407 protein-coding genes, 3 tRNA genes, 4 pseudogenes and 2 riboswitches (2 of these 416 only partly in view) are annotated in these 457,663 nt (G+C 63.6%); of the genes and pseudogenes, 207 read left to right on the plus strand and 207 right to left on the minus strand.

Going from position 1 to position 457,663, the window contains the following annotated elements; translation table 11 throughout:
• On the minus strand, positions 1-158 hold the 5' portion of the coding sequence (locus tag ACZ2GY_RS13555) for a DUF4177 domain-containing protein (RefSeq protein WP_157358939.1). 4 nt of this gene lie to the left of the window's left edge; 158 of the gene's 162 nt are visible here — the first part of the coding sequence; its start codon is at positions 156-158; the stop codon falls past the left edge of the window.
• Between the two features lie 37 nt (positions 159-195).
• On the opposite strand from ACZ2GY_RS13555, the gene ACZ2GY_RS13560 reads away from it, so the two are divergent.
• From ACZ2GY_RS13560 to ACZ2GY_RS13580, 5 genes are all read left to right on the plus strand, one after another.
• The gene (locus ACZ2GY_RS13560; RefSeq protein WP_277357769.1) at positions 196-2,541 is read left to right on the plus strand and encodes a transglycosylase domain-containing protein; all 2,346 of its coding nucleotides are present in this window, start codon (positions 196-198) and stop codon (positions 2,539-2,541) included.
• A 2-nt stretch (positions 2,542-2,543) separates the two neighbouring features.
• On the plus strand, positions 2,544-3,479 hold the full coding sequence (locus ACZ2GY_RS13565; protein ID WP_277357770.1) for a metallophosphoesterase: 936 nt from the start codon (positions 2,544-2,546) through the stop codon (positions 3,477-3,479).
• A 120-nt stretch (positions 3,480-3,599) separates the two neighbouring features.
• On the plus strand, positions 3,600-5,420 hold the full coding sequence (locus ACZ2GY_RS13570) for an ABC transporter ATP-binding protein (protein ID WP_471672121.1): 1,821 nt from the start codon (positions 3,600-3,602) through the stop codon (positions 5,418-5,420).
• Between the two features lie 104 nt (positions 5,421-5,524).
• Complete coding sequence (locus tag ACZ2GY_RS13575) at positions 5,525-7,294, plus strand: ABC transporter ATP-binding protein (RefSeq protein WP_471673597.1); 1,770 nt, start codon at positions 5,525-5,527, stop codon at positions 7,292-7,294.
• A gap of 103 nt (positions 7,295-7,397) precedes the next feature.
• Positions 7,398-7,474 (plus strand) — tRNA-Pro (locus ACZ2GY_RS13580).
• An 84-nt stretch (positions 7,475-7,558) separates the two neighbouring features.
• On the opposite strand, the gene ACZ2GY_RS13585 is transcribed toward ACZ2GY_RS13580, so the two are convergent.
• A complete protein-coding gene (locus tag ACZ2GY_RS13585) occupies positions 7,559-8,425 on the minus strand; it encodes a phosphoribosylaminoimidazolesuccinocarboxamide synthase (protein ID WP_471672122.1) in 867 nt (288 codons plus the stop codon).
• Positions 8,426-8,427: 2 nt separating this feature from the next.
• On the minus strand, positions 8,428-9,753 hold the full coding sequence (gene purD / locus ACZ2GY_RS13590; RefSeq protein ID WP_471672123.1) for a phosphoribosylamine--glycine ligase: 1,326 nt from the start codon (positions 9,751-9,753) through the stop codon (positions 8,428-8,430).
• 114 nt (positions 9,754-9,867) lie between these two features.
• Here purD and ACZ2GY_RS13595 point away from each other — a divergent pair, with 114 nt between their 5' ends.
• The 7 genes from ACZ2GY_RS13595 (at position 9,868) to purM (ending at position 17,442) form a co-directional block, all read left to right on the plus strand.
• Entirely contained in the window at positions 9,868-11,481 is a 1,614-nt protein-coding gene (locus ACZ2GY_RS13595; RefSeq protein WP_471672124.1) for a molybdopterin-dependent oxidoreductase, read from the plus strand.
• 91 nt (positions 11,482-11,572) lie between these two features.
• A complete protein-coding gene (locus tag ACZ2GY_RS13600) occupies positions 11,573-12,577 on the plus strand; it encodes an asparaginase (RefSeq protein ID WP_346027332.1) in 1,005 nt (334 codons plus the stop codon).
• A gap of 2 nt (positions 12,578-12,579) precedes the next feature.
• Positions 12,580-12,969, plus strand: a complete 390-nt coding sequence (locus tag ACZ2GY_RS13605; RefSeq protein ID WP_277357776.1) for a sterol carrier family protein — start codon at positions 12,580-12,582, stop codon at positions 12,967-12,969.
• The gene (locus ACZ2GY_RS13610) at positions 12,966-14,414 is read left to right on the plus strand and encodes a DUF2079 domain-containing protein (protein WP_471672125.1); all 1,449 of its coding nucleotides are present in this window, start codon (positions 12,966-12,968) and stop codon (positions 14,412-14,414) included. The genes ACZ2GY_RS13605 and ACZ2GY_RS13610 overlap by 4 nt, the downstream gene beginning before the upstream one ends.
• Positions 14,415-14,432: 18 nt before the next feature.
• Positions 14,433-14,720, plus strand: a complete 288-nt coding sequence (locus tag ACZ2GY_RS13615) for a hypothetical protein (protein WP_471672126.1) — start codon at positions 14,433-14,435, stop codon at positions 14,718-14,720.
• A gap of 41 nt (positions 14,721-14,761) precedes the next feature.
• Entirely contained in the window at positions 14,762-16,321 is a 1,560-nt protein-coding gene (purF, locus tag ACZ2GY_RS13620) for an amidophosphoribosyltransferase (RefSeq protein WP_277357779.1), read from the plus strand.
• Positions 16,318-17,442 carry a phosphoribosylformylglycinamidine cyclo-ligase gene (gene purM / locus ACZ2GY_RS13625; protein ID WP_277357780.1) on the plus strand — a complete coding sequence of 375 codons (1,125 nt, stop codon included), beginning with the start codon at positions 16,318-16,320 and terminating at the stop codon, positions 17,440-17,442. The genes purF and purM overlap by 4 nt, the downstream gene beginning before the upstream one ends.
• 178 nt (positions 17,443-17,620) lie before the next feature.
• Here the strand turns inward: purM and ACZ2GY_RS13630 are convergent, their stop codons facing one another.
• The gene (locus ACZ2GY_RS13630; RefSeq protein ID WP_056543382.1) at positions 17,621-17,848 is read right to left on the minus strand and encodes a DUF3073 domain-containing protein; all 228 of its coding nucleotides are present in this window, start codon (positions 17,846-17,848) and stop codon (positions 17,621-17,623) included.
• A 275-nt stretch (positions 17,849-18,123) separates the two neighbouring features.
• Between ACZ2GY_RS13630 and ACZ2GY_RS13635 the strand changes: the two genes are divergently transcribed.
• A complete protein-coding gene (locus ACZ2GY_RS13635; RefSeq protein WP_471672127.1) occupies positions 18,124-19,458 on the plus strand; it encodes a septum formation family protein in 1,335 nt (444 codons plus the stop codon).
• A gap of 57 nt (positions 19,459-19,515) precedes the next feature.
• On the opposite strand, the gene clpB is transcribed toward ACZ2GY_RS13635, so the two are convergent.
• From clpB to ACZ2GY_RS13655, 4 genes are all read right to left on the minus strand, one after another.
• Complete coding sequence (clpB, locus tag ACZ2GY_RS13640) at positions 19,516-22,113, minus strand: ATP-dependent chaperone ClpB (RefSeq protein ID WP_471672128.1); 2,598 nt, start codon at positions 22,111-22,113, stop codon at positions 19,516-19,518.
• Between the two features lie 383 nt (positions 22,114-22,496).
• Positions 22,497-22,853, minus strand: coding sequence for a hypothetical protein (locus tag ACZ2GY_RS13645; protein WP_471672129.1), 357 nt, complete (start codon positions 22,851-22,853; stop codon positions 22,497-22,499).
• A 37-nt stretch (positions 22,854-22,890) separates the two neighbouring features.
• On the minus strand, positions 22,891-23,856 hold the full coding sequence (locus tag ACZ2GY_RS13650) for a hypothetical protein (protein ID WP_471672130.1): 966 nt from the start codon (positions 23,854-23,856) through the stop codon (positions 22,891-22,893).
• Positions 23,857-24,242: 386 nt separating this feature from the next.
• Positions 24,243-24,383 carry a hypothetical protein gene (locus ACZ2GY_RS13655; protein ID WP_471672131.1) on the minus strand — a complete coding sequence of 47 codons (141 nt, stop codon included), beginning with the start codon at positions 24,381-24,383 and terminating at the stop codon, positions 24,243-24,245.
• Between the two features lie 321 nt (positions 24,384-24,704).
• Here ACZ2GY_RS13655 and ACZ2GY_RS13660 point away from each other — a divergent pair, with 321 nt between their 5' ends.
• Complete coding sequence (locus ACZ2GY_RS13660) at positions 24,705-26,687, plus strand: penicillin-binding transpeptidase domain-containing protein (RefSeq protein WP_471672132.1); 1,983 nt, start codon at positions 24,705-24,707, stop codon at positions 26,685-26,687.
• A gap of 80 nt (positions 26,688-26,767) precedes the next feature.
• Here the strand turns inward: ACZ2GY_RS13660 and ACZ2GY_RS13665 are convergent, their stop codons facing one another.
• Positions 26,768-28,429 (minus strand): DEAD/DEAH box helicase, encoded by a 1,662-nt coding sequence (locus ACZ2GY_RS13665; protein WP_471672133.1) that lies wholly within the window; start codon positions 28,427-28,429, stop codon positions 26,768-26,770.
• A 320-nt stretch (positions 28,430-28,749) separates the two neighbouring features.
• Here ACZ2GY_RS13665 and ACZ2GY_RS13670 point away from each other — a divergent pair, with 320 nt between their 5' ends.
• Both ACZ2GY_RS13670 and trmB read left to right on the plus strand, forming a co-directional pair.
• Positions 28,750-29,979: a M20 metallopeptidase family protein gene (locus ACZ2GY_RS13670; protein ID WP_346027339.1), complete on the plus strand. Its 1,230-nt coding sequence runs from the start codon at positions 28,750-28,752 to the stop codon at positions 29,977-29,979.
• 71 nt (positions 29,980-30,050) lie between these two features.
• Complete coding sequence (gene trmB / locus ACZ2GY_RS13675; protein ID WP_277357357.1) at positions 30,051-30,920, plus strand: tRNA (guanosine(46)-N7)-methyltransferase TrmB; 870 nt, start codon at positions 30,051-30,053, stop codon at positions 30,918-30,920.
• Between the two features lie 7 nt (positions 30,921-30,927).
• On the opposite strand, the gene ACZ2GY_RS13680 is transcribed toward trmB, so the two are convergent.
• Positions 30,928-31,440, minus strand: a complete 513-nt coding sequence (locus ACZ2GY_RS13680) for a DinB family protein (RefSeq protein WP_346027340.1) — start codon at positions 31,438-31,440, stop codon at positions 30,928-30,930.
• Between the two features lie 102 nt (positions 31,441-31,542).
• On the opposite strand from ACZ2GY_RS13680, the gene ACZ2GY_RS13685 reads away from it, so the two are divergent.
• From ACZ2GY_RS13685 to ACZ2GY_RS13700, 4 genes are read left to right on the plus strand one after another with little or no spacing between them, the layout of a single operon-like run.
• Positions 31,543-32,211: a hypothetical protein gene (locus ACZ2GY_RS13685; RefSeq protein WP_471672134.1), complete on the plus strand. Its 669-nt coding sequence runs from the start codon at positions 31,543-31,545 to the stop codon at positions 32,209-32,211.
• On the plus strand, positions 32,204-32,512 hold the full coding sequence (locus tag ACZ2GY_RS13690; protein ID WP_204532227.1) for a transcriptional regulator: 309 nt from the start codon (positions 32,204-32,206) through the stop codon (positions 32,510-32,512). Before ACZ2GY_RS13685 ends, ACZ2GY_RS13690 begins: the two co-directional genes overlap by 8 nt.
• Complete coding sequence (locus tag ACZ2GY_RS13695) at positions 32,509-33,441, plus strand: ABC transporter ATP-binding protein (protein ID WP_277357360.1); 933 nt, start codon at positions 32,509-32,511, stop codon at positions 33,439-33,441. Before ACZ2GY_RS13690 ends, ACZ2GY_RS13695 begins: the two co-directional genes overlap by 4 nt.
• Entirely contained in the window at positions 33,438-34,274 is an 837-nt protein-coding gene (locus tag ACZ2GY_RS13700) for an ABC transporter permease (RefSeq protein WP_277357361.1), read from the plus strand. The genes ACZ2GY_RS13695 and ACZ2GY_RS13700 overlap by 4 nt, the downstream gene beginning before the upstream one ends.
• 25 nt (positions 34,275-34,299) lie before the next feature.
• Here the strand turns inward: ACZ2GY_RS13700 and ACZ2GY_RS13705 are convergent, their stop codons facing one another.
• From ACZ2GY_RS13705 to ACZ2GY_RS13745, 9 genes are all read right to left on the minus strand, one after another.
• Complete coding sequence (locus ACZ2GY_RS13705; RefSeq protein ID WP_346027341.1) at positions 34,300-34,992, minus strand: SDR family NAD(P)-dependent oxidoreductase; 693 nt, start codon at positions 34,990-34,992, stop codon at positions 34,300-34,302.
• A gap of 52 nt (positions 34,993-35,044) precedes the next feature.
• The gene (locus ACZ2GY_RS13710; RefSeq protein ID WP_471672135.1) at positions 35,045-35,737 is read right to left on the minus strand and encodes a PspA/IM30 family protein; all 693 of its coding nucleotides are present in this window, start codon (positions 35,735-35,737) and stop codon (positions 35,045-35,047) included.
• Between the two features lie 5 nt (positions 35,738-35,742).
• A complete protein-coding gene (locus tag ACZ2GY_RS13715; RefSeq protein WP_277357364.1) occupies positions 35,743-36,348 on the minus strand; it encodes a hypothetical protein in 606 nt (201 codons plus the stop codon).
• Between the two features lie 56 nt (positions 36,349-36,404).
• Positions 36,405-36,827 (minus strand): heat shock protein transcriptional repressor HspR, encoded by a 423-nt coding sequence (locus ACZ2GY_RS13720; protein WP_277357365.1) that lies wholly within the window; start codon positions 36,825-36,827, stop codon positions 36,405-36,407.
• Between the two features lie 37 nt (positions 36,828-36,864).
• The gene (locus ACZ2GY_RS13725; protein ID WP_277357366.1) at positions 36,865-37,860 is read right to left on the minus strand and encodes a DnaJ C-terminal domain-containing protein; all 996 of its coding nucleotides are present in this window, start codon (positions 37,858-37,860) and stop codon (positions 36,865-36,867) included.
• A 151-nt stretch (positions 37,861-38,011) separates the two neighbouring features.
• Positions 38,012-38,698: a nucleotide exchange factor GrpE gene (locus ACZ2GY_RS13730; protein WP_056543333.1), complete on the minus strand. Its 687-nt coding sequence runs from the start codon at positions 38,696-38,698 to the stop codon at positions 38,012-38,014.
• Between the two features lie 2 nt (positions 38,699-38,700).
• Entirely contained in the window at positions 38,701-40,575 is a 1,875-nt protein-coding gene (dnaK, locus tag ACZ2GY_RS13735; protein WP_471672136.1) for a molecular chaperone DnaK, read from the minus strand.
• A 188-nt stretch (positions 40,576-40,763) separates the two neighbouring features.
• Positions 40,764-41,612 carry an alpha/beta fold hydrolase gene (locus ACZ2GY_RS13740; RefSeq protein ID WP_471672137.1) on the minus strand — a complete coding sequence of 283 codons (849 nt, stop codon included), beginning with the start codon at positions 41,610-41,612 and terminating at the stop codon, positions 40,764-40,766.
• A 129-nt stretch (positions 41,613-41,741) separates the two neighbouring features.
• Complete coding sequence (locus ACZ2GY_RS13745; RefSeq protein ID WP_471672138.1) at positions 41,742-43,919, minus strand: MMPL family transporter; 2,178 nt, start codon at positions 43,917-43,919, stop codon at positions 41,742-41,744.
• A gap of 91 nt (positions 43,920-44,010) precedes the next feature.
• Between ACZ2GY_RS13745 and ACZ2GY_RS13750 the strand changes: the two genes are divergently transcribed.
• The 12 genes from ACZ2GY_RS13750 to ACZ2GY_RS13805 all read left to right on the plus strand — a co-directional run bounded on the left by ACZ2GY_RS13750 (position 44,011) and on the right by ACZ2GY_RS13805 (position 56,338).
• The gene (locus ACZ2GY_RS13750) at positions 44,011-44,481 is read left to right on the plus strand and encodes a MarR family transcriptional regulator (RefSeq protein WP_082565801.1); all 471 of its coding nucleotides are present in this window, start codon (positions 44,011-44,013) and stop codon (positions 44,479-44,481) included.
• A gap of 10 nt (positions 44,482-44,491) precedes the next feature.
• The gene (locus ACZ2GY_RS13755; RefSeq protein ID WP_277357368.1) at positions 44,492-45,289 is read left to right on the plus strand and encodes a methyltransferase domain-containing protein; all 798 of its coding nucleotides are present in this window, start codon (positions 44,492-44,494) and stop codon (positions 45,287-45,289) included.
• Positions 45,290-45,334: 45 nt separating this feature from the next.
• Complete coding sequence (locus ACZ2GY_RS13760) at positions 45,335-46,948, plus strand: phytoene desaturase family protein (RefSeq protein WP_471672139.1); 1,614 nt, start codon at positions 45,335-45,337, stop codon at positions 46,946-46,948.
• Positions 46,949-47,053: 105 nt separating this feature from the next.
• Positions 47,054-47,515 (plus strand): low molecular weight protein-tyrosine-phosphatase, encoded by a 462-nt coding sequence (locus ACZ2GY_RS13765; RefSeq protein ID WP_471672140.1) that lies wholly within the window; start codon positions 47,054-47,056, stop codon positions 47,513-47,515.
• A 155-nt stretch (positions 47,516-47,670) separates the two neighbouring features.
• The gene (locus ACZ2GY_RS13770) at positions 47,671-48,288 is read left to right on the plus strand and encodes a LysE family transporter (RefSeq protein ID WP_056543312.1); all 618 of its coding nucleotides are present in this window, start codon (positions 47,671-47,673) and stop codon (positions 48,286-48,288) included.
• Positions 48,289-48,291: 3 nt separating this feature from the next.
• Positions 48,292-50,355: an aminodeoxychorismate synthase component I gene (gene pabB, locus ACZ2GY_RS13775; protein WP_471672141.1), complete on the plus strand. Its 2,064-nt coding sequence runs from the start codon at positions 48,292-48,294 to the stop codon at positions 50,353-50,355.
• 97 nt (positions 50,356-50,452) lie between these two features.
• The gene (locus ACZ2GY_RS13780) at positions 50,453-50,737 is read left to right on the plus strand and encodes a hypothetical protein (protein ID WP_471672142.1); all 285 of its coding nucleotides are present in this window, start codon (positions 50,453-50,455) and stop codon (positions 50,735-50,737) included.
• Between the two features lie 25 nt (positions 50,738-50,762).
• Positions 50,763-51,617, plus strand: a complete 855-nt coding sequence (locus tag ACZ2GY_RS13785) for an aminodeoxychorismate lyase (protein WP_471672143.1) — start codon at positions 50,763-50,765, stop codon at positions 51,615-51,617.
• 274 nt (positions 51,618-51,891) lie between these two features.
• Positions 51,892-52,017, plus strand: a riboswitch (SAM riboswitch).
• Positions 52,018-52,023: 6 nt separating this feature from the next.
• Complete coding sequence (locus ACZ2GY_RS13790) at positions 52,024-52,557, plus strand: rhodanese-like domain-containing protein (RefSeq protein WP_277357374.1); 534 nt, start codon at positions 52,024-52,026, stop codon at positions 52,555-52,557.
• Positions 52,558-52,645: 88 nt separating this feature from the next.
• The gene (locus ACZ2GY_RS13795; protein WP_471673598.1) at positions 52,646-53,851 is read left to right on the plus strand and encodes an O-succinylhomoserine sulfhydrylase; all 1,206 of its coding nucleotides are present in this window, start codon (positions 52,646-52,648) and stop codon (positions 53,849-53,851) included.
• 170 nt (positions 53,852-54,021) lie between these two features.
• Positions 54,022-55,623, plus strand: a complete 1,602-nt coding sequence (locus tag ACZ2GY_RS13800; RefSeq protein ID WP_471672144.1) for a multicopper oxidase family protein — start codon at positions 54,022-54,024, stop codon at positions 55,621-55,623.
• A 145-nt stretch (positions 55,624-55,768) separates the two neighbouring features.
• A complete protein-coding gene (locus ACZ2GY_RS13805) occupies positions 55,769-56,338 on the plus strand; it encodes a COG4315 family predicted lipoprotein (protein WP_082565800.1) in 570 nt (189 codons plus the stop codon).
• Positions 56,339-56,352: 14 nt separating this feature from the next.
• Here ACZ2GY_RS13805 and ACZ2GY_RS13810 read toward each other — a convergent pair whose 3' ends face one another.
• The 4 genes from ACZ2GY_RS13810 to ACZ2GY_RS13825 all read right to left on the minus strand — a co-directional run bounded on the left by ACZ2GY_RS13810 (position 56,353) and on the right by ACZ2GY_RS13825 (position 59,898).
• Positions 56,353-56,865, minus strand: coding sequence for a sigma-70 family RNA polymerase sigma factor (locus tag ACZ2GY_RS13810; RefSeq protein WP_056543299.1), 513 nt, complete (start codon positions 56,863-56,865; stop codon positions 56,353-56,355).
• Positions 56,866-56,997: 132 nt separating this feature from the next.
• Positions 56,998-57,789, minus strand: a complete 792-nt coding sequence (locus tag ACZ2GY_RS13815) for an energy-coupling factor transporter transmembrane component T family protein (RefSeq protein WP_277357463.1) — start codon at positions 57,787-57,789, stop codon at positions 56,998-57,000.
• 2 nt (positions 57,790-57,791) lie between these two features.
• Positions 57,792-59,285, minus strand: a complete 1,494-nt coding sequence (locus ACZ2GY_RS13820; protein ID WP_471672145.1) for an ABC transporter ATP-binding protein — start codon at positions 59,283-59,285, stop codon at positions 57,792-57,794.
• Between the two features lies 1 nt (position 59,286).
• Positions 59,287-59,898: an ECF transporter S component gene (locus ACZ2GY_RS13825; RefSeq protein WP_056543290.1), complete on the minus strand. Its 612-nt coding sequence runs from the start codon at positions 59,896-59,898 to the stop codon at positions 59,287-59,289.
• A 55-nt stretch (positions 59,899-59,953) separates the two neighbouring features.
• A riboswitch (TPP riboswitch) is annotated at positions 59,954-60,069 on the minus strand.
• Positions 60,070-60,211: 142 nt separating this feature from the next.
• Between ACZ2GY_RS13825 and ACZ2GY_RS13830 the strand changes: the two genes are divergently transcribed.
• Complete coding sequence (locus ACZ2GY_RS13830; RefSeq protein ID WP_056543288.1) at positions 60,212-60,472, plus strand: DUF4235 domain-containing protein; 261 nt, start codon at positions 60,212-60,214, stop codon at positions 60,470-60,472.
• Positions 60,473-60,572: 100 nt separating this feature from the next.
• Positions 60,573-62,054, plus strand: coding sequence for an HNH endonuclease signature motif containing protein (locus ACZ2GY_RS13835; protein WP_471672146.1), 1,482 nt, complete (start codon positions 60,573-60,575; stop codon positions 62,052-62,054).
• 43 nt (positions 62,055-62,097) lie between these two features.
• Here the strand turns inward: ACZ2GY_RS13835 and mnhG are convergent, their stop codons facing one another.
• Genes mnhG through ACZ2GY_RS13865 form a run of 6 tightly spaced genes read right to left on the minus strand, consistent with a single transcriptional unit; the run spans position 62,098 to position 68,481 of the window.
• Positions 62,098-62,481 (minus strand): monovalent cation/H(+) antiporter subunit G, encoded by a 384-nt coding sequence (mnhG, locus tag ACZ2GY_RS13840; RefSeq protein WP_346027357.1) that lies wholly within the window; start codon positions 62,479-62,481, stop codon positions 62,098-62,100.
• A gap of 7 nt (positions 62,482-62,488) precedes the next feature.
• Positions 62,489-62,746, minus strand: a complete 258-nt coding sequence (locus tag ACZ2GY_RS13845; protein WP_056544404.1) for an MrpF/PhaF family protein — start codon at positions 62,744-62,746, stop codon at positions 62,489-62,491.
• Positions 62,743-63,312, minus strand: coding sequence for a Na+/H+ antiporter subunit E (locus ACZ2GY_RS13850; protein WP_471673599.1), 570 nt, complete (start codon positions 63,310-63,312; stop codon positions 62,743-62,745). The genes ACZ2GY_RS13845 and ACZ2GY_RS13850 overlap by 4 nt, the downstream gene beginning before the upstream one ends.
• The gene (locus ACZ2GY_RS13855; RefSeq protein ID WP_277357380.1) at positions 63,312-64,952 is read right to left on the minus strand and encodes a Na+/H+ antiporter subunit D; all 1,641 of its coding nucleotides are present in this window, start codon (positions 64,950-64,952) and stop codon (positions 63,312-63,314) included. Before ACZ2GY_RS13855 ends, ACZ2GY_RS13850 begins: the two co-directional genes overlap by 1 nt.
• A complete protein-coding gene (locus tag ACZ2GY_RS13860) occupies positions 64,949-65,446 on the minus strand; it encodes a Na(+)/H(+) antiporter subunit C (RefSeq protein WP_277357381.1) in 498 nt (165 codons plus the stop codon). The genes ACZ2GY_RS13855 and ACZ2GY_RS13860 overlap by 4 nt, the downstream gene beginning before the upstream one ends.
• Complete coding sequence (locus ACZ2GY_RS13865) at positions 65,443-68,481, minus strand: Na+/H+ antiporter subunit A (protein ID WP_471672147.1); 3,039 nt, start codon at positions 68,479-68,481, stop codon at positions 65,443-65,445. Before ACZ2GY_RS13865 ends, ACZ2GY_RS13860 begins: the two co-directional genes overlap by 4 nt.
• A 168-nt stretch (positions 68,482-68,649) precedes the next feature.
• On the opposite strand from ACZ2GY_RS13865, the gene ACZ2GY_RS13870 reads away from it, so the two are divergent.
• On the plus strand, positions 68,650-70,008 hold the full coding sequence (locus ACZ2GY_RS13870) for an MFS transporter (RefSeq protein ID WP_471672148.1): 1,359 nt from the start codon (positions 68,650-68,652) through the stop codon (positions 70,006-70,008).
• A gap of 97 nt (positions 70,009-70,105) precedes the next feature.
• Here ACZ2GY_RS13870 and dcd read toward each other — a convergent pair whose 3' ends face one another.
• Positions 70,106-70,702 (minus strand): dCTP deaminase, encoded by a 597-nt coding sequence (gene dcd, locus ACZ2GY_RS13875; RefSeq protein ID WP_471672149.1) that lies wholly within the window; start codon positions 70,700-70,702, stop codon positions 70,106-70,108.
• Positions 70,703-70,723: 21 nt separating this feature from the next.
• Positions 70,724-71,581 carry a tryptophan 2,3-dioxygenase gene (gene kynA / locus ACZ2GY_RS13880; RefSeq protein ID WP_277357385.1) on the minus strand — a complete coding sequence of 286 codons (858 nt, stop codon included), beginning with the start codon at positions 71,579-71,581 and terminating at the stop codon, positions 70,724-70,726.
• Between the two features lie 117 nt (positions 71,582-71,698).
• Between kynA and ACZ2GY_RS13885 the strand changes: the two genes are divergently transcribed.
• From ACZ2GY_RS13885 to ACZ2GY_RS13895, 3 genes are all read left to right on the plus strand, one after another.
• On the plus strand, positions 71,699-72,763 hold the full coding sequence (locus tag ACZ2GY_RS13885) for a M4 family metallopeptidase (protein WP_471672150.1): 1,065 nt from the start codon (positions 71,699-71,701) through the stop codon (positions 72,761-72,763).
• Complete coding sequence (locus tag ACZ2GY_RS13890) at positions 72,760-73,068, plus strand: protealysin inhibitor emfourin (protein ID WP_318532997.1); 309 nt, start codon at positions 72,760-72,762, stop codon at positions 73,066-73,068. Before ACZ2GY_RS13885 ends, ACZ2GY_RS13890 begins: the two co-directional genes overlap by 4 nt.
• Before the next feature lie 84 nt (positions 73,069-73,152).
• Positions 73,153-73,226: transfer RNA gene (locus ACZ2GY_RS13895), tRNA-Gly, on the plus strand.
• Between the two features lie 74 nt (positions 73,227-73,300).
• On the opposite strand, the gene ACZ2GY_RS13900 is transcribed toward ACZ2GY_RS13895, so the two are convergent.
• Together ACZ2GY_RS13900 and ACZ2GY_RS13905 are read right to left on the minus strand one after the other, a co-directional pair.
• Positions 73,301-73,639, minus strand: a complete 339-nt coding sequence (locus tag ACZ2GY_RS13900) for a YnfA family protein (RefSeq protein ID WP_277357388.1) — start codon at positions 73,637-73,639, stop codon at positions 73,301-73,303.
• Positions 73,640-73,772: 133 nt separating this feature from the next.
• Positions 73,773-75,125 (minus strand): MFS transporter, encoded by a 1,353-nt coding sequence (locus tag ACZ2GY_RS13905; protein ID WP_471672151.1) that lies wholly within the window; start codon positions 75,123-75,125, stop codon positions 73,773-73,775.
• A gap of 141 nt (positions 75,126-75,266) precedes the next feature.
• Between ACZ2GY_RS13905 and ACZ2GY_RS13910 the strand changes: the two genes are divergently transcribed.
• The 8 genes from ACZ2GY_RS13910 (at position 75,267) to ACZ2GY_RS13945 (ending at position 84,214) form a co-directional block, all read left to right on the plus strand.
• On the plus strand, positions 75,267-76,127 hold the full coding sequence (locus tag ACZ2GY_RS13910) for a LysR substrate-binding domain-containing protein (RefSeq protein ID WP_277357390.1): 861 nt from the start codon (positions 75,267-75,269) through the stop codon (positions 76,125-76,127).
• An 87-nt stretch (positions 76,128-76,214) separates the two neighbouring features.
• Positions 76,215-76,643 carry an aspartate 1-decarboxylase gene (gene panD, locus ACZ2GY_RS13915; RefSeq protein WP_277357391.1) on the plus strand — a complete coding sequence of 143 codons (429 nt, stop codon included), beginning with the start codon at positions 76,215-76,217 and terminating at the stop codon, positions 76,641-76,643.
• Between the two features lie 208 nt (positions 76,644-76,851).
• Entirely contained in the window at positions 76,852-78,177 is a 1,326-nt protein-coding gene (locus ACZ2GY_RS13920; RefSeq protein ID WP_471672152.1) for an extracellular solute-binding protein, read from the plus strand.
• A 29-nt stretch (positions 78,178-78,206) separates the two neighbouring features.
• A complete protein-coding gene (locus ACZ2GY_RS13925; RefSeq protein WP_056546506.1) occupies positions 78,207-79,139 on the plus strand; it encodes a carbohydrate ABC transporter permease in 933 nt (310 codons plus the stop codon).
• A complete protein-coding gene (locus ACZ2GY_RS13930) occupies positions 79,136-79,981 on the plus strand; it encodes a carbohydrate ABC transporter permease (protein ID WP_056544451.1) in 846 nt (281 codons plus the stop codon). The genes ACZ2GY_RS13925 and ACZ2GY_RS13930 overlap by 4 nt, the downstream gene beginning before the upstream one ends.
• A 44-nt stretch (positions 79,982-80,025) precedes the next feature.
• Positions 80,026-81,333 (plus strand): ABC transporter ATP-binding protein, encoded by a 1,308-nt coding sequence (locus ACZ2GY_RS13935; RefSeq protein WP_056544454.1) that lies wholly within the window; start codon positions 80,026-80,028, stop codon positions 81,331-81,333.
• Between the two features lie 126 nt (positions 81,334-81,459).
• Positions 81,460-83,199 carry a helicase HerA-like domain-containing protein gene (locus tag ACZ2GY_RS13940; protein ID WP_471672153.1) on the plus strand — a complete coding sequence of 580 codons (1,740 nt, stop codon included), beginning with the start codon at positions 81,460-81,462 and terminating at the stop codon, positions 83,197-83,199.
• 31 nt (positions 83,200-83,230) lie between these two features.
• The gene (locus ACZ2GY_RS13945; RefSeq protein WP_471672154.1) at positions 83,231-84,214 is read left to right on the plus strand and encodes a hypothetical protein; all 984 of its coding nucleotides are present in this window, start codon (positions 83,231-83,233) and stop codon (positions 84,212-84,214) included.
• Here ACZ2GY_RS13945 and ACZ2GY_RS13950 read toward each other — a convergent pair.
• From ACZ2GY_RS13950 to ACZ2GY_RS13995, 10 genes are all read right to left on the minus strand, one after another.
• A complete protein-coding gene (locus ACZ2GY_RS13950) occupies positions 84,211-86,220 on the minus strand; it encodes an NHL domain-containing thioredoxin family protein (RefSeq protein ID WP_471672155.1) in 2,010 nt (669 codons plus the stop codon). The genes ACZ2GY_RS13945 and ACZ2GY_RS13950 overlap by 4 nt on opposite strands.
• On the minus strand, positions 86,217-88,382 hold the full coding sequence (locus ACZ2GY_RS13955) for a bifunctional copper resistance protein CopD/cytochrome c oxidase assembly protein (RefSeq protein ID WP_404800688.1): 2,166 nt from the start codon (positions 88,380-88,382) through the stop codon (positions 86,217-86,219). Before ACZ2GY_RS13955 ends, ACZ2GY_RS13950 begins: the two co-directional genes overlap by 4 nt.
• A gap of 126 nt (positions 88,383-88,508) precedes the next feature.
• The gene (locus ACZ2GY_RS13960; RefSeq protein ID WP_056544463.1) at positions 88,509-88,799 is read right to left on the minus strand and encodes an HU family DNA-binding protein; all 291 of its coding nucleotides are present in this window, start codon (positions 88,797-88,799) and stop codon (positions 88,509-88,511) included.
• Between the two features lie 258 nt (positions 88,800-89,057).
• Entirely contained in the window at positions 89,058-89,363 is a 306-nt protein-coding gene (rpsN, locus tag ACZ2GY_RS13965) for a 30S ribosomal protein S14 (RefSeq protein WP_026545363.1), read from the minus strand.
• 2 nt (positions 89,364-89,365) lie between these two features.
• Positions 89,366-89,533 (minus strand): 50S ribosomal protein L33, encoded by a 168-nt coding sequence (gene rpmG / locus ACZ2GY_RS13970; RefSeq protein ID WP_019481734.1) that lies wholly within the window; start codon positions 89,531-89,533, stop codon positions 89,366-89,368.
• Positions 89,533-89,769 (minus strand): 50S ribosomal protein L28, encoded by a 237-nt coding sequence (gene rpmB / locus ACZ2GY_RS13975; protein WP_026545364.1) that lies wholly within the window; start codon positions 89,767-89,769, stop codon positions 89,533-89,535. Before rpmB ends, rpmG begins: the two co-directional genes overlap by 1 nt.
• 251 nt (positions 89,770-90,020) lie before the next feature.
• Positions 90,021-91,160: a glucose-1-phosphate adenylyltransferase family protein gene (locus tag ACZ2GY_RS13980; protein ID WP_471672156.1), complete on the minus strand. Its 1,140-nt coding sequence runs from the start codon at positions 91,158-91,160 to the stop codon at positions 90,021-90,023.
• Positions 91,157-91,654 (minus strand): MarR family winged helix-turn-helix transcriptional regulator, encoded by a 498-nt coding sequence (locus ACZ2GY_RS13985; RefSeq protein WP_056546511.1) that lies wholly within the window; start codon positions 91,652-91,654, stop codon positions 91,157-91,159. The genes ACZ2GY_RS13980 and ACZ2GY_RS13985 overlap by 4 nt, the downstream gene beginning before the upstream one ends.
• 28 nt (positions 91,655-91,682) lie before the next feature.
• A complete protein-coding gene (locus ACZ2GY_RS13990) occupies positions 91,683-92,486 on the minus strand; it encodes an SGNH/GDSL hydrolase family protein (RefSeq protein WP_277357397.1) in 804 nt (267 codons plus the stop codon).
• Between the two features lie 5 nt (positions 92,487-92,491).
• Complete coding sequence (locus tag ACZ2GY_RS13995) at positions 92,492-92,752, minus strand: hypothetical protein (RefSeq protein ID WP_471672157.1); 261 nt, start codon at positions 92,750-92,752, stop codon at positions 92,492-92,494.
• 109 nt (positions 92,753-92,861) lie between these two features.
• Between ACZ2GY_RS13995 and ACZ2GY_RS14000 the strand changes: the two genes are divergently transcribed.
• Positions 92,862-93,872, plus strand: a complete 1,011-nt coding sequence (locus ACZ2GY_RS14000; protein WP_471672158.1) for a diacylglycerol/lipid kinase family protein — start codon at positions 92,862-92,864, stop codon at positions 93,870-93,872.
• 38 nt (positions 93,873-93,910) lie between these two features.
• Here ACZ2GY_RS14000 and ACZ2GY_RS14005 read toward each other — a convergent pair whose 3' ends face one another.
• The 7 genes from ACZ2GY_RS14005 to ACZ2GY_RS14035 all read right to left on the minus strand — a co-directional run bounded on the left by ACZ2GY_RS14005 (position 93,911) and on the right by ACZ2GY_RS14035 (position 100,787).
• A complete protein-coding gene (locus tag ACZ2GY_RS14005; RefSeq protein WP_471672159.1) occupies positions 93,911-95,056 on the minus strand; it encodes a siderophore-interacting protein in 1,146 nt (381 codons plus the stop codon).
• Positions 95,053-95,940: an ABC transporter ATP-binding protein gene (locus ACZ2GY_RS14010; RefSeq protein ID WP_471672160.1), complete on the minus strand. Its 888-nt coding sequence runs from the start codon at positions 95,938-95,940 to the stop codon at positions 95,053-95,055. The genes ACZ2GY_RS14005 and ACZ2GY_RS14010 overlap by 4 nt, the downstream gene beginning before the upstream one ends.
• Before the next feature lies 1 nt (position 95,941).
• Positions 95,942-97,009: a FecCD family ABC transporter permease gene (locus ACZ2GY_RS14015; protein ID WP_428831002.1), complete on the minus strand. Its 1,068-nt coding sequence runs from the start codon at positions 97,007-97,009 to the stop codon at positions 95,942-95,944.
• Positions 97,006-98,058, minus strand: a complete 1,053-nt coding sequence (locus tag ACZ2GY_RS14020) for a FecCD family ABC transporter permease (protein ID WP_471672161.1) — start codon at positions 98,056-98,058, stop codon at positions 97,006-97,008. The genes ACZ2GY_RS14015 and ACZ2GY_RS14020 overlap by 4 nt, the downstream gene beginning before the upstream one ends.
• A gap of 192 nt (positions 98,059-98,250) precedes the next feature.
• On the minus strand, positions 98,251-99,246 hold the full coding sequence (locus tag ACZ2GY_RS14025; RefSeq protein ID WP_056544484.1) for a glutathione S-transferase family protein: 996 nt from the start codon (positions 99,244-99,246) through the stop codon (positions 98,251-98,253).
• A 9-nt stretch (positions 99,247-99,255) separates the two neighbouring features.
• A complete protein-coding gene (locus ACZ2GY_RS14030; RefSeq protein ID WP_056544487.1) occupies positions 99,256-99,684 on the minus strand; it encodes a four-helix bundle copper-binding protein in 429 nt (142 codons plus the stop codon).
• Positions 99,681-100,787 (minus strand): YihY/virulence factor BrkB family protein, encoded by a 1,107-nt coding sequence (locus ACZ2GY_RS14035; protein ID WP_056544491.1) that lies wholly within the window; start codon positions 100,785-100,787, stop codon positions 99,681-99,683. Before ACZ2GY_RS14035 ends, ACZ2GY_RS14030 begins: the two co-directional genes overlap by 4 nt.
• A gap of 120 nt (positions 100,788-100,907) precedes the next feature.
• On the opposite strand from ACZ2GY_RS14035, the gene ACZ2GY_RS14040 reads away from it, so the two are divergent.
• Positions 100,908-101,942 (plus strand): NAD-dependent epimerase/dehydratase family protein, encoded by a 1,035-nt coding sequence (locus tag ACZ2GY_RS14040; protein WP_471672162.1) that lies wholly within the window; start codon positions 100,908-100,910, stop codon positions 101,940-101,942.
• A gap of 6 nt (positions 101,943-101,948) precedes the next feature.
• Here the strand turns inward: ACZ2GY_RS14040 and ACZ2GY_RS14045 are convergent, their stop codons facing one another.
• From ACZ2GY_RS14045 to ACZ2GY_RS14060, 4 genes are all read right to left on the minus strand, one after another.
• On the minus strand, positions 101,949-102,374 hold the full coding sequence (locus tag ACZ2GY_RS14045) for a DUF7793 family protein (protein ID WP_471672163.1): 426 nt from the start codon (positions 102,372-102,374) through the stop codon (positions 101,949-101,951).
• 17 nt (positions 102,375-102,391) lie between these two features.
• Positions 102,392-102,769: a DUF7793 family protein gene (locus tag ACZ2GY_RS14050; RefSeq protein ID WP_471672164.1), complete on the minus strand. Its 378-nt coding sequence runs from the start codon at positions 102,767-102,769 to the stop codon at positions 102,392-102,394.
• Positions 102,770-102,834: 65 nt separating this feature from the next.
• On the minus strand, positions 102,835-104,034 hold the full coding sequence (locus ACZ2GY_RS14055; protein ID WP_471672165.1) for a mechanosensitive ion channel family protein: 1,200 nt from the start codon (positions 104,032-104,034) through the stop codon (positions 102,835-102,837).
• 90 nt (positions 104,035-104,124) lie between these two features.
• Entirely contained in the window at positions 104,125-104,955 is an 831-nt protein-coding gene (locus ACZ2GY_RS14060) for a CPBP family glutamic-type intramembrane protease (protein ID WP_471672166.1), read from the minus strand.
• Positions 104,956-105,008: 53 nt separating this feature from the next.
• Here ACZ2GY_RS14060 and ACZ2GY_RS14065 point away from each other — a divergent pair, with 53 nt between their 5' ends.
• From ACZ2GY_RS14065 to ACZ2GY_RS14080, 4 genes are all read left to right on the plus strand, one after another.
• Positions 105,009-106,322, plus strand: coding sequence for a DUF2252 domain-containing protein (locus ACZ2GY_RS14065; RefSeq protein ID WP_277357408.1), 1,314 nt, complete (start codon positions 105,009-105,011; stop codon positions 106,320-106,322).
• A gap of 42 nt (positions 106,323-106,364) precedes the next feature.
• A complete protein-coding gene (locus ACZ2GY_RS14070; RefSeq protein WP_471672167.1) occupies positions 106,365-107,750 on the plus strand; it encodes a dihydrolipoyl dehydrogenase family protein in 1,386 nt (461 codons plus the stop codon).
• Positions 107,751-107,850: 100 nt separating this feature from the next.
• Positions 107,851-108,123, plus strand: coding sequence for a hypothetical protein (locus tag ACZ2GY_RS14075; RefSeq protein WP_277357410.1), 273 nt, complete (start codon positions 107,851-107,853; stop codon positions 108,121-108,123).
• The gene (locus tag ACZ2GY_RS14080) at positions 108,120-108,353 is read left to right on the plus strand and encodes a DUF6480 family protein (RefSeq protein ID WP_277357411.1); all 234 of its coding nucleotides are present in this window, start codon (positions 108,120-108,122) and stop codon (positions 108,351-108,353) included. Before ACZ2GY_RS14075 ends, ACZ2GY_RS14080 begins: the two co-directional genes overlap by 4 nt.
• 77 nt (positions 108,354-108,430) lie before the next feature.
• Here the strand turns inward: ACZ2GY_RS14080 and ACZ2GY_RS14085 are convergent, their stop codons facing one another.
• The 7 genes from ACZ2GY_RS14085 to ACZ2GY_RS14115 all read right to left on the minus strand — a co-directional run bounded on the left by ACZ2GY_RS14085 (position 108,431) and on the right by ACZ2GY_RS14115 (position 114,964).
• Entirely contained in the window at positions 108,431-108,736 is a 306-nt protein-coding gene (locus ACZ2GY_RS14085) for a PRC-barrel domain-containing protein (protein ID WP_471672168.1), read from the minus strand.
• Between the two features lie 181 nt (positions 108,737-108,917).
• Complete coding sequence (locus ACZ2GY_RS14090; protein WP_471672169.1) at positions 108,918-109,976, minus strand: iron-siderophore ABC transporter substrate-binding protein; 1,059 nt, start codon at positions 109,974-109,976, stop codon at positions 108,918-108,920.
• A 119-nt stretch (positions 109,977-110,095) separates the two neighbouring features.
• Positions 110,096-110,515 carry a ChaB family protein gene (locus tag ACZ2GY_RS14095; RefSeq protein WP_471672170.1) on the minus strand — a complete coding sequence of 140 codons (420 nt, stop codon included), beginning with the start codon at positions 110,513-110,515 and terminating at the stop codon, positions 110,096-110,098.
• 65 nt (positions 110,516-110,580) lie between these two features.
• The gene (locus tag ACZ2GY_RS14100) at positions 110,581-111,567 is read right to left on the minus strand and encodes an ATP-grasp domain-containing protein (RefSeq protein WP_471672171.1); all 987 of its coding nucleotides are present in this window, start codon (positions 111,565-111,567) and stop codon (positions 110,581-110,583) included.
• Between the two features lie 144 nt (positions 111,568-111,711).
• Complete coding sequence (locus ACZ2GY_RS14105; RefSeq protein WP_277357415.1) at positions 111,712-112,905, minus strand: TerC family protein; 1,194 nt, start codon at positions 112,903-112,905, stop codon at positions 111,712-111,714.
• A gap of 96 nt (positions 112,906-113,001) precedes the next feature.
• Entirely contained in the window at positions 113,002-113,985 is a 984-nt protein-coding gene (locus tag ACZ2GY_RS14110; protein ID WP_471672172.1) for an SDR family oxidoreductase, read from the minus strand.
• A 7-nt stretch (positions 113,986-113,992) separates the two neighbouring features.
• Positions 113,993-114,964: an aldo/keto reductase gene (locus ACZ2GY_RS14115; protein WP_471672173.1), complete on the minus strand. Its 972-nt coding sequence runs from the start codon at positions 114,962-114,964 to the stop codon at positions 113,993-113,995.
• 165 nt (positions 114,965-115,129) lie between these two features.
• On the opposite strand from ACZ2GY_RS14115, the gene ACZ2GY_RS14120 reads away from it, so the two are divergent.
• Positions 115,130-115,825 (plus strand): SDR family oxidoreductase, encoded by a 696-nt coding sequence (locus ACZ2GY_RS14120; RefSeq protein WP_277357418.1) that lies wholly within the window; start codon positions 115,130-115,132, stop codon positions 115,823-115,825.
• On the plus strand, positions 115,822-116,100 hold the full coding sequence (locus tag ACZ2GY_RS14125; protein ID WP_471672174.1) for an acylphosphatase: 279 nt from the start codon (positions 115,822-115,824) through the stop codon (positions 116,098-116,100). The genes ACZ2GY_RS14120 and ACZ2GY_RS14125 overlap by 4 nt, the downstream gene beginning before the upstream one ends.
• A gap of 6 nt (positions 116,101-116,106) precedes the next feature.
• Here ACZ2GY_RS14125 and ACZ2GY_RS14130 read toward each other — a convergent pair whose 3' ends face one another.
• Positions 116,107-116,835 carry a YqjF family protein gene (locus ACZ2GY_RS14130; RefSeq protein WP_471672175.1) on the minus strand — a complete coding sequence of 243 codons (729 nt, stop codon included), beginning with the start codon at positions 116,833-116,835 and terminating at the stop codon, positions 116,107-116,109.
• Positions 116,828-118,135 carry a cation:proton antiporter gene (locus ACZ2GY_RS14135; RefSeq protein ID WP_346027385.1) on the minus strand — a complete coding sequence of 436 codons (1,308 nt, stop codon included), beginning with the start codon at positions 118,133-118,135 and terminating at the stop codon, positions 116,828-116,830. The genes ACZ2GY_RS14130 and ACZ2GY_RS14135 overlap by 8 nt, the downstream gene beginning before the upstream one ends.
• Positions 118,136-118,249: 114 nt before the next feature.
• On the opposite strand from ACZ2GY_RS14135, the gene ACZ2GY_RS14140 reads away from it, so the two are divergent.
• The 8 genes from ACZ2GY_RS14140 (at position 118,250) to ACZ2GY_RS14175 (ending at position 126,017) form a co-directional block, all read left to right on the plus strand.
• Positions 118,250-119,407, plus strand: a complete 1,158-nt coding sequence (locus ACZ2GY_RS14140) for a GGDEF domain-containing protein (RefSeq protein WP_277357422.1) — start codon at positions 118,250-118,252, stop codon at positions 119,405-119,407.
• A gap of 4 nt (positions 119,408-119,411) precedes the next feature.
• On the plus strand, positions 119,412-119,903 hold the full coding sequence (gene ybaK, locus ACZ2GY_RS14145) for a Cys-tRNA(Pro) deacylase (RefSeq protein WP_471672176.1): 492 nt from the start codon (positions 119,412-119,414) through the stop codon (positions 119,901-119,903).
• Positions 119,904-119,985: 82 nt separating this feature from the next.
• Positions 119,986-120,888 carry a diacylglycerol/lipid kinase family protein gene (locus ACZ2GY_RS14150; RefSeq protein ID WP_471672177.1) on the plus strand — a complete coding sequence of 301 codons (903 nt, stop codon included), beginning with the start codon at positions 119,986-119,988 and terminating at the stop codon, positions 120,886-120,888.
• A 332-nt stretch (positions 120,889-121,220) separates the two neighbouring features.
• A complete protein-coding gene (locus ACZ2GY_RS14155; RefSeq protein ID WP_471672178.1) occupies positions 121,221-122,873 on the plus strand; it encodes a M23 family metallopeptidase in 1,653 nt (550 codons plus the stop codon).
• 498 nt (positions 122,874-123,371) lie between these two features.
• Positions 123,372-124,109, plus strand: coding sequence for a GAF domain-containing protein (locus ACZ2GY_RS14160; RefSeq protein ID WP_471672179.1), 738 nt, complete (start codon positions 123,372-123,374; stop codon positions 124,107-124,109).
• A 154-nt stretch (positions 124,110-124,263) separates the two neighbouring features.
• Complete coding sequence (locus ACZ2GY_RS14165) at positions 124,264-124,968, plus strand: GAF and ANTAR domain-containing protein (RefSeq protein WP_471673600.1); 705 nt, start codon at positions 124,264-124,266, stop codon at positions 124,966-124,968.
• 42 nt (positions 124,969-125,010) lie between these two features.
• The gene (locus ACZ2GY_RS14170; RefSeq protein ID WP_471672180.1) at positions 125,011-125,730 is read left to right on the plus strand and encodes a GAF and ANTAR domain-containing protein; all 720 of its coding nucleotides are present in this window, start codon (positions 125,011-125,013) and stop codon (positions 125,728-125,730) included.
• An 8-nt stretch (positions 125,731-125,738) separates the two neighbouring features.
• On the plus strand, positions 125,739-126,017 hold the full coding sequence (locus tag ACZ2GY_RS14175) for a hypothetical protein (RefSeq protein WP_346027389.1): 279 nt from the start codon (positions 125,739-125,741) through the stop codon (positions 126,015-126,017).
• A gap of 9 nt (positions 126,018-126,026) precedes the next feature.
• Here the strand turns inward: ACZ2GY_RS14175 and ACZ2GY_RS14180 are convergent, their stop codons facing one another.
• The gene (locus tag ACZ2GY_RS14180) at positions 126,027-127,043 is read right to left on the minus strand and encodes a LacI family DNA-binding transcriptional regulator (RefSeq protein ID WP_277357430.1); all 1,017 of its coding nucleotides are present in this window, start codon (positions 127,041-127,043) and stop codon (positions 126,027-126,029) included.
• Between the two features lie 38 nt (positions 127,044-127,081).
• The gene (locus ACZ2GY_RS14185; RefSeq protein ID WP_471672182.1) at positions 127,082-128,761 is read right to left on the minus strand and encodes a glycoside hydrolase family 13 protein; all 1,680 of its coding nucleotides are present in this window, start codon (positions 128,759-128,761) and stop codon (positions 127,082-127,084) included.
• Positions 128,762-129,042: 281 nt separating this feature from the next.
• On the opposite strand from ACZ2GY_RS14185, the gene ACZ2GY_RS14190 reads away from it, so the two are divergent.
• From ACZ2GY_RS14190 to ACZ2GY_RS14205, 4 genes are all read left to right on the plus strand, one after another.
• The gene (locus ACZ2GY_RS14190) at positions 129,043-130,338 is read left to right on the plus strand and encodes a sugar ABC transporter substrate-binding protein (protein ID WP_471672183.1); all 1,296 of its coding nucleotides are present in this window, start codon (positions 129,043-129,045) and stop codon (positions 130,336-130,338) included.
• A 136-nt stretch (positions 130,339-130,474) separates the two neighbouring features.
• Positions 130,475-132,070, plus strand: coding sequence for an ABC transporter permease subunit (locus tag ACZ2GY_RS14195; RefSeq protein WP_277357433.1), 1,596 nt, complete (start codon positions 130,475-130,477; stop codon positions 132,068-132,070).
• Positions 132,070-133,005 carry a sugar ABC transporter permease gene (locus tag ACZ2GY_RS14200; RefSeq protein WP_299166331.1) on the plus strand — a complete coding sequence of 312 codons (936 nt, stop codon included), beginning with the start codon at positions 132,070-132,072 and terminating at the stop codon, positions 133,003-133,005. Before ACZ2GY_RS14195 ends, ACZ2GY_RS14200 begins: the two co-directional genes overlap by 1 nt.
• 6 nt (positions 133,006-133,011) lie before the next feature.
• Positions 133,012-134,871: a glycoside hydrolase family 13 protein gene (locus tag ACZ2GY_RS14205; protein ID WP_471672184.1), complete on the plus strand. Its 1,860-nt coding sequence runs from the start codon at positions 133,012-133,014 to the stop codon at positions 134,869-134,871.
• On the opposite strand, the gene ACZ2GY_RS14210 is transcribed toward ACZ2GY_RS14205, so the two are convergent.
• The 5 genes from ACZ2GY_RS14210 to ACZ2GY_RS14230 form a co-directional block, all read right to left on the minus strand.
• Entirely contained in the window at positions 134,861-135,187 is a 327-nt protein-coding gene (locus ACZ2GY_RS14210; RefSeq protein ID WP_471672185.1) for a hypothetical protein, read from the minus strand. The genes ACZ2GY_RS14205 and ACZ2GY_RS14210 overlap by 11 nt on opposite strands.
• Positions 135,184-137,610 carry a GDSL-type esterase/lipase family protein gene (locus tag ACZ2GY_RS14215; protein ID WP_471672186.1) on the minus strand — a complete coding sequence of 809 codons (2,427 nt, stop codon included), beginning with the start codon at positions 137,608-137,610 and terminating at the stop codon, positions 135,184-135,186. Before ACZ2GY_RS14215 ends, ACZ2GY_RS14210 begins: the two co-directional genes overlap by 4 nt.
• 262 nt (positions 137,611-137,872) lie before the next feature.
• Positions 137,873-138,352 (minus strand): hypothetical protein, encoded by a 480-nt coding sequence (locus ACZ2GY_RS14220; protein WP_471672187.1) that lies wholly within the window; start codon positions 138,350-138,352, stop codon positions 137,873-137,875.
• A 43-nt stretch (positions 138,353-138,395) separates the two neighbouring features.
• On the minus strand, positions 138,396-139,082 hold the full coding sequence (locus ACZ2GY_RS14225) for a hypothetical protein (protein WP_471672188.1): 687 nt from the start codon (positions 139,080-139,082) through the stop codon (positions 138,396-138,398).
• A 106-nt stretch (positions 139,083-139,188) separates the two neighbouring features.
• Positions 139,189-139,335: a zinc ribbon-containing protein gene (locus ACZ2GY_RS14230; protein ID WP_157358971.1), complete on the minus strand. Its 147-nt coding sequence runs from the start codon at positions 139,333-139,335 to the stop codon at positions 139,189-139,191.
• A gap of 160 nt (positions 139,336-139,495) precedes the next feature.
• Here ACZ2GY_RS14230 and ACZ2GY_RS14235 point away from each other — a divergent pair, with 160 nt between their 5' ends.
• The 6 genes from ACZ2GY_RS14235 to ACZ2GY_RS14260 all read left to right on the plus strand — a co-directional run bounded on the left by ACZ2GY_RS14235 (position 139,496) and on the right by ACZ2GY_RS14260 (position 149,749).
• Positions 139,496-141,526: a hypothetical protein gene (locus tag ACZ2GY_RS14235; RefSeq protein WP_471672189.1), complete on the plus strand. Its 2,031-nt coding sequence runs from the start codon at positions 139,496-139,498 to the stop codon at positions 141,524-141,526.
• A gap of 6 nt (positions 141,527-141,532) precedes the next feature.
• Complete coding sequence (locus tag ACZ2GY_RS14240; RefSeq protein ID WP_471672190.1) at positions 141,533-143,140, plus strand: class I SAM-dependent DNA methyltransferase; 1,608 nt, start codon at positions 141,533-141,535, stop codon at positions 143,138-143,140.
• Positions 143,137-144,324, plus strand: a complete 1,188-nt coding sequence (locus tag ACZ2GY_RS14245; protein WP_471672191.1) for a restriction endonuclease subunit S — start codon at positions 143,137-143,139, stop codon at positions 144,322-144,324. Before ACZ2GY_RS14240 ends, ACZ2GY_RS14245 begins: the two co-directional genes overlap by 4 nt.
• A gap of 174 nt (positions 144,325-144,498) precedes the next feature.
• Positions 144,499-145,602 (plus strand): PDDEXK nuclease domain-containing protein, encoded by a 1,104-nt coding sequence (locus ACZ2GY_RS14250; RefSeq protein ID WP_471672192.1) that lies wholly within the window; start codon positions 144,499-144,501, stop codon positions 145,600-145,602.
• A 16-nt stretch (positions 145,603-145,618) separates the two neighbouring features.
• The gene (locus ACZ2GY_RS14255; RefSeq protein ID WP_471672193.1) at positions 145,619-148,801 is read left to right on the plus strand and encodes a type I restriction endonuclease subunit R; all 3,183 of its coding nucleotides are present in this window, start codon (positions 145,619-145,621) and stop codon (positions 148,799-148,801) included.
• A 180-nt stretch (positions 148,802-148,981) separates the two neighbouring features.
• Positions 148,982-149,749: an ankyrin repeat domain-containing protein gene (locus ACZ2GY_RS14260; RefSeq protein WP_471672194.1), complete on the plus strand. Its 768-nt coding sequence runs from the start codon at positions 148,982-148,984 to the stop codon at positions 149,747-149,749.
• Positions 149,750-149,775: 26 nt separating this feature from the next.
• Here the strand turns inward: ACZ2GY_RS14260 and ACZ2GY_RS14265 are convergent, their stop codons facing one another.
• Positions 149,776-151,074 (minus strand): ATP-binding protein, encoded by a 1,299-nt coding sequence (locus ACZ2GY_RS14265; protein ID WP_277357443.1) that lies wholly within the window; start codon positions 151,072-151,074, stop codon positions 149,776-149,778.
• Between the two features lie 392 nt (positions 151,075-151,466).
• Between ACZ2GY_RS14265 and ACZ2GY_RS14270 the strand changes: the two genes are divergently transcribed.
• Positions 151,467-151,958 (plus strand): hypothetical protein, encoded by a 492-nt coding sequence (locus ACZ2GY_RS14270; RefSeq protein ID WP_471672195.1) that lies wholly within the window; start codon positions 151,467-151,469, stop codon positions 151,956-151,958.
• A gap of 69 nt (positions 151,959-152,027) precedes the next feature.
• Positions 152,028-153,629: an HNH endonuclease signature motif containing protein gene (locus ACZ2GY_RS14275; protein ID WP_471672196.1), complete on the plus strand. Its 1,602-nt coding sequence runs from the start codon at positions 152,028-152,030 to the stop codon at positions 153,627-153,629.
• Positions 153,630-153,705: 76 nt separating this feature from the next.
• Here ACZ2GY_RS14275 and tatA read toward each other — a convergent pair whose 3' ends face one another.
• The 10 genes from tatA to ACZ2GY_RS14325 all read right to left on the minus strand — a co-directional run bounded on the left by tatA (position 153,706) and on the right by ACZ2GY_RS14325 (position 166,320).
• Positions 153,706-153,888: a Sec-independent protein translocase subunit TatA gene (tatA, locus tag ACZ2GY_RS14280; protein WP_471672197.1), complete on the minus strand. Its 183-nt coding sequence runs from the start codon at positions 153,886-153,888 to the stop codon at positions 153,706-153,708.
• 100 nt (positions 153,889-153,988) lie between these two features.
• Positions 153,989-156,895: a DUF7507 domain-containing protein gene (locus ACZ2GY_RS14285; RefSeq protein ID WP_471672198.1), complete on the minus strand. Its 2,907-nt coding sequence runs from the start codon at positions 156,893-156,895 to the stop codon at positions 153,989-153,991.
• Positions 156,896-157,064: 169 nt separating this feature from the next.
• Positions 157,065-158,066, minus strand: coding sequence for an alpha/beta hydrolase (locus ACZ2GY_RS14290; RefSeq protein WP_346027402.1), 1,002 nt, complete (start codon positions 158,064-158,066; stop codon positions 157,065-157,067).
• A complete protein-coding gene (locus ACZ2GY_RS14295; RefSeq protein WP_346027403.1) occupies positions 158,063-158,740 on the minus strand; it encodes an N-acetylmannosamine-6-phosphate 2-epimerase in 678 nt (225 codons plus the stop codon). The genes ACZ2GY_RS14290 and ACZ2GY_RS14295 overlap by 4 nt, the downstream gene beginning before the upstream one ends.
• Positions 158,737-159,705, minus strand: coding sequence for an ROK family protein (locus ACZ2GY_RS14300; RefSeq protein WP_471672199.1), 969 nt, complete (start codon positions 159,703-159,705; stop codon positions 158,737-158,739). Before ACZ2GY_RS14300 ends, ACZ2GY_RS14295 begins: the two co-directional genes overlap by 4 nt.
• A 3-nt stretch (positions 159,706-159,708) precedes the next feature.
• Entirely contained in the window at positions 159,709-160,635 is a 927-nt protein-coding gene (locus tag ACZ2GY_RS14305) for a dihydrodipicolinate synthase family protein (protein WP_471673601.1), read from the minus strand.
• Positions 160,636-160,680: 45 nt separating this feature from the next.
• Complete coding sequence (locus tag ACZ2GY_RS14310; protein ID WP_471672200.1) at positions 160,681-161,487, minus strand: ATP-binding cassette domain-containing protein; 807 nt, start codon at positions 161,485-161,487, stop codon at positions 160,681-160,683.
• A complete protein-coding gene (locus tag ACZ2GY_RS14315; RefSeq protein ID WP_471672201.1) occupies positions 161,484-163,676 on the minus strand; it encodes a dipeptide/oligopeptide/nickel ABC transporter permease/ATP-binding protein in 2,193 nt (730 codons plus the stop codon). The genes ACZ2GY_RS14310 and ACZ2GY_RS14315 overlap by 4 nt, the downstream gene beginning before the upstream one ends.
• A 2-nt stretch (positions 163,677-163,678) precedes the next feature.
• Entirely contained in the window at positions 163,679-164,638 is a 960-nt protein-coding gene (locus ACZ2GY_RS14320) for an ABC transporter permease (protein WP_471672202.1), read from the minus strand.
• Between the two features lie 71 nt (positions 164,639-164,709).
• Positions 164,710-166,320, minus strand: a complete 1,611-nt coding sequence (locus tag ACZ2GY_RS14325) for an ABC transporter substrate-binding protein (RefSeq protein ID WP_346027408.1) — start codon at positions 166,318-166,320, stop codon at positions 164,710-164,712.
• A 240-nt stretch (positions 166,321-166,560) separates the two neighbouring features.
• Here ACZ2GY_RS14325 and ACZ2GY_RS14330 point away from each other — a divergent pair, with 240 nt between their 5' ends.
• Positions 166,561-167,289, plus strand: a complete 729-nt coding sequence (locus ACZ2GY_RS14330) for a FadR/GntR family transcriptional regulator (RefSeq protein WP_346027409.1) — start codon at positions 166,561-166,563, stop codon at positions 167,287-167,289.
• Positions 167,290-167,365: 76 nt separating this feature from the next.
• On the opposite strand, the gene ACZ2GY_RS14335 is transcribed toward ACZ2GY_RS14330, so the two are convergent.
• The 7 genes from ACZ2GY_RS14335 to ACZ2GY_RS14365 form a co-directional block, all read right to left on the minus strand.
• Positions 167,366-170,392 (minus strand): alpha-mannosidase, encoded by a 3,027-nt coding sequence (locus tag ACZ2GY_RS14335; RefSeq protein WP_471672203.1) that lies wholly within the window; start codon positions 170,390-170,392, stop codon positions 167,366-167,368.
• A 4-nt stretch (positions 170,393-170,396) separates the two neighbouring features.
• Entirely contained in the window at positions 170,397-171,305 is a 909-nt protein-coding gene (locus tag ACZ2GY_RS14340; RefSeq protein WP_277357447.1) for a carbohydrate ABC transporter permease, read from the minus strand.
• Positions 171,302-172,156, minus strand: coding sequence for a carbohydrate ABC transporter permease (locus ACZ2GY_RS14345; RefSeq protein WP_471672204.1), 855 nt, complete (start codon positions 172,154-172,156; stop codon positions 171,302-171,304). The genes ACZ2GY_RS14340 and ACZ2GY_RS14345 overlap by 4 nt, the downstream gene beginning before the upstream one ends.
• A 122-nt stretch (positions 172,157-172,278) precedes the next feature.
• The gene (locus ACZ2GY_RS14350; RefSeq protein ID WP_471672205.1) at positions 172,279-173,640 is read right to left on the minus strand and encodes an extracellular solute-binding protein; all 1,362 of its coding nucleotides are present in this window, start codon (positions 173,638-173,640) and stop codon (positions 172,279-172,281) included.
• Positions 173,641-173,934: 294 nt separating this feature from the next.
• Positions 173,935-174,960, minus strand: a complete 1,026-nt coding sequence (locus ACZ2GY_RS14355; protein WP_471672206.1) for a trypsin-like peptidase domain-containing protein — start codon at positions 174,958-174,960, stop codon at positions 173,935-173,937.
• Between the two features lie 464 nt (positions 174,961-175,424).
• Positions 175,425-176,015: a DUF305 domain-containing protein gene (locus ACZ2GY_RS14360; protein ID WP_277357468.1), complete on the minus strand. Its 591-nt coding sequence runs from the start codon at positions 176,013-176,015 to the stop codon at positions 175,425-175,427.
• Positions 176,016-176,035: 20 nt separating this feature from the next.
• Positions 176,036-178,006, minus strand: a complete 1,971-nt coding sequence (locus ACZ2GY_RS14365) for a heavy metal translocating P-type ATPase (protein ID WP_471673602.1) — start codon at positions 178,004-178,006, stop codon at positions 176,036-176,038.
• Positions 178,007-178,716: 710 nt separating this feature from the next.
• Here ACZ2GY_RS14365 and ACZ2GY_RS14370 point away from each other — a divergent pair.
• The 3 genes from ACZ2GY_RS14370 to ACZ2GY_RS14380 all read left to right on the plus strand — a co-directional run bounded on the left by ACZ2GY_RS14370 (position 178,717) and on the right by ACZ2GY_RS14380 (position 180,826).
• The gene (locus ACZ2GY_RS14370) at positions 178,717-179,829 is read left to right on the plus strand and encodes an IS110 family RNA-guided transposase (protein WP_471673603.1); all 1,113 of its coding nucleotides are present in this window, start codon (positions 178,717-178,719) and stop codon (positions 179,827-179,829) included.
• A 363-nt stretch (positions 179,830-180,192) separates the two neighbouring features.
• Positions 180,193-180,600 carry a nuclease-related domain-containing protein gene (locus tag ACZ2GY_RS14375; protein ID WP_471672207.1) on the plus strand — a complete coding sequence of 136 codons (408 nt, stop codon included), beginning with the start codon at positions 180,193-180,195 and terminating at the stop codon, positions 180,598-180,600.
• On the plus strand, positions 180,587-180,826 hold the full coding sequence (locus ACZ2GY_RS14380) for a hypothetical protein (protein ID WP_471672208.1): 240 nt from the start codon (positions 180,587-180,589) through the stop codon (positions 180,824-180,826). Before ACZ2GY_RS14375 ends, ACZ2GY_RS14380 begins: the two co-directional genes overlap by 14 nt.
• 505 nt (positions 180,827-181,331) lie before the next feature.
• On the opposite strand, the gene ACZ2GY_RS14385 is transcribed toward ACZ2GY_RS14380, so the two are convergent.
• The 5 genes from ACZ2GY_RS14385 to ACZ2GY_RS14405 form a co-directional block, all read right to left on the minus strand.
• Positions 181,332-182,810, minus strand: coding sequence for an NAD-dependent succinate-semialdehyde dehydrogenase (locus ACZ2GY_RS14385; protein ID WP_471672209.1), 1,479 nt, complete (start codon positions 182,808-182,810; stop codon positions 181,332-181,334).
• 45 nt (positions 182,811-182,855) lie between these two features.
• The gene (locus ACZ2GY_RS14390) at positions 182,856-183,173 is read right to left on the minus strand and encodes an NIPSNAP family protein (RefSeq protein ID WP_471672210.1); all 318 of its coding nucleotides are present in this window, start codon (positions 183,171-183,173) and stop codon (positions 182,856-182,858) included.
• Positions 183,174-183,281: 108 nt separating this feature from the next.
• Entirely contained in the window at positions 183,282-184,409 is a 1,128-nt protein-coding gene (locus ACZ2GY_RS14395) for an alcohol dehydrogenase catalytic domain-containing protein (RefSeq protein WP_471672211.1), read from the minus strand.
• The gene (locus ACZ2GY_RS14400; protein WP_471672212.1) at positions 184,406-184,855 is read right to left on the minus strand and encodes an FmdB family zinc ribbon protein; all 450 of its coding nucleotides are present in this window, start codon (positions 184,853-184,855) and stop codon (positions 184,406-184,408) included. Before ACZ2GY_RS14400 ends, ACZ2GY_RS14395 begins: the two co-directional genes overlap by 4 nt.
• Positions 184,856-184,860: 5 nt before the next feature.
• Positions 184,861-185,676 (minus strand): N-acyl homoserine lactonase family protein, encoded by an 816-nt coding sequence (locus ACZ2GY_RS14405; RefSeq protein ID WP_471672213.1) that lies wholly within the window; start codon positions 185,674-185,676, stop codon positions 184,861-184,863.
• Positions 185,677-185,823: 147 nt separating this feature from the next.
• On the opposite strand from ACZ2GY_RS14405, the gene ACZ2GY_RS14410 reads away from it, so the two are divergent.
• Positions 185,824-187,740 carry a helix-turn-helix domain-containing protein gene (locus ACZ2GY_RS14410; RefSeq protein ID WP_471672214.1) on the plus strand — a complete coding sequence of 639 codons (1,917 nt, stop codon included), beginning with the start codon at positions 185,824-185,826 and terminating at the stop codon, positions 187,738-187,740.
• Positions 187,741-188,387: 647 nt separating this feature from the next.
• On the opposite strand, the gene ACZ2GY_RS14415 is transcribed toward ACZ2GY_RS14410, so the two are convergent.
• Positions 188,388-189,584, minus strand: coding sequence for an ROK family protein (locus tag ACZ2GY_RS14415; RefSeq protein ID WP_277357449.1), 1,197 nt, complete (start codon positions 189,582-189,584; stop codon positions 188,388-188,390).
• Between the two features lie 160 nt (positions 189,585-189,744).
• Between ACZ2GY_RS14415 and ACZ2GY_RS14420 the strand changes: the two genes are divergently transcribed.
• Both ACZ2GY_RS14420 and ACZ2GY_RS14425 read left to right on the plus strand, forming a co-directional pair.
• Positions 189,745-191,397: a sensor histidine kinase gene (locus ACZ2GY_RS14420; protein WP_471672215.1), complete on the plus strand. Its 1,653-nt coding sequence runs from the start codon at positions 189,745-189,747 to the stop codon at positions 191,395-191,397.
• 12 nt (positions 191,398-191,409) lie between these two features.
• The gene (locus ACZ2GY_RS14425) at positions 191,410-192,195 is read left to right on the plus strand and encodes a response regulator transcription factor (protein ID WP_346027416.1); all 786 of its coding nucleotides are present in this window, start codon (positions 191,410-191,412) and stop codon (positions 192,193-192,195) included.
• Here the strand turns inward: ACZ2GY_RS14425 and ACZ2GY_RS14430 are convergent.
• A complete protein-coding gene (locus ACZ2GY_RS14430; protein ID WP_471672216.1) occupies positions 192,149-192,745 on the minus strand; it encodes a hypothetical protein in 597 nt (198 codons plus the stop codon). The genes ACZ2GY_RS14425 and ACZ2GY_RS14430 overlap by 47 nt on opposite strands.
• Before the next feature lie 158 nt (positions 192,746-192,903).
• Here ACZ2GY_RS14430 and ACZ2GY_RS14435 point away from each other — a divergent pair, with 158 nt between their 5' ends.
• From ACZ2GY_RS14435 to ACZ2GY_RS14515, 17 genes are all read left to right on the plus strand, one after another.
• Positions 192,904-193,566: a GntR family transcriptional regulator gene (locus tag ACZ2GY_RS14435; RefSeq protein WP_471672217.1), complete on the plus strand. Its 663-nt coding sequence runs from the start codon at positions 192,904-192,906 to the stop codon at positions 193,564-193,566.
• A gap of 222 nt (positions 193,567-193,788) precedes the next feature.
• Positions 193,789-194,517 (plus strand): SDR family NAD(P)-dependent oxidoreductase, encoded by a 729-nt coding sequence (locus ACZ2GY_RS14440; protein ID WP_471672218.1) that lies wholly within the window; start codon positions 193,789-193,791, stop codon positions 194,515-194,517.
• Complete coding sequence (locus ACZ2GY_RS14445) at positions 194,510-195,103, plus strand: carboxymuconolactone decarboxylase family protein (RefSeq protein WP_471672219.1); 594 nt, start codon at positions 194,510-194,512, stop codon at positions 195,101-195,103. The genes ACZ2GY_RS14440 and ACZ2GY_RS14445 overlap by 8 nt, the downstream gene beginning before the upstream one ends.
• Positions 195,104-195,165: 62 nt before the next feature.
• Positions 195,166-196,176, plus strand: coding sequence for a TAXI family TRAP transporter solute-binding subunit (locus ACZ2GY_RS14450; RefSeq protein WP_346027420.1), 1,011 nt, complete (start codon positions 195,166-195,168; stop codon positions 196,174-196,176).
• Between the two features lie 12 nt (positions 196,177-196,188).
• Positions 196,189-196,689, plus strand: a complete 501-nt coding sequence (locus ACZ2GY_RS14455; RefSeq protein WP_471672220.1) for a hypothetical protein — start codon at positions 196,189-196,191, stop codon at positions 196,687-196,689.
• Positions 196,686-198,866 (plus strand): TRAP transporter permease, encoded by a 2,181-nt coding sequence (locus ACZ2GY_RS14460; RefSeq protein ID WP_277357457.1) that lies wholly within the window; start codon positions 196,686-196,688, stop codon positions 198,864-198,866. The genes ACZ2GY_RS14455 and ACZ2GY_RS14460 overlap by 4 nt, the downstream gene beginning before the upstream one ends.
• Entirely contained in the window at positions 198,863-200,092 is a 1,230-nt protein-coding gene (locus ACZ2GY_RS14465; RefSeq protein WP_471672221.1) for an MFS transporter, read from the plus strand. Before ACZ2GY_RS14460 ends, ACZ2GY_RS14465 begins: the two co-directional genes overlap by 4 nt.
• On the plus strand, positions 200,089-201,315 hold the full coding sequence (lhgO, locus tag ACZ2GY_RS14470) for an L-2-hydroxyglutarate oxidase (protein WP_471672222.1): 1,227 nt from the start codon (positions 200,089-200,091) through the stop codon (positions 201,313-201,315). The genes ACZ2GY_RS14465 and lhgO overlap by 4 nt, the downstream gene beginning before the upstream one ends.
• Entirely contained in the window at positions 201,312-202,202 is an 891-nt protein-coding gene (locus ACZ2GY_RS14475) for a dihydrodipicolinate synthase family protein (RefSeq protein WP_471672223.1), read from the plus strand. Before lhgO ends, ACZ2GY_RS14475 begins: the two co-directional genes overlap by 4 nt.
• Positions 202,203-202,976: an SDR family oxidoreductase gene (locus ACZ2GY_RS14480; RefSeq protein WP_471672224.1), complete on the plus strand. Its 774-nt coding sequence runs from the start codon at positions 202,203-202,205 to the stop codon at positions 202,974-202,976.
• Complete coding sequence (locus ACZ2GY_RS14485) at positions 202,976-203,839, plus strand: fumarylacetoacetate hydrolase family protein (protein ID WP_471672225.1); 864 nt, start codon at positions 202,976-202,978, stop codon at positions 203,837-203,839. Before ACZ2GY_RS14480 ends, ACZ2GY_RS14485 begins: the two co-directional genes overlap by 1 nt.
• A 100-nt stretch (positions 203,840-203,939) precedes the next feature.
• Positions 203,940-205,112, plus strand: a complete 1,173-nt coding sequence (locus ACZ2GY_RS14490; RefSeq protein WP_471672226.1) for a CaiB/BaiF CoA transferase family protein — start codon at positions 203,940-203,942, stop codon at positions 205,110-205,112.
• A gap of 14 nt (positions 205,113-205,126) precedes the next feature.
• Positions 205,127-206,281 carry an acyl-CoA dehydrogenase family protein gene (locus tag ACZ2GY_RS14495; RefSeq protein WP_471672227.1) on the plus strand — a complete coding sequence of 385 codons (1,155 nt, stop codon included), beginning with the start codon at positions 205,127-205,129 and terminating at the stop codon, positions 206,279-206,281.
• On the plus strand, positions 206,278-208,005 hold the full coding sequence (locus tag ACZ2GY_RS14500; protein WP_471672228.1) for an IlvD/Edd family dehydratase: 1,728 nt from the start codon (positions 206,278-206,280) through the stop codon (positions 208,003-208,005). The genes ACZ2GY_RS14495 and ACZ2GY_RS14500 overlap by 4 nt, the downstream gene beginning before the upstream one ends.
• Positions 208,006-208,146: 141 nt before the next feature.
• Positions 208,147-209,913, plus strand: a complete 1,767-nt coding sequence (locus ACZ2GY_RS14505; RefSeq protein WP_471672229.1) for an ATP-binding cassette domain-containing protein — start codon at positions 208,147-208,149, stop codon at positions 209,911-209,913.
• Positions 209,903-210,763 carry an ATP-binding protein gene (locus tag ACZ2GY_RS14510; RefSeq protein WP_471672230.1) on the plus strand — a complete coding sequence of 287 codons (861 nt, stop codon included), beginning with the start codon at positions 209,903-209,905 and terminating at the stop codon, positions 210,761-210,763. The genes ACZ2GY_RS14505 and ACZ2GY_RS14510 overlap by 11 nt, the downstream gene beginning before the upstream one ends.
• Positions 210,756-212,165, plus strand: a complete 1,410-nt coding sequence (locus ACZ2GY_RS14515; RefSeq protein ID WP_471672231.1) for a phosphotransferase — start codon at positions 210,756-210,758, stop codon at positions 212,163-212,165. Before ACZ2GY_RS14510 ends, ACZ2GY_RS14515 begins: the two co-directional genes overlap by 8 nt.
• 197 nt (positions 212,166-212,362) lie before the next feature.
• On the opposite strand, the gene ACZ2GY_RS14520 is transcribed toward ACZ2GY_RS14515, so the two are convergent.
• From ACZ2GY_RS14520 to ACZ2GY_RS14535, 4 genes are all read right to left on the minus strand, one after another.
• Positions 212,363-215,461, minus strand: coding sequence for a type I restriction endonuclease subunit R (locus ACZ2GY_RS14520; protein ID WP_471672232.1), 3,099 nt, complete (start codon positions 215,459-215,461; stop codon positions 212,363-212,365).
• Between the two features lie 2 nt (positions 215,462-215,463).
• Entirely contained in the window at positions 215,464-216,804 is a 1,341-nt protein-coding gene (locus ACZ2GY_RS14525) for a restriction endonuclease subunit S (protein WP_471672233.1), read from the minus strand.
• Complete coding sequence (locus ACZ2GY_RS14530) at positions 216,801-218,765, minus strand: type I restriction-modification system subunit M (RefSeq protein ID WP_471672234.1); 1,965 nt, start codon at positions 218,763-218,765, stop codon at positions 216,801-216,803. The genes ACZ2GY_RS14525 and ACZ2GY_RS14530 overlap by 4 nt, the downstream gene beginning before the upstream one ends.
• Positions 218,766-218,859: 94 nt before the next feature.
• Complete coding sequence (locus ACZ2GY_RS14535) at positions 218,860-219,555, minus strand: hypothetical protein (RefSeq protein ID WP_471672235.1); 696 nt, start codon at positions 219,553-219,555, stop codon at positions 218,860-218,862.
• Positions 219,556-219,717: 162 nt separating this feature from the next.
• On the opposite strand from ACZ2GY_RS14535, the gene ACZ2GY_RS14540 reads away from it, so the two are divergent.
• On the plus strand, positions 219,718-220,734 hold the full coding sequence (locus ACZ2GY_RS14540; protein WP_471672236.1) for a restriction endonuclease: 1,017 nt from the start codon (positions 219,718-219,720) through the stop codon (positions 220,732-220,734).
• Positions 220,735-220,769: 35 nt separating this feature from the next.
• On the opposite strand, the gene ACZ2GY_RS14545 is transcribed toward ACZ2GY_RS14540, so the two are convergent.
• From ACZ2GY_RS14545 to ACZ2GY_RS14555, 3 genes are all read right to left on the minus strand, one after another.
• A complete protein-coding gene (locus ACZ2GY_RS14545) occupies positions 220,770-221,933 on the minus strand; it encodes an McrC family protein (protein WP_471672237.1) in 1,164 nt (387 codons plus the stop codon).
• Positions 221,933-224,131 carry an AAA family ATPase gene (locus ACZ2GY_RS14550; RefSeq protein WP_471672238.1) on the minus strand — a complete coding sequence of 733 codons (2,199 nt, stop codon included), beginning with the start codon at positions 224,129-224,131 and terminating at the stop codon, positions 221,933-221,935. The genes ACZ2GY_RS14545 and ACZ2GY_RS14550 overlap by 1 nt, the downstream gene beginning before the upstream one ends.
• 104 nt (positions 224,132-224,235) lie before the next feature.
• Positions 224,236-227,670, minus strand: coding sequence for a helicase-related protein (locus ACZ2GY_RS14555; protein WP_471672239.1), 3,435 nt, complete (start codon positions 227,668-227,670; stop codon positions 224,236-224,238).
• A 91-nt stretch (positions 227,671-227,761) separates the two neighbouring features.
• Between ACZ2GY_RS14555 and ACZ2GY_RS14560 the strand changes: the two genes are divergently transcribed.
• From ACZ2GY_RS14560 to ACZ2GY_RS14570, 3 genes are all read left to right on the plus strand, one after another.
• Positions 227,762-231,724, plus strand: a complete 3,963-nt coding sequence (locus ACZ2GY_RS14560) for a DEAD/DEAH box helicase (RefSeq protein WP_471672240.1) — start codon at positions 227,762-227,764, stop codon at positions 231,722-231,724.
• A gap of 130 nt (positions 231,725-231,854) precedes the next feature.
• On the plus strand, positions 231,855-233,456 hold the full coding sequence (locus ACZ2GY_RS14565; RefSeq protein ID WP_471672241.1) for an alpha-amylase family glycosyl hydrolase: 1,602 nt from the start codon (positions 231,855-231,857) through the stop codon (positions 233,454-233,456).
• 79 nt (positions 233,457-233,535) lie between these two features.
• The gene (locus ACZ2GY_RS14570) at positions 233,536-233,871 is read left to right on the plus strand and encodes a hypothetical protein (RefSeq protein WP_471672242.1); all 336 of its coding nucleotides are present in this window, start codon (positions 233,536-233,538) and stop codon (positions 233,869-233,871) included.
• A gap of 26 nt (positions 233,872-233,897) precedes the next feature.
• Here ACZ2GY_RS14570 and ACZ2GY_RS14575 read toward each other — a convergent pair.
• Positions 233,898-235,045, minus strand: a pseudogene (locus ACZ2GY_RS14575) (IS3 family transposase).
• Between the two features lie 33 nt (positions 235,046-235,078).
• On the opposite strand from ACZ2GY_RS14575, the gene ACZ2GY_RS14580 reads away from it, so the two are divergent.
• Positions 235,079-235,786 carry a glycoside hydrolase family 43 protein gene (locus ACZ2GY_RS14580; protein WP_471672243.1) on the plus strand — a complete coding sequence of 236 codons (708 nt, stop codon included), beginning with the start codon at positions 235,079-235,081 and terminating at the stop codon, positions 235,784-235,786.
• On the opposite strand, the gene ACZ2GY_RS14585 is transcribed toward ACZ2GY_RS14580, so the two are convergent.
• Together ACZ2GY_RS14585 and ACZ2GY_RS14590 are read right to left on the minus strand one after the other, a co-directional pair.
• Positions 235,783-236,214, minus strand: coding sequence for a helix-turn-helix domain-containing protein (locus ACZ2GY_RS14585; protein WP_471672244.1), 432 nt, complete (start codon positions 236,212-236,214; stop codon positions 235,783-235,785). The two genes, ACZ2GY_RS14580 and ACZ2GY_RS14585, sit on opposite strands and share 4 nt — an antisense overlap.
• Positions 236,214-237,005, minus strand: coding sequence for a hypothetical protein (locus ACZ2GY_RS14590; protein WP_471672245.1), 792 nt, complete (start codon positions 237,003-237,005; stop codon positions 236,214-236,216). The genes ACZ2GY_RS14585 and ACZ2GY_RS14590 overlap by 1 nt, the downstream gene beginning before the upstream one ends.
• A 133-nt stretch (positions 237,006-237,138) precedes the next feature.
• On the opposite strand from ACZ2GY_RS14590, the gene ACZ2GY_RS14595 reads away from it, so the two are divergent.
• The 4 genes from ACZ2GY_RS14595 to ACZ2GY_RS14610 are packed head-to-tail and all read left to right on the plus strand — an operon-like array spanning position 237,139 to position 239,914.
• A complete protein-coding gene (locus ACZ2GY_RS14595; RefSeq protein ID WP_277359499.1) occupies positions 237,139-237,390 on the plus strand; it encodes a type II toxin-antitoxin system Phd/YefM family antitoxin in 252 nt (83 codons plus the stop codon).
• Positions 237,387-237,647, plus strand: a complete 261-nt coding sequence (locus tag ACZ2GY_RS14600; protein WP_471672246.1) for a Txe/YoeB family addiction module toxin — start codon at positions 237,387-237,389, stop codon at positions 237,645-237,647. Before ACZ2GY_RS14595 ends, ACZ2GY_RS14600 begins: the two co-directional genes overlap by 4 nt.
• Positions 237,648-237,698: 51 nt before the next feature.
• Positions 237,699-238,550 (plus strand): SDR family NAD(P)-dependent oxidoreductase, encoded by an 852-nt coding sequence (locus tag ACZ2GY_RS14605; protein ID WP_471672247.1) that lies wholly within the window; start codon positions 237,699-237,701, stop codon positions 238,548-238,550.
• Entirely contained in the window at positions 238,547-239,914 is a 1,368-nt protein-coding gene (locus tag ACZ2GY_RS14610; RefSeq protein ID WP_471672248.1) for an aldehyde dehydrogenase family protein, read from the plus strand. The genes ACZ2GY_RS14605 and ACZ2GY_RS14610 overlap by 4 nt, the downstream gene beginning before the upstream one ends.
• A gap of 37 nt (positions 239,915-239,951) precedes the next feature.
• Here ACZ2GY_RS14610 and ACZ2GY_RS14615 read toward each other — a convergent pair whose 3' ends face one another.
• Both ACZ2GY_RS14615 and ACZ2GY_RS14620 read right to left on the minus strand, forming a co-directional pair.
• Positions 239,952-240,602, minus strand: a complete 651-nt coding sequence (locus tag ACZ2GY_RS14615; protein ID WP_471672249.1) for a TetR/AcrR family transcriptional regulator — start codon at positions 240,600-240,602, stop codon at positions 239,952-239,954.
• 38 nt (positions 240,603-240,640) lie between these two features.
• The gene (locus ACZ2GY_RS14620) at positions 240,641-242,668 is read right to left on the minus strand and encodes a CocE/NonD family hydrolase (protein ID WP_471672250.1); all 2,028 of its coding nucleotides are present in this window, start codon (positions 242,666-242,668) and stop codon (positions 240,641-240,643) included.
• A gap of 103 nt (positions 242,669-242,771) precedes the next feature.
• On the opposite strand from ACZ2GY_RS14620, the gene ACZ2GY_RS14625 reads away from it, so the two are divergent.
• Together ACZ2GY_RS14625 and ACZ2GY_RS14630 are read left to right on the plus strand one after the other, a co-directional pair.
• A complete protein-coding gene (locus ACZ2GY_RS14625; protein WP_471672251.1) occupies positions 242,772-244,463 on the plus strand; it encodes a DUF885 domain-containing protein in 1,692 nt (563 codons plus the stop codon).
• Positions 244,464-244,600: 137 nt separating this feature from the next.
• Complete coding sequence (locus ACZ2GY_RS14630) at positions 244,601-245,044, plus strand: hypothetical protein (protein WP_471672252.1); 444 nt, start codon at positions 244,601-244,603, stop codon at positions 245,042-245,044.
• 21 nt (positions 245,045-245,065) lie between these two features.
• Here the strand turns inward: ACZ2GY_RS14630 and ACZ2GY_RS14635 are convergent, their stop codons facing one another.
• From ACZ2GY_RS14635 to ACZ2GY_RS14645, 3 genes are all read right to left on the minus strand, one after another.
• A complete protein-coding gene (locus ACZ2GY_RS14635) occupies positions 245,066-245,251 on the minus strand; it encodes a PspC domain-containing protein (RefSeq protein WP_277359491.1) in 186 nt (61 codons plus the stop codon).
• Positions 245,252-245,431: 180 nt separating this feature from the next.
• Positions 245,432-246,223, minus strand: a complete 792-nt coding sequence (locus ACZ2GY_RS14640) for an SDR family NAD(P)-dependent oxidoreductase (protein WP_471672253.1) — start codon at positions 246,221-246,223, stop codon at positions 245,432-245,434.
• Positions 246,224-246,243: 20 nt separating this feature from the next.
• A complete protein-coding gene (locus tag ACZ2GY_RS14645; RefSeq protein ID WP_277359489.1) occupies positions 246,244-247,242 on the minus strand; it encodes an acetamidase/formamidase family protein in 999 nt (332 codons plus the stop codon).
• Positions 247,243-247,400: 158 nt separating this feature from the next.
• Here ACZ2GY_RS14645 and ACZ2GY_RS14650 point away from each other — a divergent pair, with 158 nt between their 5' ends.
• Both ACZ2GY_RS14650 and ACZ2GY_RS14655 read left to right on the plus strand, forming a co-directional pair.
• Positions 247,401-248,276 carry a TPM domain-containing protein gene (locus tag ACZ2GY_RS14650; protein ID WP_471672254.1) on the plus strand — a complete coding sequence of 292 codons (876 nt, stop codon included), beginning with the start codon at positions 247,401-247,403 and terminating at the stop codon, positions 248,274-248,276.
• A 32-nt stretch (positions 248,277-248,308) separates the two neighbouring features.
• Positions 248,309-249,766 (plus strand): MFS transporter, encoded by a 1,458-nt coding sequence (locus tag ACZ2GY_RS14655; protein WP_471672255.1) that lies wholly within the window; start codon positions 248,309-248,311, stop codon positions 249,764-249,766.
• 443 nt (positions 249,767-250,209) lie between these two features.
• On the opposite strand, the gene ACZ2GY_RS14660 is transcribed toward ACZ2GY_RS14655, so the two are convergent.
• The 4 genes from ACZ2GY_RS14660 to ACZ2GY_RS14675 are packed head-to-tail and all read right to left on the minus strand — an operon-like array spanning position 250,210 to position 255,056.
• Positions 250,210-251,850 (minus strand): glycoside hydrolase family 13 protein, encoded by a 1,641-nt coding sequence (locus tag ACZ2GY_RS14660; RefSeq protein ID WP_471672256.1) that lies wholly within the window; start codon positions 251,848-251,850, stop codon positions 250,210-250,212.
• Positions 251,851-251,909: 59 nt separating this feature from the next.
• Complete coding sequence (locus ACZ2GY_RS14665; protein WP_471672257.1) at positions 251,910-252,734, minus strand: carbohydrate ABC transporter permease; 825 nt, start codon at positions 252,732-252,734, stop codon at positions 251,910-251,912.
• Positions 252,735-252,738: 4 nt separating this feature from the next.
• On the minus strand, positions 252,739-253,686 hold the full coding sequence (locus tag ACZ2GY_RS14670; protein WP_471672258.1) for a carbohydrate ABC transporter permease: 948 nt from the start codon (positions 253,684-253,686) through the stop codon (positions 252,739-252,741).
• Entirely contained in the window at positions 253,683-255,056 is a 1,374-nt protein-coding gene (locus ACZ2GY_RS14675) for an ABC transporter substrate-binding protein (protein WP_471672259.1), read from the minus strand. The genes ACZ2GY_RS14670 and ACZ2GY_RS14675 overlap by 4 nt, the downstream gene beginning before the upstream one ends.
• A 219-nt stretch (positions 255,057-255,275) precedes the next feature.
• On the opposite strand from ACZ2GY_RS14675, the gene ACZ2GY_RS14680 reads away from it, so the two are divergent.
• A complete protein-coding gene (locus ACZ2GY_RS14680; RefSeq protein ID WP_471672260.1) occupies positions 255,276-256,301 on the plus strand; it encodes a LacI family DNA-binding transcriptional regulator in 1,026 nt (341 codons plus the stop codon).
• A 103-nt stretch (positions 256,302-256,404) separates the two neighbouring features.
• On the opposite strand, the gene ACZ2GY_RS14685 is transcribed toward ACZ2GY_RS14680, so the two are convergent.
• The gene (locus ACZ2GY_RS14685; protein ID WP_471672261.1) at positions 256,405-257,835 is read right to left on the minus strand and encodes an aminotransferase-like domain-containing protein; all 1,431 of its coding nucleotides are present in this window, start codon (positions 257,833-257,835) and stop codon (positions 256,405-256,407) included.
• Here ACZ2GY_RS14685 and ACZ2GY_RS14690 point away from each other — a divergent pair.
• On the plus strand, positions 257,834-258,796 hold the full coding sequence (locus ACZ2GY_RS14690) for a DMT family transporter (RefSeq protein WP_471672262.1): 963 nt from the start codon (positions 257,834-257,836) through the stop codon (positions 258,794-258,796). The genes ACZ2GY_RS14685 and ACZ2GY_RS14690 overlap by 2 nt on opposite strands.
• Before the next feature lie 161 nt (positions 258,797-258,957).
• Here the strand turns inward: ACZ2GY_RS14690 and fmdA are convergent, their stop codons facing one another.
• The 3 genes from fmdA to ACZ2GY_RS14705 are packed head-to-tail and all read right to left on the minus strand — an operon-like array spanning position 258,958 to position 261,208.
• Positions 258,958-260,214 (minus strand): formamidase, encoded by a 1,257-nt coding sequence (fmdA, locus tag ACZ2GY_RS14695; RefSeq protein WP_471672263.1) that lies wholly within the window; start codon positions 260,212-260,214, stop codon positions 258,958-258,960.
• A 35-nt stretch (positions 260,215-260,249) separates the two neighbouring features.
• Positions 260,250-260,540 carry an FmdB family zinc ribbon protein gene (locus tag ACZ2GY_RS14700; RefSeq protein ID WP_471672264.1) on the minus strand — a complete coding sequence of 97 codons (291 nt, stop codon included), beginning with the start codon at positions 260,538-260,540 and terminating at the stop codon, positions 260,250-260,252.
• A gap of 32 nt (positions 260,541-260,572) precedes the next feature.
• Positions 260,573-261,208 carry an AmiS/UreI family transporter gene (locus tag ACZ2GY_RS14705; protein ID WP_346027470.1) on the minus strand — a complete coding sequence of 212 codons (636 nt, stop codon included), beginning with the start codon at positions 261,206-261,208 and terminating at the stop codon, positions 260,573-260,575.
• A 322-nt stretch (positions 261,209-261,530) separates the two neighbouring features.
• Between ACZ2GY_RS14705 and ACZ2GY_RS14710 the strand changes: the two genes are divergently transcribed.
• Positions 261,531-262,094, plus strand: coding sequence for a dihydrofolate reductase family protein (locus ACZ2GY_RS14710; protein WP_277359428.1), 564 nt, complete (start codon positions 261,531-261,533; stop codon positions 262,092-262,094).
• Positions 262,095-262,159: 65 nt separating this feature from the next.
• The gene (locus ACZ2GY_RS14715) at positions 262,160-263,002 is read left to right on the plus strand and encodes a PhzF family phenazine biosynthesis protein (RefSeq protein WP_471672265.1); all 843 of its coding nucleotides are present in this window, start codon (positions 262,160-262,162) and stop codon (positions 263,000-263,002) included.
• Positions 263,003-263,043: 41 nt separating this feature from the next.
• Here the strand turns inward: ACZ2GY_RS14715 and ACZ2GY_RS14720 are convergent, their stop codons facing one another.
• From ACZ2GY_RS14720 to ACZ2GY_RS14730, 3 genes are all read right to left on the minus strand, one after another.
• Positions 263,044-263,439, minus strand: a complete 396-nt coding sequence (locus tag ACZ2GY_RS14720; RefSeq protein WP_346027472.1) for a RidA family protein — start codon at positions 263,437-263,439, stop codon at positions 263,044-263,046.
• Between the two features lie 84 nt (positions 263,440-263,523).
• Complete coding sequence (locus ACZ2GY_RS14725) at positions 263,524-263,661, minus strand: hypothetical protein (RefSeq protein WP_471672266.1); 138 nt, start codon at positions 263,659-263,661, stop codon at positions 263,524-263,526.
• Positions 263,662-263,802: 141 nt separating this feature from the next.
• Complete coding sequence (locus ACZ2GY_RS14730) at positions 263,803-264,270, minus strand: anthrone oxygenase family protein (protein WP_471672267.1); 468 nt, start codon at positions 264,268-264,270, stop codon at positions 263,803-263,805.
• A gap of 81 nt (positions 264,271-264,351) precedes the next feature.
• On the opposite strand from ACZ2GY_RS14730, the gene ACZ2GY_RS14735 reads away from it, so the two are divergent.
• The 3 genes from ACZ2GY_RS14735 (at position 264,352) to ACZ2GY_RS14745 (ending at position 266,884) form a co-directional block, all read left to right on the plus strand.
• Positions 264,352-265,296, plus strand: coding sequence for an AraC family transcriptional regulator (locus ACZ2GY_RS14735; RefSeq protein WP_471672268.1), 945 nt, complete (start codon positions 264,352-264,354; stop codon positions 265,294-265,296).
• 62 nt (positions 265,297-265,358) lie between these two features.
• Positions 265,359-266,432, plus strand: a complete 1,074-nt coding sequence (locus ACZ2GY_RS14740; protein WP_471672269.1) for an Ldh family oxidoreductase — start codon at positions 265,359-265,361, stop codon at positions 266,430-266,432.
• Between the two features lie 149 nt (positions 266,433-266,581).
• Positions 266,582-266,884, plus strand: coding sequence for a DUF4193 domain-containing protein (locus ACZ2GY_RS14745; RefSeq protein ID WP_056544775.1), 303 nt, complete (start codon positions 266,582-266,584; stop codon positions 266,882-266,884).
• A 59-nt stretch (positions 266,885-266,943) separates the two neighbouring features.
• On the opposite strand, the gene gdhA is transcribed toward ACZ2GY_RS14745, so the two are convergent.
• Positions 266,944-268,284: an NADP-specific glutamate dehydrogenase gene (gene gdhA, locus ACZ2GY_RS14750; protein WP_277359436.1), complete on the minus strand. Its 1,341-nt coding sequence runs from the start codon at positions 268,282-268,284 to the stop codon at positions 266,944-266,946.
• A gap of 211 nt (positions 268,285-268,495) precedes the next feature.
• Here gdhA and ACZ2GY_RS14755 point away from each other — a divergent pair, with 211 nt between their 5' ends.
• Genes ACZ2GY_RS14755 through rbsD form a run of 6 tightly spaced genes read left to right on the plus strand, consistent with a single transcriptional unit; the run spans position 268,496 to position 274,396 of the window.
• Positions 268,496-269,509, plus strand: coding sequence for a LacI family DNA-binding transcriptional regulator (locus ACZ2GY_RS14755; RefSeq protein ID WP_471672271.1), 1,014 nt, complete (start codon positions 268,496-268,498; stop codon positions 269,507-269,509).
• A gap of 11 nt (positions 269,510-269,520) precedes the next feature.
• A complete protein-coding gene (locus ACZ2GY_RS14760) occupies positions 269,521-271,071 on the plus strand; it encodes a sugar ABC transporter ATP-binding protein (RefSeq protein ID WP_471672272.1) in 1,551 nt (516 codons plus the stop codon).
• On the plus strand, positions 271,064-272,047 hold the full coding sequence (locus ACZ2GY_RS14765) for an ABC transporter permease (protein WP_346027480.1): 984 nt from the start codon (positions 271,064-271,066) through the stop codon (positions 272,045-272,047). The genes ACZ2GY_RS14760 and ACZ2GY_RS14765 overlap by 8 nt, the downstream gene beginning before the upstream one ends.
• A 59-nt stretch (positions 272,048-272,106) precedes the next feature.
• Positions 272,107-273,048, plus strand: a complete 942-nt coding sequence (locus ACZ2GY_RS14770; RefSeq protein WP_346027481.1) for a substrate-binding domain-containing protein — start codon at positions 272,107-272,109, stop codon at positions 273,046-273,048.
• Positions 273,045-274,016, plus strand: coding sequence for a ribokinase (locus ACZ2GY_RS14775; RefSeq protein ID WP_346027482.1), 972 nt, complete (start codon positions 273,045-273,047; stop codon positions 274,014-274,016). Before ACZ2GY_RS14770 ends, ACZ2GY_RS14775 begins: the two co-directional genes overlap by 4 nt.
• Complete coding sequence (gene rbsD / locus ACZ2GY_RS14780) at positions 274,013-274,396, plus strand: D-ribose pyranase (RefSeq protein ID WP_346027483.1); 384 nt, start codon at positions 274,013-274,015, stop codon at positions 274,394-274,396. The genes ACZ2GY_RS14775 and rbsD overlap by 4 nt, the downstream gene beginning before the upstream one ends.
• Before the next feature lie 19 nt (positions 274,397-274,415).
• Here the strand turns inward: rbsD and ACZ2GY_RS14785 are convergent, their stop codons facing one another.
• Positions 274,416-275,816 (minus strand): glycoside hydrolase family 26 protein, encoded by a 1,401-nt coding sequence (locus ACZ2GY_RS14785; RefSeq protein WP_471672273.1) that lies wholly within the window; start codon positions 275,814-275,816, stop codon positions 274,416-274,418.
• A gap of 167 nt (positions 275,817-275,983) precedes the next feature.
• Here ACZ2GY_RS14785 and ACZ2GY_RS14790 point away from each other — a divergent pair, with 167 nt between their 5' ends.
• The 3 genes from ACZ2GY_RS14790 (at position 275,984) to ACZ2GY_RS14800 (ending at position 278,808) form a co-directional block, all read left to right on the plus strand.
• The gene (locus ACZ2GY_RS14790) at positions 275,984-276,994 is read left to right on the plus strand and encodes a pirin family protein (protein ID WP_471672274.1); all 1,011 of its coding nucleotides are present in this window, start codon (positions 275,984-275,986) and stop codon (positions 276,992-276,994) included.
• A gap of 96 nt (positions 276,995-277,090) precedes the next feature.
• Complete coding sequence (locus tag ACZ2GY_RS14795; RefSeq protein WP_471672275.1) at positions 277,091-277,453, plus strand: PadR family transcriptional regulator; 363 nt, start codon at positions 277,091-277,093, stop codon at positions 277,451-277,453.
• The gene (locus ACZ2GY_RS14800; RefSeq protein ID WP_471672276.1) at positions 277,453-278,808 is read left to right on the plus strand and encodes a permease prefix domain 1-containing protein; all 1,356 of its coding nucleotides are present in this window, start codon (positions 277,453-277,455) and stop codon (positions 278,806-278,808) included. Before ACZ2GY_RS14795 ends, ACZ2GY_RS14800 begins: the two co-directional genes overlap by 1 nt.
• On the opposite strand, the gene ACZ2GY_RS14805 is transcribed toward ACZ2GY_RS14800, so the two are convergent.
• The gene (locus ACZ2GY_RS14805) at positions 278,809-279,192 is read right to left on the minus strand and encodes a TFIIB-type zinc ribbon-containing protein (RefSeq protein WP_471673604.1); all 384 of its coding nucleotides are present in this window, start codon (positions 279,190-279,192) and stop codon (positions 278,809-278,811) included.
• A gap of 163 nt (positions 279,193-279,355) precedes the next feature.
• Entirely contained in the window at positions 279,356-280,399 is a 1,044-nt protein-coding gene (locus ACZ2GY_RS14810; RefSeq protein WP_471672277.1) for an NAD(P)-dependent alcohol dehydrogenase, read from the minus strand.
• 137 nt (positions 280,400-280,536) lie between these two features.
• Between ACZ2GY_RS14810 and ACZ2GY_RS14815 the strand changes: the two genes are divergently transcribed.
• Positions 280,537-281,091 carry a heme-degrading domain-containing protein gene (locus ACZ2GY_RS14815; RefSeq protein ID WP_471672278.1) on the plus strand — a complete coding sequence of 185 codons (555 nt, stop codon included), beginning with the start codon at positions 280,537-280,539 and terminating at the stop codon, positions 281,089-281,091.
• Positions 281,092-281,137: 46 nt separating this feature from the next.
• Here ACZ2GY_RS14815 and ACZ2GY_RS14820 read toward each other — a convergent pair whose 3' ends face one another.
• The gene (locus tag ACZ2GY_RS14820) at positions 281,138-281,560 is read right to left on the minus strand and encodes an arsenate reductase ArsC (protein ID WP_471672279.1); all 423 of its coding nucleotides are present in this window, start codon (positions 281,558-281,560) and stop codon (positions 281,138-281,140) included.
• 87 nt (positions 281,561-281,647) lie between these two features.
• Between ACZ2GY_RS14820 and ACZ2GY_RS14825 the strand changes: the two genes are divergently transcribed.
• Positions 281,648-281,998, plus strand: coding sequence for an ArsR/SmtB family transcription factor (locus tag ACZ2GY_RS14825; RefSeq protein ID WP_471672280.1), 351 nt, complete (start codon positions 281,648-281,650; stop codon positions 281,996-281,998).
• 5 nt (positions 281,999-282,003) lie between these two features.
• Here the strand turns inward: ACZ2GY_RS14825 and ACZ2GY_RS14830 are convergent, their stop codons facing one another.
• From ACZ2GY_RS14830 to ACZ2GY_RS14845, 4 genes are read right to left on the minus strand one after another with little or no spacing between them, the layout of a single operon-like run.
• On the minus strand, positions 282,004-282,987 hold the full coding sequence (locus ACZ2GY_RS14830; RefSeq protein WP_471672281.1) for an aldo/keto reductase: 984 nt from the start codon (positions 282,985-282,987) through the stop codon (positions 282,004-282,006).
• Positions 282,988-283,010: 23 nt separating this feature from the next.
• Positions 283,011-284,711, minus strand: a complete 1,701-nt coding sequence (locus ACZ2GY_RS14835; protein ID WP_471672282.1) for an amidase — start codon at positions 284,709-284,711, stop codon at positions 283,011-283,013.
• Positions 284,711-285,784 carry an agmatine deiminase family protein gene (locus ACZ2GY_RS14840; protein WP_471672283.1) on the minus strand — a complete coding sequence of 358 codons (1,074 nt, stop codon included), beginning with the start codon at positions 285,782-285,784 and terminating at the stop codon, positions 284,711-284,713. Before ACZ2GY_RS14840 ends, ACZ2GY_RS14835 begins: the two co-directional genes overlap by 1 nt.
• Complete coding sequence (locus tag ACZ2GY_RS14845; protein ID WP_471672284.1) at positions 285,781-287,172, minus strand: flavin monoamine oxidase family protein; 1,392 nt, start codon at positions 287,170-287,172, stop codon at positions 285,781-285,783. Before ACZ2GY_RS14845 ends, ACZ2GY_RS14840 begins: the two co-directional genes overlap by 4 nt.
• 168 nt (positions 287,173-287,340) lie before the next feature.
• Here ACZ2GY_RS14845 and ACZ2GY_RS14850 point away from each other — a divergent pair, with 168 nt between their 5' ends.
• The 3 genes from ACZ2GY_RS14850 to ACZ2GY_RS14860 all read left to right on the plus strand — a co-directional run bounded on the left by ACZ2GY_RS14850 (position 287,341) and on the right by ACZ2GY_RS14860 (position 289,937).
• A complete protein-coding gene (locus tag ACZ2GY_RS14850; protein ID WP_277359611.1) occupies positions 287,341-287,712 on the plus strand; it encodes an Hpt domain-containing protein in 372 nt (123 codons plus the stop codon).
• Positions 287,713-287,745: 33 nt separating this feature from the next.
• Positions 287,746-288,630: an EamA family transporter gene (locus ACZ2GY_RS14855; protein ID WP_471672285.1), complete on the plus strand. Its 885-nt coding sequence runs from the start codon at positions 287,746-287,748 to the stop codon at positions 288,628-288,630.
• Positions 288,631-288,701: 71 nt separating this feature from the next.
• Positions 288,702-289,937: an amidohydrolase gene (locus ACZ2GY_RS14860; protein ID WP_471672286.1), complete on the plus strand. Its 1,236-nt coding sequence runs from the start codon at positions 288,702-288,704 to the stop codon at positions 289,935-289,937.
• Here ACZ2GY_RS14860 and ACZ2GY_RS14865 read toward each other — a convergent pair.
• A complete protein-coding gene (locus ACZ2GY_RS14865) occupies positions 289,910-291,103 on the minus strand; it encodes an ROK family transcriptional regulator (RefSeq protein ID WP_471672287.1) in 1,194 nt (397 codons plus the stop codon). The two genes, ACZ2GY_RS14860 and ACZ2GY_RS14865, sit on opposite strands and share 28 nt — an antisense overlap.
• A gap of 154 nt (positions 291,104-291,257) precedes the next feature.
• On the opposite strand from ACZ2GY_RS14865, the gene xylA reads away from it, so the two are divergent.
• The gene (gene xylA / locus ACZ2GY_RS14870) at positions 291,258-292,448 is read left to right on the plus strand and encodes a xylose isomerase (protein ID WP_471672288.1); all 1,191 of its coding nucleotides are present in this window, start codon (positions 291,258-291,260) and stop codon (positions 292,446-292,448) included.
• 120 nt (positions 292,449-292,568) lie between these two features.
• Positions 292,569-293,966, plus strand: a complete 1,398-nt coding sequence (gene xylB / locus ACZ2GY_RS14875; protein WP_471672289.1) for a xylulokinase — start codon at positions 292,569-292,571, stop codon at positions 293,964-293,966.
• A 24-nt stretch (positions 293,967-293,990) separates the two neighbouring features.
• On the opposite strand, the gene vapB is transcribed toward xylB, so the two are convergent.
• The gene (vapB, locus tag ACZ2GY_RS14880; protein ID WP_404800768.1) at positions 293,991-294,203 is read right to left on the minus strand and encodes a type II toxin-antitoxin system VapB family antitoxin; all 213 of its coding nucleotides are present in this window, start codon (positions 294,201-294,203) and stop codon (positions 293,991-293,993) included.
• 93 nt (positions 294,204-294,296) lie between these two features.
• Between vapB and ACZ2GY_RS14885 the strand changes: the two genes are divergently transcribed.
• Genes ACZ2GY_RS14885 through ACZ2GY_RS14900 form a run of 4 tightly spaced genes read left to right on the plus strand, consistent with a single transcriptional unit; the run spans position 294,297 to position 297,813 of the window.
• Complete coding sequence (locus ACZ2GY_RS14885) at positions 294,297-295,322, plus strand: LLM class flavin-dependent oxidoreductase (RefSeq protein ID WP_471672290.1); 1,026 nt, start codon at positions 294,297-294,299, stop codon at positions 295,320-295,322.
• A gap of 41 nt (positions 295,323-295,363) precedes the next feature.
• Positions 295,364-295,795, plus strand: a complete 432-nt coding sequence (locus ACZ2GY_RS14890; protein ID WP_471672291.1) for a VOC family protein — start codon at positions 295,364-295,366, stop codon at positions 295,793-295,795.
• A gap of 22 nt (positions 295,796-295,817) precedes the next feature.
• Positions 295,818-296,549 carry a mycothiol-dependent nitroreductase Rv2466c family protein gene (locus ACZ2GY_RS14895; RefSeq protein WP_471672292.1) on the plus strand — a complete coding sequence of 244 codons (732 nt, stop codon included), beginning with the start codon at positions 295,818-295,820 and terminating at the stop codon, positions 296,547-296,549.
• Positions 296,550-296,577: 28 nt separating this feature from the next.
• The gene (locus tag ACZ2GY_RS14900; protein ID WP_471672293.1) at positions 296,578-297,813 is read left to right on the plus strand and encodes an ROK family protein; all 1,236 of its coding nucleotides are present in this window, start codon (positions 296,578-296,580) and stop codon (positions 297,811-297,813) included.
• 34 nt (positions 297,814-297,847) lie between these two features.
• Here the strand turns inward: ACZ2GY_RS14900 and ACZ2GY_RS14905 are convergent, their stop codons facing one another.
• The 4 genes from ACZ2GY_RS14905 to ACZ2GY_RS14920 form a co-directional block, all read right to left on the minus strand.
• Positions 297,848-299,092 (minus strand): cation:proton antiporter, encoded by a 1,245-nt coding sequence (locus ACZ2GY_RS14905; protein WP_471672294.1) that lies wholly within the window; start codon positions 299,090-299,092, stop codon positions 297,848-297,850.
• A 46-nt stretch (positions 299,093-299,138) separates the two neighbouring features.
• A complete protein-coding gene (locus ACZ2GY_RS14910; protein WP_471672295.1) occupies positions 299,139-299,834 on the minus strand; it encodes a class F sortase in 696 nt (231 codons plus the stop codon).
• Positions 299,835-299,918: 84 nt separating this feature from the next.
• Positions 299,919-301,199, minus strand: a complete 1,281-nt coding sequence (locus ACZ2GY_RS14915; protein WP_471672296.1) for a hypothetical protein — start codon at positions 301,197-301,199, stop codon at positions 299,919-299,921.
• A gap of 162 nt (positions 301,200-301,361) precedes the next feature.
• Positions 301,362-304,301 carry an FAD-binding and (Fe-S)-binding domain-containing protein gene (locus tag ACZ2GY_RS14920; RefSeq protein ID WP_471672297.1) on the minus strand — a complete coding sequence of 980 codons (2,940 nt, stop codon included), beginning with the start codon at positions 304,299-304,301 and terminating at the stop codon, positions 301,362-301,364.
• Between the two features lie 31 nt (positions 304,302-304,332).
• On the opposite strand from ACZ2GY_RS14920, the gene ACZ2GY_RS14925 reads away from it, so the two are divergent.
• Complete coding sequence (locus ACZ2GY_RS14925) at positions 304,333-305,034, plus strand: GntR family transcriptional regulator (protein WP_471672298.1); 702 nt, start codon at positions 304,333-304,335, stop codon at positions 305,032-305,034.
• Between the two features lie 53 nt (positions 305,035-305,087).
• The gene (locus ACZ2GY_RS14930; RefSeq protein ID WP_471672299.1) at positions 305,088-306,764 is read left to right on the plus strand and encodes an alkaline phosphatase D family protein; all 1,677 of its coding nucleotides are present in this window, start codon (positions 305,088-305,090) and stop codon (positions 306,762-306,764) included.
• An 87-nt stretch (positions 306,765-306,851) separates the two neighbouring features.
• On the opposite strand, the gene ACZ2GY_RS14935 is transcribed toward ACZ2GY_RS14930, so the two are convergent.
• Complete coding sequence (locus ACZ2GY_RS14935) at positions 306,852-307,691, minus strand: hypothetical protein (RefSeq protein WP_471672300.1); 840 nt, start codon at positions 307,689-307,691, stop codon at positions 306,852-306,854.
• Positions 307,692-307,870: 179 nt separating this feature from the next.
• Between ACZ2GY_RS14935 and ACZ2GY_RS14940 the strand changes: the two genes are divergently transcribed.
• The 5 genes and pseudogenes from ACZ2GY_RS14940 (at position 307,871) to ACZ2GY_RS14960 (ending at position 314,667) form a co-directional block, all read left to right on the plus strand.
• A complete protein-coding gene (locus tag ACZ2GY_RS14940; protein ID WP_471672301.1) occupies positions 307,871-309,322 on the plus strand; it encodes a lipase maturation factor family protein in 1,452 nt (483 codons plus the stop codon).
• A 169-nt stretch (positions 309,323-309,491) separates the two neighbouring features.
• Positions 309,492-311,225: pseudogene (locus ACZ2GY_RS14945) on the plus strand (ABC transporter ATP-binding protein).
• The gene (locus ACZ2GY_RS14950; protein ID WP_428831007.1) at positions 311,222-313,258 is read left to right on the plus strand and encodes an ABC transporter ATP-binding protein; all 2,037 of its coding nucleotides are present in this window, start codon (positions 311,222-311,224) and stop codon (positions 313,256-313,258) included. Before ACZ2GY_RS14945 ends, ACZ2GY_RS14950 begins: the two are co-directional and overlap by 4 nt.
• Before the next feature lie 128 nt (positions 313,259-313,386).
• Positions 313,387-314,220: a hypothetical protein gene (locus tag ACZ2GY_RS14955; RefSeq protein ID WP_471672302.1), complete on the plus strand. Its 834-nt coding sequence runs from the start codon at positions 313,387-313,389 to the stop codon at positions 314,218-314,220.
• A 123-nt stretch (positions 314,221-314,343) separates the two neighbouring features.
• Positions 314,344-314,667 (plus strand): hypothetical protein, encoded by a 324-nt coding sequence (locus ACZ2GY_RS14960; protein ID WP_471672303.1) that lies wholly within the window; start codon positions 314,344-314,346, stop codon positions 314,665-314,667.
• Between the two features lie 318 nt (positions 314,668-314,985).
• Here ACZ2GY_RS14960 and ACZ2GY_RS14965 read toward each other — a convergent pair whose 3' ends face one another.
• Positions 314,986-316,506: a DUF6297 family protein gene (locus ACZ2GY_RS14965; RefSeq protein ID WP_471672304.1), complete on the minus strand. Its 1,521-nt coding sequence runs from the start codon at positions 316,504-316,506 to the stop codon at positions 314,986-314,988.
• Positions 316,506-317,192 carry an ABC transporter ATP-binding protein gene (locus tag ACZ2GY_RS14970; RefSeq protein WP_471672305.1) on the minus strand — a complete coding sequence of 229 codons (687 nt, stop codon included), beginning with the start codon at positions 317,190-317,192 and terminating at the stop codon, positions 316,506-316,508. The genes ACZ2GY_RS14965 and ACZ2GY_RS14970 overlap by 1 nt, the downstream gene beginning before the upstream one ends.
• A 90-nt stretch (positions 317,193-317,282) precedes the next feature.
• Between ACZ2GY_RS14970 and ACZ2GY_RS14975 the strand changes: the two genes are divergently transcribed.
• Positions 317,283-318,551: a multidrug effflux MFS transporter gene (locus tag ACZ2GY_RS14975; protein WP_471672306.1), complete on the plus strand. Its 1,269-nt coding sequence runs from the start codon at positions 317,283-317,285 to the stop codon at positions 318,549-318,551.
• Here the strand turns inward: ACZ2GY_RS14975 and ACZ2GY_RS14980 are convergent.
• A complete protein-coding gene (locus ACZ2GY_RS14980; protein ID WP_471672307.1) occupies positions 318,548-318,808 on the minus strand; it encodes a hypothetical protein in 261 nt (86 codons plus the stop codon). The genes ACZ2GY_RS14975 and ACZ2GY_RS14980 overlap by 4 nt on opposite strands.
• Before the next feature lie 118 nt (positions 318,809-318,926).
• Between ACZ2GY_RS14980 and ACZ2GY_RS14985 the strand changes: the two genes are divergently transcribed.
• Both ACZ2GY_RS14985 and ACZ2GY_RS14990 read left to right on the plus strand, forming a co-directional pair.
• Positions 318,927-319,328, plus strand: a complete 402-nt coding sequence (locus tag ACZ2GY_RS14985) for a VOC family protein (RefSeq protein WP_471672308.1) — start codon at positions 318,927-318,929, stop codon at positions 319,326-319,328.
• An 18-nt stretch (positions 319,329-319,346) separates the two neighbouring features.
• Entirely contained in the window at positions 319,347-320,261 is a 915-nt protein-coding gene (locus ACZ2GY_RS14990) for a ribonuclease Z (protein WP_471672309.1), read from the plus strand.
• A gap of 12 nt (positions 320,262-320,273) precedes the next feature.
• On the opposite strand, the gene ACZ2GY_RS14995 is transcribed toward ACZ2GY_RS14990, so the two are convergent.
• The 9 genes and pseudogenes from ACZ2GY_RS14995 to ACZ2GY_RS15035 form a co-directional block, all read right to left on the minus strand.
• Entirely contained in the window at positions 320,274-321,311 is a 1,038-nt protein-coding gene (locus tag ACZ2GY_RS14995; RefSeq protein ID WP_471672310.1) for an isopenicillin N synthase family dioxygenase, read from the minus strand.
• Between the two features lie 60 nt (positions 321,312-321,371).
• Positions 321,372-321,863 (minus strand): DNA alkylation repair protein, encoded by a 492-nt coding sequence (locus ACZ2GY_RS15000; protein WP_471672311.1) that lies wholly within the window; start codon positions 321,861-321,863, stop codon positions 321,372-321,374.
• Positions 321,864-321,866: 3 nt separating this feature from the next.
• The gene (locus ACZ2GY_RS15005) at positions 321,867-322,175 is read right to left on the minus strand and encodes an antitoxin (RefSeq protein ID WP_471672312.1); all 309 of its coding nucleotides are present in this window, start codon (positions 322,173-322,175) and stop codon (positions 321,867-321,869) included.
• 180 nt (positions 322,176-322,355) lie between these two features.
• On the minus strand, positions 322,356-323,594 hold the full coding sequence (locus ACZ2GY_RS15010) for an ABC transporter permease (protein ID WP_471672313.1): 1,239 nt from the start codon (positions 323,592-323,594) through the stop codon (positions 322,356-322,358).
• Positions 323,591-324,471 (minus strand): annotated as a pseudogene (locus ACZ2GY_RS15015) (ABC transporter ATP-binding protein). The gene ACZ2GY_RS15010 and the pseudogene ACZ2GY_RS15015 overlap by 4 nt, the downstream one beginning before the upstream one ends.
• A gap of 80 nt (positions 324,472-324,551) precedes the next feature.
• The gene (locus tag ACZ2GY_RS15020; protein ID WP_471672314.1) at positions 324,552-325,250 is read right to left on the minus strand and encodes a response regulator; all 699 of its coding nucleotides are present in this window, start codon (positions 325,248-325,250) and stop codon (positions 324,552-324,554) included.
• 58 nt (positions 325,251-325,308) lie between these two features.
• Entirely contained in the window at positions 325,309-326,673 is a 1,365-nt protein-coding gene (locus ACZ2GY_RS15025) for a sensor histidine kinase (protein WP_471672315.1), read from the minus strand.
• A 102-nt stretch (positions 326,674-326,775) separates the two neighbouring features.
• Positions 326,776-327,597 (minus strand): GAF domain-containing protein, encoded by an 822-nt coding sequence (locus tag ACZ2GY_RS15030; protein ID WP_471672316.1) that lies wholly within the window; start codon positions 327,595-327,597, stop codon positions 326,776-326,778.
• Between the two features lie 72 nt (positions 327,598-327,669).
• Positions 327,670-328,251, minus strand: coding sequence for a sigma-70 family RNA polymerase sigma factor (locus ACZ2GY_RS15035; RefSeq protein ID WP_471672317.1), 582 nt, complete (start codon positions 328,249-328,251; stop codon positions 327,670-327,672).
• 297 nt (positions 328,252-328,548) lie between these two features.
• Here ACZ2GY_RS15035 and ACZ2GY_RS15040 point away from each other — a divergent pair, with 297 nt between their 5' ends.
• On the plus strand, positions 328,549-330,003 hold the full coding sequence (locus tag ACZ2GY_RS15040) for a glyceraldehyde-3-phosphate dehydrogenase (RefSeq protein WP_471673605.1): 1,455 nt from the start codon (positions 328,549-328,551) through the stop codon (positions 330,001-330,003).
• 204 nt (positions 330,004-330,207) lie between these two features.
• Positions 330,208-330,537 (plus strand): hypothetical protein, encoded by a 330-nt coding sequence (locus tag ACZ2GY_RS15045; protein WP_471672318.1) that lies wholly within the window; start codon positions 330,208-330,210, stop codon positions 330,535-330,537.
• Here ACZ2GY_RS15045 and ACZ2GY_RS15050 read toward each other — a convergent pair.
• From ACZ2GY_RS15050 to ACZ2GY_RS15070, 5 genes are all read right to left on the minus strand, one after another.
• On the minus strand, positions 330,527-330,631 hold the full coding sequence (locus tag ACZ2GY_RS15050; protein WP_428831008.1) for an MFS transporter small subunit: 105 nt from the start codon (positions 330,629-330,631) through the stop codon (positions 330,527-330,529). The genes ACZ2GY_RS15045 and ACZ2GY_RS15050 overlap by 11 nt on opposite strands.
• Positions 330,632-330,638: 7 nt before the next feature.
• On the minus strand, positions 330,639-332,021 hold the full coding sequence (locus tag ACZ2GY_RS15055; protein ID WP_056544968.1) for an OFA family MFS transporter: 1,383 nt from the start codon (positions 332,019-332,021) through the stop codon (positions 330,639-330,641).
• A gap of 150 nt (positions 332,022-332,171) precedes the next feature.
• The gene (malQ, locus tag ACZ2GY_RS15060) at positions 332,172-334,244 is read right to left on the minus strand and encodes a 4-alpha-glucanotransferase (protein ID WP_471672319.1); all 2,073 of its coding nucleotides are present in this window, start codon (positions 334,242-334,244) and stop codon (positions 332,172-332,174) included.
• A gap of 100 nt (positions 334,245-334,344) precedes the next feature.
• Positions 334,345-336,513, minus strand: a complete 2,169-nt coding sequence (locus ACZ2GY_RS15065) for an Ig-like domain-containing protein (RefSeq protein ID WP_471672320.1) — start codon at positions 336,511-336,513, stop codon at positions 334,345-334,347.
• 264 nt (positions 336,514-336,777) lie between these two features.
• The gene (locus tag ACZ2GY_RS15070; RefSeq protein WP_471672321.1) at positions 336,778-338,967 is read right to left on the minus strand and encodes an FG-GAP-like repeat-containing protein; all 2,190 of its coding nucleotides are present in this window, start codon (positions 338,965-338,967) and stop codon (positions 336,778-336,780) included.
• Between the two features lie 211 nt (positions 338,968-339,178).
• On the opposite strand from ACZ2GY_RS15070, the gene ACZ2GY_RS15075 reads away from it, so the two are divergent.
• Positions 339,179-341,110 carry an acyl-CoA dehydrogenase family protein gene (locus ACZ2GY_RS15075; protein WP_471672322.1) on the plus strand — a complete coding sequence of 644 codons (1,932 nt, stop codon included), beginning with the start codon at positions 339,179-339,181 and terminating at the stop codon, positions 341,108-341,110.
• A 3-nt stretch (positions 341,111-341,113) separates the two neighbouring features.
• On the opposite strand, the gene ACZ2GY_RS15080 is transcribed toward ACZ2GY_RS15075, so the two are convergent.
• On the minus strand, positions 341,114-341,662 hold the full coding sequence (locus tag ACZ2GY_RS15080) for an acyl-CoA thioesterase (protein WP_277358684.1): 549 nt from the start codon (positions 341,660-341,662) through the stop codon (positions 341,114-341,116).
• Positions 341,663-341,806: 144 nt separating this feature from the next.
• Between ACZ2GY_RS15080 and putP the strand changes: the two genes are divergently transcribed.
• Positions 341,807-343,306 (plus strand): sodium/proline symporter PutP, encoded by a 1,500-nt coding sequence (gene putP / locus ACZ2GY_RS15085; protein ID WP_471672323.1) that lies wholly within the window; start codon positions 341,807-341,809, stop codon positions 343,304-343,306.
• 109 nt (positions 343,307-343,415) lie between these two features.
• Here the strand turns inward: putP and ACZ2GY_RS15090 are convergent, their stop codons facing one another.
• Positions 343,416-344,495 carry a DNA polymerase IV gene (locus ACZ2GY_RS15090; RefSeq protein WP_471672325.1) on the minus strand — a complete coding sequence of 360 codons (1,080 nt, stop codon included), beginning with the start codon at positions 344,493-344,495 and terminating at the stop codon, positions 343,416-343,418.
• Positions 344,496-344,628: 133 nt separating this feature from the next.
• Between ACZ2GY_RS15090 and ACZ2GY_RS15095 the strand changes: the two genes are divergently transcribed.
• Positions 344,629-345,462 (plus strand): aldo/keto reductase, encoded by an 834-nt coding sequence (locus ACZ2GY_RS15095; protein ID WP_346027534.1) that lies wholly within the window; start codon positions 344,629-344,631, stop codon positions 345,460-345,462.
• Between the two features lie 71 nt (positions 345,463-345,533).
• Here the strand turns inward: ACZ2GY_RS15095 and ACZ2GY_RS15100 are convergent, their stop codons facing one another.
• A complete protein-coding gene (locus tag ACZ2GY_RS15100) occupies positions 345,534-346,181 on the minus strand; it encodes a pyridoxine/pyridoxamine 5'-phosphate oxidase (RefSeq protein ID WP_471672326.1) in 648 nt (215 codons plus the stop codon).
• Between the two features lie 68 nt (positions 346,182-346,249).
• On the opposite strand from ACZ2GY_RS15100, the gene ACZ2GY_RS15105 reads away from it, so the two are divergent.
• The gene (locus ACZ2GY_RS15105) at positions 346,250-347,047 is read left to right on the plus strand and encodes a phosphatase PAP2 family protein (RefSeq protein WP_471672327.1); all 798 of its coding nucleotides are present in this window, start codon (positions 346,250-346,252) and stop codon (positions 347,045-347,047) included.
• A 1-nt stretch (position 347,048) separates the two neighbouring features.
• On the opposite strand, the gene ACZ2GY_RS15110 is transcribed toward ACZ2GY_RS15105, so the two are convergent.
• From ACZ2GY_RS15110 to ACZ2GY_RS15120, 3 genes are read right to left on the minus strand one after another with little or no spacing between them, the layout of a single operon-like run.
• Positions 347,049-348,830: a thiamine pyrophosphate-requiring protein gene (locus ACZ2GY_RS15110; RefSeq protein ID WP_471672328.1), complete on the minus strand. Its 1,782-nt coding sequence runs from the start codon at positions 348,828-348,830 to the stop codon at positions 347,049-347,051.
• The gene (locus ACZ2GY_RS15115) at positions 348,830-349,969 is read right to left on the minus strand and encodes a baeRF2 domain-containing protein (protein WP_471672329.1); all 1,140 of its coding nucleotides are present in this window, start codon (positions 349,967-349,969) and stop codon (positions 348,830-348,832) included. Before ACZ2GY_RS15115 ends, ACZ2GY_RS15110 begins: the two co-directional genes overlap by 1 nt.
• Positions 349,966-350,178, minus strand: a complete 213-nt coding sequence (locus tag ACZ2GY_RS15120; protein ID WP_277359882.1) for a hypothetical protein — start codon at positions 350,176-350,178, stop codon at positions 349,966-349,968. The genes ACZ2GY_RS15115 and ACZ2GY_RS15120 overlap by 4 nt, the downstream gene beginning before the upstream one ends.
• A 133-nt stretch (positions 350,179-350,311) precedes the next feature.
• Here ACZ2GY_RS15120 and ACZ2GY_RS15125 point away from each other — a divergent pair, with 133 nt between their 5' ends.
• The 3 genes from ACZ2GY_RS15125 (at position 350,312) to ACZ2GY_RS15135 (ending at position 352,785) form a co-directional block, all read left to right on the plus strand.
• On the plus strand, positions 350,312-351,205 hold the full coding sequence (locus ACZ2GY_RS15125) for a phosphoribosyltransferase (protein WP_471672330.1): 894 nt from the start codon (positions 350,312-350,314) through the stop codon (positions 351,203-351,205).
• Positions 351,206-351,208: 3 nt separating this feature from the next.
• A complete protein-coding gene (locus tag ACZ2GY_RS15130; RefSeq protein ID WP_471672331.1) occupies positions 351,209-352,024 on the plus strand; it encodes an MBL fold metallo-hydrolase in 816 nt (271 codons plus the stop codon).
• 110 nt (positions 352,025-352,134) lie between these two features.
• On the plus strand, positions 352,135-352,785 hold the full coding sequence (locus ACZ2GY_RS15135; RefSeq protein WP_471672332.1) for an alpha-ketoglutarate-dependent dioxygenase AlkB family protein: 651 nt from the start codon (positions 352,135-352,137) through the stop codon (positions 352,783-352,785).
• 193 nt (positions 352,786-352,978) lie between these two features.
• Here the strand turns inward: ACZ2GY_RS15135 and ACZ2GY_RS15140 are convergent, their stop codons facing one another.
• From ACZ2GY_RS15140 to ACZ2GY_RS15155, 4 genes are all read right to left on the minus strand, one after another.
• Complete coding sequence (locus tag ACZ2GY_RS15140) at positions 352,979-353,515, minus strand: mycothiol transferase (RefSeq protein WP_471672333.1); 537 nt, start codon at positions 353,513-353,515, stop codon at positions 352,979-352,981.
• A 130-nt stretch (positions 353,516-353,645) separates the two neighbouring features.
• Complete coding sequence (locus ACZ2GY_RS15145; protein WP_346027542.1) at positions 353,646-354,521, minus strand: sugar phosphate isomerase/epimerase family protein; 876 nt, start codon at positions 354,519-354,521, stop codon at positions 353,646-353,648.
• Positions 354,518-355,732, minus strand: a complete 1,215-nt coding sequence (locus ACZ2GY_RS15150) for a dihydrodipicolinate synthase family protein (protein WP_471672334.1) — start codon at positions 355,730-355,732, stop codon at positions 354,518-354,520. The genes ACZ2GY_RS15145 and ACZ2GY_RS15150 overlap by 4 nt, the downstream gene beginning before the upstream one ends.
• Positions 355,729-356,865 (minus strand): Gfo/Idh/MocA family protein, encoded by a 1,137-nt coding sequence (locus ACZ2GY_RS15155; protein ID WP_277359930.1) that lies wholly within the window; start codon positions 356,863-356,865, stop codon positions 355,729-355,731. The genes ACZ2GY_RS15150 and ACZ2GY_RS15155 overlap by 4 nt, the downstream gene beginning before the upstream one ends.
• A 191-nt stretch (positions 356,866-357,056) precedes the next feature.
• Between ACZ2GY_RS15155 and ACZ2GY_RS15160 the strand changes: the two genes are divergently transcribed.
• From ACZ2GY_RS15160 to ACZ2GY_RS15170, 3 genes are all read left to right on the plus strand, one after another.
• The gene (locus tag ACZ2GY_RS15160) at positions 357,057-358,058 is read left to right on the plus strand and encodes a LacI family DNA-binding transcriptional regulator (RefSeq protein ID WP_277359928.1); all 1,002 of its coding nucleotides are present in this window, start codon (positions 357,057-357,059) and stop codon (positions 358,056-358,058) included.
• Between the two features lie 9 nt (positions 358,059-358,067).
• A complete protein-coding gene (locus ACZ2GY_RS15165) occupies positions 358,068-359,189 on the plus strand; it encodes a glycerate kinase (RefSeq protein WP_471672335.1) in 1,122 nt (373 codons plus the stop codon).
• A 104-nt stretch (positions 359,190-359,293) separates the two neighbouring features.
• On the plus strand, positions 359,294-359,758 hold the full coding sequence (locus ACZ2GY_RS15170) for a MarR family winged helix-turn-helix transcriptional regulator (RefSeq protein ID WP_346027546.1): 465 nt from the start codon (positions 359,294-359,296) through the stop codon (positions 359,756-359,758).
• Between the two features lie 14 nt (positions 359,759-359,772).
• Here ACZ2GY_RS15170 and ACZ2GY_RS15175 read toward each other — a convergent pair whose 3' ends face one another.
• Complete coding sequence (locus ACZ2GY_RS15175; protein WP_277358926.1) at positions 359,773-360,462, minus strand: FadR/GntR family transcriptional regulator; 690 nt, start codon at positions 360,460-360,462, stop codon at positions 359,773-359,775.
• A 76-nt stretch (positions 360,463-360,538) separates the two neighbouring features.
• On the opposite strand from ACZ2GY_RS15175, the gene ACZ2GY_RS15180 reads away from it, so the two are divergent.
• The 3 genes from ACZ2GY_RS15180 (at position 360,539) to ACZ2GY_RS15190 (ending at position 364,667) form a co-directional block, all read left to right on the plus strand.
• A complete protein-coding gene (locus ACZ2GY_RS15180; RefSeq protein ID WP_277358925.1) occupies positions 360,539-361,765 on the plus strand; it encodes an alpha-hydroxy acid oxidase in 1,227 nt (408 codons plus the stop codon).
• Positions 361,766-361,924: 159 nt separating this feature from the next.
• The gene (locus tag ACZ2GY_RS15185; RefSeq protein ID WP_471672336.1) at positions 361,925-362,221 is read left to right on the plus strand and encodes a hypothetical protein; all 297 of its coding nucleotides are present in this window, start codon (positions 361,925-361,927) and stop codon (positions 362,219-362,221) included.
• A gap of 268 nt (positions 362,222-362,489) precedes the next feature.
• On the plus strand, positions 362,490-364,667 hold the full coding sequence (locus ACZ2GY_RS15190; RefSeq protein WP_471672337.1) for an FG-GAP-like repeat-containing protein: 2,178 nt from the start codon (positions 362,490-362,492) through the stop codon (positions 364,665-364,667).
• Between the two features lie 71 nt (positions 364,668-364,738).
• Here the strand turns inward: ACZ2GY_RS15190 and ACZ2GY_RS15195 are convergent, their stop codons facing one another.
• Positions 364,739-365,008, minus strand: a complete 270-nt coding sequence (locus ACZ2GY_RS15195) for a CDGSH iron-sulfur domain-containing protein (protein ID WP_471672338.1) — start codon at positions 365,006-365,008, stop codon at positions 364,739-364,741.
• Positions 365,009-365,207: 199 nt separating this feature from the next.
• On the opposite strand from ACZ2GY_RS15195, the gene ACZ2GY_RS15200 reads away from it, so the two are divergent.
• From ACZ2GY_RS15200 to ACZ2GY_RS15210, 3 genes are read left to right on the plus strand one after another with little or no spacing between them, the layout of a single operon-like run.
• A complete protein-coding gene (locus ACZ2GY_RS15200; RefSeq protein WP_471672339.1) occupies positions 365,208-365,972 on the plus strand; it encodes a hypothetical protein in 765 nt (254 codons plus the stop codon).
• Positions 365,972-366,427 (plus strand): phage holin family protein, encoded by a 456-nt coding sequence (locus ACZ2GY_RS15205; RefSeq protein WP_471672340.1) that lies wholly within the window; start codon positions 365,972-365,974, stop codon positions 366,425-366,427. Before ACZ2GY_RS15200 ends, ACZ2GY_RS15205 begins: the two co-directional genes overlap by 1 nt.
• Positions 366,424-367,044 (plus strand): DUF3618 domain-containing protein, encoded by a 621-nt coding sequence (locus ACZ2GY_RS15210; protein WP_277358919.1) that lies wholly within the window; start codon positions 366,424-366,426, stop codon positions 367,042-367,044. The genes ACZ2GY_RS15205 and ACZ2GY_RS15210 overlap by 4 nt, the downstream gene beginning before the upstream one ends.
• A 65-nt stretch (positions 367,045-367,109) precedes the next feature.
• On the opposite strand, the gene ACZ2GY_RS15215 is transcribed toward ACZ2GY_RS15210, so the two are convergent.
• Complete coding sequence (locus ACZ2GY_RS15215; RefSeq protein WP_277358918.1) at positions 367,110-367,568, minus strand: MarR family winged helix-turn-helix transcriptional regulator; 459 nt, start codon at positions 367,566-367,568, stop codon at positions 367,110-367,112.
• A 142-nt stretch (positions 367,569-367,710) separates the two neighbouring features.
• Positions 367,711-367,783, minus strand: a tRNA-Ala gene (locus tag ACZ2GY_RS15220).
• A 69-nt stretch (positions 367,784-367,852) separates the two neighbouring features.
• On the opposite strand from ACZ2GY_RS15220, the gene ACZ2GY_RS15225 reads away from it, so the two are divergent.
• Genes ACZ2GY_RS15225 through ACZ2GY_RS15235 form a run of 3 tightly spaced genes read left to right on the plus strand, consistent with a single transcriptional unit; the run spans position 367,853 to position 370,999 of the window.
• Positions 367,853-369,319, plus strand: a complete 1,467-nt coding sequence (locus ACZ2GY_RS15225) for a DHA2 family efflux MFS transporter permease subunit (protein ID WP_277358917.1) — start codon at positions 367,853-367,855, stop codon at positions 369,317-369,319.
• A gap of 32 nt (positions 369,320-369,351) precedes the next feature.
• A complete protein-coding gene (locus tag ACZ2GY_RS15230) occupies positions 369,352-370,830 on the plus strand; it encodes a S10 family peptidase (protein ID WP_471672341.1) in 1,479 nt (492 codons plus the stop codon).
• Positions 370,831-370,876: 46 nt separating this feature from the next.
• Positions 370,877-370,999 (plus strand): hypothetical protein, encoded by a 123-nt coding sequence (locus ACZ2GY_RS15235; protein WP_277358915.1) that lies wholly within the window; start codon positions 370,877-370,879, stop codon positions 370,997-370,999.
• A 19-nt stretch (positions 371,000-371,018) separates the two neighbouring features.
• Here ACZ2GY_RS15235 and ACZ2GY_RS15240 read toward each other — a convergent pair whose 3' ends face one another.
• Complete coding sequence (locus ACZ2GY_RS15240; protein ID WP_277358914.1) at positions 371,019-371,519, minus strand: DUF456 domain-containing protein; 501 nt, start codon at positions 371,517-371,519, stop codon at positions 371,019-371,021.
• A gap of 105 nt (positions 371,520-371,624) precedes the next feature.
• Here ACZ2GY_RS15240 and ACZ2GY_RS15245 point away from each other — a divergent pair, with 105 nt between their 5' ends.
• Positions 371,625-372,524, plus strand: coding sequence for a hypothetical protein (locus tag ACZ2GY_RS15245; RefSeq protein WP_471672342.1), 900 nt, complete (start codon positions 371,625-371,627; stop codon positions 372,522-372,524).
• Positions 372,525-372,602: 78 nt separating this feature from the next.
• On the opposite strand, the gene ACZ2GY_RS15250 is transcribed toward ACZ2GY_RS15245, so the two are convergent.
• From ACZ2GY_RS15250 to ACZ2GY_RS15275, 6 genes and pseudogenes are all read right to left on the minus strand, one after another.
• Positions 372,603-373,085 (minus strand): hypothetical protein, encoded by a 483-nt coding sequence (locus ACZ2GY_RS15250; protein WP_471672343.1) that lies wholly within the window; start codon positions 373,083-373,085, stop codon positions 372,603-372,605.
• Positions 373,082-375,547: a molybdopterin oxidoreductase family protein gene (locus ACZ2GY_RS15255; protein WP_471672344.1), complete on the minus strand. Its 2,466-nt coding sequence runs from the start codon at positions 375,545-375,547 to the stop codon at positions 373,082-373,084. The genes ACZ2GY_RS15250 and ACZ2GY_RS15255 overlap by 4 nt, the downstream gene beginning before the upstream one ends.
• Complete coding sequence (locus ACZ2GY_RS15260; protein WP_471672345.1) at positions 375,522-376,646, minus strand: glycosyltransferase family 2 protein; 1,125 nt, start codon at positions 376,644-376,646, stop codon at positions 375,522-375,524. Before ACZ2GY_RS15260 ends, ACZ2GY_RS15255 begins: the two co-directional genes overlap by 26 nt.
• A complete protein-coding gene (locus ACZ2GY_RS15265; protein ID WP_471672346.1) occupies positions 376,643-377,671 on the minus strand; it encodes an iron-containing redox enzyme family protein in 1,029 nt (342 codons plus the stop codon). The genes ACZ2GY_RS15260 and ACZ2GY_RS15265 overlap by 4 nt, the downstream gene beginning before the upstream one ends.
• A gap of 144 nt (positions 377,672-377,815) precedes the next feature.
• Positions 377,816-378,697, minus strand: coding sequence for a manganese catalase (locus ACZ2GY_RS15270; protein WP_471672347.1), 882 nt, complete (start codon positions 378,695-378,697; stop codon positions 377,816-377,818).
• 363 nt (positions 378,698-379,060) lie between these two features.
• A pseudogene (locus ACZ2GY_RS15275) lies at positions 379,061-379,955 on the minus strand (SDR family oxidoreductase).
• A gap of 151 nt (positions 379,956-380,106) precedes the next feature.
• Between ACZ2GY_RS15275 and ACZ2GY_RS15280 the strand changes: the two are divergent.
• Both ACZ2GY_RS15280 and ACZ2GY_RS15285 read left to right on the plus strand, forming a co-directional pair.
• Positions 380,107-381,063 (plus strand): TIGR03885 family FMN-dependent LLM class oxidoreductase, encoded by a 957-nt coding sequence (locus ACZ2GY_RS15280; protein WP_471672349.1) that lies wholly within the window; start codon positions 380,107-380,109, stop codon positions 381,061-381,063.
• A complete protein-coding gene (locus tag ACZ2GY_RS15285; RefSeq protein WP_346027605.1) occupies positions 381,063-382,736 on the plus strand; it encodes an alpha-amylase family protein in 1,674 nt (557 codons plus the stop codon). The genes ACZ2GY_RS15280 and ACZ2GY_RS15285 overlap by 1 nt, the downstream gene beginning before the upstream one ends.
• Before the next feature lie 157 nt (positions 382,737-382,893).
• Here the strand turns inward: ACZ2GY_RS15285 and ACZ2GY_RS15290 are convergent, their stop codons facing one another.
• The gene (locus ACZ2GY_RS15290) at positions 382,894-383,706 is read right to left on the minus strand and encodes an SGNH/GDSL hydrolase family protein (RefSeq protein WP_471672350.1); all 813 of its coding nucleotides are present in this window, start codon (positions 383,704-383,706) and stop codon (positions 382,894-382,896) included.
• A gap of 109 nt (positions 383,707-383,815) precedes the next feature.
• Between ACZ2GY_RS15290 and ACZ2GY_RS15295 the strand changes: the two genes are divergently transcribed.
• The 6 genes from ACZ2GY_RS15295 (at position 383,816) to ACZ2GY_RS15320 (ending at position 387,955) form a co-directional block, all read left to right on the plus strand.
• Positions 383,816-384,652: an SDR family oxidoreductase gene (locus tag ACZ2GY_RS15295; protein WP_471672351.1), complete on the plus strand. Its 837-nt coding sequence runs from the start codon at positions 383,816-383,818 to the stop codon at positions 384,650-384,652.
• Between the two features lie 103 nt (positions 384,653-384,755).
• Complete coding sequence (locus ACZ2GY_RS15300; protein ID WP_471672352.1) at positions 384,756-385,112, plus strand: ArsR/SmtB family transcription factor; 357 nt, start codon at positions 384,756-384,758, stop codon at positions 385,110-385,112.
• On the plus strand, positions 385,109-385,597 hold the full coding sequence (locus ACZ2GY_RS15305; RefSeq protein ID WP_471672353.1) for an SRPBCC family protein: 489 nt from the start codon (positions 385,109-385,111) through the stop codon (positions 385,595-385,597). Before ACZ2GY_RS15300 ends, ACZ2GY_RS15305 begins: the two co-directional genes overlap by 4 nt.
• A gap of 107 nt (positions 385,598-385,704) precedes the next feature.
• On the plus strand, positions 385,705-386,328 hold the full coding sequence (locus ACZ2GY_RS15310; protein ID WP_471672354.1) for a flavin reductase family protein: 624 nt from the start codon (positions 385,705-385,707) through the stop codon (positions 386,326-386,328).
• A 164-nt stretch (positions 386,329-386,492) separates the two neighbouring features.
• Positions 386,493-386,828, plus strand: a complete 336-nt coding sequence (locus tag ACZ2GY_RS15315) for a DUF6807 family protein (RefSeq protein ID WP_471672355.1) — start codon at positions 386,493-386,495, stop codon at positions 386,826-386,828.
• A complete protein-coding gene (locus ACZ2GY_RS15320; protein WP_471672356.1) occupies positions 386,825-387,955 on the plus strand; it encodes a M24 family metallopeptidase in 1,131 nt (376 codons plus the stop codon). The genes ACZ2GY_RS15315 and ACZ2GY_RS15320 overlap by 4 nt, the downstream gene beginning before the upstream one ends.
• Positions 387,956-387,985: 30 nt before the next feature.
• Here ACZ2GY_RS15320 and ACZ2GY_RS15325 read toward each other — a convergent pair whose 3' ends face one another.
• Positions 387,986-388,612 carry an alpha/beta hydrolase gene (locus ACZ2GY_RS15325; protein WP_277359287.1) on the minus strand — a complete coding sequence of 209 codons (627 nt, stop codon included), beginning with the start codon at positions 388,610-388,612 and terminating at the stop codon, positions 387,986-387,988.
• On the minus strand, positions 388,612-389,631 hold the full coding sequence (locus tag ACZ2GY_RS15330) for a ring-cleaving dioxygenase (protein WP_346027615.1): 1,020 nt from the start codon (positions 389,629-389,631) through the stop codon (positions 388,612-388,614). Before ACZ2GY_RS15330 ends, ACZ2GY_RS15325 begins: the two co-directional genes overlap by 1 nt.
• A 104-nt stretch (positions 389,632-389,735) precedes the next feature.
• Here ACZ2GY_RS15330 and ACZ2GY_RS15335 point away from each other — a divergent pair, with 104 nt between their 5' ends.
• Entirely contained in the window at positions 389,736-390,821 is a 1,086-nt protein-coding gene (locus ACZ2GY_RS15335; protein ID WP_471672357.1) for a phosphotransferase family protein, read from the plus strand.
• Here ACZ2GY_RS15335 and ACZ2GY_RS15340 read toward each other — a convergent pair.
• The 3 genes from ACZ2GY_RS15340 to ACZ2GY_RS15350 are packed head-to-tail and all read right to left on the minus strand — an operon-like array spanning position 390,789 to position 394,340.
• Positions 390,789-391,889: a mandelate racemase/muconate lactonizing enzyme family protein gene (locus ACZ2GY_RS15340; protein ID WP_471672358.1), complete on the minus strand. Its 1,101-nt coding sequence runs from the start codon at positions 391,887-391,889 to the stop codon at positions 390,789-390,791. The two genes, ACZ2GY_RS15335 and ACZ2GY_RS15340, sit on opposite strands and share 33 nt — an antisense overlap.
• Before the next feature lie 53 nt (positions 391,890-391,942).
• The gene (locus ACZ2GY_RS15345; protein ID WP_471672359.1) at positions 391,943-392,905 is read right to left on the minus strand and encodes an NAD-dependent epimerase/dehydratase family protein; all 963 of its coding nucleotides are present in this window, start codon (positions 392,903-392,905) and stop codon (positions 391,943-391,945) included.
• The gene (locus ACZ2GY_RS15350; protein ID WP_471672360.1) at positions 392,898-394,340 is read right to left on the minus strand and encodes a Gfo/Idh/MocA family protein; all 1,443 of its coding nucleotides are present in this window, start codon (positions 394,338-394,340) and stop codon (positions 392,898-392,900) included. Before ACZ2GY_RS15350 ends, ACZ2GY_RS15345 begins: the two co-directional genes overlap by 8 nt.
• Positions 394,341-394,522: 182 nt before the next feature.
• On the opposite strand from ACZ2GY_RS15350, the gene ACZ2GY_RS15355 reads away from it, so the two are divergent.
• The 3 genes from ACZ2GY_RS15355 (at position 394,523) to ACZ2GY_RS15365 (ending at position 397,836) form a co-directional block, all read left to right on the plus strand.
• Entirely contained in the window at positions 394,523-395,536 is a 1,014-nt protein-coding gene (locus ACZ2GY_RS15355; RefSeq protein WP_471672361.1) for a LacI family DNA-binding transcriptional regulator, read from the plus strand.
• A 188-nt stretch (positions 395,537-395,724) separates the two neighbouring features.
• Positions 395,725-395,991, plus strand: coding sequence for a GlsB/YeaQ/YmgE family stress response membrane protein (locus tag ACZ2GY_RS15360; protein ID WP_056545113.1), 267 nt, complete (start codon positions 395,725-395,727; stop codon positions 395,989-395,991).
• A 354-nt stretch (positions 395,992-396,345) separates the two neighbouring features.
• Positions 396,346-397,836 carry a SulP family inorganic anion transporter gene (locus tag ACZ2GY_RS15365; protein WP_277359303.1) on the plus strand — a complete coding sequence of 497 codons (1,491 nt, stop codon included), beginning with the start codon at positions 396,346-396,348 and terminating at the stop codon, positions 397,834-397,836.
• 18 nt (positions 397,837-397,854) lie between these two features.
• Here ACZ2GY_RS15365 and ACZ2GY_RS15370 read toward each other — a convergent pair whose 3' ends face one another.
• Positions 397,855-398,871 carry a LacI family DNA-binding transcriptional regulator gene (locus ACZ2GY_RS15370; protein WP_471672362.1) on the minus strand — a complete coding sequence of 339 codons (1,017 nt, stop codon included), beginning with the start codon at positions 398,869-398,871 and terminating at the stop codon, positions 397,855-397,857.
• A 165-nt stretch (positions 398,872-399,036) separates the two neighbouring features.
• On the opposite strand from ACZ2GY_RS15370, the gene ACZ2GY_RS15375 reads away from it, so the two are divergent.
• The 5 genes from ACZ2GY_RS15375 to ACZ2GY_RS15395 all read left to right on the plus strand — a co-directional run bounded on the left by ACZ2GY_RS15375 (position 399,037) and on the right by ACZ2GY_RS15395 (position 405,636).
• Positions 399,037-401,079, plus strand: a complete 2,043-nt coding sequence (locus ACZ2GY_RS15375; protein ID WP_471672363.1) for a beta-galactosidase — start codon at positions 399,037-399,039, stop codon at positions 401,077-401,079.
• Entirely contained in the window at positions 401,079-402,023 is a 945-nt protein-coding gene (locus tag ACZ2GY_RS15380; protein WP_471672364.1) for a carbohydrate ABC transporter permease, read from the plus strand. The genes ACZ2GY_RS15375 and ACZ2GY_RS15380 overlap by 1 nt, the downstream gene beginning before the upstream one ends.
• A gap of 65 nt (positions 402,024-402,088) precedes the next feature.
• Positions 402,089-402,922, plus strand: a complete 834-nt coding sequence (locus ACZ2GY_RS15385; RefSeq protein ID WP_056546600.1) for a carbohydrate ABC transporter permease — start codon at positions 402,089-402,091, stop codon at positions 402,920-402,922.
• A gap of 67 nt (positions 402,923-402,989) precedes the next feature.
• Positions 402,990-404,321, plus strand: coding sequence for an ABC transporter substrate-binding protein (locus ACZ2GY_RS15390; RefSeq protein WP_277359298.1), 1,332 nt, complete (start codon positions 402,990-402,992; stop codon positions 404,319-404,321).
• A gap of 232 nt (positions 404,322-404,553) precedes the next feature.
• Positions 404,554-405,636: a fatty acid desaturase family protein gene (locus ACZ2GY_RS15395; RefSeq protein ID WP_277359299.1), complete on the plus strand. Its 1,083-nt coding sequence runs from the start codon at positions 404,554-404,556 to the stop codon at positions 405,634-405,636.
• A 77-nt stretch (positions 405,637-405,713) separates the two neighbouring features.
• On the opposite strand, the gene ACZ2GY_RS15400 is transcribed toward ACZ2GY_RS15395, so the two are convergent.
• Positions 405,714-406,559: an HpcH/HpaI aldolase/citrate lyase family protein gene (locus ACZ2GY_RS15400; RefSeq protein ID WP_277359300.1), complete on the minus strand. Its 846-nt coding sequence runs from the start codon at positions 406,557-406,559 to the stop codon at positions 405,714-405,716.
• Positions 406,560-406,716: 157 nt separating this feature from the next.
• Here ACZ2GY_RS15400 and bcp point away from each other — a divergent pair, with 157 nt between their 5' ends.
• Positions 406,717-407,187 (plus strand): thioredoxin-dependent thiol peroxidase, encoded by a 471-nt coding sequence (bcp, locus tag ACZ2GY_RS15405; protein WP_471672365.1) that lies wholly within the window; start codon positions 406,717-406,719, stop codon positions 407,185-407,187.
• A gap of 199 nt (positions 407,188-407,386) precedes the next feature.
• Here bcp and allB read toward each other — a convergent pair whose 3' ends face one another.
• From allB to ACZ2GY_RS15435, 6 genes are all read right to left on the minus strand, one after another.
• Complete coding sequence (gene allB, locus ACZ2GY_RS15410; RefSeq protein ID WP_471672366.1) at positions 407,387-408,730, minus strand: allantoinase AllB; 1,344 nt, start codon at positions 408,728-408,730, stop codon at positions 407,387-407,389.
• Positions 408,727-409,872, minus strand: a complete 1,146-nt coding sequence (locus ACZ2GY_RS15415; RefSeq protein ID WP_471672367.1) for a glycerate kinase — start codon at positions 409,870-409,872, stop codon at positions 408,727-408,729. The genes allB and ACZ2GY_RS15415 overlap by 4 nt, the downstream gene beginning before the upstream one ends.
• 20 nt (positions 409,873-409,892) lie before the next feature.
• Positions 409,893-411,671, minus strand: a complete 1,779-nt coding sequence (gene gcl, locus ACZ2GY_RS15420) for a glyoxylate carboligase (protein ID WP_346027627.1) — start codon at positions 411,669-411,671, stop codon at positions 409,893-409,895.
• 86 nt (positions 411,672-411,757) lie between these two features.
• On the minus strand, positions 411,758-412,633 hold the full coding sequence (locus ACZ2GY_RS15425) for a 2-hydroxy-3-oxopropionate reductase (RefSeq protein WP_346027628.1): 876 nt from the start codon (positions 412,631-412,633) through the stop codon (positions 411,758-411,760).
• 84 nt (positions 412,634-412,717) lie between these two features.
• A complete protein-coding gene (locus ACZ2GY_RS15430; protein ID WP_471672368.1) occupies positions 412,718-413,506 on the minus strand; it encodes a hydroxypyruvate isomerase family protein in 789 nt (262 codons plus the stop codon).
• 208 nt (positions 413,507-413,714) lie between these two features.
• Entirely contained in the window at positions 413,715-414,659 is a 945-nt protein-coding gene (locus tag ACZ2GY_RS15435; RefSeq protein WP_471672369.1) for a type IV toxin-antitoxin system AbiEi family antitoxin domain-containing protein, read from the minus strand.
• 219 nt (positions 414,660-414,878) lie between these two features.
• Here ACZ2GY_RS15435 and ACZ2GY_RS15440 point away from each other — a divergent pair, with 219 nt between their 5' ends.
• A complete protein-coding gene (locus ACZ2GY_RS15440) occupies positions 414,879-415,187 on the plus strand; it encodes a hypothetical protein (protein WP_277359164.1) in 309 nt (102 codons plus the stop codon).
• Positions 415,188-415,205: 18 nt separating this feature from the next.
• Here the strand turns inward: ACZ2GY_RS15440 and ACZ2GY_RS15445 are convergent, their stop codons facing one another.
• Positions 415,206-418,016: a glycoside hydrolase family 3 C-terminal domain-containing protein gene (locus ACZ2GY_RS15445; RefSeq protein WP_471672370.1), complete on the minus strand. Its 2,811-nt coding sequence runs from the start codon at positions 418,014-418,016 to the stop codon at positions 415,206-415,208.
• 239 nt (positions 418,017-418,255) lie between these two features.
• On the opposite strand from ACZ2GY_RS15445, the gene ACZ2GY_RS15450 reads away from it, so the two are divergent.
• Genes ACZ2GY_RS15450 through ACZ2GY_RS15460 form a run of 3 tightly spaced genes read left to right on the plus strand, consistent with a single transcriptional unit; the run spans position 418,256 to position 421,865 of the window.
• A complete protein-coding gene (locus tag ACZ2GY_RS15450) occupies positions 418,256-419,929 on the plus strand; it encodes an extracellular solute-binding protein (protein WP_277359162.1) in 1,674 nt (557 codons plus the stop codon).
• Positions 419,930-419,937: 8 nt separating this feature from the next.
• On the plus strand, positions 419,938-420,945 hold the full coding sequence (locus ACZ2GY_RS15455; protein WP_346027633.1) for an ABC transporter permease: 1,008 nt from the start codon (positions 419,938-419,940) through the stop codon (positions 420,943-420,945).
• Entirely contained in the window at positions 420,942-421,865 is a 924-nt protein-coding gene (locus ACZ2GY_RS15460; RefSeq protein ID WP_056545144.1) for a carbohydrate ABC transporter permease, read from the plus strand. The genes ACZ2GY_RS15455 and ACZ2GY_RS15460 overlap by 4 nt, the downstream gene beginning before the upstream one ends.
• A 14-nt stretch (positions 421,866-421,879) precedes the next feature.
• Here ACZ2GY_RS15460 and ACZ2GY_RS15465 read toward each other — a convergent pair whose 3' ends face one another.
• Positions 421,880-422,878: a LacI family DNA-binding transcriptional regulator gene (locus ACZ2GY_RS15465; protein ID WP_471673606.1), complete on the minus strand. Its 999-nt coding sequence runs from the start codon at positions 422,876-422,878 to the stop codon at positions 421,880-421,882.
• A 128-nt stretch (positions 422,879-423,006) separates the two neighbouring features.
• On the opposite strand from ACZ2GY_RS15465, the gene yicI reads away from it, so the two are divergent.
• Positions 423,007-425,187, plus strand: a complete 2,181-nt coding sequence (yicI, locus tag ACZ2GY_RS15470) for an alpha-xylosidase (protein WP_471672371.1) — start codon at positions 423,007-423,009, stop codon at positions 425,185-425,187.
• Between the two features lie 119 nt (positions 425,188-425,306).
• Positions 425,307-425,906: a DUF305 domain-containing protein gene (locus ACZ2GY_RS15475; RefSeq protein ID WP_277359157.1), complete on the plus strand. Its 600-nt coding sequence runs from the start codon at positions 425,307-425,309 to the stop codon at positions 425,904-425,906.
• A gap of 11 nt (positions 425,907-425,917) precedes the next feature.
• On the opposite strand, the gene ACZ2GY_RS15480 is transcribed toward ACZ2GY_RS15475, so the two are convergent.
• The 6 genes from ACZ2GY_RS15480 to ACZ2GY_RS15505 all read right to left on the minus strand — a co-directional run bounded on the left by ACZ2GY_RS15480 (position 425,918) and on the right by ACZ2GY_RS15505 (position 433,533).
• On the minus strand, positions 425,918-427,612 hold the full coding sequence (locus ACZ2GY_RS15480; RefSeq protein WP_471672372.1) for a thiamine pyrophosphate-binding protein: 1,695 nt from the start codon (positions 427,610-427,612) through the stop codon (positions 425,918-425,920).
• A gap of 71 nt (positions 427,613-427,683) precedes the next feature.
• Entirely contained in the window at positions 427,684-429,657 is a 1,974-nt protein-coding gene (locus tag ACZ2GY_RS15485; protein ID WP_471672373.1) for a beta-galactosidase, read from the minus strand.
• A 27-nt stretch (positions 429,658-429,684) separates the two neighbouring features.
• On the minus strand, positions 429,685-430,311 hold the full coding sequence (locus ACZ2GY_RS15490) for a hypothetical protein (RefSeq protein ID WP_471672374.1): 627 nt from the start codon (positions 430,309-430,311) through the stop codon (positions 429,685-429,687).
• On the minus strand, positions 430,308-431,213 hold the full coding sequence (locus ACZ2GY_RS15495) for a carbohydrate ABC transporter permease (protein WP_277359153.1): 906 nt from the start codon (positions 431,211-431,213) through the stop codon (positions 430,308-430,310). Before ACZ2GY_RS15495 ends, ACZ2GY_RS15490 begins: the two co-directional genes overlap by 4 nt.
• Complete coding sequence (locus tag ACZ2GY_RS15500) at positions 431,210-432,196, minus strand: carbohydrate ABC transporter permease (RefSeq protein WP_056545161.1); 987 nt, start codon at positions 432,194-432,196, stop codon at positions 431,210-431,212. The genes ACZ2GY_RS15495 and ACZ2GY_RS15500 overlap by 4 nt, the downstream gene beginning before the upstream one ends.
• 38 nt (positions 432,197-432,234) lie before the next feature.
• Positions 432,235-433,533 (minus strand): ABC transporter substrate-binding protein, encoded by a 1,299-nt coding sequence (locus ACZ2GY_RS15505; protein WP_471672375.1) that lies wholly within the window; start codon positions 433,531-433,533, stop codon positions 432,235-432,237.
• 186 nt (positions 433,534-433,719) lie between these two features.
• Between ACZ2GY_RS15505 and ACZ2GY_RS15510 the strand changes: the two genes are divergently transcribed.
• Positions 433,720-434,706 (plus strand): acetylxylan esterase, encoded by a 987-nt coding sequence (locus tag ACZ2GY_RS15510; RefSeq protein WP_471672376.1) that lies wholly within the window; start codon positions 433,720-433,722, stop codon positions 434,704-434,706.
• Positions 434,707-434,799: 93 nt separating this feature from the next.
• Complete coding sequence (locus ACZ2GY_RS15515; RefSeq protein ID WP_471672377.1) at positions 434,800-435,861, plus strand: hypothetical protein; 1,062 nt, start codon at positions 434,800-434,802, stop codon at positions 435,859-435,861.
• 89 nt (positions 435,862-435,950) lie between these two features.
• On the opposite strand, the gene ACZ2GY_RS15520 is transcribed toward ACZ2GY_RS15515, so the two are convergent.
• Complete coding sequence (locus ACZ2GY_RS15520; RefSeq protein ID WP_277359392.1) at positions 435,951-436,301, minus strand: DsrE family protein; 351 nt, start codon at positions 436,299-436,301, stop codon at positions 435,951-435,953.
• A gap of 354 nt (positions 436,302-436,655) precedes the next feature.
• On the opposite strand from ACZ2GY_RS15520, the gene ACZ2GY_RS15525 reads away from it, so the two are divergent.
• Together ACZ2GY_RS15525 and ACZ2GY_RS15530 are read left to right on the plus strand one after the other, a co-directional pair.
• Positions 436,656-438,065: an MBL fold metallo-hydrolase gene (locus ACZ2GY_RS15525; RefSeq protein ID WP_471672378.1), complete on the plus strand. Its 1,410-nt coding sequence runs from the start codon at positions 436,656-436,658 to the stop codon at positions 438,063-438,065.
• 87 nt (positions 438,066-438,152) lie between these two features.
• Positions 438,153-439,418, plus strand: a complete 1,266-nt coding sequence (locus ACZ2GY_RS15530) for an MFS transporter (protein ID WP_471672379.1) — start codon at positions 438,153-438,155, stop codon at positions 439,416-439,418.
• A 118-nt stretch (positions 439,419-439,536) separates the two neighbouring features.
• Here ACZ2GY_RS15530 and ACZ2GY_RS15535 read toward each other — a convergent pair whose 3' ends face one another.
• Entirely contained in the window at positions 439,537-439,794 is a 258-nt protein-coding gene (locus ACZ2GY_RS15535; protein WP_277359395.1) for a metal-sensitive transcriptional regulator, read from the minus strand.
• 128 nt (positions 439,795-439,922) lie between these two features.
• Between ACZ2GY_RS15535 and ACZ2GY_RS15540 the strand changes: the two genes are divergently transcribed.
• The 5 genes from ACZ2GY_RS15540 to ACZ2GY_RS15560 all read left to right on the plus strand — a co-directional run bounded on the left by ACZ2GY_RS15540 (position 439,923) and on the right by ACZ2GY_RS15560 (position 443,809).
• On the plus strand, positions 439,923-440,513 hold the full coding sequence (locus ACZ2GY_RS15540; protein ID WP_471672380.1) for a rhodanese-like domain-containing protein: 591 nt from the start codon (positions 439,923-439,925) through the stop codon (positions 440,511-440,513).
• 100 nt (positions 440,514-440,613) lie between these two features.
• Positions 440,614-440,913, plus strand: a complete 300-nt coding sequence (locus ACZ2GY_RS15545; RefSeq protein WP_471672381.1) for a rhodanese-like domain-containing protein — start codon at positions 440,614-440,616, stop codon at positions 440,911-440,913.
• A gap of 83 nt (positions 440,914-440,996) precedes the next feature.
• Entirely contained in the window at positions 440,997-441,881 is an 885-nt protein-coding gene (locus ACZ2GY_RS15550) for a sulfite exporter TauE/SafE family protein (protein ID WP_471672382.1), read from the plus strand.
• A gap of 129 nt (positions 441,882-442,010) precedes the next feature.
• The gene (locus tag ACZ2GY_RS15555; RefSeq protein ID WP_471672383.1) at positions 442,011-443,366 is read left to right on the plus strand and encodes an MBL fold metallo-hydrolase; all 1,356 of its coding nucleotides are present in this window, start codon (positions 442,011-442,013) and stop codon (positions 443,364-443,366) included.
• A 35-nt stretch (positions 443,367-443,401) separates the two neighbouring features.
• Positions 443,402-443,809 carry a DUF302 domain-containing protein gene (locus ACZ2GY_RS15560; protein ID WP_471672384.1) on the plus strand — a complete coding sequence of 136 codons (408 nt, stop codon included), beginning with the start codon at positions 443,402-443,404 and terminating at the stop codon, positions 443,807-443,809.
• A gap of 44 nt (positions 443,810-443,853) precedes the next feature.
• Here ACZ2GY_RS15560 and ACZ2GY_RS15565 read toward each other — a convergent pair whose 3' ends face one another.
• Positions 443,854-444,066: a DUF5996 family protein gene (locus ACZ2GY_RS15565; RefSeq protein ID WP_471672385.1), complete on the minus strand. Its 213-nt coding sequence runs from the start codon at positions 444,064-444,066 to the stop codon at positions 443,854-443,856.
• Positions 444,067-444,146: 80 nt separating this feature from the next.
• Between ACZ2GY_RS15565 and ACZ2GY_RS15570 the strand changes: the two genes are divergently transcribed.
• Positions 444,147-444,917, plus strand: coding sequence for an isocitrate lyase/PEP mutase family protein (locus ACZ2GY_RS15570; RefSeq protein WP_471672386.1), 771 nt, complete (start codon positions 444,147-444,149; stop codon positions 444,915-444,917).
• Positions 444,918-445,071: 154 nt separating this feature from the next.
• Here ACZ2GY_RS15570 and ACZ2GY_RS15575 read toward each other — a convergent pair whose 3' ends face one another.
• From ACZ2GY_RS15575 to ACZ2GY_RS15605, 7 genes are all read right to left on the minus strand, one after another.
• Positions 445,072-447,636: a rhamnogalacturonan lyase gene (locus tag ACZ2GY_RS15575; protein ID WP_471672387.1), complete on the minus strand. Its 2,565-nt coding sequence runs from the start codon at positions 447,634-447,636 to the stop codon at positions 445,072-445,074.
• Positions 447,637-447,840: 204 nt separating this feature from the next.
• Positions 447,841-448,548: a hypothetical protein gene (locus ACZ2GY_RS15580; RefSeq protein WP_471672389.1), complete on the minus strand. Its 708-nt coding sequence runs from the start codon at positions 448,546-448,548 to the stop codon at positions 447,841-447,843.
• A gap of 158 nt (positions 448,549-448,706) precedes the next feature.
• Positions 448,707-449,849 carry a ThuA domain-containing protein gene (locus ACZ2GY_RS15585; RefSeq protein WP_056545175.1) on the minus strand — a complete coding sequence of 381 codons (1,143 nt, stop codon included), beginning with the start codon at positions 449,847-449,849 and terminating at the stop codon, positions 448,707-448,709.
• 170 nt (positions 449,850-450,019) lie between these two features.
• The gene (locus ACZ2GY_RS15590; RefSeq protein WP_471672390.1) at positions 450,020-450,970 is read right to left on the minus strand and encodes a family 43 glycosylhydrolase; all 951 of its coding nucleotides are present in this window, start codon (positions 450,968-450,970) and stop codon (positions 450,020-450,022) included.
• Positions 450,967-452,055, minus strand: coding sequence for a Gfo/Idh/MocA family protein (locus tag ACZ2GY_RS15595; RefSeq protein ID WP_471672391.1), 1,089 nt, complete (start codon positions 452,053-452,055; stop codon positions 450,967-450,969). Before ACZ2GY_RS15595 ends, ACZ2GY_RS15590 begins: the two co-directional genes overlap by 4 nt.
• A gap of 97 nt (positions 452,056-452,152) precedes the next feature.
• On the minus strand, positions 452,153-452,494 hold the full coding sequence (locus ACZ2GY_RS15600; protein WP_056545181.1) for an L-rhamnose mutarotase: 342 nt from the start codon (positions 452,492-452,494) through the stop codon (positions 452,153-452,155).
• A 155-nt stretch (positions 452,495-452,649) separates the two neighbouring features.
• On the minus strand, positions 452,650-453,648 hold the full coding sequence (locus ACZ2GY_RS15605) for a LacI family DNA-binding transcriptional regulator (RefSeq protein WP_471672392.1): 999 nt from the start codon (positions 453,646-453,648) through the stop codon (positions 452,650-452,652).
• 251 nt (positions 453,649-453,899) lie between these two features.
• On the opposite strand from ACZ2GY_RS15605, the gene rhaI reads away from it, so the two are divergent.
• The 3 genes in view from rhaI to ACZ2GY_RS15620 are tightly spaced (at most 10 nt apart) and all read left to right on the plus strand, a layout consistent with a single transcriptional unit that may run on beyond the window.
• Positions 453,900-455,066 carry an L-rhamnose isomerase gene (rhaI, locus tag ACZ2GY_RS15610; protein WP_346027655.1) on the plus strand — a complete coding sequence of 389 codons (1,167 nt, stop codon included), beginning with the start codon at positions 453,900-453,902 and terminating at the stop codon, positions 455,064-455,066.
• Positions 455,067-455,068: 2 nt separating this feature from the next.
• Positions 455,069-457,105, plus strand: a complete 2,037-nt coding sequence (locus ACZ2GY_RS15615) for a bifunctional aldolase/short-chain dehydrogenase (RefSeq protein ID WP_471672393.1) — start codon at positions 455,069-455,071, stop codon at positions 457,103-457,105.
• A 10-nt stretch (positions 457,106-457,115) separates the two neighbouring features.
• On the plus strand, positions 457,116-457,663 hold the 5' end (the start) of the coding sequence (locus ACZ2GY_RS15620) for a rhamnulokinase (protein WP_471672394.1). It continues 895 nt past the right edge of the window; 548 of the gene's 1,443 nt are visible here — the first part of the coding sequence; its start codon is at positions 457,116-457,118; its stop codon lies beyond the right edge, outside the window.

Raw genomic sequence — 457,663 nt, forward strand, 5'->3', positions numbered from 1 at the left:
GACGCGTTTTTCTCCCGTTTGAGGTATGCAACCAGACCGTTGCCGTCAGGCCCCGGAACCACCTGCACGAGCTCCCAGCCGTCCTCACCCCACTGGTCGAGAATCTGTTTGGTCGCGTGGATGATGAGCGGAATTGTGGAGTACTCCCATTTGGTCATGACTCACAGGGTAGCGCGTGCTTGTAAACTGGAGTACATGGCTGCTCGTAAATCTCCTTTCTTTGACACGGCAACCACCCTGGGGAAAATCATTGCATTTCTTGGAATCAGTGGATTGAGTGGGGTGCTTGCTGCCGGTCTCCTCGTGCCCGTGGCTGCTGCTGCCGGCACCGGCGCCTCCGCGTCCATCCAGTTCTTCGAGAACCTCCCGGCTGAGCTTGAGCGCGGTGCGCTCGCCCAACCCTCCAAGATCGTTGCCTCCGACGGCTCGCTGATCGCCACCCTGTATGAGGAGAATCGCCAGCCCGTGACGCTGGATCAGGTCTCCGAGAACATGACGGATGCGCTGATCGCCATTGAAGATGATCAGTTCTACAACCACGGCGGTGTTGACCTGCAGGGCATCATCAGCGCCGCCATCAGCAACATCAGCAGCGACACCACCCGCGGCGCTTCCACCATCACGCAGCAGTACGTCAACAACGTACTCATAGACGCCAGCATGCAGAGCGGCGGCGACATCACCTTCAGCGGTCAGAAAACCCTGGGCGACAAGCTCCGCGAAGCCAAGCTGGCTATCGCCGTGGAGAAGGAGCTGAGCAAGGACGAAATCCTTGCCGGCTACCTGAACATCGTGCCGTTCACCGGCAACACCTACGGCGTCCAGGCCGCCTCCAAGTACTTCTTCAACGTCGAGGCAAAAGACCTCAACATCCAGCAGGCTGCGCTGCTTGCCGGCGTGGTCAACGGCCCCACCTTCTACAGCCCCGAGCTCTACCCGGAGCGCTCGCTCGAACGCCGCAATCTGGTGATCGGCCGCATGCTGGAGACCGGAAAAATCACTCAGGAAGAGTATGACGCCGCCGTTGCCTCGGATCTCGGACTGAACATCACGCCGGTCTTGAATGGCTGCGTAGGCGCCGAGCAGGCACCCTACTTCTGTGACTATGTGACGCACCTGGTCCTCAATGATCCTGCCTACGGCGAAACCCGTGAGGACCGGGAGAACCTGTTGTACCGCGGCGGTTTGACCATCAAGACCACCCTTGATCCGCGCGCACAGGCAGCTGCGCAGACGGCCATCAATGAGACCGCCAACCGCGAGACCACCGATCCCGCCGTGGGCCACTCCATGGTGAGCCTTGAGCCGGGCACCGGAGACATCCTGGTCATGGCTCAGAACACGCGCTTCATGCCGGGTGAAACACCGGGCGACTCCGTTCAGAACTTCAATGTAGACGCGTATTACAAGGGTGATCCGAACAAGCCCATTGGCGGTCTCGGCGGATTCCAGCCGGGCTCGACCTTCAAGCCGTTTGTCGTGGCCGCCTGGCTGGAAGACGGCCGGTCGCTCAATACAGTGGTGGACGGCAGCAAGAAGGCTTACCCTGCCGGCGATCGCTGGGAGGCCAGCTGCCTGCCGCGAGGGTTCTACGAGATCCTCAGCGACGACCCGAATTACGAGTACGAGCCGCAGAACTATGGCGACACCAATTACGGTAATTACACCGTCCTTGAAGGCCTTGCGCAGTCCTACAACACGGTGACCTTCGAGACCGCCGAACAGCTCGATCTCTGCAAGATCCGTGACATGGCCTTCGAGATGGGCGTGCACAACGGGAAGAGCTCGGAGGGTGAGCCACTTCCGGTCGATGTCAACGTCCCGATGCTCATCGGTGGTTCGAGCGACGTCTCCCCGATGTCAATGGCAACCGCCTATGCCACCCTTGCCGCCGAAGGCCTCAAATGCGAGCCTCGGGCACTTGTTGAAGTGACTGCGGTCAACGGAGACACTTATCCGGTTCCGCCGGAATCATGTGAGCAGGTAATCCCGAAGGAAATCGCGCGCGGAGTGAACTACGCCACCCAGGCAGTGATAGAGCGCGGTTCGGGCCAGTTGCTTGAGTTCGGCGACATCCCCATGGCCGGCAAGACCGGCACCAATGACGCCCGCTCGCAGACCTGGTTCATGGGTTACAACTCCGCCATGGCAACGGCCTCGTGGATCGGTAACTGGAAAGAAGGCAACACGAGCCTTAGCGGAATGCAGATTGGCGGACGGACTTACCCGGAGATCGACGGTTCGCTGATCGCTGCGCCGTCCTGGGCCCGCTACATGCAGCAGATCCAAGGTTCCTACCAGCCCGAGCCGTTTGCTGACCCGCCGTCGAACATGATCAATACCAGCCGCCAGGAACAGCAGGACCAGTTATCACAGCAGCCGAATTCCAACGGGACAACCAACGGCACAACCAACAACGGTCAGCTGATTCTCCCCCCGGCACCCGGCGGTAACACCCTGCCCGTTACGCCCCCAGACAATTCAGGGAACAATGGGAACGGCAACGGTAATGGAAACGGCAACGGCGGAGGTAACGGCTGATCGTGGGGACAACCACAGAGGGTTCGCGTAACGGCGCAGCGGTAGCGCTGGGCATAACAGCAGCGGCCGGCGTCGCCACCTTCGGCTACGCAGCGTTCGTCGAGCGCAACCTCTTCGGACTTCGCAAGGAGAACCTCGCGATTCTTCCCCAGGGCAGCAGGCCGCTGCAGGTCCTGCACCTCTCGGATATCCACATGGTGCCCCGTCAGGCCGCCAAGACCAAGTGGTTGCAGGGCCTTGCAGAGCTGAAGCCGGACCTCGTGGTCAATACCGGCGACAACCTCAGCCACCCCAAGGCGCTTGCGCCCCTACTGGATGCGCTCGAACCGCTCCTCGAGTTCCCGGGTGTCTTTGTTCCCGGTTCCAACGATTACTACGCACCGCGGCTGCAGAATCCGTTCAAGTACTTCACCGGTCCCTCCTCAAGCAAGGCAGACAAGCCGCTGAAGGAACTTCCCTGGCAGCAGATGTTCGCGCGGTTCGGCTCCGCTGGCTGGGTTGATCTGACCAACCGGTCGCAGTCGGTTGCTGTTCGCGGCGTCCGGCTGGATCTGAGCGGCGTTGATGATCCCCATTTGGGACGGGACAAGTTCGCCGGGTTCCCGGCGGGAAGCAGTACCGCAGGCGAGGCACCCCACCTTCGTGTCGGCGTCGCCCATGCCCCGTACCAGCGTGTCCTCGACACCTTCACCGACGGCGGAGCAGACCTGATATTCGCCGGCCACACACATGGCGGACAGGTATGCGTTCCCGGGTACGGCGCCCTCGTCAGCAATTGTGATCTGCCCACCTGGCGTGCCCGTGGTCTGACCCAGTGGGAGCACAACGGCCGGGCAGTCCCGCTGAACGTGTCAGCGGGAATCGGAACCTCGCGGTTTGCGCCAGTCCGTTTCGCCTGCCGCCCCGAAGCAGTATTACTGACGCTCACGTCACGCTGAGCAACGGGTCCGCGGTGACGGTTCCCTGACGAGCGCGTCGCGCACGGTCTGACATAGGATTGTTGCTGGGGGACACGAAAATTTCGGCTCCCTCGAATCTTCAACTTTCGAGAGAAGTACATGCCGACGCAAACAACGCTGTGGGAGTCTCTCAGGCGCCTGTACCCGCACCTCAAGCCGATCATTCCGCGACTGGTTCTCGGCCTTTTTGCCGCGCTCGGTGCTAGCGTCATGGTGCTTGCCATCCCGCAGGTCTTCCGGGTCCTCGTCAATGACGCACTGGCGGAAGGTCAGGCGAGTTCCACCGTGTGGATCGCATCCGGGATTGTCCTGGTACTCGGAGTGCTCGAGGCTGTCTTCGTTGCCCTGCGGCGGTTCTTCGTCATCAATCCTGCAACCACGGTAGAAACCAACCTGCGCACGTCGTTCTACCGTCATCTGCAGAACCTCGCGGTAGCCTTCCACGACCGTTGGGGCAGCGGCCAGCTGCTGTCGCGTGCCATGTCAGACCTCAACCTCATGCGGCGGTGGATGGCATTCGGCGCCATCATGCTCGTGGTGGACGCAATCACGCTGACCGCGGGCGTGGCCATCATGTTCTTCATGAGCTGGCCCCTGGCCCTGATCTTCCTTACAGCGGCGGTACCCGTGATGATCTACGGATTCCGCTTCCGGACCTCCTACAGCAGGGTCTCGCGCAAGAGCCAGGACCAGGCGGGTGACCTCGCCACCACCGTCGAGGAGTCCGTCCACGGTATCCGCGTCCTGAAGGCCTTCGGGCGGAGCCGGGAAGCCCTGGACGCCTTCAGTGACCAGGCCGAGGAACTGCGTGAAACGGAAATCCACAAAGCCAAGAGCCTGGCCACGTTCTCACTGATCGTGACGCTGCTCCCCGAACTCGCCCTGGGCGCTTCGCTGGTCACCGGCATCCTCCTCGCTGTCAACGGTGACGTCACCATCGGCGGACTGGTCGCGTTCTTCGCAACCGCCGGCGTGGTGGCGGGGCGCGTCGAGTTCATCGGCCCGCTGCTCGCAATGACGTTCACAGCCAAAACGGCAATCGACCGCCACTACGAGGTCATGGAGTCTGAGAACACCATCACCGGACCGCCTGATCCCCGCACCCTCACCGATCCGCACGGCGAAGTAACGTTCGACGACGTCTCCTTCCGTTATCCCGATGCGAAGGACACATCCACTTCGGTCATAGACGGAGTCAACCTCACGCTGAGGGCCGGCGAAACCATGGCTCTGGTGGGAGTGACCGGCTGCGGCAAGAGCACCCTGCTCCAACTGGTACCCCGCCTCTACGATGTCACCGGTGGAGCTATCCGCATCGACGGGATCGATCTCCGCGAGTTCTCTCTGGAGGAACTGCGCCGCCACGTAGCGGTGGCTTTCGAAGACACCACACTGTTTTCCAACTCGGTCCGCGAAAACGTACTGATGGGTGTGGACGCCCAGGACGACGACGACGCCATCCTCACCGAGGCGCTGGACGTTGCGCAGGCGCACTTCGTGTATTCGCTTCCCGAGGGCGTGGATACGCTCATCGGTGAAGAGGGACTCAGCCTCTCCGGCGGGCAGCGCCAGCGGCTGGCGCTCGCCCGGGCCATCGCGGCCAAGCCGCGGGTGCTGGTCCTCGACGACCCGCTGTCCGCGCTCGATGTGCGCACGGAGGAACTTGTGGAGGAGCGCCTGCGCGAGGTCCTCGCGGATACCACCACACTGATTGTGGCCCACCGCCCCTCCACAGTGGCGCTCGCCGACCGCGTCGCACTCATGGAGAACGGACGCATCTCCGCGGTCGGTACCCACACCGAACTGCTGGTCCGCAGCGACCACTACCGCTACGTCATTGCGAGCCTGACCGAGGAACCCGTGGATCTGGACAGCGAGCTGGAAGAGCTGGAGCACAACGACCAGGAGGCCCGCGCATGAGTGCAGCACCGAAACAGGAGAAGCAGGAAAAGCCGAACAGGCGCACCCGCGCGGGCCAGCCGCCGTCGGTCATTTCCTCAGGAGTCTCCAACGAGGACAAGGTGATGCTGGACCGGGCACAGAACAAATCGGTGCGGACACGGTCCTTCAAACTGCTCGGTTCCCTGATCCGCCCCAACCGCAGGCAATTCATCTGGACCGCGTTCCTCGTGGTCCTCTCCCAGATCGCACGGGTGGCCGGGCCGGCGATCATCGCCTTCGGTATCGACCACGCTCTCCCCTCGCTGCTGCAGGGCGAGTCCGCGCTGCTCTGGGCTGCGGGCATTACCTACCTCATCGCGGCCGTACTGGCAGCGACCCTCACAGCCGGCTACGTCCTCGCAGCAGCCCGGCTGAGCCAGGAAATGCTGCTGGATCTCCGCCTGCGCGTCTTCCGGCACACCCAGCGGCTCAGCCTCGAGTTCCACGAGAAGTACACCTCCGGGCGCATCATCTCCCGCCAGACCTCGGACCTGGAAGCGCTACGCGAGCTGCTCGACTCCGGCGTCAGTTCCCTGGCGTCCGGCCTGATGTACATGATCTTCACCGCTGTCACCATCTTCGTGCTCGACTGGCCCACCGGATTGCTCCTTCTGGTCGCGGCTATCCCCATGACGTTCCTGGCGCGCTGGTACCAGAAGCACTCGCAGATCGCCTACCGGTCATCGCGGGTGGTGTCGGCGAAGCTGATCGTCCACTTCATCGAGACCATGACCGGCATCCGTGCGGTCAAGGCGTTCCGCCGCGAGAAGGTCAACGCAGACCGCTACGACGAGCTCGCCGAGGACTACCGCAAGGTGACGGTGCGCTCGATCAACCTCAACGGCGTCTTCCAGCCGGGCCTGGTCCTGATCGGCAACGTGACCGTGGCCGCCGTGCTCCTGTTCGGAGGTTTCCGGGTGCTTGGCGGATCGCTCGAGGTCGGCGCGCTGCTGGCACTGCTGCTGTACAGCAAGCGGTTCTTCCAGCCGGTGGACCAGATGGCGATGTTCTACAACTCGTTCCAGTCAGCAGCCGCCGCTCTCGAGAAGGTGTCCGGGCTCCTGGAGGAAGTACCGACGGTGCGCCCGCCGAAGAACCCCGTGCCGTTGAAGGACGCGCAGGGCCGGATAGAGTTCGACGGCGTTGAGTTCCGTTACGGGGATGGTCCCGTCATCCTGCCGCGCATGGACCTCACGATCCCGGCCGGGCAGACGATTGCCCTCGTCGGCCAGACGGGCGCCGGTAAGTCCACTCTCGCCAAGGTCATCGCGCGGTTCTACGACGTCTCCGAAGGCAGCATCACCCTCGACGGTGTGGACCTGAGGCAACTGTCCCCGCAGGACCTGCGCCGCGCCGTCGTCATGGTGACGCAGGAGGCGTTCCTGTTCAGTGGGAGCGTGGCTGACAACATCGCCCTGGGCAAGCCGGAGGCGAGCCGCGAAGAGATCGAGCAGGCCGCCAGGGCTGTAGGAGCACATGAGTTCATCACGTCGCTGCCCGAGGGCTACGACACCGATGTGAACAAGCGCGGCGGCCGGGTCTCCTCGGGGCAACGGCAGCTCATCAGCTTTGCCAGGGCGTTCCTCGCGGACCCGGCGGTCCTGATCCTGGACGAGGCAACGTCCTCGCTGGACATCCCCAGCGAACGGCTGGTCCAGCAGGGCCTGCAGAAACTGCTCGGCAACCGGACCGCGCTGATTATTGCGCACCGGCTCTCTACGGTGGAGATCGCGGACCGCGTGCTGGTGGTGCATGATGGCGCGATTGTCGAGGACGGCACACCCGCTGACCTGATCAGCGGCAACGGCCGTTTCGCCACCCTGCACGCAGCCTGGCAGGACTCGCTCGTCTAGCGCTGGTCAGCGAGCTGCTGCCCACGGACCGCTAGTTCGTCAGGGACGCCGTTGTCCGTTATCCTTGAGAGGTTGCTTTCGGGGCTTCTCGGAACAGCTCAATCGGGGTGTGGCGCAGCTTGGTAGCGCGCGTCGTTCGGGACGACGAGGCCGCAGGTTCAAATCCTGTCACCCCGACCACAGAAGAAAAGGTGCCCGCAGTTCACACTGCGGGCACCTTTTCGTTTCTGCGTCAGACGCGGTGAAGCGTCACACGAAGCGAGGTCAGACGAACGTCCGGCCGGTCAGCCGCTCGTAGGCTTCGATGTACCGGGCGCGTGTCTTCGCGATAACCTCGGCGGGCAGTGCAGGCGGTTCTGACACACGGTCCCAACCGGCGTCGTCGGACGTGAGCCAGTCGCGGACAAACTGCTTGTCGAAGGAGGCCTGGGCCTTACCCGGCGAATACAGGGCCGCGTCCCAGAAACGCGACGAATCCGGCGTCAGCACCTCGTCGCCGAGGGTCACAGCTCCAGAGCGGGACATTCCGAACTCCACCTTGGTGTCCGCAATGATGATCCCGCGATCCAGTGCAATCGACTCCGCACGGGAGTAGATATCGAGCGTCAGCGAGCGCAGCTTCGCGGCGAGATCATCCCCCAGCATCATGACGACGGCGTCATAGGTGATGTTCTCGTCGTGCTCGCCCACCTCAGCCTTGGCGGACGGCGTAAACAGCGTCTCGTCCAAACGGGAGCCGTCCACCAGGCCTTCCGGCAGCGGCAGCTCACACACGGTCCGCGACTCGTTGTACTCGAGGAGCCCGGAACCGGTCAGGTATCCACGCGCTATGCACTCGACGGGGTACATGTCCAACCGCTGACAGATCATGGCCCGGCCGTCAACCTCGGCGGGAACGTCGGTGGAGAGGACATGGTTGGGGATGCCGGCCAGCTGCTCGAACCACCACAGGCTCAGCTGGGTCAGCACGCGTCCCTTGTCCGGGATCTCGGAAGACAACACAAAGTCGTAGGCGCTGATCCGGTCACTGGCGACCACCAGCACGCGGTCATCCTCGCCCGTCACGGGTTCATACAGGTCCCGGACCTTCCCGGAGTAGATGTGCCGCCAACCCGTAAGTTCCTGTGCCATGCCTATACCCCGCCCGTCTGTGAACCCGCCGCTGAACCAGTCACTGAAGCCGGCTGTGACACCACAACCTCGCCCCGCGCGGCCTTCGCAGCAATATCAGTGCGGTACTGGCCGCCTTCGAGGTCAAGGCGGCTCACGCCGTCGTACGCTTTGTTGCGCGCTTCCTCAAGATCCTTGCCCAGTCCGACGACGGCAAGCACCCGCCCACCGGCTGAGACCACCGAACCGTCCCCACTCAGCGCAGTGCCGGCGTGCAGCACGGACACGCCATCCAGGGTAGCCGCGTCCGCGAGACCACGGATTTCATCGCCGGTGCGCGGTGAGTCGGGGTAGTTTGCTGACGCGAGGACCACGGCGACCGCGGCCTGCGAAGACCAGTTCAGGTTGTCGACCGTGTCCAGTTCCCCCTTTGCGGCAGCGAGCAGGACGCCACCCAAAGGCGTCTTGAGCCGGGCCAGCACAGCCTGTGTCTCGGGATCCCCGAAGCGGGCGTTGAACTCGATCACGCGCAGCCCGCGCGAAGTGAGCGCGAGCCCGCAGTACAGGACCCCCGTGAACGGAGTGCCGCGGCGTGCCATCTCCTCGATGGTGGGCAGCGCAACGCGCTCAATCACCTCATCCACCAGACCGGACGGCACCCATTCCAGCGGCGAGTAGGCACCCATGCCGCCGGTATTCGGTCCTTCGTCATTGTCGAAGATGCGCTTGAAGTCCTGTGCCGGGGCAAGGGGCACCACGCTGGTGCCGTCCGAGAGGACAAACAGGGACACCTCGGGGCCGTCAAGGTATTCCTCGATCACCACCGAGCCGCCGGCGCCAAAGCACACCTCGGCGTGCTCAAGGGCGGCTGCCCGGTCCGACGTGACCACCACGCCCTTGCCCGCGGCGAGGCCGTCATCCTTGACCACATACGGGGCACCGAAGGAATCCAGCGCGGCTTCGGCTTCGGCTGCAGTTGACGCGACCTTCGCCATCGCGGTAGGAACACCGGCAGCCGCCATGACCTGCTTGGCGAAGGCCTTCGAGGCCTCGAGCTGCGCCGCAGCCTTCGTGGGTCCGAAAACGGGGATGCCTGCTTCAATCAGCGCGTCGGACACACCGGCAGCCAACGGAGCCTCGGGGCCCACAACCACCAGGTCCGACCCCAGGCGCGAGGCAAGTTCCGTCACGGCAACCGGGTCATTGGCATCGATGTTGTGCACGGGGACATCCTGGGCCATTCCGGCGTTACCGGGAGCGGCATGCACCTCGCCCACGAATGGATCGGCGAGGAGCGCTCGGACAAGGGCGTGTTCGCGGCCTCCAGGGCCAATAACGAGAACCTTCACAGTAGTTCAGGGTACTGGGTCCTCCCCCACCCAACTACTGGCCGCAGAAACTGTGAAGTCAGCCGGCACGTCCGGAATACCAATACACCGGGCCTGTCTCTCCGAACACCCAGTATGAAAGCCGTTCGCACGTCCAGCCGCTCCGCCTCGACCCTAGCCATGCTCGCGGGCATACTCGCGGCCGGGCTGGTCCTCGGTGTGGCCGAGCTGATCGGCGCCTTCTTCTCCACCCGATCGGCACCGCTGATCGCACTGGGCTCCACGTTCATCGATTTCACGCCGGCCTGGCTGAAGGACTTCGCAATCGATACCTTCGGCACCAACGACAAGCTCGCGCTCTTCGTCGGCATGGCCGTCACCATCATCATCCTCGCCGCGATCCTCGGCTACCTGGCCTGGCGGCGCTGGATCCTGGGTGTGGCGGGTGTCCTCTTCATGGGCGCCGTCATGGTTGCCGCCGTCGTCTCCCGTGCCGGTGCATCCGTAAGTGACGCGATCCCTTCGGTGATCGGCACCCTGGCCGGGCTGGCAGCGCTGCGCTTGATGATCCGGAAGCTGCATTCGGCGCAGCCACAGACCGAGACCACAACCAACGACGACGACGGCGCCTTCAACGCCGGCGGTTCCCGCCCGGTGGGTGCCAGTACAAACGCCAGGACTTCCGTCAGCAGGCGCGGGTTCTTCGCAGCAGCGGGCGTTACCGCCGTCGTCGCCGCCGCTACTGCAGCGGGAGGCGCCGTCGTCAGTGGAATCCGCAACACCGTCAATGTTGCCCGTGAACGCCTGAGCTTCCCGGCACCCGCCAGCCCCGCGATGCCGGTCCCAGCCGGTGTTGATGTAGACCTTGACGGTGTTGAGCCGTGGCTGACGCCCAATCCGGAGTTCTACCGGATTGACACAGCACTGCAGGTTCCCACCATCGACGTGGACACCTGGGAGTTGCGCGTCCACGGCATGGTGGAGGAGGAGATCCGCATCAACTTCCAGGACCTGCTGGATTCGGAGCTGATCGAACGGCACATCACGCTGACCTGCGTCTCCAACCCGGTGGGCGGGGAGCTGATCGGCAACGCCAAGTGGCTCGGCTACCCGATCCGCGAGCTCCTTGCACGCGCCCGTCCCACCGAAGACGCTGACATGGTCCTGTCCACCAGCACCGACGGCTTCAGCGCCTCCACTCCCCTGCCCATCCTGCAGGATGAGCGGGACGCCATCCTCGCAGTAGCCATGAATGACGAGCCGCTGCCCCTCGAGCACGGCTATCCGGTGCGCATGGTGGTCCCCGGGTTGTACGGGTACGTTTCCGCCACCAAATGGGTGATTGACCTTGAAGTGACCCGTTTCGCGGACGCCACGGCTTACTGGACGGACCGCGGCTGGGCTGAGAAGGGCCCCATCAAGACGCAGTCGCGTATTGAGGTTCCGCGGCCGTTCGGCAACGTGGCTGCCGGCACCTTCCGGGTGGGCGGCACTGCCTGGGCGCAGAACCGCGGGATCGACAAGGTGGAGGTCCAGATTGACGACGGCCCCTGGGAGGAAGCGACCCTCGCCGCCGAATACACCGTGGACACCTGGCGGCAGTGGACCCACGAAGTGCAGCTCGAGCCCGGGTCCCACCGCATCCGCTCACGGGCTTACGATCCCGACGGCGTCCAGACCGAAGAGCGCGCCGATACCGTTCCGGACGGCGCATCGGGCTGGCACACGGTCCAGTTCTCAGCGGAGTAGGACAGCCCCCTATCCTTGTGCCCATCGGATGACCCGTTCCCTCCGGTGGGCACAAGCTACATCCGCCTCGACGATGCGTAATACTGGAACCATGCCCTCCACCTTTACCTCCTCCAGCGCGGTTGACCTCGCGGTCCTGGAGCGCAACGGCTTCATTGAGTCCCGCCACATCGGCTCAGCCGTGGTCCTCGCAGCGGACGGCTCCACCGTCACGGAACTCGGTGACGTCAACGCGCCGATCTTCCCCCGCTCCACCCTGAAGCCGTTCCAGGCACTGGCTGCCATGCAGGCCGGCGTCCCGCTCCGCGGAGCCCAGGTTGCGTTGGCAGCTGCCAGCCATGTCGGCAGTTTCGAGCACATGGACGTCGTGAAATCCATGCTGAGCGCCGCCGGAGTCACCGAAGAGGACCTGCAGTGCCCGGCTGACTGGCCGCAGGACGAGGAAGCCCGACACTCGCTCATCCGCAGCGACAAGGGCCGCCAGCGGGTAGCCTTCAACTGCTCCGGCAAGCACGCCGCCTTTCTCTGGGCCTGCACCGAAAACTCGTGGGACCACAAGACCTACCTGGATCGCGGCCACCCGCTGCAGCAGCGCATCGCCGACATCATCGAGGAATACACCGAAGAGAAAGTGGAGCACTGGGCAGTGGACGGCTGCGGCGCTCCGCTCGGCGCCGTTTCACTCACCGGTCTCGCGCGGGGAATCGGCAAGATCGCCAAGGCCCCCAGTGACAAGAACGCCGATGCGCGCGCGGCCACCATCGCAACCGCCATGCTGGATTATCCGTGGGCGGTCCACGGCCACGGACGCGAGAACTCGGTAGTGATGGAAGACCTCGGGATCCTGGCGAAGAACGGAGCCGAGGGCGTCCTCGTCATGGCTACGCCCACCGGCGTGTCCATGGCGCTCAAGATCCTGGACGGCAATATCCGGGCCACCACACTGGTAGGGCTCACTCTTTTGGCCGCCTCAGGTGCCCTCGAGGCGGAGGCTGTAGCACCGGTACTGGAGAAGGTTGTGCAGCCCGTGCTGGGCGGCGGCGAGCCCGTCGGCCAACTGCGCCTCGCCGCTCCGGTCATGGCGCTGCTGGACTAACCATGGCACGACGGCGTATCCCACCCGCGGACGGCAACGCTGCAGTCCGCGCGGTGGCCGCCGGCAGCACCGACCGCACAGAACGTACGACGGCGGTTCGCTACTCCCTGGAGGAGCTCGCCTTCCGCGCACCCGGCAACAGCGTGGAAGTGCGCGTCCCGCCACTGGGCGTGACGCAGTGCGTCGAAGGTCCCCGCCATACCCGCGGAACCCCGCCCAACGTCATTGAGACCGACGCTGACATCTGGCTCGCTCTCGTCCTAGGGACCCTGACCTGGGCCGAAGCCCTCACCTCCGGCGCAGTCGCGGCATCCGGTCAGCGGGCGGACCTCTCCGCGCTTCTGCCACTGTTTCCGCAGGAACCGCCCGGGCCTGCGACAGGCCCGGCATGATCCTCGAGCGCCACCATGCCACGCAACCGAACCTCGTGGTCCGGGGATGGCGTGGCGCGCTCGCTGCCCTTCGCCGGCAACCGGCGGAAGCCTGGGTGGTTGCCGGTGTTGTCACTGCCCTGTACACGATCTTCTCGGTCACTCAGTGGAACCGGTTCGACACCCCGTCCTGGGACCTCGGCATCTTCACCCAGCTGGCCAAGGCCTATGCGGGGTTCGACGCGCCCATCGTGCCGGTCAAAGGTCACGGGTTCAACCTCCTCGGCGACCATTTCCACCCCCTGCTCGTCATCCTGGGACCCGTGTATGCGCTCTTCCCGTCCGGATTGACCCTGCTGGTCTTCCAGAACCTGCTGGTGGGCTGGTCGGTCCTGATTCTCACCCGCCTGGCCGTGCATCATGTTGGGCGCGTCCCGGGGCTCTTCCTTGGAGCCGCCTACGGCCTGTCCTGGGGCATCCAGGCCGCCGTCGCTGTGCAGTTTCATGAGGTGGCGCTGGCGCTGCCCCTGCTGGCGCTGGCGTTGGAGGCGTATATCGAGGGCCGGCTGCGCACCGCCGTCGTCGCGGGCGCACTGCTGGTGTTCGTGAAGGAGGACATGGGGCTGACCGTCTTCGCGTTCGGCCTGGTGCTGGCCTGGCGCTTCCGACGCCGCTACCAGGCCGGCCTGGGGCTGGCAGTCTGGGGGCTCGCGTGGGTGGTCCTGTCAGTGAAGGTCATTCTGCCGGCACTGAACACCGGCGGCACGTACGACTACTCCGATCGCATCGACGTGGACGCGCTCCTGGCCAACCCCGTGGGCACCGTAATTTCCATGATGACGGTCGTGGAGAAATACGAGACCCTGTGGCTGCTGTGCCTCGCCGGCGGGTTCCTGTTCCTCCTCTCGCCGTTGGCCGCAGTGCTGCTTCCCACCCTGATATGGCGCTTTGCTGCGGGGAATGAGTCCTACTGGGGGCCGGACTGGCACTACAACGCCGTTCTCATGCCCATCCTGTTCGCCGCGCTCATTCATGCGATTCTTCGCGCCCGCGAGAGCAGGCGCGGCTGGCTGCGCTCCTATAGCGCCGCCGTCGTGCCGGTGGTCAGTGTGGTGGCGCTCATGCTGTTGCCCGGGCAGCCGCTGGCTGCGCTTGCGAAGCCGGAGACGTTTCAGCAGTCGCCGCGCTGGGATGCGGCACACCGGATGATGGACGAGATTCCATCCGGCGCAGCGGTTGAGTCCGGCGTGTTGCTGATGCCGTACCTGGTGCCGGAGACCGAGGTGTATTGGATCGGCAATGAGAACCCGGCGCCTGACTACCTGGTGGTCGACGCCGAGGACTGGAGCTGGGGGCCCACCCGCCCGGCCAGCGCGGAACAGCACGCTGAGGAGACCTATCCGGGCGAAAATTACGCCTTGGTCTTCGATGAGGCCGGGTACCAGCTGGTCAAGCGGGAGACCTGATCCCGGTAGCCTTGAACCATGAGTTCGCAGCAGCCTCCAGAGCGCCGGCTAGTCACCATTCGACGGGCGCCGAAATTCGGTCCGTTCATGGGCCTCGGTGCGTTGATCGGATTCATCGCCGCGCTGATCGTGGCCTACACCGGCCCGGCTGACCCCACGCTGACCCGCGAGTCCGTCCTGGGCTTCTTCACTGTGGTTTTCGCGATTCCCGGAGTGCTGATCGGTGGTCTCCTGGCGCTGCTGCTCGACCGGATCAGCGTACGCCGCATGAAGCAGGCGACGGCGGAGCGCACCGACGACGAATAGCCCGGCAATCCAGCCTCATTACGCCGTGAGAGAATGGCGTAATGGTGCGCGGTGACGGACAGCTTTCCCATGATCTACTTCCCGGCGAAAAAGGCCCCCAGGATGCCTGCGGCGTCTTCGGAGTCTGGGCCCCCGGCGAGGAAGTCGCCAAATTGACCTACTACGGGTTGTATGCGCTGCAGCACCGCGGCCAGGAGTCAGCGGGCATCGCCACCAGTGACGGCACCCGGATCAACGTCTACAAAGACATGGGCCTGGTGTCCCAGGTCTTCGACGAGGCCACGCTGAACACCCTCACCGGCCACATTGCGGTGGGCCACTGCCGCTACTCCACCACCGGGTCCTCCAACTGGGCCAACGCGCAGCCCACCCTCGGCGCCACCGCCGTAGGCACCGTTGCCCTGGCTCATAACGGCAACCTCACCAACTCGGCCGATCTCTACCAGACCGTCCTCAACCGCCATGGGAAGCCGCGCTCCGGAGAGATGGCGCAGGGCAACACCTCGGATACAGCCCTGGTCACCACCCTGCTGGCCGGGGATGACGGCCGCTCCCTCGAAGACACCGCCATGGACCTCCTGCCCACCATTGAGGGCGCGTTCTGCTTCGTGTTCATGGATGAGGGCACCCTGTACGCCGCACGCGATCCCCACGGTGTCCGTCCGCTGGTGCTTGGCCGGCTGGAACGCGGCTGGGTTGTTGCCTCGGAGCAGGCTGCGCTCGCCACCGTGGGCGCCAGCATCATCCGTGAGATTGAGCCCGGCGAGTTCATCGCGATCGACGAGGGGGGCGTCCGTTCCCGCCGCTTTGCACCGACCACGCCGGCCGGTTGCGTTTTCGAGTACGTCTACCTTGCCCGGCCCGACGCCTCGATTGCCGGCCGCTCGGTCTATGATTCGCGCGTCGAAATGGGCCGGCAGCTGGCCCGGGAGAACAAGGCGGAGGCCGACGTCGTCATTCCGGTTCCGGAATCCGGCACACCTGCCGCCGTTGGTTTCGCTGAGCAGTCCGGGATTCCGTTTGCCCACGGATTCGTGAAGAACGCGTACGTGGGGCGCACCTTCATCCAGCCCAGCCAGACGCTCCGCCAACTGGGCATCCGGCTGAAGCTCAACGCGCTGGAGTCCGTCATCAAGGGGAAGCGGATCATCGTGGTTGATGACTCCATCGTCCGCGGCAACACCCAGCGGGCCGTGGTGCGGATGCTGCGCGAGGCCGGCGCCGCCGAAGTCCACATCAAGATCTCCTCCCCGCCGGTGCGCTGGCCTTGCTTCTACGGCATCGACTTTGCCTCACGCGCAGAGCTGATCGCCAACGGCGCGGCAGTGGATGAGATCGCCGCGTCGATCGGCGCAGACAGCCTGGCCTACATTTCCGAGGACGGCATGATCGAAGCCACCAAGCAGCCGCGGGAGCGGCTCTGCACGGCGTGCTTCACCGGGGACTACCCGATCAAGCTTCCCGAGGAAGACCGCCGCGGCAAAAACCTCCTTGAGCGGGCTGATCCGGCCGAAAAGCCGGGCGCCACCGGCTGCGATCCCGGGCCGGGCAGCGAACTTGAGACCCTCCTGACCGAAGCAGACAAGAAAGAGCGGGTATGAGCTCACCTGACCCCATCACCTATGCAAGCGCCGGAGTAGACGTCGAAGCCGGCGATCGGGCGGTGGAGCTCATGAAGGACGCCATCAAGGCCACCCACACAGCCAATGTTGTCGGCGGCGTCGGCGGTTTCGCGGGTCTCTACGATGTCTCGAAGCTGCTGACGTACCGCAAGCCGCTGCTCGCCACCTCAACTGACGGCGTGGGAACCAAGGTTGCCATCGCGCAGGCCATGGATATCCACGACACCATCGGGTTCGACCTGGTGGGAATGGTTGTGGATGACATCGTGGTGGTTGGGGCGGAGCCCCTCTACATGACCGACTACATCGCCTGCGGCAAGGTGGTCCCTGACCGCATCGCAGCTATTGTGCGCGGAATCGCCTCCGCTTGTTCCGTCGCGGGAACGGCCCTCGTGGGAGGCGAGACCGCCGAGCATCCCGGCCTCCTGGGTGAGCATGAATATGACGTCGCGGGCGCCGCCACCGGCGTGGTGGAAGCGGACGCACTGCTTGGCCCTGACCGGGTGCGCGAGGGCGACGTCATCATCGGCATGGCGTCCTCCGGCCTGCACTCCAACGGCTACTCGCTGGTCCGCAGGGTCATCAACCAGGCCGGCTGGGCCCTGGACCGGCAGGTCTCGGAACTCGGGCGCACGCTCGGTGAGGAACTCCTCGAGCCCACCCGCGTCTACGCGGCCGACTGCCTGGACCTCGCCCGGCATTTCCCGCTCGATTCCGACGGCGCCGTCCACGGTTTCAGCCATGTCACCGGCGGAGGTCTTGCCGCCAATCTCGCGCGCGTTCTGCCGCGTGGACTTGAAGCAACCGTGGATCGCTCCACCTGGTCGCTTCCGCCGGTTTTCAGCCTTGTGTCCGAGCTGGGGAGCGTACCGCTGCCGGATCTGGAGCGCACGCTGAACCTTGGTGTCGGAATGGTGGCGGTCGTTTCCGCCGCAGGAGCCGACAGCGCTGTTGCACGGTTGAACGATCGCGGCGTTCCCGCGTGGGTCATGGGCCAGGTGGCACGCGCTTCCCATGAGAGCACCGACGGACCTGATTATGTGCAGGGTGCAAAGGGTGTGGATGGCGGCTCCGTGCGGTTGGTCGGTTCCTACGCCTGATCTTCTTCGGGAGCCCCGCTCGGCGCTGTTCCGGGCGGGGGCCCCGAAACTGTCCCAGGGCGGCGGCTACCGAGCCGCATCACAATTCCCGGGCACAACAAGAACCAGCGGCCTGACGTGATCGTCGTGGCCGCTGGTTCTCAACGTCTTATGCGAGCGTTCTGCTCAGAAGAGGAGGTTATCCGATGCGGCGGGTGCCGCCGTCATCCTCTTCATCATCAAACTGCTCCGCGTATTTATCCTCATACGCCGAATAATCCGGCTCAACCGGATCATCATGGCGGGAGGCACGACTACCGGTTGCCTTGAGCTCGCGTTGCAGCGCCGAGTAGTCCGTGGACGGGCTGAAATACTTCATGTCCCGTGCCTGCTTGGTGGCTTTCGCCTTCTGACGGCCGCGCCCCATGGCGTGACCCCCTTTTTGCGTCGATCCGGAGGTGGTCGCCATGGCCAACAAAATAACGGCGTAGCGAGGCCCCGGAGTATCCGGTTAATGTGTCGTATGTATAGGTTACATGGTTTCTCGGGCCGAACGTGCGGGCCCCACCGCCGGATGGAGCCGGAGACCCAACGAAGGTCTGCCTCCATGCGGGAAAAGCCCATTGTTAGCTAGAGTCGTGGGGTAATCATGACCATAGCCAGCCCGCCGTTCCGGCAGGCGCATGAGGGGGGCAGTTCACTATGAGTGATCAGCCGGACACGCCGGAGGATGACAAATCGGCATCGGCAGACGCTTCCGTTCCGGAGCCCGAGATCCTCAAGGCCGAGGACGTTCACCTTGCGGATCCGGATGTCTCCGGGGATGCGGTGGAACCTACCCTCAACACCTCGGCCGAGGATGTCCGGCTCATTGAACCGTCCCTTGGAGCGGCGGAAATCAGCGGGGACGCAGCCGAAGCCGCCTCCTTGGATGATGCGGCTGCAGAGGCCGCGCAGGTAGCGAAAGAAGCAGAGGACGTCGGCACACTGGTAGCCGGCCCCCGTCCCACCGAGGACCCGGCTGAGGCTGCCGCGCCGGCGGGCACTGCGCCTGCCGGCGGCGCAGCAGGAGACGCCCCGCCAGGCGGATTGACGAGTTTCGCGGCATCAGGCACCGAGCCGGCCTGGACAGGCCCGGGCAGCGATGAGGCCCGCTGGGACGCGTTGTTCGACGCCGGCCAAGCTGATGCGTCCGCCGCCGCCGTGAAGGCCGACGAGGTTACAACCGCCGCCGGGGACCCGCAACCAACCGACCCCACCGGAACTGGAACCGGAGCTGGAACCGAGACTGAAGTCGCCGCTGAACCCGGAACTGAAGAACCGGAAGCAACCAGCGCATCCTCAGATTCGGCCGCTCCCGAAGCGCCGTGGGCCCAACCATTCGCGAGCGGGCAACCGCAGGCTCCCGGGAGCCCTGTTCCGCCTGTGGGCGGGCCCTATGGCCTTCCACCGGCGGGAGGGGATGACCCTGCCCCTACGCGCATCCGAGCCCGTTCCGCCGGCCGCTCTTCCCGCGGCGGAAGCCGGAAAAAGCTGATCATTCTGGGTGTTGCAGGACTGGTGGTGCTCGCCCTGTTGATCTTCGCGATCGCGAGCATCGTCAATGCGCTGGGTGCGGACACTTCCGATGCCGCGTCCTCTGCCAGCACCACTCCGGGTGCGGACGGCATCATCGCGGAAGGCATCTCGCCCCTCGAACTCGTCGCCGGAGACTGTATCCACGGCTTCGATTCCACTGACCTCAGCGCTGACGTCACCACCGTTACGTGCACCACGCCGCACAATGCCCAGCTATTGGCCACCACCTCCTTCCCCGAGGACTCGGAGTTCCCCGGGGAAGCTGCACTGAATGCCAGCGGAGACGATCTGTGCAACTCGGTGGCGATTGATGAGAACGCGGCCGCAGAGTACGCGGGCCTCACACTGACCCAGGTCACCCCGACGTCGGGTACCTGGGCGGACGGCGACCGGCGCATCGACTGCTTCGTAGTCTCCGATGAAGGCAACGTCATCACAGACACCCTGCTGGCCGGGTGACCGAAAGAAGTGCCTGGATCCCCGTACCGACGCCGCCGGCACGGGGATCTGCCACTTTTAGGCCGTAACGCTGCCGACGCTGAGCCCTGCTGCCCCGTCCGCTGCACGGTCAACCCGGACCTTGTCGCCGTCGCTGATTTCTCCTGACAACAATCCGCGCGCGAGGCGGTCGCCGATCTCACGCTGCACCAGGCGGCGAAGCGGCCGGGCACCGTACGCGGGGTCAAACCCGGTGAGTGCCAGCCATTCCCGCGCGGCGTCGGTGACATCGAGTGTGAGCCGGCGGTCCTGAAGCCGGGCCGCGAGCGCAGCCACCTGCAGATCCACAATCTGCGAGAGCTCCTCAATGCTGAGCGCGTCGAACATGATGATGTCATCGAGCCGGTTGAGGAACTCCGGCTTGAAGCTTGAGTTAACCACCGACATGACCGCATCCCGGCGCGCGGCCTCATCCACGGTGGGGTCCACCAGGAACTGGGAACCCAGGTTGGATGTCATCACCAGGATCACGTTGCGGAAGTCCACCGTGCGGCCCTGACCATCGGTGAGCCGGCCGTCGTCGAGCACTTGAAGGAGGATGTCAAACGCTTCGGGATGAGCTTTTTCCACCTCGTCGAGCAGCACCACGCTGTAGGGCCTGCGCCGGACCGCTTCGGTGAGCTGCCCGCCCTCCTCATACCCCACGTACCCGGGAGGCGCGCCGACCAGCCGCGCAACCGCATGCTTCTCCGAGTACTCGGACATGTCGATGCGGATCATTGCACGCTCATCGTCGAACAGGAAGTCCGCGAGGGCCTTGGCGAGTTCAGTTTTACCTACACCGGTAGGCCCGAGGAAGAGGAAAGATCCGGTGGGCCGGTCCGGGTCCGAGATCCCGGCACGGGCGCGACGCACTGCATCGGAAACCGACGCAACGGCCTTCTTCTGGCCGATCAGGCGCTCACCAAGGTTCTCCTCCATGTGGAGCAGCTTGTGGCTTTCACCCTGCAGCATGCGGCCCGCCGGAATACCGGTCCACGCAGAGATCACCTCCGCAATGTCCGACGCCGTGACCTCCTCCGCGACCATCAGCTCCGGCGAATCCGCGGACCGCTCCTCCTCCGCCTGCGCGGCATCAAGTTCCCGCTGGACCTGCGGTATCTCGCCGTAGAGAATGCGGGAGGCAGTCTCGAAATCACCCTCGCGCTGGGTGCGTTCCTGCTGTGAGCGCAGTTCATCCAGCTTCGCCTTGAGGTCGCCGATGCGGTTCAGCCCGGCCTTTTCCGCCTCCCAGCGGGCGTTCAGCGCAGCGAGCTGCTCCTTGCGGTCCGCCATGTCCGCGCGGAGGGCCTCCAGACGCTCAACCGACGCTTCATCAGACTCACCCTCGAGCGCAAGTTCCTCCATGGTGAGGCGGTCGACGGCGCGGCGCAGCTGGTCGATTTCCTCCGGTGCGGAATCGATCTCCATCCGCAGCCGGGACGCCGCTTCATCCACGAGATCGATGGCCTTGTCCGGCAGCTGGCGGCCGCTGATGTAGCGGTTGGACAGCGTTGCGGCCGCTACCAGCGCCGAGTCGGCAATCGACACCTTGTGGTGGGCTTCGTAGCGTTCCTTGAGCCCGCGCAGGATGCCCACGGTGTCCTGAACGCTCGGCTCACCGACGTAGACCTGCTGGAACCGGCGCTCGAGCGCCGCATCTTTTTCGATGTTCTCGCGGTACTCGTCCAGCGTGGTGGCGCCGATCAGGCGCAGCTCGCCTCGGGCGAGCATGGGCTTGAGCATATTGCCGGCATCCATGGATCCCTCCGACGCGCCCGCGCCGACGACGGTATGCAGCTCATCGATGAAAGTGACCACCTGGCCATCCGAGGCCTTAATCTCCTCAAGAACCGCCTTGAGCCGTTCCTCGAACTCGCCGCGGTACTTGGCACCGGCGATCATCGAACCGAGGTCAAGGCTGATGAGTGTCTTGCCCCTCAATGACTCCGGCACGTCCCCTGCGACCATGCGCTGCGCCAGGCCCTCGACGACGGCGGTTTTGCCTACCCCCGGCTCACCGATCAGCACGGGATTGTTCTTGGTACGGCGAGAGAGCACCTGCACCACACGGCGAATTTCGGTATCACGGCCAATGACCGGGTCCAGCTTGCCCGAGCGCGCGATCTCCGTCAGGTCCACACCGAACTTCTCAAGCGCCTGGAAGGTGTTCTCAGGATCGGGGCTGGTGACGCGCCGGTCCCCACGCACGCCGGGAAGCGCCGCGATCAGCGCGTCGCGGGAAGCCCCCTCCTCGCGCAGAATCCTGCCCGCTGGCCCGGAGTCAGCGGCGATCCCGAGGATGAGGTGTTCGGTGGAGACGAAGGAGTCGCCCAACGATTCCGCCTCCTGCTGCGCAGCGGTGATGACCCGCAGCATGGGCTGGGAGAACTGCGCCTGTGCAACGGATGAACCCGACGACGACGGCATCGCCTTGATCGCGGCGCTCGCCTTGACGCTGACGCTGTCCGCACCCACACCGGCGGCCTTGAGCAGCGCAACAGCCACGCCGTCCCGCTGGTCCATCAACGCCTTGAGCACGTGTGCGGGCTCCACCTGGGGGTTCCCTGCGGTGGAGGCATTCATAGCGGAAGCTGACAGTGCCTCCTGGCTCTTGGTGGTGAACTTGGTGTCCATGCTGGCCCTCCTGCTTTAGCGCAACTACTAAGTTGAGTGTACTACGCTCAACTTCCTATCGGAGTTGTGAAAGGGGGTTTTCACTTCAGGCGAACCGCTGCCGTTGCACCGAGCGGGCCCTCAGGCCTCTCTGCCCTTCGACACCCAGCCGGGGTTGGCACTGCGCTCGCCCACCACGAGGTCGGCAGCCGCATCCAGCGCGAGCTCTGCGCCGCGAGCCAGGCAAGTGCCACGTACGCCGGCGTGGTTCCAAGATTGAGGGCCACGGAGTGATAGCGGAAATAGCGGTGTGGATTGCCGTCGGGGAGGTGACCTTTCTATGCATAATAAAGGTCCAGCCTCGACTGACCATGCTGTCGAGGCTGGACCTTATTGAGGGTGTCTCACTTCGAGGATTCTACTTGCGACCCTCTGGTAGCAGCAGCCCTTACCTTTTTGCTATGGACGAGGAAGAGTCCTACCTTCGTCCAATAGGGTTCATCGATCAACAGCGGGCTAGCTGAGAGTTCATTAACCGCAGCAAGAGTTCCCGTGATCGCGAACGTGACGACGTAGAGTGGCGCCGCCCAAGGGGCTTCTTCCGCACTCGCGAAGGCGGTTATGAGAAAGCCAAATGTTATCAAGCCGACTGACATCCGCCCTCGCTTCGAATGCGTTGTCGGAATCAGTCCAACGCCAATAGCTAATGCGAACGTCATGATGTACGTTCCCGGTTCGCTTGCGGCGAGATCGGTGATCAATGTTAGCTCCCTGTTCTACGTGGACATGCGTTGCTTCTCAGCAATGTGTATGAATTATGCCACCAGGAACTGGTGCGACAATAATGTGCAGGCAGCCCTTCGGATTGAGCTTGTTGGCAGTCGTCGCCTGCGCAAGCAGGTAACCAGCCCACGCGCCGCAGGCAAGAGCACCAGCAGGAGCCTTCCTGGCGAGAGCACCGCACATTGAGACAGAGGCAGCGTAGTCCTTGATCGATGCGGTTTCGTACCTACTCAAGGTCATTCCCCAAGCGAAGCTCCTCCAACCCCAAGTGGGGTCGGCAACGACAGGATACGCAGTAGTTGCATCAGGCGTTACGATTTGGACAAGCTCGTCGCCGCGCACCTCGTAGTGGGTGGCCACCGGTTGACCATTTGCGTCTACCGCCCACGCAGCCTCGACCGGAACGAAAGGTCCTTCGGAGCTAGTGCTGATAAAAGTCGCGTTGCCCGCATCATCGATGACTGGGCGGAAGCCCTTCATGGCATAGCCAAACTCATGTGTGCTCGTACGATCTGCTATTACCGTCTGGATCCGCGTGTCACCGTTTTCGAGCGTCTGGACTGCGACCGCTCCTTGGCTGCCCGTGCCCGCTGCCTGCTCGTTGTACACCACCGTGCCGTCTGAGGTCAGTTCACCTTCTTCGAGGTCCATACCTGAGGGAAGAGAAATGCTGGCGGTCAGATCGCGACCATCCACCGTCGTCGTCACGTCGATATCCTGACTGGCGTCCAAAGGAATCTGAGCTTCGGTGCTTCCCGTGGAAGTGGTCACGATCTGCCCATCGAGCGAAGCAGCAGTCGGTTCTGCCCCGTCCGGTGCCATCGCGACTACATGGGCAGCTATATCTTCGGCGGTTCCGAGCGTATCGCCTTCCTGCGCACTGGCCGCTGTCACGCCGGTGGCGACGAGAGCTCCTGCCAGCAGGAGGGAGCACGTCCCCAGTGGTGTCTTCTTGATTGATTTCCATCCCGAGAAGGGCATGATGTTTTCCCCATACTAGTTGTTAATTGTGAATGATTCTCGCTTCCTACTGAGAATCGATCTAAACCTGTCATGGAAACTCCCGCTCATCCAGCCCTCAGCGAAAAAATGCCTTTCATCGTTATAGGAAAGTAATATGTCATTCGGGAAGCAAATGGTGGGGAGTTATCGGACTCGCATACGGCTTGGTTTAGCTATAGTTCGCTCAAAGTATCAACGTTTCTTGTTCGTGGAGGCGCCCCGCACTGACACTGCGCCATCGTGTTTTACTCGCCGCGCCAAGCAACTGAACATACTGGGCCGATGTCGGTGATGCAGGATATCGATTTTTTATCTGATGGATAGGGGCAAATCATTAAAGTTAGCAATCTCGCTAATTGGCTTGACTACAACGCATAAGCGACCATAATGCGATCTAGCGGCTCGGTGAGGGAGCCTTTGACGTCCACGATGTCGATATAGTCGTCGACGGCGCCGACCGAGGCAAAGCAACTCTGCAGCACGCGTTCCGGTATCGAAAAGGTCATACCCCAGACCATCCTCGGGCTGACGGTAATAATCCCCGGCGGTCAGAACTGAGGGGTGGCTTCCCTGAGTGTCGAAGACCCAAGCCATGTACATGCTGAGCTTGCGGCCTGCCTCGTCTCCCCACCCGGCAAGCGACCGACCGACAAGCTCTTTGTTGCTGCCCGCTCCGTAAGCGTCAATCCTGTCGATGAATGTCACACCCAGATCGTCCGCGTGATGAAGGGTTTTTAGGCCTGTTCCTGATAAGTCCCCGATACACCTCTCGAGGCGTATCGGGGTAAGCGGCCGGTCCGGGAAGCGCATGGGCAATAATGGAGCCCATGGGGAAAACCAACATCACGTCCGTGCTGACCGTTGCCGCGTTGGCGTTGACGCTGACCTCTTGCTCGCAGGACGGTCCCACCGCTGAGGATGCGGCTACACGTCTCGCCGAGGGACTGACCAACGGGGACCTCAGCGGCGTTGCTTTCGCCGCCGTCTCCGTCGAGGATGCCACTGCGCAGCTCGAAGAAATCACCGCTGGCCTTGACCCGGCCTCACCGACGGTATCCGTTGCCGGCGTGGAATCGACGGGAGAGGACACCGCGACGGCCCAGCTGAATCATGTGTGGGACCTCGATGACAGCGACAAGGACTGGACCTACACCACCACCGCCGAGCTGACGCTAGTCGATGATGAATGGCAGGTGGGCTGGGACCCCTCCGTTGCCGTTGACGGTCTCGGCGCTGAAGCTTCTCTTGCGGTCTCACGCACACCGGCCGAACGCGCGGAAGTCCTCGGTGCAGGGGGCGAGGTCCTGGTCACCGACCGCCCAGTCATCCGGGTGGGCATCGACAAGACGCGCATTGAGGCACCCGGGCTTGAATCTTCGTCCGCCGCGCTGGCCGAACTCGTGGGCATCGATCCTGCCGCCTACACAGAGCAGGTGCTGGGTGCCGGCGACCAGGCCTTCGTCGAAGCGATCGTCCTGCGTGACAACGTTGACCGCCCCGTCTCGGACGAAGAGATTGACGCGATTCCGGGAGCATCCGGTATCCCGGACACCATGTCGCTGGCTCCCACCCGCACCTTTGCCCGTGAGCTTTTGGGCTCGGTTGGTCCCGTGACCGCCGAGCTGGTGGAGCAGTCCGAAGGTCGGCTTGAACCTGGTGACATCGCCGGCCTGTCGGGTCTTCAGCTGCAGTATGACGAGCAGCTGGGCGGTACCCCCGGAATGGTCATCGAAGCCGTGATCGGGGAGGGAGAATCGCGCACCAGCGAAGTCCTCTTCGAGAAAACGCCGGTTCCCGGAGAGCCGCTGGAACTCACCCTGGATCCCGCGTTGCAGACACTGGCTGAGAGCGTGCTTGCAGAAGAACCCTCGGCATCCTCGATCGTGGCCATCCGGCCATCAACCGGTGAAATTTTGACGGTCGCGAACGGTCCCGGCAGTGAGGGGTTGCAGACCGCGTTGCTCGGCCAGTATCCGCCCGGATCCACGTTCAAGGTGGCCACCTCGCTTGCCCTCCTCAAGAACGGCTTCACGCCGGAGAGCACCACCAGCTGCCCCGAGGAGCTGGTGGTCGAAGGGCGCGCGTTCAACAACGTACCCGGCTATCCCGCGCAGTTCACCGGGGAAATCCCTCTTCTCCAGGCCGTTGCCCAGTCCTGCAACACCGGCTTCATCTCGCAGCGCGACGTCGTTTCCCAGGAAGCGCTGGCCTCGGCCGCCGCGGACCTTGGCATCGGAATCGACGTTCCCATCGGGACCCCGGCGTTCTTCGGCTCGGTCCCGGCGGAGGCGGATGGCACTGCTCATGCAGCGTCGATGATCGGGCAGGGCGAGGTCCTGGTGTCTCCGCTGTCCCTGGCCATCATGGCTGCCTCGGTTGGAGCCGGGGAACGGGTGGCGCCCACACTCCTGGCCGGGAACGCAGCGCCGGAGGAGGCGCCGTCGTCGTCGGCTTCTGCTGAGCCCGCAACTGAACAAACAGCAGAAGCAGCCGAGGAAACAGAAGCTGAGACACCGTCTGCTCCAGCCCCAAGCAACCTGACAGCTGATGAGGCGGCAGACCTTCGGGAGATGATGGGCGCCGTCGTCACGGTGGGGGGTGCGCAGTTGCTCGCGGACGTCCCGGGCGAGCCAGTCCTCGCCAAGACCGGCACCGCCGAATTCGGCACGGAAGATCCGCCCCGGACGCACGCTTGGGTGGTGGCCCTTCAGGGCGACCTGGCCGTTGCCGTTTTCGTTGAGGAGGGCGAACGGGGCTCCATTTCCGGCGGCCCGTTGATGGAGGAATTCCTTCGCGGGGCCGGCCAGTAGCCAGTCGCCATCGACGTGAAACAGCACTGCCCACCTAAGCTGTTCAGCTCGGTGGGCAGTGCTACTTGTTTGATTGCTGCTTAGCGGCCGCGGCGCTCGTTCGACGCCGGTGCGCCGGCCCTGCGTGGGCCGGAACCGCGGGTACCGGCGGGACGGCCGGCCGACGACGGCGCGTGGCTGCGCTGACCCGAGCCGGGTTGGCCTTTGCCCTGTGTGCCGCGTGTGCTCGACGTGCTGTAAGCAGCAACGTCGCCGGAACCTGCCGGACGGGCGCGGCGGGTGCGGCTGCCGCTGGTTGCTGTACCTTCACCGGTACGACGACGCTCGCTGTCGGTACCGAAACGCGCTGCCTGCGGCTGGTCCTTGCGGCGCTCTGCCCGGTTGCCTTCCGCACGGTTGCCCTGCGGGTCCGCTGCGACGCGACCGCGCCCACCGCGGCCGCCACGTCCGCCTGCTGCGGGGGCTGCACGCCGGTTTCGCTTGCGCTCGGCGTTTGCTCCGGTTGAGGAGCCTGCGCCGCGCGGGGTTTCGCGCTGGGCAAGAAGCGCGGCCCGGGTACGTGGGTCGACCTTCTCTGCAACATCGCCGATGAGCTTGCCCACCAGCGGGGAGGTCGCGGAGACGTTCTCGAACCCGACGCTCACTCCGGCTGCCTTCATGAGCTTCTGCACCTCACCCTTCTGCTCGGGCAGGGTGATGGTCACAACGGTGCCGTCAGAACCGGCGCGTGCAGTACGGCCGGAGCGGTGGAGGTACGCCTTGTGCTCAGTGGGCGGGTCAACGTGCACCACGAGCTCGACGTCATCCACGTGGACGCCGCGCGCTGCGACGTCGGTCGCGACGAGAACCCGGACATCTCCGGTGGAGAACTCGGCAAGGTTGCGGTCACGCGCATTCTGCGAGAGGTTGCCGTGCAGATCGACAGCGGGGATGCCGGCGTCGGTCAGGGTCTTGGCAAGCTTCCGTGCGTGGTGCTTGGTGCGCATGAACAGCACCCGCTTGCCCTTGCCGGAAGCGAGCTGCACAATGAGCTGCTTTTTCTGGGTCTGGTCACCGATCAGCAGCACGTGGTGCTCCATGGTGGTGACCGAAGCCTGCGTGGTGTCCACGGAGTGGGTCAGCGGGTTGGACAGGTACCGCTGCACGATCTTGTCCACGCCGTTGTCCAGGGTGGCCGAGAACAGCATGCGCTGGCCCTCGGTGGGCGTGGTGTCGAGGATCCGCTTGACGACGGGGAGGAAGCCGAGGTCAGCCATGTGGTCGGCCTCGTCAAGCACGGTGATTTCGACCGACTCGAGCGTAACCAGCTTCTGGCGCATCAGGTCTTCGAGCCGGCCGGGGCAGGCAATAACGATGTCGACGCCGGCACGCAGCGCCTTCTCCTGGCGGGCCTGTGACACGCCACCGTAGATGACGGTGGTGTTGAGACCGAGTTCGGAGGCCAGAGGCTCAACGGTGGCGTTGATCTGCGTAGCGAGCTCACGCGTAGGAGCAAGGATCAGAGCCAGCGGACGGCCGGGCTTGCGGCGGTAGGCAGCTTCGCGCTCGGCAAGACGCGACACCATAGGCAGCGCGAAGGCCAGGGTCTTGCCGGAGCCGGTGCGGCCGCGGCCAAGGACGTCCCGGCCCGCGAGCGTGTCGGGGAGGGTCTTGACCTGAATGGGGAACGGTTCGGTGATTCCCTGGTCGGTGAGGGAACGGACCAGCGCTGTGGGCACGCCAAGCGCAGCAAAGGTAGTCATGTAAAGTACACGAACTTTCTTCTCATCTTCCCTGCGCACCGGTTGGTGCCCAGAGTCCGCCGAAGGAAAGTCAGACAGTGTCAACCGCTCTCACGATCTTGGGAGATAGCGCGGGACAAAAGAATGCGTTCATCGACGCAGGCTGCGGCTGAAGGAACCCGGAAATCTCCAGGAAAAGCTCCAGATGCCGCAAGCAAGTGGAACCAGTCTATCAGTGGTGAGGTTGCGGTCCCGACGACGGTTCGTGAGGATGGGGTCTGTGTGAGCAAGCCCACCATGCCTGCTCACCGACACACCTCGTCATCCACGCAGGAGGAACCATGTCCACCGCCGCCGCTATTCGCTCACATGCTGCAGATTTGTCCGGGGAAGTGACGGAGCTACGCCATCGGCTGCATCAGGAGCCGGAGATCGGACTGCACCTCCCGCGGACGCAGGAAAAGGTGCTGGAAGCGCTCGATGGACTGCCCTACGAGGTAAGCATGGGCAGGGATACGACGTCGGTGACGGCTGTCCTGCGCGGAACGGCGCCGTCGTCGGCCTCCCGGAAGCCGGTGGTATTGCTGCGCGGTGACATGGACGCGCTTCCGGTCCAGGAGCAGACCGGTGCGCCCTACGCGTCGCGCATCGATGGCGCGATGCATGCTTGCGGGCATGATCTGCATACCGCAATGCTCGCCGGAGCCGCGCGGATCCTTGCCGACCGACGTGACCAACTGGCCGGCGACGTCGTCCTGATGTTCCAGCCGGGCGAAGAGGGTTTCGACGGTGCAGGGGTGATGATCCGCGAGGGTGTGCTTGAGGCAGCCGGGCGGCGGCCCGATGCTGCGTATGGCATCCATGTGGTGTCCTCACTGCTGCCCAACGGCCTCTTTGCCAGCAGGCCTGGAACGTTGATGTCAGCATCGGATGGGCTGTATGTGACCGTCCACGGCGCCGGCGGTCATGGGTCAGCGCCCCACCGCGCGAAGGATCCGGTCACCGTTGCGGCGGAGATCGTGACCAGCCTCCAGACGATGATCACCCGCCAGTTCGACATGTTCGACCCCGCGGTACTGACCGTTGGCCTGCTGCACGCCGGAACCAAGCGCAACGTCATCCCCGAATCCGCGCGCATCGAAGCGACGATCCGGACGTTCTCCGAGCAGAACCGGGAGCTGATGCGCACCGCCATCCCCCGGCTGGTGAACGGCATTGCCGAGGCGCACGGGCTTCACGCGACCGTCGAGTATGAAACGGAGTACCCGCTGACCGTGACGGACGCCGGCGAGACCTCGAACATCGAGAAGCACGTCCGCGACCTCTTCGGCGACGAACGGTACACGCAGATGGTGAACCCGCTCAGCGGCTCCGAGGATTTCTCCCGGGTGCTCGCCGCCGTGCCCGGAAGCTTCGTTTTCCTGTCCGCGGTTCAACCCGGTGTGGACCCGGCGGGTACCGCCTTCAATCACTCTCCCTACGCGGCCTTCGATGACAGCATCCTGGCTGACGGCACCGCGCTCTATGCGCAGCTGGCGATGGCGCGGATCGCCGAGTTGTCCGGCGCCTGACCCGGCGGCACTACCCAGCGGAACCATCCAGCGGCATCGCCGGCTTTGCGGGCCTCGTTACGCTTGTACCGATGAGCACGCGCCCTGAACCCCAGCCCTTCTCCACCCAACCGGTCTCCTTCGTCCGCCGAGGCTCCCGCCTGCAGGGCCGCCGTCGTGATGCCTGGGCTGAACTGTCCGAGGGCCTGGTGGTGGATGTGCCCCGGAACACTGCAGCGGACACGTCCGTGGATCCTGCCTGGGAGTACGACGCCGCTGCCTCCTTTGGCCGCGACGCCCCGCTGGTGGTGGAGGTCGGGTCAGGACTCGGAGAAGCGGTGGCGGCCGCCGCGACGGCCGATCCCGACCGCAACTTTCTAGCGCTCGAGGTTTACAAGCCGGGGCTCGCCCAGACCCTGCTGCGCATCGATCAGGGCGGGCTCACCAACGTCCGCGTTGCGCAGGTGAACGCGGCAGAGGCTCTGGCCACCATGATCCGCCCGGCCTCGGTTGCTGAACTGTGGGTGTTTTTCCCGGACCCCTGGCACAAGACCCGCCATCACAAGCGCCGGCTGGTGAAAGACTCCTTTGTTGCGCTCGCCGGCCGTGTGCTGTCACCGGGCGGCATTCTGCGCCTCGCAACCGACTGGTCCGACTACGCAGTGCAGATGCGCGCGGCCGCCGATGACTCACCGCTTTTCGAGAACCTGCACGACGGCGAACGCGCCGGCTCCGACAGCCCGCTCACCCAGATCTGGGCCAGCGGTGTAGAGCACGAGGTCGGCGGAACGCCCCGCCGCGAGGGGCGCGAACCAGCCGGGACGGCTTCCGCCCAGGAAGGCGAAGACTCGATCGGCGGCTGGGCGCCGCGGTTCGATGGCCGCATCCTGACGAGCTTCGAGAACAAGGCCCACGACGCTGGCCGCTCGATCTTCGACCTGGCGTACCGCCGGGTCCGGTAGCGCTGCGTCAGGCGCGGACGTCGGAAAGGTGATGGACGACGTCGTGCAGCCCGTACTGGGCAAGGGTTTCCACGGTGAAGCGCGAGCCGTTGCTGCGGCGTCCAACCCGGCTCCAGTCCCCGACCGAGTCCAGCAGCGCCGCATAGGTTTCCCCGGCTGCCGCCAGCTCGTCGGCTACGCGGCCCGGATCCTCCGCCGCGTAGTTCTTCTCCTGAGCCGTGCGGTCCTGGTCCCAATCGTCGAAAATGGGATCTTCCTGCGACAGCATCAGCTCCGTGCGCTCGGTGAACAGCACGTAAACGTCCCGGACGTGCGCAGCATACTCAAGCGTTGACCAGGTGCACTCATCCGGGCGGTCCCGCACGTCAGCCCTGCCAAGCGCCTTCCGCCACCGCGGCAGGTCCAGCCTGTGTTTTCCCGCGATGCTTTCGGACGGATAGTCCGACGCGTCGAAGCCGCACTGGGGGCAGGGACGCTCGAGCACCCAGGTCCAGTCTTTGGTATCCGGTTCAATCGCCATAGGAGGAAGCGTATCCAGACCTACCCCTTCGCCTGCATCCTGTGACGGTGAATTGCACCTTGCCTCTTGCGACAAACAGGTTTGTGCCGCAAAGTAGTTTGCGTGAACTCGCGAAAGAAGCTCAGTGACGGCGCACACCAGGCCGACGACGAACGCCCCCTGGACCTGAACGCCGCGCTCAACGTAGTTGAGGCCGCAGAAAGGCGTGCACGACGGGAACTGCGTGGCAACGGTGCGTGGGTGTATCTCCTGTGGGCCCTCACCTGGCTCAGCGGGTTCGGCACCCTGCATGGCTCCCGCAACGGCTGGATTCCTCTCGAACCCGAAACCGCGCTCACGCTCTTCGGCTTGCTCGTTGCCGCCGGTGTAGCGGTGACCATCGTGATTTTCGGCCGTCAAGGCCGGGGTATCCGCGGGCACTCACGCTTCACGGGAGGCTTCTATGCGCTCGCCTGGATTTTGGGGTTCATAGTCATGGGGGCATTGAGCGGCACGATCGGGATGGCAGTGGACGACTTCTGGCTCCGGGGGATGCTCATCAATGGCATCGCCATCCTGATTGTCGGCCTGCTGTACATCACGGGTGGCACCACCTTCAACGACGTGGTGCAGGTGGTCATGGGCGTCTGGTTCCTCGTGGTGGATATCGCGTCGATCATCGCCGGACCGGAACATTTCCTCACCGTGTTCTTCATTTTCGGTTCCGGCGGCTTCTTTGTGGGGGCCGCAGTACAGGCGCTCCGTCAGCGCCGGAGGCCCGCGCATGCCTGAGCTCGACCCCGTGATCCATGCCGAGTCGCGGTTGCGGGCCATCACCACGCTGAACGAAGTCGGCGAGCGCAACCGCATCGCCTTCACCAAGCTGCAGAAGATCCTCGACATGACGGCCGGCAATCTCTCAACCCATCTGCGCAAGCTCGAAGACGCCGGCTATATCACCGTTTCCAAGACCATCGAGGGCCGCACCCCGGCAACCTACGTGGCCATCACCCCGGCGGGGACCGCCGCCTACGCCGCCTACCGCCTGGCACTACATCAACTCCTCACCACCGAACTTACGGAGAAGTCATGACCTCACCAGCAGCACTGGTACAGCGCCATCCGACTACGACGGCGCCGCTCGCCTCTGCGGAGGCAGTCACCAAATCCTTCGGAAGGACCGCTGCGCTCACCGGAGTGAGCCTGCAGATCCACCCTGGCGAATCTGTGGGGCTTCTTGGCCCGAACGGTGCCGGCAAGTCAACCCTGATCGGGCTGCTGTCAGGGCTCCGGCGGCCTGACTCGGGAACCGTCCGGCTATTCGGAGAGAACCCTTCCCATCCCCGCACGCGCTTACGGCTCGGCATCACTCCGCAGGCCACTGCGGTTCCGCAGAACCTGACAGTCCATGAAGCCGTGCAGTTTGTCGCACGACATTACCCGGACCCCATTCCGTCCGCACAGCTGCTGAAGGATTTTGGGCTGGTGGAGGCGGAACGGAAGCAGTGCGGCGGCCTCTCCGGCGGCCAGCAGCGGCGCCTGCTGGTAGCGCTGGCACTTGTGGGAAGGCCGGAATTGGTCATCCTCGATGAACCAACCACCGGTCTGGACGTGGACGCACGCGAGACGCTGTGGAGCCAACTTCGCACTTACCGCAGTTCCGGCGGCACGCTGCTCATCACCAGCCATTACCTCGAGGAGATTCAGGCCCTCTCCAGCCGGGTAGTGGTGATCGACCGGGGCACGGTCATTGCTGACGGAACGGTGGATGACATCCGCAGCCGGGTGGCAGTCAGCAAGGTGTCCTTCCTAACGGACCTGCCCGCGTCGTCGTTCCTGTGCCTCCCGGGCACGGTGGACGTCACGGTCGCTGACACCGGACGCACCACCGTGGTAACCCAGGACGCCGACGCCACAGTCCGGCAGCTGGTTCAGGACGGGTTGCCGTTCTCACAGCTTGAGGTCCATGGGGCAACCCTCGAAGAAGCCTTCCTTTCCCTCACCGCCAAGGAGCAGCAATGAGCACCGTCACAGGACCTGACGCCGCGGCTCGTCACAACACCGCGACGGCACACACTGCGCCGTCCCAGCTTTCACTGATCCGCACGCATACGAAAGCACAGCTCCTTGAGCAGCTGCGCATTCCGGTCGCGGTGATCTCCTCGGTGGTATTTCCGGCACTGGTGCTGATGTTTTTCGTGGTGCCGCAGCCGGCGGTGACTGCCGATCCGATGGCCTCGCTGGAATCGATAGCGCAGCTTGGCGTGTTCGGTGTGATGAGCGCGTTCCTGTTCAACTACGGAGTCGGAGTGGCGGAGGACCGCGCCAACCCGTGGAGCAGCTATGTCCGCTCACTCCCGGTGGGAGCGCTGCCTGGAATCCTGGGGAGAGCGGTGACCGGAATGCTGTTTGCGTTCATGTCGCTGCTGCCGGTCCTGATTCTGGGCGCCTTGCTCACCTCCGCACCGGACGCCTTCACCAGCGGCGACCTGCCCTGGTGGCGCGTTCCCTTCGCTGTAGCGGTGTGGCTGCTGTGCGGGCTGCCGTTCCTGGCGCTTGGGCTGTTCATCGGGCACCTGTGCACCTCGAAGGTAGCCGTTGCGGTGACGCAGGTGGTGTTCTTCCCACTGGCCTTTGCGGGCGGCATGATGCTCCCACCGCTGATGTTCCCTGAGTGGCTCAACACGCTTTCGCTGTTCCTCCCCTCGCGTGCCGCACGGGACCTGTCCGTCTTCGCGCTCACCGGTGAGGGGCTGCACTCGACCACCGTCGTCTGCCTGCTGGCGTGGCTGCTGGTACTGGGAGCGGCAGCGCTCTGGGCTGCGCGGCGCGATCAGGGCCGCCGCTTCCGCTGACCCCTTCGCGTTCCTGTCCCTCCGCTCAGTCGAACGACGACGACGGCAGGTCCCGCTCCCCCGCAGCCATCGCATCCACAATCCGCCGCGCAACCGCATCCGGGTCCTTGCCCTGCGGCAGGCGGGGTGCCTGGCCATCGATTGGACGGGTAGCGAGGCCGGTCTCGGTATGGGGTGGCCGCACGTCCAGCACACGGACACCGCTGCGGCGCAGTTCGAGAGCGGCTGCCTTCCCGAAGGCACTCAGGGCTGCTTTGCTGGCCGAGTACGCCGCCATTCCTGCGGTGGGACTATCGGCGACGACGGCGCTGATTTGAACCACCTGCCCGCCCTTCTCCAGGCGCGGAAGCACTGCCCGCAGAAGCCGGGCATAGCCTACGAAGTTGGTGAGGAGCAGCTCATCCAGGGTGTCGTCGTCGAGCTCCGCCAAGGCGCCGAACGCAACCACACCGGCGGCGTACACCACGCCGTCCAGCGGTTGGCCGTCAAGCGCATCGACGATGCCGGCCGGACCGCCCGGCAGCGTGAGGTCAGCGGCGATGCACTGGGCGCCAAGCCGGCCAGCGAGCGCACCGAGTTTCTCCTGGTCCCTGCCGCTGAGCGTCAGTTCAGCTCCCCTGGAGCTCAGCTCCCCCGCGATGCGCGAGCCGAGCTCACCCGTTGCGCCGACCACCAGGAACTGTTTGCCGCTGATTCCGTTGCCATTGAGATCATCCATTGACTGAGCCTAACAACCGGCCCTGACGGTTCCCCCTGAAGTGCCCGGGCTGTCAGGCGGAACTTGGACGGTTTCCCTGCACCCGACCCTTCAGCTGGCGGAGTTCCTGCTCGGCAGCTTCGCGTGCTTCCAGCTCACCGAAGGCGTCTTCGAGCTTCCCGGAAGTTGGGTCTGACCAGGCGAGTTCTTCCTGCGCAGCCTGCAGGTGCCTCAGCCGCCGGGCTTCCTGCTCCGCCTCGCGGGCAGCGCGGGCGGTTTCCATACTGTTGCCTGCGGAGGACGAGACTGCTCCCCGAACGTCCAGCCATGCCTGGGTTGCACCGTGCTGAGCCTTCAGGGATTCGTAGCGCACCGCGTTGTCCTGCAGGGAGGTTTCAAGCCAGTACAGGTCTGACTCCAGCGAGCGGAACTGCTGATCGACGTCGTCGCGTTGGCGGGTCAGTGTCTCGAGTCTCTTCTGGATTTCCAGGGCGCGGCGCAGGGCTGACCGGGCGGCGTCGTCATTGTTGTTCGCGACCGCCCGTTCCGCTTCCCGGTTGCACGCATCGAGATCTGCAGCTGCTTGCCGGGCAAGGGTATCCACGCGATGGCGGACTGCGGCGAGGTCAGCGACGCTGCGGCGCGCGCGGTCGAGGTTCTCTTCCTGTTGGCGCTGCGATTCGCCGAGGGCGGTGATGGGATCGCCCGGTTCAAGGGCGTTTCGGCGTGAGGCGATGATGCGTGAGATGCGGCGTCGGACGGACACTGGCGCTAGGCCCGCCGGGTGCCGGTGCCGTAGGCGGCGTTCCAGGTCTTCAGCGCGCCGATCTCCATGGTGAGGCGGGAGGTGGCCCGCTCCAGCTGCCTGCTGCCGGTTTCCTGGTGTACCTCCAGCAAGGTACGGCGCAGCTGGGCCGACAGTTCGCACAGGGAGTTGACCTGCTCTCCGATGCTGTTCGCGAGGTCCTCGCGCAGCGCGCGGTTAGGTTCACGCTCAGCAAGTGCTATGCGTTCGCAGAGTACTGCCTCGGCGCGCGTGAGGTCATCCGCCGTTGCCGCCAGATCACCCGTCGGAGACCCTTGCGCGATGGCGGCGGCAACTGAACGGCGCGTGGCGCCAGTGGAACGCTCCAGCTGGAGCCGGAGCCTTGCGAGCTCCCGCGCCGAAGCGTCCGTGGAAAAGGAACGCAGCCGGCTGGAGCCGCGCTCGATCCGGCGACGGAGAATTCCTGAGCGACGGATGCGGCGCACAATCAACCAGGTTCCGGTTGCAGCGCCAATCGCGAGGATTCCCAGGACGGCACCCCCGAAGAGGAGAAGCTGGAGAACACCCTCCAGCAGGAATTCCGCGGCGTCAACGAACTCTGATTCAGGCATGTATCTAAGTGTGCCGTGGAATTGCAGGTTGCGCCACGTGGGAAGCACCGGAGCGGTCAGCGGGTTGGCTCGCCGCGCCAGATCATCAGTGCCTGGCTGCGCGGGCGGGGACGCTGCCCGCGGGCGAGGGTAACCACGTCGCCCGCGAGACCGGCAGCGAAAACACGGGTGGCCTCGGACTTCCGGCGCTGGGCGAGTTCGTCCGTGAGTTCACTCACCCGGTGCTGGAGTGCCAGGACCTGGTTCTCCAACTCCAGGATGCGCCTGATGCCCTCGAGCGAAACGCCTTCCTGGGAGAGCCGCTGCACCTCACGCAGGACATTGACGTCACGCTGTGAGTAGCGCCGGGCACGCCCCGGCGCCCTGCTGGGAATCACGAGGCCCAACCTGTCGTATTGACGCAGCGTCTGGGGATGCATGTCCGCCAACTCCGCCGCAACGGAGATGACATAGATGGGCATATTGATGTCAACAGGCATGTGTCGCTCCCCTTTCGCTGGCTAGCTCTCCCACACCTTAGAGCCGCGCCTTCTCGGCAAGATTGACCCGTGGATCAGCGTCTTTCGTGGCGTTCGAGAAGGCCTCCACTGCGGCTGCGGCGTCTTTGTTCAGATTTTGTGGAACAACGATGTCAATTGTCACCAGGAGGTCGCCGGTTGCCTTCGACGTCTTTACTCCGCGGCCCTTCACGCGCAGGGTCCTTCCCGAGGGAGTGCCTGCCGGGACTTTCACCGTGACCTTCTCGCCGTCCAGGGTGGGCACCTCCACCTGCGCTCCGAGGGTCGCTTCCGGGAACGTGACCGGCACGTGTACACGGATGTTGTCGCCGTCGCGCTGGAAGAAGGAATGCGGTTTCACATTGACGGTGACCATGAGGTCCCCGTTGCCTGCGGCTCCCGGCTGACCCTTGCCGCGCACACGCACTTTCTGGCCGTCGCGGATGCCGGCTGGAATGCGCACGTCGATGACTTCGCCCGATGGTTCACGCAGGCCGATGGTGGTCCCGCGGATTGACCCTGCGAAGGAGATGCTGGTGCTGGCGGTGCGGTCCGCGCCCTTGCGGGGCGGCGTCTGGTAGCCCGGAAAACCGCCGCCGGACGAGTAGCCGCCTGCGCCCCCGAACAGGTCAGCGAACTCCGGTGGCAGGTTACTGCCGCCGCCGAAGCCGCCGCTGCGTTGACGCCCCGCGGACTGGCCGAAGAGGTTCCCGAAGACGTCATCGAAGCCTGCGCCGCCGGCTGGGCCGCCGGGGCCCCCTGCGGTGAATCGGGCGCCGCTTCCCATGGCGCGGATCGCGTCATACTGCTGGCGTTCCTCAGCGTCGGACAGCACCGAGTAGGCCTCGGAAATGTCCTTGAACATCTTGTCAGAGCCCCCGGTGCTTTGGTTCTGGTCCGGGTGGTGCTTCCGCGCGAGCTTCCGGTAAGCCTTCTTGATGTCGGCGTCGGAGGCGTCCTTGGGCACACCAAGAATCTTGTAGAAGTCCTTGTCGACCCAGTCCTGACTGGCCATCTGACCCCTCCTCTCTATAACTCTCTAAGTTGCCTGTTCGTGGAAGCGTTGCGTCCTTTCCCTCCGAGGAAGGGGGCTTTAATATTCCGAAGCGAGCTCTGCGAGTCTCGGAATTTCGTTGCCCCCGGTCGGAGGGAAAGGACGCGCTCAGCTACTCCGGAACTGCGACGATCACCTGGGCGGCACGCAGGACGCGGTCATTTTTCTTGTAACCCACGCGCAGGATCTGGCTGACGCTGTCGAACTGGACCTCGGCGCTGGGCTGCTGGATGAGGGCTTCGTGGATGTTCGGGTCGAACTCCACACCGGTCTCATCGATGCGGGACAGACCGTAGGTCTTCAGCGCGTTCTCCAGCTTGGTGGAGATTGCTGCGAAAGGACCGTCCGCGAGGTCGCCGTGCTGCCGGGCTGCGTCAATGTCGTCGAGAACCGGCATCAGCGAATTCAACACGCCGATCACTGCCATGTCCCGCGCGACGTCCCGGTCACGCTCCACGCGCTTGCGGTAGTTGACGTACTCCGCCTGCAGCCGCAGGAAGTCGTTCCGGAGCTCGGCCTCAACATCGGTGGAAGCAGCCGGAACCTCTTCGCCGCCACCGGCCTCGTTGAGGATGACTTCCGCCTGGGCCAATGCGTCCTGGCCGTCTGCAGGGCCGTCGGTCGGGGCTTCGGACTCCTGACCGGCACCCGCTGAGGGCGCCGAACCAGTGTCATCCGAGCCGGCGGTCCCGCCGGCATCCTGCTGCCCACGGACCTGGCCGGTTTCCGGGTCGATCTTCCGGTTGTCCCGGAAGCTGACCGGCTCCTGATGCTCTTCTTCGTTTCCGTGGTGAGGCATGGCTACTTCTTCTCGTCTTCGTCAACAACCTCGGCGTCTACGATGTCCTCATCGTCAGCCTTGGTGCCGTCTTCGCCCGGCTCACCGCTTGGGGCAGCACCGGGACCGGTGGCGCCTTCCTGCTGTGCCTGGGCGTAGATGGCTTCGCCCAGCTTGCTCTGCGATGCCTGGAGCTTCTCGAAGGCGGCCTCCACCTCATCATCATTGTCCTGGGTTTCCAGGGCCTTCTTGAGGGCGTCGACGTCAGCCTGAACCTCCGTCTTGACCTCTTCCGGCAGCTTGTCCGAGTTATCGGCAATGAGCTTGTCGGTCGAGTAGGCCAGCTGCTCGGCACCGTTACGGGTATCAGCTGCCGCACGGCGCTGCTTGTCTTCGGCAGCGTGCTCCTCGGCGTCACGGACCATGCGGTCGATGTCTTCCTTGGAGAGCGAGGAACCACCGGTGATGGTCATCGACTGCTCAGTGCCGGTGCCCTTGTCCTTGGCGGATACGTGCACAATGCCGTTGGCATCGATGTCGAAGGTCACCTCGACCTGCGGTACGCCGCGCGGCGCAGGGGCAATGCCGGTGAGCTCGAAGGTACCCAGCGGCTTGTTGTCGCGGGTGAACTCGCGCTCGCCCTGGAAGACCTGGATGGCCACGGACGGCTGGTTGTCATCCGCGGTGGTGAAGGTCTCGCTTCGCTTGGTGGGGATGGCCGTGTTGCGCTCAATCAGGTGGGTCATCACGCCGCCCTTGGTCTCGATGCCGAGGGACAACGGGGTGACGTCAATAAGGAGTACGTCCTTGCGCTCGCCCTTCAGCACACCTGCCTGCAGTGCTGCGCCGACTGCGACGACCTCGTCCGGGTTGACGCCCTTGTTGGGCTCCTTGCCTCCGGCAAGCTCCTTGACCAGTTCAGAAACGGCAGGCATACGGGTGGAGCCACCGACAAGCACGATGTGATCGATGTCGGCTACCTTGATGCCGGCTTCCTTGATGACGTCGTTGAACGGCTTCTTGGTGCGATCGAGCAGGTCCTTGGTGAGGTCCTGGAACTTGGCACGGCTCAGGTGTTCGTCCAGGTGAACCGGGCCGTCAGGGGTGACGGACAGGTACTGGAGGGAGATGTTGGTCGAGCTGGCGGATGACAGTTCCTTCTTGGCCTGCTCAGCGGCTTCCTTGAGGCGCTGCAGCGCGATCTTGTCCTTGGACAGGTCTGCACCCTTTGCCTTTGCCTGCGCAAGCAGGAAGTCGACGACGCGCTGATCCCAGTCATCGCCGCCGAGGCGGTTGTCACCGGAAGTTGCGCGCACCTGGATGGTCGAGAACTCATCCTCGTCCTTGCCGACTTCGAGGAGGGACACGTCGAACGTTCCGCCACCGAGGTCGAAGACCAGGATGAGCTCATCTTCCTTGCCCTTGTCCAGGCCGTAGGCGAGCGCGGCAGCCGTGGGCTCGTTCACGATGCGCAGGACGTTCAGGCCCGCGATCTCGCCGGCCTCCTTGGTGGCCTGACGCTCAGCGTCATTGAAGTAGGCCGGAACGGTGACGACGGCGTCGGTCACCTTCTCGCCCAGGTAGCTCTCGGCGTCAGTCTTCAGCTTCTGCAGAATGCGCGCGGAGATTTCCTGCGGAGTGTAAGTCTTGTCATCAACCTGCTTGGTCCAGTCCGTTCCCATGTGGCGCTTGACGGAGGCGATGGTGCGGTCGATGTTGTTGACTGCCTGGCGCTTGGCGATCTCGCCGACCAGGACCTCTCCACTCTTGGAGAAAGCGACGATGGACGGAGTGGTGCGGGCGCCTTCTGCGTTGGCGATGACGGTGGGCTCGCCACCTTCGAGCACGGAAACGACGGAGTTGGTGGTTCCGAGGTCAATACCTACTGCACGTGACATGCGTATTTCCTTTCAGCGAGTCGGCGGCCTTGTGGCCATCAACCAGAAATTCGGGATTCCGCCCAGATTGAGCGTTCTGCACTCAACTGTACTCCGCTCGCCACGGATGTCAATTTGAAGTTGAGTCAGGAACACTCAACTAGCATCCTGCACTGCAGTCTCGGGCATCTGCAGCCAGCTGCAAACGGTCAGAGGCAGCGTGGCTGGAACTTGGCGTCCGCCGGGCCGTCCTGGGCGAGGGCATGGGTCACGAGCCTGTGCACTACCGGATCGTTCGGTGCCTGGTCGTGCTCGATCAGGTCAAGGGCGCACTTGTCCTGAATGGTGATGTTCGTGACCTGCCGTGCAGGGCCCGCCAGGAATTGGCTCGTGTAGGGCGTCACGACCTCGTCATATCTGGTGCTGATGACCGTATAGGACGGCCCACTGACCGTGTCGCCAATCGAATTGAGTTCGGTGAGGAACGGCGAACCTGCCTCCTGATCTGCGCAGGCCTGGCAGAGAAAGCTGGTATCCGACGTAGTGAGGGGCGCGTCCTCGCCTGCCGGCACCAGGACTCCCTCGGTGCCATGGTTCGAGGGCGCAATTCCCACCAGGTGGTTGACCTTCTTCGCCCCGCCCAGGAAGCCGATGTAATAGCGCGGCATCATGCCGCCCTGGCTGTGTCCCACCAGGTCAACTTTCCGGGCTCCGGTGGCGGCGAGAACGGCGTCGACGAACGAGCCAAGTTCCGCTGCGGAATCGGCCACGGGGCCCGTGGCGTCAATACCGTTCGTAGTCCCGTAGTTAAGGGCGAATACGCAGTACCCCTGTCCGGCCAGCACCGGGGAGAGCGTGGACCAGTTCTTCACCATGCTCTCGAAAGTTCCCGGCACCAGGATGACGGGATGAGGGTGCTCCTCGCTCGGCGTGCAGGACCAGTTGTTGGCACCGGGCGGCGAAATGTCCTCGGCGTCGGCAGCGGCGGGAGCTGCCCCGGCGAGGCTTCCGCCTAGCAGGGCGGCGGTGGCAAAGATTGTCGACAGGCGGTGCGGCATGGTGAAACCTCTTCGTATCATCGACGCTCCCCGGGCGGGAGCGGGCATCGCACAGACGCTAGCTACTCGCCGGTAGCAACCGCAATACCAATGAGAATTTGTGCAGGTTGCGCCCGCCAACCGCCGCAGCTACGCCCGGTGAGCCGGCTCTTTCCGCCCTTCCTGCTCAGTTTCAGACTGCCGGTCTGGGTGGGTGCCGCCGTCGTGCTGTGCCAGCTTGGAAGGCCACCAGATTTTCGGTCCGATGTCGTACGCGAGCGCCGGAACCAGCAGTGAACGCACAATCACCGTGTCGAGCAGCACCCCGAATGCCACTATGAAGGCGATCTGCGCGAGGAACAGGATCGGGATGACGCCCAGGGCCGCAAAGGTTGCAGCCAGCACTACGCCCGCGGAGGTGATGACCCCGCCCGTCACACCCAGCCCGCGGAGAATTCCAGGCCGTGTTCCGATGCGCAGTGACTCTTCCCGTACCCGGGTCATCAGGAAGATGTTGTAATCGACGCCGAGCGCGACCAGGAACACGAAGCCGAACAGCGGAACCGACGCGTCCGCGCCATCGAACCCGAGCAGGTTGTTGAACACCAGCGCCGAGACACCGAGCGCAGTGGCGTAGGACAACACCACTGAACCGATGAGCAGCACCGGCGCCAGGACGGACCGCAGCAGCAGCATGAGGACCACCAGGATCACCACCAGGACGATGGGGATGATCTTCGTCAGGTCTGCCTGGGCGGTCTCGTTGGTATCCAGCGCGACGGCGGTCACGCCACCGACCAGCACGTCCGCGCTCACCGTGTCCAGATCGGTGCGCAACTGCTTGACGAGCTCCTCGGCCTCTGCGGAGTCAGCCTGGTAGTCAAGCGTGGCCCTGACCAGCACATTTCCATCGCGTACGACGACGTCGCCCGCCTGGTCAGCGGCAACGGTCGCCTCAGCGACGCCCTCCTGCGCTTCGAGGACATCGAGCACGCCGTCTTCCTGCCCTTCGGGAGCGATGATGGTCACCGGGCTGCCGGCGCCGGCGTTGAAGTGGCGGGCCAGTGCATCCTGACCATCCACCGCATTCGACGGAGTCAGGATCAGCGAGGACTGCGGGACACCCGAAGCCTGAAGTTGAAGCAGCCCGAGGGATCCTGCCACGAGGACCATCAGGGAAACGATCCAGACAGGCCGGGAAGACCGTGAGATGAGTCCACCGACCCGCTTCCAGACGCCGCGCAGTCCTTCCAGACCGGTGACGTTGCGGCCGTGGACACCGGCCGGATGAGTGCCGGCCTTCGGCCGTAGCGGCCAGAAAGCGCTTCGCCCGAAAAGCAGGAGGAAGGCGGGCAGGAGGGTCAGCGCGGCCAGCAGGGAGAAGACAATGCCGATCGCGGCAATGGGACCAAGGCTGCGGTTCGAGTTGAGATCGGAAAAGAGAAGGCACAGCAGGGCGAGGATCACCGTGGCCCCGGAGGCGATGATCGGCTCGACCGAGGCCCGGTAAGCAACTTTCATGGCATCCCACTTAGAGCTGAACTCGGTGAGTGCTTCACGGTAGCGGGCAACCAGCAGCAGCGCGTAGTCCGTTGCCGCGCCGATCACCAGGATCGACAGGATCCCCTGGCTCTGCCCGCTCAGCTCGATCCAGCCCCACAGGGCGAAGGCGTAGACGAGCAGAATCGAGGTTGCCAACGCGAAGACGGAGGTGAACAGCACCAGGAACGGCAGGATGAGCGCACGGTACACGGCCAGGAGGATCACGAACACCGCTGCCAGGGCAACAGCCAGGAGGATCCCGTCAATTCCGCCGAATGCACTGACGAGGTCAGCGGTAAAGCCCGCCGGCCCGGTGACATAGCCCTCGGTACCCGCGGGAAGCTCCGCCTCAAGCACCTCGCGGAGTTCGATGACCACCTCACCCAGCTCGGCGCCGTCGGACACTGAGGCGATGTATTGGATGGCAAGGCCATCCTCCGAGGGGATGGGACCGATGACAGCCGGCTGCCCCTCGGCGGCAGGCTCAAGGCCGGGCACCTCAGTCAGCTGACCAGCCAACTCCTCATAGAGCGGGAGTTCCTGGGGAAGGATCTCGGTCTCCGACTCAACCACGATCACCGCGGGCACCGCGGTGGATTCCGTGAACGCTGCCTGCAGCTCGCCGGCCTCCGTCGATTCGGCGCTGGCCGGGAGGAAGGACGCCTGATCGTTACTGGAAACCTCCTCCAGCTTGCCGAAAGTGGGACCGCCGAAGCCGGCACCGATGAACCACAGCACCACGATGAATGCCGGGAAGAACACCCGGACCCACTTCTTGTTGAACATGCGCAACCTTCCTGGAGTATCTCTGCTTCCTACTATATCCACCATCGAGATAATTCGCAGTATTCTAATCTTGGAGATGAACAGGAGGAAGATGGCCGCCGCATCACGTGAACTACTGGCTTTGCTTCAGCAGTTCACCGTTGAGACTGACCGCTACGTGGATACGGTCAGCGTCCGCGATTCCCTGCACCGCACGGATCTGAACGCACTGGGGATCATGATGGGTGCTGCGCGCGCCGGCGCCACCGTGACACCCGGGATGCTCCGCCACGCCCTGAACCTGAGTTCACCGGCAACCACGGCGCTGATAGACCGGCTCGATGAAGCGGGGCACGTCCGCCGCTCCCGGAGTTCTGTGGATCGGCGGCAGGTACACCTCGAGATGACGGAGAAGGCACTCGAAACCGGGTCCCGGCTATTCATCCCCCTGGCGCGTGAAGTGGAACAGGCCCTCTCCGGGTTCGCCCCCGAAGAACTCGAGTTGTTCAGCACCATGATGCGCAAGGTCACGGACGCCACCGTGAACGCGCGCCGTCAGGCGTCGGAGGACGCGCCGGAGTAACCTGTCGGTCATGAATGATGAGGTCTACTCCCATGGCCACCACGCCAGCGTGACGAGCGCCCATGCAATGCGCCGGGCGCAGGATTCCGCCGGATACTTGCTGGAGCACCTTTCCTCCGGGATGCGCCTGCTCGATATCGGCTGCGGCCCGGGGAGCATTACCGCCGATTTTGCTGCACTGCTGGACCCCGCAGTGGTGATCGGCATGGATCGGGCCGAGGACGTCGTGGCTCTGGCGGCGCGCACCTATGCCGGCATTGAGAACCTCTCATTTCGCACGGGCAATGTGTATGACCTCGATCTTGAGGACGAATCCGTTGATGTGGTGCACGCCCATCAGGTGCTGCAGCACCTCACGGACCCGGTTGCGGCGCTACGCGAGATGCAGCGCGTCACCCGCCCTGGCGGCATCATCGCCGTCCGTGATGCGGACTTCCACGCCATGGCCTGGTACCCGCCGGCTCCGGAGCTGGACGAGTGGATGGAAACCTACCAACAGCTCGCCCGCAGCAACAGGGCAGAGCCCGACGCCGGCCGCCACCTCCTTGCCTGGGCTCACGAGGCGGGCCTGACGGAGGTGGAGGTATCGTCGTCGAACTGGTTGTATGCCACGCAGGAGCGCCGCCGCTGGCACGCGGAGACCTGGGCGGAGCGCGTGCTGAGCTCGGGCTTCGCGGAGCAGACGCTTGAGCGCGGTCTGGCGGACAGCGCCGCGCTGGAACGGATGGCTGCCGGTTGGCGGCGCTGGGGTGAATCGCCCGACGGCTGGTTCCTCATTCCGTGCGGGGAGCTCATCATCCGTGTGTGAAACAGTTGTCGATTCGGTTCGCGTGTGAAGTTGTAGGGTGAGGCGATGATGAGCCGGACCCTGCCAACCGATCCTGAGCATTTCGACATCGTGGTGGTCGGTGGCGGCCACAACGGCCTGGTTGCGGCAGCGTACCTGGCCCGTGCCGGCCGGTCCGTGGTGGTCCTTGAACGGCTGGACCGGGTGGGCGGCGCAGCGGTCTCGGCCGAAGCGTTTCCAGGCACCGGTGCCCGGCTGTCCCGCTACTCCTACCTGGTGAGCCTCCTGCCGCAGCAGATCATCGAGGACCTCGATCTTGACCTGCAACTGGTACGACGGCGGTACTCCTCCTATACGCCGCTGCCCGGCTTTGACGTGGGGCTACTCATCGATATCTCCGATGACGAGGCGACCCGCGCCAGCTTCGAACGCATCGGTGCTGAAAACGACACCGGCGGATTCGCGTCCTTCCACCGGAGCACTTCGATACTCGGCGAAAAGTTGTGGCCGACGGTGACGCAGCCGCTGCTGCGCCGGGCTGAGGCGCGCGCGTTGGTCGGCGACGACTCGGTGTGGGAAGACTTCATCGAGCGGCCGGTCGGTGAGGTGATCGAACGCTGCGTGGACAGCGATCTGGTGCGCGGGGTCTTACTGACCGATGGGCTCATCAGCACTTTCGCCCAGGCACACGACGAGGATCTGCAGCAGAACAAGTGCCTCCTGTACCACGTGATCGGCGGTGGCACCGGGAACTGGGATGTGCCCGTCGGTGGAATGGGCGCGGTCTCGGGAGAGCTGGAGCGGGCGGCGCGCGAAGCAGGCGTGGTGATCCGCACGGAAGCGGAAGTGACCGCTGTGGCAGCTACAGTCGGCGGAACACCGGTTGTGTATTACAGCGAAGGCGGTGGTCCTCAGCGGGTGAGCGGCGAAATTGTCCTCGCGAATGTCACGCCGGCCGCTCTGGGCCGGCTGATGGGCGGGCCGGATGCCTCACGCTTCCCACCGGCGTCGCACCCTGTTGCTGAAGGCGCCCAGGTGAAGGTGAACATGCTGCTGTCCAGGCTTCCGCAGCTCCGCGACCCGAATGTGAAACCCGAGCAGGCATTCGGCGGGACGTTCCATATCAACGAGACGTACCCGCAGCTGGAGAAGGCCTATGACGAGGCGGCCGCCGGCCGGGTACCCGACCCGTTGCCGATCGAGATCTACTGTCACTCGCTGGCGGATCCTTCGATCCTGTCGCCGGAGTTGCGGGAGGCGGGGGCGCACACACTCACCGTCTTTTCCCTGCAGACCCCTCACCGGCTGCTCGCTTCAGGGGACCACGATGCTCGCCGCGCTGCGCTGCAGCAGGCTGTGCTGGCGTCGCTGAACAGCGTGCTGGCCGAGCCGATCGAGGACTGCATCCTCGCCGGACCCTCGGGTGAGCCCTGCATTGAAACCAAGACCACCCTCGATCTCGAGGAAACGTTGGGCCTGACGGGCGGGAACATCTTTCACGGACCGCTGTCGTGGCCCTTTGCGGACGACGACGAACCCCTGGACACGCCCGCTCGCCGGTGGGGTGTCGCAACGGATCACACGCGCGTCCTGCTGTGCGGAGCGGGGTCACGGCGCGGCGGCGGCGTGAGCGGACTCGGTGGTTACAGCGCCGCGATGGCGCTGCTGGAAGAGGATTAGCCGAGGATTTCGGCACGTCCCCTGCGACCGTCCCGCTTCAGTACCTAGGATTGATTCATGTACAGGATCGTCACTGTCTGCACCGGCAATATCTGTCGTTCCCCCATGGCCGAAATTATGCTGAACCGCGCCTTTGAGGAGGCTGGTCTGGCCGATGACGTCCTGGTGGATTCCGCCGGCACCACCGGCTGGGAAGCAGGTAACCCGATCGATGAGCGGGCGGCCGCGAAGCTCACCGAACTCGGGCTTGTCAGCGATACGCACCGTGCGAGGAAGTTCGACCCGGAGTGGTACAGCGAGCGCAACCTCATTCTCGCGCTCGATGTTGACCACTACGAGGACCTCCGCCTGGAAGCGCCCGACGCCGAGAGCCGGAGCCGGGTGCGCATGCTTCGCGAATTCGATCCGGCCGCTGCCGGGACACCGGTTTCCGAGCTCGGAATTTACGACCCGTGGTACGGAGATCAGGCAGACTTCGAAGCCACGTGGCGAATGGTTAACGACGCCGTTCCCGGGATCGTTCAGTACGTACTGGAGGAACTGGCGCGGGGCCACGCCGCCCGCTGAGTGCTGACGAGGCTGGAGTCCTACTCCCCCGGCAGAGCCCTATACGCTCTCGACCAAGGCCTCGCAAGATCATCAGCAGCATGGACGAGACCCTGTATGCCTCCGCGGCAATGAAAGCGGCGTTGAAGGTTCCGTGCGGCCCCTAAGATTAACCAGTGACCCTTTCGATTTGGCTGGCGCTGGTCGGCGCCCAGGCGCTCATCAGTTTCACCCCGGGTGCCGGAGCCGTCAACACTATGAGCAACTCGCTCACCGTCGGCTTTCGCCGCTCCATGTGGGGCATCCTCGGCCAGCAGCTGGCACTGCTGGTACACATCGGCGTCGTCGCGGCAGGGGTTGGCCTCCTGGTCGCCGGGTCCCCGCTGGCATTCAGCATCATCCGCTACGCCGGTGCCGCTTACCTGGTTTACCTGGGCATCCGGAAGTTCCTTGAGCCCCTGGTGCCAGCCGAGCAGGCGGCCACGCTCCACGCCGAGGGCGCTGCGTCAATGTTTCGCCGCGGCCTCTGGGTGAACCTGCTCAATCCCAAAGCGATCGTGTTTTTCCTCGCGTTCGTCCCCCAATTCATCCGGCCCGAGCAGGAGCTTTTCGGCCAGTACGGGGTGCTGGCGGGAACCGTCGTCGTTATTGATGTTCTGGTGATGTGGCTGTTCTTCGCCGCCGCTGCACGTTCCTTCAGCCGGTTCACCAGCGGCCCGCGCGGGCAACGCGTCCTCAACCGCACGTTCGGCACCCTGTTCGTGGCCGTGGGTGCGCTGCTGGCATTCGCCTGACGTATGGGTCACAAGTCCGCGAACGCCGTCGCTCCGCTCATCATTGCCGTGGACGGCCGGTCCGGAGCGGGTAAAACCACCCTCGCCGTGGAACTTGTTGCACTGCTGCGCGAACACCACACCGTCAGCCTGTTCCACCTCGAGGACATCTACCCCGGTTGGGACGGCCTGGCCGACGGCATGGAGCGGTACGTCCGCACGGTGCTCACCCCGCTGGCTTCCGGACTGCCCGCCCGGTGGACGGCGTGGGACTGGACAACGAACAACGACGGCGCCACCCATCTCACCCAACCCGCTGACATTGTGGTGGTCGAGGGCGTGGGTGCGGCCTGCGCAGCTGCCCGGGAACTGCTCGACGTGGTGGTGTGGATACACGCTGACGACAATCTCCGCCGGACCAGTGCACTCGTCCGGGACGGCAATACGTATGCGCCGTTCTGGCAGCGTTGGTCCGAACAGGAAGAGCGGTGGCTCGCAACCGACCGGCCCGCGCCCCACGCTGACCTGCTGGTCCAGGGCCATCGCGGCAACGCCGTTCCGGACCAGCTTCGTCGTGCCTTGGCCGGACTGCCGCAGTGTGAATCGCTCATGTCCATGGAGCGTGCCGCACGGCGGGGTCTTACGCTGCAGGTTGAGAGCGTCGCAGGGTGTCCGGACGCCGCAGGCGTTTTCTCCACCCTGTATGGCGGAGCTGAGGCCGCTGCCTGGCTGGACAGCTCCGCGGCCCAGGACCCGCAGGGCCGCAGCCGCTTCTCCATCCTGGCTGACGACGGCGGCCGGTTCGGGCAGGTTGCGCAGCACACCTCCGGCGTCACCATGGTCAGCAGCGGCCCGGTTAATGCCCGGATTGCCGGTCCATTTTTCCGCTGGCTCGACGGCGTGTGGGGTCGCCGCGCGGTCCGGTCGCCGGAGGACTATCCGGGGCCGTTCGCACTTGGCTGGCTGGGCTACCTTGGCTACGAGCTGAAGCGTGAAACCGGTGGTTCCGCTCCTGCGCACGGTTCCAGTTCGGTTCCGGATGCTTCGCTGCTCTTCGCGGGGCGTGCCGTCGTCCTTGACCACCGGGAACAGCGCACCTACCTGCTGACCTTGAGCGACGGCTCCCGCGACGCCGACGCCGATGCGTGGCTGGAACGTGCCCGCGCCGTCGTGCTTTCCGGGGGCGCTGCTCCGGCGGTGACAAGTCCGGTGGGTGCACCGCGCCCACTGAGTGCACCCCGCTTCACTGCGCGGGACACACGCGAGCCCTACCTGAAGAAAATCCGTGCGGCCAAAGCGGAAATCACGGACGGCAACTCGTATGAGGTGTGCCTGACGACGGCCCTGACCTCACGCGAGGAAACGCCCGTCGACCCATTCGGCATCTACCTCGCCCTGCGAGGCGCCAATCCTGCCCCGTTTGCGCACTACTTCACCTTCCCGGGCTTCGCCGTCGCGAGCACCTCGCCCGAACGATTCCTGCGGCTGGACTCCACCGGCGGAATGCGGGCCGAACCAATCAAAGGAACCCGGCGCCGCTCCCCGGACCCAGCCCAAGACGCCGCCCTCCAGGAGGATCTGCGCACCAGCACGAAGGACCGGGCAGAGAACATCATGATTGTGGACCTGCTCCGCAATGACCTCTCCCACCTTGCAGTCCCCGGCACCGTGACGGTGACCCGGTTGTGCGACATCGAGACCTATGCAACCGTTCACCAGATGGTGAGCACCATCGACGCCCGGCTCCGGCCCGGTTCCTCCCGTGCCGAAGCCGTTGCGGCCGCATTTCCTGCCGGCTCAATGACGGGTGCGCCGAAGATCAGCACCATGGCTATCCTGGACCGACTCGAGGAAGCACCCCGCGGCGTCTACGCCGGCGCCGCCGGCTACTTTTCCCTCGATGGGGCGGCGGATCTCGCCGTCGTCATCCGCACTCTCGTGCTGGAGGACGACGACGGCGGCACCCGCCTCACACTCGGAGTGGGCGGCGCGATCACTGCGGATTCCGACCCCGCCGAGGAGTGGGACGAGGTCCGGACGAAGGCGTTCGGGGTGCTGTCTGCGCTTGGTTCGAGCTTCCCCAGCTGACGCTGCGATCGAGCGGTTCGCTGAGCGGGCCTTTCGTCCACTTGGCGTCTGTGGAAGCATGGGACGCCCGAGGAAAGTGCAACGAAGGAGAACGGTCATGACTAGCTCCAACGATGAAAACACGCCCAACCTGAACGACGTTCCGGAGCCCGATAACGAGTTCCTTCCCAAGCGCATCCATCAGGGCCATGCGGGGCAGCCTGAACGCCTCGATGACGATGCCCTGGCGTCCGCAACGGAGCAGGAACGGGTCGACGCCGGTCTCATCGACTACGCACCGGACCAGGTTCCGGACGCTGCCGATCCCCTCCCTGCGGAAGCTTCCGATGAAGCAGACTTTGCCCAGCGCGGGCTGAACGAGGACAACGACACGAGCTCCTGACCTGCCCGGTCACTATGCTGATCGCATGACTGTTCTGGTGTTCCTCGACCCCGCCCGTCCCGACGGCCGCATAGCTGACGCAGCACAGCCGCAGCTGATGGTTACCGACACCGGGATCACGCGGGGTGACGGCATCTTCGAAACAATGCTCGCGGTCAACGGCGCTCCCCGGAAGCTGCAGGCCCACCTCGCCCGGCTGGCGACGTCCGCCGATGCGCTGGAACTGAAGATTCCGTCGTCGGACGTGTGGGAACGCGCCATCACCACCGCGCTGGCGGCAGCCGACGACGATGGCGAACTCGTGGTCAAACTCGTCGCCACCCGGGGCGAACCAGAGGCGGGAGCCACCGCGTGGGTCCAGGTGTCCGCCGTACCGGTCGGGTTGCGCGGCCAGCGGCTGTCGGTCCTCCTGCTTGACCGCGGCTATGACAGCACGGTTGCCCAGCGTGCTCCGTGGCTGCTGATGGGCGCGAAGACCCTTTCCTACGCGGTGAACATGGCGGCGGTCCGCTATGCGCGCTCGCACGGCGCCGACGATGTCATCTTCACCTCGTCTGACGGCAAGGTCCTCGAAGGCCCGACCTCGACAGTCCTGATTGCGCGGGTCATCGACGGCGTCAAGCACCTCATCACGCCCCAGCTTGAGAGCGGGATCCTCCCGGGCACCTCGCAGGGCGCACTGTTTGCGGCGGCGCGTGAGGCAGGTTGGGATTTGGGTTACGGACCGCTCGTGCCGGAAGACCTGTTCGCGTCTGACGGCGTTTGGCTGATCTCGAGCGTCCGTCTGCTCGCCGAGGTCGAGTCCATCGACGGAAAGCCGGTGACGCTTTCGCCCGAGTTGACGGCGGAGTTGAGCGGTCTCATAGCGTCCGTCTCCTAGCCCGAGCGCCCGTCCCCCAGCCCGACCGCACGTTCCCTGGCCCACCCGTCCGTCTCTCGGCCCACCCGCAAAAGTGCCGGGAATTCGCAGGATCGTGGGGACATCCCCACGAACCTGCCACGCATCGGCGCTTTTGGCTCAGGCCTGCCACGCATCGGCGCTTTTGGCTCGGACCTGCCACGCCCCGGCGCCTTTGGCCGAGTATCGCCGGCGTTACCGCACGTTACGGCCCGGCATGGCAGGCATGGCGCCGCCGGTGCTACGTTCATTCCGGAGTAACGAGTGCCAGCGCCAAGCCCTGACTTGCTGGACGGCAACCCTCTTTCACGGCGGGGTGCCTCAGGTGACTACTCGGCACAACGATCACATCCCATGATCACCAGCGTGCACAGCGTGAGGAGACACAATGGCACTGCATTCCAACCCCCATCCCCCGGCGAATTCCCGGCCCGGCAACGGCTATGCCGGCAACATCACCGCACGTGATGCGGTGGAACGCGTCAGCAAGGGCGCCGTGCTGGTGGATGTCCGCACTGTCGAGGAATGGCGGAGCGTCGGCGTTCCCGACCTCACCGACGCCGGGACCGTCCCCCTCTTCCTCGAGTGGACGCGCTCCGACGGCAGCCGTAACGTCTCCTTCCTCAACCAGCTGAACGGGCTCAAGGGCCGCGAACTGCTTTTCCTGTGCCGTTCCGGCGTCCGTTCTGTGGCAGCAGCACAGAATGCCACCGCCGCCGGTCACACTGCCTACAACGTGCTGCACGGATTTGAGGCCGACGGCGGCTGGCGCTCCAGCGGCCTCGCCACCACAGTTCATGCAGAAGAAGCCCCAGAGAGCACGGATACGACAGATCACGCAACGACCACAGGACAGACCGCGATCACAGAACGGACCGGCGCTGCCCGTTCGGCAACGGACCGTGGCGACGCCCGTGAATGAGCACACGCCAGTAAGTGAGCCCGCGCCGTCGTCGTTCTCTCCGGCGGCCAGCCGTGAGCCCATCGCGGGGAACGGCGGCTACCCCCGAATCCAACGCCCGGATGACGACGGCGCTGCCTGGTCACCCGATACCCTCGCGGTACGCGGGGGGCTGGCACGGTCCAACTTCGAGGAGACGTCCGAGGCGCTCTTCCTGAACTCGGGCTTTGTGTATTCCTCTGCTGCGGCGGCGGAGGCAGCCTTCACCGGGGACGTCGACCGCTTTGTATACTCCCGGTACGGCAACCCGACTGTCGCCATGTTCCAGGAGCGGCTTCGCCTGCTCGAGGGTGCGGAGGCGTGCTTCGCCACAGCCAGCGGCATGTCTGCCGTCTTCACCGCGCTCGGTGCCCTCCTGGCCTCGGGCGACCGCGTTGTTGCCTCACGCAGCCTCTTCGGCTCGTGCTTCGTCATCCTCAACGAGATTCTGCCGCGCTGGGGAGTGGAGGCTGTCTTCGTGGACGGCTGGGACCTCGGCCAGTGGCAGGAAGCACTGAGCGTTCCCACCACAGCGGTCTTCTTCGAGTCGCCGTCCAATCCGATGCAGGAGATCGTCGATATCCGGGCGGTCGTTGAACTTGGCCATGCGGCCGGAGCGCAGGTCGTCGTCGACAATGTCTTCGCCACACCGCTGCTGCAGCGGTGTACGGAACTGGGTGCCGACGTCGTCGTCTATTCCGGCACCAAACACATCGACGGGCAGGGCCGGGTGCTGGGCGGCGCGATCCTCGGCCGCAGGGAGTTCATCGAGGGTCCGGTGAAGACACTCATGCGGCACACCGGGCCCGCGCTGTCGTCATTCAATGCCTGGACCCTCCTCAAGGGACTGGAAACCCTTTCCCTGCGGGTGAACCACTCCTCGTCCTCGGCGCTGACCCTCGCCCGCTGGCTTGAAGCCCAACCGGCTGTGAACTGGGTCCGTTACCCGTTGCTCGAATCGCACCCGCAGTTTGATCTCGCTGCCGCCCAGATGACAGCCGGCGGCACGGTGGTGACCTTTGAACTGGATGCACCCGAGGGAAAGGCGAAGGAGCGCGCCTTTGCGCTGCTCGATGCCCTGAAAGTCATCGATATCTCCAATAACCTGGGCGATTCAAAGACGCTGATCACCCACCCTGCTACCACCACACACCGCGCCATGGGTCCAGGAGGGCGTGCCGCAATCGGCTTGACCGACGGCGTCATCCGGCTCTCGGTGGGCCTTGAAGACGTAAGCGACCTGCAGACTGATCTGGGCAAGGCACTCACTTCCTGATGTCTGGGTAGCCTCACTCCGTAACCCAAACGATCGTCCAAGGTTTCCCCAAGAAGGCAGGAGCAATCTTGCTGCTGAGGCACACATCGAGTACGTAGTCTGGGCGGGCGTTTTCAACGCACCCCGATGCGCGTCCCACCAAAAGAAACACCTTTGGAAGGGATGTTCCCATGTCTGTCAGCAGGCGCAATTTCCTGGCGATGGGCGGCTTCGGTGCTCTGGCCGCCGCGACCCTCACCGCTCCCCTGGCCTCCATCAGCGCGAAGTCCGCGCCGGTCCTGGACGGCTCAAAGCTCAAGCCCTATCAGCTCGCGTTCACCCGTCCGCCGTTCCTGGCGCCGTACAAGACGGGAATCAACCCGTTGGACGGGAAACCGCAGAACTTCTACAACGTGACCCAGAAGGCTGCGACGGCCTCCCTTGTTCCGGGACTGAAGACACGCATCCTCGGCTACAACGGGATCTTCCCCGGTCCCACCATTTCCATCGATCAGGGCACGCATGCCGTTGTGACGATGCGGAACCAGTTGCCGAAAGCCCATCCCGACTTCGGGACTCCGATGGCAACGTCGACCCACCTGCACGGTTCAGCGTCCCAGCCGCAATACGACGGCTACGCCTCCGACACCACGCTGCCCGGGTTCCGGAAGGACTACCACTACCCCAACTTCCAACCCGCACGCACGCTCTGGTACCACGACCACGGCGTCCATTACACGGCGCAGAACGCATACTCGGGCCTTGTCGCCATGTATCAGATCCACGATCCGGCTGAGCGCGCCTTACTACCGCAGGGCGAATTCGACGTGCCGCTCATGGTGAGCGACATCCAGCTGCGCGCCGACGGAAACGCAAACTATGACGACCACAACCACAGTGGCCTCTGGGGTGACATCAACCTGGTCAACTCGGTCCCCTGGCCGCTCATGAAGGTCAAGCGCCGGATCTACCGCTTCCGGGTGCTGGTCTGCGGCATCTCAAGATCATTCCGGTTCAAGCTCAGCACCGGGGAGCCACTGACAGTCGTGGCGACCGACGGCGGACTCATGCCTCGCGCGATCCCGGTGGCCCAGTACCGGCATGCCAACTCGGAACGCTATGAGGTCCTGATCGATTTCTCAAAGTACAGGGCGGGTCAGCGGATTGAGTTGCAGAACGTTTCCAACCCCAACAACATCGAGTTCGGCAATACCCGCCGGGTCATGGCCTTTGACGTCACGGACGACGCCTTCGACCGCAATGATCCGACTGCGCTGACACTTCCCACAGTCCTCGCTAACAGCAGTCCGATGCAGCTGACCCGGGCGATGGCCAAGGCCACCCGCCGGCTACGGGTGGAGCGCCAGAACGGGGAGTGGAAGATCAACGGTATGAGCTGGGCGGATGTGATCGCGAGCAACTTCCAGAAGGTCATCGCCAATCCTGGTGCCAACGACGTCGAGATCTGGGAAATCGAAAACAAGTCGGGCGGCTGGTTCCATCCCGTGCACATCCACCTGGTTGATTTCCACATCCTCAGCCGGAACGGACAGCGCCCCTTCAGCTATGAGGAGGGCCCGAAGGACGTCATGTACGTGGGTGAGAACGAGACCGTTCAGGCGATCATGCGGTTCGAACACCAGAAAGGCCGCTACATGGTTCACTGCCATAACCTCCCCCATGAGGACCACGACATGATGCTGCAGTTCAGGGTCGGCCTGTTGCAGGGTGAACCGGATCCCAACGACCCCATCACCGCCGCACGCCCGGTCTTCGACAGCCCTGTCGGGTAGCGCGGCGACCTGAAGCTGGGATTCACCTGTGAGTTCTCCCGCAAATTGAACCATCCGGGATAGTTCGTGCGTCTTCCCAGCAGAGGGGTCGAGTGGCCACTCCCATCCCCCGGGTGTCCAGGGGGTGTTTACGGGAGGAATCAACATGAGTAAAGCAATGCGTGTCTTGTTCGCCGTCATCGCCGTTTGCCTGTTGGCGTTGACCGGCTGTGGCGGCTCCACCTCAACCGAGACCGAGACCAGCCCCCCAGCCGCAGAAACCACGCCGGCAGAAGAACCGACAAGCGCTGAGCCCACCGAGGCGGAGACAACGGAGGGGGCTTCCGAGGAACCATCCGGTGAAGCAGCGGCCGGCGGAACCGTCGGAACGCCGCTTGGTGTCGCCGAGACCGACCTGGGTGAGATCGTCGTCGACTCCGAAGGCATGGTGGTCTATTACTTCACCAATGACGAGGCGAATTCCGGGGTGAGCGCCTGTGAGGGCGGCTGCCTTGAAGCTTGGCCGCCGGTGCTCAGCGACAGCGAGACACCCGAAGTGGAAGGCGTTACGGGCGAAGTGGGCACCATTGAAACACCCGAGGGTGAACTGCAGGTCACGATCAACGGCATGCCGATCTACTACTTCGCCGAAGATGAGGCTCCGGGTGACACCAACGGCCAGGGCGTCAACGAGGTGTGGTACGTCGTAGCCCCTGACGGCGAGATGATCCAGTAAGGTAACGGCCGCGGCTAACCGCTCGAGGCCACATCCCGGGCAAGCAGGGCACTCTTGAGGGAGCGCAAAGCGTAGTGCAGACGGGATTTCACGGTCCCTTCCGGTATGGACAGGGACCGTGAAATCTCCGCCGCTGTCTCGCCGCGGAAGTAAAAGTGAAGTACCACGTCGCGGTGTTCAGGCGACAGCTCATTCAGTGCATCCGTCAGCAGCCACGAGGTCAGCAACTGCTCGACCTCGTCATCGGAAGGAGTATCCGGAACCTCGTCCACATCGAACTCGTGGCGGCGGAAACCGCTGCGGAACGAGTCCACCAGGATGTTCCGGGCAACGACAAAGAGCCAGGCACGGATTTCAAGCTCGCTGTGACCGCGCATCACCGGATGCTCCCACGCCCGTAACAGGGTGAGCTGGACCACCTCGTCAGCCAGAAAGGCGTCCGCTGTCAGACGACGGACGAAGCGCCTCAGCGGGCGCAGGTGGTTGTCCCTGATCACGCTCAGCCAGTCAGCCTGTCCATCGGCCATGTTCGTTCCCCACGTTCGACATCACACCGCAGTACCTACCCATTGAGACGATGGAACGTTGGGAAAAGCCTGCGCTTTTCGAAACGCTGCCTCCATGATGCACCCCCGGAGCGCATCCGGAACAGGGGCCTGCTAGCCGAAAATGAAGTTCCAGGTGCCGGCGAGGACCGCCGCGGTCACGGCGCTCGCTGCGATCAGCACGCCCACCAGGACAACGACGACGTCCACTCGGCTGAAGGTGCTTTCCCTGGCCCAGGTGCGCGGTCCGGCTCCGAAACCACGAGCCTCCATGGCCACAGCCAGCCGGGTGGCCCTGCGGATGGCCTGGACCATAAGCCCGAACGCCTGCCCCAGAAAATGCCCGAACCGCGCTGCCGGGTTCCCCTCATGCCCTACGCCGCGGGCGTGCCTGGCGAGGCCCAATGTGCGCCATTCGTCGAACAGCAAGCCGACCAGCCGCATTCCGGCGAGTGCTCCCAGCACAAACCGGTGCGGCGCCTTCAGCCGCTGCGCCAGGGCATCGGCAAGGTCCGTCGGGTCGGTGGTGGTCAGGAGAAACAGCCCGGGCAGCGCGATTGCGAGCCCACGTAGGCCAATCGCGAGCCCGGCGTTGACTGAATCTTGCGTGAATAGAACGGGCCCGAACTCGAGAAGAACGCGTCCGGTCTTTTCAGCCAGTAGCGCGGTGCCGTAAGCGGCGACCACCGCCGCGATAACAAACGGCCACGTCCTCAGGAAGAGCTTCCGCACGCTGATGCCCAGCAGCGGGAGCAGCAGCAGTTCACTGCCAAGGACGACGCCGGCACTCACCCAGTCCACGCTCAGCATCACGACGACGGTGATCACCACAGCCGCGAAGAGCTTCGAGAGCGGATTGGCCCGCGGAAGCACCGTTCCGGTGATGGTGGGATTCACCACGTTCATGCTCACGCCGCCGCCTCCAGCGTTGCGGACGTACCGTCAACGGCCGCAATGCGGCTTCCGAGCGCTGCCGTGTACTCGCGGTCATGCGTCACCGAAACCACGCAGGTCCCCCCGTGGATGAGTTCCACCAGCAGGGTTACCAGCTCCGCCCAGGTGTTGGCGTCCTGGCCGAAGGTCGGCTCGTCCAGGATGAGGATGTCCGGGTTGGTGGCGAGCATGGTGGCAACGGACAGCCGTCGCTTTTCACCGCCGGACAGCGTGAACGGATTCGCTTTCAGCAGCCCCGTGAGCCGGAGCCGCTCGGCGATGGGGTCAATCCGCCGTCGTACCTCTTCCTCGGTAAGCCGGGCCACCCTGCGCGGGCCGAACTCCAGTTCCTCACGCACTGTGTTGGTGAGGAACTGGTGTTCGGGCTCCTGGAAAACCGTGCCGATCCGGTTGACCAGGTCGGCGGACTTCCACTCATATGGTGTCGCGCCGGCGCTGCGGGCGAGCGGCTCCAGAGCTGTCAGTCCGCCTCCCCGGGGGCGGAGCAGCCCGGCGAGAGTGAGCGCGAGCGTCGATTTCCCGGCACCGTTGGGCCCCAACACGCTGACTGCTTCCTGCCGTCGCAGAGTGAGGTCAACGCCGCTGAGAACTGCCGGTCCACGCTTGGTGCGCGCAACGGACAGCCCGGACGCCTGCAGCAGGTCCGTTCCGGAGCCGGTACGAACTGTTGGTGTCTCCGGCCGGTAACCCGGCACCCAGACTCCTGCCTCAATAAGCCTGGCCCGCGTGGATTCGTGCCGGAGCACTGTAGCCGGAGCACCATCGGCGAGGATGCCGCCGTCCGAATCGAGCACCACTACCCGATCAACGACGTCAGCCCAGATCTCAACTCGGTGCTCCACCACAACGAGCGTCGCCGAGGTTCGGTTGAGTACGCGGAGAACGGCATCACGCACTTCCAGTACTCCGGCAGGATCCAGGTTGGCGGTCGGCTCGTCAAGGAGCAGCAACCCGGGTTGCATCGCGAGGACTGCTGCAAGCGCCAGCCGCTGCTTCTGACCGCCGGACAGCGCGGTGGTGGAGGAATTCAGCGGGACATCGAGGCCGACGTCGTCCAGCGACTGGCGTACGCGTGGCCAGATTTCGTTCCGCGGCACGGCCAGGTTTTCGGCACCGAACGCCACTTCGTCGCCGACCCGGGCGAGCACCAGTTGGCTGTCCGGGTCCTGGAGCACCAGCCCGGAGCGGCCTCGTGAGTCAGCCGGGCTGACGCCGTCGATAGTGAGTTCGCCGGCCTGCTCGCCCTCGTCCTGATCTCCCAGGACGCCGGCGAGTCCATGCAGCAGTGTGGACTTTCCGGCGCCGGAAGCGCCGAGGAGGAGGACACGCTGACCCGGCTCGATCGTCAGGTCGATGTTTCGGACGGCCCAGCGTGTTCGTCCGGGGTGGCGCCAGCCCCAGCCCTTCGCTGTGATCGACGCCGGGACGGGCTCAGCGACGGCGGTCATGCTAGACGTCTGCCGTGCGGCCTGCGGCAAACGCGGACAGGGCACCGGTCTTTGCAAGGCCGCGCGTGGCAAGCCACGGCAGCAGACCGGCGAGCACAACACCGGAAATGGCGGCGAAGACTCCGTACATCAACTTGTAGTCCAAGGTCCACTCGACGTTGTACATGATGTTTTCGCTGATGGCGAGGGCAAGTCCGGCGCCCAGACCTGCGAGCAGAGCTACGCCGAGGTTCCAGCGTTTGTAGAGGAACAGTGCGAAAATCAGTTCCGCGCCAATGCCCTGGACCAGCCCGGAGAGAAGGACCGCCATGCCGAACTGCGTTCCGATCAGCGCAGACACGGCCGCCGCAAGTACCTCGCAGTAGATGGCAGCGCCTGGCTTGCGAATGATGAGTCCGCCCAGCACCCCGGCAATGAGCCAGCCGCCTGAGTACAGCCCGGCGAGAGGCGGAAAGGCAGCTGTTACCGCGGCAATGCCGCTGTAACCGGCGGACCAGGCGAAGAAGATGACGCCCACGGCCACCGCGATGACCGAGGCGACCACAATATCGACGACACGCCACTCATAGCGGCGCCGGGATTGGGACGGGGTAATGCTTTGTGTTGCAGTCATGATTGTTGATCCTCCTGGGTACAGGAGGGGAAGGCTTTCCGGCAGGACGCCGTGAAGCCTCGAGAACTCGACTCCCTTCGCCGGTACTAACCGGATCAGGTTCGAGGGTCTGCGGTGATCCGCACTCTCAGCGCCCACCACCTACGTGGTTGCGCTCCCCTGTCGTTGTTTGAGCGATACCAACTCTACACCGGGGGCCGTGCCGGGGCCGTCGTCGTAATTGTGGTTGTCCCTGGATGACCCACGGACCCTCCATGGATCACCGCTATAACGCTAGGCTGGGACCAAAGCCAAGCCGACTGAAAGAGGCACCATGAACACGATTTTCAAACTGATGGGCGTTGGACTGGGCATCGGAGCGGGCCTCGTGGGCACGCAACTGGTGGACTTCATCTGGAAGCGTGCCACCGGGAACGAGCCACCGAAGGACAAAGAGGGTCTGGAGAACAGCCTCCGGTCGGCGCTGGCGTTCGCCGTGATCTCGGGTTCGGTCAGCACCACCATCCGCGTGCTCACCAACCGCACCACGCAGCGGGCCATCCACCGCTACGAGCGCACCCGCCACCTCACCTAGGCCACTCCTTTGCAGGCCTGTGGATAAGTCCGGTTGACTTGTCCTGCACATTGGTGGTTTTCGGTCGCGGTTAGTACACGTGTTCGATAAAATTTTGGGTATGGCCGTCGCACTGCTCGAACCCCGCCCGGAGGACACGTCTCTCCTGGATGGAATGCGTTCGGACCTACAGGTCTTTGCGCAGCAGCTGGAATCGACATACCTGACGCTTAGCCCGCAGGAGGCCGCGGTGACCCTGGTGGAGGTCGAGCAGCTCTCCAACCTGGTCGATCACTTGCAGACTGTGGTTGCCCGTGCCGCTGAGGACCACCAACTCGCTACCGTTGACGCCCTAGATCCGTACAAGAACACTGCGGACTATTTGCGGGCGAAAATCGGTATCAGCCGCTCCGAAGCCAACCGCCGGTTACGCCTCGGACACGACGTCCTGCCCGAGGTTCCCGGGCCGGGAGCCGCGCTCGTGCCCACCCTGGGCGTGCTGGCTGAAGCCACCAGTGCCGGAGCGGTGAGCAGCCGTGCTGCGACCATCATCCGCAACGCCGTACACCGGGTGTCCGCCGTCGCGACCGGCCGTGAGCTGGATGCCATGGAGGAGCACCTGGTCCGCCAGGCCGTTGAGTCCGACGAAGACGTCCTACGGGCCCTCGCCCAACGCTGGGAAGACATCATCGACCAGGACGGCACCGAGCCCACCGAAAAAACCCTGCGTGCCAGGCAGGGTGTGTTCCTGCGCGGTAGGCGCCACGGCCTGCACTTCATGGAAATCGGCGCCACCGACGAACAATACGAACACCTCATCACCGTCATGAACACCGCCACCAACCCCAGAACTCAGGGCACCGTTTCAGCGCCCGACGAGCCGACCCGTGAACAGAACCTGCTCGACGGGCTGGTTTCAGCATGCCGGATCGCACTGGCAGGTGATGGTCTTCCAGCGACCGGAGGACACCGACCCCAGGTAATGGTCACCATCAACTACCGCGACCTCCTGAACGACCTGACAAGCAGCGGAAACGTCGGACACGGTGGACATGACGGGCATTCGGTCTTCGCCCAACAGATAAGTGCCCGCAGCATCCGCAAACTCGCCTGCGACGCCGACATCCTCCCGCTCGTCCTCGGCGGGAAGGGTCAGGTCTTGGACATCGGCCGCACCCAACGTCTCTTCCCACCGCATCTGCGACGGGCACTGGTCGCACGCGACAAGGGCTGCGCGTTCCCCGACTGCACCACGCCCGCAACCTGGTGCGAAGCCCACCACATCATTCCCTGGGCTGCAGGCGGGACCACCAACATCAGCGACGGCGTGCTGCTCTGCACCCGACACCACCACCAGATCCACGAAGGAAACTGGACAGTCACATCAGTCCACGGAATCCCCTGGTTCACACCACCCAAATACCACGACCCGCAACGAACACCCAGACGCAACCGCTACTGGCAAGTAGAACAAGCCATCCACAACCACCTCGCGCGCTCTGACACCGGCACGAGCTCCAACGCGTCCAGGAGCACCCGCACCCACATCGGCACCGATGCCGGCACCGATGCCGGCGCCGGCACCCACATGGCACCACCGTGATCAGCGGCAATGTTGCGGCAGCCAGTAACTTACTGGCTCGAGCCTACTCGCCGGACGCACGGTCCCCGGCCTCACGGCGCCGGGTGGCCGCGTGTTCCACGACATCATCAAGGTCGTCCATGCTGAGCAGGTCCTTGCGCAGGTGCTTGGTGCGGTACCCGGCGCGTCCCACCATGTGTGCCGACACCGGCGCAGTGAGCAACTGGAAGATCCAGCAGACGATCAGGACGGGCACAACTGACCAGGAGCGCTGTTGCACCGCGATGGCCAACAGGAACAACAACAGTCCCAGCACCTGGGGTTTGGTTGCCGCGTGCATGCGGCTCAGCAGGTCAGGAAACCGCAACAGTCCGACGGCTGCAGCCAGCGACATGAGCGCTCCACCGAGAAGCAAAACGGCGGTCAGGACATCCAGGGCAGCATCCATCAGCGGCTCACTTCTTTTCCGTGACGAACCGGGCGACCGTCACCGAAGCAATAAATCCGACGACGGACGTTGCCACGAGGATCACGAGGCTGTTGGTGTGCCCGTTGAAGACCATGTCAGCAGCGAGCGCGCCACCTACGATCGCGAGCAGAACGTCAACGGCCAGCACCCGGTCGAGGATCGAAGGACCACGCGCCACCCGGTAAATGGCGCACAACGCCGAGACTCCGAGGATTACAGCGATGATTCCGAGAATCACGTTCACGGGTGTCCCCTTCCGTCGAGGTGGTGCGGCGCATCGGTGCCGAGCAGCGCCAGGTCCTCCCGGGTGCCCATGACCCGGATTAGCCATTCCTCGGTACGCCGGGCGTTCTGGCGCACCTTCTCGGCGTCGTCCCTGGTAGTGACATTCAGGCAGTGCAGATACAGCGTGGATGTGGAGCGGTCCACCTCCACCACCAGGGATCCCGGAATCAGGGAAAGGACATGCCCGGTCGCGGTGACCAGCAGGTCGGACGGACTGCGCAAGCGCACAGCCACAACTGCGTTCTGCAGCTTCGGGCCCCGGGTGAGTGCCAGCCAGAATACCTGAAAGCTTGCCAGCACCAACTGGTGCAGGAACCGTCCGGCGAATCCGACGGCATAGAGCACGTTGAACCGCCCACTGAGCTCAACTGGCGGGAGATACAGCAGGTTGGCGACAGCAAACGCGATGATCGCTCCGAACACGATGTTTCCCAGGCTGAAGTCCTGCCAGAGCGCTCCCCATACGATGACGAGCCAGACCAGCAGCGGCAGTTCGACCCGGAGCGGGATCTTTTGTCTGGAAATCATGGGGTTGCTCCTGCCGCTTCGGTGGCCGCTTCGGTAGCGCCTTCGCCCAGGACAGCGTCAATATAGGGTGTCCGCTCAAGCATCTGCTGTGCCGCCTGGTCACTGAGGGCAAACAGCGGACCTCCCAACAGGGTCAGGCTGACGCCCAGCAGCACCAGCCCGGCAGTAGCGCCAACCATGCTGCGGGGCAACAGGTTCACGGCAGTCCGGCCCGCAAATTTTCCGGTGCTATGCCCTGAAACCCTCCGTGAGGTTCGAACGGCTGAGCCGTCGGCTGACGTTGCCATCAGGATGGGATCGGGGTGGGTTGCATCCTCCGGCCGGCGCCAGAAGGCCCGGTTCCACACCCGTGCAATCACCAGCAGCGTCAGCAGGCTCGTCAGCACTCCCGCACCCACAAGCACATACGCCAAAGGCGTTCCCAGTTCCACACCGGCCTGCAGCAGTCCCAGCTTGCCAAGGAAGCCGGAAAACGGCGGAATGCCGGCCAGGTTCATGCCCGGAACAAAGAACAAGAGAGCCAGTAGCGGGGAGATTTTCGCGAGTCCACCCAGCCGGTCCATGTTGGCCGTCCCACCCCGACGTTCAATCAGCCCGGTCACGAGGAACAGGCTGGTCTGCACAATGATGTGGTGCGCAACGTAGTACACCGCCGCTCCCAGACCGATAACCGTCGAAATGGCGAGCCCGAAGACCATGTAACCGATATGGCTGACCAGCGTGAAAGAGAGCATACGTTTGATGTCCGACTGCGCCAGCGCACCAAGGATTCCGACGATCATGGTGAGCATCGCAACCACCATCAGCAGCGTGTTGATGCGGTCTCCGGGAAACAGAAGGGTTTCGGTCCGGACCATGGCGTACACGCCAACCTTCGTCAGCAAACCCGCAAACACAGCGGTGACGGGCGCAGGGGCAGTCGGATAGGAGTCAGGGAGCCAAAAGGACAACGGGAAGATCGCAGCCTTGATGCCGAAAGCGACCAGCAGCATCAGGTGCAGGATCATCTGCGTTCCGTGATCAATGTCCGCAAGCTTCAGCGCAAGGTCCGCCATATTGATGGTGCCGGTAGCCGCATAGATCATTCCAATACTGATGAGGAACAGCATCGATGACACCACACTGACGACGACGTAGGTCACCCCCGCACGGATGCGCGGCGTGGTGCCTCCGAGGGTCATGAGCACGTAACTTGCGGTCAGCAGGATCTCGAATCCCACGTACAGATTGAACAGGTCACCTGCGAGGAACGCATTGGAGACCCCTGCCACCAGAATCAGGTAGGTCGGATGGAAGATCGAGATGGGACCGTCTTCGTCCCCGTCTGTCATTCCCTGGCCCGTGGCATAGATCAGGACTGCCAGGCTGACTGCGGAGGACACCACGAGCATCAGGGCAGAAAACTGATCCACAACCATCGTGATGCCGAACGGCGCCGCCCAATTGCCGATGAAGACCGCCGTGGTGCCTTTCCCGCTGGTGTCGATCAGCAGGAAGATCTCGATCAGGAGGGTCACACACAATGTTGTGATGCTGACGGCCCGCTGGGAACGCGAATGCCGGATAAGCACGAACGCCAGTGCCGCTCCGAGAAACGGAAGAACGACGGCCAGGGGCGCAAGATTTGCTATGTTCATCGCCCCTCCGTCCGTGGTTTGTTTGCTCTTCTGGCGGTTGCCGTACGTTGGGCGCCCGGTGCTTCTTCGGCTTCCTCAACCGGCGTAAATTCTGTGGTCTCGATGGGCACCTCGGCGTCGTCTTCGGCGTCAAAGCTGCTCTGCGACGCCACTCGCCGGTCTTCAATGTCATCCTGCACTTCGTCCTGGCGTCCGAGGACCCACGAACGGTAGATGATGCCGAGCATGAAGGCGGTGACGGCGAAGGAAATCACGATGGAGGTAAGGATCAAGGCCTGTGGTAGGGGATCGCTATATTCCTCGGCCGGAATATCAGCCGAGTACAGCGGCGCCTTGCCCGCGGCTCCACCGCCGGCCAGGAGCAGCATGTTCGCTCCATTGGTGAGCATGATCAGCCCGAGCAGTACCCGGGTCAGGCTCCGCTCGAGCAGCAGATAGATCCCGGCAGCAAAGAGCGCACCCATGATGACAAGCAGCGTGATGTTGACGCTCACTGAGCCACCCCTTCTTCCGGGTCCCTGGTCTTCGTCTGCGACGTCTTTGCCTCCGAGGTTTTCGCCTCAGGCGTCTTCGTCGGTTCAGGCGTTCCTGCATCGATGGTTGCGGTGACGCCTTCGCTGCGTTCGTCGATCTCGGAGCCCAGGCTGCGCAGCACGTCAAGCACCAGTCCGACCACCACCAGGTAGACCCCGATGTCGAAGATGGTCGACGTCACGAACTTGATGTCCCCGAATACGGGCCAGGTTGTCTCGATGATCGCGCTCTGAAACACCTCACCGCCCAGGAACACCGGCACGATAGCCGTCAGCGCCGCCGTTGCAAGACCTCCGCCAAGGAGCAGGCCGGCACTGATCGGCGTAGCCTCAGCCAGTTCAAAGCGGCCGCCGGCGAGGTAGCGGATGGTCAGGGCCAGCCCTGCCATCAGTCCGCCGGCAAACCCACCGCCCGGAAGGTTGTGCCCGGCAAGCAGAAGGTAGATCGAGAAAATGATCACCGAGTGGAAGAGCAGACGGGTAATCACCTCGAAGATGATGGAGCGTCGTTCCGGTGCAAGGGTCCGGCCCGCAACCAGCCAGGCATCGTTCGCGGAGCTCGCGAACTTCTTGGCCAGTTCCAAGGCTGCGGCCTCCCTACCGTACGCGTCGATCGGTTCCTTGCCCCGCCCGACCGTACCGCTCTTGACGCCGTCCGCCCGCACTCTTCCGTCGCCACGGCCACGAATGAAAATCAGGCTGGCGACTCCGGTCGCAGCGATCGCGAGCACACTGATTTCGCCGAAGGTGTCCCATGCCCGGATGTCCACGAGAGTGACGTTGACGATGTTGGCGCCTCCGCCGTCGTCGTAAGCAAGCGAGGGAAAGCTCAGCGAGATGGGTTCCGCCACCCGGGAAGCCATCGCCGACATCGCGATCGCCACCATCACCGAGCCGAAGGAGATGCCCAGGACCGCGCGGAGGAGCCGGTATTTGCGGCCAGGGGCCCGCTGCCACAGGCGCGCTGGGAGGGACCGCAACGCGAGGACGAATGCAACCAGAACGATCGTCTCGACCAGCAGTTGGGTCAGCGCCAGGTCCGGAGCGCCCTGCAGCGCGAAGATCAGCGCGATCCCGTAACCGGTGACACCCACCATGATCACGGCCATGAATCGCTTGGTCGCCCGAAGCGCAGCAATCGCGCCAAGGATGATAACGACGCCGGCAATGAGCTGGGCCGGCGAGTCCGCCAGGTACCAGTGCTGCGGAACCGGTGCATCAAAGAAGATCAGGGCGCTCAGCGGCGTGATAATCGCCATCGTGAGGATGACAAACAGGTAGAACGCCAGCGAACCTCGCTGAGTTCGGCCGGTGAGCCAGACCGCCACGTCATCGAGCACACCGATAACGGCCTTGTAGTTCCGCTCGGCGTCGATGTCGGGGGCAACCCTGGTCTGAAGCCGTTCGAAGCGATCACGCAGCAGGAAGAGCGTCAGGCCGCCCGCGATCGACAGCAGGGACAGGAACAACGCCGGCGTGACGCCGTGCCAGAGCAGCAGGTGGGGAGTCTCCTCGCCCGCCGGAAAGGTGCTGAGGTAGGGCTGGATCGCCGAGTCGAGCGGCGTCGGCCACAGCCCAAAGACGACCGATGCACCGGCCAGCAGCGCCGGAGCGAACAGGAAGGACGGCTCAACCCGTTTGAATGGCGTTGGGTTCGCTGACTTCCTGGCGAAACCACCCCAGATAAAGCGGGCGCTGTACGCGAAGGTCAGCATGGAGCCCAGAACAATTCCGACGAGCATCACCATGCCTGCCGGCCCCTCCTCCGCCCGGTGGACAAATGCCTCGAAGACGGATTCCTTGGCCACGAACCCCAGGAGCGGAGGTATTCCGGCCATTGACGCGGCCGCGAGAACAGCGATCACGGCAAGCACCGGCGCAGACCGGCCGATCCCGCACAACTTCCGGATGTCACGGGTACCGGACTGGTGATCGATGATGCCGACCACGAGAAAGAGCGTCGCCTTGAAGAACCCGTGGGCAAGCAGGAGCCCCAGTCCGGCAAGCGCAGCTTCCTGGCCACCCAGGCCAACAACGATGGTCAGGAAACCCAGCTGGCTCACGGTGCCGTAGGCGAGAAGGAGCTTCAGGTCATGCTGGCGCAGGGCGCGCCACCCGCCGAAGATCATCGTTGCGAGACCGAGGCTCAGGACGATCGGCGGCCACAGCAGTGTGTCGGAAAACCCAGGCGCAAACCGGGCAATGAGATAGATGCCGGCTTTCACCATTGCGGCAGCATGCAGGTAGGCACTGACCGGCGTGGGTGCTGCCATGGCGCTGGGAAGCCAGAAATGGAATGGCACCAATGCGGATTTGGAGAGCGCACCTACAAGGATCAGGACGATCGCCGTCTCCACTGCAGGGCCGGTGAGCGAGTCTGCACGCGCAAGGATGTCCGAGAGCCGGTAGGTCCCGGCTGACTGCCCCAGAACGATGAGGCCCACGAGCATGGCCAGCCCGCCGAGCGTGGTCACAATGAGCGCCTGCAGCGCAGCACGCCTCGCGGAGAGGCGATGCCTCGAGTATCCGATCAGTAAGTAGGACAGAACTGTTGTCAGTTCCCAGAAGATGAACAAGAGGATGAGGTCATCGGCGATGACCAGGCCGAACATGGCCCCCGCGAAGGCAAGCAGCTGTGCGCCGAACGGACCGATGTCGGCGTCGTCCTGCTTGAAGTAGCGCGCACAGTAGAACAGCACCAGAGACCCGACGCCGAGAACAAGGATGCTGAGCACCGCGGCCAGCGCGTCCATGCGGAAGGCCAGTTCCAGTTGAAGCTGGGGAATCCAGGGGACGACCACGGACGGCGGTGCGTTGGGTTGGCCGTTGCCGCTGAGCTGGTCCGCGTCGATGTAATCGGCGAAGGTCACCAGCAGCCACACGAATCCCGCTGCAGGTACCGCAGCAAGGAGATAGAAGGCCGAGCGGCCCATCAGGCGGAAGATCAAGGGCGCTATTGCGGCCACCGCGAAGAGGGCGATGAGCACGGATAGCACGATGATCTCCTGATCTCTCAGAGTGAGACGGTCAGCTGACGGTCAAGGGCATGTGTCTATTCTACCCGTGGCATACTCGACGCTGCCTCCCGGTTCTGCCCAGCGCACAAGTCGCCGGCAAGGGAATAAAAGCGGCCCTCACCCAGTTGTTGGTCCGCAGCGGATAGCATGCAGCCTATGAGCACGGACTCCCAACACCCCCCTGGACGACTCCTTTCCAAGCCCGTGCTTGCGTGGGCTTCATGGGACTGGGGGTCAGCGGCTTTCAATGCAGTCATGACCACCTTCGTCTTCACCGTCTATCTCACGTCCGACGCCTTCGGTGGGGAAACCTACGCATCGGAGGTTCTCGGTTGGGGCCTGGCAGTTGCCGGCCTGCTCATTGCGCTCCTCGCGCCCGTAACGGGTCAACGCTCAGATGTGGGCGGTCGCCGCAAACTCTGGCTGGGCGTGAACAGCCTGGCCGTCGCGGCATTGACCGCCCTGTGTTTCTTCGTCTTTCCGCGGCCTGAACTACTGATCCTCGGCGTTGCGCTGATCGCGGCCGCAAATATCTTCTTTGAGTTCGCCGGCGTCAACTACAACGCCATGCTCGCGCAGATTTCCACCCCGTCCAGCGTGGGACGGGTCAGCGGGTTCGGGTGGGCAATGGGATATGTGGGCGGCATTGTGGCCCTGGTGATCGTTCTGGTCGCTTTTGTCCAGCCGGTTTTCGACTGGTTCGGGTCCAGCACCGAGGGAGCGTTGAACATCCGATTGGTCGCTGTGTTCTCCGCTCTTTGGTTTCTTGCCTTCGCACTCCCGGTGATGTTCGCGGTTCCTGAAGTCCCCCGCCAGCGACAGGCCGACCGCCTGAGTTTCCTCGCCTCCTACGGATTACTCTTCCGGCGCATCAAGGCGATTTACCGGACCAGCCCGCACACCATCTTCTTCCTGCTCGCGAGCGCCATCTTCCGTGACGGATTGGCGGCGGTGTTCACTTTCGGCGGCATCATCGCTGCCGGAACATTCGGTTTCGAACTCAGCGAAGTTATTCTGTTCGCCATCGTGGGTAATGTCATCGCTGCAATCGGTGCAGTGATCGGCGGCTACTTCGATGACCGCGTCGGTCCCAAGATGGTCATCATCGTGTCGCTGATCGGTCTCCTGGTCGCGGGCACCGCCGTGATGGTCCTTGGAGCGGCAGATCAGCAGATGTTCGGGTTGAGCTGGAGCGGAGATACGACGTTCTGGATCTTCGGGCTCCTGCTCACCCTGTTTGTGGGTCCGGCACAGGCCTCTTCCCGCGCCTACCTGGCACGCCTGTCACCACGGGGTGAGGAGGGCGAGATGTTCGGGCTGTATGCCACCACCGGCCGTGCGGTGAGCTTCCTGGCTCCGGCACTGTTCTCCCTCTTCATCGGCATCTTCGGGGAACAGCGGTTCGGGATCCTCGGCATTCTGGTGGTGTTGCTGGCCGGCCTGCTGGTACTGCTCCCGGTGAAGCCGCCCGCAAAGGTGACTCCCGCCGTCGTTCCTGCTCCGTAGCCCCGCTGGTTTTGAAGCGCGGACGCACGTCCGCGCTTCACAGCACGTCCCGCGCTGCGAAGCACGTCCGGCGCTGCGAAGCCCGCTCAGCAGGAACTCAGCGGGAAGCAGTTTCTTCGGCGATTTCGGTGCGGTGGAAGTTCAGATGGCTACGCGACGCCGTCGGCCCCCGCTGGCCCTGATAGCGGTTGCCGTACTGTCCCGAACCGTAGGAGTGCTCCGCGGGCGAGGTGAGCTTGAAGAAGCAGAGCTGGCCGATTTTGGAACCCGGCCACAATTTGATCGGTAGGGTTGCCATGTTGGACAGCTCAAGGGTGACGTGACCCGAGAAACCGGGATCGATGAAGCCTGCCGTCGAGTGGGTGAGCAGACCCAGACGCCCAAGCGAGGACTTGCCCTCGAGGCGCGCCGCGATGTCGTCAGGAAGCGTGACCTTCTCATACGTGGAGCCGAGGACGAACTCGCCCGGGTGCAGGATGAACGGCTCATCCGGAGCGACCTCCACCAGTCGGGTCAGGTCAGGCTGGTCTTCGGCCGGGTCGATGTGGGCGTACTTGTGGTTGTCGAAGAGCCGGAAGAACCGGTCGATGCGGACGTCCACGCTCGACGGCTGAACCATCTCCGGTTCATAGGGGTCGAGGGCGATGCGCCCGGCGGCAATTTCGGTTCGGATGTCGCGGTCGGAGATCAGCACCGTCTAAAAATACCGCACCGGTCAGGCCTGGCCGATCTCGGTACGCACTGCGAACAGCTCGGGAAAGAATGTCAGTTCCAACGCCTTCTGCAGGAACCCGACTCCGCTCGACCCGCCGGTTCCGGCCTTGTGGCCGATGGTTCTCTCCACCGTCTTCAGGTGCCTGAACCGCCATAGCTGGAAGTTGTCCTCCAGGTCCACGAGCTCTTCACACGCCTCGTAGACGTCCCAGTGACCGGCAGCGTCCTCATACACCTCCTTGTAGACCTGGACCAGCCCGGGGTTGAACTCATGCGCGCGCGTTACGTCCCGTTCAAGCAGTTCCGTGGGGATAACGTAGCCGCGACGCGAGAGGTAGGCAATGAACTCGTCGTAGATGCTGGTTTCCCGAAGCAGCCGCGACAGGAGCTCGAAAGCTTCAGCGTCACTTTCGAACACCTGCAGCATTCCCGCGTTCTTGTTGCCGAGCAGGAATTCGACGGCACGGTACTGGTAGGACTGGAACCCGCTGGCTGCCTGGAGCGCACCGCGGAACTCCGCATATTCCGACGGCGTGAGCGTCGCCAGAACAGACCACTGTTCGGTCAGCGAGCGCTGAATATGCTTGATGCGCGCTATGCCCTTCATGGCTGCCCGTAGATCATCCGCCTGCAGGTGCGTACGGACCGCACCGAGCTCATGCAGGACAAGCTTCAGCCAGAGTTCGGAGGTCTGGTGCTGGATAATGAACAGCATTTCATCATGGTGTTCCGGCCTACTGACCGGATGCTGCGCGGAAAGAATGGAGTCCAGAGCGAGGTAGGACCCATAACTCATCTTCCCCGAGAAATCCTTTTCGATGCCTGCTTCAAGGTTTCTGGTATTCCGCTCCACGCTCATGCCTCCCAGCGTAGTTCTTCGCACCAGTGAACTGCGCCACCGCGATCGCGCCTTTGGAGACTGCCATTGAAGACTGTCAGGGGCGGCCGCTAGGTTGGGGGAACCCGAGGAGGCGCCATGATCCCACCCACACCGTCCCACGTTCGCTGCAGCATTGTTCCGCCCTACCTCTTGGCACGGCTGGCTGGACTCGAAGCTCCGGAACATCAGTCTGCCGCGGCCGCCGCCCGGCGCGCACTGGTGGAGTTGGACCCGATCCATCATGCCCGCGCCACAGCTCCCAGGGATCCATCGCGGGGAGCCGGTACCGCCGTCGTCCTGGCCCTTCGCCGAACCATAGCGGACGCAGGCGGCAGCGAATCCCTGCCTGGACAGATTGTCCGCCGGGAAGGCGATCCGCCTATGGGCGATGCAGCGGTGGATGAAGCGTATGCCGGCCTTGGTGCGACGTATGAGCTGTTCAGCGAGGTGTACAAAAGAGCGTCAATTGACAATTCGGGCCTGCCGCTGGATGCCACGGTTCACTACGGGCAGCAGTATGACAACGCGTTCTGGGACGGCACCCGGATGGTGTTCGGAGACGGTGACGGTGAGGTCTTCGGTCGTTTCACGGCGTCGCTCACGGTGATCGGCCACGAACTGGCACATGGATTCACCCAGTACTCCTCCAACCTGCGGTACCAGGGCCAGTCGGGCGCGCTCAACGAATCCATCTCGGATGTCTTCGGCGTGCTGGTCGAGCAGCGTCAGCTGGGCCAGTCTGCAGATGCAGCGAGCTGGCTGGTCGGTGAAGGCCTCTTCACTGACCAGGTGGAGGGGCGCGCGCTGCGCTCGCTGAAGGCGCCGGGAACCGCTTACGACGACGACGTCCTCGGCAAGGATCCACAGCCCGCCACCATGGCGGATTACGTGGACACCACGTCGGACAACGGCGGCGTGCACATCAATTCCGGTATCCCGAACCATGCCTTCTACATCGCAGCCGCACGGCTGGGCGGAAATGCGTGGGAGCGCTGTGGGCAGATCTGGTATGACGCCGCAACCGGTGGCCGCGTTCCCACGGACTGCGATTTCTCGCTGTTCGCTTCCGTAACCGTTGAAGCCGCCATCGCCCGATTCGGGGATGGGTCACCGGAGGCGGACGCGGTCCGTTATGCGTGGCGGGAAGTGGGCGTGCTGTGACGCGGATTGAGGTATCGCGTTCGGGCGGATTCGCCGGGCTGACCCGCACGTGGAGTGTGGAGGTGAGCTCCACCGAGGCGGAGGAACGCTGGCTGCCCCTCCTGGAGGGTGCGGACAACAGCGGAGTCGAGGATGCTGAACGCGATCGCTACGTCTACCACATCGCTATCGGTTACCGGGAAGTGACCGTCGCCGAGAGCGCGGTGGAAGGCCCCTGGAAGGAACTCGTGGAGTGGGTCAAAAACGCCTCGTCCAGCCAGCGTGGAGAAGACTCGGGTCAGGAATCCGGTCAGGCGCCCGGCTGAGGTCCGCCAAGACGCCGGTAACCGCGCGGGCGCCTAATGCATCCCGCACATGTTGTAGTGTTTATGGAGCGGTTTCGGCCGCATGCGGGCGTAGCTCAATGGTAGAGCGCTAGCTTCCCAAGCTCGATACGCGGGTTCGATTCCCGTCGCCCGCTCCATAGGTAAAACCGTACGCTCTTCACGTGAAACCGGCCGCTCCAAAGGTTGGACCCGCGCCTCCGAGGTACAACGGTCAGCTTGTAGAGCGCGGCCCAAACATGATTACCGCAACGCCCGCGAGGCAGACGGCGCTTCCGATCAAATCCCAGAGGTCAGGCCGGAAACCGTCAAAGGCCATACCCCACGCAAGTGATCCCACAACGAAGACGCCGCCATACGCGGCAAGGATCCGGCCGAAGTGAGCATCAGGCTGCAGAGTCGCAACGAAGCCGTAAGCACCGAGGGCCATGACCCCCAAACCTGCCCACCACCACGGCTGGCCTTCCCGCACGCTCTGCCACACGAGCCACGCTCCCCCGATCTCGGCCACCGCTGCGACGGCAAAAAGGACAATGACGAGAAGGATGCTCATGACCCCATTATTTCGCTGCGCTGCAATTTACTGCTCTGCTATCTAGCTGCGCCGCAATGTCCCTGCGACGTTGTCTCCCTGCGCTGCTATTTCCCAGCCACGTTCTGGGCGCGCGCACAAGCCAGCCGTCCGGCTACGAAACCTTCGGCACAATCGCAACCAACCGGCGTCGTTCATCGTGCGCTGATGTCCAGCGAAAGCGAACAGTCAACTGGCCGCGACGGGCAAGCACGACGGCGATGCCTCCCGCCGCCAGAACGGGAACACCTCCGGCAATCACCATGGTGGGCTGTGCGCCGATGTTCTCCGCAAGCCACCCGATCATGGGACCACCGAGTGCCTGCCCGCCGATGAGCACCATCATGTAGAGGCTCATCACGCGTCCGCGGATGGCCAGGTTGGTGGATGTCTGAACCAGCTGGTTGGCTCCCGTGACAAACCACAGGCAGCCGATTCCTGCACAGAACATCAGCATGGTGAATACGAGTTGGCTAGGCACATACGCGGCGATCACCATGAACCCTCCAAACGCCGTCATTCCGCCAAGCACCCCGCGCAGCCGCAGCGTTGTTCGGCGGGTAGACGCGAGAGCACCGACCAGCGAGCCGCTCGCCAGAGCGGTATTGAGCAGGCCGTAGCCGCCCGCCCCCGATTCGAAGACGCTGTCGGCAAAAGCTGCCAGAAGCACCGGTGTGCTGAGCGCAAAGACGGCCACGAAGGCGGCGCAGACCGTGGTCCAGAAAATAGCCGGCTTGTCGAGGAGGTACCGTGCACCCGCACGCAACTGCCCCTTCGCGCGGGGTGCCGGCGCCGTCGCGTTGAGTTGGTCAGTACGCAGCCGGGCCAGCGTCAGCACTGTGTAGCAGCAGGCAATCGCGTTGATCGCGAACGCCCACCCGCCTCCAACGGCAACAATGAGCAACCCACTGATTGCCGGACCCACCATGGCGCCGAGTTGGAAGATCGACGAGTTGAGGCTGATGGCATTTCGCAGGTGGATTGGCCCAACGAGGTCATTGACGAAGACCTGACGCGCGGGAGCGTCCACCACAGTCACCAGGCCGAGGACAAAGGCAATGAGGTAGACGTGCCACACCTCGATCAGACCCGAGAGCGCCAGCACCGCCATGGCTGTCGCCATGAGTGCCGCAACACTCTGCGAAATGATGAGGAGGGTGCGTTTGGAATAGCGGTCCGCCACCACTCCTCCCCAAGGCCCGAGAACCAGCATGGGAGCGAACTGCAGCGCAACAGTCACGCCAACGGCTGCCACGGATCCCGACAGCTCGAGGACCATCCAGTCCTGTGCGATGCGCTGCATCCAGACAGCTACGACGGCGATGAGGTGGGAGAGTGCGAACAGGCGGAAGTTCGGGATGCGAAGCGAGATGAACGTGTCGCGCCAGGCTGGGCGCTGCGAGGTGACGGGAATCGGGGCGGTCAGTGTGGGATCTCCGGCCGGTGCGGAGGGCGGTGGGGGTGCCAAGGGAACTTTCCTGAACTTGGTGGGATAGGGATTGGAGCGGTCAGTACCCCTTCAACGCTAACCAGCCACCCTCCTATTAGGAATGGTGATTGAGCTTATAAGTACTATTGAGAAACGTAATGGCTGGACGAAGGGTAGCCCGTGTACGACTCCATCCAACTCAAATCCTTCCTGGCCGTCGCTGAGACCCGCAGTTTCACGGGAGCCGCAACCCGGCTCGGGCTGAGCCAGCCGACTGTCAGCCAGCATGTCCGGAAGCTTGAAAAGGCCGCCGGCCGGATGCTCATCGCGCGGGATACCCGGGAAGTCCGTCTCACCGACAACGGCGATGCGATGGCCGGGTTCGCGAGAACCATACTGGCGGCCCAGGAACAGGCGCTCACCTACTTCTCTGGGTCCGCCATGCGCGGACGGCTGCGCTTTGGGGTTGCCGATGACCTCGCCATCACCCAGCTTCCCCGGATCCTCCGGCACTTCCGTCAGCTCTACCCACAGATCAACCTTGAACTGACGGTGTCGCAGAGCCCGCCGCTGCTGCGCCGCCTGCGTGCCGGTCAACTGGACCTGATCCTCATCAAGTACATGGCCGGTACGGGTGAGGGCACGCTGGTGCAGCGTGACCGCCTTGTGTGGGCGGGTCATGCCAAGACAACGCTCGACGACGGCGCCCCGGTCCCGCTGATTGCCTACCAGGCGCCCAGCCTCAGCCGGCAAATGGCGATCGAAGCACTTGAGCAGGCGGGCAGGACCTGGCGGATCACGTGCAATACCCGGGAAATCAACGGCGTGCTGGCGGCCGCACGCGCGGGAATCGGGCTGGCCGTTTTTCCTCAGTCCCTCATCCCCGATGACCTCGTCCAGGTGACCAACCGCTTCGATCTGCCTCCGCTGGGTGACGTGGACTTCACGCTGCTGAGTAACCCGCTGGCGAACCAGGAGCTTGTCGAGACGTTGAGCACCGCCATCCTCGGCCGTGCGCTGCGTAAACCGACGGACTCCTGACCACGGCCGCATGGCCAGTGCCGGGGCCGGCTGAGCGTGCTCAAGGCCACATCGCAGCGAAACGCGGGCCAGCGTAGACTTGAGGCGATGAATCGCACAATGTTCAAGTCCAAGATCCACCGCGCTACGGTCACCCACGCGGATCTTCACTACGTGGGTTCTGTCACTGTTGACCTTGACCTGCTGGAAGCAGCAGACATCCTGCCCGGTGAGATGGTGTCCATTGTGGACGTCACCAACGGTGCACGTCTGGAGACTTACACCATTGCCGGAGAACGCGGTTCCGGCGTCCTCGGTATCAACGGGCCGGCGGCCCATCTGGTGCATGAGGGGGACACGGTTATTCTCATCACTTACGCAGCGATGACCACCGAAGAGGCACACTCCTATGTGCCCACCATCGTGCACGTGGATACAACCAACCGGATTATCGAACTGGGCAATGACCCTGCCGAAGGGCTTACCGAGGGCTTGCAGCGACCCCCCTTCGCCCTGAATAACGCCGCGCTGCTCTAGGTCTCCTTTCTCAAAGCGCTTCCAGTGGTCCCGCAGAATCTGCGGGACCACCTTTGTTTTTACGCTTCGATATCGGCTTGGCAACGGATCCTAGCGAATTTGTCCCTGAGGGCTTAGTGTCAGAAAGGCAAGGCTGCTTTCTTTCCTTTGACCGGCACAGGTTCTCAGGATCGGAGCGGACCAGACTCGAGGTGGAGGCGAGGTACGCATGCCGGGAAATCGCAGGATCAAGCAGCAGAAAAAGCGGATACGGAGGCGTTCGGGTGCCGTTGCGGCAACCACGCTCGGGCTTGCTTCACTTCTCCTCAGTGGATGCGGACCAGCGGAATCAGGCGTCCCCACGCTCACCTGGTATATCAACCCGGACGCGGGCGGGCAGGCCGCCATCGCGGAGCGCTGCACCGAACAGGCAAACGGTGAATACCGGATCGAAACCTCGCTACTGCCCAATGATGCGGCTGCCCAGCGCGAGCAACTGGCACGCCGGCTGGCGGCGAATGATGACTCCCTGGACATCATGAGCATCGATCCACCGTTCGTCCCTGAACTGGCAACATTCCTTGCTCCGGTTCCTGAAGACGTCGCACAGAGCACCACCGAGAACACCTTGGAAGGCGCGCTGCAGGGAGCAATGTACAAGGATGAGCTGGTAACGGTTCCGTTCTGGGCCAATACGCAGATCCTCTGGTACCGCGAGTCCGTCGCTCAGGAAGCCGGTCTCGACATGTCGCAGCCGGTCACCTGGGACCAGCTGATGGACGTTGCCGCTGAGCTGGACGTGGAACTTGGCGTCCAGGGCTCACAGGCCGAATCGATGACCGTATGGATCAACTCCCTCATCGAGTCAGCCGGTGGAACCATCCTCGAAACTCCGGAAGCACCCGCAGATGAGATTGAGTTGGGCCTTGTCAGTGAGGCAGGGCGTGAGGCTGCCCGCATCATCGGGACAATCGGCGATCAGGAGCTGGGCGGACCGGGGCTGGCAACATCCACCGAGAACACTTCACTGAACCTCTTCCAGGGCGAGTCCGGTTCCTTCATGGTCAACTACCCCTTCGTCTGGCCTGCCACGCAGTCCGCAGTAGAGGGAGGCTCGCTTGATCAGGCAGTGCTCGATGACATCGGGTGGGCGCTATACCCACGGGTTTACGAGGACCAGGAAACTGCTCCCCCGCTGGGCGGAATCAACCTCGGCGTCGGGGCGGACAGTGACAACCCTGAACTGGCGTACAAGGCGATCGAATGCATCGTTCAGCCCGAGAACCAGACCGAGTACTTCCTGACCAACGGCAACCCGCCGTCCAACTCGGAATCCTACGAGGATCCCCGGATCGAGGAACAGTTCCCCATGGCTGAGACCATCCGCCAGTCACTGGAGCTCGCAGCACCGCGGCCGCAGACCCCGTTCTACAACGAAATTTCCACCGGCCTCCAGCAGACCTGGACACCGCCGGATGAAGTGGAGCCGGAAACCACTCCGGAGGAATCGGCGGAATTCATTACCGCCGTGCTGAGAGGGGAGAGGCTGCTGTGACCAGCGCAATCACCAAGAACCCGCGGGCCATGAAGTCCGACGACGGCCCTCACAACGATTACAGCGACCGGGCAAAGGCTGAGCGACGCCTGGGGTGGTTACTCGCCGGTCCTGCCTTCATCATCATGCTGGCGGTCACCCTCTACCCGATCATCCAGGCGTTCTTCGATTCGCTGTATGCCTTCCGGTTGACGGCTCCCGACGAGCGCGAGTTCATCTTCCTGCAGAACTACGTGACCATCCTGGGTGATCCCGTGTGGTGGCGGGATCTGGCAGTCACCTCACTGATCACGGTGGTGACGGTCGCCGTCGAACTTGTCCTCGGCTTTGCCCTTGCCCTGGTGATGCACCGGGCGCTGAAAGCCGTCCGGGGTTGGCTCCGTACCGCCATCCTGGTGCCCTACGGAATCATCACCGTGGTCTCGGCCTACGCGTGGTTCTACGCATTCGACATCAGTTCCGGATATGTGAACTCGTGGTTTGACTGGGTACCGGGCATCGATCAGGACCTGAACTGGTTTGCACAGGCCAGCACGGCTCTGCCGGTCATCATGGCCTCGGAGATCTGGAAGACCACACCGTTCATCTCCCTCCTCCTGTTGGCCGGACTGGCGCAGGTGCCTGATGAACTGACGGAAGCCGCCAAAGTTGACGGCGCCACCTGGTGGGAGCAGATGCGCAAGGTCATCATCCCGAATATGAAGGCGGCCATCATGGTTGCCGTCCTCTTCCGGGCGCTGGACGCGTTCCGAATATTCGACAACGTGTTCATCATGACAAACGGCCAGTACGGAACCGAGGTGCTTTCCCTCCTCGCCTACAGAACCTCCATCAGTAGGTTGGAGATTGGCCTCGGATCAGCTGTGTCAGTACTCCTGTTCGCCTGTGTCCTGCTGATCAGCTTCATTGCGATCAAGGTATTCAAGGTGGACCTGAGCGGATCAACAGGAGGAAAGCGATGAAGTCGACTGGCCGCGAAAAGCTCATCTGGACGATTATCTCGATTGCAGTTCTCATCTATGCCTTGTTTCCCGTGGCATCGATCTTCGCTACCTCGTTCAAGGCACCCGGGGATCTGACCAACGGGAACTTCCTTCCCACGCCGGGCTTGGCCACACTGGACAATTACGAACAGATTCTGGTGGGAGACGCTCAGGGACTCTTCCTCTCCGCGCTGCGGAATTCGATCGGAATCTCGCTGATTGCAACCTTCATCGCAGTTGTGCTGGCCACACTGTGCGCCTACGCCATTGCGCGTCTTGACTTCCCCGGCAAGAAACTCATCCTGACGACGGCGCTGGCAGTCTCAATCTTCCCGGTCATCTCGATCGTCACCCCGCTGTTCAACCTGTGGCGGAACATCGGTCTGTATGACACCTGGCTCGGGCTGATCATCCCCTACCTGTCACTCACGCTCCCGATTTCCATCTGGACGCTGGCGGCCTTCTTCCGCCAGATCCCCTGGGAACTGGAGCAAGCCGCACAGGTGGACGGCGCCACGACCTGGCAAGCGTTCCGCAAGGCAATTGTTCCGCTCGCCGCACCCGGCGTCTTTACGACGGCGATCATCGCCTTCTTCATCGCGTGGAACGACTTCGTGTATGGCATATCGCTGACCTCGACGGAAGCAGCGCGCCCCGTGCCCGCGGCGCTTGCGTTTTTCACCGGGGCCTCGCAGTTCGAGTCCCCCACCGGCGCGATCTCCGCGGCGGCAATCATCGTGACCATTCCGGTTGTGCTGCTGGTCCTGCTGTTCCAGCGGCAGATCGTCTCAGGCCTGACCCAGGGCGCAGTCAAGGGTTGAGTACCAAACACATCTTGAGCAACTGAAAGAAGAGGAACCAGAACATGGCTTCGATAAGGCTGAAGAACCTCGTCAAGAAGTATGGGGACGGGTTTCCCGCCGTCAATGACATCAGTATCGACATCGAGGACGGCGAATTCATCATCCTCGTTGGCCCTTCGGGCTGCGGCAAGTCAACCCTGCTGCGCATGATCGTAGGGCTCGAGGACATCACGTCCGGCGATCTCTACATCAATGACGAACGGGTCAATTCGAAGGCTCCCCGTGACCGGAACCTGGCCATGGTGTTCCAGAACTACGCGCTCTATCCGCACCTGACGGTGTATGAGAACATCGCTTTCCCGCTGCGCCTCGCCAAGGGCAAGCACAGCGAGGAAGAGGTGGACCGTCTGGTGACCGGGGCAGCCGAAACCCTCGAACTGACCGATCATCTGCAGCGCAAGCCCGCCAACCTCTCCGGCGGCCAGCGGCAGCGCGTTGCCATGGGCAGGGCCATCGTCCGGCAGGCAGATGCGTTCCTGTTCGACGAGCCGCTCTCCAACCTCGACGCCAAGCTTCGCGGGCAGATGCGCTCCGAGATTTCGCAGATGCAGCGGCGGCTGGGAACCACATCGGTCTACGTCACCCATGACCAGACCGAAGCCATGACCCTCGGGGACCGCGTGGCTGTCCTGAAGAAGGGTGAGCTCCAGCAGATCGCCTCGCCTCGGGAACTGTACGAACAGCCCGTCAATCTCTTTGTTGCAGGGTTCATTGGCTCCCCATCGATGAACTTCCTTCCGGCCACCATCGAAGGCGGCAAACTCCAGACCGCGCTCGGTGCGTTGGATATTCCTGCGGACCGCGCAGCGAAGGCAGAAGGCCGCAAGGTGGTCCTTGTGGGCGTCCGTCCGGAGTTCTTTGAGGACGCCAAGCTCGTGGATGAGGCGAAGAAGCCGCACGGTTCCACGTTCACGGCAACTCTCACCCATACGGAGTGGCTCGGTAATGAGCAGTATGGCTACATCAATTTCGATCCCGCCCCCGAAGTACGCGAACTCCTGAATAACCTCGCACGCGAGATGGATGCCGACGAGCTGCGGCCGCAGGTTGTGGTCACCCTCGACGCCGCAAGCCGCATCCGTGGCGGCCGCGAGTCGGAAATCTGGTTGGATACCCGCAAGCTGCATCTGTTTGACGCTGAGACCGGCGAGAATCTGACCCGCGATGCCGAGGCGGGAGCAGCGCTGACCGCGGAAGCGAGTGAGGAGCGGGCCGAAGAGATCGAGAATGCCCGTCAGGCCGAGAGCGCCCAGCACGAGCAGAGCGCTGTCACCGGAAGGAGCGGCGGCAGCCACGCGGCTGCGAGCTGATACGGGACTGACGCGCAACCCGGCATCGACACGGAACCGATTGACACCGACACCGACACCGACACCGACTGAAGACAACCCGCCGCACGGCCTCCCTGGCCCGCGGCGGGTTGTACGCTGAGCATCATGGCGAGCAAAGAGGCGAAGCACACCCCGGCCCAGCACCTCGAACAGATTAGGGCCGGCTACACGTTCGATGAGCCGTCCATCCAACTGGGTGCGGCAATCGTCGACAGCGATGTGCATGCGGAAGCCGCCGTCCGGCTGCCGTTGGCCATGATGAATCGCCACGGGCTGGTATCCGGCGCCACCGGGACCGGCAAGACCATCACACTGCAGGTCATCGCCGAACAGCTGAGCGCCCACGGCGTTCCGGTCTTCCTCGCTGACATCAAGGGAGATCTCACCGGGCTATCGACCCCGGGCACTGGCGCCGAGAAGCTGCTCAAACGCACCCAGTCAGTTGGTCAATCCTGGGCTGCCCAAAGCTTCCCGGTAGAGTACTTCTCGCTTGGCGGAGACGGCGTGGGTGTTCCCATCCGGGCGACAATCTCCGACTTCGGCCCCTTGCTCCTGGCCAGGGTACTGGACCTGAACGAGACGCAGGAGTCCAGTCTGCAGCTCGTATTCCATTACGCCGACAAGGCAGACCTCGAGCTGTTCAACCTCGCTGACCTGCGCGCGGTCATCTCCTTCCTCGTCTCCGACGACGGTAAGGACGCACTGGAGAACCTCGGCGGTCTCTCGAAAGCGACCGCGGGAGTGATTCTGCGCGAGCTCATCACCCTTGAAGCCCAGGGCATGGACCGGTTCTTCGGTGAGCCGGAATTCGACACGGCCGATCTCCTCCGCTCGGATGCCGAGGGGCGCGGAATCATCAGTTGCCTGGAACTGCCCACGCTGCAGCAGAAACCGCAACTGTTCTCCACCTTCCTCATGTGGCTGGTCGCAGATCTCTTCGCGGACCTCCCGGAGGTTGGGGACATCGACAAGCCGAAGCTCGTCTTCTTCCTCGACGAGGCACACCTTCTCTTCAACGGCGCCTCGAAGGCTTTCCTGCAATCCATCCAGACCACCGTCCGGTTGATCCGATCCAAAGGCGTCGGTATCTTCTTCGTCACCCAGACACCGCGTGATGTGCCCGCGGAGGTGCTGGGCCAGCTTGCCAACCGGGTGCAGCACGCGCTTCGCGCTTTCACGCCCGATGACGCGAAGGCCCTCAAATCCACGGTTTCCACCTTCCCCATCAGCCCTTACGACCTCGAAGAAGTTCTCACATCAGCCGGCATCGGCGAGGCTGTGGTCACCGTCATGAATGAGAAGGGCGCTCCCACACCAGTAGCTTGGACGAGGATGTTCTCGCCGCAGTCCACCATGGGGCCATCCCCGGCAGGAGTAGTCGAGAGCATAGTGACAGCCTCGCCGCTCCTGGCGGACTACGGCACACCCATCGACAGCCATTCCGCCTTCGAGAAGCTCTCTGCATCCGAACCGGCGTCCACAAACATTCCTGCAGAATCGGGAACAACAGAACCGGGAACTGCAGAACCGCGGACGACGGCGGCTCCCCCTCCGGTCGGTACTCCGCCTCGCGGCCGCCCCTCCCAAGCTGAGATTGATGCCGAGGCACGCCGGATCGAGGAAGACATCCTCGGCCGGCCCAGTAGCCGTCCGCCGACCACCCGCCGGGAGCAACCGGCTCCTGAAAACGGCCGGGCTCATCCTCCTGCTGCGCCCGCCGGGCAAAAGCAGCAGGAAAAGAACGAAATGATGGACTTCGCGCTCAAGACTGCGGGCACCATTGGTGTTGAACTGGTTCGCGGGCTTTTTGCTACGCAACGGAGGCGCCGCCGTCGTCGTTGGTAGGTCCGGCACCGCCATTGGGTAACGTAAGAGGGTGCATTCGTCCCGCCTGATCCGAGTCCTGGCCGCCTGGCTGCTCGGGCTCATGCTCGCGGTCACCGCGGCGATCGTCACGGTGACCCTTGTCAACACCCACATGTTCGGCCCGCACCAGCAGGTGGAAAGCTACCTCGAGGCGCTCCGCCAGGGCGAGGGAGAACGGGCACTGGGGCTGTTGAATGCGACTGCTCCTGACGCAAATGCGGCGCTCCTTGACGGGCCTGCCCTGCAGCGAGCTACGCAGGGTGTAGAGAATGTCGAGGTGGGTACGCCGCAACCGGCGGGCGAAAACCGCGTTGAAATTGGCGTCTCCTACACCGTCAATGACACCGCGCACACCACCACGTTCCTCCTTGAGAAGACCGGCACTGAGTGGCTGTTTTTCAACCGGTGGGAGTTTGTCCCCTCAACCCTGCCCACGCTGGAAGTGTCGGTCATCAACCAGAACGAGGCCACACTCAACGGCACGCGGGTGCTGATGCCCGAAGGACGCAACCGGTTTGCGGCCTTCTACCCCACCGAAGTGGAAGCCCACTACACAAGCGAACACTTCGCTGCGCCGGCCCAGACGGCCGCCATCACCGGCCGTCAGCAGACACCGGTCAGCCTGAATCTCGCCACGGCAGCAACGCCGGCGCTGACCGAGACGGTGACCGCCCAGCTGAAGACGTTCCTCGACACGTGCGCCAAGCAAACCGTGTTCCAACCGGCCAACTGCCCGTTTGGTTTCGAAACCGGGAACCGGGTAGCCGGGCCCATCACCTGGTCCATCACGGAATACCCGGAAGTACGCATTGAACCCTTCAACGGCGACTGGGTGATTTCTCCGCTCACCGGCACTGTGCTGCTGGAGACGAGCCTGCAGGACCTCTTTACGGGCATCATTGAACCCGTCAGCGTGCCGCAGGAGTTCGGCTTCACCGCGCGCCTCGCCGTTACCGACGAGGACATCACCGTGACCCCCGTGGTGGAGTACTAGTCCAGCCCCCGCAGATCGAGCGTCAGTTCGGTTTCGCCGGTGGAATCGAAGGTCACCGGGATTCCCCAGTCCTGCTGGTAGAGGTGGCACGCGGCATGGTCCGGTATGTCGCCGCCGGGCTCACCGTCACAGGCCGCAGCACGCGCGGTGATATGCAGGACGCCCTCGGGAACATCACCGGAGAGCACCAGGCGACGTGTCAGGCCCACTCCGGTCCCCGCACCTGACACCAGGAGGGACTCCGGCGACGAGGAGATCTTGAGCTGCGTCGGATCTCCCCACCGGTCGTCGAGCTTCTGGCCCTTCGGCGCACTGAACCGGACTGTTACGCCAAACTCCCCTGCAGCCACGGCCGTTTTGGGCCGCTGCGTCTGCGAGGCACCCTCATCCACCGCAAGAGCCTCCCTGGGAATCGGAAGCCGCACGAGCTGGTGCTTGTTCGCCTCGACAACAATGAGCAGCGGTTCGCCGCCTGATTCCAGCGGCGCCTGGTCAACAAGTACGTCAGAGGGCTCGGCCAACCCGCGCATGAGCGTGGAAACCTCACGGGTTGCCGGATCATACCGGCGGATAGCCCCGTTGTAGGTGTCGGCAATAGCAACCGACCCGTCCGGAAGGGCGGTGACACCGAGCGGGTGCTGGAGGCGGGCCTGCCCGGCCTCACCGTCGCGGAACCCGAAGTCGAACAACCCGGTACCGATGGCCGACTGCACCTGCGTCCGGCTCCTGCCGTTGACCGTCAGGAAGCTCAGGACCCGCAGTGCGGAGGTTTCCGAATCAGCGACCCAGATGTTTCCGTGCGCATCTTCAGCCAGCCCGGAGGACTGGGCAAACCAGGCAGCAGACGAATCACCGTCCAGCAGGCCCTCAAGCCCGGTGCCCGCGAGAATGTCCACGGCGTGGGTGAGCGGATCGAACGTGAAAATCTGGTGGGTGCCCGCCATGGCCACGACAACCCGTTCCAGGGTGGTGGACCAGATGACATCCCACGGCGAAGACAACGAGACTGCGAGGGCGTCCGTACCGAGGAACGTGTCCTCCAGCCGCGGCGCGGCGTCCTCCGGTATGTCAGCGGCGTCACCACCGAGATCATGGGAGACCTCCTGCAGCTCCGCCGGGCGGGCCTTGACCTGGTTGCCGGCATCGAGCAGTCGCTGGACACCGTTGCCCGCGATAGTGGTCACCGTACCGGTTTGAAGCGACACCGCGCGCAGCCGGTGGTTCACGGTGTCCGCAATTACGACGTCGTAACCCACCTTCCGCGCGATCGGTGCCGGAAGGAGGGCAAGGCCCTGCGGTTCATTGAACTGGGCATCGCCCGGACCGCCGTCTGCAAAACCGCGTGTGCCGGAGCCGATGGTGCGCCGCACGGTCTCGAGATCAGCCTCAAGTTCCACCAGCCGGTGGTGGCCGCTGTCCCCCACCAGGAAGGTGTTGGTAGCAGGCAGTGCAAGTACCTTGCCCGGGAAGCGGAGATTGCCGGCGGTCGGTTCAGCGGGCACGTACGGACCGTCGCCGCGGTGCAGGGTGCCCTTCGCCTCGTGCTCGGCCACCAGTTCCTCAACGAGGGACTCCAGTCCCGCCGCGTGCCCCTCGCCGGACAGGTGGGCAACGATATAACCTTCCGGATCGATGACCACCAGAGTGGGCCAGGCGCGGGCGGTGTAGGCCTGCCAGGTGTCCAGTTCCGGGTCATCGAGGACCGGGTGGTGAATCTCGTAGCGCTCGACTGCCGCCGCGAGGGCAACGGGATCCGCCTCATGCTCGAACTTGGGCGAGTGGACGCCCACGGTGACGAAAACATCCGAGTACTTTTCCTCGAGCGGCCGAAGCTCATCGAGCACATGGAGGCAGTTGATGCAGCAGAAGGTCCAGAAATCCAGCAGGACAATCTTCCCGCGCAGATCCTCAAGCTTGAGCTGTTTGCCCCCGGTGTTTAGCCAGTTCCGGCCGACGAGTTCTGAAGCGCGAACGCGGTAGTCGACGCGAAGCGAAGTTTCGGTCATTCAGGGTCTCCTGTGGGGGTTGTGCGCTGTCCTGCGGGAGGGTCGTGTGGCCCACTGGCTCTCGAGGACCCGGTGCGGTCCCGCTCTGCCAGTGAGGCGAACATGTTGTTATAAGCCGACAGCTCGGCATTGTTATTCCGATCAGCGGCCCGGTCCGTGCGCCGCGACTCCTTAGCGTCACTCCGGGACCACATCACGGCCACGCCGATCGCCAGGAGGAGAGTCGGGATTTCACCGATGCCCCAGGTCACTGCACCGCCGATCTGCTGGTCCGCAAGCGCCGACGGCCCCCATTCCCTGCCCATGTTTCCGAACCAGGACGCCTGCAGCAGCGAGGTGCCGCCGGTGAGTGCAACACCGAAGAAAGCGTGGAAGGCCATGGTGGCGAAAAGGAGTACCAGCCGCAGCGGGTAGGGTGCACGGCGTGGGATCGGGTCTGTGCCGATCATCGTCAGCACGAAGATGTACCCGGTGAGCAGGAAGTGCAGGTTCATGAGTTCATGGCCCACATGCTCGCGCAGGGCAAAGCCGAACAGCGGCGAATAGTAGAAGATTACGATGGACCCGGCGAAGTTCGCCGCTGCGAACAGCGGATGGGTGACGAGCGCCGAGAACTTCGAGTGGACGATCACGAGGATCCATTCACGGATGCCCCTGCTGCCGTCTCCGCGGGGTGTGAGCGCCTTCAGTGCAAGCGTGACGGGTGCGCCGATCACCAGGAACAGCGGAACCACCATGGTGAGCGCCATGTGGTCGATCATGTGAGCGCTGAAGAGCACCATGCCGTACACGGCGGGAGCTCCGGAGGTGAAGTACGTCAGCGCGATCAGCCCGATGAACCAGGAAACGAGCCGGAGCACCGGCCAGGAATCACCGCGGCGGTGCAGTTTCATCACGCCCAGAATGTAGGCAACAGCAACAGTGACGGTGAAGGCGATCCACAGCCAGTCGGGGCGCCACTCGGTGAGCCAGCGCATCGGCGTCGGCTCCGGAGGCAGCTCGTAGCCGGTGAGGATGCGCGCAGGGGTGGCGTCAGGCTGCAATTCTTCGGAGCGCGGCGGCGCCGTCCTCGCCAGCGCAACGGCAACACCGGAAACGGCACCCATAATCACAAGCTCGACGGCGATGAGCTGCCACAGCACGCGTCGGGCTGACATGTTGGTATCCAGCTGCGGAATGATCCACTGCCGGTGCATCAGTCCGATACCACCGAGGAGAATGGTGGCGATCGCCTTGAAGGTCACCAGCAGCCCCCATTCGGAGCCGAGCTGGGAGAGGCTGCCGATGCGCAGGCTCGCGTTGATGATGCCCGAGAGGAAGACCAGCGCGAAGGCGAAGCCGGCAAGCGAGGAGAAGCGCTTCAGCACCGTCGTCGTCTGGGGTCCAAGCTTGCCGCCGATCGCGGCAAGGACAATGATCCCGCCTACCCACAGGCAAACGCCCACGAGGTGCAGCGCGATGGAATTGATCGCGGCATAGTGGTCATCGCCGCCCGCTGAGTGGCCGATCAGGGCCATGGGAACCAGGCCGCCGATCGACAGCACGAGCGTGAGTGCAAGCCATAGGCTTGACCGCGCGCCGAAGGTCATGGTGGCAACCACTGCCGCGATCATGGTGGTGGACAGCCAGGCCCGCCCGGTGTCGAAGTCCGTCAGGTAGGAGGCCAGGCCCTGGGTGTACGCGGGATCGCTGCTGAGGGGCAGCCCCGCAGCATCCGAGTAGGTCAGCACCAGGACTGCCAGCGCCGAAAGAGTCCAGGCGACAGCTGCCCAGGACGCGAGCGCCATGACCCTGGCGAAAGCGGGAGTCTCGTCAGCGTCCGGGCTGGGATCATTTCCGCGGGGGTCGCCCGCACGGCTGGATCCGCTGCCCCGGCGGACGTGCCGCGGCAGGATCACCACCGCGAAGACAAGGGAGCCGATGACCGCGGCGACGGAGACGTTGTGGAGTGCCTTTGACACAGGCAAGCCCCACCGTGTGAGTACGCCCGGGTCGCTCAACTGGCGTGGTGCTGCTGCTCCGGAGAACGCGAGCGCAAGCACCACCGCGAGAAGAACTGTTACTCCTGCGGCGATCACCCAGCCCGGCTTGACGCCTCGCTCACCGGTGGCACCGGCGCTGCCGTGCTTCGACTGGTTCGTTGTTGTGGCCACGCTTCCCATTGTCTACCCGCAGTAGAACAACGGCCAACTAAGGTGGTTTGGCGCACGGACGGTGAAACTGCCTGTTCTCAGGGTTAAACGAAGCGAGGGCTGCCACCGGTTGGTGACAGCCCTCGAATCAGCTGACTACTTGACGGCAGCCTTGAGCTTGGAGCCGGCGGTGAGCTTGACGCTGCTGCCTGCTGCAATCTCGATGGTTTCACCCGTCTGGGGGTTGCGGCCGGTGCGTGCTGCACGCTCGGTGCGCTCGACTGCCAACCAGCCCGGGATGGTGACCTTGACGTCGTTCTTGGCGGAGGAAGCGAGAACGTCGAACAGGGCATCCAGCACGCTGTTCACGGCAGTCTGGCTGGTGTCAGCCTTCGCTGCTACCTCGGCCACCAGTTCGCTGCGGTTCTTGGTCTCTTTCTTAGCCAATGTATGTCCTCCTGGACCTCGTACGGATTATTCAGAACCTCACCGTTCTGGCGAAGCTTCTGGAGGAAAACCTACCAGCTTCAATCGCAAAGTCCCGCAGATTAGGGGACTTTTACCCGGTTTTTGGCCTTATTCAGGCCAATTCCACGCACCGAGACGGCCTCTGAGGATGTACCGGTCCGCTTAAAGCACTCAGGACAGCGACCGGAGTCGCCGTCCTGAGTTGTACTTCAACGGGGCAGTCTCAGCCCTGGCTGCTTACCAGCTGGACTTGGTTACACCGGGCAGTTCGCCGCGGTGCGCCATGTCACGGAAGCGAACACGCGAGATGCCGAACTTCTGGAGGGTGCCGCGGGGGCGTCCGTCGATCTGGTCGCGGTTACGCAGGCGAACCGGCGAAGCGTTGCGGGGCAGCTTCTGCAGGCCGAGGCGTGCGGCCTCACGTGCCTCGTCCGTTGCGTTTTCATCAACAAGGGTCTTCTTGAGCTCGAGGCGCTTGGCAGCGTAGCGCTCAACAATGACCTTGCGCTGCTCGTTACGAGCAATCTTTGACTTCTTAGCCATGTTTAGCGCTCCTCTCGGAATTCGACGTGCTTGCGGATCTTGGGGTCATACTTCATCAGAACCATGCGGTCCGGGTCATTACGGCGGTTCTTGCGGGTCACATAGGTGTACCCGGTACCGGCCGTGGACTTCAGCTTGATGATCGGACGTACGTCTTTGTCCTTTGCCATTAGAGCTTCACTCCCCGCGCCTGGATCTCGGCGACGACGGCGTCAATACCGCGCACGTCGATGGTCTTGATGCCACGGGCTGAAACCTGCAGCGTTACATTGCGGCGCAGGGACGGAACCCAGTAGCGCTTCTTCTGAATGTTCGGGTCGAACCTGCGCTTGGTGCGCCGGTGCGAGTGCGAGATGCTGTGCCCGAAGCCCGGCTCGGCCCCAGTCACTTGGCAGTGAGCTGCCATGACGATCCTCCAAATGTTGAAAAAAGCAGGTGAACAGACAGTTCTACCTGCCGTGGAATGCGTTCAGGGACGTCACCGTCATGACGGTCAAAAGACCGCCGGATGTTCGCGATAAGAGCGCAACCTGAGCCCCTAACTACCGGCCTTCGGAAGAAGAAATCTCCCGCCAGCCGGAGCAATTGCGCACGCTCCGCCACCTGATGCCCTTCTATTCTAGGAGCGAGCAGGCATTAAGACCAATCGCGGGAGCCTCAGCTGCCGTCCGACTCGTCCGGGCGCGTCGCGTTTCCATCGACGTCAACGACGGTGATCGCGTCCGATTCCCCGAGCTCCTGACCGTGAGCAACCTGGGCGTTGGCATCGACAATGGTCCAGCGCAGCACCGCACCGGCGGCAATGTGGGCACCATTCAGCACCACCGAATGCTCGACGACGGCGCCCTCCTCCACCACTGCGTCCGGCCCGATCACGCTGTGCCGGACGTTTCCGGAGATAGTGGCACCCGGGGAGATGAGGCTTGATCCCACCTGCGCGGTATCAGTGATGAAAGCAGGCAGGCGGCGCGGGCTGGCGCTCAGGATCGGCCACGCGGGATCATCGAATGCCAGACCGTCCCCAGCGAGCAGGTCCATGTGTGCACGGTGGTAGTTCTTCGGTGTGCCGAGGTCCAGCCAATAGGACTCGAGGCGATGCTCGGCGACGGTGAAGTGCTCCACCAGATGCGGGATGAGCTGGTCACCGTAGTCCTTCAGCTCGCCGTCGCGCTGGTGCAGTTCGGCCAGCGTGTCCAGCAGCACGTCCGTGGAATAGAGGAAGATCTCCGCCGCCACCACATCGGTGCGGGGTTCCTCGGGCTTGTACTGGAATCCTGTGACCCTGCCGTTCTCCACCTCCGCTACACCATGTTGGGAGGCATCGCCGTCGAACTGCGTGGTGACCATCGTGAGGACAGCACCGGTCTCCTGATGGGTTTTCACCACGTCGCGGTAGTCGAGCTGGTAGAGGTGGTCTGCACTGAGTACAAGCACCAGATCCGGATTGAATTCGCGGATGAATTCCGCCTGCCGGTAGAGGCCGTCCGCATTGCCCGCTGCGAACCCCTCGCCGTGGTCCCCCTGAAAGGGCGGTAACACCCGCAGACCGCCGTTGGTGCGGTCGAGGTCCCAGGGGCGGCCGTTCGCGAGGTGGTCGTTGATGGACTTCGGCTGGTATTGCTCCACCACCCAGACATCCGAGATGTGACTGTGGTGGAGGTTGGACAGCGGGATGTCGATCAGCCGATAGGTTCCGCCCACCGGAACCACGGGTTTGGCCTTGCCGTCCGTCAGCGCACCCAACCTCCCGCCGGTACCGCCGGCGAGGATGATGGCCAGGACAGACGGCTCCGTCATGCCGATCCCACGGGCTGCGATTGCTTGAGGATCCAATGCGTCTCATCGAGCCGCGCGAGGATCTTCTTGCCCACCCGCTCGAGATCCGCGATATCCCGCTCATCAAGCCCGTCGAAGACCAGCCGGCGGACGTGCTCGACGTGCTCGAGCGCCAGTTCCTGCAGGTTGGTGAGCCCCTCGGCCGTGATGGTGGCTGTGGTGACCCGGAGGTCACGGGTGCTTTGGCTCCGCTGCACCCAACCGCGGTTCTCCAGTTTGGTGACCACATGACTCAACCGTGACAGCGAGGCATTGGAACGGCCCGCGAGTTCGCTCATGGGAAGTGTGCGCTCCTCAGCCTCGGACAGCATGGCAAGGACGTGATAGTCGAACAGAGTCACCCGGGCACGGCGGTTTAGGTCTGCGTCCAGCGTGCCCGGCAACAGCGTAGCCACCCCGTAGAGGGCAAGCCATGCCTGTCTTTCCGCGGGATTCAACCAGCGCGCGCCTGTCATGGTTCCCATTCTTTCAGAAGCGCCGCCGTCACGGGGACGTGGTTTCCTTTGTCCACACCGGATGGGTCAGCTCGGGATACTTCACGGTCACAGTGTCTCCGGAAGACTGCCCGCGCAGCCGCCTGCCCACCCAGGGCCCCAGGTAATCGCGGGCCCAGAGCGCGTCCGTCCGGAGCTGGGCGAGGCGGGTTGCTGCAGGCCGCGCTTCAAGCTCGGGAACCTCGATGCTGTGTGCGGCTTTCAGGACTTCCAGAACCCGGGCTGCCATCAGCGTGTGGCCGGCTGCGGCCATGTGCATTCGGTCCACGTCCCAGTACCCCCAGTTCTGGAATTCCCGCATCCGCCAGTAGTCCACGATCTCGGCATCATGCCGGTCAGCGATTTCACGGACGAGTTCGTTGTAGATCGCAGTCCGGCCCCGGGTCTTGGCGAAGACTGCTGATTTCGACGAGTCGAACCCCGTGAACAGCACCACCGCGGCACCGCTGGCGCGCAGGCGGGCGATTCCGGCGTCGTACTCTGCCAACAGTGCGTCGAGATCAATGGAGGGCCGCAGGATGTCATTGGCGCCGGCGTAGATGGTCACCAGCGTGGGCTTGAGCGCAAGCGCCGCATCCACCTGCTCACCGAGGATCTGCCGCATCTTGCGGCCGCGGATGGCGAGGTTGGCGTAGCCCCAGGACGGGTCGGCGAGAATCAGCTGCTCGGCGACGCGGTCAGCCCATCCCCGCACGCCATTGGGACTGCGTGGGTCCCAGTCCCCCACGCCTTCAGTGAACGAATCCCCGAGTGCGACGTAACGGTGAGTAAAAGAGGTGGTTTCTTCGCCCAATGCTCTTAGTCCTCTTTCCTGGAGCCGCTGTTCCTGGCATCGCTTCCGGAATCAGCTTCTGAGCTTTCCTGCTGGTGCTCGGCGTCGTACTCGTGCTGGGTGTGGTGCTCGGTCTCCCCATAGGAGCCGTTGAAGCCGGTGGTGCTGCCCGTAGCGCGCGTATTCGAAGGGTCGGGGAAAGTAGGAGACCCGCCGAAGGGGTTGCCCTCCTGCCCGCCGTTTTCCTGTCCCTTGGCTTCGTCTGCGCCGGGCTGATCCTGAGTCATGGCTCCTCCTTCTGTTTTGCCCACCCAGCATAGTCCCGCGCGGCCGCGCGTACACGTGACAGGCGCAGACGCTAAGCTCGGGAACAAACCCCTCGTCAGGAGAAAACCTATGACTTCCTTGCCGGATACCGAGTCTGAACAGCAGCGCACTCCTGAAGCCGAAGGCCAGCCGAAATCCCGGACCAGGCGCGCAGCCCTGATTCTCAATCCAGTCAAGCCCACCGACGAGGATATCCGGGCGATTGTCACCGAGCTGAGCCTCGAACAGGGCTGGGCGGAACCCCTGTTCCTGGAGACCACCGAGGATGACCCGGGCCACGGCCAGGCGCAGGAAGCGCTGAAGGCGGGAGTCGACGTCGTTATTGCAGCCGGCGGCGATGGCACCGTCCGGTGCGTGGCGGAAGAGCTGGCAGGCACCGCGACGGCACTTGGCCTGCTGCCGCTGGGCACCGGCAACCTCCTTGCACGCAACCTCGATATCGACGTCGATGATCCCCGTGGAGCCGTCGAAGCTGCGCTCGGAGGTACGGAGCGGATGATCGACGTTGTGCATGTGAACGTCGATAGGGCTCAGGACGCGCACGTTTTTCTGGTCATGGCCGGGCTGGGCTTTGACGCGGCGGTGATGGCGGATACCCGGGATGACCTGAAGGACAAGGTGGGCTGGCTTGCCTATGTCGACGCCGGCATCCGGAACCTTCCCGGAAAGCCGTCCAAGGTTTCCATCTCAATTGACGGCGGCAAGCGTGTCACCCGCCGCCTGCGCAGCGTCATGGGCGGAAACTGCGGCAAGATCATGGGCGGGCTGGAAATCTTCCCGGGCGCGAAACTCAATGACGGACTGCTGGACATCATGACCATTGCGCCGAGCGGAAAGTTAGGCTGGTTTGCTGTACTCGGCAAGCTCCTTGCGCGTGGAAAGGGCAAGGACCCCTCACTCGAGTACTTCCAGTGCAAAACTGCCGAGGTGGAGTCTGAGACCCCGCTGGAAATCGAGCTGGACGGAGACTCCCTGGGCAAGGGCACACACATGGCTTTCCGGGTGGAGCCGAACTCCCTGAGGCTGCGGATGCCCTACGGGAAGAAGGACCCGGCGATCCTCGCCGACCCGACGCCGTAAGGCGCTTTAGCCCTCGGCTTGGGTAGCGCCCGTGTGTACTAGCCCTCGGCTTTGCCCTGGCGCCAGTAGCCCATGAACGCGACCTGCTTGCGGTCGATGCCGACGTCGCGCACCAGGTAACGGCGCAGGCCGCGCACCACCGCTGCTTCGCCCGCGATCCACGCGTAAAAGGGCAATGCGCCGGAGGGCCTGTCCGGGTTGAGGGAGCCGTCAAGGGCAGCTGCGTCCAGGAGTTGCGGGGTCTCCCACAGGATGGTCTTGTCGACGTCGATGTCCTCCGGTTCCGGCCCGGCTGCACGCTCCGGTCCGCCCGCCCTGCCGGCTGCTGCAGCGAGCGCCTGGCCGGACGGGGTGTCACTTCCGAGGCTGACGCGGAACGGTGCGGACAGGGATACCCAGCCCGGAACCCTGACGGCCTGCCGGACGGCGGCGTCGAGCAGTTCACCGTGCGGCCGGCCGCCACGCACCAGCCAGCTGATGCCTACCCCGGACCTGGTCTGGATGTCCTGGCAGTCCGAGCCATGCGGAACCTCCAGGAAAGCGTGACCCTTGATGTCCTTCGGCAGCGACTCGAGGATGGCGCTGATCGCCGGGACAGCGGTCTCATCGCCTGCAAGCAATACATTCTGGGCCAGCCCCGGACGCCACTCGATACCTCCGTAGGCGCCGGCAGTGGAGCAGCTTGCGGCATGGATGTTCGGCCCGATCAGCCACACCCGGTCCCCCGGTTCAGCCGCAGCGGCCCACTGGGAAGCCGGTCCGCCGTTGCCGGCTGCATCGAAGTGCATCACGAAGTCGACGTCCAGCTCGGGAGTCTCCTGATCACAGCGGGAATCACGGACCGTATAGGTGCGCATGTCACCGCGTTCTGACGGCTCAAGGGACAGCCACTGCTGGTACCAGCCGCTGCCCTCGCCGTCCATCAGGGCCCCCAGATCGGCACACTCGCCGTTGGCCGGCGGAATCATTACCTTGATGCGCAGGTCCAGGGTAGAACCCTGCACACCGAAATCCGACAGGCAAGCCCCGCCGAAGGTGATGCGCCGGAAGTTCGAACTGATGCGCTCCACGCGGTTCACCACCACGTTGAAGGCGCGGACAGCCGGGATGACCGCCTGATTCCCGGCGGAAGTCTTTGACGGTGCCGCCGCGCTGCGGTTACGGCGGGTACTGACTTCTGTCACGATGCTGCCTCCATTGTCAGTGCGGGTAGCCCGTCCTGCGGGTTCGCTAAAAAACCCGCGATGCCATCCCGGGTGGTTTCTGTGGTTACGTTTTTCGGTGCTGAGTGGTGCCGCCCCAGGGGCACCACCATGGGAGTACCCGAGACGGGATCCGGAATGACGCGGGATTCCAGACCGAAGACGTCCGCCACGGTCGCCTCCGTAACAACCTCTGACGGTGGTCCCTCGGCAACAATCCGGCCGTCCTTCATTGCGATGAGGTGATCCGCGTACCGTGCAGCGAGGTTGAGGTCATGCAGCACAATGGCGACCGTTGTGCCGGCACTGCGGTTCAGGTCAGTGATGAGGTCGAGGACTTCCACCTGATGCGCCACGTCGAGGAAGGTGGTGGGCTCGTCAAGCAGCAGGATGTCGGTCTGCTGCGCCAGCGCCATCGCAATCCAGACACGCTGGCGTTGACCGCCGGACAGCTCGTCGACGTTGCGGTCAGCCAGTTCAATAGTGTCGGTGACGCGCAGCGCGGAGGCGACCGCGGCGTCGTCGTCCGTGTTCCATTGGCGGAACCAGCCCTGGTGGGGGTAGCGGCCGCGGCCCACCAGATCCACTACGGCGATGCCGTCCGGCGCGATCGGCGTCTGTGGAAGCAGGCTAAGGGTCTTCGCCACTGAACGGGTGGAGAGCGAATGGATGTCCTTGCCGTCCAGCAGCACAGTGCCGGCCGCCGGCTTGAGCAGCCGCGCCAGGCCGCGCAGGAGCGTGGACTTGCCGCATGCGTTCGCCCCGACGATGACGGTGACCTTCCCTGCCGGCAGTTCCACCGTCAGGTCTTCAACTACCCGGCGGTTGTCATACGCAAGGGTCAGATTTTCAGCGTGCAACCTCATGTCAGCCTCCCTGGCCTGAGCGGTTGGATGTAGCGAGCAGCCAGAGGAGGAACGGGGCGCCGAGGACGCCCGTAATTACTCCGACCGGCAGGGAGACACCCGGAATCAGGTTGGCACCCAGGAAATCTCCCGCGAGGACAAGCACGGCCCCGACCAGCGCGGCAGTCACCAGCGGGCGGTAGCCGCCGAGGAAACGCCGCGCGATCGGCCCGGAGAGGAACGCGATGAAGGCAACCGGTCCGGCTGCCGCCGTCGCAACCGCCGCCAGAAGTACGCCGGTGACAATGAGGGCCAGCCGTGAGCGCTCCACGTTCACGCCCAGGCCGGCTGCGGTGTCATCCCCCAGTTCCAGCCCGCGCAGCGAACGGGACAGTACGACGACGGCGGGCGTCAGGACCGCCAACGCAAGGAACAGTATGGTCACCCGGTCCCAGTTGCTCGAGTTGAGCGAGCCATTGAGCCACGTGAGTGCATCTGATGCAACCCTGATGTCGGTGCGCGTCAGCAGGAAGCTGACCACTGACTGCAGGACCGCTGAGAACCCGATACCCACCAGAATGAGCCGATAGCCGGCCACCGCGCCGCGCCGGGACAGGAAGTAGATGGCCAGGGCAACAGCGAGTGCTCCGGCCATCGCGAAACCGGACAGCACCAGGCCGGAAGCACCGAGGAACGCGATTGCGAAGACAGCTGACGCGCTGGCTCCGTAACTGATCCCGATGATGTCCGGGCTGGCGAGCGGGTTGCGCAGCATTGTCTGGAACACCGCACCGGCCACCCCGAAGGCGCCGCCGATCATGATGCCGATCAAAACACGCGGGATCCGGTTCTCCATCACGATGAAGCTGGCGCCCGGGATGTCGGCGCCTGCCACGATGCGGAAGAAGTCGGGGATGGTTACGGTGTAGCGGCCCAGCAGGAGCGTGACGGCGCTGAGGGCAACGACAAGGAATGCCAGTGCACCGATTTTCACCATGCGCCGGATGCGCAGGTGGCGGCGATTCGGGAGAACCAAAGTCTCGTTACCCGTACGTTCAGCGGTGGGGGTGGGGCGGGTGGCGAGGCTCATAGCTCGGCCATCTTCCGGCGCCGCACCAGCCAGATGAACACCGGAGCGCCGATGACAGCCGTGAGGATGCCAACCTGCACCTCGCCGGGCGGAAGGATGACGCGGCCAAGGATATCCGCGGACAACAGCAGAACCGGCGCCAGCATCATTGAGAAGGGCAGGATCCACCGGTAGTCAGGACCCGTGAACGAGCGCACCATGTGCGGGATGACCAGCCCGATGAAGCCGATCGGGCCGGCAGCCGCGGTAGCGGCTCCACAGAGTACGACGACGCCGAGTGCCGTGAGAGCGCGGGCTAGGGTGACGTTCTGGCCGAGTCCGCGGGCAATGTCATCGCCGAGGGACAGGCTGTTCAGGACCTTGCCGGTGAGCAGGGTGAGTATGAATCCAAACGCGAGGAACGGCAGCACCGGAACGATAACGTCCCAGCCTCGGCCGGCAACGGAACCCACCTGCCAGAACCGGAACGTATCGAAGGTCTGCTGGCTGGAGACCAGCACTGCATTGAGCAGAGAGACCATGCCCGCGGAGAGCGCTGCACCGGCGAGGGCCAGTTTCACGGGAGTGGCGCCGTCGCGTCCCAGGCTCGCGATCGCGTAGACGAGGACCGCGGCAACTGCGGCGCCGAGGAAGGCGAACCAGATGTAGCCGGTGAAGTTGGTGACGCCAAAGACGAAAATGCCGAGCACCACGGCGAGCGCTGCGCCGGAGTTGACGCCGAGGATACCGGGATCAGCGAGGGGGTTTCGGGCAACGCCCTGCATGGCTGCACCGGCCAGTCCGAGCGCGGCTCCGGCGAGCAGGCCCACGATGGTCCGCGGGATGCGGGAGGCCACCACGGCGTGGTCTCCGTTGGCAGGGTCGAAGGCGGTGAGTGCCTGGACCAGGGTTTCCATGCTGATCGGCCGGGCTCCGATCGCCAGGGACGCAGCACTGGCGATGACGAGGAGGACAATGGCAGCGATGAGCTTCAGGCCACGTGCTGATGGCCGCTTCGATGTGCGCTGCGGGGGGAGAACGGCCGAGGAGGCAGGCGCATCGAGTGCCATGCATGCCTCCTTGAGCCAACACCTGAATTCGCCGGACGATCACCGGAACGGACTTAAGTAAGGCTAGCCTATGCATGGCTGGATTAGGAAACGGTTATGTTCCCTATTTCTGGAAACATAACCCGGAAATTTTGTGCAGCTCCGGTGAGCCCGACGGCTGCCGGACTCACCAGAGCTGCACAAAATTTCCTGTCAGGGAGCAGCGGTCGGCGCGGTTCCGCGCCCGAACGGGCTGCCGCCCAGGCGTTCGCGCTGGTGCTCGCTGTGCCAGTTCTCCAGGGAGGGACCCTTCGGCACGATCTGCGTGGGATTGATGTCCTCATGCACGATGTAATAGTGCTTCTTGATCTGCTCGAAGTCGATGGTGTCTCCGAAGCCCGGCGTCTGGAAGAGGTCCCGCGCGTATCCCCACAATGCGGACATCTCGGTCAGTTTGTTCCGGTTGCACTTGAAGTGCCCGTGATAGACCGGGTCGAAGCGCACCAGGGTGGTGAAGAGCCGCACATCGGCTTCGGTGATTGAATCGCCGACGAGGTAGCGCTGGTTGGTCAGACGCTCCTCAAGCCAGTCCAGCGCCGCGAAGAGACGGTCATAGGCATCGTTATACGCCTCCTGCGAGCCGGCGAAACCGCACCGGTACACGCCGTTGTTGACCTCGGTGAACACCCGCTTGTTGACGGTGTCGATCTCTTCACGCAGCTCCTCCGGGTAGAGCTCCGGAGCTCCCTCGCGGTGGTATTCCTTCCACTCAGTAGAGAAGTCCAGGGTGATCTGCGGGAAGTTATTGGTGACCACGGCGCCGGTAGGGACATCGACAATCGCGGGCACGGTAATGCCGCGCGGGTAATCCGGGTCCCGTTTGAAGTACGCCTCCTGGAGCCGCTCGATCCCGAGCACCGGATCCTTGCCGTCCGGATCAAGATCGAACGTCCAGGAGCGTTTGTCATGCGTAGGCCCGGGCGTTCCAAGCGAGATAGCTTCCTCGAGCCCGAGGAGCCGGCGCACGATGATTGCCCGGTTGGCCCAAGGGCAGGCGCGGGCGGCGATGAGCCGGTAACGGCCTGGTTCCACCGCAAAACCGTCGGCACCGTCCCGTGTGATCCGCGTTTCGATGTAGGCCGTATCCCGCTTGAATTCCTTGCCGGAGTCCACGTACGCGCCCTTCGTGCTGTGTTCGGATTCGCTCATGGTGCCACCCTAGTGGCTGGATTCGCCGCTGGAGCGCAGTTTCTCGAGCAGCGTCGAGCAGGCAGCTTCGCAGCGGCGGCAAGCCTCCGCGCAGATCTTGCAGTGATCGTGCATGGAGGCGTGCCGCTCGCATTCTTCAGCACAGTTCCGGCAGGCCTGCAGGCACGCCTCGAGCAGCGGCGCCAGCACGGCGGGATGGTGGCCACCCTGGCGCTGGAGCATCCGGGCAGTGGCCAGGCAGATGTCAGCGCAATCCTGGTCCGTTCGGATGCAGTGCCGAAGGTCAGCAATACCCTCCTCGCCGAGACACGCGTCTGCACAGCTGCCGCAGGATGCCACACAGTCCAGGCATGCCTCAATGGCGATTGCGAGGTCTCCGGCCTCCAGATGCCCGGAGGGGTGCGGGTGGGCGATGATCATGTCTGCAATATGGGTCATGACTTACTCCTTGTCCGGGCATCGCGATCGCGTCCGTACTTCTGGCGCAGTTCGCGTCCCTTGTCTACCAGTTCGATCTGCTTGTCGCGCTTCTTCTCCGCGGCCTTGGTGTCCCGCGGAGGAAGTTGCACTGTCTCTTCCGCCTCAATTCCCGCCTGCAGTTCGCGGCCGCGTTCCAGCTCGGCATCGAACTCCGCTCCGAAGAGCAGTGAGAGGTTCGCGAGCCACAGCCACAGCAGGAAGATGATGACGCCGGCAATGGCGCCGTAAGTCTCCTGGTAGCTGCCGAATCTGGACACGTAGAAGGAGAATCCGAACGTTGTGAGGGCAAGCACCAGAAGCGCGATGAGTGACCCAATACTCACCCATTTGAATTTGGGCTGCTGCAAGTTCGGCGTCGCGTAGTACAGCACCGCGATCATCAGCACTGCGAAAAACACCATGACCGGCCACTTGGCGATGTTCCAGATAGTCAGGGCTGTTGAGCCGAGACCGATTGCGCCGCCGATTGCTTCGGCCACCGGCCCGGAGAGGATCAGCAGCAGCGCCATCAGGACCACCAGGAGCAGTACGACGACGGTGATCAGCAGCATGACGGGACGCAGCTTCCAGAACGGGCGCCCTTCCTCAACCTCGTAGACCCGGTTCATTGCCCGCGAGAATGCGTTGACAAATCCCGAAGCCGACCACAGGGCGCCAAGGAGGCCGATGACGAACGTCAGGCCTGCGGTCTCCGACGAGGCCAACTGCGTAATGACGGGTTCAAGCGTGGTTTCGGCCTGCGACGAGACGTTCCCGAGAATGTTGAGCACGGTGTCCGTGGTGGTGCCGGCCTGTCCGAAGAACCCAAGGATGGAAACCAGCGCCAGCAACGCCGGGAAGATCGCCAGGACTGCGTAGTACGTCAGTGCAGCCGCTAGGTCCGTGCACTGGTCCTTGCCGAACTCGCTGACGGTCCGTTTGAAGACGTAGCCCCAGGCCGGCTTGGCAAGGTCAGTCGGTGCGTCCGGTTTTCGCGAGTCATCAGGGTGGGGGCTCGAGGCCGCCTTGGCTTGCGTGGCTTCCTCCGCCGAATCCGCTTTCGCGGGATCTTTAGTGGTCACGTTTCTACCTCCGGTTCAGAATTGCCTACACCAACCGAACCATAAGGATACTTACTATTGCAATAAGTGGTCGACCCTTTAGTGTGGGTTTCAGGCCGCACATCGATTGAAGGGTTCCACATGCGCATCGCTGTTATCGGGGCAACCGGCAACGTAGGGACGGCGCTCCTCCGCCGCCTTCAACAGGCCCGGCTGGAAAACCCGGACATTGAGCTGGTTGGCATCTCCCGGAGGAAGCCTTCGCAGGATCACGCTCCCTACGGCGGCGTCGAGTGGCACACGGCCGACGTCGGCACTGACGCCGGGCGCGCAAAGCTTACCGACGCGCTGAAGGGGACTGACGCCGTCGTATATCTTGCCTGGGCCATCCAGCCCAACCGGGATGAGGAGGCGATGCACCGCACCAATGTGACCGGCACGGAAAACGCGCTGCATGCAGCCGCGGACGCCGGCGTACGGCACTTCGTCTGCGCATCCTCGGTGGGGGCGTACAGCCCTGCGCGCAAGGATCAGGTGGTGACTGAAGATTGGCCGACCGGCGGTATCGCAACGTCCCACTACAGCCGGCACAAGGCCGAGCAGGAGGCCCTGCTGGACGCGTTCGAACGGGACTTTCCGGAGATTCCTGTGGCGAGGGTGCGTCCCGGCCTCATTTTCCAGGCCGACGCCGGCGAGGAAATCGGGCGGTACTTCCTGGGGCCGCTCATCCCGAAAGCCATACTCAACAAGCTGAGCCTGCCGGTGTTGCCGATTCCCTCGGAGCTTGTGTTCCAGGCGGTGCACGCGGCGGATATGGCCGATGCCTACTGGCGGATTGTCGACCAGCGGGCTTCGGGGCCCTTCAACATTGCTGCGGATCCTATCCTGACGCCGCGTCTGCTGGGCGGCCTGCTGGGCGCGAAGCGCGTGTTCGATCTGCCGGTCCCCGTGCTGCGTGCGGTGGTGGCGGCGTCCTGGGCGCTGCACATCCAGGCGACTGATCCCGGGTGGATCGACATGGCCTCGCAGGCTCCGGTCATGAACACTGACCGGGCGCGCACGCTGCTCGGCTGGGAGCCTTCGCGGTCCTCGGTTGCGGCGATGCGCGAGGTGATTGACGGTCTGGCAGGTGGCGTGGGAGTGCACGGCTCCCCCAGCCTGCGTCCCGGTGGCTGACGGGCCTTATCCTCCGCCAGCGCCGAAGCCGTCCTCACCCTCGGAGGTGAGCCACTCGATCGCCTCCGCCTCATCGGTGAAGTACTGGCTGGGCGTGGCAGCGCGATAGTTGAAAGCGGTCATCACACGCGCCACCTCATCCGTTCCGAGGACCGCCGTACGGCTGGAGCACGTTTCCTCCAGCAGGAGGTTCCGGGCCGGCGCGCTTATCCCGTCGACGAGGTCAATGTGCACAAGCAGCGGACGCCTGCAGGAGGGCGAGACTGCCTCCACGGCCGTCACGCTCGCCTGCACGTCCCGCAGTTCCATGACTATTCCGGGGTTCCAGCACAGCCGAAGGAACGCGCCCTCGTCCGTCAGCTCGAAGCGCAGGCCGGCGTCGCGCAGATTGTCGTTGGAAATCGGTGCCATGATTCGGTTGTCCCCCAGCATTCACTGTCCCCCAGCATTTACATTTCAGATGTGTAGTGTCCCGGTGTCAGCAGCCAGTCAAGCGCGGCTTCCGGGTCAGAGAAATAACGCGTGGGGTATCGCGGACGGTGAACGCCGTCGAAGAACGCGGCAATCAGCCGGTCTACCGCTGTTGGTCCAACCAGTGCCAGCGCCTCCACGTTCAGGTGCTCAGCAAAGACAGTCTGCCCTGCGGCCTCCACCGAAACCATTGAGTTCAGGATCGCTAGCATCGGATCGCAGCGCCCCGGGTTCACTTCCTCCAGCCGCTGAACCAGATCCAGTGCATCCTGCTCGGTGACCGTGATGCCCTCGTTCCACTCCACGCGGACACAGCCGTTCTCGAGGGCAAGGGTGAAACGGCGGCCAGACTCCACTCCGTTCAACCCCTCCCGCGCTCAGCTGCTCCGGAGGCAAATGTATCCCACCTCACACGGCTGCGTCAGGATCCTGTGCGTGCCTCCCGCTCGTCGAGCACATCCTCGCCCGGTCCGCTGAAGTCCGCTCGTCTCTTCTCTGCCTCCGGGGAGCCGGTGAAGAGGCGGCCGTCGCTGGGGTGCTTGCCGGCGTCGTCGTTGGTTGCGCGGTTACTGGTTGGCGCAGCCGATGACGACGGCGACACCGCCTCCCAGCGCTGGCGCGGCAGCGCGTCGGGGAACCGGCTCTGGAGGAAGCCGACCATCTGCTCACGGACCAGGCACTGCAGGTCCCACAAAGCTCCGCTGTCTGCCGCGCTCACCAGGATCCGGGCGCGGACCATGCCGTCCGTGGCCTTGGTGATCTGAAGGGTGCCGGTGCGGTTGTCCCACAGCTCGGATGCGTCGAGGATCTCGCGCAACCGGACACGCATATTCTCGATCGGCACGCGCCAGTCGAGGTCCAGCTCAACTGTTCCCAGCAGCTCGGAGCGCCGGCGCGTCCAGTTCTCGAACGGTGTGGAGGTGAAATAGGTGGAGGGAAGAATGAGGCGGCGTTCATCCCAGGACTGGACCACCACGTAGGTCATGGTGATCTCCTCGATTGTCCCCATCTCGCCTTCCACAAGAACCACATCCTCCACACGGATCGCGTCCGTGAAGGCCAACTGCACTCCGGCGAACACGTTGCTCAGGGAGCTCTGGACGGCGAGCCCTGCGACGATCGAGATGAGACCGGCAGAGGCCAGAATTCCGGCTCCCAGCGCGCGGACCTCGTCGATGGTCAGGAGCACAGTGGCGAGCGTGAGGGTGATGATGACGGCAACTGCAACCCGCCGGGCGAGCATGATCTGCGTCTTGAGCCGCCGGGCACGCCGGTTATCGCGGCTGGAGTTTTCGTAGTGGCGCAACACCACCGTCTCGACGATCGAGAGCACCGTGACCAGCAGCCACGCGAGGGACACGATGAGCGCCAGCACCAGCGCGTAGTCCACGGGCGGGTACCAGGCGGTGTCCCGGGCGGTGGCGCCGAGGGCAATGCGGATGCCGAGAACCGCGAGTACAGCCTGCAGCGGAGCACGCGATTTCCGGGTGACCTCCTGAATCTGCGGCACTTTCCGGAGGGAACGTGTTGCCACCCGGCGCAGGATCCACCCCAGTACGACGGCGGCAAGTACCGCGCCCGCCACGGCCAGGAATGGGGTGAGCACCTCGAGAAAATCCATTCCCCTACCGTCTCAGATGTCCCCGGGGGTCAGTCCAATCCCGCTTCCACCTGTTGAGGACCGGACGGGCTGTTGAGGACTGGTCGGTACCTAGTAGAGGAAGATCGCAAACCACTCCCGGTTGTGCGCGTGCAGCAGTACGAGGAAGAGCACGAAATCGAACAGCAGGTGCACGCTCACGATGTAGCTCAGCGACTTCGTCTTCGAGAAGATCCACGCCTGAATGAGGGCGAACGGATAGATGAGGAACGGGCCCCACGAGTGGAAGCCCAACTCCCACAGGAACGAGGTGAACAGGACCGCCTGCAGGAGGTTGGCCTGCCAGTCGGGAAGATGACGGCGCAGCAGCGTGAACGCGGTGCAGATGAAGAACAGTTCATCCCAGATCCCCAGGACGTTGGTGCCGAGGAACAACCGCGCTATGGTTCCCGGGTCTGAGGCCGCCGGCCAGTTCTCGTAGACACCGGTTGGGATCATATAGACCGGCATGAGCACATACCCGATAACGACGACGGCAAGCAGGTACCAGCGTTCCGTCCGGTTCCATTTTTGGCCCGTCAGGACCGGGAAGCGGATGGCGTGGTCCCTGAACACGAAGCGGGACAGCAGGTAGGGCACCGCGACGGCCAGGATCATGGCCGTACCCATGACGGCCATGTGGCTGAAGCTGATGTCGGTGGTGATGGGGACGGCGCTGATGATGACGAGACCGATGGCCAGCAGCAGCAGATCCCTGAAAAGGCTCTTGCCATGCTGTGCTTTGCCGCTGAAGTAGGCAGTTGCCAGCGCTGCAGCAAGTATCAGATAGCCGGGAATCCTCTGCTCGAGCGCGAAGATGAGGAAGCCGGATGCGGATACGAGCGCGGCTGCGACGACAGGAAGTACCCGGGGGCGCGCGTCAAGGCTCGCCGTGGTGATCATGGTTTGAGCTTACGCCTTGCCCCGCTGTCACGGCGCACCCCTAGACTGTCGAAATGGTAGAGAACAGCGAACGCGAATCGCTCATCGCCGACACCCTGGTCGAGGCGTTCAAACCGTTGATGGAAGCGGACCCGCACGGCTTCCGGACCAAGTTCCGCAAGATGGCGGCTGATCCGTTCGCGTTCTACCGCGGCAGCGCCTGCCTGTTTTACGCGGACATGCGCGAGATGACGGATGAGTGGGCTGATGACAACACCAGCCGAATCTGGATTCACGGGGACCTTCACGCGGAGAACTTCGGCACCTACATGAGCAGTACGGGCCAGCTCACCTTCGACATCAACGACTTCGACGAGGCCTACCTCGGCCACTTTTCCTGGGACCTGCGCCGGTTCACAACCTCGCTGGCGCTGATGTGCTGGCAGAAGGCGCTTCCGGAGGAAGCCGTGCGCTCCCTGGCCCGCACGTACCTTTCCGCCTACCTCGACCAGGTGAAACATTACGACGACGCCGGGCAGGATGATTTCGCGCTTCACCTCGGCAACACCTCGGGCACCATTCACTCGGTGCTGCTTACGGCGCGCGCTTCGCGGCGCACCGATCTGCTCGACGCGATGACCTTCGTGGAAGACCACGAGCGCCACTTCCAGAACAACCGCAAGACCCGCAGGCTCGAGGAAGCGGAGCACGCCATGGTGGCGAAGGCGTTCGAGGAATACCTCAGCACCATTCCCGAAGACAAGCGGTCCCACAGGGAAATCTTCTACAACGTCAAGGACATCGTCGGCAGCTCGGGTTTCGGCATCGGCAGCGCAGGTTTGCCTGCATACAACGTACTCATCGAGGGTTTCAACGAGGCCTTGGAAAACGACATCATCATCTCGATGAAACAGGGAAACAAGGCCGCGCCCAGCCGCATCGTCACGGATGATCGGGTACGCTCGTACTTCGAGCATGACGGCCACCGCACTGTCATCAGCCAGCGGGCCCTACAGGTCCACACCGACACGTTCCTCGGCTATACCACCGTGGACGGCGTCGGGTTTGTGGTTGATGAGCTCTCCCCCTACAAGGCGGACCTGCGTTGGGATAACCTCACCGAGCCGGACGAGATTGAGCCAGTGCTCGTGGATTTGGGCAGGGCCACCGCCAAGGTGCACTGCGCCTCGGACGAGGACAGCGACCAGGACCTGGTGGACTTCCAGACGGAACGGGCCATCATGCAGGTAATCGAGGGGCGCCGTGAGGAGTTTATCGAGGACATCCTGACGTTCTCCCTCGACTATGCGCGGACGGTCCGTGATGATCACGCGCTCTTCGTCGATGCGTTCCGGGAAAACCGCATTCCGGGCGTTCCGTCCACCTGAGTGATTGTCTGCGCGAAAAGTTGCGGTCAGGAAGAGGTCGTTATGGATTTCGATGTACTGGTGATCGGGGCCGGCCCCGCGGGCATGGCGGCAGCAACACGGGCGGCAGAGCTGGGAGCACGTACCGCCGTCGTCGAGCGTGCGCGGCTGGGCGGAACCTGCGTGAACTCGGGCTGCGTGCCCACGCGGGTGCTCGCGAAAACCGCCCGCCTGTACCGGGAAGTACGCACTGCGCGGGACTACGGGATTGTGGTGCATGAGCCCGCCGTGGACTGGCAGCAACTGATTCGCCGGGTCCGAACCACCGTGGACCGCGTTCTGGATGCCAAGGGCTACGGCGAGGCCATGCAGCAGCTGGACATCACGCTGCTGAAGGGTGAGGCGTCCTTCACCTCACCGCATGAGGTGTCGATTGACGGGCGCCCGGTCAGCGCCGCCTCTGTCATCCTGTGCGTGGGCGGAAGTGCACGACGGCTTCCCATCCCGGGGGCTGAGCACGCGGTGCTTCCCTCCGATGTCCTCGACCTCCCCGAACTGCCGGACTCAGTCGCGATCATCGGCGGCGGTCATACCGGCGCGCAATTGGCCACCATCTTTGATGCCCTCGGCTCAAGGGTCACCCTGCTGGACCTTGCGCCGCGCATCCTCACCACCGAGGACCACGACGTCTCCACCGCCGTCACGGACGGCTTCCGTTCCCGCGGCGTGACCGTGGATGTCGGCATCGGCGGTGTGGACGGCATCAAAAAGCATGACGACGGCGCCCTGGAGATCCGCTGGCAGGGAACCGGCGGCGCGCAGTCAGCACGCGTGGGAGCGGTCATCATGGCAGCCGGCTGGCCCGCGAACATCTCTGGTCTCGGGCTGGAGGCTGCGGGCGTCGCCACCGCCCGGGGAGCCATACCGGTGGACAACTACCTTCGGTCAAGTGTGCCGCACGTCTTTGTTGCCGGTGACGCTAACGGAACCTCCATGCTGGTGCAGGCGGCAGTCTTCGAGGGTGAAACAGCTGCGGAGAACGCGGTCCTGGGCGCACACCGCACCACACCGCACCATCTGCTCCCTGAGGGAGGCTTCACGGATCCGGATTACGCGGGGGTGGGACTCACCGAGGCGATGGCCCGGGAGCGGGACGCCCAGTGCGCCGTCGTCGTTGTTCCCTATGGCTCCGTGGAGCGTCCCATCATTGATGACCGGGAGCAGGGGTTCCTGAAACTGGTCACCGACAGGCACCGCGAGCTGATCCTTGGTGCGCACGCGGTGGGCGAGAATGCGGTAGAGGTCATTCAGGCCGTTGCGTCCGCAATGGCGGCCGGTACTGATGTCGCCACGCTGGCCCGCGTGAAGTTCGCCTACCCTACCTACAGCTCAATCATTGGCCACGCTGCACGCAAGGCGGTGCGGGGAGCAGGGAAAGACTCCTGGTGACCCGACTGCTACTGTGGGACGAGCATCACTACAAAGCTTGCTTATCAACGGGCGACGGCAGAAAGCCGCAGCATCGTCACGAGGGCAGTCAGGAGTAGCCATGGGCAGCGCGGAGAAGAAGTTTTCAGTTACCGAGGAGTCGGACAGCAAGCACCCACAGGACTGGGGCCGGGCCATGGCCGTGGCAATCAGCCGTCTGGTGGAGTTGGCCCACGAGGCCGGGGATGTCGTAGAAGACGAGAACCTCTATGGGGAAGATCTGCACCTGTACCTCAGTGAAACCGAGGAGGGTGCAAACATCACGATGTCCTGGACCCCAAGGGCGTCGGCATCATCCGCATCGCCGGAACAGCCCGGGCAGGAGCTCGGATGAGCAGCCAGAATCCGGATCCGGAGAAAGACAAGGTCACCGGACTGGAGCCGGGCGGCGGCGTTCCGCCGGGTGAGACTCCTCCGGCAGAGGCGAGCACCGGTGGGCCGCAGGGTCACGAGGAAGGTGCACCCGGGAAGGCCGCGTCCCGCATCTGGTTGGTGCTGATCGGTATCTTCGTTTTGCTCGGCCTGCTGTTCTTTGTCGGTTATATCGTCGGGCTGTTCGACTAGGCCTGTTCGGTCAGGCGCTCTATTCCACAGCGAAGCGGCCGAAACCCATGGGGGACGGCCGCTTCACTGTTGCAATCTCAGACCCGGTAGTAGTCCCGCAGGGAAGCCTCCTGGTCAGCGGTCAGGCCTTCCTCTACCGTCAAGTCCGGTGAATCCTTGATGGCGTCCTTGGACACTGCGACATAAAGGTTCTCGCCATCAATCCGGGCGCCTGCGAGCGGCACGAAGTGCTCCCGCGTGTTCAACAGACCGAGACCAACACTCACCCAGGCCGGCTCGTTCGAGAGCCCGTCGAGATGCACCTGGGTGACGTTCCCGAGTTTTTCTCCGCTGGCATCCCATGCCGTGGCGGCCTGCAGTTCTTCCAGTTCCAGGTTGTCCATGATGCCTCCGAGCTTCGATGAGAAGTACCCTGACCATTCCAGTGCATGAGGCTCAGAAAGGCAACGATGGAGCTCTCGCTGGACCTACGGAAAGGGCGCCCCACCGAAGTGGAACGCCCTTCCGCCGGCGCGTGCCGGCGTCGTACTGGTGTTGCCTGCCCTACTGGTGTTGCCTTGAGCGTTAGGCTGCTTCGGCGGCTTCTGCTGCTTCGTTGATCATCGGAAGCCACTTGTCCAGCGCCCAGACCAGGGACAGTGGGCTGGCGGCGGAGATGGACAGGGTGAGGGTGTTGTCGGCATCCGCGACGAGCGCGCCTGACTCCACAGCCGGAATCTGGCTCAGCAGCGGGTCTGCGAAGATTGCTTCCTTGGTGGCCTCGTCCGGAACCCAGGTCACGAAGATGTCGGACTCAAGCTCATCGGCACGCTCGGCTGACCAGGGAATGAAGAATTCCTCTCCGGTGGCGTTCTCTTCAACGACGCTGGCCATCTCCATTCCAATCTGGGTGAGGAAACGGGGGCGGTTGTCGCTGGCCGTGTAAATATTCACGCCCTCGGAGTTGGCCGGCTCCAGATTGCCGAAGATGAACGTCTTGCCGGCGATGGCTGGGTACTCGGCCGCGGCCTCGGCGATCTTGTCTTCGGTCTCGCTGACCAGCTGTTCAGCCTCTTCAGTCAGGCCAAGCGCCTTACCGATCATTGCGGTGGAATCCTGCCACGCGGTGCCGTAGGCAACCTCGGGGTAGGCAACAACGGGGGCAATCTCGCTCAGGGTGTTGTAATCCTCTTCGGTGAGACCGGAATAGGCCGCGAGGATGACATCGGGGTTGGTGGCAGCGATCTCGTCGAACGCAATTCCATCAGCCTCGGAGTACTGGACGGGCGCGTTCTCGGTGCCGATGGCAGCACCGAGCTCTTCCAGCTTGGCGTCCTTCCACGGGACGGAGCCCTGCTCGTTTCCGCCGTACTCATTGACCGGCATTCCAACGGGCACCACGCCGAGCGCCAACGCAATATCATCATTGACCCAGGACACCGTTGCAACGCGTTCAGGCTTTTCCTCGAGAACGGTCTCACCAAAAGCGTGCTCGATGGTGACGGGGAAGACATCAGCAGAGCCGGCCTCATTGGCTCCGGCTGCTTCCGAGCCGCCGCCTGCCGGACCGGTTGAGCATGCGGAGAGGGACAGTACCGCGATGGCTGCTGCGGCTATCAGACCGCGCACACGGGTGGGGGCCATGAGGGCTCCTTGACTTTCGAGACGGCGTGAACGGACCGTCGGAATGGTTACGAAAGTAAGGCTAGCCTACGCTTGGTGCTATTACGAAATGTTTGTGTTGCGTAATAGGCGCCTGGCCCCTAGTTCCGGGCTTTACGGGTCTCCCGCTCATTGGCCTTCTGGATGGCGTCGACCAGTTCCTTCTTGGTCATGGTTGAGCGCTTGGGAATCTCAAGCTTTTTCGCAACCTCGTAGAGGTGCTCCTTGGTGGCATTGGCGTTCACCCCGCCGGCGGTTTCCTTCGCCGTTCCGCGACCGCCTTCCGCCTGCTCATCGGAGGGTCCCTTGGCGTCCTTCTGCTCCCAGTGGTCGCCAACCTTCTCATGGGTGTGTTTCAGGGCGCTGTACGCAGTGCGGTGCGCCCGTTCGCCGTCACCGTACTGTTCCTCCGCGGAGTCGAGCGTCCGGGCATAGGTTTCCTGTGCCAACTTGTCCGACCGCTGCAGAGTGCTGGGCAGCTCGTTTGTCTTGACCTTGCCTGACTTCGTTACCTTCGGCATTGCTTTTCGCTCCTTCCATGGCGGGTGGGGCTCGCACTTTCGAGGCTACCGCTGAGCGCCGGCTTTTACACGAACGACCCTGCCGGCCCGGCTGCTACCTCCGCCAGGTACTTGGCGAGCGCATCTGGCGCTGAGCGCGGCGCTTCAGCCTCCACCAGTGCGTTGTAGTTGGTGTTGGTGTTCACGTCATAGGTCAGTACGCGCCCCTCTGCGGTTTCCATAAATTCGATTCCGCACACCTCGATGTTGTTCCGTCGGGCAAATTCGACGTACTTCTCTATGATCGGATGGTCGAAGTCACGGCGGAGGCTGAAGAGCTGCTGGCCGGCAACAGGTTCAATGGTGGCCCCCGGTGGCATGATCGGCTTTCCCGTGGCGGGATCGATGGCGCAGGCGTCCGCCGGGCAGAGCTGGAAACCGCCGCGGGCTGTATCCGCCTGAATCGCGTAGATGAACTCGCCGCCCACAATCTCCACACGCGTGATGATCGGTTCGGCTGCCTGGATGAATTCCTGGATCAGCGTGATGCCGTCCTGCGGCTCCTCGAATTCATCCGACACCACATACTCGGCCAGTTCGGCGTGGCTCTCGAATTTGCGGACTCCCAGGCCCTTCCCGCCCTGATTGTGTTTGGTGATGAAGGGGGCCTGGAAACCCTCCGCCGCGTCCAGGATTCGATCGCGTCCAATGGCCGCGACCGTCCGGGGCGTGTCGATGCCCGCCGCTTTCAACGCCGTCAACTGGTCTACCTTGCTCATCTCAAGCTCAAGGACCCGCCTGCCATTGATGGTCCGCCGGCCGTGAGCTTCGAGCCAGGACAGCACTGCCCGCGCATAGTCCTTGGACAAATCATGGTTCCGCGTATGCGCTGAAGCGCTGATCCGCGACCAGAAAATACCTTCCGGGGGCGTCGAGTCGAGGTCCAGCACGCCGTCGGTCAGCAGCCACTCCTCGAACTGGAGCCCCTCCTGCTCGAAGGCACGGGCAAACGGAGGAAACCACTCGGGGTTCTCGTGCAGGGCGTAGATCTTTGGAGCTTCCGACGTAGTCATGTTCGGTGCAACCTCTCTCTCGAAGGGGCTATTCCACCTCGCGCCTCCCACCTGGACCCCAAAAGCGCCGGGGAGTGGCACGATCGTGGGGACGTCCCCACGAATCTGCCACTCCCCGGCGCTTTTGGCTCGGGCGTGCGCGTTTTAGCGCGTTGGCTCGCGTTCGAGTGCGGCTTCATGCTCCTCGTGGGCACGGGTAAGGAGTGCCTTGAACTCGGTCTCGTTCCGGATATAGCGCTTGTACTTTTCCGGCTGCTTCTTGAGCATTGCCTCTTCGGCGCACATCTTCTCGAAGATACGCTCCCGCTCGTTGATGTCTGTCTCGTAGTTGAGGTCGAGGTACTCGATGGCGTGGCGCCGGGCACCGGAGATGAGGGTCTTGGCCTTCCCCTTCGGGCTCACCAGGGAAGCAATGACCGTCACCAACAAAATGCCGAGGATCAGGCTGAGGGAAAGCCCGGTGGAAATTTCCACCACGTTGACCGGCTGGCCATCGTTGATGAACGGGACGTTGTTCTCGTGCAGCGCGTGCAGCATCAGCTTCACCCCGATGAGACCGAGGATCGCGGCGAGGCCGTAGGAGAGGTAAACCAACCGGTCCAACAGCCCATCAAGAAGGAAGTACAACTGGCGCAACCCCATCAGGGAGAAAGCGGTGGCGGTGAAGACGATGAAGACGCTCTGCGTCAGACCGAAGATGGCGGGGATGGAATCAAGCGCAAACAGGATGTCCGTAGCGCCGATGGCCACCATCACCAGCAGCATCGGGGTAAGGACCTTCTTGCCGTTCTCAACCGTGAAGAGTTTGTCGCCGTCGTAATGTTCCGTGGCTGGCAGGAACTTGCGCGCCATCCGGACAATGAAAGTCTCTTCCTCCTCCACGTTTTTCGGCTTGAGGATGTTGCCGGCCGTGATCAGCAGGATGAGGCCGAAGATGTAGAACACCCAGGCAAAGGAGTTGATCAGCGCGGCACCGAGAAAAATGAACCCGGTCCGTGCGATCAGCGAAAAGACGATGCCGAACAGGAGCACCTTCTGCTGGTCCGCCCGCGGCACCTTGAACGTGGTCATGATGATGAGGAAGACAAACAGGTTGTCCACGGAGAGTGCCTTCTCCGTGATGTACCCGGCGAAATATTCCGTGCCGTACTGGGGACCGGCAAAGATCAGCACTCCCACGCCGAACAGCACCGCGATGCCCACATAGATGGCGGACCAGACGCTGGCTTCCTTCAGGGACGGGGTGTGCGCCTTGCGCACGTGGAAGAAGAAATCGAAGAGAAGCAGCCCCACAATTCCTGCGATCGTCAGAATCCAGACAAGTGTGGGCACTTCCATGCGTATATCTCCTCGACAGTGGGCTGTAACTTCACCGTAGTTCCACGTTCAGCACCCCTGCAAGCAGTTCAGCTACCGGTAAAAGTCCTGTACCGGTCAAGACTGGGCTGCGGCAATGATGCGATCGAATGCTGCATCAAGTTCGAAGTCAACCTGCTGACGGTTGGGATCGGCGTCATACCAGGCGACAATCTCACGCGCGCCGAGGGCGAACGGGGTTGTGCAGATGAAGTCCGGCACTAATGCCTTGATCTTGGAGTTGTCAAAGATCACAGAGTGTGACTTGTCGCCGAGCAGCTGGGAACCGAGGTCCGGAAGGTGCGCGGCGATAGTCTCGGACGCGACATGGACCAGCTCCGGTTCCGGCGCTCCCGCGGCCTCCGCGAACAACTGGTAGATCCGGTTCCAGGTCAAAAACTCGTCAGAGGTGATGGTGAAGCTGTCCCCGATCGCCTGCGGCAGTCCAAGCAGCCCGACAAATGCCTTCGCGAAGTCAGTGCTGTGCGTCAGCGTCCACAGAGAGGTGCCGTCACCGTGGACCAACACCGGCCGTCCCGCCCGCATCCGTGCGATGTCCGTCCAGCCGCCTGCGATGGCGATCTTCGTGTGGTCGTACGTATGTGACGGCCGCACGATGGTGACGGGGAAGCCGCGCTCCCGGTACTCAGCCACCAGCAGGTCCTCGCAGGCAATTTTCTCCCGCGAGTACTGCCAGAACGGGTTGCGCAGCGGAGTGGACTCACGAATGGGAAGGGCTGCCGGCGGTTTTTGGTATGCGGAGGCCGAACTGATGAACACGTACTGGCCGGTTCGCCCGGTGAACAGTTCAATATCGGCAGCGATGTGGTCGGGGGTGAAAGCCACGAAGTCGACGACGACGTCGAACGTGCGGTTACCGAGCGCAGCACGGACTTCGTCCGGCTTCCGGATATCGGCGGTCAACACTTCCGCTCGCGATGCCACCGGGCGCTCGGTGGTGGTTCCCCGGTTCAGGACGGTGACAGAGTAGCCCTGCGCGAGCGCCCGGTCGACGACGGCGGTGCTGATGACGCCGGTCCCGCCGATACAGAGAATCTTCACGCGGACCTCACCACGCGTAATCCTCGGGCGCGGTCTTGTGGCCCGGGAAGATGTCATCGAGCGTGGACAGGGTGTCGTCGTCGAGCTCTATCTCAAGCGCACGCAGGCCGCCGTCGAGCTGTTCCTGGGTTCGTGGGCCGATGATCGGCGCCGTGACGGCAGGCTGCGCAAGGAGCCAGGCAAGGCCCAGGTCCGCCGGCGAGTGGCCGAGCTTCTCAGCCAGATCCTCGTAGCGCTGAATCTGATCCCGGTGCTTTTCAAGGGTGTCGGCGGCGCGGCCCTCGAGACGGCGGACGCCTTCATTCTCCTTCTTCAGGACACCGCTCAGCAGCCCGCCATGCAGCGGCGACCAGGGGATGATGCCAAGCCCGTATTCCTGGGCGGCAGGTAGAACTTCGAGCTCCACGGTGCGGGTGAGCAGGTTGTAGATGGACTGTTCGCTGATGAGGCCCGTGTAGTTGCGGCGAGCAGCGGCCCCCTGCGCCTGGGCAATGTGCCAGCCGGCGAAGTTGCTGCTGCCGGAGTACAGGATCTTGCCCTGCTGGACGGCAACCTCGACGGCCTGCCAGATCTCGTCCCAGGGCGTGTTCCGGTCGACGTGGTGGAACTGGTAGAGGTCGATGTAGTCGGTCTGGAGACGCTTCAGGCTGGCGTCGAGCGCGCGGCGGATATTCAGTGCGGACAGTTTGCCGTTGTTGGGCCACTCATCCATGTCACCGTAGAGCTTCGTGGCCAGCACCGTCTTCTCACGGCGTCCCCCACCCTTTGCGAACCAGCGCCCCACAATCGCTTCGGTGCGGCCCTTGTTCACGCCCCACCCGTACACGTTGGCGGTGTCGAAGAAGTTGATCCCGGAGGCATGGGCCGAATCCATGATGGAGTGTGAGTCCGCTTCTTCGGTCTTGGGCCCGAAGTTCATGGTGCCGAGGCACAGGCGGGAAACAGACAGGCCGGAGCGGCCAAGGTGGGTGTACTGCATCAGGAAAAGTTCCTCTCGGGATGAACGTGCGGGAATCCGCTTTCCATCCTGCCAAGCTCGGCGCGCGTGCGCTAGGGGGTAACTTTTGCGCACCTCCGGTGACTTGGAGCGCTGGCGGGCCCGCCGGATCTGCGCAAAAGTTCCCCGGCGCCTAGGATTTCACCCATGACTTCTTCAAACCCGCTGCCCGTGGCGCTTATTACCGGAGCCTCCCGGGGCATCGGCCGCGCCATTGCCGATGAGCTCGCGCCCACCCATCACCTACTGCTGGGCGGTCGTGACCGCACGGCCTTGGACGCCCTCGCGGCGTCCTACCCGTCCGCGAAGCCCTTCGCCGTGGATGTGCGGGAAGTGACGGAAACCGACGTCGCCGGCATCGACCGCCTGGATGTCCTGGTGCACTCCGCCGGGGTCCTGCAGATGGGCGCGGTTGCTGATCTCGATGACGAGACGTGGCGAACGAGCTTCGACATCAACGTCTTCGCCGTCGCAAAGCTGACCCGGCTCCTGCTGCCTGCCCTCCGCGAGGCCCGCGGGCAGGTCATCGCGATCAACTCGGGTTCGGGCTACAGCTCCGGCGCGGGCTCGGCTGTCTACAGCGGCACCAAGTTTGCCCTCCGCGCGCTCACTGACGCCCTTCGGGAAGAGGAGCGGCCCAACGGCGTCCGGGTGTCCTCGATCCACCCCGGACGGGTGGCGACGGACATGCAGGCCGAACTTCACGACTTCGAGGGCAAGGAGTACTCCCCCGGTGCCTGGATCCAGCCGGCTCAGGTGGCCAAGGCAGTGCGTCTTGCAGTTGACGCCTCGCGTGATTCGGCAGTGGAGTCGCTCAATATCCGTCCCTCGGGAATGGCATGAGCACGGTTCGGCTCACCGCGACGGTGACGGGCGAGGTCCAGGGCGTCGGCTTCCGCTACCGCACCCGGCAGCAGGCGGAGCAGCTCGGGCTGGTCGGTTCGGCCACCAACCGGCCGGACGGTTCGGTGCTGGTTGTTGCGGCCGGACCGTCGTCAGCCGTTGAACAGCTGCTGAAGTGGCTGCGCTCCGCGGATGCTCCCGGCCGCGTTAAGAAGGTGGAAGCGGACCTGCACGACGACGGCGCCAGCGGACTCACAGGCTTCGTCACGGACTAGCGGCGGTCACCCTTCAAGCCTGCGGGGCATCCCGAACTGGGTCTGCACGCCCGGCGAATAAAGCACCGATTCCGGAGGACCCTCCACTGCCAGGCCTGCAGCCTGCACCAGGGAGTCATCCCAGTGCTGTAGTACCGCGCTCTGAAGCGGCCACGGCGTATGGGTGTTGGGGATGTAGAGGGTCCGGCCGGCGAACCGCGAGTGCAGGCCAAACCGCGCGGTCAGGTGGACGGACAGCGGATCGGCGGCAACGCTCCCGGTGGGCAGTACGGAGAAGGACGACGACGCGCCCCGGAACCTGTCCACTGAGTAGCCGGTGCCGTCCGGGCCGTGCCAAGCACGGCAGCGGGACCAGACGTACGGGATACCTGCCGCCCGGGCGCCAAGCACCACGGCCAGCCGGGACGCGTCGAGGGTGAGGAAAACGACGCCGCGAACGCCGTTCCGGTCCCGCGAGTAGAGCCGTACATTCACTTCCGTGAACGTACCGAAATACGGCACCGGCACCCCGTGTCCAAAACCTGCTCCGCGCATGCGGAAGCCGATGAGCCCCACCCAGGAGTCGCCGTCGTGCTCGTCCGGATCTGTTCCCGCGGGCATGAAGCGGGCCGCCGCGGAGGATGGAATGCGCCAGTGGAGGAAGACGGCATGGCCCCAGAACTGGTCCATGACCGCGGGCGTAAGCAGTGGCGGGGGCTCCGGCCACCGCGGAGCAGGGGCGCAGAGATCAGACATGGGTTATCGGCACGTCTCCCCCGCCATCAACCTGGGCCTTTCGCCGGCGGAGGCGATCGAGCGCTGTCATGACGGGCGTTGCCGTGATTCCGTGCAGCACAACGGAAAGCGCCACGACGAGGCCGACGAAACCCCAGACTTCGTTCGCTTCGGCGTCGAAATCACCGTTGCTCAAGCCGTACCCGAGGTAGTAGAGGGAACCAATACCGCGGACTCCGAAGAACGCGAGCGCCACTTTCTCCCGCGTACCCGTCTGGCCGCCGAGGAGTCCAAGGAATCCTGCCAGAGGCCGGACAAGGATCAGGAACGCGAGCGCAAGAACGACGTCGGTCCAGCCGATGGTTTCGAGAAGCCCCCTCGCGATAGCCCCGCCGAGCAGCACCAGGATGACCACGGACAGCAGCCGTTCGAGCTGTTCCACGTAGCTGTGCAGCACCCGGTGGTACCCGTGGTTGCGCTCCGCCGAGCGGATGGTGATGGCGCAAACGAAGACGGCGATGAAGCCGTACCCCTCGAACGTTTCGGTCACGCCGTATGCCAGGAACGTCGCAGCGAGCGCAACGAACCCCTCGGAGTGGGTGGACAGCCGGAACGATTCCGCGCGGGAGGAAAAGAAGAGTCGGCCCAGGAGCTTGCCCGTTCCGTAACCGAGCAGCACACCGAACCCGATGCGCCACAGGACGTCGACGAGGAACCACTGCGGGAACCAGGCGCCGGGTGCGGCCCCGACGAGGCTGATGGTGATGGCGAGATAGACGAACGGGAAGGCCAGGCCGTCATTGAGGCCGGCCTCGCTGGTCAGCCCGAAGCGGACCTCATCCTCGCGGTCGAACCCTTCTTCGCCGTCCGCGGGCTCACCAACCTGCACTTCCGAGGCCAGGACCGGGTCAGTCGGAGCCAGCGCGGCGGCCACCAGGATTGCACTGGCCAGCCCAAGTCCCAGGAACACGTAGCCAAGGACTGTGAAGACGAGGATGCAGATCGGCATGACGATTCCGAGGAGCCGCCAGGTGGTGGACCAGGACCGCCAGCCGGGAGGCCGGTCGAGGGCCAGGCCCGCACCCATCAGGGAGATGATGACGCACACCTCGGTGAAGTGCGTGGTGACCACCTCATACTTCACCGGATCGGGTGTAGGCAGGTACGGGATCAGCGCGAAGGCCAGGACCCCTGCGGAGAGAAAAACCATCGGCATGGAGATCGGGACACGGCGCAGCAGACGCGGAAGCAACGCGGCAGCAAAGACGATGATGCCGAGCACCGTATAGATAATGCTGGGTCCCTCAAAAAGCTTGAGCACTCTGGCTCCTTCTCGCATGGATGTTGCCTAAAGATACTCGGGCAGAAGCTCTTCGTCGCGGGCAGCATCCCCGGATGGGATACTAGTGCCCATCTCGCTACCGCCGGGGGGCTCATGGAATTTCTCGACACGACCACGGTGCGTTTTGTCTTCGCTGTGGTTGCTGTGACGCTGCTGGGCCTCTTCTACTTCGTCACCTTTCAGCGCACGCGCTCGATCTACAGCGCCTGGTGGTGCGTTGCCCTCGCCCTGTTCCTCACCGGGTCCGCGGCCTACCTGCTGGATGGAACGGCTCACCAGGTCTGGGCCAACCCCACCGGGAACGCCCTGCTGGTGCTCGGCGTGGCCAGCGTCTGGGCCAGCGCCAGAACGCTGCGCGCCCGCCCTGCGCCCGTGTGGCAGCTTCTCGCCGGACCGGCGGTGACCCTGCTGGTCTCGGCACTGGACAGCCCGGCTACGAACGACTGGTCAGGCGGCCCTGTGTTCCTCGCCTTCATGTGCCTGTTGCTGGCCCTGGCTTCCGTGGAGCTCTGGGGTATCAAGCGCTCCTCCAGCAGGGTCACCAAGTCCCTGGCGCTCGCCGCCGGCCTTCTCGCCGCTTACTACCTGGGGCGATGGCTCGTTTTCCTGGCGGAAGGACCGGACGGACCCACTTTCACTACCTACTTCGATTCCGCGATCACCACCCTCATCACCCTGGTACTTCTGGTTGTGGTCTCCTTCAGCATGGCAGCGCTCAGTAACGAGCAGGTGACCCATGACCTTCACCTTCGCGCTACCCGGGACGGGCTTACCGGCCTGCTCAACCGTTCCGGATTTGCGGATCTGGCGTTGAACGAGCTGAACCGGATTCGCGCTAACGGGACTCCCGGCGCCCTGGTGCTGGCAGACCTCGACCACTTCAAGGCCGTCAATGACACTCACGGGCACGCCGCAGGAGATGGAGTCCTCCAGGCGTTCGCGGATATCTGTGTGGCCACGGTGCGCTCCACCGACCTGGTGGGCCGCCACGGCGGGGAGGAATTTGTCATCCTGCTGCCCGGTGCGGACTCGAACCGTGCCGAAGCGATCGTGAACCAGCTCAGCGCCCGCTTTGCACGTGCCACCTTCGCGGAGGGATTCGAGCCGCCGACCGTCAGTTACGGCATCGCTGCGATCAACTCGGAATCAACAGACCTTGCCGCAGTCCTCGCAACCGCGGATGCCGCCCTCTACGAGGCCAAGTCACTGGGCCGGAACCGGGCTGTCCAGGGCCCTACCGGACGGAAGTGACAGTGTGGGTTCACGCAAAACTTCCGCCGCCACTCCTGCCACCGCACTGCTGAACCGGCTGGGCATCCCGCACCGCACCCTGAGCTACGTGCATGACCCTTCGTCTGAACACTACGGAACCGAGGCCGCCGAGAAGCTGGCGGTTGACCCCGCACGCGTCTTCAAGACGCTCATGGTGGACACCGGCACCCAGCTGGCCGTCGCCGTCGTTCCCGTCAACCGCCTACTGAACCTCAAAGCAATGGGCGCCGCGTGTGGAAGCAAGCGCGCCGCCATGGCGGACCGCGCTGCCGCTGAACGGCGGACAGGGTACGTGCTCGGCGGAATCTCACCACTGGGACAACGGCACCGCAGCCCGCTGGTGCTCGACGAATCCGCGCTTGCCTTCGAAACGATCCTCGTCTCGGGTGGCCGCCGCGGATTTGAGATCGAGCTCGCGCCCGCTGACCTCCTTCGTGCAACTGACGGTACGACGGCGGCCCTCGCCTCCGCTTGACCGCCCGTACTAGTGTGGGTTCAGTTGTCCCCATCCCCAGCAGACGAGAGCACCTGTGCATAGTCAGGGCATATTGGCGGTCGTGAACGCGTCCGCCGGAACCGCATACCGCCGCAGTGTCGATGCCGTTGCCTCCTTCCTTGCCTCCGCTTCCGCACGGCGGGGCACGTCCTTTGAACTTGCCCGCACTCAGGACCTGGACGAGTTGGATTCAGCCCTCGGAAGCCTGGACGGCAGGCAGCTGGTGCTGCTGGGCGGCGACGGCTCGGTCCACGCCGCGATCCAGTGCCTGCACAAGACCGGCACACTGGCCTCCGCCGGGCCCATCGGCATCATCCCCGTGGGTACCGGAAACGACCTCGCACGGTCACTGGGAATTCCGCTCGATCCGCTGCAGGCTGCCGAGTGTGTGATGTCCGGGCCGGCACGCACCATGGAGCTGCTGGTCAGCGAAGACCGTGTTGCCGTCAATGCTGTCCACGTGGGGATCGGCGCGGATGCCGCGGCCAAGGGCGCTGACCTCAAGAAGAAGCTGAAAAAGGTGAAGGCCGGGAAGCTCGGGTACCCGCTGGGTGCCGTCGCTGCGGGGTTCAGCTCTCCCGGGCAGCACCTTAGCGTGCGGGTGGACGGTGAACTGTTGCATGACGGAGCCAGGCCGCTGCTGATGGTGGCCCTCGGCCTGGGCGGCACCGTCGGCGGAGGCGCCCGGCTCATCCCGGACGCCAACCCGCATGACGGGCTTGTCGACGTCGTGCTCTGGGAGTCGGTGGGTTCCGCTGCACGGGTGGGGTACGCCCTCGACCTCAAGAGCGGCGACCATGCGCGGCGCACTGATGTGCGGATCGGGCGCGGGGAGACTGTTGAAATCACCGCGGTTGACGGCAATGGATTCAGGGTAAGCAATGACGGTGAATTGTGGGGCCCGTTCCCGCACCGCCGGTGGGATGTCGTGTGTGACGCCTGGCACGTCATCGCCCCGCAGTAGCATGCGCCTTTCAGTAGCACCTGCTCCGCAGCAAACAGCACTGAACTCCGGGTATTGCCGCAGCGCTCACGAAGTTCACTCAAGGTTTCCACAAGAGTGGCGGAGCACTCTATCTCCATGGCAAACAGCCCAGTAGGCTGATTGTCAGCCACCAGCAATTTCGGGCCCCTCGCGGGCACCTGGCGAAGGCTGATTGTTCGGATTCCTCCCCGGGGTTCGGTCGTAACGGACCTTCATCAGGGGAAACATATGGGGAGTTACCAGTGAGTGAAGTCAGGCCGGCATCGGGCCACAGCGTTCTGAGGAGCCGTCGTCGTGCGGTTCGGTCTGGTGTGAGCGTTTGCCTTGCTCTGGCTGTCATCTACTCCTTTGGCTATCCCGGATCCACACCGTTGACCTCCGGTGCGGGTGCAACCGGCACCGTGCTCGCCCAGGGAGCAGGAAGTTTCTCTGACGCCATCGTTCCGGTGACCGGGTATGTGGGTGAGCAGCAGCTCGTGGGTCCAGGGACAGCGTTGCCTTTCGGCACCACGGATTCGCTGGTACCGGGGCGTGAGGTTCCCGGCGCGCAGGAGTCTTCACGGGCCACGGCTACCGCTGACAAGAGGTCATCGGTTGAGTCCCTCAGCTCCACGCCGCGCCCTCGCAAGGGCATGCTGATCTCTCCCTTGCAGTTCCTGACCCCGAGTTCGCCGTTCGGTCTTCGAACCAGCCCCATCACCGGGGAGCACAATGAATTTCACTCCGGCCAGGATTTCGCGGCACCCTGCGGAACCCGCGTCTTTTCAGCGGATGCCGGTGTTGTCCGTGCCGCCGGTTGGCATCCCTGGGGCGGCGGTAACCGCGTGGAGCTTGACCACGGCAACGGCCTCGTCACCACTTACAACCACCTGGAGGGGATCGGGGTGAAGGCCGGAGACCGCGTGGGAGCCGGGCAGGTCATCGCCACGGTAGGCACCACCGGCTGGTCCACCGGGTGCCACCTGCACTTCGAAACCATCCTCGACGGCGGTCACACTGATCCGGACGCCTGGAAGCTGATTCCGCTGGACGGCAGTGGCCCGGTTGAGATGCCGAGCCTGGTCAACTTCACCCCGGGGACCGGCAACGGGAACGACGACGACACCGCTTGGGTTGCCTACCTCGCTACCGCTACGGCTTTTGAGCCGGTTGCTTTGAAGTCGCCTGCACGTGTGGATGCGGAAGTGGCGGCTCAGGGGCCGCGGGCGAGCGGCAAGGCACTTTCCAGCACCAAGTCCTCGAGTAGCAAGTCCTCCGGCGGCACGTCTACGAGCAGCGCTTCTTCGGGCAGCACGTCTTCGGGCAGTAAGAAGGCTACACAGCCCTCGGATACGCCAAGTACGTCGGTTCCCGGAACGTCAACAGCGCCTTCCAAGCCGGGCACGCCGTCGGGGACGCCTTCCGGGACTCCGTCCAAGCCGGGCACACAGCCGCCTTCGACGACGACTCCTCCGCCTACAGAGCCTGGAACGCCGCCGGCCACCGACCCCGGCACGCCGCCCGGAACTCTCGATCCAACGCCGCCGAACACGCCCGTTCCGACGCCGCCCGTGGATCCTGTAACGCCGACGCCTCCACCTGTGGATCCGGTGACGCCTGATCCGACTCAACCCGCTGACCCAACTCCACCGATGGATCCCACACCCCCCGTGGACCCAACGCCTGTCATCCCTGATCCGGCGCCCGCCGATCCACCGCCGCCGTCTACAGACCCCGGCACCCCACCTCCCGCTACTCCCCCGACAGTCTCGGTGACCGATCCACTGGAGGCTTGCGATCCCGCAATCGACCCGGAGTCCATCATCGTCGACCCGATCACCAAAGAGTCGGTACTTGATCCGATGACGAAGGAGCCGATCACGGCTGCGGAACTGTGCGCTTCGGTCTCCGTTACACCAACGCCCGGAATCACCGGGACAGAGCCTGCACGGGAAGCCGATCCAGGTTTGACCACCGCGCCATAGGCCAGCAAACCATAACGCGAGGTACCGGTCACCGCGCCGTGCCACCATGTACAGCACAATATGAGCCCCGGAAACTTCTGGGGCTCATATTGCGTCAGGACCGTTCCGTCAAGATCCCAGGGCGATATTGGTCCCAATATTGGCCAAGTTCGCCAATCAGTTGCTTGCCCCAAGTAACGTCGTGATTTCCCCCCCCTCTCTGAGACCCCCGGAGGTTCACGACCATGGGAAAGCCCTTCCCGTTTCATGCACGACTCGCACGGCGGGCGCCGCCCCTTGCAGTTGGTACCGCCCCTCGCAGTTGGCCCCGGGCCGCAGTTGGTTCTGCGGCCAGCAGTTAGTACCGGTCAAACGGACTCCGCGCTGCTGAGGGAGCGTAGTCTCGGTAGTAGGAAGCTTTCCGCCATGGCGATTTGCATCCTACGGGCAGGGTGCGCATCGAGTGGCCTGCCGCAAGTCGGGGTAGTTGCTCTGGCGCTTGTACAGAATTGAGGCCGTATGGCCCCCGACCGCGACATCTCCGACAGTGAAAAGCTACAGGCTCTGCTTCTTGAGAGCCCGGGCTTCACAGAATTTCTGCTCGGTCTGAGCACCATTTCCGCTTCGCTGTTCAACCAGGACGTCCCAATGCACTGCGCCATCACGGTGGAGCGCACCGGCGGGCCTACCACCGTTGCCAGCAGCAGCGCCCTGGCCCAACGCCTGGATGAGCAGCAGTATGCGTTCGACGACGGACCCTGCCTCACCGCGCTGCGCACAGGTCACACAGTTTTTATCCCTCGACTCGCGGACGACCCACGCTGGCGGCGATATGCTCATGCGATTTCCGGCGAACAGATCCGGTCGGTCCTTGCGGTTCCGATAGTTACAAACGGTTCCTCTGCCGCTGCCCTGAACTGCTATTCCCGGGATCTTGCTGGGTTCGATGCCGCAATGATTGCGTCTGTGAAAGAGCACGCGGCGTCGATATCCACCATTCTTCAGCTGGCTCTGCGCGTCCACGAACCGGAACACTATCCTGACGACCTGTATGACGTACTGAGATCCCGCGCGGTGGTCGATGCAGCCGTGGCGCTCGTCATGGCTCAAAACCGCTGCAGTCGCGAAGCAGCAATGCTGATGCTGCACGTTGCTGCGCGGCACCACAACACGCGGGTACAGGGCATCGCTGGTGAGCTTCTGGGGAAAGCCAGGGCGACGTCGCTGATCAGCCGCACCGCGAATCAGCCAGGCTGACTCGTACGGCACAGGCAGGAAGGCGCAAGGTTTCAAGAATGAGCCGAGCACGGGAAGATGGTATTCGAGGTTCCGATCAGAAAGGGTTCCGGACGTGGAAGTACAGGGTTGCACCTTTCTCCAACCGGTCGGTACAGAGAGTGCCGAACTGGTGATGCAGCTGCAGGATCTGCTCGCGGACAATGCTGATGTCCAGGAATTCCTAACGGAGCTGAGTCGGATGGCCTCCGAGCAGCTTTCCCTGCCGGACAATCCCATCTCCTGTGGAGTGACGGTTCTTCGCCGGAAGAAACCGCTGACGGTAGCCAGCAGCGACGAGCGTTCCAGAACACTCGATGAAGTGCAGAACAGCTACGGCGACGGTCCGTGCCTGACCGCGCTTCGCGATGGCGCCATCATCAGCGTTGCGGAGGTGGAGAACGAAACCCGCTGGCCAGACTATATGCGTGCCGCGGAATCCTGTGATGTGCAGTCCATTCTCTCAGTGCCCATGGACGTCAGAAACTCCGGCAAGGCAGTCCTCAACCTCTACTCAGCGCGCGTCCGCGGATTCTCGGAGGACAGCATCCTTGCTGCGCAGGACGTTGCAGAAGAGGCAGCCAGGGCGCTTCACCTTGCATTGAAGATTGCGCAGCTCAATGAGCTCAAGGACAATCTCAGTGCGGCGCTGGAATCCCGGACGACTATTGCTACAGCAGTTGGCATCATCATGGCCGAGAACCGTTGTTCCCGAGAAACGGCGTTCCAGATCCTTGTGGATGCCAGCAGCCACCGGAACGTGAAAATGCACACGCTGGCCGAAGGCGTCATCGGTCGGGTAGCGGGTGATCATGACAAGGCTCCGGATTTCGACGAGTAAGCCCTCCGAACTGCACCCTGCCCGTCAAGCCGAAGGCACACCATGATCAAGAAACCGCCACTGGATGAGCTGTCCGCCGCCGTCGGCCGCATTCTGGGTTTACTGCTTACCCAGGAAAAGGTGGACGATGCCGTCCACCACCTGGCCCAGGCGGTGAAAGAGTCGATTCCCAGCGCCGTGGGGGCGGGAGTCAGCATCCTCGATTCCAGCGGGCAGAGGACCAGCACGGGTTTCACCGACCCCGTCGTGCAGCAAGCAGACCGTTTCCAGTATGAGCTGGGGCAGGGACCCTGCCTCACGGCCTGGGCCTCTGAGGAGCAGGTGCTTGTCGACGATGTCGCTCTTGATCGCCGGTGGCCCGAGTGGAGCGCGGCGGTCCGGGAGCTCCCCATTCGCTCGGTGGCGAGCGTGCCGCTCATGGTGGAAGGGCACGCCATCGGCGCATTGAAAGCGTACGCAGGAGAACCCGGTGTCTTCACCATCGAGACAACCTCCCTGATGCATATTCTGGTCAGCCCGGCGGCAACGCTCCTGTCCCATATCCAGAGCAGGGAAACCGTTGAGCGCATGAGCGAAGGCCTGCAGACGGCGCTCCATAGCAGGGACCTGATCAACCAGGCCTGCGGAATACTCCTTGAACGGAAAGGCCTCACCTCTGAGCAGGCATTGATGGAGCTGATGAAGACCGCTAGGCAGGAGCGAACCTCCCTTCGCGGCGTCAGCGCTGAGCTGGTGGCCGGAACCACGGCCCGCAACACCTGAGGTTCATCGTGGGCTTTGAAAGCTACGAACCTGAACAGCGCCAGGGTCTCAGCGAGGTCCTGGCGCGAGCGGACATCACCACGGGCGAGCTGTGGCTTCGCTATTTCAGCATCGGCGGTTCCGCCGGAGAGTATGAGGTGGACGCCTACCTGCAGAGCCTGATCTCGTTGCCGAAACTGGAACGCGACCTCCTGGCCATGGCTGCGAACGAATTGTGCGCCGACGGATCCGGTCCGCGCGCTCCCTACTCGGACGAACTGCCGCCGGCGGACGCCCCGCAGGACTGAGAGCGCACGCTACTCTGCCGGCGCTGCGGTACTGGAACGCACAATCATCTCGGTGTGGGCCGTGTGGTTGGAGCGTTCTCCCGACTCGGCGGGGCCGGCGAAGAGCTGAAGCATTCGTTGCACGGCACGGCTTCCCTGCAACGCCGGGTACTGCGCGATGGTGGTCAACCCGAAAACCTCGCCGAGGTCATGTCCGTCAATGCCAATCACCGAGAGGGCATCCGGAACCCTGATTCCCAGTTCCCGTGCGGCAACAATGGCGCCGATCGCCATCTCATCCGAGGCGCAGAAGACGGCGGTGGGACGGTTCCGGGGATACCCGAGCACCTGTTTGGCGCTGGCATATCCACCGGGAATCGTGAAGTCCGCATAGGCAAGCCATGAGGGAAGAATTTCCAGACCGGCAGCTTCCATGGCTACCTCGTAGCCGCGGCGGCGGCCTTCCGAGATATTGAAGTCCCTGGCAGCGTCCTCAGGCCCGCCGATGTAGGCGATCCCGCGGTGTCCCAGACTGATCAGGTGTTCGGTGGCCAACTGGGCAATGGCGAACTCGTTGACGCTGATGGTGTCAGCGCCGGGAAGGGGACCACCGATACCGACAATCGGCTTGCCCACCGCCAGCAGCTGTCCGAGTTCAGTTTCGGACAGCTGCAGGGAAACGGAGATGACGCCGTCGCAGCGTTGGCGCAGCAGGAACTCGGAGAAGACGCGGTCCCGGTGGCCCGCGCCGTCGCTCACGTTATACAGCGTCAGATCATAGCCAGCGTCCAGAAGTGACGCCGCAACGCTGTCCACAATCTGGGAAAAATACCAGCGATTGACTGATGGAACAACGACGCCGACATTGCGGTTCCTGCCCGAGGCAAGTGATGATGCCGAGAAGGACGGCACGAAGTCCAGCTGCTTTGCAGCCTCAAGAACCTTCAACCGTGCCCGCTCGGACACCTGGCCGTTGCCGCTGAGGGCACGGGATACCGTGGCAGTTGAGACGCCGGCGAGCGCTGCAACATCCTTGATGCCAACCACGGTGCCCTCCCTCAGAGCAAAGGACGGGCGCGGTCCTCTTAGTTGAGTTTTATCCATACGCACCGGTTCGGCGCCAGGACGCCCTCTGCACCGGCATCCGCGTGACTCCCTGCGATGACCGTGCCCGATGGTACATAGGCATCAGATTCTCCCATGTTCATGATCACCATGACGTCATTGTTGAGAAACGCGATGATGTCCGTGTCCATGTAATCCGCAGCCCAACTCAGCGAGCCGGCACCGAGACGGAGCTGTTTGCGAAGTGCGAGCGCCGAACGGTACAGGTTGAGGGTGGAATCTGGATCGGACTGCTGGACGTCGCGCGCCAGGGTGTACCAGTCTTCCGGCTGGGGCAGCCATCCGCCGCTGGTGGAGCCGAACCCGTAGTGCGGCTCGTCAGCCCGCCATGGCAGCGGAACCCGGCACCCGTCCCGGCCTACGCGTTCTCCGCCCGTGCGGATGAACGTCGGATCCTGGCGCTGCTCGTCCGGAATCTCCAGGTGGTCCGGTAGCCCGAGTTCCTCACCCTGGTAGAGGTAGACGCCACCAGGGAGTGCCAGCATGGCCAACGACGCCGCCCGTGCACGGTCGAGCCCGACCTCCGGATTGTTTTCGCCTAACCGCGTAGCGTGCCGGGTGACATCGTGGTTGCTCAGGACCCAGGTGGTCGGCGCATCCACGCTGTCGAACGCCTGCAATGAGTCAGTGATGATCCCGCGAAGTTCAGCGGCATTCCAGGGGTGGTTCAGGTAGGCGAAGTTGAAGGCCTGGTGCATCTGGTCGTGGCGGACCCAGTTGACCAGACGGGACAGCGGATCGATGCTGGCTTCCGCACACAGGATGCGGTCGCCGTCGTACTCGGCAAGAACTGACCGCCACCGGCGGTAGATGTCATGGATTTCTTTCTGGCCGAACATCGGCGCAGCGTGGCCCGGGTAGCCGTCGGTGGAGCAGCCATCGGGGCGGCCGTGCCAATCCGGGAGCCCCTCGGCCTTGACCAGGGCGTGCGCAACGTCAACGCGGAAACCGGTGACGTTGCGGTCCAGCCAGAACCGCAGGATCCGCTCGAACTCGGCGTGGACCGCGGGGTTGTCCCAGTTGAAGTCCGGTTGGGAGGAATCGAAGAGGTGCAGGTACCACTGACCGGGCGTGCCGTCGTCGTTCAGCGTGCGCGTCCAGGCCGACCCACCGAAGTGGGACTGCCAGTTGTTCGGCGGGTTGGAGCCGTCATCCCCGGAACCGTCGCGGAAGATGAACATGGCCCGCTCAGCCGAACCGGGACCTGCTGCGAGGGCGGCTGTGAAGAGCGGGTGGTCACTGGAGCAATGGTTGGGCACGAGGTCGACGATCACCTTGATGCCCAGCTCTGCTGCGCGGGCAGTCAGCCCGTCGAAGTCGTCGAGCGTTCCGAACATCGGGTCGACGTCGCAGTAATCGGCGACGTCGTAGCCGCCGTCGCGCTGCGGGGAGGTGTAGAACGGCGAAATCCAGATCGCGTCAATGCTGAGGTCGGCCAGCTGGTGCAGCTCGGCGGTGATCCCGGCGAGGTCCCCCTGGCCGTCGCCGTTCAGGTCCCGAAAAGATCGCGGGTACACCTGGTAGATCACGGACGAGCGCCACCAGGCGTCGTCGTCGTGAGCGGTGTGAAGGGGTTCGTGGAAAGCGGGCGCTACAGACTGCGCGGACACAGCAGGGGCCAGGGAAACAGCGTTGGGCATGAGGAACATGCTAACCCCGGTTGCCGAGAAAATGGAAGCGTTTACATGAATGAGAAGTTACCCCCACTCTTGCGAATGCCGGTATTCCGCAGAAACTGGGCGATCCCAGCCGTGTTGTTGTACAGACTGGCCGTAAGCGCTTACGATGTGTTGTGCCTCACTGGTTCCGTTTCGGATCCGACGTGTTCGGCGCAACCAAACAGGTCTTCCATTTACAACCGCGCTATGCAGCGCAAACCCTCAGTATCGGCTGCCTCGCGGCGCCACAGAAAGGTTCACCAATGAAGGTGCAAACAACCAGACTCCTGAATCGCCGGACGCTGGCCACCGCGGCTTTGTCCGTCGCGATGCTGGCCGTCACTGCCTGCGGTGGCGGATCCACCGACACCGCCGCGGGAGAATCCGCTGCGCCAACCGACCTCGCTGAAGGCGGATCGACCACCCTGACCATGTGGGTGGACGCGGAGCGCGCTCCGGCACTTGAGCAGATCGCCGCCGACTTCAAGGAAGATACCGGCATCTCGATCGACCTTGCGGTGAAGGACTTCGCAGCAGTACGCGATGACTTCATCACCCAGGTGCCTACCGGCAACGGACCAGACCTGATCGTCGGCCCGCATGACTGGATCGGTACCTTTGTGGAGAACGGCGTTGTTGCTCCCATCGAACTGGGAGACAAGGCTGGAGAGTTCCAGGAGTCCGCAATCCAGGCCATGTCCTACGAGGGCAGCCTGTACGGCGTGCCGTACGCAGTCGAGAACATCGCGCTGCTGCGCAACACCGATATGGTCTCCGAGGCTTCCGAGACCTTCGATCAGGTCATCGAGAAGGGCCAGGCAGCGGTTGACGCCGGCGAAGCCGAGTTCCCGTTCCTGGTTGGCCTCGATCCCAAGCAGGCGGATCCGTACCACATGTACCCGTTCCAGACCTCGATGGGCGTTCCTGTCTTCGCTCAGAACGAGGACGGCAGCTACGATCCCTCGAAGCTGATGCTCGGTGAGCCCAACGGCGTTGAGTTCGCGAAGAAGCTTGTTGAGTGGGGTGACACCGGTTCCGGCGTCCTGAACTCCAACATCACCGGAGACATCGCCAAGGAGAAGTTCCTCGCCGGCGAGTCCCCTTACTACCTGACCGGCCCGTGGAACGTTCCTGCTGCACAGGAGGCCGGCATCAACCTGGCCATCGATCCGCTGCCCACCGTGGGTGATGAGCCCGCCCAGCCGTTCATCGGCGTCAACGGCTTCTTCATCTCCTCGCAGAGCTCCAACGCTCTCGCAGCCAACGAGTTTGCAGTGAACTACCTGACCACCGAAGAGGCGCAGGACGCGATGTTCGGCGTCGGCGGCCGTCCCCCGGCACTGACCGCGTCCTTCGACAAGGCAGCGTCAGATCCCGTAGTTGCCGCATTCGGTGAAATCGGCGCCAACGGCGTTCCGATGCCCGCCGTACCCGAGATGCAGGCAGTCTGGGCCGACTGGGGCGCAACCGAACTCGCTCTCATCAAGGGCGCCGTCAAGCCGGAAGAGGCCTGGCCGGCAATGGTGAAGAACATCGAGCAGAAGATCGCTGCCGGATAGCTACACCCTTTGAAAGCCGTTGTGGGCCGGACAGACCCCGGCCCACAACGGCTTCGCTTTACCTGCATACCTGCCTCATTGCCTTCCACCTGCCCGGCCCGCTTCGCCGAAGTGCCCTCAACGAAAGCTCCGCCGCATGCCCACCACCACTGCCTCCCCCGCCGAGTCCACGAAGCGGTCCCGGACCCTTCGCCCTTCAGATTCCGTTGCCGGTCTCCTCGCAAAGATCATTCTGCTGGGACTCGTTGACGCCTTTGCCGTCTATGTCCTGATTGTCCTGTTTCTGCAGGAAAAGTGGATAGTGCTGGTGCTGGCCGCTGCGGTCACACTACTCATCAACTGGATCTACCTCCGGCGCGGCGGGCTGCCCGCCAAGTACCTGGCCCCGGGAATTTTCTTCCTCCTGCTCTTCCAGGTGTTCGTCATGATCTTCAGCGGCTACGTTGCGTTCACCAACTACGGTGACGGCCACAACAGCACCAAGGAAGACGCCATCTCGTCCATCCAGCTGGCGGCGCAGCAGCGGGTACCGGACTCCCCCGCCTACCGGGTCACCATCGTTGAGCAGGGCGGCGACTTCCACTTCCTCACCACCGATCCCGACGGCGACATCAGCATCGGCAGCACGGAAGAACCGCTCGAAGAAGTTTCCAACGCCGTCACCGACGGCACCGGCAAGGCGACCGAACTCGAGGACTACCGCACCCTGCAGTTCGACGAGATCCTCGCGAACCAGTCCGAGATCCTTGCGCTGACCGTCCCGTTCTCTGAAGATCCCGACGACGGAACCCTGCGCACCAGCGACGGCTCCACTGCGTACGTGTTCAGCCCAACCCTTGTCTACGACGACGCGTCCGACACCTTCACCGACACTGAAACCGGAACGGTCTACTCAGACTCCGGCGAGGGAACCTTTGTCTCTGCGGACGGTCAGCAACTCAACACCGGCTGGAAGATCGACGTCGGCTTTGCGAACTTCGTCAAGGCATTCTCCAATGAGGACATCCGCGGACCCCTCCTGCAGGTGACCCTCTGGACGTTCACCTTTGCGCTGATCTCGGTGCTGTCCACGTTTGCGCTCGGCCTGTTCCTGGCCAACGCTTTCAACCACCCGAACCTTCGCGGCAAGAAGATCTACCGCATCCTGATGATCCTGCCCTACGCGTTTCCCGCCTTCCTTGCCGGCCTCGTCTGGTCCGGTCTGCTCAATCCGGAATTCGGCTACGTCAACAACACGTTCTTCGGCGGCGCGAACATCCCGTGGCTCACGGATCCATTGCTCGCGAAGTTCAGCGTGCTGCTGGTGAACCTGTGGCTCGGATTCCCCTACATGTTCCTGGTGTGCACCGGTGCGCTGCAGTCGCTGCCCGAGGACGTCAACGAAGCCGCACGGCTCGACGGCGCCAGCCCGTGGAAGCTCTTCACCTCCATCAAGCTCCCGCTCCTGCTGGTCTCGGTTGCTCCGCTGCTCATTGCGAGCTTCGCGTTCAACTTCAACAACTTCAACGTGATCTACATGCTTACCGACGGCGGCCCGCGGCTGTCGGACACCACGGTCAACGTGGGCGCAACGGACATCCTGATCACCATGGTGTACGAGGTTGCGTTCGGCAGCGGCGTGGGGCGTGACTACGGCCTCGCAAGCGCGCTGTCCATCATCATCTTCTTCATCGTTGCCGTGATCTCCGTGATCAGCTTCCGGCAGACAAAGTCTCTCGAGGAGATCAACTAATGGCTACCGAAACCCCCACACCGCTCCTCGCTACGCCCAGTCACGGCACGACGACGCCGCCGCCGGAACGCCGCAAACAGTCCTTCGGTGCGTGGTTCCGTGACAAGGGGTGGCGGCATGTGGTCGCGGTCATCACCACGGCGTTTGCGATCTTCCCGCTGCTGTACGTTCTGTCTGCTGCCCTGAACTCCACTGGCACCATGGCCGGTTCCAACGTGCTCTTCAGCCGGATTGACTTCGGCAACTTCGAGGAACTGTTCAGCAATCCCAACCGCCCGTTCGGCAAGTGGTTTATGAACACGCTGGTGATCGGCGTTGTCACCTCGGCGGCAACGGTCTTCCTCGGGGCTTTGGCCGCCTATGCATTCAGCCGCATGCGGTTCAAGGGCCGCCGGGTCAGCCTGCTGTCCCTGCTGGTACTGCAGATGTTTCCGCAGCTGCTTGCCGTCGTCGCAATTTTCCTGCTGCTGAACTTCATCACCGATGTGGTGCCGTGGCTGGGACTGGGCAGCCAGCTAGGGCTGATCATGGTGTACCTCGGCGGCGCGCTCGGTGTGAATACCTACCTGATGTACGGGTTCTTCAACACCATTCCGGCGTCCCTGGACGAGGCGGCGCGGATCGATGGCGCCAGCCACGTTCAGGTATTTTTCACGATCATCCTGCCGCTGGTGACGCCGATCCTGGCCGTCGTCGGGCTGTTGGCGTTTATCGGTCTTAGCAGTGAGTTTGTGATTGCCAGCGTGGTGCTCAATGACCCGGACAGCCAGACCCTCGCCGTTGGCCTGTACTCCTACGTGGGTCAGCAACGGTCCGAGAACTGGGGAGTGTTCGCCGCCGGTGCTGTGCTGGCTGCCCTGCCGGTCATGGCGCTGTTCCTTTACCTGCAGAAGTACATCGTGAACGGGCTCGCGGCCGGATCGGTCAAGGGCTAAGGAACGATGTTCCAGGTTCCGCATCACGACGGATCGGCACTGTATGTGCCGTCCTCCCCCGATCTCGGTGCTGCGGTGCCGGTCCGTCTTCGGGTGCCGCATGCGTTCGGTTCGGTCGAGCGGGTGTTTGTCCGGTCGCTGCGTGATGCGGAGCCACACTATGACGAGGCGGTCCTTCTCGGCACGGACGGTGCGTGGGACTGGTGGGAGGCCTCAGTTCTGCTGGTGAATCCTGTGACGCGGTACCGGTTTCTGCTGGAGGTTGGCGCTTCCGAGGGCTCATCCTGGCACTGGCTGAACGCCGAGGGGTTCTTCACCCGGGATACGCCTGATGTGCACGACTTCCGGATGGTGACCCATGAGCCTGCACCTTCATGGGCGCGGAGCGGCGTGATCTACCAGATCTTCCCGGACCGGTTCGGGCGTTCTACGTCGGCGGCATCCGAAGCTCCGGATTGGGCGGTTCCCTGCGATTGGGATGCTCCGGTTCAGCCAACCGGCCCCGATACGCCGTACCAGTTCTATGGCGGCGACCTCGACGGGATTACGGAGCGGCTCAATCACATCGCCTCGCTCGGCGCCACGGTGGTGTACCTGACGCCGTTCTTTCCGGCGCGTTCCAACCACCGGTACGACGCATCGACGTTCGCCATGGTGGATCCGTTGCTCGGCGGCGATGAGGCGCTGATCCGGCTCGTTTCGGCGGCTCATGAGCGGGGCTTGAAGGTAATTGGTGATCTCACGACCAACCACACGGGAGCTGCGCACGAGTGGTTCCGGACGGCGTCGTCCGATCCTGCCTCCGAGGAGGCCGGTTTCTACTACTTTTCCGAGGACGGCTCCGAGTATGCGTCGTGGTTTGGTGTGCCGAGCCTGCCCAAGCTGAACTGGCTCTCCCCGGCGCTACGGGACCGATTCGTGAGCGGGCCGGGGTCCGTCGTCGCGCGGTTCCTGGAGGCTCCGTTCAAGCTGGACGGGTGGCGGGTCGATGTGGCGAATATGACCGGCCGCCATGGGGACGTGGACCTGAACCATTCGGTGGCTTCTGCCGTGCGGTCGACCATGCGGTCAGTCAATCCAGACACCCTGCTGCTTGCGGAATCGACCAATGATGCAGCGCAGGATTTCGACGGCGACACCTGGCACGGTGCCATGACCTACTCAAACTTCACGAGGCCGCTGTGGCAGTGGCTGGCCGGGTCCTCGGGCGTCAACTTCTTCGGGACTCCCCTGCCCGGTCCCAACCGTATTCCGGCCGAGCAGTTCGTGGAGCTGCATGCAGTGTTTGCGGCGGCATTTCCGTGGCAGGTCCGGACGCAGAACATGATCGCGCTGAACACGCATGACACGGCGCGGGCTTCGACCGTCATGGTTCCTGGTGGACAGCTGATCGGGCTGGGCATTCTGTTTTCAATGCCCGGGATTCCGACGCTCTTTGCCGGTGACGAGTTCGGTCTTGAAGGCATCAACGGTGAGGACTCCCGGACGCCGATGCCGTGGGATTCACTTACGACATCGCATCAGGACCTGTACGACGCCGTTGCTCACCTTGGCAGGTTGCGTCGGGATGTCCCTGCCTTGGCTTTCGGAGGACTGCGGTGGTTGTATGCGCAGGGCGATGTGCTGGTTTACCTCCGTGAGCACGTGTCCGGTTCGGTGTTGGTTGTGGCTTCACGGTCTGGGTTTGACGAGGTTCAGCTTCCGTTGGACCTGATTGGTGTCCCTTTGGACGGTCAGCCTACAGAACTGTGGAGTACGGGCAGTATCTCGGCGGAGTGGGCTGCCGATTCGGTAGGTTTCAGCGGCGACGGGCTCGGGATTGGGCTGTGGCAGTTGCCGGGGGTTGGGTATGGTTTCAGCCCGTGATTCCCAGTACTGCGAGCGCCACCGCTATGGCAGCGAGCACAGCAACAACTACCACCACTCGTCGCGAACCGCGCAGTACTGTGAAGCACACCGCCGCTGGGAGAGCGATGCCGGCGACTGCACCTCCAATCAGCAGAGCTGAGTAGCCCGGACGCATTCCGGTATCCCGGGGAGAGCCCAGCCCTGATGATTCAACGTAGAGGGCGAGAACACAGCCAAGTGTGGCCAGTGCACCGGCGACAGCGAACGCGATACAGGCCCCCGCGACCAGCGGGGACGATCGCTGCTGACCAGGGCTACTTCGGGTAGACCTCATTTCACCCTGCTCGAGTCACACGAGGAGACGGCGCGGCCGTTGTTGAGAGTTCCGCCAAGGCACAGTTGTGTGCTGTCTGTCGACAGACCCAGATCCTGCGTTCGGACATGCACTATCTGGTCGAGCAGACCATCACCGTTGACATCCTCTCCCCGCGCTTGGGTCTCACGCACTTTCGCCTCGCCCGGACCCACCAGGAGGGTTGTCGGCGCGACGGTCATGGCATCGTAGGTAACCGACGACACCAAGGCAATCGGTGTCACTCCCTTCGACCTCAGGTTGATGGGATTGGTGCTGCTGCCCGGCACAACGTCGACTGGTATCCACGCGAGGTCCTGAAAATCGGTTGCGCCGCGATCATCCGTGATCACGAGGGAAACAGTGCGCTCCTCATCAGTATTCAAGGGAATGGTGATCTTTTCGCCCTGAAGCACCTCATCCGTTTCCGCTGTGGAAATGTACCAGTCGAACCCGGTGATGGTTCCGTCGGAGTCACTGGATCCGGAGGCGTCAAGCACGAGCGAATTGCCCTCAACCCGGGGAGTTATGACACCGGTCGGTGCAGCGTTTTTGGGCTCCTGCTGGTGGATGGACAGCGTCACCGGCTCGCCGCCGTCGGGCACGTCAAGGCCGAACAGCTCGACTGTCCACTCTCCGGTCTCGGGGGCGCTCACCTCCACATGCTCGTGGGTGGGACCCGTCTCCCTGGTGGCGCCGGCCGGGTCAGTCGACCTGTCGAAACGCTGCCCTGAAGGGGAGATGAGGGTAAGGGAGACGTCGCTTCCCGGCCACCCGGTAACCAGGCTGATGAATTCCTTCGGCGAATCGACTACGAAGCTGTAGGTCACAGTCTGTTGAGGAAGGACCTCGAAAGTCTCAAAACCACTGTCGTCGAGCTCAGTGAGAACCGCTTCGGAGATGGCCTGCTGTCCCTCAACCGTCGGGTGGATCCGTCCGGCGGACAACAACGGATAGATCCATTCCTCACCGCCGGAACAGAGCTCATGGCCATCGAAGCTTGGGTTGGGATTGGCAAAAAGGAATCCGCTGCGCCGTGCGTTCGTCTCGATGATGCTGTTGAGTTCGTCGATCTTCTCCACCATCCACCGTTGATCGACCTTCTTGATGCCCTCGCAACGGCCGCCGGGCAGGAAGGTACGGTCACCTCCGGAGGCCGGATAGAAGTGCGGGTACCCAACGGCCGCGACAGTCGCCGTTGGAGCCGCGCGCCGGATATCACGGTAGAGGGTGACGTACGGCGTGATATCGGAAGGTGAATCAGTTTGCCCGTCGAGCCGTTCCATCGCTTCGCGCACCGGGGTGAGGACCTTGTCATCCTTGTAGCAGGTGTTGAAGGGAAGCAGTTCCATTCCGAGAAGACACTCAGCCAGAACGTCCCCGAATTTGGCATCATTGCCACCAATGCTCAGAGTGACCAGACCTGTTTCCTCGTTCAGGTGGTCCAGTTGTGGTGACTCACCCCAGGTGTCATTACGCGCACCATAGAAATCCTTCGTCACCGCTCCCTGACATGCGTGGAAGTCCAGAGTCAGGCCCCGCGCTGCGGCAACCAGAGGCGCATATGCCCTGTCTGAACGCTGGCAGTTGTTCGGGCCGCTGTCCTCGAACGTACCCGGGAAATATGGAGCCACGCCGAAACCCGAGGAATAGCTGTCCCCGAGCCCCACGTACCTGGAGTTGTCAGCGACCTCCGCGCCGGGCACGCAATCAGTTGCAACATTTCCTACCGTGCCCATGCGCAGGTTGTCGACGATCACGGCAGAGTCATACGCTCGGTCTCCCTGATCGAAGATAGAAAGGTACAAGCTATGAGGGCCCGGGGTGAGCGGAGTGGCTGCAGTAAGCAGCGGCGTCGCCCCGTCGAATGTTGTGCCGGCAGCCTCCAGCTGGCTCATGGAGGTTGCGCCTGCCGAGTTCACTGTGATGGGGCTACCCGATGGGTCATGAGCGAAATTGTCCGGGGCAATGATCTCAGACCCGGAGGTGGTCCAGGTCGATTCATCAAGTTCAGCGATGAAGGCGTCGTTGTACCTGCTGCCCACATATTCCGGATACTCCTCCGACAGGAAACGAAAATCGATTCCCACCAGGCAATTCACTGTGGACGGGACCTCGAGATCTACCCTGAGGACGGTGACGTCGAAATCTGAGTTCCCTCGGTATGGAGACCCACCCAGGTCCGCGCCGCTGCTGCCGGATGTATTGGGATCGGTGACAATCATCGCGTTTCCGGTGCTCAGCATCGCGGCCATCGGTCCGCTGGTCGGCAGTCCTGCCACACCATCGGAGACCAGCGCAGAGGCCGATGCGCCTGCCCGGGTTTCAAAGGCCGCACCGGTGACCCACGTTATGTCTCCAGCGAGAGCCTTGCCTAAGGCGACGGGATCGTCGCTCAGTTGCACCGTTGGCACCGCCGTCGCGACGGCTGGTCCGAGCAACCCCGTCACCAAGCTGATGCTGGTGGCAGTTCCCAATAACAAGCAGGCGCGCTTACGACGCATATGATCAGTCTCCCCAAAGATAAACAACGCGGCCATTGCGCTGGATGCCTGTGAGGGGGTGCCAGCTCTCGAAGAATATCCGTCGGATCAGGAGAGAACAAGGGTAAAGCCGATCTTGCTCAATTGCGACGTCGGAACTGAACCCAATCGAAGTGGCGAGTGCTCAGCCGGTGATGGTGAGCGGTTCTATCCGCGCCGCGCAGGACACTCGTTGCAGCGGCACGTCAGCCTCGGACACGCGATTATTCCGGCCGGTGTCATCACACCAGTCAACGTTATGCGGGTAAGCCTCAACCGCTGCTTTCCCTGTCGCGGCCTCTTCCGGGACCTCGAACGAATAGCTGAAGCCGCCGGCGTCGTTCATGGGTGCGGTTGTGTCGATAATCTTCCGGCCAAGTGAGTCGGTGACGATTACCTGAATTTCGGCGCTCCCTCCGTAGCGGGGATCGCACTCAGCATCCTGCGCGTGGACCGTCACCGTTTCGCCGATTTCGACGGTTGACGGGCTCACCGAATGTGTGGGCGGCATGCAGGGCGGAGCGCCGGGGCCGAAAGTGCTGCACCCAGTCAGGGCGATACCCGCGCCGATCAAGCCGGCCGCGAGCATCGCCGCTGACCGCCGGGTCAGTGTGTGGTGAGACATTCGGAGTCGCATCCCCATCTGACCATTATGGCGCTGATCCGCCCTATTGCTTCTGCCAGGCTCCGCAGCGTGTGGTGTTGAAGTCCTGCCCTTCGACGAGTATCACCGTGGGACGGCCGCCACCAGGGATGTCGTTCTGCTGTATGTCATCGCCGTTGGTGCCGCTTGTGTAAATCGCCCAGTAGCAGGAAGAACCGACAGCTTCTTTCGTGCGGTACGTTCCCGGCTCTAGGTCGACACCAACCGTCCAGGTCCCCTCAGTGATCGTGTTGGCCGCCTGCTGAACTTCGGCTCCGGAGACCGCTTCCTCACGCTTTTTCACAGCGGCTTCGGCTGCCTTCACCTTCTCCTGCGCCTCCGCGGCTGCGGCTTCGCGTTTCTCAACCTCTGTGCGTTCGCTGTCTACCGCACGCTCACGATCCTTGATGTCCCCGAGCAGTTCTGCGTATTTGCCTCGCACACTCTGGTAATCCTCTTCGAGGCTGCTCAGTGAGGCATCGAGCTCCGTCTTCTCGGAACTCAGGGACACATACTCATCGCTCTGTGTTGGATCCGGCAGGACCGTCCCGAATGCAGCACCGCCGCTGAAGAGGACGACGGCGGCTGCACCAACAGCGATCCACCGTGCCCGTGAGTTGGAGGCAACCCCCTTGGCGCGCGTCGGCGTTTCCCCCGGCGCGGCCGGGGATATGTCCTGGCCATCGTTGGCCGGAGTCTGTTCATCAGGCATGTCTGGTCGTCCTTTCATTGAGTCAGTCGGCGCAGTGCGCTCGTGAGTAGAAGGCCGGCCGCGGGATGGGAAACGCCCCCACCCATCTCCCATCCCGCGACCGGGGTCAGGGCACCCGTGTCCAGGTGGTGGTCTGGAACCGCCCGCACCGTGAACACGGCGGCAGAGCATCGTCAGGATCGTTGAGCGTGATGGTGTGACCGGATTCGTCTCGATAGGAGCCGATGCCCGGCTTCTCTCCAATTGCGTACATGGTGTTCCCCTCCTGTAGCTGTTGGGAGAAACGGTAGGGGTATTTCCTGCCCGCTCATCATGAACACTTGATAACCGCCGTTATCAGCAAGTTGGATAGATAGGTCTCCTCCAGCACGTACACTCAAAACCACCCAGCGTCGCGCCCGGGAAGGAGCAGCGTGAACACCGAAACCCTGGAACAGCGCATCACGCTCTCCGACGTTGCCCGGCTGGCCGGCGTGCAACGTCCGGTCGTTTCCATGTGGCGCAGCCGCAGCAAGGACTCAGCCTTCCCTTTCCCGCCGGTGCGCGGGAACTCCAAGGGGCGTCAAGTTTTCGATGCCGGCGACGTGGTCGACTGGCTCACAGCCACAGGGCGGGGAAACAACTCAAACGCAGTCGACGACGTCGGTGCCTTCACCTTCGCTGCCACCTTCCAAGCCTCTGAAGCGGCAGAGCTACCCGGGTGCACGGCGCTCATTACCCTGCGGGAAGTACTCGGGCACCCGCTCGCGGACATGTCGGCTGCGGACCTCGTGGATGCAGCTGATGAGGTGGATCCGGACGACGCGTTCCTTTTCTCTGAAGTCCAGTTCCTGGAGCGGGCAGGGAGCCTGATCCAAACTGCTGCTTACTGCGACAACCTGGTGCACGCGGCCTACAGCAACACGGCCGCTTTTGAACAGCTGATCCAGGAGAAGCGTCGGTTGAATCTCCGCGAGCAGGCAGCAACTGCCCTGGCTCCAGGTGCTCTTGAACTCCTTGCCTCCTCAGCCCTCGAGCTCGGGAGCCCGGCGGCGGACGGCACCTTGGTTGATCCTTTCGCGAGCGCCGGAGACGTACTCCCCGCCGTCCTTCGACGCGCACCGGAGGCAGCGCCGATCACTGTGCTGAGCCCTCTCTTGGATGATCACGCGGTTCGTCTGGCACACCGGCGGTTGCGGCTGCACGGCGCCGTGCACCGGCCGCTCACCTCTGACCCGCTGGAATTCCCGGAAGGGTCCGTCATAGTGGCGCAGTTCCCCTCCGAGCGCAATCCCTCCATGACGCCGGCTGAGATGCTGGCGAAGGTCGAACTGCTTGTCGATGCCATGGACAACACCAACCGCGCACTGGTGGTCGCGCCGTCGTCGGTGCTGTCCGACTCCCTCCGTCACCGCAGTGAAGACCGTCGGCGCGCCGACATTCTGCGCTCCGGCCGGGTGCGGGCCGCTGTGACGCTTCCCCGGGGGCTGGTGCGGAACAAGCCGCGGCAGCAGTACACGCTCTGGGTTCTCGGGCAGGATCACCATGATGTTCCGCTCGCTGACCGTTGGACGCTGGTGGCCGATCTGACCGCGCACACGCTCGACGACGTCGTCATCCAGGACCTTGTCGGCGACCTTGCCGCGGCGATGGGAAGCCGCCGGGACGTCTTTGCGCACTCCTTCCGGTTTGGGCGGATCGTGCTGACCCGGTCGCTTCTGACCGCACGGGGGTCCTTGACCGGCGCTGCCTTGAGGCCGCGCGGCACAGCGAGCGACCCCGCAGGAGCCCTGGCCCGCATCGATGCCCTTGCCGAGTCGTTGCAGAACGAAGAGTCGCTGCAGGACAATCCCGGGTCGTCTCTGTCACTCACCGCTGCCGTGCGAAGCGGAGGGAAGGAACTGCCGCCGGTTCTTATCGGAGACGCGATCGCAGCCAAGAGTCTGCGGTATTTCCCGGGCAACCGAATCGACGGTGAGCATTTCTCGGGCACCACCGGCGTTCGCTTGCTCGGTGTGCCGGAGCTCCTTGGGGAACTCGAGGACGGAACCCGGCGTATCGGCCAGCTGGAGCTTGCTTCCACCTACCCATCGGCACGCCGGACGGAACCTGGCGACGTCGTGTTCTGTACCTCGCCCCAAAACGCGGCCATGGTGGATGAGGAGGGCGGCGCCGTCGTCGTCTTTCCTGCCCGGGTGCTGCGGATCGACGAAGGCGATCCGGGCGGCCTGGTGCCGGAGCTGGTGGCACATTCCCTCCGCGGCGGGAAGGGGCCGGACTGGCGGAGTCGGGCGGTGCGCCGCGTGTCGGATGCTCAGCGGCAGCAGGTGCGGGCGGTGTTGGGCAGACTGGAGCAGGAGAAGCGTCGGGCGCGAGAGCGGCTGGCCCGGATTGAAGAGTTGGCCGGTCTGGTCCTGGAGACGGACGGCATTGAATTTATGGATATCGAAGAGAGCGGAAGGTAGGGCCCGGTGCCACCGAAGAAGAAGGTCGACGCGACGCCGTCCACCATGAAGGAACTGAAGGACACGCTGTGGAAGGCGGCTGACAAGCTGCGCGGCTCAATGGATGCGTCACAGTACAAGGACGTGATCCTGGGACTGGTGTTCCTGAAGTATGTGTCGGACGCGTTTGAGGAGCGGCGGGGACAGATTGCTGCTGAACTGACGGCCGAGGGTTTTGACGAGTCGCAGATCGCTGACCTGCTCGACGACATCGACGAGTACACCGGCCGTGGCGTCTTCTGGGTGCCGGCCGAGGCGCGCTGGCCGTTCCTGGCCGAGAACGCGAAGGGGCTGCCGGCGTTCGATGGCGCTCCGGCAAAGTCGATCGGACAGCTGATCGATGAGGCGATGGACGCCGTCATGACCGCTAACCCGTCGCTCGCGGCGACGCTGCCGAAGCTGTACAACCGGGACAACGTGGACCATCGCCGGCTAGGTGAACTGCTGGACCTGTTCAACTCGGCGCGGTTCACCGGGCAGGGTGCCACGAAGGCGCGCGACCTGCTGGGCGAGGTGTACGAGTACTTCCTCGAGAAGTTTGCCCGGGCCGAGGGCAAGCGGGGCGGGGAGTTCTACACACCGGCGGGCGTCGTGCGGGTGCTGGTGGAGGTGCTGGAACCGGACCACGGCCGGGTGTATGACCCGTGCTGTGGTTCGGGCGGCATGTTCGTGCAGACGGAGAAGTTCCTGGACTCGCATAACAAGGAGGGCTCCAACATCTCCGTGTACGGGCAGGAGCTGAACGAGCGCACCTGGCGAATGGCGAAGATGAACCTCGCGATCCACGGGCTGAACGGGAATCTGGCGTCGCGGTGGGGTGACACGTTTGCGCGTGACCAGCACCCGGATCTGCAGGCGGACTTCATCATGGCGAACCCGCCGTTCAACATCAAGGACTGGGCGCGGTCGGAGAGTGATCCGCGGTGGAAGTTCGGTGTTCCGCCAACCGGTAACGCGAACTATGCGTGGATTCAGCACATCATTTCGAAGCTGGCGCCGGCCGGCAGTGCGGGCGTGGTGATGGCTAATGGCTCGATGTCGTCGAACTCAGGCGGCGAGGGCGATATCCGGGCGCAGCTGGTCGAGGCCGACCTGGTGTCGTGCATGGTTGCGTTGCCGACGCAGCTGTTCCGTTCGACCGGCATTCCGGTGTGCCTCTGGTTCTTTGCGAAGGACAAGAGCGCCGGTGCGGTTGACCGGTCCGGGCAGGTGCTGTTCATCGACGCCCGGAATCTCGGTCACATGGTCGATAGGGCCGAGCGTGCGCTGTCGGATGAGGACATTGCTCGCATTGCGAATGCGTACCACTCGTGGCGCGGATCGCCGTCCGGTGTTGAGGCGGGGTTGGAGTACGACGACGAACCCGGCTTCTGCAATTCTGTTTCGTTGGCGGAGATCAAGGCAGCGGACTACGCGCTGACCCCTGGTCGGTACGTTGGCGCGGCTGAGGTGGAGGACGATGGCGAACCGATCGAGGAGAAGATCGAGCGGCTGAAGAAGGAGCTGTTTGAGCAGTTCGACGAATCGGAGCGTTTGGCTGCGATTGTGCGGGAGCAGTTGGGGAGGGTTTCGTGACGGCTCTCCGCACAATCGAGGAAGTATGCGCCCAAGTCGTCGATTGCGAGCATAAGACAGCGCCGATTGACCCGGAGGGTGAATACTTTGCTGTTGGCACTCCCGCCATGCGTGGGAACGCAATCAATTACGAAGAGTCCCGGAGGATCTCGAAGGACACGTTCGTCAAGTGGACCCGCAGAATGGCGCCGGAGCATGGCGACCTCTTGTTTGCTCGCGAGGCTCCGGTCGGACCGATAGTGATGATTCCTGACACAGGTAACATCGCGCCGGGTCAACGCACCATGCTATTGAGACCAGACCCCAAGCAGATCGACAGCCGGTTTCTCTACTATCTGCTGACATCACCCAAGCAACAGGAACTACTTCTATCCCAAGCATCCGGTTCCACGGTCGCCCACCTCAATGTTGCGGACGTTCGTGCGTTCGTTCTCCCCCCGTTGCCTTCCGTCGACGAACAACGTGCGATTGCTGAGGTGCTAGGCGCGTTCGATGACAGGATCGCCGCCAACACCAAACTCGCGTCTACTTCCGCAGATCTCGCTGGCCTCATTTACGACACTGCTGTCTCGTCTCGAGGGACGCAACCGATGAGCCATGTACTCACGCCGATTCTAGGCGGGACCCCTCCACGGGCCAACCCTGCCTACTGGGAAGAGGAGTATCTTTGGGCATCCGCTCGGGACGTTACGTCGGCGCCCTTCGGCATGATCGTGGACACCGCCGAAAAGATATCGAACGCTGCAGCGACGACCACCAAGGCAAAGCCTCTTCCCGTCGGGAGTGTCATTCTTACCGCGCGTGGAACAGTAGGTGCAGTAGCCCGGCTAGCGGTCCCGTCGTCGTTCAATCAGTCCTGTTATGGATTCGTACCGGGTGCCTTGCCGCCCGGGATTCTCTACTTCTCAATTCTCAGAGCAACCCAACGAGCCAAGGCGATCGCGCACGGATCAGTATTTGACACCATCACCATGAAAACGTTCGATCACCTTGATATTCCCGTGTTGAGCGAGACCTCGGTCGAGACGTTGGAGTCCAGGATCGGACCGCTTCTGGATGTCGTTTCAGAAGCAGTCAAGGAGAACGCAACGCTCGCTCGTACCCGCGACGCCCTCCTCCCCCAGCTCATGTCCGGCAAGTTGCGAGTGAAGCATGCCGCCGACGTCGTCGGGAGTCTCGTCTGAATCCCTTCCAGCACAGAAACTGCCCGCAGGAGCAGGATCGCCGGTTCGAACCGGCGATCCTGCAGCTGCGGGACGTTTCTGAGTGCGAAGTGGCCGTATATCCAACCCTGGAAGTGTCAGAACCGCGGGATAGCTTCGAAGGATCCACCCCGATCCCTTCGAATGGAGCACCCGATGACCGTCCCTGAGAACAACTCGACCAACACCGCCTCAGAGGTGCCAGCTTCATTCCCTGCCACACCGGCACGATCAACTATGCCGAGTTGGTATCCAGAGCTGCTCGACACGGTCGCCGGTCGCGTATCCGCGGGCCGTAACCGTGCCGTCGCTGCGATCAGCCACGAGCTTGTCTGTAGTTACTGGTCAATCGGGAGGGACCTACTTGAGCGGGAACAGCTTGAGGGCTGGGGAACCAAGGTTGTTACTCGTCTGTCCAGTGATCTGCGCGAGCGCATTCCAGGTGCCAAGGGGTTTTCACCGAGAAACCTGCGATACATGAAAAGCTTCGCCCAAGCATGGCCGGATTTCTCAATGTTGCAACAGGCTGTTGCAACATTGCCCTGGGGCCACAATGTGATCCTTCTCGACAAAATCCGTGATTCCGAGACGCGCCTCTGGTACGCCGGCAAGGCCGTCGAAGAAGGCTGGTCGCGGAACGTCCTTGTCCACCAGATCGAGAGCCGCCTGTACGAGCGCTCCGGTAAGGCTGTCACCAACTTCAAGGCGACCCTGCCGCCGTCGGACTCGGATCTTGCCCAGCAGCTAACAAAGGATCCGTACGTCTTCGACTTCGTCGCGATGACCGATCGGCGAAATGAGTCGGAGCTCCAACACCAACTGGTGCATCACGTTCAAAAGTTCCTGCTGGAGCTGGGCCAGGGTTTCGCCTTCGTAGGCGAACAGGTACGGCTGGTAATTGGGGGCGACGAGTTCTTTGCCGACCTGCTGTTCTACAACTTCAGGGTGCGCTCTTTCGTTGTAATCGAGCTCAAGGCTGGCAAATTCAACCCCAGCTACCTGGGTCAACTCGGCATGTACATGGCCGCCGTCGACGACCTGCTTGCGCACCCCGATGACAAGCCCACGATCGGTCTGCTGCTCTGCAAGGAGAAAAACAACGTGGTAGCGGAGTATGCGCTCCGGGGTTACTCAGCACCGATTGGTGTGGCTGAATGGGAAGCAGAGATCGTGGAGTCGCTTCCTGAAGAGTTCGCCTCGAGCCTGCCAAGCGTCGAACAACTGGAAGCAGAACTGGCCGACGACGGTCCACCAGCATGATCACCAGGGGGAACAGATGACACTGCAGACCAGCTACACCGAAGCCGACTGGGAAGGCCTCACCCTCGAGGTCCTCGCAGAACCGCTCGGTTGGGAACCCAAGGCCGGCGAATACGTCGCCCCCGGCTCCGGTGAACGGGATACCTGGGACGAGTTGCTCATCCGCCCCCGCCTCCTCGACGCGCTCCGCCGTCTCAACCCCGATGTCCCCGCCGAGTACATCAAGCAGGCACTGGCCGACATCGCCTCCCCCAAATCGCAGGACGCCCTCACCGAGAACCACCGCATCCACCGGTTCCTCGTCGAGGGCTACCGGCTCAGCTACATCGACTCCGACGGCACCGAACAGAACCCCACGCTCCGCCTCATCAGCACGGAGCCCACCGACAACAACTGGCTCGCCGTCAACCAAGTCACCCTGCGGCAGGGCGATTACCGCCGCCGCCTCGACGTCGTCCTCTACTGCAATGGCATGCCCGTCAGCATCCTCGAACTGAAGAAGGCCGGCAGCGCCCATGCCGACGTCGGCGGTGCCCACGCCCAGCTTCAGACCTACCTACGCGAATTCCCCATGGCGTTCCGGTTCTGCGTCTTCGCGCTCGTCTCGGACGGGATCATCGCCCGCTACGGCACACCCTTCACCCCGTTCAACCACTTCTCCCCCTGGAACGTCGACGACGACGGCAATCTCGTCAAAGCCGGACAGATTATCGACGGCGAACCGATGCAGCCGCTCGAAACCGCGCTCCTCGGCCTCTACGAACAGCTGCGCTTCATCCAACTGACGACGTCGTTCACCGCCTTCGATGAGGGATCCGACGGACTCTCCAAACGCATCGCCAAACCGCACCAGTACTTCGCCGTCACCAAAGCCGTTGGCAGCACTGTCCAGGCCGTCGAGAGCAACGGCAAGGCCGGCGTCGTCTGGCACACGCAGGGCTCCGGCAAGTCGATGGAAATGGAGCTCTATGCCAACCAGGTCGGCAGGCATCCGCGGTTGCGGAACCCCACCGTCGTAGTCATCACCGACCGCAATGAACTCGACGGACAGCTGTACGAGACGTTCGCACGCAGCCTGCTCCTGCCCGGCACCCCGCAGCAGATCCGCAAGCGTTCCGAGCTGCGCGAGGAACTGAGCAACCGCACCACCGGCGGCATCTACTTCACCACGCTGCAGAAGTTCGGACGCAGCAAGGACGAGCGCGACGCCGGCCACGACCACCCGCTGCTGTCCGACCGGCGCAACATCATCGTCGTCGTGGACGAGGCCCACCGCAGTCACTACGACGATCTTGACGGCTACGCCCGCCACCTCCGCGACGCCCTGCCCAACGCCACGCTCATCGCCTTCACCGGAACGCCGATCTCCTTCGAGGACCGCAACACCAAGGAGGTCTTCGGCGAGTACATCGACATCTACGACCTCTCCCGCGCAGTGGAGGACGGCGCCACCGTGCCCGTCTACTTCGAGCCGCGGCTGATCAAGGTCAACCTCGCCGAGTCCGTGACGCAGGAGGACCTCAACCTCGCCGCTGACGAGGCAACGCGAGGCCTCGACGATACGGAACGGGCGCGCCTTGAGCAGAGTGTCGCCGTCGTCAATGCGGTGTATGGGGCGCCGGAACGGATCAAGTCGCTCGCCGCGGACCTGGTGGCGCATTGGGAGGACCGGCGGACGCAGATGACCAAGTTCATCGACAAGCCCGGCAAGGCCCTGATCGTCGGGGCCACGCGGGAGATCTGCGCGAACCTGTATTCGGCGATTGTTGCGCTGCGGCCGGACTGGCACTCGGATGACCTCGACAAGGGCCGCATCAAGGTCGTCTACTCGGGCGATGCCACCGACGTTCCGCCCGTCAGCAACCATGTCCGCCGCGACAGCCTCAACGCGTCGATCAAGGAGCGGCTCAAGAACGTCGACGACGAGTTGGAACTGGTGATCGTCAAGGACATGATGCTCACCGGGTACGATTCACCGCCCCTGCACACCCTGTACCTGGACCGGCCGCTGAAGGGTGCGCTGCTGATGCAGACGCTGGCCCGCGTGAACCGCACGTTCCGTGGCAAGCAGGACGGCCTGCTGGTGGCCTACGCTCCCCTGGCGGACAACCTCGCCAAGGCGCTGGCCGAGTACACAGACACCGACCAGGCACAGAAGCCGATCGGCAAGAACATCGACGAGGCGGTGGGCATCGCTACCGACCTCGTCGAGCAGCTGCGAACCCTCCTCGCTGGCTACGACTGGAAAGCAGTCCTGCACCGCGGCGGACCGAAGGCCTTCCTGAATGCAGTCACCGGGGCGGTCAACTACCTGCGCGACACCGGCACGCCCGGCAACAAGCCCGACGACGACGGCGACACGCTCGCTGATCGGTACCGTCGCATTTCGGGACAGTTGGCGCGAGCGTACGCGCTCTGTTCCGGACGGTTGACGGAACTGCGGCCGGAGATCCAGGTGTACGAGGAAATTCGTGTCTGGATGGCGAAATTCGACGCCGAGGACCGGCAGTCTCGCGGCGAACCGATCCCCGCTGATATTCAGCGCATGCTCAGCGAGTTGATTGCGACGGCAACTGCATCCGGTGAGGTGGTGGACATCTATTGGGCGGCGGGAATGCCGAAGCCGTCGCTGGATGATCTGACGCCGGAATTCGTTGCAGCGACGCGGCACGCGCGGAATCCGCAGCTGGCTATTGAGGCGTTGCGCAAGACCCTTATTGAGGAGTCGACGAGTGTTGCGCGCAACAACGTGGTGCGGCAGCGTGCGTTTGCGGAGCGGATTGCCGAGCTGATGAACAAGTACACCAATCAGCAACTGACATCGGCGGAGGTCATCGCGGAGCTGGTCGAGATGGCGAAGGAAGTGGCTGCAGAGTCGAAACGCGGGGAGCGCTTTTCGCCCCCACTGAATGATGACGAACTCGCCTTCTACGATGCCGTCTCGCAGAACGAGTCCGCGGTGCTGGAGCAGGGCGACGATGTGCTCGCGAAGATCGCGCGGGACCTCGTCGAGGTGATGCGCCGCGATGTGCGGACGGACTGGACTGTGCGTGATGATGTCCGGGCCAAGCTGCGGTCTTCGATCAAGCGGCTGTTGGTCAAGAACGGGTATCCGCCGGACAAGCAGCCTGGTGCGATCAAGTTGGTGATGGAGCAGATGGAGTCGATGGCGCCGCGGTTTGCGGAGGCGCGGGGGTAGCGGTTCACAATTTCAGGGCTCAGGAACATCAGGCCCTCAGGTCGAAGGTGCTGCATGATGCGCCGTTCCGCGCCTGATCCACGGTCGTCCTGATCATGGCTGGCGTATGCTAGCGCGCATGGGAATGGTCCCTACGAAGTTCTGGCGTAACCCCTCGGTGACCTCACGGAAGGCTTCCCGGTGAGGGCCTCCGTGCCGGCCGCTGTTCTGGGCCCACTGCTGCTGATCACCGGCTGCACCGGCAACGGCGGCGAAGTGACCGGTCAGACGCAACAGACGCCTTCCGGGTCCGCGAGTTCATCCAGCGCGCCGAGCGCTTCCATTTCACCGAGCCCGTCGAGTTCACCGAGCACGTCGAGCACGTCCCCGGGAGCCGTGGAGTCCGCCCCGGAAGTACCGCCGAGCAGCCCACCGGCTACTCCTAAGTCGCTCACTCCCGAAGAACAGATCGCGCTGAATCAGAACCTGATCGACGCTGCGTGGGAGAACAACGTCGCCGAAGCCAGCCGACTCATCGAGGCCGGTGCTGACGTCAACTACGAGGACGAGACTCAACAGAGCGCATTCCTCATCGCGGCAAGTGAGGGCTACCTCGAGCTGCTGGAGCTGACCTTGAGCAACGGTGCGGACGTCCACGCGCTCGACAGTTTCAACGGCACCGCTCTGATCCGCGCCGCGGAGCGTGGCCACGCGGACGTGGTGCGTAGGCTGCTGGAGACCGATGTGGACGTTAACCACGTCAATAACCTGGGCTGGACCGCATTGAACGAGGCGATTATCTTCGGCGATGGCTCGCCCCGATACGTGGAGACCGTGCAGCTGCTCGTCGACGGCGGTGCCGATGTGAGGTCTCCCTCCCAGGGTGATGGTCTGACGCCTTTGCAGCAAGCCACTTCTCTGGGCTTCGAAGAGGTCGCCGCCGTTCTGCGCACAGCGGTGGAACAGTAGAGCGCAGGCTCGGTCGTCGTCGTTCCTCACACCCGACCGAGGACGTCGATATCCTCCAGGAATTGCCGGTGCACCTCTTCGCTCACGGTGGTCCGCGTGTCCTCGATCGCGTCCAGGTAGTCCTGGGTGGCCGGACCCTTGGTGGTTCCCTCCGTGGCTCCACCGCCACCGTTGCCATAGACCGCTTTCTCAAGCGCCCGTTGGGAAGCGCTCCGCGCGGCGTATTCAATGTCTGCTGGAGTGAAGCCATCGGTGCGCCGCACCAGAAGGGGCACATCGACGTCGTTCACCACTGAGGTAGGAATGAAACGCTGCCACATTGCCTCGCGCGCCTGCTGATCCGGAAGTCCGATGGGGATGACGTAGTCGAAGCGTCCGTGGCGCAGGAACGCGGAGTCCAGGGTGCGGATGAAGTTCGTGGCACAGATGAGGAGCCTGCCAGGCTGTTCACGGAAGGCCGGAATAATCTTCAACAACTCGTTGGTGACGCCCTGCAGCGGAGACGGCGGCTCACCCGACCGATGCGAGGCAATTTCCTCGACCTCATCGATGAAAACGACCGCGTGCTCAAGCTCCGCGACCTCCAGGAACGTTTCTCGCAAGGCTCCCGCGAGTCCCTTGGAATCGGAAGCCAGCCGCGAGGGGAATATCTCCACGAAAGGCCATTCAAGCCGTGAGGAAATTGCTTTCGCGAAAGTCGTCTTGCCGGTGCCCGGCGGACCAAAGAGAACGACGGCGCGTGGAGGCACTACCCCGAATTCGTCAGCCAGATCCGCTTTGGCCAGGGGCAACACCAGGCGCCGCTCCAACAGTTCCTTTTCCTTGCGCATCCCGGAAACGTTCTCCCACAGGCCGCGTGCAAGTACCCTGCCTCCCAGTGAACTCAGCGGTTCGAGCTCCTGCCGCTGAACCGGAATTTTCCGCTCGAGATAGCGCAGGTTCTGTTTCAGGCTGAAACCCCGGGCAAGGAATGCTCCCACCCGAGTTTCAGCTTCCGGCATCAGCGCCGACAGCTTGTTCAACCCGTGCGGAGCCATGCGGGTTTCGACGCCGGCGAGCAGCGCCGTTCCGATTCCGCTGCTGCGGTACTCAGGCAGGACGGCCAGAAAAACGATCCACCCCTGATCATGCGCTGCCCTCCCGACGGCGGCGCCGATCACTTGATCGCCCTCCACCGCGACAACGGCATAATCCTTCTCGCACGATGCCAACACTTCCGAAAGCGCATAGACGGATTCGGCGCTTGCAGCTTTGGCAGACTCCCAGAGGTGCAGTATTCCGTCCAGATCGGTGGTGTGAAAGTCGCGGACTCGCCACTTGGTCATGATGCACCTTCCTTGGTGGAGGCAACGCGTACCTATACTCTCCAGCACGATGACGCCATCTGTTGGTGAAATCTCGAAGATGAAGTCGTCTTTCTTCGCGAGCTGACCATGACGGGCGATTAGGGGGCCTTGGACCGGGCACAGCCTGCCCGCCGGTCGTTCAGACTACTCTTGACGCCGAACTTGCCGCCGGGCGACCATAAAGCATCATTTCTCCTGGGTCTCCTTATTGATGGCGGTCATTCATGTCCTGGGACTTTCTCCAAACGCACTGGAGCTCTCGCCTGGCCGGGCCCTCCGCTCTGGCCGGCGGAGCCTTGGGCTCACTCGCGATAGTCCTCCACTCCCTCCAACCGAGCGGCTGCGTCGGAAGTGAGTGCGGCGCTCAATCGATGCGGACTGCGTCAGGTCTTGTCACCGGCCTTGGTTCTGTTGCGGCCATCCTCGTTCTCATTGGGATCATTGGGTTGACCTTCAGGGCACGTCTATCCGGACGTCCGCCGAGGCTCATGCACATCGGGCTGGGATCCGCCGCCCTGGGCTTTCTGGTGCTGCTTGCAGCGGTCTTTCTCCAGGCCGCGTTCTTCGATGGTGACTTTTCCGGCATGCCCTACTTCGTCGTCGTCGGCATGGTGGCGCTCATTATCGGGTTTGTGCTGATCGGCATCTTCATCCTCCGCTCAGGAGTGCTACCGCGGTGGATCGGCGTCTTCCTTGTGGTGAGCAGCGCACTGCTGCTGGTGGCAAACGAACAGACCTCAGCAGTCCTGTTTGCCGTTCCGTTCCAGCTCGCGATTGCGTCGGCAGGCTACGTCATGTGGACGGCAGACAGGCGGGAACGTAAGTCTTCGCATCCCGGATCGCTGCGTGTGAAAGCACGGTGAAGGGCGGCTTCTTCCGGCTCTTTAGGCATCGATCCAAAAATGTCAGAGCCGGATGATTAGCTGTTTTGTATGGGAATCGCGATGTGGGAGACGCTCGAGGAAGCCGATGGGCTGACTCGCGAAGAAGCGTACGAGCGCGTTCTCGATGCCGCCTACGCTGAGGCGGACCAGCGCTGGTGGGACCTGCCTCCCGGCCAGTCCTTTGCGCTGGACTGGGACGATGAATTCGACGACGGCGAATCCGAGGCGCGTTCCCGCGCTGCGGTGGACTCAGCATCGGCGTACCAACTGGTTGGCCGGTTACAGAACATTCGGTCGTCAGAGTCCCGGCGGTCGCGGACCATCGCTGACAGTCTCGACCTACTCCGGGCAGCACAGCGGTTGGCGTCCTGGGCGGCGGCCAGGCAAGCCGTCCTGATCGCTGATGTCTTCGACCATATGCGCGCACTTGACGGCACCGCTTTGGGGAAGCCCGGAGAGGGCGGTACCTCTCCGGATCTGAGCTTCACCATGGCGGCTGAGGAAATCGCCCCGTTGCTGCGGGTGCCGGGCAGGGCAGCACAACGGATGCTTGGCGAAGCGCTGCGCTTGAGGGAAGACCTACCGGGAACGTGGGAGGCGCTTGACGACGGCACCATCAGCCCCACTCAGGCGCAGGTCATCGTTCAGGAATCGCAATGCATTCCGGCAGAGGCCACGGCCGGGTTTGAGGATGCGGTCCTGGAAACGGCCGGCGCGCTGACGCGCCCCAAGCTCGTCCGGCGCTGCAGGCAGCTCCGCGAGAAACTGCATCCCGAGTCGATCATCGAACGGAAAACCCGTGAGGTGAAAGATCGCCGCGTTGCAGTGGAGCCTGAGCAGGACGGTATGGCCTGGCTCAGCACCTATCTTCCCGCGGAGCAGGCACACGGGATCTTCAACCGGGTGGACGCCGCGGCCCGCTCCTTGCAGGGTCCCGACGAGGGCCGGACTCTGTCACAGTTGCGTGCGGATGTTTTCGCTGATGTCCTGACCCATACTTGCGCCGGAGACCCGAAGAAGGGCACAGGCTTCCGCGGTGTAGGAGCCACGGTTTTTGTCACCGTTCCCGTGATGACACTGCTCGGTCACACTCGCGCTGACTGGCAGAATTCTTCCGCCGCACGTGGCGCCGAGTTCGATGAAAGCGCGGCGGTGGAGTTACCAGCTAGCGGTGCGGAGGCTGTTGCGCAAGGCGGCGAGGGCGCCGCCCCGGATCTCGAGGGCTGTGAGAACGGCTACCTCGATGGATACGGGCCCATTGACCCCGAAACGGCCAGGAACCTCGCAGCGCACGCACCGAGCTTCACCAGAATCCTCGTCCACCCTGAAACGGGCGCGGTGCTCAGCGTCGGCAGGGACCGATACCGGCCACCGAAACACCTTCAGGATTGGGTGAGGATCAAAAACCCAACCTGTATTCATCCGGGGTGCAACCGGTCGTCGTGGTCCTGCGAAATCGATCACCTCATCCCCTGGGCACACGGCGGGCAAACGTCGCTGACTAATCTCGGGCCTCGGTGTAAACGACACCACATGATGAAGACCGAGGGCCTCTGGTCTATCGGGCAGGACGACTCCGGCACACCCAACGTCACGTCGCTGGGTGGTGAGACCTACGTCGAACCACCCGAACTACCGCCACCGTTCTAGCGGAGTAGCAGCGCGTTCCGTGCCGGGATAAGCAACCGCCGTCGCTCCCGCCACCCTTCCAGCGATCTCCTGTGCGCTAGGTGATTTTCGGCGCCTCGACGTCATCAACACGGGATTCTTCTTTCAGTTCCCGCACCTCCGACTTGAAGATCCGCAGGGATTGGCCAACGCTGCGAGCCAGTCCGGGCAACTTGGGCGCACCGAACAGCACGATGGCAATGACGATAATGATCAGAATGTGCCAGCCTTCAGGCCTCATGGCAACTCCTTGTTGTTTGATTGGGTTGAGACGCCCGGGGTGGTGGCCACTTCAATGAGCCACCACCCCGGGCGTCACCTCTATTCCTTGCCGGACATCGCTACTTCTTGCCGGAAACCACTACTCGATCCCAGCCGAGGTACTCCCCGGTCGAATCGGTCAGAGCAATCGGGTGAGCGCCCGGACGCGCAACATCCGACACAGTGAACGTCACCTTCCCTGCCTCATCAGCCAGGAACCAACCCAACGGCCGGGGACCCTGATGAACGAAATACCAGGCATCGGCTTCGGGAACAGTCAGGCTGATTCCTTCCCAATACGCGACCGGTCCGCGGGGAGCGTCAAAGTCCCGGAGCCAATCCTGCTGAAGAAGCGGTGCTTCCGGCGCAAACGTCGGCTCAGGTTCCGTGAGCTGCAGCGGATGGGCAGCGAGCGTCGCCGTCACCGTTGCGCTCAGCACACCGTTGGAAGCACCGACGACGGCGGCAGCCTCCTCCACCTGTCCCTCACCAACCTGCTGCTCAGTCAGGGCAAACGTGCGCGTGAACGTAGCACTCGCACCTTCCGCCAGCTCGGCAACCCCACCGTCCCAGCCGTCCAGAACAACGTCTGTCAAGCGCACGTTTCCAGTGTTCGTCACCGTCACGGTCTGGACCACACCATCGCCAACGCTGTCGATACGGTTTCCATCTGCATCTGAGGTCTCCGTCGACACCCCAGACACTGACAACTGCGGGTTGCGCTCCTTCAGGTCCAGCTCACCGCCATCGATCGTCAGTTCTTTCGACGGGAAGCCGGACGCACTCAACGTCCAAGTGGTCAGCGGGACAAAGAAGCCATCCGCTGCTTCCTGCTCCGTGACCGTGTGCTTCGGTGTGGAGCAGGTGTAATCATTCCCGGCAGGCAGCACCAGGAATCGGCAGTTGCCCGGGCCCGGCGGCACAAACGGAGCGAAATTGCCCGACGATGGCACTGTGGCTTCGGTAACGAGTCCGGTGTTCGTCACATGGAACGAGTAAGGAACCTGCTCTCCGACCGTGTACGGGTTGGCCGCCAGATCGCGGCTCGGATCGGTCCGCGACCCAACGATGTCAGCCGCGAGCGCCTTCGCCTTGCCCGTTGAGTTGAGGAACACCGCCTGCCCCGTGAAGCTCACCGACTTCGTCAGCGCTGAGTTCGTCGTGGAGGTGGAGTCGAAGGTGGCCGTAGGAATGAAGTATCCGCGGTCAACGTCCTCCTGGGTCACCGTATGCTTCGCGGTGGTGCAGTTGTAAGCTCCACCGGCAGGCAGGTTCCGATAGCGGCAGTTGGGGGTACCCGTGGGCAGGAATCCGACGTCGAAAGTTCCGGCAGTGGGGACCGCGTTGGTGGTCACCGTTGCCGTACTCGTCACGCGGAAGGTGTAGGCCACCTGGTCTCCCACCGCATACGGAGTGGTATCTAAATTCCGGTTGGTATCTGCGAGTGATCCCGTGATGGTCAGACCGACCGCATCTGCTGCGGCTTTGAAGGACCGGCGGGATTCTCCGCCCTGGGCTGATGTGAAGACAGCGTCCAGCGTCGAAGCTGCGGAAGGGTTGCTGCCGGCCGTCAGCGGCACGGAGATCGTCGCCGAGTCGCCCGGTGCGATGGACGGCACATTCACCACAGGAGCAGCCCAGCCCTCAGGCGTGCTGATCGTGACCTCACCGGACACGGCAGTCCGCTCCTGATTGGTGATCGTCACCGGAACGTCGGTCGACTGACCGGCAGCGAGCTTCACGTCGGGAACGGACAGCGGAGCACACACGTAGTTCAGCCACGCGTCGTCGAACTTCGAGAAGGTGATGCCGTTGGTGTAGCTGGACTCGTACAGCAGGCCAATCTGACCCTCTTCCAACCGCTCAAGTGTGGAATACGCCGAGAAGCCGGAACGGACGCTGCGGACGGAGGGCCAGGTCTCGCCGTCGTCACAGGACACCCGGACAGAAACGTTGCTGCGGGAGCTTTGGCTGTTGGAGTTGGAGAAGATCAGCTTCTTTGCCTCGGGTGAACCCTGGGGTGCATCCGGAAAGAGCCTTGTGATTGAGGCGTTATTGGTCGGGTCCGGCAGCTCGAGATCCTGCGTCACCGGTCCATAGCTGTGCCCGCCGTCCGTGGAGATGGCGACTTTCCGGTACCCACCGTTGCCGCTGTCCCTCGAATTCATCATCACGCGGCCGTCAGACAGTTCGACGGTCTTGTTCTCATCCATTCGGGTGCCGACGTTCTCGCCCTTGTGCCAGGTGAGACCGTGATCGTCCGAGTACACGCTGTACGCCTGGATGGTCCGGGTCCCGTCAGCCTGCAGAACATCCCCCGCGTACTGCTGGACCAGCCTGCCCGCATATTCACCATATTTGAGCTGAATGCCCTGGCCGGAGGTGGCGAAGTTGCTGCGGATGTCTCCCGGCACGGGATCGGACGGGTTGCTGCCGGGCTTGGTGACCTCAGTGATGAGGCGCGGCTCAGACCAGGTGATGCCGCCGTCGTCGGATTCACTCACTGCTGAGCTGATGACGCTCCTGTTGGCATCATCGTTACCGAAGGTGCTGCCATGGAAGCCCTGGTCCTTGGAATAGACGAAGAAGTTGAACACCTTTCCGGTCTCTTCATCCACTACGTAACTGGGATCGCTGTAACCGAATCTGGGCGTCTGCTCACCTGATGAGGTGACCGACCCTGCTGCGATGACCTCTACTGGTCCCCAGGTGGCGCCCCCGTCCGTGCTTCTGCGCTGCACGATCGAGTTGGGATTGGGGGCGTCGGCAGCGTTGAACGGGCGTCCGTCCCACGACGCGAGAACCACCCCATTGCCCAGATAAGCGAGGGCCGGGATGCGGTAGGAGGCAAAGGGGCTGATGAGTTCAGCGCCGAGGTTCACCTCGCTGAAGGAACCTGGAGCATCGCCCGGGGATTTTGCGGGAACCGGCGCGGCAACCGCCGGTGCGCCCGTGGAAACGAGTGCGGCGGCAACCAGGATACTCACGGCTGCGCGCCTACCGGGAAATTGGCAGAATGTGTTTTTCAAGAGAGCCTTCCTAACTTCTTCGTCAGTGGTTCGGTGGACATACGATGTCCTACCTCCTCGGAGTGAAACGTGTCCCTTTCCTTTGATGTGGCATTGGTTCGGTGGCTGTAACGAGATACGGCGGTAATCAGGACTGCTGATGGAGAATGCGGACCAGCGCACGATTGCGGTCAGCCATCGCCTGTCGGCTGACGCTGGCTTCAGGAGAAACAAGCTCGAATCCGTGGTAGGCGCCCGGGTACAGGTGAAGTTCGGTGGGCACCCCGGCCTGCAGCAGGCGGGACGCGTACTCGACGTCTTCATCCCGGAAGAGGTCCAGCTCCCCCACCTGGATCATTGCGGGAGGCAGGCCGGCCAGATCCGCAGCCTGAGCCGGGGCGGCGTAGGGACTTCCACTGGCAGAACCAGCCGAGGAACCAAGCAGGCACTGCCAGGCAAAAGCGTTCCGCTCCCGGCTCCAGGTGGGGATGCCTGCAAACTCGCGGCTGGACGGGGAGATCTGGGCGTCGTCGAGCATGGGATACATCAAGTACTGGAACGCGAGCTGCGGACCGCCCCGATCCCGCGCCGCCAGGGCGACTGAAGCTGCGATCCCTCCACCTGCGCTGGATCCGCCGATTGCCAACCGCTGCGGATCAATCCGCAGTTCCGCCGAATGCGCCACAGCCCACTCAAGTCCGGCATACGAATCTTCAACCGGAACCGGGTGCGGATATTCGGGTGCGAGCCGGTATTCGACGGCGATCACCACACAACCAGTGGCTTCGGCAAGCGCGGTGCAGTACGGCTGATCAGCCCGCAGGCTCCCGCTGATCATTCCGCCGCCGTGAATCCAGTAGATGGCAGCGAACGGCCCCCCACCGGGCGGCGTGTAACTCCACAGCGGGACGGGTCCATCGTGCTTGAGCAGCATCACGGACGTGGCGGACTGATCGAATGCCGGAACCAACTCCGCGGCACGGCAACGGAATCGAACCAACTCCTCGACGGTTGTGGGCGGGGGCAGGGCTTTAGAGTACGCCAATCCTCCAAGCAGCTCCGGATCAACACGTGCCTGGAAGGTCCGTTCACAAACCTGTTCCTGATGCTGACCGAGTCCGTGATCACGGTCGCGCAACGTATCCGTCACGGCGCTTCCACCGCGTTCACAAACCATCCCGTAATGCTCGCCGGGTGCGTGATGGCAGTTCCGACGACGACGGCGAACGCCCCCGCCTGCATCGCCTGCCGTGCCTGGTCCGGCGTCGAGATGCGCCCCTCGGCAATGATCGGCCGGCCAAGATCGGCCGCGGATAGCTGCTCGAGGAGTTCAAGGTCCGGACCGACGGTCTTCTCGCGTTCGCCGGTGTACCCCGCGAGCGTGGTTCCAATGAGATCCGCTCCCGCAGCAACCGCAGCCAACGCATCATCGAGGGATCCGCAATCCGCCATAACCAGTGCATCTGATTCTGCGCGCAGCCCGTCAATCGTCTGCTGGAGCGTCAACGCGTCAGGCCGGTGCCGCCGGGTTCCGTCAAGGGCCACAACGTGAGCACCCGCCTTCGCGCAGGCCAGAGCGTGCCGGAGAGTGGGAGTGATGAAGACGCCGTCGTGTCCGTCTTTCCACAGTCCGATAACCGGAACCTCCACCGCCTCGCGGGTCTGCTCAATATCGGCGAGTCCCTGTACCCGAACAGCGGCAGCACCACCGATCACGGCCGACTGGGCCACCTGAGACATGGTGTGGGGATCCCGCATCGGCTCGCCGGGGTAGGCCTGGCAGGAGACAATCAAGCGGCCGCGTAGGCTTTCCAGGTTGATCATGAGGCCACCTTCACGGGGTCGAGGGTCAGTGCCAGCCGGGCAGCGCCAAGGACAGCGGCGTCCGAGGCCGGGTTCGCCGGAACGATCCGCAAGTCAGCCAGCGCCGGAAGCAGCTCAGCGGATGCGGCGCGGGTCATCGCGTCCCACCACAGCGGCCCGGCACCGGCCACTCCGCCGCTGACCACCACCACCTCCGGGTCAAGGATGTTCGCGAGTCCGCCGATAGCCTGTCCACAGGCGGCGGCTGCCCTGCTCACTACGAGAAGCGCTGCTTGGTCACCCGCAGCGGCCCTGGCGAAGACGGCCTGCGTGTCGGAAGCGGCGTTGTCCGGCGGCACCACCCGGTTGTAGGAATGGAGGATCGCCGGACCGGAGGCAATCGCCTCGACGTGCCCCGCGCCGCCGCACGAGCATGGCAAGGCAACAGCGCTGCCGGAAGCGAACTCGTAGGCATACGGCGACGCAAAATGACCGACATGACCTGCAGCAAACCGCACACCCTGCTGCGGAACACCGTCGACGACGAAGCTACCGCCCACACCGGTGCCGACGGCCACCAACAGCACACTCGAGCTTCCCGCAGCAGCCCCTGCCCAGGATTCCCCCAATGCGTGGGCGTGGACATCGTTGATCGCGGTACAGGCCAGACCGGTGCGTGCCTGAAGCCCGTCGGTCAACCGGGTTCCTGCCCAGCCGCTGATTGCATCGGTTGCAGAGACCACGATCCCGCGCTCCCCGTCGATGACGCCTGCCGATCCGATGCCGATCGCATCGGCGACGATCCCCGCAGCTTCCGCCCGCCTCATCAATCGAAGCACGAGGGTAGCGGTGGCATCGAGAATCGCCTCGGCGCCGTCCCGGGCGGCAGTAGGGATTCGGCTCGCACACAGCACGCGGCCGTCTTCGCTGACGACGCCGGCCGCCGTCTTGGTGCCGCCCAGATCGATTCCGATGACGTACCGCATGGTCTAGAGCAGGCCGTTCCGTTCGAGGATGACCCGGATGTCCGCGGTTTCGCTGTCGTTGAGCGCAACCATGGGCGCCGACATGGCGTTGGAATCAATGACGCCCATGAGCATAAGGGCCGTCTTGAAGGCGCCGAGGCCGCCCGCACCGGGAGAAACCCGCCCGGGGGTCGGCGTGTAGACAATGGAGAAGACATCAGCGAGCCGGTCCTGCTCAGCGGCCGCAGCCGCGAAATCACCGGATGTACCCGCAGCGTACAACCGTGCGTAGCCTGCCGGATCCACGTTGCCGAGACCCGGAACCACACCCTGTGCACCGCCGAGCAGCGCACCGTCCACCACCACTTCGTGGCCGGTGAAGATGTCGAAGTCCGGGATGTCCCTGGCCGCAATGAGCAGCTGCCGGAAGGACACATCATCGCCGGATGAGTCCTTCACACCCGCAATGACACCTTCGCGTCCGAGGCGCACCAGCAGGTCCGTCGGCAGCTTGTAGTGGGTGCGCACAGGGACGTCATACGCGAAGATCGGGACGTCGAGCGCAGCGTGCACCGCCCGGAAGTGCGTTTCGGTCTCATTGGCATCGGAGATCGCGTAGTACTGGGACGTCACGACCAGCGCATCGGCGCCGAGCTCAACCATGCGGCGGCCCTCATCGATGACCCGGTTGGTGGTTTGCTCATTGGCTCCCACGATCAGCGGAACCTGCCCTGTATTCACTCCCCCGATGGTGCTGACGACGACGGCGCGCTCACTGTCGGTCAGATAAGGCACCTCCGCGGAGGAGCCGAGAACGAACAGTCCGTTCACACCGCCGTCGAGCAAGTGCTTGGTCAGCCGTTCAAGGGAAGCGACATCAATAGCGCCGTCGGCGGACCGGGGGGTGACCACGGGCGGGATGACGCCATGGAAGCGGGAAGTAGGCGCGATTGCCACGATATTTCTCCAGAGGTAGGTGTGCTGTGAGCTGGGTGCTCAGATGTGGAGCAGGCTGGGCGCTGCGCCCAGGAGTTTCTTGGTGTAGTCATTGGCTGGATGGTCGAAGATCTGCGTTGCCTTGCCCTCTTCGACGATCTTGCCGAAGTACATGACGCAGATCCGGTCAGAGACGTAGCGGACGGTCTGGATGTCATGCGAGATGAACACCATGCCGAGGTTCAGTTCGCGCTTCAGGTCGGAGAGCAGGTTGAGGACCTGGGCGCGGACGGAGACGTCGAGTGCGGACGTGGGTTCGTCCGCCACGATCACCGAGGGTTCCAGCGCTAGCGCACGGGCGATCGCCACGCGCTGCCGCTGACCGCCGGAGACCTGGCTGGGAATCACCTCGGCAGCTGACTGCGGAAGGCCCACCACGCTGAGCAGTTCCCGCACCTTGGCAAGCCGGCTCTGCTCGCTGCCGATGCCGTGGATCTGCAGGGGATCGAGCAGGATATCCTGGATGGTCATGCGCGAGTTCAGGGCTGTGGACGGATCCTGGAAGACCACTGAGACGTCACGGCCGAACTGCTTCCGGGCAGCATCCTTGCGGCTCTTGACCGGCTTGCCATGGAACAGCATCTGGCCCGCAGTGGGTTCCTGAAGCCCGACCAGCACCGAAGCCAGCGTGGACTTTCCGCACCCGGATTCACCGACAATGCCCACGGTTTCGCCGCGGCGCACAGTGAAATTGACCCCGTCCACCGCCTTGACGATATTGGGACGGAAAAGACTGCCCGTCCTCGAGCGGTGGTAGACCTTGACATCCTTCAGTTCCAGGACCGGCACCGTGTCGTTGCTGTTCATCGTGCACCTTCCGGGGAGGTGGCGGCGGAGGCTTTCACCAGGCCGTCGTCGTCGTCCGTGGTCTCTTGACCGCCCTGCGGCGCGTCAGAGGTGAGATGGCTTGCCCAGTAGTGCTCACCGTTGCCTACGCGGGTGAACTCGAGCACCTGGTTGGGATCGGCGTCCGGGCGCAGCGAGCGCTCGGCGAACCGGTCGCCCGCAGCGAACTCGCGGGGCGAGGGGACGGTGCCTTGAATCTGGTGCAGCCGTTCCGCATCAGCCTCGATGGAGAGCACCGCGCCCAGCAGGCCGCGCGTGTATTCGTGGTGCGGATTGCGCAGGAGCTCGGTTGTTTCAGCTGATTCCACCACCTGGCCGGCGTACATGACCGTGATGCGATGTGCCAGGGAGGCAACAAGGGCGAGGTCGTGGCTGACGAAGACCATCGCAAACCCCAACTGCTCGCGGAGGTCATTGAGGAGATCCACCACCTGCTTCTGCACGGTCACGTCCAGGGCAGTTGTGGGCTCATCCGCCACGACGATCCGCGGCGAACGGGACAGCGCCATGGCAATCAGTACCCGCTGGCGCTGGCCGCCCGAAAGTTCATGCGGGTAACTCTTCAACGTGCGGTCAGGATCCAGCTTCACCAGTTCCAGCAGCTCCCTCGGCGTCTTTCGGCCGTTGCGTTTGGTCAGCTGGGTGAGCTGGTCCTTGATCTGCATGGACGGATTCAGCGAGCTCAGTGCGTCCTGGTAGACCATGGCGATCTGTTCGCCGCGCAGTCCCCGGTACAGGCCCGTCCGTTCCTTCGGGTTGTTGGTCAGCAATTCCTTGCCGTTGAACCTGATGGAACCGCTCAGCTCCGCCGACGGCGGCAGCAGGCCCATGATGGCCAGTGACGTAATCGACTTGCCGCATCCGGATTCACCGACAAGGCCCATGGTCTCGCCCTCGCGGACCGTGAAATTCACCCGGTCCACTATCGCTGTATCTCCGTACCGCCCGGGGAAGCGGATGGAAAGGTCTTTCACTTCAAGGATTACGGGAGCATCGGCGGGTACCTGAGGCAGCCGGTCTGTGCGGCTGCTCTCCACGCGGGACAGCAGCTTGAGTTCCTCCGCGAGCGCCGCGAGTGAACCGGGTTTGTGGATGGCTGCGCCCGGCGTCGCTGCCTTCTCGAAGGCGGCGCCGTCGTCGTCGTTCTGTTCCCGGCGGCCGACGCCGGTCTGGACTTCTTCCGCGTCCAGGACCGAAGGCTGCGCCACCGTTGCCCGGGCCGTCTCGCTGAGCTGGGCTGCCTTCACAGGCTCTTCCTTCACGGGCGCCGCCTTGCGCAGCTTCGGGTTGACCATGGCGTCGGTCAGCCCTTCCGCGAGGATATTCAGGGCCAGCACCGTCAGCAGGATGGTGATACCGCCGAAGGTGGTGGGCCACCAGGCTCCACTGAACACCACGTTGCGGCCGTCGGACATCACGTTGCCCCAGGAGGCTGCGGGCTGCTGGACACCGGCGCCGAGGAAGGACAGCGATGCCTCGAGGATGATCGCGTCGGCAACCATCACCGTAGCGAAGACCAGCACCGGGGCCGCGGTGTTGCGGACAATGTGCTTGAAGAGGATGTAGAAGCGGCCCGCTCCCAGGACCCGCTCGGCACGGACGTAGTCCTCGCCGTACTGGGCCAGCACGTTGGCACGAACCACGCGCGCCAGCTGCGGGGTGTAGACGATGGCGATCGCCAGAATGATGACCGGCACCGTTGAGCCGAAGATGTTGTTCGAGTGATCCTTCAGCGCAAAGAGCAGAGCGGCGGCCAGCGCGATGCCGGGGAACGCCATCAGGACGTCCATGACCCGCATGATGCCTTCGTTCGCCCACTTGCGGGATGTGGCTGCCAGTGCGCCCAGCAGGGCACCCATAATGATCGCGAGCAACACGGCACCGAGGCCGATGGCGATGGAGACCCGCGCACCGTAGAGGATGCGGGACAGGACATCGTAGCTGGAGCCGTCGGTGCCGAAGAGGTGAGGTCCTCCCGGCGGAAGTACTGGCGCGATCGACTCGTTCTCCCCGTACGGCGCCACCATGGGGCCAATGATGGCCACGAGAATGATGAAGCTGAGGAAGCCAAGCGCAATCTTTGAGCTGAGAGGCAGCGCCTGGAAGCGGGCCCCGGAGGTGCTCAGGCGGGTAGCCAGTCCGTTTCGCATGGTTATACCGTCCGGATTCGCGGGTTGATGAGCAGGTATAGGACGTCAACCAAGATGTTGACGATCACAAAGACGACGGCGATTGTCAGCACCGCGCCCTGCACAAGGTTGGTGTCGGAGGTGGTCAGGCCGGTGACGATCAGATCGCCCATCCCGTTGAGGCTGAAGATCTTTTCAATCACGACGGCGCCGCCCAGCAGGTAGCCCACGCGCAGACCCAGCACGGTCACCGGGGTGACCAGCGCGTTGCGCAGGACATTGCGCGCCACGACGGTGCGGTAGGGCACGCCGTTGCCGATCGCGGTGCGCACATAATCCCGGTCCAGTTCCTCCACCATCGAGGTGCGGACCACGCGGATCAGCGACGCGGAGACGGGAATGCCGAGTGCAAGCGCCGGCAGCGCCATGGCGTAGAGCCAGCCGACGAAGCCGTACTGGTCAGCCCACGCAAGCCCGCCCGTTGGGAAGATTGATCCTTCCGGCAGAGCGAACCACTGGATCAGCAGGATCGCAAGCCAGAACGACGGCGTTGCTATCGCTGCAATGGAAAAGATGCGAATGACCTGGTCCGGCCACTTGTCCCGGTACAGGGCTCCGAGAACGCCGAGGACAAGCGAGAGGACGACGGCGAGGAGCACTCCCAGGAGCGTCAGCTGAAGGGTGACGGGGAAGGCAGCAGCAATCTTGGTTGCCACCGACTCTTCCGGCGGGTTGGTGACGCCGAAGTCCAGCCGCAGGATGCCGGCCAGGTAGCGGAAAAACTGGACGATGAGGGGGTCGTTAAGTCCGCGTTCTTCCCGCCAGGCGAACTTCATCTCTTCGGTCGCCTCGGGTCCGAGGACTGCGGTTGCGCGGTCCGCCGGCACCACCGACAAGACGACAAACACCATGATGGTAACGCCCAGCAGCATGAAGGGCAGGGCTGCCAGCCTTCGCCCCAGGAGGCGGATTAACGTGGTCACTTAGAGAACTCCAAACCTTTCGCAGGAAACGGCGGGACTGCCCGGATGGGGCAGTCCCACCGTCGCGCGGACTAGCTGCGGCCGACTCCAAGGAAGGAGAGACCCGTGGTCGGAAGAGGCTCGAAATCGACCAGCGCTTCACTGTCCCACGCAGTGGGCAGCTGGCGGTGGAAGATCGGATACAGCGGTGCTTCTTCAGCGACGATGTCGATGATTTCTCCGTGAATAGCCTTCGCGTCCTCCGCGGCGAGCTGGGCCGCTTCATCCAACTTGGCCTGGATCTCCTTGTACTCAGCTGTCTCGTGCCAGGCGGCGCGGTTCTTCATCCAGGCGTCGCCGCGGTAGAACCAGCTCAGGAGGATGTCGCCGTCGTTCCCGAAGACGGAGGGGTCACCGGGTGCGCAGAGTATATCGAAGTTTCCACCGTTCACCTTCTCCGGTGAGTACACGGCCGCGGACTGCAGAATCTCCAGCGTAGTGTTCACGCCGATGGCGTCCCAGGCTTCCTTGATCAGCGGCACAACCTTCGTTACCCAGCCGGTGTCGGTCGAGGTCAGCGTGACGGACAGATTCTCCACACCTGCATCCTGCAGCAACGACTTGGCTTTCCCGGCGTCGAAGTTGTAGATCGTGGAGGCTTCCTTATAGGACGGGTGGCCTTCCTGGAAGTAAGAGGTCGCAGGGGTTGCGTTCCCCAGAAGGGCTTTGGAGATGATGTCTTCGGTGTCGAGCGCATAGTGCAGTGCCTGCCGGACCCGCTTGTCGCCGAACGGCTCCTTGGCCGTATTGAACAGCAGGAAAAGGAGCCCGAATGACTGAACGGATTCAACCTCGACCTTGCTCTTCAGCTGGTCGACGTCGAGGTAGGGAACGTCTTCGATGGCCTGGGTGCGGGACGGGATAGAGGCTACGCGGGCGGCTGGGTCAGCGATGAGCAGCCAGGTCATGTCCTCGACGCGGGCTGGGTACTTGCCGTTGTAGTCGGCGAACTTCTTGAAGACAATCTTGTCTTCCTTGACTGCGGACACCAGGCTGAACGGACCGGTGCCGATGGGCGCGAGGTCGAAGCCTTCCGGATCCGCTTCGACAGCGGCCTTGGGCACAATCTTGACGACCGAGATACGGGGGCCGAAGCCGGGGAATGCATACTTCAGTTTGAACTCGACGGTCTTTTCATCGACAGCGGTCACCGTGTCAATGAACGGAATGAATCCTGCGTACAGCGACGCGTTCTCCGGGTCGAGGACACGCTCGAAGGAGAAGACTACGTCCTCCGCCGTCACCGGCTCCCCGTTGTGGAAGGTGGCGCCATCGCGGAGGGTCACGCGGTACGTGGTGTCATCAACCATCTCCGGGTCCGCTGCGGCAAGTGCCAGGTAGGGCTCCCGGGTAGCCGGGTGGAGTTCCACCAGGCCCTCGAAGACGTGCAGGTTTGCCGCGAGCGGCGTTGCACCTGTGGCCAGCATGGGGTCGAACCCGGTGGACAGCTGGTAGGAGATACCGGCTTCGATGGACCCTGCTGCAGCCTCGCCTCCTTCTGCCGGAGCCGGGCTGCCGCCGGGGCTGCAGGCCGAGATCGAACCGGCAAACGCGGCTGCGGCACCCATGACGCCGGCCAGTTTCAGGAAGTTGCGGCGGCTGGAATCCTTCAGCAGCCCCGGGGTTTCAAAAGTGTTGCTCATCTATGTGCCTCACCATTTCAAGATTGGTTATCGGATGTAGGATGTCCGATGCTATGCCGAGAACTGTAAGACGCATCACATGGCTTGGTCAAGTTCGAATAATGTGAGTAGAAGTGGGACTGTGCAAAGAGGTGGGACATCCGATAACCTAACCGCGGATGAACTCCACTGACGGGCCGTGTACGGCGATGGTCGTTCCGGGGTCTTGACCACCGCCGCCCGCTGACTCTAGGAGAAATTATGAGCGTCGATCTTCCGCAACGCCAAGCGCGCTTCAGCGCGCAGGCCCGGCTCCGTGCACTACAGGCCGAGATCATGGACCTGATTCTTGAGCGTGAATTGGAGTCCGGCGATCCCCTCCCCACCGAAAGTGAGCTGTCTGCCGAGCTCGGGATCGGACGCAACACGCTGCGGGAGTCCCTCAAAGTGCTCCAGGCGCTGGGCGTCGTCGAAATCCGCCACGGTTTCGGCATGTTCGTGGCCCCCAGCAATTTCGATGCCCTGACGGACGGACTGACGTTCCGCGGCCGTCTCTCCCTCCGGCACGAGGGCAAGGAAGCCATCCAACTCGTCGACGTGCGGCAGGCGCTGGAATCGGGGCTGATCGGTGACGCAATGGATGTGATGACTCCGGACCATCGACAAGCCATCGAACAGACTGTGCAGCGGATGGAAGCTGCAGCACAGCGAGGCGAAGGTTTCGCTGATATTGACGAGGAATTCCACCGTCAACTGTTCGAACCGCTCAGCAACGAACTTCTCTCCAACCTCATGTCGGTCTTCTGGAAGGTCTACCGGAAGATCCATGCCGAGGTGGGCGGCGATACGGCCAACCTGATGGAAACCGCCGCCATCCACCGGGATATCTTCTCCGCCGTGCAGTCGGGCGACAAAGCGCTGGCATCTGAACGGTTGAAGCGCCACTTCGATGGCATCCGGGACCAGTTGGCGAAGCTCACCGCGCACTGAACGCCACGGGGCGGTGAAGCGCAGCGGCGCTGAACGTCACCGGGCGCAGAAGCGCAGCGTCACCCGCGTTGGAACTTCACACCCGCCGAAACCGCAGCGTCACCAACTGGAAGGGTCGCAGCGAGAGAGCAACACCGCCGTCGTCGGTGGTTTGGACGCAGTCCGCCGAAACCGGCCGCTCCAACAGGTCCGTGGCAATCACGGAGGAATACTCAAAGCCGGCCGAAAGCACCACCGAAGCCCGCCCTCCGAACGCCTCATACAGCCGCACCACAACATCACCGCTCCGGTCCTCGGCCAGCTTCACTGCCTCCACCACCACTGCTGGGTTGGAGACCGTCAGGACCGGCTCAACAGTTGAAGACCCCACGCCGGCCACCGTACGCACCGGCAGATTCAACCGATAGCCCTCCGCAACCGCCTCAGCGATTCCGGACGACGGCCGCAGCGAAAACTCGAAGGTATGCGCTCCCTGGTCAGCCTGCGGGTCCGGAAACAGCGGCCCCCGCAACAGCGACGCACGAAGCAGCGTGTGGGGAACACCGGACGGCGACTCCGCCCGGGTGACGTCATAGCCGTACGTCGAATCATTCGCCAGCGACACCCCAAACTCGGGCTCCCCCACGTGGACCCAGCGGTGCGCCACCGTCTCAAACCGCGCAGCATCCCAGGACGTGTTCGTGGCCGTCGGTCGCTGGATATGCCCGAACTGGATCTCCGACGCCGCACGATCAGCCAGCACATCCACCGGGAACGCGAGTTTGAGGAGCTTTTGCTGCTCATGCCAGTCAACCTCGATCGACAGGTTCACCGCGGTGCCGTCAGCACTCAACGAAATCCGCTGAACCAGCCGCGACTTCCCGAACACCCGCTCCACCCGCAACACGGAACCGACCGCATCAACGGACGCCGCCTCGGTCAGCTCGGTGACATTGAACTTGTAATGCTCATCGATATCCCAGGCGTCCCACTGATTCGGCGTATCCCGGAACAGCTGGAACACGTTGGCGCTCGTGCCCGCGGGGATGACTTCCCGCCCGCCGGACGCACTCAAGCCGTCAACCACCAAGGAGGTGAACAACCCGTTCTCATCAACCGTCAGCCGCAGGGATTCGCTTTCCAACACCCACGAGGACCCCTCGCGTGCCGGTTCATAAACAGCCGACGACGACGGCGCCGCACCTCCCAGTGCAGGCACACCCTCCACACGATAGGGGCCGGCATTCAGGGCGGCTGTCGCTGATCCGTCGCCCAGCAGCGCCTCCAACGACGCGCCGATCAGCGACTCCAGCGAAGCCGTAACCGCCGCATAGTTCCGCTCGGCCTCCTCATGGACCCAGGCAATCGAGGATCCCGGCAGGATGTCATGGAACTGCTGCAACAGCACCGTATGCCAGGCGGTTTCCAGCTCGTCATACGGGTACTCGAACCCCGATCGCACGGCAGCAATCGTGCACCACAGCTCCGTCTCACGCAGCAGGTGTTCACAGCGACGGTTGCCTCGCTTGGTCCGCGCCTGCGAGGTGTACGTGCCGCGGTGGAACTCAAGGTACAGCTCACCGGACCATACCGGTGCATCCGGATACTCGGCGGCTGCCTCCGAGAAGAACCGTGCAGGAGAAGACAGCGTCACAGTCGGCGACCCCTCGAGGGAAGCGGCGCGGGCAGCAGCGGCGAGCATCTCCCGGGTGGGTCCGCCACCGCCGTCGCCCCAGCCGAACGGGACCAGCGAGGTGTTGGCGGCGCCCTTCTCCCGGTAGTTCCGCTGGGCGCGGGCAAGATCGGGTCCGCTGAGATCCGAGTTGTAGGTGTCCACCGGCGGGAAGTGCGTGAAGACCCTCGTGCCGTCAATGCCCTCCCAGTTGAAGGACGAATGCGGGAACAGGTTCGTCTCGTTCCACGAGATCTTCTGGGTGAGGAAGTACTCCGACCCCGCCGCCCGGACAATCTGCGGCAGTGCAGCCGAGTACCCGAAGGAATCCGGCAACCACACCTCCAGCGGCTCCACGCCGAAGTTCTCGAGGAAGAAGCGCTTACCGGCAACAAACTGCCGCGCAAGCGCCTCGCCGCCCGGCATATTGGTATCCGACTCCACCCACATGCCGCCGGCCGGCGCGAACTGCCCGGACCGGACCTTCTCCGCGACCCGCTCGAACAGTTCCGGATAGGACGATTTGAGCCACGCGTACTGCTGCGCCGACGAAGCAGCAAACACAAAGTCCGGATTGCGGTCCATCAGCTCAAGCACGTTGGAGAACGTCCGGGCCACCTTGCGCACTGTCTCCCGGACCGGCCAGAGCCAGGCGCTGTCGATATGCGCATGGCCCACCGCGTGCAGCCGGTGCGCACTCGCGTGCGCAGGCGCAGCCAGCACCGCAGCCAGACACGCGCGGCCCGCCGATGCTGTCCCGGAGATATCCGTTGGGTCGACGGCGTTGACGGCCTTCTCCAGTGCGCGCAGGATCTCGTGCCGGCGCGGCAGGTCAAAGGGCAGCTCATGCATGAGTCCGTTCAGCGTCCAGACATCCTGGCCCAACTCCCACGCCTCGCGGTCGAACAGCGCCACCTCCGCGCGGCGGAACGTGTACAGCGGATCCGAACCCGCAGTGGACAGCGAGCCCAACGGAGTGGGCTGGTAATCGAACCCGTCAATGACATTGGGGTTGGACGCCGCCTCAACATAGAACTCGACGGCGGTGCCCGGCGCCGCGTCCAGCGGAACCCACATGTTCAGCGGCTCCAGTGCCTTGATCACCCGCCCGTCCGGTGCATACACCAGCCCCTCGGCCTGGAAGCCCGGCATGATCGTGGAGAATCCGAGGTCAATCACGGCCTCAAGCTGGTGCCCGGAAGTGACAGACCACTCCTCCGGCACGGTCGCGTTGAAGCGGAACCAGGTGGTTCCCCACGGTCGCCCCCACATGGAGCCCACAACGAACGGCTCGAACTGCTCGGCGACGACGGAAGAGAACGGCACCGGTTCCCCCGGCGCCTGCCAGGCGGAAATCTCGAGCGGCACGGAGACCGGCCAGACCGCAGGGGTCAGCCGCTCGGCAAGGAATCGGGCGATTCGCGCCTCGACGAGAAGTCGATTGTCATGCATGAAGCTAACCTTTCAGGGCGCCGGACATGGCAAAGGAGCCACCGAACACACGCGAAACGAGGATGTACAGGACAATCACGGGCAGTGCATAGAGGATCGAGAATGCGGCCAGCTGCCCGTACGCGACCGTCCCGAACTGCCCGAAGAACCGGAAAATACTTACCGCTGCGGGCTGGTTTTCCTGCGAGAACAGCAGGATGAACGGCACAAAAAAGTTCCCCCACGCCTGAATGAACACGAAGATGAACACGACGCCGAGTCCCGGCCGCATCAGCGGCACCACAATGTGCCACAGCGCTTTCATGGCGGACGCGCCATCTACCCACGCCGCTTCCTCGAGTGACACCGGCACTGAATCCATGAAGTTCTTGGTCATCCAGATGGCCATCGGCAGGGACGTCGCGGCGAGGAAAAACGTGGTCGCGGCGAGTGAATCCAGCAGGTTCAGCTGCACAAACAGGCTGTACACCGGAACCATGATCGCCGTAATCGGCAGGCAGGTGCCAAACAGCACGGTGTAGAGGAACGGTCGGTTGAACCGGGTGTTGAAGCGGGACAGCGGGTAGGCGGCCAACACTGCGGCAATCACGGTCAGCGCCGCCGATCCACCGGACAGGATGAAGCTGTTCCACAGCGGCACAAACGTCTGTTCCGGCGTCAGAATGGCGGTGAAATTGGCCAGCGAGAAGGACGCCGGCAGGGCAGTCTCGTACGTCGCTTCAGCATCGAAGGACGCCAGCACCAGCCAGCTCAGCGGCACCACGAAACACAGGGCGATCACGGCCAGAACAACACTGGCGCTCCAGCTGGGCGCCCCGCGGCGCAGGCTGCGGGCACCCTGGCGGACGCTGCGGGACCGCTGCGAATCCGGGGGCGCCGCCGTCGTCGTCGTACTGGAAACCGGCCCGCTCATGAGGGTTTCCTCTCGCGCAGCAGGCGGATGTACGCGAGGGAGAACGCGGCGCCGATGATCAGCATGACCACCGCGATCGCCGTGCCGTAGCCGATGTCGCTGTAACGGAAGGCTTCCTCGTACGCCATGATCGGCAGGGTGGTGCTCCGGTTGGTGGGCCCGCCGGCGGTCATCACGTAGATCAACGTGAACACGGCGAGGGTCTGCAGCGTAATCAGCATCAGGTTGGTGGCGATGCTGCGCCGAATCATCGGAACCGTGACGAAGACCAGCGTCTTGGCCCCGCCCGCCCCGTCGATTTCCGCAGCCTCGGTGATCTCCTTCGGCACGTCATTGAGCGCCGCCTGGTAGACCATCATCGAGAACGCGGTCCCCCGCCAGATGTTGGCGAGAATGATCGCGAGCATCGGGTGCTCAAAGAGCCAGTCCACTGCCGGCAAGCCCGCAAAGCCGGTGATTTGATTCAGCGTCCCGTCCCGGAAAAAGAACGCGTACGCAACAAAAGCTGCCACAATTTCCGGCAGCACCCACGCTGCCACCACACATACGCCGACGACGGCGGCAACCGCCTTGTGCGCCCGCTGCATGAGCAGCGCGAGGCCGAGTCCGAGGAAGTTCTGCCCGATCACCGCCGACACCAGCACAAAGACAACGGTGAGCAGCAGTGACTGCGGAAAGAGCGGGTCCGCAAAGAGGGTGGTGTAGTTCTCCAGGCCGATCCACTCGGGGTTCTTCGCGTTGGGGCCGGTCAGGGCGGCGTTGGTGAAGGACCCGTAGAAGGACCAGACGATCGGCCCGGCCAGGAAGATCCCGATGAGGATGATCGCCGGCGCGAGGGGTATGAGCTTCAACGCCGATGCCAGGGAGCGGGAGGCCCGTCCGTTACGCTCCCGCTCCTGGCTGTTGTTCCCGCTGCCGCCGCGGCGCGCGGCGCCGGAGGACGAACCGCGGGAAGTGACCGTGGAGGAGATGGCTACTCCTCGACGACGTTCTCTTCGCCGACGATCGCCGTCAAGGCCTCGTCGTACGTTGCAGCCGCTTCTTCGGGAGTGGCTCCGCCGGTGATGACGGCTTCGGTGGCTTCCTGCACCGCCGTCGAAATCTCGGCATAGTTGGAGGTTGCAGGCCGGTAGTTCGTAACATCAAGCACCGCCGAGACATCCGCCACGAACGGGTTCGCGTCAAGGTACTCGGGCGCTTCGGCGATATCCGTACGCACAGCAATCTGCGAGCTGTCCACCGTGTACTGCAGCAGGTTTTCCTGGCTCATGGCGGTGGTGAGGAACTCGAAGGCCAGGTCCGGATTCTCCGCACCCGCACCGACGGCCAGCGTCCAGCCGCCGGACATGCTCGTGGCTCCGGGCTCCTGACCGTTCTGCGTGGGGAACGGCGCAACGCCCATGACGTCCGCGTACTCCGGCCACTCGAACATGCCGCCTTCCTGCCAGAACGACGGCGCATAGGAACCTTCCACCGTGGCTGCCATCTGGTTTTCCGGCAGCATGGTGCCGAGGACTACCTGCCACACGTTGGGATCGAGGGCCTCGGCCGGGGTAACGGCGTATTCCTCGTCATAGAGAGTCTTCAGGAACGCCAGCGAATCGACGAAGCCCTGGGATCCGGCAATCCACTTCGATGACTCGTCATCATAGAGACCGCCGCTTTCAGTGCCGTAGAGCAGCTCGTAGAAGCTCTGCATGACGGTGCCCTCACCGGTGCCCGTTCCCGCGTACATGCTGAACGGCCGTGAATCAGGCTGCGCTTCCTTGACGGTACGTGCCATTTCGAGGAGGTCGTCCCATGATTCGGGCTGCCAGGGAACCTCGATCCCGGCGTCCTGGAGCACCTGCTTGTTGTACCAGATGACCCGGGTGTCGGTGCCAAGCGGCACCGCGTAGGTGCCGCCGTCGTCCGCCTTTCCTGCTTCTTTTGCGCGCTCGTTGAAGGCGTCCCACTCATCCCAACCGGCTAGGTGTTCGTCGAGATTGAGCAGATACCCGGCCTCAACGTCGGAGCGGAGGCGGAAGGTGTCCTCATAGAAGACGTCCGGAGCGGTATCCGGCGAGCGCTGCGAGAGCGCAAGGCGGGTGTTGTAGTCCTCATCGGTGCCCTCGACCGGCTCAAGTTCCACGGTGACGCCCTCATTGGCGGCCTCGAACTGTTCCTTGGTCGTCTGCATGAGGGTGTCCAGCGGAGAGGCCTCGCCGGCCTTCTGGTAGATGATCCGCAGGGTGTTGTCCGCGGCCTCCTCCTCTCCGCCGCCGCCTGCGCAGCCGCTGAGGACGAGGAGCGCGGCGACTGCCGCTGCTGGGAGGGTTCGAGAGGCGCCGCGCATGGTTTCTCCTTTGAAACTTAGGCATCGGGAGACTTCCGATACCGGAAATAGTACATCGAGTGGATTTAACCCACAATCCCCCGGTTGAATGAGCAGGACATGCCCTCCATGGCCAACCATTCAGGGCGTGTCCTGCCAAATCAACGGTGGTGGAAACCAGCCTAGAGCCTGCCGCCTACAGTTCCGCGAGCAATCACGGTGCGAATCCCCCGAGTGAGCTTGCGGCGCTGCGCATGGCACATGCGCTGGACCGACTACCCCGGACGGTAGCAAAAACCGGGCGTAGCAGTGAGGTTAGCTACAGGATTGCGGCTCACCATTCGGCAGTTCTGTTCCTGCGATGCGCCAACCGGTTCCGTCCCAGATCATGGTGTAGTCAATGAGCCAGTTGGAGCAGGTCTGGCCATCCACAGGTGCGTGCTCGGCACTCTGCTGGGTCTGCAGCGCAACCTTAGTGACTATGGAGTCGCCGACGCCGGTTACTTCAAGCACGTCAAGATCTGTCCAATAAGAGGAGCCGAGGTCTTGGCTCCATTCGGTGACGCTACCGAAAATTGCTTGCAGTTCCGGGGAGAACTGCTCGAAGGCCGCTTCGTAGGCACCCCGGTTGATTCCTTGGCCATGTAGCAGCAAGGCTTGACCTATATTGTTCGCCTGATCATGGTTTGAGTTGACGGTCATGGGGAAGGTCCCGGAGTTCGGGGCCGGTGCAACCCCGCAATCCACCGGCGCCATCTGCACCCCTCGGGTCCGCCACTCCTCCACTGCTTCGGCTACTCTAGGCGCGGTTACGGCATATCCGGCTGATTGTTGGTTGGGGTTGTACGCGCTGACCACGCCTGTGACCGAACCATCCTGTCCGAGCAGCGGACCGCCACTATTTCCTGGATTCACAGCCGCATCAGTTCTAATCATGTCGCCGATGAACCCGACCCCGAAGTTGATGTCCCTGTCGAGCCCACTCACAACTCCGAGCGTTAACGTGAGTGATTCGCCGCCCGGGTAGCCCAGGGTTGCCACCTCGGTCCCGATGCTGGGTTCGGTCGGTTGGAATGCGAACTGGTGCCCGCTGACTGCAGTTTCCGTCCTCACCAAGGCCAGGTCCGCTAGAGCGTTGAAGCCCAGGACGACGCCGCGGACTGAGGTCGATCCGTCAAAAGAGACAGTTATGGCCGAAGCTTGGTCGACCACGTGCGCCGCGGTAACCACCAGATCTGGGGCAATGAGGAATCCAGTGCCTGTTGAGCTGCTCTCACAGCCGGTGACGCTCAGTTGCCCCACCCCAGACTGCACTTCGTCCACCACTTCAGGCCATGTCATCGGCTCAGGAGCTGACGACGTCGAAGCAGGCAAAGAAGCGGGCGCCGTCGGGCTCGGAGGAGCCGGCGTACTTGGCTCCGCGGGCGGCGGTGACGAAGATATCGGTGGAGGAGCCGGTTCGCTCGTCGGCGAGGACGCATCAAGTACGCTACATCCCGTGAGTAGCAACCCAAGTAGAGACGAACCTATTACGGTGCTGATAAATGGTCGAGCGACCACCTGCCCATTCATCAGACTGAACACACGCTTGTTGTCTCCCGTGCACCGAGAGCGCTCTGTCTGGACATCCTGGACTCCTCAAACTCGTGGGTAGGAAACCATTTCAGTCGTCCTACCTCGCCGTAGCAGTTCGCTAAGCCTTACCACCGCTTCACTGGGAAAAGGTTGCAGGAGCGGGAAGGGCCGGGTATCTGAGCCCTCCCGCAAAGTGCTGCGCCGACCCTCACCAACCCAGGGCAACACAGCTACAGTTCCGCGAGCAACTCCTTCATCTCCTCGATTTCCGCCTCCTGCGTTTCGACGATGTCTTCGGCGAGCGCAATGGCCTCAGGGTTCTCGCCGTTCTCGATTTCCTCCTGTGCCATGTCCACGGCTCCGTTGTGGTGAGCGGTCATGGACTCGAGGAACATGCGCGCTGCCTCCTCGCCCTGGGCGACCTCAAGCTCACCCATCTGGTCCTCGCTCAGCATGCCGTCCATGCCGTCCTCGCCGTCAGCAGATTCCATGTGGTGGCCCTCAACCGGCTCTCCCCAGGCATCGAGCCAGCCTGTCATCGTCTCGATCTCGGGCGCCTGGGCGTCCTTGACCTGGGTGGCCAGCTCGGTGATCTCGGGGCTGAGGCCGTCCTTGGCGAGAACGACGTCACTCATCTGAACCGCCTGCTCATGGTGGGGAATCATCATCTGCGCGAACATGACGTCGGCGTCGTTATGCTCCCCGGACACCTCACTGCCGGATGAGCCGGCTGCCGATTCACCCGGATCGGCAGCCCCACAGCCGGCAAGCATGACGACGGCGGCAACACCGAGCGCTGAAAGGGATAGGTAACGCTTCATGATGGTCTGATCCTTCTGGTTCATTGGGTGATGCGGTCTGGGTTGAGGTCGATCCTGCGCAGCAGCTGCGCATTCAGCGCAACCACAATGGTGGAGACGCTCATCAGCACGGCCCCGGCCGCGGGCGAGAGCACGATGCCCGCAAAGGCGAGCACTCCCGCAGCCAGCGGAACGGCGAGGACGTTGTAGCCGGTGGCCCAGACGAGGTTCTGAATCATTTTCCGGTAGCTGGCCCGGGACAGGTCGATCATCGCCAGCACCGAGCGGGGATCATTTCCCGCCAGCACGACGCCGGCAGATTCCATTGCGACGTCGGTGCCCGCACCGATCGCAATCCCCACTTCCGAACGGGCCAGCGCAGGAGCGTCATTCACGCCGTCGCCGACCATGGCCACCTTGAGCCCGCGTGACTGCAGCTCGGCTACCTTGGAGTCTTTATCCTGCGGCAGCACGTCAGCGAAGACCTCATCGATGCCCAACTCGGCACCGACGGCCTCAGCCACCTGGCGCGCGTCTCCGGTGATCATTGCAACCTTGACTCCGCGATCCTGCAGCGCCTTCACGGCCGCCCAGGACTCATCCCGTACCCGATCCTCAAGCCGGAGCGCACCAATGATGGCACCGTCCCGGACCACGTGCAGCACCGAAGCGCCGCGGCCCATCCATTCCTGGACGGCGCCGCTCAGGTCCGGCGGCGTATCGAGGGAGAGTTCCCGGAGCAGGTTGGGGCCGCCGACAGCGATCTGGGAACCGTTGACTTCCGCCTGCACTCCCCGTCCCGTCATTGACGAGAACCCGGCGCCGCGGAAACCGAAGGCTACGGCGTCAGGATTGTCCGCCGCCGCCTGCACAATGGCACGGGCCACCGGGTGCTCGCTGTCGGATTCGGCAGCGCCTGCCAGGGCCAGCAGTTCGGCCTCTGCAACACCGCCGGTGGCGGCGGCAGCGGTCACCGCGTGACGGCCTTCAGTGAGCGTGCCCGTCTTGTCGAACAGCACGACGTCGATGGTCCGCATCCGCTCCAGCGCCATCCGGTTCTTGATCAGTACACCGCTCTTGGCCGCGCGCTCCGTGGAGATGGCAATGACCAGCGGAATCGCCAGGCCGAGGGCGTGCGGGCAGGCGATCACCAGCACGGTCACGGTCCGGATCACCGCGTCATCCGGGCTGCCGAGCAGCAGCCAGGCGATGAACGTGAGGATGCCCGCGATCAGCGCGAAGTAGAACAGCAGCGCCGCCGCACGGTCCGCGAGTGCCTGCGCCTTGGAGGAGGACGCCTGCGCCTCTGCGACCAGGCGCTGGATCCCGGCCAGGGTGGTGTCCGCTCCGGCAGCGGTGACGCGCACCCGCACGGCGTTGTCCGTTGCGACTGTGCCGGCAACCACCATCTCGCCGGCAGCGCGGGAGACGGTGCGGGACTCACCGGTGATCATCGACTCATCGAACTCGGCGGCGCCGTCGACGATGTCGCCGTCGGCCGGAACGCGGGCACCGGAGCGGACCAGGACTATATCGCCGTTAGCGAGCGAGCTGACCGGCACAGTTTCGATACCGGCGTCGGTCACTTTGTCCGCCTCATCCGGCAGGAGTGCTGCCAGAGCGTCGAGGGCGCCGGCGGCTGAGCCGAGGGCACGCATTTCCATCCAGTGCCCCAGCAGCATGATCACCACCAGCAGAGCGAGTTCCCACCAGAAATCGAGGTTGAAGTTACCGATCCCAAGCGTGGTGATCCAGGACGCGATGAAGGCAACGCTGATGGCCATGGCAATCAGCAGCATCATGCCGGGCTGACGGGACTTCAGCTCGGAAATGCCACCCTTGAGGAACGGTGCGCCGCCGTAAAAGAAGATGACCGTGCCCAGGATCGGCGAAATCCATAGGGCGCCAGGGAAGTCAGGGAGCGTGTAGCCGACGATCTCGGCGAACATGTGGCTGAACAGGACAACGGGAACGGCCAGGATCAGGCTGATCCAGAACCGGTTCTTGAACATAGCGGTGGAGTGCCCGGCATGCTGGCCATGCGTATGCACTTCGGAATCGGCGTGGGAGGAATGGTCGAGGTGTTCCGGCGTTTCATGGTCCGCGACCTGCGCACCCGCGTGACCTGAAGTCTGGTGTTTCATGATGATTCCCTTCGGCCCTCGAGAAAAGCCTTCCGAGGGACCTGGAAAGTCAGGCGTTGATGGAGGAATGTTTGGCCTGTCGCTGCACACGAACCGAACGTGGCGACGGCCGCATCGAATGACCTTCAAGGAGTATGCGGCCCGGTAAGCGGGCTCGGACTTTCTGACTCCGGTACCAGTAAACTATACCCCCAGGGGGTATCTGCCAACCCCGGAAGTTTTGCGCACCTACGGCGACTTCCACGGCATGCGAAGTCGCCGTAGGTGCGCAAAAATCAATGTGAGTCTTTACGTGGCTGGTCTGGGACTAGCTGGCAGTGTTGGTGCCGGTCGTTCTGCCTGGTGCGCGACTCGAAAAAACAATTGCCCCCTCTGAGGGTGCATTTCCCCCGACTTGTCCGCGCTGGGTGGAGCGGCCGGCGTTGACCTGTCCCACGACGGTGGCTTGATTAGAAGCTTGCCCAGCCCCTCGCGGTTGTGGCTCATCACAGTATTGCCTCGAAGTGACTCTTCCCAGGTCCAGCGCCGGTCGTGATGCGACCAGTCTTGCCCGTTCGAAAGGAAGGAGGGTGGCCGCGTTGACTATCGTTGCGCAGACCCGCCCATTCGTAATCGGCGTGGACTGCCACGCCCGCACACACACGCACGCCATCATCGAGGCCAGCACCAAGCGACAGGTCGCGTGCGAACAGTTCCCGACCACCCCGGCAGGGATTTCCCGCGCACTCGCCTGGGTAGGCCGACGGACCGACGGCGACATGGCCTGTCTATGGGCTGTTGAGGGTATCGGCTCCTACGGGGCACGTCTGTCCAGGGCAGTAGCCGACGCCGGCTACGACGTCGCCGAAGCTCCCCGGATGAACGCCCGAGGGCGCCGGGCGATCGGCAAATCCGACCCGCTGGACGCCGCCGCCATCGGAACCGCAGTCACCGGCTTAGAGGAGTCCCGGCTCCGAGCCCCTCGCCGGGATGAAGGAACCCGTGCCGGACTCAGGATCCTGAGCGCAGCACGGGATCAGTTGACCCGGGAACGAACAATAAATGTCAATGCACTCATCGCCTTACTCCGGGCACACGATCTGGGAATCGACGCCCGTAAACCTCTGGTTCACGCCCAGATCGCCACGATCACCAGATGGCGGGAACGACAGGAGCAGATCGAACTATCGATCGCGCGCGAGGAAGCAGTACGGTTGGCGCGCCGCGTTCTCGAGGTGACCACCCAGCTGACTGCGAACCACAAGCGCATGACAGAGCTGATCCAGCAAAGCCCCGCGGCGCCGCTGCTTGAGATGGTGGGCGCCGGGTCTGTCACAGTCGCCACCGTCCTGACAGCTTGGTCGCATCCAGGAAGGGTTCGCAGCGAAGCTGCCTTCGCCTCACTGGCAGGAGTGAATCCCTTGCCAGCCTCAAGCGGCAACACTGTCCGACACAGGCTCAACCGGGGCGGTGATAGGCGCCTCAACCGGGCCTTGCACACCATCACCATGCCCCGGATGGTCCACGACCCCGGAACACGGGACTATGTAACCAGACGCACCGAAGAAGGCCGCAGCTACCGTGAAATCCGCAGGTCCCTCAAGCGCTACATCGCCCGAACGCTCTACCGCCAACTCAACTCCCTTTACGCCACCGCGGAACCAACCCCATCCCACGTTGCCCGGGCAGTCGGTTCAGGTGGTGCCCGGTAACGGATCCTTCCCCGGACAGTTCGCGAGGTCTTAAGCGTGCCGGACGCGCGGCATTCACCAAAAAGGGTCCTGCCGTGGGTGAGGATTGAGCCATGGCAAAGCACATTTGGGGCTTACCCGCGGCGGTCCACGAGCTAACTTGGCCCGTGCCGGTGATCCGAAGTGCATCTTCGTGAAGCAGATCAGGCTTCGCTATGCCGGAGCGTGTCGGGTGTGCGGTGCCTCTCTTCCGGCCGGGACACAAGCTCTCTATGAGAACGAGTCGAAGACCGTCAGGTGCCTAGAGTGTGCCACCGAAGCTTTGGAACCGACGGCCCCGATCTGGAACCACCTTGTGATGACCCGTCGCCCACTGAGTCCGGAGTGGCCGGCTCCTCCGCCCGACGTGAATACGAGCGTCGCAAAGCGAAGGACGAGGAAAAACTCCGCGAGAAGTGGGGTCGATTCGGTGGCCTCGCAGTCGCCCTCTCTGACGAGCGCCAAAGCACCAAGGCTTGGGATCGAGGCGCGATCGGCAAGGAACGCCTCGGCGCTCGGCTCGATGCCCTGGCCGCCGACGGCCTTGCGGTCCTTCACGATCGCCGCATACCCGGGTCGACGGCTAACATCGACCACATCGTCATCACTGTCGGTGGGATCTGGGTGGTCGACGCCAAGCGATACAAGGGACGGCCTGAGCTGAAGATCGAGGGCGGCATCCTTCGTCCGCGCGTCGAGAAGCTGCTCGTCAGCCGGCGTGATTGCACGAAACTGGTCGATGGGGCGCTCTGAGCTGACGGCGCGGATCGCAGAGTTGGAACGTCAGGTAGCGGGTACGGGGGAGCGGCTTGAACAGGCACGGTCCGCCGAGCGTGAAGCGGCAGCCGCAGCGACCGCGTCGGGCACCCGGGCCGCGGCCGCGGAGGCCAGGGCAGCCGCGCTCCAGGAGGCCCATGACGCACTGCTGCAGCGCATCATTCCGGAGGTCCTGCGGGAGGCACCAACCGAGGGTGAGTAGGGGTGGCCCAGGGCGAAAAAGATTGCGGTGAGAGCGTCAGGATCCTTACCGCGTTTGCCCCCGGCTTGGGGTCCCTTCTGATGATGATCTTTGCCGGAGCCCTCATCGTCGCGGCAATCACCACCTCCGGACTCGCCGCTACCGCCAAACGCGTTACACCACGCAAATGGACTTGACCAGAACGAGGAACTGCTCCAACATCTCTCCCGCTCGGCTGGGAACACATCAACCCCACCGGCGACTACACCTGGAACAGCCCCCGCCAACCGAAACACGGCAAACTCAGGGCGCTACGTCACCCGAAATCTGCTTAGCGTGTTATTTATTCCGTTTCGTGAGCTGGCCACGGGTTCCGCGCCCGGTCCCCCGAGCTGGCCGACCCGGCCGGGTGATCTCCCGGCCGGGTAAGATCGCCTGCGTCCAGGTGCCGACACCTACCCCGGCCACGCCGTCGCCGGCGACTGTTCCTCAACTGCAGCCGATTCGGTGACGGGTGGCGGGGATCCTAGCCGGCGTAGGGGTCGGCGATGCCGGTGTACTGGGTGTAGAGGTATTCCTCGATGCCTTCGAGGCCGCCTTCGCGGCCCAGGCCGGACTGCTTGACTCCGCCGAAGGGTGCCGCGGCGTTGGAGATCACGCCGGCGTTCAGGCCAAGCATGCCGGTCTCAAGGCGCTCACCCATGCGCAGCCCCCGGTTCAGGTCACGGGTGAAGACGTAGGCCACCAGCCCGTATTCGGTGTTGTTGGCCAGCCGGACAGCCTCGTCTTCGGTGGAGAAAGTGATGATCGGGGCGACGGGGCCGAAGATTTCCTCCGCCAGAATCCTGGTACCCTCCGGGACGCCGGTGAGGATGGTGGGCTGGTAGAAGTAGCCGGGGCCCTCTACCGGCGCGCCGCCCAGGACCGCCTTCGCGCCGGCGTCGACGGCTTCGGAGACAAGTTCGTGGACCTTGTCCCGGCTCTTCGCATCGATCAGCGGGCCCACTTTGGAATCGGGTTCGGTGCCGCGGGCCGTGGTCATGTCCTTCATCTTTGCCGCGAACTTCTTCGCGAACTGGTCGGCCACGGATTCGTGCACGATGAAGCGGTTGGCCGCGGTGCAGGCCTCGCCCATGTTCCGCAGCTTGGCCGCCATGGCTCCGGTGACGGCGGTGTCGAGGTCGGCGTCCTCGAAGACCAGGAAAGGGGCGTTGCCGCCCAGTTCCATGGAGGTGCGCAGCACGTTTTCGGAGGCGTCGGCGAGCAGGCGGCGTCCCACTTCGGTGGAGCCGGTGAAGGAGAGCTTGCGCAGCCGGGAGTCCTTGATCAGCGGCCCGGTGGTGGCCCCCGCCGTGGAGGTGGGGATGACGTTGAGTACACCGGCGGGCAGGCCGGCTTCATGCATGACGGCGGCGAAGAGCTGGGAGGTCAGGGGCGTCAGTTTTGCTGATTTCAGCACCATGGTGCAGCCTGCGGCGACGGCGGGGGCGATCTTGCGGGTGGCCATGGCCAGCGGGAAGTTCCAGGGAGTGATCAGCAGGCACGGGCCCACCGGCTTCTTGGTCACGAGCAGCCGGGACTTGCCGTCCGGCGAAACAGAGTACCGGCCAAACGCCCGTACTGCTTCCTCGGAGAACCAGCGCAGGAACTCCGCACCGTAGGTCACCTCGCCTCGGGCTTCGGCTAACGGCTTGCCCATTTCCAGGGTCATCAGCAACGCGAAATCCTCGGCCCGTGCGGTCACCAGCTCAAAGGCCCGGCGGAGGATCTCCCCGCGTTCGCGCGGCGGCACCTTGGCCCAGGATTCCTGGGCCGCAGCGGCAGCGTCCATTGCCGCGGCGGCGTCGTCGGCGCCAGCGTCGGCGATGGTCAGTAGCACTTTGCCGGTGGCGGGATCCTCGACATCGAACGTCTTTCCCGACGCGGCGGGCCGCCATTCGCCGTCGATGAGCAGCCCGGTGGGAATGGAAGCAAGTAGTTCGGTTTCTTGCTGGGTGGTTGTCATTTTGTCTCCGAAGTTCTTTATGGCCCGGTGTGAAGGCGTCTGCTGTCAGGGGCCGAGCGGCGAGAAGTCAGTGGCGGCCAGGTAGACCGATGAGATATCCACGGTCAGTTCGCCATTCGCGACGGACGCTGCGCGCGCAGTCACCCATCGGGGATCGTTTTTAAATTCGTTCCAGTTTGAGTCAGGGTCGCCGTCATGCCGCACCAGGTAGATGAGTGTGTCCGGGTCTTCAGCGGATAGCCAGTAGCCGATGGCGTGGATGCCGTGGTCCGGGAGAAGCTTGGTGGTGTGATTGCGGAAGCGCTCCAGGAGCGCCTCCATCTTTCCCGGTGCTGCGGTGTAGGTCCGTAGCTCAAAGGTCACGGTTGTTTCCTGTCGTTGATGACGGTAGCGAGAACCGGGGCGCCCGACACCGGTCGCCGGCAGGAGGGGAGCTGCCGGTGACCGGTACCGTGTCTGCCGGCACGGCCCTTAGCTGGAGTGTTCGTGATCGGTGTCGAACATGATGACCTGGCGGACTGCTTTCCCGTCGGCCAGCTGGTCCATGGCGTGGTTGATATCGGCCAGATTGATGCGGGTGGTGATGAGTTCTTCGACGGGGAGTTTACCTTCGCGCCAGAGCTGGGCGTATTTGGGGATGTCACGGGCGGGTACGGCGGATCCGAGGTAGCTGCCGATGATTGTCCGGGCTTCGGCGGTGATGGTCATGGGCGGGATCTGGGCGCGGGCGTCCGGTGAGGGGAGCCCGGCGGTGATGGTCGTCCCGCCCACGGCGGTCGCGGCGAAGGCAGTTTCGAAGGCCCTGGGGTTTCCTGCGCATTCGATGACGTACTTGGCCTTTATGCCCTCCTCAAGCACCTGCTGGGGAGTGTAGGTTTCGTGGGCGCCGAGGCGGCGGGCGTGCTCAAGCTTGTCCTCAAGCGTGTCTACAGCGACGATGCGGGAAACGTTCTGGGAGATGGCAGTGATCAGGGCGGCCATTCCTACGCCTCCGAGCCCGACGATCATGATGCTGTCTTCGGGCTGGGGTCGGGCTGCGTTCAGCACGGCACCACCGCCGGTGAGGACGGCGCAGCCTAGGACGGCGGCGATCTCGGGGGGAACGTCATCACCGACGGGTACGGCAGAGGCCCTGTCGACGACGGCATGGGTGGCGAAGCCTGAAACGCCGAGGTGATGAAAGATCTTCTCGCCGTCGCGGGTGAGGTGCGCCGAGCCGTGCAGGAGAACGCCTTCTCCGTTTGTTTTGGACCCTGCAGTGCAGGGCAGCCGGCCGTCCTCGGCACAGTTCGCGCATTCCTCGCATCGGGGGAGAAAAGACATGACCACACGCTGGCCCGGGCGCAGGTCATTGACCTCTGAGCCGACTTCTACAACACGGCCGGCCGCTTCGTGTCCAAGCAGCATGGGTACGGGGCGTACCCGGTTTCCGTCGACGACGCTCAAATCCGAGTGGCATATCCCTGCCGCTTCGAGCCGGACGAGGATTTCGGTGGGGCCCGGCTCTCCCAACTCAAGCTCCGAGATGGTGATGGGCCGGGACTCGGCGAAGGGACGGGGACGGCCTATTTCTTCAAGAACTGCGCCGGTGATCTTCATTTGTCTGTTTCTTTCCGAAGTTGCTGTGTGGTTTGGTCAGCTTGTGTCTGGCGAGGTGCCGCCGGTTTGAACGTCGCTTCCGCGATCTGACCTGCGAGCGGATCTCCAGCGCGCAGGGGGGCGTTCGCGAACGCTCCTTCGTGGGCGAGGACGGGCCTGCGGTCCCCGGCAAGCTCGGGGTATTTTTCTTCAAGCTTTTCCCGCTTGGACATCAGCCCGTGCCAGCCCCGCACCATTTCCGGGTCTCCCCGCCCGATTCCGTGCCACGTGTTGGGCATTTGTTCACGGGAGGGCCCGGGATCCGCAGTGCCTGCGAGCCTGATGGCTGACGGAACCCTGCCGGTCGGCGCCCCGCATGCGCGGCAGGGCGGGGTGTCGTCGAACATCGACTTCAGTGCAGCTTCGAACCGGTGGCCGCCGGTGCATTTCACGTCGTAAAGGATCATGGCGCTTAGGAGTAGTAGCCATTGGGAGCGAGCTTGAGGGTTTTGCGTTGCTCCGCGTCATGGCCAAAGATGACATCCGCGTTGGTGCGCTCGGCGATACCGCGGAGCTTTTCCACCGATTCGAGCCACTTCAGGTTGTCCCACACGATCGCCGCCCCGACGGCCGGCGGCCCCCAACTCGCTCCGAGATAGACCGCGTCGGAGGTAAAAATCTTGGTTCCGTCGTTGGGAAGATCAACCTGCAGCGACATTGTGCCCCAGGTATGACCCGGGGTGGCGATCACGCTCACGCCTGGAAGGATTTCGGCGTCGCCGGAGACCGGTTCCAGGTTCAGGCCGTCAAAGTCCGACACCAGGTGGGCGCCCTGGAAGGCCCCCGGAATGCCCCTAACGCCTTCGATCTCGTCGATGCTGGCAATAATCCTGGTTTTGCCGTTGTCAAACATCTTCGCGTTCGCCGCGTGGTCAAAGTGAAGGTGGGAGAGGACCAGGATATCGATATCACTGGGTTTCAGCTCCAGCTCCGCCAGCGCTGAATCAAGGTAGCCCGGGCCTGACGGGTCTTCCTTGACCGGGAAGAAGTCCTGGAACCCGGTGGGAGCCCAACGACTCTCCCAGTCACGGGGAACCCCCGTGTCCCAGAGCACCCGGCCTTCGGGATGCTCGATCAGCACAGCATGGGTGGGGCAATCTCCCCACGCCGGCGGGGCAGTCTTGTGGTTGCGGTCCATGATTGTTGTCCCACCCTTGAGCAACAGCCAGGTGTGATCACACTCCATGACCCCACTGGAGAGTACGTGCAGTTTCATATCGTCACCCATGACGATCCTTTCCGTTGGGAATCTCTCCATCGAGAATATGTGGCGGGTCACACAAAACCTATGTCGGTTGTGGCCATTACATACGATCCCGGCAGGGCGTTCTGCACTCTCGTGGGGTAGTTTTGACAGGAATGTAAGGAGATAGGCATGGAAACCACAGGTCTGTGGCTCGAACGCATCGAGGCCGGTATCACCGACGAGGACTTGTCCAAGGCGTTGGACGAGGCACTGGGCCGTCATGAAATCACGGCCCGGGCCGCCCAGGCCGCGCGCAGCATTAATGCGCTCCTCCGGGAACGACGGCAACGAGAGGACCTGCTCAGGGCCCTCCATGAGACCGCTACGGACCTGACGGGCATCAGGGACGTCGAGGCGGTATTGCTGGCAATCGTCAAGCGCACCCGCATCCTCGCCGGAAGCGACATGGCCTATATCAGTCTCAATGATTACGGGCGAAACGAGACGTACATCAGAAAATCCGATGGAGTCGCTACCGAGGATTACCGGACCATCCGGATGCCGATTGGAACCGGCGTTCTGGGTAAAGCCGCTGCCGGGCTCTCGCCCTTCCAGACGGTCGATTACCTCACCGATGATGCCCTCTCACACCTGCCACACATCGATGACATCGTCGGCAAGGAGGGAGTGCGGGCGATACTTGGTGTTCCACTGCATCTATACGGCAAAGTCATCGGTGCGCTTCTAATTGCCGACAGGAGGCCCCGGACGTACTCGCCTGAGCTTGTTGATCTAGTGGATACAATCGGCAAACATGCCGCTGTGGCTATCGACAACGCCCAGAGCTTTGCGGAGGCCACCTCAGCGCTTCAACGTCTGGGAAATGAAAACCGCACAAGGCTCGAGGAGATGGGCGTCCTTCAAGGACTCGTCGACCTCGATGAACAGTTCATCGAGGTCGTGGTCCACGGAAGCGGTCTGGAAGGTTTTGCTGTCCTTTCCCGGCAGATTCTCGGCACGGACATCCTGATATTAGACGCAGCGAACGGGGTCCTCTACGAAGAACCCCGGGAATCCCTGCACCCGGGCTCTGCCTCGCTCAGTTCCCTGATCACGCGGGAGGATGACCGCCCGTCCTTCACATCAATCGTGGCCCAAGCCCTGGCTACCGGGCGCCCGCATATCTTCTCCACCACCCAGGAAGATCTTGTCCTGGTCACAGCCCAAGCCGGTCCGAAGCATCTAGCCACGCTCGTGGCCCGCGGTCCACTCACCGGAAGCCAACGCACGATCGCGGAACGGTTAGCCGTTTTCCTGACGGTTCTGCGGCTTTTTGATCAAGCAACACGGGATTCTGCACAACGGCTTCAGTTCGAAGTCCTTGATGATCTTCTCTCCGACCGGGATGTTCCTCTGGACCTCATCCAGCAAAGAGCGGCACGCTTCGGCGTCCCCCCGACCGGGGAAATGACAGTGGCAGTCTTTGATTCCGCAGGCGCAGACTATGCCCGGGTGGAAAAAACCATCCGTGAAGGGCTGGGGCCGGTGAAAGCGCTCATCGCCCGCCGCGGATCCCTCACGTACGTGCTGGCATCAGGAAGCAAAAACATCACCGATGCCGTTATGACGAAACTAAGGGAATCCAGAATCCCCACCACCGCCGGACACGCGAGTACAGCCAACGGACTTGCGGGTATAAAAAAGGCACACCGCCAAGCCGAACTCGCCCTCTCCAGCCTCCTAGTTCTCGAACGACACGGCGAACTCCTGGACGGAAACCACCTCGGGCACCTGGGACTGCTACTCGGCGCGGTCCACACTAACGGGGACCAGGAAGGTCTCTACTCACAGATCCAGCCACTCATCAACCACGACGCCCAGCACAAAACTGATCTGACCCGCACGGCCTGGACCTTCCTGGAAACAAACCACAACCTCGCCCGCACAGGGGAAAACCTCTTCATCCACCGCAACACCGCCAAACAACGCCTCGAACGCATCTCCCTGCTAATCGGAGAAGACTGGCTGGACCCCACCCGCCAGCTGGACAACCACCTCGCCCTCAGGATCTGGCACCTGAAAACCACTCGCAGAGCATCCCCTTAACAGCACGCTGGCCCTTTCACTCCCTCTTAGCGATCCTTCCACCCTCCATGAACGTGTCATTTCAAAAACAATCCCTTGCAGGCTGAAGGGGTGACAAATAGCGCTGCGAGTTACAGCTGACGGCCCATCACGAGAGTTGACGGGGCCGGGCCAGCGACCCCACGGAACTTGCACTCAAGCTACCGGAGGAAAGAGGGAAGGACTTCGTCCATCACATGCCTATTGAGCTGCCGCGGATGTGGAGCCCTGCCGGCCAGCAGGCTGCCATTTAGGACTACAAAAATCGGTCATATCGCGCCACATTGCACCCGACTCCTTTGCGGGAGTGGGAGCGGTGATGTCTCGAAAAGCAGTGCCCTTTTGTAAAGCTGGTGTCTTTCCTCAGCCCCGTTGAGAGCGCCCGGCGAACTTCCACGTTGCACAGCGCTGGGCGCTGGGTAACGGTCCTCCCTTCGCTCGGGCTGTAGAAGCATTTTTCTTGTTTTGGCTGCTGTCCTGTCGGATTGTACGTGTCCGCTCCGCAAGCTCCGCCAGCAGCCAAAACAACGGGGGGAGAGGGGAAGCTGGCCGGTCACCTGAGCCGCCCCGCTATGGTCCGCGCCCGTACCCTTTCCAGCCGCTTGACACACATAGAAGCGTCGGGGGAACTAGCGCGCCAGCATCAACCGCTCAGCGCGCGGACCCAGCGTCCGCTCAAGCATGAGGCAGGCGGCTCCGACGGCCGCAACGTCGTCGCCGATCCCGGTGGAAACCACCTCCACCGGATGGATACTCCGCGCAGCCCGGAAGTCCAATAACGACGACGGCACCACCTCCAGGTACCGGTTCGCCAACGGCGCCCAGAACGGCCCGCCGAAGACCACGCGGTCGACGTCGAGCACGTTGGCGAGGACCGACACAGCGCGGGCCGTGCGCACGGCAGCAGTGGTGATGATGTCACAGGCGATCCTGTCCCCCGCCTCCGCCGCTGCACACAACCGCACGAGCCCGTCTGCCACATCGCCGCTGCGGTGCCGCTCAGTGCTCAGCACGCCGGCGCGCTCGGCTTCGCGCACGAGCGACTGCGGATCACACGTCACCGCAATGCAGCCGCGCATCCCGCAGGCGCACTCCGGGCCGTTGGGGTCCGTCACGATGTGCCCGATCTCCCCGGCATTGCCTGAGGTTCCGCGCAGCACCTCACCGTCCACCACTATGCCGCTGCCGATACCCGTGCCGATATAGACGAAGACGAAGCTCTGCGTGCTCCCGTGGCCGCCGCCCCAGATCTCCGCAACCGCTGCCGCCGTCACATCCTTCTCGACGAAGACCGGCATCTCGGTGGCCTCCGCGAGCGCATCCCGCAGCGGAACACGGTGCCAGCCCATCAGGAGGGGAGGGTCGACGACGGCGCCCGCCGGCTGATCGATCGGCCCCGGAGGTGCCACCCCGATTCCTTCGATGCGGGTCTGGTCCACGGATGACTCGGCGAGCAGGGCGCGTACCTCACCGGCGATCGCGTCAATGATCTGGCCCGGCTCGGTGCCAAGCGGCGTATCCCGAACCCGGCGGTGCAGCACCACTCCCATCAGGTCCATCAGCACCACCGTCATCAGCGCAGGGTCCAGGTGCACGCCGACCGCGTACCGGCCGGAGGGATTGATGCGCAGGATGGTCCGCGGCTTACCCGGTCCGCTGCCGGATTTGCCGGCCTCCACGATCAGTTCCTCGGAGAGCAGGCGCCGGGTGATGTTGGAGACGGCCTGCGGGGACAGGCCGATCAGCTCCACCAGCTCAACCCTGCTCAGGCCCTCGCTGGACCGGCGGACGGCATCGAGAATGACACTCTGGTTGAAGTCCCCCATGCGGGGAAGATTGGTGCCACGGCGCACGATCAGGCCTTTCGTCAGGGCGGCTGATGCACGATCCTACCGTTCCCCGTCAGCGGGACAACCGGCACATCGCTAGACTCGGCAGAACCTGCTGTACCAACGGTCTGCAATTTTGAACACAAGGGGACGAGTCTTGCGCGCAACCAGCGAGATCACTACTGCCGGGGGCACTGCCCTGGTGGTTGACTCGGACATCGACCTGCTCAACCAGATTGCCGGCGGCCTGCGCAGCGCCGGTTTCACCGTAGCCGCGCACAGCACAGTCAGCCCGGCCATCGAGGCGGCGCGGGAGCTCACGGCTGATGTCGCCGTCGTCGGTGCGGACATTGCACTGGAGTATCTGGCGACCATCGCCAAGGAAGCCGACCACCTGCTGCCGCGGAATATCCCGGTGGTGCTGACAGCGAAGTCGGCCGAGCAGGTGACGTCCCATCCCGAGCTGGCGATGCGCTCCAGCGATTACCTGCTGCTGCCGATTGCCTCCGAGGAGCTGCTGCACCGGGTCAATACCGCGATCCACCGTAACCGGCTTCGCGAAGAACGGCGGAATGAATCGGCGTTCCTGCGGGACCGGGTGCGGCGCATCTCCGACGACATCCGCCAGACCAACGAACCAGCGGACATGGTTGAACTGGCCTTGCAGGGAATCGGTGAAGCACTCGGCGCTGAGGACGTGACCCTTCATACCTTTGACGACGCCCGGGTTTCCTACGGTGGTGCCCGCTGGCAGCGCGGTGTCGGAAGCGCTCAACCGAATGACGTCAGTGAATTACTGGATGAACTGTGGGTGCTCGGGACTGAGCTGTGGCGTACCTCGGGTTCCCTCGCAGTGATCGCCGGGCAGCTCACTGAGGTTCCGGAGACGCTGCCCAAAATTCACGCCAGAATGGAGGGTTTCGACAGCAGCGGCCTGCTGCTGCCGATCGGCGAGGGCGCTACGCCGTTCGGCCTCCTATGGATCGTTGCAGACCGCGGCGCGCGCAAGTGGTCGGGTGCCGAGATCGCCCTGCTGCAACACCTGCTCGGAAACCTTGCCCACGGGATGATCCAGGGCCAGCTGATCGTCGGCCAGCAGCAGGTGGTGGACAGGCTGCGCGAACTGGATGCAGCCAAGAACGGTTTCGTGGCTACGGTGCACCACGAGCTGCGAACTCCTCTCTCCTCGATCCTCGGGTACGTTGAGCTGCTGCATGACGGCGACGGCGGTGATCTGCCCGCGCCGGCGGGGAAGATGCTGGAAATCATTGAACGCAACGGTCAGCGCCTGAGCAGCCTTGTGGAGAACGTCCTTGCTCTGTCAGTGCTCGACGCCGGTACGGAGCTCGGCGACGCGTCGATTGACCTGGTTCATCTGCTTGAGACGGTCACCGCCGACCTGCTGCCGCTCGCTACCAGAAAGAACGTCTCGATTCAGGTCCTGCCTACTGATCAGGCGCTGTATGTGAGTGGCATGTGGGCGCTGCTGGAGCGCGCTTTTGTGAATGTGCTGTCCAACGCCGTGAAATTCAGTCCCGACGGCGGGAAGGTCACCGTGAGCCTCGCAACCGAGAACGGGGCAGTGCAGGTGACGGTCGAAGACGCAGGCATGGGTATTCCAGCAGACGAGCTCCCCCAGCTGCTGACCCGCTTCTACCGCGCGACCAACTCGGTGGCCGCAGAGATTCCCGGTACTGGGCTGGGCCTGTCGATAGCTGCCGAAGCGGTGGAACGGCACGGCGGATCGCTGGTCATCCAGTCCGAGCTGGGCGAAGGAACCACGGTGGTCATCGAGTTGCCGCGATCATGAAAGGTTCATCCCATGGGTACTGACTCCTTCGAACGCACGGCCGTGGTGGTGGAGGATGATCCCGACATCCGCGAGCTTCTGGTGCTCACGCTTTCGATGGTGGGGTTCAACATCATCGAAACTGCGAGTGGAAGAGAAGCACTCGCCCTGGTGCGGGAACATAAACCGGACCTGGTGACCCTGGACCTGAACCTGCCGGATCTTGACGGCATGGAGGTCTGCCGCCAGCTGCGGCCGGAGACCGATGCCTACATTGTGATGATTACGGCCCGCGTCGAAGAAATTGAGCGGGTATTGGGCCTGGAGATCGGGGCAGACGACTTCATTATCAAGCCGTTCAGTCCGCGCGAGGTGCGGGCGAGGGTTGCGGCGATGTTCCGCCGTCCGCGGTCCTTCGTTGACGGCGGGTCGGGGTCACGGGAGGCTGTGTCACGCGACGCGGTGTCACGGGACGCGGCTGGAACTGAAGCCGCAGCGGGCAGCGCAGTTGACGGCGTCGTCGTTCATGGAAGTCTCTCGGTCGATGTTGAGGGAAGGGTGGCTCGGCTTGGGGGTGAGGAGCTGCCGCTGACCAAGATTGAGTTCGATCTCCTCGCAACGCTCATCACCGGATCCCGCCGGGTGTGGACCCGGGAGACCCTGCTTGAGCGTGTGTGGGGTGAGGGGTGGACGGACGATCATCACCTCGTGGAGGTGCACATCCGGAACCTCCGGAAGAAGCTCGGCGAGGACACCCGGGAGCCCCGGTTCATCAAGACCGTTCGGGGCGTGGGCTACCGGATGATCCCGGTGGAGTAGCACCTGGTGCGGGTGGCGCGTCCTCGGGCCCTGACAGCAACATGAGGAACCGCTCGGCTTCACCCGCGAGTGCCGGCAGGCAGCTCATTTCGCGGCCGCCGCGGAAGTCGGACAAGCACCGGTCCGCGACGTACTGCAGTCTCGGTGCTCCGACCATGGTGGCGCCAACGTTGAGGCTCAGGAGCGTACCCTCGGCGTCTTCGAGGTTCTTGGAGCTCTTTGACCGAAGATCCGCCTCAAGGTCCCGGATGCGCTTGGGCAGGAGCCGGGCAAAGTTGTCCCGGTAGCGGAGGGCATCGGCGAGGGTCGCCAGTTCCTCACCCAGTTGTGTGATGACTTCTGGACGGTGCACCGGCAGGTTTGCGGGAACACAGTTCTCAAGTGCTTCAGTCGATGCCGCGCCGGTCTGTGTGGGCACGCCGGATACTGCTGAGGTTCGTTTGTTCTTCAGCCAGGCCACCGCAGCACTTGCTCCCAACCCGTCAAAGAAGTCGACCTCCGGGCCGGCGAACGGTCCGGTCCGGAGGAGTCTTCCTCCACTGTGACCCATCCAGATCAAGCCACCATGCGCTTTTGGCCGAAGCTTTCCTCAAGAATGGTCAGATCCAGAGCAATCCGGGACCTGCTGCTGTGTTGAACTAGAGTCGTCAGGAATGCGGCGACTTGAAGCTGTAGTGAAGTCAGCGGGAGCAGAGGGAGGACGCGTAGATGGTCGGCACATCGCCCAAGCGGCCACCCACCGCGCAGGCCTTCGCCCTCGCCGAGCTGCGCCGCATGATCATCGCCGGTGAGGTCCAGCCCGGCGAGCCGCTGCGGCAGGACGCCCTCGCCGAACGGCTTGGAGTCAGCAGGGTTCCGCTGCGCGAGGCGTTCAAGATCCTCGAGGGGGAAGGGCAAATCGTCTACGAGCCGCACCGGGGTTTCAAGGTTGCCCGGCTCTCCCTCGCGGACCTCCTTGAGACGTACCGCATCCGGCAGCTCCTGGAGACTGAAGCTGCGTACGCCGCAGTGAAGCGCGCCGACGGGTCGGTACTGCAGGCGATGAAAGACGCCGCCCGCGAAGTCGAGGCAGCCAGCGCTGCAGCGGACATCCTGCCGATGACCGAAGCCAACCGCCGGTTTCACTTTGTGCTGCTTTCCGCCTCGGGGATGCCGCGGCTCGACCGGCTCATCCAGGTCCTCTGGGACGCCACTGATACCTACCGGTTTGTCTACTACGGCGTTCCGACCAACCGCCACCTCGTCGAGGAAGAGCACAACCTCATCATCGATGCTTTCGCTGACCGGGATGCCGACCGGCTGGTCAAACACCTGGATGATCACCGCGACCACGCCGTCAACGCGCTCCGGAAGTTCCTCGACGCAAAGTAAGAATCCGGGCCGGATACGCGAGTGTTCGTGGGCCAAAACGGCCCCGGCTCAGTAACATGTCACACTCTCGTAACACTCCTCCGAACCCCTCCCGCAACGAAGTTACCTCTGATAACTTCTCCTGTGTGACCGGGGTTACATTCCGTCCCGTTTTTGTATACAATCTCCAATAGCGCTTATTTCGATGACACCAACAACGACGACGCAAAGGGATCGCATTTCGTGGAGAACTGGCTAGGACTCACCGATCGGCGCGTGCTGATTGCAGGAGCCGGCGGCATTGGTGAAGCCTGCGCGGCTGCCTTCACCGCGGCTGGCGCCCGCGTGGTCGTCGCCGATATTGACGAGTCACGCCTGACGGCCCACGAGAACGGCCTCACCGCAGACTTCTCCACCGCCGAAGGCTGCGAGAACGCTGTACAGGCAACGGTCGAAGTACTCGGCGGCATCGACATCCTCCTCCACGCGGTCGGCATGAACCAGCGGGTCCCGGTCCTCGACACTGCGGACGAGGACTGGCAGCGCACCCTCGACATCAACCTCTCGAGCGCCTTCCGCCTCGGCAAATCCGCGGGCAAGCACATGGTCAGCGCAGGCTGGGGCCGCCAGATCTACTGCTCTTCAGTCTCGGGCCTCCTCGCCCATCCCGATCACGCCTCTTACGCGGCCAGCAAGGGCGGCATCAATCAGATGATGCGCGTCATGGCCCGCGAATGGGCCTCCAGCGGCGTGACCGTGAACGCCATAGCGCCCGGATACACCGAAACGGATCTCACCCGCACCCACCTGGACAAGCCGGGCGTCCGCGAACACTACACCTCGCTGGTTCCCGCCGGGCGGCTCGGCAGTGTCGATGACCTCACCGGCCCCGTGCTCTTCCTCGCCTCCGAGCAGGCCTCCTTTGTCACCGGGCATGTCCTCTACGTGGACGGAGGGCGGACCCTTGTCTAACCACTTCCCCCTCCTGAAGCCCGAGGACCTGTCATCGGACCAGCAGGACCTCTACGAGAAGATCACTGCCGGCCCGCGCGCCAACGGTCCGTTCCGGATCATGCACGACGACGGCACCCTCGCCGGCCCGTTCAACGCCCTCCTCTTCGCACCGGCAATCGGCAACGCGGTCCAGGAACTCGGCGCCGCGCTTCGATTCGGCGGCGAACTCCCCGACCGCACCCGGGAACTGGTGATCTGCGCTGTCGCGGCAGCCCTCAATTCCGAGTATGAGTGGTACGCGCACAGCCGGGCGGCCGTCGTCGTCGGCGTTTCAGCGGAGGAACTGAGCCAACTGCAAGCAGGCAGCGTCCCGGCGAGCGTCTCCGACAGCGAGGCTGCCGCCCTCGAGCTCACCCGCGAACTGGTGACGGAAGCCGGAGTGAATGAAACCATCCGCGCCACCGCACAGAAGCACTTCGGGCACAGCGGGCTCACCGAAATTTCAGTCCTCGTAGGGTACTACCGCACCCTCGCCGGACTGCTTGCCGTGGCTGACGTCCCAGCCCCGGCTGACACCGCTCCAGAGGAGGGGCACCAGCAGTGAAGATCACACCCATGAAAATCAACACCGCACCAAAAACCCAACACATATCAAGGGAGATATCCATGACCAGCACCTCGAACAAGGTCCGCGGATCGCGCATCGCTGCCGCCGCACTCCTTGCACCGGCACTGTTCCTGAGCGCCTGCGGAAGCCCGGCACCCAGCGGAGGAGGTGACGGCGGCGGCGCGGACAGCGGCGAAGGCGGCACCCTGTCCATCGCAACCGGCGGCACCGGCGGCGTCTACTACCCGCTGGGCGGCGGTTTCGCAACCGTCATCCGCGAGAACGTTGAGGGCTACGACGCCACGGTCCAGGAGACCAACGCGTCGGTAGACAACATCCTGCTGCTCGAAAGCGGGGCCGCTGACCTTGCCCTTGCCGTGGGTGACGTCGTTGCGGATGCCGTTGAAGGCGTCAATGACTTCGAGGGCAAGGCCCAGGAGATCTGCTCGCTCGGCAACGTCTACAACAACTTCCTGCAGCCCGTCACGGTTGAGGGCACCGGAATCCAGAGTGTCGAGGACATGAAGGGCAAGGTCGTCTCCGTGGGAGCACCGGGTTCGGCTACCGAGGTTGCCGCAATCCGTACCCTGGAGGCAGCCGGACTGGATCCCGAAGCTGACATCGACCGCCGCCAGCTCGGGGTTGCCGAAACAGTGGCAGCCCTGCGTGACGGCACCATCGACGCCGGTTTCTGGTCAGGCGGACTGCCCACCGGTGCGCTGATCGACCTCGCGGCCGACGGCGACATGGTGATCGTGCCCATCGGAGAGTACGCAGCTCCGATGGCCGAGGAATACGGCGAGTACTACGTCGAGCAGGAAATCCCCGCCGAAACCTACGAGGGACAGACCGAGCCGATCTCCGTGATCGCCTCGCCGAACATCCTTGTTGCTCCGTCCAGCATGGATGAGCAGCTCCAGGAGGACATCACCACCGCCCTCTTCGAAAACAAGGACCAGCTCATCCAGGTGCACCCCGCCGCGGAAGAGATGGACGCCGCCACCGCCGGTGACGTGCCCTTCGTCGAGACCTGCCCAGGCGCCCAGGCGTACTACGACCAGGCCGGCTGAGGCTGACCGGACATGCGTAAGCTCGCCGTCGTCGTTGCCGTGTTGGTGTGCCTTGGCACACTGGCCGGCGTGACCGCCGGAAATGCTGGCCCCACCCAGCGTTTCCTGACAGTGACGAACGACGACGGCGAGCTTGCCCGTGTGCCCCTTGACGGGGGCACCTTCGCGGTGAGCTACCGCAATTCGATCTACCAGACCCTCGCCGAGGAACGCTACGAGGTGCAGCCGGACGGTTCCTACCGCCTGGTGCAGATAGCGGCTGACCAGCTCGCTGTCCTCGAGGAGTACTACGGCGTCCCCGATGCCCCTACAGCCGCCGGTCCGTCCGACCGACGCAACTACGTTGTACCGCCGAACCCTGAGCGTCCGGTGGTCTTTGACACCCTCTCAATCGCTGCCACCGATCTGGGGCAGCGAACCCTCCACGTCCCCGGAGAGCCGCCGGTGGAACTGTGGCCGCTGGTGGGGAACGCCAATCCGTTTGTTGTGCTAGATATCAAGGAGACCCAATGACCGAGCGACCTGACGGCAACGGAGCCGTAGCTGCGCATAAGTCACCACCGTCCGAGGATCAACCGCCCGGCGAGAAGCACGGCCATGGGGAGAAACACGGCAAAGGCTCCCACCGGGCTGTCCACAGCAGGGTTGCCGACGAAAAGTTCAACGGCTCCCCCGATCCTTACAAGGACACGGACGGCAAGTTCGACGAAGAAGCGCTGATTGCCGAGTTCGAGGCGGAGAAGCCCGCCCGGCACCTCACCGGTACACCGGCAGCCATCATCAAGGCAGTGGGCGTCGCGCTGTCCGTCTTCGGCCTGTACTGGGTGTTCAATCCCATGGCCACCCAGTTCTACCTGCCGGCGTTCCTGATGATCGGCCTGTCGATGACGTTCCTCGTCTACCGCGGTTGGGGCCGGTCGGACAAAGACAAGGCGGCCGGCAAGAGCGACAACCCGCACATTCTGGACTGGGCGCTGGCGATCATCGCCGTCGTCCCGTTTGCCTACATCATTTCCGACTGGGATGCCTTCTTCCGCCGGGCAATCATCCCCACCTACCTCGACCTCATCATGGGCACCATCGCCATCCTCGTAGTGCTGGAAGCCTGCCGGCGGACGGTGGGCATCCTGGTGCCGATCGTCGTGGCCGGGTTCTTCGCCTACGCCTACTTCGGTCCGTATATTCCGGATCCGTTCCAGACGTCGTCGTTCGGGTGGATCCGCCTCGTGGGCCACAACGTGATGGGAACGCAGGGCATCTTCGGTGTTCCAACGGACGTGGCGGCGACGTACATCATCCTGTTCACTATCTACGGCGCCGTGCTGACGGCGTCGGGAGCCACCAAGTTCTTCATCGACCTGTCCTTCTCGGCGTTCGGCCAGTCCAAGTCCGGCCCGGGACGTACTGTCACGCTGGCGGGTTTCCTGCTCGGTACGGTGTCAGGTTCCGGTGTTGCCACCACGGTGACCCTCGGTGGTATTTCCTGGCCGCTGCTGAAGAAGGCGGGATATCCGAAGGAACACGGTGGTGCAGTCCTGGCTGCTGCCGGCATCGGCGCGATCATGTCTCCGCCGACCCTGGGCGCTGCGGCGTTCATCATTGCCGCGCTGCTGAACGTCTCCTACCTCGAGGTGTTGATCTGGGCGACCATCCCGACCCTCCTCTACTACCTCGGCATCATCCTCGCTATCGAGATGGACGCCCGGCGGTTCAAGACCCAGCCGGTGGACATGGAAACCCAGAAGGCCGGCAAACTGCTGCTGCGCTTCGGCTACCACTTCAGCTCGCTGATCGCGATCGTGGTGTTCATGGCTACCGGAATGACTCCGTTCCGTGCGGTGGTCTACGCGACAATCCTTGCGTTCCTGCTCAGTTTCCTGGACCGGCAGTCCTGGATGACCCCCAAGCGCATCTGGGATGCGCTGGCCACCGGCGCCACCGGCGCCCTCTCGGTCATCCCGGTGATGGCGGCGGCCGGCCTGATCGTGGGCATCATGACGCTCACCGGGCTGGGCCTGAAGCTCGCAAACATCATTGTGGACTTCGCCGGCGGCAGCCTGTTCCTGACGGCGTTGTTCTCGGCGATCTCGGTGATCCTGCTGGGCCTCGCGGTTCCGGTGACGGCGAGTTTCATCATCTCGTGGGTCATCATTGGCCCGGCGCTGCAGGATGTCGGCGTTCCAGCCTTCGCCGCCGCGATGTTCATCTTCTACTACTCCGTACTCAGCGAAGTGTCGCCCCCGACCGCGCTCTCCCCGTTCGCGGCGTCGGCCATTACCGGCGGCAAGCCGATCAAGACCATGTGGCTCACCTGGCGGTACACGCTCTCTGCGTTCCTGGTTCCGTTCATCTTCGTGCTCACCGGCCCGGGTATCGGCCTGCTGATGCAGGGCGGATTCGGGACCGTGCTCATGGCCCTGGTGGTCTCGACCATCGCCGTAGCGGCCCTGGCCGTAGCAACCGGCGGCTGGATCATGGGCCCGGCCAACTGGCTTGAGCGCCTGCTCATCGGCGTCGGCTCGCTGCCGATGCTGGTGATGGAGCCGATGTACCTGATCGTCGGCGGCGCGCTGATCGCCCTCGGCCTGGTGATGCATGTGGTCCGGATGAAGCGGCACCCGCATGACGATTCGACCACGCCGGAACGTTCAGGGACCGACCGCTCACGGACGGCTGAATCGACCTCGTGAACCTACCGTCCTCCGGGCGGCCTGTAACCACCCTGTTGCAGGCCGTCTCGGTCACTACCACCGGGGTACTGCCGGCGTTCCTTCTGGGCGCGCTGGCGGTGCAGATCCGCGACGACCTCGACCTGGGGCCGGCGCAGATGGGCATCGCAGCAGCAACGCTGTTTGCGGTCTCCGGAACCCTCGCCCGCCCGCTTGGAGGAGTTGTCCAGCGGGTGGGAGCAGGGCGGGGCATGGTCTTCTCGGCCATTCTCGCGACCGTGGCGTTGGCAGGCGCCGGTGCAGCACCGTCATTTCCCGTTTTGGTGGCGGCGCTGTTCATCGGTGGCCTTGCCAACGCCATGGCCCAGCCCTCGGCAAACCTCGGCATTTCCCGCAGCATCGGCAGCAACCGGCTGGGCTTGGCGTTCGGCGTGAAGCAGTCGTCCATCCCAATGGCGTCGCTGCTGGGCGGCCTTGCCGTTCCGGGCATAGCGCTGGTGCTCGGCTGGCGGTACGCGTTCTTCTTCGGTGCCGGGCTGGCGCTATGCCTGGCGGTCTGGGCCTTCTTCCGCGGGCAGGCACCACTGACAACGACGACGGCGGCCGGCCACCCGGAGGATCGCGGCACCCCGCGTGCCGGGCTGGTTGTCCTGACGATCGGCGCGGGCCTCGCTGCCGCAGCCGCCACCTCGCTCGGTGTGTTCCTCGTGGACTCGATGGTGCAGTCGGGCATTGAACCGAGCACCGCCGGGTTCATCTTCGCGGCAGCCGCGGTGGTGGGCCTCAGCATCAGAATCCTCCTCGGTGCGCTCATGGACAAGATGCCCACCCGCAGCCCCTACGTACTGATCGCCAATCTGCTGGTGGCCGGCGTCGTCGGCTATCTCATGCTCAGTGTCGGCTCCACAGCACTGATGGTGACCGGCACACTCCTTGCCTATAGCGCAGGCTGGACCTGGCCGGGACTGCTGCACTTCGCCGTCGTGCGCGATAACCGGCAGGCAGCAGCGTCCGCGACCGGCGTTGTGCAGACCGGGCTTTCACTCGGGGCTGCCGGCGGGCCGCTGCTGTTCGGGCTGCTGGTGAGTGCCACGTCGTATTCCACTGCCTGGGTGGTGGCCGGCATTGTTGCGCTGGCTGCTGCCATCACGTTCCGCATCGGGCGGAGGATGATTCGCCGGGCACGCGGCGTGTCGGTCTTCACGCTGCGGCGCCCATTTTCGAACCCTGTTAAGGAGACTTCATGACAGCCACACGCTATGCGGTGATCGGCGGCGGCATTCTGGGGACCGCCGTCGCGCGCCGGCTGCTTCAGCAGCAGCCGGATGCTTCGGTGACCGTGCTCGAGAAGGAAGATTCGCTTGCCGCCCACCAGACCGGACGGAACTCGGGCGTGGTCCATGCCGGGCTGTATTACGCGCCCGGGTCCCTGAAGGCGAAACTGTGCCGACGCGGCGTGGAACTGTTGAAGGAGTACTGCGCCTCGAAGGACCTGGCGTATGACGAGATCGGGAAGGTGCTTGTCGCCCGGAACGCGGTGGAGGAATCGCGGCTGGGTGACATCATGACCCGCGCCCAGGCCAACGGCGTCCCGGGCGTGCGGATCATCAACCGCGCAGAGCTGCGCGAACTTGAGCCGCACGTTGAGGGAGTGGGCGGGCTGCACTCCCCGCACACAGCGATTGTGGACTACGGCGCGGTGACCCGCTCCTTCGCGGAAGACGTGGTTGCGGCCGGCGGCACCGTGCACACCGGGTTTGAGGTCACCGGCATCACCCAGCGCGGGAAAGAGACGCTGGTGACCGGGACCCACAACGGGACGGACACCTGGGACATCTTTGACTCGGTCATCATTTGCGCCGGGCTGCAGGCGGACCGCGTGGCCGGGCTGGCCGGTGACCGTGAGGACCCGAAGATTGTGCCGTTCCGCGGTGAGTACTACCTGCTGAAGCCTTCAAAGCGTTCACTGGTGCAAGGGCTCGTGTACCCGGTGCCGGACCCCCGCTATCCGTTCCTCGGCGTGCACCTCACCCCGCGGACGGACGGCGAGGTCATGGTGGGACCCAACGCGGTGCTGGCCCTGGCCCGTGAGGCCTACGGCTGGGGCACCGTGTCCCCGCGCGACCTCGGCGACGCCGTGGGTTACCCCGGTTTCCGGGCCTTCGCGAAGCAGCACTGGAAGACGGGCGCCGTCGAAATGGTGGGGTCGCTGAGCAAGCGCCGCTTCGTGAACGAGGCACGCAAGTACGTGCCGGAGCTGACCGTCGACGACGTCGTTCCCGGGCCAAGCGGCATCCGCGCCCAGGCACTGGACCGCGACGGTTCGCTGGTGGACGACTTCCGCATTTCCCACCATGGATCGGTGCTGGCGGTGCGGAATGCACCCTCGCCGGCCGCGACCTCCTCGCTCGCCATTGCCGAGCACATTGTTTCGATCGTCCTTGATTCCGACAGTAAGGAAGTTGCATGACGCACTTGAAGAAGGGGCTCTGGGGTGTGCTGGCTACGCCGTTCACCGGGCCGTCGTTCGACGTCGACACCGGGTCACTCAAGCGGGAGGTGGAGCTCTACACCCACATTCCGGCCACCGGCATGGTGGTGCTCGGCGTGTTCGGTGAGGGCGGCACGCTGGATACCCGTGAGCAGGCCCTGACGGTCTCGACGGTTGCTGAAGCCGCTGAGGAGACTCCGCTGATTGTTGGGTTATCCGCGCGCAGTACTGCTGTGGCGATTGAGCAGGCGCGGACCGCGGTGGAGTCTGCGGGGCCCAATTTGGCGTCGCTCATGGTGCAGGCGAATACGCCGAACCCGGACCTGCTGACCGCGCACTTCGCTGCCATCCATGAGGCAACCGGCGCGGACATCGTGCTGCAGGACTACCCCGTGGCCTCCGGAGTAAAGATCAGCACCGCGCAGATTCTCGCCGTCGTCGAGCGTTGCCCGTTCATCTCGGCCATCAAGTCCGAGGCACCGCCCACGGCTGCGGCGATTGCCCAGCTGACGCGCGCCACGGACGTGCCGGTGTTCGGTGGACTTGGCGGTGTCGGCCTGATCGATGAGCTCGCGGCCGGTGCCGCCGGCGCGATGACCGGCTTTTCCCACCCGGAAGCGCTGCAGCTTGCCATCAAAGCGAATCGCGACGGCGGCTTCCGTGCCGCCCGCGACGTCTTTGCGCCGTGGTTGCCGCTGGCGAACTTTGAGGGTCAGCCCGGAATTGGGCTGGCCCTGCGCAAGGAGATCCTTAAGCGGCGCGGCATCATCGCCGAAGCACTGGTCCGCCCGCCGGCGCCCACGCTGCCTGCTGAACTGGCCGACATGATCGACGCACACCTCGATGCTGTGAAGGAGCTCGCATAAATGGACATGGGTCTCAAGGGGAAAAACGTTCTGGTACCGGGGTCGAGCTCCGGGATCGGGCTGGCCATCGCCCAGGCGCTGGCCGCGGAGGGCGCCAACGTGGTGCTCGCCGCCCGCCGCGAGGACGTGGTGCAGGCCGAGGCAGGAAAGCTGCCGTCCGCCGTCGGAATCGGGATGGATTTGACGCTCGACGGTGCGCCGGAGCGGCTGGTTGCCGCGGCGGAGAAGGCGTTCGGGCCCGTCGACGTGCTGATTCTGAACAGCGGCGGGCCGCCGCCCGGTGGCGCCGCTGATGTGTCGGATGAGCAGACGCTGGCCGCCGTGAACCAGCTGCTGCTGCAGCACATCCGGCTGACCAACCTGGTGCTGCCCGGGATGCGGGAGCGGGGCTGGGGGCGCATTGTCGCCGTCGGCTCCTCCGGCGTGCAGAGTCCGTTGCCCAACCTGGCGCTGTCCAACATCGGCCGTGCCGGACTCGCCGGGTACCTGAAGACGCTCGCCGGCGAGGTTGCGAAGGATGGCCTCACGGTGAATATGGTGCTGCCGGGCCGGATCGACACCCACCGCGTGGCGTCTCTGGACGCCGGCGCCGCGAAACGCACGGGCAAGACGCCCGAGGAGGCCCGGGCCTCGTCCGAGGCCACCATCCCCGCCGGAAGGTACGGCAAGCCGGAGGAATTCGGCGCAGTCGTCGCCTTCCTGGCAAGTGAGCCGGCCGGCTACGTGACCGGTGAACAGATCCGCTGCGACGGCGGACTGGTAAGGAGCTACTGATGATGAACCACACACTGCACCTCTGCTCTGTCTCTGAGGGCCAGGAGGAAATCCCCGCCGTGGTGCACCCGCAGCGCGGACTGGCGCTGGTCCGGGACCTGATGCCCAGCTTCACCGGCGATATTTGGGACGTCCTGGTCGAGGAACTGCTCGATCAGCTTGAGGCCGCGGCCAATGAAGCGAACGACGACGTTTTCCGGGACCCGGAGAGCGTCACCTATGGCGCGCCCTACCGGCACCCGCGGATGCTGTGGGGCATCGGGCTGAACTACGTGGAGCACGCCTCGGACCTGTCCGAGGGTGTGCCGGAGGAGCCGGCGTCGTTCATCAAGGGCGACCACACCATCATCGGGCCCGGGGAGGACATCCCCATCCCGTCGCAGAGCGAGCGGACCACCGCCGAGGGGGAGGTCGCCGTCGTCATCGGGCGGTACTGCCGAAATGTGGAGGTGGAGGACGCGCTGGACTATGTGGCCGGCGTCGTGCCAGTGCTGGACCAGACGGCCGAGGACATCCTGCAGCGGAATCCGCGGTTCCTGACGCGGTCCAAGAACTTTCCCGGTTTCTTCTCGTTCGGGCCGCGGATTGTGCCGCTGGCCGAGGCGGTGGGTGACGGGATGCTCGCGGACATGGAGGTGTCCACGGTGGTGAACGGCGAGGTGCTGCGGACCAACACCGTGGCGCACATGCGGTACAGCCCCGAGTACCTGATCAGTTTCCACTCGAAGGTGATGCCGCTGTTCCCGGGCGACATCATCTCCACAGGTACGCCGGGCGCGATCCACATCAAGCCCGGGGACGTTGCTGAGGCGCGGGTGGCGCGCGTGGGCACGTTGACCAACCCCGTGACGCAAGGACCCTGAGTTACAAGAGCACCACCATCGAGGGGGCGCTGAGAACGGATTTCCGGCAGGAAGCACGTAGCCAGCGCCCACTCGATGCACCAAAAGTAAGGAGATGACGATGGGCACGTCTGGATCTGGCCCTCTCGAGGGTGTTCGGGTAGCCGACTTTTCCCGTGTTCTTGCGGGACCGTATGCGTCGATGATGCTCGCCGATTTCGGAGCGGACGTCATCAAGGTGGAGAGCCCTGCCGGGGATGACACCCGGTCCTGGACGCCGCCGGTCGACGAGCACGGCGTCGGCACGTACTTCTCGAGCGTGAACCGGAACAAGCGCTCGGTGGTGTGTGACCTGCGGACTGAGGACGGGCTGGCGCGCGCGAAGGAACTGGCTCTGGGCTCCGACGTGATCATCGAGAACTTCCGGCCCGGCGTGATGAAGAAGTTCGGCCTGGACTACGAGACGCTGCTCGCCCTGAAACCCGACCTCATCTACTGCTCCATCACCGGGTTCGGTTCGACGGCGGGAGCCCACCTTCCGGGGTATGACCTCTTGGTGCAGGCCGTCGGCGGGCTGATGAGCGTGACCGGTTCGCTGGATTCGGAGCCGAGCAAGGTGGGCGTGGCGCTGGTCGACGTGGTCACCGGGCAGAACGCGGCGCTCGGGATTCTCGCGGCGCTGCGGCACAAGGACGCGACCGGGCAGGGCCAGCGGATCGACGTGAACCTGTTGTCGTCGCTGCTGGCGGGGCTGGTGAACCAGGCGTCGAGCACGCTGGCTACCGGCGAGGCACCGCAGCGGATGGGCAACGCGCATCCGTCGATCGCGCCGTATGAGACGCTGGCCACCGCGGACGGGCCGCTGGCCGTGGCTGTCGGGACGGACCGGCAGTTCGCCTCACTGGTGCGGGTTCTCGGGGTGCCTGAGATGTCGTCCGATCCACGCTTCGAGACCAACACCCAGCGCGTGGCCCACCGCGATGAGCTGAAGGCGCGCCTCGAGGAGCAGCTCGCCAAGCGTCCCGCGGCCGAGTGGTCCGCCGTCCTGTCGAAGGAGGGCGTACCGGCCGGGAAAGTGAACTCCATTGTGGAGGCGCTGGACCTGGCCAAGGAGCTGGGACTTGAACCCGCCGTCGAAATGGCCGACGACGCCGGCCCGCGCACCAGCCACCAGGTCGCCAATCCGATCCACCTCTCTGAGACTCCTGCGAGCTACCGGCGACTGCCGCCGCTGCTCGGCGAACACAACGATGCGACGTTCGCGGCGCTCTCGACCACCACTACCTCTCACTGAAAGTACGTAGAACCATGACTGTTGACCTTCTGTCCATCGACTCGCTCCTGTCGCAGGAGGAGATTGACCTCCGCTCCACAGTCCGTTCCTTTGTGGATAACGAGATCAAGCCGAACATCGCCGAGTGGTATGACAACGCGGTATTCCCGCTGGAGATCGTGCCGAAGATGGCTGAGCTGGGGCTCCTCGGGATGCACATCAAGGGGTACGGCTGCCCGGGCCGCAGCTCGGTGGAGTACGGGTTGGCGGCGCTGGAGCTTGAGGCGGGCGATTCCGGCCTACGTACCTTCGTGAGTGTGCAAGGGTCGCTGGCGATGAGTGCGCTGGCCAAGCACGGCTCGGAGGAGCAGAAGAACGAGTGGCTGCCGAAGATGGCTGCCGGTGAAGCTATCGGTTGCTTCGGGCTGACGGAGCCGACGGCGGGATCAGATCCGGGCTCGATGGCCACCTTTGCGCGTCGTGACGGTTCCGACTGGGTTATCTCCGGCGCCAAGCGCTGGATCGGGTTGGCTTCGGTGGCGCAGGTGGCGATCATCTGGGCCATGACCGACGACGGCGTCCGCGGCTTTGTGGTTCCCACTGACACTCCGGGGTTCACGGCGACCCCGATTACGCAGAAGCTGTCGATGCGCGCCTCCATCCAGTGCGACATTTCGCTGGAGGACGTGCGGCTGCCGGAGTCGGCGATGCTGCCGAAGGCCAAGGGGCTGCGCGGCCCGTTCGAGTGCCTGAACGAGGCGCGGTACGGCATCATCTGGGGCGCGATGGGTGCGGCGCGTGACAGCTACGAGGCGGCGCTCGAGTATTCGAAGGAGCGCATGCAGTTCGGCAAGCCGTTGTCCGGGTACCAGCTGACGCAGCAGAAGCTGGTGAACATGGCGTTGGAGATCAACAAGGGGATGCTGCTGGCGCTGCAGGTGGGCCGGCTGAAGGATGCCGGGACGCTGGAGCCGTACCAGATCTCCGTGGGCAAACTGAACAACTGCCGCGAGGCAATTGAGATTTGCCGGGACGCCCGGGCGATGCTTGGCGGCAACGGCGTCACGCTGGACTACTCGCCGCTGCGGCACGCGAACAACCTGGAGAGTGTGCGCACGTACGAGGGAACCGACGAGGTGCACACCCTGATCCTGGGCAACCACATCACCGGGACGCCTGCGTTCCGATGAGCGACTCCTCCCCCGAACCGACCGGCCTCCGCCGTGGCCTCACGAGCTACGGGGACGCCGAGTTCTCGCTGTTCCTGAGGAAGGCGTTCATCAAGGGCGCCGGGTATTCGGATGATGCGCTCGACCGGACCGTCGTCGGAATTGTGAACACCGGCAGCGGCTATAACCCGTGCCACGGCAACATGCCGGCACTGGTGGAGGCCGTGAAGCGCGGCGTGATGCTCGCCGGTGGACTGCCGGTGGAGTTCCCGACCATCTCGGTGCACGAGAGCTTCTCCTCCCCCACCAGCATGTTCCTGCGAAACCTGATGTCGATGGACACGGAGGAGATGATCCGCGCGCAGCCGATGGACGCCGTCGTGCTCATTGGCGGGTGCGACAAGACGGTGCCGGCGCAGCTGATGGGTGCGGCGTCGGCGGGGGTGCCGGCGATATCGCTGGTCACCGGGTCGATGCTGACCGGCGGATACAAGGGCGAGCGGGTCGGTGCGTGCACGGATTGCCGCGCGTTCTGGGGCCGATACCGTGCGCAGGAGATTTCAAAGCCAGAGATCGACGACGTCAACTCGCGTCTGGTGGGCAGCGTCGGCACCTGCTCGGTGATGGGGACGGCGAGCACCATGGCGTGCATTGCCGAGGCGATGGGGATTGCGTTGCCCGGGTCTGCGTCGGCGCCGGCGGTGACGGCGGACCGGGTGCGGATTGCCGAGGCTACCGGGACGCAGGCTGTGGCTCTGGCTACTGCTGGCGCTGCTCCGTCGTCGATCCTGACTCCGGCTGCTTTTGAGAATGGTCTGCGGATGCTGCTGGCTATCGGTGGTTCGACGAACGCGATTATTCACCTGACCGCTGTGGCTGGACGGCTGGGCATCAAGCTGTCGCTGGATGAGCTGGACCGGATGAGTGCCGAGACGCCGGTGCTGGTAGACCTGAAGCCGTCGGGCAGGTACTACATGGAGGACTTTCACCGTGCCGGTGGTGTTCCTGCTGTGCTGCGTGAGCTGGGTTCGCTGGTCAACCGCGATGTGTTGACCGTGACCGGCCGAACTCTTGGAGAGGAGATTGACGACGCCGGTCCCGGCTTCCCGCAGGACATCATCCGTCCGCTGTCGGACCCGATCTATCCGCAGGGCAGTTTGGCTGTGCTGCGTGGGAATCTGGCCCCGGGTGGGGCGATCATCAAGCAGGCTGCGGTGTCACCTGCGTTGCTCGAGCACTCCGGGCGCGCGGTGGTGTTCGAGAACGCCGCAGACCTTGCAGCGCGAATCGATGATCCTGATCTTGAGGTGACCGCGGATTCCGTACTGGTGCTGAAGAACATCGGGCCCGTGGGGAATCCGGGTATGCCTGAGGCTGGCTACTTGCCGATCCCGAAGAAGCTCGCTTCGCAGGGCGTGAAGGACATGGTGCGGATCTCGGACGGCCGGATGTCCGGCACTGCGGCCGGTGCGGTGGTGCTGCATGTGACGCCGGAGTCGGCCGTGGGTGGGCCTCTGCGGTTGGTGCGGACTGGGGACACGATCTCGTTGAGTGTGAGCCGCCGGTTGGTGCAGCTGGAGGTTTCTGATGAAGAGCTGAAGCGGCGTGAGGCGGAACTTGGGCCTGCTTCGCCGCTGGTTCCGGAGCGGGGCTACCGGCGCTTATACGTTCAAGAGGTCACCCAAGCAGACGAGGGTTGTGACTTCCGCTTCCTGCGGCTCTACCCCCGCGTGTCGGATGGATAGCATTGGTCGAGTAGGTTTGTTTTGAGAACTGCGGGTGCCCGGTAACCCGCTCCTATGAAAGGTCTTCTCGCCGTGTGGATTTCTCGCGTACGAGTAACAGGCGGCTTTCTCAGCGGAATCGACATTTCGTTGAGCCGTGGGTTGAACGTCATTATCGGTCCACGTGGTGCAGGGAAGACCACCCTACTTGAGCTGATTCGACATGCCGTTGGCGCCACGCACGCTGACGGTCGAAATCAAAAGCAATACCAAGAATTTCTCCGTGCGGTCTTGGGTGCAGGTGAAATCATCGTGGATCTGGAGTCGGAAGCCGGAGGGCGGCACCTTGTTGTCGACGTCAAAGGAGGCGGACAAAGACCTGATCTATCGAACTCTGTACTCGTCCTTGGACAGAGTGAGTTGGAGCGAATTGCTTCAGATGCTTCGAATCGGCTAAACCTACTCGATCTCAGAACAGGGTCAGCGGCGACCGCTCCCAATCGGGAACCGGCGGGCACTCTCACGAAGGCTATGTTCGCTCTGCGAACCGAGATTGAAGCTTTGACAGAGGAAGCAGCTAAGCGCGAACGGCTGAGCCTCGATCGGGAGGTCCTCTCGGCACAGGAAGCTGCACTGATCGGGGACCGTGATACAGAATTATCTGAGCAACGTGATGGTCTGCGCCATATAGAGCAGATGCTTATAAATAGCTCGCAAGCAATCCACTCGTTGAGTCTCGCCCAGAGAGATCTTAACGACATCAGTTCCGTGCAAAAATCTCAAACGGGAAGGATCGCTTCGCTACAAGAGATAATCTCGGAAGTACCAGAAGCGCGGGAAGTACTTGCACTGGTGGAAAAGGTTCACCATGCATCAAGCGACCTCCAGGAGTTATCTTCTCTGATAAAGGCCCGCTTGATGACAATGGAGACAACTATCCGCGAAGATAACATCTCGCTGCGGGAGACTGCCGCGCCGCTGCGGGCCATACTCGAGGAGACTGAGAGCGGTTTGGGACAAATCACAGCCCAAATAAGAAATATCGACTCTGAATTGCGATCGCTGGCTGAGAATGACAAACGTGTCGCCGTGCTAAAAGATCGCTATAACGAACTTTCCTCGGAGCGGTCCGAGTTTCTAGACGCAATTGAGTCGGCCGAAGAAGAACTTTTCCGGAGAAGAGATAAAGTAGCCCGGGAGACCACGGCTCAGATTGCTACCAACGTGATCATCGTGATTGAGCATCTAGGTGACGGGCGCGCGTTCAGAGACTTACTGGCTGAACTCCTGCGGGGTAGTAATACGCGCTCCACGTTGGTAGAGGTCGTAGCTGAGAGAGTGCTCCCACGGCAACTTCTTGAGCTGATTGAGAACAATGACTCCAGAGGCCTCGCAGCTGTAACAGGGTTACCCCAGGACCGAGCGGAGCGACTCATACAGATTTTGAACACAGAAGACTCCCTGCTCGCGCTTGCTACGGTTGCCTTACAGGATCGGGTCGACTTCAGATTACGGGACGGCGTTCTGGACAAAAGCGTCGACCAGCTCTCCACCGGGCAGAAATGCGCGGTGACCTTGCCCGTCATCCTTGCTGAAAACCATCGAACCTTGGTTTTGGACCAACCCGAGGACCATCTCGACAATGCATACCTTGTGGCGCACGTAGTCGAGGGCATCCTTAGCCGACGCGACGCCCAGACGATTGTAGCGACTCACAATGCCAACATACCGGTTCTCGGATCTGCAGAGAGAGTTTTTGTTCTGGGAAGCGACGGACAAAATGGCTATCTGGCGGTGTCGGGACGCTTTGATGATGACGCAATCGTGGAACATATCACAGGACTCATGGAGGGTGGCCGCGAAGCTTTCGCAAAACGATCAGAATTCTACTCAGCACATCAGCTAGGGAATCCGAACGTTGAACGTTGAAGATTTGTCCCGTCTCTTGACCTCTTCGCCCAACGATCGCGCCAGGGCGATCAGCTGGCTGAAACAGAATCCTACGGATATCAGTGGCCGTGACCTCATGCGCGCACTGCAGCTTGAGACTGTTCCTCGCCTACGCAGGACCCTCAACGAAATCGTGGAGGCGAGGCAGCAGGTTCGGTCAAAAGCCGCAGTTGAGGAGGCACCAGAACAAAGCGAATCGATGCGCTCCTCAGCTGGTTTCGATCTAGGCGGATTAATAAGACACGAACTTTCACCGGCTATCGGGTGGGTCCGGCTAGCGGCGGACGACGAGATTGCGGAGTTCGAAGGCAGCAAGACCGATTCCTCCATCAAGAAGCTTCAACTACGCATTGATGGGTTGGTGGCGCTGATCAAGGAAGTAGAAGGCATAAGCGTTCAGCCTCTGTCTTTACTAGATGCATTACGGGAAGCTTGGCCGCAGCACGATAGCATGCCCACAATTAGGCCGGCGGTGGACCCGACGAACATCGAAGTTCATACGGATGTAAGCCTTTTTTCATTACTTTTAGCAAATGCCTATCAGAATGCTATAGAAGCATCAAAAGAGGCTAGAGGAACACCAGACGTTAACGTTATGTGGGGCCGCACCTCCGACCGATTCTGGGTACGAATCTCCAATCCCTTCAACGGGGCTTCCTTCTCGAAGGAAGATGTACTTCGAGTTGGTGCATCGTCGAAAGCAGCACACCAAGGTCAGGGCGTGACCCTCATGCAGTCTGTTGCACAGAGACTGGGTATCGATTTCAACCTTGTCGGCCAAGGCGGAGTGGCAACCGCCACAATCACAGGGGAGATCACGAATGAGTAAGCCACTCGCTGTGCTAGTTGAAGACAACCAAGAGCAAATTGATATATCGACGAAGATACTCGAGGCGGCTGACTTTGCGGTTCGAGTATTCAACCATTTACAGTCGTCACTCGAGTATTTGGAGAACACAGACGACTTCGTAGACCTTTTCGTGCTGGACCGGCGCCTACCGATGCTGCCCGGGAACGCTGCCACAGACGAATTCGGGGACGCATTGTTTGACGAAGTGCGCAAACAATATCCCGATGCTATGGTGATCGTCTTCACGGGTTATGCAGACGTCGAACTCCTACAAAATGCCATGCGAGGGAGCGGCCAGATCCCCGTTCGTTTACAGGATCCGATTGATCGCATAACCGTTCTAACGAAGGACCAATCGCTTGAGTTCAAGCGGCTAGTTCGTACATTTAGATCGCTGCTCGCAGAATTGGATGACATTGAGTTGCACGCAGATGTATCGGGGCGGGCTTTCGAGCTGCTTGACCAACGATTTCTGAGACGCGCCGCTTATGAATTTAGCGCAGCGTCAATCATTCCTGAATTTCTGGGAGGCGGCCTTACGGGCGCAAAAGTATGGAAGTGTCGCTTCAACAGTAGAGCCGGGCATGTCGCTAACGTGGTGATAAAAGAGGTCGATAAACCCTACTCGCTTGGCGGGCTCCAGGACGTGTTGCCCTTGAAGCACGCTGCGGTGGCTCGTGCGGAACTCACCGGGCTAATCCACGGGGCGAGGATTGCAGTGCTACAACTCGTTGGTGATGATCCGCGTACTCTGTCCAAAGTCCTCGAGCAAGACGTCACGCTAGCGTGCGAGTCCCTGAAAATTGTTGCACACGTTCTAGATGAGATAAGTGAGCAGTCCTCCACTATTACTTTCGGCGAACTTGTGAGTCCACTCATTACCGAAGATAAACTCAATGCGGTCTTGGAAGCTCGCGGACTTCCGGTGCCGTCGAACAATATGAGCGTCACTTCAAGACTCGGTCTCCGGCACGGCGACCTTCATCCCTCGAACGTGATGATGAACTTCGATGACCCGGTCCTGATCGACTTTGACAGCAGCTGTTTTGGAGCCGCCCTGCTCGATCCCGTCGTGATGCTCCTGTCCACGCTTGTGCATCCGGCTTCGCCCCTCCGCGGGGCTCAGTGGCCGACCCCGACCGAGATAGCCGAGAAGTTCGGAGAACCGGATTTTGGTTCTTCTGGGAAGTACAAGGCCTGGTTCTGCACCGCTGCTGAATGGGTGGAGAGGCGAAAGTCGGGCTCAAGGGAGTTTTGGGGCCTTGTACTCGCTTTTAGTGTCCGACAAGTCGAGTACTCGGACGTTCGTAACGATAGCGATGTGCTTGAGCGGGTTGAAGCCCTTATAAGTAAGTCGGCCAACAGGCTACAAAACCCCTGAATAACCTGGACGTTGACCACAGGGTATCGGCGATGGCCGTCGTTCGAGATTCACAACGGCTCCCAGCCGATGCACAGGGTGGCAGCCCTTCAAGAATTACTCGATCCTCGCGGGAGTTCGACCTTGCATGTCTATGCAGTGCGGAAACCGCGGTAGCGCGAGCTGGTTGCGGCAGTAAGAGGTACAAAACTAAGCCGTCAAGCCACCTCTTCCCCTCGGAATTTCTCGTACATGCCCATCGAGCGGAGCACGTCGATGAACTCAGGCAGCTTGTCCGAGGACAGCAGCCAACCGATCCCCTTCGCGTGCTGCTCGCCGGCTTCGATGATGGTGTCCTCGACAGTCCGGATGATCTTCGGCGACGAGTAGAAGTCCGTCTTGAGGTTCGCCTGAGCCTGGCCGCGCAGAACGTCGTTCTCCAGGGCCTTATTCAGCACCGTCTCGGCGACTGACAACTGATCGGCATCAGACAACCCCGACCCCTCGAAGAACCCATTCACCTGCTCGATGATCTCCGCCCAGCGCACCTTCTGCGGATCGTGCGCAGTCCCGGAACCAGCCTCGCGGACGGGGTCCAGCAGCTCCGCCTCCCCCTCGGCCAACCGCAGGTCTGCCTTCTGTTGCTTCTGCAGCTTGTAGTGGGTCATAACCACCTCGGACAGGTCAATCCGGTCACGGTTCTGGTTGTCCGCCCGAATGACGCGGATCAGCAGGCGGTAGAAGATGGACCGCTTCTCCAGGTCGGTGTCCTGGTAGTCGATGATCTGGGACAGGAAGTCGTACGCCCGGATGAAGCTCCCCAGGTCCTTGCGGAACATGTCGAGCGCATCCTGGGCGGCCTTGTCTCCAGCCTCCACAGCAGCGCGGTACCTCTCCCGGAACACCGAACGCGCCGGAGCAACGGAAGCATTAAGCTCCTCGTGGCTCACCTTTCCGACCCAAGCAGCAACCGCCCGCTCAACATCACTCGAATCGTAAATACCCGATCCGTCGAGCTTGGTCTGCAGGTCGTGCACAATATCCGGATCCGTCACCCCGGAGAGCTCCGCCTCCGTGTGGTACTGCTTGAACGCGGCGAGGATCTCCTCCGGCTCGTTGACGAAGTCCAGTACATAGGTCTGGTCCTTGGCCTCGGTCACCCGGTTCAGTCGGGACAGCGTCTGGACAGCCGAAATCCCGGACAGCTTCTTGTCCACATACATGGCCACCAGCAGCGGCTGGTCGAACCCGGTCTGGAACTTGTTGGCCACCAGCATGATCTGGAACTCGTCCGTCGCAAACGCCTGCGGCAGCTCGCGCGCTTTCAGCCCCGGATTCATATTCGTCTCAGTGAAACCTGACGGCCCGGACTCGGGATCATTCACCTCCCCCGAGAACGCCACCAGCGCCGCCAGGTCCCGGTACCCCTTCTCGGCAATGTACTTGTCGATCGCCAGCTTGTACCGTACGGCTTCCTTGCGCGACCCTGTCACCACCATCGCCTTCGCCCGCCCCGACAGATGGTGGCGCACATTCGAGCGGAAATGCTCAACGACGATCGCGACCTTCTGGCTGATGTTGTATGGGTGCAGCTTCACCCACCGCATCAGCTCCTTGACGGCCTCCGACTTCTCAATGACCGCGCCGTCCTGGTCATAATCCACCCCGTTGTGCGCCAGCTTGAACGCGAGCTTGTACGGCGTGTAATTCTTCAGCACATCGAGGATAAACCCCTCCTCAATGGCCTGCTGCATCGAATACACATGGAACGGCCGCGGAAGCCCACTGGAGTCCTTGCGCCCGAATAGCTCCAGCGTCTTCGCCTTCGGCGTCGCCGTGAACGCGAAGAAGGAGATGTTCCTGCTCTCCGCCCGGCTGGTCATCTCCGCAGCAAGAATGTCCTCAGCGGTTACGACGACGTCGTCATCCTCATCCGGAGACTCCTCACCTGTGGTGGTGAGCACCTTCTTCAACGTCTTGGCCGCCTCGCCGGTCTGGGAGCTGTGCGCTTCGTCCGCGATGACCGCGTAGCTACGCCCAGCCAGGCCGGCGTTCTGCTCGATCGCCTGCAACGCGAACGGGAAGGTCTGCAGCGTGACGCCGATGATCTGCCGACCCGCGAGCAGCGCCTCCGACAACGCCGAGGACTTCGAACCACCGGCGGAGGTGATCGCCTCGAACACGCCCTGGGTCTTCTCCAGTTGCTGCACGGCCTCGCGGAGCTGGCCGTCCAGGACCTTGCGGTCGCTGATGACGATCACCGAATCGAAGACCTTCTCCCCCGCCTCGGTGTGCAGCGAATTGAGCCGGTGCGCCGTCCAGGCGATGGAGTTGGTCTTCCCGGACCCGGCCGAGTGCTGGATCAGATACCGCTGGCCGGGGCCTTCCGCGGCGGCAGTCTCGGCGAGCTGGTTCACGGCCTCCCACTGGTGGAACCGCGGGAACAGCAGCGACTTGTTGACCACCTTCTTGCCGGTGATCGGGTCGGCCTTCTTCTCCACCTGCAGATGCATGAACTTGCCCAGGATGGTCAGCCAGGAATCGCGCTGGAGCACCCGCTCCCAGAGGTAGCTGGTGGCCGAGCCGTGCGTGTTGTCAGGGTTGCCCTTGTGCCCGTTGTTGCCCATGTTGAACGGCAGAAACCGGGTCTGTGCGCCCTGCAGGTTGGTGGTCATGAAGGCTTCGTTGTTGGAGACGGCGAAGTGCACCAGTGCCCGGTGGCCGAAGGACAGCAGCGGCTCGGCCCGGCGGGACACCGGGTCCACGGGCAGGCGTGCGGTTTTGTACTGGTCCATGGCATCCTGCACCGTCTGGGTGAAGTCCGTCTTCAGTTCCATGGTGGCCACCGGCAGCCCGTTGACAAAGAACACCAGGTCCAGGCTGTTTTTGTTGTCCCCCGAGTAGAACACCTGCCGCACCACGCGGAGCCGCACGGCCGAGTAGTCGGCCACGGTTTTGGGGTTGAGACTGTCAGCCGGTTTGAACTGGCACATGGAAAAGGACGACGGCGTCACCTTGAATCCGTTACGCAGCACCGCCAGGGTGCCGCCACCGTTTTCCAGCGGGGTGTCGAGGACCTTGGTGAGGCGTTCGAGGATTCGCTTGAAGGACTTCGCCTGGACGTCTGGGCTGTCGGTGAGGTTGACGATTTTCCGGAACTGCTCCGGCTGGGTCTCCTCCAACCACGCGCGGACGTCATCCGGGTAGAGGGCGAGGGCCTTGTCGTAGCCTTTGTCGTCCGTGGTGTAGAGCCAGCCGTGAGCGGCGAGGTATCCGCAAAGCTCGCGCTCGAACTCTTTTTCGTTGTAGATGGCCATGGCTATGCAGCCCCCTTCGCAGCCGGGTGATCCCGGACGTCAATCTTCCCCGTCACCGCGGCCGAGATCAGTGCGGCCCGGCGCTCCTTCGACAGCTCGATAGCTTCCTTGGCGTCGGTAATGGCGGCGTCGATCTCGGCAGTCTCGCGGGCGAGGTAATTGGTGATCTGCTGCTGCTCGGAGAGAGGCGGAAAGGCGCCTACGATCTTCAGCAAGTTGGTGATTGAGAGCCTCGGTAATCCCGCACCTCGTACATAAGAGAGAACCTGCTCTCGCACCGGATTTGAACCGCACAGGTAGTCCAGGAAACGCGAACTCAGCTTGGCAGCGTGCGGGCTAATGATTATCAAGGACGACGCCACTACAAACGGTCGGTTCTCTTCCACCACAACAGTCCGGCCGACTGTCCCATCTTTGCTGAACAAGACGTCACCACACACCGGCTGACATCCTGTCCGGACCATATACTCGTATGTCGCTGGGGAAGTCTTCAGAGCGCCCTCGAAATCGATCCCTTCAGGCGAAACATCTCTCGTCGAGACGAAGTCGTAGACGCCCCCTTCTGTTTCAGGTGAAATGTGCGCGCCGTCAGTTACTTTCTTCATGAAATGCTTGAGCAGCGTTACCGACCAATGTGTCGGCACCTCCCCGAGCCATTCGACGCCGCTGTCTTTCATGGGGACGTTGGGGTCGAGGCCCTTGGTGACGGCTTGGGTGATGGTGGCGGCGCGCCGCTCGTTCAGCAGCCCGATGAGCTCCTGCTGATCCGCGATGAACGCATCGATCTCGGCCGTCTCGTGGCCGAGGAAGGCAGCAATCGCCAGCTGCTCGTCGAAACTGGGCGTGGGTAGTTGGATACGTACAAGGTCTGAAGCATTAATTGCTGGATAGCTAACGCCTACGGAGCGTCCGATAATCTGATCTATTACGGATCCAGTCAACACCGCATAGCGCAGAAACCCTTGGTGGACTGACGATGCGCGAAGTACCGCGAAGCCGGTTGACGCGATCAAATTTGGCAGTGGTTCATCAACTGAAGCAATGGCCTTCAAGTAGGTCCGCACCGTCGACACAAGTACATCACCGTTCCTCACGATCCGCCGGGCGCGAGAAGGCGCAGCACCGAAGTGGATGGGTTCGTGCAGCTTCACCCCGGAAAACTGGTCCACGTCAGAAATCTCGATGTACGTGATCTCAGTATCGGGCGGCACGGAATCGGCGAGAACTTCGTCGTTATAGGTCGCAAGGTACTTTATCGGCTTGGCGTCCCACCGCTCCGGTATCTGCCCCAGCCAATCCACGCCGCTGTCTTTGTACTGCGGGTATGCCCTCAACTCGGTCATACATGGACCTTTTCGAGGCGCGCGCGGATGCGGCCGAGGACGGCGTCGAGGTCGGCGTCGATCTCCTCCAGAGACCGCGGCTCCTGGTACTTGTAGAAATGCCTGGTAAACGGGATCTCGTAGCCAACCTTGGTCTTCGTTTCGTCGATCCAGGCGTCGGGGGCGAACGGCTTCACCTCGCGGTCGAAATACTCGTGGATGTCCTCGTTGAGGGGGACGTTTTCGGTGTCGCGCAGGTCGGGGTCGGCTTCCGCGCGGCCCTTGGCGTCGGTGCAGACATCAGCGTCGTCGTCGCGTGCCGCCAAGCCGGTTGCCAGTGCTTTGTACTGTGCGGAGGTGAGTGACAGCCCGGCGTCGCGCACGGCTTTCCGTAGCTCAGCCGTGAAGTCCTCGCGGTTGGTCCAGACTTCGTCCTGGTCCATGGCTCCGAGGCCTTCCCGCAGTTCGGCTACCTGGCGCTCCCCCAGCTTGGCGACTGCTTTCACTGCGAGCGCTTCGCCTATCCGTTCCTCGGTGACGGCGAAGTTCAGGCGCAAGGGCCGCTCGACTGTGATGGTCCTGTACCCGAAGTCCTGGTTCCGGAAGATCTTGCTGTAGCCGCCGTCGTCGTCGTAGTTTCCATACAGCTTCACAATCCGGTCAATATCCGACGTGCCCAGCTGTTTGCGCTTGGAGCCGAGGCTCTTGCGCATCTTCTCGAAGAAGCTGGTGCCGTCGATGAGTTGGACGGTGCCCTTGCGTTCGGCGGCCTTGCGGTTGGTGAGGACCCAGACGTAGGTGGCGATGCCGGTGTTGTAGAACATGTCCGTGGGTAGGGCGATGATGGCTTCGAGGAGGTCGTGCTCCAGGACGTAGCGGCGGATCTCGGACTCGCCGGAGCCGGCGCCGCCGGTGAACAGCGGTGAGCCATTGAGGACGATCGCCGCGCGACCGCCGCCGTCGCGCGCTGGGCGCATCTTCTTGATCAGGTGGAGCAGGAACAGCAGCGAACCGTCCGAGACGCGGGGCAGGCCGGGGCCGAAGCGACCGTCGTAGCCCTGTTCGCGGTACTCCTTCTCGACGATGGGCTGGGCTTTCTTCCAGTCGACGCCGAAGGGCGGGTTGGAGAGGCAGTAGTTGAAGGTCTTGCCGAGGTGGCCGTCCTCGATGAGGGTGTCCCCGAGGACGATGGCGTCCACGTCCTGGCCCTTGATGACCATGTCGGCCTTGCAGATGGCGTAGGACTCGGGGTTGATCTCCTGGCCGGCGAGCATGAGGGTGGCGTCCGGGTTGCCGTCGCGGATTCTTTCCTCGGAGACGGAGAGCATGCCTCCCGTGCCGGCTGTGGGGTCGTAGACGGAGCGGACGATATTGGGCTGGTGGAGGTCCTCGTCGTCGGGCGCGAAGAGCAGGTCCACCATGAGGTGGATGACCTCGCGCGGGGTGAAGTGCTCACCGGCGGTCTCGTTGGAGGTTTCCGCGAACTTGCGGATGAGTTCCTCGAAGATCAGGCCCATCTCGGCATTGGAGACGTTATTGGGATGGAGATCCACGCCGGCGAACTGCTGGACGATGAGGAAGAGCAGGTTGTGGTCGTGGAGTTCCTCGATGCGCTCCTCGAGCTTGTACTTCTCGAAGATGTCGCGGACATTGTCCGAGAAGCCGCGGACGTAGTCCAGGAGGTTACCGCGGATGTTGTCGGCGTCGCCGGTGAGCTTGGCGAAGTCGTAACGGGAAGTGTTGTAGAAGGCGTGGCCGGACTTGCGCGGCAGGAGGACGGTCAGCGGGATGGCGCCGTCCTTCTTGGCGTTGTACTCGTCGAGAACTTGGCTCTTGGTCTCGGCGAGGACCGCGTCGATGCGGCGCAGCACCGTAAACGGCAGGACGATGGAGCCGTACTGGTGCGGGCGGTAGGAGCCTCGGAGCAGGTCCGCGATGTTCCAGATGAAGTTGGCGTAGTTGTTGGGTGCTGCTGATGGCACGACTGTGTCCCCCGGTGGTTCTGTGTTGCGCTTGGTGTCATGGTACCGCCGAGGTACCCCAGATCGACGGCCAAGGTCGCAGAAGCGCTGAGTGCTAGCTGCTGAAACCTCTCTGGAAGCCGAACATGTCGATGACCTTCGCTTTAGGTAAGCAACGGTCGGTGAGCTCCCCCTGGAAGTCAAGAGTGGTGAACCGCTCGGACAGCGTGTCGATCTCGCCCTGGTGTTCCGCGTAGAACTCACCGAGCTGAGTCAAAGACCGTGTCCCGACGGCGCGGAATGCGGCCTTGTCTGACTTCGTATCGGCCAGCGAACGAAATCCCTTCACGAAGTACGAATCGAAGGAAGGCAGCACTCCCCAAGTGCCCATCATCACTTTGGTGACCAGCGTTCTGGAGGAGCCGCCGTCAGGAAGGAGTGCAGTTCGGAGATCCGAGTACGCCCGAAGTATCAGTTCTTGCGTGTCCGGCTCGGGATAGTGCTGCGGTGTGAGTGCTCGCATCTCGGCGTTATATCGCTCGATGACGTCGACGGCGTCGGCATAGTGGCGAGCATTCGTCTCCCGAAACAGGTAGGAGGACCCTCTCAGCATCCCCCAACTCGCCAGATAGTAGCCAAGCTGAAGGCAACTCAACTCAAGGTTTCTCGAAGGGGTCAGACTGCTTTGAAAATGGTTGAAGCAGAAGTCCCAGCTACGTTCTCGGCCGTAGGTTCGAGTCGGGACCCCTTCACTGTGCCTAAGGAACGTTTCGACCGACTTCGTGATTTCGCCGTGCTTGAGCTTCCGCATGGTGAGCAGACTAGTTCTGTTTGTTCAAAGCCGCAGAGCCGCACGTCGATAAGCCGGGAGCCAGACCTTGGTTCGGCGCGTGACAAGCGTGCTAGGACGATAGGCTGGCCAGCAATGCAATTTGCAGCTTGAACAGAGGCCCGGGGGCGCAACGTGGTGAACATGTGGGGTATTCATAACGACGCTTTGTCGAGTGAGCTCGTAGAAGAAGGATTCGTCAGCATCGGATGGGACGCTATCCCGGATATCCGCTCCATCGGGAACGACCGCGAGCTCCTGAAACTGACGCTTGAGCGTGCGTACCCGGAAGCGAAAGCCGGCGCCATCCCAGTATGGGCAGGGATCCTGCGACGCTTTGCTTTCGAGATGCAGAAAGGCGATATGGTCATCGCCCCGCACAAAGCGGACAGCACTCTGAATTTCGGCGTCGTCACCGGCGACTACGAGTATTACGCCGGTCTCCAAGTGCACCCACATCGCCGAACTGTCCGCTGGATAAAGACAGGCGTATCCCGCGGGCTGTTCCCGCAGAAGGCACTGTACGAAATCGGCTCGGCCATGACGTTATTCCGAGTCAAGAAGAACACTGCCATATTCCAAGGCTTCCTGGAATCTGGTGCCTCAGACGTTGCTGTGGAAGAGCCGGACGAAACCTCTGTCGAGCGAGCCGATGATTGGGTTGAGACCGAACCCAGCGCTGCTCGCCTGGATCAGTTCACCCACGACTTCATACTGAAAACACTTCTGCAGGATCTCTCTCACGAGGAATTCGAGTACTTCACGGCTGACCTTCTACGCGCGATGGGCTACCAGGCCCGGGTGACCCCTTACTCCTCCGACGGCGGGGTCGACGTTATCGCGCATCGCGACCCGCTCGGCTTGGAACCTCCCGTGATCAAGGTTCAGTGCAAACACAGCAGCGCACAGCAGTCCCGGCCGGATGTTCAGCGTCTGAGCGGCACTCTGGCTCACGGTGAACTTGCATTGTTCGTGTGTCTCGGAAGTTTCAGTAAGGATGCAGTGGGGTACGAACGAGAACGCCAAAGCCTGCGCCTTCTCACAGGTGCAGACGTCGTGAAGCTCACGCTCGAACATTACGAGCGGCTCAGCTCGGAATGGCAGAACCGCATACCGCTCCGTCAGGTTTACGTGGTGGATCGAGCTGCAGAAGGACGCTGACACCCTTGACGCCGTAGCGAAGGAACTTGCCTCGACTAGATCAACTGCGCCAACGATTTGATCGAAGCCAGCATCTCCTCAGGGCTCCGATCAAGATCAACGGCATGGCAGTGAATCCGCGTACCCATCCCCATGATCTGATGAATGCGCGGTTTCTCCTCGCCGCTCGCATAGATCAGATGCCCATCCGACAGTCCGTAGCGGACGCAGTAGGCAAGCATCTGATACACGTCAGGGTTCGGATACTGCTCGAAGCGCACCGCCTTGTATTTGGCGTCGAGTACGGCTCTCACTCCGCCGCTCTGGGACCAGACAATGTCCGGGCGGAGAGCGAGAAGACTACCCTCATCCAAACATTCCCCGGTCCGCTGCAGCTCCACCACTCCCCCGCGCCCCTCCAAAGAAGCCTTCAGCGTCGCTCCAAGGAAGTCCTCGAAGATCTGCCACATGTCGAAAAGGTAGGCAGTTGCTGCTGTGTCACCCGCGCGGTGTTCCACCGATGCGTATCGAAGAATCAGGGAAGCGAGGCCCAGAGCGTTTCGATAGTGCCTGTTCAGCCGAGTGAAGTGCACTTTCGGAACTGCACTTCCCCCAGCGAGGCTGCTCACGCCGTCGAATCGGTTGAGCAGGTGCCGCAACCGTCGCCGCTCGGACATGCCGATCGCAGGTAGTGACAGGAGTATCCGCGCCGCCGATCGCAGCATCCTGTTTTCTGGGATGTCTTCCGTATATTCATCGACGATGATTTCGGCCGGCAGGACGAGCCCTCCACGCCGGGTGATCTGTGCCGATAGATCGAGCCGGCCGCGAACCATCGACGATGATTCCTCACGGGTCTGGTATCCCCTGATTAGTCCTCGGCTGATAGCCGATTCGCTGTGGATTAGGAAGGCCCGGACGAGTGCCGGTAGTAGCGACTTGTCTTCATCCACGGCCACCGCATGGTCCAGCCAGAACTCCCGATCGAGCGCATACCCCATCATGAAGAACAGCCGCCCTACCGGCACCTTCGGCCGGATCTCAATTTGCAGGCCAGCGATCTGGACAATGCCCACCTTTCGAACGCGCTCGACACGCCAGGAACCGTCGGGCTGCGGTTTAAAGGTGGCTACATCGAGACCGGCCAATGTGATGGCGACATCAGCTGGCAGGCACAGAACCTGCGGCTGCTGTGTCTCTTGAAGGACAATTCGTTCCATTAGAATGTCTGCGCATCCGGCTCCAGCGTTTCCCGCTCCTGTGCGTTCACCACACCTGCGTCTCCCTCTGTCGCCTGCGCCCGTTGTTTCAGGACGGCTCGTAGTGCAGGAAGCCCATACTTTTTGCTGAGGTCCAGCCGTTGACCATAATGATGCTCTTCCAATAGCGGCATAATCTCGTGTTCCCATACTTGGCGCAGAGTGTCCTCATCCAACCGCTTGTCCTTGGGCATCAGGTATGACGGACCGATACGGAAATCCGGGTCCTCGATCATCAAATTGAGTTGCTTCAACAGCGGGGCAGCTTCTTGATTCTGCTGATTCGCAGCCAGCCAACGGGGAAGTACACCGGAGACAGGCTCGATATCTGGATGGAGCTCGACGAAAGCGAACCTTCGGCGCATTGCGGCGTCCATGAGCGCGATAGATCGGTCGGACGTGTTCATTGTCCCGATGATGAACAAGTTCTCTGGTAGCTCGAACGGCTCGGAGCTGTACTGGAGGTTGATCTGTCGACGACGGTACTCAAGGAGAAAGTAGAGTTCGCCGAATATTTTCGCCAGGTTTCCGCGGTTGATCTCGTCGATGACGAGCACGTAGTTGTACTCGGGATTTTCTAGAGCCTCGTCGACCATGCGACGGAGGGGGCCGTGGGTGAGCTTGTAGCTAAGTTGCCCGTGTTCGTCGGTGACAGGGCGATAGCCCTCAAAGAAGTCCTCGTAGCTGTAGCTCGGGTGGAACTGGACGAGGCGAGTGTATCTCTCGTTTCCCGTGACGTAGTCGGCGATAGCCATTGCGAGGTACGTTTTGCCTGTGCCGGGAGGGCCGTAGTAAATCACCTGCCGACGCCGCTCCAGTAACTCCAGTTGTTTCTGAAGCCATGGGACCGGGATGTGCACTTTCTCGGCGAGTGTTTGCGAAGCTGCGGGGAAGGGGCGTCGGCTCAGTTCCGGAGCCACCGGAAGTTCGTCCTCTTCTTCCTCGCTGTCACCTCGGTTCGACTCATCACTACCCGATACGCTGAATGTCGGGTCCCACTTTGTCCGGTATTGCTCGTCGTAGTAGTCGACATGGGCGTCAGTTTTCTGCTGGAGAGCAATTGTGATCGCAAAGAGATCCCGATCTATGTCCCCGCTCGTTCCTGAAATTTCTCCTATGAACGTATCCCGAATCTGCTGTTTCTTTACCGCAGAGAAGACATTGATGAACGACTCTGGATGAACGAGGTACAGCAAGGCGCTGCGCTGAGTGGGGATATTTTTACCGGGAATGGAAAGCACGAAGCGCTTCCATGCCCAAGGGTCCATCAGCAATTCATCCTGCTCCTCCGGATCCTTCTCCAGCCAACTGCCAAGCAGGTTCAGGAGCAGTACAACTGTCCAGTACTGATCGTTCACCATGGTCCGACCCGGGTTGGCGACACCCGCGCTGAACGCCGACGCTATCTCGGCCGGAACCTGCACAGGGTGTCGCATAGTGTTGAGCGCAGTCGTCACACGTTCATCTTTAGCCCGCTTGCCGATCGCCCGTGCCAATGGTAGGAACTGCCAGGTGATGATCTCAGCCATGAGGAGGCGCGCGTCGTCGGACACTGCTTCCATCTGTTCCGGCAATTTCTCTTTGAAGAGCTTGTCTGTCTCATCAGGCGTATCAATGAACGCGCGTTTCAGTTCCTCGAAGCACTCCTTCACCCACACCGAACGCCCCGGAGTGAATACAGACTCGTTCTCGCGCAAGCCACGTTCCACGAAGAGTTGCGCGACCTCCCGGATGCGGTCCTCGTCCGGGCTACGCGAAACGATCGTTGTTCGAAGCGCTTCAGCACGGTCCGCGAGACGCGTCTTTCGCTCAGCAGTGAGAATGCGGCGTAACTCTCGACGCAGCTCAGCCGAGTCGGGAAAAGTGTCTAGAGCAGCGATGCCGGCTTCCGTAATGCGCCAAACGCCATCCTTTTTGGTGATCCACCCCGCCCTCACCAGACTGCTGCTCTCGAAAGAGAAGGCAGCGTCACCGCGGAGTGTTCCACCCGAGAGTTGCCCCATTTCGTGGTCGCTAAGGGGTACGATCTCACGGACGCGTGGGAAGATCCCATCCTCGCTGTTGACGTTTGGGATACCGGCGCGATTCTGTTCCAGAAGCTTCAGCGCTGCGTAAATGCGAGCCCAAGTATTGTTCTTCGGCGTATCTGAATCAGACAATTCTTCCCCTTAGTTAGAACGGATCCCACCGCTGGGCAGGGACTGTAAATGCTGTTACCCGCGGCGGTTCTCTCCGAACGGATTCCACGCGTCGGCGGTATAACTCAGAAGGGCGCCCTGCCGCGCGCCCAAAAGCGTTTCCAGTCTCCCTTATGCCCCGTGGCTTGGAAGTCATCCATGTCCACGGTTCCGAATGGGTCTTCGAGATAGCGAACTTCGTCCGCAGCCGTCGCATCGGGATCTACCTGGACAAGCGCGAGACGATACCGCGGTCTAGCATTTTTCCCGGTAATGACCTCGTTATGGGTGACCCAGAAGTCAGTCGCTCCGGTAAGGCGCGCGGCGACCTTGATGCGGTACGTCTCCCCTGTAGCTGAGTCGATCGACAGAATGTCGTAACCGGGCGTGGCGGACGCCTGCACCTCGGGGAGCCGCCCAATGGCGCGCTCACGAGAGAGCACAAGTTCGATGCTGCGACGCTGAATGGAGGAAGATTCCACGCCTCGCGCTGGCGTACCGTCTGGCAACTCGGAGTCGAGCATCGCAGCAGGCAGTACCAGCGCAGCCGCGACGATGAGCGGCGGCTTGGTGGACATCTTTGCCTGCTGGTCGATGAGTTCGAGCCGGCGGTCGAGGCGCGCATGAAGGTCGTTGGCTTTGCGGGTCAAACTCTCAGATGACTCCTTCGGCTTCTCACCCAGGTTTTCCCTTTCGGAAGCTGCCACCGCGTCTGAGAGGATGCGTTCAATCTCGTGCTTGAGGCGCGATTCGACCAGGGCTCGCTGCTTCTCAAGCTCGTTCCTCCGACGAGGCTGCACTTCCGCGAGGTAATCCGGTAGTTCGTTCTCAATAATCCAGCTGACAGCTCGGGATTCCGCGTTATGCAACCAGGGAAGAGACTTCGCCTGCTGGACAGCGGCGGATTCCGGAGCAGCGGTGCAGTCGAGGTAAGGCGCTGGACCGGCGTCGACAACGGAGCCGTCCTCACCAACATAGGCATACCCGAATCTTCGCGCGACCGAAGCACCTAACGAATCCACGACCTCTTCGATGACGCCCACCAGCAGGCGGGGATCTTCGATGGTTCCTGAAACGAGTACGGTGCCACGGTTGAGAATGCCCGCCAGGGTCGTGACAGTATGTTCCATCACTGAATCATGGAGAGGGTGCCCCGGCGCAAGTAAATCGGCGTTTGCTCTCTCGTCAGCATGTACTCGATCAAGATCGAAAGTGACGCGCTCATATCGGCTGGCCGTGGGGCCATATTTGCCGTTACGCAGCACGGGCGGAACGTAGCTAATCTCATACCTCCCCTTTTCACGCCTTACGATCTTCCCCCCGAATCGTGTGAACGCCTCCTTGAACGCCAACTCGATATAGTGCGGTTGGAGACGTCTGGCGCGAGCTTCATCCATTGCTGCTCGGAGCTTCGCGAGATCCGCGTCGGATAAGTGCTCCGTGGCTAAAGCACGTTCAGCGAGGAGCTCGTCCAACCCCTCGGAAACGCTCTGGTCAATCACTCGATGCATACGCGCCTTAGTCTCAGGCAATTCGCCGTAGCGAATCGCCTCGATCAGCAACTCGCGCAATGGCGTGTCGGAAAACGCCGAACCCAGGACGTCGAACACGTTGCCACCGTATGCTTTGCGCTGCTCCTCGATCTTATTGAGCAACGCGGTGAAGACTTCGCCCTCGCGGGTATTTGCGGCTACGAGGTTCCACAAGCGGCACACCTCTGTCTGCCCGATACGGTGAATACGGCCGAATCGCTGCTCAATGCGGTTGGGATTCCATGGCAGGTCGTAGTTGACCATCAGATGGGCGGCCTGGAGATTCAAACCCTCACCCGCAGCATCCGTCGCCAACATGATTTGGCAATCGGGGTTCTTGGTGAACTCCTCGGTTACGGCGCGCCGTTCATTCCTACGCACGCCACCATGAATTGCGACGACAGCACCAGCTCGTCCAACGAGCTGGCTGATGCGCCCCATGAGATAGTTCAACGTGTCGCGGTGCTCGGTGAAAATAATGAGCTTGCGCGGCTTGCCATTGGAATCGAGCGGAATGACGTTGTCCTGAAGTATCAGGCTTAGTTCTGCCCACTTCTTATCGCCACCTCGGTCGCGTACTCTCCGCGCGACCTCCGCTAGCGCGTTGAGTTCGACGATCTCCGTCTCGAGCTCGGCGATCGTTTCTGCGGCCGTAGCAGCGTCGACCACATTTTCCTCAAGTTCCTCAAGATCCTCAGCGGAAATCTCGTCGTCGTCGATTTCGGAAGGCATGTACTTGTAGGGATCCGGGCGCAGGACGTCGCGATCGTCCCGATAAGTCGCATTTTCGATGCCCCGTTTGGTCAGTGCTAAGCGTTCTGCCCGGCGAACAAGGCTGCGATGAATGGCCTCCGGACTGGACGCGAGCCGCCGCTGCAGGACCGTCAACGCAAACCCGACCGTATTGCGCCGCTTTCCATCGAGCTGCGCTGCACGATTCATGCCGTTGCGGACATAGTCGGTTACCTGCTGGTAAAGCTCGTTTTCCAGCTCGGTCAGCTCATATGGAATTGACTCCGCGATGCGTTCCGGAAAAAGCTTACGACCTTCAAAGGTAAGGAGGTCTTCCTTAACCATCCGACGCATCACGTCACTGGTGTCGACCGAGGAGAAGCTTTTCCCCGCGAATCGGTCCCTATCGAGCAGGCTCAAGAAGAGCTGGAAATCCTCCTCCTTGCCGGAATGCGGTGTAGCCGTCATCAGGAGGAAATGACGGGCAATATCCCCAATCATCTCGCCGAGTTGAAAACGCTTCGTCTTCTCGAGTTTGTTGCCAAAATAGTGGGCTCCCATACGATGTGCTTCGTCAACAATCGCCAAATCCCAGTGACTGTCCCGCAACTGTTGCTGGAGGTCCTCATTTCGGGCGAGCTGATCCATGCGGGCGATGAGCAGCTGATGGTTTTCAAAAATGTTGTGGTTGAGCGTCGTATCGATCATCTGCGTGGTCAAAATTTCGAACGAAAGACCGAACTTGAAGAACAGCTCGTCTTGCCATTGCTCGACCAGACCACCAGGCGCCACGACAAGGCAGCGTTGAACGTCCTCACGAAGGATTAGTTCCTTGATGAACAAGCCGGCCATGATCGTCTTACCCGCCCCAGGATCATCCGCAAGCAAAAAGCGCAGCGGAGTTCTCGGCAACAACTCGCCATATACAGCGCGGATCTGGTGCGGGAGAGGCTGAACATTACTCGTTGCAACCGCGAGCATCGGGTCATACAAACCAGCAAGCTTGATTCTCTGAGCTTCGGCCACCGTTTTGAAGTCAATCGAAGAGGCGTCAAAAGGGCGACTCCCCGACGTCGATATGGCAAGCGAGTCCTCGTCGCGACGAAAAACGACCCGTTGCCCGAGCTCGCCGGAGGACGTCTTGTACGTCAACTCAACCGCGTCCGGACCGTGGGGCTGTCCGAAAATGACCTGCACAACTTCGTGCGGTACGACGCCGGTAAGTTGCAGGCCCGAAACGAGCTCCTCTAGCTTCATTTGGTCCCCCCACTTTCGCGTACGATTCTATCCAAACTGTCGACTGCGTGTCGGACCTCGAATAACTTGAGAGTACTGCCAAGGGGGCTCAATGAAGCGCGCCGAGCGCCAACACCTGGGCGCAATCATTGAAGAAGTGAGTGCCTGGGTCCATACGGGCCAGGAAATCCGATGGCTTGCTGGTCATCTCCCACTGTCGGCGTCCGTTGGCTTCGCCTCGGGCGATCACGATCTCCTGGTCAAAGTGGACCAAGCGGCGGCATCGGGTGACCTCGACGAAGCCGTGCGATTGACACAACCAACTTGGTTCGAGGGAAGAAAGAAACTCCAGCCAGCATATGAGGCCGCTGCGCGACTCGGCCTATTCCGCGATTGGTACCACTCAATCGGAGGCCCCCAACGTCTTGAATCGCTCCATCAAGAAGTCGCAACTCGGATGGTCACCGAGCGGGACGAACTGTACAACGTCACCAGCGCAATGCACGCCGCAGGACGTAGTGCATCAAAGATGCTTCGTGCCGCCTCCCATCTGCCGATCACGCGAGAAGGCGCGTTAGGAGACGCCGAACGCGCTGATGGAGAAGCTCTTCTCCAGCTCCTTGACGAGCAGCATGATGAAGCGATGAAGCTTCTCGACAGGTCAACGTGCACCGAGACCCCTTGTTCCAAAGCACACGCCGCCGCGAATGTGCTTGCCCAGGCGCACGCCCGAGGGCAGCAGGTTGGAATGTTTGAACGCCTGACTATTGCGGCCAACCGCGTGACAGCCCAGCTGTCCTGGGAACGCTTCCGAATGACCAAGATTTTGGATGACCTAACAGTTTGGTACGCGGCGGCGACGCAAACCGAGTTCGATACTGAGCATTTGCCGCTTACCCGCGCGGACGTCCTATCCGATTCCGAGGCGGCTGCACTCCACTCTCTCAAGCAGGTTTCCTCCGCGGATCTCGAGTACGCCCGGGTCTCCGATACAACGCTGTTGTGTGAGGCCGGACAGTGTATTTCGTTTCACGAATCGACCGCGCGATTGGCGGCTGTCCACTCGCGGCTCGACGAGCGCGAAGGCGGCCAGCTATTACTCGCCGCTGCCGAAAGGCTCTCATCTATGCGGGTGAGCGAGCGCCAACAACTTCGAGTCGCTATAGAGAATGTAGGTCACTGGCAGGAAGCAGCAACCCGGGTACTAGAAGATGCGGAGCACTTGCCCCTCACCAGAACAGGAGCCGTTTCCGACGCCGAAAAAAATGCTGCAACGACCATTCGACAAATCTTCGATGAGTACAGTGCTCATGCAACAGAGCTGCTCCATCCGATCCGGTGCCAGTCAGACCGCTGCGGTGACGCTCATGAAGCAGCATCTTCGCTGCATGAGGCGTATCTAAGGCTCCTCGAGTCGGAAGCTGGGCAAACAGTCGTTGCGGCGCGCACGCGCCTTCAAGGGCAGCTCGTCACTGAGCGTGAAGAGTTAGCGATGTTCCACCAAGAGGTCTTGAAATGGCCGAAGCGGATAACACGCATCCGCGGCACGCGACTAGACGCCTTAGCCAACGTAAAGGCAGAGGTCGAACGGCTCACTCAGGACTCCACGTCCATCAAGATCAACCGCACGGCAATGAGGCTGCTTCCTTTGCGTAAAAGCAGCGAAGCATTGGTCGCCAGCCTCTGCATACTTCGTGATGCCTCGCTTACGTCCAAGGACAACGAGTTTCTGAGCGATGCTGCAGCCTTGGCCCAACGGGTCATCTCAACTGTCAGGTCGGATTTCGATACGAATTGGGAGTGCAGGCGGGACGCGGATTGTAAGAGTGGTCATGAGGTCATTTCGATTGCCTTCGACGCGGCAGAGTCAGTCGAATCACAACTTACTCGGCTCAGCGCAGACACCGACGATATGTCAACGGATTTAGATCAGCTACTCGACCCCTCCCTCGGCCTGATCACCTATTTGCCACCTTCATACAAACTCGACGAATTGCTGCCTGGCAGCCTCACCAGGCGAGCGCGCAGCAAGCTGCCGCTCATCATCAATGCAGAGGGCGTCGCAAAGGAGGCAGCAGCCAAAGCGCGTGCAGCCGCCGACGAAGTTCGTGCTGTGGATGTAGCCGAAGCGCTTCGAGCGATGGACCTAGATGTCCTGCGGAAAGCAGCCCCGCAGGCTAAAATTCGCACGTCATCCCTCCAAGCGTATGACCTGCATAATGTTTGGGATGTCCTGCAATTTCAGGATGCGTACTACTTGGATTCCTTGCCCGGTCTCGGTGAGGCCTCGGCACGTGCGATCACACAGGCAACTCTCCGTCTCTTTGATGCTGTGCGAGAAGAGACCCCCGTCCGCATCGATGTAAAACGAAAGAGCGAGGCGACCGCGGCGTTGTTGGAGTCGCTCCGTGGCTGGAGCAATGCACGGAAATTCAGTCCAACCGAAGACGAAGTCGCGGTGGCAGCCGGTCTTTCAAAACTTACAAAGAAGAAATTCAGTCTTGTGGCCGGGCGTGTCCTCGCTGTAGTTGAAGGCGAAGATTCCGAAGGGCGACCCTCTGTCTCGGAGGTCCTCACGGACGCGTTGGAACGTACCGCCCCTCCTCCGAGCACCGACGATATTTGGACCGATTTCCTGTCACGACCGGCTGACTACTTCGGCATGCTAACCGAACTCGGGTTCATGACCGAGGACGAAAAAAGTATGCACGGCGACCTCCCAGAAGAGATCGTGGAAGCCGTTCGCGCCAAGGAACTGAAGCGGGACTATCTGACCGCTTCTCTCCGTACCTATCAAAGCTTTGGTGCCCGGTTCGCTCTCGTGCAAGAGAAAGTGGTCATCGGTGACGAAATGGGATTGGGCAAAACTGTAGAAGCACTCGCTGTACTCGCCCACCTTCGTGCACGCGGTCAGTCTCATTTCCTCGTCGTATGCCCTGCGGCAGTCGTCAGCAACTGGATTCGCGAGACGGCCAAGCATACAAAGTTGAAAACTTCGCGCCTGCACGGGTCGCTGTGGGAGCGAACCTATGCGGCGAAGACTTGGATTAGAAATGGAGGTGTCGCCATCACCACATACGATCTTTTGCCCTGGGCAAAGGCGCACCTCAGCGAGGTGGATCTGGGGTGCGCCATATTCGACGAGGCCCACTACATCAAGAATCCCAGGGCAAAACGTTCGCTTGCCGCGGCAGAGATCATCGATTCGATCGATTACGCGATCTTGATGACTGGCACGCCTTTGGAAAATAGCGTCTCCGAGTTCCGCAATCTGATCGGTTACATCCGTCCCGACCTCTCGGAAGATGCACCAGAATACTTTGCGACAGCTTTTCGAAAGCACGTGGCACCTGCTTACCTCCGCCGCAACCAGGAGGATGTGCTCACCGAGCTTCCCGAGATAGTTGAGGTTGATGAGTGGATGGGAATGTCGGCAGCTGACGAACAGGTTTACCGCCAGGCCGTAGCGGAGGGCCAATTCATGCTGATGCGACGCGCTGCTATGTTGTCGGAACAATCAATGAAGATCGACCGGCTCCTACAGATCGTCGAGGAGGCTGAAGCCAATGGACGGCGCGTGATTGTTTTTTCATATTTTCGCGAGGTGTTAAGCGAAGTTGCCCGGCTCCTACCCGGGCAGGTATTCGGCCCGCTTACCGGCTCTGTCCCGGCGGCGGATCGGCAGGAACTTGTCGATCGCTTCTCCCAAGCTGGGCATGGCGCGGTTCTCGTTGCACAAATCACTGCAGGCGGCGTCGGTCTCAATATCCAGTCGGCGTCCGTCGTGGTGATCTGCGAACCGCAGATCAAGCCCACAATGGAATCGCAAGCAATCGCAAGGGCTCACCGCATGGGTCAAACCAACACCGTGCAGGTACACCGGCTACTTACTGAAGACAGTGTTGATCAGCGCATCCGCGATATTCTTGAGGTCAAAATGCAACTCTTCGATGAGTTCGCCCGCGACAGTGTCATCGCAAAACAAGCTCCTGACGCTGTCGACGTGTCGGAAGTCGAAATTGCGCGGATGGTCGTTGCTGCCGAGCGGGAACGACTTGCGATGGCATCGCGCTAGTAGATAGCAGGGTACGCGTGGCGCGAATCCGAACTCAATCCCATTCGGCGCCCATCTGCAGAAGGGCAAAGATGCGCACAACCAAGGATTTACGGGGCTTCCCGGCGCATCATGCTGCGAGAGCCGCCCAGTGAATGCATCGACAGCGGACGCGCAGAGCCCCCTCTGGTGGCAGGATGCCGTCATCTATCAGGTCTACCCGCGCTCCTTCGCGGACGGCGACGGCGACGGTGTGGGTGACCTCTCGGGCCTACTGACCCGCCTGCCGTACATCGCATCGCTCGGCGTGGACGGGATCTGGATGACACCGTTCCAGCCGTCCCCGCAGGTGGACCAGGGGTACGACGTCAGCGACTACCGCGGCGTCGACCCGATGTTCGGCACCATGGAACAGTTCGACCAGCTGCTCGAAGCCGCCCACGCGCTCGGCCTCCGGATCTTCCTCGACGTGGTGCCCAACCACTGCTCGTCTGAGCATCCCCTCTTCCAGGCCGCCGTCGCCGCCGAACCCGGCTCCCCGGAGCGGGCGATGTTCCACTTCGCAAACGGTCCCGGCATGGACACACCACCGAACAACTGGCAAAGCGTCTTCGGCGGCAACGCCTGGAACCGCGTGAACCCCGGCTCCGACACCGACCAGGAGTGGTACCTGCACCTCTTCTCCCCACAGCAACCGGACTGGAACTGGCGCAACCCGGCGGTGGGCGAGTACTTCGAAGGCGTACTCCGGTTCTGGTTCGACAAGGGCGTGGACGGGCTCCGCATCGACGTCGCACACGCCCTCTTCAAGGCTGACGGACTCCCGAACGCAGCCAACGCCAACTCCGTGGTCGACGGCCTGCGCTCCAACCCCCAGGTCTCCGACCAGGAGGAAGTACACGACGTCTACCGGCGGTGGCGCCGCGTCGCGGACTCCTACTCCCCCGGACGGGTGCTCGTCGGCGAAGTGAACCTCGAACCCCACCGCGCCGCCCGGTACACGCGGCACGACGAGATGCACCAGGCGTTCGCCTTCGCCTTCGTGAAGCTCGGCTGGGACGCCGAAGCATGGGCAGCGGTCGGCACCGAACTGGAAGCCGCCCGCAGAGAACACGGAGCGCCACCGACCTGGGCACTCGAAAACCACGACATCGTCCGCTCCGCCACACGCTTCGGCGGCGGCGACCGCGGCTTCCTCCGCGCACGAGCCGGCCTGCTGGCCATCCTCGGCCTCCCCGGCGGCGCGTTCATCTACCAGGGCCAGGAACTCAACCTGCCCGAGGTCGACGTACCCCTCGATTCCCGGGTGGACCCGATGTGGGCCCGCGGCGGAGTGTCCCGCGACGGCGCCCGCGTCCCGATGCCCTGGACGGTCGATTCGGGCGGCACCTTCGGCTTCTCCTCCGCCGGGGCGTCGGCCCCCTGGCTGCCGACGCCGGAAGGGTGGGGCTCGCGGTCCGTGGAGGCGCACTTGAACGACAGCGGATCCACCCTGCACCTCGTCACTACTGCCCTCGAATTGCGGAAGCAGCTCCGCGAGGAAGAAATCCTCTCGGCCGACGACGGCGGCACTTGGCGCGTCGAGGACGGCCTGTTACTAATTTGCGAGCGCGGAGAACAGTTCCTGCTTGCCGTCGCGATGGGGGAAGAGGCGTGTCGCCTTCCGAACGGGAACGTGGTGCTGGCCTCGTCACCGCTCACCCCCGAGGGGCTCCTCCCACCCGACGCCGCGGCCTGGCTCCTCAGAAACTAGTACCTCACATCCAGGATCGCTGCCCACCCGAGGAGCAGTTCCCACGGCATACTGATCAGCGTCTGAAAGACTGTTCCGCGTGACTTCCCCTAGCCCCGCTTCCGCCGATCCAGCCGACTACGACGACGGCGCTGCCTCCCAGCGCTGGCTCTTCGCCTACTTCACTCCCGAGACCGAGGATGACGGCGAGCAGGTCCGCTTCGCGGTGAACGCCGGATCAGATGCCAGGAGATGGACTGCCCTGAACGACGGCGCCCCTGTCCTGACCAGCGACGTCGGCGAGCGCGGAGCCCGCGACCCGTTCATCTTCCGCGACCACACCCGCGACAAGTTCGTGGTCATCGCCACCGACCTGCGAGTGGCAACCGACGGCGACTGGGACCGCGCCGAGCACCACGGCAGCAGGTCAATCTGATTGGGTCCCGGTTAGCAGTCCAGTGGCTATGCGATAGCTAGTTGATTTTTCTGCGTCCAGATGTCCCAGTACTGTTTCGGCGTCATGCCGTCGAGGGACCCGTGGGGCCGTTCATGATTGTAGATGTTCTTCCATTCCTCGGCCAAGTACTTCGCTTCGGCCATGGTGTCGATGATTTCCCCAGTGAGTTGTTCCCTTCTGAATTGGGCGTTGAATGACTCGGCGAACCCGTTCTGCTAAGGCGATCCCGGGTCAATGAACGCAGTATCTACCCCGGCAGTGGCGCACCAGTTGACCAGCGCTGCGGCGGTGAATTCCGGTCCGTTATCGGAGCGCACATAGGTTGGGGTGACGCCGGTTTCGGCGATGATGTCCTCCAGCACCGCGACTACATCGGTGGCGGTGAAGGACCTGCGCGGAACGATGGCCAGGGCGGTCCGGGTGTACTCGTCAATGACGTTGAAGAACCGGACATGCCTCCCGCAGGAGGTCACATCGGATTGGAAGTCGAAGCTGATCACATGCATCGGGTATTCGGCCTTCAGCCGCTTCTGCTCCCCGGCGCCGGGCCCGGTGCGGCGACGCTTACGCGCCTTCGGCTTGCACGTCAGTCCCTCGGCCCGCCAGAGCCGGCGCACCCGCTTAGCGTTGAGCACCACGCCAGCCCACTCCGGCTGGGCCAGCAGATGCCAACGAGCCTTCCGCCACCCCCACGCCGGATGCTTCCCGGCCACCGCCCGCAACGCCGCACGCAGCCGAGCTTCCTCGAAGCTGACCACCGGCCGTGCCTTACGCAAAGCGGAACGATTCTGCCCCAGCACCTTGCACGCGAATCTCTCGGACGCCCCGAATTTCTCCCCCGCCATGCGCACTGCACGCCGGCGAGGTTCGGGGCTCAGAATTTTCCCTTAGCCACCTCATTCAGTATGTCGATGGCCAGTTCTTTCTCCGCCAGCAACCGCTTCAGCCTGGCGTTTTCCTTCTCCAAGTCCTTGACCGCTTTGGTTTGGGCTGCGTTCTGCTCGGAGCCGTACTGCTGCAGCCACCGGTACCAGGTTGCCTCGGTGACCTGCAGCTCCTTGATGACCTCGATCATCGGCTTGCCGTCATTGAGCATTTTCTGCCCCTGCCGGACCTTCGCGACGACCTGATCCGGGGTATGCCTACGTGCCATAATCTGTGAACTTCCTCCTGCACCCATTATCGGATGCGAAACTCACACAGTCACCGGACTCCTACCCAGGGACCCAACCAAATCCTTGTCTGGGAGTCCGATGACCTCATCACGTGGTCCGGCCCGCGGCTCATCCCCATCGCCCGCGAGGACGCCGGTAACGCCTGGGCACCGAAAGCCTTCTGGTCCGAGGAGCGCAACGCCTGGCTGGTGTTCTTCGCATCCTCGCTCCCGGGCACCGGGAAGGAAGGAAGTGATTACCAGCGCATGTTCGTCACCGAGACAATCGACTTCACCAGCTTCAGCGCACCCGTGCTGTACCTGGACCTGGGCAAGTCAGTCATCGACGTGACCTTCCTGCAGGTGGGCGACTGGTGCTATCGCTTCTCCGCAACCTCCCGGCCGGCCGGCAACCCCGAGGAGGACGCCTTCGTCTTCATCGAACGCGGCCGCAGCCTGCTCGACCCGGACTTCGAACCCTGGGTAGTGGCCGCCGGCAAAGGCGACATCCGGCAGGGAGAGGGTCCCGCCGTCGTCCTGCCTTCCAATGGCTCAGCTCCGCTACTACTGATCGACGAATTCGGCCTCAGCGGCTATCACCTGTTCGAAGCCGCTGACCCGGAGCTGCGCCATTGGAAGCACCTGCACGACGCCGTCCTGCCGCCGCTTGCGCGCCACGGATCGCTTCTTGCGATCACCCCAGACGAACACGCGCGGCTCTCGGGGCGACCGCGCGCCTAACGGCGCTCAACCAGCCTCCGGGCCCTGACCATCATCACTGCCGACGGCACCACTTTCCCGGTGAGATAGGTGGACAACCTCGAAGGCGACGTGCCGAGTTGCTGAGCGAACTCCGCCCGAGTCAGACCGCTGCGCGTCAAGTACGCGGCAAGGTCCTGCGTGACCTCCTGGCGCTCGGCATCCTCGGCGTCCCGCACTGAATGCCGGAGGATGCGCGAAAACAGCGCAGACATGGCTGGACTCTCCGTTGCGGCCAATACTTCTTTAAGTTCTGCTGCCGCTTTCCCGCGAGGGCTCGCCATGACGGCTTCAGCGATACGGTGCCAGTCCCGGATGTCGCCACGTTCGACCGCTGCGAGCAGACCCTCGAACCCCCACTGATCGACGGGTGCCTCGGGATCGATATTCAGATTGCGAAACTTCAGCATCACGCCTCCTCTCCAAGGACCATCTGTTCTGCGACTATCTGGCAGGTTTCCACCGTGGCGCCCCAGTCCTGCCACCGGCTCACCAGACCCTTGTAGGAGCCAAGCTGCTTAGTGGTCCGGGAATCTTTGGGTGAGGGCGCGGATAGCTGGCGAACCACCTGCGACCTCACTGCCGCACCGTCCCGGTTCTGATCGGCGTAGTACTCATCCATGCCGTTGAGAACCCCGGCTGCATGCTCAACCCCCACCGTTTCGGCCAGTGCCGCCACGTCCAGATAGTCCCTTGTCTGGTTTCTGCGGGTGATGAGGAACGCTTTGATCCGTAGGGTTTCATCCCGGGTAGGGACCCTCACCGAGGCGCCGGACGCGAGCTGCACCTCTGTCACTTCAAGTGGGCGGATCCGGATCAGCTGCCGAAGACCGGTTTCGATGCCCCCAAGCTCCCCCAGGATGATCTTTCCGTAGGTGACCCGGTTAGTCGCCCAGCCCTCGTCGGTCTCCAGCGCGTCGAGGACGACGTCGAAATTCTCGCGCAGCCCGGCGAGGACATGATCGTGGTCGTAGGAAGCACGGTGTCCGGCGTATACGGCGGCGGCGCTGCCGCCAACAAGCACCGCATCGGGGACAAGCTGCTGGAGCTTGGCTGCTGACTCGAGGACCTTCTGAAGATCGGGATGCAGGTCGCCACGCACAGGAGACAAACCTAAGGACGGCTCTCTGTGGTCCTGCTCGCGGGACTGGCCAGCATCGTTTGGATTGCCACCCGAGTGGTTTGCATGGTCATTAGCCATGCAAACATCTTATCAAATATGACAATTAGTCAGGAGATGACGGTCGGTGCTATGTGCATCTGGAAAAGTTGTGCACGCCTCATTCCCCTCGAAGAAGTGGTACGCTTTCATGTACCACTCGCAAGGAGCACCAATGTCCGCAATCACCGCAACAGACGCTCGTCGCAACCTGTTTGGACTCATCCAGCAGGTGAATGAGGACCACGCTCCGGTCGAAGTCGTGTCTAAGCACGGTAACGCCGTCATCATGTCCAAAGACGATTACGACGCGATCACTGAAACCGCTTACCTGTTGCGGCATACGAAAGGTGCTGAGCGGCTGCTCGCCTCCCTGGAACGTGCCCGACGCGGGGAGTTCGAGACTCACGAACTCCACGACGCGTGAGCCGACAGCTCGCATTCGACCGGGACGGGCGGGAAGACTACACCTACTGGCAAGGCCAGGACAGAAAGACGCTGAAGCGAATCAATCTGCTGATTCAGGATGTCTTGCGCGACCCGTTCACCGGCACTGGCAAACCCGAGCCACTCAAGCACATCCTGTCGGGAGCCTGGTCCAGACGAATCGATGAGGCACATCGCCTGGTCTACCTCGTGACTGATACGTATATCGTCGTGTTGCAGGCCCGCGACCACTACTGATCCACAACCGCTGCACGCTGGCCCCCGGTCACCACGCGAGAGGAACCCGCCTTGGCATTCACCGTCCGCGGACGCACCGTCCTGATTACCGGCGCCGGAATGGGCATGGGAAAGCTCTATGCCGAACGCGCCGTGCGCGAAGGGGCAGCCGCCGTCGTGCTGTGGGATATTGACGAAACCGCCCTCCAGAACGTCGCGGCCGGCCTTGCCTCAAGTACGACGGCGGTTCATACGCATGCGGTCGACGTCGCCTCGGTGGAGTCGATCACCACAGCCGCGGAGTCCGTCCTGAACGACTTCGGCGCCCCGGATGTCCTCATCAACAACGCCGGAATTGTCCGTGGCAAATACTTCTGGGACCACGACCACCACGCGGACATTGACCTCACGCTCCAGATCAACACCGGCGGCCCAATGCACGTCACCCGTGCGTTCCTGCCGGCAATGATGGAACGCGGAACACCCGCGCGAATCCTCAACGTAGCCTCCGCTTCCGGCACACTCTCGGTTCCCCGCATGAGCGTGTACGCGGCGTCGAAATGGGCGGTCATCGGCTGGAGCGACTCCCTTCGCCTCGAGCTGAAATCCACTCACCACCCCATCGCCGTCACCACACTCATCCCCAGCTACATCAAAACCGGCATGTTCGAAGGAGCCCGCGGACCGCTGCTGACCCCGCTCATGGAACCGGACTACGTGGTGGACCAAGCCTGGCGCGCAACGCTGGCCGGAAAGGCCCGCGTCCAGCTGCCGTGGACGGTCCAGCTCGCCGGCACCCTCCGTAACGTCCTGCCGCAACCAGCCTGGGACTTCGTCGCCGACCGTGTGTTCAAGGTCTACAGCTCAATGGACCACTTCACCGGCCGGCCCACGCCCGCAACCACAAAGGACAACAGCCGATGAGCGCCGCCGCAATCCTGCAAGACCACAAACGCTACTTCCACACGGGCGCCACACGCCTCGCTGAGTGGCGCAAGGAACAGCTGCAGGCCCTCCTGCGCCTGCTCACCGAGAGCGAAGACGCGCTCACTGACGCCCTCGAAAAGGACCTGGGAAAGAGCCGCACCGAGGCCTTCATCTCCGAGGTGGCGGTGGTCCGGGCGGAGACCGACTACGCACTGAAGCACCTTGACCGCTGGATGGCGCCCGCGAAGGTCAGCGTGCCGCTCGGCCTGCAACCGGCGAAGGCCTGGACCCAACCCCGGCCGCTGGGCACCCTGCTCATCATCGGCCCGTGGAACTACCCGCTGCAGCTGGTCCTAGCTCCGCTGGTCGGTGCGCTCGCGGCCGGCAACACAGCGGTCCTCAAACCCAGCGAACTGGCACTGGCCACCTCCAGCGTGCTCGCCGAACTCGTTCCCCAGTACCTCGACCGATCCGCCGTGACCGTCGTGGAAGGCGGCGTGGACGTGAGTACCGACCTCCTCGCCCAGCCCTTCGATCACATCTTCTACACCGGCGGCGAGCGCGTCGGCAAGATCGTCATGAAAGCGGCCGCCGAGCACCTCACCCCGGTGACGCTGGAGCTGGGAGGGAAGTCTCCCGCCGTCGTCGTCTGTGGTGATCTCAAGGCCGCCGCCCGCCGCATTGCCTACGGCAAGTTCATGAACGCCGCCCAGACGTGCGTGGCACCGGACTACATATTGACGACGCCGGCTGCCGCCCCCGCGCTGGCGCTGGCACTTTCGGAGGCAGTCCGGGAGTTCTACGGCAGCGATCCGCAGACCTCCGGTGACTATGGGCGAATCATTAACGACCACCACTTTGACCGGTTGGTGACGCTCCTGGACGACGGGACCGTGGTCGCCGGCGGAAAGCACAACCGGTCCGAGCGGTACATAGAACCGACCATCCTGCGCGACGTCGACCCCGCCTCCCCGCTCATGCAGGAGGAAATTTTCGGTCCGCTGCTGCCCATCCTCGAAGTGGAGGACCTCGACGACGCAATCCGCTTCATCGGCGAGCGCCCCCACCCGCTCGCCGCCTACCTGTTCAGCGACCGGGACGAGCACCTCGACGCTTTCACTGAGCAGGTGCAGGCCGGCGGCATCGCGCACAACGTCTGCACCATCCAACTTGCGGTGCCCGGGCTGCCCTTCGGCGGTGTGGGCGCGAGCGGGACCGGCAGCTACCACGGCCGCCAGTCCTTCGACACGTTCAGCCACCTGCAGCCGGTCTTTTCCAAGCCGACGGCGGTGGATACCCTCAGGCTCGCCTACCCGCCGTTCGGTGCGCTCAAACGGAAGCTGCTGCGCAGGCTGCTCTGAGGAAACCGTCCCGGCTTGCTGAGACGGCTCCACCGCTTCACGTGATCTGAAGCTCGCGCTTCACGAACGCGGTCAGCAGTTCCCGTGCCCGGTTCACTGATATGGATGTCCGGCGCGAATAGCACTGGACGACGAGACCATCCACCATGGCTGCCGTCGTTGCTGCGAAAACCGCGGGGTCCTCGCAGGAGAAAGCGCCTTCGGCGACCCCGCGCTCGGCAATTCCCTGCAGTGCAGTCCGCCACGCGTCATAGTGCTCGTTCATCCAGCTGCCGTAGCTGTCATCGCGGGCAGCCGCAGCCCAGAAGTCCAGCCAGATGAGCCAGTGGCGCCGTGTCTCCTCATCGGATCCGAACAGCCCGTCAAGGAAGAACAGCAGTTCCCTGCCCGGATCCTCCGAGCCTTGTGCGGCCTCCCGCAGCGGGAGGTAAAAGCTTGCCGTCTCGGCCTTGACCACCTCCATCAACACCTCGTCAAGGCCCTTGAAGTGATAGGTGATGGTGCCGGGAGAAACGCCGCATGCCTGGGAGATATCCCGGATTCCCACGTTGAACAGGCCCTTGTCAGCGATCACGTCACGGGCGGCATCGATCACCAGCTGCCGCCTCACCTCGGTGGGGTGGCGCTGACGTTCACCGACTGTCTTGGCCCGTGGCCGGCCGGCAGGTTCCTGCGTGCTCAGTGCCATCACTCGTGCTCGCTTCCTTGCCACGCGGACGTCCGAAGTTACGCGGACGTCCGCGCGATCTGCTTGTCGAAAGTTCTCTCGAAAAACACTTCGTCACCCTTATAGGTGGTGACCGAATGGCGCAGCACATAGTGTTCCGCAGTTGCGGTCACCGTAGCGCTGGTCTCAATCCGAACGGACCAATCCTCGCGCTTCATGCTGATCTTCCATCGTGATTCGGCAGAGGCTGACAGTGGATCGGCTTCCTCGATCCGGTAGATCTCCACTGCTTCCTCCCCGTAGTGCAGCCCGTCGGGGTAGATCCGGTTGCCGCCGAAGTTCGGATCCACGGTCAGTGTCCAGGAGCCCGTCGCGGGCTCATAACGGACTTCACGTTCCGGACGCGGTTCAAGAACCGGTCCGGGCTTGATGTCCAGAGGTGCTGACTGTTCGGCCTCCTCGAAGGAGACTCCACCTGCAGCGATGACCGCCGGATCCAGTACGTCCAGGCTCAGTTCGGAGCCTGAAGCATCGATAGTCAGGGCGCCCTGCTCCCCATGCGGCCAGATCCACGGCCAGTAGGTGTTCGAGAGCGCCAGCCGCAGCTTGTGCCCTGCCGGCAGTTGCCACGAGATTGCCCGCAGTTCAATCTCGGCCTCTACGAACTCGCCCGGAACGACGTCCTCCGCGTGGTCCATTCCGTTGCGTTTGCACAGGTTGATTGCTCCCCGGGTGATCAGGGTGCTGGAACCATCCGGTGCCACATCGCACAATCTCGCGAACAGATTGCTCCGCCGCGCGGTACTGCTCACGCGCAGGCGCAACCTGGGGAAACCAAAAATGTTCAGGTTTTCCGTCAGCTCGTGGGTTTCGAACACGACGGAACGCCCGTCCTCGGACCGCTGATCCGGAGGCAGGTCCGAAAGGTTCCCGTAGGGAAACCACCGCGCGGCGTCAATGCCGGTGTGCTGCGGAGTAGCCACAACGGCCAGCTGCGCGGCATTGGTCGCAGTGCTGCGCAGGTCACCGGCCAGGTTGAATGTTGCCGTGTCCACGCTTTTTGACGGCCAGGACTCAAGCCCCACCCAGGTACCGGTACGCACCGGGTAGTGGGTGGCCGGACGTACGGAATCCTGGTGGAGTGCTCGCAGCGCGGGCTCGGCCATGATGCCGGTATCGATCCCCTTGAGCCAGTAGTCCCACCAGCGCAGGGTCTCCTGGAGGAAGCCGATGTTGGGGCCGGGGGTCCGTGCGATGTCGGGGTATTGGTGGGACCACGGGCCGATCAGGCCCTGCACCGGCCCGTCCGAGCCCGCAACCAGGCGCAGCACAGCGCTCCGGTAGGGATCTGCCCAGCCTCCGACAGCCATGACAGCAGCCGTGACCCTGGAATAGTCCTCGCAAACAGATCCGCGACGCCAGTACTCGTCACGCTCTTGATGGCCCATCCAGGTTTCCGCGAACGGCTGAAGACCCTCCAGCCGTTCCTTCCACATGCTTTCCCACTGGTCGTCCACCCGCCAGGGTGCCGGTGGCCGGCACTGGAAGGCCAGCATGGTTCCGGCCCAGGAGAGCATGTCGATCCCCAGCATGGCGCCGCCGAAGTAGTGAACATCATCGGCATAGCGGTCATCAGTGGAGCAGACGGTGACAACGGCTTTGAGTGCCTCGGGTTGTTCGGCGGCGATCTGCAGACTGTTGAAGCCGCCCCACGAGATACCGAACATTCCCACCTTGCCCGTGCACCAGGGCTGCGCCGCCAGCCACTCGATAACCTCCACGCCGTCGGCTTGTTCCTGCGGGTGGTACTCATCAAGCATGATGCCCTCGGAGTCACCGCACCCGCGGATGTCCACACGGACGGAAGCGTACCCATGACCGGCGTACCAGGGGTGGCGCTGGGCATCGCGCGGCGCTGTCCAGTCGCCGCGGCGATACGGCAGGTACTCCAATAGAGCGGGAACCGGATTACTGATGGCGTCCTCCGGCAACCAGACAGTGGCCGCCAGCCGGGTGCCGTCGCTGAGCGGGATCAGGACGTCCTCCATAACAGCGACGCTATGGGGGAAAACTGTTCGGATCTGCAAGGGAACCTTTCCTGGAACGCCTACAAGGAGCACAGTTGATAGCTGAAACAATCTAATTATCGTACTGTACAAATAAGTGCTGGAACTCGGCTACTGTGGGCTCATGACCGATGCCCTGGCCCCCGTTCGCCGCGCCCGGACCGCTATTGACGACGTCGCGGACGCCTTCTTCCTGAGGCTGCTGGAGTTCAAGCCGGAGCTGGCTACTTCCCTCGGAATCCCCGGCTACGGGAGCGGGTTCTTCGACTACTCCCCCGCCGGCCAACAGGACTACGCCCAAGCCATCCAGGAAACACTTGCCAAGCTGGATGGTTCCAACCCAGTTGACGACGTCGATATGGTCACCCTGGACACGATGCGTGAGCGGTTGTGGCTGGAACTGGAATTCCTCGCCACAGGCATCACCGAGCTGAACAACATCGAGTGCCCTTCCCAGCTGATCCGGAACGTCTTTGACCTGATGCCCACGGAATCGGCTGACGATTGGGAGAACATTGCCGGAAGACTCGCGAACGTCAGCAGCGCGTTGGAAGGCTACATCGCCTCGCTGCGTGCAAGCCGCAATGAAGGGCACGTCGCAGCTGCCCGGCAGGTCCGTGCTGTCGTCTGGCAAGCGCGTGAGCACGCCAAGGACAACGGTTACTTCGTGTCCCTGGCAGCCGGGGCGCAGGTCAACGGCAACGAACTCGACACCGGGACCCGCAGCCGGCTCGAACGGGGCGCATCAGGCGCCGCAGCAGCCTATGCGGGCTTCGCGAACTTCCTCGAAACCGAACTGCTACCGGCAGCGCCCGGAAAGGACGCCGTCGGGCGCGCCTACTACGAGCTGTGCTCACGGCGCTTCCTGGGCACCGCCGTCGACCTCGACGAAACCTACGCGTGGGCAGTGGCTGAGCTGGACCGGCTGATTGCCGAACAGGTGGAGGTGGCCGGCCGGATCAAGCCCGGCGCCAGCATTGAAGAGGCCAAAGCGATCCTGAACGCGGATCCCTCCCGCCAGCTCAAGGGCTCCGCTGCCCTCAGGGACTGGATGCAAGCCACAGCGGACCAGGCTTTGTCAGACCTCGCCGGAGTGCACTTCGATATTCCGGCACCCATGAACTGTCTTGAGTGCATGATCGCGCCCACTCAGGAGGGCGTGATCTATTACTCGGTGCCCTCGGACGACTTCAGCCGCCCGGGGCGCATGTGGTGGTCCATCCCGCCCGGTGAAGACGAGTTCACCACCTGGGCTGAAACCAGCACCGTGTACCACGAGGGGGTGCCGGGGCATCATCTGCAGTACGGAACGGCGACCTACCAGAAGGAATTGCTGAACAACTGGCGCCGCCACGCCTGCTGGGTCTCCGGCCACGGTGAAGGCTGGGCGCTCTATGCCGAACGGCTGATGCTGGAGCTGGGCTACCTCACTGATCCTGGTGACCAGATGGGGATGCTGGACATGCAGCGGATGCGCGCGGCACGGGTGGTCTTCGATATTGGGGTGCACCTCGAGCTGGAAGTCCCCGAGCAGTGGGGCAGCGGAACCTGGACGCCGGAGAAAGGATACGAGTTCCTCACCCGGCACCTCGATATTTCCGAGGGTGCCCTCGAGTTCGAGTTCACCCGCTACCTCGGGTGGCCGGGCCAGGCTTCCTCGTACAAAGTCGGTCAGCGGCTGTGGGAGGAGATCCGCGCCACCCGCGAGCGGACCGACGGCGAGGCCTTCAACCTGAAAGCGTTCCACACCGAAGCACTGAACCTGGGATCGGTGGGGCTGGATACCCTGCGCCGGGCCTTACTTCCTGGGTTCTAGCGGTGATCTACCAGCGGAAGATCCAGCCATAATGGTGCTGTATCTGCCCATCAAGGGGGCGGATGCCTCAACCATCCCACTTGCGCCAGTCGCACTCTGAATAACCGGATGTGCTTGCCACTACGTAAGGAACTCCCATGATCCGCAGCAAAGTAGAACATCGTCCCGCCAGCCGACCAGGCAAACTCGCAGCGGCTCTGCTGGTGGTTGTCGGCTGCTTCCAGACACTCTTGGCTGCGGGCGCGCCGTGGGGCAGAGCAGCATACGGAGGTGCCCATTCGGGCCTCCTGCCGCAAAATCTCCGCATCAGCAGCGCCGTCGCTGCTGCGATCTATACGGGACTGGCAGGCGTCGCGGGAACACGCCTGGCACCTACATCGATCCGCTCCCGGTTCATGTACGGCACGAGTGCCCTAATGGCGGTGGGAACCATACTGAACGCGGCCTCGCCTTCACGGGTAGAGCGCGCCATCTGGACGCCGGTGACCATCCTGCTGGCGATCAACCTCTGGCGCGCAGCCAAATTGGATGCCACGGCCATGCGCGCAACCGACAGCGGCCAGCGTGCCTCTCAAGTGTGAACCGCTAAGCGGCAACCGTAATCAGCGGTCGGACTTGGGCAGCACAATCCACAGAATGATGTAGACCAGCTCGCCGATGCCCACCAGCCCAAAGATAATGAATCCGAGCCGGACCAACCACTTGGGCAGACCGAAACCGGATGCGAGAGCCGCGCAGACTCCTGCGATGAGTTTGCCGTTACGGGGACGTGTCAGTGTGCCAGCCATGCGGGCGACTCTACGCCGCTCATGGTCCGGAGGAAACCCTGGGGCGTTGCCCGGTGTAGCGGACCGGATTCCCCAACTACTAGCTCCCATCCCGCGTGTCGCCGTTCAACACGCGGATGAAACGCAGCTTTCCCGGCAAGAGTTGGGGAATCCGGCCCGGCACCCAACGGTCCAAGCGCCCTAGAACTGGATCCCGCGGCTCAGTCCACCGTCCACAAGCACGTTGGCGCCCGTGGTCCGGCTCGACTTCGGGCTGGCGATGAACACCACCGTGTCCGCGATCTCCTGCGGCGTGCCCATCCGGTGGGTGGGGTTCAGGCCCATCGCCATGCTGAACAGTTCGGGGTTGCCCTGCTCGATCTGCTCCCAGACACCGCCGGGATGATAGGTGTTCCCGGGTGAGACTGTGTTGGCGCGGATGCCCTGTTCGGCAAGCTGGAAGGCAAGGCCGGCCATGTACGCGATGATCGCCGACTTCACTGTGCCATAAGGTCCTGAGGCGAAATCCACCTCCCTGCCGGAGACGCTCGAGATGGCGGTAATTGACGGCGACTTGCTCTGCTCAAGGTGCGGCAGCGCTGCCTTGACCAGCCGGACGGTGCCCATGAGATCGACGTTGAGGGAGGCTTCCCAGTTTTCCTCGGTATCGGGGATCGCCAGTGCGCTGACATTGCTGACCACCATGTCGATGCCTCCGAACCTGGTCGCCGTATCGCTCACCCAGCGCGCCACTGCGCCGCCATCACGGACGTCGACGGCGGTGCCCACCACAGTGTCCAAGCCAGACCCAGCGCCTAAGCCGCCCCCAAGATCCCTGCCCACCGCGTCCCGGGTGGCTTCGACGTCGGCAGCGGTCCTGGCGCAGAACGCGACATTGGCCCCCTCCGCCGCGAACGTCTCCACAATCGCGCGGCCGATTCCCTTCGTTCCTCCGGTCACAAGGGCGGTCAGCCCGTTGAGCTGCAGATCCATCTGTAGTCCTTCCTCGGTGCCTAGATTCCGGCGCTACGGTTCCGCAGGTCGGTGTGGACGCCGTCGTAGGCGCTGGCTGTCGGGAACAGCGACTTGGCAGCCTTCACAACCACGCTGTAGTTGGCGTCCACGGCGTTGGCGATCGGTGCCTGCGCCGTCTGGGTGAGGAGCTGATAGGCGTCCATGGCGTGCAGCCCGAAGAGTTCGACGAACCAGCGCACCATCTCGAGCTGGCCGATCCGCCAGGAATCCTCCATCGGACGGGACGAGCCGACTGCCATCCAGTGGCTATCCGTCTCGATGCGCGGCCAGGCCGGGGCCCCGCCCTTGATCAGCTCCACGATGATCGTGGAGTCCATGGCGCCCTCGACGGCGGTGCCGCACGCCTCGCCCTCACCCTGCCGGTAGTGGCCGTCGCCGATCGAGAAGAGCGCGCCCTCGACGTTTACTCCGAGGTAGATGGTTGAGCCCGCCTTGACCTCCGGCGAATCCATGTTCCCGCCGAACCGCTCGGGGACCAGGGAGGAACGCACTTCTCCTCCGGGCGGGGCAACGCCAACCGTGCCGAGCATCGGCTCCAACGGCAATTGAACCTGGAAATCGCCGAACCGGGATTCGAACCCGACCGTATTGCGCTGGGAGTCGACGTGGTAGATCCAGGTGGTGTCGGGCAATGGATCCTGCAGGAGGGCGGTGCGGTCGGTGCTGGTCAGGCCTCCGAAGAACGGGATGGTGGCGGAAGCACCCCAGGTCCTGGCCGGCGTCAGGTCGACGATGTGGAGGACGAGTGTGTCTCCCGGTTCAGCGCCCTGAACATAGAAGGGCCCGGTCTGCGGATTGACGAAGCGCAGGTCCACCTTCTCGCTGGACAGATCCTCGACAGAGGTGAGTGCGTGGTTGAAGGCGTCCTCCGACCAGAGCTTGAGGACCGTTCCCGGCTTCACCGTCATGACAGGGGGAGCACCGCCGAAGGTATAGACGAGCTGGTCACGCGACGGCCTATACTCGACGATCTCCATGACTGGATGCTATGTCGGGGCCCTCGGACCTACAAGGGTTTGGCGGAACTGGGCGGAAGCGGTGGAAATCATCCCTTTGACGGTCGAATGCGAACTCGATGTGTTGAGACCATGGAACGCATCCAGTGCACAGGTGGAACATGCAACAGGGGGAATTCGTGAGGGGCACTCGAACACAAGGTATTGGCGCAGCGGCGGCAGCAACGCTATTGCTTGTGCTGACCGGCTGCGGCAGCGAACCCGCAACAGCGCCGGCACCGCCAACCCAGGGCAACGTCCTGGACGCCGCCGAGGTGCTCACCGACCAGCAGGAGCAGGAGCTCAACGCGCTGATCGAGGATCGAAACCGCAGCACCGACGCCGCGCGGGTCGCCGTCCTGACCGTCGAGAACGCCAGCGGGCCCATCGGGGACTATGCGCGCACTGTCGCCACCGAGTGGGAAGTAGGAGACGACGGCGCCAACAACGGAGTGCTCATTGTCGCCGACACCGCAGAACGGGAACTCCGCGTCGAAACAGCCGACGGCGTACGGGAACAGTTCTCCGACGACGAGGCGGAAGACGTGGTCGAGGATGTCCTCGAACCTGCCTTCGCCGACGAGGAGTACGCGCAGGGCCTCACCGAGGCCGTCGAGCAGATCTACCTGTACGCAGACGGGCAGGAGCCGCCCAGCGATCCCTTCGCCTGGGTTCTGCCAGCCTCAATCGTCGGCGCTATGGTGGCCTTTTTCGGCATTGTGGTGGCTGTCATCGTGCGGGACAGTCGCCGTCGTCGTCGTCTTGCTGACGAGGAAATCCGCGCGGCGGAGGAGAGCGATCCGGACCTGCGCCTCACCGACGAGCAGCGCGAGGCGTACCGCAAGTACCGGTACAACTACCGCAAGGACGACGCCGTCACGAACCCCGCCATGTGGCTTCCCCTTTACATCGCCAGCCCTGCGCTCTACTCGGGCGGCAGCAGCGGGACGACCTCAGGATCGTCCTTCAACGGCGGCGGCGGCTTCACCGGCGGCGGAGCCTCCGGAAGCTACTAGCCGAGTCAGTCGCTGCGAGTAAACTGGGGCGCATGACCGGGCAGGATCCGGCCCCGGAACGGGCCGCTGCGGTTACCCAGAACGACGACGCGACGGACAGCCACGATGTCACGGACAGCGACGCCGTCGACACCTCGCTACGCAGTCCGGAGGAACGGTCCCGTACGTTTTGGGGCATCCTCCTCAACACCGGCGTTGCGAACATCACCACAAGTTACCTCTGGTTTGCCCTGACATTCTGGGCCTACCTGGAGACGCGAAACGTGATCGCCACCGGGGTGATCGGCGGTGCCTACATGCTGTTGATCGCGCTCTCGAGCATCAGCTTCGGCACGTTTGTGGACCGCTACCGCAAGCTCTCGGTGATGCGGTTCGCCGGAGCTTTCACCCTGGGCATGTTCCTGCTGGCCGGCGTCATGTTCCTCTACACGCCCGGGTCCAGCCTGCTGGATCTGACGCAGCCCTGGTTCTGGGTCTTCACGCTGATCATCCTGATCGGCGCGGTTGTGGAGAATCTGCGCAACATCGCCCTGTCCACCACGGTCACCATTCTCATTGAGCCGGACCGCCGCGCCAACGCCAATGGGCTGGTGGGAATGGTGCAGGGGTTGATGTTCATCATCACCTCCGTGCTCTCCGGCCTGTCAGTCGGGCTGCTCGGGATGGGCTGGACGATCGTCGTCGCGCTGGTTCTGACGGCGCTCGCCTTCGCGCATCTGCTCACCCTGAGCATGCCCGAGGAAGTGCGCGCCGCCGCCACGGATGCCCATGGGAGCTTTGACCTGCGCGGCTCCTGGGCCGCCGTTCTGGCGATCACCGGTTTGTTCGCGCTGATCCTGTTCTCCACGTTCAACAACTTTGTGGGCGGCGTCTATATGGCGTTGATGGACCCGTACGGCCTGGAACTGTTTCCCGTGGAGCTGTGGGGAGTGTACTTTGCACTCGGTTCGACCGGGTTCCTCGTCGGCGGCGCCCTGATCGGCAAGTTCGGGCTTGGTTCCAATCCGCTGCGAACCATGCTCATCGCCGTCGTCATCATGGGAATCATCGGCGCGGTCTTCACCATCCGCGAGTGGGCTTGGCTCTACATCGCCGGCATCTGGCTCTATCTGGTGCTCATCCCGTTCATTGAAGCCGCCGAGCAGACGGTCATCCAACGGGTGGTGCCGCTGCCGCGTCAGGGGCGCGTCTTCGGGCTCGCCATGGCATTCGAGGCGGGGGCGGCCCCGATCACTGCGTTCCTCATCGCGCCCATCGCCGAAATCTGGATCATCCCCTACGCCCGTTCTACGGAGGGCGCTGCGCAACTGGCACCACTGCTGGGAGAGGGCACCTCACGCGGAATCGCGCTGGTGTTCCTGATCGCCGGGATCGTCATCATCGCCGCCGCGCTGCTGGCTTTCCTGACTCCGGTCTATCGCCGCGTCTCGGCATCCTACGCGCAGGCAGCCGCCGAGACGCCGGCGGCACAGACACCCGCGGCGTCTTGAGAAATGATGGAGCGCAGGTTGCCGTGGAGGGGTTCTTGACTCACCAGCTGCATGACGGCTGACGCCTTCCGGTTCCTGCTGGTCTACGAGGGGACGTGTCTGCTCGTCTTCTCTCCCACTGACCTCCGGGCTACCGAGCCGGACGGGATGCGACTAGACAGGAACGGGGCACTCAGCCTCCGGCAAAGCAAATCGCATGAGTCTCCGCCGGGGTCGATACCGCAGAGCCAATCGAGCCAACTACCTCGTAACTACCTGCCGGCTCCACTACGACCCAGATCCAAGATCCATCGCGACCGCAATGCGCAGGGGACAATCCCCAGCAGGCGCGATTCGCTGCCTCCAATGCTTTGTGGCCAGGGAACTTTATTACGCGCTGAAGAAGGACCTGCGCCACTTTGGGACGACGTGAGTACGGACGACTGGCTGACAGCCGAGACTGACTAAACGGAAAGCCAGACGGTAGAGTCTGCCGACATGCCCTTCGAAGTGACCGGGGTGCTTGCAGACAGCACCTGCGCTTCTGAAGGCAGGGGGTGGAATTCTGCTTGGGTATTCATGAGACATCGAAAGCCGTTGCCGCGATTGAATCCGATGATCCCAGTGGGCAGATCCTCGATCCAGGCGAAGTCCGCTGAAGCGAGGGCTGGAATTTCCCGGCGTCGTCGTAGAGCTTCCCGGTACATTTCCAGTGTTGACCCGTCGACGCCCTGCTGGGCTTCAACGGAGTACTTCCCGAACTCCGCGGGTTGCGGCAACCATGGTGATCCGGCTCCGAACCCGCAGGATGGTCCGGCGATTGTCCACGGTAGCGGGACCCGACATCCGTCGCGGCCCTTGAGCTTGTGGCCCGTTCGAAACCATACCGGGTCCTGCAAAACATGTTCGGGAAGATCGGGGACCTCTGGAAGCCCGAGCTCTTCCCCTTGATATAGGTAAGCGGATCCGGGCAGCGCAAGCATCATGAGCGTCGCTGCACGTGCCCGCCGCAGTCCAAGGTTCTGATCAACGATAGGACTGGTTCCGTTGCTGATCAGCCACTGATCCGGATGGACGTCGGCAGGAAGAGCGTACCTTGAGGCGTGGCGGGGAACGTCATGATTCGAAAGTACCCAGGTCAGGCCACCGCCGACGCCGTGGTGGTCATCGATGGATCGTTGTATGACTGCCCGGAATTCCGCGGCTCCCCATGAGGCTTTGAGCAGAGAGAAGTCGAAGACCTGGCCCAGTTCTGTTGGGCGGGCGTAGAGGTATGTCCTTTTGCTCGTTGGATGCCAGGTTTCAGCGACGGCCATCCGGGACGGGTCATACTCGTTGAAGACTTCCCTCCAGGTCTCGTATATGGCGTGAACCTCGTCGCGGTCGTAGAGGGGGTCGGTGCCGTCTTCGGGGATGCGGGTATCGAGGTAGGGCTGGCTCCGAAGGGGTTCAGATAGATCCTTGGCCAGAGAGTGCGCCACATCGACTCTGAATCCGTCGACTCCGCGGTCCGACCAGAAACGCAGCGTGTCGAGAAAGTATTGTTTTACTTCTTGATTGCCCCAGTTCAGGTCGGGCTGCTCTTTCGCGAAAAGGTGGCAGTACCACTGCCCATCGTCGGTGCGTTCCCAGGCGCTGCCTCCGAAGTGTGATTGCCAGTCCGCGGGTGGTTCGTCACCATTGGCGCCCGTGCCGTCACGGAAGATGTACCGGTCACGCTCGGGCGATCCGGGTCCGGTGTCGAGGGCTTGCTGGAACCAGGGGTGCTGTTCGGAGGTGTGGTTGGGCACGATATCCACGATGATTCTGATTCCCAGTGCATGTGCTTTCTGGATCAGCCGATCGAAGTCTTCCAGTGTGCCGAGGCGTGGGTCGACGTCGCGGTAGTTCGATATGTCGTAGCCGCCATCAGCAAGCGGAGACGGATAGAACGGGCTGAGCCAGATCGCGTCGATGCCGAGGTCGGCCAGGTATTCCAGGCGACTGGTGACACCGGCAAGATCGCCGATGCCGTCAGCGTTCGAATCGGCGAAGCTGCGGGGGTACACCTGGTAAATGACTGCGTTCTTCCACCAGTTGGCGGTGTCAGGTTGCGGCTGTTTCATGGATCCTTCGAAGAGTTTGCGGGTAAATATCGGTGAAGTGGCGCGGGCCAGCGTGAAGCTCAACCTTTGGTGGCACCCTGAAGCAGGGCCTTGACGAAGTGTCGCTGGAGCAGGAGGAAAACAACGATGACCGGTCCCATGATCAGCAGTGCTCCGGCGTTCAACAACACGACGTCGGTGCTGTATTGGCCGACGAAAGCTTGCAAGGCCCCGGCCATCGTCCGCTTCTCAGCGTCCTGGATCAGCACGATGGTGAGAAGGAACTGGTTCCATGTGGAAAGGAAAGTCAGGAGCGCCAGCGATGCCAACGCGGGCCCGGCCAGCGGAACGTGGATGTGCCTGAACGCATTCCAACTGCCTGCTCCATCCACACCAGCGGCCTCACTGAGTTCCTGCGGAACCGTCAGGAAGTGCGCCCGCATCCAGAACACTGCGAACGGAAGGTTCAGCGCGATCAGCGGGAGGATCAAGCCCACCCGGTTATTCAGGAGGCCCATGTCCTGTATTTGATGGTAAAGCGGGATGATTGTGAGTTCGAATGGAAGGGTAAGGCCGGCCAGCAGCAGGAGGAAAAGGATCCGGCCGAGCGGGATGTTCAGTATCGTGATGGCATACGCGGCCATCGTGGAGATGATTACGAGTGCGGGCACGACTCCCAATACAATCAAACTGCTTGATCCGAGCAGGGTCGTGATGTTCGCGGCATTCCAAGCGTCGACGAAGTTATGCCATTGCGGGTCGGCGGGCCAGGAGATGCCCGCCGGTACGGTGCCTTGCGGCTGCAGCGCGGCGGAAAACATGCTGAGCAGAGGAATGACTGAGAACAACATCGCGGCGATCATCAGGACAATGCCGGGCAGTTGCTGACGGGTTGTGGTTTGCATTTCCTCAACGCTCCTTGAAGACGCGCTGGAGTGGCCCAACGACGAGTAGAACCAGAATCGCCAGCACGACAGCGAGTGCGCTGGCCAGCCCGAGTTGGTTTTCGACGAAACCAAGCCGATAGATTTCCACGCCAGGAACCATCGTTGACCGGCCGGGACCGCCCTGGGTGGACAGGAACACGACGTCGAACGCTGCGAGGGCGGCGATAATCGTGATCGTCACGCAAACCCCAAGTTCCTGCTTCAGCCCTGGGAGTGTGACCGAGCGCGTTTGCTGCAGGAAGTTTGCACCGTCCAGCCGGGCCGCTTCGTACAGGCTGGCATCGATTTTCCCGATTCCTGCCATAAGCAGGAGAGTGCAGAGCCCGGTTGAGAGCCACGTGCCGATGAATCCCACGGCGGGCAGAGCCCAGTCGAAGTCACCCAGCCAGGCGCGGGTGAAGCTCTCAAGCCCTATTGAGGACAGAAACTGGTTCACGACACCGTCGCGGGAATACATCCATGTCCAAGCGATGGCCGCTGCGGCACCGGGAATGATCTGAGGCAGGAAGAGCAGCGTCCGGGCGGTTGCACCGAAAACCCTCCCTTTGATCTCCCGCATGAGGGCCGCGATGATCAAGCCCATAACGACCGGCACGACCGTGAAGAAGATGATCAGGAAGAAAGCGTTACCAATGGTTGCGAGCAGTTCGGGGTCCGTGAAGACGCGGCGGTAATTATCCAGTCCGACCCACGTGGACGGCCCGAAGCCATCCCAGTCGTAGAAGGAAATCTGGACGGAACTGGCAACGGGTCGGATGACGAAAGCCGCATACATGACCAGGGCTGGAACCGCGAACCACCATCCTACCCAGCGGGCACCCTGCGCCCGGCGAGAGCCTGCCCGTCGCTTCTTAGACCGCGGAAGGCGTGCTCCGGCCCCGGACGTCACAGCTGTGTTGGTGGAGGTCATCGTCCGATTTCTTCCTCATACACGGCCTGGATATTGCTGACGAACTCCTCCGCCGTGATTTCACCGGCGAACAGTCGCTGCCCCTCCGGTGTCCACGCGTTGCTCTGCAATCCGGGGGTGGCATTTTGCACGAAATCGACCACACCGTCATCTTCTGCGAGTTGTGTGAAGGCGGCCTGCACATCCGCGAAAACACCTTCAGTTGATGGCTGGGCGGAAGCTTCGCTGGCTTCACCGAGGGGCAGATAACCGTTGTCGAGGGCTGCTTGTCGGGCTTCGTCGCTGCGGAGGAAGTTCAGGTAGGCGGCTGCTTCGTTCTTGTTTTCGCAGTTGGCCGGAATTCCGAACGGTGACGCAGCATTCGACTGGGCGACGTGCGCTGCGCCTGCCTCCACAGGAGGAGCAAGGAAGAATCCGGCGTTATCTGCCATATTCTGCTGGATCGGGCCGGCGTTCCAGTTCCCGGAGGGAAGGAACACCGATTCCCCCGCCATGAACCGCCCAAGGGCCTGCTGCCCGTCGACAGCGTTTGCGTCCTCGTTGAAGTATCCCGCATCAATCCATTCGGTGAGAGTCTGGGCCGCCTGAATTCCCTCCGGCGAGTCAATGGTGGCTCCGGGTGTACGGAAGATCCACTCATTGGTGGCTTCGGCACCCATGTAGTAGTTCAGCAGGAACTGGTAGACGTGTCCCAGACCGCCGTCGGCGTTGTTGACCATGATGGGGGTCTGGCCGGCTTCCTTTGCTGCGGCGAGCACCGTCTCGAGTTCTTCGAGCGTGGCAGGGGGTTCGTTCATGCCGAGGTCGGCCGCCATGGACCTGTTGACGTACCAGCTCTCAAGCACGAATCCCGACGGCATGGCATACAAGTCACCGTCACCTCGTACACCGTCTTCGTTTACCCTGTACTGAACTAGCTGAGAGGCAGGAATCTCACTCCACCCATAGGCCTCCGCGTATGGTTCGAGGCTGGTCAGCAATGAGTCCTCAACGTGGCTTTCCAGCGTTCCCACCCGGTGAATGCACGCGGGGTCTTCTGAAGCAAGAACCCGGGGGAGCGTGGTGCTCATAACCTCGTCAGGCTCCGTGGTCAGTTCGATGGTGATGTTGGGATTCTGTTCCTCGAAGGCGGCGATCTGAGCCTCATCGAGCGCGGTCAGACCTGCCCCGTCGAACATTCTCAAAGTGACTTCGCTGCCAGCAACATCGGTGCTGACATCAGTGGGTGCCGTGCCCGCAGAATCAATCTCGGACCCTGGCCCGGAACAGCCGGTGAGCACGAGCGTGCCGGTCAGCACAGACAGGGACAGGACCTTCGGACGTGCAAGGCGGACGGTGGTGACGAGCGAAGATGGGCGGCGACGCGACATTGGGTTCCTCCGGAGCAATATTGGATAAGAGAGTACGGTGCTGAATCCTTTTCGGAAACGCTTCCGATAACTACTATCGGTGAGTGACCTGCGTTACGTCAAGCCCTCACATCCACATGCTTTGAAAGCAGGTCAAAAGCCGAGAACCCAAGAGATGCGCGTTCGATAACGCTTCCGAATATTGGGATGAGAATGGGAGTAAACAGGTAGGATCGGATCGTGCACAACGTTTCGGAGAAGGTAAACCTCGTTGATATAGCCGGCCGCGCTGGCGTGTCGCTGTCCACAGCCTCACGGGCACTGAACAACGCATACGGCGTTTCTGCGGCTACGCGCACGCGTGTGCTAGCCGTCGCTGAAGAACTTTCTTATGTCGTCTCCCCGGAAGCTTCTCGCCTGGCGGGGGGGAGTACTGGGCGGGTTGCGGTGGTCGTTCCGCATATCTCACGCTGGTTTTTCGGGGAGATGCTCGCAGGTTTGGAAGAGGTGCTGCGCAGTGCGGACCTCGACCTGCTTCTGTACAACATCGACACGCTCAACCACCGCCAGCATTTTTTTGAGCGACTACCAGCAAGACGCAAAGTTGACGCCGTGGTGGTGTTAGCTTTTCCCGTGGATGAACAGGAACGCAAGCGCCTGGAACTGATGGGCGTGGCAATCGTCGCCGCCGGCGGCCAGAGCGCCTCCTACCCGTTCGTCTGCATCGACGACCACATTGCCGGGCGGCAGGCGATGGATCACCTCCTATTCCTAGGCCATAGGCAAATCGCCATGATCGCGGCCGAAACCCCTCTGGCGCCGGGATGGCCAAAAAACAACCAGCGTTCCGCAGGCTACTACTCGGCACTGAAGGAAGCGGGAATAGTTCCAGACGACAATCTGGTGAGGACCGTCGACTGGGGAGGGGAAGAAGGCGCAAAAGCGATGGGTGCCCTGCTCAGCCTGAAGAATCCCCCCACCGCTGTATACGCGCATTCGGACGAGGTGGCCCTCGGCGCAATACGCACAATCCGAAGGGCGGGCCTACGTATACCGGAGGACATTTCAGTCATCGGAATTGATGATCACCCGGCGGGCGCACTAGCCGACCTCACCACAGTGCACCAAAGCGTGCGAGAACAAGGCGCAATCGCGGGTCGGTCCGTACTCGCCGCGCTACGGCAGGAAGAATTTGATCCAGCCATCATCGTGCCGACAGAACTGATCATCCGGAGCACAACGGCACCTCCACGTCAGCGACCCTAGGCACTTACGTCCCCGACTGTGCTGTCCCACGCTCAACCGGAAAGATCGCTTCGAAGAATCTGGCGCTCACCCCCACAGCGGCTCGATTTGTCCATAGGAACGCCTACACCGTAACGGCGCTCCCCCGGGCCTGGTCCTCGAGCATTGCGCCGAGAATCCGAGCGCCTTCGGGGAAGGCACTGGGGTTGGGCCCCGCGTAATTCAGCCGGATGAAGGGGCCCACCGGTTCCGCCGGGAACCATTCATTCCCGGCAGCAATAACGACGCCGTTGGCCTCACAGTCGCGAGCCAACTGTTCGACGTCGGTACCGTCAGGCAGGCGTGCCCACAGGTTCAGCCCGCCCTTGGGCACGTGGTCGATATGCGCGGAGGGCGCGTGCCTGCGCAGGCTGGTGAGCAGCAGGTCGCGGCGGGATTGGAGTTGGTGGCGGAGCCCGCGGAGGTGGGTCTGCCACGCCGGTTGGGTGACGACATCCAGCGCCGCAGCCTGGAGCAGGCCACTGACATACATTGATTCCGCCCCTTGGTCAGCGAGAATCCGTTCACGTGCCGGCCCTCGAGCAATGACGGCGGCAACCCGGATGGACGGGGAAACGCTCTTGGTCAGCGAGCGCAGGTAGACCACGTGGCCGGAGTCGTCCTGCGCCGCGACGGGAGCCGGACTGGTGTTGATCCCGAAGTCGTGGGCCCAGTCATCCTCCACAAGGAAGGCGCCGTGCGCGCGGACGATGTCCAGCACCTGCTCGCGGCGCTCGGCGTCCCACTGGGCACCCGTGGGGTTGGCGTAGTTGGGCTGGGCGTAGAACAGGCGGGCACCGGTCTCCTCGAAGGCCCGCGCCAGCGCTTCGGGATCCGGTCCGTCAGCGCCCGTCGGAACCGGGATGATGGTGGCACCGGCCTGCGTTGCGGCCAGAATGGCGCCCCAATAGGTGGGTGACTCCATCAGAACGGGCTGCCCGCTGCCGGCCAACGCGCGGAAGATGGCGCTCAATCCACTCTGACTGCCTGGCAACACCAGAACGTCACTCGGCGTCGGTGGAGTGATACTCGCCGGTGTGGCTGCGCGCAGTTCCTGGGCGAACCACGATCGCAGTTCGGGAAGCCCTGCAGCAGGCGGACGGGCCAGCGCGGCGTCGCTGCGTGACGCCCGCGCCAGGGCTGCCCGGACCGCACGGACCGGCAGCAGCTCGGAGTCCGGATAGCCGGAGTGGAAGGCAATCGTGTCGTTTGCAGTGTCCCGCAAGGTGGTCGGCAGGCCATGCCGGGGCGCTTTGGGGGACCGCAACGCGGCGGTCTGCCACCCATAGTCAGCGGGCCGGGCGGTCCGGACTGACCGCACAAACGTTCCCGATCCGGGACGGCTCTCCACCAGCCCGCGGGCAGTCAGTAGCTGCAATGCTTTCTGCACCGTTACCGGGCTGACCCGGTGCTCGGCGACCAGCGCCCGGGTGGTCGGCAGCCGCGACCCTGGAGCCGCCCCGGAAATCCAGTCATTCAGTGCAGCAGCGATACGGGAACTGCTATCGTTGTTCATGTACAGCAATAGTAGCGCTACTCTTGTGCGAACTGAACCGCTATCCCACCGGCCAGCCGGCATCTGGTGGGGGCTTCTCGGCGTAGCGGCATTTTCCTTCACCGTTCCGTTCACCAAGGTGGCCGTGGAAGGGATGTCGCCGCTGTTCATCGGTTCCGGCCGAGCGGTGCTGGCCGCGCTTCTCGCAGCCCTTGCGCTGGGCATCATGCGGCAGCGGCTCCCCTGCGGTATCCAGTGGGCGCGGCTCGCCATCATCGCTGGTGGCGTCGTAGTGGGCTTCCCCGTCCTGACCTCCTACGCACTCACCGCTGTGCCGGCGAGTCATGCCGCCGTCGTCACCGCCCTGCTGCCGGCGGCGACTGCGACGGCGGCCGTCCTGCGCGGGCATGAACGTCCGCCGCTGGTTTTCTGGATCATGAGCGGCATCGGCGCAGCGGTCACGGTTGCCTTCGCCGCTTTCACCTCCGGCGGGCTTGGCGGCTTCAGCTGGCCGGACCTTCTTCTGCTCGGTGCTGTAGTGGCCGGCGCTATCGGCTACGCCGAGGGCGGCCTGCTGGCCCGCGACCTGGGTTCCTGGCAGGTCATCTCCTGGGCCCTCGTTGTGGCCGCTCCCCTCATGGTTCTGCTGACCTCCATCGCCATGATTGAGGAGCCGCCGGCAGCCTCAGCGGTACAGTGGGCCGCCTTCGCCTACCTCGGAGTGGTCAGTATGTTCCTCGGCTTCTTCGCCTGGTACCGCGGACTGGCAATCGGTCCGATGACCCGGGTCAGCCAGATACAGCTGGTGCAACCGGTCCTGACCATCGCCTGGGCAGCACTCTTGCTCGGGGAGAACCTGACGTGGCCGACCGTTGTGGGAGGCCTCGCCGTCGTTCTCTGTGCGGGGGTGGCCGTGCGGGCGCGCGCCGGAACTCGTTCGGCATCCCGGTCGCGGCCCCGCACCGTATCCCCCAACTCCTGACGCCAACACGGCGTGTCACAACGCAACACGCCGCCGGAACCGGATGTGCTGGCCCGGTACCCGGGGAATCCGGCCCGCCCTTGAGCGCGCTGAACCGAGGAAGGTGCGGGTGCTAGTTAGTAGGTCCGGCACTCCCCAAGGAACGACCGGCCACAGCCCTCCTACGTATTGTTCGACTTCGGCGCGCCTATGCCGGCGTTGATCTTGTGCGGCCCAGCGGCAGAAGGACGGACGTCGAACTCGAACATCGCAGTCGGGAGGTAGACGGTTGAACAGGAGTTGGGAATATCCACCACCCCGGACAACCTCCCCTCAATCGGCGCGGATCCCAGCAACAGGTAAGCCTGCTCCGGGCTGTAGCCGAACTTCGTCAGGTAGTCGATTGCATGCAGGCACGCTCGCTGGTAGGACAAGTGCGAGTCAAGATAATGCTGTTTGCCGTCCAGGGTCACAGAGGTGCCGGAGAAAGCGATCCACTCGCTGTAGCGCGGATCAACAATGCCGGGCATGAAGATCGCATTCTCACTGACGCCATAGGTCTCCATGCCGCCCTTGATGACATCAACCCTGAGGTCTATGAACCCGCCCATCTCAATGGCACCGCAGAAGGTGATTTCGCCGTCGCCCTGTGAGAAGTGGAGATCGCCCAGTGACAGGTTGGCGCCGTCCACGAAGACCGGATAGAAGATCCGTGAACCCTTGGAGAGATTCTTGATGTCCTGGTTACCGCCGTTTTCCCGGGGTGGAGCGGTGCGCGCCGCCTCGCCCGCTACGCGGTCGAACTCCGACGCGCCTAGGCTTCCGAGAACGGCATGCTCCGCTTCGGGCGGCAGAGCCAGGGGCGGCACACGGTTGGGGTCCGTGGCGATGAGGTCGCCCTCGCGCTTGTTCCACTTCGCCAGCAACTCTGCAGAGGGAGCCGTACCCATGAGACCGGGGTGGATGAGTCCCGCATAGGACACTTCCGGTACGTGCCGCGACGTCGCCATCTGACCAGTGAAGTCCCAAATCGCCTTGTAGGCGTCAGGAAACTGCTCGGTCAGGAAGCCTCCGCCGTTGTTTCGGGCGAAGATACCCGTGTAGCCCCATCCCTGCCCGGCCAGCGGCCCTGAATCTTCCTGCGGGATTGGGCCCACGTCGAGGATATCGACGATGAGCAGGTCTCCCGGCTTGACTCCTTCGACGGCGAAAGGCCCGCTGAGCTTGTGGACGGTGAGCAACGGAGCGTTCAGAATGTCATCCGCGGAGTCGTCGTTGACTATAGCGCCGTCAAACCACTCGCGGCAGTGAACCCTGAATGAATCACCGGGCTTCACTGTGGCTACCGGAGGAATCTCCGGGTGCCACCGGTTATGTCCAACCTTTTCCTGATCTTCGAACTTCTTTGATGAATCAAGGGGAAATATAACGTCAGGCATTGCATCTCCTTCAAAAATGCTGTCTGGCCCGCTGATTAGGGCCGGGGTAGTTTCTTGTGAAGCGGATTGGATGAATAGCGTTGCGTCTTTCGACTACCCGTTGCCGGAAGCCCTCCGGAAACAACCTGCGGCTCCGATGCCGAACGGTAAGTTGAATCGATCAGTTGGAATGCTGCCGAGCCTGTCCGGGAAATGTTTGGCACGCTCATCCTCCGGCGGGCGGTCTGCCGGCACTGCGGACATTCGGTCGATTCCGCAGCTGCACTCATGGGACGAATGGCCTCAAACACGTCGCATTGGGGACAGAGATACTCATAGATCGGCATGCAGAACGCGCCCTTCTGTGTCGGATGAATGATCAGGCAGGTACCGCGAGGCTGTCCTGTGAGGACGGCTTGGCATGCGGGATGCCTCTTCGGCCAAGGAAGAACGCCGCCGCAAGAGCAGCAACTGCTGCGACAGTCACCAGCAAGGCGAGGCCGGTGTTCGTCTCATACCTGCCTACCAGCAGGAAAAACGCGGGGATGGTGCCGGTTATGTGGGCCACAAAGATCGTGAACCAGCCAGTGGTGTAGGCCAGGGAGTCCTTACCCAGCCCCAACAGCAGGAAGAACAGAAACCACAGGACCGCCCAGGTCAGCCAGATTGCGCCGAACACCGGGTCCGCGACCAGGGTGAATTGGAGGATTCCGATCACCACCGCACAGGCTGCAACAAAGAGAGAGAACCAGCCCAGACCCTCGCCGCTGATTCCGGTCGCTTGAAGGATTCCCACATACAGGTATGTGAAACCAAAAAGATACAGGCCAGCGGCGCCGAAGATCGTCGGCAAGTCGTTGTTGGCCTGAATCAGGATGATGGTCGGGAAGACAACCTGCATAATCCCGACGAAGAAATTCAAAATGGCTGCCGATTTACCGGGAACCACTCCAATAAGCATGAGACCGTTAATGAAAAGAACTGCGCCAACATATAACAGACCAACACTGCTCATGGCACTCCGTTGCAATACAAAGAGTGAGTGGGAACCTACGAGGGGAAAACCCACCTGCGCGTGCCGGCGGTTTTCACAGAATCAGCAAAAGAATAAGATATAAGTGCGTTGTATCGGCAACCATAGTCCTGCTCAATTTTTCTGTCAACGATAAAAATCACGTCCCGCAGTCCGGGCGCAACGGGTTATCCCCCGGTAGAACTTTCCTTGATTCCTGATGGACAAGAGAGCCTCTGTTCCCTGTTCCGAAAGGCGTGTGAGTGCTTCACTGGACAGTACGACGACGGCCCTGCCGCCTCCCGCTGCTTCCGGAGGTTCCTGAATGAACAAGATCATCCTCATGATGTCCGTCTCCCTGGACGGCTACTTCGAAGGACTCGACCGGGACATCAGCTGGCACCGGGTGGACGAAGAGCTTCACAGCTACTTCAACGAGCAGTGCCGCGCGATGGCCGGTTTCTTCGACGGACGCGTCACCCATGAGCTGATGGCCGAGTACTGGCCCACCGCTGACCAGAATCCGGATGCCTCCGAACCGGAGATCGAGTTCGCACAGATTTGGCGGGATGCACGCAAGTATGTGTTCTCACAAACCCTTTCGGAGGCGGGCCGGAACACGACGGTGATTTCCGACGTCGTTCCTGAACAGATCGCCGAGCTGAAGGCGCAGATCGGCGGCGATATCGCGCTGGGCGGAGCCAACCTCGCAGCCAGCTTTCTCCGGCTCGGCCTGGTGGACGAGTACCGCATCTGCGTCCATCCGGTAGTGCTTGGCAAAGGCCGGCCGCTCTTCGAAGATCCCAAGGTCCAGCTGAATCTCAAGCTCGAGGAAACGCGGAGGTTCAGCAACGGCGTGGTTCTGCTGCGGTATACGAACGATCGCTAGCGTCTTATCCGGCCAGAGGGGGCCGGGGCTGGTCTCCTTCGAGCAGTCCTGACAGACTTCCTCGCATGACTTCCTCCCGTCCCTTTGCACAAGTTGATGTGTTCTCTCCGACTCCGTACCTAGGAAATCCAGTCGCCGTCGTACTGGATGGTGAGGAGCTGAGCGACGACGCGATGCAGCGCGTGGCTCGCTGGACCAATCTCTCCGAAACCACGCTCCTGCTGCCGCCCACCAATCCGGAAGCGGACTACCGCGTACGGATCTTCACCCCGGGAGGTGAGCTTCCGTTCGCCGGTCATCCGACGCTCGGTTCAGCGCACGCCTGGCTTGAGGCTGGCGGTACGCCGCGGCGCGATGACCTGGTTGTGCAGGAGTGCACGGCGGGGCTCATCAATGTCCGGCGCGGCGACGAGATCCTGTCCTTCGCCGCTCCACCCACGCGACGCACCGGGAACCTGGAGGGCGAGTACCTCGCAGGGATCGTCGCCGCGTTCGGCATCCGCGAGGACCAGGTGCTCTCACACCAGTGGGTGGACAACGGGCCGGGCTGGGCGGTCATCCGGCTGGCCACCGCGCAGGAGGTGCTCGATCTGGAACCTGATCTGTCGCGGATCCCGACGGCGATGATCGGCGCAGTCGGCGCCTATCCCGACGGTTCCGAGCATGCCTACGAGATGCGTACCTTCGCGCCCGCTCTCGGCGTTCCCGAAGACCCGGTGTGCGGGAGCATGAACGCCTCAGTGGGCCAATGGTTGACCGGCACCGGTGCAATGCCGAGCACCTATCGGGTGTCGCAGGGTTCCCGGCTGGGCAGGGCGGGAGACATCACCATCACAGCCGACGACGACGGCACCGTCTGGGTGGGCGGCGCCACAACAACGTGTTTCCGGGGAACTGCCGAGATCTGATCTGTGCGGGGCTCGTCTCGTCTCTCGGGCAGCGTGTGGCTCTAATCGACGACGGCGGTGGCTTCCATTTCGAGCGCCGCTCCATGATTGAGCGCGTTTACCCCTGCGACGGCTCGGGCGGGGCGATGGGAACCGATCCATTCGCCATAGATTTCGTCGAACTCTTTCCAGTGAGCCAAATCCGTCAGGTACACCCGCACCTGGACCAGACTGGTTCGCTTGAGTCCCGCCGATGCCAGGCAGGCATCGAGGTTGCTCAGCGTTTGTTTGGCCTGCACCGCGAAGCTCTCGGAAGTGACCGGCTCCCCCTCGCTGTTCACGGGCAACTGACCGGAGATGTAGGCAGTGCCGTGAGCGATGGTGACGTGACTGTACTTGCCTCGTGGAGGCATCAGCCCGTCTGCGTTGATTTGTTCGATGGTTTCGTTGGAGCGCATGACGTTCACCTTAGGCGGGTCCAGTGGTCCGCACAGCAGAAAGCCCCGGAAAGGAGGCACCCGTCCGGGGCTTCTGCAGATTTATCAGAGCGGCTTCGCGGCCAGCTCCTTGACCCACTTCGGGGTTTCCTTGTCCAGCTTGCTGTCGGTGGTAACGCGAAGGCGGGCAGCGAGGATCTGCAGCTGTTCATCGTCCTGCTGCGGCTGGGCAGACCGTTGCACCGTACGACGTGCCTTCGGCGATCAGTCCGGTGATCAAGATGGCGAACGGCCCCAGGTTGGCGACGATATCCCAGCCCGTGATGTCGTCCGAGACGATGTCGATGAGAATTGGCCCAGTGGCCTGTTCGGTCGCCGAATCGATTACCGCGTTAGGGAACCTGCGAGGGCAGCAGCCCCGGCGAGCGCCAGCACGCCCCGCACGGTGTTCGCACGGGTCCATGGCTGCTCGAACGCTTGCCAGGCTAGATCACCAGCGCCCGCGACTCGGGCAAGCCTGTTGTTGAGCGGAACATTCACGGCCGCAGTCACACCGAAGCTGGCGAGCGACAGCACTGCTCCCGCCAACCGCACTAGACCGTAGGTATCCGTCGTACCCGCGGTCAGCCCCGCCACTACCGAAGCGGCAGCGCCGCCGAAGAACAGCACCATGAACGGTGGACGGACCGCCTGGACGTTGATGCGCTGCATGGCGCCGATGGCTTCGCTCTCCGGACGAGAGTTGAGCGCGGGCATCACCATGGAGGAGAACGCAACGTACACCCCGCCTGTTGCGCCAGCGCACACTGCCGCAGTAGTAGTTGCAACGGTTTGAAAGAGATCAGCAGTCATGCACCAAGCAAACCCTGCCTCAGGCAGACTTCCCATAGTCGTACACAGCAGAAGCATACGCAATCGTCTAGAGTCAGGCTCATGAATCCCTTGACGCACTTCCTCGACGGACCTCATGCCCGGCGGGCCTTCGCATTACAGGTGGCGATGAACCCGCCGTGGTCTCTCGATGTCCAGGATCAGGCGCCGTTGACGGTGATGGCTATGCTGACCGGCGGTGCGTGGCTGGCGGCAGACGGGAACTCGACGGCTCTCAGTGCGGGCGATATTGCGCTCGTTCGCGGGCCCGGTCCATATATTGTGGCCGATGAGCCCGGGAGGGCGGCGAGCATCGTCATTCATCCCGGGCAGGCGTGCACCACGCTCGGCGGCGAGCCGGTCCACCTGAGCATGAGCCACGGCGTCCGGACGTGGGGCAACACTGCTTCGGGCGAGACCACCATGCTGATCGGGACGTATGAGACCGACGCCGAGGTCGGCTCCGCGGTGACGGCAGCATTGCCGCGCATCGCCGTCATACCGGCCGGTGCAGTCAATGCCGCGCTGGTGCAGCTACTTGCCTGCGAGGTTGCAACGGACGCTCCCGGACAAGGCAGCGTGATCGATCGGATGCTGGATGTGCTCCTGGTCCATTCCGTGCGTGCGTGGACCGCCGCTCACCCCGAAAGTGCAACAGGCTGGCTGTCAGCGGGTGCTGATGCCGTCGTCGGGCGGGCCCTTGAGCTGCTCCATGAACTGCCCGCTGAACCGTGGACGCTCGAGTCGCTCGCCCGGCGACTGAATGTATCGCGGGCTACGCTCGCGGCCCGCTTTCGCTCGCGCGTCGGAGAGCCACCCATGACGTACCTGACCAACTGGCGAATGCTTCTGGCCAGCGAACTGCTTGCGGACCCGCACCACACCACGGCGTGGATCGCGGGTGAGATCGGCTACGGCAGCCCCTTCGCGCTGAGCACTGCATTCAAACGGAGGTTTGGAGTGAGCCCAACCGAGTACCGCCGTCGTAAGTTTGCTGCGCCGGCGTAGCGGGGTTTCGTCCTAGTGTTGTCAGTGAGGGATGAAGTAGAACCAGGCCGCGGGAGGCACCGATGACGCAGTACTCAGCAGGCACTGTCCGGCAGCAGATTCTGGCGGTACTTTCCGCGTGGGGTATGACTCCGGAGCGTGCGGAGATCACCGCGGAAGTGATGGTGGATACCGATCTGGCGGGCATCGATTCGCACGGGATCTCCATGCTGCCCATGTACCAGCGGCTCATCGATGCAGGAAAGCTCGACACCCGCGCGGAGGCTGTGATTGAGCGTGAGGGTCCGTCGACCGCCGTCGTCGATGGCGGGCACAATCTCGGGCATTCAGCGATGGTGACCGCAATGCGGCTCGCCGTCTCCAAGGCGCGGGAGACCGGCGTCGGAGTTGTGACCGTACGGCGGTCGCACCACTTCGGGGCGGCTGGCTACTACGCGAGGATCGCCGCGGAATCCGGTCAGATTGGGCTGGTCACCTCGACCACCCCTACCAAGACGGTGGTTCCCACCCGCGGTTCGAGGCCGGTGCTCGGAACCAATCCGCTGGCGTTCGCCGCACCCAGCGCCAACGAGGCGGAGCCGTTCCTCCTCGATATGTCCACCAGCACCGTCGCGATGAACAAGGTGAAGGTGTACGACTACCTCGAGAAGCCGCTGCCTGCCGGGTGGGTGCTGGACGGCGCCGGCCAACCGGTCACCGACTCCCACGCGGGCTATAGCCAGCTGCGGGATCAGAAGGAAGGCGGCTTGAGTCCGCTCGGCGGGACGGAACAGCTCTCCAGCCACAAGGGATACGGGCTCGCGCTCATGGTCCAGATCCTGGCCGGCGCGCTCGCTGGTGCAACGTTTGCCCCGCTGAGGGAGCCCTCGGATCCGAATGACATTGGTCACTTCTGCCTGGTCATCGATCCCGCGTTTTTCGGGGACGCGGAGCAGTTTGCAGCATCGGTGTCGCAGATTGTCGACCTCCTTCGTGCGGAGCCGCCGGCAGCGCCGGACCGCCCGGTACTGGTGCCCGGGGATATCGAACGGACGGTCCGGACCGAACGGCTGGCGGCCGGCATTCCGCTCAGCGGCGGGTTCGTGAGTCACATTCGCGACATCTGTGACCAGAACGAGGCGCCGTTCCACCTCTAGGTCCGGGCTTGCACATCCTTGGTTGGAGTGTTCGCCTCTGGCGGATGTGACTCGTCAAAGACGCCGCATACTGTTTTTCCGGGGATGAGTCCAGAAAATACGTGTAGCCTGTTGCAGCACCTCAAGCAGCAAAGGACAAACGAGCACCCATGGCTACGGATTACGACGCACCGCGCGTACGCGAAGAGGATCAGCCGGCCAACGAGTCGCTGGAGGCACTCAAGGCCCAGCGCAGCGCCTCCACTCAGAATTCGGCGATCGATGCAGATGAGACAGACACAGCTGAAGGCCTGGATCTGCCCGGCGCTGTCCTCGAAGAGGAACTTCAGATACAGGTCATCCCGGAACAGCAGGATGAATTCACCTGCATGTCCTGTTTCCTGGTTCGACACCGTTCACAGCTCGCCCGGGAAAAGAACGGCAACAAGTACTGCGCCGACTGCGAGGGATAGTTCCGTCTAACCGCCCGGTAAGAAACGCCTCACCGGGCGGTTAGGCAACAGCACGGCCGTTAGACGACCCCGAGCGCCAGCATCGCGTTGGCAACCTGCACAAAACCGGCGATATTGGCGCCCGCAACATAGTTGCCCGGCAGTCCGTACTCGTCAGCCGTGGTAGCGCACCGCTCATGGATGTTGGCCATGATTTCCTCCAGCCGGCGCTCGGTGTGCTCAAAGGTCCACGCATCGCGGCTGGCGTTCTGCTGCATCTCCAAAGCCGACGTCGCCACACCTCCGGCGTTTGCCGCCTTGCCCGGACCGAAAAGGATCTTCGCATCCTGGAACAACTCAATCGCCTCAGGCGTGCTCGGCATGTTGGCACCTTCAGCCACGGCAATCAGTCCGCGTGAGAGCAGGCGCTTCGCGGCGACGTCGTCCAATTCATTCTGGGTGGCGCACGGCAGCGCGACGGTCGCGTCCACATCCCAGATGGAACCGTCCTGGACGAACACCGCTCCTGACCCGCGCTGCTCGGCGTAATCACTGACGCGCAGACGCTGGTTTTCCTTGATGTCGCGGAGGAGTTCGACGTCGATACCCTGCTCCTCGACGACGTAACCGGAGGAATCGGAGCAGGTGATGACATTGGCGCCCATCGACTGCGCCTTGGCGATTGCGTGCAGCGCCACGTTGCCGGAACCGGACACAACCACGCGCTGGCCCTCGAAGCTCAGGCCGCGGGTTGCGAGCATCTCCTTGGCGAAGAGGACGGCACCGAAGCCGGTTGCCTCCGGACGAACCAGTGAACCGCCCCAGCCGGTGCCCTTGCCGGTCAGAACGCCCGACTCGTAGCGGTTGGTGATCCGCTTGTACTGACCGAACATGTAACCGATCTCGCGGGTGCCCACGCCGATATCCCCGGCGGGCACATCCGTGTATTCACCGATGTGACGGTAGAGCTCCAGCATGAATGACTGGCAGAAGCGCATGACCTCGCCGTCGCTGCGGCCACGGGGGTCGAAGTCGGATCCGCCCTTGCCGCCGCCGATGGGCATGCCCGTGAGCGCGTTCTTGAAGATCTGCTCGAAACCCAGGAACTTGACAATCCCGAGGTATACCGAGGGGTGGAAGCGGAGGCCGCCCTTGTAGGGGCCGAGTGCGGAGTTGAACTCAACGCGGAAACCACGGTTGATGCGGACCTTGCCCGCGTCATCGACCCAGGGCACGCGGAAGATGATTTGCCGCTCAGGCTCGCAGATCCGCTCGAGGATGGATGCCTGGACAAACTCGGGGTGCTTCTTGAGCACCGGGCCGAGGGAATCGAAGACCTCGTCCGCGGCCTGGTGGAATTCCGTTTCACCGGGGTTCCGGCGTACTACGTCGTTGCGGATCGCTTCTATTGTCGAGTCCATTCGACTCTCCTATCGCTGCTGAGGTACCCGGGAAAGGATAGCGCCGGAGGAAAGCGCCCTCCGAATGTTTCCTTCATGTGAACGAGCACCGGAGTCCGCTTGCATTTCGCTTCCGCAACAGCTGTTGACCTGGCTTCGTGACCTGTGCCATAGTTTGTAATCGATTCCATGGAAACGATTCCATCAGATCGACCACCAGGAGAATGCACAGATGCGATCAGTGACGATCAGGAACGTCGCCGACATGGCGGGCGTATCCGTAGCCACCGCATCCCGCGTACTCTCAGGGCATCCGTCTACCTCTGAAGTAGCCCGCGACGCGGTCAGCAAGGCGGCGACCAAGCTCGGTTTCCGGCCCAACGCCCAGGCGCGCTCGCTGCGCAAGACCAGCACCCAGACCATCGGACTGGTCCTCCCCGACGTCCGGAACCCCTTCTTCGCGGACCTTGCCCACGCCGTGGAACAGCGCGCCCGCGACTTCAAGTACCTCACGCTGTTCGGCAACGCGAATGAAGACGCCGATCAGCAGGACCGGTATTTCGACATCATGCTGACCCAGCGGGTCGACGGCCTCATCGCCGCACCGCAGGGGAATGTCACCGATCTGCAGTCGGTGCTGGACAGCGGAGTGCCGACCGTCTTCGTGGACCGCGTCATCCCGGACACCACCGTCCCCAGCGTGACGCCCGATAACGTCACCGGCGTCCAGGAAGCCGTCCGCCACCTGACCAATAGTGGGCATCGCCGCATCGGCTACATCGCCGGCCCGCAGTCCACCTCCACAGGCCGGGAACGTCTCGCCGCCTTCCAGTCCGCCCTCGCGGACACACACGCCGACGACGACGCCGACCTCATTTTCTTCGGTGACTTCCAGTCCGCCAGTGGTGCCGCCGGAGCCCACCACCTGCTCGAACTCCCCCACCCTCCGACTGCCCTGCTTGCAGCGGACAGCCTGATGAGCATCGGCGCCGTCGGTGTCTGCAACGAACGCGGCCTGACCATCGGCACGGACGTCGCTTTTGTCGCTTATGACGACATCGAGGCCTTCAGCCTGATCAACCCCGCGCTCACCGTCATTGCCCACGATGTCAACGCCATGGGCCGCCTTGCCGTTGATCTCCTCACTCAGGTCATTGCCGGTGAAACCCCGGAATCGGTAATCCTTCCCAGCCGCCTCATTGTCCGCGGTTCCACCCCGTCCCTTCCAGGAGGCCTCACATCGTGAGCGATAGCACCATGAGCGAAAACGCAGGGACCGACGAGCCCATCCTGACGTTGGACAACGTCACCAAATCCTTCGGACCGGTGACGGTCATCAAAGGTGTGACCGTCAACGTTCACCCCGGCAAAGTGCAGGTGCTCCTCGGAGAGAACGGCGCCGGCAAATCAACGCTCATCAAGATGATGGCCGGCGTGTACCAGCCCGACGGGGGCCGCATCCTCGTGGACGGCAAGGAAGTCCGCCTGCCGGACACCAACGCTTCCGAGGCCCTTGGCATCGCCACCATCCACCAGGAACTGAACCTCGTGGGCTCGATGACCGTCGCCGAGAACATCACCATGGGACGCATCCCCCGCCGCTTCGGGCTCGTTGACCGGAAGAAGATGCGCGAGGTCGCCCGTGAGGCGCTGGCCATGATCGGTTTGGACATCGACGTTGACCACAAGGTAGCCGAACTTGGAATCGCCCGACAGCAACTGGTCGAGATCGCGAAAGCGCTGAGCCTCGATGCCCGCATGCTTATCCTCGACGAGCCGACGGCGGCTCTCACCAAGCGTGAGATCGCCGCTCTGTTCTCGGTGGTGGAGGATCTCCGGGAACGCGGTGTCGGCATGGTCTTCATCTCTCACCACCTGGATGAGATCGCCGCCATCGGCGACTCGGTTTCGGTTCTGCGGGACGGCGAATTCGTTGCCGAGGTCCCAGCGGATACCCATGAGGATGAGCTCGTCCGTCTCATGGTCGGCCGATCCATCGAACAGCAGTTTCCCCGCCGCCGCGAGTACGACGGACCGGACGCCACCCTCCTCGAAGTCAACGGGCTTTCCACCAAGGGAATGATCAACAACGTCTCCTTCACCGTGAAGGCCGGCGAAATCGTCGGCCTGGCCGGGCTGGTGGGGGCGGGCCGTACCGAGGTCATCCGGGCAATCGCCGGCGTTGATCCTTACGCCAGCGGCTCCGTCCGCGTCCGTGGCAAGGAGCTGCCAAAGTCCAGCATCGGCGCGGCCATTCGTGCCGGCGTCGGGCATGTTCCGGAAGACCGGAAGGCGCATGGACTGGTTCTCGGCGCAGCGGTCAACGAGAACATTGGATACGCCACGCTGTCAACGACCGCCAAGTCAGGGCTTGTGGACCGCGCCGGCCAGCGCAAGCGGGCGCAGGACGTTGCTGACAAGCTTCGGATTCGCATGCACAACCTCGACCAGACGGTCGGCTCCCTCTCCGGCGGCAACCAGCAGAAGACAGTCTTCGCGCGCTGGATCGTTGCGAACTCGTCAGTGCTCCTGCTGGATGAGCCGACCCGAGGCGTCGACGTCGGCGCGAAGGTCGAAATCTACGAACTGATGAACGCAATCACCGCTGCCGGCGGCGCCGTCGTGATGGTGTCCAGCGAATTGCCCGAGGTCCTCGGCATGAGTGACCGGGTGCTGGTGATGAGCGGCGGACATATTTCCGGTGAACTAAGCGCCGACGACGCCACGCAGGATGCCGTGATGTCGCTGGCGGTGCGCGATGTACAGCGCGATCTTGAAGACAAGCTGATGGAGGACGGTCATGAATAAGGTTGCAACCGCGGCGGCGCCGAAGAAGGCGCGCGGCGGCTCACGGATCGGCCGGTTCCTGGCCGACAACGGAGCCCTGGTGGGCCTCTTCGTCCTCGGCCTGGCGCTGTTCATCGCGACGCCGGACTTCCTCACCGGACCCAATCTGCTGAACATCGGAATCCAGGCATCGGTGATCGCGGTGCTCGCGTTCGGTCTGACCTTCGTGATTGTGGCGGCAGGCATTGACCTTTCCGTGGGGTCCGTTGCAGCGCTCTCCGCGATGGGGTCGGCATGGATCTTCTCCCAGGGGTCGATGCCCGGCTGGATCGCGCTGATTGGCGGTCTCGCCATCGGTGCCCTGAGCGGCGCCGTCAGCGGTTTCGCCGTCGCGTACGGCAGGCTCCCCTCCTTCATCGCAACACTCGCGATGCTCAGCATTGCCCGCGGACTCACTCTGGTTATCTCCGAAGGACGGCCCATCGGCACCGCACCCGCGGTTTCCTTCCTCGGCGGTGACCTCGGAGTCATCCCCATGCCGATCATCGTCCTTGTCGTCGCCGGCCTGGTCGCTGCCTTCATCCTGAACTTCACCGTCATGGGCCGCTACATGTACGCCGTCGGCGGTAACAAGGAAGCAGCGCGACTCTCCGGGGTTCCCGTCCGCAAGGTCCTGGTCACCGTGTTCGCGCTCTCCGGTCTCTTCGCCGGCCTGGCCGGGCTCCTGCTGTCCGGCCGTCTCGACTCGGCGCAGCCGCAGGCAGCGGTGGGCTACGAGCTCGACGCGATTGCCGCCGTCGTCATAGGCGGTGCCTCGCTCGCAGGAGGTATCGGACGTATCAGCGGCACGCTTGTCGGTGCTCTGGTCCTCGTGGTGATCCGCAACGGCCTCAACCTCCTCAATGTCTCCTCCTTTTGGCAGCAAGTGGTCATCGGCCTGGTGATCGCGGTAGCCGTCGGAATCGACTCACTGCGGCGCAAAAACCAGCCGCACTAGACCTACAACTGAATACGTTCAGGAATCGAAAAGTCCCAATCCAAGCAAAGGAAAAAACAATGAAGTTCTCCGCTCCCCGCAAGGCAGCAGTACTCACCATGTCCCTGGCACTCGCGTTCTCCGCCACCGCCTGCAACCGCGGTGAGGAAGGTGCTGAAGGATCGACGTCGGCAACCCTCGCTTTGTCCACGCTGAACAACCCGTTCTTCGTCGAACTGCGTGACGGCGCTGAAGCCGCCGCTGAAGAGGCCGGCATTGACCTCGAAGTTGTCGACGCACAGAACGACTCCGCAACCCAGACCAACCAGCTCGCTACTGCCGCTACCAGCGGAACCGACGGCGTCATCATCAACCCGGTTGACTCCGACGCCGCGGCCGCCGCTGTTGCACCGCTGATTGACGCCGACATCCCCGTTGTAGCGGTGGACCGCGCGGTCAACGGCGCCGAGGTTGAATCCCTCGTCTCCAGTGACAATGTCGCCGGCGGACGCCAGGCAGCGGACGCACTCGCGGAGGCCATGGGCGAGGAAGGAAAGGTCATCGTCCTCCAGGGCGTCGCCGGAACCTCCGCCAGCCGTGACCGCGGCGCCGGTTTCGAAGAGGGCATCGCTGCGTACCCGAACATTGAAGTAGTCGCCAAGCAGACTGCAAACTTTGACCGCGCCGAGGCACTCAACGTTGCCACCAACCTGTTGCAGGCCAATCCCGACGTGACCGGCATCTTCGCCGAAAACGACGAAATGGCACTGGGCGCCATCCAGGCTCTCGGCGACCGCGCCGGCTCCGAGGTGAAGGTTGTCGGCTTCGACGGGACCGAGGACGGACTCGCCGCTATCGAAGCGGGCACCATGACCGCGACCATCGCGCAGCAGCCCGCCGAGCTTGGCAAGCGATCCGTCGAGGTGCTCGAGCAGCTCCTTGCCGGTGAGACCGTCGAAGCTACCATCCCCGTTCCGGTCACCACCGTGAACTCCGAGAACGTCGGTGAATTCACCGAATGAGCACACAGCCGCCGGGCGTCGTCGTTGTAGGGTCCATCAACGCTGACCTCGTAGTAACACTGGAACGCCACCCCCAGCCGGGCGAAACCCTGCTGGGCCGGACCATGACGGTGATGCCCGGCGGCAAGGGTGCCAACCAGGCCGTAGCTGCGGCGAAGCTCGGTGCACCCACCATGATGATCGGCGCGGTCGGCCAGGACGCCTATACCGATGTCGCCCTCTCCGGCCTGCACTCCGCCGGCGTCAATACTGACGGCGTGCAGCGCGTTGGGACCACTACCGGCGTCGCCATCGTGGAGGTCGACGACGGCGGCGAGAACACTATCGTCGTCATCCCCGGTGCGAATGGGAAAGTGACACCTGCGCTGGTTGCCTCAGCTGCGGATCGAATTGCCGACGCCGGCGTCCTGGTTCTGCAGGGCGAGATCCCTGCCGCTTCAGTTGCGGCGGCGGTTGCGTCTGGAACCGGCAGAGTGATGATCAACCTGGCGCCCGTGATCGAGCTCGACCGGAACACACTCCTGCGCGCCGACCCGCTGGTGGTCAACGAGCATGAGGGCGCGCTGGTACTGGCGCAGCTGACAGGAACTGCCGCGCCGCCGGACGCCGCACCGGTTGACCATGCTGATACGGCGCGGGCACTCCTTGCCTGCGGGTTTTCATCCGTCGTGATGACACTGGGGGGCGCCGGTGCGCTCCTCGCCGACTCCTCCGGGGTGATGGAGGTTCCTGCGCCATCAGTGGCTGTCGTCGATACCACCGGCGCGGGTGACGCATTCGTGGGAGCGCTCGCGGCCCGCTTGGTCGTCGGCGATGAGCTGGCCGACGCAGTCGCCATTGCCGTCCGGGTCGGCGCATTCGCGGTGGGAGCCGAGGGCGCGCAGCCCTCCTACCCGTCGCTCACCGATGCGCTCCCCGAGGCGCCGTCCCCCAAGGGACTTCAGGGAGCACAGGGAGCACAGGCATGAAGAAGAGCGGATTATTGAACGGTCCTATCAACGCCCTGCTCAGCACTCTGGGCCACGGACATCTGGTGATGATCACTGACTGCGGCATGCCGCTCCCCGAGTCCGCCGCCGTCGTCGACCTGGCACTCGTGAGAGGCACGCCGGCATTCGCGGAGGTGCTTCGAGCGGTGTTGGCCGACCTCGAGGTCGAGGGGTCGGTCATCGCCTCGGAGGCATGCGGGACCGTCGTCGAGGACGTTGTACGCGGCGAGGGTCTCTCCCCGGAGTTCGTGAGTCATCAGGAGCTGAAGTCTCTGCTCGATGAGGCGCGGCTCATCATCCGGACTGGCGAGGCCACGTCCTACGCGAATGTGGCGCTGCGCTGCGGGGTGACGTTCTAAGACTCGCCGGGCTTTTGAATCAGTCCTGACGACGCCTCGCCGGGCGCACCGCCATAGCGATCAGCCAGAAAACCACCAGGGCGACGGCCGCAGCGGATACCCACACCACAATCGTGGTGCCCATACCTTGGTTTGACACCTCCGCCGCCGTCTCGCTGGCTTCCTCCTGAACGTACTGGTCGACGACGGGGGCCAGGAGGACATCCGAGGCCCCCTCAAGTGTCTGCCGCAGGGCTGCCGAGGTTGCCTCCTCCGCTCCCAGCCGCCAGTCGACGGTTCGGCCCTCCGCTTCAGGCTCCGGACGGACAAGCTCCAGCCACGAGATCATCCCGATCTCGGGATATTCCTCAGCGATGGCAGGATCGAAAAGCTGCTCAAGCCACGCCGTCTTGATGTCCGTTTCTTCTGCGCTGTCGGGGTCCGCCGGGTCATAGAGCGCAGCTGTCTGCACGAAGAAGCGCTGGCCCCGCTCCGCCCCGTACTCCTTCGCGAAATCGATCGTCGGTGCTCCGGGCGGCATGCCGTACGTTCCTTCGAGCTGCCTCCGGAACTTATCCTGCTCGGGAAGCACGGAGGTAATGATCGCTCCCGAATACTCGCGGGGATCGTCGATGTCCGCGATCGCACCCGGCTCGTAGCTGCCGTAGTGGTACATGCTCAGCCCCACCCAGTCCACTGCGTCATCACCAGGGTAATAGGGCCGGTAGGGGTCGTCGCCGGTCTCGACCAACCCGTTGCCGTTGGTATCGAGCGCCTGGATCTTGGCGTCCTCGCTTCCTTCAAGGGCGCCGTATGACTCCGTGAAGGGATAGCCGGCTGCATACGACGGCGCCCACAGCATCGCCGCGGACGGCGCACCGGCGTGCACAGCCGAAGCGACGGTCTGGAAAGCCGACACATAGTCCTCGGGCTGCTGCCCCCACTCATACCAGGTACCGTTCATTTCCGGCGCGAACCGGACAAAGAAGGCAGTGCCGTATTCTTCACCGGCGAGCTCCAGCACCCCAGCAAGGTCCGTGGCGTCATTCTCGGTGAGTTCGGCGAGCGGTTTCGATGGTTCAAGGGTGACAACAACGGCGGAACCCAGCGTGGCAGCCTGCAGCGCAGTGTCACGAAGGTCCCGCACGAGGGCTTCCTGCAACGGATAGGAGAACGGCCTGCTGAAGAACGACGGCGTCACGCCGGTCTGATCCACATACCCGGCCGCATCGGCACCGGACCAATCAAGCTCGGGGCCGAAGTACCGGCCATCCTCCAACTCCGTCGGCGCCAAGGGTTGCACCGGGCTCTGCCTGCCGACTACCCCGGATTCATTGGCTGGCGGCACGGCCCACGCAGAGGGTCCGCCCGCTCCCTGTGTCACCAGCAGAGCCAGCGCCATCGCCAGTGAAGACCGGATGGCTGCCCACACCGCCGTCATACGTAACCCTGAGACATGATGAGACCGCTTTCCGCTGAGGCACCGCCGGCTCGTCATCGCAGCGCTGTGAGCAGATATCGCGCAGTCAGCTGGAAGACGAGGATGCAATCGAGATAATTCACTGAGACCATTCAGTGAGAACCAAATTACCTGACTGGAGCGAAGGCATGACCAATCTGGACGTGCATCCTGAGGAGATCGTCTGCCGAGGGGATCGGGCACCGTTGACCGCCGAACTGCTGGTCCCCCGCGACGTACCGCTCGGTGGTCCGCGGGCAATGACCGTGCGCCGGACACTGCCACAGCGCCGGCGCAGCCTGATCGGGTCATGGTGCTTTCTGGACCACTACGGGCCGGACCCGGTGTCCGCCTCGGGCGGAATGAAGGTCCCCCGGCACCCGCATACCGGCCTGGCCACCGTGAGCCTGCTCTTCACCGGCGGAGTCAGCCATCGCGATTCCTCCGGCGCCGACGCCCTGGTGCGTCCCGGCGAGGTCAACCTCATGATCGCCGGTCGCGGGATCTCGCATCAGGAGTTCTCCACCCCAGACACCACGCTCCTCCACGGTGTGCAGCTCTGGTACGCCCTGCCCGATTCAACCCGGCACATGCCGCCCACCTTTGAGCACTACGAACCGGAGCCGGTCACCGGCGAGGGAACCACGCTGCGGGTCTTCATCGGCTCTCTGGCAGGTTCGGCTTCCCCGATCGAAACCTACACACCGCCGCTGTTGGCCGCCGAGATCAATCTGGAGTCCGGTGCCCGCCTGGAACTGCAGCTGACCCCCGCCTTCGAGCACGGCGTGTTGCTGGATGCCGGTGATCTGACCCTCAACGGGTCGCAGGTGCCGGTGAACCATCTTGCCTACTTGCCTGTCGGGGAGCAGTCCCTCACGGTCAAGGCCGGAGCGGACCCGGTACGGCTCATCCTGATCGGCGGCGAACCGCTGGGCGAGCAGATCGTGATGTGGTGGAACTTCGTCGGCCGCTCGCATGAAGAGGTGGTCGCTTACCGCGCTGCCTGGCAAGCGGAAATTGGTGCCGAACCGGCACTGTCGCAGGACTCAACGTACGACGACGGCGCTCCCTACCCGCGCTTCGGCCCGTTCCCTGCCGGTCAGCCTGCCGCGCTGCCGGCACCGACGATGCCGGCAGTCCAATTGCGCCCGCGCGGCTGAAGTCGACGCCGCTCGCCCTTCCCTCTTGCAAGCATCAGCCATACCTAGCACTGCTATGCTTCATACACCTAACACCTCTAGGTATGTGGAGTAGCAGTGCGCATCGACAAAGACCTCGTGGCGGCCTCCGCCACCCCGCTCGTCCTGGGCATCCTGGCAGAGGGCGACCTCTACGGGTACGCCATCCTCAAACGCGTCGGCGAGCTGTCCGGCGGCAGCATGCAATGGACCGACGGCATGCTCTATCCACTCCTGCACAGGCTGGAGCGGCTCGGCTACGTCAACGCAACGTGGGGCACCTCGGACGCCGGCCGCCGTCGTAAGCACTACGCCATCACGCAGACCGGCAGGGAAGCCCTCGCTGAACGCCAGCAGCAGTGGACCGTCGTCGCCGACGCATTGCGACAGGTCTGGCACGCCTCCCCCACGCCACCGGCAGTGACGGAGGGGTGGGCGTGATGGCAGCTCATGCAGAGCTGGAGGCTCAGATTGACCGGTGGCGCAGCTACGTTCAGCGCCGCCGGGCCATCTCCCCCGCCGACGTCGACGAGCTCGAAGACCACCTCCGCGAACAAATCGCCGAGCGCCAAGCCACTGGACTTGATGACGAGGAAGCCTTCCTCGTTGCGATCAAGCGTCTCGGAAACCTCGACGCCGTCTCGCAGGAATTCGCACGCGAACACTCGGACCGGCTGTGGAAGCAGCTTGTCCTCCTTCCGGAGAAAACACCCGACGACGACGGCAGCACCCCTGCGTGGCGCGAGCTGGCAGTCGTTCTCGCGCTGGCCGTGGGTGCGGGGATCGCAGTCAAGGTTGGGTTCCTCCTGATCGAAAACGAGAACGTATTCGCACGGAACCTAGGGTTGCTGGTAGTCCCCTTCATCGCCGGCTACTTCACATGGAAGCGGCGGCTGACGCCGCGAGCCGGCGCTGCACTCCTGATCCCCTATGGTGTCCTCGCAGTGATCCTCAATGCCTATCCGTTCTCCGTTGGCGGGTCCACGGAGTTGCTCGCGGTACTGCATGCTCCGGTGATCCTGTGGCTCCTGGCTGGACTGGCGTACGTCGGCGGGCGATGGCGCTCCGACAGCCGCCGCATGGACTTTGTCCGTTTCACGGGCGAGTTCGCGATCTACTACACCCTGCTTGCCCTCGGCGGCGCCGTGTTGATTGGCCTGACGCTCGGCGCCTTCACTCTCATCGGCACCGATCTTGAACCGGTCCTGGCCGAGTGGATCCTGCCCTTTGCCGTGCCCGGCGCACTGGTGGTGGCGGCCTGGCTTGTCGAAGCCAAACAGAACGTCGTCGAGAATATCGCTCCGGTCCTCACGCGCATCTTCACACCGCTCACCATCGTGATGCTGCTGGCGCTCCTGGGCGTCATCGCCGCTGCCGGCGGCCTGGTGGACGTCGAACGCGAGCTGCTCATTCTCATGGACGCGATCCTGATCCTGGTGCTGTCCCTGCTGCTGTACTCGATCTCAGCGCGGGATTCCCTCGCTCGGCCCGGCTTCTTCGACGCGTTGCAGCTGGTCCTTGTCATTGCAGCCATCGCGGTGGACGCCGTCATGCTGACTGCGATGCTCACCCGCATTGCCGAGTTTGGCTTCAGTCCCAACAAGATCGCCGCCCTCGGCCTCAACCTCCTGCTCTTGGTGCATCTGGTGCGCGCCGCTTGGCTGACCGTCGGGTTCCTGCGGGGACGGCGCCCATTCGGGCAGCTCGAAAACTGGCAGACGCGGTACTTGCCGGTTTATGGCGCGTGGGCCGCCGTCGTCGTCGTTCTTTTTCCGCCTGTCTTCGGCTTCAGCTGATCAGAAGTCGAACATCTCCCCTAGCCAGTTGTCCTTCTTCTTGCGGTACGGCTTGCGTCCGTACTGGTCCTCACCCCGGCGGTCGTTGTTGTAGCGGCGGGTGTCGTCGTCGTACCGGCGTCGGTAGTCATCATCCCTGCCGCGGTAGTCGTCATCCCGGCGCCCTGATCCCAGCAGCGGCGAAGGCAGCGGCGGGGCGATGGGCGGTGCGCTCGGCGCATGCGGGCGCGCAGCGGGCTGCGCGGTGAGGGTGCCGGCACGGTCGATGATCTTGTCGAGCTCCCCGCGGTCCAGCCAGACCCCGCGACAGGTGGGACAGTAATCAATCTCCACTCCACTTCGCTCCGACATCACGAGTTCAATCTTGTCCACCGGGCACAGCATGGGTTCCTCCTGCATTGAGTGAGTTGCGGTCAGTTGTGTAGCTCAAACGTAGGTCATTCGGTCGCTTGTCCCTACCCAATGCGTGCCAATCCGCCCGGTGACGAAAAGGCGGCCTACCCAAGCGATGAATGCTCGGGCAGGCCGCCTGCTGTTACCGGGACTGCTACAGCGTCGAGGTGTCGATCACGAAGCGGTACCGCACGTCCGATGCCAGTACACGCTCATAGGCGTCATTGATCTTGTCGGCCGGGATGACCTCGACCTCGGCGCCAAGCTTGTGCTCAGCGCAGAAGTCGAGCATCTCCTGGGTCTCACGGATGCCACCGATCATCGAGCCGGCAAAGGACCGGCGGCCGCCGATGAGGGCAAACGCCTGAACGGGCAGCGGCTCCGCCGGAGCACCGACGTTGACCAGCGCGCCGTCGAGGCTCAGCAGTCCGAGGTAGGCACTGATGTCCAGTGACGCGCTGACCGTGTTGATGATCAGGTCGAAGGAGCCCGCGAGGTCCGTGAAGGTGTTCTCGTCGCTCGTGGCGTAGTACGCATCCGCGCCGAGACGCAGGCCGTCCTCCTGCTTTTTCAGCGACTGGGACAGAACCGTCACCTCCGCACCCATCGCGTGAGCTAGCTTGACGGCCATGTGACCGAGACCGCCAAGTCCGACGACGGCTACCTTCTTCCCCGGACCGGCACCCCAGTGCCTCAGCGGCGAGAAGGTGGTGATGCCTGCGCACAGAAGGGGGGCGGCCGCGTCGAGCTCGATGCCCTCGGGAATACGGAGAACGAAGTCCTCGGTCACCACAACCTGGGTGGAGTAACCGCCCTGCGTGATGGTTCCGTCGCGGTCAACCGCGCCGTAAGTGCCCACGTTGCCGTTGAGGCAGTACTGCTCCTCGCCGGCCAGGCAGTTCTTGCATTCACGGCAGGAGTTGACCATGCAGCCGACGCCCACGCGGTCGCCGACAGCGTGCTTGGTCACGTTGGCGCCGACCTCCGCGACGATACCGGCGATCTCGTGCCCGGGTGCCAGCGGGAACTGCTGAGGCCCCCAGTCGCCCCGGACGGTGTGGATGTCCGAGTGGCAGATGCCGGCGTACTTGATCTCGATCAGGACGTCGTCCGGTCCGACATCCCGGCGTTCGATGGTGGTAGGGACGAGGTCCTCGGTGGCCGAGGGAGCAGCGTAAGCGGAAACGGTCATGGGCATGGGTAGAACTCCTGGAGGTCGTGGTGACGTATTCGGTCTCAGGGCTGGACAACGTACGCGGGCGAAAAGGTATTCCTGGGCAGCAGCACCACTCCGATAGGCTCGTACTCTAGGTCTGACGCCAAGGAGAGCACTACGTGACTGAGAACCAGAATGCCGCGGCCGACTTCGACCCGGATGCACGCGGTGAGCAGTCCCCCTCCGCCCTCGAAGCTCTCATTGAGCGCGTTGAGGAGGAAACCCGCAAACTCCAGCTGGCGAAGTTCAGCCAGGAGGACGCACTCGCGCTCGGATTGCTGATCATCGAGCTTGCGACAGAACGTGAGCTGCCGGTGGCCGTAGATATCCGGCGCGGAGCGCACATCCTGTTCCATGTTTCGCTGTCTGGCGCCACACCGGATAACGACGTCTGGGTTGAGCGAAAGTCACGGACTGCCGAGCGCTTCGGCATTCCCTCCCTGCTGGTGGGCCTTCGCGGACGGCGCGGCGGCGGGCGGATGGAAGACAACGCGTGGTTCGACCAGTCCGCTTACGCTGCACACGGTGGTGCGTTCCCGGTCTATGTGCGTGGAACGGGGCCGGTGGCGGTGGTCACCGTTTCGGGGCTGCCGCAGGTAGCGGACCACGAACTCGTCGTCGAAGCGCTGACCAAGTTCAGCCGGCGCAAGAAGAAGGCTGCGCCCGCAGCCTAAGCTCCGCCGTCGGGCATTGGCGTTACGAGGTCAGATCCCGGTGCAGCTACCTTGATGCGGGAGTCAGCGACTCAATGAGTGTTTCGATCCTGCTCTTGATCTCGTCGCGGATGGGCCGGACGGACTCCACACCCTTTCCTGCCGGATCCTCAAGCACCCAGTCCTCGTAGCGCTTGCCGGGAAAGTAGGGGCACTCATCGCCGCAGCCCATGGTGATGACGACGTCGGACTCCTTGATTGCCTCCGTGGTCAGGACCTTCGGGATCTCGCTGCTCATGTCGATTCCGACCTCGGCCATGGCCTCGACCGCGGACGGGTTGATCTTGTCAGCCGGCTGCGATCCGGCCGAGCGCACCTCGATGGCACCCTTCGAGAGAGTAGTGAGGAAGGCTGCTGCCATCTGCGACCGGCCGGCGTTGTGAACGCACACGAACAGGACGGACGGCTTTTGGGGGACATCAGTAGTCATCGGGGATCTCCGCATTGATTGACAACGATCGATTGAATACCACCAGCTATATCGATCCATGTCAATCCATCGGTGCATAATGGATTCATGAACACTGCGCAAACCCTCGAATCGACGCTGGACAGTGCTTGCTGCGCGCCGTCGGATCAACCCGGGATCAGCCTCGAGGATGCGCAGCAGCGTGCCCTCGTGTTCAAAGCTTTGGCGGATCCGAACCGGCTGCGGCTGCTGTCCATTGTGAAGGCGGGAGAGTCAGGCGAGGCCTGCGTGTGTGACCTGACCGAACCACTGGACCTCGGTCAGCCGACTGTCTCCCACCATTTGAAGATCCTCGTCGAAGCCGGACTGCTGAACCGCGAGAAGCGAGGAACCTGGGCCTACTACTCCCTGGTTCCCGGCGCACTGGACAGGGTGACGGGGCTGCTCGCGTCGCTCTGACGCTCCTACCACCGGAGGTGGACGGCCTCCCTGAAGTACCGGTTGTAGATGTCCAGTACACCCGCGCTGATCTCATTCCCCAGGCCGCCCTCCGCACCCGCTTCAGCATTTGCCCGCGCCTGTGCCGGGGTGCGGGCGCCAGGAATCACCGTGGTGACACCCTCCTGGGCAACCACCCACGCCAGGGCCGCCTGTGCGGTGCTCACGCCGTCGGGCACCAGCGCATTGAACTCATCAACTGCCGCCAGCCCAGTTTCGAAATCCACGCCGGAGAACGTCTCACCGACGTCGAACGCTGAACCCGTGCGGTTGTAGTTGCGGTGATCGTCCTCCGGAAACTCGGTGTCTTTCGTGTACTTTCCGGACAACAGCCCCGAGGCAAGCGGAACGCGGGCGATGATTCCGACACCGGCCGCCGCAGCCGCCGGAAGCACCTCATCCAGCGGTTTGAGACGGAAGGCGTTGAGGATGACCTGCACCGTCGCGGTGTTACCGCGCTTGATCGCCTCCAGCGCTTCGTCGGTCCGTTCGACGCTCACGCCGTAGTTGCGGATAACGCCCTCGCTCACGAGGGTATCCAGGGCGTCATACACTTCCGGGTTGCTGTAAACGGCAGTCGGCGGGCAGTGCAGTTGGACGAGGTCGAGGGTGTCCTGTTGCAGGTTACGCCGTGAGCGGTCCAGCCAGGACCGGAAGTTGGTCAGGCTGTAATTCTCGGGAAGCTGGTCCGTCCGCCGGCCCATCTTCGTTGCCACAGTGACATCCACCCCGGGATTGGCCTTGAGGAACGAGCCGATGGTCTGCTCGCTCCGGCCGTCGCCATACACATCAGCGGTGTCGAAGAAGTTCACACCGGAGTCGACCGCTCCTTCCAGCACGGCGAGCGCGTCCTCCTGGTCCACCTGGCCCCAGTCGGCTCCGAGTTGCCACGTTCCGAGTCCGATCGTCGATACCGGGCGGCCGGTCTTGCCAAGAATGCGTTGTTCCATGGCTCGACTATATGACCGACCGGTCAGACCTGCGGCGTCCTGGGTGGAGCTACCCGGCGTGAGCCAGTTGCTTCGAAGGCAGCAGCCAGCCGCAGCAGCGCGTTGTCCGAATACGCCTTTCCCGCGAAAGTCAGGCCCACCGGCATCCCGAGATCGGCCATCACGCCCATCGGAACGGTGACCGTCGGGATGCCGAGGTGGCGCGGCACCAGGTTGCCGTTGGACACCCACACTCCGTTGCGCCACGCGAGGTCCGCGGAGGCGACGGAGGTATCGGTGTCCGCAGGTCCGACGTCGGCCGCTGCCGGGAAGATGACCGCGTCCAGTCTGTTCTCATCCATCCATTCGTGAAGGTCCAGCCGGCGGGTCTCCTGCAGACCACGCAGCCCCTCCTCCAGATGGGGGATGTCGGTCAGGGACACCGGTCCGTGCCGGCGGATGACGTCCGGGTACTCGGCGATGTCGTCGTCGAAGCCGGTATACCGGTCCGGCAGCGCGCCTTCCGGCGCAGGGAAGATCGTGGCGCCGTCGACGTCGGCAAGTGACGCCAACTGCGGATCGGCGTTCGCCTGCAGGAAGTCTTCCCAGGCCCAGGCGGGCAGGTCTCCGATCTCGTGCTTGAGGTATTCGGGGCTGACGAGTCCGCGGGTGCTGATGGTCGGCGCACCGGGCCTGTCACCCTCGTAGTTGGAGACCACGGGAAAGTTGACCTCGACCACCTCGGCGCCCGCGTTCTCCAGATCCCGCCGCGCTGCCTGCCAGAGTTCGATGACCGACTGCCGCGTCTCGATCCGCTGGCCGGTGGGGCCGCCGATGCCGGGTGCCGCTGTAGTGCCGGCGGGGTTGTCCTTGTTGATGTACATGCGGGGCACACCGAAGCGCTTCCCCTTCAGTGCGCTGCGGTCAGCGGCCAACGACCGGTACGACGGCGGACGCACCTCCGAGGCGCGCGGAACGGACACCCAGGGCTGGACGCGCCAGAAGTCGCCGCGGGTTTCGGTGTCGTCGGCGACGATGACGTCGAGGACCTCGAGCAGGTCCGCCATGGTGCGCGTGTGGGGAACCACCACGTCCATGGTAGGCACGAGCGGCCAGTTTCCCCGCACCGAGATGACACCCGGCGAAGGGGTGTACGCGCACAGTCCGTTGTTCGACGCCGGGGCACGCCCTGATGACCACGTCTCCTCGGCCAGGCCGAAGGCGGCGAAGCTGGCGGCCGTCGCGGTGCCGGATCCGTTGGAGGAGCCGGACGCGAAAGCGGCGGTGAGGTAGTCAGCGTTGTAGGGGCTTTCAGCCCGTCCGTAAACGCCGCGCTGCATTCCGCCGTTGGCCATCGGCGGCATGTTGGTGAGGCCGATGAGGATGGCGCCGGCGCCGCGAAGCCGCTCAATCGTGAACGCGTCCTGCTGCGCGATGAGGCCCTGAAACGCCGGGGAGCCCGCAGCAACCGTGAGCCCCTTAGCCTGGTAGCTGTCCTTCGCGGTGTACGGGATGCCGTCCAACGGACCGAGAGTTTCACCCTTCTGCCGGCGGCGGTCAGAGGCCCGCGCTTCTTCCAGCGCATCCGGGTTCATGACGACGACTGAGTTGAGCCGGATGCCCGCCTTGTCATAGACCGCAATGCGGTTCAGGTAGCTCCCGACGAGCTCCTCGCTGGTTACCTGGCCGGTCTCGAGTGCCGCGCGAAGATCCGCGATACCGGCTTCGACGACATTGAAACCCATCAGCGGTTCCCCTCACTCCGGCCCGCCGTGGCTCGCGCCGCGGGTTGCTGCTGGGTGATGCAGTGGATGCCGCCGCCGAAGAAGAAAATGTCGCGGGCGTCGACGAGTTCAACTATTCGTCCCGGGTAGGCGCGGCCGAGGATGTCGGCTGCAACGGCGTCGTTCTCGTCATCGAAGGCACACAGGATCACTGCGCCGTTCGCCACGTAGTGGTTGATGTAGGAGTAGTCCACAAAGCCGTCGTCGTCGGCGAGGACCGTGGGGGCTGGGATGTCGATGATCTCCAGAGGGTGACCATCGGCGTCGACCGCTCTCTCCAGTTCGGACCGCAGGAAGCGGCTCACCTCGTAGTCGGGATGTTCGGGGTTGTCCTGCCTGTGGAGGAGAACAGCGCCCGACGGCGTGAACGCGGCGACGATGTCCACGTGACCGCGGGTGCCGAACTCCTCATAGTCGCGGCTGAGCCCGCGCGGCAGCCAGACTGCGTGCCGGGTGCCCAAACGGGCGTGAAGCTCTGCTTCGACGGATTCCTTGGTGGCTCCCGGGTTGCGTCCGGGATCGAGCTGGACCGTCTCGGTGAGCAGGACCGTTCCACGGCCGTCGACGTGGAAGCCGCCGCCCTCATTCACAAGCGTGCTGTCCCCAACCGGGGTACCCGCGTGCGCGGCCACCGCACGGCCGACGCGCTGGTCCTTCTCCCACGCCGCCCAGTGCTGGGCGCCCCATCCGTTGAAGATCCAGTTCACGGCGTGCGTGGAACCGTCCGAGGCATGGACGAACGTGGGCCCGGAATCGCGGAGCCACGCGTCGTCGAGCTCGGTCTCCTGCACCGCAATGTCGGCTCCCAGCAGTGTGCGGGCGGTCGCGGCGTCGGCCGGATCCGCGAGGACGGTCACGGGTTCGTAGCGGGCGATGGTCCGGGCCACGCGGGACCAGGCCTCGCGTGCCCGGCCGAGGCTCTCGCTACCAGGTGCGCCGAATGTGTCATTGGAGGGCGGGAAGGCCATCCAGGTGCGCTCATGCCGCTCCCACTCGGCGGGCATGACGGTGGCGGCGGTCAGTGAAGCGTTCATCCGATGAGAGCGCGCTGCTTCTGGAGCGCCGTCGTAATGTTTCGGGCGGTCAGCTGACCCATGCGAACGGCGCCGTCGACGTGCTGGTAGCCCTCGGCCGCGAGGTCGGAGCTGGACCAGTAGATGGGGCCCACCGGGGTCAGCTGGTGCTTGGCGTAGCGGTGCAGGCCGCCGAGGTCATAGCTGGCTGCGTACGCGCCCCGGGTCCATTCCTCGGAGCCCCAGTCCGACTCGTAGTACACCTCGGGCTCCAGGGCTTTCGGTCCCAGGAACCCGGCGATGGACTCGAGGATCTGCCGGCGCCGGTCCTCGACGGAGAATTCAAACATGGCGTCGGCCTTCTCATCGGAAATGAAGGCAACGAGGGTTCCGCGGGAGTCTTCGTGGTTGGTGTTGTCGTAAACCTCCTGCACAATCGACCCTGCACTGAAGCCGGTGCCGGACAGTCCGTCCTCGCGCCAGAACGGCGTCTCATAGACGGCGTGCACCTTGATGACCAGGCCCAGTGACTGGTGCTGATGCATCTGGTGCTGCCTGCGCGGCAACGGGGGTTCGTAGGAGACCCGCGAGTACAGGTTCGGCGGAACGGCCATGACGGCGTACCGCGCGTTGACAGTGACGCTTTCCGAGATGGCGGTCACCGTGGTGGTTCCGTCCTGGCTTTCCGACCAGCGGAGGGTGCGGACGGGACTGTTCAGGACGACGCAGTCCCCCAACTCAGCTGCGATGCGCTCTGACACCGACTGCATTCCACCGACAACACGCTTGTCGAGGATGAAGTCCTCGTCCACCAGGTTCGAGAACGAGCCGGCGGACGCGGCCATCAGCACGGCCTGCAGCGTTGAGAAAGCGTGAGCCGGCTTGGTGAGCATGCCGCCCGCGATGAAGAGGCCGATGTTGTTGCAGGCTTCCTCGTCATCCGACTGCTGCCGGAGCCAGGAATGGAAGGAAACGGTGTCCAGCTCCCTGGCCTGCGGGTGCTCCCACGGAGCCTTGGGATCCATTTGGGCAGCCAGGCGGTCCAGTTCCTCGATAAGCCGTGACATCTCCGCGCTCGTCCGGCGGCTCACGGGGAACATCTCGCCGGTGTACCGGACGGCCTTGCCGTCCGCTCCGATGTAGACGGACTCACCCTCGCGGTAGCGCGAGTAGGTTTCCAGTCCGAGCTCCTTGAGTAGGCCGATCAGCGCCTCCTGATCCGGCGACACCCACTGTCCGCCGAGTTCCAGGACAGCGCCGTCGATCACATCGGTATGGGTCCGGCCGCCCACGCGGTCCCGCGCCTCAAGAACGGTAACGGAGTGGCCGGCCTTCCGCAGCTCCCTCGCTGCAGTCAGTCCTGACGGTCCTGCACCAACGACGACGACGTCGCTTTCGATAATCCTCATGATGTCCTCTCTACACGGGTGGCGCCGTGCTAAAACGAATGACATTCGTTTATGTCCAATTACTGTAGAGGAAGGGGTCCGGTTTGAAAAGCCCGGCATCGTCGGCACTGTTGCGCCGCCGTCGTCATACCGATGTTTTCCCATGCTTCCTCTCCTACGCTGAGCCGCATGTCGAAGAACAAACGCGCTCCGCTTGTGGACCGGAAGGTTCTGCACAGGCTGGAGGATGAGTTCGAGGATCCCGGTCCTGCGCATTCCTTTGTGCGCGACTTCGTTGCCTTCTGGGACGAACGGTACCTCCGCCTCGCGGAGGCCGTGCAACGACATGATGAAGCCGCATCCCTCGACGCACTGCTCAGCGTGCGGATTGGCTCGGCCATGATCGGCGCCGCCCGGCTCGCGAAACTCGCGGCGGAACTTGAATCGAGCCTGAAACGCGGACACCTGGGCGCCGTGGCCGAAGCACTTCCGCAGGTCAAGGAGTGCGGCGATGCAACGGTCAGAAAGCTGACAACGAAGTACATCGACGCGAGTTGGTGATGCTCGGGGCCGCGATCCGGACAGAATGTAGGTATGCGCACCTCCTCCATCCCTGCTCCCGTGCTGATGATCATGGCGGTGCTGTCCGTCCAGTTCGGTGCAGCCCTGGCCAGGACGCAGTTCGACGCCGTGGGTCCCACCGGCGCAGTGTTCCTCCGGTTGCTGTTCGGGGCGTTGATCCTGCTGGCTGTTGTGCGCCCGAAGGTACGCGGGTGGAAGCGCGAGCAGTGGGCAGCCGCAGCGGTGCTGGGCGTCGCGCTGGCAGGGATGAACAGCCTTATCTACCTCGCCATCGGCGTCATCCCGATTGGCGTGGCCGTGACGCTCGAGTTCACCGGCCCGCTCGTGCTGGCACTGGTGCAGACCCGGCGCCTCACTGACGCGGCGTGGGCACTGCTGGCGTTTGCCGGCGTCGTTCTTTTGGGGTTCGACGACGGCAGCGTCCTGCCGCTCGCCGGCATCCTCTTTGCGCTCGGCGCGGGCGCGTTCTGGGCCCTCTACATTCTCGCCAGCGCACGCGTGGGGCGGCTGGTTCCCGGCGTCGAGGGCCTGGCTGTGTCCATGGCGATCGGAGCGGTGATCGTCCTGCCGTTCGGTGCGCCGTCCGCCGCCGCGGGCGCTCTCGTGTCACCGCTGGTGCTGCCGGTGTTCGTTGGTGTTGCCCTGCTCTCCAGCGCGTTCCCCTATGCACTGGAGATGCTCGCACTGCAGCGGCTGTCCACGCGGGTGTTCGGCGTGCTGTCCGCCCTGGGGCCGGCGATGGCCGCGCTCGCGGGACTGCTGGTGCTCAGCCAGGCGCTGGGCGCCCGGGAAATCATTGCGCTGGTGCTGGTCACCGCTGCATCGATTGGAGTGACGGTTGGCGTACGACGACGGCGCCCGCCTGCTTCGGAGATTCCGCCCACTCCCGCTCCGTGAGCGTTGGCAACCGTCGCTAGACTGGGCTGGTTGCCGCCGGCAACCTTGGCGCGTGAGCGAGGAGGCTCCCAATGATTCTGCACCAGGTACGCCCGTGGGGCGGCGAACTGTCGGACGTGGAACTGCAGGACGGGCGCATTGCCGCCATCCGGCCTTCCTCAACGGCACCGGAGGGTGCTGCTGCGGGCGGCGAGACACGCGCCGACGTCGTCGATGGCAGGGGGCGCCTGCTGCTTCCATCCTTCTCCGATGTCCATGTCCACCTTGACTCGACACGGCTCGGGCTGCCGTTCCGGCCGCATACCGGCCGCCCGGGTGTGTGGGGAATGATGCTGAATGATCGCGAGAATTGGCGCACGGCCGAAGCGCCCATCGCGGACCGGACCGCTTTCACGCTTGCCACCATGATTGAGCACGGCACCACCCGGGTACGCAGCTACGCGCAGATCGACGCCGACTGCCGGCTCGAACGTTTCGACGCGGTGGTCGCCGCCCGGGAGACGCACCGTGCACGCGCTGACGTGGAGATCATCGCGTTCCCACAGGCTGGCCTCCTGCTTGAAGAGGGCGTGGTGCCGCTGATTGAGGAATCCCTGAAACAGGGCGCGGACGTGATCGGCGGGATCGACCCGTGCCAGCTGGACAGGGATCCAGTGCGCCATCTCGACATCGTTTTCGGGCTGGCCGAAAAGTACCAGGTGCCGATCGACATTCATCTCCATGAGCCGGGCGAGCTCGGCGTCTACAGCGCGGACCTCATCCTCGAGCGGACCCGGGCCGCCGGGATGCAGGGCAGGGTCACCATTTCCCACGGGTACTCACTCGGCAGCGTGTCGGAAAGCACCACCCGCCGGCTGATCGACGAGTTCGCGGAGGCGGACATTGCCATGGCGACGGTAGCGCCGTCAGTTCGGGACCCGTTGCCGCTGCGGCAGCTCACTGAAGCCGGCGTCCGTGTTGGGCTCGGCGAGGACGGTCAGCGCGATTACTGGTCCCCCTATGGCAATGGGGACATGCTTGAGCGCACCTGGCAGCTCGCGTTCACCAACGGATACCGGGCGGACGAGCTCATTGAGCACTGCTTTGCCGTCGCCAGTATCGGCGGTGCGGCAATTATGGATCCTGGGTCGGAAAGGTTGACCAGCGTCAGCGACCGGCCGGGCCTCCAGGTCGGCGACCCGGCTGAGCTGTTGCTCCTTGCGGGTGAAACCGTCACCTCGGCCGTCATGGACCGGCCGTGGGACCGTACGGTGATTCATCAGGGACGTGTGGTGGCGGATCAGCTGGGCCTGGCACCGCTTTCCTGACCGGGCGCAACGCTTCGAGGTTCGGTGAGGAGCCCGGCGAACACTGCCTCTGCGGCTCCCACGAGGAGCAGTTCGGCGCCGAGGGCGGCACGCTCGAGGCGCACCTTAGTGCCCAGGCCGCTGATCGGTCCCGCCGCTACAGCCGCGCTCAACCGCTCCCTGTCCGCGGCAAGCAACACGCCGAGGAAGCCGCCGAGCACAATTATCTGCGGATTGAAGACGTTCACGAGGTTGCCAAGCGCAATGGCCAACAGGTCTGTCTGCCGCCGGATCTCGCGCAGCACCGGGAATGTCTGGGTGGCAAGCAGGGCGTCCTCGAGTTGTTCCGCCTGGGCATGGTTCAGGTTGACAACCTTCAGCAGCCGATCGAGGTTGACCTCGGTTTCAAGGCACCCACGGCGGCCGCAGTGGCATTGCTCCCCGCCGGGCCGCGTCACCATGTGCCCAAACTCGCCGGCGTACCCGGACGCCCCACCCAAAGGCTGCCCGCCGACAATCGCGCCGCCACCGATGCCGGAGGCGCTGCCGTTCAGGTAGAGCGCGTCACTGTAGCCCGCCGCTGCGCCGAAGATACTCTCGGCGAGTGTGCCGAGCGTCGCATCATTGGCCGCCACAACGGGCATGCCCAGCGCTTGGCGGAAGGGCCCGACGACGTCGACATCCTTCCAGCCGAGATGCGGCGCGAGCAACACCTGGCCTACTTCCGCGTTGACCAGTCCGGGGATGGCAAGGCCCAGACCGAGCACATGCTCGCTTCCCGCCAGTTCCACCGAAAGCCCCTCCACGACGGCGCGCGTGATGTTGACCGCCTCCTCCAGCGAAGGGATGGATGAGGTGTTGTAGCGGATCCGGCGATGGACCATGCCGCCCAGGCCAACGACGCCCACCGTCACCGCATCGACGTCGGGATTGACCGCCAGCGCAACGACGCGTTCACTGGCGTGGACCATGGGGCTGGGGCGGCCAACCCTCGCAGCAGCAACATCCGTCTCATACACCAGGCCAAGAGCGGACAGTTCGCCAACGAGGGCGCCAATGGTGGACCGGGTGAGGTTGCAGCGCTGAACGAGGGCGGCGCGGGTGAGGGGGCCGTGCCGGTGGGCAGCGGTGAGCACGGCGGAGAGGTTGCGGCGCCGCAGATCCTCAGTGCCGCTACGCTCGTTCACTCCCAGCCCCTCACCCTATTTGTCCTGGACGTAAACATAGCACTTCACCGGTTGAAATCTGGGCCGAAAGGTGTTGACGGATGGAGAGTGCGGCTATATGTTTTAGTCACGAACTTATCGCTTCATTCAGCTCAACTCAGTGCGGAGTACATCCATGTCACCTCAGCCCACACCGGCAGATCGCTTCACCTTCGGCCTCTGGACCGTCGGATGGACCGGGACCGACCCCTTCGGCACCGACACGCGCGCAGCGCTCGATCCCGTTGAGGCGGTCCACCATCTCGCCGAACTCGGCGCCTACGGCGTCACCTTCCATGACAATGACCTTGTCCCGTTCGGTTCCATGGACCAGCAGCGCGAAAGCATTCTCGGCAGCTTCCGCGACGCATTGGCTGAGACCGGTCTGAAGGTTCCGATGGTGACCACCAACCTGTTCAGCCACCCGGTGTTCAAGGATGGCGGCTTCACCAGCAATGACCGCTCTATCCGCCGGTTCGCCCTGCGGAAGGTACTGACCAACATCGACCTCGCGGCTGAGCTCGGCGCCGAGACGTTCGTGATGTGGGGAGGCCGTGAGGGTGCGGAGTATGACGGCTCCAAGGATCTGGCGGCTGCCCTGAACCGAATGAAGGAAGGCGTGGACACTGTCGCCGGCTACATCAAGGAGAAGGGCTACGGCCTCCGCCTTGCCCTTGAGCCGAAGCCGAACGAACCCCGCGGGGACATCTTCCTGCCGACGGTGGGCCATGCCCTGGCTTTCATCGCCGAACTCGAGCACGGCGACATTGTGGGTGTGAACCCTGAGACCGGTCACGAGCAGATGGCGGGCCTGAACTTCACCCACGGCATTGCGCAGGCGCTCTGGGCCGGCAAGCTCTTCCACATTGACCTCAACGGCCAGAAGGGAATCAAGTACGATCAGGACCTCGTGTTTGGGCACGGTGACCTTTCCAGCGCCTTCTTCACGGTCGACCTCCTGGAGAACGGCTTCCCCAACGGCGGTCCACGCTATGAGGGCCCGCGCCACTTCGACTACAAGCCGTCCCGCACCGACGGTTACGACGGCGTCTGGAACTCAGCCCGGGCCAACATGTCCATGTACCTACTGCTCAAGGAACGCGCTCTCGCTTTCCGTGCCGATCCGGAGGTGCAGGAGGCGCTGAAGGCATCCGGCGTCGTCGAACTCGGTGAAACCACTCTGGCAGCGGGGGAAACCACCGCTGATCTTCTCGCGGACCGGACTGCGTTTGAGGATTTCGACGCCGAGAAGGCCTCCGAGCGGTCCTTCGCTTTCATCCGGTTGAACCAGCTGGCCATGGAGCACCTCCTCGGATCGCGCTCCTAACTTTCCACCCCACCACCTGAAGTTTTTGTCGCCTAGTTGACGTTTTCGAGCAGTTATAGCAGCAACTAGGCGACAAAAACTTTCCCCTTCCGAGGGTGAAAATGCAGTGAAGGAACAGTCATGGCCCTGGTAGCCGGAGTAGACAGCTCCACACAGTCGTGCAAAGTGGTCATCCGGGATGCGGAAACCGGCGAACTGGTGCGCTCCGGCTCAGCGCAGCACCCGCACGGAACGGAAGTGCATCCCGATGCCTGGTGGACCGCCCTGCAGGAAGCCATCACGGCGGCGGGCGGATTCGACGACGTCGCGGCCGTCTCAGTCGCCGGCCAGCAGCACGGCATGGTGTGCCTGGATGCCAATGGTGAGATTATCCGGCCGGCGCTGCTCTGGAATGACACGCGCTCGGCGGGAGCAGCGGCGGCGCTTGTCCGGGAGAAGGGCGCACAGTGGTGGGCCGAGACAACCGGCACCGTCCCGGTGGCGTCGCTGACCGCGACGAAGCTGCGGTGGCTCGCCGAGAACGAGCCGGAGAACGCCGCGAGAACGGCGGCCGTGTGTCTGCCGCACGACTGGCTCAGCTGGCGCCTCGCCGGCCACGGCCCGGGGTCGGGTTCCGAAGGACTGAAGGAGCTGGCTACCGACCGTTCGGACGCGTCCGGGACGGGTTACTGGTCCGCCTCGAAGGGGTACTTGACCGAGGTACTCGAAGCCACGCTGGGACATGTCCCTGTCCTTCCCGAAGTCCTCGGTCCGCTCGAGTTCCGGAAGGATCTGGAAGGGCGCATCATCGGCGCCGGCGCCGGTGACAATGCTGGGGCGGGACTGGGGGTTGGAGCGGCGGAGGGCGACGTCGTTGTATCCGTTGGCACCTCAGGCACCGTTTTTGCGGTGTCCGGCAGCCCGACGTCGGACGCTTCCGGTTTGGTGGCCGGTTTCGCTGACGCTACAGGCAACTATCTGCCCCTGGTGTGCACGCTTAATGCCACCCTCGTGCTCGACGCCACCGCGCGTTTGCTCGACGTTGACCATAGCGAGTTCGCCCGGCTTGCGCTGAGCGCTCCGGCGGGTGCCGACGGCCTCATCCTCGTGCCCTATTTCTCGGGCGAGCGCACCCCCAACCTGCCCGATGCCACCGGTTCTTTGCACGGTCTGACTTTGGACAACTACACGCCCGCGAACGTGGCGAGAGCCGCCGTCGAGGGCGTGGTCTGCTCCCTCGCGGATGGGCTCCAGGCGCTGACCGACGCGGGAGTTGTTGCGCGGCGGGTCATCCTCGTGGGCGGAGGCGCGCGATCAGAAGCACTGCGGGAGATTGTTAGTGCCGTTTTCGGTCTACCGGTGTCTGTTCCGAGCCCCGGCGAATACGTAGCCGACGGCGCTGCCCGCCAGGCTGCCGGAGCGCTGCATGGCGCGCTGCCGGACTGGCGGACCAGCGGCGTCGAGCTCGTTGATTCTGCTCCGACTCCGGAGGTGCTGACGCGCTACCGGGAAGTGGCGAGGCGTACGAGCGGCAACTAGAAGTTCATGCGGAAGGTGCGAACGCTATTCCGACGTTTGTTCCCGCTCAGCCGGGTAGCTACCGTCCGCTGGCAGGTCGGCAAACCAGGAGTCCCATGACCGATCTACAGGCGTGATTATCCGCGATGGGCCATCTTGAATGACCACAACTTCGTTCACATTGTCAGGCCATTGCAGGGCTTCGGGTATCCGAATGATTTGGGACCGGCTGGTCCTGAGAATCTTTGTGGTGGTCATCGTCTCTCCCTACACGAACAGTGTTCCAACAAGTCCGGCCGCCAGCAAGGCTTCGCAAGGAATGCACCACCGTTCTGCGTGGTTGTGGCGGATATGAAGCGCATCGGATTCCTGTCCTTCGGCCACTGGTCACCCCTCGAAGGCTCACGCACGCGCACGGCCCGTGATTCACTCCTGCAGGGAATCGAGCTCGCCGAAGCCGCCGAGGAGATCGGCATCGACGGCGCGTTCTTCCGGGTCCACCACTTCGCCCGCCAGCAGGCGGCGCCGTTTCCGCTGCTCTCCGCAATCGCGGCGCGCACCTCGCGCATCGAAATCGGGACCGGCGTCATCGATATGAGATACGAAAACCCGCTCTACATGGCAGAAGAAGCGGCCGAAGCCGACCTCATCAGCGGCGGCCGGCTCCAGCTCGGCATCAGCCGGGGATCACCCGAGCCCGCGCTCAATGGCGCGGCCAACTTCGGTTATGTGCCAGCCGACGGCGAAGAGCCGGCTGACATGGCCCGCCGTCACACAGAGGTGTTCCGTTACGCAATCAGCGGCGCGGGGATCGCGCAGGCAGACCCGCGCCAGGGCTCCGGCCTCCTCCCGGTTCAGCCGCACTCCCCCGGGCTCAGTGAACGCATCTGGTGGGGCGCCGGAACACGTAAAACTGCCGTCTGGGCAGCGGAACAGGGCATGAACCTGATGAGCTCCACCCTGCTGACCGAAGACACCGGTGTGCCGTTTGATCAGCTTCAGGCCGAGCAGATCCAGCTGTTCCGCGACGCGTGGGACAAAGCCGGTCACTCCATTGCTCCCCGCGTTTCGGTCAGCCGCAGCGTCATCCCGATCGTCGACGATGAGGACCGCCAATACTTTGCCTTGAGCGCTCTCCGCGAGACCCGCGACCAGGTGGGCGTGCTCGACGGCGCGATGTCCCGTTTCGGCAAGAGCTACATCGGCGAGCCGGACAAGATCGCCGCGGAACTGGCCAACGACGACGCCGTCCGTGCCGCAGACACCCTCATGCTCACCGTGCCCAACCAGCTCGGTGTGGACTACAACGCCAAGTTGCTGCGCAACATTGCAGACCACGTGGCCCCGGCAATCGGGTGGGAGCGGAAGATCGCCTAAGCCAGCAACCAGCCCGTGTTGTTGGTGGAACAATCGATCCCATGGACCAGCAGCTTCACTTCATCACCCTCGCCACACGCGACCTCGACGCGGCCCGTGCCTTCTATCGGGACGGTCTCGGGTGGGAAGCGAACCTTGATGTACCGGGCGAGATCCTCTTCTATCAGGTTGCACCGGGACTGCTGCTCGGACTGTTCGACGCCGACAAGTTCGCCGAGGACCTCGGGGTCACCACCGCCGCCCCGGCACCGAGGGGTGTCACACTCTCGCGCAACGTCGACAGCCCCGACGCCGTCCGAAGCACCGTCGACGCGATGACAGCGGCGGGCGGCTCGGTACTCAAGCAGCCGCAGCAGGGCCAGTTCGGCGGGATCTTCCACGCCCATGTCCAGGATCCGAACGGTGTCATTTGGGAAATCGCGCACAACCCCGGCTGGCGCATCAACGACGACGGCGGCGTCGAACTCTCGTAGGAACCGCCTCTATAGTGGCCGCATGAGCACAGCGGATATCCACTTCTACTTCGACCCCGTCTGCCCCTTCGCCTGGATGACCAGCAAGTGGGTTCGTCTCGTCATGGAGGAACGGGATTACTCCGTCGAGTGGCGCTTCATCTCCCTGCGCCTGCTCAACGCGTCGGTCGATTACGACTCACATTTCCCCGAAGGCTACGAGGCCGGGCACACTGCCGGCCTGCGCCTGCTCCGCGTCGCCGCGCAGGTCCGGAAGGATCACGGGCCAGACGCCGTCGCTACCCTTTATGCCCGCCTCGGCGCCCACATCTTCGATATAGAACGGGACGACCCGTCGCAATCCGGCGCCACCGGATATCACGGAACCCGTGAATTTCTCGAGCCGATCCTCGCGGAGGCCGGCCTGCCGTCGTCGTTGGCGGACGCGCTCGACGACCGCTCACTCGACTCGATAATCCAGGCAGAGACGGACGGGGCGCTTTCCCATACGGGCAAGGACGTCGGCACTCCGATCATCCACTTCGAGCCGCCGGAGGGCGTGGCGTTCTTCGGACCGGTGATCAGTAGGCTCCCCTCCCGCGGTGAGGCGGCGCAACTGTGGGACCACGTGGTGGCTCTGGCCAGCTTCCCCGGCTTCGCCGAACTGAAGCGAAGCCTCCGCGAACGTCCACAGCTGCGCAGTTTCGGGATCACCGATGCAGATGCCGGCGTGGAGGAAGACTGGCACGGCGGAAGCCGCCGCCAGAAGAAGTAGCGCCCCCGCAAGAGTGTTTACTGGATGAGTGAACGTAAACCCCAGGGAAGGATCGCTTGCCGCGGGCGCGTCGTCGACCACCATGCTGCGCCGGTCCAATGCGAGGCTGATCCTCGACGCGATCCGGCGCGCCCCCTCCGGGAACACCGTCACCGCAAATGAACTCATCGGTGCCACCTCGCTCACGCGCGCCACTGTCCTCGGGGTCTGCGATGACCTGCTCCGCGACGGCTGGATCCGCGAGCAGCCCGCGCTCGCCGCCACCGGCAAAGGCCGACCGGCCCGGCACTTCGCCCTTGACGACAACGCCGGATACGTCCTCGGAATTGACGCCGGCTACAGCCATATCCGCAGCGTCGTCGCCAATCTGCGCGGGGAGGTAGTTGGCCGCGGTGGAGCGGCCTTCACAGCGGATATCGACAACGCGGATCCCGCTCCCCGCACCGCAGCTCTAAAGCTCGCCATAGATTCAGCGCTCGACGACGGCGGCATCGCCCCTTCCCGCGTCCTGACCGTCTGTTTCGGCATCCCGGCCCCGGTCAGCCGCCATGGCACCATCCCGACGGGCAACCCGTTCTGGGAGCGGATGGCAGTAGATCAGGAAGCGGTGCTTGCCGGGCGCCCACAGTGCACGTCCTTCATTGAGAATGACGCCAACCTCGCAGCCCTCGCCGAACGTTACAACGGCACCGTGGACCCGGATGGCAGCTTCCTGGTGCTCCTCGCCGGCGAACGGTTTGGTGCCGGGGTCATAGAAGACGGACATCTCCTGCACGGATCGCTCGGTGGCGGTGGGGAAATGCACTATCTCGACCTCGTGGAGGGCGTTGGCAGCCCGGCGGCCATCGCTCCCCTTGCCCGCGCCTGGGCGGCAGAGGCTCTGGCCGCAGGCCGGGCCACAACCCTGTCGAAGGGCCGCTCGAAGAAAAATGGGCCCTCTGCGGAGGCCGTGTTCGCGGCAGCGGAAGCCGGTGACGCCGTCGCAATTGAAATCGTGGATCGCCTGGCGGAGCGGCTGTCCCGCGTCATCTCAACCCTCGCATCGTTGCTCAACCCGGACACCGTGGTCATCGGCGGGGCGGTAGCGCCATCTATCGCGCGCCTGGCCGAGCAGATTGAAGCGAAGGTGGCAACGACGTCGCACTTCCCGCCGCGGGTGGTGGCGTCCTCGCTCGCTGGGGACATTGTGCTGACCGGGGCCGTAAACGCGGCGCTCGCCAGGGTCAGCCGGGACGCGTTGGATATTGAATTGCGCCGGACCTGAACCAGCTGTGCGCTCAGCCTGATCTGAGTGCCGGTTACCCCGTTTCGTGTTCCTGTTTCCGCTCGGGCTCCCTTCGCTTGAGCCAGGCGCTGAGCGGCGCGGTCGAGAGTCCGTGGATGAGGACAGACAATGTGATGGCGAGGGTGACGTAGATGAAGATCTCGTGATTGCCGGTGTGCCGCTCGGCGAGGGTCGCATAAAACAGCGCGGAGATTCCCACCGGTCCAAACCAGCTCAGGAACGTTGTCTCAGGGACATCGTGCAGCGATGTGATCAGGGGACGCAGAGCCCACAGGGTAATGATCCGCCGCAGCAGCACCGCAGCGGCGAGCGCAACGGGCGGAATCCAGCCGAGAGCGGCCCACTCACCGATGGGCAAGGCGAGCCCCAGCAGGATGAAGACGGGCAGGAGAAAGAAGCGGGCAACGGCGTCGTCGATCTTGTCCTCCTGCTCCTCGTCCCGCTCGGGGATCATCTGTCCGAATACCGCGGCGCCAACAAAGACGGCGAGAATTGCGTCCGTGCCGAGCAGTTTCCCTGCGCCGAGGATGAGGAGGCCGAAAGGCACGAAGAAGCCCAGGTAGGAGCTTTCCTCCATGAGCCCCACGTTCTTTGACCAGACGAAAAGCTTGGCAAGGGCGAAACCGGCAATAACCCCGAAGAGCATCGCTCCCAGCACCTCCCACAGCAGCACCTTCACAGGCATCTCGTGCCAAGCTTGTCCCGGTTTGGTCAGCAGCAGGACAGGGAGCATGACGAACAGATAGCCAAGCCCGTCATTGAGCCCGCTCTCCGCAGAAAGGTTGTGGCGGACGCGTTCGGGGATGCGCTCTTCCGCGAGGGATCCGGTGACAATCGGTGTAGTAACCACGGGGTCTGTCGGCGTGATGATCGCACCCAGCAGGAGGGCCAGGAGAAACGGGACCCCCAACAACGCCCAAAGCACACCGGTGGCCACTACGAGCATGGCGATCATGCCGAGCAGAATGATGACCGCGATCCAGCGCAGGTTCTTCCGCCAGTACCCGTGCGGCAAGCGGAGTGCTACGCCGGTCAGCCCGATCGCGAGGGTAATTCGCGACGCCTCTTCAAGCAGCGTGCCTTGGGGAACACCGAAGTCCTCAATGCTGAGGACTCCGAAGGCATACGGCCCGATCAGCGCGCCGAACAGCAGCGCGAGAACCGGGCCAGGCAGGCTTACCCGCTGCGCCAGGGTGGAGAAGGCGGAGAGTACGAGCACCGCACCGGCAAAGAGCGTCAGCACGAGGTTGATGGTCATAGCTTCCCCGTACCCCCTTTTCAACGGGGCCAAACGTGCAGGGGCTTTACACCTCCGGTACGGCGGTGACGATCACGTTCTTTCCCCAGAGGTCCTCGGTGTAACAGCTGATCAGCACAAGCCGGTTCGGGACGATGTTCCAGATGTCGCTGTTCTTCAATGTGTCCTTGTTGTGGGTGGTGACGGAGTCAACGACGTAGTTGATCTTGCCCTCGGCAGTAGTGAGTACAACGGAATCCCCAACCTCAACCTCTGAGCTGAGCCGGTTGAAGGGACTGTCACGGTCCTCCCAGCTGTGGCCCGTGATGTAGACCGTGTTCTCGGACCCTTCTCCCGGCGCGCCGTAGTTCGTGAGCCAGTAGCCGTCGAGGGTTTCCGGCGGAACCAGCGACTGCGCTGCCAGGTCAGCATCTGTTGGAGTCAACGGGAGGACGGGAACGGAGATATCCGCCGATTCGATGCTGAGCTTTTGCGGCGCGGACGCGGGAGGGAGAGTCACTTCCGGCGCGGGTGTTGAGGCCTCGGGTGACGGTGATTGCGAAGATGTGGCCGGGGCGGAAGCCGGAGCAGCGATTGTCGGAGCAGTGGTTGTCGGAGTTGCTCCTCCGGACCCGGCGAACAGCTGAATCCCGAGAACCAAGAGGGCGAGGAACAGCACCACAACGACGGCGCCAATCGCCAGCCGCGGAATCCTGCGGTCTTTTTCCCCCGGCCCGGTGGGCGCGCGATGTGCATTACTCATGGTGGAGCGGTCTTTCCGAACTGGTGCCGAATGCGCAGGGGCACCGCCCGAACGGGACGGCGCCCCTGCGCATTCTCTGCTGTCTTAGCTGTTGTGGACCCGACGCGCAGCCATTGTTCCGGCTACAACCAGGAAGCCGATACCGGCCGCAAGCGCGCCGATTCCTGCTGGGTCGGTGCTGGCTGTCGGTACGGCAGTCTGCACGTTCATTCCGCGGTTGGTTCCGCCGGTGCCGCCGGTACCACCCGTGCCGCCGCCTGTTGTCACGGCCCCGCCTGTCCCGCCTGCTTCATTGCCGTAGTCGTGATCATCGTCGTCTTTGTCGCCGCCGCCGACGACGCCTCCACCTACGGCAGCTCCGGTGCACGCTTCGATTGCTGCTGCGAAGAGTGCTTCGAGCTCGAGCAGGTCAACGTCCAGCGCATCAAGTTGCACAGCAAGACCGTTGACCACAGCGATGGCTGCATCGAGGTTCGCCTGAGCTTCGAGGATGGCCAGAGCAGCAAAGAGCTCCGTCTCGAGGTCGATCAGCGCAGAGAAATCGAGATCGACACCCAGCAGAGCTTCGAACCGCGCTTCAGCGTCAAGGATTGCCGTGATGTCGCCGCTGACCAACAGATCGAGCAGCAGGCGCGCTTCGGCGGCTGCCGCGATGTCAAGCTGCAAGTCAGCGATCAGTGCACGAAGGGCCGCTTCCAACTCGACCAGATCGACCTCGGCCTCAAGCTGGAAATCAGCTGGATCGAGCTCGATGTCCGCCAGCGCCTCAACTGTCGCATCTTCCAACACACCATCGCTGATGTCGGCGATGAGGATGTCAGCTTCATCCTGCGTGAGGTCCCCCGCGGTCACGGCGGCGTTCACGGCTAAAGTCAAGCCTTCGACATCAAGTACCTGAGGGAGCAGGAACTCGTTCAGGTTGATGCCCAGTGCTGCCAAGGCAGCCGCGTCCAATTCACCGCCAGCCAGTACGGCGTCGAGCAGTAGCTGAGCCTGCCCCACCGCACTGTTGGCGGCGGCCTCTGCATTGATGATGGCGTTGATGTTTGGAAGTTGCTCTGTCTCCAAAGCAATCAGAGCGTCACCGATAAGAACTTCCAGCTCCGCAAGCGTCAGCGTCCCCTCGACCTCGAGCATGTCCAGCGTTTCCTGAGCGTCCAGCAGGTTCTGGAGGGCAACGGCAAGCTCAACTTCGAGCTCGGCATTGAGCTCGGCGTTGTGAAGGGCTGCAGTGAACTGGTTTTGCGCGGAAATACATTCCGGCGAGTCGTGAACGGCGGAGGCCGGCGCGGCGCTAAAAAAAAGACCACCGGCAACGAGCGTGGCGGTGGATCCTGCTGCGAGTAACTGCTTGCGTACGTGCATGTTGTCCCCTATGCGAGTGATACATCGGCTTCTGGGCCGACGGCGATGACCGAGTTGCGTACGGCAACTAAGGCCCTCCCAGTTCTACCGGAGAGACGCACGTCACAGGTAAACAAGCTGATTAAGTTACCGAACCGTTACAGTGGACTCCTACTTCGCTGGCTACTTCGCCGGCAGTTTTTCCGCCAACAGCTGCGCCAGGTGGATACCCTTCCGCTCGCTGAGGTCCTCCAGTTGAGTGCGGCAGGAGTACCCGTCAGCGAGGACGACGGCGTCAGCCGCCGCCGCGCGAACCGCCGGCAGTAACTGCTGCTCAGCTACCGCAACGGACACCTCGTAGTGGCCGCGTTCCACGCCGAAGTTCCCGGCGAGGCCGCAGCAACCGCCAAGTTTTTGAAGGGAGGCGCCCGCACCTTCCAGTAGTGCGGCATCGGGGCTCCAGCCCATGACGGCGTGGTGGTGGCAGTGCGGCTGCGCGACGACGGTGGTTCCCTCCAGCGACGGAGCCTCATAGTCCGGCGTCTTGGCCAGCAGTTCCGCGAGCGTGTGCGTGGCACTCGCGACTTGCTCCGCAACGGCCCGGCCCAACAGCTCGATCGAGTCCGACCGCAGCACCCCGGTACACGAAGGTTCAAGGCCCACGATCGGTATCCCTTGCTCCGCATACTCCTTCAACGTCTCCACCGACGAGCGCAGGATCTTCCGGGCGCTGTCGAGTTGCCCGGTCGAGATCCAGGTCAGTCCGCAACACACCGGCTTTTCAGGGATCAGGACCTCATATCCCGCGTCCTCGAGCACCCGGACCGCCGCCTTGCCCACTTCGGGGGAAAAGTTGTTCGTGAAGGAGTCAGCCCAGAGAAGGACCTGCGGGCGGCATTTGGACGCAGACTCCGACCCGACCTGGGTCACAGATCCGGAGGCAGAAGCTTGCCCCACGCCTGAAACCCGCCGCGACCCGAACCACTTGTGGAACGTCTGCGGCGCGAAGGCGGGGATCCTTCGGCGCTGGTCCACTCCCGCAAGCCGCAACCCAAGCTTCCCCAGACCCGGCAGGCTCACCAGCGCATTCACAACGCGCGGTGCAACCGAGGCCAGCATTGCCCACCGCGGCAACCAGCCGAGCGAATAGTGCGACGCCGGTCGGATCCGACCCTTGTAACTCTGGTGCAGCACTTCCGCCTTGTACGACGCCATGTCGACGCCGGTAGGACAATCCGAGGCGCAGCCCTTGCATGAGAGGCACAAATCGAGCGCCTCATGCACTTCCGGCGCCCGCCAGTTCGGCTTGCCGTGCTGGTGGCCGGCGGCGGCACCGCCAACAACGCTGCCGTTGATCATCTCCTGCAGCGCCCGGGCGCGGCCCCGAGTAGAGTCCTTCTCCTCCAGCGTCGCGATGTAGGACGGACACATCACCGTCTGGTTATCCCTGTGCGCGGCGCGGCACTGGCCCACGCCGGTACAGCGGTGAACCGCCTGGCTGAAGTCGCCGTCGTCATGTTCGTAACCGAACGCCATTCCGGTACGCAGCGGGCCGGCCTCAGCTACGCGGACGTTCGCGTCCAGCGGCTCAGGATCAACGAGCACTCCCGGGTTGAGGATGTTGTCCGGGTCGAGGATGCCCTTGACCTTGCCGAACAAGGACAGGGCAGCAGGTGTGTACATGAAGGGGAGGAGCTCGCTGCGCGCCCGCCCATCGCCGTGTTCGCCGGACAGAGATCCGCCGTACGATGCGACCAAACGCGCCGCGTCGGTGAGGAAAGCGCGGAACACTGCGGCACCGTCGTCGTGCTGGAAGGGGAAGTCCAGCCTCACGTGGACGCAGCCGTCGCCGAAGTGGCCGAACGGGAATCCTGTGAGGTGATGGGTGAGCAGGAGTTCGTCGAACTCGCGCAGGTAATCGCCGAGGCGCTCCGGCGGAACGGCCGCGTCCTCCCACCCGGCATGCGCGGGCGCTCCCGCTGGCGAACGTCCGGCCAGCCCGCCGCCGTCCTCCCGGATCCGCCACAGCGCGGCCGCCTGTGCAGGACTGGTGATGATGCGGGAGTGGCGGGCAGTGGCAACCAGGCTCACCGCAGCAGCCCGGTCTGCAACCTCGGCTGCGTCATCACCAGAAATCTCAACGAACAGCCACGCCGCTCCGCCGGGCAGTTCAGGCAGGGCCTGCGGTCCCTTCCGCGAGCGCACAACCTCGACGATGCGGGAATCCAGCCCCTCGCACGCCGTGGGTTTGAATGGCAGGACCGAGGTCACGGCGTCACCGGCCTCGCCGATGTTCTCGAATCCGAGTACCACCATGGTTTTATGCGGTGCATCCGTCACCAGCCGAACGCCGGCTTCCAGCACGACGGCGAGCGTCCCCTCGCTACCCACCAGCATCCGCCGCAGGTCGAACCCACGCTCCGGCAGCAGGTGCTCGAGTGAGTACCCGGACACCTGCCGGCCAAACCTGCCCAGTTCAGTGCGGATTGTCCCGAGATTAGCGCTCACTAGAGAGCGCAGTGCGTCTGTTTCAGCAGACGACGGCGTCTCCCCCGGTCCCAGTCTCAGCCGCGCACCGGAGCCGGTCATCACGTCGAGGTGCGTCACGTTGTCGGCCGTCCGGCCGTAGGCGAGGGCGCGCGATCCGCACGCGTTGTTGCCGATCATTCCGCCCACTGTGCACCGCGTGTGCGTTGACGGATCTGGTCCGAAGCGCAGCCCGCTGGCAAGGGCCACCTTTTGCAGCGTGGCATGGACAGCGCCGGGTTCGACGACGGCGGTCCGGCTTTCGGCGTCGAACTCCAGGACGCGGTTGAGGTGGCGGCTGAAATCGATCACCACTCCGCGGCCGATTGCGTTGCCCGCCAAGGAGGTCCCGGCGCCGCGCGATGTGAATGGGATGCCACGTTCCCGGCAGACCTCGAGCGTGGTGAGCACCTCGTCGAGGTGGCGCGGAAAGACGACGGCGGCAGGTTGGATCCGGTAGAGCGAGGCATCGCTTGAGTAGACGGCACGCGAGGTTGCGTCGGCCCGCGCGTCACCAACGCCACGGGAATGCAGTTCGGAGACAAGGGACCGGGGAGCTGTGAGCGTCGTCGCCATGGGTAACATGTTACTACTCATCCCGCTCTCTTTCCGCGGCTACGCTTGGCTCATGCCTCCTGCACAGACGCCGCGACCACCGTCGCTCACTGAACGCACCATCGAAGCGGTGCGGGACGGCATCCGGAACGGCACTTTTGTGCCCGGCGAGCTGTACTCGGTGTACCAGTTGGCAGACAAGCTGAGCGTGTCCCGCAGCCCCGTCCGTGAGGCGCTACTCCGGCTGGCCGAGACCGGAATGGTGGCGATCGAGAAGAACCGCGGCTTCCGGGTTGTCCTCCCGGGCGCCCGCGAACTGGCGGAGATCATGGCGGTGCGCGTGGCCCTTGAGGTCCCTGCGGCTGCCCAGGCCGCCCGGCGCGCCGGAGCAAGAGACCGCGCCGCCCTCGAAAGGGAACGCGAAGCCATGCAGCAGGCAGTCCGGAATGGCGACGAAGGGGCCTTCCTCCTGCACGACCAGCGCCTCCACGCGCTCCTGCTCAACCTAGCGAGCAACAGCCACACCATCCGCATTATCGAGAACCTGCGGGACGCGACGCGGCTGATCGGCATGTCCACCATCCGCACCTCCCGCTCCCTCGAGGACGTTTACGCCGAGCACCTGCCAATCCTCACCGCGGTCGAAAGCGGCGACGCGGACGCCGCAGCCCTCGCAATGCGCCGCCACCTCGAATCGACGGGGAAGCTTTTGCTGCGGGGCGCGGCCACCGAAAACGACGACGTCGAAAGCCTTTGGGAGGACTACGTCGGCTGAGGGCGGCAGCGCAGTGATGGCGCCGGCACGCAATGCACGGGTAGAACTGAAGTATGGACAGCGCGCTGGTACTTGGCCCCATGCTTCGGTATGTCGACGACACGACCGCAAGTGTGTGGGTGGAAACGCGCGGGACAGCACGGGTTCGGGTCAGCGCTTCCGGCCGTGAATGGGAAGCGGGCACTTTTTCTGTGCACGGGCATCACTACGCGCTGGTTGAGGTGGAGGGGCTTGAGCCGGGATCCAGCTCGCCGTACACAGTGGTCATTGACGGGCAGCAGGTTTGGCCGGAGGAAGGGTCGCCATTCCCTGCACCCACTATCCGGACTCTTGACCCGGAGCGACCCTTCCGCCTCGCTTACGGATCGTGCAGGACAAGCGAAGCGAACGACCTCGCAGCGCACAAGACGCACGGCGTCGACTCCCTGCTGGCCTTCGCGTTGAACCTCGCCGCCCGGGATGAGGCAGTGCGCCCGGACCTCATCGCGTTCCTCGGCGACCAGGTGTACGCGGACATTCCAAGCGACGAGATGCTTCAGTTGATCCGGGATGACAGAGGCATCGACACCAAGCTGGATGCCGAGCTGCGCAACTACGAGGAATACACGCAGATCTACCGGCTCGCATGGTCCGGCCCTGCAATCCGCTGGCTGCTGTCCACTCTTCCCAGCGCCATGATCTTCGATGATCACGACATCCGGGATGACTGGAACTCGTCCCTGCTGTGGAAGAGGAAGGTTGCAACGATCCCCTGGTGGCGGGACCGAATTGTCTCCGGCCTGGCGTCCTACTGGGTATACCAGCACCTCGGGAACCTTTCTCCGTCAGAACGCGCGGCCGATGAAATCTGGCAAGCTATCAAGTCTCACCAAGGACCCGGCGAGCTTGAACTCAGCTCCATCGTCGAGGCTGTCGTGGAAGAGGCGGACCGGAATCCGGAACGCTACCGCTGGAGCTTCTGCAGGGACTTCGGCGATACCCGGCTCATTGTCCTGGATTCACGGGCTGCCCGCGTCCTGCAAGCCGGCCAGCGCTCCATGCTGGACCGGAAGGAATTGCGGTGGCTCGACGAGCGGATGCAGGGCGACCGGCGGCATCTGCTCGTCGCCACGTCGCTTCCGTTCCTGCTTCCGCGGGGGCTTCATCACATCGAGGACTGGAACGCCGTGCTCGCTGACGGCCGCTGGGGTGAACGTCTCGCGGCCGTCGGTGAGTGGGTCCGCCAGGCGATCGGTCTGGAGCATTGGGCAGCGTTTCCCGAGAGCTTTCGCGCCGTCGCAACCATGGCCACGGAGGTAGCCACAGGCCAGCGCGGCGCGGCTCCGGAAACAGTGACGTTCCTGTCCGGTGACGTTCACTTTTCCTACATCGAGGAGGTGGACCAACCCATGCAGTCCCGCGTCCTGCAGGCGGTCTGCTCTCCGATCCGGAATCCGCTGCGGCCGGCACTGCGCTGGGTCGCAGCGCTTATGTCCACACGGGTGGCAGGTCCGCTCGGCGGCGTGCTGGCGCGATTTGTTCCGCAGCCGCCGTTCCACTGGTCAACGTTGAAGAAACCCTGGTTCGACAACAACCTCGCAAGCCTGGAAGTGACGGAGGAGGGGTTGAAGCTGCGGTGGGAAACCGGCGTCGTCAGCGGTGGAAACCATGCCGCCCCTCAACTGAAGGAAGTCACCTCGATCACCATCGCTCCGCGGGCAGCTGAGGCTACGAACGCTCACTCCCGTTAGCACCTTGGCCACCGGATAGCGGTTAACACCTACCGGCTGCCGCAACCCCTATCCGGTGCCCACATCACTATCGCAACGTGACCGCACCTAGGAACCCGCCGGCTCAAGCAACTTAGACGCAAGGTCAGCGAGCTGGTCCTGGGTGACGCCGTCGAGCTCGCCTTGGCTCATCGCCTGTACGTTTGCGATCACTCCGTTACCGCGCGCTGTAACTGAGAGGTTGTGGAAGACCGGCTGCCCGCCCAGCTCCTGGGTCACCCGAAGCGCGAAGGATTCTTCGCCGATCAGGTCCAGCGGCACCTCCTCCGTGATGGAGGTGATGGTGTTGCCCTGGATGGTCGCGGTCACTTCAGCACACTTCTCGAGCGCCTCACGGCTGACGTTGAACCCCTGCTGAACTGCGTCCTCCGTTGAGCCGTCCATCACGACGACCGCCAGGTAGCCGCCCGATGAGTCAGCAGCTCCGACACCGCTGACCGCTCCAGCTGCCAGGTCCGCGGATGCCGCAGCATTGCCGGTCGCGTGGTCCTTGCACTCGGCCGGCTGAATGTCTGCGCCCTCCATCGCGGACTGCACGATTTCAAGTCCCGCAGCGGCCTGCTCTGCAGAGACGAGCTGGAACGGATCGCCAAGCGCATCAGTCAAAGCAGTCACTCTCGCCTCAAGTTCTGCCTTATTTGGAGCCTCGACATCTACGGGTGCCGCAGCTGTCACCGAGGAGGCAGGCGCACTCGTCATCGCTGCGCTGGTGGGTGCCGGCGTCGCACTGTCAGGGGCCTGAACCGAAGCCGGGGCGCTCGCGCTCGCTCGGCCGGCCTTCGGCTCGTCATCGGAGCCGCCGCTGCAGCCGGTCAACAGCAGCGCTGCTGCGAGCGTGCAGGAAGTTACCAGTGATGCCTTCATGAAGTCCCCCAAAAAATCGGCCACGGCCGTTTCATCGACGGTCGAGCTGGTTCCCGATAGCAATTCGGCCATCGGATAGCGGTTGAATGCTATCGCATGGCGCAAGCGCTATCGCTGAGCGTGCCGCTGAGAAAACCGCGCAGGTAGTGGTCCAGGAATCTGCGGCCCTTGACGCTCCCGCCCGGCAGGAGTTTCGTTGACGCATGGAGTGGTTGAGCGGCGTGCTCGACGCCGAGGGGTACGAAGTGGGGCGGCAGATCCTCCAGCGCGGGGTGGCCGCCATCTACCTCCTCGCGTTCATCTCCGCCATCAACCAGTTCCCAGCTTTGCTCGGGGAAAACGGGCTGCTGCCTGCTCCCCGCTTCATTGAGCGGGCGGGGAAACGCGCCGGCCCCACGCTGTTCCGATGGCGTTACTCGGACCGGATGTTGCTTACGGTCTGCTGGGGCGGCGCTGGAATTGCGGCGCTGATCGTGATCGGAATTCCCCAAACCGGCCCGCCGTGGCTCCCCCTGCTCGCGTTTCTGGTCCTCTGGGGTTTGTACCTGTCGATCGTCAACATCGGTCAGGTGTTCTACGGCTTCGGTTGGGAGAGCTTGCTCCTCGAGGCCGGATTCCTCGTTGCCTTTCTCGGTTCCAACGAGGTAGCTCCGCCGCTGCTGGTCCTGCTGGCGATTCGCTGGCTCGTGTTTCGGCTCGAGTTCGGTGCGGGCATGATCAAGATGCGCGGCGACCGGTCCTGGCGAGACCTCACCGCTCTCTACTATCACCACGAGACCCAACCGATGCCGAATCCTGCCAGCCGCTTCTTCCACCTCCTTCCCAAGCCGCTGCACCGCATGGAAGTCGCCGGCAACCATTTCACCCAACTGGTAGTGCCGTTCTTCCTCTTCGCGCCGCAGCCGGTCGCGGGGGTCGCGGCCGTCATCATCATCGTGACTCAGGGCTGGCTGGTGATCTCCGGCAACTTCGCCTGGCTCAACTGGATCACCATCGTCCTCACCTTCGGCGCGGTGCCGGACTCCTTCTACGAAGCTGTGGGCTTCACCATCGCACCGACGTACGAAACGACGCCGATCTGGTTCGCCGCGGTCGTCATTCTCATGGCCATCTTCATCGCCTACCTGAGTTGGCAGCCGCTGCGGAACCTCTTCGCGAAGCGGCAGCTGATGAACGCCAGTTTCAACCGCTTCCACCTCGTGAACGCGTACGGTGCGTTCGGCAGCGCCACCAAGGTGCGTTACGAGGTGATCATCGAAGGAACGAAGGACAATGTAGAGCACGACGGCGCTGCCTCCTCCCACTGGGAGGAGTATGGGTTTCGGGGCAAACCGGGCGATCCCGGCCGCATGCCGCGCCAGTACGCGCCGTACCACCTGCGCCTCGACTGGCTCATGTGGTTCCTGGCTCTCGGATCCGACGGCGGCTGGTTCACACCGCTGCTGGTGAAGCTCCTGCAAGCGGACCCGAAAATCCTCAAGCTTCTGAGACACGATCCGTTCGGCGGCGAGCCGCCCCGCTACGTGAGAGCGCGCATCTTCCGCTACCGATTCACCACGCGGGAGGAAAAGCGCACGACTGGGCTGTGGTGGATGCGCGAGGTAGCCGGAACACTCGTGGATCCGGTGTCGCTGAAGGGAGGCCAACCGCGCTGAGCGAGCACACGCCAACCCGCTGACCGGCACAGGATCCTCCTTTCGGTTGATGCCCGGACGCAGGCTCAGGACTAATCTGAAGTGCGGTTCTTTTGGTTCGACGCGCTGATCCCACCTCAACACAACGGGCCTCCCGCCACATCAGCCCACTATTCGAGGAACCGGCTTCATGCTGATCACCCTGGTCCGCTCATACCTGCGGCCCTACGCACCACTGGTTACGGCTGTCGTTGTGCTGCAGTTGGCCTCGACCATCGCCGCCCTCTTCCTGCCCAGCCTGAACGCGCAGATCATCGATGAAGGTGTAGCCGAGGGCGACACCGAGTACATCTGGAACATCGGCATGGTGATGCTCTGGGTCAGCCTCATCCAGGTGGCCGCAGCAATCGCGGCAGTCTTTTTCGGCTCCAAAGCAGCCATGGCCCTGGGCCGCGACCTCCGCAAGAGCGTGTTTCACCGAGTGTCCGGATACTCGGCGCAGGAAGTCAGCCACTTCGGGGCCCCCAGCCTCATCACGCGCGGAACCAATGACGTGCAGCAGGTGCAGATGCTCGTCCTGATGGGCCTGAACTTCATGGTTGCGGCGCCGATCATGTGCATCGGCGGCATCTTCATGGCGCTGCGTGAAGAACCGGCGCTCTCGTGGCTGGTGTGGGTGTCCGTGCCGGCGCTGTTCGTCGTCGTCGGTTTCCTGGTCTGGCGTCTGATGCCGCTGTTCCGCACCATGCAGGTCAAGATCGACAACATCAACGGTGTGCTGCGTGAGCAGATCACCGGCATCCGTGTGGTCCGCGCGTTTGTCCGTGAGCCGTACGAGGCGTAGCGGTTCGGCCGGGCAAACCGGGAACTCACGGACGTCTCGCTCGCCGTCGGCTCCCTTTTTGTCCTCATGTTCCCGGCCATCGGAATGATCCTCCACCTCGCCACTGCGGCGGTGCTGTGGTTCGGCGGCATCAGGGTCGCCGCCGGAGAAATGGAAGTGGGCGCGCTCACAGCGTTCCTGCAGTAACTGCTCCAGATCCTCGTGGCAGTCATGATGGGCACGTTCATGGCCATGATGATCCCCCGGGCGTCCGTCTGTGCCGAACGCATCGGCGAAGTCCTGGACATCGAACCTTCCATCCACGAAACGGACCGCCCGCTGCAACCCGCTTCCAAGGCCGGCGTGGTCGAATTCCGCGGCGTCACCTTCGCGTACCCGGGTGCTGAGGAGCCCGTCCTCAAGAACATCAGCTTCACTGCCCGGCCTGGGCAGACCACTGCCATTGTGGGGAGCACCGGCGCCGGAAAGAGCACGCTGATTTCCATGCTCCCCCGCCTTTTCGACGTCGGCAGCGGCCAGGTTCTCCTGGACGGCGTGCCGGTCACCGACATGGCCCGCCCGGACATCACGGACCGGGTGGCGCTGGTGCCGCAACGTCCTTATCTCTTTTCGGGCACCATTGCGCACAACCTGCGGTTTGGGAACCCCAACGCGCACGACGACGACCTCTGGGACGCGCTCACGGTCGCCCAGGCAGCGGATTTCGTCCGCGCGAAGGACCACGCGCTGGAGGCTCCGGTCTCGCAGGGTGGCACCAACGTCTCGGGCGGGCAGCGTCAGCGGCTCTGCATCGCGCGGGCACTGGTAGCCGAACCGAAGGTGTATCTTTTCGACGACTCATTCTCGGCCCTGGACGTCACCACCGACTCCCGCCTGAGGGCCGCGCTGAAATCGAAAACCAGGGACGCCACGGTAATAATCGTGGCCCAACGCGTCACCACCATCACGGACGCCGACCAGATCCTCGTGATGGAGAACGGCGAGATCGTCGCCCGCGGTACGCATGAGGAGCTGCTGGAGACCTCGCCTACCTACCAGGAAATCGTTGAATCGCAGACGACGGCCGAGGAGGTGGCATGAGCACGGACAAAGATTTCCGTCCCGATGAAGACCGGACCATCGACCCGGTTGTTGCCCCCACACCCGGCGCCGCGGCGGACGCAGAAGCACAGGTGCTCGACGAGGAGTTCCGGCCTTCCGAAGCTGACGGTGACATGTTCGGCGGCACCCCGGCAAAGAAGGCCAAGCATTTCTGGCCGTCCGCCAAGCGGCTCTTCAGCCTGCTGGCACCGGAAAGAACCGCCATTGTGGTGGTGCTCGCGATGGTGGTCATCGCCGTCGTACTCAATGTCATTGCACCGCGGGTGCTCGGCAGCGCCATGGATGTCATCTTCAGCGGCGTTATCAGCAGCAACCTTCCCGACGGCGCCAACCAGCAACAGGTTATTGAAGGGCTGCGGGCAGAAGGCCAGGATCAGTTCGCTGACATGCTCTCCGGCATGGAGCTGACCCCCGGCGCGGGCATCGACTTCACCCTGCTCGGCCGGCTCATTCTGCTTGTGCTCGGCATGTACCTGGTGTCTTCGGTCTTCATGTGGCTGCAGGGATACCTTCTGAACAAGGTCGTCATGCGGGTGGTCTACAACCTGCGCCGGGATGTGGAGGCCAAGCTGAACCGGCTCCCGCTGAACTACTTCGACACCCGGCAGCGCGGGGACCTGCTTTCCCGCGTAACCAACGACGTCGACAACGTCCAGCAGGCGCTGCAGCAGGCTTTCGCTCAGCTCATCATGTCGGCGCTGAGCCTGATCGGCATCACTGTGATGATGTTTGTGGTCTCGTGGCAGCTCGCGCTCATAGCGCTGGTTGCGCTGCCGTTATCGGCGCTGGGAGCGGGGCTGATCGGCGTCCGCAGCCAGAAGCTTTTCGCGGAGCAATGGAAGAACACAGGCCAGTTGAACGGGCACATTGAGGAGTCCTTCAGCGGTCATGACCTGGTTCGGGTTTTCGGCCGGGAGAAGGAATCGCTCGAGCAGTTCGACCAGAAGAACGAGGATCTTTACAAGGCGTCCTTCGGTGCGCAATTTGTTTCCGGGATGATCATGCCCGTCATGCAGTTCATCTCCTACCTGTCCTACGTGGGAATCGCAGTGGTAGGTGGACTGCGCGTCGCCTCCGGTTCGATGACCCTCGGCGAGGCGACGGCGTTCATCCAGTACTCGCGGGAGTTCAACCAGCCGCTGAGCCAGATGGCGGGCATGGCGAACATGCTGCAATCAGGAGTTGCTTCGGCTGAACGGGTGTTCGAGCTGCTCGACGCCGAGGAGCAGGACCCTGATACGGCCATAGCCTCGTTGCCGGCCCGGACAACGGGCCACGTTGAATTCGAGCAGGTGAGCTTCAGCTACACGCCGGATCGTCCGCTGATCGAAGACCTCTCCTTTGCGGCCAAACCGGGTGAGACAGTGGCGATCGTGGGTCCGACCGGCGCCGGCAAGACCACTCTGGTGAATCTCGTGATGCGCTTCTACGAACTCAATTCCGGGCGCATCACCCTGGACGGCGTGGACATCACCCGGATCAGCCGCGCGGAGCTGCGCTCCCGGGTGGGCATGGTGCTGCAGGATGCCTGGCTCTTTGGCGGGTCGATCTACGAGAACATCCGCTACGGCCATTTGGATGCCACCCACGAACAGGTGATGCACGCGGCAAAAGCCACCTTCGTGGACCGCTTCGTGCGCGCGCTGCCGGACGGCTATGACACCGTCATTGACGAGGAAGGCAACAACGTCAGTGCGGGTGAGAAACAGCTGATCACCATCGCGCGGGCATTCCTCGCCAGTCCGTCGCTGCTGATCCTTGATGAAGCCACCAGCTCGGTTGATACCCGGACGGAGCTACTGGTACAGCATGCCATGGCTGCGCTGCGGACAGACCGTACGAGCTTCGTCATCGCCCACCGCCTGTCCACCATCCGCGATGCGGACATAATCCTCGTGATGGAGGACGGCCGGATCGTGGAGCAGGGCAGCCATTCGGACCTACTTGAAGCACAGGGAGCGTACTACCGGCTCTACATGTCGCAATTCGCAGCGGCGGCTGATCCGGTTTAGAGGTTTTATTTTCTGAAGTTACTGAATCTTTATCGCCGTTACTGAATCGGTACTGGAGTAAGGCACGGCGTGTCGGTTATAGCCCCTAATAATGGAGCTATTCACTTCTAATCCCAGGGGAACTCTCGATGACATTGCTGTCCAAAATTCGGGTGGGATTGCTTTCCACCCTTATCCTCTCCACCACTTTTACCGCTCTTCCAGCGCAGGCTGAGCCGACGCCACATACAGTTACCCCGTCCATTACCGAGGCGGACATTGTCACTTTCGACGCCAACGGAACGTTGTGGGCTTACAGCAGCGACGCCCGGATTCCGGATGATCCACTAAGCCGCCGACAGGTCGGCTCCGGGTGGACAGTCATGAGGGACCTGAAAACAGCCGACTGGAATCAGGACGGGATCCAGGACATTGTCGCAGTTGGCAAAAACGGCAACCTCTACGTCTACTACGGCGCCCCGGCGGGTGGCTTCACCCGGACAACCATTGGAACAGGTTGGGGTTCGTATGACATTTCTGTTGTTAGGTGGAAGGTGACGGACGCATATCCGTCCATCATTGCTGTGAATTCCGAGACAGGCGCGCTGTACAACTACCCGAACCTTTCAGGATCCGTTCTGTCTCCCAGAGTGGTCGAAGGTAGCGGATGGGGTTCCATCACACATCACGTCACTGATTGGGATGGTGACGCCAAAGCCGACATTCTCGGTCAACATTCTGGAACAGGAAACATGATCCTGTACCGCACGGATGGCAACGGTAATTTCGTCGACGAACCCCGCATCGTGGTGGGACGGGGATGGAAGGTCATGAATATGGTTGAATCAAGTTCAATGCTCGAATACCCCGGCTTGATGGCTCGAACCGACGATGGAAATCTCTATCTTTACCAAATACGGGAAGGCCGCTGGCTTCGGGTGCACATCGGGACCGGCTGGAATGGCTACACCTTGGCTTTCTAGCCCGACGCGCTACCAAAGAGGCGCGTCCACTGGCAGCGGAGTCCGATCTCGTCTGGCGGGATCGGGTTCCGCTGTCTCGATTCAGCTGTTTGAATGGAATATGACCATTCAAGGGGGAACGTCATGACCTACACCAAACTTCTACTCACCGGCGGCACATCGCTGCTCGCCGGTTTCTTCCTGTGTTTGGCTCCGCTCGGCACCATCCTTGAGGGCACAGCGGGTGGCTTGGACTGGTTCCTTGCCGCTGTCGGCGCTTTCCTGCTGCTGGAGGGAATCACCATGTTCTTCCTCGGTATGAAATCACGCAAACGCGACCTCAGCCGCGCCCGCACCTACGGGGAAGAATCGAGCGATAAGCCGTTCAACGACGACCGTCCGCAGAACCCGCACCAGTTCCCGGGAGCCGGCGTCCAGGGGCAGGTCGGAACGGGTGGAATGCCTTGAGTGCGATCGATAAATTCCTACGTCGCAGTCGCCCTTGGATGACTCGTCGTTGAGGCGATCGAAGTTTGACCCTTCACTGCTCAAGATCGAGCGGCGGCCTCACGGAATGAGGCGAGATCACCCCACTCATCTGGTTCATCGAGTGGCTGATCATCGTAAGCACTATATTTTGCGTCAACCAGCACGGCTCCCGAGAATCCAGGCACCTTGTGCCGCATGTCTTCCAACATTCGCGAGATGAACCTGACGCTCAGCCACTGGTGAGTCATGCCACAATCCTGCCACTCGTCTCCCAGAGACCGAAAGAGCCTACTAGGGCTAGCCGTGCGGGTTGGTCATGGCAACCACCAGGAACACCACACCGCTGATCACCGCCTGAACAACGAGCACCGGTAACGCAACCACGCCGAGGTACAGCGTGAGCACCACTGGCATCAGGCTCAGAACCGTCACATCCACACCGCGCAGCAGGGCCGCCAGTTGTGCGCGCGGTACCGGGCCGAACGGCGTCTCGACCGGTGGCGCTGACCAGTCCGTCGCCGGGCGGCTGGCACCACGAACGGTACCCGCACCCATTCCAATGCCGGCGAGCGCCGACACCAGGATCAGCATCGGTCCAGCCGCCCCGAGGACCACCAGCACCCCACCGAGCAACGCCATCCACAGCACCATAGCGGCGGCAGGCATCGCGGCCCGGCTCGCCCGAACCCGTGCCGGGTTGACCGGCACCAGCCCATCGAGCTCCGGCACCAGTGCCGCTCTCCGCGCCACCGTCCCGAACTCCGAAGCGACAGCGCAGCCGGCAAGAACGACGGCGCCCAGCTGGACAAAGACCGGCAATCCACCGTCTACCAGCATTACCGCAACGCACGCAGCCAGCCAGAGCACCGCCGTCGTCGGCGTGGGGTGCAGGCGCACGAAGGCAACGACGTCGGCGCGCAGCAGTGCTGCGAACGGACCCCGCGTTGGCCGCGCGAAAAACCGGGCACCGCGGCGGTGCGCGGTACGGGGATCAGCGCGGACAGCGCGCAGCAACTCATTCGAGTCCATGAAATACAGTGACGATCCAACGTGCCCCGACACCGCTCCGGCACGGGTGAGCTCGCCGCCGGGGACCGAACCGGCGCGCGGTGAAACCAACCGCAACAGGGCCAGGGCGAGAACCAGTGCTGCGCCGAAGGACCAGGCTGACGGCACCAGCACTGTGGCGAACGCACCGGCAACCACAATGCCCGCCGCTGCACACCTCAACCCAGCGGACCGTGGGCTTCCCTGCAGCAACGCGGCAATGCCCAGCACAGCCACGATGAGCGCTCCGAAAGTCGCGGCGGCATAGGCGTGGGTCATGGACGCCCTTTCCAGCGCGCCCAGGATGCTGACCGGTGCGTAGGCTACGGCCGCACCAACACCGGCAAGCACGGTCCTCCGCAGGAACGGACCCCACACCATCGGTCGCCGGTCCACGGGCAGCGAAAGCCACCACGTGCTCTCCGGCCCGCCCACCGCGAGCGGTCCCAGCCTCCGGCCAAGAACGACGACGCCGGCAAGCGCCGCGAAGGTCAGCAGAACCTCCAGTGCCTGGCTGGGGAGGACGAGTACCGGGTCGGCGATGAGGCCATGGTCCGTGGTTGAGCGTTGAGCGAATTCACCACGCAGCGCGAGCACGAAGGACACCGCAAGGGCAACCGCACACCCGAGAGCGAGAACGCTGACATAAACGTCGACGAACAGGTCAGGCAGGGAGGTCCGGGACCGGTTGTAGCGGCGAGCGGACCGCCGAGTGAACCTGACGATTTCCCCGGCCCGACCGGCCGTGCCGGCCTCCGTCACCGTGCTCATCAGGCGCCCGCGATGATGGCCGCTGCCACCTCCGACGTTGCGAGGGTCACCTCGTCATCGATGACCAGGCAGGAGGTTGCCGTGTCCAGCAGGAGCTGCGGATCATGCGTGACGAGCACTACCGTTGCCCCGCCGTCCGCCAATGACCGGACGCGCCGGCCAAGCGCTTCGCGCATCACCGGGTCCAGCCGCTGTTCCGGCTCGTCGAGGATGAGCAGCGAGGCCGGCCGCATCAAACCGGCAGCGAGCAGGGTGCGGCGGCGCTGGCCCGATGAGAGCGATTCAGGCACGACGTCCGCCCGCTCCTGCAGGCCGAAGAAGCTCAACTCCTCCTCCACCTGCTCCTCAGGATCGGGGAGGGAATGCCCGCGTGCAACCAGCAGCAGGTGTTCGCGGACGGTAAGGGACGGGAAGAACAGGTCCTCGTCGAAGACGGCGGACACCTCCCGGCGGAAGGCAACGGCGTCGGGATTTGCCAGCAATCCGTGGACTTTCACTTCCCCCGAAATCGGGAGCTGCCGGCCGGCAAGCGTGCGTGCCGCCGTCGACTTCCCCGCCCCATTGAATCCGACGACGCCGAGTATCTCCCCGGCGCCGACTGCCACCGACATCTCACCGCAGACCGGCGCACCGGCGTAGCCGACAACGAGGCGCTCGGCCTCCAGGACAGTCCCCCATGAACTCACCCTCCAACCCTAGCGGGGAGGCATGGCGGTGGCCGCGTAACGTTTCAACTCCCCCGCCGCGCGGATCATAATCGGTTTACAGTTGATCGAGTGACTGAACTGCCTGCGCCCCAGGCCCAAACTCCCCGCTATGTACCCGGGATCAAGTACATCCTGATGCTGGGCGCCCTGGCCGCGCTGCCCGCGGTCACCACCGACATGTATCTACCCTCGCTTCCCGCGGTAGCGGAGGACCTGCAGGCGAGCCAGGCGGCCGTGCAGTTCACGCTGTCCGGCATGCTGCTGGGCGGCGGTGTCGGGCAACTGGTGATCGGCCCGTTGTCCGACCGCTTCGGTCGGCGGCTCCCACTCCTTGTCGGGATCACGCTGCACGTGGTCATCTCGCTGCTCTGCTCGATCGCTCCGGACATCGGCACGCTGATTGTGCTGCGGGTGCTGCAGGGCTTCTTCAACGCTGCCGCCGCCGTCGTCGCCATCGCGGTCATTCGTGACCGGTTTGTCGGGTCTGATGCGGCACGGCTCCTCTCCCGCCTCATGCTCGTGATCGGCGTTGCACCGCTCTTCGCTCCCACCATCGGGCAAGCCATCGCCGGCGTCTGGGAATGGCGCGCGGTGTTTTACGCGCTTGCGCTCATCGGCGCAGCCCTCGTGGTGATCGTCTGGCGGTTCATGCCCGAAACGCTTCCGGTTGAACGGCGCCGGCCCGCCCGGCCCGCCCGGGTGGCCGGTGGCTATTGGCAGCTGCTGAGGAACGTCCGCTTCATGTCCCTCGCTGTGATTCCCGGACTGGGGCTGGGCGTGATCATGAGCTACGTGGTCGGTTCCCCCTTTGTATTTCAGGACCAATACGGCCTCAGCCAGGGCCAGTTTGCACTGGTGTTCGCGCTTAACGGCGTTGCCCTGGTGCTGTCCGCCCAGCTGAACGCGTCGCTGGTCCGCAAGGTTGCGCCGGCCAGGCTGCTGCGCACCGCGTCCGTTGCGCAACTCGTTTTCGCCCTGATTCTTGTCGCCGTAGCGGCGACCGGCTTCGGCGGTGTCATCGGGCTGTGCGCAGCGCTGTGGCTGGTCCTTGGCACCCAGGGCATGATTCCGGCCAACGCATCGGTTCTCGCGCTCAACTCCTACGGGCACATGGCGGGTACGGCTGCAGCCGTTATCGGCGCGCTGCAGTCAGGGGTAGCAGGAATCGTGAGCCCGCTCGTGGGCCTACTCGGAGGTGACGCCAGATCCATGGCGGTTGTCATGCTCGGCACCGTGGCGCTCACCGTCGTCGTACTGCTTGTGGGGACCCCGGTCTTTCGCAAAGGCGGCTGGCGCGCGTTCGACGTGCCGGAGGATCAAACCACCGAGCAGCGCTAGTCGCTGGGGCTGGTGTCTGTCGTCAGTTTCCGGTCGTCGTCCCCTTCGGTATCCTCATCCTCGGCAGGACCGGGTGCTTCATTGACGCCCTCAGCAGTGCCCTCCGCCTCACGCTCGGCTTCATCCTCGGCCGTATCTGCTGCCCGATCCTCCGCCCGCTCATCATCGGTACGCTCGGGATCCCGCGAGATGGGGCTATGCGCGTTTTGAAGACCGTCCTGAACGGGGTTCTGGTGGTCGTTCACTTCGCTGTCCATGATTTCCTCCTGCGATTTCCGCCGCCGTGGTGCATCAACGTTACCGCTCGTCGCGGGCCGGTGGGGATGAGTGGGACGAACCGGCCATCCGGCGCGCAGGCACTTGTAGGCTGAGCCAATGACAGCGCCGAAGGTATATGTGAGTTTCCCCGGTACAGCGCGTGAAGCCCTGAGCTTCTACGCCGACATCTTCGGCGGAGAGCTCGCCCTGTATACGCATGAGGAGTTCAGCAGGAGCGAGGGCACTCCTGATGCCATTGCCCACGGAGAGCTCAACGGCGTAGTTGCTTTGGCCGGTTCGGATGCTGGAGCCGGGGACAAGAGCGTCCGGTTCGAGGGCATGATGCTCTCTTTGCTGGGAACCGCTGAACCGGCTGTTCTCCATACCTGGTTCAACAAACTGGCCGACGGCGGCACCGTGGTCGATCCCCTCGCACCAAAACCGTGGGGCGCCTCCGACGGACAGGTCATTGACCGTCACGGGCTCCACTGGCTCATCGGCTACGAGCCCGAAGTGTGAGCTGACAGACTCGACTCCATGCGCGAACTCGTGATCCTCGGCACCGCCTCCCAGGTTCCCACCCGGACCCGCAACCACAACGGGTACCTCCTGCGCTGGGACGGCGAGGGGCTGCTCTTCGATCCGGGCGAGGGCACCCAGCGCCAGATGACCTACGCCGGAGTCAGCGCGTCCAGCGTCACCCGCATCTGCCTGACCCACCTGCACGGCGACCACTGCTTCGGCCTGCCGGGCGTACTCTCGCGCATGGTGCTCGACGGCGTCACCCACCCGGTGCATCTGCACTACCCCGCGTCCGGCGAGGAAGCAGTCCGCGCCCTCGTCTCCCTCGCGACGCCGGGTCTCGACCTCCGGCTCAGCCCACACGGATCCGCCGGTGCCGTCGCCGACGGGCTTGAGGTGCAACCCTTGCGGCACCGAATTGAGGCCTACGGCTACCGGCTCAGCGAACCGGCGTCGCGGAGCCTGGTGCCGGAACGCCTGATCGCGGCAGGAATCACGGGTCCGGACGTCGGCCGCCTGCAGCGTGAGGGGCGGATCCGCGACACTTCGCTTGAGGACGTCAGCGTGCCTAGGCCGGGGCAAACCTTCGCTTTTGTCATGGACACCGCTGAGTGTGAGGGAGCCGAGGCACTCGCCGAGAACGCGGACCTTCTGGTTGCAGAGTCCACTTTCAGCGACGACGACGCCGGCCTCGCCGCCGAGTACCTGCACCTCACCGCGGGGCAGGCAGGCGCGCTGGCTGGGAACGCACACGCACGCACGCTGGTGCTCACGCACTTCTCGTCCCGCTACCCGGATGTCGGAGTGCTGAAAGATCAGGCAAGTGCCGCCGTCGTCGGTGCAGCCACAGGCGACAACAGCGGCACGCAAGTCATCGCGGCCAACGATCTGGACCGAATTCCGCTTCCAAAGCGCCGCCGGCTGACGTGACGCTTTCTCTGATCAGCGCTTGGAGAGAACCTTTCCCAGCTCCGGATGGTGCAGTTCGGCGACGTCGGGGTGGGCACGCACCCGCCCCTTGAGCACGTTCATGCCGTAGGAGGACAGCATGGGGTTGTCTGGATCATCGGAGATCCCGCGGGCTGCAGCCTGCAACTCGGGCGGAAGCGAAACGGGCTGGACCACCGCGTCAAGGCGCGGCGACCAGAAGAACGGGACGGAGTAGCGGTCCACTCCGGGCGGCGGCGCCTGCACCTGGTGAATTGTCGCTGCGAGGTAGCCTCCGGTGGCCACTTCCAGCATCTCGCCGAGATTCACCACCAGCGCCCCCGGAATGGGCTCGACCGGAATCGGGGTGTCCGTACCGGGCGGAAGCACCTCAAGTCCGCCCACCTCGTCCTGCAGGAGCAGCGTCACAAAGCCGTAGTCGGCATGGAGCCCGACGCCCTGGCTGCCGGCACCCTCCAGCCCGCCGACATAGTGCACGAGCTTGGCCATCCAGGCCGGAGTGGACTCGAAGAGGTCCGCAAAGTGCTCCTCCGGCTGGCCCAAGGCAACGGCGATCGCCGACAACAGCTCCGCACCGACCTCGGACATCAGGTCAGCCCAGCCCATCGCCTGGCTCTCGAGCTCCGGCAGGCTCTCTCCCGGCCACTGGTTGGGCCCCTGAAGCAGCCAGTACGGCTGGTCCTCCGGGTAGCCGGGAACCGGCTCGCGCTCCGGGGAAAAGTCGATCTGCTCACGGGAGTCCGCGCGCCCGCGCGTCACCTCGGTTCCGAGCCGGGCATAGCCCCGGAAGTGCGGGGAGTTGCGGTTATCGAGTGCGAGCCGCTCCTCCACCGGTAGATCAAAGAACTGCTTCATCCCGCTGAACAGGTCATCCACCTGGGACGGAGCGGCGCCGTAGTTGATGATCTGGAAGAACCCCACGGCATGGGCGGCTTCGCGCAGCTGCTCGATGAAGTCCTGGTCGAAAGAGCCGTCGGGGCGGCGGGCTGTGCTGAGATCGAGCACGGGGATCGATCGCTGGGTATGCGTCATTGATGGAGCCTAACGCGAATACCCCTACCTGATACTTCTCTTTATGACGCAATGTTTCATTCAGGCGGGAAGGGATTGCCGGACCACTCCTGCGGCCCTGCGCAGCATAGGTTCCTGGTCCTGCGCCCAACGGCCGACGACGGCCAACGACTTCATGCGCTCCTGTCCCGTGAGGCGTGCAACCAGTGGCCGGACGACGTCGGCCGCCAGCGGAGCGGCCAGAGATTCCGTCCGCGACTCCCGCAGAAAACCTTCAATCCTCGTCAGGTCAGTGTTCCGGAGCATGGGAACGCTCGACTGCAGAAGGACCACTGCAGCGAGCCGCCGCTCGAACACCGGCGAGTTGCCCCAGAGCTCGGAGCTGAGAAAGGCCACCTCATCGTGTGTCAGATGCCGGAACTTGCGGCGGGCATCACGAACGGCGCCCCGGACAGCGCCGACCGAAGCGCCGTAGTAGAAGAAGCCGTCTTCCAGCGAGTTCAGCGCTTCTGCCCGCTCCCACGAGGCTTCCCGCTGGAGCGCGGCATCAATGAAATCCGCTGCCTCGCTCAATGCTTAGGGGCGCGGGTTTCCGGGATCACTCGCCGGCGCCTGCGGTCCGGCTCCGGGTCCCTGACCCTCCGGCCCGGCTCCGGGGCCCTGGCGTTCGTCCCCCGGTCCGCCCAAATGCTTCTGGGCCTGACCGCGGGCGTTCTGGATCTTGTCCTGGTGCTTACCCTTGGTGGCCTTGTCTGCGGCCTCGGCTACCCGATCCACAACCTTGCTGCCCATCTGCTTCGCCTGAGGGCTGTTGAGGGCTTCCCTGACCTTGGGATTACGCGCAAGTCCCATTGCGATTTTGCCGAGCGATCCAAATCCAGCCATGACCGTTTCCTTCTTTCGAGTGCGTGGGCGTCCTGCGATGACAACGTGGTTCCACAGGGAATTGTCCCCCGCGAACGGCCCGGGCGGAAAGCGGAAACTGCCCGCAGGTGCAGGATCGCCGATTCGAACCGGCGTACCTGCACCTACGGGCAGTTTGTGAGGGCTGCTGCAACCAGGGCCCTACTGCTCCAGCTTCATGGCCTTGCGTAGTGACAGCGCGCCGCCGCCCTGCATGATGGCCCGGCGGTAGATCTTCTCGCCGAGGTGAAGCAGAGCTGCCGCGGCCGCGAGCGCGATCCCCAGGGACAGGATCGGCTCCCACAGCGCGACCTCGGAGTTCAGCATGCGGATCGGCATGGCCACCGATGACACCACCGGCACGTAGGACGCCACCACCAACAGTTGCCCCGAAGCGAACAACCCCGCGCCCAGCGCGGCGAAGATCAGCGCCATCACCGGCGTCGAGCTGCTGGTCAGGTCCTCCGGCCGGCTGGCCAGTGAACCGAGTACCGCCCACATCGAGGCGAGGATCAGGAAGCCGAAGAGGAAGAACACCATGAACCATCCCGACGCCGGAATGATGCTCCCCACGAGGTCCGCCGTATCGGTCAGGTTCAGGGCCAACAGTGCCGCCCCGCCGTACAGCGCGAGCTGCACCATGGCCAGGATGGTATTTCCCAGGACCTTGCCGTACAACAGCTGCCGCACGGGTATCGCAGTCGCGAGGATCTCGACGACCCGGTTCTGCTTCTCCTCCACAACCGAATTGGCGATGGCCATTCCGAAGATGATGGACGCCATGTAGAAGAGGAAGCTGAACGCAAAACCGGCCACGTCCGCCACGGCCTGATCCTCCGCGTTCCCCTCGAGCAGCGATTCCTCCAGCTCGGAACCTGCCAGCAACACCTCTGCTGACGTTCCAGCCGCAGCTGCATTCGCTTCCAGCATGTAAGCCTCCAGCGACGCGCTGATCCCGGCACTCAGACTCCTGGGAATCTCGTTCCTGCCCGTCAGCGTCCACGCACCGTCATCGTCCCGAATGAGCGCAGCGTCGGCTTCCTCTGACCGGACTTCCTCGAGTGCTGCTTCCTCCGACTCAACGACGATCGCCGTGAACGTCGTGTTGCCGTCGTCGGCCCGGCCGTCCTCGTCCGCGAGCGCGGTCACCGACTGTCCGGCGTCCGAGGTCACAGCCACCGTAAAGTCCTCACCGCGGCTGGACATGTAGGCGTTGAACACGACGCCGGCAACAATCAGTACCAGCGTCACGATGGTGGAGATCGCGAATCCGCGGTCCTTTGCCTTCACCATCACCTCACGCAGGGTGACAATCAGCCAGGCCGGCTGGGCGTTGCGATCCGACGAGGACGACGACGGCGCCCCCGGCTGCACGCGCCGCTCAGTTGTTTCGGTGCTCACTGGGATACCCCCCGGTAGATTTCGCTCAGGCTCGGCCTGATCCTGCTGAATTCATGCACGCTTCCGCGTGCCATGGCGGCGACAAGCAGCCGCTGCGCGTCGTCGTCGTTCTCCAGCTCGACGACGGCATCCCGGCCCGCGACGTCGATGACCGTCACTCCGGCTTCCTCCCGGACCCACCCGGCGTCGGGCGAGACCGTCAGCCTGTGCCGGCGGGGAGCCGTGGCGCGCAGGTCATCCCCGGTGCCGGCAGCGACCAGCCGCCCCTTTTGCAACACCACAAGGTTGTCGCAGAGGCGGTCCACCAGGTCGAGCTGATGACTCGAGAAAAGGCCGGGACACCCTGCGCGGTGTGCTCGCGAAGCAGGTCCACCATGGAGTCCACGGCAACGGGATCGAGCCCGGAGAACGGTTCATCGAGGATGAGGACCGATGGCCTGTGCAGGAGCGACGCCGCGATCTGGACGCGCTGTTGATTGCCGAGTGAGAGGGACTCCAGCTTGTCCTTCCCGCGGTCGCCGAGCTGGAACCGCTCGAGCAGGTCCTGCGCGCGGGACCGTGCATCCGCCTGGCTCATCCGGTGCAGCTGGCCCAGGTAGACGAGCTGGTCGAGGATTGGCTGTTTCGGGTAGAGGCCGCGCTCTTCCGGCATGTATCCGAAAGTGGCGCGGTCAGCCGCCGTGACCGGGCGATCGTCCATCAGGACTGCTCCGGCATGCGCGGTGAGCACACCCATGATCATGCGCATGGTGGTGGTTTTTCCGGCGCCATTGGCACCCACGAACCCGGTCATCTTCCCCGAAGGGACTGTGAAACTGACGTCGTCGACGGCGGTGTTCTCACCGAAGCGCCGGGTCAGGTTCTGCACCTGCAGCATTGGTTTCCTCCCGATTGAGCCTTCTGTCATCAACAGTAGGCAAACAGGATGCAGGGCGGATGAGCCGTAAGGCGGAACCGTCAGTCCCCCGGACGGATGAGCCCGCTCTCATAGGCGAAGACCACGGCCTGTACCCGGTCCCGGACCTGGATCTTGGCCAGCAGGGAGGACACATGGGATTTCACGGTGGCCTCGGCGAGGAAGAGCTTCCGTGCCAGCTCGGCATTGCTCAGGCCCGCGGCCATGCACTCGAGGACTTCCTTCTCGCGCTGGGTCAGTAAGGCAAGCAGGCTCTGCTGTCGGAGCTGCCCGGCGCTTGGCTGCTTCGCCACCGGTGCCGGTGCTTCGGATTCCAGATGGTGGGCAAAGCGCTCGATCACGCGGAGGGTGACCTCAGGCGCCAGCAGCGCGTACCCGCCGGCGACTGCCTGAACCGCCGCGACAAGGTCATCCGGATCGGCATTCTTCAGGAGGAAGCCGCTTGCACCGGCGCGGATCGCGTCGAATAGGTAGTCATCGCGTTCAAAGGTGGTCAGGATGATGACCTTCCCCCGGCCCACTGCCGTGATCTGCTCAGTGGCCCTGATTCCGTCCAGTACCGGCATCTGCACGTCCATGAGGATGATGTCGACGTCGTTGGCTGCGGCGAAGTCCACCGCCTCCTGCCCGTTGGTCACCTGGCCGACCACCTCGATGTCCTCCTCGATGGACAGGATGGTAGCGAAGCCGGCACGGACCAGCCCCTGGTCATCGGCGAGCAGCACGCGGATGGTGTTCATCACGTTCTTTCCTGAGATTTCGGTTGAGGGGGGAAGGTCGGTTGGATTCGTGGGTTGCTCACTGCAGCGGGAAGCGGGCACGTACCCGCCAGCCGCCGTCGGAACGGGGACCGATCTCAGCCGTGCCGCGGTGCAGAGCAACGCGTTCGCGGATACCCTGCAGCCCGTAACCGGAGCCGGCCGCCACGCGCTGCCGAGGCCTTCCGTTGTCCACGGTTTCCAGTTCTACCCAGCGCTGCTCGCCCGTGCGTCCGGTGCGCAGCGTCATCACCGCGGCCGAGGCTGTGGAGTGCCGGCGGACGTTCGTCAATGATTCCTGCGCTGTCCGGTACAGCGACAACGCGAGCGGTGCAGAGACCTCATCGAGTGCCCCCGGCACGTCCTCCACCCTCGAGAAGGTGACTTCGGGGCCGCCGTCCTGCTGGTTCCCGGCCAGAGCCTCGATGTCGGCGAGTCCGGGCTCCGGATGGCGACCGTCGTCGTCGTTGTGGGGGTTCTGTACTGACGTCTCGGACCGGAGCACGCCGAGCAGGTTGCGCATGTCGGTGACGGCCTGGCGGCTGGCCTGCTCGATGGTGCGCAAGGACTCGGCGGCGACCTCCGGTTTCCGGTCCATCACCCGGCGTGCGGCAGCGGCCTGCACACCGATGACCGACACGTGGTGTGCAACGACGTCGTGCAGTTCGCGGGCAATGCGCAGCCGCTCCTCGATGACCGCACGGCGTGCAAGTTCTGCTGACTGCCTGGCGATCTGCGTTGCCTGGTCGGCCAGTTGCGTCCGCTGGAGAGCATTGCGCCAGGAGGACATGCCCGCCAGGATGGCGCCGCCGAAATAGGCGAAGTTCACCATGAAGTAGTAGAGCGCCGCGGAGGTCAGTGGGTCGAAGATCCCGCGCCAGGTCTCGTCCCCCTCTGCCACCCGCTCCAACAGTCCGTCATACGTATTCGCGACCGTCAGCGAGAGGATGAGCCACAGCGTCATGGCGACCACAACAACCGTGGTTCCGAGCCACAGCACCCTGCGGTCCTTCGCCCAGGCAACCGCCGAGTACAGCGACGCGAAGTACGCCACCTGATAGGAGAGCTGCAGTGAGAGCGCCGGAATCCAGAGGCTGAGGATGATGAACAGCGCTGACATGACGAGCATGACCAGCACCGGGAAGCGCCGCCTGAACACGAGCGGGAAGATCATCAGGGCAAGAACCGCGTGCTGGAGCCAGACTGGGCTGCGCTCCTCGGCCATAGCCCCTACGCCGCGGCTCAGTTCCAGTGCGAGGGCGCTCACCAGGAAGAAAATGACGACGCCGATCACATCCCGGCGCAGGTGGTCACCGGTAGGGCCGGGCCGCTCCCATCGCCGCTCCTCGGAGTCCAACCCGAAGGTGAGCCGTTTGAGTATCTTCACCATGTTGACGTGCAGCACCCTCCGCATTGTTCCTGCGCCAGTGTAGCCAGCGGAGGCGCAGGACCGGCTCCCCCGGACGGTCTAGTTCGTTTGGATGAGGGCCTGCTGTGGATCCCGCAGCTAGCAGTAGCTCGCTTCAAGCTCGCGCTGCGCCTGGCCGGCCAACAGGCGCAGGGCCATCTCATCCTCCAGGGAGAATGCGCGCGGCTTGTCATCGATGATGCAGAGGGACCCGATGCGCCACCCCTCGGGACCGGTCAGCGGATAGCCCGCGTAGAAGCGGATGTGCGGCTGTTCGAGCACCAGCGGGTTTGTCCGGAACTGCTCATGCACCAGCGCATCCCGCACCACGAGCATGCGCTTCTCCCGGATAGTCGCGTTGCAGAAGGAGATGTCCTGCGGCACGTTCTGGCCGATTGGCCCCGTCACCGACTTGATGAACTGCTGATGCTCGCCGATCAGCGCCAGGGATGCGGAACTCACGCCGAACACCCGCTGCGCTTCGCGGGTGATCCGGTCAAACCGCTCTTCCGCGGGCGTTCCGAGGAGGCCCGTCTGTGTCAGTGAGTCGAGCCGGCGCCGCTCCGCGTCAGCGCCTTCAAGATACGCGTACGACGACGTCACGAAGCTTTGCAGCGCGGCATCCGTGCAGCTCTCGAAACTGCTCTCCGTGATCACCCCGGTCGCCAGGGATACGTCGTCCGTCGAGTAGGCGGCGCGCCGGGCAGGCGAACTGACGCCGTCGAGTGTCTCGTTCACGGCGTGCGACACCATGTCCCGCTGAAGTTCGTCAATCAGCGCCAGGCCGGAGAGGTAGGCCTGGAATTCCACGCGATCGCACCAACCGCCCAGGTTGGTGTAACCCGTCCATACGTCATCGAGATCGAGAGCCGTATCAGCTACCGCACGGGCGGTGAACCACTGCTGCAGATAGGGATTCATTGCCGCCTTCCAGCTACCCGTTTTACACATGCTTGGAGCCGGGTCCAGCGGACCCGGTAGAGATCCATTGTGCTACCTCGAGCGCGCTCCGTAGCCATCGGCTTCCATTGCGTTGCGCAGGCACACCAGTCCGGACTGGATACGGGACTTGGCAGTGGGAACTTTCACCTGCAGAGCTTCAGCCACTTCGGTGTAGGTGAGGCCGCCGTAGTAGGCAAGCCTGATCGCTTCCGCCTGCAGGTCCGTCAGGGAGGAGAGGCAGCGTTTCACGCTCTCGCTCATGAGGGTGTGATGAACCCGCTCATCCACGGGCTCCTGAACGAAGTATTCCTTCTGCGCGTACTGCGCATCCCGTGCCACCGACCGTTGCTCGCTGCGCACACGGTCCACCGCGCGCCTGTGCGCAAGCGTGAAGATCCAGGCCTCGGGGGAACCGAGCTCGGGTTTGTACCGGTCAGCAGAGACCCACAGCATCAGGAACACTTCCTGGACCACTTCGGCAGAGATCGCGTGGTTACGCACTACACGCAGCACCAGTCCATGGACCCGCCTGGAAATCTGCTCGTAGAGCCCGGCGAAAGCGCTCTGGTCCCCCTCCGCCACACGAAACAGCAGATCGCTGAGCGTCTCTGTGCCTGGTCCTGCTTTGTGCATCGCTACCCCGTCTATCGCGACGACGGCGCAGGAAGCGACGTCGACCGTTCACCGCTGATGCCGCCGAGTACGAGCCGGCCGCACAGGCATCCCCCGATATGCCGTTCATCACAGAGCCTAACAACATCCGGCGTAAATCCGCGCCCCCGGTGGCGCACGGGCCATCTCGCGGCCTCCCGCGTTCCGTCCGGCGTCGCAGGGTCAGTATCCTAGATTTACGTCACCGCCGGACACCCCGGCGAAAGAGAGGACCTGATCATCGTGGATCACAAACCTTCCGTCACCCGCGACACCTGGATGAGCCGGGAGGCTCTCGCCGAAGGGATGATTCCCGTCATCGGCCGCCTCTACCGCGAGAACAACGTGGTGACCAGCATCCATGGACGCAGCCTTATCAACAAGTCCACCATGGGCATTCTCAAGGCACACCGGTTCGCGCGCCGCATGAGCAAGGAAGAGCTGCTCCTCGAAGAGACCGCACCTCTGCTGCGTACGCTCGCCGACCTGGAGTTGGGAGCAGCAGCCATTGATGTCGCCCGCCTGGCCCAGAAGTACAGGTCGCATCAGGAGGAGGACGGCACCTCCTCTTTGGAGGAATTCCTCCGCTCAGAACTCGCCGACGTCGTCGGGAAGCGCGGTGCCGACACACGGTCGAGCACCGACGTCGTCCTCTATGGTTTCGGCCGGATTGGCCGCCTGGTGGCCCGGCTGCTCATCGAGAAGGCAGGCGGTGGGCACGGACTGTGCCTGCGCGCGATCGTGGTCCGCAAGGGCGCCGACAATGACCTCATGAAGCGCGGAAGCCTGCTGCGCCGAGACTCGGTGCACGGCTCCTTCGAGGGCAGCATCCAGGTGGATGAGGAAACCAACACCATTACCGCCAACGGTGTGCGGATCCAGGTCATCTACTCGAATGATCCATCCACCATCGACTACACCGCCTACGGCATCAACAACGCGCTTGTCGTCGACAACACCGGCCGCTGGCGTGATGAGGAGGGCCTCGGCCAGCACCTGCAGAGCAAGGGTGTTGCGAAGGTCCTCCTGACTGCACCGGGCAAGGGCGGCCTGAAGAACATCGTCCACGGCATCAATCACACGGACATCGCGGCCGGGGACACCATCGTCACTGCCGCATCGTGCACCACCAACGCCATTACCCCCGTACTGAAGGCGATCAACGACGAGTTCGGCGTAGTGCACGGGCATGTGGAGACGGTGCACTCCTTCACCAATGACCAGAACCTGATCGACAACTTCCACAAGGGCGACCGCCGCGGCCGTTCGGCTGCCCTGAACATGGTCATCACCGAGACGGGTGCGGCCAAAGCCGTGGCCAAGGCTCTGCCCGAACTGCAGGGCAAGCTCACGGGCAGCTCCATCCGCGTACCCACCCCGGACGTCTCCATCGCGATCCTGAACCTGTCGCTTGAGAACGTGACCACCAAGGACGACGTCAACGACTACCTCCGAGAGATGTCGCTGCACTCCGACCTGCGCAAGCAGTTGGACTACATCGACTCCCCTGACGTTGTCTCCACCGACTTCGTCGGTTCACGCCGCTCCGGCACGGTCGACGGCCTCGCGACCATCTGCAATGACAAGAACCTGGTCCTCTACGTCTGGTATGACAACGAGTTCGGCTACAGCTGCCAGGTAGTACGCGTCATGGAGGAGATGGCCGGTGTCCACCCGCCGTCGTTCCCTGCGAAGGAAGCCATCCCGACGGCGGAGCTTGCCTCCACGCGCTGACGTCCGCGCAGAAGCGCCGGTGAATAGCTCCCGTCGGCGCAGAAGCGCCGGTGAGTGACACGATCGTGGGGATGTCCCCACGTTCCTGCCACGCACCGGCGCTTTTGCTGTTTCGCTGCGGTCGCGCTGCGCTGCCCTCGACCGCGGCGGCGTCTCCGTTCTAGGGTGAAAGGACGTATACCCGAACAGAATGGAGATTCACCGATGAATGACCTCAGTGAAGTTCGAGAAGGTATGGACGTCATCAATGCCGAGGGCAAGAAGATCGGCACGGTGAAGAGCGTCAAAATGGGTGATCCGCAGGCAGTCACCCCGGAAGGCCAAACGCAGGAGCGAGGCGGACTCGTCAGTTTCCTCGCAGGCGCCTTCAGCACGGAGGAGGTGGACGAGGAACGCGCGCAGCGTCTCCTTCGCCTCGGTTACATCCATGTGGATGGCACCGGCATCGGCAACAACTTCCATGAGGCCGCCGACGCCGTCGAACGAATCGACGACGCCGGCGTACACCTCAGTTCCAGCGCAGCTAGCCGGTAAAGAGCGCGGCAACCCTGGTGAGGGTGGTGAAGATCCCGTAGGCCAGGGGCACTGCAACCAGCGCCCAGACAAAAGTCAGTCGAGCCTTGCTCATTTCCATCTCATGCCTCCATTGCGGGTTCGGCGGTCTTCTTCGGTTCGTGGAATCGTGAGTCCACGGACTTGATCATCAGGTTGGCGATGAATCCGATGATCAGTAGGCCAACCATGGTCAGCAGGGCCGGCTGATAGTCGGCGGCGACAAGCTCTCCGGGGGTGCCTCGTGCATCGAGGAAACCATTCACGATCAGCGGTCCGGCAATACCGGCGGCTGACCAGGCGGTCAGGAGGCGGCCGTGGATTGCACCCACCTCAAACGTGCCGAAGAGATCGCGGAGGTACGCGGGCACCGTGGAGAAGCCGCCGCCGTAGAAGGAAATGATCACGAAGGCCAACAGCACGTAGAGCACCGTGGTGGAGGAGCCTGCGAGAGCAAGAACGGTATAGAGGACAGCGCCGACGCCCAGATAGATCATGTAAATGCGCTTGCGGCCAATGTGGTCGGACAGGGTCGACCATCCGAAGCGACCCGCCATGTTGCCGATGGACAGCAGGCCTACGAAGCCGCCCGCTACAGCCGCGGACACGGCGCTGACGCCGTCTGACTGCCGGAAGAAGTCCTGGATCATTGGGGCAGCCTGCTCAAGAATTCCGATTCCCGCGGTCACGTTGCAGAACAGCGCGATCCAGATCAGCCAGAACTGCTTGGTACGGATGGCGTTCTTCGCGGAAACATTGTCGCTGGTGACCAGTGCACTGGTCTTCCGGGTGCTCGGGTCGAAGCCGTCCGGCCGCCAGTCGGCAGCGGGAACCTTGATGGTGAAGGCTCCGAAGACCATGTAAATGAGGTAGATCACCGCGAGGGTCACGAAGAGCATGCCGACAGCCTCACCGCTGGCGACCCAACCCTCGGTACCCGACTCCGGGTCGAACATCCTCAGCAGCTGGGTGGACAGTGGGCTCGCGATCAGCGCACCGCCGCCAAAGCCCATGATCGCCATTCCGGTAGCCAGTCCCGGCCGGTCGGGGAACCATTTGATCAGTGTGGAGACAGGCGAGATGTAGCCGATACCCAGCCCGATTCCGCCAATCACGCCGTACCCGAGGTATACGAGCCAGAGCTGGTTGGTGAAGATGCCGAGGGCTCCAACGAGGAACCCGCTCACCCAGAACATGGCCGAGGTGAACATGGCCTTGCGCGGACCGTTGCGGTCCACCCACGTGCCCATCACCGCGGCGGACAGTCCGAGCATGACGATCGCTATGGAGAAGATCAGGCCTATCTCAGTCAGGCTCGCATCGAAGTGCTCCACGAGGGCAGTCTTGTAGACGCTGGTGGCGTAAGCCTGGCCGATGCACAGGTGCACCGCGAGTGCCGCGGGCGGGATCAGCCAACGGTTGAATCCGGGTGGAGCTATTGTGTGTTCCCTATCGAGCCAGCTCATGAACGGAATGCCTATCCCTCTACTTGTGGACGCCGTCGTCCCCTTGGCCCCCACCATGGAATATTGTGCATTAGCTCACATATTGCCTGAGGCAAACAACATCGGTGTGCGGTGAACGGTCACTCTGGTGCGGTAAGCGGTAGAACCGGTTCACCGTTGAAGAGCGCGCACCAGGTCATCGAACCGCTCCAGGTCCGGCAGGTCCTCAACGAGCACGACGCCGGCCGGCCCCGCCAGCGGAACCTGCCAGTTGGGATACTGCTCGGCGGTGGTTCCCGGCTGGTTCTGCGTGCGTTCCTCGCCTACCGCGTCGGTGAGCGCCACCCCGAGCAGCACCGACGGGGTTTGCGCAATGAAGGAGTGCATTGCCTCGACTGTCTCCTGCACGGTCGCGGGCACAGAGCCGGTCGTGGACCGTACAAGCGAAAGCACCCGCTCCTGAGCCTGCCGGTCGGCGGACTTCTCTTCCTCCACAGGCCGGCCCAGCAGACCGAGCTGCTCGCGCAGTTCAACGTGCCTGCCCGCGAGATAGCCCGCGCTCGGCGGCAGGTCATGGGTGGTGACGGTGGTGAGGCACGCCGTCCGGTACTGCTCGGCAGGGCGCGGCTCGTCGTCGTCGTACTCGAACCAGAGGATGGAAGTCCCGAGCACCCCGCGCTCTGCCAGGTACTCCTGGACGCCCGGCTCGAAGACGCCCAGGTCTTCACCGACAACAACGGCACCCGCCCGCGCCGCCTCAAGGGCAAGAATGCCGATGAGCGCCTCATGGTCGTAGTACACGTAAGCGCCGTCGCCGGGCATCGAACCCTGCGGGACCCACCACAGGCGGAACAGGCCGAGGATATGGTCGATCCGGATGCCGCCCGCGTGGCGCAGGATGGTGCGCAGCATGTCTCGGTATGCGGCATAGCCGGACTCTGCGAGCCGCTCCGGGTGCCAGGGCGGCTGCGCCCAGTCCTGGCCCTGCTGATTGAACATGTCCGGCGGCGCGCCGACGCTGATGCCGGACGCCAGAACGTCACGCAGGGTCCAGGCGTCAGCACCTGCGGGGTGAACGCCCACCGCGAGATCATGCATGATGCCGAGGTTCATGCCGGCTTCCATCGCGGCCTGTTGAACGGCTTCGAGCTGCTCGTCGCACAACCACTGCAGCCAGGCGTGGAACTCAATGCGGTCCTCGAGCACGGTCCGCTGTGCCTCAAGGAACTCCGGATCGCTCCACTCCGCAGCACCTTCGGGGAGCGTTTCTGCGAGCGCGGACCACAGGGCGAAGTTCTCCAGCCCGGGACCGGCTTCGGAACGGAAGCGCTGGAACGCCTCCTCCCGCTGCGGCTGCCTTGGGACAGCGAACACGAGTTCGAGTGCCTGCAGCTTGGCAGCGTAACTGGGATCACGGTCAATGATGTCCGCGTTCTCGTTTGCGGCCCGGAACTCTGCCGCCAGATCGTGGATGGTGTCTGCCTGCGCCGCCGGCAAATTCCCGAACTCGGCGACGTTCTCCACGCGCAGGTAGATGGGATTGAAGAACCGGCGCGTTGCCGGCAGGTAGGGGGACGCCTCGACCGGCGGTTTGGGCTGGGCGGCATGAAGCGGGTTGATCAGCACGAACCCGGCGCCCTTGTCAGCTGAGATTTCCGCCAGCCTCGCAAGGTCATCGAGGTCCCCGATGCCCCACGAGGACCGTGACCGCACCGAGTACAGCTGGGCCATCAGTCCCCACGTCCGCGTCAGGGAATCGGCGGTGGTGAGCTTTCTCGGTGTCACAACGAGCGAGCAGTCGGCGGTACCGGATTCGAACCCAACCGTGAGGGTGTGCCAACCAAGCGGGAGATCGAGCGGGATTTCCACCTTGAACCGGCTGACCTCTGTCCCGTTCACCTCCCGGGTGCGTGCGGAACCCGCAGGCAGCGTTCGCTCGGTTCCGTCTTCCAGCAGGACGCGGATGGAGGGCGTGGTGCCGGCCGGCACGGTGACCGGAACTGTGGTGGCGTCACCGTCCCGGATGACGACGGCGGCAGGCAGCGTGCGCAGCCACGGCGCACGTTCGGCTGCGCGGAGGGAGGCGGCGACGTCGTCGTTCGTTGCGCAGGGCACACCGAGGGCGGTGAGGACCGCGATCAGTGTTTCATCGCTCACCGTCTGCGGCGTGCCGTCCCAGCCCTTGAAGGTGATTCCGACGCGGTGCTGCTCGGCAAGTTGCTGGAGCGGTGTGAGCTTGGCCATGGTCCTAATCTATTGGCTCGCGGGACTTGGTGCTTGCACGCGAAGATCCCCTCCCGCCGGCACGGGAGGGGATCTCGATTATTCGGTTGTACTCGTTCAGCTACTGCACGATGGTGTAGCCGTTCCAGCCGTTGCCGATCTGGGTACGTGATCCGGAGAAGCCGCCGGCACCATTTCCGTTGTAGAGCCACAGCACTCCGGCGGTGTCCCTCGCGATCAGGTCCCGGGTGGTCCCTGCACCAAAGGCGCCCGGTGCCGTCAGCCCGGTCATGGCGTTCCAACCCGTTCCGTAGACAAGGCGGGAAAGGAATCCTCCGGTGCCGTTTCCGCGGTACAGGTAGAGCCTTCCGCTGGCATCGCGGGCAAACAGGTCTGCCCTGGCGTCACCGCTGAAGTCGCCGGTTCCGACGATGGCAGTCATGCCATTCCATCCACTGCCGGGCTGGGTGCGCGTGCCCCAGGTTCCGTTGCCGTTGCCCGGGTAGAGGAAGAGCCGTCCGGCGCCGTCACGGGCCAGCAGGTCTATCCCGCCAGTGCCATTGAAGTTACCGGGCGTGACCAGTGCGGTCATCCCCTGCCACCCCTGGCCGATCTGGACGCCGTTAGCGATTCTGCCGGTGCCGGTACCGGCGTAGAGCCAGAGCCGTCCGGAGGTGTCCCGGGCCATGATGTCCGAGCGCCGGTCGCCGTTGAAATCACCCGGCTGCAGGATGGCGTTCATTGAACCCCACCCGGTGCCGATCAGGACCCGGGCCCCGAAACCGCCAGTGGCAGTTGAGGGGTAAAGGTACAGGCGGCCGCTGGAGTCACGAGCCACGATGTCGGGATTGCCGTCTCCGTTCATGTCCTTTTGCTCGGCGGTGCCGGCAGGAGGCGGTGGTGGCGGCGGCGTCGTTGTTGCGCCGATCCGCCAGGCGAAGGTTGCGTTCGCTCCGGTGTTACCCGCGACGTCGGTAGCCCGGACATTGAAGGTGTAGTTGCCCGCGAGCTGCTGATCGTAAGTGTGTGGCGAAGTGCACGCCCTGAATGTTGCGTTGCTCGGCAGCAGTTGGCATTCGAATGTCGCCGAGGCCTCACCGGTGAAAGTGAACGCCGGGGTTGTATCCGCACTTGGGTTTGACGGGGTACTGGTCAGTGTCGCTGCGGGGGCCGCAGTGTCCACCGTGATGGCAAGCACGCCGGAGTCGAGGGCCGGCGCCGTTTCCGTTGCCGGGATTCTCGCGGCAATCCGGTTGGAACCCGTCAGGAGTGCTGTGGTCGGCACTAGCGAGTAGCTGCCATCGGCCGCTGCGACGGTGGTCACGGTCGTAGCGCTTCCGTTGACAATCAGTTGCACCGTGGAGCCAGGCGTGGCCGTACCGGTGAAGGTCGGCGTACTGACATTGGTGATGTTGTCAGTGGTCGAACGCCCGCTGTCGCTCGCCACTGCGAGGTCGGGAGTCGATGGCGCGCCGTCGACGCGCGAGTCGATAACGCCTTGAACGTTGAAGGTGCTGACCCTGAGGACATTCACGCCGGGACCGCCCGCGTTCGGGCCGACAACCTCGACGTAGTTGAAACCGGACGGAGCACCGGTGATGGGACCCGGAGTCGCGATGCTGCCGAGTGCCCCCGCGGGTGCGTTCGTCTGACGGATGAACGGCGCTGTCGTGCCGATTCCACCGTAATCACCCAAGAAGGCGGTCTTCGCTTGGTTGAAGTCGCACGGTGTACCGCAGACACCCTCGTCAATGGTGACTCTGATTTCAGTCGGACGCGCAGTGTCCGCACCCGCCCGGAAAGTGTGCACACCATAGGGATGACTGATCGTGTAGTCGGCGCCATTGACGAGCCCGGTCAACCGGAAACGCAATCGAGCGAAGGCGATCTGGGTACCAGGTGCAGCTTCCTCGCCAGTGTGGGCAGCCTCCAAAGCTGCCTCATACAGTCCGAGATTACCGCCGGCCGCTTCAGCGGCGAACCAGAACGCTTCACCGGGAAAATTTCCGGGGTAAGAGATCGGCTGATCCGGGAATGGCAGTTCAGCCAGGCACCCTTCGGCGGGATCAACGCACAGCTTCAGACGTACGTTTCCGTCCGAGTACCAATCCGGAAAGCCGTCGGCATCCGCCGCTGTGACGGGTGCGAAGGAGACGAGCTCCGCCTGCGCGGGCGCAGCGGCTAGAGGAGCCAGCGCAGTGATGAGCAGTGCGCCGGTGATAACAGATGATGTGAGACGTAGTTGGCGGCGGCCCTTCGGCGGATCCACCGCATTGTGATGGTTGGACATTTCAAAGCTCCCTTGTTGGAAACCGAAACCATGCTTACTACCGGTCTCGGTGTGCCGCCCACTGTGCGCTTCATTCCTTGGGTAATTCTTGGGAAAACATCAAGGTCGTTCTGATAATTCAATCTGTGCCGCTATGATTTGCTTTTCCTACCGGCGAGTAGCTTCTATCCAGGGCTGGATGCACCGATCCTGGGCGGCCTGGATGCAGAAGATCCCCTCCCGTCGGAACGGAAGGGATCCCCTGCGATTCAGTTGGATCGCCGCTTACGGAGCGATGGTGAATCCGCCCCAGCCGGTGCCGATCTGGGTGCGTGCTCCGGCGAAGCTGCCCGTTCCGCTGCCGTTGTAGACGTAGAGCCTGCCAGTGCTGTCACGAGCCACCAGGTCGCTACTGGTATTTGCAGTGCCCCAGGCACCCGTGCCGGTCATAGTGAATCCGTTCCAGCCGGTTCCGATCTGGGCCCCGGCGTTGAGCCTGCCGGTTCCGGTTCCGGTGTAAAGGAACAGAGCACCACTCGAGTTGCGGGCGATGACATCGGATCGATTGTCGCCGCTGAAGTCTCCGGTGCTGAGGATGGCCGTGAAGCCACCCCATCCGGACCCTGGCTGGGTGCGGGTGCCAAAGCCACTAGCGCCGTTGCCGGGGTAGAGGTACAGCGCGCCGGTGGTGCTGCGAGCCAGCAGGTCTGCTCTGTTGTCTCCGTTGAAGTCGCCCGGTGTGATCAGAGCGTTCATACCGCTCCAGCCGGTGCCGATCAAAGCGCCGCCGTTGATCCGGCCGGTCCCCGTTCCGGTGTAGAGCCAGAGCCTTCCGGACGTGTCGCGGGCCATGATGTCGGACCGTCCGTCGCCGCTGAAGTCACCTGGCTGCAGGATGGCGTTCATTGAACCCCACCCGCTGCCGATGAGAACCCGGGTCCCGAATCCACCTGCGGCAGTCGAGGGGTAGAGGTAGAGATTGCCACCCGAATCACGTGCCACGAGGTCGGGATTGCCGTCCCCGTTCATGTCCTTCTGCTCTGCCGTGCCGGCAGGAGGCGGTGGCGGAGTGGTCGTGGCGCTACCGATCCGCCAACCGTAGGTTGCGTTCGCTCCGGTATTCCCAGCGACATCGGTAGCCCGGACATTGAACGTGAAGTTGCCGGTCAATTGCTGGTCGTAAGTGTGCGGCGATGTGCAGGCACGCCATGTCGCGTTGCTGGGGAGTAACTGGCATTCGAACGTCGCCGACGCCTCACCGGTGAAGGTGAATGCAGGGGTTGTATCGGCGCTGGGATTCGACGGGGTACTGGTTAATGTTGCGGCGGGGGCCGTCCTATCTACAGTGAGCGCCAGGGCCCCGGACACAAGCTCGGAAGTGGTTCCGGCCGCGGGGGTTCTAGCCGTGACACGATTTGCGCCATCGGCGAGTACGTTCGCTGCGTTCGTCGCATTACTCACAGTGATGCTGTAACTGCCCTCCGCCGTCGCGGTAGTGCTGCCAAGAACCCTGGTCCCCGCGAGAAGCTCGACTATGGAGCCAGGCGTGGCCGTGCCGGTGAAGGTCGGCGTATTGACGTTGGTGATGTTGTCAGTGTTCGAGCGCCCGCTGTCGCTCGCCACTGCTAGGTCCGGAGTTGAAGGTGCACCGTCCACGCTGGAGTCGATGACGCCTTGAATCGCGAACGTACTCACCCTGAGGACATTCACACCCGGGCCACCTGCGTTAGGGCCCACCACTTCTACATAGTTGAAACCGGATGGAGCACCGGTGATTGGACCCGGAGTCGCGATACTACCGAGAGCTCCGGCGGGTGCGTTCGTCTGACGGATGAATGGCGCTGACGTCCCAATTCCACCGTAATCACCCAAGAAGGCGGTCTTCGCCTGGTTGAAGTCACACGGTGTGCCGCAGACTCCCTCATCGATAGTCATATTGATGTCGTTTGGACGCGCGGCGTTGTGGCCGGCCCGAAAGGTGTGCACTCCGTAGGGATGACTAATTGTGTAGTCAGCGCCGCTGACCAGTCCGGTCAGCCGAAAACGCAGCCGGGAGAATGCGATTTGGGTACCAGGTGCCGCTTCCTCTCCGGTGTGAGCGGCCTCCAAAGCTGCCTCATACAGCCCGAGGTTTCCACCGGCCGCTTCAGCAGCGAACCAGAACGCCTCACCGGGAAAATTACCTGGGTAGGAGATCGGCTGATCCGGGAAAGGCAATTCAGCCAGGCAGCCCTCAGCCGCGTCGACGCAGAGCTTCAGGCGGACGTTCCCGTCCGAATACCAGTCGGGGAATCCGTCGGAGTCGGCGGTCGTGACAGGCGCAAAGGAAACGAGTTCGGCATTCGCAGGTTGTGCTGCCAGCGGTGCAAGCGCAACGACCAGCATCGCGCCTGCCAACACCGAGGCAGTGACTTTCTTGGGATGATGCGTGCGGCGCCCCGTGGCGGGACCAGCCGCCGGTTGATGGATTGACATTGTGAGCTCCCTCGTGTGAGACCGAAACCATGCTTACTACCGGCTCGGTTCAGATAGGTTGCGTCGTGCTCCTTGGACATTCCTTGGGAAATGATAAGGACCGTTCTTTTAACTCGGATTGTGACGGTAGGATTCCGTTTTCCTACTGGGGAGTAGCATTTACCCATGGCCGGGTTCCGGCTGGCGGAGCCTGCCGTTGAAGGGGGCTGCCATGAGCGCCGAAGCACTTCAGGACAACGTCAACGAGCGCACGTCCCGGGAGGTGGCAGAATCCGCCCGGGAAACGGAATGGAACCGGCCCAGCTTTGCAAAAGGCCTTTATCTGGGCCGCTGCGACATCTCCCTCATACACCCGCACCCCTCTTCTTCACATGCTTCTTCACATGCCGACGACGACGGCGGGGACTTCCTCGCGCAGCTCACCTCGCTGCTGTCCACGATGGACGGTCAGCGAATCGAGGGGGACTCGCGAATCCCGGACGAGTACCTTCGGGACCTCGCCGGACTCGGCGTTTTCGGCATCAAAATTCCCAAGGAATACGGTGGTCTGGGCCTGTCACTGGCCTACTACGGGCGCGCACTGATGCTGCTCACCTCCGTTCACCCCAGCCTCGGTGCGCTGGTCTCAGCACACCAGTCCATCGGAGTGCCTGAACCCGTGCGTATGTTCGGCACCGACGAGCAAAAGCAGGAGTACCTCCCCCGCTGCGCATCCGGCGCAATTTCGGCCTTCCTGCTCACGGAGCCGGACGTCGGATCCGACCCCGCCCGCATGAACGCAACAGCAACCCGTAACGACGACGACGGCACCTACGTTCTCAACGGCAGCAAACTCTGGACCACCAACGGAGTGATTGCCGAGCTGATCGTGGTGATGGCGAAAGTGCCTCCGCACAGCGGCGGTCGGGGAGGCATCTCCGCTTTCGTCGTGGAGGCGGATGCTCCGGGGATCACGGTGACGCATCGGAATGCCTTCATGGGCCTGCGCGGCATAGAGAACGGTGTTACCCGGTTCGAGAACGTCAAAATTCCAATCGGGAACCGGCTGGGCAGGGAAGGCCAGGGACTCAAGATTGCGCTCACCACCCTGAACACCGGGCGGCTCTCCATCCCCGCTAATTGCGCGGCCGCAGGCAAGTGGTCGCTGAAGATTGCGCGTGAATGGTCAAGCGAACGCGTCCAGTGGGGCCGGCCCATCGGCAGGCACGAGGCAGTCGCACAGAAGATTTCCTTCATCGCGGCAACCGCTTTCGCCCTCGAGTCCGTCTTCGAACTCTCCGCGGCACTTGCTGATTCCGGGCAGAAAGATGTTCGTATTGAAGCTGCCTTGGCGAAACTGTGGTCCAGCGAAATGGCCTACCGGATCGCTGATGAACTGATGCAGATCCGCGGCGGTCGAGGTTATGAGAGCGCAGCTTCCCTCAAGGCGCGCGGGGAACGGGCCGTCCCGGTGGAACAGCAGCTGCGGGACTTGCGCATCAACCGGATCTTCGAAGGTTCCTCGGAGATCATGCACTTGCTCATCGCCCGTGAGGCAGTCGACGCGCACCTTGCGGCGGCAGGTGACCTGGCGTCGTCGGACGCTGACCTCAAAGCGAAGGCGAAGGCGGCGGCGGGCGCCAGCAGTTTCTACGCGGGGTGGCTCCCGCGCCTTCTTGCCGGGCCCGGCTTGTCGCCGCGCTCCTACTCCGATTTCGGACGGCTCGCCGGGCATGTGCGTTACGTTGAGCGGTCATCCCGGCGCCTTGCCCGCCACACCTTCCTCGGCATGGCGCGGTGGCAGGCGAAGCTTGAGCACCGGCAGGTGTTCCTCGGAAGGATTGTGGACATTGGAGCGGAACTGTTTGCGATGGCGGCTACGTGCTCCCATGCCAAGCACCTTGAGGGGGAGGGCCGGCGGGAGGCAGGCGAGCTTGCCGAGGTGTTCTGTCGGCAAGCTCGGATGCGGATCGAGCAGCTTTTCACCGACCTGTGGAGGAACACTGACAACGCGGACACGCGCCTCGCGGGGAAGGTGCTCGATGGCCGCCATACGTGGCTTGAAGAGGGCGTCCTTGACCAGTCCGAAGGAACCGGCCCCTGGATTGCCGATCACCCGGTGGGCACAGCCGGCGGAGAAAATCTGCACCGGAACTACCGCTGAAAATTACCGAACCCAGTCGTGGAGGGCAGGACGCCGGGTGCTGGGGAGCGCGGTATTGATGCGCCACTCATGAATCCACTCCGGAAGCGCCATGTCCGCCGGCGGATTGCCCATCGCTTCGAAGATTTCGGCATTCGACACCGGTCCTTTTGAGCTGAGCAGGCGGGTGGCAATGTACGCGCGGGCGTAGATCTCGCCGCCATGCACCATGCGCTGCTCAAAGTAGATGGCGCGCTCATCGAAGCCCATGATCCGCGTCTCGATGGTGTAGCGCTGACCGAGCTGGAGTGACTTCCGAAAAGTGATTGTCTCGGCGTTGACCACGGGCGTCCAGCCCTTACGGCGCATGAGCTTCCAGATGCCACTTCTGATCATGAGGTCGAACCTGCCCAGGTCCATCAGGGAGAGGTACATGCCGTTGTTCACGTGCATCGCAATGTCGATGTCCGTCAATTGAACGCGTTGCGGGAGGGAGGTTGAATCCCAGATGCTCACCTTCGCCCGGCGGCGTGAGGCAAACAGAAGCCAGAGGGTCCGAAATAACAGGTGCATTGTCCTATATTACCCGCGGGTAACTTCTCTTTTTTGTGCAGAAATCACGGTGAACCAGGTCACTTTATTAGCCAAACTGGGTGCTGGCTTGGAATAGTGGGCGGCTGCACTCAGCCAGTTCCAAGAATTCTGTGAAAGGAACCCATGACTGACCAGACCTTCCAATACCTTGCCATGGCGCTCTACATGGCCGCCATGCTGGGAATCGGCTGGTACGCGTACCGGAAAACGTCCGATCTCGATGATTACATGCTCGCCGGCCGCGGCCTCAAGCCCGGGGTAGCTGCGCTCAGCGCCGGCGCCTCCGATATGTCGGGGTGGCTGCTGCTCGGACTGCCGGGCGCTATCTATCTGTCAGGCCTGATTGAGGTCTGGATTGCCATTGGCCTGACCATCGGAGCCTGGCTGAACTGGAAGTTCGTGGCTCCGCGGCTGCGCAGCTATACCGAGGTGTCCAACAACTCGATCACCGTGCCGAGCTTCCTGGAAAACCGGCTTAAGGACCGCTCACGCGTTCTCCGCGTTGTCTCCGGCGTCATCATTCTGGTGTTCTTCACGTTCTACGTGTCCTCGGGCATGGTTGCAGGCGGTGTCTTCTTCGAGTCCTCCTTCAACTCCAGTTACACCCTCGGCATGATCCTGGTTGCAGCGGTCACCATCTCCTACACGCTGTTCGGCGGATTCATGGGAGCCACCTTCACTGACGTGGCGCAGGGAATCCTCATGCTCATTGCGCTGATCGTCGTTCCGATTATCGGGTTCGTTCAGGTTGGCGGATTCACCGGCATGACCGACTCCATCCGCGCCATCGATCCGTCGATGCTCGAGTTCGTAGCCGGCGGGTCCATCCTCGCCATCATCTCCGCCGCAGCGTGGGGCCTTGGCTACTTCGGCCAGCCGCACATCATCGTCCGCTTCATGGCGCTGCGTTCCCCGCAGGATGCCACGGCCGGCCGCCGGATCGGCATCAGCTGGATGATCCTCACCGTTCTCGGCGCCGTTGCCACCGCCCTTGTGGGCATCGCGTACTTCGAGCAGAACCCGCAGCTGACGCTCGAGGACCCCGAGGCCGTGTTCCTGGCGCTGTCGCAGGCGTTCTTCCACCCCTTCGTGGCAGGCATTGTCCTCGCGGCCGTCCTCGCAGCGATCATGAGCACCATCTCCTCGCAGCTCGTCGTGTGCTCTTCCGCGCTCGTTGAGGACCTCTACAACATGGTCTCGAAGCGGAACCTGACCGCCAAGCAGGGGGTCATCCTCGGCCGTCTCGGCGTGCTGGTGGTCGCGATCGTCGCGATCGTCCTCGCCTCGGGCCGCAACGAATCGATCCTCGCGCTCGTCGCCTTCGCCTGGGCAGGCTTCGGTGCGTCCTTCGGCCCCACCGTGCTGCTCTCGCTCTTCTGGCGGAAGCTAACCATGCCGGGCGCGCTGTCCGGGATGATCGTCGGCGCCGTCGTCGTCTTCGCCTGGGGCAATTCCCCGCTGGCGGCCACGATGTATGAGATCGTGCCGGCGTTCTTCGCCAACCTGATTGTCGCCGTCGTAATCAGCCGCCTGACCTGGAAGCCGAACGCGGAGATCGAAGCCGAGTTCGACGCAGCGGTACGCGGCGTCTCCGAGCGCAAGGAACCGGTCACGGTTTCCTAGTTACCTTCGCTCGATCGCATGACCAGCGGCTCCCCGGTTGCTTCCGCTTCCGGGGAGCCGCTGCTGTTGAAGGAGCAGGCTCCAGGTCAAGCGCACGACGGCGGCGCACTCACCAACCGCTGCGCGTTGGCGTATGTCCCTCCCGGGCTTCCTCCGGCATGGACATTTCGGCCCGGAAACCAAGTAACCGGATCGGCCGAGCGGGCTCGATCTTCGCAACGAGGTCGAACGCGCCGGCAAGCACCAGATCGCGATCGAACGTCTCGTGGATCCGCTTGGCGTACGTCTTGGTGAAAAAGGGCGCGTACCGCACCTTGAGGGTCAGCCTGATCACCGGCCGGCCCTCGGCGATGACATCCTCAAGCACATGGGCCACGAGTTCCCGTACGGCGTCATCCACCTGTGCAGGCTCGGTCAGATCCTGTTGGTAGGTCGTTTCCCTGCTGTGCCCACGGGCAACCCACGGGGTGTCATCAACCACCCGCTCGCCGTCCCCGCGTCCCAGCTGCGCGTACCAGGGACCCATCTTCGGGCCGAACTCAGGAACGAGGTCACCCGGATTGGAGGCGGCGAGCTCAGCAACCGTTGTGATGTTGAGCGTCGCGAGGCGGCGGGATACTTTCGGTCCCACGCCCCACAGGTCAATGGTTGGCCGGCTACCCATCACCTCCAGCCAGTTCTCCTTCGTGAGACGGAAGACGCCGGCGGGTTTGGCGAAACCGGTAGCAACCTTAGCCCGCACCAGAGTGTCTCCGACCCCCACGCTGCAGTGCAGCTTCGAAGCGTCCAGCACCGCCTGCTGCACCCGCCGCGCGTAGGTTTCGGGTTCATCGGTTGTCACACCGACGAAGGCTTCGTCCCACCCCAACACCTGAACGGTGGCCTCCGGTTGGGCCCGCAGCGCCGCGATAACGGTGTCGGAAGCGGCCAGATACGCCTCGGAGTCCACTGGCAGAATCACGGCGTCGGGCACTTTCCGGGCTGCGATGCGCAGGGGCATGCCGGACCCCACTCCGAACGCACGGGCCTCGTAGGACGCGGTGGAGACCACGGCCCGCTCGGTCGGATCTCCGCGGCCGCCCACGATCACCGGTTTGCCCGCCAGCTCGGGCCGCCGCAACACTTCGACGGCGGCAATGAACTGGTCCAGATCGACGTGCAGCACCCAGGGGCTGTGGCCTTGACTCACGGTCCCAGTCTGCCCTCAGGTTCCTTCCGGCACCACCGTTTCTTCCGGCCATAATCGGTCGCCGGATTGACGCATCATGGTCCCAGCTAGAAAGCTGGGAAGAAGTTGCACACCCGAACGATACGAGGAGAACATGACTGACGCAGCGGCACCAACCATAGAGCTCCTCAGCGGTGCATCCATTCCGGTGCTCGGTCTCGGCACCTGGCCGCTTGATGATGAGGAGGCGGCCACCGCCGTCGAGCATGCAGTGTCCGTCGGGTATCGCCTCTTCGACACCGCGGAGAACTACGGCAACGAGGCCGGGGTCGGGGAAGGAATCCGGCGGTCCGGGATTGAGCGGGACCAGGTCTTCATCACTACCAAATTCAACAAGCAGTGGCACGGCGTGGACGGCGTCCGGAAAGCCTTCGAGCAGAGTGCGGCCCGGCTGGGCGTCGATTACATCGACCTGCTGCTGGTGCACTGGCCCAACCCGGAGCAGGACCGCTACGTGGACGCGGTCAAAGGACTCGCCGGGTTGCGGGAGGAAGGCCTGATCCGGGCCTTCGGCGTCTCCAACTTCAAGCCCGCCCATCTCGAGCGGGTCCTCGACGCGGGTCTCGTTCCGGAGGTCAACCAGATCCAGCTCGACCCGCGCCACACGCGGCCGGACTCACGGCACTTCCACTCCAAGCACGGGATCGTGACCGAGTCATGGAGCCCATTGGGCAAGGGCAGTGACCTGCTGCAGAGTACCGCCGTGGATCAGCTTGCGGACAAGTACGGCATGACTCCGGCGCAGATTGTGCTGCGCTGGCACATTCAGCTGGGACTGGTGGCCATCCCGAAGTCCGCCAATCCACTGCGCATCAAGCAGAACATCAACCTGTTCGGGTTCGAACTCACCCAGGACGAAGTCGAGTTCCTCTCGGCTCTGGACACCGGCGAGGGCGACATCACGGACTCCGACTCCTTCGGCCACTAGCGTTCAACCGGAAGTTTTGTGCACCTCCGGTGACTTCCGTCGAAGTGGAGTCACCGGAGGTGCACAAAACTTCAGGGCCAGAGGAGCTCGCGCCGCCAGCCCTCGCCGCTGCGCACGTAGAGCAGGCGGGTATGGCGTCGCTCCGGGTCCGCCTGCCAAAACTCCACCCGCTCAGGTGCCACCGTGTAGACAGTCCACGTCGCAGAGCCCTTGTCCTCGATCCCTTCCAGTTCGCGTTCGACGGCGGCGCTCACGGACTCTGAGGGCCGGATAGTTGCGCTTTGCTCGCCGGCGAGCACCAGGGCACGTGCGCTGGGATGACGACGGCGGAAGTCGGCGTCGTTCTCTGCCGCCGTTCCTGGCGTCACGGTGCCACTGACGCGGACCTGCCTGCCGACTGACTGCCAGAAGAAAGTCAGGGCGGCATGCGGTGTATTCCGCAGTTGTCGGCCTTTCGGGCTTTCGCTGCTGGTCGCGAAGGAAAAGCCGCGCTGGTCGAGGTCCTTGAGGATGACAACGCGGGCGGCGGGATGGCCGTCGTCGTCGGTCGTTGAAACGGTGACTGCGTGCGGAGCTGGGACTCCGCCGTCGATCGCGGCGCTGAGCCAGTCGGTGAACAGGTCCAGCGGAGAATTCGGGGCGGCAGCAGTGTCGAATGAGGCCATGTCTGTGGGGAAGACGGGCAGTCCGCGCAGCAGGTTCTGGACCGGTGTGTACATGGTGGCCAGCCTACGCCCGGCGCGTTCGCAGCCCTGCAGGGTTCGGGCCGCGTTGCTAACCTCGAAGGATGTCATTCCAGGACCCGGAGAACGAAGACCATCACGTCGGCACGCGAGACCTTACCCGGTGGACTACCCCGCTCGGCCGGTTCCTCGTCACGTGCGTCCGGAGTGTGGCGCAGTGGATCGGGCCGCGCTGGGCGCTGTTGCTGCTGCTCGTGGTGGGCATCGGCGCTGCTGTGTCCCTCACGGTTGCGTCCGCGGAAGTTTACGAGGCGGTGGCGGAGGAGGACGGGATCGCCGCCCTGGACCGGCCTGCACTCAACGCCGCGCTTGAGCTGCGCGAGCCCTGGCTCAATGGTGCGGCCACAGCGTTCACCCATCTGGGCGGACCGATCGGCATGCCCATCCTTGCTACCTGTGCAGTACTCGCGCTGACCCTGGTCCGCCGGTCCGTCACGCCGCTGATACTCATGGTTGTCGCCGCGGGAGGTTCCCTGCTGATGACGGTCCTCGGCAAGGATGCCATCGGGCGGCTGCGGCCCGACCTCCAATACGCGGTGCCGCCGTTCGAGATGTCACCGTCATTCCCCAGCGGTCACACCCTGAACGCAGTCGTCATTTCGGGGATCACCGCGTACCTGCTGGTGCTGCGCCAGCATTCAAAGCGGGCGCGGGCGCTGACCATTACTGCCGCCGTCCTCTTTGCCTTCATCATGGGACTCACGCGTGTCTACCTGGGGCACCACTGGGTCACCGATGTCGCCGTGGCGTGGACGCTGGGACTGGCGTGGCTCGCGCTCGTCATCACGGCGCATCGCCTGTTGCTGACGTTCCGCAACTACCGGCGGGAGCGACGGGCGTAGCTCAGTCCCGGGGCTGCGACTCCGCCTCCAGCCTGACGTACTCGCGGAGCAACTCCAGGGCGTGGGAGTTTCCCTCCGTTTCCAGCGCCTCTTCCATTGATTTGGCCAGTTCCTGGCCGGCGGGGAAAGGCGGAAGCAGCGGCACATCGGCGTCCGTGCGGATATCCAGCACATAGGGACGGTCAGCGGCAAGCGCGCGGTCCCAGGCCGGCCCGACGCCATCAGCAGACTCAACCCGCTCCCCGTCCAGGCCGAGCAACTTTGCGTACCCCGAGTAGTCCACGTCAGGCAGTTCCTGGCTGTCCCCGAAGCGCGGTTCAGATTCGGTTTCCCGCTGTTCCCAGCTGACTTCGGCCAGGTCACGGTTGTTGAGGATGCAGATGGCAAAGACCGGGTTTGTCCAGGACTTCCAGAGCCGGCTGACGGTGATGAGTTCGGCCATCCCGGTCATCTGGAAGCCGCCGTCGCCGGTGAGTACCACCAGCGGCCGGTCCGGCGCAGAGAGCTTTGCCGCCAGGCCGTATGGAAGACCGCAACCCATGCTCGCGAGCGTGCTGGAAAGATGTGCCGGCACTCCCGGCGGCAGGTGCAGCTGCCGCGCGTACCAATAGACGCAACTGCCGACGTCGACCGCCACCTGTGCGTTCCCGGGGAGCCGCCCGTTCAGCTCACGGATGGCCCGCTCAGGGTTCACGGGGCTGGCAGCGGTGAAGGCCCTCGCTTCGGAAAGAGTCCGCCACGCGTCGACGTGGCGTTCGACCTCGCCCCGCCACCCGAGACGCTCGTGGACAAGCGGCAGCAGCGCCCGGAGTGACTCGGCGGCGTCCCCCGTCACCGCGACCTCCACGGGGTAGCGGTTTCCGATGGCCTTGGCGTCGCTGTCGATCTGCACCACACGGGCGGCTCCCGGCGGCGGGTAGAACTCCGTCCACGGGTCGTTGGATCCGATGATCAGCAGGGAGTCGCAGTTGGCCATGGCCCATCCGCTGGCGCTTGTCCCCAGATGGCCCATGGTGCCCGCCGCCCACGGCATGGTTTCGTCGATGTACGGTTTGCCGAGCAGGCTGGTAACGACGGCGGCACCCAGCTTCTCAGCGAGCGCCGCCACCTCCGCCTGCGCACCCCGCGCGCCCTGCCCGACCAGCAGCGCAAGTTTTGGTCCCGCGTTGAGGAGGGCGGCGGCGTCGTGCACGTCCTGCTCCTGCGGGATCACGGTCCCACTGCTCCACAGCGGAGCGGAGGGGATCACTCCGTGCTCGTGTTCCAGTTCGGGGGCAGGCTCCTGCTGCACGTCGTGGGGCAGGATGACGACGGCGGGAGACCGAGTTGCGAGCGCTGCCTTGAACGCGCGGTCAATCACCATGGGCGCCTGGTCCGGGCTGTTGACCTGCTGGCGGAAACCGGAGGCGACATCCTTGAACAGGCTCTGCAGGTCGATTTCCTGCTGGTACGCAGAACCCAGTACGGTCTGGCTCTGCTGCCCCACCAATGCAACCACGGGCACGCTGTCCATCCGGGCGTCGTACAGGCCGTTGAGCAGGTGCACGGCTCCCGGGCCCTGCGTGGAGAGCACCACGCCAACGCGGCCGGTGTACTTGGCATGGCCAACCGCCATGAAGGCGGCGTTCTCCTCGTGGCGGGCCTGGATGAACTCCGGTGACCCGGCGCGCCGAAGCGCGCCGAGCACCGGGTTGATCCCGTCACCGCTGTAACCGAACACGCGATCGACGCCCCACGCCGCCAACCGCTCAACAACGCCGTCAGCTACCAGCCGGTCCGCCATCAGCCGGCTGTCGGTACCGTTGGCCCGACTGGCCAGCGCAGCAACGCCGCCACCGGTCCGCCGTCGAGCGCGCCGGAGGGAAACAGCGCCACTTCGGCGTCGGTCAGTACCGCGGCACGCAACAACGACGATGGCGCCGGCACCTCCCCGAGTACGGGGGCACCTGCGGTTTCCCCGTCGATCTCGGCGGTCCACGGCTCCGATCCAAGGGCCAGCAGCCGGTGGCCGTTGAGGCCCTGGCTTTCAAGAAAGAGCGTGTCCACCTGTGCCTGTTGCAGCGCGTGCACCACAGAACCGATGCCCTCGGTTGACTCAGGGTTGGCGCGTCCCTTCTGGTTGTTCAGCCGTTCCAGCAGCTGCGCCTGCCGGCGCGCAATGCATTCCGCTACCCGTTTGTTGATCTCCTGTGCATACGCTTCCTTGTCCGCTCCCTCGGTACGGCTGTGGCTTTCGACGACGGTGAGGATGTCCTTGGACTGCTCGCTGAGCTGTTCGGCCACGAGGTTGCGGGCACGGATGTCCCCTGCGACAACCAGAAGCCGGGCGCGGCAGCTGCGGACAACCTTGTCGATTTCCCCGGCGATGTCAGCAGCATTTGCCTTCCAGATGTTCTCGGTGCGGTGCTGGTAGCGGCCCTGCGACCAGCCGCCGCTGGGAACCTTTTTGAGGTTCTCCGTGTCTCCCTCGATGTGGGTCATGCTGTCATCCTGCAGTCCGTTTGCGCGGCGCAGGTGGATCTCACCGCCGTCGCGCCCCACTTCAGCCACAACGTAGGCGAAGTCGTCCGGACGGTGCCACAGCAGCGGGCACAGGTTCGGCACCTCGTTGACCGACGTAAACTCCGGCAGGGCGAGAGGCCCGGGCAGGAACTCATCCAGTTCCACCGAACCGTTCGCCACCACGATCAGCCGCGCCACGGGATCCGGCAGGCCCTTCGCGGATCGGCGGAGCGCCTCCGCGACGGCCTTGCGATCATCCTTGGTGGCCCCTGCCTCCTCAAGTGCCGAGGCGATGTTCTCGGGCCGGACGTCGTCGGCATGAAGCGAATCGACATTCCCGGTGCTCGCATCCGTGTAGATGGTTACCCAAGGCCCGGGCTTCCGATAGACATCTGCAAGCGTGTGCAGGGTATTGGTCACTGCGCCTCCTCATCAGCGTTGCGGTCATCATCCTGCGAGACATAGACGGGCTGATCGTCCGCCTCGGTGCTGTCGCTGTCATCCACGGTTTCGGTTTCCCGCCAGTCCTCTGCCCTGGTTGGGTGGTTGCCCTGCACCAAACCCTGGGTTTCGTGCTTCATCTGGTCGTCCACCTGCGGACCGTGGGTTGTGTTTCCCCGCTCTGCCATGACGTACCTCTCTCCTGTTATTTCTCCTGCTATTCCTGCTCTTCGGTTTCGTCTGACTTGGATTGCTAAGGCTACTGCCGGTTTATCATCCTCTAAGCTCGAATGAAAGACCCCCTCACGACCGGCGCCCACGATGAAGCAAGCTCACGAGGAACCACACAGATACGCCGACCGCGCGGATGCGGGCCGGCAACTCGCGATCGCGGTGCACCCAATCGCGGCACAGCTGAACCCTGTTGTTCTGGCGCTTCCACGCGGCGGTGTCCCGGTGGCCGTGTGTGTGGCAGAGGCGCTTGGGGCGCCCCTCGACGTCGTGATGGTGCGCAAGGTGGGCGTCCCTGAATTTCCTGAACTGGCAATGGGCGCGGTGGCCTCGATTGGCGGCGCCATGGAAACCGTCCGTAATGCGAAGGTTCTGGCCGATGTCAGGAATGCCGACGCGGTATTCGCGCGGGTTGCAGAGCGTGAGCAGGAAGAACTCGTGCGTCGCGAACGGCTGTACCGGGAGGGGCTGGGCCCGTTGGAGGTCAGCGCGGCAACGGTGGTGATCATTGACGACGGCGTTGCCACCGGAGCCACGATGCTCGCCGCGGTTGCGGCGCTCCGGAAAGCCGGAGCCGGCCGGATTATCGCCGCTGCACCCGTCTTCCTTGGCTCCGCTGCGGGAACAATCCAGGCGTCGGTTGACGAGCTGGTGAACCTCTGGTCTGCGCCTGATCTGCCCGCCGTCGGCAGCGCCTACCGCAGCTTCGATCAGGTTCCGGACGCGGAGGTTCGGCGGTTGTTGCGGGACGTGCGCGGGCGTAGTTTGGGAACCATGACCGATTACTCAGATCTCCCCGAGTCCTACCGCGCGTACCTCGCAGGACTCGACGACAGCACGGCCGCTGCGCTCATGCCCGTCCTCAAGCAGTCCGTGGCCGGAGGCGAGCACGGTGTCCTGATCACTACCGACCTCGGCCCTGACACACAGGCCGAGGTCTCCGCTGAAGTGCCGTTCGGCGAGGTACGCGAGACAGTCCGGTAGCCGGTGTTCTCAGCCGACGGCGGGCCCACCTCCAGCACGCTGACCTCCAGCGGACCGCTCACACGGTATCGCCTCGCTCCGAACCCCGGACCGATGAGCCTGGACGGCACCAACTCCTACGTTCTTTCGGCGCCGGATTCGCGAGGGGTGGTCGTGGTCGATCCCGGCCCGCTGGACGAGGCCCACCTTGCCGCGCTGCAGTCCTGCGGGCCGGTGGAGCTGGTGCTCATCACCCACCATCACCGGGATCACACGGAGGCCAGCGCCCGGTTTCATGAGCTGACCGGGGCGCCGGTTCGCGCCTTCGATTCTGCCTACTGTCACGGCGGAAACTCACTGGCTGACGGCGAGGTTCTTTCCGCTGCCGGGGTGCGGATCAACGTCCTCGCGACTCCCGGGCACACCGCGGATTCGGGGTGCTTCCACCTGCCCGACGACGGCCCCAACGGCTCCGTCCTCACGGGAGACACTATCCTCGGCCGCGGTACCACCGTGCTGAGCTACCCCGACGGCACGCTTGGTGACTACCTCCGGTCCCTGGACGTGCTTGAGTCTTTGGGCGCTCCCGCAGTCCTGCCGGCGCACGGACCGACGCTCCCGAACCTCGGAGACGTTGTCCGCGCGTACCGGATGCATCGTTTGGAGCGGCTTGATCAGGTGCGCGCTGCGCTCCTGACCCTTGGCCTCTCAGTTGGGAGTGCCGACGTCGGCTCCGTCACCGACCGGGTGTACGCCGAGGTTGACCCTTCGGTGCGCCGCGCAGCGGAGCAGTCGGTTGCTGCGCAGCTGCACTACCTGCGTGAGGAGCGTTCCTCCTGACCTGGCGGAACGACGAGCCTCTCTGTTGGGCATGACTTCTCCTCCTGGCGTGCCGGTGGAAGCGAGCGTATCCCCCGCCGCTCGGACACTCAATGGACCAGAATGTTCCCATGGCCACTCTCTTGCCGCGTGATCCCGCCGTCGTCGCACCCGGTGCCGTGCACGTCCCGGACTGGCTGAGCCTGGACCGACAGCGGGAGCTCGTGACGGCATGCCGCGACTGGGCTGCAGGGCCGGTACCGATGCGGCATACGCGCATGCCCAACGGATCCCGGATGTCGGTTCAGACGGTCTGCCTTGGCTGGCACTGGGTTCCTTACCGGTACACCAAAACAGCCGACGACGTCGGCGGCGGCCCTGTTGCTCCGTTTCCTTCCTGGTTGGCTGGGTTGGGGCGGGACGCCGTCGAAGCGGCGTACGGTTCCCGCGATGATGCCTACAACCCCGACGCCGCCCTGATCAACTTCTACGATTCCGCGGCGAAAATGGGCATGCACCAGGACAAGGAGGAGAAGTCCCTTAATCCTGTGGTCTCACTGAGCATCGGGGACAGCTGTGTCTTCCGGTTCGGTAACACCGAGAACCGGAACAAGCCGTGGACCGACGTGCGGCTGGAGTCGGGTGACCTGTTTGTGTTTGGCGGCGAGTCGCGGCTGGCGTACCACGGCGTGATGAAGACGTTTCCGGGAACGGCCGACCCGATACTGGGTCTCGACGGCCGGCTGAACATCACGCTGCGGGTGACGGGGCTGGTCCCGTGACACTGGCGGTTCTATGACACTGCTCGCGACGTTGCTGCTGGTTACCCCCACCGGCTGAGCTGACCGGAGCTGAACGCAAAAGTGCCGGGGAACTGCAGAAACGTGGGGACGACCCTACGTTTCTGCACCTTCCCGGCACTTTTGCACCGGTTGAGCGGCTGAAGGGCTGGAGCGACTGGAGCGGCTGGAGGGACTAGGACTGACCAGTTTGGGCAAGCAAGCCGCGCAGGAACGCCGCCTGGCCCGCGTGCTGCAGGCAGTCCTCGATGACGCTGACCAGCCGCACTCGAAGGGTGACCGGTGGGTCCCACGAAGTGTCGATGATGCGGTCGAGATCCGTCTCGCTCAATCCCTCGACGAACTTCATGCTGCGAACGTGTACCGCCCGGTGGTACTCGACGAGCAGCTCCGCGGAGTCAACACGGACCTTGTCCACGTCATCGGACGTGTGCCCGTAGCCGGTGTCCTCCCGCGGCAGGTTGAGACCGAACTTCTCCGCCCAGCCGTCGGCGAGCCACAATTCGTCGCGATCAGCGGCGTCGGCCAGGTGGTTGTCCTGCACCCGGGTGAGGTGCCAGATCAGCCAGGCGACGCTGTTCCCGGGCGAGCCCGAGCTGTCGCCAAGCGTTGGCCGGTAGGCCAGTTGTCCGGCGTCGAGCCCGTCCACCGCCCGGGACACCGCGTCAGGGATTCGCCCGAAGGCCTCAACCAGCACGTCGCTTCCACTCATACGCCCAGCCTAGTGACACACAGAAGCGCCGGAAAGGTGCAGGAACGTGGTGACGACACCACGATCCTGCACGTTACCGGCGCTTTTGCCCCATTGAGGCCGACAACCCGCCCCAGCGAGGCCGTTCAGTCTAGAGGTAGGGCTCCACCAGGGACTCGTACCGGGCCTTCACCGTCGCCAGCACTGAAGCGGCCGGCGCATCCCAGATCTCCCGGTTGAAGATCTCCACCTCAACAGGCCCTGCATACCCGGTCGCGGCAACCCAGCGGGTGATCGTCTCGAAGTCGATGTAGCCGTCCCCCATGTACCCGCGGGAAAGCAGCGCATCAGCTGCGATGGGCAGGTTCCAGTCGCACACCTGGTACGACGCAAGACGTCCCTCGGCCCCGGCACGCTGGATCGAGGACTCGAGCGCCGGATCCCACCACACATGGAAAGTATCCACGACCACGCCGACAGTCTCCGCCGGGAACGGGGCTGCCAGATCCAGCGCCTGGCCTAACGTCGAGAGCACCGCGCGGTCCGCCGCATACATCGGGTGCAGCGGCTCGAGAACCAGGCGGACGTCATGCTCCTGGGCCACCGGGACCAGCTCGGCGATGCGGTCGGCAACCCGCCGGCGTGCGGCGGCCACGTCCTTTGCGCCGGGCGCCGAAGGGTCGACGGCAGTGCCGCCGGCGAGCGAACCGGCAGCGGGCAGTCCACCCACCACCATGATCAGCTCACGGGTGCCCAGCGTTGCCGCTTCGACGATCGCCTGCGTGTTGTCGGCAAGGGCAGCTGCCTGGCCCGCTTCATCCGCGGCGGTCAGGAACCCGCCGCGGCACAGGCTTGAGACGGACAGTCCGGCTTCGGAAACGAGCCGCGCGGCCTTGTCCACCCCGGCTTCCGCCACGCGGTCCCGCCACAGCCCGATGTGCGTCAGCCCGGCGTCGGCGGACAACGCAACCGCCTCCGCCAGGGTGATGTTCTTCGTGGTCGCCGTGTTCAGCGAGAGGCGGCTCATGCGCCCACCCCATAGCTCGCGAGCAGCCACTCGAAGCGGTGCGCGGCGACGTCCGGATCAGCGAGCAGCCCGGCCTTGTCGGCAAGGCGAAAGGTTTCGGCTAGATGGAGCGCTGAGCGCCCGGAGTGCAGGCCGCCGACCATCTGGAATCCGGGCTGATGCCCATTGACCCAGGACAGGAACGCGACACCGGTCTTGTAGTAGAACGTCGGCGAACTGAAGATCTGCTTGCCGAGTTCCCGGGTCGAGTCCAGGATTGCGCGCCCACGGTCCGCATCGCCGTCGTCGTACGCCTGCAGGGCTGCCGACGCGGCAGGGTAGATCGCCGCGAAGATGCCCAGCAGCGCATCCGAGTAATGCGTGCCGTCGCCGTGGATGAGCTCGGGGTAGTTGAAGTCGTCGCCCGTGTAGAGCCGCACGCTCGCCGGAAGGGCCGCGCGCAGGGCGGTCTCGTGGGCGGCATCGAGCAGGGACACCTTGACGCCGTCCACCTTCTCGGGCTGCGCGCGGATGAGGTCCAGGAAGATCTCGGTCGCAGCGGAAACGTCGTTGCTGCCCCAGTAGCCGTCCAGCGCCGGATCGAACATGGTGCCGAGCCAGTGCAGGATGACCGGCTCATCGGCCTCGGCCAGCAGGATCCCGTAAACGTACTGGTAATCCGCCGGGCTCTGCGCCACAGCGGCGAGCGCACGCGAGGCCATGAGGATGACCTTCGCGCCGGCGTCGGACACCACCTTGATCTGCTCGCGGTAGGCCTCGACGACGGCGTTCAGCCCGGCCCGCCCCGACGGCAGGTCCGCGATGGACAGCTGATCGGTGCCGGCACCGCAGGCAAGCAGGTCCCGGACGGTCTTGCCGCGCGTAGCGTCCGCATTCGAACCGACGACGCCGGCAGCCTCCGCACCGGAGCGGCGGATCAGTTCCTGCGTGGCCGCCCAGTCGAGGCCCATGCCCCGCTGCGCGGTGTCCATGGCGTCGGCGACGCCGAGCCCATAGGACCAGAGTTCCCGGCGGTAGGCGAGCGTGGTGTCCCAGTCGAGGACCGCGGGCGCACCGGGAGTGTTGTCCGCGGTGACCTCAGGGATGACGTGTGCAGCCGCGTACGCGTGCCGGGCGGTGAGCGGCGCCGCTGGCTTGGCCCATTCCCGCGCGGGAGCGAGTTCGTAGCGCTCCAGCGAACCGGCCGCAGTGGGGAGGTAGAGCGAGGTCATAGCGTGATCTCCGGGATGTCAAGAGTACGGCGCTCAGCGGAGGACTGCAGGCCAAGCTCGGCGAGCTGGACGCCGCGGGCTGCGGACAGCAAACCGAAGCGGTGCTCGCGGCCGGCGGAGACGTCGCGGAGGAACTCTTCCCACTGCAGCTTGAAGCCGTTATCCAGCTCGGCGTTCGCGGGTACTTCCTGCCACTGGTCGCGGAAGGACTCCGTGACGGGAAGATCCGGGTTCCACACCGGCTTGGGGGTGTGGGCCCGCTGCTGGGCAACGCACTTGTTGAGCCCGGCAACCGCTGAACCGTGGGTTCCGTCGATCTGGAACTCAACCAGTTCGTCCCGGTAGACGCGGACAGCCCAGGAGGAGTTGATCTGCGCCAGCACAGGCTCCCCCGCAGGTGTCTCCAGTTCGAAGATTCCGTACGCGGCGTCGTCGGCGGTTGCCTTGTATTCCTTGCCCTGCTCATCCCAGCGGGCGGGGATGTGGGTGACGGTGTTGGCGTTGACGGTCTTGACCTTGCCGATGATGCCCTCGAGCACGTAGTTCCAGTGGCAGAACATGTCCGTGGTCATGCCGCCGCCGTCTTCCTTGCGGTAGTTCCACGAGGGGCGCTGGGCCGCCTGGTGGTCACCCTCGAAGACCCAGTAGCCGAACTCGCCGCGCAGGGACAGGATACGGCCGAAGAAGCCTTCATCCACCAGGCGGCGCAGCTTCACCAGGCCGGGCAGGTACAGCTTGTCGTGGACAACGCCGGCGGTAACCCCGGCTTCCTGGGCGATCTGCGCCAGCTCTACGGCCTCGGCGAGGGTCTCGGCCGTGGGCTTCTCGGTGTAGATGTGCTTGCCGGCAGCCATGGCCTTCTTGAGGGTCGCGGCGCGCAGCGAGGTCATGGAGGCATCGAAGACGACGTCGACGGTGGGGTCCGCAATGATCCCGTCCAGGTCCGTGGTCCAGTGCTCAACCTTGTGCTGCTGGGCCAGGTCGCGGATCTTCGCTTCGTTGCGTCCTACGAGGATGGGCTCAACCTGCACCCTTGACCCGTCCGCAAGGGTGACGCCACCCTGTTCGCGGATGGGCAGGATCGAGCGCAGCAGGTGCTGCCGGTACCCCATCCGGCCGGTGATGCCATTCATCGCGATGCGGATGGTCTTGGTCTCAGTCACGTTGTACTCCCGAAGAGGAAAGAATGTTGGTGGAAAGCGCTTTCCAATATAGGGTAGTGATCGAGACCACGTCAACCCCTCCCCGCTGAGTGAGCTTCCGACCGCACCGAAGGTCGCTTGCCGCACACCCAGCGGGAGCATGTACTACGCGAAGGAGCCCGGTGGCCGCTGTAACCCTGTCCGGTGTGGCCAGCCATGCCGGAGTTTCCCTGGCCACGGCATCCCGCGTGCTGAACGGCTCCTCCCGGCGCCCGGCGGAAGAAATCGCCGAACGCGTCCGCGCCGCGGCGCTCGAACTCGGGTACGTGCCCAACGCGCAGGCGCAGGCCCTCGCCCGCTCCTCCACCGGCCTGGTCGGCCTCGTTGTGCACGACATCTCGGACCCCTACTTCTCCTCCATTGCGCGCGGCGTCCAGCACGCGGCGCGGCACTATCGGCGCCAGGTCCTGCTGGCCAGCACCGATCCTTCGGAAAGCGCGGAGCACGACGCCGTCGCCGCCTTCGCCTCCCATCGCACCGACGCCATCATCCTGGCCGGCTCCCGCCGGGCACAGGCAGATCCCGAGCTTGAGCACGAGCTGGCCCGGTACCAGCAGAACGGCGGGCGCGTCGTGACCATCGGCGGCTCCCCCGGCTCCGGACTGACCGTACCGGTGGGCAATGCCGACGGCGCGGCGGACCTCGTAGCTTCACTCGTCTCGCTCGGAGTTACGCGGTTCGCCATCCTGGCCGGGCCCACCGAACTGAATACCGCACGGGACCGCGTCTCCGGCTTCACCCGCGCACTGAAGGCAGCGGGGCTGGAGCCTGCCGCCGTCGTCGTCAGTGGGTTCGACCGTGAGGGCGGCTTCGACGCCGCGCAACGCTGCTGGGACGAGCTCAAGGGGGAACGAGGCGTTTGCCTGCTGGCGGTGAATGACGTGATGGCAATCGGCGCGATCGCCGGCCTGCGCGCCCTGGGCGTTTCGGTCCCCGCGGATGCCCTGGTGACCGGCTTCGATGACATCCCTACCCTGCGCGACTACTTCCCCGCGTTGACCACCGTGCACCTACCTCTCGAGCAGCTGGGTGAAGAGGCGGCGAACCTTGCACTGGATCCTGACAAGGCGCCTCCGGCACCGATCCCCGGAGAAGTCATCATCCGCGAATCCGCAGGAGCTTAGCCCGGCGCCATGAGAATCCTGATAGCACCGGACAAATTCAAGGGCACGCTGACCGGAGCCGAAGCCGCCGAAGCGATGGCCGCCGGCGTCCGCCGCGTACTGCCGGATGCGCACCTCACCCTGCAGCCCATCGCGGACGGCGGTGAGGGAACCCTCGAGGCCGTCCTCGCTGCCGGAGGCGACAGGCGGCAGACCAGGGTCCGCGGACCGCTGACCGGCTGGGTGGACGCCCCCTGGGCGCTCACCGGTTTTACGGCCGTCATCGAGACGGCCCGTGCAAGTGGGCTCGAGTTCATCACGCCTAGCGGAGCCACGGCCGGTTCGGCCCACTGCTACGGCAGCGGTGAGCTGCTGGCTGCTGCTCTCGATGCCGGCGCCACGGAGATTGTGCTGGGCGTGGGCGGGTCGGCGATGACCGACGGCGGCTCGGGCGCCCTGCGTGCCCTGGGCGCCAAGATCCTTGACGACGACGGCGGGGAACTTCCCCTGGGCGGGCTGGCTCTGGCACGCGCGGCGGCCCTGGACCTCTCCGGCCTGGATCCCCGTCTTCACCGTGTCCGGCTGCGGATCGCCGTCGACGTACAGAATCCGCTCTTCGGCCCCGACGGTGCTGCGCACGTGTTCGGCGGGCAAAAAGGTGCCGACGCCGGCCTCCGCACGGAGCTCGACGCCGCACTGACCCGATGGGCACACCTTCTGGAAAACACCACGGGGGTGGACGTTCAGCAGCCCGGCGCAGGAGCCGCCGGTGGGTTCCCTGCCGCCTTCCTGGCCTGCACAAAAGCCTCGCTGGAGCCTGGCTTTGAGCTGGTTGCCGGCCTCACCGGGCTGGACGAAAAGCTCGCTCACGCTGATGTCGTGCTCACCGGTGAAGGTTCACTCGACGCGCAATCGCAATTCGGAAAGGCTCCGCTCGGGTTGGCGGACCGCGCACGGGATCTCGGCCTGCCGGTGCTTGCTGTTGCCGGGCGCATCACGCTGTCCGACGCCGATCTGGCAGCCCACGGAGTAGTGCAGGCTCGTAGTTTGGCGGACGCCGCTCCTTCAATTGCGGCCGCCATGGACGGTGCAGCAGGGTACGCGGCTGACGCTTCCGAAGCTGTCCTGAGGGCACTCCTCTCAAATTCCTGAGGCTTGACAGCTACCTTTCCCGCCCTGCACGGTTGATTCCACAGCAATCATAAGTAAGCTGATGATTAGATGGATAAATGAATCGACAGGGAAGGTGACAGCGCATGCCCGATCTTTCAGCCTGGTCGACAGGCCGGCTTCTCACGACAGCAGCGCGGCTCGTTGAGCAATCGTGGAACCAACGCCTGGCTGAACTGGACGTCACCCACGCCGGGTTCACTGCCCTGGCCGTACTGGCGGGTTACGGGCCGCTCCGGCAGGCGCAGCTCGCCGAACTGGTGCATGTGCAGGCTCAGACAATTGGAAAGACCCTCAATCGGCTTGAGGCCAAGGGGCATATTGAACGTACCCGCGGGGATGACGATCGTCGCAGCCAGACAGTCCGCATCACCGAGAAAGGCCTCGCGACGCTGGAGAAGGGCCGCAACATCGAGCGCACGCTGGTATCGGATGAGGCACTGTTGTCTCCCGAGCTACGCTCGCACCTGCAAGCCGCAATTGAGGAACTGGCGGAACCGCAGCGTCAGGTCCGCGGGCGGAGTGGACTCCACGCAGTGGAAGATCAGTAGCGGAAGACCAGGGATCAGGACCCGGAGAACCCGGCCTCTTTATAGAAGCCCTCGATATGGTTCGCCACCATCTCCGCAGCGAGTGCGCCGTCGTCGTTCCTGATTGCATTGTGGATGTCGCGATGCTCGGCGCGGAGGCGGGCGGAGGTCGCCGCCCAATCAGGCAGGGTGCGCGTGAGGCGGAGCGTGTAGCCCTCAATGGATTCCCTGAGCGAAGACATCATGGCGCCAATCAGCACGTTGCCGGCCGCGTCAGCCAGAGCAACGTGAAAAAGCGCATCGAGCCGCAGGAATTCCTTCTCGTCCGGAGCTGAAGACTCCATCGCCTCGAGGAGCGCCGCGGCATTCTCCATTGCGGGCGCTGCGGGCCTGGCATGGGCTGCCGCCCAGGTTTCCAGAAGCAGGCGCGTCTGGACGATGTCCTCGATCGGCAGGTGCGAGGTCGCCATGTGCAGGCGAAGTGCTGCGCCCAGTGCGGCACCGGGATTGGCAGTGATCACCGTGCCGGCACCCGGCCCGGATCCGACGCCGGCCCGGACAATCCCCATTGCCTCCAGCACCCGTATCCCCTCGCGGGCCGACGCCCTCGAGATACCCAACTGTTCCGCCACCATGCGCTCACCGGGCAGCCGGTCCCCAACGGCAAGGCGCCCGGCCGCAAGCTGTTCCTCAAGCCATGACTGAACAAGCTGGTGGGTGCGCATCAAATAAGGCTACCTTGCGTGGTCAGACCACATCGAGCTAGTGTGGTCGGACCACACGCCGACCCGAAGGTTTCCCATGTCCTACACGCCCGAAGCGCTGAAGCGCCGGATCCCCAAAGTTGCTGACCTGGCCCCTCTGATGCAGTTCAAGAAGCCGGAGTTCAGCCAAAGTGCCCGGTTGGGGCGTGCAAACACGATCGGCGATCTTCGCACCATCGCCAAGCGTCGCACTCCCACTGCTCCCTTCGATTACACCGACGGCGCGGCGGAAGCGGAGATCACCCTGCGGCGGGCGCGCGAAGCTTTCCTTGACCTCGAGTTCCGCCCCGGGATCCTGCGGAACGTCGAGAAGGTCGACACTTCAGTTTCGGTCCTGGGCAAGGAGTCTGCCCTGCCGTTCGGCATCGCACCCACCGGCTTCACCCGCATGATGCAGTCGGAGGGAGAATACGCAGGCTCCCAGGCAGCCGAAGCCGCCGGAATCCCCTACACCCTTTCCACCATGGGAACTGCATCCATCGAGGACGTAGCGCGGGCAGCGCCGTCGGGGCGCAACTGGTTCCAGCTGTACCTCTGGACGGATCGCGAGCGCTCCATGGAGCTCATCGAACGTGCAGCAGCGGCGGGCAATGACACGCTGATGGTCACCGTTGATACTGCGGTGGCCGGCGCCCGCCTGCGTGATGTGCGCAATGGCATGACCATCCCGCCGGCACTCACCGTAAAGACGGTCATCGACGCGTCCTATCGGCCGGCCTGGTGGTTCAATTTCCTGACACACGAGCCACTCGCGTTCGCCTCACTCAACCGCTACTCGGGCACCGTCGCTGACCTGATCAACTCCATGTTCGATCCCACTTTGACCTTTGATGACCTCGACTGGCTGCGTGAGGTGTGGAAGGGCAACCTCGTGGTCAAGGGCATTCAAACGCTCGACGACGCCAAGAAGGTGGTGGACCACGGTGCGGACGGGATTGTGCTCTCCAATCACGGCGGCCGACAGCTGGACCGCGCCCCTATCCCCCTGCGGCTGCTTCCGGACGTCGCCGCCGAACTGAAAGGCAAGACGTCCATCATGCTCGATACCGGCATCATGAGCGGCGGCGACATCGTTGCCGCCCTCGCCCTTGGTGCGGACTTCACCCTGATCGGCAGGGCATACCTGTATGGGCTCATGGCCGGAGGACGGGCAGGCGTAGACCGCACCATCACTATCCTGGCAAAGGAAATCACGCGCACCATGCAGCTGCTCGGGGTAACACGAGTAGAGGATCTAACACCGGATCATGTTCGGTTCCTTTAACAGTTTTTGTCGCCTAGTTGCTGCCTAAATCTCCTTGGAAGGGCAACTAGGCGACAAATACTTTCCCGGGGCTTACTATCATGAGAGGAACTCGCGGGGCGCGGGATCCGCGAGACCTGGGGGTCACATAAAATGAAGCGACGGCGGGTGCATTATCCGTTGAAATACAGGCGTGCCCGTACGGTGATTTACGCCGTCGTGATCTTCTGGCTGTGGACGTGGCTTGGCAGCGCGGCGTTCATCGCCAGCCTGTTCAACTCCCCCATCCACGCCATCATCGCCATGTACGCGCTCTTCACTTTCATCCTGCTCTCTCTTCCAGTTTTCCTGCTGGCTCTTGCCCAGATGGCCTTGAACCGCCCGGTTGTTTCGGCGGAGGCCGCAGTCGTTGTCCGGCTGGATCCGCGTCTGGCGGGCCACTCGGAGCGTACGCACACTGCCCGCACCGCTTCCTGATTTCATTTGCTTTTTGCCTAATAATTAGGCTAGGCAATTATGAATTGCCGAGCATTTCTCGCTCACTATTCCTCTTGCGGATATCCTGCGGGAAAACTGAGCTTCCTTGGACAATCCTTTGCGAATTCCCGGCGATTTACCGGAGATAGCTAAACCTATACTTGGTGCGGGGCTTTTAGGGCTGATGGTCTCGAAACAGCCCGGGCGCCGTCGTAGGGGGACACGGCGGCGCCAGCCCCACCCCACACTCGTACCACCAAGGACTTCCATGCTTTCACTTCAGCGTTCTACAGCTGCGCTCACCGGCGTTTTGCTCCTGGCCGCAAGCCTTTCGGCCGGGGTACATCCGGCAGTGGCACAATCCGTCCAGCCCTCGCCGATTGCAACACAGGAGCCGGCTGTAACCTCACCTGTCGCAACCCAGGGGCCGGTGCAGAGCCCGGAGCCCCAGGATGTTTCACCCGCCGAATCCACGACCGGCGAGGTGGTGCCCGTTGAGGCGGTGCCGGCTGAGGTCGCGACTGTGGAGGAAGCGCCGGCCGAGGCCGCGGACATTCATGAGCTCTTCCCGGACGGGTTCCCGGCCCATCCCGACCACACTTTCGAGGGCCCGTTAGCAAAGGATGGTCGCTCGTTCACTTCCACGACTGAAGGGGCCGCCATGTCACCCCTCGGTGCGGGCGGAACGCTCTCGCGCGCAGGTGACATCAAGGTGCGGTTGGTGACAGTCGACCTGGCAGACAGCACCGCGACAGTTCCGCGCGCCACGGCTGAGAACTCGATCGCGGTCTCGAGCACCTACTGGAGGAGCATGTCGAACGGCCGGCTCTCCATGTCGGTCGCCTCACGGGTGTGGGACCATAAATCGGCCGCCAAGTCCACCGATTCCTATGACCAGATCATGAATAAGGTGACATCGGAGCTTCGCTGGTCCTACAGCCCATACACGGCGCTGGTGGTCTTCATTCCAACGCCTTTGAAGGAGGGCTACCTCGGTTACGGCTGGAGCAGCAACGGAACCAGTGGTCGCATTCTGATGCCGCAGGTCAGCAACTTCACCACGAACGTCGTCACGCACGAGTTTGGGCACGTACTTGGCCTCATGCACTCCGACTCGCTGCAGTGCACGAGCGGCCAACCGGACACTGCAAGCTTCAGCTCGGGGTGCTCGATCCGGAGCTACGGCGACACGTCCGATCTCATGGGCATCTCCCGTTGGTTCGAAACTCCCGCTATCAGCTCAAGCTTCTGGGACTACGGTGGATTCGGACGCGGGGACGAAATCCGAAACACCGGCGTGGCCTCCGGGAGCAAGACCTACACCCTTTACCCCTGGGCCGGTTCGGCCTCCAACCGGGCCGTCAAGTTCACGGATCCGAGGAGTGGCGAAACCTATTACCTCGAACTGCGCACCCCGGTCGGTTTTGACGCAGGAACCGCCACGCTGGGCAACCGTGGCGTCAAAATTGTTCAGAGCGGCGGGCTCACCGAAGCTTCGTCGCTGCTCCTGATGCCCTCAAGCAAGCCGTACTCGGGTTACTACGCAGAGAACACCGCGTGGCAAGCCGGCAGCACCTTCATGACGCACGCCGGAACCGCTGTGCGCATCAACTCCGTCTCCAACACTTCGGCTTCGGTCACCATCGACACCAACCCCTTCCCTGCAGCCACCATCCCCTCCGCAACCTCGGGTGGCCGCACGGACATGAACCGGGACGGCAATCCGGACATCGTTGCGCGCGACTCCTCTGGCCGGCTGTGGATGTACCCGAGCACCGCCAGCGGCACCTTCGGTCGGAAGATGCAGATCGGCTCCGGCTGGAACATCATGAACATGATCCTCCTGCCGGGCGACTTCAGCGGTGACGGCATCGCCGATGTCCTGGCGCGCGACAAAGGGGGCCTGCTCTGGCTCTACGCAGGCACCGGTACCGGCGGAGTCAAGGCGGGAGTGCAGGTCGGAAGCGGCTGGGGAGGCATGACTGCGCTGGTCACACCTGGGGACTTCAGCGGTGACGGATTCCCTGACCTGCTCGCCCGTTCCGGCGACGGCGGGCTTCATCTCTACCCCGGAAACGGCAGGGGCGGATGGGGCAGCAAGGCGAAGATAGGTCACGGCTGGAGCGGCATGACGGCACTCCTGAGCACCGGTGACTTCAATGGTGACGGTAAGTCAGACCTCTTCGCCCGCGACTCAAGTGGTGCTCTGTACCTGTACCCGGGAAACGGTAGAGGCGGGTTCCTTCCGAAGTCACAGCCCGGACGCGGCTGGAACGGCATGACGGCGTTCGCCGGACCCGGACCATGGGGGTCGGATTCCAACGCTGACCTGCTTGCCCGCAACGGCAATGGCGACCTTTTCCTTTACAGCGGAACCGGGTCCGGATCCTTCACCGGCGGTCAGAAGATCGGTCAGGGCTGGAACGGAATGTACATCGCGGAGTAAGCAGACCGCATTACGGTGAAACGCCGCCGGTGTCGCTTTGACAGCGATACCGGCGGCTTTTGCGTTGAGCCCTACTGCCGGCCATCCGGAAGGTCAGCCGGGTCCGGCAGTTCCGGCTCCGTGCGGAAGTTGATGAGCTTATGTGTCCCGTCGCAATATGGCTTGATTGTCGAGGCTCCGCAGCGGCACAGCGCCACAGTCTTACGACGACGAGGCACCGGTTCGCCCGTGGGAGTGACGATGGGCACCTCTCCCCTTACGAGCAGAGGCCCGTCGGGGCAGGCAACAATACTGACGTCGTCGTTCCGTGATGATCCCGGTGATGCGGATGATCCAGTCATGAGTCTCCCTGGTTGCGCTTGTAGCCCTAGCCGACTCCCGCTCAGAATACTAAGCTGGCTGTCCACACAGGTCCCTGCGAGCTTGGCGGTTTGAACGGGAGTTTTCGTTGCGGTCTTGTGATCATATGCTAAGCATGCTTATTGTGTAGATGCGATGGCTTACCTTCCAGAAGTCCTCCACATCAATAAAGGAGTCATTATGAGCACACAGAACTGGTCAGAAGACCCGCTGGTTACTTCAACGCCGGGCGCGCAGAACACCTCGTCCTCCGGACAGTCCACTAAGTCTGCTGCAAAGGATGAAGCCAAGGATGTAGGGCGGCAGGGCGCAGACGCAGCCAAGGGCGTCGCACAGACCGCGGGGTCAGAAGCGAAGAACGTGGCACACGAGGCCGGCGCCCAGGCCAGGAACCTTGTCGGCGAGCTTGGCTCCGACCTGAAGAGCCAGGCCGGAACCCAGCAGCAGCGCGTCACCGACGGTCTGCGCTCCCTCAGCGATGAGCTGAATTCCATGGCGCAGAACTCCGAGAGCGGCACCGCCCAACATCTCGTTCAGCAGGCAGCCCAGCGAACCGGGAGCGCTGCTTCATGGCTTGAGGGACGTGATCCGGGATCACTGCTTGACGAAGTTACCGGCTTTGCCCGCCGTCGGCCCGGTGCGTTCCTGATGGTCGCAGCCGGAGCAGGCCTCCTCGCGGGACGCCTCGCACGCGGCCTTCAGGGCGGATCCGATTCGAGCGGCTCACCCTCGACCGGCAGCCCCGCCGGATCGGCAACAGGCGGCCAGCACGTCGCTACCTACCCGCCGGTGCCTGACGAGTACGGAACCGACCAGCCGGCCTATGGCGCCGGCATCGACACACCGCCGGTGGCCCAGCCAACCACCACGCCTACCGTCACCCCAACCACTCCGCTTAGCCAGCCCGGAGTAACCGGCACTGAATCAGGGAGGGACTTCCGCTAATGACCGAGCCACACCTCCACGGATCACATGCGGCGCAACCGCCGCCGCCGAGCCCGGACAATGACCAGGGTTCGAATGCCTCTTTGGGGCAGCTGCTCAGTGACGTCACCAGTGACCTGTCGACGCTGATGCGCCAGGAACTCGAGCTCGCGAAAGCTGAACTGCGTGAGTCAGGAACGCGCGCGGGCAAGGGCGCTGGGATGTTCGGCGGCGCCGCAGTCGCTGGGCACTTCGTGCTTCTTTTTCTTTCCCTCGCTCTGATGTGGGGTCTCGCCGAGTGGATCGAGAGCCTTGGGTGGGCCTCGGTGATTGTTGCCGTGATCTGGGGCATCATCGCTGCAGTCCTCGCCTTGAAGGGGAAGAAGGAAATGAAGTCGATCAAGGGCATGCCGCAGACCGCTGAGACAGCCAAGGAAATTCCGCCTACGTTGAAACCAGGAGAGCACACGCCATGAACCAGACACCTGATGAAATCCGTGCGGACATCGAACGCACCCGCCGCGAACTGGGCACTGATGTTGACGCCGTCGCTGACAAGGTAAGTCCGTCGAACATTGCCCACCGGCAGACCGACAAGGTCAAGAGCGCGCTTGGCAACGTCAAGAACAGCGTGATGGGCTCAGCCCATGATGCCTCGCACTCTGCCAAGGGCAGTGCGCACGGCGCTTCACAGTCAATGAAAGACTCGGCACACCATGCAGGTGACGCACTTCATGACGCACCGCAGCGCGTCACCTCGAAGGCGCAGGGAAACCCTCTCGCCGCGGGCTTGATCGCCTTCGGAGCCGGCCTCCTTGCCTCCTCGCTCATCCCGGCGAGCCAGAAGGAAAAGGAAGCCGCCCAGGCTGTAAAGGAAAAGGCACAGCCTCTCGTCTCCGAAGTGACAGACGCCGCCAAGCAGGTAGCCGAAGACATGAAGGAGCCGGCACAGCAGGCCATGGACTCGGTCAAGCAGACCGCCACGGACTCAGCCAATACAGTCAAGGAAGAAGGCACGAGCGCTGCCTCGGACGTCAAGGACCGGGCTCAGGATGCCAAGTCCAACGTTCAGAGCAGCTCGAACACGCCGTAACTCCTGAAGAACAAACCGCTGGCGCTGTACGGATTCCGTACAGCGCCAGCGGTTTGTCGCCTAGTTCAGCTGTTTTGGCCTGCCTGCTCCACGCCGTTCGGAGGGAAACGGGCGGGAAGCAGATCCTCGATAACCTTCATCAACAGCCGGCGCAGTTCAGGAGACGCACGCTGCAGGTCGAGCGCGAATTCCCGCTCGTGACGCTCCGCCTCGGAGAGCAGCGATCTGCCAGGCTCGGTAAGGCTGACGACGAAGGTTCGGCGATCGCTTTCACTGCTGTGGCGGTAGACCAAACCCTGCTGCTCGAGGCGTGCCAGTGTTCGCCCGACAGTCTGCGCGGTGACATGAAGATGGTCAGCCAGCTCAACCTGAGACAGCGGGCCGTGAGCCTCGACGGTGCGCAGCGTGATGAAGGCGGCATGCGTAATTCCGAGCGCGTGAAGACGCTCGTTCCAGGCATTCTCGGTCAGGCGGGCAGCGGTGGTGAGCATTCGTTCCGTCGTCCAAAGGTCCGTGTCCGGCATCTCCGCCTCTTCTCATCTGGATCCGGATTAAGGGATTCGTAATCAGTGGACCCGTGGATGACTTCTTCCTGCCAGGCCGGTGCAGAATCAACATACCGCGACGGAAAGGGTATGTGGCGGAAGGTGCCCACGACGGGACGAGTGGAGCTTAGGGGAATCGAACCCCTGACCTTTTCATTGCGAACGAAACGCTCTACCAACTGAGCTAAAGCCCCGGAGCAACCAAGATACCTCAGCATGCGGGACAAGAACCAACTGTCAGAGCCCGGCTGTACCCTCGAATCATGCAATCCTCCGCTCCGGAGATCCGGGCCTGGCCGGCGCTATGGTCGCTCGTCATCGGGTTCTTCATGATCCTCGTTGACTCCACCATTGTCTCTGTCGCCACGCCCGCCATCATGGAGGGCCTGCAGGCAGACATAGACAGCGCCATCTGGGTCACGAGCGCCTATCTCCTTGCCTACGCCGTGCCGCTGCTGGTCACGGGACGGTTGGGTGACAGGTTCGGGCCCCGCCGGATCTACCTCGCCGGGCTGGCAGTCTTCACTGCTTCGAGCGCCATGTGCGGTTTCGCCGGGACCATCGAACTACTTATCCTCGCCCGCGTTTTCCAGGGGCTGGGCGCGGCCCTCATGACGCCCCAGACAATGTCCGTCATCACCCGCATCTTTCCTCCGGACCGACGGGGCTCAGCCATGGGTCTCTGGGGCTCCGTGGCGGGCATCGCCACTCTTGCCGGCCCCATTCTGGGCGGTGTCCTTGTTGACACGCTCGGCTGGGAATGGATCTTCTTCGTCAACCTGCCTGTCGGCGTCATCGGATTCTTCCTGGCCTACCGCCTGGTTCCAAACCTGACCACCACAAACCACTCCTTCGACCTCCTCGGCGTGGTTCTCAGTGCAGCAGGAATGTTCTGCTTGGTGTTCGGTCTTCAGGAGGGTCAGACCTACAGCTGGGGTCCTATTGCCGGGCCCATTTCAGTGTGGTCCCTCATCATCACCGGTGCCGTGCTTTTCACTGCCTTCCTGGTGTGGCAGCGCTACAACCGCAAAGAACCGCTGGTGCCGCTGAAGCTTTTCCGTGACCGCAACTTTTCGCTCGCCAATACGGCAATCTCAGCCATGGGTTTCACCATCACAACCATGAGCCTGCCGCTCATGCTCTATGCGCAGAACGTTCGCAACCTCTCACCCACGCAGGCTGCGATGCTGCTGGCCCCCATGGCGATCATCTCCGGTGCGCTGGCTCCTTTCATCGGAAAGCTCGTCCAACGCGGAAACCCCAAGTACATGGCCATTTTCGGCTTCACCGGCATGGCAGTTGCATTGTTCTGGCTCGCGTCACTGCTCACACCGACCACCCCTATCTGGCTGCTGTTGCTGCCTCTCGCGCTGATCGGCCTGGCAAGCGCAGGCATCTGGGCTCCGGTCTCGCTGACAGCCACACGCAATCTCGCGCCGTCGCTCGCCGGCGCCGGATCCGGCGTCTACAACACCACGCGTCAGGTGGGAGCCGTGATTGGAAGTGCGGGCATCGCGGCAATCATGCAGGCACGTCTGGCGGCAAACGGTGCCGTGGGCACACCGGCGCGGTCGGCGGAGTATGCGGCAGCCATGGGTGAGTCGCTGCTTCTGCCTGGAACCGTCGTCGTCATCGGTTTGATCGCAGCGCTCTTCTTCGCCCGTCCGGAACAGAATCATCTATGGAGCGCTGACGTCGAACCGACCATGCAAACTTCCAAACGGGGGTAGTTGCCTTCCGTAACCACCGATAGGCTCAAGGGATGGCAGAAGAATTCGCAACTGAAAATACCACCGTCGAGAAAACGGAGCCCGACGCCGTCAAGGAAGTCAGCGACGACTTCGTGACACGGCAGCACACCGCTGCCTCGGGCCTCGAATACACCACCACCACCGGCCGGCTGGTTCTGCGGCGTGAAGAAACCAAAGACGGCAAATCGGAGGGGTTCAAGCCGAAGGCCGAGATCTTCGTCGTCGCGTACACCAAGGTCAACAGCACTTCTGAGCGGCCGGTCACTTTCGCGTTCAACGGCGGTCCAGGTTCTTCTTCGGTCTGGCTCCATCTCGGACTGCTGGGACCACGCCGTGTGGACTCAGGTGATGTCGGGGCGATGACTCCCCCGCCCTTCGGTCTCGTTGACAACCCCGAGACCCTCCTCGAACACAGCGACCTCGTTCTGATTGACCCGGTGAGCACAGGCTTTTCGCGGGTGATTGAGGGTGAGAAGACCGACGAGTTCCACGCTTTCGTCGAGGACCGCGACCTCGTGGCGGAAGTCATCCGCCTGTGGACTACGCGCAACAATCGATGGCTCTCGCCCAAGTACCTCGTGGGCGAGTCCTACGGAACCCTTCGGGCGGTCGCCGTTGCCGGCCGCCTGTTCGATGCCTATGGCATGGCGGTCAACGGCCTCGGCCTCATTTCCACGGTGCTCAACATGTCAACACTCCGCTTCTTCCCGGGCAGCGACACCCCGTATGCACTCCACCTCCCCACCTACGCGGCGATCGCCCACTATCACGGCCGCCACCCCGGCAGGGAGCTCACCGATGTCGTTCGCGAGGCGGAGGAGTACGCCTCCCGCGATTTCGGCTATGCCCTCAGTCAGGGCGCCCGGCTCACCCAACCCGAGTACGACGACGCCGTCACCCGCCTGAGCGCGCTCACCACCCTCGACGAGGGCTTCATCCGCCGCACGAACCTGCGCTGGGCGTACCACGAATTCGCGGCTGAGCTCCTGCGGGCGGAGGGACTCGCAGTGGGGCGGATCGATGGGCGCTTCACAGCGCCGCCGGCCAACCCGCAGTCCTCCAGCTCCACGGATGATCCGAGCATGCGCGCCATCACAGGGCCGTTTGCGGCGGCGATCAACCACTACGTGCGCGCCGAGCTTGGGTATGAGAATGACCTCCCGTACGAGATCCTTACCGCGCGGGTCCAGCCCTGGAGCTACCGGACCTTCGAAGGCGCACCCGTTGACGTCAGTGACGTGCTTGAGCGGCTCATGGTCCACAATCCGGCGCTGCGGGTACACGTGGATTACGGCTACCAGGACGGCGCCACTCCGCACTTCGCGGCCGAGTACGTCTTCGCCCATATGGCGCTCAATGATGAGGCTCGGGCAAGGATCTCGCACCACTATCACGAGGCCGGTCACATGATGTACCTCAAGCCCGAGTGCAGGCTTGCGCAACTCGAGGCCCTCAGGAATTTCGTCACCGTCGATCCCGCACAGAATTGATCAGTGTGCTTACTATGGAGGTTCATTCCACGAAAGGCGGAACAACATGCTGAAGAAAATCCTTTGGATGCTCGCACCGGTCATTGCATCGAAACTGCTCGGCAAGCGCCAACAGGGCCAAACCAACGCCAAGAACACGCGTGGGAAGAACCGCGGCTACCGGCGGTAGGCGTTCATTCCGTGGCGGGTCAGCGCATGGCGAAATGTGCCCAGACGGCAAGGATCCATGCGCTGCCCGCCGCGCACGCAAGCAGGAGTTCCACCACGATTCCAAGGCCCAGAGCCTTCAAGGCCTCGCCGCTGGAGGTTACAGCCGCCCTGAAATCGCGCAGCCTTGCGGCTTCGCTGAGCAGCAGGCCAACAACGAATCCGACAATCAATCCCACCACCGGGATGACGAACATCGCCGCGACGCCCAGCACCAGCCCTACAGTGATGGACCGCCCCGGAATCTTCCGCTGACGCAGCTTTCGCCCCGTCAATATGGTTCCCGCCAGGAGTCCGGCCAGAGCGAACACCCCGCCCACGGCGAGCGCAGTCCAGCCGGGACCGCTCGTCACGGTGAAAGCCCACACCAACAGCGCACCGATGATGAGAATGCTGCCGGGGAGGATGGGGATGACCACGCCAGCCACTCCGACGGCGATGGCCAACCCGCAGATCACGGTGACAAGAATTTCCCAATCCATACCCCCAAGCATGCCACCGCGCGGAGCGGCGCCCTTGTATGCACAACGTCGTAATACTAAGGTTGCTTATGAAGTCGCCTTAGGGCCCTGACATCAGGAGGCACCATGAGTACACCAGGAACAGGGAACAACGATCGGGACTACCGCCCCAAACATGCGGATGAGTCCGCCCCTCTGGACGCCGGTGATTCCCGGCGCTCCGACGCGCGCACGCCAGAGGCCGAGACCCGGGCGATGGACGTTGACCGCAATAACGACGGCGTTGACGACCGCTCCCAGCGCGATGACCGCTCGAGCCACACAGCGGCCGTACCCGTGTCACACACCAGTGACCGGAAGGACCACGACCGTCGTGGAAGGGACCTCGATCCCGACGCCAATCGGGATTATGACCGCGACCGCGCCGTCACGCCGGTTCCCGTCGGAGCGGAGCGGGATGCGCTTCACCAGCGCGAGAAAGAGACGTTCGGCGGCATGAAGTTCGGCGCCGCCTTCTTCGGCTGGCTGACAGCCACCGGCATGGCTGTCATTCTCACCGCACTGGTAGCGGCTGCAGGCGCGGCGTTCGGCCTGTCGACCAACACCAGCCTGAATGAGGCAACCAACCAGGCATCACAGAGTGCCCAGACGGTCGGAATCACAAGCGCGATCATCCTGCTTGTCATACTGCTCATCGCCTACTACTGCGGCGGATATGTTGCAGGGCGCATGGCCCGGTTCAACGGCGCCAAGCAGGGCATTGCAGTGTGGCTGTGGGCCATCATCATTGCCATCCTCGTTGCCATTCTCGGCCTGATCTTTGGATCGCAGTTCGATGTCCTGGCCAACCTGAACAGCTTCCCCCGTCTGCCCCTGAATGAGGGCACGCTCACCACGGCCGGCATCATCGCCGTCGTTGTGGCGCTGCTTGCAGCGTTGGCCGGTGCGGTGCTGGGTGGCCTGGCCGGTATGCGGTATCACCGCAAGATCGACCGCACGGATTACGACGCCATCGACAACCGGTAGCGCAAGGGCAAGAATTGTGCAGCTCCGGTGGGATCCGACGATGTCGGCCCACCGGAGCTGCACAATTTCTTGGGCGGATTAGCTGATCAGCGCCTGCGTAGAGTTCACCTTCAACATGGCGTTGGCCCAGCGCATCTGCCGCAGCGTCTGGGGATGGCACCGCTTCGTCACGTCGAGGAGATCCGTGTGCTTGATCCCCTGCGCGGCCTGGGCGAGCATCTCCCAGTCCGCTGATACACCGGATGCCTTCATATAGATTTCCCGCAGGTCACGCAGCATCAACAATGCCGGGGCGCTCCGCCGCCCGAGAATATCGCTGCCTGCCTCGCGAACTTTCTCAGCCAGGTTGAACTCCTGCCGCGGTTCGGGATCAAGCTTCTGGCCGTAGTTCCTGCCGATCTCGGCGATCTCCCGGACGTGGTCCTGTGACCACCTCGCGAGGTCCCTGCCCAGGTGGTAGATCTCATGATCCACCTTGTTGCGTTCGGAGACCTGCAGCAGTTCAAGTGCCAGGTCATTCTCCGAGCGATGCAGCTCGTGGAGTACCAGACCGATCTTCATCGTTGCCCTCCCGTACCAGCGCCATTCAGCGTCTCCTGGGCCTCGGCGTTATGCGAGCCCTTCGTTTCCCACCCGATCGGGCGGACGGGAGCAGACGCCGTCGTTGTCGGCGCTGCCGAATGCCCTTTGCCGGATTTGAGCTTCCGGATGGTTGCTGCCGCCGTTTTGAAGATCGGCTGTTTCGACGCCGGATCCCAGTCAGTAATTGTCAGCTCATTTGCCGCCCGGCCGGCCTTGTCCGGCTTATGACCCCCGTCCGTGTCCCAGTAGCCGTAGTGGAACGGCAGGAACAGCACGCCGTCGCGGATGCCGCTGATCCTCACCTTCGCCTCAACAGACCCGCGTGGCGTGGACACACGGGTCTGATCTCCCTCTGAGATACCGAACGCCTTGGCATCGTGGTCTGACATCTCCACCCATACCTCGGGAGCGGCGGCCTGGAGCTGCGGAGCTCGCGCCGTCTTGGTCCGGGTATGGAAGTGGTAGAGGGTTCGGCCGGTAATGAGCTGGAATGGGTACTTCTCGCTTGGGATCTCATGCGGCGGCATGTATTCAGCCGCCTTGATGATCGCCTTGCCCTCAGGATTCATGGCTTTGTACTCGTCGGGTTCAAGCGGCGCACCGGTCACGAGGTCACGCCCGTAACTCTCGCAGTACTCCGGCGAACTCCAGAACTTGCCGTCGGCATAGATTCGTTCGGAACCCTCCGGGTTCTCCTCATTGCAGGGCCACTGGATTCCCGAGCCTCCGCGGAGCTTTTCATAGGTAATGCCGGTGTAGTCGCACGGACGGCCACGCGTGCATTCCTTCCAGGCCTCGAATGCGGATTCCGGGTCATGCCATTTGACCAGCGGCTGGCCGTCCTTGTCGCGGAGGTCCAGCCGGCGCGCGTAGTCGAGAAAGATGTCGAGGTCGGGCTTGGCCTCCCCTGGCGGATCGACGGCCTTCTCAGAGAGGTGCACCGTACGGTCCACATTGGTGAAGGTGCCGGTCTTCTCTCCCCACGTGGCCGCAGGAAGGACAACGTCAGCCAACTGCGCGGTCTCGGACAGGAAGATGTCCTGCACCACCAGGAACAGGCGGTCCTGCGTCAATATTGAACGCACCCGCTGCAGTTCCGGGAGTGACACAGCCGGGTTAGTTCCGCTGACCCAGAGCATGCGGATGGATCCGTCCTCGACGTAGCGCATCATCTGCATTACGTGCGTCGGCGGCGAGTAGTGCGGAATCTGCATGGGTTCCACGTTCCAGACCTTCGCGAGATCCTTCACGTGGGCGTCATTGGACCAGTTGCGGAATGCGGGAAAGTCCCCGTCACCGCCGCACTCGCGGGTGTTCTGAGCGGTTGGCTGGCCGTTCATCTGCAGGATTCCGCAGCCGGGCTTGCCCAGCATTCCACGGATGATGTTGATGTTGTTGACCTGAACGGCTGCGGCCGTGGCCTGGTTGGACTGATAGAAGCCCTGCAACACAGTGGAGAGCAGCCTTTCGGCCTGTCCGATGATCCGTGCAGCTTCCCGGATCTTGTCAGCCGGCACATCACAGATGTGTTCCACAACCTCCGGCGGGTATTCCTTGACCCGCTTCTCGAGTTCGCTGAAGCCGACTGCATGCGCCTCGATGTAGTCGGAATCGATCCAACCGTTCTCGATGATCTCGTGGAGCAGCCCGTTCATGAGGGCCACGTTGGTCCCCGGGCGCGGAGCGAGGTGTACCGTTGCCGCCTTGGCCACCGGGGTCAGGCGGGGATCCACGCAGATGATCTGCGGCGGGTTGGGACCGGCAAGGCGGTCAAGGACCCGCGTCCAGAGCACCGTCTGCGTCTCTGCCATGTTGTGGCCGTAGAGTGCGATCACATCGGCGTGATCAATGTCCGTGTAGGAACCGGGCTGGCCATCACACGCGAACGATTCCTTGAGGGCGGCGGCCGCAGTGGCAGTGCACAGGCGCGTGTTGCCGTCCACGTGGTTGGTGCCGAGTCCGCCATGGGCGACGATGCCGAGGGTGTAGTATTCTTCAGCGAACAGCTGGCCTGTGGTGTAGAAGCCGATTGCGCTGGCTCCCTGCTCGTCGAGCAGGTCCCGGGTTTTCCCCACGATCCTGTCCATCGCGGTGTCCCAGTCCGTCTCGACAAGCTTGCCGCGCTTGCGGATGAGCGGTTTGGTCAGCCGGTCAGGAGACGAGTTGGCCTGCCAGCCATACAGGTCCTTGGGCCCAAGTCGCCCGTGGTTGACACGATCATCAGCCCTCCCGCGAACTCCGGCGATACGGTCATCCTTCACGGCAATGTCGAGTGCATCACCATTGGAGTGAAGAATGGACGCAGTCTGCACCCAGCGATCGACGTTCGCAGCGCTCAGGCCTTCCTCCAAGTGCATGTCCACCCGTACGGGCCACTGCTCACCCGACGCATATGGGGTCCGCGTGCCCCATGGTTCAGCTATGCGGTCCTTCTTGGTCATGCACTCGCCTCCAGTGTCTCGGTGAAGATTGCTGGGCGTGTTGGTTGCCGGACGGAACCAGCGCGCTTATCGATGGGTCCTCTTTGACGGTAGCGAAGCCCGCCGGGCCCCACAAGAGCACGCTGTGGCCCGGCAGCCTTACTTCCGCGTGTCTACGCCTCAGAAAGCGCAGTGAGTTCCCGGCCTTCGCCAGTTTCGATCCGGCGTAGGGAATCCCGCCGGTCAGGCGAAGAAACAGGGCCGCCCAGACGGTCAGCATTCGCTCAGCCATCCACGCCGGTGCCCACAGGGAGGCTGTCGCCGGGAAAACCAGCCTGCCGCCCCGCCGTCGTCGTCCTGTCTCTGCCAAACCGATGACGACGGCGGCAACCGCCGAGACGGCAAGCGCACCATAGCGGCGCACCAGCAGGAACAGCGCGGGAAGCAGGAACAGCTCGAGGAGGAGCCGCGGCGGCTGGGCGAAGTCATCGTAGGCCTGCCGGATCCGTTGCCGGCGGAAATGACGGACGGGAGGCGGGACTCTCCCGACAAACAGGTCATCCGCGCGAATTTCCTTCCCACCGGCGGCCCGCACCGTGCGCAGGAGCTCGAGGTTTTCGAACAGGACGTCGCCGTCATAGCCGTCAGTGGCTTTCAGGGTGGAGCGCCGGACGCCCAGGGTGCCCGGGAAATCGGAGCCCAGGGCGCGGTTGAGCAGCGTTCGCCCGGTATCCCAGCGGGCATGCCACGGAAGGGCGAGGAAGTAGTTTTGGGGACGGACGGCGTCGGCGTCCTCAAGCAACTCCAGCATCCGCCGGAACGCAGGCGGATCGTAGCGGACGTCGTCGTCGGCAATGATGATCCGTTCATAGGAGGCCTCTGCCAGTCCGGTCAGCACCCCCGCCACTTTTCCATTGCGGCAGGTGAACCGGGGCCGGAGGTGGCGAACCGCCGGCGGCAGGGCCGCTGCATGCCGGTGGAACAGTTCAGCCGGCGATCCGTCCACTACGAGCACCTCAGCCTGCTGCGCAACCTCTCCGAGATATACAGCGAGCGCGGCCAGGCCGCAGTCCCCAGTCCACCGCAGGGGCAGGATGTAGGTTGCTGCGGGCAGTGTCATACCGGAACGGGCGCGGTTACCCGGAGGGACGATTCACCTTTCTCCCAGCTGGCGATGATGTGCTTGCCCAGCATGCCGTCGAGGGTGAGGGCAGCCGTTGCTCCGAAGTAGACGTCCTCGAGCAGTTCCGGCTCGGCCTCCACCAATCCGCCCGCGAGGTCCCGCCCAGCGATCTGCTCGTGGACGGCGTCGGCCTCGACGTGTTCGTCGAAGTACCAGGTCACGTCCTCGTCGAATCCGAGCCGCCGGAACCCGTTGCCATACAGGCGGTTGGGCTGGGACGAGGTCATCTCATACGCTGCGAGATGCCCCACAATGGCGCCGCGCAGCCGCCTGTGCAGCCCAAACAGGGACATCATGTTGGAGGATGCGAGGGTCAGGGCCGGCACAGCGTCAACGTAGCGGCCGTAGGTGTCATCAAGTCCCACGCCGCGCATGGTGCGCGCGAAGAGCGCCGAGTGCATGCGGTCCGGCCGCCCGCCGCCGTACTCATCCGCCTGGATTTCCACCATTGCCGCCTTGGCGCGCCCCTTCAGCCGCGGGATGGCCCAGGTGTGCGGATCGCCTTCCTTGAGCTGGTAGACCGATTTGTGGATCAGGAACTCCTGCGCCTGTTCAAGGCTTGCCTTCTTCGCAACGAACCGGGACACGCTCGGTCCAGTATCACCCGCGGTGAGCTCGAACAGAACGGCTGTCACGCCCTCGCTGTCACGCGGCTCCAGCGAGGGAAGCTCCACGGCGGCGCGGAGGGCAGCTTCAAAGTCCCGCTCCATCTCCCGGCGGACCGCAAGAAGGCCGGGTTCCCACTCCCAGTCGGAGTGCGCTCCGTCGATGCCGCCGTAATGCAGCTCATAGAGGCAAAAGAGGGTCAGCTGAAGGTCTTCATCCGCCAGTATTCCGGCAGAACTGGCAAGCCCGGCACGCACTGCCTTGTGAAGGGCTTCGATGCCCTCACCCTCCGGTGCCTGCGGGAGCAACTCCAACAATGCCGCGCTGGCGACCCCGCGTGGTTCAGGACTCTTCATGGCAAACCCCTTTCTACCCGGTGGGCCGACGACGTCGTCCCCATCACCACCATAGTACTAAGCCTGCTGTTCATTTTAAGACGTGCGCACGCGGAACAGCCCGCCACGCAAGGCATGACGGGCTGTTCAACCGAAGGTAGAAACCTACTCCTTGTTCAGCTTGTCCTGCATGCTCCCGGCCATCTTCTCCATGGTGTTCGGCAGTTCAGTCGTTCCGTAGAACCGAGAATCCGGATGGGTGGGCGGCGGCATGGGCGCCGATGTCGTGGGTCCGTCGTGGTACGTGAATTCGCCCTTGCCGTCCGGTGCAGGACCGGACGCCCAGGAACCCTCGGCGGCCGCTTTCCCATCGGAGAAGTTCTGGTACTGGTAGGACACGCTTCGTTCCTCTTTCTTGAGGGGGAAATTGCTCGGCACAGGAAGGTTCTCCGAGCCTTCTTCCTGCAACTCACGAGCCGCTGCGATCCACTGGTTCTGGTGCATGGTGTCACGCGCGAGGAGAAAGGAGAGCATGTCCCGGATGCCGTGGTCGTCGGTCATGTGGTAGAGCCGGGCAACCTGCAGACGGCCCTGCATCTCAGCGTTGGCGTTGGCCGTGAAGTCAGCCAGCAGATTGCCGCTCGCGGTGATGTAGCTGCCGGACCAGGGGTTGCCCATGCTATCCACCGGCCGCGCGCCGGCGCCGGCGACAATCGCCTGTTGCATGTCAGTACCACCGACGACGGCGGCAATCGCCGGATCGGACTGGACGGCGTCGTCGGTGATACCCAGAGGCGCCTTCTCCAGCAGCTGGGCGATCATGGTCGCCAGCATCTCGACGTGGCCGAATTCTTCCGATCCGATCCCGAACAGCAAGTCGCGGTACTTGCCCGGAATGTGCGTGTTCCACGCCTGGAAGCTGTACTGCATCGCCACGGTGATCTCGCCGTATTGCCCGCCGAGAACCTCCTGCAGCTTCCTCGCGTACACGGCATCTGGCTTGTCGGGTGTGGATTTGAACTGTAGTTCCTGCTTGTGAAAGAACACGGGGATACCTCCGTGATCGTGGCTCCGGATCTGTTCGGCCAACTCATCTGTCCGGGCTGGAGAGCGCGGAACCTCGTTTTTCGACGCTAACCCGAGCCCCCGACGGAAGGGAAGTAATAAGCACACTTATTTTCGCTGCGAAGGCGTCCCAAGAATTTCCCAAGGTGCGCTCGCCATAGTGAAGGCGCAGGACAGAGGAGGGCGAGACCACCTTCTCCTCCTGCCGGCACTGGCATTGCCAGAGCCCCCCCGAGCGGGGCCGTCCCGTTTCCCCGACTGAGACGGCCCCGCCCGGGAATCACTCCGGATGCTCTCTTCTCCCGATGCTACAGAGCGGCCCCACAGCGGCGCGCACAAGCCGGGTTACGGCGTCGGGCTCCCACCGTTGACGTTCAGGGTTTCGCCAAGCACGTAACTCGACTCGGGCGACGCAAGGAAGACATACGCGGGCGCGAGCTCGGTGGGCTGGCCGGCACGTCCCAGCGGGGTGGACTTTCCGAACTCGGGCAGAGCATCCTTCGGCTGCCCATCCGAGACCTGCAGCGGTGTCCAGAAAGGACCGGGCGCGACGGCGTTCACGCGGATGCCGCGCGGCGCCAACTGCTGGGCGAGGCCCTTGGTGAAGTTGTTGATTGCAGCTTTGGTGCTGGCGTAGTCGAGGAGGGTGGGCGACGGGTTGTAGGCCTGGATCGACGTGGTGTTGATGATGCTCGACCCGGCCGGCAGGTGCTTCAGCGCTTCCCGGGTGATGCGGAAGAACGAGTAGATGTTCGTCTTGAACGTGTGGTCAAGCTGCTCGTCGTCGATGTCCTCAAGCCGCTCCACCGCGATCTGCTTGCCCGCGTTGTTGACGAGGATGTCGAGGCCGCCCAGGCCCTCCACCGCGCTTGTCACCAGTTCCTTGCAGAACTCGCCGTCCTTGATGTCGCCGGGCAGCTTTACCGCCGTGCGGCCGCACTCTTCAATCAGGCGCACAATCTCGTCGGCGTCCGCCTCTTCCTCCGGGAGGTAGGAGAGCGCGACGTCGGCGCCTTCCCGAGCGAAGGCGATAGCCACGGCGGCGCCGATCCCGGAATCCGCTCCCGTGATCAACGCCTTCCTGCCTTCCAAACGGCCGGTGCCGCGGTACGACTCCTCCCCGCGGTCGCTTTGTGGTTCAAGCTGCTGGTCGAGCCCAGGCTCCGGCTGGTCCTGCTTGGGCGGAGAGATCTCGGGGAAACCGGGTCACAGGGTTCTGGAAGGTGTACTGATCGCTCATGCTTTCCTCCTGGTACATATGGAAGTTTGGGCAGCACCCTTGAGGGGCTCTCTGCAGTACAGCTAGGCTCGACACATATTGCTAAGCCTACTGATCACACTAGGACGGACCGGTTCACCCGTTCAAGAGCCGCCATTGGAAAGGTCCGCGCATGCCCCTCATCGGATTTCACGCCTCACACGAACAGATAGCCCCCGCACAGCTCCTCGCCGATGTGCAGTTCGCTGCGCAGGCTGGTTTCGACGCCGCTATGTGCTCCGACCACTTTGAGCCGTGGTCCGCGGTCCAGGGTCACTCAGGTTTTGCCTGGTCATGGCTGGGAGCCGCGCTTGCCACCACCAACCTGCGCTTCGGCGTCGTCACTGCCCCCGGCCAGCGCTACCACCCCGCCATAATCGCGCAGGCAAGCGGCACGCTGGCGAGCATGTTTCCCGGCCGTTTCTGGGCAGCGCTGGGCAGCGGGGAGAATCTGAACGAACACATCACGGGCGATTCCTGGCCCGCCAAAGAGATCCGACAGCAGCGCCTGGAGGAGTGCATAGACATCATCCGCCGAATGCACGACGGCGAGGAGGTTACCCACCGCGGCCTGGTCACCGCAGAACAGGCGCGGCTCTGGGATGCGCCGGAGGTCAAACCACCCTTGATAGCCCCGGCCGTGAGTGTCGAAACCGCGGCGCGGAGCGCCGGTTGGGCTGACGGACTGGTGACCGTGAACCAGCCGCACGAGAAGCTGACGGAAATGATCACTGCTTACCGGAGCAACGGCGGCCAGGGCAAACTCATCCTTCAGGTACACCTCTCCTGGGCACCTACCGAGGATGAAGCTCTCGAGGTGGCGCGCGTCCAATGGGGATCAAACTCCCTGACCCCACCCACTACGTGGGATCTCGCCCGCCCGTCCGACTTCGAGGAGGCAACCCGGGAAGTCACCGAGGAGCAGCTTCGAAGCACCGTACAAATCTCAGCTGACCTCGCCGTCCACGCCCAACGGTTACGCGAGTTCGTTGATCTCGGCTTCGATGAGCTGTACCTGCATTACGTGGGGACGGAACAGAAGCCGTTCATCGAGGCCTTTGCCGAGCATGTCCTGCCCGAGGTCCGCTGATGCGCGTCACGGACACCTCGGACCTCTGGTGGAAGAACGCGGTCATCTATTGCCTGGACATCGAGACGTTCTGTGATTCCGACGGCGACGGCGTGGGTGACTTCGCCGGGGCTGCCCAGCGGTTGGATTATCTCGCCGAACTCGGCATTACGTGCATCTGGCTGATGCCGTTCTATCCTTCGCCGCAGCGTGATGATGGGTACGACATCGTGGACTTCTACGGCGTAGATGGGCGGCTGGGCTCCCTCGGCGATCTGGTGGAGTTCATCCGTACTGCCAAGGACCGCGGGATGCGCGTCATTGCGGATCTGGTGGTCAATCACACCTCAGACCAGCATCCCTGGTTCACACAGGCCCGATCCTCGAAGGACAACCCCTACCGCGACTTCTATGTCTGGCGATCAGACCCGCCGCCGGATACCTCCAGCGAGGTGGTGTTTCCGGACAAGGAGAACTCCATCTGGAGCAAGGACCGGAAGACGGGTGAGTGGTATCTGCACCGCTTCTATTCGCACCAGCCAGACCTCAATGTTTCGAATCCCATCGTCCGCGACGAGATCGCCAAGGCAATGGGCTTCTGGCTGGAACTCGGCCTTTCGGGATTCCGCGTGGACGCTGTGCCGTTCTTCCTCGAGACGAAGGGCATTGATCATCAGGCCGGGGATCCGCACGACTACCTGCGCAACCTCCGCCGGTTCCTCTCCCGGCGCACCGGTGACGCGGTGCTTCTCGGTGAGGTCAATCTGCCCTATGAGCAGCAGGTTGAGTTCTTCGGGGATGCCGCTGATGAGCTCAACATGCAGTTCGACTTCGTGACCATGCAGCAGATGTACCTGTCCTTGGCCCGGGGCGATGCGCGCGCGCTGGCACGTACTCTCGCGGACCGGCCCTCGATCGATCCCGACAGCCAGTGGGCCACATTTGTCCGGAACCACGACGAGCTGACCCTGGACAAGCTGCTGGACTCCGAACGGCAGGAAGTTTTCGACGCCTTCGGACCTGAGAAGAACATGCAGGTGTACGGCCGCGGCCTCAAGCGGCGGCTCCCTCCCATGCTGGGCGGGGATCCGCAGCGTATCCGCATGGTGTATTCGCTGCTGTTTTCCCTACCCGGGACGCCGGTGCTCTTCTACGGCGAGGAGATCGGGATGGGCGAGAACCTGGCAGCCGAGGGCCGGCTGGCAGTACGCACCCCGATGCAATGGACAGATGAGGACAGCGCAGGCTTCTCCTCCGCGCCGCCGGACAAGCTGGTGGCACCTCTCGTGGAAGGCGATTTTGGGCCCGGCCAAGTCAACGTGGTGGCCGCAAGGCGGGATCCGTCTTCCCTGCTCAGCTTCATGGGCATCCTGATCCGCCGCTACCGGGAATGCCCTGAGCTGGGCTGGGGAACCTTTTCGCTGATCGACACCCCCAACCCCGCTGTGCTGGCCCACCGTTGTGATTGGGAGGAGAACTCCCTGTTCATCTTCCACAACTTTGCGGCCGAGCCCGCCGAAGTATCGGTGAAACTGAACGACGGCGATGTGCCGAGCGGCGGCGGCATCCTCACGGACCTGCTCGAGGACACCCGCGCGGAAATCCAGCCGGGCGAGACGCTCACGGTGGAACTTCCCGCCTACGGATACCGGTGGCTGCGGATTCAGGTTCCGGGTGCCGGCCGCCTGTGGTGAGTGCAGCGAAAGTAGCTCTAGAAAATGGTGACGAAGAAGCCGGCTCCGATGGAGGCCACCATGGCGATAACGACGAGCCAGACAATCGGGGTGCGGTACTTGTTGATGAAAGTCATGATCAATCCAGTGTACGGAAAAGAGGCCAAAGCACGTCGTGCTAGTCTCTGCACGCACGGCGTGCGGCATGTTCAGCTGCCAGCCGCTTCAGCCCGTCTGCCGGACGGATGGGCACCGGCCAACGCGGTTCAAGGTCATCTCCGAGGGTCACGTTGCGCAGGCGCCGTCCGAACATCGGGATCACCCACTCGCCCCACCACACCGATTCCCGGCGGAGCAGCTCGGTCATGGTCAGCCGCTGCCGGGGACGCAGGGGCTTGGACGTGAGCGTGTGGTCGATGCCGAGCTCGCGCAGTACGTGGGCGGCCATGTTCCTGTGGCCTGCCGGTGACATGTGGAGCCGGTCAATGTCCCAGAAACGCGGGTCGTGATACTCATCGAAGCACCAGTAATCCACAAGCAGTGCGCCGTACGTTTCGGCGATCCGGCGGACGTGGTCGTTGTAGGTCCAGTTTCGGCGTCGCATCGGTTCGAGGACCGGGTGGAGCCGCACGTCAAAGCCGGTGAAAAGGAGCGGCCGGGCGCCGGCGGTTGCGATGCGGGACACCATTTCCTCGTAGATCTCCATGAGCGGGGTGATGCTGGCGCGCAGTTCGAGGATGTCGTTTCCGCCGGCGTACACACTGACAACGGTGGGGTGGAGGTCGAGCGCAGGCTGCAGTTGTTCGTCGACGATCTGTCGAAGCCGCTTGCTCCTGATCGCGAGATTGGCGTAACGCCAGCTCGAGTCCTTTTTGCTCAACTGTTTGGCCACGCGGTCCGCCCAGCCACGGACGCCGTTGGGATAGCGGGAGTCCCAGTCCCCCACTCCCTCCGTGAAGGAATCACCGATTGCGACATAGAGTCTGGACACCGCTCCACGGTAGGGATGACGGACGACGTCCCTTCGTCGTCCATGTTTCGCTGCGGGAAAGTCAGGGTGAATTCGGAATATTGGAGCTTGATCGCGCGCTTCACCCAACATGACTCCACGACTCGCAGTTACCGGCTCAACCGGACACGTCGGCGGCGAAGTAGCCCGTCTCCTGTCCAGCGCAGGATATGAACAGAAACTCATTGTCCGGGACCTAACTCGGGCGCCCGATCTGCCGGGAGCGAAGATAGCCCAGGCCAGCTACGCCGAGCGGGAGGCCGCGGTTGAGGCGCTGCGCGGGAGTGAGGTGCTGTTCATGGTGTCCGGCGCCGAAGCCCAGGACCGCGTGGATCAGCACCGTACCTTCATCGATGCCGCCGCCGAAGCCGGTATTCAGCACATCGTCTACACCTCCTTCCTTGCCGCCGCGCCGGACGCAACCTTCACGCTGGGCCGGGACCACTGGGCAACGGAGGAGCACATCCGCAACTCCGGGATGGCCTACACATTCCTTCGCGACAACTTCTACCTCGATGTTTTGCCCCTCTTCGCTGGGAACGAAGGCGTACTGCGCGGACCTGCCGGCGACGGCCGGGTGGCAGCAGTGGCACGGACAGACGTGGCGCGTGCCGCCGTCGTCGTGCTTGAAAATCCGGGGGCGCACGTAGGGCGGACGTGGGATCTCACCGGCCCCGAGGCTCTCTCGCTCAGCGAGGTTGCCGCAATCATCACGCGGGTGACCGGCCGCCCAACCCGCTACGAGGAGGAGACGGTCGAGGAAGCCTATGCCTCGCGCGCCCCCTACGGCGTGCCGGACTGGCAGCTGGACGCGTGGGTCAGCACTTACACGGCGATTGCCTCCGGTCAGCTGGAACGGACGACGACGGCGGTGCAGGAGCTCACCGGGTCAGCACCACTGGATCTTGAGACACTGCTCACGAGGTAAGGCCCCTGCGTCCGCCCCGGTGCCGGGAACGATCCTTGACTCCATGACGCGGCAGGTCTACCGTTTTATTCAACCAATTTGTTGATAAAGGAAATAGTTGACCATGGACGTGGACGCTGATCGTCTGGATCGGGCCTTTATGGCTCTGGCCGACCCGGCGCGCCGCAGCATCATCGCTCATCTCAGCCGGGGCCCGGCAACCGTAAACGAGTTGGCTGCACCGTTCAACATCACCAAGCAGGCAGTCTCCAGGCACATTCAGGTCCTTGAACAGGCTGAACTGGTAACCCGCTCGCGTGATGCCCAGCGTCGCCCCGTGCACCTGAACCCCGCACGGCTGGAGTCGCTCACCGCGTGGATTGACCAATACAGGCTTACCCGTGAGAGCCAGTTCCGCGCACTCGATGATCTACTCGGATCTCAGGCCAGAGATGGCCGTTCACCCAAGGACCAACCATGAGCAATCCACTGAAGCTTTCCGTGCCGGAAGGCGTTCCGTACATTGACGTCGAGCGGGAGTTCGATTTCCCGGTCGAAGCCGTCTTCGAAGCCCACCGGGATCCCGCGATGATCGCGAACTGGCTCGGGCCTCGCGGAATGAAGGCGGAGATCGACCACTATGATTTCCGCACCGGCGGCAGCTACCGCTACACCCATGTCAGCCCGGACGGTGAGCGCTATGACTTCAGCGGCGTGTTCCACACCGTGCGGGACAACGAGTTCGCTATCCAGACCTTCGAGTTTCTCGGCTACCCCGACGTCGTCAGCATTGAGTTCCTGACCTTTGAGGACCTGGGCGGCGGGCGTTGCAAGCTCCTCGGCCATTCCGTTTATCCCTCCCAGGAGGCCCGGGACGGCATGGCGCAGTCCGGCATGGAAGGCGGCATGACCGAGGGCTATGAGCGCCTTGATGAACTGCTTGCAAGCCTTCCCTCGCGTGCTTGATGCCAAGCGTCCCACTCAAGAACGGGTTTCACTGGGAGTGTCTGGACATTCCCAGTGAAACCCGCAATCCAGTGGGATGCTGCACCGCCGCACCTTAGGCTCGGTACATGCGCAGGGACTTCTATCGCGACCAGCACTCAGCCGCCGCGTTCTACAAACTCTTGACAGCGACGGTTGTGCCGCGGCCCATAGCATGGGTGGCGTCGCGGTCGGCGAACGGTGTCGATAACCTCGCACCGCATTCCTTCTTCACCGTCGCGTCAACAGACCCGCCGATCATCCAGTTCACTTCTGTCGGCGAGAAGGACAGCCTGCGAAACATCCGTGCAAGCGGCGAATTCACCGTGAACTTCACGCCGGAGAACCTGTTCGAGCGCGTCAACGCAACGGGCACCGCGTTCGAGCCGGAGGTGAGCGAGTTCGACGCCGCTGGCTTGCAACGCGAGGCGAGCACCCTGATCAGCACACCGCGCGTATACGAATCTCCCGTTGCGCTGGAGTGCCGTCTGCACAGTCTCATTCCCGTGGGGAACTGCACCCTGATCCTGGGTGAGGTGGTCCACGCAGCCGTCTCCGAACAGGTGCTCGACGGCGATCACCCCCGCGTGGATCTACTCGAACCGTTGTCCCGCCTCGGCCGGGACGAATGGGGAACTCTCGGCGAGGTGCGCCGGATCCGGCGAATCCCCCTTGAGGACTGGCCCGGCTCATTCTTGGCAGACGGTCAATGATGGTCGCAGGAAACCCTGCCGCCCGGTTCGGGGCCCGGCCCACCTCATGCTCCGCGGACCGTCGATGACGCCACCCCCGAGCCCGATCGCCGGCTTCGAGGACTGGCCCGCAGCTCTGCGGCAACTCGGTAGACACGAGGGACACAACACCGCGAGCGCCAGTCTTGCCCAAGCCCTCGGCGTACCCGCACCCATCCCCGCACCGCCCGTCACGGTGCGCCGCGCTCAAGTGTTCGACGGCGTCGAGCTGCAGGAACTGGAGTGGCACCTTCGAGGGCCGGCCGGCGACGCTCCTTTTCCTGCCCAACGACAACGCCATCGACCCCTGGTTCGTGAGGGCCGAGGGTTACCCCGGGGTGGGGCTTGCCCTCGCCTGGGACCGGCCGGTCACCACCACGCGCGAGGCTCCCCTGGCCCGCTCCGTCACCATCCTCATTGCCGACGGCGCTCTGACTCCTGACGCCGTGAGCACCCTCGCGGCCGAAGAAAGGCACCCATGACCACCACTTCAGCCCCCGGCCTTGAGACGCTCCCTGCTCCAACTGCCGCGCCAACTGCCGCGCGTGTCGACGACTCCGGCGACGAGCGCGCCATCAAGCGCGGCCGGGTTCTTGAGATCCTTGACCGCACAGGCCATGACTCCTTGCTGTTGACCACCAACACGGCGATGACGTGGTATCTGAGCGGGAGCCGTCTGCACATCAGCCTCGCGGGGGATCCCATCGCCATGCTGCTCGTTGACCGCGAACGGGACCACCTGGTCACGTTCAATAACGAAGCGGACCGGCTGATCCGCGAGGAGCTGCCGGCCGACGTCGTCGTTCATCCGGTTCCCTGGCACGGATCCATGCACGAGGTGATGAGCCGGCTGTCCCCGTCGCGGCCGCTGGATGAGGCGAGCGTGCGGCGGAAGCTGCGCGACGCGAGGCAGTCGCTGCTTCCCGCGGAAGTGGAGCAGTACGCAGAATTGAACAGGGAGGTCGCGGGTGCGCTGACTGATGTGCTCTCCGCTGCCAGGCCGCATACACCGGAACGGGGCATCGCCGCTGAGCTGGGCGCGCGGGTCATCGCAATGGGCGCTGAGCCACTGGTCCTGCTCTGCAACGGCCGTGAGCGGTCGGCTTTCCGGCACCCGCTGCCGACGTCGTCGCCATTGGGTCGGCGGGCGATGGCGGTCGTGTGCGCGCGGCGTCGGGGAATGGTTGCGAACGTCACGCGTTGGGTCCGGTTTGACGGGTCAACGGCCGCCGAGCGCGACGCCGAAGCACGCATTGCTGCCGTGGAGGCTGACATTTTCGCGGCAACCGTGCCGGGTGCGCGGTTGGACGGAATCTTCGAGGTCATCCACAGTTCCTATGCCGCTCACGGCTTCGGGCCGGATCAGTGGCGGCTGCACCATCAGGGCGGCCCCGCCGGCTATGCGGGCAGGGATCCGCGGGTTACGGCGTCGACGGATGACAAGGTGGTGCCCAATCAGGCGTTCACCTGGAACCCGTCCGGCCCCGGAGTGAAGATCGAAGACACCGTGCTGCTCACTGCCGAAGGGATCCGGGTGCTCAGCGTCGACGAGCGCTGGCCGACGGTCGAGGTGAACGGCCTGCAGCGGCCAATGACCCTCGAGATCTAGGGAACTGATATTCGATGCAGTTCCTGGAGGTCAGCGGCGGCCCAGCCAGTCAACCGCCGCTTCCAGGTCTGCGCGATCGATACCGTGACCGCCCTCCCGAAGAACCTGTTCGACATCGGCGCCCTGCCGTTCCAGCTCGGACATCAGCGTGGTAACGCTGCTCAGCGGCGCCATCGGGTCTGACCGCCCGTTCAGCACGATGAACCGGCTGCCGGAGAGGGAAACCTCCGTGCTCCGCTCACCGAACGGGTACATGCCCGAGAACGCAACCACGCGGTTCAGCGCTTCCGGGTGCAGCATCGCCGTTGCCAGCGCGATGTTGGCGCCATTGGAAAAGCCGACGGCGATGATCTCCCGGTTGCCGACGTCATAGTGTTCCCGTGCCTCAGCGATGAAACCGGCCAGTTCACCGGCACGGAGGATGACGTCGTCGACGTCGAACACTCCCTCCGCGCGCCGGGCGAACCAGCGCAGCATGCCGTTCTCCTGCACCCTGCCGCGTGGCGCAAGCACCGCTGCGGCCGGATCCAGCTGCGCCGCGAGGGCCGCAATGTCCTCTTCGTGTGAGCCGGTGCCGTGCAGCATCAGGAGGAGTGGGCGCCCGGAATCACCCTCGCGGTAGAGGTGCGGCCAGTCGGTGAGCTGCGGTGTGGTCATCAGGCGACGCCTCCGGGCTGCCCGGACGGGACCGTAGCCGCGTCACTGGCCTCGCCTTCGGCAAGCGTGTTGTTGTCTTCCGGAACCTCGATACGCGCCACCGAGGCTTCGATGTCCTCGCGCGAGGGCTCGAGCCACGGCGGCAGCTTCAGTGAGCGCCCGAGTTCCAGGAGCGGCTCATCGACGTTGAAGCCCGGAGTGTCCGTTGCAATTTCGAAAAGCACTCCGCCAGGCTCCCGGAAATAGATCGAGGTGAAGTACTGACGGTCGAGAATCGCTGTCACGGCGAACCCACGCTCAACGAGATCCTGCCGCCACAGCTCCTGCGTGGCTTTATCCGGAACCCGGAAGGCGATGTGGTGCACGGTTCCGCCCGCCACGAGTCCGTAGGGCCCGGCAGGATCGGCAAGAACGTCGACAATGTTGCCCGGGCCGCCGACGCCTGCTTGCAGACGGGTGCGTCCGGGAGCCTCGTCGGAGATTCGCAGCCCGAGGTCTTCGGTGAGGACGCGCAGGGTGTGCTCGGGGTCCGTAACCGTCAGCACGGAGGAGTGCTGTCCGCGGACGGCGTGCTCGGCGGGGACAAAGGACGAGTCCCAGGGGTTGCGTGGATCGGAGGTCGAGGAGGCCACGAGGTCAAGCTGGAGCCCGTCGGGATCACGCAACGAAAGCCTTTCCTCATCCGCGGACGTCCGCGAGATGGAGGACTCCACGCCGAGGTGGCGGAAGTGGTTCTGCCACCAGCCTAGGCTTCCCTCAGGTACCGAGAAGGCGGTGGTGGTGGATTGCCCGGAACCGATCCGCCCGGGCGCCACCTGGCCCCACGGAAAAAAGGTCATCAGCGAGCCCGGTCGGCCGGCGTCGTCGCCGTAGTAGAGGTGATAGGTGGACGGGTCATCGAAGTTGACCGTCTTCTTCACGAGCCGAAGTCCGAGTCCGCGGATATAGAAGTCAATGTTGGCCTGCGGGTCACCCGCAATGGCGGTGACGTGGTGCAGGCCCGTGGTGTGAGCTGTCATGGTGATCCTCCGGAAGGTTCCGGTCGGCCCCGGCGGTCGACGTTGTACATGCAAATGCATACATCCTCGGGCTTATTCCCCGGACCGGACGCTAGTGTGTGACCGTGAACGATGCGCTCTACGAGCTGAAAGCAGCCGTTACCGACGCCGTGGGTGGCCCCGTTACTGCTCTGGCTGACGTCGAGCGGATCCCGCTGGATTACGACGCCTTCCTCGCCCACCGGACGGTGAGCCGAATCCAGGGACACGCGCTCGTTGGGGGTGAACGCGTTGCATGGTCCATGATCGAGAAGCGCACCGCGGGGCCGGCCCTGGCCTCCGCGTACCTTCTTGACAACGGACGGCGTGAGGTCAACGCATACGCCTCCGGAGTGCTGGCTGGAATAGCTCCCGGCATCGGCACACCACGGATGCACGGGAAATTGCGTGATGCGGAAGGAGGGATGACCCTCTGGCTTGAGGAAATCCGCCATGAGGGTGCAAGGCCGCTGGACGCGGAGACTGTCCTCGCCGCAGCGCATGATCTGGGCGGTATGGGTGGGCTGTGGGCCGGGCGCCGGCTCCCAGAACCCTGGTACTTCTCTGGGTGGATTGACCGCCATAGCCAGCCTGAGGCCATTGAGCAGGGCCTGGCCACACTGCGTCGCCGGGCCCCACGCGCAGCCGCCCATCTCGGTGACCGGCTGGCTGCCGCCGAGCAGCTGGTCCTCAACCAAGCCCGTTACCGCGGGATTCTGGAATCGCTTCCGCATACCCTTTGCCACCACGACGCTGGAGGCGCGAACGTCTTCCACTCGCGCGGCCGGACCGTTCTGATCGACTGGGAATCCATCGGTCCCGGCCCCGTGGGAGCAGACCTGGCTTCGTTGCTTTTCTCCTCGGTCCGCCGTGGCGATGCCCTCGCGAGCGTGGTGATGCCGCTGGTTGAAGAGGCTCTGGACACCTACTCCACAGCCCTCAGGGCAGAAGCACCCACTGTCACGTTCAAGAACATCCGCCTGGGGTTCGACGCCGCGGTTGCACTTCGCTGGAAGCTGGCCGTCGACGTCGTCGCTGGTATCGAGAAGGGTGAGCCCCCGCGGCGGGGAAGCCTCCCGGACGAGGACCCGGCAGCGGCACTGGAGGAGCTGATAGCACTCGTGGATCTGCTCCTCGCGTCAGCCGGCCGCGCACTCCACAAAGCCCCGTGAGTTAGGTACGATCTCCAGGCCCAGCCCCGGCTGGCCGGTCACCGTAAGCCCGGATTCCGTGATGCTGACCGGCGACGGACCGGCGAGGACACCCAGCTCAGTCATGGTGGCGCCGTCGACCGATTCCACCCAGGCCGTCTCTGCGAGAGTGGAGGCAAGCTGCCCGGAAAGCTCCGGAAGCAGGTGCGGAGCCACTGCGATGCTGTTGGCCCGGGCAAGCTCGACGATCCGCCGGAACGGAGTGATTCCACCGACGCGGATGATGTTGGGTTGGATGATGTCGACGGCGTCCGCTTCGATAAAGTCCCGGAACCGGTAGATGGTGTGCACGTTTTCACCCAGTGCGATAGGCACCGGCGAGGAGCGCCGCAGCCGCCGGTAGGCAGAGAGGTCGTCTGCGCGGATCGGTTCTTCGAGCCAGTGCAGGCCGTACTCCGCCAGCCGTTCAAGCGCCCGCAGGGTTGTGGGCAGGTCCCACCGCTGGTTCGCGTCGATTATCAGTGCGCGGTCGGGGCCGATGACCTCGCGGACTGCGGCGATCCGTTCCGCATCCTCGCGCAGGTCCGGCTTACCCACCTTCACCTTGACCGCCTGCCGGCCTTCCGTGACCCACCGCTGGGACTGCTCAACGAGCTCCTCAAGCGTGTAGTGCAGGTTCACTCCCGATCCATACACCGGTACGGTTTCCCGACGGCGGCCCAGCAGGTCAGGTACGGAACACCCGGCCTGCTTCCCTGCCAGATCCCACAGCGCAAGGTCGACGCCGGCCATCGCGATGGTGGTCAGCCCTCCCCCGCCTGCCTCATGGAGCCGGACCCAGAGTGCGTCCCACACCTCCTCCGCACGGGCAGATAGGCCCTCCACAAAGGTGGCGATGTCATGTTCGAGCAACGCGAGCACTGCCTGCGGCCCGATGGTGGGCGTCCACGAAAAGCCGTGTCCCACACCGCCGTCGTCAGTGGTCACCGTCGTCGCGATGAAGTGGTTTTCCGGCACGTCCGCTCCCCAGGCACGCCGAAGCGGCGCCGTGACCACTCGCGAGGACAGGCCGGTGATCTTGACCTTCATGCGCCCACGAGTTCACGGCCGGCGGCAGGAATGGCCTCTTTGAACTGCATGACTCACCGTGCTTCCTGGCTTGCGGCTGCGAGCTCCGGTGTAGCGAGCTCCGATGGAACGAGTTCCGTACGCCAGCTACGTTTCGGCTCCCAGCCGAGCAGCTTGCGCGCCTTGTCGATCGAGAAGGCCGGGCTGGTTCCGTGCAGGTTCCCGGCGAGCGCACCCACCGCGGGGAGGTAGCGCGGGATGAGCTCGGACAGCGGCTCGCGCGCCAGTGCATCGGCTGCGCCCACGAAGAAGGTCTCAGCGTTCGGGATTCTATCCATGGACTGCAGCAGCACATCAAGGAAATCCGCAACATCCCGTGCGTCCACGTAGTTGAAAATGGCCGGCGCGGACAGCGCGGGATCATCCAGGCGTTCGACGACGGTGTTCCCCTGCTGCGTCGGCGCACCGGCCCATTCCTCCGGCGAGATAACGTAGCAGGGCCGGAATGCGGCGTACCGGATCCGCTCGCCCTGCGCGGCCGCGAACATGCGCATGGTTTGCTCGGCGAGCAGCTTGGAGAGCGCGTACGCGTTCCAGGGCTTCGGTGTTGTCTGCTCATTCAGCGGGAAGGCCTCCGGCATCCAACCGGCGGGTGCGCCGTAGCCAAGGACCGTGGGGCTTGACGCGGTGATGATCCTGCCGACGCCGAGGGTGGTCGCTGCGTCCATCACCTGGAAGGCGAGTTGGCTGTTGGTCTGCAGGATCACGTCCTCCGGCGCACTGAAGGGCACGGCGATCGCGGCAAGGTGGATCACGGCGTCGGCCCGGTGGTTTTCCAGCACGCTACGCGCAACGCCGGGAGCCAACAGGTCAGCCGCTTCCTGGCGGATCTGAGTGGGGAACACGCCGTCCGGAACCGGCGCGCGGTCCACGGAGACGACGTCGTAGCCTGCCTCAGCGAGGCCGGTCACCACACTTCGGCCCAGCCTGCCGGAGCCTCCCGTGACCAGGACGGTAGTCTGTGCCCGCTCAGCCACGGCGCACCGCGGCCTTGGACGCGCGGTCGGCGGCACAGTCAGCTGTGAGGTCCGCTCCGAGGCCGAGTTCGCTGATGCATACGGGCAGCGAGGATTCGAGTGAGGCGTTGCCCGCAATACCGACAGCGACGGCGCGCAGACCGTCCAGATAGCCTGACGGTCTGCCCAGCGGGTCCTCGCCGGGGCCCTCGAAGAGGTCCATGAGCAGCAGCGCATCACCGCCGCCGTGGCCGCCCTCTCCGTTCACAATCGACACTTCGACGGCGGGTTCCCAGTGGCGCTGCAGGATGAGGCGTTCGCCGTTGATCCGGACGGCGTCGTCTTCCTGCACCGGTGTGGCACTGGGATCGACGACGTTCTCTTGATCCGTGCTGCCGGAAACTGCGGCCCGCTCCACGACCTCGAGTTCAACGCGGCCCAGCGTTCCGTTCACGGCAACCCGGTAACCCTCCCAGGGGCTGTGCGCATTCAGCGAGTAGCTGAGGGTCGCTCCGGAGGCGTAGTCCACCACCAGGGCAAGGTTGTCCTCAATGGTGATTCCGGGGGCGAAGACGTCCTGGTCACGCTGATAGCCGTCGTGGTGTTCGTTGGCGTAGTAGAGGTTGTTCAGCTTCTCGTCCTCGCGCAGGTCGAGGGCGAACGGATCCCCCGCGGCCGAGTCTGAGGTTCCGCGCTCGGGCCGGTCCGTCAGCCCGCGCCCAACAGCGTTGCTGTCCCCGTAGAAGCGCAGCCCACCGCTGGCGAAAACGCGCTCAGGGACGTCGTCGATCCACCAGTTCACGAGGTCGAAGTGATGGGACGCCTTGTGGATCAGCAACCCGCCGGAGTTCTCCTTCTGCCGGTGCCAGCGTCGGAAGTAGTCAGCGCCGTGGACGGTGTCCAGCATCCAGCTGAAGTCGATGGACGTCACGGTGCCGATCGCGCCGCTCTGAATAATTTCCTTCAGCGCGCTGTTGCGCGGCGAATACCGGTAGTTGAAGGTCACGACGACGCCGCGGCCGGTACGCTCGATCGCCTCGCAGATCCGGCGGCAGCCCTCGGCATTGATGGTGAGCGGCTTTTCGACGACGACATCCGCTCCCGCTTCCAGCGCCTCGACAATATAATCGGCATGCGTGTAGTCAGGTGTGGTCACGATGACGCGGTCGATGCCGTTGTTCCGGATGAACTGCGTCAGCTCCTCCGGGCGGAACTGCGCGACGTCTGTCTCCGCCGAGAGTTCCTCGGCGAGATCGAGGTAATACTCCACCCGTCCGGGGTTGGTGTCGCTGATTGCCACGAGCTCGGCTGAGGACGCATGATCGCCGAGCGCAGCGCGTACATACATTTCCGCCCGCGAGCCGGTGCCCACGAGCACCAGACGGGTGCGTTTGCGTTGCTCCGACGTCGAATTGGCCTGCTGCTCGGCAGGAAGCGTATGGGGGGCGGTGCTCATGGGGCTCCTTCGGGTACCTGCATCAGCGGAAGATGCGACACCGTGACTGTGAGAAGTAACTGTCCGTGAAAACTGTGAGAAAACGTTTTCTGAATTAGGTTATATGCTTTCTATCAACACACCGGCGTACCCGTCAACCATTCGTTGCCGGTACGCCGATCTCCAGCCCGGATGAGGAACCTATGGCCAGGAAAACAGCCAACCGCAGGGTAGGCATCACGGACGTCGCGCAGCGTGCAGGAGTCTCGCTGGCCTCGGTCTCGCGCGTCATGAACGGGAACTTCTCCGTGGACCCGGACATAGCGGCCCGGGTCCGGAGCGCCGCCGCGGAACTGAACTACCAGCCCAACGCGGTGGGGCGGAGCCTGGCGCTGGGCAAGACCGACACCATCGGCGTCGTCGTGCCGGATCTGGCCAACCCCACCTTCCAGGGGATGCTCCGCGGAGTAAGCCGCGCCGCCGCCCAGGATGGCTACCGCGTGCTCATCGCGGACTCCTCCGAAGTGTCCAGCGAGGAATCGATTCTGGCAGGCGAAGCACGACGGCGGTGTGACGGTGTCGTACTCTGTGCACCACGCATGAACGAGGCAGAACTGGAGGCGCTCCTTCCGTCGCTGCGCCCGCTGGTTCTGGTCAACCGCTCGACGGCGGATACTGAGACTCCCAGCCTCGTGGTCGACTACGGGCAGGGCGTGCAGGATCTGGCCGCGCACCTCGTGGAGCTCAGCCATACCACTCTTGCGTTCCTGGAAGGGCCTGAGCGGAGCGCGTCCAACCAGGCACGCCTGCAGGGGCTGGAGAAGTTCCGTGTGGACAACCCGGAAATCCAGCTGACGGTCCTCTCCGGAGGGTCGAGCTTCGAGGCCGGGCACGGCTCGGTGGACAACGTTCTTGAAACCGGGGCGACCGGCGTGCTGGCCTTCAATGACCTCGTTGCCATGGGGCTCTTGAGCGGCCTGCATGAACGCGGAATCGACGTCCCCGGGGAGATCTCGATCACCGGGTTCGATGACATCCCGTTCGCGAACTACACCACGCCCCCGCTCACCACTGCGGCGGTGCCGATCAATGACATCGGCGAGCAGGCGTGGCACGAGATGCGCCGGCTCCTGGGGGACGGCGGAGATGAGCCCTCGCACACCACGTTCCAGCCTGAGCTCAGGCGCCGCGGAAGCACGGGACCGGCCGCCCGTTAGCGGTAGGGCGTTCCGCCTCGCACACAAACTGCCCTCGAATGCAGGGTCGCCGGTTCGAACCGGCGACCCTGCACCTCCGGGCAGTTTCTCTGCGATTGGGCGACGACGGTCAAGGGAAGCAGCGAGTTGCCCTCACTAGAAAGCAGGCTTAGGGTTCTCGGAGGAAACACTCACCTATAGGAGGCATCATGATTGGTTTCATCATTGCCGGATTGATTATCGGGGCACTCGCTCGGCTCATCAAACCGGGTAAGCAGAACCTCGGACTGCTCGCGACCCTGCTGCTGGGACTTGCCGGCTCCGTCATCGGCGGTTTGATAGCGAGCTTTTTCCACACCGGTGGAATCTTTGAGCTGAACATTCTCGGCTTCATCCTGGCAGTGATCGCGGCGGTTCTGCTGATCGGCGTCGCTGAGTCACTTTCGGGCCGCCGCAACCGCAGCGTCCGCCGGTAGTTCACCAGCAACACGAGTTCAATCCGGGCCCGGAGGGAAGTCTCCTCTGAAGAGCCCGGATTGTGCTCTTTAACGGACTAGCCTGACTCAACGGACCGTACGACGCACGGGCTTGCCCTTCAACCACCCTCCCTGTACTGGTGGGCGGCGGCAGTCCCGTTCCGCCGTACTGCCGAATAGTCCACAGTAGAGTTGAGGTCAGGCCCGGCCTCCCATCGCCCCGGTCGGAACTTTCCCTGTGCAGCGCTGCGCACTTCAAACCTGCATGAAGTCAAACCTGCATGAAGGCCGGCGCGCCTTCCCAACCTGTGAAACGGAGCCCAATTGGCCACAACGCTCGGCTCGAAGCCTACCCTGACGCCCGAACAGCGGCAGTCAGTCCTGCTGACCCTGAAGTCGCCGCGACTCCTGAAGACGGAAGTCCTGGCCGGGCTGGTTGTCGCCATGGCGCTGATACCCGAGGCTATTGCCTTCTCAATCATCGCCGGCGTTGACCCGCGGCTTGGGTTGTTCGCATCCTTCACGATGGCCGTGACAATTGCCTTCCTGGGCGGTCGACCGGCGATGATTTCGGCGGCAACCGGCGCAGTGGCGCTGGTCATCGCTCCGTTGGTGGCAAGCCATGGCGTGGACTACTTCATTGCCGCGGTCATCCTCGGCGGCTTGATCCAGGTGTTGCTGGCCGTGCTGGGCGTCGCAAAACTGATGCGGTTCATTCCGCGACAGGTCATGGTGGGCTTCGTCAATGCTCTTGCCATCCTGATCTTCATGTCCCAGGTGCCGGAGCTTCTCGGTGTTCCGTGGCTCGTGTACCCGCTGGCCGCCCTCGGCCTGCTCATTGTATTCGGGCTGCCCCGATTCACTACTGCCGTTCCCGCTCCTCTGGTGGCCATTGTTGTCTTGACTCTCATCACAGTGTTGGCGGCCGTCGTCGTACCAACCGTTGGCGACAAGGGTGAGCTTCCCGACAGCCTGCCGTCCCTCTTCATTCCCAACATTCCGCTGAACCTCGAGACACTGCGGATCATTTTCCCGTACGCACTGGCCTTGGCTCTCGTGGGGCTCCTGGAATCACTGATGACCGCGAAGCTGGTGGATGACATCACCGACACCCGCTCGAGTAAGACGCGGGAAAGCTGGGGCCAGGGCGCAGCCAATATGGTCACGGGCTTCTTCGGCGGCATGGGCGGCTGCGCGATGATCGGCCAGACCATGATCAACGTGAAGGCATCCGGTGCGCGCACCCGGATTTCCACCTTCCTCGCAGGAGTCTTCCTACTCATCCTGGTGGTGGCCCTGGGCGACATTGTGGCGATCATCCCGATGGCGGCACTGGTGGCGGTCATGATCTTCGTGTCGATCGCAACCTTCGACTGGCACAGCATCAAGCCGTCCACCCTGAAAATGATGCCGAAGAGCGAGACGCTGGTCATGGTGGTGACCGTGGTTGCAACCGTTGCCACCCACAATCTCGCGATCGGCGTCGGCGTCGGCGTGCTGACCGCGATGGTGCTCTTTGCGCGCCGGGTGGCCCACTTCGTCACTGTGGAGCGAACGGTCCTGGAACTGAACGGCGAGGAAGTCGCAACTTACGTAGTGGACGGGGAGCTGTTCTTCGCCTCCTCCAACGACCTGTACATGCAGTTCGAGTACGCACACGATCCGCGGAAGGTCATCATCGACATGCACGCTTCCCACCTCTGGGACGCGTCAACGATTGCCGTCCTTGACGCCATCACGGAGAAATACCATCACCACGGCAAGGAGGTCGACATCATCGGCCTCAACGATGCCAGCGTGCTGATGCGCGAGCGCATGGCAGGCAAGCTTGGCGGCGGCCACTGAGGTAGGTGCGGGTGCCCCTCAGGCGGACTCCCGCCACACCACAGAGGTGTTGAGCATCCGCACCTCAGCCTCGTTGCCCTCGATCTGGGCGAGGACAAGCTCTGCGGCCGCGCGCCCCAGCAGGTCCGCCGGCTGCTTGACCGTGGACAGTTGGGGCTTGCAGCGCAGTGCCCAACTGCTGTCATCAAAGCCAACTATCCCGACGTCGTCCGGCACCCGCCTGCCCTGCTCCTGCAGGGTGGCCATGGCACCTGCGGCCACCGCGTCAGAGGCGGCAAAAACGCCGTCGATATCCGGGCGCCTGCGCATGAGTTCGGCCATGCCGTCAGCGCCGGCAGCATAGGTGTAGAGCGGAAACTCAAGAACAAGATCCGGGTCGAATGCCGGCCCCAGCGCTGTCCGGAAACCCTCAAGCCGGTCCTGGCCGGAATCGCGGTCCAGCGCACACGCAATCATGCCCACCCGCGTCCTGCCGGTGTCCAACAACCGCCGCACAATTGTCCGGGCGGCTGCCACGTTATCGATCCCTACATATGGAATGTCCGGCGTGCCCGGCGGATGTCCGACAAAGGCAGCCGGAATCTTCAGGTTCCGCACCGCCGTCGCAATGGGATCGGAGGTTCGCGCAGAAATGATGACGGCGCCGTCCACAAGCCCGCCGCGCAGGTAGTCCGCTACCCGCTGGCTGTCCCGTGCGGTGTCGATGATCAGGGAGACCAGCTGGTAGTCCGCGGCGGAAAGCACCGAGTTGGCGCCGAGGAGGATCGATCCGATGTTGGGATCCTCGAACAACAGGGAGTGCGGCTCGTGGATGATGAGGCCGATAGCCCGGGACTCCTGCCGCACGAGGTTCCGGGCCGCCGAGTTCCGCACGTAACCGACCTGCGCGATAGCCGACTCCACGGCCATCTTCGCCTCGGGCGAGACGTACTTCTCCCCGTTGACCACACGCGAGACCGTCCCCCGGGACAGGCCCGCCGCGGAGGCAACATCATTGATTGTTGCCCGCCGGCGGCGAACGCGAGTGGAGTCCATACCGATACTGTAACGGAGCTGTCGAAGCGGTGGATCCGAATTAAAACGTTGACACGTCGGTGTGACGCAGACTACTCTGTGAACGTTCCCAGATTGAGCAGAACATCGCGCCTCGCACTTTCTGGGAACGTTCACAGAAGCAACAGCGAACAGTCAAGGAACTCCGTGCCGCCCAACACCTCGCCGATCACCCGACTCGCCCCCGACGGCGGTCTGGTGTTCGGCTGCGACTACAACCCGGAACAGTGGGACGAGGCCACGTGGGCCGAAGACATGCGGCTGATGCGCGAGGCCGGGGTCAACCTGGTGGCAGTCAACATCTTCGGCTGGGCGGAACTCCAGCCCGACGCCGAAACCTTCCATTTCGACCGGCTGGACGCCATTCTGGACCTCCTCCATGAGAACGGCATCGGCGTCAACCTGGGAACAGGCACCGCTTCCCCGCCGCCATGGCTCACCACGGCGCACCCCGGGATCCTTCCCGTGACGGTTGACGGCGCCACCCGCTGGCCCGGCGGGCGCCAGGCCTGGTGCCCCAGCTCCCCCGTCTTCCGGTCCTCTGCACTCACGCTGGTTGAAGCAGTTGCCCGGAGGTACGGCGCGCATCCCGCAGTGCGCCTCTGGCACGTATCGAATGAGCTCGGCTGCCACAATGCGCTGTGCTACTGCGACACGTCCGCCGCATCCTTCCGGCGCTGGCTGCAGGACCGTTACCTCACACTGGACGCCCTGAACACTGCGTGGGGTACGGCGTTCTGGAGCCAGCGGTACTCGGCCTGGGAACAAATCCTCCCACCGCGCACCCCGCACGCCACACCCAACCCCACTCAGGTCCTGGACTTCCGCCGCTTCAGCTCCGACGAACTCCTCGCGTACTACCGGGCCGAAGCAGATACCCTCCGCGCACACAGCACGCTGCCCGTCACCACCAACTTCATGGTCACCGCGCACATCCGCACCCAGAACTACTGGCAGTGGGCGCCGGAGATGGACTTCATCGCCAATGACCATTACCCGGACCACCGGCTCGAGGACCCCGTACAGGAGATCGCCCTGGCCGCTGACCTCACCCGCGGTCTGGCCCGGAACCGGCCCTGGATCCTGATGGAACACGCCACCAGCGCAGTCAACTGGCAGCCCCGGAATATCGCCAAGGCGCCCGGCGAGCTGCTGCGCAACTCCCTTTCCCACCTGGCCCGCGGTGCGGACGGCCTGTGCTTCTTCCAGTGGCGCGCCTCCCTGCAGGGCAGCGAGAAGTTCCACTCGGCCATGCTCCCCCACGCGGGCACGGACTCGAAGATCTGGCGCGAGGTCACCGAGCTGGGCGAGACGCTGGGCCGGTTGCGTGAAGTCGCAGGCAGCACTGTCACGGCGCGGGCAGCCGTGATCTTCAGCTGGGAGGCCTGGTGGGCCTGCGATTCGGACTCCCACCCTTCCGCCGACCTCCGCTACCTCGATCAGGTGCACGCACTCTACGGCGCGCTGTGGGATGCCGGCATCACCGCTGATTTCCTGCCGCCGGACGGCGACTTCACCGGTTATGACCTGGTGCTTGTCCCTGCCCTCTACCTCGTCACCGACGACGACGCCGACCGGATCACCGACTACGTCCGCAGCGGCGGCACCGCCGTCGTCTCCTTCTTCAGCGGCATCGTGGATGAAAACGAGAGGGTGCGCCCGGGCGGTTACCCCGGCGCCTTCCGCGACCTGCTCGGCATCCGCGTCGAGGAGTTCCACCCGCTGGCCGCCGGCCAGAAACTGCAGCTCTCAAACGGCACGACGGCGGCACTGTGGAGCGAAGCACTCCGCACCACAGGCGCTGAAGCCGTTCTCACCATCACCGAGGGTCACCTCGCAGGAACAGCTGCGGTCACCCGCAATTCCTTCGGGAACGGCGACGCCTGGTACCTGGGCACGTCGCTCGGCAAGGAAACCCTGCTGGAAGTTCTCAGCGATGCCGCCCGTTCGGCCGGGATCCCTGCCTCGGGGACGCGCGGCGTCGAAACTGTCGAGCGGGTATCCGGGGACGCACACTATCTCTTCGTCATCAACCACACCACGCACGACTACAAGCACCGGGTCACCGGAACTGAACTGGTGCTCGGCACGGAAGTTGCCGACGTCGTCGTTGTTCCGGCGGGCACCGTCCGCGTTGTACGCACTCATTCAACAGGCAGCACCGTATCAACAGGCAAGGAGGCCTCCTGATGGCTACCCTGGACCAGGCCCAGAACCCGCCGGGCACCAACCCGCCGGGCAACAAAAATTCCCGGCTTGTTTCGAACAAACGGCGCAGCACGCGCAAAGCAGTTGCCGTGTTCGTGGCGCCGTTCGCCGTGCTCTTCATCCTCTTCTACGCGGCACCGATCATCTTCGCGATCGTCCAGTCGCTCCTGGTAGTCGAGCGGGAGGGAACGTTCGGGGCACCGCAGCAGGTCTTCGGCGGATTCAGCCAGTACGCTCTCGTCTTCCAGGACCAGGCGTTCTGGGCCTCCGTCGGCAGGGTACTGCTCTTCGGCGTCGTACAGGTGCCGATCATGTTGGGCATGGCGCTGCTGTTTGCACTGCTGCTCGATTCGCCGCTGCTCAAGGGAAAGAAGTTCTTCCGGCTGGCATTCTTCGCTCCGTACGCGGTACCGGGTGTTATTGCCGCCATCATGTGGGGGTTTCTGTACTCCCCCTCGCTCTCACCGTTCAGCGCGGTCACCTCGGAAATCAACTTCCTCGACGGATCCCTGGTCCTGTGGTCCATCGCGAACATCGTCACCTGGGTGTACGTGGGCTACAACATGCTCATCATCTACGCGTCACTGCTTGCCATCCCCACGGAAATTTACGAGGCGGCACGGCTTGACGGCGCTTCCAACGCCCAGATCGCCTGGCGGATCAAGATCCCGCTGGTGACTCCCGCGATCATCCTCACCGGGGTGTTCTCCATCATCGGCACCCTCCAACTCCTCGCCGAACCCCAAACCCTGCGCAGCTTCAGCTCGGCGATCAGCAGCACCTACACACCGAACCTCGCGGTCTACACCACGGCGTCGATCCCCAACTACAACCTCGCCGCTGCATTCTCGGTTGTCCTCGCGATCGCCACCTTCATCCTCTCCTTCGTCTTCCTGAAGGCAACCCAGCGGAAGGTATCCCAATGACCACGGCAGCCGTCCCCCAGTCCGCTCCGGAGAAGCCGCGCTCCCGGGGCCCGCGCCAAAGCATCATGTCCCGCAGTGCAGCCATGCTCATCATGGGCGTCTTCACCCTGTACTTCCTGACCCCGATCTGGTGGCTATTGGTCACCTCGACGAAATCGGGCGGAGACATCACCGGGACGTCCGCGCTGTGGTTCACCCCCGATTCCGTTGCCACGTTCTTCACCAACATCACCGGCCTGTTCGCGTATGAAAACGGACTCTTCGTCAAGTGGCTGCTGAACAGTGCCCTGTACGCGGGGGTCGGTGCTTTCCTTGGCACCATCATTGCGGCGATGTGCGGTTACGCGTTGTCCAAATATGAGTTCAAGGGCCGCGAAGCCATCTTCAACGTGGTCCTCAGCGGAGTACTGGTCCCAGCCACCGCGTTGGCGCTGCCGCTATTCCTGATTTTCAGCGAAGTGAACCTGACCAACACCTACTGGGCGGTCTTCCTGCCCAGCCTCGTCAGCCCGTTCGGCGTCTACCTTGCGCGGATCTACGCCGCTGCATCGGTTCCCGGCGAGCTCCTCGAGGCTGCCCGGCTGGACGGCTCCGGTGAGGTGCGAACCTTCTTCACCGTCTCCAGCCGCCTCATGGCGCCGGCGCTGGTCACGATCTTCCTCTTCCAGTTCGTCACCATCTGGAACAACTTCTTCCTTCCGCTGATCATGCTCCGCGATCAGGCTCTCTTCCCGGTGACGCTGGGCCTATACGCGTGGAACAGCCAGATCAGCCAGATCCCGGAGCTGCGCACGTTTGTGATCATCGGTGCGCTCGTTTCCATCCTGCCTCTCATCATCGCCTTCCTCGGTCTGCAGCGCTTCTGGAGCAGCGGACTCGGTGCCGGAAGCGTCAAGTAACCAAGACCGCAAGAAACTGCCGGAGACACCCGTCGCCGGCACCGTCCATACACAAAGGAAAAACAGAATGCGTATGCATCACGGAAAGACCACCGCCGCCGTCGTCATGGTCTCCGCTCTGGCCCTCGCGGGCTGCGCCGGTGGAGGCGACAGCTCCGGCGCTCCCGAAGCAGCAGCGTGCGAGCCCTCGAGCGAGCCCGTGGAACTGACCTTCACCACGTGGGTTCCAGGCATGGACGAGGTGGTGAAGCTGTGGAACGAGGAGAACCCGGACATCCAGGTCGAGGTTCAGACCGGCCCCAACGGCAACTCCGGCACGTACCAGAACTTCTTCAACCAGCTGCAGGCGGGCAACGCGCCGGACCTCGGCCAGATCGAGTATGACGCCCTCCCGAACTTCCGTGTCCAGGACGGGCTCGAGAACATCGCCGCGTGTGAGGGCGTCGGTAATGCCGGGGACCAGTTCATCGACTGGACCTGGAACCAGGTGACCTTCGGTGAGGAAGACGCCGTCTACGCAATCCCGCAGGACAGCGGACCGATGGCCCTCTTCTACCGCGCGGACCTCTTCGAGCAGGCCGGCATTGAAGTTCCGACCACCTGGGAGGAGTATGCAACCGCCGCCGAGCAGATCCGTGAGGAAGGCGCGTACATCACCAACTTCCCGCGTTCGGATGTGAACTGGTTCGCCGGCCTCGTCTGGCAGGCGGGCGGCGAGTGGTTCAGCAGCGAGGACGACGGCTGGGAGGTCAACCTGACCGGCGAAGAGTCAACGCAGGTGGCCGAGTACTGGCAGGGGCTGCTCGAGGATGACCTCGTGTCCACCCTCCCCTCCTTCTCCGACGAGTGGAACGCGTCCTTCAACGAAGGCGACCAGTGGACTTGGGTCTCCGCAGTCTGGGGTACCTCGACGCTGCAGAGCGGTGCACCGGATACCGCGGGTAAGTGGGCTGTTGCGCCCATGCCGCAGTGGGACGCCGGCCAGAGTGCTGCAGGCAACTGGGGCGGCTCGTCCACCGCAGTCCTGAAGGGATCGGATCACCCGTACGAGGCCTCGCAGTTTGCACTGTGGCTGAACACCGATCCTGAAGCGCTGGCGCTGGCGAACGAGCTCGGCGGACTGTACCCGGCTGCGACGGCGGGAGCGGGCCTCGAAGCCTTCGCTGGTGAGTCCGAATTCTTTGGCGGACAGGCTGTCTATGACGTCTTCGCTGAAGCTTCCAAGAACGTCGACCCGGAATTCACCTGGGGCCCCACCATGACGCAGACCTACACGGACGTCTCTGACGGCTTCGGCGCTGCTATCGGCGGCGAGTCCACCCTCACGGAGGCGCTGCAGCGCGGTGAACAGCAGACCATCGACGCATTGAAGGCGCAGTCCATCCCGGTCATCGAGTAACCGCTTCCCCTTTCCGGGTCAGCCGTTCGCCGGCCTGCTGCACGCCTACCGTTAGTGACGGTCGGCGAGGCAGCAGGCCGGCGTTTTAGCGTCCGCGGTCGTGACGTTGAATAGTCAGCAGACTGCATATTTCCAGCGCACCATCAGGCAGCGCCTGTAGCATTGGAGGATCTTCGGGGAAATGGGGACCCTTTCACGGCTGGGAAGTCGATTCTCGACCTCAGGGATTTTTATGACCATCACTTCGCCCGCGCGCTCCGTCCGAGTTGCCAAACCGAACGACGTCGTTGCCTCCTACGCCACGCTGCTCAAGCAAGTGCGCAAGGAAGGCCTGCTGACCCGCAAGCGCGGCTTCTACATCTCGATCATGGTGCTTCTCGGCCTTGCCCTAGGGGCGGCCTGGACCGGTTTCGCACTGCTCGGTGACACCTGGTTCCAGCTGCTGATCGCTGGTGCACTGGGGGTCGTCATGACGCAGATCGCGTTCCTGGCGCATGAGGCGTCCCACCGCCAGATCTTCGCCTCGCGCGGCGCCAACGACTGGTCCGGTCGCATCCTCGCCGCCGGCGTCGTCGGAATCAGCTACCAGTGGTGGATGAACAAGCACTCCCGTCACCACAATGATCCCAACGTGGTGGGCAAAGATCCGGACATCGAGGTTGACACCATTTCCTTCCTGGAGGAAGACGCCGCCAAGGCCAAGGGGATCCAGGCCTGGATCACCCGCCGTCAGGGTTACCTGTTCTTCCCGCTCCTCACCTTCGAAGGCCTGAACCTTCACGCGCGCTCGATCGCCACCCTGTTCCGCCCTGGCGCAGTGCAGGGCCGCTGGGTTGAGCTTGCGCTCCTCGCGACGCGCTTCGGTCTTTACCTCGGCGTGTTGTTCTGGTTCCTGCCCGTCGGCATGGCGTTCGCGTTCATCGGCGTGCAAATGGCGGTCTTCGGCATCTACATGGGCGCCTCATTCGCGCCGAACCACAAGGGCATGCCGGTCATCCCGAAAGACAGCAAGCTGGACTTCTTCCAGAAACAGGTCCTCACCTCACGCAACATCCGCGGCGGCAACTTCATCAACAACGCGTTCGGCGGCCTGAACTTCCAGATCGAGCACCACCTCTTCCCCGACATGCCGCGCCCACACCTGCGCAAGGCAGCGGTGATTGTGCGCGAGCACTGCGAACGCCTCAAGGTCCCCTACACCGAGGTTGGTGTGGCGGCGTCCTACGGTGCGGTTGTCTCCTACCTCAACCGGGTGGGACTCGCGGCGCGCGATCCCTTCGATTGCCCCATGGTCAACCGGTACCGCCGGCGCTGATTCCACACCGCCATGACGACGACGGCGACCCTCACCCTTCGGTGAGCGGTCGCCGTCGTTGTCTGTGCTGGAGAAGGTCAGGCGTTCCAGAGTCCGTAGGAGTCCGCCAGCGAGGAGATTTTCTGGGCGCGGGCAAGCCGTGGCAGGTAGGAGCCATCCCCAACGACGGCGCCGGAGGCGTGGGCGTCGAGGAGCTCGTGCGCCCACTGGATCTCGGACTCGCTGGGCGAGAGCCCGTGGTTGATGGTGTCCGCGGCATCGGGGCGCAGGCAAAGCTTTCCGGTCATGCCCATCGATGCGGTGACCTTGCAGGCCTCCAACAGATCGTCGCCGAGGGCGCCAACCGTCGGTCCGTCGATCGGGCCGGGCAACTGCCCCACGCGGGAGGCGACCACCAGCTTGGCGCGAGCGTAGGCCAGAGCCATCGGGTCATCCGAAGCGCCGGTGTCACGGCGGAAATCACCCACTCCGAAGGCCAGGCGGAAGGTGCCGGGAGCGCTGGCAATGGCCGTAGCATTCTCGATGCCCAGCGCCGATTCCACCAACGCGAGCACCGGAGTGCCTGCCTGGAGCCGCATAGCAGTGTGCGTGACCTGTTCCGGCTTCTCCGTCATGGCAAGCATGACGCCGCGCAAACCCGGCGCCTTGGACAGCGCCGCAAGATCATCAGCCCAGTAATCGGTTTCAATACCGTTGACCCGAACCCAGGCCGTCATGCCGGTGGAGAGGGCCTCGACCACCCGTTCACGCGCCTCCGGCTTGGACTCCGCGGGCACGGCGTCCTCAATATCGAAGACCACCGAATCGGCCTCGGAGGCGAGCGCCGGCGCGAAGTTTTGTTCCGATGCCGCCGAGGCGAGCAGCCAGGAACGGGACAGCTTGGCGGGAAGCGCAGCAGCGCGGCTATTACGAAGGGGGGCCATACCTAGAACCTTACGCAACCGGCGTCGTCGTAATCCACCGTCCGGCCGGATGGAATGGTGAACACTACGACCAAAAAAGTCTTTTGACCGCTTCACCTGCGGAAACTAAGCTTTTCACAATACAGTAATGAAATATCACCAGACGAAAGAGTAGCGCATGAGTAATCAGCTTACGGTCGGAGATCCGGCCCCCTCGTTCACCCTTCCTGACGCTGACGGGCAGTCGGTCAGCCTCGCCGAGTTCCGCGACCGCAGCGTTGTCGTGTACTTCTACCCCAAGGCGGAGACACCGGGCTGCACCACCGAGGCCTGCGATTTCCGGGACAACCTCGCGTCGCTGCAGGGCGCGGGCTTCAGCGTCGTGGGCATCTCGCCGGATGGCCCGGAGGAGCTCGCCTCGTTTACCAGCAACCATGGGCTCGCGTTTCCCCTGCTCTCGGACGTGGACCATGAAGTCGCCAAGGCCTGGGGCGCATACGGCGAGAAACAGTTCAGGGGTGAGACCGTCGTCGGCATCATCCGGTCCACTGTTGTTGTGGGTCCGGACGGCACAGTGCAGCACGCGGAGTACGGCGTTGACGCGAAGGGCCATGTGGCGCGTCTGCGGGAGCAGCTGAACGTCGCCTGACTCCGTGTGGTCCAGCACTGCAAGAGGTAGTCCAGCAATGCAAAAGGCCCTCCCGCGGCGAAAGGGGGAGGGCCTTCTGCGTTCCCGGACGGACGTGCTAGCACCCTTCCGGAGTCTGTCGCATCGAGGAGGCGCTAACTACCTGCGCTCGCACGAGAGGTGGTTCTGCGCGCCCACTCGATGCATGTCCTGTGTCGGATCAGGCCGCTCCTCGGCGGAGCAGCCGACCCGTCGGCTTCTCGAGATCCAGTACCTCACCGCGGAGGTAGGTAGTGCGGACGATCCCGGACAAGGCCTTGCCCGCGTAGGGCGAGATGGGGTTCTTGTGATGGAGTTTGTTCACGTCCACCACGAAGGTGTCATCCGCTGCGAAAACGGAGAAGTCCGCGTCGTAGCCCAGCGCGAGCTGACCCTTGCGCTGCAGGCGGGCCAGCTTGGCCGGACGGGCCGACATCCACTCCACAACCCGCTCAAGCGGAATGCCTCGCTTCCGAGCCTCTGACCAGATCAGCGAGAGGCCGAGCTGCAGGGAGGACACACCGCCCCAGGCCACACCGAAGTCACCGTTCTCGAGATCCTTGAGGTCCAGGGTGGACGGCGAATGGTCGGACACGATGCAGTCGATCGTCCCGTCAATGAGCCCCTGCCACAGCAGCTCCCGGTTGGACGCTTCACGGATCGGCGGGCAGCACTTGAATGCCGTGGCCCCGTTCGGAATCTCCTCCGACAATAGCGTCAGGTAGTGGGGGCACGTCTCAACCGTGAGGTGCACGCCGTCGCGCTTGGCCGTTGCAATCATGGGCAGCGCGTCCGACGACGACAGGTGCAGGATGTGCGCACGAGCACCCGTCCAGCGGGCACGTTCGATGACCTCGGCGATAGCCACGTTCTCGGCACCGCGTGGGCGGGAGGCGAGGAACTTCGAGTACTGGTCCCCCTCCGCGGACGGTGCACGGTCAATGGAGCGCGAGTCTTCGGCGTGAACGATCATCAGGGAGTCGAAGGTCTTCAACTCCGCCATGTCCGTTTCCATCTCATCGGCCTCGAGATGCGGGAACTCGTCCACACCGGAGTGGAGCAGGAAGCACTTGAACCCGAAGACGCCCTCGTCATGAAGCGGACGCAGATCCGCTGTATTGCCGGGGATGGCACCGCCCCAGAAGCCGACGTCAACGAAGGACTGAGTTTCCGCCGCCGCACGTTTCTGCTCAAGCGCGTCCACGTTGACCGTGGGCGGGATGCTGTTCAGCGGCATGTCGATGATGGTGGTCACTCCCCCGGCAGCAGCAGCCTTCGTGGCGGACGCGAAGCCCTCCCACTCGGTGCGGCCGGGTTCGTTGACGTGCACGTGCGAGTCAACCAGACCCGGGATCAGCGTCTCATCGGGAGCGAGTTCGACCACCGTGGCGCCGTCGAGGGCGTTGCCCAGGGGCTCCATTGCCACAATGACGCCGTCCCGAACGCCGATTTCGCGCGGCGCGATCCCCGCCGTGGTCAGGATCCGCTCACCGCGGATAACGAGGTCGTATGTTTCGCTGCTCATGGCTTTCCTCCGTTTCCGGCCCCCACGCCAATGGAGGCGGCAATATTTTGCCCTACCTGCTCAAGCAATACCCCGGCGTTGGCGATGCATGTGCCGACGTCGGGCTCCAGGTCGGTCAGCGCGTACACGCTCTTGAACCCTGCCGCTGTGACCTGTTCATGAGTCAACGTTGTGCGCCCGCACACGGCAATCACCGGGATATTCCCGGCCGCCATGGCCACTCCCAGCGGGGTCTTGCCGCCGAGGCTTTGCTCATCCAGGCTCCCCTCGCCGGTGATCACCAGATTCGCACCGTCCAGCTTTCCGGAAAGTCCGGTGAGCTCCAGTACGACGTCGATACCCGGTCTGCGCTCGGCGTTCAGTACCGCAAGGGCTGCGTAACCGACACCACCTGCGGCGCCGGCACCAGGCGCCGCAGCCAGTGCGGCGGCACGCGGACCCAGTTCCTTCTCCAGCACCTCAACGAAGCGGGCCAGGGCCCCGTCCAGGTGAGCGACGTCGTCGGGCGTTGCTCCCTTTTGGGGGCCGAATACGGCTGCAGCACCGTTGGGGCCCAGGAGGGGATTGTCGACGTCGGACGCCAGGGTGAACACCACAGTGGCGAGCCGCGGATCCAGGTTGGACACATCAATCCAGGCCAGGTCAGCCAACGCCGCGCCTCCAGCGGGGAGCGCCGCGCCGGCGCCATCGAGCAAAGCGGCGCCGAGGCCGGTAAGCATCCCGGCGCCGCCGTCTGTGTTCGCGCTGCCGCCGACGCCCAGCACAATGCTGGTGCAGCCGGAGTCAAGCGCGTAGCGGATCAGTTCACCGGTGCCGAGACTGGTCGCTTCGCGGGCCCGCAGCACTCCGCCGGGGAGAACGGCAAGGCCGGACGCGAGCGCCATCTCGATCACCGCCGTCGAATCGCGAATGGCAATCGGAGCTTCGATCGGTTCGCCCGTCGGTCCGGAGACCGTAACCGTATGGCGGTCGAACCCGGCGGCGAGGGCGGCATCGAGTGTGCCCTCACCGCCGTCGGCCACTGGGACAGTGTCCACTGTGAGCGCCGGGTCCGCTGTCAGCAGCCCGGCACGCAGCCGTTCTGCCACCTCGGGAGCCGTGAGCGAGCCCTTGAACTTGTCCGGTGCAATGACGATTCGCATGACGCTATTGAACCAGCCCTCTAGACGAGCAGGGAGATGGCGGTGGGGGCGTCGTCGGAGGATTCGGCGAGGTCCTCGAACTCGTTGATTGCGTCGATTCCCGCGGCGCCCATCGAGATGTTGGTGACGCGTTCGAGGATGACCTCTACGACCACCGGCACGCGGTACTCCTGCATGAGGGCGCGGGCCTTCTCGAAAGCAGCCTGCAGATCATCAGCCTCACGGACGCGGATCGCCTTGCAGCCGAGGCCCTCAGCGACCTTGATGTGGTCCACGCCGTAGCCGTCAAGCTCGGGTGCATTCACGTTCTCGAAGGCGAGGGACACGTGGTAGTCCATCTCGAACCCGCGCTGTGCCTGGCGGATGAGGCCGAGGTAGGAGTTGTTCACCACCACATGGATGTACGGCAACTGGAACTGGGCGCCGACGGCCAGCTCTTCGATCATGAACTGGAAGTCGTAATCGCCGGAAAGCGCAACGACGGTCTCCCCCGGACTTGCCTGAGCCACGCCCAGTGCTGCGGGAAGGGTCCACCCCAGCGGGCCGGCCTGGCCGCAGTTGATCCAGTTGCGCGCCTCGTAGACGTGCAGGAACTGCGCGCCGGCGATCTGGGAAAGCCCGATGGTCGAAACGTAACGGGTGTCCCGGCCGAAGGCGCTGTTCATCTCCTGGTACACACGCTGCGGCTTGACCGGAACGTTGGTGAAGTTGGTCTTGCGCTGCAGCATGGACTTCCGCTGCGCGCAGTCTTTCACCCAGGCGTTCCAGTCCGGCAGGCCCTGCTGCTCCTTGCGTTCGCGGGCAACCTCGACCAGACCGCTGAGGGCGGCACCGGCGTCGGACACGATGCCGAAGTCCGGCGCGAAGACGCGGCCGATCTGCGTGGGCTCGATGTCGATGTGCACGAACGTGCGGCCCTTGGTGTAGACGTCCAGGGCGCCGGTGTGGCGGTTGGCCCACCGGTTGCCGATGCCGATCACGAAGTCCGACTCCAGCATGGTCGCATTGCCGTAGCGGTGCGAGGTCTGCAGGCCGACCATGCCTGCCATCAGCTCGTGGTCGTCGGGGATGGTGCCCCAGCCCATGAGGGTCGGGATGACGGGGATGTTCAGCAGTTCGGCGAGCTCCACCAACTGCTCGGAGGCGTTGGCGTTGATGATGCCGCCGCCGGCCACGATCAGAGGCTTCTCAGCCGCCGTCAGCATGTCCAGGGCCTTCTCCAACTGCTTGCGCGTGGCTGCCGGCTTGTGGACCTGGAGCGGCTCGTAGGTGTCAGGATCGAACTCGATCATTGTCTGCTGGACGTCGATCGGCAGATCGATCAGCACGGGGCCCGGGCGGCCGGTCCGCATTTCGTGGAACGCCTTCTGGAAGGTGCCGGGAACCTGGCCCGCTTCCATGACGGTCACGGCCATCTTGGTGACCGGTCCGGCGATCGAGGCGATATCCACGGCCTGGAAATCTTCCTTGTGCAGCTTGGCCACAGGTGCCTGGCCGGTGATGCAGAGGATGGGGATGGAGTCTGCCATGGCCGAGTAGAGCCCGGTGATCATGTCGGTTCCGGCGGGGCCGGAGGTGCCGATGCAGATGCCGATGTTGCCCGGCTTGGCACGGGTGAAACCCTCCGCCATGTGCGAGGCGCCCTCAACGTGGCGGGCGAGGACGTGGTGGATGCCGCCGTGGGCGCGCATCGCGGAATAGAAGGGGTTGATTGCTGCCCCGGGCAGGCCGAACGCCGTGGTGGCGCCCTCCTTCTCCAGGATCGCAACGGCTGCGTCGACAGCGCGCATTTTAGGCATGGTGTGCTCCTACTTCGGGAAGTTTTGCGCAGCTAAGGTGACTTCCGACGTCGTCGGCTCGCCTGATCTGCACGAAAGTTTGGGGTCTATTTGCCGGACAGCTGGTTGATCAGCTTGAAGAGGCCGGAGTGGTCGAGGCCGCCGTCGCCCGTGTTGACGAGCGAGGCAACCAACTGCGCGACGACGGCACCCAGTGGGGTGGCAACGCCGGCTTCGCGGGCGGCTGAGGTGACAATGCCGAGATCCTTGTGGTGGAGGGCCAGGCGGAAGCCCGGGTCGAAGTTGCGGTCCAGCATCTTCTGGCCCTTCTGGTCGAGCACCTTGGAGCCGGCGAGGCCGCCGCCAAGGACCTTGAGGGCGGCGTCGGTATCCACGCCGTAGGCCTCGAGGAAGACGATCGCTTCAGACAGGACGCCAATGTTGACGGCGACGATGAGCTGGTTGGCGGCTTTCACGGTCTGGCCGGAGCCGGACGGACCCACATGCACGATGGTCTTGCCTACGGCGGTCAAAACGTCCTGTGCGGCGTCGAAGTCTTCCTTCTCTCCGCCGACCATGATCGAGAGGACGGCGTCGATGGCGCCCTGCTCGCCGCCGGAAACCGGCGCGTCCAGCGGCTTGAGACCGGCGTCGCGCGCCTGCCTGGAAAGCTCAACCGCGACATCCGGGCGAATGCTGCTGGCATCGATCCAGAGGGCGCCCTTTTTCGCGTTGGCGAAAACGCCGTCGTCCCCGCTCACCACGCCCTCGACATCCGGTGAATCCGGAACCATGGTGATGACGACGTCGGCATCCTTGACGGCGTCAGCGATGCTGGCTGCCGCTGAACCGCCCTCGGAGACAAGCTTGTCCATCTTGTCGGAGCTGCGGTTGAAGCCGGTGACGGTGTGGCCGGCCTTGACGAGGTTGATGGCCATGGGCAGGCCCATGATGCCGAGTCCGATGACTGTTACTTTGCTCATTCTGTTTGTCCTTGAGTGTTGTGCCGGGCCCACGCCCGCTTAGGTTCCCTGCCCGAGCTTGCGAGGTTAGGGAGCGGGTGGGGATTAGCGGGAGGCGTGTTCGCGGATCGCCCAGTTGAAGGCGGTGTCCGCCGGTTCCTTGTACTCGAGCCCGATGTAGCCCTCGTACCCGAGTTCGCGGCTGCGGGAGATCCACTCTCCGAGCGGGAGGTTGCCACTTCCGGGAGCTCCGCGGCCGGGGGCGTCGGCAATCTGGACGTGGCCGAAGTCCTTGGCGTGGTTCGCGATGACCTGCGCAACGTCATCGCCGTTGACCGCCAGGTGGTAGAAGTCGGCGAGGAGCTTGATGTTGCTCTTGCCGGTCTTCGCGATCACGTTCAGCGCGTCCTGTGCCGTGAGCAGCGGGTACTTCTCGGCACCGCTGACCGGCTCCACAAGAACGACGCCGCCAATTGCAGCAACGGCGTCAGCCGCGAAAGCCAGATTGTCGACGGCGACCGCGTCCTGTTCCTCGGCGCTCACGCCATCGATCCGGTTGCCGTACAGCGCGTTGAAGGCCTTGCAGCCCAGCCGCTCACCGATCCCGACGACGACCGGCACGTTCGCGCGGAAGTCATTCTGCCGCTCCGGCCAGGAGACCAAGCCGCGATCGCCGCCGGGCATATTGCCGGCGTTGAAGTTGAGGCCGGTGAGCTGAACGCCTGCATCGGTGATCGCACTCTCGAAGGCTTGCAGATCAGCCTCGGACGGCGTGGAGGTTTCGAACGGCCACCAGAACTCGACGGCGTCAAAGCCGGCCTTCTTCGCAGCAGCCGGCCGCTCCAGCAGCGGCAGTTCGGTGAGGAGGATGGAGCAGTTCACGGTGTAGGTCATCGTCGATCCCTTTGCGTTCTTTCGGCCTGATCGTTCTTCCGTAATGTGGAAGGAACTTTCTGTCTAATGAAATGATAGGGGTTAGATGTGATGTGAGTCAACCAGGCACGGGACAGAAACTGCCCGGAGGTGCAGGGCTGCCGATTCCAAGCGGCAGCCCTGCACCTCCGGGCAGTTTTTGCGGGTTAGGGGGACGGCCGCGAAGCCATCACGCTGCCCGACTCAGCTCTGCTCGGCGGATCGCGCTTAGCACCCTTTCCTTGAGGCGGGCCTCGTCGAAGAGGTCCTTCCACTCGATGCGGATGAACGTCCACCCTTGCTCCATGAGCGCCTTCTCCCGGCGCCGTTCCTGAAAGAGCACCTCGTCCGTCGGTGCATAGTCGAAGTACTTCGTTCGACCGTCAAACTCCAGCGCGAGCTTGATGCCCTCCCAGGCGAAATCCAATCGATGCGCCCCGTTGTTCGTGTGGACGGTGAATTGCTGAACCGGCATTGGCAGGCGCATCTTCCTCAGGAAGTACCAGGTGAGCGTTTCGCCGGGGGACTCCGACAGCACACTGGCTTGCGTCATTACCCTCCTGGCCCGGGCGACGCCTTTGTAGCCGGCCAAACGGTCGATGGTCTTCCAGATCAATTCCGGATCTGCGCCGAGGTGAAGCGCATGCTCAGCGATAATCAGCGCCTGCTTGAACGGGAGTATTCGGGCACAATCCACTACCGTCCGCTCCAGGGACGTGACCCGCAGCTTGGCACAGCGCGTCACCTCGAAGTGCTCCAGCCGCGCTTGATGGTTACGGACGTCCGGCGCATGACTTGTAGCTGAGATGTTCGACGGCTGTGTCAGGTGTATGACTGAGTCCACCTCCCACAGGTGGAGCCCATGGGCCCGGGCAGCAGTAGCGTGGCTGTACGTTCCGGAGCCTGAAGCCGTTGCAACCGTGGCGTGCTTGTGGGCGTGAACCAGTCGGAGAGCGCTGGCATTGGGCGTCAGCTTCTTCCAGGCTCGGGCTGACATGTAGCAGCCCCTCCGAAGCCGCACGAGATGGCCCGACTTCACCAGAGCCTGGATGTTCCGCGTGGTCAACCCCTTGTCCAGGAGCGTCTCCGTGAGCCAGAGAGCGTCCCCGCGGGTGAGCCAGTCAGTCGATTTCACCTCCTCAGGATGGAACGCCGTTGGGCCTCGCGGGCCGAGTACCTGGCGTATGTGGATAAGTCGCCGAGGATTCGGACACAGAAACTGCCCGGAGGTGCAGGGCTGCCGATTCCAAGCGGCAGCCCTGCACCTCCGGGCAGTTTCTGCGGGCAGCGCGAGGGCCGCACGGGCAGCGGGCCGCACGCCGGCGCGATAGCCTTAAGGGAGGAGAGGGGACCGATGCAACGCGCGCACAGGCATGACGAACTTACGGCAATGATCGAATGGCCGCGACCCTTGAGCCCGCAGGCACTCAAGATCATCAAGAACGTCCTGCTCGGTGTGCTGGTTGTCACCGCGCTCGTGCAGATCATTCCGTTTCAGGTGCTCGGCGGTCTGGTCAACCACCTCTTCACGATTCTCCTCCTCCTGTCCTGGGCCGGACCGGCGCGGCGCTTCCTGCGGCGACGAGCCGCCGAACGCAACGGAGACGCCAACGAGGGACGAAACGAGGAACGCGAGGGACCGGCAGCGCCCGAGGAAAAGTAGCCAGCAACCGGAGCTGAATCAGGCGGCAGGAACCAGAAGCTCGCTCACGGTGACGCCTCCTTCAATAACCAGCCGGACCACCGCCGGCATGGCATCACAACCCCCGGCAAGAGGAATCTCCACGTCCCCGGCGTACCCAGCCGCAACGGACGCCCTACCCCATTCCCGCCACGTATCCGCGGGCCCGGGAACCACAATCCGCAGCAACCCACCGGCACTCCGGGCAATGCGCACCGAGACCGACGCCGGCGCATCCCCGCCCCACCCGCGGTAAGTCAGCAAAGCACGCAGCAGGGCGGGGTCGGCGACGGTCACGGCAGTCCCCTGCAGGGGCGTCTCCGGCACCAGCAGGGCGTTTACGGATTCGTCGAAGAGTTCAGCCCGGATCCGGGAGCCACGCGTCCGCGCCGGACTACCCGAGCCGGACACCTCGAGGGCAACCGCCAACGGCAGGTCCACCGCGGAACGTCCAATCAGCAGGTCATACGTTCCCGGCTCCACCAGCATTCGCCCCGCAGCCGGGCTGAAGACTGCAAGTTTCTCCTCGGCCACCGGAATCGAAACCACCGTCCGTTCCCCTGGCTTCAGCGACACCCTCGCGTGCGCAATAAGCCGCCGCCTGGGGTAGCCCGGCAGATCCGAGGTGCCATACACCTGCACCAGTTCATGAACATCCCGCCCACCGGCGTTCCGCACGGACACCGCGAGCGCACCGTCACCATACGATGCCGACTCGTACTCCACAGCGGCGTAACCCAGCCCGTGACCCAGCGGGTAGAGCGGTTCAGCAGTGCTGTAGTGATAGGTGGACCGGGACCCGATGATGTCGTAGTCGAGGATGTCAGCGAGGTCCGCATCCTGCGCCCACCACGTCTGCGGCAGCCGCCCGGATGGTTCATGGTCACCGCTGAGCACGTCCGCCACTCCGCGCCCGAGCTCCTGCCCTCCGTGCGAGGACCACACAATTGACGGCACCCCCGCCAGCTCCCCGAGCGCGTAGGGGTAGGACGAGACGATCACCAGCACCGTCCGCGGATTCGCCTCCCGCACCACCCGGATCAGCTCCTGCTCACTCTGCGGCGGGTCCAGCGTGGTGCGGTCGATTGTCTCCCGCCCGCCCAGATGCGGATCATTACCGACGACGACGACGGCGACATCCGCCGATGCCGCAGCCTTGCGTGCCGCTTCGGTACCGGACCGGATGGTGCGCAGGGTGAAGCGGTCGGCGTCCTGCTCGGATCCCGGAACGAGAACGGCGCTACCCGTTCCTTCCTCTACCCGAACCCATTTCCCGGACCCGACGTGCCGCAGGGCGACCGAGCCGTCAACCGATGGGTGCAGCGCGAACGTCTCCTGAACCACCCAGCCGCCGACCCGCTCCGACGTTGCACGGAGGTACCCGCTCTCCCCGGAAACGAAGCGCCCATTCACAGCGGAGCGCAGCGTGTACTCGCCGTTCCCCCAGTTCTTGAGCACCAGAGATTCGGCCGGCCCCGCAGACCCCGGCGAAGCTGTCAAAGCCGCCGATCCGTCCGGCACGCCTAGATACCGGTTGGTGCGGGTACTCCGAAGCGCAACGAGGTCCAGTCCCTCCTCTGCGACGACGCTGCCGTACCGCTCCTTAATGCCCGCCGCGATACTCACGGGATGCACAAGAGTTCCGCTGTACCAGTCGCTGAGCACGTGGGACCCCAAGGATCCGATGACCGCGACAGTACCCGGCGCGTCCCCCAACGGAAGGACAGGACCGGCACTAACTGAGGAATCCGCTGAGCTGCCAACTGACGCGTTCCGCAGAACCACTACGGACTTGCGAGCGGCTTCCCGCGCCAGCGCAGCGTGCTCGGAGGTCAGCAGCGCCTCAGCAGGAATGGATCCGTACACGCCGCCGTCGGGCTCGAACTCACCCGTGCGTTCACGCAGCGTGAGCAAGCGAAGGACCGCCGCGTCGATATCCGCAACAGAGATGAGCCCGCGATCCAGCGCCTCCTCAAGATAGGCAATGGACGGCGCGGAGTCGTCGCCGTCGTCCGTGAAACTGTCAACGCCGGCACACAGGGCAGCCGCATAGGCAGAGGCGCCGTCGTCGAAATACTTCTCCGCTGTGAACAGGGAGGACGGCGCGCCGGCGTCCGTCACCACCGCGAGCGTTTCCCCGTTCCGCCACGTGCGCAGATGCTCGGTCACCAGGTCGGACACATGCGCAGGCCGCCCGTTCACCAGGTTGTAGGAAAGCATGACGGCGCCCGCAGCCCCCGATTCGATGGGCAGCCGGTAGGCAGGCAGCTCATACTCGTGGAGGACGCGCGGCGGCAGTTGGCTTGAGGTGACGTTGCGGTCGCGCTCGTTGTTGTACCCGAGGAAGTGCTTCAGCGTTGGTACGGTCAGCCACTGCTCGGCGGAATCACCCTTCAGGCCTTCACAGTAAGCGGTGGCCAGCGAAGCAGTGAGCCCGGAATCCTCCGAAAATCCCTCCTCATTCCGCCCCCACAGCGGGTGCCGGAGCGGATTGACCACGGGCGCCCAGACGTTCAGGCTCACGGTGGGATCGGCGGCCTTTTTTGCGCGCATCTCGACGCCGACAGCCCGCCCCACCCGCCGCAGCAGGTCCTCGTCCCAGCTGGCCGCGAGACCGACGGTCTGCGGAAAGACCGTCGCGTCACCGAGCCAGGCAACCCCGTGCGCCGCCTCCGCGCCGGTATGGAAGTAGGCCAGACCGGCGTCGGGAAGTGCCGGCGAGTGCTGATGGAGTAGAGCAATCTTCTCGGCCCGGGCGAGCGTTGCGAGGATGCTCTGCGCGGTACGGATGGCCATACGGGTTTCGGTCACGAAAAAGTTCCGATCCTTGGGAGAATTGTTTAAGCGCTTGCACAGCGCTGTTCGACCACCATGCTGACATTACGCGCTGTGATACGCAACACAATTTCCTCTTGTCTCGAGACAAAAGATGCCCTACGGTTGGATCAATCGAAGCGCTTCGACTAATCGACCCGGACGACGCGCCGCCAATTCTGATTGCAACCATGCAAGCGCCCCTATCGGCGCGCCTGGACACGAAGGAGTGCACCATGCCAAACATCTCGGACGCCGCGAACGGCACAATCACCCGCAAGCCCCTCGGTCGCCGGTCTTTCCTCGGCCTGCTGGGCGGAGCTGCCTTCTTCGCCGCCTCCCCGGCACTGTTGACCGCATGCAGCACCGGTGCTTCAGCTCCGCAGGCAACGACCGCGGGCGGGTTGGCGGAAGCCGTCGCCAAGCTGGTGCCCAAGTACATTCCGATGAACCTGGTCCAGCCGGACATCCCGGGTGTCAACGGGTCCACGCCGGGATTCACTACCATCCCCACCGAACTGGTGAAGTCCGTCCCGAAGCCTCCCGGAAGCGGCGGCACCTACACGGCCATGTCGCCCGCGTGGTGGGCCATTCCCCGCGGCCTGCCGGACAACGCGTACTACCAGGCGGTGAATGAGCGCCTTGGCGCCACCGTCGAGTTCCAGGCCAATGACGGCAATACCTACGGCGATAAAATCCAGACCGTCCTCGCCTCCCCGCGCGACGTTCCCGACTGGGTGGTCATCCCCTCCTGGAACATCCCGCCGCGGTTTGGACAGGCAGCCAAGGGTCTGTTCACGGACCTCTCCCCCTACCTCGCGGGCGACAAGGTGGAGAAGTACCCCAACCTGGCCAACATTCCGACGGCCGCGTGGAAGTACAGCTGCTTCGAGGGCGGACTCTACGGGCTGCCCATGCCCACGCCGCTGGTCAATGACGCGTTCTTCTACCGCACGGACCTGTTCGAGGAGATGGGACTCGAACAGCCGAAGACCGCAGATGAATACATCACCATCGCCAAGGAAATCACTGACCCGTCGAAGAACCGCTGGGGTTCCGAGGACGTCTGGAACGGCGCGCAGATCATGCACGGGGTCGTCCCAAAGTGGAAGCTCGTGGACGGCACGCTGGTGAACAAGTTCGAGACCGAGGAATACCGGGCCGCCCTCGAGTGGATCATCAAGCTCTTCAAGTCCGGCGCTGTCCACCCGGACGCTGTTGCGGGCAACGCCCAGCAGGCGAAGCCGCGCTTCGAGTCCGGTGCCACGCTGATGACGGTCGACGGCGTCGGCGGCTGGCACGAGGCACTCGGCCGCGTACTGCCCACCAACCCGGACTTCAACATGCAGCCGATGGACTTCTTTGCGCCCGACGGCGGTGATCCCACCCTATTCAGCGGCCAACCGGCCGGAATCTTCAGTTTCATCAAAAAGACCGAGGACACCGCCAGGATTGAAGAACTCCTGGCACTCGCGAACTTCATGGCCGCACCCTTCGGAACGGAAGAGAACCTCCTCATCACGAGCGGCGTCGAGGGCAAACACTTCAAGCGCGACGCCCAGAACATCCCGCAGATGACTGACCTCGGACGCGCGGAAGTCACGAGCACGTACCAGTTCCTCGTCAGCCCGCCCACCGTCAACTCGCAGGTCCAGTATCCCGGCTTCGTCGAGGCCAAGACCGAGTGGGAAGCCCGCCAGGCCCCCTTCGTCCAGGAAGACGTCTTCTTCGGCATGCAGATCCAGGAGCCGCCGCAGTACGGATCCCTCGGCGCACCGTTCGACGACCTCGCCAAGGACATCGCCCGCGGCCGCAAGAGCCTCAAGGATCTCGATTCGGAGATTGCCACCTGGAAGCAGAACGGCGGCGAAAAACTCCGCGAGTTCTACGCCGGCTTCCTGACCGCATAGCACCGGCCATGACCACCACCGATTTCATCCGCCGCGGCAACCGGGCGGCAGACAAGCACGACGACGACGTTCCGACCTTGCCCGCCCCGCCGCCTGTCCGGCGCAAGCAGGGTCTGAAAGCCCGGTTCCGGCGCGACCGCTCGCTGGTGCTGATGGCGCTTCCCGTCGTCGTCCTTCTGGTTGTGTTTGCCTACGTGCCCTTGCTCGGCAATGTGGTCGCGTTCCAGAGCTACTCGCCGTTCATCGGCATCCCGGCCAGCCCCTGGGTGGGCCTGGAGAACTTCGCGCGGGTGTTCGGCGATCCGAACTTCTGGAACGCAGTCCGGAACACGCTGGTCATCACGGGCTTCCAGCTCGTGTTCTTCTTTCCCGTCCCGATTGCGCTGGCACTGCTGCTCAACTCCCTGCTTCGGCCGGCCATGCGTGCCACCATTCAAGCGATCGTCTACCTCCCGCACTTCTTCTCATGGGTGCTCGTGGTTTCCGTCTTCCAGCAGCTGCTGGGCGGCGCGGGGCTCCTGAGTCAGATGCTCCGGGCCAACGGCTGGAGCGGCATGGACATCATGACCAACCCGGATACATTCCTGTTCCTCATCACGTCCCAGGCGGTCTGGAAAGACGCGGGGTGGGGCATCATCGTCTTCCTGGCCGCCCTGGCCGCCATCGACCCCGAGCAGTACGAGGCCGCGGCTGTTGACGGCGCCAACCGCTGGCGCCGCATGTGGCACGTGACGCTTCCGGGGCTGCGGTCCGTCATCGTCCTGCTGCTCATCTTGCGCCTCGGCGATGCACTGACAGTCGGATTCGAGCAGATGATCCTGCAGCGCGACGCCGTTGGCGCCGAGGCTGCGGAGGTGCTGGACACCTTCGTCTACTACACCGGCATCCAGAACGGTGACTGGAGCTACGCAGCTGCCGCCGGGCTCATCAAGGGCGTCATCTCACTCGGGCTCATTCTCGCCGCCAACAAGGTGGCCCATCTCTTCGGTGAAAACGGGGTGTATTCCAAGTCATGACAACGATCATCAAGCCAGCCCGGCCCCGCCGTAGCGGTCCTTCGCGGCCCGCGTGGGAAGAAGAACCGGGAATTGCGACCAAGGCGGGAAAGGTAGTGATCCTGACCCTCGTGGTGCTCGCAGTCCTCGGCCCGCTCTACACCATCCTGCTCACGAGCATCTCCTCGCAGGGCACCATCACCCAGGCGGGCGGCCTCGTCCTCATCCCGGGTGAATTCTCACTCGATGCATACCGCCAGATCCTGAACGGCGGCGTGGTGACCCGCGCCGTGCTGGTGAGTGTCGGCATCACCGTCACCGGAACCCTGCTCAGCATGGTGGTGTCGATTCTGTGCGCCTACGGTCTCTCACGGCCGGGCTCCTTTGCTCATACGCCGATCCTGTTCACCCTGCTGATCACGATGTTCTTCAGCGCCGGAATGATCCCGTCCTACCTGCTGGTTTCCGGCCTCGGCCTCATCAACTCCTACTGGGCACTGATCCTGCCGAGTGCGGTGTCCGTCTTCAACATCATCATCCTGCGCGGATTCTTCATGGGGATTGACCGCGGCATCCTCGACAGCGCGCGCATCGACGGGGCCAGCGAGTGGCGCATCCTCGCCCAGATCGTGCTGCCCATGTCCAAGGCGGTGACTGCCGTGATCGCGCTGTTCTACGGCGTCGGCTACTGGAACGCCTTCTTCAATGCGGTGCTCTACATCAATGACAGCTCCAAGAACCCGCTGCAGGTGGTCCTGCGCTCCTATGTGCTGCAAGGTGTGTCCGTGCCGGGGCAGATCGACGTCGGCCAGGGCGTGGCGCCATCGCTCGCCCTGCAGATGGCGGTCATCGTGATCGCCATGGTGCCGATCCTCATGGTCTACCCGTTTGTGCAGAAGCACTTCACCAAGGGCGTCATGATCGGCGCGGTGAAGGGATGACGGCGTTGTGCAGGTCAGCGCGCGCTCGACGTCTCCCGCTGGACCAGCGTGGGGACGATCAGCCGCACCTCAACCGGCTTATCCGAGTTGAGCCGATCCATGACCATTTCAACGGCCGCGCGGCCGATGTCGTGCGCCGGAATGGAGACGGCGGTCCACGGCTTCGTTGCGGCGAGGGCCACGTCCTCCGGGGCGATCACCACCACCGAAATGTCCTCGGGAATGCGCAGGCCGCGCACGGCCAGGGCCTCGTGCAACAGCGGGAGCAGTCCCTCGTTATGCACCACAAGGGCAGTGACTGCGGTGGCGGCGCCGTCGTCGTCGAGCACTGCAGTGAGCGCCTCGGTGAGGGCCGCCATGGAAGCCTCACAGGCACGCAACACGGAACCAACGCCCGCGGCATCGCAGGCCTCGGTGAAGCCCTTGCGGGCGCGGTCGGCGTAGGTCGCGTGGCGCTCAAGGGAGGCCTGCGGGGATCCGATGAAACCGATACTGCGGTGATTCAGGTCCACCAGGTGCCGGACCGCCGTCCGGGAGGCGCCCGCGAAGTCGAAGTCAACGCAGCTGAGCCCCTGCGGATCATCCGGGAGGCCGATCAGAACTGCCGGTTTGCGCAGTTTGGCGAGCAGGGGGATGCGCGGATCGCGGGCTTCGATGTCCATCATCAAGAGTCCGTCCACCATGGACTGGGATGTGACTCTTTCCAGTCCGCCGGCGTCGTCCTGGGTCAAGAGAAGAACGTCCTGGTTGTAGGTGCGCGCCGTGGTGACCACGGCCGCCACGAACTGCATGATCACGCTGACGTTCACGTCCGCGCGAAGCGGCGCCATCAAGCCCAGCACGTTGGAGCGGTTGGAGGCGAGCGCCCGGGCACCGGAATGAGGGCTGTAGTCGAGCTTCCGGATTGCACTCTGAACAGCCAGCCGGGTCTCTTCGGAGATGGTTCGCTTTCCGCTCAGTACGTAGGAAACAGTGCTCAGCGATACCCCGGCCTCCCGGGCGACATCATTCATGCGGGCCACGGCTTCCATCCTAGCTTCGACACGCTTCGATTCGCATTCGTAACGATTCAACCGTCCGCGAAAGAGAAGCGCTTCGACACCGACAAACCAACTTTGAACGCACCATCTGAAGGAACAGCATGAAATTCACTGACGGTTACTGGATGTACCGCAAGGGCCTCACCGCCCTGCATCCACGGGACATTTCCGACGTCGTTGCCACCGATTCCGGCCTGGAAATCTATGCGCCGACGCAGCGGATCAATGCCCGCGGCGATGCGCTGAACTGCCCTCAGCTGACGGTTTCCTTTTCCTCGCCGCTTGAAGGCGTGATCGGCGTGACGATCGAGCATTTCCAGGGCGCACTCGATCCCAATCCACGGTTTGAACTGCAGGACGCGCATCCCGCGGTCAACGTCGCGGTCAACGAAACGCACGCAACCCTGACCTCCGGTGCGCTCACCGCGTCCGTCAGCCTGAGCGGTGACTGGACGGTTGACTTCACCGGCGACGGAAAGCTGCTCACCAGTTCTGTGCCGCGGAGCGTCGGTTTCATCACCGACGACGCCGGTCGCGCCTTTGTGCATGAACAGCTCACCCTGGGCGTGGGCACCAATGTGTACGGGCTCGGCGAGCGCTTCGGCGCGTTCGTCAAGAACGGCCAGTCGGTGGACGTCTGGAACGAGGACGGCGGAACCTCCAGTGACCTCGCCTACAAGAACGTGCCGTTCTTCCTGACCAACTCCGGGTACGGGGTGTTCGTGAATCATCCTGAGCGGGTTTCATTCGAGATCGGCTCGGAGGTGGTCTCCCGTGCGCAGTTCAGCGTGGAGGGCCAGAAGCTCCAGTACGTCGTGATCTACGGGCCGTCACCGAAGGAGATCCTGCGCCGGTACACGGAGTTGACCGGCAGGCCCGCGCGGATTCCTGCGTGGTCCTACGGTCTGTGGCTGTCCACGTCCTTCACCACGGATTATGACGAGGACACCGTCATGTCCTTCATCGACGGCATGGCGGAGCGCAACCTGCCGCTCTCCGTATTCCACTTCGACTGCCACTGGATGCGGGCTTTCCACTGGAGCGACTTCGTCTGGGATCCGGCCACCTTCCCCGACCCGGAGGGAATGCTGCGGCGCCTGCACGAGCGCGGGCTCAAGGTGTGTGTGTGGATCAACCCGTATATTGCACAGCGCTCCCACCTGTTCCGGGAGGGCCAGGAGCTTGGCTATCTGGTGCAGCGGGCTGACGGTTCGGTGTGGCAGTGGGATCTCTGGCAGGCCGGGATGGCGCTGGTTGACTTCACCAATCCCGACGCCGTCCTCTGGTACCAGGACAAGCTGCGCACCCTGCTGGGGCAGGGAGTGGACTCCTTCAAGACCGACTTCGGCGAACGCATCCCCACCGACGTCACCTGGCATGACGGCTCCGATCCACAGCGGATGCATAACTACTACACCCAGTTGTACAACGAAGCGGTGTTCCAGCTGCTCGAGAAGGAGCTGGGGGTCGGTGAAGCGGTCCTGTTTGCCAGGTCCGCGACCACCGGCGGTCAGAAGCTGCCCGTGCACTGGGGCGGGGACTGCGAATCCACTTTCGCCGCAATGTCCGAATCCCTGCGCGGCGGCTTGTCTCTGGCGTCCTCGGGCTTCGCGTTCTGGAGCCATGACATCGGCGGGTTCGAGGGCACGCCGGAGCCGGAGATGTTCAAGCGGTGGATCGCGTTCGGGCTGCTCTCATCACACTCCCGCCTGCACGGATCCAACTCCTACCGGGTGCCGTGGCTCGTGGATGAGGAGTCGGTGGATGTGCTGCGGCACTTCACCGAACTGAAGATGCATCTGATGCCGTATCTGGCAGGCGCAGCCGAGGAAGCGTATTCCTCCGGAACCCCGGTGATGCGGCCCATGTTCCTGGAGTTCCCTGCGGACCAGGGGTGTGCCCACCTCGACCGGCAGTACATGCTCGGCAGTAGCCTGCTGGTTGCGCCGGTGCTGGAGGCTGGCGGCGAGCACTCGTTCTACCTCCCGGAAGGAACGTGGACCCATCTCGAGTCCGGTGACACCCTTGAGGGCCCCCGCTGGCACAGCCGCTCCTTCTCGGTGATGGAAGCTCCCGTGTTCGTTCGGCCAGGAACCATCCTGCCCCTGGGAAGCGTTTCCAACCGGCCGGACTACGACTGGGCAGCCAACGTCGAGTTCAGCGCCTTCGCAGTCGAGGAGGGGCATCGCTCCAGGGTTGAGGTGCCCTCCCCCGACGGTTCGTCGACCACGTATCAGGTGACCGTGGCACAGGGAGAGGTGAGCGCCGTCGTCGTGCGTTGATCGCCTCAGACGGCGGGCACGCAGGTGCGAGCATCGATTCATCAGCCTACTGTTGAATTACAGCCGGTAAGAGCAGCCGTACCCGGCGGCGCCGGCTCCGATGCTGAAGGAGGAGTCCAATGTCGAGCACGGAGAAGAAGCAGTCCAACGAACAGGGGCAGGACGAGCGGAAATCCCACCAGATGCGAAACATGTACCTGCGGTTCGGCGCTATGATCCTGACCGCCATGGTGGTGATGTACTTTGTCATGTTCATCGGCTCCTGGGAATGGAGCCATATCCGTTTCAGCGAGAGTCGCGTGTTCATGACACTCGCCATGGGCGGCACGATGGGGTTGATCATGCTCGGCTGGATGCTGAACATGTACAAGAACACAAAGGCGAACGTGGCCGTGGTGGTGGTCAGCCTCCTGCTGCTGGGCGGCGGCGCTTTCCTCGACCGCAGCCAGACCACCGTGGATGATCAGGACTACATGAGCGCGATGATCCCGCATCACTCGCTGGCCATCACCCGGTCCGAACGCGCCGAGCTGGCCGACGTGCGGGTGTGCCAGCTCGCCGTCGAGATCAGCGAGGCCCAGCGGCGGGAGATTAGCGAGATGGACTGGCTGATCGAGGACATCGAGGAGAACGGCATAGCGGAAACGCTGGAGGAGGCACAAGCCCGGCCGGTGCCTGACTATGAAGCTTCCGCCTTACGCGACTGCGCAGGGCAGTAGCCGGACGCGGTTTACTTCTTGATCGCCACCGACTCCGCCATGAACTCGGCAACCACCTGCTGGGAGATGGCGACGTCGAGGACGAACACACCGTCGTCGCCGGTTGCCAGCCAGGTCTTCAGTTCGGCGAGGTCGGCGAGCGTGTGCGCCTTGGCGCCCTTGGCACCGAGGGCACGCCCGACGGCGGCGAAATCCACTTCGTCGATGAGCATCGCCTGGTTGTGCAGGCCCTTGGCGGCATATTGGTGGAGTTCGGCGCCGTACGCGGAGTCGTTGAGCACAATCAGTACGCCCCGACGGGTGGCGCGGAGGAAGGTCTCGAAGTCGGCCAGGCCCATAAGGCCGCCGCCGTCGCCGCTGACCAGGACGGTGGTGCGGTCCGGCCGTGCCACCGACACGCCGGCTGCGGATCCGAAGCCCATGCCGATGGATTGGAAGGCGGTGCCGACCAGGATCATGGCGTGCGGATCGGGCACGGACAGGTACATGGGCGCCCAGCCGATGAAGTGCCCGCCGTCCATGACCACGGAGCGCTCTGCCGGGAGGATGTCCTCGAGCGCCGCGACGACGGCCCGCGGGTTGAGGCGTCCGTCGGGACCGAACTCGACGGGATCTTCGATGGGATGGGAGGACCGGAAATCCTCACCGGCAACCTCGGGGATTTGCTGGCGCCAGGTGGACGTGGTTGCCGGCTCCACCTGCTCCAGAAGGCCCTCAACGAACGGGCGGATATCGGAGCGGATGTAATCGACAACGATGGGGTGATTTTCGTCGGGCTCGTTGTCCACGCGGATGATCCGGGTTCCCTCCGGAAACAGGGTTCCATAGCGCGTCTGGAAAATGTTCATGCTGGCACCGATTACCAGCACGACGTCGGCCCGGCGCGCCACTTCGAGGCGGTGGCGGCGGGTGAAGCCTCCGGCGACCCCCAGGTCCCACTCGCTATCGAAGGCGTTGATCGCCATGACGGAGGTCATGAAGAGGGCGCCCAGGCGGTCACCGATCTCCTTGAGCGGCGCCGCGGCGTCCGCGAGGACAACCCCGCGGCCGGCGATTACCACCGGACGCTTCGCCGAGGCTAGCAGTTCGGTCACGCGCTCAAGGTCCGACTCTTCCGGCGGCCACACAGCCTTGGCGGGCAGCGGTTCGAGCGGCTCGGGTTCGGTGAGCGGCGCCGTTGCGAGGTCATACGGGATGGCGACGATGACGGGCTGCACCGTCTGCAGGGCGAGGTCGAAGGCGCGGTGAGTGGTCGCGGCGGCGTTGCCGGGGCGGGCGACGAGGGTGGTCACCCCAGCCGCTTCGGCAGCTTTCGTCTGGTCGATGTCGAAGTTCCGCGGGGCGGCCGCCGGTGCATCGCCGACCACCAACACGAGCGGGATCCTCGCGATGCGCGCCTCAGCGAGCGTCGTGTAGGCGTTGGTGAAGCCTGCGCCGTACGTCGTAGTTGCCGCAGCCACCCCACCCGTTGCCCGGTGATACGCGTCAGCCATGGCAACGGTTGCGGATTCATGCCGGGCGGAGGTGAACGGGAAGCCGCGCCTCGTGAGCCGACTGATCAGATGTGCGTTGCCATTGCCCATGAGCCCAAACAGGTGACCGGCCCGCTCCGCCACCGCGTCGGCCACAGCTGCCGAAACGTGGCCCTCGTCGGGAAGCATCGGGGTATCGCCGGTCGGCTGGTCCTGGGTACTGGCGGTCGTCATGGTTTAAGTCCACTCCTTTGTGTAGTCGTGAACAGGTTATGCGGTCCCAGCGAACTCGACCGCATCGGAGCCTACCCCTGACGCACCAGCGCGTACCCGAACGACTCCAGATGCACCTTGTCCACGGCCTCCCCCGTGAGCAGGTCCACACCGGACACCTCGATTGCGACGGCGTCAGTACCGTGGTTAATCAGCGTCACCACGTCACCGCGCTGCGCTGCTTCCACCAGCTCCGGCAGCCCTTCAAGCACAGGAACGACGCCGGCACCTGCGAACACGTGCGCACTCACCAGGCGGGCGCCGTCGTCGTCGGGCACTGTTGCGAGGTAGTAGGCGCTGCCGGCGCCGGTCTTGCGACCAGTGAAGGCCGGCAGGCCCTCGGTACGCCCGCCGCTGAAAGATGCGAGCACCTCCGCGTCGACGGCGGCAATCTCCTCCGCGAGGTACAGGCCGTCGAAGGCTTCGGAGCCGGAGGCGATGGGGGCAGTGCGCTGACCCGGTCCGGCGGCGGAAGGGGGCACCAGGGCCCCGAATTCCTCCAGCGTGACACCGAGCAACGGGCCCAATTGGGTGAGGAACCCGCCCTCGCGGAAACGGTCGTGCTCGTCGACGACGTCGCTGAACGCGGTGATCAGCAGGTGCCCGCCGCCCTCAACGAAGCTCGTGAGATTCGCGGCGCCGTCGGTTCTCAGCAGGTACAGCTGGGGTGCAACGACGACGGCGTACTGCCCAAGCTCCGACGTCGGCTGCACGAAGTCGATCTGCACGTGTTGACGATGGATGGCGTTGTACCAGCGCTGAACGCACTCCACGTAATCGAGGACAACCGGGTGGTCCGGGTTCTCGATGGCCCACCAGTTCTCCCAGTCGAAGACGATGGCCACGCGGGCATCCTTCGAGCCGGCGGGCAGCGCGGGCAGGGACGCAAGCTCCTCGCCCAGCTGGACGACCTCGCGCCAGGTACGGGTGGACGTGCCGGCATGCGGCAGCATCGCTGAGTGGAACTTCTCGGCGCCCGCACGGGACTGCCGCCACTGGAAGAACAGGATGCCGTCCGCGCCGCGGCCGACACTCTGCATGGACAACGCCTGCATCTGCCCGGGCGCCTTGGGTGCGTTGGTGGGCCGCCAGTTCAGCGCATTCGTGGACTGCTCCATGAGCAGCCATGGGGTGTCCGGTTTGAAGGAGCGGATCAGGTCCCGTTGGAACGCACCTGCACGGAAGCTCTCGGACTCGTTCGGGTCCGGATAGCAGTCGTCGGAGATGACGTCCATCTCCGCCGCCCACTCCCAGTAGTTGGCGGGCTTGAAGGCACCCATGAAGTTCGTGGTGACGGGTTGCGTTGCTCCGGCGGCGCGGATGATGTCCCGCTCCATCGTGTAGCACTCGAGCAGCATGTCCGAGGTGAACCGGCGGAAATCGAGCAACTGACCGGGGTTGTGGCTGTAGGGGGCTTTGCGCGGCGGGAAGATGTGGTCGAAGGACTCGTAGTGCTGCGCCCAGAACCAGGTGCCCCAGGCAGCGTTCAACTCATCGAGCGTGCCGTACTTCCGCTCGAGCCAGACGCGGAAGGCATCGCGCGCGGAGTCGGAGTAGTCCAGGTTGAGGTGGCAGCCGTACTCGTTGTTGACGTGCCACAGCACCACCGCCGGGTGGTCCACGTACCGCTCGGCGAGGCGCTGCACCAGGGCCGAGGAAAGACGACGGTACGACGGCGACGACGGCGCGTAGTGCTGCCGGCTTCCGTGCCAGTACGGTGCGCCGTCCTCGTCTGCGGCAAGGATGTCCGGATAGGCAACGGTCATCCACGGTGGGGGCGACGCCGTCGCGGTAGCAAGGTCAACGGCAATCCCACCCTCATGCAGCAGATTGATGACCCGGTCAAGCCACTCGAAGTCGTAGACGTCCTCCGCAGGCTGAATCCGCGACCACGCGAAGATCCCGAGGCTCACCATGGTGACCCCGGCCTCACGCATCCGCTCGACATCTTCCGGCCAGACTGACTCAGGCCACTGCTCGGGGTTGTAATCGCCGCCGTAGTGCACGGTGTTCCTTTCGGGAGTGTTGAGGATCTAGCGCTTGCGCTCGCGTTCCTTCACAACGAGCACAGCAAAAACAAGGCAGCCCATCCCGGGCACAATCAGCGGCGGCAACTGCCAGGTCACGATGACGGTCAGCGCCAGTGCGACGAGCAGCGGGACAATCGCGCCCGGGTCCGAGCCGAAAGCCTGCACCCCATCCCGCACTGCCTGCCGCCAGCCCTTCTCGGGCGTCCAGCGGACCGCCGACTGCAGCAGCGTCAGCGCGAACGCGGCCAGTGCCAGGAGCCCGACGACGAACACCGCCTGCCAGCCGGGCAGCACCTGGGTGCCGGCGAGCAGGAGGTTGAAGAGCAGGACCAGGGCGAGCGCCGTCGTCGTCAATCCCACCACCCAGCCGGTGCGGAGTGCGGACAGGAAGTCCGACCACCACTGGCCGAGCGTGGAACGCTCGGCCAGCAGATAGCGGTGGAGGTGCCGGCTGGAGGCTGCGATCGCCGCCGGCAGCGTGACCAGCAGCAGGCCGCCGGCGACCGTGAGGATACCTATCCACAGCACTTCCGCAAACAGCGCGAACTTCCCCTCGGCACCCGGCCACTTGAGCTCGGTGCCGTCTGGTTGGGGTCGTTCACGCCGTTTGCGGACGCTGCGGGGTGTCATCCCTTCAGGCCCTGGGTGGCAACGCCGTCAACGAGGAACCGCTGGAAGATCACGAAGAACAGCATGACCGGCAGCAGTGCCAGCACCGCGATCGCCACCGTGGCGCCGTAGTCGGAACCACTGGTTTGGTCATTGAACACCCGCAGTGCCAGCGGCAGCGGGTAGTTGTCCGGCGAATTCAGGTACAGCAGCGGGCCGAGGAAATCATTCCAGCTCCAGATGAACGCGAAGATCGAGGAGGTGATCAGCGCCGGCTTGATCAGCGGAATGGTGATGGACCAGAAGATGCGCCAGTGGCCGCAGCCGTCAATGCGCGCTGCCTCGTCGAGTTCCTTGGGCAGGTTACGGATGAACTGGACCATAAGGAACACGAAGAACGCTTCAGTGGCCAGGAACTTGCCGACCAGGAGGGGGAAGAACGTGTCAATCATCCCGAGGTTACGGAAGATCATGTACTGGGGAATGATCAGCACGTGGAACGGGAGCAGGAGGGTGCCGATCATCATGGTGAAGAACAGCGGGCGGCCCTTGAAGTCCAGGCGGGCGAACGCGTAGGCGGCCATGGATGAGGAGATGACGGTGCCGATCACCGCGCCGATGCCGAGGATGGTGGAGTTCCAGAAGAACTTCCAGGTGGGAATACCGGCAACGCCCTCCATGACCTTGAAGAAGTTATCGAAGGTAGGGTTCTGGGGCAGGAAGCTGTTGTTCGCACCGAACTCGGCGCTCGGTTTGAACGAAGCCGAGATCATCCACAGGAGCGGATAGAGCACGACGGCGGTCAGCAGCACGATGCCGATGATCCAGGCCACCGTTGCTGCGGTCCTCCGCCGGGGCTGGCGTCGCTTCCGGTTTGCCTCGACCGGTGGAAGTGCGGTCGGATTGGTTTCGATCGTGGTCACTTTGTGTCACCTCCGTAGTGCACCCAGCTCTTGGAGGTGCGGAAAAGGATAAACGCGAGGATGCCTACGGCGATCAGGAGTACCCAGGCCATTGCCGAGGCATAGCCCATCTGATTGTTCGTGAAGGCGCGGGTGTAGAGGTAAACGGTATAGAAGTTGGTGGCGCCGGCAGGTCCGCCGGTTCCTGAACCGATGATGTAGGCGGACGCGAAGATCTGGAATGCGCCGATCATTTCGAGCAGCAGGTTGAAGAAGATCACCGGAGAGAGCATCGGTAGGGTGACGCTGAGGAACTTGCGCCATGCCTTCGCGCCGTCCACTGACGCCGCTTCATACAGCTCGGTGGGTATCTGCTTCAGGCCCGCCAGGAAGATGACCATCGGGGCTCCGAACTGCCAGACCGCGAGGAGGATCATCATCGGCATGATCAGGGCCGGGACACCCACCCAGCCGCCGAGGTTGATGCCGAAGAGGCTCAGGCCGCTGTCCACCGGGCCGTCCGCGGAGAACATTGCCCGCCACACGATGGCGATGCTGACCGATGCGCCAATGAGGCTCGGTGCATAGAACGCCGAGCGGAAGAACGCGGTGCCCTTGGTCTTGTAGTTCAGCAGCATAGCCACACCGAGTGCGGCGGCCAGCTTGATGGGTGTGCCGACAAGGACGTAGATCATGGTGATCTGGACCGAGCCCCAGAAGACGGTGTCGCCGGCCATCCGTTCGAAGTTGCCCAGGCCGGTCCACTCGGGGGCTGTGAAGAGGTTGTAGTCCGTGAATGCGAGGTACAGCGAGTACAGCATCGGGCCCAGAGTAAGCGCGAAAAGCCCAAGCAACCATGGGGAGAGGAAAAGGTACCCCGCGACGTTCTCCCTGTTGCCTTTGCGTCGGGGCTGCCCACCCGTCCGGCGGTTGCCCGCCGGACGGGTGCCGGGTTCGGCGGTAGTGCGGGTGTGTGTTGGCGCGTGCGCCGATCCCGTGGTCATAGCCTGCTCCTAATAGCGGTGATAGCTAAGGTCGGTGTTCAGCTGCCGAGCGTAACGGCAGCCTCGTCGAAGAACTGCTGGGCGGCCTCTTCAGGAGTGATGGCGTCCAGTCCGATCGAGGTTCCGAGTGTCAGGAAGGTGTTCTCCAGTGCGCCGTAACCCACGATCGGAGCTGCAGGCGGCTCGCCGATGCGGTCAGACACCGAATCCAGGTACTCCTTGACCTCAAGCTCGGGGCCTTCGAGCGCGGCACCTTCGAGAGCGGTTTCCGAAGCCGGAACGCCCAGGGAAGCGCCGAAGATCTCGCCGACCTCGGGGCTGTTGATCAGGAAGTCAACGAGAGCCACTGCAGCTTCAGGGTGCTCGGTCTGAGCGCCAACCGCGTGCAGCATGGAGGGCTTCTGGTAGAGGTCCTTCACGGAAGGATCGCTGGTGGGCGGTGCGAGGATGGTCAAGTCCTCAGCACCGGTGTCGCCAAGGTAGCCACCCATGAAGTTGGACCAAGTCATCTCGCTGGCGGTCAGATTTGCGCCGAAACCGGACTTCGGGGCCACTTCCTCCAGCTTGCGGCCGGGGATCACTGCATCGCTTTCGCGCAGATCGGATGCGCTGGCCCAGAACTCAGCGAGTTCCTCCTGGGTGAAGTTCAGTTGGCCGTCCTCAGTGAAGAGTTCGCGACCTTCCTGCCGGAGCTGCAGCTCGAAGTTCTGGATGCGGCCGGTGTAGTCGGTACCGCCCCAGATTTCGTCGCCGGCTTCGCTCACGCTGGCCATGTACGCCTCGTAGTCTTCCCACGAGGTGCCGCCTTCGTAGCCCTCGACGCCGGCCTGCTCGATCAGCGCAGGGTTCTCGAAGAGCGACCAGGCGTTGTAGCCGGTGGGCACAGCGAGGGTCTGGTCCTCAAGCTTGCCGGTTGCCAGGAGGGTTTCGTCGATGGTGTCGGTGGTCAGCCCGTTGCCGACGTACTCGGTGAGATCCATCAGCAGCCCGTTCTGTCCGTACTGGCGCAGGTAGCTGTAGTCGAACTGCATGACGTCCGGCAGGCCGCCGCCGGCTGCCTCGGTCTGGCGCTTCTCCCAGTAGGCGGGGAAGTCCATGAAGGTTCCGTTGACGTCAATGTTCGGGTTCTGCTCCTCGAACAGAGCGATGGCCTCGTTGTAACGCTCGGCGCGGTCCTCATTGCCCCACCAGGTGAAGTTGAGGGTGACTTCCTCGTTCGGATCGGGGGTGCCGCCGGCCTCGCCGCCGCCGTTGCCGCCGCACGCGGTCAGCATGAGAGCTGCTGCCATGGTGAGCGCTACGCCGGACCCGGCGCGTCGTGAAAGTTTATTGAACATCTTTGTCCTCCTGGGAACGGCTCAGATTTGAGGTGAAGCTCTTTGGGCCGCTGGTACAGTGGTGCACATCACGGGAAAGCGCTCTCCATCGAGAGTAAATTGAATCGTCTCAATGCGCAAGGCCTACTCCTAGAATAATGTGAGCTGTGATACTTCCGAGACACAATGAGCGAAGGAATTCTTCAGATGCCGCAGTTTGACCTCCCCCTCCGCGAGCTCGAGCAGTACGCACCGGATCGCATTGAACCCGCAGACTTTGACGCGTTCTGGGAGAAGACCCTCGCGGAGACGGCGGCCTTCTCACTCGATGCCCGTTTCGACGAGGTTGAAGCCGGTTATTCAGAACTGGTCACTGAGGATGTCACCTTCGCCGGCTACGGCGGGCACGCCATTAAGGGATGGATGCTCCGGCCGCGCTCGGCCTCCGGTCCGCTGCCCACCGTCGTCACTTATATCGGTTATGGCGGCGGCAGGAGTCTGCTCGGTGAGTGGACTGCCATCCCAAGCACCGGCGTCGCGCATTTTGTTATGGATCTTCGCGGACAGGGCGCCGGTCACCGCAGTGGAGACACTCCCGACCCCGGTGTGGGCGGGCCCCACTTCGGGGGGCACCTGACGCTGGGTATTGACTCACCTGAGACCTATTACTACCGGCGGCTGTTCACCGATGCGGTGCGCGCGGTCGAAGCGGCGCAGGCGCACCCGTTCGTTGATCCTTCGCGGGTGCTGATCTCCGGCGGGAGCCAGGGCGGGGCGATTGCATTGGCCTCCGCCGCCCTGTCCCCCACCTTCCTGGAGCATGCACCGCTGGGCGCGATCGTGGACGTGCCGTTCCTTTCCCACGTCCGGCGTGCAACGGAGATCGTGAACACCGCTCCGTACAGCGAGCTGGTGCGCTATCTCGGCATCCAGCGCGGGCGCGAGGAGGAAGTCTTCAACACTCTGGGTTACTTCGACGGCGTCAACTTCGCCGCCCGCGCCACCATGCCGGCGCTCTTCTCGGTAGGACTGCTCGACGACGTCTGTCCGCCGTCCTGCGTCTACGCCGCCTACAACTCCTACGCCGGGCCGAAATCCATGAACGTCTTCCCCTACAACGGGCATGAGAACGGCGGCGCGGTCCAGGCCGCTGAGCACATCCGGTTTCAGCGCGAGGTGTTCGCCTCGGCCTGACCCCCTGGGAAGTTTTGCGCAGATACGGCGGATTCGGATGCGCTCCAGCTCGCCGAAGCTGCACGAAACTTCCGAAACGTGGATCATTGAGCGGTGCCTGATACTCCCCCGCCGCAGCCCGGAGATGTTCCTGAGCTGACGCTCGGCGTCGTCCTACCCCCCTCGCTTGACCCGGCTTCGCTTCAGGATCTGACTGATGCGCTGCCGCGCCTGCTCCGTGAGTCCTACCCGGGAGTCGCGTGGCGCGTGTCGATGGTGGTCGAAACCCTCGACGGACGCGCGCCGTCGGAGCTGCTGGAAACGGCGCGCGACCGGCTGCTGGACGAAGACTGGGATCTCGCCGTCGTCGTCAGTGATCTGGCGCTCCGCAGCGGGCGGAAGCCGGTGCTCACCCAAATCAGCCCTGTCCACAGGGTGGGGCTGGTGGCGCTGCCGGCGCTCCGTGCGGTGGGCCGCAGGGAATCCATGACGACGGCGGTGGCCCGGCTGGTGGGCCCGCTGGCCGGCTGGGACGACGACGACGAAGCGGAAGACCGCGCCCGCCGCGCACGCGAGATGGCTGACGACCTCCCAGATCATGCGGACGAAAACCCGCTCCAGTTCACCGGCCGGGTGGTCGCTGGCAACGCCCGCGTGCTGCTCGGGCTGATCCTCGCGAATAGGCCGTGGCGGCTTGCGGTTACCCTGTCGCGTGCGCTGACGGCTGCGGCGGCCGCCGGCGTGGTGACCCTCGCGACGAGCGACCTCTGGCTGCTGGCCACCGCCTACGGTCCGCTTCGTCTGATCCTGCTGACCGTGCTCGCGGTCGGTGCCGTCACGCTCACCCTGATGATCGGCGCGGACCTATGGGAGCGTCCACGCCGGAGGGTCGAGCGGGAGCAGGTCACCCTGTTCAATCTGGCGACGACGGCGACCGTAGTGATCGGTGTGGTGACCTTCTTCGGGGCCCTCTTTGTCCTGTCTTTCCTGGCAGCGGTGCTGCTGGTCGACGCGGGAGTGTTCGCCGCCGTCGTCGGTGAGTCTGTGGGACTGGCGGAGTACGCGCAGCTGAGCCTGCTCACCGCAGCCCTGGCGACCGTGGGCGGAGCGCTGGGCGCGGGGCTGGAGAGCGACGACGTAGTCCGGGCCGCTGCGTTCACCCGTAACGACGTCTGACGGTCGCGACGACGCGTGGAGCGGTAAGGGCTCAAGACATGGAGCAATCCGGATCGCTCCATCACGCGGGGGTCAGGACCCCGATACGGTCACACCCGGAGGTAGGCCGCGCCGTCGAACTGACGGCGGGCGATGTGCGCGACGGCTGCGGGGATCACCTTCACCCCTGAGGGCAGGGCGGAAGGGTCGATCCCGGCCGACCGGAGGCTATTCCCGCAGGCATAGACCGATACTGACGGTCCCGGAATCTCGGCGAGCGCTTTGTCTCCGACGAGCTGACCGACGCTCGGGCCCTGGACGAGAACTTCGATCTCCACGTCGGGCAGCTCCGCCGCGGCGTTTCCGGCGACCCGCATGGCCGTGGCGAGGTCCGGGAAGGGCTCGTGCCCCGATCCCGCCAGATGCAGGACCAGCACCTTCGAATCAGCTGTCACGCTCATGCTGAGCGTCCGAACAGTCGACTCAGCCAGGTGCCGGCTCCGGAACTTTTTTCCTGTGTGGTGGTGCGCCCGTTGACCGTGGAGCAGGTGCAGCGCTCACTGTTGGGTACGCCGCGCATGACCTGGTCGACGTGGTTTCCGCATCCGCTCCAGGTGGTCCTGCGGCAATACATGCAGGTGGTTGTCCGACACATCTGAGGTTCCCTTTCCGTTGAATCAGCTTCCTTAACGATACCCCATAGGGTATCTAACCCCCACTCCTCAGGCACTTGTGCGAATACCCCCCTCGGTATTACTGTTGATCCCAGAGCGATACCCCCACGGGTATCGAAACGGACTATCGGAAGGAAGATCATGCTTCTTGAGCGTATTTATGACGAGGACCTGTCCCAGGCGAGCTACTTCATCGGCTGCCAGGCCAAGGGCGAAGCCGTGGTGGTCGATGCCCGCCGCGATATAGCCACGTACCAGGAGCTGGCTGCGGCCAACGGTATGAAGATTGTTGCGGTGACCGAGACCCACATCCACGCCGATTACCTCTCAGGCACGCGGGAACTGGCGGAAGCGACCGGGGCGGACATGTACGTTTCCGGTGAGGGTGGGAATGACTGGCAGTACGGTTTTGACGCCGAGCGGCTCTACGACGGCAGCACCATCACGTCCGGCAATATCACGATCAAGGCGGTGCACACTCCCGGGCATACGCCCGAGCACCTTGCCTTCCTGATCACCGACGGCGCGTTCAGCGACCAGCCCGGCTACCTCCTCTCCGGTGACTTCGTCTTCTCGGGCGACCTGGGCCGGCCTGACCTGTTGGATGAGGCTGCCGGCGGGCTGGATACCCGTTTTGTCGGTGCGAAGCAGCTCTTCGCGAGCCTGCGGGAGAAGTTTCTGACCCTGCCTGATCATGTGCAGGTCTACCCGGGCCACGGTTCGGGTAGCGCCTGCGGCAAGGCATTGGGCGCAATCCCGTCCACGACGGTGGGTTACGAGCGCCTGTACGCATGGTGGGGCCCGTACCTTGCAGCCAATGACGAGGAAGGCTTCGTCCGCGAACTCCTCGACGGACAGCCCGATGCCCACGCCTACTTCGGTCGGATGAAGCGGCAGAACCGTCTCGGCCCGGACGTGATGGGGCCCCGTGGCGACCTGCCGCAACTGGATAATCAAGCACTTGCCGGCGACCTGACGGAAGACCGCGTGACCTTTGTTGACACCCGCTCGAACGATCAGGTGCACCAGGGAACAGTGACCGGGGCCTTGAACATCCCCGCCGGCACCAAGATGGCCAGCTTCGGCGCCTGGGCGTACGACCCGGAAACCGACGACCGGCCGCTGGTCCTGCTGGCCCCGGACCAGGAAGCGGCCCAGGACATGTGGGATCACCTGGTACGTGTCGGCATCGACAACGTCACCGGTTTCACCCCGACCCTGGACGGGCTGCCGATCACCACACCGAAGGTGCTCGCCCCCGGCGACCTCGAGGACTTCGGCGCAGCGCTGCTGCTCGACGTGCGGAACAAAACCGAACACGCCGCCGGCAGCATCCCGGGTTCTGCCCAGCTCAGCGCCGGTCGGGTGCTCTGGCACCAGGACCAGCTCCCCTCCGAGGGCACGATCGTGACCTTCTGTCAGAGCGGGGTCCGGAACTCCGTCGCGGCCAGCGCCCTGCGCCGCGCCGGGTACGACGTCGTCGAACTCGACGGAAGCTACGCAGGCTGGGCAGCGTGGAACGCCTCTCAGGAATCAACCTCGGTCAGCTAACCGGCTGACTCCACCGACAGGCAATGGGTCCGCTGCTTCACGCGCGGACCCATTGCCGTGCCCACCCCGACAACCTCGGAGCACCTCGTGACTCGCAATGAACTGGCCGGCACGGCCCAACTCGGCCTGAGAGCAAACGCCGCGCAGTTCAGTTTGCTTGTCGCGGTGAACGCACTCGTTGGAGGTGTAGTCGGCCAGCAGCAAACCGTGCTGCCCCTGCTCGCCGCCGAAGACTTCGGCCTGACCGGCTACACGGTCATTTTCACCTATATTGCCGCCTTTGGAATCACCAAGGCAGCCAGCAATTACACCGCCGGAATCCTCGTCGACCGCATCGGACGTAAACCCGTGCTCCTGATCGGCTGGCTCTTCGCCGTACCGGTCCCCGTGATGCTCATCCTGGCCCCGGACTGGGGATGGGTGGTCGCGGCGAACGTTCTGCTCGGCATCAACCAGGGCCTGACCTGGTCAACCACCGTCGTCATGAAAATCGACCTGGTGGGCCCCGAAAAACGCGGCCTCGCCATGGGACTCAATGAAGCCGCCGGCTACGGCGCCGTTGCCATCACGTCCCTGCTGGCCGGACATCTTGCCGCCACCTACGGCCTGCGGCCGGCACCATTCCTACTCGGAGCAGCCTACGTGGCTCTCGGATTGACGCTCTCAACACTGCTCGTAAAAGAAACCCAAGGCCACGCCGCCCTCGAACAACGCCAACAGACGAACCAGCCCTTACCCCTGCACGTAGCGACAGCACCGGGCAGCTGGCATGTTCTCGCCTTGAGTACCTGGCGCGAACCCGCCCTGGCTTCAGCCAGTCAGGCCGGGTTGGTCAACAACCTCAACTTCGGCCTCGCCTGGGGCCTGTTCCCGCTTCTATTCGCAACAGCCGACCTCTCATTGGGACAGATAGGGCTTCTTTTCGCCCTCTATCCCGGCGTCTGGGGCGTCGGCCAACTCGTGACCGGCGCCCTCTCCGACCGCTACGGGCGCAAACGCCTCATCACCGCCGGCATGGGCCTGCAGGCTGCAGCACTGGCAGTCATAGCCCTCGCCGAAACCTTCCTGGGCTGGGCAACCGGAACCATACTGCTGGGCGCCGGAACTGCCATGGTCTATCCGACACTGCTCGCCGCCATCGGTGACGTCGCCGAACCAGCCTGGAGAGGACGCGCGGTAGGGATCTACCGGCTCTGGCGGGATATTGGCTACGCCTTCGGGGCCGTTGTCGGCGGAGTAGCCGCAGACGCCGCCGGCCTGCACGCAGCAGTATGGGCCGCCGCAGCCCTGAGCGCCCTCGCAGCCCTCATCGTCGCCGCCCGCATGTATGAAACCCACCCGCGGGCGCCATAGCCAACGCGTTCGACAGCCCCGGCCCCGCCGCCGGAGGCAGGAACAAAAAAGGCACCGGGGATGCCTTGCGCCTTCGCGCAACGCATCCCCGGTGCAGGCCAGCCAGGCCGGACCCTGCTCAGGCCAGAGCGAGGAAGAGTTTCTCCAGGTCTTTTTTGTCCATGCTGTTGCCGCCTTCAGCCATGCACTGTTCAAGGCCTGATGAGATGATCGCGAACCCGGCACGGTCCAGAGCCTTGGATACAGCCGCGAGCTGGGTCACGACGTCCTTGCAGTCCCGACCCTCCTCGAGCATGCGCGTGACTGCGGTCAGCTGTCCCGTAGCGCGCTTGAGCCGGTTGATGACCGGCGTGAGTTCAGTGGTGTCGAGCTGCACAAGATCCTCCTGAGGGTTACAGTCCTTCCCTTTAGTGTATACCCCCTAGGGTTTATTGCATACCCTGGGGGGTATGTGGAAGAATTGATACCGATAGATCAACCATCCAAAATCCGAAAGGGAAACCTTTGGCTTCCAGCACCTCCACCGTGACCGCCCTCGATCCTGAAACCCTGCGCGACTGGATCAGCCGGCATGAGGACCTGATCATCGTTGATGTCCGCTCTGCCGCTGAATTCGAGACCATGCATATCCGCGGCTCCTACAACGTTCCGCTCCCACTGCTCTCGGAGCACACCGATGAGCTGGCCGAACGGCTCGGACAACGGGTTGTGTTGGTCTGCCAGTCCGGCGTCCGCGCCGAGCAGGCACGTCAACGCCTGGGCGGAGTCGGTATCGATACGGCACTAATCCTGAGCGGGGGCGTGCCCGGCTTTGCCGCCGCCGGCGGCGACGTAGTCCGCGGTGCAGAGCGCTGGGATCTGGAACGCCAGGTGCGCCTCACGGCCGGATCCCTAGTGATCGCGGGGCTGCTGGCCGGCAAACTCGTTTCGCCGAAGCTCCGCCTGCTGGCCGGGGCGATCGGCACCGGACTGACGTTCTCCGCGGCGACCAACACCTGCGCCATGGGCAACGCCCTGTCGAAGATGCCGTGGAACAAGACTGCCAGCGAACCCACCGCCGCCGCGGCGATCAACCAGATCCCGGCCGGCAACTAAAAGACTCCGTGTGCCCTGCCTGTCCCCCATCGGGCAGGACACACGGTCCAACAACACCCCTGAACCACCATCCCTGAACCGACAGGAGAAGGAACACACCATGGCTGAAATCACCATTCACGATGCGAAATCCCGCAGGGACCAGGACCAGATCCTCGACGTCCGAGAAGACTTTGAAGTTGCGGAGGGCATGATCTCTGGTGCCCTGCACATCCCAATGGGGCAGCTGATGTCCCGCCTGGATGAACTGGACAAGGCCCGTCCGGTCATCGTGGTGTGCCGCAGCGGCAACCGCAGCGCCCGGGTCGCCGAAGCCCTGACCACGGCCGGATACACCGCTGACACCATGGGCGGCGGCATGCTCGACTGGCAGCACGAAGGCTTCCCAACAACGCGCTGACACGCACCAACCGACCGACCTGTCTGCCTGCTTGCCTGGCTGCCTGGCTGCCTGGCTGCCTGGCTGCCTGAAAGGACAATCCCATGAGCGTTGCTCTGCTCGCGACCGTATTGCTCTCCGTGGTGATCGGTCTTTCGCTCGGCCTGCTCGGCGGCGGCGGATCCATCCTGACCGTACCCATCCTGACCTACGTCGCAGGCCTCGACGCCAAGGAAGCAATCGCAGCCTCGCTCTTCGTGGTCGGGGTGACCTCAGCGGTCAGCGCCATCGACCATGCCCGCAAGGGCCGGGTGAAATGGCGCACCGGTCTGATCTTCGGGGCCGCCGGAATGGCCGGCGCCTTCGGCGGCGGCCTCCTCGGCGGGCGCATCCCCGGCACCATCCTCATGATCGCCTTCGCGCTCATGATGGTCGCCACCTCTATCGCCATGATCCGAGGCAGGAAAGGCAAGACTCGCGCGAGCACAAACGACGGGGAACTACCCATCGGCAAGGTCATCGTCGAAGGCCTCATCGTCGGTCTGGTCACCGGACTGGTCGGCGCAGGCGGCGGCTTCCTCGTTGTCCCCGCACTGGCCTTGCTCGGCGGTCTATCCATGCCCATCGCCGTCGGAACTTCCCTCGTGGTGATCGCCCTGAAATCCTTCGCCGGGCTCGCCGGATACCTCACCACCGTCACCCTCGACTGGGGCCTCGTCGCAGCCGTGACAGCCGCCGCCGTGCTGGGATCACTCATCGGATCCCGCCTGGCCGGCCGGATCCCCGAAGCAGCCCTCCGGAAGGGGTTCGGGATCTTCGTCCTCGTCATGGGCGTCTTCGTCCTTGTCCAGGAACTCCCCGACCCGTGGGGCACCGCCCTCGCAGTCACCGCAGGCATCCTCGCGGTCGCCGCCGCAGCCTGCTGGTTCTTCCTGCCGCACTGCCCTCTACGCACACCCCTGAACCGGCGCACTGCCGAAGCACACTGAACAGCCCAACCGTTAGGGAGCCGCATCGGCATCCTCGTCTGCCCGCATGACCGCCCGCGTGCTGGTCCGTGAATCGGCCTGCAGATACGGTGGTGTGCATCGAGCGAGGCATTCAAGGAGGAATCCGGCATGGACGTCATTACGATCGAAACCCCACCGCTCGGGGACCGCAGCTACCTGGTTCACGACGGACAAGTGGCCCTGGTGATCGACCCGCAGCGAGATACCGACCGGGTGGAGAAAGAAGCCGCGAACGCCGGCGTCCAGATCACCCACGTGGCAGAGACCCACATCCACAATGACTACGTCACCGGCGGACTGCAGCTGGCCCGAGACCATCAGGCCCTCTACCTGGTCAATTCCGCCGACCAGGTGGACTTTGACCGCACCCCGATCTCGGACGGGCAGACCCTGCAGATCGGGAAGATGACCTTGCGGGCGGTCGCTACCCCGGGCCACACGCACCATCACCTCTCCTACGTCGTCACGCAGGAGGACCGGCAGGCTGTGTTCTCCGGCGGGAGTCTGCTCTACGGATCCGTCGGCAGGACCGACCTTGTCAGCGACGATGACACGGTGCCGTTGACCCACGCTCAGTACGCGTCAGTGCGCCGTCTGGTGGAGGAAGCCACTCCGGACGCGGGCCTTTACCCCACCCACGGCTTTGGGTCCTTCTGCTCCTCGGGCCCAGCAAGCGGAGCCGACTCCTCAACCGTCGGCGAACAAGTCCAGAGTAACCATGCCCTTACTGATCAGGATGAAGCCCATTTCGTTCAGGAGTTGATCGACAACCTCAGCGCCTACCCGTCCTATTACGCCCACATGGGGCCTGCGAACACCGCTGGCCCCGGCCCCGCACACCTCGATGTGCCCCAGCCCGTGAACACCGAAGAACTGTCCGCCAGACTCGAACACGGCGAATGGGTGATCGACCTGCGCAATAGGATTGCCTTCGCACGCGACCACCTGCACGGCAGCGCCAGCTTCGAATACGGCGACGGATCGAACTTCACCACGTTCCTCGGTTGGGTCCTGCCGTGGGACCGGCAGCTCACGCTCGTCGGTGACCGCGACGACGTTGAAAACGCAATCCGTGATCTCTCCCGCATCGGCATCGATCAACCCGATATCGCCCTCGGCACCGACCCGGCAGCTCTTGCCCCCAACGCCGCACGGAACTCCTACCCGAGTGTGAGTTGGGACGAGGTCCATTCGGACCGTTCAGAGCAGGAAGACGTCATTGTCGACGTGCGCCGCACCGACGAATACGACACACAGCACATCGAAGGGGCGGTCAACGTTCCCCTGCACGAGTTGCTGCACCGCATGGACGATCTCCCGAATCGGAAGCTGTGGGTCCACTGCGGATCCGGCTACCGGGCATCAGTTGCCGCCAGCCTGCTGCAACGGGCAGGCAAGGACGTCGTTCACATCGACGGCATGTTCGACGACGCCGAAAAAGCTGCTCTGCCCATGAGCCATTAACCCACGCAACCATCTCAACCAGCCAGGAGAAACTTATGGCCTACACACACTCCATCACCTCCAGCCTCCCTTGGAAAGACGCTGTTGAACGCACCAGGGAAGCGCTCTCACAAGAAGGGTTCGGCGTACTCACCGAAATCGACGTCCGTGCTACCTTCACCAAAAAGCTTGGACAGGAAGCCGGGGACGCGGTCGGGGACTACATCATTCTCGGTGCCTGCAACCCACAGCTGGCGCAACGCGGCATCACCGCAGAACCCCAACTCGGCGCCCTCCTCCCCTGCAACGTCGTCGTGCGGCGTGCACCCGAGGACACCGAAACAACTATCGAAACAATCGACCCCCAAACCATGGTCAAGGTCAGCGACTCCGAAGCAATACGCGACGTTGCCAACGACGCCGACGAACGCCTCACAAGAGCCCTCAACAACATCGCCAGCTGAGCAAAGCAGCTGCGAGTCACGTAGGCTGCTCTCCTCCCGGAGGGTCAGCGGCGGCGAGACTGCTCATCACGCCACCGGTCAGGATGGTCCTCCAAGGCCTCGCGGTCCCAGCCGGCACCATCGGCGGCAGTCTGGTAGGTGGAGTGAAGGAATTCGCTCACCATGCGGTCCGGATCCTCAGCGCTGCGCACAGCTTCGTACGGCAACAGGAACTGGCGGTACTCGGAGCTGTAGAAAGCACCCGGACGCAGGGACACGGACTCACTATCCTCAGGCCGGCTCACTCCACCCACACGTCGACGGTGCGGGGCACCGCCGCTCAAGTAGAGTCACCATCATGACAACCGCTGAGAAGGCCAGTTCACTGAAGGCCCTGCACGAAGCCCCCGAAATTCTCCGTGTCGTCAACGTTTGGGACGCAATTAGCGCCCGAGCCGTTGCTGACCTGCCCGAAACCCGCGCAATAGCTACCGCCGGGCACTCGATCGCGGCAAGTCACGGATTCTCGGATGGCACCATTCCTTTCGATCTTGCGCTGTCTGCCTTGGCTCGGATCGTGCAAGCGACCGACCTGCCGGTGACCGCCGATCTGGACGCCGGTTTCGGAGACCCAGGCGAGTCCGTCCGCCAAGCGATCGGAGTCGGCGTCGTCGGCGCGAACGTCGAGGACCGACTGGTTCCGCTGGCCGAGGCGGTCGCCAACGTAGAGGCCATCGTGCGGGTTGCGGAGCAGGAGGGTGTGGCCTTCCAGCTGAATGCCCGCACAGATGCGATCGTGCGCGGCGGTGATCGCCCCCTTTCCGACAGCATCGACGATGCGATCGAGCGCGGCAAAGCCTTCCTCGACGCCGGCGCGAGCCTCGTGTTCGTACCCGGGGTCCTGGACCGGGAGTCCACCGACCGCCTCGTCGCCGGTCTCGGAGAGCGCAAGCTCAGCGTCATCGGCCTGCCGGGGGCGCTGTCCGCCGCCGAGTACGAGTCACTGGGCGTGGCCCGCATCTCCTACGGCCCGCTCACGCAACGCGTGGCTTTGCGCGCGCTGCAGAATATCGCCAAGGATCTCTACGCGAACGGGGTCATTCCGAAGGACACTCCCGCGCTCAATTGAAATAGCAACGGGAGACTGGCTACCAAGCGTCCACGGCTCGGCTTCGTAGCGCAGAGCAATACCGTTGGAGAACGGAAGTCTTGCGCAGATAAGGCGGGTTCAGCTGCGCTGAACCCGCCTTATCTGCCCGAAGTTCCGGGAACCTGGCCCTGGCTTACCTCACCATTCCAAGCACCGTCTGCACCCCGTCCTCAAGGACGGCGCGAGCGCTATCCGACACGACGTCGGGCTTCTTGCCCTGGTTCAGAAACTTCTCGAAGCGATCCATTGCCTTCCCGACGTTGGCCGTGTTGCCCTGCTCGACACCCTCCTGCGCCTGGGCCAGCGAGGCCTGGAGCTGCTTCGCGACCGGTCCCGCAACATCCCCGCTCTCGATGAACGACTCAAGCGTGGCCTGCAGGTACCCGATGAGACCCGGAGTCCAGGCATCAGGAACCGGTACGTCGGCGAAGTCCATGTCCGAGGCGAAGTAGTAGCTCGTGTAGGACGGCTGGTTGTACGTGGTGTTCTGACGGGCCACCTCCGCTCGGTACTGCGGGTCATGCATGAGGGTGGTGAGCTTGTGGTCGGTGACCTCGGTGCTCAGGAACACACGGATCGCGGAGCTGTCGGCCGTGCGGACAAACAGTTCCTCGCGCCAGTCTCCGAAGGCATCCGCGACCAGGGCGGGGTTGCCCTTGGTGCCGTTGTTGGTCTGGGTGCCTTCAGCGCTCAGCAGGGTGCCGCGGGTCCAGTCGTCGACGGTGGGTGATCCGTTGCCGGAACGGTTTACGAGCTGCGTGGTCATGTCCGCGGCCCACTTGATGCTCATGTTGGTACCAGGGGTGCGGGCTTCCAGCTGCTCGCCGTCGGAGCTCAGCAGACCCGAGCCATCACTGCCACCCGGCATACTCGCCCAGACCTCAATGCCATCGACATCGGAACGCACGTCACCGATCATGCCGCGGCCGGTGTCTTTGCCGGAGTACGCCCCGAACAGTACCTCCCCGGTAGCGGCGTCGCGCATGGCTGAACCGTAGGGAGCCCAACGTCCACCCTCGTGGACCGTCCAGATCTCCTGACCGGGGCGGTTCGGGTCGATGTCCGTCACGTGCATCGCGTCTCCGTGACCGAGGCCGGCCTCGGCACCCGGCGTTGCACTGCCTTCCGGCATGGTGTCGAACGAGCTGTAGAGGAGGGAGCCGTCGTCGTCGATTGTTGCTGAGCCGTAGACGATCTCCTGCTTGCCGTCGCCGTCCACATCCGCGGCGCTGAGCGAGTGGAAGCCCTGCGTGGTGATGGAACCGAACTCGGGGTCGGTGCCGAGGCGGCCGTGCGGGCCGTCATTGAACGGGTTTGTCATCGGCGTCCAGCCGCTGTCCACGTTCCAGACCTTGGAAAGGTTCGTGCCGTCCCAGTTGTAGGCGGCGATGGTGGAGCGGGTGTAGTAGCCGCGGGCGAAAATGGCTGACGGGCGTTGGCCATCCAGGTAGGCGACGCCCGCGAGGAAGCGGTCCACACGGTTGCCCGGCTCGATGCGGGACATAGCGTAATCGCCCCACATGAGACCGTCGTCGTGCCGGCCCGGCTCGTAGTCCACTGTCTGAAGCTCGTCTCCAGTGGCGCCGTCGAACACGGTCAGGTATTCAGGGCCGCTGAGGATGAAGCCCTCGAAGGCGCGGAGGTTGTTCCTGCCGCTGCGGCTGGGCGCGTAGACATCCATGAAGTAGTCCGCCATGGCGCGCGCATCCGCGTCGGAGAGCGGGTACTCGTAGCGCTGTTCGATGCCGAACGCTTCCTCGAGTGTGGCGGGCCAGTTGCCCGCGACCACCTCGGGGTGCTCGTGCCAGGTGGCGAACATGTCCACGACGTGCTCGTAGTAGTCGGCCGCGCTCTTCCGGTAATCGTCGGTGTTGCTGTAACCGGCGGCGATGTCATCGGCCGGCATCGTGATGTACTCAGGCTCGCCGGCTACACCGTCCGTGTACTGCGTGACTGAGGTGCCCGGCGCCGTCTTCATCATCATCTCGGTGCGGCCATCGCCGTCGAAGTCGTAGACCATGAACTGCGTGTAATGGGCGCCGGAGCGGATGTTGACACCGAGGTCGATGCGATGGAGCAGCGTTCCGTCCATTGCGTACGTGTCGATGTAGGTGTTGCCGGTGTACCCGACCTGCGAGACATCCTTCGAATTCGAGGGATCCCACTTGACTACGTACTCGTAGTCGCCGTCGCCGTCCGCGTCGCCAAGGCTCATGTCATTCGCGGAGTAGGTGTAGCTTTCATCGGCGGGGGTTACGCCGTCGGCCGGCTTCTGCAACGGGATATCGGTGTAGCCCTGTGCCCAGGGGTCCACTTCTTCACTGCGCTGCAGTTCCACACCGCCGACGACGGCGGCAACCTGATAGGTGGCCCCTTCCGTCGCGTCGGGGTCAAGGTAGTTGGTGCTGTCGGTGACCGTGGCGATCTTCTCGCCGTTGCGGTAGACGGCGAAGTCCGCGCCGGTCTGGCCGGTTCCATTGGCACCGGTGACCTCCGTGGCGAGAAGACGCCAGCTGAGAAAGGTTCCCTCGGAGGTTGCTGCCGCAACGAGGCCGCGGTCGAGGTGTTCGAGCTGGATGCCTACCTGGGCATCGGGGGCCGGAGCTGCAGCGGCTGGAACGCCGCCACCTCCGGCGATCAGGGCTGCACTGAGTGCGAGCGTTGCGGGTACGGGGATGACGCGAAGGCGCGGGCTCATCTTTGAATCCTTTCAACGGAAAGCGCTTTCTCAACGCTAGGTGAAGGTTCGCGACCGGTCAAGGTTTTTCCAAGGTCGATGTGCTGGGGTTCCCGTTCGCCGGGCGGCAATCTGGTTTCAATCCGCTGACGGCTCGAAATTCGACCGGACCTGTGTCCCGCATCCGTGTGCTTACGAGCGGATTAGCTCTGCGTGGTTAGGCGGCTACTCCTCTGGCTCTTCGGGCTCCCGGAATTCCGCCGGGACCGCGTCGGGGTCACCATCCGGAGCCAGGAAAAGGTGTACGTGCGAGCCGCCTGACTCTACGGCGAGGGTATCGAGCTGCGCTGCCCCGGCTTGCCATAGGCGCACGGCCGCGTCTCGTCGCTCAGCCACTGTGCTTGCAAGCACAGCCTGCTCGTCGTCGGGCGCTGCCAGAAGGTGCTCGTATCCAGCCGCCGTCGACAGGAGCAACTGCGCGGCGCCGATGAAGGCCTCCCGCGCAACCGTCTGTTCAGATGTTCCTTCGTCGACGGTTTCCAATGCAGACACGGCAAGGACCAGCCCGTGGTTCCACCGGTCCACGTCACTGACACTGGCTGGGGCCGGACCCTCGCCCTCCTGCACCGGTACAGCGGCAGCGAGTTCCTGCAGCACCTGCGCCATCCGCCCCTGCGCTTCTTCGGCTGCTTCGGCCAGATCGGCATTGAGCTCAGCCCTTTCGCGCTCCTGCCCCGCGGCCAACTGTTCAGCTATCGCTTCGATGGAACCGGCTTCGGGCGAAGCGGCTTCAGAAGGACCGGCTTCAGAAGGACCGGCACCTCCTGCGGCAAGTGCAACGGTGAGCACAACGGTAACGGCTATCAGGACCGAGGCCGCGGCGGCGACGGTAAGGACCCGCGCCTTGCGGGAGCGACGGAGTGAATTTCTCAAGAGGATCGATGACCTTCCGACGTTGAATGAGCGACGTGCGGCCAGAACTGGTTGCGCGGCTATGCTGCGCAACCAGTTCCGGCCATGCTGCGTGAGGATAATCGGCGATGCCGCCGAACTGGCGCGTTACGCAGCGGCCAGCGCGGCGGAAGCCGGGGTTACTTCAACTCGCTCTGCCAAACCTGCAGGTCCTGCACCTTGCCGAGCAGCAAGCTGTGGGCGTCTGAGCCACGGTTGACGTGCGCCCGAACCTGGGCGGCAGCCGCGTTGAGCTTCTCCGCAGCATCGTCATGCGAACCGGCCTCGGCGAGTGCCCGCGCCTTATCCAGCTGCTTTCCAATCTGGGTTGCCGCCTTCGATGAAATAGCTCCTTCAGCGAGCAGGTCCGCCGTCGTTGTTTCGACCTCATTCCAGGTGACACAGTCACCGCCGCCGTTCACCGCTCCGGCTGACCACGCAATGCCGCCCAGCAGGTGCTCGAGGAAGACCGGGTCAACGTACGATGCCTCAGTGTGACCGCCACCGGTGTACCAGGAGCGGGCGGACTCAAAGTTATGGCACCAGGACAGCGGGTGGTCGGAACCCATGGCGTTACCGCCCGGGTTGTACGTGGTTTCGTCGAGGTTGGTGAGGACACGGACGGCATCGCGGGGGCTCTGGTTGAAGTTGTACCACTCGTCGAAGCGCGTCCAGGTTCCTGACAGGTGCTCGGTCGAAGGATGAGTGCCGTCTTCCACTACCTGAACGGCTGTTTGCTGGGCAGGATGGCTGACAAACCGCGCACCCCCGCCGGTGAGTTCGCTGTACCAGGGAACGGTGTGCATGGAATCCGTTGCCGCATGGACGCCGGCAAAGCCACCGCCGGAGCGGATGTAACCCTGGAACGCCTCCAGTTCACCCTCGTCGAGCAGCGTCGGTGTCGCAGGGTTGAGGCTGTTGGTGCCATCGACGGTGGAAACGAAGACGATGGTCTCGTACTTTGCAAGGTCCGATGCGCTGGTGAACGGTGTGCTTGGCAGCGTGCGGTCAGGCTGCCCCTGGTTTCTCGGCGAGGTTGGCGGATCCCAGACGTCGACGCTGAAACCGTTCGCGTCGCCGAGGGCCATAATCGCCGTAGTCGCCTCATCGATGCTGCTGTGACGAAAGCCCGTGGTTTTGCCGACAACGAGGACGTCGTAGTCCTCAGTCACCTCGGTCTGGACCGGCGCGGACTCGGCTTGCGCCGGAGCCGTTGCCAGGGCCGGCACAACGAGTGCCGCTCCAAGTATTCCGAGGGCTGCCTTACTGGTGTATCGCTTCATTGCGCTCCTTTGTTGTGGCTGTGCCCTAAGTCGCCGAAACACTGGGGACGGGCACCAGGATCAGCTGCCGGTTCAACACCTACCTCACCATGAACGGCGTTGGAGATTGTTGATTCTAACAACTTAATGCCAGTAAATCGCCTGTTACGCCGGAAAGCTACCCTCTGGCGCTATTTGTCCCGCATATTTCTTTCCGGCATGCGTCGACCCAACGCAATTACCGGCGCATCACGGTCACACAGCAGCACGCCGGCCGCAACCCACAGCCGCGCCCGATGCACCTCCGACCGGCGCAGCGCGCCAGCCTGCAGTTCGACGTCGTTGCTTCCGTCCCATTCCGGGTGGGTGAAATAGAACGCAACGGCTTCAACACCGCAAACAACGACGTCGGCATGCCTGCCTACCTGCCTATCCTCCGGATGCACGCCGGCCGAATCGAGGATCAAGCCCTGCACCGACCAGGAAAGACCGTCATCCGAACGGTAGACGCGCTGGCCGCGCCACTCGTCCACGATCATCCAGAAGAACCCGCCCAGCTCGAAGACGTTCGGGCCCTCATGGGGCGCACCACCGATGACCTGCCCTTCGACGGACCAGTTGTCCCAGTCGGGACTGACAGCGGCGTAGGTAGTGGATGCTTCCGCCTCTTCCTTGTACCAGAGGCGCAGGAGACCGTCGGCGGTCCGGGCGATGGCCGCATCGATCACGTAGTTCGAACTCAGCTCAAGGAAGCCCCGGTGCTTCCAGTGCTCGAGGTCGTCGCTGACCAGATGCACAATGCGCCGCTCATGGCCGGCCCAGGTGGAAGGCACGCCCCGAATCCACGTGAGGTACATGTGGTAGCGGGTTCCGTCCCACGCGACCTCGGGCGCCCAGTGGGTGTTCGGGCCGGGCTCCCCAGCCGGGTCGAGACCGTCGACCACACCGCGGTAGAGCCAGCGCGCGCCGTCGTCGGATACGGCCGTGCCAATCCGGCTGCCGTGCACCCACTCGACGCCCGCGCCCGAATGGGCGGGGCGCCGCTGGGTGTAAAACATCCACCACTGTCCGGTCTGCTCGTTGCGGATGACCGACGGATCAGTCGGCCCGCCGAGCGGATCGGCGAGCAGCGGTGCGCTCACCGACCGGGACGCAGATCCGTTACGGGAGCGCGCATGCTCCCGCGAAAGTCTGGCGCAGCGAGTTCCCCGCGGGTTACGGGAGCACCCCGCCCGGCCGATGCGTAGAGGGCAGCAACAATCTCGATAGCACGTGCAGGATCAGCGGCGACCGGCGGGACATCGGCCCCGACAAGAAGTGATTCGTAGACCTCGGACAAGAGCACATCGTGCCCGCTCGGCACCTCATTCGACGGCAGCGCCCACGACGCCGCCCGTTCCGCACTGATGTGGCGGGCCGGCGTCAGCTTCCAGCTCGCGTGGTTGTGGCCATAGAGGTGCTCGAGCTCGATGGTGGCGTGCTCCGTGTCGATGCGGATCAGGCTCGACTCCCGCGGCGCGAGCACAGTGCTCAGAACCGACGCGATGGCGCCATTCTCGAAGACGACGACGCCGCACGAGGTGTCCTCGGTCTCCAACTCCCGGTCAAGCCGGAACAGCTGGCCGGACACCGAGCTCCACTCGCCGAGCAGGTAGGCGAGCAAGTCGATCTGGTGAATGCCGTGGCTCAGCGTGGTGCCGCCACCCTCGGTCTCCCACGTTCCGCGCCACGGCACGTCGAAGTACTCGGGACCGCGGTACCAGTGTGTATGGCAGACGGCGGTTAGCGGCCTCCCGAGTTCACCCGACCGCAGCAGGTTCCGGATATGAGCGGCGGCCGTGCCGGTTCGCTGCTGGAAGACGACGGCGAGCTTCCGGTTCGCGGCCACCGCGTCCGACTGCATGGCGTCCACCTCTGCGAGGGAGAGCGCAGGCGGCTTTTCGGCGATGACGTGAGCACCGGCGTCGAACGCTGCTTTTGTCTGTTCCGCATGTCCCGCCGGCGGAGTGCAAATATGCACGACGTCGACAGCCTCCTTGGCCAACAGCTCCTCCAGGGTGCCGTACCCGGCTGCGATTCCGTGCCGGGCGTTGAAGTCACGGACCCGCTCCTCGCTGGGGTCGGCTGAGGCAACCGCGGTGACGCCGTCGATCGCGGCAAGCGCCTCGGCATGGAGGTGCGCCACGGCGCCGGTGCCGAGGATGGCGGCGCGGAGGGTACGGGTCATTGGAGGGACCTTTCGAGTCAGGATCGCCGGTGCGTGGCACGTTCGTGGGGTCTTCCCGGCGAACCTGCCATTTTCCGGCTACTTTGCGGGCTGATGATCATTCGGCGTGGGCGTCGAGCTGGTCCTCGAGGTGAAAGACCTCCTCGATCCGCACAAATCCTTCGTCCGGCCGGCCGTCGAGCTCCACGAAGAACTCCCCCATCTCGGCCTGCCATCGGGCATTGACGTCGGTCTCGGCCATAGCGCTCTGGGCTGCGGCGAGGTCATCCGACTCGACGTACCCGATCAGGAGGCCATCCGGCCGGAGGAAGAGCGAGTAGTTGTTCCAGCCGGTGTCCTTGAGGGCGCGGAGCATGTCCGGCCAGACGGCGGCATGGCGCTCCTTGTACTCCTCAAGGCGGTCGGGCTTCACCTGCAACTGGAAGCAGACGCGTTCCATAGTTCTCCTCGTCGAGCGGGTATGAATCGTTTCATGGATGCTACCACTGCGACTTGCCAGGGAGCTCGCCTGCCCGCAACTTTTGCGCACCTACGGTGACTCAAACCGGCGTCGGACTCGCCGGAGCTGCACAAAAGTTCACGAAGGAGGAAGGGCTAGAGGGTGCTCCCCCGGCTGACCAGCTCGGGCTGGAAGATGACCTGCCGGCTTTCGGGTGAGGTCCGGTCAATCGCCTCAAGCAACAGTTCGACGGCGGTGCGCCCCATCAGCTCCGTTGGCCGCCGCACTGTGGACAGCGGAACAACCGCAGACTGGGCGAAGTCGATGTCGTCGTAGCCGATCAGCGCGAGGTCCTCCGGAATCCGCAACCCGCGGATGAGCAGCACAGCCTGCATCACGCCGATGGCCAGTAGATCGTTGGCGCAAAAAATACCGTCCGGCAGGCCTTCCCGGCCGCGTTCCGCAAGGAGTTCACCGGCTGCACGCCCCGCCAGCACGGTCATCGCGGCGGCTTCCACTACCTCAAGCTGGGCATCCGGGTACTCCTCCACAGCCTGCTGCGCTCCGGCCAGACGGTCTGCCACCTGTTGGATGTCGGTGGACGCTCCGATGAACGCGATGCGCCGCCGCCCGCGCGAGAGCATGTGCTTCACCGCCATGTAACCGCCGGCGACATCATCCACTGACACTGAACTGACCCGGCGCTGCGGGTCCACCCGGTCCACCAAAACCACCGGCACGCCGTGCGCCCGCAGCTGTTCGAGCCGGGAATCGATGTTACCTACCGGGGAAATCAGGACACCCTTGACCCGCTGCTGCTCGAACACATCGAGATAGCGGCTTTCGCGGCCGGCGTCATGCCCACTGTCCCCCAGCAGCACGGTGCTGTCCGACTCCGCCGCCCGGTCTTCGGCGGCGCGCGCCAGCGAAGAGAAGAACGGATTACTGACGTCGAGGACGATGAGCCCAATGGTGCGGCTGAGTCCGGCACGGAGCTGGCGAGCGGCATCATTGCGCACGAAGCCCAGTTCCGAGATGACGCTGAGCACCCGCTCACGGGTCTTTTCAGCTACGCGGTCCGGGTTGTTGAGCACGTTCGATACTGTGCCCACGGCAACCTGCGCCTGGTCGGCAACGTCTTTGATACTGACCATCCGGGCAGACCCTCGTTTCCTGGAAGTGACGGGCTGTAGACAAGCGGTGGACGAAAATGTGCACTCTTCACGAGAATGCTTGACACCACTTATCGCCAAGGATACCTTTGAAACGTACTAATGAATCGATTCAATATCTGATTCATCTCCTGACCGTCACCGCCGCCTCCTTCAGGCCTAGTGAAAAGTCAGTGCAAAACAACGACGATGCGCGCGGGCTTGCAGCCGGCAGCTGTAAATGGAGAGAAGTAATGGTTGACCTGAGCCGCATAACGCCAACCCTGGAGAACCTCGCTATTGAGGTGCCGTCATGGGCCTACGGCAATTCCGGAACCCGTTTCAAGGTGTTCCAGACTCCCGGCACTCCGCGCACTGTGCAGGAGAAGATCGCCGACGCCGCCAAGGTTAACGAGCTGACCGGCCTTGCGCCCTCCGTTGCCTTGCACATTCCCTGGGACAAGGTGGAAAATTACGGCGCGCTTTCTGACTTTGCGCAGGGCCTCGGCATCACGCTGGGCACCATCAACAGCAACACGTTCCAGGATGACATCTACAAGTTCGGGTCCCTGACCCACAGCGACGCCGCCGTTCGCAACAAGGCCCTCGACCACATGTACGAGTGCATCGACGTCATGAACGTCACCGGTTCACAGGACCTGAAGATCTGGCTGGCTGACGGCACCAACTACCCCGGCCAGGGCGACATGCGCTCACGCCAGGACTGGCTGCATGATTCCCTGCAAAAGGTTTACGAGCGCCTCGGTGATGACCAGCGCATGGTTCTCGAGTACAAGTTCTTCGAACCGGCTTTCTACCACACCGACGTCCCTGACTGGGGAACTTCCTACGCCCACACCCTGGCCCTCGGTGAGAAGGCCATGGTCTGCCTCGACACGGGCCACCACGCTCCCGGCACCAACATCGAGTTCATCGTGGCGCAGCTGATCCGCCTCGGAAAGCTCGGATCCTTCGACTTCAACTCGCGCTTCTACGCGGATGATGACTTGATCGTGGGGGCAGCGGATCCGTTCCAGCTGTTCCGCATCATGTACGAGGTGGCTCGCGGCGGCGCCCTCGACCCGGCTGCCAACGTGGCGCTGATGCTGGACCAGTGCCACAACCTCGAAGAGAAGATCCCCGGCCAGATCCGCTCTGTCCTCAATGTGCAGGAGATGACGGCCCGTGCGCTGCTCGTTGACCGGGAGTCGTTGACCAAGGCGCAGGAAGCAGGCGACGTCCTCGGCGCGCACGCCCTGTTCATGGACGCCTTCTACACCGACGTCCGTCCGGCACTCGCCCAGTGGCGTGAATCCCGCGGACTTCCCGCGGACCCCATGGCTGCCTACGCGGCCAGCGGCTACCAGGAAATCATCAACGCTGACCGTGAGGGCGGACAGCAGGCAGGATGGGGCGCGTAACCATGACTAACCAAACCGTTCAGGACCTCATCAACCGCTCCAACCGGCTCGGTGCGGACAAACGCAACACGAACTACGCCGGCGGCAACACCTCGGCCACGGGCAGCGACACCGACCCCGTCACCGGCGAGAACGTTGAGCTGTTGTGGGTAAAGGGCTCCGGTGGTGACCTCGGCACCCTCAAGGAACAGGGTCTGGCCGTACTCCGCCTCGACCGTCTCCGTGCCCTGACCAACGTCTACCCTGGCCTTGACCGCGAGGACGAGATGGTCGCGGCGTTCAATTACACCCTGCACGGCAAGGGCGGCGCGGCACCTTCCATCGATACCGCCATGCACGGCCTCGTCGACGCCGCACACGTTGACCACCTGCACCCGGACTCAGGCATCGCAATCGCCACGGCGGTCGACGGCGAAGCACTCACCGAAAAGATCTTCGGCGACAAGGTGGTGTGGGTGCCCTGGCGGCGCCCGGGCTTCCAGCTCGGCCTGGACATCGCCGCGATCAAGGCCGAAAACCCGCAGGCCGTAGGCACCATCCTTGGCGGGCACGGCATCACCGCGTGGGGCGAAACCTCCGACGAGGCCGAGAACAATTCACTGTGGATGATCGAAACCGCCGAGCGCTACATTACCGAGAACGGAAACCCAAAGGCGTTCGGTGAGCCCCTCGACGGCTACGCCGCGCTCTCGCCTGAGGCGCGCCGCGCGAAGGCCGCCGCCATCGCCCCGGTGATCCGTGGCCTGGCCTCCACCGACCGCGCGCAGGTGGGGCACTTCACCGACGACGACGCCGTTCTGGACTTTTTGAGCGCAGCTGAACATCCCCGCCTGGCGGCGCTGGGCACCTCCTGCCCGGACCACTTCCTGCGCACCAAGGTCAAACCGCTGGTGCTGGACCTGCCCGCGGATGCCTCCGTCGAGGAGTCCGTGAAACGCCTGAAGGAACTTCACCAGGAGTACCGCGCGGACTACCAGGGGTACTACGAGCGCCACGCCGACGCCGATTCACCGGCCATGCGCGGAGCCGACCCGGCCATCGTCCTGATTCCCGGCGTCGGAATGTTCTCCTACGGTGCGAACAAGCAGACGGCCCGCGTGGCCGGTGAGTTCTACATCAACGCCATCAACGTGATGCGCGGCGCGGAGGCCATTTCCACCTACGCCCCGATCGATGAGTCCGAGAAGTTCCGCATCGAGTACTGGGCGCTGGAAGAGGCCAAGCTCGCCCGGATGCCCAAGCCGAAGTCCCACGCCACCCGCATCGCACTGGTCACCGGCGCCGCCTCGGGCATCGGCAAGGCCATCGCCACCCGCCTCGCAGCGGAGGGCGCGTGCGTGGTCATCGCCGACCTGAACCTCGAAAACGCCGAGAAGGTCGCCGAGGAACTCGGCGGGCCGGACGTCGCGATCGGCATACAGGCCGACGTCACCAATCCCGAGCAGGTCCAGCAAGCAATCAACGCCGCGGTGCTGGCCTTCGGCGGACTGGACCTCGTGGTCAACAACGCCGGCCTGTCCATCTCCAAGCCGCTGCTGGAGACCTCCGAGAAAGACTGGGACCTGCAGCACAACGTGATGGCCAAGGGATCGTTCCTGGTCTCGAAGGCCGCCGCCAAGGTGCTCATCGACCAGGAGATGGGCGGGGACATCATCTACATTTCCTCCAAAAACTCTGTCTTCGCCGGGCCGAACAACATCGCGTATTCAGCGACCAAAGCCGACCAGGCCCATCAGGTGCGTCTGCTGGCCGCTGAACTCGGCGAGTACGGTGTCCGCGTCAACGGCATCAACCCCGACGGCGTGGTCCGTGGCTCCGGTATCTTCGCCGGTGGCTGGGGAGCCAAACGCGCCGCCGTCTACGGTGTGGACGAAGAAAAGCTCGGCGAGTACTACGCCCAGCGGACCCTCCTCAAGCGCGAGGTGCTGCCCGAGAACGTGGCGAACGCCGCCGCGGTCCTCACCTCCGCCGAACTGTCCCACACCACCGGGCTGCACGTTCCGGTCGATGCCGGCGTAGCCGCCGCCTTCCTCCGGTAATCGGCTCAGCATGAAGTCGGTCTACGCAGCCGTCGATATCGGTGCCTCATCCGGCCGGGTCATTCTCGGCCGGATGGGCACCGACGGCCCGTCACTTGAGGTCATCCATCGTTTCCCGAACGGCGCGCAGGAAACCGACGGCGCCCTCCGCTGGGACATCGACGCCCTCTTCGTGGAGGTGCTGCACGGCCTCACCCTCGCCCGCGAACTCACAGACGCAAAGGGCGAACGGGTGGTGAGCATCGGCGTCGACACCTGGGCCGTGGACTACGGCCTGGTGAACGACGACGGCGCTCTCGCCTCCCAGCCGCACAGTTACCGTGACTCGCGCACGACTGGGGTTCTCGATCGGGTGCACGAAACCGTTCCGTTCGAGCAGCTGTATGAAACCACCGGGCTCCAGTTCCTGCCGTTCAACACTGTCTACCAGCTGGCGGCCGAGCCGTCCCTTGAGAACGTCCAGGCGCTGTTGATCCCGGACCTGCTGGGCTTCTGGCTGACCGGGAAGCGCCGGACCGAGATCACGAACGCCTCGACCACCGGGCTTCTGGACGCCTC

It is taken from the genome of Arthrobacter sp. KKT183 (genome assembly GCF_055657625.1).

What these genes read in the sequence shown, in the direction of transcription:
- ACZ2GY_RS13560 (WP_277357769.1), top strand. Translation starts at nt 196, where the DNA reads ATGGCTGCTCGTAAATCTCCTTTCTTTGACACGGCAACCACCCTGGGG.
- ACZ2GY_RS13570 (WP_471672121.1), top strand. Translation starts at nt 3,600, where the DNA reads ATGCCGACGCAAACAACGCTGTGGGAGTCTCTCAGGCGCCTGTACCCG.
- ACZ2GY_RS13575 (WP_471673597.1), top strand. Translation starts at nt 5,525, where the DNA reads ATGCTGGACCGGGCACAGAACAAATCGGTGCGGACACGGTCCTTCAAA.
- ACZ2GY_RS13585 (WP_471672122.1), bottom strand. Translation starts at nt 8,425, where the DNA reads ATGGCACAGGAACTTACGGGTTGGCGGCACATCTACTCCGGGAAGGTC.
- ACZ2GY_RS13595 (WP_471672124.1), top strand. Translation starts at nt 9,868, where the DNA reads ATGAAAGCCGTTCGCACGTCCAGCCGCTCCGCCTCGACCCTAGCCATG.
- ACZ2GY_RS13600 (WP_346027332.1), top strand. Translation starts at nt 11,573, where the DNA reads ATGCCCTCCACCTTTACCTCCTCCAGCGCGGTTGACCTCGCGGTCCTG.
- ACZ2GY_RS13605 (WP_277357776.1), top strand. Translation starts at nt 12,580, where the DNA reads ATGGCACGACGGCGTATCCCACCCGCGGACGGCAACGCTGCAGTCCGC.
- ACZ2GY_RS13610 (WP_471672125.1), top strand. Translation starts at nt 12,966, where the DNA reads ATGATCCTCGAGCGCCACCATGCCACGCAACCGAACCTCGTGGTCCGG.
- ACZ2GY_RS13615 (WP_471672126.1), top strand. Translation starts at nt 14,433, where the DNA reads ATGAGTTCGCAGCAGCCTCCAGAGCGCCGGCTAGTCACCATTCGACGG.
- purF (WP_277357779.1), top strand. Translation starts at nt 14,762, where the DNA reads ATGGTGCGCGGTGACGGACAGCTTTCCCATGATCTACTTCCCGGCGAA.
- purM (WP_277357780.1), top strand. Translation starts at nt 16,318, where the DNA reads ATGAGCTCACCTGACCCCATCACCTATGCAAGCGCCGGAGTAGACGTC.
- ACZ2GY_RS13630 (WP_056543382.1), bottom strand. Translation starts at nt 17,848, where the DNA reads ATGGGGCGCGGCCGTCAGAAGGCGAAAGCCACCAAGCAGGCACGGGAC.
- ACZ2GY_RS13635 (WP_471672127.1), top strand. Translation starts at nt 18,124, where the DNA reads ATGAGTGATCAGCCGGACACGCCGGAGGATGACAAATCGGCATCGGCA.
- clpB (WP_471672128.1), bottom strand. Translation starts at nt 22,113, where the DNA reads ATGGACACCAAGTTCACCACCAAGAGCCAGGAGGCACTGTCAGCTTCC.
- ACZ2GY_RS13650 (WP_471672130.1), bottom strand. Translation starts at nt 23,856, where the DNA reads ATGCCCTTCTCGGGATGGAAATCAATCAAGAAGACACCACTGGGGACG.
- ACZ2GY_RS13655 (WP_471672131.1), bottom strand. Translation starts at nt 24,383, where the DNA reads ATGACCTTTTCGATACCGGAACGCGTGCTGCAGAGTTGCTTTGCCTCG.
- ACZ2GY_RS13660 (WP_471672132.1), top strand. Translation starts at nt 24,705, where the DNA reads ATGGGGAAAACCAACATCACGTCCGTGCTGACCGTTGCCGCGTTGGCG.
- ACZ2GY_RS13665 (WP_471672133.1), bottom strand. Translation starts at nt 28,429, where the DNA reads ATGACTACCTTTGCTGCGCTTGGCGTGCCCACAGCGCTGGTCCGTTCC.
- ACZ2GY_RS13670 (WP_346027339.1), top strand. Translation starts at nt 28,750, where the DNA reads ATGTCCACCGCCGCCGCTATTCGCTCACATGCTGCAGATTTGTCCGGG.
- trmB (WP_277357357.1), top strand. Translation starts at nt 30,051, where the DNA reads ATGAGCACGCGCCCTGAACCCCAGCCCTTCTCCACCCAACCGGTCTCC.
- ACZ2GY_RS13680 (WP_346027340.1), bottom strand. Translation starts at nt 31,440, where the DNA reads ATGGCGATTGAACCGGATACCAAAGACTGGACCTGGGTGCTCGAGCGT.
- ACZ2GY_RS13690 (WP_204532227.1), top strand. Translation starts at nt 32,204, where the DNA reads ATGCCTGAGCTCGACCCCGTGATCCATGCCGAGTCGCGGTTGCGGGCC.
- ACZ2GY_RS13695 (WP_277357360.1), top strand. Translation starts at nt 32,509, where the DNA reads ATGACCTCACCAGCAGCACTGGTACAGCGCCATCCGACTACGACGGCG.
- ACZ2GY_RS13700 (WP_277357361.1), top strand. Translation starts at nt 33,438, where the DNA reads ATGAGCACCGTCACAGGACCTGACGCCGCGGCTCGTCACAACACCGCG.
- ACZ2GY_RS13705 (WP_346027341.1), bottom strand. Translation starts at nt 34,992, where the DNA reads ATGGATGATCTCAATGGCAACGGAATCAGCGGCAAACAGTTCCTGGTG.
- ACZ2GY_RS13715 (WP_277357364.1), bottom strand. Translation starts at nt 36,348, where the DNA reads ATGCCTGAATCAGAGTTCGTTGACGCCGCGGAATTCCTGCTGGAGGGT.
- ACZ2GY_RS13720 (WP_277357365.1), bottom strand. Translation starts at nt 36,827, where the DNA reads ATGCCTGTTGACATCAATATGCCCATCTATGTCATCTCCGTTGCGGCG.
- ACZ2GY_RS13725 (WP_277357366.1), bottom strand. Translation starts at nt 37,860, where the DNA reads ATGGCCAGTCAGGACTGGGTCGACAAGGACTTCTACAAGATTCTTGGT.
- ACZ2GY_RS13730 (WP_056543333.1), bottom strand. Translation starts at nt 38,698, where the DNA reads ATGCCTCACCACGGAAACGAAGAAGAGCATCAGGAGCCGGTCAGCTTC.
- dnaK (WP_471672136.1), bottom strand. Translation starts at nt 40,575, where the DNA reads ATGTCACGTGCAGTAGGTATTGACCTCGGAACCACCAACTCCGTCGTT.
- ACZ2GY_RS13740 (WP_471672137.1), bottom strand. Translation starts at nt 41,612, where the DNA reads ATGCCGCACCGCCTGTCGACAATCTTTGCCACCGCCGCCCTGCTAGGC.
- ACZ2GY_RS13745 (WP_471672138.1), bottom strand. Translation starts at nt 43,919, where the DNA reads ATGTTCAACAAGAAGTGGGTCCGGGTGTTCTTCCCGGCATTCATCGTG.
- ACZ2GY_RS13750 (WP_082565801.1), top strand. Translation starts at nt 44,011, where the DNA reads ATGGCCGCCGCATCACGTGAACTACTGGCTTTGCTTCAGCAGTTCACC.
- ACZ2GY_RS13755 (WP_277357368.1), top strand. Translation starts at nt 44,492, where the DNA reads ATGAATGATGAGGTCTACTCCCATGGCCACCACGCCAGCGTGACGAGC.
- ACZ2GY_RS13760 (WP_471672139.1), top strand. Translation starts at nt 45,335, where the DNA reads ATGATGAGCCGGACCCTGCCAACCGATCCTGAGCATTTCGACATCGTG.
- ACZ2GY_RS13765 (WP_471672140.1), top strand. Translation starts at nt 47,054, where the DNA reads ATGGCCGAAATTATGCTGAACCGCGCCTTTGAGGAGGCTGGTCTGGCC.
- pabB (WP_471672141.1), top strand. Translation starts at nt 48,292, where the DNA reads ATGGGTCACAAGTCCGCGAACGCCGTCGCTCCGCTCATCATTGCCGTG.
- ACZ2GY_RS13780 (WP_471672142.1), top strand. Translation starts at nt 50,453, where the DNA reads ATGACTAGCTCCAACGATGAAAACACGCCCAACCTGAACGACGTTCCG.
- ACZ2GY_RS13785 (WP_471672143.1), top strand. Translation starts at nt 50,763, where the DNA reads ATGACTGTTCTGGTGTTCCTCGACCCCGCCCGTCCCGACGGCCGCATA.
- ACZ2GY_RS13790 (WP_277357374.1), top strand. Translation starts at nt 52,024, where the DNA reads ATGGCACTGCATTCCAACCCCCATCCCCCGGCGAATTCCCGGCCCGGC.
- ACZ2GY_RS13800 (WP_471672144.1), top strand. Translation starts at nt 54,022, where the DNA reads ATGTCTGTCAGCAGGCGCAATTTCCTGGCGATGGGCGGCTTCGGTGCT.
- ACZ2GY_RS13805 (WP_082565800.1), top strand. Translation starts at nt 55,769, where the DNA reads ATGAGTAAAGCAATGCGTGTCTTGTTCGCCGTCATCGCCGTTTGCCTG.
- ACZ2GY_RS13810 (WP_056543299.1), bottom strand. Translation starts at nt 56,865, where the DNA reads ATGGCCGATGGACAGGCTGACTGGCTGAGCGTGATCAGGGACAACCAC.
- ACZ2GY_RS13815 (WP_277357463.1), bottom strand. Translation starts at nt 57,789, where the DNA reads ATGAACGTGGTGAATCCCACCATCACCGGAACGGTGCTTCCGCGGGCC.
- ACZ2GY_RS13820 (WP_471672145.1), bottom strand. Translation starts at nt 59,285, where the DNA reads ATGACCGCCGTCGCTGAGCCCGTCCCGGCGTCGATCACAGCGAAGGGC.
- ACZ2GY_RS13825 (WP_056543290.1), bottom strand. Translation starts at nt 59,898, where the DNA reads ATGACTGCAACACAAAGCATTACCCCGTCCCAATCCCGGCGCCGCTAT.
- ACZ2GY_RS13830 (WP_056543288.1), top strand. Translation starts at nt 60,212, where the DNA reads ATGAACACGATTTTCAAACTGATGGGCGTTGGACTGGGCATCGGAGCG.
- ACZ2GY_RS13835 (WP_471672146.1), top strand. Translation starts at nt 60,573, where the DNA reads ATGGCCGTCGCACTGCTCGAACCCCGCCCGGAGGACACGTCTCTCCTG.
- mnhG (WP_346027357.1), bottom strand. Translation starts at nt 62,481, where the DNA reads ATGGATGCTGCCCTGGATGTCCTGACCGCCGTTTTGCTTCTCGGTGGA.
- ACZ2GY_RS13855 (WP_277357380.1), bottom strand. Translation starts at nt 64,952, where the DNA reads ATGAACATAGCAAATCTTGCGCCCCTGGCCGTCGTTCTTCCGTTTCTC.
- ACZ2GY_RS13870 (WP_471672148.1), top strand. Translation starts at nt 68,650, where the DNA reads ATGCAGCCTATGAGCACGGACTCCCAACACCCCCCTGGACGACTCCTT.
- kynA (WP_277357385.1), bottom strand. Translation starts at nt 71,581, where the DNA reads ATGAGCGTGGAGCGGAATACCAGAAACCTTGAAGCAGGCATCGAAAAG.
- ACZ2GY_RS13885 (WP_471672150.1), top strand. Translation starts at nt 71,699, where the DNA reads ATGATCCCACCCACACCGTCCCACGTTCGCTGCAGCATTGTTCCGCCC.
- ACZ2GY_RS13900 (WP_277357388.1), bottom strand. Translation starts at nt 73,639, where the DNA reads ATGAGCATCCTTCTCGTCATTGTCCTTTTTGCCGTCGCAGCGGTGGCC.
- panD (WP_277357391.1), top strand. Translation starts at nt 76,215, where the DNA reads ATGAATCGCACAATGTTCAAGTCCAAGATCCACCGCGCTACGGTCACC.
- ACZ2GY_RS13920 (WP_471672152.1), top strand. Translation starts at nt 76,852, where the DNA reads ATGCCGGGAAATCGCAGGATCAAGCAGCAGAAAAAGCGGATACGGAGG.
- ACZ2GY_RS13925 (WP_056546506.1), top strand. Translation starts at nt 78,207, where the DNA reads ATGAAGTCCGACGACGGCCCTCACAACGATTACAGCGACCGGGCAAAG.
- ACZ2GY_RS13930 (WP_056544451.1), top strand. Translation starts at nt 79,136, where the DNA reads ATGAAGTCGACTGGCCGCGAAAAGCTCATCTGGACGATTATCTCGATT.
- ACZ2GY_RS13935 (WP_056544454.1), top strand. Translation starts at nt 80,026, where the DNA reads ATGGCTTCGATAAGGCTGAAGAACCTCGTCAAGAAGTATGGGGACGGG.
- ACZ2GY_RS13940 (WP_471672153.1), top strand. Translation starts at nt 81,460, where the DNA reads ATGGCGAGCAAAGAGGCGAAGCACACCCCGGCCCAGCACCTCGAACAG.
- ACZ2GY_RS13950 (WP_471672155.1), bottom strand. Translation starts at nt 86,220, where the DNA reads ATGACCGAAACTTCGCTTCGCGTCGACTACCGCGTTCGCGCTTCAGAA.
- ACZ2GY_RS13955 (WP_404800688.1), bottom strand. Translation starts at nt 88,382, where the DNA reads ATGGGAAGCGTGGCCACAACAACGAACCAGTCGAAGCACGGCAGCGCC.
- rpsN (WP_026545363.1), bottom strand. Translation starts at nt 89,363, where the DNA reads ATGGCTAAGAAGTCAAAGATTGCTCGTAACGAGCAGCGCAAGGTCATT.
- rpmG (WP_019481734.1), bottom strand. Translation starts at nt 89,533, where the DNA reads ATGGCAAAGGACAAAGACGTACGTCCGATCATCAAGCTGAAGTCCACG.
- rpmB (WP_026545364.1), bottom strand. Translation starts at nt 89,769, where the DNA reads ATGGCAGCTCACTGCCAAGTGACTGGGGCCGAGCCGGGCTTCGGGCAC.
- ACZ2GY_RS13980 (WP_471672156.1), bottom strand. Translation starts at nt 91,160, where the DNA reads ATGACGGAGCCGTCTGTCCTGGCCATCATCCTCGCCGGCGGTACCGGC.
- ACZ2GY_RS13985 (WP_056546511.1), bottom strand. Translation starts at nt 91,654, where the DNA reads ATGACAGGCGCGCGCTGGTTGAATCCCGCGGAAAGACAGGCATGGCTT.
- ACZ2GY_RS13995 (WP_471672157.1), bottom strand. Translation starts at nt 92,752, where the DNA reads ATGACTCAGGATCAGCCCGGCGCAGACGAAGCCAAGGGACAGGAAAAC.
- ACZ2GY_RS14000 (WP_471672158.1), top strand. Translation starts at nt 92,862, where the DNA reads ATGACTTCCTTGCCGGATACCGAGTCTGAACAGCAGCGCACTCCTGAA.
- ACZ2GY_RS14010 (WP_471672160.1), bottom strand. Translation starts at nt 95,940, where the DNA reads ATGAGGTTGCACGCTGAAAATCTGACCCTTGCGTATGACAACCGCCGG.
- ACZ2GY_RS14015 (WP_428831002.1), bottom strand. Translation starts at nt 97,009, where the DNA reads ATGAGCCTCGCCACCCGCCCCACCCCCACCGCTGAACGTACGGGTAAC.
- ACZ2GY_RS14020 (WP_471672161.1), bottom strand. Translation starts at nt 98,058, where the DNA reads ATGGCACTCGATGCGCCTGCCTCCTCGGCCGTTCTCCCCCCGCAGCGC.
- ACZ2GY_RS14025 (WP_056544484.1), bottom strand. Translation starts at nt 99,246, where the DNA reads ATGAGCGAATCCGAACACAGCACGAAGGGCGCGTACGTGGACTCCGGC.
- ACZ2GY_RS14030 (WP_056544487.1), bottom strand. Translation starts at nt 99,684, where the DNA reads ATGACCCATATTGCAGACATGATCATCGCCCACCCGCACCCCTCCGGG.
- ACZ2GY_RS14040 (WP_471672162.1), top strand. Translation starts at nt 100,908, where the DNA reads ATGCGCATCGCTGTTATCGGGGCAACCGGCAACGTAGGGACGGCGCTC.
- ACZ2GY_RS14045 (WP_471672163.1), bottom strand. Translation starts at nt 102,374, where the DNA reads ATGCTGGGGGACAACCGAATCATGGCACCGATTTCCAACGACAATCTG.
- ACZ2GY_RS14055 (WP_471672165.1), bottom strand. Translation starts at nt 104,034, where the DNA reads ATGGATTTTCTCGAGGTGCTCACCCCATTCCTGGCCGTGGCGGGCGCG.
- ACZ2GY_RS14060 (WP_471672166.1), bottom strand. Translation starts at nt 104,955, where the DNA reads ATGATCACCACGGCGAGCCTTGACGCGCGCCCCCGGGTACTTCCTGTC.
- ACZ2GY_RS14065 (WP_277357408.1), top strand. Translation starts at nt 105,009, where the DNA reads ATGGTAGAGAACAGCGAACGCGAATCGCTCATCGCCGACACCCTGGTC.
- ACZ2GY_RS14070 (WP_471672167.1), top strand. Translation starts at nt 106,365, where the DNA reads ATGGATTTCGATGTACTGGTGATCGGGGCCGGCCCCGCGGGCATGGCG.
- ACZ2GY_RS14075 (WP_277357410.1), top strand. Translation starts at nt 107,851, where the DNA reads ATGGGCAGCGCGGAGAAGAAGTTTTCAGTTACCGAGGAGTCGGACAGC.
- ACZ2GY_RS14080 (WP_277357411.1), top strand. Translation starts at nt 108,120, where the DNA reads ATGAGCAGCCAGAATCCGGATCCGGAGAAAGACAAGGTCACCGGACTG.
- ACZ2GY_RS14085 (WP_471672168.1), bottom strand. Translation starts at nt 108,736, where the DNA reads ATGGACAACCTGGAACTGGAAGAACTGCAGGCCGCCACGGCATGGGAT.
- ACZ2GY_RS14090 (WP_471672169.1), bottom strand. Translation starts at nt 109,976, where the DNA reads ATGGCCCCCACCCGTGTGCGCGGTCTGATAGCCGCAGCAGCCATCGCG.
- ACZ2GY_RS14095 (WP_471672170.1), bottom strand. Translation starts at nt 110,515, where the DNA reads ATGCCGAAGGTAACGAAGTCAGGCAAGGTCAAGACAAACGAGCTGCCC.
- ACZ2GY_RS14100 (WP_471672171.1), bottom strand. Translation starts at nt 111,567, where the DNA reads ATGACTACGTCGGAAGCTCCAAAGATCTACGCCCTGCACGAGAACCCC.
- ACZ2GY_RS14105 (WP_277357415.1), bottom strand. Translation starts at nt 112,905, where the DNA reads ATGGAAGTGCCCACACTTGTCTGGATTCTGACGATCGCAGGAATTGTG.
- ACZ2GY_RS14115 (WP_471672173.1), bottom strand. Translation starts at nt 114,964, where the DNA reads ATGCAGTACACCCACCTTGGCCGCTCCGGCCTGTCTGTTTCCCGCCTG.
- ACZ2GY_RS14120 (WP_277357418.1), top strand. Translation starts at nt 115,130, where the DNA reads ATGACTTCTTCAAACCCGCTGCCCGTGGCGCTTATTACCGGAGCCTCC.
- ACZ2GY_RS14125 (WP_471672174.1), top strand. Translation starts at nt 115,822, where the DNA reads ATGAGCACGGTTCGGCTCACCGCGACGGTGACGGGCGAGGTCCAGGGC.
- ACZ2GY_RS14130 (WP_471672175.1), bottom strand. Translation starts at nt 116,835, where the DNA reads ATGTCTGATCTCTGCGCCCCTGCTCCGCGGTGGCCGGAGCCCCCGCCA.
- ACZ2GY_RS14140 (WP_277357422.1), top strand. Translation starts at nt 118,250, where the DNA reads ATGGAATTTCTCGACACGACCACGGTGCGTTTTGTCTTCGCTGTGGTT.
- ACZ2GY_RS14160 (WP_471672179.1), top strand. Translation starts at nt 123,372, where the DNA reads ATGGCCCCCGACCGCGACATCTCCGACAGTGAAAAGCTACAGGCTCTG.
- ACZ2GY_RS14165 (WP_471673600.1), top strand. Translation starts at nt 124,264, where the DNA reads ATGCAGCTGCAGGATCTGCTCGCGGACAATGCTGATGTCCAGGAATTC.
- ACZ2GY_RS14170 (WP_471672180.1), top strand. Translation starts at nt 125,011, where the DNA reads ATGATCAAGAAACCGCCACTGGATGAGCTGTCCGCCGCCGTCGGCCGC.
- ACZ2GY_RS14185 (WP_471672182.1), bottom strand. Translation starts at nt 128,761, where the DNA reads ATGCCCAACGCTGTTTCCCTGGCCCCTGCTGTGTCCGCGCAGTCTGTA.
- ACZ2GY_RS14190 (WP_471672183.1), top strand. Translation starts at nt 129,043, where the DNA reads ATGAAGGTGCAAACAACCAGACTCCTGAATCGCCGGACGCTGGCCACC.
- ACZ2GY_RS14195 (WP_277357433.1), top strand. Translation starts at nt 130,475, where the DNA reads ATGCCCACCACCACTGCCTCCCCCGCCGAGTCCACGAAGCGGTCCCGG.
- ACZ2GY_RS14200 (WP_299166331.1), top strand. Translation starts at nt 132,070, where the DNA reads ATGGCTACCGAAACCCCCACACCGCTCCTCGCTACGCCCAGTCACGGC.
- ACZ2GY_RS14205 (WP_471672184.1), top strand. Translation starts at nt 133,012, where the DNA reads ATGTTCCAGGTTCCGCATCACGACGGATCGGCACTGTATGTGCCGTCC.
- ACZ2GY_RS14210 (WP_471672185.1), bottom strand. Translation starts at nt 135,187, where the DNA reads ATGAGGTCTACCCGAAGTAGCCCTGGTCAGCAGCGATCGTCCCCGCTG.
- ACZ2GY_RS14220 (WP_471672187.1), bottom strand. Translation starts at nt 138,352, where the DNA reads ATGTCTCACCACACACTGACCCGGCGGTCAGCGGCGATGCTCGCGGCC.
- ACZ2GY_RS14225 (WP_471672188.1), bottom strand. Translation starts at nt 139,082, where the DNA reads ATGCCTGATGAACAGACTCCGGCCAACGATGGCCAGGACATATCCCCG.
- ACZ2GY_RS14230 (WP_157358971.1), bottom strand. Translation starts at nt 139,335, where the DNA reads ATGTACGCAATTGGAGAGAAGCCGGGCATCGGCTCCTATCGAGACGAA.
- ACZ2GY_RS14250 (WP_471672192.1), top strand. Translation starts at nt 144,499, where the DNA reads ATGACCGTCCCTGAGAACAACTCGACCAACACCGCCTCAGAGGTGCCA.
- ACZ2GY_RS14255 (WP_471672193.1), top strand. Translation starts at nt 145,619, where the DNA reads ATGACACTGCAGACCAGCTACACCGAAGCCGACTGGGAAGGCCTCACC.
- ACZ2GY_RS14265 (WP_277357443.1), bottom strand. Translation starts at nt 151,074, where the DNA reads ATGACCAAGTGGCGAGTCCGCGACTTTCACACCACCGATCTGGACGGA.
- ACZ2GY_RS14270 (WP_471672195.1), top strand. Translation starts at nt 151,467, where the DNA reads ATGCGGACTGCGTCAGGTCTTGTCACCGGCCTTGGTTCTGTTGCGGCC.
- ACZ2GY_RS14275 (WP_471672196.1), top strand. Translation starts at nt 152,028, where the DNA reads ATGGGAATCGCGATGTGGGAGACGCTCGAGGAAGCCGATGGGCTGACT.
- tatA (WP_471672197.1), bottom strand. Translation starts at nt 153,888, where the DNA reads ATGAGGCCTGAAGGCTGGCACATTCTGATCATTATCGTCATTGCCATC.
- ACZ2GY_RS14295 (WP_346027403.1), bottom strand. Translation starts at nt 158,740, where the DNA reads ATGATCAACCTGGAAAGCCTACGCGGCCGCTTGATTGTCTCCTGCCAG.
- ACZ2GY_RS14300 (WP_471672199.1), bottom strand. Translation starts at nt 159,705, where the DNA reads ATGCGGTACGTCATCGGAATCGATCTGGGCGGCACCAAGACGGCGGCC.
- ACZ2GY_RS14310 (WP_471672200.1), bottom strand. Translation starts at nt 161,487, where the DNA reads ATGAACAGCAACGACACGGTGCCGGTCCTGGAACTGAAGGATGTCAAG.
- ACZ2GY_RS14315 (WP_471672201.1), bottom strand. Translation starts at nt 163,676, where the DNA reads ATGCGAAACGGACTGGCTACCCGCCTGAGCACCTCCGGGGCCCGCTTC.
- ACZ2GY_RS14325 (WP_346027408.1), bottom strand. Translation starts at nt 166,320, where the DNA reads ATGAGCAACACTTTTGAAACCCCGGGGCTGCTGAAGGATTCCAGCCGC.
- ACZ2GY_RS14330 (WP_346027409.1), top strand. Translation starts at nt 166,561, where the DNA reads ATGAGCGTCGATCTTCCGCAACGCCAAGCGCGCTTCAGCGCGCAGGCC.
- ACZ2GY_RS14335 (WP_471672203.1), bottom strand. Translation starts at nt 170,392, where the DNA reads ATGCATGACAATCGACTTCTCGTCGAGGCGCGAATCGCCCGATTCCTT.
- ACZ2GY_RS14340 (WP_277357447.1), bottom strand. Translation starts at nt 171,305, where the DNA reads ATGAGCGGGCCGGTTTCCAGTACGACGACGACGGCGGCGCCCCCGGAT.
- ACZ2GY_RS14350 (WP_471672205.1), bottom strand. Translation starts at nt 173,640, where the DNA reads ATGCGCGGCGCCTCTCGAACCCTCCCAGCAGCGGCAGTCGCCGCGCTC.
- ACZ2GY_RS14355 (WP_471672206.1), bottom strand. Translation starts at nt 174,960, where the DNA reads ATGACATGGCCTGAAGTGGTGGACGAAGTGCAGTCTGGGGTGGGGCAA.
- ACZ2GY_RS14360 (WP_277357468.1), bottom strand. Translation starts at nt 176,015, where the DNA reads ATGAAGCGTTACCTATCCCTTTCAGCGCTCGGTGTTGCCGCCGTCGTC.
- ACZ2GY_RS14365 (WP_471673602.1), bottom strand. Translation starts at nt 178,006, where the DNA reads ATGTTCAAGAACCGGTTCTGGATCAGCCTGATCCTGGCCGTTCCCGTT.
- ACZ2GY_RS14380 (WP_471672208.1), top strand. Translation starts at nt 180,587, where the DNA reads ATGGGGCGCTCTGAGCTGACGGCGCGGATCGCAGAGTTGGAACGTCAG.
- ACZ2GY_RS14385 (WP_471672209.1), bottom strand. Translation starts at nt 182,810, where the DNA reads ATGACAACCACCCAGCAAGAAACCGAACTACTTGCTTCCATTCCCACC.
- ACZ2GY_RS14395 (WP_471672211.1), bottom strand. Translation starts at nt 184,409, where the DNA reads ATGAAGATCACCGGCGCAGTTCTTGAAGAAATAGGCCGTCCCCGTCCC.
- ACZ2GY_RS14400 (WP_471672212.1), bottom strand. Translation starts at nt 184,855, where the DNA reads ATGATCCTTTACGACGTGAAATGCACCGGCGGCCACCGGTTCGAAGCT.
- ACZ2GY_RS14405 (WP_471672213.1), bottom strand. Translation starts at nt 185,676, where the DNA reads ATGGGTGACGATATGAAACTGCACGTACTCTCCAGTGGGGTCATGGAG.
- ACZ2GY_RS14410 (WP_471672214.1), top strand. Translation starts at nt 185,824, where the DNA reads ATGGAAACCACAGGTCTGTGGCTCGAACGCATCGAGGCCGGTATCACC.
- ACZ2GY_RS14415 (WP_277357449.1), bottom strand. Translation starts at nt 189,584, where the DNA reads ATGGGGGACTTCAACCAGAGTGTCATTCTCGATGCCGTCCGCCGGTCC.
- ACZ2GY_RS14425 (WP_346027416.1), top strand. Translation starts at nt 191,410, where the DNA reads ATGGGTACTGACTCCTTCGAACGCACGGCCGTGGTGGTGGAGGATGAT.
- ACZ2GY_RS14430 (WP_471672216.1), bottom strand. Translation starts at nt 192,745, where the DNA reads ATGGGTCACAGTGGAGGAAGACTCCTCCGGACCGGACCGTTCGCCGGC.
- ACZ2GY_RS14435 (WP_471672217.1), top strand. Translation starts at nt 192,904, where the DNA reads ATGGTCGGCACATCGCCCAAGCGGCCACCCACCGCGCAGGCCTTCGCC.
- ACZ2GY_RS14450 (WP_346027420.1), top strand. Translation starts at nt 195,166, where the DNA reads ATGACCAGCACCTCGAACAAGGTCCGCGGATCGCGCATCGCTGCCGCC.
- ACZ2GY_RS14455 (WP_471672220.1), top strand. Translation starts at nt 196,189, where the DNA reads ATGCGTAAGCTCGCCGTCGTCGTTGCCGTGTTGGTGTGCCTTGGCACA.
- ACZ2GY_RS14460 (WP_277357457.1), top strand. Translation starts at nt 196,686, where the DNA reads ATGACCGAGCGACCTGACGGCAACGGAGCCGTAGCTGCGCATAAGTCA.
- lhgO (WP_471672222.1), top strand. Translation starts at nt 200,089, where the DNA reads ATGACAGCCACACGCTATGCGGTGATCGGCGGCGGCATTCTGGGGACC.
- ACZ2GY_RS14475 (WP_471672223.1), top strand. Translation starts at nt 201,312, where the DNA reads ATGACGCACTTGAAGAAGGGGCTCTGGGGTGTGCTGGCTACGCCGTTC.
- ACZ2GY_RS14480 (WP_471672224.1), top strand. Translation starts at nt 202,203, where the DNA reads ATGGACATGGGTCTCAAGGGGAAAAACGTTCTGGTACCGGGGTCGAGC.
- ACZ2GY_RS14485 (WP_471672225.1), top strand. Translation starts at nt 202,976, where the DNA reads ATGATGAACCACACACTGCACCTCTGCTCTGTCTCTGAGGGCCAGGAG.
- ACZ2GY_RS14490 (WP_471672226.1), top strand. Translation starts at nt 203,940, where the DNA reads ATGGGCACGTCTGGATCTGGCCCTCTCGAGGGTGTTCGGGTAGCCGAC.
- ACZ2GY_RS14495 (WP_471672227.1), top strand. Translation starts at nt 205,127, where the DNA reads ATGACTGTTGACCTTCTGTCCATCGACTCGCTCCTGTCGCAGGAGGAG.
- ACZ2GY_RS14500 (WP_471672228.1), top strand. Translation starts at nt 206,278, where the DNA reads ATGAGCGACTCCTCCCCCGAACCGACCGGCCTCCGCCGTGGCCTCACG.
- ACZ2GY_RS14515 (WP_471672231.1), top strand. Translation starts at nt 210,756, where the DNA reads ATGAGTAAGCCACTCGCTGTGCTAGTTGAAGACAACCAAGAGCAAATT.
- ACZ2GY_RS14520 (WP_471672232.1), bottom strand. Translation starts at nt 215,461, where the DNA reads ATGGCCATCTACAACGAAAAAGAGTTCGAGCGCGAGCTTTGCGGATAC.
- ACZ2GY_RS14525 (WP_471672233.1), bottom strand. Translation starts at nt 216,804, where the DNA reads ATGACCGAGTTGAGGGCATACCCGCAGTACAAAGACAGCGGCGTGGAT.
- ACZ2GY_RS14535 (WP_471672235.1), bottom strand. Translation starts at nt 219,555, where the DNA reads ATGCGGAAGCTCAAGCACGGCGAAATCACGAAGTCGGTCGAAACGTTC.
- ACZ2GY_RS14540 (WP_471672236.1), top strand. Translation starts at nt 219,718, where the DNA reads ATGTGGGGTATTCATAACGACGCTTTGTCGAGTGAGCTCGTAGAAGAA.
- ACZ2GY_RS14545 (WP_471672237.1), bottom strand. Translation starts at nt 221,933, where the DNA reads ATGGAACGAATTGTCCTTCAAGAGACACAGCAGCCGCAGGTTCTGTGC.
- ACZ2GY_RS14555 (WP_471672239.1), bottom strand. Translation starts at nt 227,670, where the DNA reads ATGAAGCTAGAGGAGCTCGTTTCGGGCCTGCAACTTACCGGCGTCGTA.
- ACZ2GY_RS14560 (WP_471672240.1), top strand. Translation starts at nt 227,762, where the DNA reads ATGAAGCGCGCCGAGCGCCAACACCTGGGCGCAATCATTGAAGAAGTG.
- ACZ2GY_RS14580 (WP_471672243.1), top strand. Translation starts at nt 235,079, where the DNA reads ATGCGAAACTCACACAGTCACCGGACTCCTACCCAGGGACCCAACCAA.
- ACZ2GY_RS14585 (WP_471672244.1), bottom strand. Translation starts at nt 236,214, where the DNA reads ATGCTGAAGTTTCGCAATCTGAATATCGATCCCGAGGCACCCGTCGAT.
- ACZ2GY_RS14590 (WP_471672245.1), bottom strand. Translation starts at nt 237,005, where the DNA reads ATGGCTAATGACCATGCAAACCACTCGGGTGGCAATCCAAACGATGCT.
- ACZ2GY_RS14595 (WP_277359499.1), top strand. Translation starts at nt 237,139, where the DNA reads ATGTCCGCAATCACCGCAACAGACGCTCGTCGCAACCTGTTTGGACTC.
- ACZ2GY_RS14610 (WP_471672248.1), top strand. Translation starts at nt 238,547, where the DNA reads ATGAGCGCCGCCGCAATCCTGCAAGACCACAAACGCTACTTCCACACG.
- ACZ2GY_RS14615 (WP_471672249.1), bottom strand. Translation starts at nt 240,602, where the DNA reads ATGGCACTGAGCACGCAGGAACCTGCCGGCCGGCCACGGGCCAAGACA.
- ACZ2GY_RS14625 (WP_471672251.1), top strand. Translation starts at nt 242,772, where the DNA reads ATGACCGATGCCCTGGCCCCCGTTCGCCGCGCCCGGACCGCTATTGAC.
- ACZ2GY_RS14630 (WP_471672252.1), top strand. Translation starts at nt 244,601, where the DNA reads ATGATCCGCAGCAAAGTAGAACATCGTCCCGCCAGCCGACCAGGCAAA.
- ACZ2GY_RS14635 (WP_277359491.1), bottom strand. Translation starts at nt 245,251, where the DNA reads ATGGCTGGCACACTGACACGTCCCCGTAACGGCAAACTCATCGCAGGA.
- ACZ2GY_RS14640 (WP_471672253.1), bottom strand. Translation starts at nt 246,223, where the DNA reads ATGGATCTGCAGCTCAACGGGCTGACCGCCCTTGTGACCGGAGGAACG.
- ACZ2GY_RS14645 (WP_277359489.1), bottom strand. Translation starts at nt 247,242, where the DNA reads ATGGAGATCGTCGAGTATAGGCCGTCGCGTGACCAGCTCGTCTATACC.
- ACZ2GY_RS14655 (WP_471672255.1), top strand. Translation starts at nt 248,309, where the DNA reads ATGACCGGGCAGGATCCGGCCCCGGAACGGGCCGCTGCGGTTACCCAG.
- ACZ2GY_RS14660 (WP_471672256.1), bottom strand. Translation starts at nt 251,850, where the DNA reads ATGAAACAGCCGCAACCTGACACCGCCAACTGGTGGAAGAACGCAGTC.
- ACZ2GY_RS14665 (WP_471672257.1), bottom strand. Translation starts at nt 252,734, where the DNA reads ATGCAAACCACAACCCGTCAGCAACTGCCCGGCATTGTCCTGATGATC.
- ACZ2GY_RS14670 (WP_471672258.1), bottom strand. Translation starts at nt 253,686, where the DNA reads ATGACCTCCACCAACACAGCTGTGACGTCCGGGGCCGGAGCACGCCTT.
- ACZ2GY_RS14675 (WP_471672259.1), bottom strand. Translation starts at nt 255,056, where the DNA reads ATGTCGCGTCGCCGCCCATCTTCGCTCGTCACCACCGTCCGCCTTGCA.
- ACZ2GY_RS14690 (WP_471672262.1), top strand. Translation starts at nt 257,834, where the DNA reads ATGTACAGCAATAGTAGCGCTACTCTTGTGCGAACTGAACCGCTATCC.
- ACZ2GY_RS14685 (WP_471672261.1), bottom strand. Translation starts at nt 257,835, where the DNA reads ATGAACAACGATAGCAGTTCCCGTATCGCTGCTGCACTGAATGACTGG.
- fmdA (WP_471672263.1), bottom strand. Translation starts at nt 260,214, where the DNA reads ATGCCTGACGTTATATTTCCCCTTGATTCATCAAAGAAGTTCGAAGAT.
- ACZ2GY_RS14700 (WP_471672264.1), bottom strand. Translation starts at nt 260,540, where the DNA reads ATGCCGATCTATGAGTATCTCTGTCCCCAATGCGACGTGTTTGAGGCC.
- ACZ2GY_RS14705 (WP_346027470.1), bottom strand. Translation starts at nt 261,208, where the DNA reads ATGAGCAGTGTTGGTCTGTTATATGTTGGCGCAGTTCTTTTCATTAAC.
- ACZ2GY_RS14710 (WP_277359428.1), top strand. Translation starts at nt 261,531, where the DNA reads ATGAACAAGATCATCCTCATGATGTCCGTCTCCCTGGACGGCTACTTC.
- ACZ2GY_RS14715 (WP_471672265.1), top strand. Translation starts at nt 262,160, where the DNA reads ATGACTTCCTCCCGTCCCTTTGCACAAGTTGATGTGTTCTCTCCGACT.
- ACZ2GY_RS14720 (WP_346027472.1), bottom strand. Translation starts at nt 263,439, where the DNA reads ATGCGCTCCAACGAAACCATCGAACAAATCAACGCAGACGGGCTGATG.
- ACZ2GY_RS14730 (WP_471672267.1), bottom strand. Translation starts at nt 264,270, where the DNA reads ATGACTGCTGATCTCTTTCAAACCGTTGCAACTACTACTGCGGCAGTG.
- ACZ2GY_RS14735 (WP_471672268.1), top strand. Translation starts at nt 264,352, where the DNA reads ATGAATCCCTTGACGCACTTCCTCGACGGACCTCATGCCCGGCGGGCC.
- ACZ2GY_RS14740 (WP_471672269.1), top strand. Translation starts at nt 265,359, where the DNA reads ATGACGCAGTACTCAGCAGGCACTGTCCGGCAGCAGATTCTGGCGGTA.
- ACZ2GY_RS14745 (WP_056544775.1), top strand. Translation starts at nt 266,582, where the DNA reads ATGGCTACGGATTACGACGCACCGCGCGTACGCGAAGAGGATCAGCCG.
- gdhA (WP_277359436.1), bottom strand. Translation starts at nt 268,284, where the DNA reads ATGGACTCGACAATAGAAGCGATCCGCAACGACGTAGTACGCCGGAAC.
- ACZ2GY_RS14755 (WP_471672271.1), top strand. Translation starts at nt 268,496, where the DNA reads ATGCGATCAGTGACGATCAGGAACGTCGCCGACATGGCGGGCGTATCC.
- ACZ2GY_RS14760 (WP_471672272.1), top strand. Translation starts at nt 269,521, where the DNA reads ATGAGCGAAAACGCAGGGACCGACGAGCCCATCCTGACGTTGGACAAC.
- ACZ2GY_RS14765 (WP_346027480.1), top strand. Translation starts at nt 271,064, where the DNA reads ATGAATAAGGTTGCAACCGCGGCGGCGCCGAAGAAGGCGCGCGGCGGC.
- ACZ2GY_RS14770 (WP_346027481.1), top strand. Translation starts at nt 272,107, where the DNA reads ATGAAGTTCTCCGCTCCCCGCAAGGCAGCAGTACTCACCATGTCCCTG.
- ACZ2GY_RS14775 (WP_346027482.1), top strand. Translation starts at nt 273,045, where the DNA reads ATGAGCACACAGCCGCCGGGCGTCGTCGTTGTAGGGTCCATCAACGCT.
- rbsD (WP_346027483.1), top strand. Translation starts at nt 274,013, where the DNA reads ATGAAGAAGAGCGGATTATTGAACGGTCCTATCAACGCCCTGCTCAGC.
- ACZ2GY_RS14785 (WP_471672273.1), bottom strand. Translation starts at nt 275,816, where the DNA reads ATGACGGCGGTGTGGGCAGCCATCCGGTCTTCACTGGCGATGGCGCTG.
- ACZ2GY_RS14790 (WP_471672274.1), top strand. Translation starts at nt 275,984, where the DNA reads ATGACCAATCTGGACGTGCATCCTGAGGAGATCGTCTGCCGAGGGGAT.
- ACZ2GY_RS14800 (WP_471672276.1), top strand. Translation starts at nt 277,453, where the DNA reads ATGGCAGCTCATGCAGAGCTGGAGGCTCAGATTGACCGGTGGCGCAGC.
- ACZ2GY_RS14805 (WP_471673604.1), bottom strand. Translation starts at nt 279,192, where the DNA reads ATGCTGTGCCCGGTGGACAAGATTGAACTCGTGATGTCGGAGCGAAGT.
- ACZ2GY_RS14810 (WP_471672277.1), bottom strand. Translation starts at nt 280,399, where the DNA reads ATGCCCATGACCGTTTCCGCTTACGCTGCTCCCTCGGCCACCGAGGAC.
- ACZ2GY_RS14820 (WP_471672279.1), bottom strand. Translation starts at nt 281,560, where the DNA reads ATGACTACTGATGTCCCCCAAAAGCCGTCCGTCCTGTTCGTGTGCGTT.
- ACZ2GY_RS14825 (WP_471672280.1), top strand. Translation starts at nt 281,648, where the DNA reads ATGAACACTGCGCAAACCCTCGAATCGACGCTGGACAGTGCTTGCTGC.
- ACZ2GY_RS14830 (WP_471672281.1), bottom strand. Translation starts at nt 282,987, where the DNA reads ATGGAACAACGCATTCTTGGCAAGACCGGCCGCCCGGTATCGACGATC.
- ACZ2GY_RS14835 (WP_471672282.1), bottom strand. Translation starts at nt 284,711, where the DNA reads ATGGGTTTCAATGTCGTCGAAGCCGGTATCGCGGATCTTCGCGCGGCA.
- ACZ2GY_RS14840 (WP_471672283.1), bottom strand. Translation starts at nt 285,784, where the DNA reads ATGAACGCTTCACTGACCGCCGCCACCGTCATGCCCGCCGAGTGGGAG.
- ACZ2GY_RS14845 (WP_471672284.1), bottom strand. Translation starts at nt 287,172, where the DNA reads ATGAGGATTATCGAAAGCGACGTCGTCGTCGTTGGTGCAGGACCGTCA.
- ACZ2GY_RS14850 (WP_277359611.1), top strand. Translation starts at nt 287,341, where the DNA reads ATGTCGAAGAACAAACGCGCTCCGCTTGTGGACCGGAAGGTTCTGCAC.
- ACZ2GY_RS14855 (WP_471672285.1), top strand. Translation starts at nt 287,746, where the DNA reads ATGCGCACCTCCTCCATCCCTGCTCCCGTGCTGATGATCATGGCGGTG.
- ACZ2GY_RS14860 (WP_471672286.1), top strand. Translation starts at nt 288,702, where the DNA reads ATGATTCTGCACCAGGTACGCCCGTGGGGCGGCGAACTGTCGGACGTG.
- xylA (WP_471672288.1), top strand. Translation starts at nt 291,258, where the DNA reads ATGTCACCTCAGCCCACACCGGCAGATCGCTTCACCTTCGGCCTCTGG.
- xylB (WP_471672289.1), top strand. Translation starts at nt 292,569, where the DNA reads ATGGCCCTGGTAGCCGGAGTAGACAGCTCCACACAGTCGTGCAAAGTG.
- vapB (WP_404800768.1), bottom strand. Translation starts at nt 294,203, where the DNA reads ATGACCACCACAAAGATTCTCAGGACCAGCCGGTCCCAAATCATTCGG.
- ACZ2GY_RS14885 (WP_471672290.1), top strand. Translation starts at nt 294,297, where the DNA reads ATGAAGCGCATCGGATTCCTGTCCTTCGGCCACTGGTCACCCCTCGAA.
- ACZ2GY_RS14890 (WP_471672291.1), top strand. Translation starts at nt 295,364, where the DNA reads ATGGACCAGCAGCTTCACTTCATCACCCTCGCCACACGCGACCTCGAC.
- ACZ2GY_RS14895 (WP_471672292.1), top strand. Translation starts at nt 295,818, where the DNA reads ATGAGCACAGCGGATATCCACTTCTACTTCGACCCCGTCTGCCCCTTC.
- ACZ2GY_RS14905 (WP_471672294.1), bottom strand. Translation starts at nt 299,092, where the DNA reads ATGACCATCAACCTCGTGCTGACGCTCTTTGCCGGTGCGGTGCTCGTA.
- ACZ2GY_RS14910 (WP_471672295.1), bottom strand. Translation starts at nt 299,834, where the DNA reads ATGAGTAATGCACATCGCGCGCCCACCGGGCCGGGGGAAAAAGACCGC.
- ACZ2GY_RS14915 (WP_471672296.1), bottom strand. Translation starts at nt 301,199, where the DNA reads ATGCACGTACGCAAGCAGTTACTCGCAGCAGGATCCACCGCCACGCTC.
- ACZ2GY_RS14920 (WP_471672297.1), bottom strand. Translation starts at nt 304,301, where the DNA reads ATGAGTAGTAACATGTTACCCATGGCGACGACGCTCACAGCTCCCCGG.
- ACZ2GY_RS14925 (WP_471672298.1), top strand. Translation starts at nt 304,333, where the DNA reads ATGCCTCCTGCACAGACGCCGCGACCACCGTCGCTCACTGAACGCACC.
- ACZ2GY_RS14930 (WP_471672299.1), top strand. Translation starts at nt 305,088, where the DNA reads ATGGACAGCGCGCTGGTACTTGGCCCCATGCTTCGGTATGTCGACGAC.
- ACZ2GY_RS14940 (WP_471672301.1), top strand. Translation starts at nt 307,871, where the DNA reads ATGGAGTGGTTGAGCGGCGTGCTCGACGCCGAGGGGTACGAAGTGGGG.
- ACZ2GY_RS14950 (WP_428831007.1), top strand. Translation starts at nt 311,222, where the DNA reads ATGAGCACGGACAAAGATTTCCGTCCCGATGAAGACCGGACCATCGAC.
- ACZ2GY_RS14955 (WP_471672302.1), top strand. Translation starts at nt 313,387, where the DNA reads ATGACATTGCTGTCCAAAATTCGGGTGGGATTGCTTTCCACCCTTATC.
- ACZ2GY_RS14960 (WP_471672303.1), top strand. Translation starts at nt 314,344, where the DNA reads ATGACCTACACCAAACTTCTACTCACCGGCGGCACATCGCTGCTCGCC.
- ACZ2GY_RS14965 (WP_471672304.1), bottom strand. Translation starts at nt 316,506, where the DNA reads ATGAGCACGGTGACGGAGGCCGGCACGGCCGGTCGGGCCGGGGAAATC.
- ACZ2GY_RS14980 (WP_471672307.1), bottom strand. Translation starts at nt 318,808, where the DNA reads ATGGACAGCGAAGTGAACGACCACCAGAACCCCGTTCAGGACGGTCTT.
- ACZ2GY_RS14985 (WP_471672308.1), top strand. Translation starts at nt 318,927, where the DNA reads ATGACAGCGCCGAAGGTATATGTGAGTTTCCCCGGTACAGCGCGTGAA.
- ACZ2GY_RS14990 (WP_471672309.1), top strand. Translation starts at nt 319,347, where the DNA reads ATGCGCGAACTCGTGATCCTCGGCACCGCCTCCCAGGTTCCCACCCGG.
- ACZ2GY_RS14995 (WP_471672310.1), bottom strand. Translation starts at nt 321,311, where the DNA reads ATGACGCATACCCAGCGATCGATCCCCGTGCTCGATCTCAGCACAGCC.
- ACZ2GY_RS15005 (WP_471672312.1), bottom strand. Translation starts at nt 322,175, where the DNA reads ATGGCTGGATTTGGATCGCTCGGCAAAATCGCAATGGGACTTGCGCGT.
- ACZ2GY_RS15020 (WP_471672314.1), bottom strand. Translation starts at nt 325,250, where the DNA reads ATGAACACCATCCGCGTGCTGCTCGCCGATGACCAGGGGCTGGTCCGT.
- ACZ2GY_RS15030 (WP_471672316.1), bottom strand. Translation starts at nt 327,597, where the DNA reads ATGAATCCCTATCTGCAGCAGTGGTTCACCGCCCGTGCGGTAGCTGAT.
- ACZ2GY_RS15035 (WP_471672317.1), bottom strand. Translation starts at nt 328,251, where the DNA reads ATGCACAAAGCAGGACCAGGCACAGAGACGCTCAGCGATCTGCTGTTT.
- ACZ2GY_RS15040 (WP_471673605.1), top strand. Translation starts at nt 328,549, where the DNA reads ATGAGCCGGGAGGCTCTCGCCGAAGGGATGATTCCCGTCATCGGCCGC.
- ACZ2GY_RS15045 (WP_471672318.1), top strand. Translation starts at nt 330,208, where the DNA reads ATGAATGACCTCAGTGAAGTTCGAGAAGGTATGGACGTCATCAATGCC.
- ACZ2GY_RS15050 (WP_428831008.1), bottom strand. Translation starts at nt 330,631, where the DNA reads ATGAGCAAGGCTCGACTGACTTTTGTCTGGGCGCTGGTTGCAGTGCCC.
- ACZ2GY_RS15055 (WP_056544968.1), bottom strand. Translation starts at nt 332,021, where the DNA reads ATGAGCTGGCTCGATAGGGAACACACAATAGCTCCACCCGGATTCAAC.
- malQ (WP_471672319.1), bottom strand. Translation starts at nt 334,244, where the DNA reads ATGGCCAAGCTCACACCGCTCCAGCAACTTGCCGAGCAGCACCGCGTC.
- ACZ2GY_RS15065 (WP_471672320.1), bottom strand. Translation starts at nt 336,513, where the DNA reads ATGTCCAACCATCACAATGCGGTGGATCCGCCGAAGGGCCGCCGCCAA.
- ACZ2GY_RS15070 (WP_471672321.1), bottom strand. Translation starts at nt 338,967, where the DNA reads ATGTCAATCCATCAACCGGCGGCTGGTCCCGCCACGGGGCGCCGCACG.
- ACZ2GY_RS15075 (WP_471672322.1), top strand. Translation starts at nt 339,179, where the DNA reads ATGAGCGCCGAAGCACTTCAGGACAACGTCAACGAGCGCACGTCCCGG.
- ACZ2GY_RS15080 (WP_277358684.1), bottom strand. Translation starts at nt 341,662, where the DNA reads ATGCACCTGTTATTTCGGACCCTCTGGCTTCTGTTTGCCTCACGCCGC.
- putP (WP_471672323.1), top strand. Translation starts at nt 341,807, where the DNA reads ATGACTGACCAGACCTTCCAATACCTTGCCATGGCGCTCTACATGGCC.
- ACZ2GY_RS15095 (WP_346027534.1), top strand. Translation starts at nt 344,629, where the DNA reads ATGACTGACGCAGCGGCACCAACCATAGAGCTCCTCAGCGGTGCATCC.
- ACZ2GY_RS15100 (WP_471672326.1), bottom strand. Translation starts at nt 346,181, where the DNA reads ATGTACACACCGGTCCAGAACCTGCTGCGCGGACTGCCCGTCTTCCCC.
- ACZ2GY_RS15105 (WP_471672327.1), top strand. Translation starts at nt 346,250, where the DNA reads ATGTCATTCCAGGACCCGGAGAACGAAGACCATCACGTCGGCACGCGA.
- ACZ2GY_RS15110 (WP_471672328.1), bottom strand. Translation starts at nt 348,830, where the DNA reads ATGGCGGACCGGCTGGTAGCTGACGGCGTTGTTGAGCGGTTGGCGGCG.
- ACZ2GY_RS15120 (WP_277359882.1), bottom strand. Translation starts at nt 350,178, where the DNA reads ATGGCAGAGCGGGGAAACACAACCCACGGTCCGCAGGTGGACGACCAG.
- ACZ2GY_RS15125 (WP_471672330.1), top strand. Translation starts at nt 350,312, where the DNA reads ATGAAGCAAGCTCACGAGGAACCACACAGATACGCCGACCGCGCGGAT.
- ACZ2GY_RS15135 (WP_471672332.1), top strand. Translation starts at nt 352,135, where the DNA reads ATGGCCACTCTCTTGCCGCGTGATCCCGCCGTCGTCGCACCCGGTGCC.
- ACZ2GY_RS15140 (WP_471672333.1), bottom strand. Translation starts at nt 353,515, where the DNA reads ATGAGTGGAAGCGACGTGCTGGTTGAGGCCTTCGGGCGAATCCCTGAC.
- ACZ2GY_RS15145 (WP_346027542.1), bottom strand. Translation starts at nt 354,521, where the DNA reads ATGAGCCGCCTCTCGCTGAACACGGCGACCACGAAGAACATCACCCTG.
- ACZ2GY_RS15150 (WP_471672334.1), bottom strand. Translation starts at nt 355,732, where the DNA reads ATGACCTCGCTCTACCTCCCCACTGCGGCCGGTTCGCTGGAGCGCTAC.
- ACZ2GY_RS15155 (WP_277359930.1), bottom strand. Translation starts at nt 356,865, where the DNA reads ATGAATGGCATCACCGGCCGGATGGGGTACCGGCAGCACCTGCTGCGC.
- ACZ2GY_RS15165 (WP_471672335.1), top strand. Translation starts at nt 358,068, where the DNA reads ATGAGAATCCTGATAGCACCGGACAAATTCAAGGGCACGCTGACCGGA.
- ACZ2GY_RS15170 (WP_346027546.1), top strand. Translation starts at nt 359,294, where the DNA reads ATGCCCGATCTTTCAGCCTGGTCGACAGGCCGGCTTCTCACGACAGCA.
- ACZ2GY_RS15175 (WP_277358926.1), bottom strand. Translation starts at nt 360,462, where the DNA reads ATGCGCACCCACCAGCTTGTTCAGTCATGGCTTGAGGAACAGCTTGCG.
- ACZ2GY_RS15180 (WP_277358925.1), top strand. Translation starts at nt 360,539, where the DNA reads ATGTCCTACACGCCCGAAGCGCTGAAGCGCCGGATCCCCAAAGTTGCT.
- ACZ2GY_RS15190 (WP_471672337.1), top strand. Translation starts at nt 362,490, where the DNA reads ATGCTTTCACTTCAGCGTTCTACAGCTGCGCTCACCGGCGTTTTGCTC.
- ACZ2GY_RS15195 (WP_471672338.1), bottom strand. Translation starts at nt 365,008, where the DNA reads ATGACTGGATCATCCGCATCACCGGGATCATCACGGAACGACGACGTC.
- ACZ2GY_RS15200 (WP_471672339.1), top strand. Translation starts at nt 365,208, where the DNA reads ATGAGCACACAGAACTGGTCAGAAGACCCGCTGGTTACTTCAACGCCG.
- ACZ2GY_RS15205 (WP_471672340.1), top strand. Translation starts at nt 365,972, where the DNA reads ATGACCGAGCCACACCTCCACGGATCACATGCGGCGCAACCGCCGCCG.
- ACZ2GY_RS15210 (WP_277358919.1), top strand. Translation starts at nt 366,424, where the DNA reads ATGAACCAGACACCTGATGAAATCCGTGCGGACATCGAACGCACCCGC.
- ACZ2GY_RS15215 (WP_277358918.1), bottom strand. Translation starts at nt 367,568, where the DNA reads ATGCCGGACACGGACCTTTGGACGACGGAACGAATGCTCACCACCGCT.
- ACZ2GY_RS15225 (WP_277358917.1), top strand. Translation starts at nt 367,853, where the DNA reads ATGCAATCCTCCGCTCCGGAGATCCGGGCCTGGCCGGCGCTATGGTCG.
- ACZ2GY_RS15230 (WP_471672341.1), top strand. Translation starts at nt 369,352, where the DNA reads ATGGCAGAAGAATTCGCAACTGAAAATACCACCGTCGAGAAAACGGAG.
- ACZ2GY_RS15235 (WP_277358915.1), top strand. Translation starts at nt 370,877, where the DNA reads ATGCTGAAGAAAATCCTTTGGATGCTCGCACCGGTCATTGCATCGAAA.
- ACZ2GY_RS15240 (WP_277358914.1), bottom strand. Translation starts at nt 371,519, where the DNA reads ATGGATTGGGAAATTCTTGTCACCGTGATCTGCGGGTTGGCCATCGCC.
- ACZ2GY_RS15245 (WP_471672342.1), top strand. Translation starts at nt 371,625, where the DNA reads ATGAGTACACCAGGAACAGGGAACAACGATCGGGACTACCGCCCCAAA.
- ACZ2GY_RS15250 (WP_471672343.1), bottom strand. Translation starts at nt 373,085, where the DNA reads ATGAAGATCGGTCTGGTACTCCACGAGCTGCATCGCTCGGAGAATGAC.
- ACZ2GY_RS15255 (WP_471672344.1), bottom strand. Translation starts at nt 375,547, where the DNA reads ATGACCAAGAAGGACCGCATAGCTGAACCATGGGGCACGCGGACCCCA.
- ACZ2GY_RS15260 (WP_471672345.1), bottom strand. Translation starts at nt 376,646, where the DNA reads ATGACACTGCCCGCAGCAACCTACATCCTGCCCCTGCGGTGGACTGGG.
- ACZ2GY_RS15265 (WP_471672346.1), bottom strand. Translation starts at nt 377,671, where the DNA reads ATGAAGAGTCCTGAACCACGCGGGGTCGCCAGCGCGGCATTGTTGGAG.
- ACZ2GY_RS15280 (WP_471672349.1), top strand. Translation starts at nt 380,107, where the DNA reads ATGCCCCTCATCGGATTTCACGCCTCACACGAACAGATAGCCCCCGCA.
- ACZ2GY_RS15285 (WP_346027605.1), top strand. Translation starts at nt 381,063, where the DNA reads ATGCGCGTCACGGACACCTCGGACCTCTGGTGGAAGAACGCGGTCATC.
- ACZ2GY_RS15295 (WP_471672351.1), top strand. Translation starts at nt 383,816, where the DNA reads ATGACTCCACGACTCGCAGTTACCGGCTCAACCGGACACGTCGGCGGC.
- ACZ2GY_RS15300 (WP_471672352.1), top strand. Translation starts at nt 384,756, where the DNA reads ATGGACGTGGACGCTGATCGTCTGGATCGGGCCTTTATGGCTCTGGCC.
- ACZ2GY_RS15305 (WP_471672353.1), top strand. Translation starts at nt 385,109, where the DNA reads ATGAGCAATCCACTGAAGCTTTCCGTGCCGGAAGGCGTTCCGTACATT.
- ACZ2GY_RS15310 (WP_471672354.1), top strand. Translation starts at nt 385,705, where the DNA reads ATGCGCAGGGACTTCTATCGCGACCAGCACTCAGCCGCCGCGTTCTAC.
- ACZ2GY_RS15320 (WP_471672356.1), top strand. Translation starts at nt 386,825, where the DNA reads ATGACCACCACTTCAGCCCCCGGCCTTGAGACGCTCCCTGCTCCAACT.
- ACZ2GY_RS15325 (WP_277359287.1), bottom strand. Translation starts at nt 388,612, where the DNA reads ATGACCACACCGCAGCTCACCGACTGGCCGCACCTCTACCGCGAGGGT.
- ACZ2GY_RS15330 (WP_346027615.1), bottom strand. Translation starts at nt 389,631, where the DNA reads ATGACAGCTCACACCACGGGCCTGCACCACGTCACCGCCATTGCGGGT.
- ACZ2GY_RS15340 (WP_471672358.1), bottom strand. Translation starts at nt 391,889, where the DNA reads ATGAAGGTCAAGATCACCGGCCTGTCCTCGCGAGTGGTCACGGCGCCG.
- ACZ2GY_RS15350 (WP_471672360.1), bottom strand. Translation starts at nt 394,340, where the DNA reads ATGAGCACCGCCCCCCATACGCTTCCTGCCGAGCAGCAGGCCAATTCG.
- ACZ2GY_RS15355 (WP_471672361.1), top strand. Translation starts at nt 394,523, where the DNA reads ATGGCCAGGAAAACAGCCAACCGCAGGGTAGGCATCACGGACGTCGCG.
- ACZ2GY_RS15360 (WP_056545113.1), top strand. Translation starts at nt 395,725, where the DNA reads ATGATTGGTTTCATCATTGCCGGATTGATTATCGGGGCACTCGCTCGG.
- ACZ2GY_RS15370 (WP_471672362.1), bottom strand. Translation starts at nt 398,871, where the DNA reads ATGGACTCCACTCGCGTTCGCCGCCGGCGGGCAACAATCAATGATGTT.
- ACZ2GY_RS15380 (WP_471672364.1), top strand. Translation starts at nt 401,079, where the DNA reads ATGGCTACCCTGGACCAGGCCCAGAACCCGCCGGGCACCAACCCGCCG.
- ACZ2GY_RS15385 (WP_056546600.1), top strand. Translation starts at nt 402,089, where the DNA reads ATGTCCCGCAGTGCAGCCATGCTCATCATGGGCGTCTTCACCCTGTAC.
- ACZ2GY_RS15390 (WP_277359298.1), top strand. Translation starts at nt 402,990, where the DNA reads ATGCGTATGCATCACGGAAAGACCACCGCCGCCGTCGTCATGGTCTCC.
- ACZ2GY_RS15395 (WP_277359299.1), top strand. Translation starts at nt 404,554, where the DNA reads ATGACCATCACTTCGCCCGCGCGCTCCGTCCGAGTTGCCAAACCGAAC.
- ACZ2GY_RS15400 (WP_277359300.1), bottom strand. Translation starts at nt 406,559, where the DNA reads ATGGCCCCCCTTCGTAATAGCCGCGCTGCTGCGCTTCCCGCCAAGCTG.
- bcp (WP_471672365.1), top strand. Translation starts at nt 406,717, where the DNA reads ATGAGTAATCAGCTTACGGTCGGAGATCCGGCCCCCTCGTTCACCCTT.
- allB (WP_471672366.1), bottom strand. Translation starts at nt 408,730, where the DNA reads ATGAGCAGCGAAACATACGACCTCGTTATCCGCGGTGAGCGGATCCTG.
- ACZ2GY_RS15415 (WP_471672367.1), bottom strand. Translation starts at nt 409,872, where the DNA reads ATGCGAATCGTCATTGCACCGGACAAGTTCAAGGGCTCGCTCACGGCT.
- gcl (WP_346027627.1), bottom strand. Translation starts at nt 411,671, where the DNA reads ATGCCTAAAATGCGCGCTGTCGACGCAGCCGTTGCGATCCTGGAGAAG.
- ACZ2GY_RS15425 (WP_346027628.1), bottom strand. Translation starts at nt 412,633, where the DNA reads ATGAGCAAAGTAACAGTCATCGGACTCGGCATCATGGGCCTGCCCATG.
- ACZ2GY_RS15430 (WP_471672368.1), bottom strand. Translation starts at nt 413,506, where the DNA reads ATGACCTACACCGTGAACTGCTCCATCCTCCTCACCGAACTGCCGCTG.
- ACZ2GY_RS15440 (WP_277359164.1), top strand. Translation starts at nt 414,879, where the DNA reads ATGCAACGCGCGCACAGGCATGACGAACTTACGGCAATGATCGAATGG.
- ACZ2GY_RS15450 (WP_277359162.1), top strand. Translation starts at nt 418,256, where the DNA reads ATGCCAAACATCTCGGACGCCGCGAACGGCACAATCACCCGCAAGCCC.
- ACZ2GY_RS15455 (WP_346027633.1), top strand. Translation starts at nt 419,938, where the DNA reads ATGACCACCACCGATTTCATCCGCCGCGGCAACCGGGCGGCAGACAAG.
- ACZ2GY_RS15460 (WP_056545144.1), top strand. Translation starts at nt 420,942, where the DNA reads ATGACAACGATCATCAAGCCAGCCCGGCCCCGCCGTAGCGGTCCTTCG.
- ACZ2GY_RS15465 (WP_471673606.1), bottom strand. Translation starts at nt 422,878, where the DNA reads ATGAATGATGTCGCCCGGGAGGCCGGGGTATCGCTGAGCACTGTTTCC.
- yicI (WP_471672371.1), top strand. Translation starts at nt 423,007, where the DNA reads ATGAAATTCACTGACGGTTACTGGATGTACCGCAAGGGCCTCACCGCC.
- ACZ2GY_RS15475 (WP_277359157.1), top strand. Translation starts at nt 425,307, where the DNA reads ATGTCGAGCACGGAGAAGAAGCAGTCCAACGAACAGGGGCAGGACGAG.
- ACZ2GY_RS15480 (WP_471672372.1), bottom strand. Translation starts at nt 427,612, where the DNA reads ATGACGACCGCCAGTACCCAGGACCAGCCGACCGGCGATACCCCGATG.
- ACZ2GY_RS15490 (WP_471672374.1), bottom strand. Translation starts at nt 430,311, where the DNA reads ATGACACCCCGCAGCGTCCGCAAACGGCGTGAACGACCCCAACCAGAC.
- ACZ2GY_RS15500 (WP_056545161.1), bottom strand. Translation starts at nt 432,196, where the DNA reads ATGACCACGGGATCGGCGCACGCGCCAACACACACCCGCACTACCGCC.
- ACZ2GY_RS15505 (WP_471672375.1), bottom strand. Translation starts at nt 433,533, where the DNA reads ATGTTCAATAAACTTTCACGACGCGCCGGGTCCGGCGTAGCGCTCACC.
- ACZ2GY_RS15510 (WP_471672376.1), top strand. Translation starts at nt 433,720, where the DNA reads ATGCCGCAGTTTGACCTCCCCCTCCGCGAGCTCGAGCAGTACGCACCG.
- ACZ2GY_RS15520 (WP_277359392.1), bottom strand. Translation starts at nt 436,301, where the DNA reads ATGAGCGTGACAGCTGATTCGAAGGTGCTGGTCCTGCATCTGGCGGGA.
- ACZ2GY_RS15525 (WP_471672378.1), top strand. Translation starts at nt 436,656, where the DNA reads ATGCTTCTTGAGCGTATTTATGACGAGGACCTGTCCCAGGCGAGCTAC.
- ACZ2GY_RS15545 (WP_471672381.1), top strand. Translation starts at nt 440,614, where the DNA reads ATGGCTGAAATCACCATTCACGATGCGAAATCCCGCAGGGACCAGGAC.
- ACZ2GY_RS15550 (WP_471672382.1), top strand. Translation starts at nt 440,997, where the DNA reads ATGAGCGTTGCTCTGCTCGCGACCGTATTGCTCTCCGTGGTGATCGGT.
- ACZ2GY_RS15555 (WP_471672383.1), top strand. Translation starts at nt 442,011, where the DNA reads ATGGACGTCATTACGATCGAAACCCCACCGCTCGGGGACCGCAGCTAC.
- ACZ2GY_RS15560 (WP_471672384.1), top strand. Translation starts at nt 443,402, where the DNA reads ATGGCCTACACACACTCCATCACCTCCAGCCTCCCTTGGAAAGACGCT.
- ACZ2GY_RS15570 (WP_471672386.1), top strand. Translation starts at nt 444,147, where the DNA reads ATGACAACCGCTGAGAAGGCCAGTTCACTGAAGGCCCTGCACGAAGCC.
- ACZ2GY_RS15575 (WP_471672387.1), bottom strand. Translation starts at nt 447,636, where the DNA reads ATGAGCCCGCGCCTTCGCGTCATCCCCGTACCCGCAACGCTCGCACTC.
- ACZ2GY_RS15585 (WP_056545175.1), bottom strand. Translation starts at nt 449,849, where the DNA reads ATGAAGCGATACACCAGTAAGGCAGCCCTCGGAATACTTGGAGCGGCA.
- ACZ2GY_RS15595 (WP_471672391.1), bottom strand. Translation starts at nt 452,055, where the DNA reads ATGACCCGTACCCTCCGCGCCGCCATCCTCGGCACCGGCGCCGTGGCG.
- ACZ2GY_RS15600 (WP_056545181.1), bottom strand. Translation starts at nt 452,494, where the DNA reads ATGGAACGCGTCTGCTTCCAGTTGCAGGTGAAGCCCGACCGCCTTGAG.
- ACZ2GY_RS15605 (WP_471672392.1), bottom strand. Translation starts at nt 453,648, where the DNA reads ATGGTCAGTATCAAAGACGTTGCCGACCAGGCGCAGGTTGCCGTGGGC.
- rhaI (WP_346027655.1), top strand. Translation starts at nt 453,900, where the DNA reads ATGGTTGACCTGAGCCGCATAACGCCAACCCTGGAGAACCTCGCTATT.
- ACZ2GY_RS15615 (WP_471672393.1), top strand. Translation starts at nt 455,069, where the DNA reads ATGACTAACCAAACCGTTCAGGACCTCATCAACCGCTCCAACCGGCTC.